Consider the following 461,373-nt stretch of genomic DNA (forward strand, 5'->3'; position numbering starts at 1 on the left):
ACGAGCGTGGCCGTGCCCTGGCCACCGGCGGGGTGGAGGCGCTGCTGGCGATGTTCGACCCGTGGGCGGCATGGCGTAACCCGGTGCTCTCGGTCTCCTCCAGCATCGACCTGGACCTGCGGCCGAACGGCGCCGGCCTGCTGCTGGTGCCCTCGGTCGCCGCCCGGAAGCTCTGGGTCGGCGGGCAACCCGACTCCGTGGTGCTGGCCTATCCGGTACGCCGGCCCCGCACCCCCGGCGGTCGTGCGCCCGGGCACCGGCCGGTTCCGGCGTACGCGCTGGGCGCCGCCGCGGCCACCGGGGATCCGCTGACCGCGCTGCTCGGGCGCTCCCGGGCGGCGGTGCTCCGGGCCGCCATGGTCGGAGCGAACACCACCGACCTGGCCCGCCGGGCCGGCATCAGCACCCCGTCCGCCTCCCAGCACGCCAGCGTGCTCCGCGACGCCGGACTGCTGCGGACCACCCGGCACGGCAAGGCGGCCCACCACACGCTCACCCCGCTGGCCCGCGCCCTGCTCACCGCCGACGACGCCGTCAGCCGACGCTGACCGGCGCCGGGTTTCAGCGGCGGCGGGCGCCGGCCGGCTCAGAGTTTCAGCCGGCGGGCGCCGGCCGGCCAGAGTACGGTCACCGGCAGGTCCCGGGACTGCGCCGCCCGGACCACGTCGGCGGTGTCCCCGACGTCCGCCGACGGGTTGCCGTCCCAGACCGCGAAGAGCCGCTCGCACCGGCGCAGCATCTCCAGACTCGCCGCCAGGTACGCTGCCCGCCCCGAGCGCGGAAACGGCATGTACGACACCGAGGTGGCCCGGCGCAGCAGCTCGTCGAAGGCGGGCAGGTTGTGCGCCCGTACCGACCGCTGCCGGTAGTCCCGGGCCGGGATCACCGCCTCGAAGCTCCCGCCGCTGTCGAGTACCGCCCGGGCGAAGATCTGGTCGGCGCCGTCGGCGAGGCAGGTGATCCCGTGCAGCTCCGGCCCGGCGTACGGGCGCAGCTCCTCGGTCAGCCGGGCGTAGACCAGCTCCGCCGTGCCGTCGGCGAGCACTACGTGCCCGGTGACACCGATGCGGGCCATCCAGCACCGTCCGTTCGTGGTTACGCGTGCCCGACGCGGACGATCCGGAAGCCCGCGTCGGCCAGGATGACCGGGAGTTCCCGGACCGCCTCGTGGTTACGCTCCCGGAGATCTTCCCGTAGATCCTCCCAGGGGCTCAACGCCGGATGGAGTCGTCGCTCGTCGTCCCGGTGTGGCGCGTACCGCCAGCCGCTCGCCACCTGCTCGGCCAGCCAGCGCTGGTGCTCCAGGATGGCCAGCCGCTCGATCTCCGGCTCCTCCAGGGCGTGCTCGTCGCCCGGCCCGACCCGGGGCGACAGGGCGCAGCCGAGCTCCCGCAGCTTGCGACCGATGTCCTTGGCCTGGGCCCGGTTGGCCCGGCGCAGTGATTCCGGCAGCTCCTCCCAGGGCACCAGCGCGGGGTTGCCACCGGGCCGTTCACCGTGCCGGCGCCGGGCCACCACGTAACTCTCGTGGATCACCCGGGCCAGCCGTTCCACCAGGTCGTCCCCGATCAGCGCCGGGTCGCAGGCGGCGTGCACCACGCCGTAGAGCCGGAGCGCGCCGGAGAGGTCGTCGAGGACGCCGAGGCCGGTCCCGCTGCCGAACGCCTCCCGCAGGTTGGCCAGCCGGTCCAGCCGGACCACCATCGAGCCGGGCCCGCCGTGCCAGAGCTGCTCGGCGGTGAGCGCCGTCTTCAGCGCCCGCTCCTCGTCGTCGTAGCAGATGAAGACCCGGTCCGGCGGGAGCGGGAAGCCGGCCCGGGGAAGCTGGCCGAGCAGCTCGCCGAGGCCGCCGTCGAGCGGGATGATCCGGCAGACCCGGGACAGGAACGGATAGCGGTGGGTGAGCTGGGCCGCCGCCTCGGTCGCCGCCTCGTCGACCAGGACCAGGGGTACCAGTCGGGCGCCGTGCGGGTCGCGTACCCGCCAGCGCCGGGCCAGCTCGACCAGTACCGCCCGGCCGAACGCGGTGGCGCCGAGCACCACCACCCGGGGCGGCCGGCCGTCCACGGCGGTCAGCGGGTCCTCGGCGAAGAGCTTCCGGGCGGCCAGGTCGTCGATGTTGAAGAAGTCCAGCCGGGCGCCGGGGTGCCGGGCCAGGCCCAGGTGCCGGGCCTGCAACGCGAGGCAGAGTTCCGGGTCGGCGACCTGGGCGTACACGGTCAGCGGGGAACGGCCGTGCCGGGCCGCGGCCAGCCCGATCGCGGCGTTGGTGGCGCTGTCGTCGGTACACGCGTAGACGGCCCTGGCCCGGCCGATGCCGGCGCCGCGCAGCACGCTCGGGTCCCGGGCGGCCCGCGCCACCTGGCCGGAGCCGGACGGCGTCGTGACGTCGGAGCGGACCGCCACCACCCGGTGGCCGGCGGCCTGGAGCCGGCGGGCCAGGGTGTCCGCCACCAGGCCGTCGCCGCAGACGATGACGTGCCCCCGGGCGTTGCGGTCGCGCAGCCGGCGCAGCTCGGTGGCGAAGAGCAGCCGGCAGGCCTCCACCAGGGCGTACGCGGTGACCGCCGGTGCGGCGAACCGGGCGAAGTTCAGCAGCGCCGGAAACGGCCCGCCGTCGTCCAGCGGCGGCGCGCCGAGCACGAAGAGCTGTAGGTCGTAGTAGATCAGGTCGAACGGGTCGGAGCCGTAGCCGCCGGTCCGTTCGATGTGCTGGGAGAGCCCGAGGTAGCCACAGACGAAGGCGACCACTCCGGCGAGCGCGAACACCAGTCTGAGCACACTCTTGGTCGGTGCGCGGGGCGGCTCGCCGAGGTTGTTTCCGGGCACCACACCTCTCCTGCTGTCCGGTGCGACGACGCAGCGCTATCGTACCGTCGCGGTCTGCCCGCAGCGAACGTGAAATGATCGAGACTTTTCCCTGCACCGGGAGGCCGTCGCCGGCCGGGACGGGTCCCGACCGGCGACGGGAAGCCGGTTGGTTCAGCCGGGCAGCCGGAACCCGGCGTCGCGCTGGGCGGCCAGCCACGCCTCCACCTCGTCGGCCCGCCGGGGCAGCCCGGCCGAGAGGTTGACCGCGCCGTCCGCCGTGACGAGTACGTCGTCCTCGATCCGGATGCCGATCCCGCGCAGCTCGGCCGGGACCAGGTCGTCCTCGGGCTGGAAGTAGAGCCCCGGCTCGACGGTCAGCACGTACCCCTCGCCGAGGGTGCCGTCCCGATAGCTCTCCTTGCGGGCGTTGGCGCAGTCGTGCACGTCGAGCCCGAGCATGTGCCCGAAGCCGTGCAGCGTCCACCGGCGGTAGACCATCGACGTCTCGTCCATCGCCTCGTCCACGCTGACCGGCAGCAGACCCAGCTCGGCGAGCCCCTCGGCGAGCACCCGCATGCAGGTCCGGTGCACGTCCTTGAAGGTCACCCCGGGCCGGATGAAGTCGATGCCGGCCTGCTGGGCCGCGTACACGATGTCGTAGACCTGGCGTTGCAGCGGGGAGAAGCTGCCGGAGACCGGCAGCACCCGGGTCACGTCGGCGGTGTAGAGGTGCCGCCCCTCCACGCCCATGTCCATCAGCAGCAGCTCGCCCGGGCGGGTGATGCCGGTGTTGTGGATCCAGTGCAGGATCGTCGCGTGCTCGCCGGCACCGACGATCGAGTTGTAGCCGACGTCGTAGCCGTCGTGCCGGGCCCGCAGCCCGAAGACCCCCTCCAGGAGCCGCTCGCTGACCGGGCGGTCGGCCGGCAGCACCCGGGCGACGTCCTCGAAGCCGCGTACGGTGGCGTCGATCGCCTCCTGGAGCTGGGCGATCTCCCACTCGTCCTTGACCAGCTTCTGTTCCGACAGCAGCGCGGCCAGCTCCCGGTCCCGGCCGAGTCGGGCATCCTCGGTCGCCCCGCTCTTCGGCGGCTCGTACGGCCGCACCGCGCCGTCCACCGCCGGGTCCAGCCCGCGCAGCACCCGGGTCCGACCGGGAGCGCAGTCGGCCAGCGCCTCCGGCAGCTCGGACAGGGGCGCGGTCTCGATGCCCAGCTCGGTCGACTTCTCGGTCAGGGTGTGCCGGCGGCCGACCCAGAGTTCGCCGTTGCGGCTGCGGAAGAACTCGTCGGTCTCCCGGGAGGAGCGGGGGCGCATGTAGAGCACCGCGTCGTGGCCGGAGCCGTTCGGGCGCATCACCAGCACGCTGTCCGGATCGTGGTCGCCGGTCAGGTAGACGAAGTCGCTGCCGGGGCGGAACCGGTAGGCGGTGTCGTTGGCGCGTACCTTCTCCGGGCCGGTCGGGATCACCAGGGTCTCGCCGGGCAGGGCCGCCGAGAGCGCCGCCCGGCGCTTGGCGTGGTTGGGCACCTCGGGCCGGGGGCCGACCGGCAGGGTGCTGTCCCGCCAGCCCTGCCGCATGAACTCGAGGAACTTCTCCGGGAAGTCCGGGTCGTGTGACTCCGTCCGGGCCGTCTCCACCTCTGCCGGCTCCGCCGTGATGTCGGTGTGCTCGTCTGACATCGCCGCTCCTCCCTCGTCCGGCCCGGTCCTCGCGAGGTCCCGTCGGCGTACGGCGGGGATCGACGACTCCCGCCGGCTGGCGACCCTGTCCCTCGTCCGGCTGACCTGATCTGCGCTTCTGGCGTGCCCCGACCGTACCGTGCCCGGAGCGGTCGGTCTCGGTGGCGGTGCCGGCACAGCGGACGGGTCCGCGTGGAAAGATGACCGCCATGTGCGGACTCCTGGCCTTCTTCAGCGCGCACGGCAACGCCGGCGCACACCGAGACGCCCTGGCCGGTGCGTTGGAATGCCTGCACCACCGGGGACCGGACGAGACCGGCGTAGAGGTGATTTCCACCCCGGACGGGTACACCGACGCCGTTTTCGCACACAAACGGCTCTCGATCATCGACGTGGCGTCCAGCCACGAGCCGCTGCCGTACGCGGGCGGTCGCTACCTGCTGACCTTCAACGGCGAGATCTACAACTACATCGAGCTGCGCGAGGAGCTGGCCCGGGACTACGGCGCCCAGTTCGCCACCGCCGGTGACGGCGAGGTGATCGTCGCCGGCTTCCACTACTGGGGAGAGCAGGTGCTCACCCGGCTGCGCGGGATGTTCGCCTTCGTGATCTGGGACCGGCAGCAGCGCCGCGCCTTCGGCGCCCGGGACTACTTCGGGATCAAGCCGCTGCACTACCTCCAGACCCGGGACGGGGTCTACCTCGCCTCGGAGAAGAAGGCGCTGCTGCCGTTCGCGCCCTCGGCGCACGCCGGTGACGCCGGGGTGGACACCGCCAACCTGTCGCACTACCTGACCTTGCAGTACGTCCCCGAGCCCGGCACCCTGCACCAGGGGATCAACCGGATCGGTTCCGGCGAATACCTCACCTGGAGCCCGGGCCGGCAGATCGAGGTGCGCCGCTGGTACCGGCCGGTGTTCCGGCCCGCTCCGGTGCAGGAGCCGCAGAAGCTCTACGACCGGATCCGGGAGACGCTGCGGGAGAGCGTCCGGATGCACATGCGGGCCGACGTGCCGGTGGGCTGCTTCCTCTCCAGCGGCATCGACTCGACCGCGGTGGTGGCGCTGGCTAGGGAGTTCAACCCCAACATTCTCACCTTCACCGTCGGCTACGACGTGCCCGGCTACTCCGAGATCGAGGTGGCCCAGGACTCGGCCCGGCACCTCGGGGTCACCACCATCCCGACCAAGATCGGCCCCCGGGACATGATGGAGGCGCTGCCGAAGATCGTCTGGCACCTGGACGACCCGGTCGCCGACCCGGCCCTGGTGCCGCTCTACTTCGTCGCCAAGAAGGCCGCCGAGCACGTCACGGTGGTGCTCTCCGGCGAGGGCGCGGACGAGTTCTTCGGCGGGTACACGATCTATCGGGAGCCGCTCTCGCTCGGCACGGTCAACGGCCTGCCCGGCGGGGTGCAGAAGGGGCTGCGGGCGGTCTCCAAGGCGATCCCGCAGGGGGTCAAGGGCAAGAGCTTCCTGGAGCGCGGCACCACCCCGATCGAGCAGCGCTACTACGGCAACGCCCGGATGTTCACCGAGGAGGAGAAGCAGAAGCTGCTCCGCCGCTACGACCCGGCCGTCCGCTACACCGACGTCACCGCGCCGATCTACGCCGAGTGCACCGAGCTGGACGACGTGACCAAGATGCAGTACGTCGACCTCTACACCTGGCTGCGCGGCGACATCCTGGTCAAGGCGGACCGGATCTCGATGGCGCACTCGCTGGAGGTGCGGGTGCCCTTCCTCGACCGGGAGGTCTTCGAGGTCGCCGCCGGCATCCCGGTGGACCTGAAGCTGCCGCCCCGCTCCGACGCCACGAAGTGGGCGATGCGGCAGGCGTTGCAGGGCGTGGTGCCGCCGGCCATCGTCAACCGGCGCAAGCTCGGCTTCCCGACCCCGACCCGGGTCTGGCTGGCCGGCGAGATGTACGAGTGGGCCCGGCACATCTTCTCGATCTCCGGCGCCGGTGAGCTGCTCGACCTCTCGTACGCGATGCGGCTGCTCGACGAGCACCAGCGGGGCGAGGCCGACCACTCCCGCAAGATCTGGACCGTGCTGATCTTCTGTGTCTGGCACGCCATCTTCGTGGCCCGCACCCTGGACCCGGGCATCCAGCGCAACCAGTCGGCGCTGCTCACCAAGCCGGTGGTCGGCTCGATGGTGCGCTGAGCACCCGGTCGATTCCCGAAGCGGGCAGCGAACGGGCCCGGCGCCGCCGACGCCGGGCCCGTCGCGTTCCGCGGGGTGGTTACGAGGTGGTGCAGGTCAGCGTCGGGGCACCGCTGGTGTTGCCGCTGCCGACGAAACCGAAGGTGGCGCTCGCACCGGGGGCGAGGCTGCCGTTGTGGGCGACGTTCCGGACTGTCACCGTACTGCCGCTCTGGGTGTGCGTACCGTTCCACAGGCTGCCGATGGTCTCGCCGTTCGCCCAGATCCAGCCGGCCGTCCAGCCGCCCAGCGTGGCGGTGCCGCTGTTCCGGACCGTCACCTCTGCCTGGAAGCCACCGCTCCAGCTACCGGTCGACCGGTACGTCGCGGTGCAGGCACCGGTGCCCGGGTTGTTGGTCGGCGGGTTCGTCGGGTTGCCGGTCGGCGGGTTGGTCGGCGGGTTCGTCGGCGGGTTGGTCGGGTTGCTGCCACCCGGGCCGGCCCCGGTGACCTCGCCGTTGCCGCCGTCGAAGACCACGTCGGAGCAGCCGAAGAAGTTCTCCTGGCTGTCCGAGCGGACCCAGCGGGAGTAGATGATGTGCCGGCCGCTCTTGCCGGTCGGCAGCCGCCCGCTGAAGTAGTAGTGGCCGTCGTTGGTGCCGACCGCGCCCTGCTGCGGCGGGTTGGTCACCGTCAGGAACGGCGTCGCCTCCAGGTCACTCCAGTTCAGCGCCCGGGTCGGGCTGAAGCCGTCCCGGGTCACGTAGAAGTAGAACGTGCCGGGGTGGTGGGCCCAGTTGCTGTACTTGAAGTTGAAGTTGCCGCCGGCGGTCAGGTGGGTCAACGGCCAGTCGTTGCGGGCCAGGTTGTAGCCGCTGAAGCTGCTGTTGCCGCCGCTGCAGAGCTGCCCGTCCGGGACGAAGCCGGTGGTCCGGCCGCCCGCGTCCGAGCGGAGCACGCTGAACCAGTTGTAGAGCGAGTTGGCCCCGCTCTGCGCGACCGCGGCCGCGCAGGCCGGGTTGTTGGGCCTGATGTCGCCCTGCGGGCTGAGCCCGTCCTTCCAGCAGAGGAAGGTACGGCTGCCCGGCGCCATGGCGGCACCGTGCGCGACGGCCGGAGTGGGATTGACCACCGTGATGACACCGGCGGTGAGCGCGGCCACGGCGCCGAGGGCCGCGATCCTGCGTAGACGTTTCACCGAGTTCTCCTTCTGGGGGCAGTGTCGCAGCGGGTAACCGACGCTGCGGACGACCTGCGGGGGACCCGCGACACGGCGGGCGCCCGCTTCCGACACTGGTTGCGGTATCACCGGTCCGCCCCGCCAGAGGTGGTGGGCTGGTATCTGCCGGATGGCAGACGGGCGACACGGCGCACAGTCCGATCACGGATGTGTGCCCTTCGCGTGGCCCCTTGCCGGCACCCGGCACAGCGCGTCAGCCCCCGCACTGGCTCGGTACGGGCAATCGCATCACGGAACCCGGCGCCGAGGCAATAGGAATCTCTCGATGAAAAGTTTCCAGGCGGATTGACGGATGTCGGGGTCGGACGTCCGGCCGACCTGCTCCCGGGCCCGCGCCCGGCACGCGGCCCGGTACCCCGGAACGATCTCGTGCGCTTCCGTCATGCCGGCGGAGTCTGCCCGGCGGGTACGACGGGATCGGCGGTGTGCCAGGGTCAGGGGGATACACCGGAACCCGCCGGTGCCGGCCGGCCCGGGTCGGCACGGACGGCGGTGCGGGTCGGGAGGTTCGGATGGGATACGCGGTGGTGCTCGGCGAGGCCCTCGTCGACCTGCTCGACGGCGAGTACGACGGGCAGCCCGTCTACCGGCAGGCGATCGGCGGGGCGCCGCTGAACGTGGCCGTCGGGGCGGCCCGGCTCGGTGCCGAGGTGGAGTTCGCCGGCTCGCTCGGCGACGACGTACTCGCCGGGCGGATCGCCGACTTCCTGACCGGCGCCGGGGTCGGCCGGCGGGGCGTGGTGGTCCGCCCCGTACCGACCGCGCTGGCGGTGGCCACCTTCGCCGGGGCGGAACCCGACTTCCGGTTCTACGGCGAGCCGCTCTCCTACGGGCTGCTCGGGCCGGAGGATCTCGACGTACCCCTGGTCGAGGGCGCCTCGGTGCTCTACGCCGGCTCGATCGTGCTGCTCTGCCCGCCGGTGCTGGCCGCCGCCCGGCGGGCCTGGACGCTCGCGACCGGCCTGCGGGTCTTCGACCCGAACGTCCGCCCCCGGCTGCTGCCGGACGAGGCGGCGGTGGCCGGGCTCCGGGCCGTGGTGGCCGAGTTCGTCGCCTCCGCCGACCTGGTGAAACTGAGCCTGGCCGACGCGGAGGTGCTCTACGGCGACACCGTCCCCGAGGCCGCCGCCGGGCGGCTGCACGACCTCGGCGCCGGCACCGTCGTGGTCACCCTCGGACCGCGCGGCGCGCTGGTCTCGACCGCCGCCGGCACCACCGGGGTACGCCTGCCGGCGCCGGCGGTCCAGGCCGTGGACGCGACCGGCGCCGGCGACTCGGTGATGGCGGCCCTGATCGCCGACCTGCTCGCCGACGGGCTCCCGGTCGACGCGGCCGGCTGGTCCGAGCGGGTCGGCTACGCGCTCCGGGTCGCCGGACTGGTCTGCGAGTCCCCGGGCGGCGCGGTCTCGATGCCGACCCGGGCCCAGGTCGCCCGCCGCTTCCCCGACTGACCCGACGCGTGCGGACGCCGGCCGCTCAGCCGTCGCCGCGCAGTTCGGCGTAGCCGCGCTGGACGGCGGCGAGGCCGGCCTCCGGGCCGAACGGCGTGCGCTGGGCGACCCGCTCGGCGGGAGCCCGGTCCGCGTCCCCGTTGCGGATCAGCCAACTCATCGTGGCCAGGTCGTCGTGCTGCACCCGGACGAATTCGGTGTCGACCACCGTGCCGTGCCCGGGGACCACCACGCTGCCCGGGGTGAGCAGGCGCAGCAGCGCGGTGACGGTCTCCACCCACTCCAGCGGGAAGGCGTCCTCGAAGGCCGGCGGGCCGCTCTGCTCGATCAGGTCACCGGCGACCAGCACGTCGGCGTCCGGCACCTGCACCACCAGGTCACCCTCGGTGTGCCCGCGTCCGAGGTGCCGCAGCAGCACCGCCCGGCCGCCGACGTCGATGGTGGCCTCCTGGCGTACCGGGTGGGTGGGGGCGAGCACCGTGGTCCGGGCGAGTTCGGCGGCGAGCCCGGGATCGGCGGGCAGCACCTCGTCGTACGCCTGCCGGCGCACCAGCGCGGGCTGTTCGCGCAGCAGCCGGGCGGTCTCCTCGTGGGCGTAGATCGGCACCGGACCGGCTGCGGCCAGTGCCGCGTTGCCGAAGCAGTGGTCGAAGTGGTGGTGCGTGTTGACCACCACCAGCGGGTCGGCGGTGAGCCTCCGGACGGCGGCGAGCAGCTCGGCGGCCTGGCCGGCGGTGGAGAGGGTGTCCACCACCAGCGCACCACCGTCGCCGACCACCAGGGTCACGTTGACGTCGAGCAGCGGCTGGCGCAGCACGTACACCCGGTCGGCGACCTCGGTGAAGGCGAGGCCCACGGTGGCGGTCATGCCGGGCCCTGCTGCGCCCGCTCGACGAAGCGGTGCCGGTCCACCAGGACCCGTTCGACCCGGCCCTCGGCCACCGTCGTCGCGCCCTCGGTGACAGCCACCTCGAAGAGCAGCCGGCGCCCGTCGACCTTGGCCAACCGGGCCTGCGCCACGGCGGTCCGGCCGACCGGGGTCGGCACCCGGTGGTCGAGTTCGACCCGCATCCCGACGGTGGTCATCCCGGTCGGCAGCCGGCTCGCCGTGGCGGCGACGGTGGCCGCCTCGGCCAGCGCCAGCACCCTGGGGGTGCCCAGCACCGGCACGTCGCCGGAGCCGACCGCCTGCGCGGTGTCGACGTCGGTGACGGTCAGCTCGACCCGGGCGGTCAGGCCCGGCGGAAACACGCTCTGTGACTCGGACGCGGCCGAGCGGGACTCGGACGCGGCCGAGCGGGACTCGGACGCGGCCGAGCGGGACTCGGACGCGGCGGGGCGTGCTTCGGGCGCGGCGCGGCGTGACTCGGTCGCGGTGGGGCGTGCTTCGGGCGCGGCGGGGCGCGACTCGGGTGCGGCTGCGCTGACCTGCGGTTGCGTCGAACCGTCCGACGCTGACTCCGGCGCCTGTCCGGCCGGGTGTTCCTGATCCATCAGCAAAGCGTAGATGTTCGGCCGACCGCTGACGCCGACACGCGACGACACGCCGGACGACTGTCGGACAGTCCACAGCCGGCCCGCTCCCCGGACCGTCGAAACCGTACGTGACCAGGGGTTTCCCGACGGAATCGCCCGGTCCGCCCGCCAGTCGCCACCCGGCCCCTGCTCCGACACTCGCGGGCTGAAGTCCGGCCCGTCCGCCAGTGCCCCGGGAGAGCCACCGCCCCGTATCCGGGTGGATGCACAAGCGGGCCGCCGCCCGTCCTCGGTCACCTGGACACCAGATGCGCTACGACCGATCGATTACGCCTCTGCTGTCCAGGTGAGTGCGCCGACCGGCAGCCGTGGTGGGCGCACAAGCGGGGCAGCTCGACAGTCTCCGAGCTGGGCACTCCTCGGCGGCCGAGCCGCTGGCCGAGCCGGCGGCCGAGCCGGCGGCCGCCTGGGCGGGGGCACCGGCTGTCGCCGATCACCTCGCCCGGTCAGGGTCGGCGGAGCTGTTCGGCGGTGATCCGCTGGGTCAACCAGGCCGGTACGGCGATCAGCACCACCCCGACCACCAGCGCCCCGCCGGCCAGCCAGAGCGTCGGGGCGACCCGGTCGAAGACCTGCGCTCGGTCGACGTCGAAGAGGCCGGCGAGCACGGTCGCGATGACGATCGTGGCCAGGCTGGCCAGGCCGAGCCCGATCACCAGCGGCAGGGTGCCGAAGCCGACCTCTCCGGCGGTGATGGTGCGCGGGCTGGTGCCGACCACGGCCAGCGTGGCGTTGTCGCGGCGCCGTTCCACGGTGCGGTCGATCGCGGCGGCGGCGAACGCCCCGATCCCGAGCACGAAGCTCAGGGTCAGCCCGGCGACCAGCAGCGTCACCAGGAGTTCCGCGTCGAACCCGCGACGGGCGCCGAGGTCGCCTTCGAGATAGCGGGTCGGCACCCGGGCGGCCAGCACCTGGGCGGCCCGGTCGGCGGCGGCCGGATCGGTCGCCACCAGGTGCATCGAGGACGACGGCGGTACCTCCAGCGCGGCGGCGACCGCTGCCTGCCGGGTGATCAGCATCTGTCCGCCCATACCGACGTCGAACCGCATCCGGGTGTGCAGGATCTGCTCCGGCACCGGTATCCGGGTCCCGCCTTGCGCGACCACCTCGGCGCCGGGCTGCGGCAGCGGTGCCCCGCCGAAGAAGGACTCGTGCACCAGCCGGTAGGTCCGGCCGTCCACACACGATTCCCCGGCGCCGAGCGCGAACATGCCGGTGAAGTCGGCACAGTCGCCGACGACCAGGAAGTCCGGCTCGCCGGAGACGGTCGCCGGCACGCCGACCAGGTCGACGAGCTGCACGCCGGGGAGCTGCCGCAGTTCCGCGGCGGGCAGCGGACCCGGGCCGAGGAGCTGGTACATCCGGCGTCCGGCCGGGTCGTTGGTCGGGCTGAGGCCGCGATCATTGACGATCAGGCTGACGCCGAGCGAGCCCATCCCGGCCACGTAGACCATCACGGCGAAGGCGGCGACCAGCCGGGGTGCCACCCCGGGCGTGTGCCGCAGCCGGGCGGCGGCCAGTTCCAGCCAGACCGGGGTACCCGGCAGCCGGGCGACCAGCGCGGCGGCGGCGTACCCGAGGGTGGGTAGGGCGAGCGGCAGGGCAAGGCCGGTGAGCAGCATCGAGACGGCGAAGAGCAGGGCGTCGGACTGGGTGGGTTCGTGCCGGCCGGACCAGCCGGCCAGTACCGCACCGGCGAGCCCGGCCAGCAGCGGGAGGACCCGCCAGACGCCGGGGCGGCGGTGCGGCGCGTCCCGGCGTACCGCCAGCGGGTCGATCCGGGCGGACCGGGTGGCGAGTACGCCGACGGCGACCGCGTACGCCACCGTCACCGCGACCATCCCGACGACCACCGGCACCGGTACGGCGAGGTCGGCGGCGTACCAGCGCAGCCGCCCGATCCGCCAGCCCGCCGAGACCGGGGCGAGGATCGCGAAGGCGGCCAGCCCGAGCAGCGCGCCGCCGAGGGTGACCACCCCGGTCTCCACCGCGTTGACCAGGGTCGCCTGCCGGGCCGAGACGCCGAGCAGCCGCAGCGCGGCGATCCGCCGGTCCCGGGTGGAGGCGGAGAGCCGGGCGCAGGTGGCCAGGAAGACGCCGAACGGGACCAGCACGAACAGCCCGAAGGCGCCGGCCAGGATCCGGGCCGGGGTGAAGACGTCCGGCCCGGCGCCCTGGCCGAGGGCGTAGTTCAGCGGGTGACCGAACCCGGTGACCGGCCAGTGTTCGTCGAGCATCCGCTCCACCTCCGGCACGGTCACCGGTTCGGCCCCGACGTAGGCCAGCAGTTCGTCCGGGGCGAGCAGCCCGGCCGGGCCGACCGTGCCGATCACCCGCTGCGGCAGGCGTGCCGCCGCTCTCGGGTCGGTGGCGAGCAGGTCGCGCAGGGCCGGCGAGACCACCATCTCCCCGGGTGCGGGCAGCGCGGCCACCCCGGGCGGGCGAGGGCTGGTCGCGGTGGCACCGATCACGGCGGTACGCCGGAGCACCCGGCCGCCGACCACGTCCTCGATGTCGTAGATCCGCAGCGCCGACGGGCTGGCCGGGTTCTCCTCGCGGACCGGGGTGCGCGCCTCGGCCCGCCCGTGCTGTGCCCCGGCCACCGAGACCGTGGCCAGCGACGCCAGCACCAGCAGTACGCCGAGCGCCGCCCCGGACGACATCAGCGCGGTACGCAGCAGCCCGCCCCGCCCGGAGCCGACCGAGAGCCGCAGTCCGAGCCAGATCCACCGCCTCATGCCGTCGCCCCTTCCGGCCGCTTCGACGGGCCGTCCGGCCGGCTCACGCGGCTACCCGGCCGTCGCGCAGGAAGACGGTCCGGTCCGCGTACGCCGCCACCCGGGCCTCGTGGGTGACCATCACCACCGAGCTGCCCTCCTTGCGGGCCAGCCCGGTCAGCGCGTCCAGCACCACCTCGCCGGCCGCGCTGTCCAGCGCCCCGGTCGGCTCGTCGGCGAAGATCACCGAGGGCCGGTGCGCCAGTGCCCGGGCGACGGCGGCGCGCTGTGCCTCGCCGCCGGAGACCTGCCCCGGGCGCCGGTCGGCCAGCTCGGCCACGGCCAGTTGGCCGAGCAGTTCGGCGCCCCGGCGCCGGGCCTGCGCCCGGGGCGTGCCGAGCAGTCGCAGCGGCAGTTCGACGTTCTCCCGCAGGGAGAGTTCCGGCACCAGGTCGCCGAACTGGAGCACGAATCCGAACGACCGGAGCCGGAGTCGGCTGCGCCGGCCGTCCGGGAGGTTGTCGATGCGCTGCGCGTCGAGGCGTACCTCGCCGTGCTCGGGGCGGAGGATGCCGGCGAGGACGTGCAGCAGGGTCGACTTGCCGGAGCCGGACGGTCCCATGATGGCGACGATCTCGCCGGGTGGGATGGTCACGTCGGCGCCGTCGAGCGCGACGGTCCGGCCGAACCGGAGGGCCAGGTTGCTGCCCTGGAGTGTCATCGGGACTCCTTCTCCGCGTCGTCGGCGCGGGACACCAGTGCGGCCAGCCGGGCGAGCCGGGCGACGGCGCCGTCGATCCACTTGAGGTCGGCGTCGAGGTGGTACATCTCGAAGTCGGCGTCGAGCTGGGTGAGCAGGTCGCCGGCCTGCCGCTGGACGCGCAGCTCGCGCATCCGGGCCAGGTGCGCCTGGCGCTGCCGGTCGAGCATCGGCTCGGCCGGCCGGCCGCTGGAGAGCGCGATCAGCACCTTGGCGAAGAGCACCCGGCGGCTGCCGGTCACCTCGGGCACCTCCGGCTCGTCGAGCCAGCGGTCGAGTTCGCCGACGCCCGCCTCGGTGATCGCGTAGACCCGGCGGTCCGGGCCGACCCCGCTGGCCACTCCGGCGAGGTCGATCAGCCCGTCCCGGTCCAGCCGGCCGAGGGTGGCGTAGACCTGTGCCGACTTGAGCGGACGGCTGTTGCCGAACCACTCGTCGTAGCGGCGGCGCAGCACGTAGCCGTGTTGGGACCTCGGTTCGAGGAGGCCGAGCAGGATCCGGGAGACCGACATGGCGGGGACACTAGCAACTGGGTTACTAAGCTAGCAAGCGAGTTGCTAGTGGCCGCGCCATCGTCCCTCTCGGAGTTCGTCGTACCGGCGCCGTTAACCTGGACGGCGATGACCGCCACCGTCACCGACACCCCGCCCGCGCCGCCACCCGGTCCGGCGTCCCCGGACAACCGGCGCCGCCGGTTCGTCGCCATGTCGATCTGGGCGGTGGCCTTCGTCGCCGCCTGGCTGCTGATCGGCCTGCCCACCGACCCGCTGTACGCCTTCGCCTGGCTCTGGGCCGCCACCATCGCCTGGCGCAGTGACCGTCCCTGGCGGACACATCTGGGCTTCGCCCGGGACTGGCTGCCGGTGGTGGTGCTGCTCGCCCTCTACAACCTCTCCCGGGGGTTCGCGGACAACGGGGCGACGCCGCACGCCTACGAGCTGATCGTCGCCGACCGGTGGATGTTCGGCTGGGCGATGGACGGCCAGGTCCCCACCGTCTGGCTGCAACAGCACCTCTACGACCCGGACGGCATCCACTGGTGGGACGTCGGCGTGAGCTGGGTCTACTTCTCGCACTTCGTGGTCACCCTGACCGCCGCGGTGGTGCTCTGGCTGCGCTCCCGGACCCAGTGGGGCGCGTTCATGCGCCGCTGGGGCTTCCTCTGCGCCAGCGGCCTGGTCACCTACTTCATCTACCCGGCCGCGCCGCCCTGGTGGGCCGCACAGTACGGGATGCTCACCGACGTCGCCCGGATCTCCACCCGGGGCTGGCGGGAGTTCGGCATGCACGGCGCCGGCAACCTGCTCAACGCCGGTCAGATCGCCTCCAACCCGGTCGCCGCGATGCCGTCGCTGCACACCGCCTGGGCGCTCTTCGTGGTGGTCTTCTTCCTCGGGGCGACCCGCCGACGCTGGTGGCCGCTGCTGCTCTGCTATCCGCTGGCGATGACCTTCACCCTGGTCTACGCGGGCGAGCACTACGTGATCGACGTACTGGTCGGCTGGGCGTACGTCGGGCTGACCTTCCTGGTCGTCGGGCTCGCCGAGCGCTGGTGGGCGGCGCGCAGGGCCCGCCGCCAGCCGGCCGAGCCGGCCCCGTCCGAGCCCGCTCCGGCCGAGGCCGCCGAAGCCGCCGAGGCGCCGGAGCCGACGGTCAGCGCGGGTCGCTGAGCCGGGCGGCCCGGGCCCGGGCGGTCAGTTCGGCGGCCAGCGCCCACGCCTCGTGCAGGTCCCGGTCCCGGGCGGCGGCGCCGGGCCCACCGGCGGTGTCCGCGTACACGGTGGCCAGCCGCAGCCGCCGCTGGAGCGGCCCCTGCACCACCCGTACGCTCTGGATCCGGGCGTACGGCACGACGAGGAGTTCCCGGGTCAGCAGTCCGGAGCGGACCGCGAAGACCCGGGCGGAGAGCCCGGCGCCGAGCGCGGTACGGGCCAGCGGGTGCACCCAGCGGGCCCGGGCCGGTGGCGGGGTGAGGGTGCCGGTGATCGCCACCCCGGGCAGGATCTCGGCCATGATCATCTGTGCCGTGGCCAGGTCGCCGACCGGCAGCAACCGGTCCGGATGGCTCCGGTCGTCCAGTTCACCGCTGGCGAACCCGGCGACCGACAGCCGCATCCGCAACCACCCCTTCATCCGCCAGAGCAGCGGCCAGGTGACCCCGATCGCCTGGAGCCGGTCCAGCGGTACGGTCTGGGCCCGGGTCTCCAGCAGGCCGTGCCGGACCCGCAGCGCGGCGTCGTCACGGGCCAGCCGGAAACTCCAGTCGTCCAGCACCCGCCGGATCGGCTGGAGCACCACCCCGGCCATCGCGGTCAGGGTGCTGGCGACCGCGATGAACGACCAGGAACCCTCGGTGAAGAACTGGACCAGCACGAAGGCGACGCCGAACGGCAGCAGGAACGCCTGCGGGGTGAGAAGCTGGCTGACCAGCAGGTCGCGGTTGGAGACCGCGTGCAGGTGCCGGCCGACCGGAGGCTCGACGGTGCCGACCAGTCCGGGCAGACCGGGTACGCCGGGCTGACCCGGCACCGGTGCACCCGGCTGCCCGGCCGGTGTCGCGCCGGGCGCGGCCCCTGGCACCTGCACCGGGCCGGACGGCGCCCGGCCGGCCAGCACCAGCAGGCGCTCCCGCAGCGCCACCGCGTCGGCCACCGTGACGTACGCCAGCGGCGCCTCCGTCTTGCCGCCGCCGACCACCTCCAACCGCAGCTCGGCGAGCCCGCTGAGCTGGGCCAGCAGCGGCCGGACCACCTCCACGGACTGCAACCGCTCCAGGGGGATCGCCCGGGTACGCCGCCACAGCAGACCCTCGTGGATCCGCAGTTCCCGCCCGACCACGTGGTAGCCGGTGTTGTACCAACTGACCACCGAGAGCACCAGCGCGCCGACCAGCAACACCGCGACGAGCAGGGCGAAGAAGCCGAGGCCGACCCGGGACAGCGTCGACCAGGAGAGCGCGGCGACGATCACCACCAGTGATTTCGCCCCGTGCAGCAGCGGACTCAACGGGTGCAGCCGCTGCCGGGGCTCGGCGCCCTCCTCGGGAGTCACAGACCCTCCGCCCGGTCCTCGCCGAGGGCGGTGAGCCGGTCGCGCAGCCGGGACGCCTCCGCCGGGCGCAGCCCGGGCACCCGGGCGTCGCTCGCGGCGGCGGCGGTGTGCAGTTGCACGGTGGCCAGGTCGAAGGCGCGCTCCAGCGGCCCGGCGGTGACGTCGACGAACTGCATCCGGGCGTACGGCACGATCGACAGTCGCCGGACCAGCAGGCCGTGCCGGACCAGCAGGTCGTGGTCGCGTTCGGCGTACCCCCAGGCGCGTACGGCCCGGACGATCACCGTCAGCCGCCACACGGTCACTACCACCACCGCGCCGAGGGCGAGGCCGAAGAGCCAGTGGCCGGTGAGCGCGAGGCCGATCCCGGCACCGGCGGCGAGGGCCAGCATGCCGATCCCGAGCCGGAGCGCCTCCACCTTTATCAGGTCCGTGGAGACCGGCTGCCAGCGTACGGTCTCCGGCCACGGCTCCAGCGGGTCCGTCGGCCCGGTCGCGGACCGTCCGGCCGCCGGCTCGCCGGTCGACTCCGGGTCGTGCCCGCCTCGGTCGTCATCGCCGGGCCCGCTTCGCTCGCCGCCTCGCTCGCTCACGTGTCGAGCGTAGGCGATCCTCCGGCGGGTGCTACCTCGCGAAGGAACCCGCGCGCGCCGAGGAAGTCGCCGAGCGACTGCCGGTGCTCCACACAGGCGAGCCAGGTCTTGCGCCGCTCCGGGGTGTGCAGCCGGGGATTGTTCCAGCGCAACGCCCAGGCGGCCGGTGCCCGGCAGCCTCGCGCCGAGCAGATCCGGGGCTGACTGTCGGCCGGCGGGGAGGTGTCGGCGGCTGGGGACCCTTCGCTCACGGCGGCGATTCTACGGCGCGGCACGGCGGGGCCCGGGGGGAAGAGATCGCCGGGCGGCCACGGGGGGAGCCGCCCGGCGATTCGCGCCATCGTACACAGAGAAAACCCCTCTATGTCTACCCACCATCGACCGTTTTCCGGATTGCGCGTCTTGGCGAGGCGCAAATGCGCGGGATGGAACCGCAAATCCGGTTCTCCCTTCGCGGTCTGCTCGGCGGACGTGCGACGCTTGGGGACGTCGGCCCGCGCCGACCCGTTGATCCCGTGACCCTGCTGTGGAGGACCGGTGGCCCAGCCGACGACGCCCGACACCCCGACCCCGCCCGACGTCGGCGGTGCCGTCCCGACCGTGGGAAGCACCCCGGCCGAGGACGCCACCCTGCTGGAGCGAGCCCTCTTCGAGGTCAAGCGGGTCATCGTCGGGCAGGACCGGATGGTGGAGCGGATGTTCGTCGCCCTGCTGGCCCGGGGACACTGCCTGCTCGAAGGGGTGCCGGGGGTGGCCAAGACGCTCGCGGTGGAGACCCTGGCCCGGGTGGTCGGCGGCACCTTCGCCCGGGTGCAGTTCACCCCGGACCTGGTCCCCGCCGACATCGTCGGTACCCGGATCTACCGGCAGTCGAGCGAGAAGTTCGACGTCGAACTCGGGCCGGTCTTCGTGAACTTCCTCCTCGCCGACGAGGTCAACCGGGCACCGGCCAAGGTGCAGTCGGCGCTGCTGGAGGTGATGTCCGAGCAGCAGGTGTCGATCGGCGGGCAGACCCACCGGGTGCCGAACCCGTTCCTGGTGATGGCCACCCAGAACCCGATCGAGCAGGAGGGGGTCTATCCGCTGCCCGAGGCGCAGCGGGACCGCTTCCTCATGAAGATCATCGTCGGCTATCCCACCGACGCCGAGGAGCGGGAGATCGTCTACCGGATGGGGGTCAGCGCCCCCGAGCCGTCCTCGGTCTTCACCCCGCTCGAACTCGTCGGGCTGCAACAGAAGGCCGACAAGGTCTTCGTGCACAACGCCCTGGTCGACTACGCCGTACGCCTGGTGCTGGCGACCCGGGCCCCGGCCGAGCACGGGATGCCGGACGTGGCCCAGCTCATCCAGTACGGTGCCAGCCCGCGCGCCTCGCTCGGCATCGTCCGGGCCACCCGGGCGCTCGCGCTGATGCGTGGCCGGGACTACGCGCTGCCGCAGGACGTCCAGGACATCGCCCCGGACATCCTCCGGCACCGGCTGGTGCTCAGCTACGACGCGCTGGCCGACAACATCCCCGCCGACCACGTCGTCGACCGGGTGATGTCCACCATCCCGCTGCCCTCGGTCGCACCCCGGCAGAACGCCACCCCCACCCCGCCGGCCGGTCCCGGGCTCGGCATCGGACCCGCGTCCGGGGTGCCGGCGGTCGGCTCGGCGTGGCCCGGGCGCCCGCCGGCATGACGTCGGCGACCGACGGCGGTCCGGCCCGGGCCGAGGCCGTACTCTCCCGGTTGCAGTTGCTGGTCACCCGCAAACTCGACGGACTGCTCCAGGGCGACTACCTCGGACTGCTGCCGGGGCCCGGCACCGAGGCGGGGGAGTCCCGGGAGTACCGCCCCGGCGACGACGTACGCCGGATGGACTGGCCGGTGACGGCCCGGACGACGGTGCCGCACGTCCGGCGTACGGTCGCCGACCGGGAACTGGAGACCTGGCTTGCGGTGGACCTCTCGGCCAGCCTCGACTTCGGCACCGGCCGCTGGCTCAAGCGCGAACTCGTGATCGCGGCGGCGGCGGCGATCACCCACCTGACCGTGCGCGGCGGCAACCGGATCGGCGCGGTGATCGGCACCGGCCCGCCCCCCGGCGGCGGGACAGGGTCGCTCGCCACCCCGCCGGGGGTGCTGCGGCTGCCGGCCCGGCCCGGGCGCAAGGAGGCACAGGGGCTGCTCCGGGCCGTCGCCGGCACGCCGACCCGACCCGGGCGCACCGACCTCGGCCTGCTGGTGGACGCGCTCAACCGCCCGCCCCGGCGCCGGGGGATGGCGGTGGTGATCTCCGACTTCCTGGCCCCGCCGCAGCAGTGGGGACGCCCGGTACGCAAGCTCGGGGTCCGGCACGAGGTGCTCGCCGTCGAGGTCGTCGACCCGAGGGAACTGGAACTGCCGGACGTCGGGGTGCTGCCCGTCGTCGACCCGGAGACCGGTGAGCTGCACGAGGTGCAGACCGCCGACCCACGGCTGCGGCGCCGTTACGCCGCCGCGGCGGCAGCCCAGCGCGCCGCCATCGCCCACGAGCTGCGGGCCGCCGGAGCGGCGCACCTGCGGCTGCGTACCGACTCCGACTGGCTGCTGGACATGGTGCGCTTCGTCGCAGCGCAGCGGCACGCCCGTACCCGGGGGACGACACGATGATCCGTTTTCTGCAACCGTGGTGGCTGCTCGCCGTGCTACCCGTGCTGCTGCTCGCCGGGGCGTACGTCTGGCGACAACTGCACCGCCGCACGTACGCGATGCGGTTCACCAACGTGGAGCTGCTGCGCACCCTCGTGCCGAAGGGGATCGGCTGGCGCCGGCACGCCGCGGCCGGGGTGATGCTGCTCAGCCTGCTGATCCTGGCCACCGGGATGGCCCGGCCCGCGATCGACACCAAGGAGCCGCTGGAGCGGGCCACCATCATGCTGGCGATCGACGTGTCGCTGTCGATGGAGGCCGACGACGTGACGCCGAACCGGCTGGAGGCGGCCCAGGAGGCGGCGAAGCAGTTCGTCGCGGAGCTGCCGCCGAGCTACAACCTCGGGCTGGTCGCCTTCGCCAAGTCCGCAAACGTACTGGTGCCGCCGGGCAAGGACCGCCCGGCGGTGACCCAGGCCATCGACGGTCTGGTGCTGGCCGAGGCGACCGCGACCGGCGAGGCGGTCTTCACCTGCCTGGAGGCGATCCGGTCGGTGCCGGCGGACGGTGCCCAGGGCATCCCGCCGGCCCGGATCGTGCTGCTCTCCGACGGCTACCGCACCTCGGGCCGCTCGGTCGAGGAGGCCGGTGCGGCGGCGCAGGCGGCGAACGTGCCGGTCTCGACCATCGCGTTCGGCACCGACTCGGGCCAGGTCGACATCGGCGGCCAGGTGCAGCGGGTACCGGTCGACCGGCTGGCCCTGGCCGAGCTGGCCGAGACGACGCAGGGCTTCTTCTACGAGGCGGCCTCGGTCACCGAGCTGAAGCAGGTCTACCAGGACATGGGCAGCTCGATCGGGTTCCGCACCGAGGCCCGGGAGATCACCCAGTGGTACGCGGGGATCGCGCTGCTCTTCGCGCTCGGCGCGGCGGGACTGAGCCTGCTCTGGACGTCCCGCCTGGTGTGACGGCGGTCGTCACGCGGGTGGCGGTCGTCACGCGGCTGGCGGTCGTCATGGAGCCGACGGTCGGCCCGGGGTCGACCGTCGGCCCGGGGGTGGTGGTTGTCGCGGGAGTGGCGGTCGTCACGGGGTCGCGCGGACCAGGATGAAGACCAGCACGACCCAGGCGGCGGCGAGGGTGAAGCCCAGCGGGGCGACGTAACGCTGCATGATTCTGCTCTCCGGGTGGCGACTGGAGACGTCCGGCGGGCGGCGCGGGGCCACGCGGGAGCGTCTCGGGGATCAGTGGGCGCGCACACGAAGTCGTGACCGGACAGCTCCACACACCTCGGCTCGGCGACAGCCATCGGAAGACGCACGGCCGGACGGCACGCCGGCAGGTGCCGGAGCGGTCCGGGGATGCGGTGTGGAGCGGAACTGGGTCAGTCGGCGGGAGACGTCACGGCTCAGGCGGACTGACCAAGGACCCGGCCACGACTGGGAGGATCGCTATTTCGCACAGCGATCACCTCCAAATGTCGACCGGACCTTGAACGTGAGTCATCGTACACCCGCGGGGCCCGGTGGCCGCAGTCGGCATCCGGGTCCCGCGGGTGTCGGCTCTCCGACCGCGCCGGCGGAAAAGCGGCTCCGCCGGTCACTCTGCGTATCGATCCGGGCCGCCCCGGGGCCGTCCGGACTCCGCTTCACCGCCCTCGCGGGTGCCCCGCCGCCGATAGCCGCCGGCCCGGCCGACCAGCACGGCGAGGACCAGGAGCAGCAGCGGCAGCCAGGCCAGCCGGGCGGCGACCCAGCCGGGTCCGTCCGGCGCGGTGTGCAGTCCGGGTACGGCACCGGCGCCGGCCAGCCGGGCCCCGAGCGCGGCGAGTGCGGTCACCCCGAGCAGCGTGCTCTGGTGCCACAGGTAGACGCTGATCGCCACGGCGTTGAGCCGGTCCACCGGGGCCCACCGGGCCGGCCGGGCCAGCGCCCGGCCCAGCGCCGGCCGGAGCAGCAGCGCCGCGCCGACCTGCGCCAGCGCCAGGCAGACCGCGAAGAGCGACGGCGGGTCCAGGTTGGACATCCCCTCCCCGGGCACCCCGACCGCGCTGAGCGGATAGCCCGCCCAGCCCAGCCCGGCCATCCCGGCCGCACCGGCCAGCAGCAGCCCGACGGCGGTGCGCCGGCCGCCGAGCCGGCCGTCGGCGAGGGCCATCCCGAGCAGGTACGGCAGCAGCCAGCCGGCCAGCACCGCGACCGGTACCCGCCACGCCCCGTCCCCGGGCAGCGGCACCGGCCACCCCGACGGGTCCCCGCCCCGACCCGCCAGGTCGCTGAGCGTGACCAACGCCACGGCCGGTACGGCGAGCCGGAGCGGCCCGTACCGGTCCAGCGCCCGGGCCAGCGGGGCGGTGGACGCGATCAGCACCACCAGCGGCAGCAGGAACCACAGTGGACTGACCACCAGCGTGGCGGCGGTGCGCAGGGTTCCCGCCGGGGTGCCGAGCAGGGCGGCGGCGGCGAGTACCGCCAGCCAGCCGCCGAGCAGCAGCAGTACCGGCCGACCCAGTCGACCGAGCCGCCGACGCAGCCACGGCACCGGGCCCAGCCCCCGGGCGGCCGCCGAGCGGAGCGACCGGGCCGAGGCGTACCCGCTGACGAAGAAGAAGAGCCCGAGCGTCTGGAACAGCCAGCTCACCGGCACCAGCGCCGGCATCGCGGCCAGCGGGCTGGCGGTGCGCAGCGCGCCGTCCGGGCCGAGTACCAGGGCGGTGACCAGCCAGTGCCCGAAGACGACCCCGCCGATCGCGTACGCCCGCAGTCCGTCGACGCCCCGGTCCCGGCCGCCGCCCTCCGACGGCACCCGGTGCGGGGTCGTCCCCTCGGTCCGGCGCCGTTCGAGCAGACTCATCGGACGGTCCCCGCCGCCGCGCGGGCCGGCTGCCGGTCGACCCCGGCCTCCGGTACGTCGCCGCCGGCCGCACCGAGCGTGACCAGGGCGGTCGCCCGCAGCGTCGCGCTGCCCGGCACCAGGTAGCCGTCGTGGCCGCGCACCCCGTCCACCGGCAGCGGCCGGGCGCCGAACTCCGGCGCGGCCGGCCGGACGCCGTGCCCGAAGCCGAACACCCGCACCGGGGGCAGCCGGCGGATCCAGTCGTCCGGGGCCTCGGCCGCCCAGACCCGGGCGGCGGTGTCCAGTTCGGCCACCCGGTCCACGCCGGTGCCGATCCCGGCCAGCGTCACCAGGTCGGTCACCTGCGGCGGCACCCGGGACGCGGCCAGCCCGACCACCAGCGCGCCGTAGCTGTGCCCGATCAGCGTCACCGCCGCGCCCGGGCGGTGCCGGGCCAGCGTCCGGGTCAGCTCGACCAGGGCATCCGCCCCGGCCTGCGCGTGCTCGGCGCGGGCCGCCGCCCGGCCCAGCCCGTTCGGCGGGTCGTAGCCGAGCCAGGCCAGCACCGCCACCCGGGCACCGGGCCGGACGGCACGGGCCTGGTCGTAGAGGGCGCGGGCCTGGACGGCGGGCGCGCGTCGGCGTACCCCGCCCAGGCCACGGTCGAAGTCCCGCAGTCTGCTGTCCACCCCCGGTACCAGCACGGCGATCCGGTCGGCGGTGCCGAGGTCGCCGAAGACCTCCACGGCCAGCCCGTCCCCGCGCGGGTCGAACGCCAGGAAGGACCGCCCGGCGGCCGCCCAGCCGGCGTACGGCGCACCGGCCGCCCGCATCGCCGCCGCCACCGCCGGGTACGCCTCGACGAACCCGGCCCGGGCCACCGCCACCTCGCTCGCCCCGGCCGGCGGCGGCACCATCAGCCCCAGCGCGAGCAGACCGGCCACCACCGGTCGTACCGCCGGTCGCCACACCATCCCGAACTCCCTCCGGTCGCCTTCGGAGCCGAGAATGCGTGCTCGGAGGGGGTCGGCGCGTCACGCCACGGGACGGCTTCCGGCGGCCTACCCGGGGACTACGGCAGGGCTACCGGGGCACTAGTCGCCGGCCGCGACCAGCCCGGACTCGTACGCGACGACCACCGCCTGGGCCCGGTCGCGCAGGTCGAGCTTGCTCAGGATCCGCCCGACGTGGGTCTTCACGGTCTGTTCCGCGACGATCAGCTCGGCGGCGATTTCCCCGTTGGAGCGCCCCCGGGCGATCAGCCGGAGCACCTCGGTCTCCCGGGGGGTGAGCCCGGCCAGGCTGGTCGGGCGGGGCCGGTCCCGGCCGGGCCGGGCGGCGAACTCGGCGATCAGCCGACGGGTCACCGCCGGGGCGAGCAGCGCGTCGCCGGCCGCGACCACCCGGACCGCGTGCACCAGGTCGGCCGCCGGGGCGTCCTTGAGCAGGAAGCCGCTGGCGCCGGCCCGCAGCGCCTCGTAGACGTAGTCGTCGAGGTCGAAGGTGGTCAGGATGAGGACCCGGGGCCGGTCCGCCGCCGGCCGGTCGCCGAGCAGCTGCCGGGTCGCGGCCAGGCCGTCCAGCACCGGCATCCGGACGTCCATCAGCACCACGTCCGGGTCGAGTCGCCGGGCCGCGGTGACCGCGTCGGCACCGTTCGCCGCGTCGCCGACCACCAGCAGGTCGGGCTGGGCCGCCAGCAGCGCCCCGAAGCCCTGCCGGACCATCGCCTGGTCGTCGGCGATCAGCACCCGGATCATCGGGGCGTACCTCCGTCGGGCTCGGCGGTCGGCTCCGGGGCGTAGGGCAGGTGCGCGGTGACCGCGTACCCGTGGTCGTCGGTCGGGCCGGCCCGCAGCCGGCCGCCGAGCAGCCGGACCCGCTCCCGCATCCCGGTCAGCCCGTGCCCGGCGGGGCCGGCGGCGTTCCCCGGCCGGCCGGCGCCGGGACCGGCCGGGTCGTTCCAGACCCCGATGACCAGCGCGGTGTCGTCCGCGTCCACCGACACCCGCACGGCCGTCCCGGGCGCGTGCCGGGCCGCGTTCGCCAGGGCCTCCTGGATGATCCGGTACCCGGCCAGCCCGACCGCCTCCGGCACCGCCCGGCGCTGCTCCGGCTCCGGACCGGTGGCGACCGTCACCGACATCCCGGCCCGGCGGGCCGCCTCGACCAGCTCCGGTACGTCGGCCAGCCCCGGCTGCGGCGCGGTCTGCGGTGCCGCCGACTCGCTGCGGAGTACCCCGAGCAGCCGGCGCATGTCGGTGAGCGCCTCCCGGGCCGACCCGGCGATCGCGGTGAACTCGTCCCGGGCCGGCTCGGGCAGCTCGCCCAGCCGGTACGGCGCGGTCTCCGCCTGCACGGCGATCATCGACATGTGGTGCGCGACGACGTCGTGCATCTCCCGGGCGATCCGGGTCCGTTCCTCCAGCACCGCCCGGCGGGCCTGCTCCAGCTCGCTGCGTTCGGCCTGTTCGGCCAGGGCCCGCTGGCTCTGCCGGCGCCGCCGCACCTGGTCGCCGACGATCAGGATCGCCAGGAAGAGGAGCGCCACCCCGTGCGCGTTGGCCCGGGTCGGCACGAACACGTACGCTGGCAGCACGCTGAGCAGCCCCGCCCAGGCGGCGATCCCCAGGCTGGTCCGGGCGGCCAGCACCAGCAGGACGAAGAGGAAGGCGATGATCTGCACCGGGCTCCACGGCCACGACTCGCCCGGCAGTGCGTCGATCACCCCGAGGTAGAGCAGCGGGTAGCCGAACCGCCAGGCGAACAGCGGGCGGAACGGTGCGAGTACCGCCGGCAGGGTTCCGCCGACGCCGAGCGCGACCGCCAGCCATCCGGGCAGGCCCCGGGTGTCGGTCAGGTACTGGATGCCGGCGATGGTGATGCCGACCAGGGCGAAGATCAGCACCGGCGCCAGGAACTGCCGGGCGCCCTCCCACACTCGTCGCCACCTGCCGGGCGGGCCGGTCGGCGGTGACAGCGGAAAGTCCGCCCCGACCAGCAGCCGGCGCAGGTCGTCGCGGCCGGTGCGTAGCGCCTCGGCGGTGCCGTTCTCCATCACCGGCAGGGTACGGGTGCCAGCTCCGCCCCGTCGTCACCCCGTGGCACGACGCCGCCGGTAGTACCCGGGTATCACCCCACCCGGGTTACGGATTACCTGCCGGTAGCGCCTAGTCTCCAACCCGCACGTCCGTACCGTCCGTGAGGAGGACACCCGTGGCCCGAACCGTGCTGGTGACCGGAGGCAACCGGGGGATCGGCCTGGCCATCGCGCAGGCCTTCGCCAAGCAGGGCGACCGGGTGGCGGTCACCCACCGCGGCAGCAACCCGCCGGCCGACCTCTTCGGCGTCCGGTGCGACGTCACCGACAGCGCCCAGGTCGACGAGGCGTTCTCGGCCGTCGAGGCGGAGTTGGGCCCGGTCGAGGTGCTGGTGTGCAACGCCGGGGTCACCGACGACACGCTGCTGCTGCGGATGTCCGAGGAGCAGTTCACCCGGGTCGTCGACGCCAACCTGACCGGCGCGTTCCGGTGCGCCAAGCGCGCCTCGGCGAAGATGCTCCGGGCCCGGTGGGGCCGCATGATCTTCGTCTCCTCGGTGGTCGGCCTCTCCGGCGGCGCCGGCCAGGTGAACTACGCGGCGAGCAAGGCCGGCCTGGTCGGGGTGGCCCGGTCGATCACCCGGGAGCTGGGCGGCCGGAACATCACCGCGAACGTCGTCGCGCCCGGCTTCATCGACACCGACATGACGGCGGTGCTCTCCGAGGAGCGCAAGGCGGAGATCCGCAAGTCGATCCCGGCCGGCCGGATGGCCGGCGCGGACGAGGTGGCCGGGGTGGTGGCCTGGCTCGCCTCCGACGCCGCCGGCTACGTCTCCGGGGCGGTCATCCCGGTCGACGGCGGCCTCGGCATGGGGCACTGACCGGCCCGGACCCGGGGCAATCACTGGCACAATCGCCCAGGCGCCGTGATCGGCCGGGACGGACCCGGACCGCCACGGGACGCGGGGGACCACGACGGTTTGGAGGATCTTCACGTGTCTGGACTGCTGGCCGGCAAGCGGCTGCTCGTCACCGGTGTCATCACCGACCAGTCGATCGCGTTCTCGGTGGCGAAGCTCGCCCAGGAGAACGGCGCGCAGGTGGTACTCACCGGCTTCGGCCGGATGTCCCTGGTCGAGCGGATCGCCAGGCGGCTGCCCGAGCCCGCGCCGGTGATCGAGCTGGACGTCACCGACGCCGAGCAGCTGGCCAGCCTGGCGGAGCGGGTCCGCGAGCACGTCGACGGGCTCGACGGCGTGGTGCACTCGATCGGCTTCGCGCCGCAGAGCTGCCTCGGCGGCGGTTTCCTGGACGCGCCGTGGGAGGACGTGGCGACCGCGGTGCACGTCTCGACGTACTCCTACAAGGCGCTCGCGGTGGCCGCGCTGCCGCTGATGAGCCCGGGCGGCGCCGTGGTCGGGCTCACCTTCGACGCCACCAAGGCCTGGCCGGTGTACGACTGGATGGGCGTGGCCAAGGCCGGCCTGGAGTCCGCCTCCCGCTATCTGGCGCTGCACCTGGGCCCGAAGGGGATCCGCAGCAACCTGGTCTCGGCCGGTCCGCTGCGCACGATGGCGGCGAAGTCGATCCCGGGTTTCGAGCAGTTCGAACAGGCCTGGTCCGACCGGGCGCCGCTGGGCTGGTCGCTGACCGACCAGGAGCCGGCCGCGCGGGCCTGCCTGGCCCTGCTCTCCGACTGGTTCCCGGCCACCACGGGTGAGATCGTGCACGTCGACGGCGGCTACCACGCGCTCGGCGCCGCGATGTGAGCAAGGTCCCGTCGGCCTGACCCGGCGGGCGGGCGGGGCCGGGCCGGCTCGCCCGGCCGGAGCGGGAACAATGGTGGCATGTCGTACGACGCCGTTGTGCTGATCTCGTTCGGTGGCCCGGAACGGCCGGAGGACGTCCTGCCGTTTCTGGCCAACGTCACCCGGGGGCGGAACGTGCCACCGGACCGGCTGGCCGAGGTCGCCGAGCACTACCAGCACTTCGGCGGCGTGTCGCCGATCAACCAGCAGTGCCGGGACCTGCTCGCCGCGATCCGGGCCGACTTCGCCGCGCACGGGCTCGACCTGCCGGTCTACTGGGGCAACCGCAACTGGCACCCGATGCTCGCCGACACCGTGGCCGAGCTGCGCAACGACGGGATCCGTTCCGCTCTGGGCTTCGTGACCAGCGCGTACGGCGGCTACTCCTCCTGTCGGCAATACCTGGAGGACATCGTGGCGGCCCGGGCGGCGGTGGGGCCGGACGCGCCGAGGATCGACAAGCTGCGGCAGTACTGGGACCATCCCGGGTTCGTCGAGCCGCACGCCGACGCGGTGGCCACCGCGCTGGCCACCCTCGACCCGGCCCGTCGGGAGAGCACCCGGCTGGTCTTCACCGCCCACTCGATCCCGGTCTCGATGGCCGCCTCCGCCGGCCCGCAGGGCGGCCGGTACGAAGCCCAGCTCCGCGAGACCGCCGCGCTGGTGGCCGAGCGGGCCGCCCCCGGCCTGGCGTACGACCTGGTCTGGCAGAGCCGCTCCGGCCCGCCCCAGGTGCCGTGGCTGGAGCCGGACGTCAACGACCACCTGCGGGCGCTGGCGGCCGACGGGGTCAGCTCGGTGGTGGTCAGCCCGATCGGCTTCGTCTCCGACCACCTGGAGGTGGTCTGGGACCTGGACACCGAGGCGGCGGCGACCGCCAAGCAGCTCGGCCTCGACTTCGTCCGGGCCGCCACCCCGGGCACCGACCGGCGGTTCGTGGCGATGGTCCGGGAACTGGTGACTGAGCGGCTTAACCCGGCCGACACGGCGGCGCGACGCCGGCTGGGTACGCTGCCCGCCTGGGACACCTGTCCGGCCGGCTGCTGCCAGCCGGCCCGGCGCCCGTGACCCCGCCCGGTAGGAGAGTCATGAACGAGAGCAGCGGAGTGCCGGCATGACCGACAGGAAGCCGGTGGAGAGCTGGCTCACCGACATGGACGGGGTGCTGGTGCACGAGGGGCAGCCGGTGCCCGGCGCGCCCGAGTTCGTCCGCGCGCTGCGCGCCTCGGGCAAGCCGTTCCTGATCCTGACCAACAACTCGATCTACACCGCCCGGGACCTACAGGCCCGGCTCAACCGGATGGGCTTCGACGTCCCCGAACACGCCATCTGGACCGCCGCGCTGGCCACCGCGCAGTTCCTGGCCGACCAGCGCCCGGGCGGTACTGCGTACGTGATCGGCGAGGCCGGGCTGACCACCGCGATGCACGCCGTCGGGTACGTGCTGACCGACTTCGCACCCGACTACGTGGTGCTGGGCGAGACCCGGACGTACAGCTTCGAGGCGATCACCAAGGCGGTCCGGCTGATCGACGGCGGGGCGAGGTTCATCTGCACCAACCCGGACCCGACCGGCCCGTCCGCCGAGGGTGCCCTGCCGGCCGCCGGATCGGTGGCGGCGATGATCTCGAAGGCGACCGGGGTGGAGCCGTACTTCGTCGGCAAGCCGAACCCGATGATGATGCGGTCGGCGCTGAACACCATCGACGCGCACTCCGAGACGACCGCGATGATCGGTGACCGGATGGACACCGACATCCTCTGCGGGCTGGAGGCCGGCCTGCAGACCGTGCTGGTGCTGACCGGGATCAGCACCCGGGCCGAGGCCGAGCGCTACCCGTACCTGCCGTCCCGGATCGTCTCCTCGGTCGTCGACCTGATCGACGAGATCTGAGTCGGGCACCGGCCACCGCGCGGCGGCCGGTGCCGGCGGACACCGGGCCCGGTCAGCCGGCCGCTCCGACCCCTGCCTCGGTGCGGGTGGCGGAGGCGTCGCCGGGGGCGGCCGGCTCGTCGCCGACCGGGCGGCCGGGTGCGTCGCTCCGGGCCGGGGGCGGTCCGGGCCGCTGGGCGGGCAGGGCCACACCCTCGGCCGTCGGCCGGCCGGACCAGCGGGCCGGAAGTGCCGCCACGATGGCGTACCCGAGCGCGGCGGCGACCGGGAACCAGACCGGGATCATCAGCCGCTCGTACTCGGTGTCGACCGGTTTCGCGGCGAGCATGGCCAGCCCGGTCAGCCCGGTACCCAGCCACAGGAAGGTGAGGTGCCGGGTCCGGGTCGCGAAGATCAGCGTGGCCAGTACCACCGCGATCAGCGGGAACGGGGAGAGCACCATGTGTTGCAGGGTGCCGGGCCACCATTCGAGGTTCTTCTCCCACAGCCAGGTGTACGGCTCCGGGGTGTCCGGGACGCTGAAGTGGTTGGTGGCGTAGTCCTGGATGGCCTCGGTCAGCGACGGCAGCTTCAGGGCCGCGCTGACCGCGAACCAGCCGACCAGGGTGGCCAGGCCGAGCCCGCCGGTGAGCAGCGCACCGCGCCGGTTCGGGAACCTGGTCAGCAGCGCGCAGCCGCTCGCGGCCAGCAGCACCAGGGCCATCGCCACCCCGTTCGCCGACTTGGTGACGAAGGTCCAGCCGAAGCCGGCGAGCGCGATCGGCAGGCCGCTGAACCGGTTCCGCCAGAGCAGCATCGCGCCGATCAGCACGGCGAGACAGCCGGCCAGCATCGCGCCGTCGGCGAGCATCCGGGTTATCCAGTACCCGGTCGGCAGCAGGTAGACCAGGGCGGCCGCGGCGACGCCGACCAGGCGTATTCCGAAGGCGAGCCAGACGGCCAGATAGCTGAGCAGGCCGACGGCGACGGCGATGACGAGTGTCGCGATGGCCATGCCCTGCCAGGCGCCGAAGATCTTCACGAAAGGCGTTGCGAACAGCGGATATCCCGGCCGGCTGTCGAAAATTGCGATGTACCGGGGAGAAATGCCCTGTTGGGGATATCCGTTACGACAGGCCGGGCGCATATTCAGGTCTTTGGCCGAACGGTTGATGTCGCGACACACCTGAAAGGACGACCGGGCGGACGCGGTCGCCGGATCGGTGCCGGCGAAGATCTGCGCCTGCCGCATGTACCAGTAACTGTCGCCGGAGGAGGCGATCCGGCGCGGGTCCTCGTAGCGGGCCATGCAGAGCGCTCCGGCAATGGCTATCACCAGCATCACCCAGGTCAGCTCGACCAGGGTGCGACGGTTGAACCACCGGCGTCGGGACGCGGGAGGACTCGCGGAAGAGGTGTTCGCGAGATCGGTCGTATTCGGGGTGCCGCCCATGAAACGAGGACCCTACCGCACCTTTACGACCGGAATCCTGCCCCCGCCGCCCCGGCGGTGGACGGTCGGACGAATTGGTCGGCGGGATTTCGCGATCGGGTCGGTAGCGGTGCATTCCCCAACGGTCGTCGTTCGCGAGGACCGGTTTCGACGGATGTGTTCGGGCAGCTCCGGCAAGCGAATGCGCCGGTGTCGGGGTACCCCGGGATGCCGGCTGGCCGACCCCGGGGGACGGCGGCGCGGGTCAGGCCGAGAGCGGGGCGTTGCAGGCCGCCACGACCGCCCGCCGGCAGGCGGCGGTGAGCGGGCGGAGGGCGGCGTCGCGCTGCTGGGCCTCGTAACCGTTGACCGAACCGCCCGGAGCGGCGTGCTCGGCCAGCGCCAGCACCTGGTCCAGCACGCTGGCCCGGGCGAACAGCCGGCGGGAGCGCGGATCGAAGCCGGGCGGCAGGTCCATTCCGTTGTCCGGGCGGCGCAGCGCGGCGAGCGCACCGGCCAGCTCGGGGCGCCACTGCGCGACGTCGAGCCGGGTCAGCGCCGCGGTCGCCTCGGCGAGGGTCACCGCCAGCTCGGCCTCGGCCTCGGCCGCGCCGGGACTGCCGAGCGAGGCGGCCGGAGCGGTCTCCGGCAGCGGATAGACCCGCCACAGCACCGTCTCGAACGTCACGCCGGACCCGCTGGTGTGCGTGCGTACCTCGGGAATCACGCCCAGGCCACGGGCCACCACCGCCTCGCCGGCCAGCAGGGCCGCCGAGGCGAACGGGCCCGGACCGGGCAGCCCGCGTGGATCGCCCGGGGCGGGCAGCACCAGCCGGATCTCGTCGGGGGAGAGCTTGGAGAAGGCGCAGAGCGCGTCGCGCAGCGGTATGTCGGTCCAGGCGCCGGGGGCGTCGGCGACGAGGTGCTCCTCGCCACCGGCGATCTCGTCGGCGATCTCGTCGTAGGGCACCAGCCCGGCACGCCATGCGCGTACCCAGGCCACGAAGCGGCTGGACCGGCGCGCCACGAGAGTCGCCGCGCCCGTTGCGGGGGACATGCGGCTAGGGTACGTGCTTCCCGCGCCGGCTGTCTCGGGTGCCGGCCCGGCGGCGCGTCAACCCCGCTCGGCGGCCGACGCCGGCTAGCGTCGCCTCCCATGGGGAGGATGTACGGCGACGACGTGCTCGCCGGGGACTGGCGGCGGCGCAGGGTGGTGCCCGAGGTGCCGGCCGAGGCCGATCTGGTGCTGGAGGACGCCGACTCGGGGTTTTGCGGCGCGGTGGTGGGTTTCGAGTCCGGTGCGGTGGTGTTGGAGGACCGGCACGGCCGGCGCCGGAACTTCCCGCTGCTGCCGGCGGCGTTCCTGCTCGACGGGCAACCGGTGACGCTGCGCCGGCCGGCACCGTCGGCGGCACCGGCGCCGCGCCGGCGGACCGCCTCCGGATCGGTGGCGGTGGCCGGGGTACCCGCCCAGGTGGCCAAGGCCAGCCGGATCTGGGTGGAGGGCGTGCACGACGCGGCGCTGGTGGAGCGGATCTGGGGCGACGACCTGCGGATCGAGGGCGTGGTGGTGGAGCCGCTGGACGGCATCGACGAACTCGCGCAACGGGTCCGTGAGTTCGGCCCCGGTCCCGGACGACGGTTGGGCGTACTCGTCGACCACCTGGTGCCCGGCTCGAAGGAGAGCCGGATCGTCGCGGCGGTCACCTCGCCGAACGTGCTGGTCACCGGCCACCCGTACGTCGACGTGTGGCAGGCGGTGAAGCCGTCGGCGCTCGGCATCCGGGCGTGGCCGGTGGTGCCGCCGGGACGGCCGTGGAAGGAGGGCGTCTGTGCCGCCCTCGGGGTGGCCGAGCCGGCCGAGATGTGGCGGCGCATCCTCGCCCGGGTCGACAGCTTCCACGACGTGGAGACACCCCTGATCAACGCGATGGAACGGCTCATCGACTTCGTCACGGTCCCGTCCGCGCCCTGAAACGGGTCCCGTCCGCGCCGTGAAACCGGTGGTGCGGCCGGGGTGCGGGTCAGCCGAGGTCGTCGGGGTCGCGGGTGAAGACGAAGGTGGCGATCTCCAGGGCGGTGGCCGCGCCGGCCGGGTCGCGCCGGACGGTGAGGATCTCGCCGTCGTTCATGCCGGAGCGGCCCCGCCAGCGGCCGGTGGCGTCCCGGCCGAACCGCCAGTGCGGGACGGCCCCGGCCGGCAACTGGGTGAAAACCAGTTCCTCGGCGCTCGGGTGCCAGGAGACTTGGAACTCGCGCCCCATCCACCACCAGCGGCCGGTCAACTCGGCGATCCGTGCCTCCGGCGGCGCGGTCGCCGGACGCCAGGGCCGAACCGGCCGGGGTACGGCGTCGAGCACCGTACCGAGCACCTGCCGGCCGAGCAGCGGCAGCGATCCGAGGCGCAGCCCGTACGCGTTGGCGAAGCCGACCACGCCGGTGCCGGACGGCCGGTGCACCGAGACCGTGGCCACGTAGCCGGGCATCGAGCCGCCGTGCCCGGCGTACACCCGGTCGCCGACCCGGTGCAGTTCCACGCCGAGCCCGTAGCCGGCGGTCCAGGAGTCCGGGTCGGCCATCGCCACCGGAACGCACATTTCGGCCAGGGTGTCCGGGGCGAGGATCTCCGGATCCGGGGCGGCGAGGAAGCCGCCCCAGCGGGCCAGGTCGGCCAGGCTGGCCCAGAGCTGCCCGGCCGGCGCCATCGCCCCGGTGTCGGTACGCGGCTCCTCGCGCAGCGTGTCGTGCCAGGGATGTACCACGTAGCCTCGGGCGTACGGCTCGGCCGGCTGGTAGGAGGTGCGCACCATCCCCAGTGGATCGAGCAGCCGGGACCGGACGAGTTTCCACCACGTCTCGCCGGTGACCCGTTCCAGTACCGCCCCGAGCAGCCCGTACGCGAGGTTGGAGTAGTGGAAGGTGCGGTGTGCCGGAAAGGCCAGTTTGTCGCTGGTCAGACCGGCCAGCAGGGTCTCCAGGTCGGCACCGGCGGAGCGTTCCCACCACTCGCCGTCCGGTTCGCGTTGCAGGCCGGCGGCGTGGCCGAGGAGTTGACGCAGCCGGACGGCGCCGAGCGGGTTGCCGGGCAGGTGTCGGTCCAGCGGGTCGTCCAGGTCGAGCAGCCCCTCGTCACGCTGGCGGAGCAGCAGTACCGCGGTCATCGTCTTGGTGATCGAGCCGATCCGGTACTGGATGTCCGGATCCGGCGACGGGGTCTCGCCGGCCGTGGCGACGTGCACGAGCCCGCCCTCCGAAGCCGTGCCGGCGGCGGTCGGGGCCCGGAACACCCCGAGGATCAGCGACGGCGCCCGGCCGGTGGCCTGGGTCTCGGCGACGAGCGCGTCGATCCGGCGGGCGGTCTCCGGCGGTAGGCCGGTCTCCGGCGACAGGGTGGCCACGGGGCTGCCTCCTCGGCTCGGGTACGGGAACCGGACTGAATTATCCGAACCGGACCGTCGGGGCGGAACCGGGCCGGAGCGCGGCGCCGGACGGGCGGATTCGCCCGTTCCTGGCATACGAGATCTTATGTGCGTCGATCGCGAGTTCGCCGGTAGAGCGTGAGCGTGCCAGGATCGATGTGTGGAGCCGCTCCTGTGGATCGTATTGGGCGTCGTGCTGGTGGTCGCGGAGATCTTTACGACGACCCTCTTCCTCGTCATGTTCGGGGTCGGGGCGTTCGCCGCGGCCGGTGCGGCCGCCCTCGGCGCGCCGTTCGCCCTCCAGGCGGTGGTCTTCGCCGCCGTCTCGGCGTTGACCCTGGTCTTTGCCCGCCCGGTCATCCAACGACACCGCCAGTCCGCGCTGGCCGGCGACGAGCAGCCGTTCGGCGTGCAGGCGATTGCCGGGAGCACCGCGCTGGTGCTCGAACGGGTGGACGCCAACAGCGGAGTGGTGAAGATCGATGGTGAGATCTGGACCGCCCGTTCCTACGATGCGACCCAGGTGTTCGCCCCCGGCGACCGGGTGCGGGTGATCGAGGTCAAGGGCGTGACCGCGCTGGTGTGGCACGAAGATTTCGCTTCCGATGAGCAGCCCGATACAAAGAGGTGAGCGGTGTGGATACTGTGATGGGCATATTGTTGGCCGCCGTGGCCCTGATCGTGGTGGTCACGCTGATTCGGGCGGTGCGGATCGTCCCGCAGCAGCGTCAGGACGTGGTCGAGCGGCTCGGGAAGTACAAGCGCACGCTCCATCCCGGCCTCAACCTTCTGGTCCCGTTCGTCGACGCGGTACGCACCAAGGTCGACATGCGGGAGCAGGTGGTCAGCTTCCCGCCCCAGCCCGTGATCACCTCGGACAACCTGGTCGTCTCGATCGACACCGTGCTCTACTTCAAGGTCGTCGACTCGGTGAAGGCCACCTACGAGATCTCGAACTTCCTCCAGGCGATCGAGCAGTTGACGGTCACCACCCTGCGTAACGTCATCGGTTCGCTCGACCTGGAGCGGGCGCTGACCAGCCGCGAGGAGATCAACCGGCACCTCTCCGGGGTGCTGGACGAGACGACCGGACGCTGGGGCATCAAGGTGACCCGGGTGGAGATCAAGGCCATCGAGCCGCCGCCGAGCATCCGGGACTCGATGGAGAAGCAGATGCGCGCCGAGCGGGACCGCCGGGCCGCGATCCTCAACGCCGAGGGACACAAGCAGTCGCAGATCCTCTCCGCCGAGGGTGAGAAGCAGGCCGCGGTGCTCCGCGCCGACGGTGACCGGCAGGCCCGGATCCTCCAGGCGGAGGGACAGGCCAAGGCGATCCGTACGGTCTTCGACGCGATCCACCAGGCGAACCCGAGCCAGAAGGTGCTGGCCTACCAGTACCTCCAGGCGCTGCCGCAGATCGCCAACGGGACCGCCAACAAGGTCTGGATCGTGCCCGCCGAGCTGAACAAGGCGCTCGAAGGGCTCGGCGGCGCGCTGGGCGGACTCAGCCAGATGGTCGGCGACGAGCCCCGGGCGAACGTCGACTCCGGCGCGGTCGAGCGCGAGGCGGCGGAGGCGGCCCAGGCCGCCGCGGCGGCGGCCCAGGAGGTCAACGCCGAGGTACGCGCCGCGGAGGCGCAGGTGACGTCGCGGCCCGCGCAGGGGCTGCCGGCGCCGGAGCCGGTCCCGCCGGCCAGCCTGCTCGGCGACTCCGATGTGGACAGGCAGCCCGAACGGGGCTGACCGGGTTCCAGGTCCTGGAGCGAAGGAACACCGGCCGCCGTCGGGCATTCCGCCCGGCGGCGGCTCGGCCTATTCCGGCAAAGCGTCCGCGCGGCGCCCCGGCACCTGACACGATCGGTCTAGCGACTGGCGTGCAGGAGCGGGGCGTCGAAGCGGATCGCGTCCGCGCCGCCCGCGCAGTGTTGAGCGAGGTGACGCGCGTGATCCACCCCTCGAAATCGGAAAACCACCCCTCGAACCCCAAGCGTGATCCCGCGCCTCCCGATGCCCGGACGGTGCCGAAGCGGACAGCCGGCACCGGACCGGGCACCGTGGCTCCGGCCTCCGGACGCTGGCCGTACGGCGGCCTGGCCTTCCTGCCGTTCGTGGTGGAGCGAGGCGGCGACGAACCGGCCAGCGACGCGAGCTGGGCCTGGTCGTTGCGCCGGATGGCCCGGCTCGCCGTCTGGTCACTGCCCGGTTACGCCATTGTGTACGGTTCGGTGACCCTGGTCGGTGCCGGTGACGCGCCGTTCCTCACCCAGCAGCGTCCGGCGCACCTGCTCGGCTGGATCGGTGCGCTCTGGCTCGGCCTGCTCGGGCTGATGGCGCTGGCCAGCCTGCTGGTCAGCACCCGCACCCGGGGCACCGGCACGGCCGGCCTGCTGGTCGCGGTCGCCGGCACGATGCTGGTACTCCCGTTCGGCGGTCTGCCCGACCCGACGGCGACGTTCGGCAGGGCCGGTCAGGTCATCGCCGTCTGCGGCGGGCTGCTCTACTCCCTCGGCTGGTGGCTGGCCGGGCTGGCGCTGTACCGCTCCGGGGTGTTCAGCCGGTCCGACGGCGTACTGCTGATGATCGCGGCGCCGCTGCTCGGCGTCGGCGGGATGCTGGCGTCGGCGCTGCACGCCCTCGGCGCGATGTTGGTGCTCGCCGCCGGGATCGGGATCGCCTGGCGGGCCCGGCGGCTGGTGCCGCCGGTCGGCCGGGCCGCGCTGACCCGCCCCGGTACGGCCGGTGCGGTGGCGGCCCGGGTCTCCGGCGGCGGCCTCGGCGTCACACCGGCGGGTGGCGGGCTCGGCCCCGCCACGACCGGCCCCGCCCCGTCCTGATCAACCCACCCACCCCGGGTCCGGTCCCGGGCGGACTGTCCGCTTCGTCCTGGGTGGAGCTATCCGGCCGGTTCGCTGGCCGGGGTGCCGTCCGGCTCGGCCAGCAGCTCCGCCAGCCGGCGGAAGACCATGCCGCGCCAACCACCGTCCATGATGGCGAAGGCGCGCTGCTGGATCGGGTCGTCGGGGTCGAACCCGGCATGTTCGACGAAGAGCCGGGTGCCCCGCCCCTCGGCGGCCAGCGTCCAGGTGACGGTGGTGTCCAGGTGTCCGCCGGTCCAGGAGAGCCGGAGCAGCGACTCCGGCTCGACGTCGAGCACCTCGCCGTGCACCACGCCGTCGAATTCCTGGTCCGGCCGGGCCATGGTCTGGAAGGTGAACCGGTGTCCCGGCACCGCCTTGAAGTCGTTCGGCATGAACCACCGGGCCAGCAGCTCGGGCTCGGTGAGCGCGCGCCAGACCCGACCGGGTGGATGCGCGAGATACTGGTCGGCCCGGATCACGCCGCGTTCGGTCATCGTCGTTTCCCCTCCTGCTCGCCGGAAGCCCGGCTCTGTTCGGTGGTGGTGGCCCCGGCCTGCCCCGGGCCGTCGGCACCCTCCTCGACGCCCATCGCGTCGAGGAGATCGCGCAGCCCGGTGAGCTTCTGCCGCCAGAACCGCTCGTACGGCGTCAGCCACTCGGCCACGTCCCGCAGCGGCTCCGGCCGCAGCGAATAGAGCCGTTGCCGGCCCGACCGGCGCTCGACCACCAGGCCGGCGTCCCTGAGCACCCGCAGGTGCTCCGAGAGACTCGGCCGGCGCATGTCGAAGTGCTCGGCCAGCTCCTGCACCGGCCGCTCGCCCCGGTCGAGCAGCAGGCCGAGCAGTTGCCGCCGGGTCGGGTTGGCGACCGCGGTGAAGACGTCGATCTCAGCCACGGCGGGCCTGCCTGACAGTCATGCGGCAACAATAGGTAGGCGACGTCCTACCAGTCAAGGGTAGGAAATCTCCTACCTGTCGGGGTCGGCCGAACGGCGGCCCGGGGACGGGGAAGAATCGGCGCCGTGTCCGACGCGCCGACGACCCTGCACGCCGAAGTGATCACCGATCCGGAGGACCCCCGGATCGCCGACTACCGGGCGCTCACCGACGTCGAGCTGCGTACCCGGTGGGAGCCGCCGAACGGGCTCTTCATCGCCGAGGGCGAACTCGTACTCCGCCGGGCGCTCCGGGCCGGCTACCGGCCGCGCTCCTACCTGGTCGACGCGAAACGGGTCGACCAGCTCGGTGACCTGGCAACCGGCGACGCACCCGTCTACGCGGCCAGCCCGGCCGTGCTGGAGCGGGCCACCGGCTTCCACGTGCACCGGGGCGTACTCGGCTCGTTCCACCGGCGGGAGCTGCCGACCGTCGCGGAGGTGCTCCGGGACGCCCGCCGGGTGGTGGTGCTGGAGGACGTCAACAACCACACCAACGTCGGGGCGATCTTCCGGGGCGCCGCCGCGCTCGGCGTCGACGCGGTGCTGCTCTCGCCCACCTGCGCCGACCCGCTCTACCGGCGCAGCGTACGGGTCAGCATGGGGGAGGTCTTCGCGGTGCCGTACGCCAAGCTCGAACGCTGGCCGGCGGGCCTGGACGAGGTACGCGAGGCCGGCTTCACCGTGCTCGCCATGACGCCGGCCCCGGACGCCGTACCGATCCAGCGGCTCACCCCGGCCCAGCGTGCGCGGGCGGCGCTGCTCCTCGGGGCCGAAGGCCCCGGCCTCACCCCGGCGGCGCAGGCGGCCAGCGACGTCCGGGTGGTCGTCCCGATGCGGCGCGGAGTGGACTCGCTGAACGTGGCCGCCGCGGCCGCGGTCGCCTTCTGGGAGCTGGGTCGCGACGATCCGCTCTGAGGCCCGCGACGGCGGGCGGCCGGCGGGGCGACGAGACGTACGACACCCGGTCGCCCGACGAAACGGAGCATAGTATGCGCAGTCGTGACCATCTCCCCTGACCAGCGCCTCCATCCCTTCCGGGTCGACGTTCCGCAGGCAGATCTCGACGACCTGTACGAGAGGCTCGATCGCACCCGGTGGCCCGACCAGCTGCCCGGGGTGGGCTGGGAGTACGGCGTCCCGCGCGACTACCTGACGGACCTGGTGCGGTACTGGCGGCACGAGTACGACTGGCGCGGCGCGGAGGCCAGGCTCAACGAGTGGCCACAGTTCGTCACCACGATCGACGGGGCCGACATCCACCTCGCGCACCTCCGGTCTCCGGAGCCGGGCGCGACGCCGCTGCTCATCACGCACGGCTGGCCGGGCTCGATCGTGGAGTTCACCGAGATCGCCGGGCCGCTGACCGATCCGCGGGCCCACGGCGGCGACCCGTCCGACGCCTTCCACCTGGTCATGCCGAGCATCCCGGGGTTCGGCTTCTCCGGGCCGACCCGGGAGCCCGGATGGGAGTTCCGGCGGATGGCCGCCGCATTCGCCGAACTGATGCGGCGGCTCGGCTATCAGCGGTACGGCGTGCAGGGCGGCGACTGGGGCTCGGTCATCTCCCGTGAAATCGGACGTACCGCGACCGAACACGTCATCGGCGTACACCTGAACCTGCTGCCGGGCTCGGCCGTGACCGAGGAACCGGACGCCGACCTGCTCGGCACGCTGAGCCCGGCGGAACGGGAGCGGACGCTGGCCTCGTGGCGGCGGACCCAACGGTGGGACCGGGACAGCGGCGGCTATGCGGCCATCCAGTCCACCCGGCCGCAGACGCTCGCCTACGGCCTGACCGACTCCCCGGTCGGGCAGTTGGCCTGGATCGCGGAGAAGTTCAAGGAGTGGACGGACTCGTCCACCCGGCCGGAGGACGCCGTGAGCCGCGACCACCTGCTCACCAACGTCATGCTCTACTGGCTCACCGGAACGGCCGGCTCGTCCGCCCGCATCTACTACGAACGGGCGCATGCCGCCTACTGGGGTTCGCCGCCGGAGCCGTCGGCCGCACCGACCGCGCTGGCCGCCTTCCCCCGGGACAACTTCATTCCCCTGCGGCACATCGCCGAACGGACCAACAACATCGTGCGATGGACGGAGTTCGACCGGGGCGGGCACTTCGCCGCGATGGAGACGCCGGACCTGCTGGTCGACGACATCCGGGCGTTCTTCCGGCAGCTCCGCGCGGAAACGTCCGCCTGATCCGCCCGGCCCGGTCGGCAGCCCGCCCTCCCCGGCGCCGTAGCCGCCGCCCGACCGGGGGCGGCGCGGGCGCCGGGCCGACCCGCGCCGGGCGGTACCGTCGAGCGCGTGTTTCCTACCGTGCGTGAGGTGCTGGCCCTGGACCCGGTCCGGCACGGCGGCCCCCGGGTGGTCGCCGGTACGGCCGGGCTGGACCGGCCCGTACGGTGGGTGCACGCCGCCGAGGTGCCGGACATCGCCTCCCTGCTCAGCGGGGGAGAACTCGTGCTCACCACCGGCATCGGCCTGCCCGGCGACGACCCCGGGCTGCGCGCCTTCATCGGCGAGCTGGCCGACGTCGGGGTCTCCGGACTCGTGGTCGAACTCGGCCGGCGCTATCCGGCGGCGGTCCCCCGGGCGATGGTCGCCGCCGCCGAGCGCCGCAACCTGCCGCTGGTCGAACTCTGCCGGGTGACGCCGTTCGTCCGGATCACCGAGGCGGTGCACGGGTTGATCGTCGACGCCCAGCTCACCGAGCTGCGGGCGACCGAGGAGATCCACCAGCGCTTCACCGAGCTTTCCGTCGAGGGCGCCGAGCCGGCCGAGGTGCTCAGGCAGGCCGCCGTACTGGCCGGCTGTCCGGTGATCCTCGAGAACCTCTCCCGGCAGGTGCTGGCGTACGACCCGGCGGGGGAGAGCGCCGAACTGCTGCTGCGGGGCTGGGAGCAGCACTCCCGGCGGATCCGCCCGACCGGCCGCACCGGCTACGACCCGGACGCCGGCTGGCTCTGCACCACGGTCGGCGCCCGGGGGCAGGACTGGGGGCGGCTGCTGCTGCGCTGGCCGAGCGGCGAGCTGTCGGCCACCGCGCCGGGCAGTCCACCGACCCGGTTGACGATCCTGATCGAGCGGGCCGCCTCCACCCTGGCGCTGGGCCGGCTGATCCGGCGGGACGCCGAGGGGCTGGAACGGCAGATCCACCGCACCCTGCTCACCGCGCTGCTCGACCACACCCGGCCGGTGGACGAGGTGGCGCTGCGGGCCCGCGCCCTCGGGGTACCGCTGGACCGCCGGCATCTGGTCGGGGTGGTGGTCCGGTACCGCGCCGACGAGGCGGGCGCGGGCGCGGGCGCGGCGGCGGGCGGCCCGGCCGGCCAGGCCCGGCTGCGGGACCTGGCCGAGGCGGTCAGCCAGGCGCTCCGGGACGCCGACCTGAGCGGGCTGGCCAGCACCGTGGACGACCAGGCGGTCGGTGCCGTGCTGGCGCTGCGGGACGCCGGGGAGGAGGAGCCCGCCCTGGCCGCCTTCGCGGCGGCCCTGGACCGGGTACGCCTGGACGCCGGCCCGACCGCCGGGCGGGCGTACGGGGCGCCGGGCGCGGTGATCGTGGCGGCCGGCTCGGGCGTCGGCACCGTACGGGAGGCCCGGCGCTCGCTGATCGAGGCCCGGCAGGTCGCCGACGCCGCCCGTCGGGGTCGACGGGACCTGCCGGTCTACCGGCTGCCCCAGGTCGGGCTGGCCGGGCTGCTGCACCTGCTCCGGGACGAGCCGAGGCTGCAGACCTTCGTCGAACGCGAACTCGGGCCGCTGCTGACCCACGACGCCGAGCACCCCCGTGAGCAGTTGCTCGGCACCCTGCGCGGCTATCTGGCCAGCGGCCGGAACAAGTCGGCCGCCGCCGCGGCGGCGCACCTGTCCCGGCCGGCGTTCTACGAGCGGCTGGCCCGGATCTCCCGGATCCTCCGGGTCGACCTGGACTCGGTCGACGACTGCCTGTCGCTGCACGTCGCCCTGCTCGCCCTGGACGCCGTCCGGGACGGCTGACCGGCCAGGTCGCCCCGGCTCAGGAGATCGCGGTCAGCGCCTTGGCGTACGTCGGCGGGACGAAGTGCGGGCCGGCCGGGGTGAAGACGTCGGTGGCGTTCGCGGCCGTCCAGGCTTCGGCCGGTACGGCGTCGAGCAGCGTACGGACCACGGCGGCGTCCCGCCAGTCCGGGTGCTCGGCGACCAGGCCGAGCGCCACCACCGACTCCTCGACCTCGCCGACGCACTCGAACGGCTTGTGCGCGTCGATGCCGAGCAGTTCGAGATAGCCGGGCGCCTGGGCCGGGTCGGCGAGCAGGTCGGCGCCGAAGATCTGCACCAGTCGGGCCCGGGGCATGAACGGGGCCAGGGCCAGGAAGATGAACCGGCACTTCGGGCAGTTTCCGCACCACCGGTCGCTCGGGTCGCTCAGCTTGAACGCGGCGTTGCAGCTCGTCACCACGTCGTCGTAGCGGCTGAACTGGGCGAAGAGCCGGGCGATGTGCAGTTCGGAGAGCTGGCGCAGCAGCGAGAAGTACGGCTCGGTCAGCCCGGCGTGCCCGGCCAGCGCCGCCCGGAGCAGCCCCTCCGCCTCGACCCCCTTGGACCACTGGTGGTTGACCTCGACGCCGTGCCAGACGAGGTTCGGGTCGGAGGCCGAGCGCTCGTTCGACATCACCACCGGACCGAGCCCGTGCAGTACGGCGGTGCCGACCGCGATCAGCGAGTTGATCGCGGTGACCGGGATGTGCCCGTTGCGGGCCCCGGCCGCGTTCAGTTCGATCAGCGCCGGGTCGAGCCGGCGCCGGGCGGCCAGCGGGGTGAGCCCGGACGCCTCGTTGACGCTGACGATGATGTGGTTGGGGTTGACCGAGAAGGGGACGGGGTCGAAGCCGGCCCGGCGCAGCGCCTCCAGGCTGACGATCGAGTCCTTGCCGCCACCCACCGTGGAGAGCGGCCGGCGGTCCGAGTTGTCCCACCAGGTCGGCTCGGTGACCCGGCCCGGCGGCAGCTCGGGGGTCAGCTCCAGCACGTGCGGCAGGTCGTTGCGGTAGGCGTACTCGGCGAGGCCGGCGGTGTAGACGGCGGTGACCAGCGCGGCGGCCTCGGCGCCCAGCGGCGCCGGCAGGACCAGCCGGGGCGGTGCGGCGGCCTTGTAGTAGCTCACCCCGGCGACCAGGTGCAGCAGCTCCAGCACCCGGCCGAAGGTGGCCAGGGTCTCCGGCGTCGGCGGCGTCTCCGGCTCGGGGAAGGTGATCAGCTCGGTGAACCGCAGCTCGCCGTCCGGGCCGGTCAGCGCGTATTCGAGGGCGGCCTGGCCGGTGGCCGGGTCGAAGGAGTGGGCCGGAAAGGAGAAGGCGTCCATCCGCCGGAGCTGTCCGTTGGGCACAGGCAATAGTAATCAACTCTCAGTTGACAGCATCTCAAGAGTAATCAACTCTCAGTTGACGGCATGTCAATGTCCGGGCGCCGTTGCCCGACAGGGTGGCAGTTGCCGGGTGTCCCCGCGCGGTGGGAGCGTGCAGGAGTCCGCGTTCCCACCGGCGAGGGGTGTGAGAACCATGACCACCGACGATCTGCTGGCGCGGCACCGGGCCGTGATGCCGTCCTGGATGCCGCTGTACTACGCCGAGCCGATCGAGATCGTCGCCGGATCCGGTCGCCGGGTCACCGACGCGCAGGGGCGCGGTTACCTGGACTTCTTCGGCGGTGTGCTGACGAACATGCTCGGCTACGACGTCGCCGAGGTGAACGAGGCGGTGCGCCGCCAGCTCGACACCGGGGTGGTGCACACCTCGACCCTCTATCTGATCCGGCAGCAGGTGGAGCTGGCCGAGAAGATCGCCGCGCTCTCCGGCATCCCGGACGCCCGGGTCTTCTTCACCAACTCCGGCACCGAGGCGAACGAGGCGGCGCTGCTGGTCGCCACCAACCACCGGCGGTCGAACCAGATCCTGGCGGTGCGCAACAGCTACCACGGCCGGTCGTACGCGGCGATGGGGATCACCGGGCACCGGAGCTGGTCGGCGAGCAGCCTCAACCCGCTCCAGGTGAGCTGGCTGCACTCCGGTGACCGGCTGCGCGGCCTGCTGGCCCGGCTCGGCCCGGACGAGTACGTGGAGGCGGCCGTCGACGACCTGCGCGAGGTGCTGGCCACCCAGACCAGCGGGGACGTGGCCTGCCTGATCGCCGAGCCGATCCAGGGGGTGGGCGGGTTCGTGGCCCCGCCGGACGGGCTATTCGGCGCGTACAAGAAGGTGTTGGACGAGTCCGGCATCCTGCTCATCTCCGACGAGGTGCAGACCGGGTGGGGGCGGACCGGCGAGCACTTCTGGGGCTACCAGGCGCACGGCGTCACGCCGGACCTGCTCACCTTCGCCAAGGGCATCGGCAACGGCTTCGCCCTGGCCGGGGTGGTCGGCCGGGCCGAGGTGCTCGACGAGGTGCACGCGGTCTCCTTCTCCACCTTCGGCGGCAACCCCGTCTCGACGGCGGCCGGCAACGCCGTCCTGGACTACCTGCTCGCGCACGACCTCCAGGCCAACGCCGCCCGGGTCGGCGCGGTGCTCCTCGCCGGGCTGCGCGAGCTGGCCGACCGGCACGCCGTGGTCGCCGAGGTGCGCGGCAAGGGGCTGATGCTCGGCGTCGAGTTCGTCCGGCCCGGCAGCACCGAGCCCGATCCGGCGGCCACCAACCGGGTCTTCGAGGAGTGCCGGCGGGGCGGCCTGCTGGTCGGCAAGGGCGGCCTCTACGGCAACGTGCTGCGGATGGGTCCGCCGCTGACGCTGACCGAGGAGGAGGCCCGGGAGGCGCTGGGGATCCTCGCCGGGGCCGTCGCGCTGGTCGACGCCGAGGCGGTCGCGGTCGCGGACCGGGCGGGCTAGCCGGGGGGCCGGTCCGCCGAGGCGGCGGCGGGCACCGAGCGGAGCAGCCGGAGCAGTCCGGCGCCGACCAGGTACGCGACCAGCGCGCCGGTCGGCAGGCCGAGCAGGTATTCGCCGCTCTTCGGGGCGACGTTGTTGCTGAAGAGCCCGACCACGGTCGCGGCGAAGCCGAACACGACGAGGAGCAGCCGGGGCAGTGGACGGGCGAGGGTACGGCACAGCGCCGCCGGCATGGCCCGGGGCCGGCTGGACGGGCGGCGGGAGCCGCGCAGTTCGATCCGGCCGAAGACGGCGACCAGCAGCGCGAGTACCCCGGCCAGCATGATCAGCCAGGGGATCCGCCAGAGCCACCAGGTGGTGCTGCCGACCCGTGGGGTGGGCAGCGCACCGAGCGCGTCCAGCGCGCCGGCCAGCAGGATCACGGCGGTGAGGTGCCAGAGGAAGATGGTCAGCACCACCGAGTTGACCGCGACGACCAGCATCCAGGGGCGGGTCCGGTGCAGCCAGCGCTCGGCCCGGGCCCGGAGCAGCATGATCAGTCCGAGCTGCGCGGTGGCCAGGGCGAGCAGGGCCAGGCTCGGCGGCGACATGTTCTGGATCCGCTGGTCCGGCTGGTTGATCATGCTGGTCGGGTACGGGCCGACCAGGGTGAGCAGCAGCAGCGCGGCGAGCCCGACCACCAGCAGCGGCCAGCCCAGCCGGGGGCGCATCGGCAGGGTGCCGGTCCGCCAGGCGAACCCGACCTGGTGCATGGCGAGCCAGCCGAAGAGGAAGTTGCCGTACCCCAGCCGCTCCTCGCCGAGCAGCCGGGCCAGGTCCCCGAGGGCGAGCAGCCCGAGCAGTACCGCCGGGACGACCAGGCCGTACCGCTGGTGCAGGGCGAACATCACCGGGGTCAGCAGCACCACGCAGAGGTACGCGGAGAGGAACCAGAGCGGCACCGTGGCGTACCAGACGACCTCGCGGACCTGGTGCGGGCCGGCGCCGAGCAGCCGGGCGCCGAGTGCGGCGAGGGCGAGCAGCACCAGCAGTACGGTGGTGGGCCGGATCAGTCGTCCGCTCCGGGCGGTCAGCCAGCCGCCCGCGTCGCCGCCCCGCCGCCGGTGACCGGTCAGCGAGGCGGCGTTGGCGTAGCCGCCGACCAGGAAGAACAGCGGCATGACCTGGAAGAACCAGGTGCCCGGCCGGGCCCAGGTGATGTCCTCCAGGGCGTTGTGGCCGCGCAACCGCCCCGCGTCGTCGTCGAGGACGGCGATCAGCCAGTGCCCGATCACCACCAGGACGATCGCCACCGCGCGGAGCAGGTCGACGTAGCGCTCCCGCTCGGCGGGCGTGCGGCCGGCGAGGTCCCGCAGGCGGCGCATGTGGTCAGGCTATCTACTCCGTCGGGCCGCCGACGCGCTATGCGGCAAGCCGGGGTGGATTGCCGGTCCGTAACGGTTCGGCCGCCGGGGCTTGCTGCCGGCACCCTCTTCCGTAAGAATCCTTCAGTAACTTTCCGTTAAGTGAAGACAAGCAACAGCGTCACGTGCAGACAACACCAGTGCCGAAGTCGTCCCACCTGTCGAAGCAGCACCACCCGACCCGATGACCCCGAGCCTCGTTGGCGGGCGCCGCCTCCACCGGCTGTGGCGTCCACCTGGACCGGATCCGAGGAGAAGCTATGAAGAGGCGTGACATCCTCCGTCGTACCGCCGCGGCCGGCCTGCTGGCCGTCCCCGCCACCGGCCTGCTGACCGGTTGTGCCCTCGGCGGCGACGACGACAACAGCGGCGGCGAGTCGCTCGAAGGCACGAAGAGTGAGCAGAACCCACTCGGCGTCAAGGAGGACGCGCCGCTCGAGGTGGTCATCTTCAATGGTGGTTTTGGCGAAGAGTATGCCAAAGCCCACCAGGCGATGTACACCGAGAAATATCCAAAGGCGACGATCAAGCACTCCGCCACGCAGGAGATCAACAAGACCCTCCAGCCCCGCTTCGTCGACGGCAGCCCGCCGGACGTGGTGAACAACTCCGGCGGCGGCCAGATCGACTTCAACGGCCTGGTCTCGCAGAACGCCCTGGCCGACCTCGGCGAGCTGCTCGACGCGCCCAGCCTCGACATCCCCGGCAAGAAGGTCCGGGACACCCTGCTGCCCGGCGTGGTGGACGTCGGGTCGTACGACGGGAAGTTCCTGGTGCTCAGCTACGCGTACACCGCGTACGGCATCTGGTACTCCACCAAGCTCTTCGCCGACCGGGGCTGGCAGTACCCGAAGACCTGGGACGACCACATCGCGCTCTGCAAGCAGATCAAGGCCGCCGGCATCGCCCCCTGGACGTACGCCGGCAAGCACCCCCGCTACATGAGCTGGCCGGTCATCTCCACGGCGGTCAAGTTCGGCGGCCCGGACGTGGCGAAGGCGATCGACAACCTGGAGCCGAACGCCTGGAAGTCCGAGGCGATGAAGGCGGCGGCGGACGCCTGGTACCAGATCGTCAAGGACGGCTTCATCATGCCCGGCTCGCCCGGCCTCGACCACGTGCAGTCGCAGACCGAGTGGTGCCGGGGCAAGGCCGCCTTCATCTCCTGCGGTTCCTGGCTGGAGAGCGAGCAGGCCAAGGTCACCCCGGCCGGCTTCAACATGTCCGTCGCGCCGACGCCCAGCCTCGGCAGCGGCGACAAGCTGCCGTTCGAGGCGATGCGCGGCACCGCCGGTGAGCCGTTCATGGTGCCGGCCAAGGCCAAGAACCGGGCCGGCGGCCTGGAATACCTGCGCACCATGCTCTCGATGAAGGGTGCCCAGGACTTCACCCGCAAGGTCTCCAGCCTGACCGTGGTGGCCGGCTCGACCGAGGGCATCGACCTGCCGTTCGGGCTGAACACCGTGGTCAAGGCCCTGGACGCCTCCGGCAGCAACGGCTTCAACTGGGTCTACAACAACTTCTACCGCAAGCTGGAGCGCGAGCTGGTGGACGCCGCCTGCGGCGAGTTCTTCAGCGGCCGGACCACCCCGGCGGAGTTCCTGGACCAGTGCCAGAAGGGCGCCGACCAGATCGCCGGGGACAGCAGCATCAAGAAGTACAAGCGCCAGTAGGCGGTCGGGTCGTCGTCGCGGGGTCGGCCGGTGCCCGGTCGGCCCCTCGGCGCGGTTGTCGCGGGGACAGGTCTTCCCGCGTGGAGTGGGCAGGATTCGTCCCGTGAAACATGGCAAGTATCCGCTGATCATCACCTTCCTGGTGCCGCCGCTGCTGCTGTACGGCGTCTTCGTGCTCTCGCCGTACCTCCAGGCGTTCCAGATCTCCACCACCAACTGGCTGGGCTACTCGGCCAGCGCCGACTACGTCGGGATGGAGAACTTCGCCAACCTGCTGCGCGACGGCGCGATGTGGAACGCGGTCAAGAACAACGCGATCCTGCTGGCGCTGCTCCCGGTCCTGACCATCGGGCTGGGGCTCTTCTTCGCCAGCATGCTCAACATGGGCGGCCGGCGCGGCACCGCCGGGGTGGTCGGGGTACGCGGCTCCGGCGCGTACAAGCTGGTCTACTTCTTCCCGCAGGTGCTCTCCGTGGTGATCATCGCGCTGCTCTGGAAGGAGGTCTACCACCCCAACAACGGGCTGCTCAACGCCACGCTGCGCGGCATCGGGCTGCCCGCGCCGACCTGGCTCGGCGATCCGCGTACCGCCTTCTGGGCGGTGCTGGCGGTGATGGTCTGGAGCAACGTCGGCTTCTACGTGGTGCTCTTCGGCGCGGCCATGCAGGCCATCCCGAAGGACATCTACGAGGCGGTGATGCTCGACGGCGCCTCCCGGTGGACCACGCTGACCAAGGTCACCATCCCGCTGCTCTGGGACACCGTGCAGGTCGCCTGGATCTACCTGGCCATCGCCGCGCTGGACGGGTTCATCCTGATCCAGCAGATGACCGACGGCGGGCCCAACCACTCCTCCGACGTGATCGGCCTGCGGATGTACAACACGGCGTTCGGCAGCGAGACCAAGTTCGGGTACGCCTCGGCGATCGGCGTGGTGATGTTCTTCCTGACCCTGTCGGTGGCGGTACTGGCGCTGCGGGCCAGCCGCCGGGACCGAATCGAGTACTCGTGACGACCCTGGAAACCCCCGCCTCGGCTCCGCCCACCGTCGGCCCCGACCGCCGGCCCGGCACCGGTGACCGGCCACCCCGCCGCGAGCTGGGCGTGGTGAACGTCTTCTCGCACGGCTTCCTGCTGATCTGGGCGCTGCTGACCACCCTGCCGCTGCTCTGGGTCGTCGTCAGCTCGTTCAAGAGCGACGGCGAGATCCTCAGCGACCCGTGGGGGCTGCCCGGCGCGCTGCGCTTCGAGAACTGGGCGCGGGCCTGGACCGAGGCCCGGATCGGGCAGTACTTCCTCAACAGCGGCATCGTGGTGGCCGGCTCGCTGACCCTGACCATGCTCTTCGGCGCCGCCGCCGCGTACGTCTTCGCCCGCTACGAGTTCCGCTACCGGCAGGTGTTCTACTACCTCTTCGTCGGCGGGATGATGTTCCCGGTCTTCCTCGCCCTGGTGCCGCTCTTCTTCGTGGTCCGCAACGCCGGGCTCTTCAACAACTGGGTCGGGCTGATCCTGGTCTACGCCGCCTACTCGCTGCCGTTCACGGTCTTCTTCATGACCGCGTTCTTCCGGACCCTGCCGACCTCGGTCGCCGAGGCGGCCCTGATCGACGGCTGCGGGCACTTCCGGCTCTTCTTCCGGGTGATGCTGCCGATGGCCAAGCCGGGCCTGGTCAGCGTGGCGATCTTCAACTTCCTCAGCCAGTGGAACCAGTTCATCCTGCCGCAGGTGCTGATGCAGGGGGACGAGTCGAAATGGGTGCTCGCGCAGGGGCTCGCGGCGTTGGCGGTCAGCCAGGGCTACCAGGGCGACTTCAGCGGGTTGTTCGCCGGGCTCACCCTCGGGATGCTGCCGGTGCTGGCGGTCTACGTGCTGTTCCAGCGCCAGATCCAGTCCGGGCTGACCGCCGGCCAGTTGAAATAGCGCCGGCGGCTGCGGACGGTCCGGGGACGACGTGCCGGGGTCGGGTCGGGGCGGGGCGCCGCCCGGGTCAGCCGGCGGCCGGGCCGAGCAGCCGGCGGTGCAGCTCGGCCGGGTCGGTCAGCTCGGGGAGCGCCCGGGCGGCCAGCCAGGCGGCGCCGAGCGCGCCGTCCCCGGCGCCGTGCAGCGGCGCGTCCGGCCAACGCGCGGCCAGCGCCGGGCGTACGGCGTCGGCCAGCGGGTTGTCGCCGGTGAGCAGTCCGCCGCCGAGCACGATCGGGGTGTCCGACCCGGCCGGCCGGATCCGTTCGACGTTGCCGGCGAGCAGCCGGGCGGCCTCGGCGAGCAGCGCCGTCGCCGCCGGGTCGCCGTCCCGGTCGGCCCGGATCACCAGCGGGGCGAGGGCGGCCAGTTCGACGGCGGGGCGCCGGGTCACCGTCTGGACCAGGATGTCGACGGTGTCCCGGGGCCGGGGGGCGACCTGTGTCGAGCCGAGCAGCTCGGTGAGCACGAGGGTGCCGAGCGGGCCGGGTGGGCGGTGCCGGTCGAGGTCGGCGAGCGTCTGCCGGACGGCCTCCCGACCGAGCCAGAAGCCGCTGCCGGCGTCGCCGAGCAGCCAGCCGTGGCCGTCGGCGACCCGGTCCAGCGCCATGTCGCGTACCTCGGCGGCGATCGCCCCGGTGCCGGCGATCAGGATCGTGCCGTCCGGTTCGGCGGTGCCCGAGGCGTACGCGACGAGGGCGTCGCCGAAGATGTCGTACCGGCAGCGCAGCCCGACCTCCTGCCAGACCCGGTCGAAGGCCAACCGGCCGACCGGGTCGGCGAGCAGCCGACCCGCTCCGGCCAGCCCCATGGCGCCGGCCCAGACCAGTCCCGGGTCGATCTCGGCGAGGGCGTCGGTGAGCGCCACCCGGAGCTGTTCGGCGGCCCGCTCGGCGCCGTGGCTGGTCGGGTTGCCACCGCCGCCGAGCCCGGTGCCGAGCCGCTCTCCGGAGAGCGAGACCACGGTGGCCCGGGTCGAGGTGCCCCCGATGTCGAGCCCCACCACCATGCCGTCGGACATGACCGGCAACCACCTTCCCGCCGCGGAGTCGATCGGCGTCCATGCTGGTCGGTGCGGCTGTCCGGGGCAAGCCTCGGCGGTCCGGCACCGGCGCCGCCCAGGTAACAGTTTGAAAACTTCACCCATCGTCTTGACAAGGAGGGGGGCTTAGTAAGAACTTTTACCACTAACAGTTAACTTCCTTTTCCGAAAGGCGTGCCCATGGTCGAGCAGGAGGCGGACACCATCGCGGGGACCGCGGTGGTCGACGCCGAGCGCGACCGCCGGGCCGCCGCCGGGCTCTCGTCCGCGGACAGCGTGCTGCTCCGGGTCCGGTCCCGGCTCACCGAGTTCACCGGTGCCCTGCAACGGGTCGCCGAGCAGGTGCTCAGCGACCCGTCCGCCGCCGCCCGGGCCACCATCGTCGAGCTGGCGGAGCGCAGTGGCACCTCCCCGGCCACCGTCACCCGGTTCTGCCGGGCGCTGGGCTTCGAGGGCTACGCCGACCTGCGGCTCGGCATCGCCGCCGAGACCGGCCGGGCGCACACCGCCGGCTGGACCGTCGACATCGGCCGGGAGATCCAGCCGACCGACCCGCTGGAGCGGGTGCTCGGCCAGATCATCGCGGCGGACACCCAGGCCATGCACGACACGGCGGCGCTGCTGGACCTGACCGAGGTCGAGCGGGCCGCCGAGGCGATCGCCGGAGCCGCCCGGGTGAACATCTTCGGCGCCAGCGGCAGCGGGCTGGTCGGCACCGAGATGCAGTTCAGCCTGCACCGCATCGGCGTCGCGGCGTGGGCCTGGAACGACGTACACGAGGGGTTGGCCGGGGCCGCGCTGCTCCGCACGGGCGACGTCGCCCTGGGCATCTCGCACACCGGCCAGACCCGCGAGACCATCGAGACCCTCGCCGAGGCGGGCAGCCACGGCGCGACCACGGTGGCGCTGACCGGGTTCCCCCGGTCGCCGCTGGCCGAACTGGCCGACATCGTGCTGCTCACCGCCAGCCAGGCGACCACCTTCCGGCCGGACGCGCTCTCCGCCCGGCACCCGCAACTCGTCGTGCTCGACCTGCTCTACATCGCCGTCGCCCAACGCACCCACGACCGGGCGCACGCCGCCTTCCAGCGGACCGCCCGGGCGGTGGGCGGGCACAAGGCGACCAAGGAGGCGCGGCCGTGACACGCATCCGACACCGACCCGTCGGGCAGGGGCCGCCGCTGGCCACCCCGGCCCGATCGCTCCCCCGGGAGCGAGTAACCGCACCGCTGGCAGGTCCCGGTCATCCGGAGTCGTCCGGCTGGCCCGACCCGATTCTCAACTGAGGAGATGAAGATGTCCGCAACCTCCGACAACACGTCGGACCGCGTTGATCCGTCGACCATGACCGGACCGGACCTGCCGGCGGCGCTGGGCAGCAGCCGCCGTACGGTGCTGCGCCGGGCCGCCGCCGCCGGACTGCTCACCATCCCGGCCGCCGGACTGCTCGGGGCCTGCGCCACCGGCGGGGACGACGAGGGCAGCACCGAGCAGGAGACCGGGGAGAAGAGCGCCACCAACCCGCTCGGCGTCAAGGAGGACGCCGCGCTGGAGGTGATCATCTTCAACGGCGGCTACGGCGAGAAGTACGCCACCGACGTGCACGAGAAGCTCTACAAGACGGCGTTCCCGAAGGCGGAGATCAAGCACCAGGCCACCCAGGCGGTCTCCACGGTGCTCCAGCCCCGGTTCACCGCCGGTGACCCGCCGGAGTTCGTCAACAACTCGGGCGAGAAGTTCCTCGACTTCGGTGCCCTGGTCAACGACAACCAGCTCCAGGACCTGACCGAGCTGTGGGACGCGCCGTCGGTGGACGACCCGAACAAGAAGGTACGGGACACCGTCATCCCCGGCGTGGTCGAGCAGGGCATGTTCAACGCCAAGGACGGCAGCCGCAAGCCGTTCGTGCTCTACTACGTCTCCACCGTCTACGGCATCTGGTACTCCGGCAAGCTCTTCAAGGACAACGGCTGGACCGTGCCGACCACCTGGGAGCAGTTCACCGCGCTCTGCGACCAGATCAAGGCCAAGGGCATCACCCCGTTCGGCTACGCCGGGGCGAACGCCGCCTACTACATGTGGAACGTGATCCTGACCCAGGCCGCCAAGGTCGGCGGGCCGGACGTGCTGAAGGCGATCGACAACCTGGAGCCGAACGCCTGGAAGGCCGAGCCGGTGATCCAGTCCGCCAAGGCGTGGGCCGAGATCGGCGCCAAGTACGGCGACAAGAGCTTCGAGGGGCTCAAGCACACCGACGTGCAGCTTCGGCAGAACCAGTACAAGCTCGCCTTCTACCCCAGCGGTGACTGGCTGGAGAACGAGCAGAAGAAGGACACGCCGGCCGGCTTCGAGTACCAGCTCATGCCGGTGCCGAGCCTGACCGCGGCGGACAAGCTGCCGGCCGGTGCGATCCGGGCGGCCGGCGGCGAGGGGTACTTCGTCTCGGCCAAGAGCAAGAACCCGCGCGGTGGCATGGAGTACATGCGGCAGATGCTCTCCAAGGCGGGTGCCCGGGGCTTCACCGAGACCGTCGGGGCGGCCACCGTGGTGCCGGCCGGCAGCGAGGGCTACTCGTTCCCGCCGGGCGTGGCCAGCTCGCAGGCGGCGCTGAAGGCGGCCGGGGCGAACGTCTTCAACATGATGTTCGACAACTGGTACAAGGAGCTGGACACTGAGGCCCGGACGGCGACCAACGAGCTGATGTTCGGCCGCGCCACCGCCGAGCAGTGGGCCGACCGGATCCAGAAGCGTGCGGACGCCATCAAGGGCGACAGCAGCGTCGCCAAGTTCTCGCGCTGACGACCGGAATGGAGTGATCATGCGGCAGGGCAAGTACCCGTTCGTGATCGGCTTTCTCTTCCTGCCGGTCACCATCTACGCGGTCTTCGTGATCGCGCCGTACGCCCAGGCGTTCCAGCTCGCGATGACGAACTGGCGGGGGATCGGCGCGCCGGAGTGGATCGGGTTCGAGAACTTCCAGCGGCTCTTCAACGACACGGCCTTCTGGAAGGCGGTCCAACACCACGGGATACTGCTGCTTGCCCTGCCGCTGATCACCATCGCCATCGCGCTCTTCTTCGCGTTCCTGCTCAACGTCGGCGGTGGCAGCAAGGGCGGGCAGCGGGTCGGGGTCCGGGGGTCCGCCTTCTACCGGGTGGTGTTCTTCTTCCCCCAGGTCCTAGCGGTGGCGATCATCGCCGTACTGTTCCAGATGGTCTACCGGCCGGACGAGTCCGGCCTGATCAACGGCGTACTGACGAAGATCGGGCTCGATCCGGTCTTCTTCCTGATCAACCCGAACCTCGCCCTCTGGTCGATCATCGGGGTGCTGGTCTGGCAGGCGGTCGGCTTCTACGTGGTGCTCTTCTCGGCCGGGATGGCGTCGATCCCGACCGAGATCTACGAGGCCGCCGAGATCGACGGGGCCACGAAGGTCACGCTCTTCTTCCGGGTGACCCTGCCGCTGCTCTGGGACACCCTCCAGGTGGCCTGGGTCTACCTCGGCATCGCCGCGTTCGACGCCTTCGCCATCGTCGCGGTGCTCTCCGTCGACAGCGGCGGCCCGGACGGCGCCACCACGGTGCTCGCGATGGAGATCTACCGCAACGCCTTCGTCTACGGCCGGGCCGGTTACGCCTCGGCGATGGGCGTGGCGCTGTTCTTCCTGACCATCACGTTCGCGGCGCTCGCGCTGCGGGTGTCCAAGCGGGAGAGCATCGAGTACTGAGATGGGACCCCAGATGACGACACAGACCGAGCGCCCGGTGACCGGGCCGGTGCACAGCAAGCCGGCCGCCGGGGCCGGCAAGGGCCGGGACCGTCGGGTGAAGTCCGAGGTACGGCTGCTCTCCAGCCTGGGTCACGTGGCCCTGGTGGTCTGGGCGGTGATCGTGATCGTCCCGATCCTCTGGACCTTCCTGGCCTCCTTCAAGAACACCGCGGAGATCTTCAGCAGCCCGTGGACCCTCCCGGCCGAGCTGCGCTGGGAGAACTGGGGTCGCGCCTGGACGCAGGCCCGGGTCGGCAAGTTCTTCGTCAACAGCGTGATCGTGGTCTCCTGCGGTGTCTTCGGCACCATGCTGCTGGGCTCGATGGCCGCGTACGTGCTGGCCCGCTACAAGTTCGTCGGCAACCGGGTGATCTACTACCTCTTCGTCTCCGGGCTGGCCTTCCCGGTCTTCCTCGCCCTGGTGCCGCTCTTCTTCGTGGTGGACAACCTCGGCCTGCTCAACACGCACACCGGGCTGGTCCTGGTCTACATCGCGTACTCGCTGCCGTTCACGGTCTTCTTCCTGGCCGCGTTCTTCAAGACGCTGCCGACCTCGGTGGCCGAGGCGGGGATGATCGACGGCTGCTCGCACACCCGGCTCTTCTTCCAGGTGATGATGCCGATGGCGAAGCCGGGGCTGATCAGCGTCGGGATCTTCAACATCATCGGGCAGTGGTCGCAGTACCAGTTGCCACTGGTGCTGCTCTCCAACGCCGAGGACAAGTGGGTGCTCACCCAGGGCATCGCCGACATCTCGGTCAACGCCGGCTACGAGGCGGACTGGTCCGGCTTGTTCGCCGCACTGACCATGGCGATCCTGCCGATGATCCTGGTCTACGCGATCTTCCAGCGGCAGATCCAGTCCGGCCTCACCGCCGGCGCGATCAAGTAACCCGGCCGACCAGCTCGCCAGGGAACCCCGAGGGACCGGCACCGGCCGGGGCGCCCCAGCAGACCGGGCCCCGATCTCTCACGAGGAGATCGGGGCCCGAATCCCCGGGCGATGTTGGAGGGCCGGGTCGGCATCCTGCCGGGCCAGTCATCATGAACGCATGCCACTGCTGGTCCCACCGGCCCTGCCCGCCGACTCGCTGCGGGCGATGCGTCAGCCCCGGCTCACCGCCGACGGCGGGCTGACCCTGCGGCCCTGGCGCGCGGACGACGCCGCCACCGTGCGGGCCGCCTTCGACTGTCCGGAGATCCAGCGGTGGCACCTGCGCCGGATGGACAGCGACGCCGAGGCGCGGGACTGGACGGCGCAGTGGCCGGCCCGCTGGGCGGCGGAGTCGGACGCGAGCTGGGCGGTCGTCGAGGGGTCGGCCGACCGGCCGGTCGGTCAGGTCGGGCTCCGCAACGTCTCGCTGGTCGAGGCGACCGCCGAACTGTCGTACTGGGTGCTGCCCGGCGCGCGGGGCGGTGGCGTCGCCGGGCGGGCGGTCTCGGCGCTGACCCGGTGGAGCTTCGACGTGCTGGGCCTGAACCGGCTGGTGCTGCTGCACTCGATGGCGAACCTGGCCTCCTGCCGGGTGGCCGGCAAGGCGGGCTACCGCACCGAGGGGACGCTGCGGCGGGCCATGCTGCACCTGGACGGCTGGCACGACGTACACCTGCACGCCCGGCTGCGCGACGAGGGCGACGGCGCGGCGGCCCGCACCCGGTGAGCGCGGCGGTGACCCGAACAGGCCGGTCGAGCACCCCCGCTCACCCGGTTCCCACGAGGTGCGGTCGTATCCGGGCGACACGACGGCGCCGACGGACGAGCTGACCAGGAGAGGGCGAATTCCGCCCTCAGGGCGTACACCGGAGTGCCCGGCTGGGGTCGGCCGGCGGGGGATGTCGGTCGGTGCGGGCAGAATCGTCTTCGTGCTGGTGGCGGTGGTCCGGGACGAGGACGGCGACGGAGGTCTGCTCCAGCCGCTGCACCCGGACGGCCGGCCCGCCGGAGGCGTCGAGCGGGTCGCCGACCTCGGCGCGGCGGTCGAGGCCCGGGAGCGGGCCGACCGGCCCCGCTGGGTCTGGGCCTCCACCGCCGCGATCTATCCCGGGCTGCTGCGCCAGGGTCACCGGGTGGAGCGCTGCCACGACGTCGAGCTGACCGAGGCGCTGCTGCTCGGCCGGGACGGGCGCTGGGGGGAGCCGCGCGGCCTGGCCGCCGCGTGGGCCCGGCTGACCGGCGCGCCGGTGCCGGCCGATCCGCCGCCCCGGGCCGCCGCGCCGCCCGGTGCGGCGCAGGCCGCGCTCTTCGAGGTGGTCTCCGGGCCGCCGCCGCTCGGCATCGACGCGCTGGTCCGGGTGCACGCCGACCAGCAGGCCCGGATCGCGGCGGCGCCGCAGCCCGGTCGGTTCCGGCTGCTGGTCGCGGCCGAGTCGGCGGGCGCCCTGATCGCCGCCGAGATGAGCGCGACGGGGCTGCCGTGGCGGGCCGACGTGCACGACGCGCTCCTGGTCGACCTGCTCGGCGAGCCGTCGCCGGTGGGCGGGCCGCCGCGCCGGCTGGCGGAGCTCTCCGCGCGGATCGCCGCCGCCTTCGGGGTACGCCAGCTGCACGCCGAGTCCCCCGCCGAGCTGCTCCGCGCCTTCGCCCGGGCCGGCTACGACCTGCCGAGCACCCGCGCCTGGGTGCTGCGCGGGATCGACCACCCGGCGGTTCCGCTGCTGCTCGAATACAAGGAGCTCTACCGGATCTGGACGGCGCACGGCTGGGCCTGGCGGGACGCCTGGGTCCGGGACGGCCGGTTCCGTCCGGAGTACGTTCCGGCCGGGGTGGTCTCCGGGCGGTGGGCGACCCGGGGCGGCGGCGCGTTGCAGATCCCGAAGGTGGTCCGGCGGGCGGTGCTGGCCGATCCGGGCTGGCGGTTCGTGGTCGCCGACGCCGGCCAGTTGGAGCCGAGGGTGTTGGCGGCGGTCTCCGGGGACGCCCGGCTCGCCGCCGCCGGTGGCGCGGGTGACCTCTACACCGCGCTGGCCCGGGAGAGCTTCGGCGGTGACCGGGCCCGGGCCAAGCTGGCGCTGCTCGGCGCGATGTACGGCCAGACCGGCGGCGAGGCGATCCCCGCGCTGGCGGTGTTGCGCCGCAGCTATCCGACCGCCTTCGAGTACGTCGAGGCGGCGGCCCGGACCGGCGAGGGTGGCGGGCTGGTCCGGTCGTGGCTGGGGCGGACCTGTCCACCCGCCTCGGTCTCGGTGCGGGAGTCGGAGGAGGGGGAGGGGCCGGTGGTGGAGTCGGCCGACGTCGACCCGTTCGGGCCGCGGGCCCGGGCCGCCGCTCGGGCCCGGGGCCGGTTCACCCGCAACTTCGTGATCCAGGCGACGGCGGCGGAGTGGGCGCTGACCCTGCTCGCCGGGCTGCGCAACGGGTTGGCCGGGCTCGGTGCCGAGCCGGGGGCGGGCCGTCCGGAGCTGGTCTTCTTCCAGCACGACGAGGTGCTGGTGCACTGTCCGGCGGAGCGGGCCGACGAGGTGGCGGGGCTGGTGCACGAGGCGGCGGGGCAGGCCGGGCGGCTGCTCTTCGGCGAGACGCCGGTACGGTTCCCGCTGGACGTCTCGGTGGTGGACTGTTACGCAAATGCGGCATAGTTGCGAATTGGTCCGATTAGTGCCGATACCTGGGTCCCGTCCGCTCGTTGGGACCGTTGTGCGCGCGGCGGGGGTCGCGCGACCGGCGGAAGGTGACAGCGCTGAGTCGGATCGCAGGAATGATCATCGCCGCGGGCGGGGGACGCCGGATCGGCGGCCCGGAGGCGTTGCTGCACCAGGGGGAGCGACCCCTGGTGAACCAGGTACTCGACACGATGCGGGCGGCGGGCTGCGGGCCGCTGGTCGTGGTCCTCGGGGCCGCGGCCGAACAGGTACGCGCCACCGCCGACCTCTCCGGGGCGACGGTGGTGGTGAACCGCTCCTGGGGTACCGGGATCGGCTCGTCGATCCGGCTCGGCCTGGACGCCGTACCGGACCGGCGGATCGAGGCGGTCGTGGTGGTCCCGGTGGACATGCCGGGGCTGACCGAGGCGGCGGTACGCCGGGTGGCGGCACTGCCCTATCCGGAGGCCCTGGTCTGCGCCACCTACGACGGGTTGCGCGGCTATCCGATGCTCTTCGGTCGCCGGCACTGGGCCGGGATCGCCGCGCTGGCCAACGCCGACGTCGGGGCCCGGCCCTATCTGATGGCCCACAAGGACGAGATCGTCGACATCGCCTGTGACACGGTGGCGGACGGCAGCCGGGCGAACACCCCGGAACTGCTCGCCGCCTGGGGGCTGACCGTCCCGGTCCCGGCCCAGCGGGTCGCCGTCTGAGTCCGGCGGTGCCGCCGCGACCCGTCGTGGCGGCACCGGCCGGCCGGTGGCAGCGGCGCCGGCCCGACCCGGGACGGCTCCGCCGATGCCGCCCGGGTCAGACCTCGATGTTGAACCGCTCCAGTACGGAGGGTGCGACCAGGCCGACCGCGGAGAGGATCGAGATCACCGTGAAGGCGCCGCGCAGCACGATCGTCTCCACCTTGCCGCCCACCTTGACGGCGATCCTGTTCGGGATGCCGATCATCATCCACATCCGCCGCTTGATCGGCACCGGCCAGAGGATCGGCACCCCGTTGCTGGTGATGATGTCGCCCATGATGTGCACGAAGCAGCCGACCCCGACCGCCAGCCCCAGCATCGGATAGCCCCGGTCGCCGGGCAGGTGCAGGAAGGTGAAGTACGCCGCCGCCAGCGACACCAGGGTCACGATCACCCAGCCGGCCCGCTTCGCCCACTCGTCGAAGAGCCCGCGCAGCGCCAGGCCGATCATGAAGAAGAGGATCCCGATCACGGCCCACTTGCCGTACGCGGTGCAGAGCGCGGTGGTGCCCCAGCCGACCAGGAAGGTGAACGGCAGCGTGTGGGTCAGCGTACGGTGCCCGTTGCTCCGGTGCGGATCCTTGCTCAGCTTGGTGGCGTGGTAGACGCCGAGGGAGATCTTCTCCATCACCTCGGCGAAGAAGAGCGAGACCACGCCGAAGGTGCGGGCGACGGTCGCGCCGCCCTGGTTGCGGGTGACCTTGCCGGACATGTCGAGGTCGGGGAAGAGTGCCCCGCCCGCGCAGACCGCCGTGCCGACCGCGATCGCCAGCGGCGACTGCTCGTAGCCGGCGAAGTAGTCCAGTCCCCAGGACCCGGCCAACCAGACCGCGGCACCGGACAGCGCATGGGATGGCCCCATCATCGTCGTGCATCCTCCCCCGGGTACATCCCGCACGGCTGGCGACACTGTGCCAAACCGGAGATCGCTAGGCAATCACCGTTTGATCCACAGTGCTGTCACCGACGTCACGGTCCACTCCACCGCCTCGCGGGGGCGTGGTCAAACGCGTGTTCGACTCGGATCGCCGGGCAGGTCAACGGTGGTCCGCGCCGCAACGTGCCCGGACGCTCCGGGCGGCGCGGCGACCCTCGGAAAACCGTGTCGGCAACCGGACTCCGGCGTGTCGCCGGGGCGGGGCACGACCGGGCTCACCCGACCGGCCGGAAGCTGGTCTGCACCATCCGCAGGTAGCTCTGGTTGACGCCCCAGTCGAACTCCCGGGTCAGCCAGGAGACGGTGTACGCCCGCCCGGCCGACGTGTTGATCAGCATCCGGGCGGCCTGCACCCGGACGCCGTGCGCGTTGGTCCACCGGCACTCCCAGATCGCCCCGCCGCCCCGGATGTCCAGCGGCGCGATGTCGACCTGCTCGTACCCGGCCAGCAGGCCGGCGCCGATGAGCCGCCGCTCCTCCGCGAGCCAGTACCGCTCGCCGTCCGGGGTCGCCGGGGTGCTGGGATCGATCGTGATCATCCGTCCGGTGCCGATCACCGGCTCCCGGAAGCAGACCACCCTGCCGTCGGTGTACCGGCGCCAGCCGACCGGTACGGCGATCCGGAAGCCGGCCGCGTCGGTGTACCAGGTCCAGTGCTCGACGAGGCCGAACCGTTCGTCCGGCGGGCGCGGCGCGGGGGTCACCGGCACGGTCTGCTCCGGCGGCGGCGCACACGGGAACGCCCGGCCCACCTTCGCGGCCGGTCGGCTGCCTGACGCCTCCGGCGGGGCCTCGCCGGTCCGCTTGGCCCGCAGCGCCACGACGGTGCCCAGCCCGGCCAGCAGGGTCAGGGTCAGCGCGGTGGCTCCGATCCGGGAGACCGGCCCGCCGAGACGCCGTCGGCGGCGGCTCCGGTCCGGCGGTTCCGGCCGGTCGGGATCCGGTCCCGGCTCCGCACCGCGCCGCACACCCCGGACCGGGTGCGGCAGCCGCTCCGCGACATCCGCTCCGGCCGGCTCCGGCCAGCCGTCGGGATCGGAGAGTCCGGCGGAGCCGGCCGCCGCGTCCGGCTCCGAGAGTCCAGTGGAGCTGGCCGCCGCGTCCGGCTCGGAGGGTCCGGCGGAGCCGGCCGCCGCGTCCGGCTCCGAGAGTCCGGCGGAGCTGGCCGAGGGGTCCGGCTCGGCCTGCTCGTCCGGCCGGCCCCGACCGTTCGGCTGCGCCGGCCAGGCGGCGCGCTGGTTCGGCTGCGGGCGCCGGTCCGGCTGCGCACGCTGGTTGGGCGGCCGTCGCCGGGCCGGTCGGGGAGCGTCGGCCGGGGCCTCCTCCGTGGCGGGCCGGCCGGCGACCGGCGGCCGGCGGGCGAGACCACGGCCCAGGGCGAGCGGGTACCGGCCGGAGCGGGGCGGCGGATCGGTGATCTTGCGCAGCATCCGTTCCACCTGGTCGGCGGTGAGGCGCTGCCGGGGATCGCGACGGAGCAGTCCGGCCAGTACCGGGCGGAGCGGACCGGCCAGCCGGGTCGGATCCGGCGGCGCCACCGCCAGCGCGGTCAGCGTGGCCATCGTGGTCGGTCGGCGGTACGGCGACCGGCCCTCCACCGCCGCGTAGAGGGTGGCGCCGAGCGACCAGAGGTCCGACTCGACGGTGGACGATCCGTCCGCCGCCCGCTCCGGCGAGACGTACTGCGGTGACCCGATCACCACGCCGTCCCGGGTCAGCGCCCCGTCCCCACCGTCCACGGTGGCCAGCCCGAAGTCGGTGAGCACCACCCGGCCGTCCTCGGCGATCAGCACGTTGTGCGGCTTGACGTCCCGGTGCAGTACCCCGGAGGAGTGCGCGGCGCGCAGCGCGGCCAGCACCGCCAACCCGACCTCGGCGGTACGCACCGGCGACAGCGGTCCGTCCGAGTCCAGCACCTGCTGGACCGAGCGGGACGGGACGTACTCCATCACGATCCACGGGGAGTCGCCGTCCTGCACCACGTCGTAGACCCGGACCACGTTGGGGTGGTTGAGCCGGGCGGCGATCCGCGCCTCGCGCAGCGTCCGGCAGCGCACCTCGTCGCGCTCGTCCGGGGTCATCCAGTCCGGCGGCACCACCTGCTTCACCGCGACCAGGCGGTGCAGCATCTCGTCCTGGGCCAGCCAGACCCAGCCCATCCCGCCCGCGCCGATGGTGCGCAGCAGCAGGTAACGATCGGCGATCCGCTCCTGATACACCGTCCGCGTCCCCTCTGATACCCGCCGTACACGATAGCGAGCGGACGGTGTTCCCCGCATCAACTCTCGCGGATGGACACCGGTCGGGGACGGTGCGCGGCGGGCATCCGGCGGGGGTCAGCAGGCGGCGCCGTCGAGGGCCAGCAGGTTCCCCTCGGGTACGACGATCCGCCCCGTCCCGCCCCCGGCCCGGGTCCGCGGCGCCGGGCCGGCGTTCGCCGCGCTGGCGTAGACGGCGGCGGTCCGGGCGGCGATGCTGGCCCAGCCGTACCGTTCGGCGACCATGGTGCGGGCCCGGCGGGCCACCCGGCGGGCGAAGACCTCGTCGCCGAGGAGCGAGTCGACGGCACCGGCCAGCGCGTCCGGGTCGCTGTGCGGGAAGGTCACCCCGGTCACCCCCGGCTCGACGATCTCGGCCAGCCCGCCGGTGGCGGCTACCGCCAGCGGGGCCCCGGCGGCGGCCGCCTCCAGGGCGACCATCCCGAACGGCTCGTAGAGGCTCGGCACCACCGTGGCGTCGGTGGCCGCCAGCACCGCCGGCAACTGCCGCTCGGTCATGAACCCGGCGAAGCGTACGCTCCGGTCCAGCCCGAGCCGGTGCGCCTGGTCCTGCAACTCCTGCCGGTACGGCCCGTCCCCGGCGATCACCACCCGCAGCTCCGGGTGCCGCTCCCGCAGTCTCGGTACGGCGTGCACCAGGTGCTGTACGCCCTTCTCGTAGACCAGCCGCCCGGCGAAGCCGACCAGCGGGCCGGCACCGGCGTACCGCCTGCGGGCGGCGGCGACCGCCCGGGGCTGGGCCGACCAGGCCCGGTCGTCGACCCCGTTCGGCACCACCTCGACGTGCCCGTCCGGGAGCCCGAAGAGCGCCTTCACCTGGTCGCGCATGTAGCCGGAGCAGGTGATCACCCGGTGCGACTCGTGGCCGAGCCAGTGCTCGACCGAGTGGATGGTCCGGTTCATCTCGTCCGGCAACCAGCCCTGGTGCCGGCCCGCCTCGGTGGCGTGGATCGTGGTGACCAGCGGGATGTCCAGGTGGTCGGCGAGGTTGATCGCGGTGTGCGCGACCAGCCAGTCGTGGGCGTGGATCACGTCGTAGTCGGCGGTCCGGGCGGCTCGCAGGGCGGTCCGGGTCAGCGTGTGGTTGAACGCCATCGTCCAGGCCAGCAGACTCGGGGTGGCCAGCGGGAAGCCGACCGGGTCCTCCGGGGCGCGCAGCACGTGCACGCCGTCGACGTACGCCTCGACCGGTGCGCCCTCGCCGTGCCGGGTGACCACCGTGACCTGGTGCCCGGCGGTGGCGAGCGCGGTGGCGAGCGCGTGCACGTGCCGGCCGAGCCCGCCGACCAGCACCGGCGGGTACTCCCAGGAGAGGATGAGTACCTTGCGCGGGCGGGCCGCGGGGAAGTTGACGACCTCGGCGTTCGGTGACATGGCCCGGCCCCCTTTGAATTGATTCCCACGCAGGCGCGTAGAGACACCTGTTACGGGTGCCTACGCGTCATTGGTTGGGGCCAATACTGCCGGTGCCGGGAAAACCGGTGAAGACGCGCCCGTTGCCGGTATGTAACGCCGTCCGGTCAGTTCTGTCGCACCCGTAGAAGTTCCGCCACCGACCACGCCTGGAACGGCGCTCCGGTGGCCCCGTGCGGCGGTGCGGCGTCGGCGGTCTCGCTCACCGAGCCGAGCCCGTACTCGGACAGGTGCGCCTCCAGCCCGGCGAAGAGTTCGTCGACCGGGAGCCCGGCCCGGCGGCAGGCGTCGGCGTACGGGCCGATCAGCCAGGGCCAGACGGTGCCCTGGTGGTAGCCGGAGTCCCGCTCGGCGGGGCCGCCCCGGTGCCGTGGCAGGTAGCCGGGGCTGTCCGGGGCGAGACTGCGCGGGCCGAGCGGGGTGAGCAGGGCCGCGCCGATCCGGCGCAGCGCCGCCGGATCGGGGTCGAGCGGCGCGTACGGCAGCGACCAGGCGAGCAGCTGGTTCGGCCGGAGGGAGTCGTCGTCGTGCCGGCCGTCGGCACCGCGCGGATAGGCCGGCGGCGGGGCGTCGACGACGTCGTGGAGCCAGCCGCCGGGGGCCGGGAAGCGGCGCCGGAACGCCGCCCGCGCCAACGCGAGCGCGGCCGGTGCGGCACCCGGGTCCTGCCCGACCAGCCCGGCCAGCTCGGCGATCGCCGCCAGCCCGTTGACCCAGAGCGCGTTCACCTCGACCGGCTTGCCCGCCCGCTGGGTCACCGGCTCGCCGTGCACCCGGGCGTCCATCCAGGTCAGCGCCTCCCCGGGGGCGCCCTGGCCGAGCAGCCCGTCGGCCGGGTCGACCACGATGCCGTACCGGGTGCCCCGCAGGTGGCCGTCGACCACGCCGCGCAGCGCCGGGAGCAGCTCGGCGGCGAGGTCGGCGTCCCCGGTGACCGTCACGTGCCGGGCCATCGCGTGCAGGAACCACAGCGTCCCGTCCACCGTGTTGTACTCCACCCGCCCGGTGTCGGCGGTGTTCGCCAGCATCCCCTCCGAGAGCGTCCCCGCGTACGCCCGGAGCAGCTCCCGCCCCTCGTCCGCCCGGCCGGTACCGAGGAAGAGCCCCTCGTACGCAATCATCGTGTCCCGGGACCAGGCGCCGAACCACGGATAGCCGGCCACCACGTCCGGCCCGGTCCCGCCGCCGACCACGAAGGCGTCGGCGGCCAGGGTCAGCGTCGCCGCCACCGCGTCGGCCGGCCTGCCGGCCGCCACCACCCGGCGGTTGCGCCGCCGGGCCGCCTCGATCACCTCGTCGGCCGGCGGCGGCTCCTCGGCCAGGTCGCCGGCCCAGGCGAGCACCGAAACGCTGTCGCCGGGACGGTCGAGCGCGCGGGTGAACCGGCCCGCACACCAGAGGTCCTCGTCCGGACTCAGTCCCCGGGCCGCCTCCTCCCGGTGGTGCACGCCGTGCCACCACTGGCCCTCGGCCACCCACTCCGGGCCGGCGAGCCGGAAGGCGTCCTCGATCACCGCGCCGCCGGCCACCGGCTCCACCTTCGGCGCCGGCCCGTCCGCGCGCCGCTCGGCGTGCCCGTCCCGCCAGGTCACCGCCGCGGCCAGATTGAGCCGGGCCGGGCCGCCGGAGACCAGCCGGTGCCGGACCGCCAGGCAGGACCGGCCGTGCGCCATCGCCAGCTCGCGCTCCAGCACCAGGTCGCCGATCCGCCACCGCCAACGCGGTGTCCCGTCGACCAGGTCGAAGCGCTCCAGCAGCTCGAAGCCGCGCGGGTCGACGTCGCCGGAGCGCCACTCGTGCGCGCCGAGCCGGAACACCGCGCCGGAGGGGAGCACCAGCTCCGGGTCCAGGCTGACCAGCCCGAGCCGGCGGGCCGCCGGGGTCTCGCCGGCCACCATCAGCAGCCCGTGGTACCGCCGGGTCCGCAGCCCGCTCACCGTGCCCATCGCGTACCCGCCGAGGCCGTCGGGGAGCAGCCACTCCCGGTCGACGCCGGCCTCCAGGTGACCGCAGACCCGCGGCCCGAACTCGATCGGCAGCATGGCGCCCATGATGCCCGCTCGGCCGATCCGGCACACCGACGGTGGTGACGGTCACCGCGATCGTCGCCCGGGCGAGCGGGGACGATCGTTGCCGGGGTGACCCGGGGGACGATCGTTGGCCGGCTGAGCCGGGAGCGATCACAATGATCGGATGGATGACCGCAGGGGAGCGGTCGGATGACGGGCGGGAGTCGGATGGACGACGGGCAGGACGCGGAGCGTACCGGGCTGGATCCGGAGCGTGTCCGGCTGGCCGAGGCCGACGCCGGTGGGGAGCCGTGGCGGGCCTGGGGTCCCTACCTGGCCGAGCGGGCCTGGGGCACGGTCCGGGAGGACTACAGCGAGCACGGCACCGCCTGGGACTACTTCCCGCACGACCACGCCCGGTCCCGGACCTACCGGTGGAACGAGGACGGGATGGCCGGGGTCTGCGACGAGTGGCAGACCTTCTGCTTCGGCCTGGCGCTCTGGAACGGCGCGGACCCGATCCTCAAGGAGCGGATGTTCGGGCTCGGCGGCGACGGCGGCAACCACGGCGAGGACGCCAAGGACTACTGGTGGTACCTCGACTCCACCCCGACGCACTCCTGCATGCGCTGGCGCTACCACTACCCGCAGGCCGCCTTCCCCTACGACGAGCTGGTGGCGGTCAACGGCGCGCGGGGCCGGGACGAGGTCGAGTACGAGCTGGTCGACACCGGCATCTTCGACGACGACCGGTACTGGGCGGTGACCGTCGACTACGCCAAGGCGTCCCCGACCGACATGTGCATCTCGATCACGGCGGCGAACCGGGGTGCCGAGGCGGCCACCCTGCACGTGCTGCCGACGCTCTGGTTCCGCAACACCTGGTCCTGGGGGCTGCCCGGCCGCGACCAGGTGCCGAAGCTGCGCGGCACCCCGGGCCGGCTGGTCGGCGAGCACTGGGTACTCGGCCAGATCGTGCTGGAGGGCGACGGCGGGCCGGCCGCGCTGGTCTGCGACAACGAGACCAACACCGAGCGGCTCTGGGGGCTGCCGGGGCGCAGCGCGTACCCGAAGGACGGCATCAACGACCACGTGGTCAACGGCGCCGACACGGTCAACCCGGCCGGCGAGGGGACCAAGGGGGCGCTGCACTACGTGCTGGAGGTACCGGCCCGGGGCGAGGCGACGATCAAGCTCCGGCTCACCCGGACCTCCCCGCCGCCGGCCAGCGAGCCGGCGCCCCCGCTCGACCTCGGCGCCGAGCACGACGCGGTGATGGCGACCCGGCGGGCCGAGGCGGACGAGTTCTTCGCCCGGCTGATTCCGGACGGCGCCTCCCGGGAGGAGGCGCTGGTGGCCCGGCAGGCGATCGCCGGGCTGATGTGGGGCAAGCAGTTCTACCACTTCGACGTGCAGCAGTGGCTGACCGGCGACCCGGCCGCCGCGCCGCCGCCGGAGGGGCACCGGCACGGCCGGAACAGCTCCTGGCGGCACATGAACAACTTCGACATCATCTCGATGCCGGACCCCTGGGAGTATCCCTGGTACGCCGCCTGGGACCTGGCGTTCCACTGCGTCACCATCGCCCGGGTCGACCCGGGGTTCGCCAAGGCGCAACTGCTGTTGCTGCTCCGCGAGTGGTATCTGCACCCGAACGGGCAGATCCCGGCGTACGAGTGGGCGTTCGGCGACGTGAACCCGCCGGTGCACGCCTGGGCGGCGCTGAAGGTCTTCGAGATCGACGGTGGCCGGGACTTCGACTTCCTGGCCCGGATGATGCACAAGCTGCTGTTGAACTTCACCTGGTGGGTCAACCGCAAGGACATCGGCGGCAACAACGTCTTCGAGGGTGGCTTCCTCGGGCTGGACAACGTCGGTCCGTTCGACCGCTCGGCGGCGCTGCCGGTGGCCGGGGTGCTGGAGCAGTCCGACGGCACCGGCTGGATGGCCATGTACGCGCTGAACCTGCTCGACATGGCGCTGATCCTGGCGGTGCACGACCCGACGTACTCCGACATCGCGACGAAGTTCTTCGAGCACTTCGCCTACATCGCGGCGGCGGCGTACGACGCGGGGCTCTGGGACGAGGAGGACTGCTTTTTCTACGACGTACTCCGGCTGCCGGACGGGACCAGCCGGCCGTTGAAGGTGCGCTCGGTGGTCGGGCTGCTGCCGCTGGCCGCGATCACCCGGCTGACCACCGTCACGCTGAACCGGCTGCCGGAGCTGACCGCCCGGCTGCGCTGGTTCCTGGCCAACAAGCCGGAGTACGCCCGGGTGATCGGCGGTCGGCGGCTCGGCGGGGACGGGCGGCAGCAGCGGCTGCTCTCGATGGTCGGCCCGGACCAGGTGGTCCGGCTGCTCGCCCGGATGCTGGACGAGGAGGAGTTCCTCTCCCCGTACGGGCTGCGTACCCTCTCCAAGCGGCATCTGGAGCAGCCGTTCGCGGTGGAGTTGGGCGGGCAGGAGTTCACCGTCGGCTACGAGCCGGCCGAGTCGACCTCGGGGCTCTTCGGCGGCAACTCCAACTGGCGCGGCCCGATCTGGATGCCGACGAACTTCATGCTGATCTCGGCGCTCCGGGACCACGCGGCGTTCTTCGGCGACGACCTGCTGGTCGAGTATCCGACCCGGTCCGGCAGCAAGCACACCCTGACGGAGATCGCCGACGACCTCTCCGCCCGGTTGATCGCGCTCTTCGTGCCGGACGAGTGGGGGCGCCGGCCGATCTACGGCATCGCCGAACTCTTCCAGACCCATCCGGACTGGAAGGACCTGATCGCCTTTCCGGAGTACTTCCACGGGGACAACGGGGCCGGGCTCGGCGCCTGGCACCAGACCGGCTGGACCGCGCTGGTCGCCGACCTGATCCTGACCCTGCGCCGATAGGTCCGACCCGCCGCAGGTGACGGCCGGTGCCGGTCCAGATGCCGACTGACCTGCTGTCGGTTACTGTCCGCCAGGATTCAAACACCCCTCGTAGTGTCCCGTTCAGCCGTTTTCCGGGGCGGTGTCGCGGCACCGTCGCGCGGGCCCCGGCCACCGGCAGGAGGGGAGAAGAATGGCGATGAGAATTGCCAGCACATCAGGTCAGCGGCGGACGGGGAGACTCGCCGTCGGACTGGCCGTGGCGGTCAGCGCCGGGCTGCTCGGCACGGCGGTGGCCCCGGCGGCCGCGGCACCGGCCGACGGCACCATCCGGCACGCGGGTGGCGCCACCGCCGTCGCCGGCAGCTATCTGGTGGTACTCGAGGAGGCGTCCGTCAGCGCCGACTCGGTGACCGGCCGGGCCGGCGTACTCGCCGCGCGGGCCGGCGGGAAGGTCGCCCGCACCTACCGGCACGCGCTGCGCGGCTTCGAGTTCACCGGCTCGGCCGAGGCGGCCCGGCGGCTCGCCACCGACCCGTCCGTGGCGTACGTCGAACAGAACCACCGGGTCCGGCTCACCGGTACGCAGACCCCGACCCCCTCCTGGGGTCTGGACCGGATCGACCAGCGCCCGCTGGCCCTGGACAACAGCTACACCTACCCGAGCACCGGCAGCGGGGTCCGGGCCTACGTCATCGACACCGGGATCCGGCTCAGCCACCAGACCTTCGGCGGCCGGGCGGTCTCCGGCTTCGACGCGATCGACGGCGGGCCCGCCACCGACTGCCAGGGGCACGGCACGCACGTCGCCGGAACCGTCGGCGGTGCCGAGTACGGCGTCGCCAAGGGCGTCACCCTGGTCGCGGTACGGGTGCTGGACTGTAGCGGCAGCGGCACCTACGCCCAGGTGATCGCCGGTGTCGACTGGGTCACCGGCGACCACGACCCGGGCGAGCGGGCGGTGGCGAACATGAGCCTCGGCGGGCCGGCGAACAGCGCCGCCAACACGGCGGTGGCGAACTCGATCGCCGACGGCGTCAGCTACGCGGTCGCGGCCGGCAACGAGGACGCCGACGCCTGCGGCGGCTCACCGGCGAGCGTCCCGACCGCGATCACCGTGGCGGCCACCGGCGGCTTCCCCGGCGGCCCCGGCCGTACCGACGCCCGGGCCACCTTCTCCAACTACGGCACCTGCGTCGACATCTTCGCCCCGGGGGTGGCGATCGTCTCCTCCACCATCGACAGCGACACCGCCAGCGGGCCGGGGGACGGCACCTCGATGGCCTCGCCACACGTGGCCGGCGCCGCCGCGCTCGTGCTGGCGCAGAATCCGTCGTACACCCCGCAGCAGGTCCGCGACCTGCTGGTCACCTCCGGTACCACCGGGCTGGTCACCGACCCCGGCCCCGGCTCGCCGAACGTCCTGCTGCACGTCGCCGACGTCCGGCCGCCCACCAACGACTTCGCTCTCACGGTCGCCCCGGCCAGCGGCTCGGCCGGACCGGGCGGCGCGGTCACCGCGACGGTGAGCACCCGGCTGACCGCCGGCTCGGCCCAGACCGTCGTGCTGAGCGCCACCGGGCTGCCGAGGGGTGTCACCGCGACCTTCAGCCCGGCCTCCGTCGTCGCCGGCCGGTCGTCGGTGATGACGATCCGGGTCGGCTCGGCGGCGGTGCCCGGCAGCTACCCGCTGACGGTCACCGGCACCGGCCCGCACGCCACCCGGACCGCCCGGTACACGGTGACCGTCACGAACCCGGTCGGCTGCACCGGCACCAACAACACCGACGTCGCGATCCCGGACCTGTCGACGGTGCAGAGCCCGGTGACGATCTCCGGCTGCCCGGGCCGGGCATCGGCCTCCAGCACCGTCCGGGTACGCATCCTGCACACGTTCCGGGCCGACCTGGTGGTCAGCCTGCTGGCGCCGGACGGCAGCGGCTACGTGCTGCACAACCGGACCGGCGGCGGTGAGGACAACATCGAACAGACCTTCCGGGTCAACCTCTCCACCGAGACGGCGAGCGGCCGGTGGCGGCTCCAGGTGCAGGATGCGGCCGGTGCGGACGTCGGGCACATCGACATCTGGACGCTGAACCTGACGGCCGGTACGCCGACCGCCTGCGCCGGCAGCAGCGCCACCCCGGTGGCCATCCCGGACCTCGGTACGGTGCAGAGCCCGATCGTCCTCGCCGGCTGCTCGGGCAACGCCTCGACGACCAGCGCGGTCGGGGTGCGGATCACGCACGGTCGGGTCGCCGACCTGGTGATCCGGCTGGTCGCCCCGGACGGTAGCTCCTATCTGCTGCGCAACCGGGTCGTCGGCGGGTCACCGATCAACGTGGTCTACCTGGTGAACCTCTCGACCGAGGCCCGTAACGGCAGTTGGCGGCTGCGGGTGCAGGACGCGGCGGCGCCGTACTCCGGACGCCTCGACGGCTGGTCCCTGACCCTCTGACAGTGAGGATGTAGGAGCGGGTCACCCGGCCGGTCTGACTCAGCCTCTGACTGACCTTGGGTGTCTTCTAGGGGATTCGTCGGTCTGCCCGGGTGACCCGTTCCTGCACTCACCGACCGGGCGCCAAACAAGGACTCAGCAAGAAAGAGATCATGCGCTGCCTCAAGCGCTACATCGTCCGCGAGGTCCACACCGCCCTCCTCGCCGACTTCACCGCCCTCAACACCCCTTGACTTCCATAGGAGCATCCCCGGGGGAGGTCGGCGGTCACCGAGCTGCGTCCCCCCGGCAAGGCTCGGCCCGCCCAGCTCCGGTGCCCCACGCCCCCTGCTCCGCCGGTCCGGGTCGGCGGTCAGGGGGCGTGGCGGTCCGTTGGCTACCCTTGACCGTCGTGACCGCCGCCCTGCACCGCGCCCTCGCCGACCCCGGCACGCCGCCGCTGCGGCCGCTCCCGCCGGAGGCCGCCGAACTGCTGCTCAGGTCGAACGCCCCGGCCCGGCTGGCCGCACACCTGCGCGCGGTGCACGACGTCGCGGCCCAGTTGCTCGACTGGCTCGGCCAGGACTATCCCGACCTCGTCGTCGACCACCGGGCGGTGTGCTTCGGCGCCGCCACCCACGACATCGGCAAGACCCGCCACCCCGAGGAACTCTCCGGGCCCGGGTCGCGGCACGAGCCCGCCGGGCGCGAACTCCTGATCGGGTACGGAGTCCAGCCGGCCCTGGCCCGGTTCGCCGCCAGCCACGCCCGCTGGGACTCCCCCGACACCACCATCGAGGAGTTGCTGGTCAGCCTCGCCGACAAGATCTGGAAGGGTCGACGCGAAGCCGACCTCGAAGACCGGGTCGTGGACCGGCTGGCCGCGGTCGGTGGGCAGCAGCGCTGGGCGGCGTTCCTGGCCCTCGACGACGTACTGGGTCGGATCGCCGAGGACGCCGACGCCCGCCTCGACTTCCAGGCCCGCTACCCCGTCGACTGACGAGAGAGACGACCGGCCCGCGCTCGGCCGAACCGCCGGACCGGTACGGAATCAACCACCGCCGACCGGCGGGGTGTGGTCTACCGCAGCAGCCGGAGTGCGGCCGGCCGTCCCGGGGCGGATGGTGCGCCCCATGGTGGCCTCCGGGCCGGATTCCTAACGTCGGAGCAGACCCGAGACGGGTCCTGGATCACCCGACGGCGTTGAGGACTCCGACCCGTGAAACGAATTCCCCTGACCGTGCGGATCGGCCGGTGGAGCGCCACCCGCCCCCGGCTCGCCATCCTCGGCTGGCTGCTCTTCGTCGCCGCCTGTGTCGTCGGCGGCTCCGCCGTCGGCACCGTACCGGCGACCGGGGCGAACAGCCTGCACGGCGAACTGGCCCGGGCCGACCGGATCGAGCGGGCCGGCGAGTTCGCCGAGCCGCCGGTGACGGAGAACGTCCTGATCACGCCCTTGACCGGTCCGCTCGACCGGGACCGGGCCGACGCGGCGGCGACCGAGGTCGGCACCCGGATGCGCACCCTCCCGGAGGTCGCCGAGGTGCGGGCGCCGCTGCACGCACCGGACGGCACCGCACTGCTGGTCGAAGTGGTGCTCGCCGACCCGCCGGACGAGGAGGCGGACGCCGCCGAACGGCAGGTGCCGGCACTGCTGGCCACCACCGCCGAGGTCCAGCGGGAGTTTCCGGACCTGCGGATCGAGCAGATCGGGACCGCCTCGCTCGGCAAGGCCCTGACCGAGACGCTGGGCGCGGACTTCCTGCGGGCCGAACTGATCAGCGTGCCGGTGGCCCTCGGCATCCTGGTGCTCAGCTTCGGCGCGCTGATCGCGGCGGGCGTACCCGTGCTGCTGGCGCTCTCGGCGGTCGCCGCCGCGTTCGGGCTGGCCGCCTTCGCGTCGCACGTCTTCCCCGCCGGAGAACTGGTGAACAGCATCATCCTGCTGATCGGGATGGCGGTCGGGGTCGACTACTCCCTGTTCTACCTGCGACGGGAGCGCGAGGAGCGGGCCCGGGGCCGGGACCACCGCAGCGCGGTCGAGATCGCCGCCGCCACCTCCGGACACGCGGTACTCGTCTCCGGGCTGGCGGTGATGGTGGCGATGGCCGGGCTCTACCTGGTCGGTGAGAACACCTTCAGCTCGATGGCGACCGGTTCGATCCTGGTGGTCGGGGTCGCGATGCTCGGCTCGCTGACCGTGCTGCCGGCCGTACTGGTCACGCTGGGGCGGTGGGTGGACCGGCCCCGGGTGCCGTTCCTCGGCCGCCGGATCGAGCGGGCCGGCCGGAGCCGGTTCTGGTCGGCGGTACTCCGGCCGGCGCTGCGCTGGCCGGCACCGACGCTGCTGGTCGCCGTACTCGCGTTGCTGGCCCTCGCCGCCCCGGCCCTGGACATGCGGCTCGCCCGGCCGACCTCCGCGGACCTGCCGCGCTCCATCCCGATCCTGCGCGGCTACGACCGGCTGGCGGCGGCGTTCCCCAGCAACGATCTCGGCACCAGCCACACCGTCGCGATCCGCACCGGCGCCGGGCACGGCGCGGAGCTGGACCGGGCGCTCACCGAACTCGGCGCCCGGCTGGGCGACGCCACCGGCTTCGCCCACGACCGGCAGCCGACGGTACGCCGCTCCGCCGACGGCCTGGTCCGGCTCGTCTCGGTGTACGTGGCCGGTCCGGCCGGCAGCGACGACGCGGTCCAGACGCTGCGCCGGCTCCGGGCCGAGCTGTTGCCGGCCACCGTCGGCCAGGTGCCGGGAACCGAGTACGCGGTCGCCGGCCGCACCGCCAGCAGCCAGGACTTCCTGGACCAGATGTCGGACTCGCTGCCCTCGGTACTCGGCTTCGTCCTCGCCGTCACCTTCCTGGTGATGCTCGGCAGCTTCCGGTCCGTACCGGTGGCGTTGACCTCGATCCTGCTCAACGCCCTCTCCGTCGCCGCGTCGTACGGGCTGCTGGTGCTGGTCTTCCAGCACTCCTGGGCGGAGGACCTGCTCGGCTTCCAGAGCAACGGCGCCGTCGTCTCCTGGCTGCCGCTGATGCTCTTCGTCATCCTCTTCGGACTCTCGATGGACTACCACGTCTTCGTGGTCAGCCGGATCCGCGAGGCGGTGCTGCACGGCGTGCCGACCCGGGACGCCATCGAACGCGGAATCGTCTCCTCCGCCGGCGTGGTGAGCAGTGCCGCGATCATCATGGTGGCGGTCTTCGCGGTCTTCGCGACCCTGTCGATCCTGGAGTACAAGCAGCTCGGGGTCGGCCTCGCCGCCGCGATCCTGATCGACGCCACCGTCATCCGCGGACTCGTGCTCCCCGCCCTGATGCGGCTGCTCGGCGAGGCGAACTGGTGGGCACCGCGCTGGCTGCGGGGGAGCGGGCGGCCGCCGGCCGGCCCGGCAGAGGCGCCGACGATGGAGCTGGCCGTGGTCACACCGCGACGCCGCCGGGCCCTGCTAGCGGGTCGGCACCGCCCGGGACCGGTTGCCGGCGACCCGGTGCAGCCTGGCCACCAGCACCGCGAGCAGGGCCAGCTCGACCACCACCAGGATCCGCTCGACCAGCCCCATCATCACCCGGCCGCCGGGAAACGCGACGTAGTAGAGCGCGATCAGCGCCAGCACGCTGGTCACCGCCAGCGCCCGTAACCGGCGTACGGCGTCCCGCCAGCGCGCGTCGGCGGCGAGCCGGCGGATCGCCAGCAGCGTCGCGAGCGGCAGGGCGACGAAGGCGGCGACCGAGACGTACCGGTGCACGTAGCCCTGGGTGGTCAGCTCGACCGTTCCGAGCGGATCGGTCGGTACCAGTGCCGAGGCGATCAGCCCCAGGCACCAGACCAGCAGCAGCGCCTCGGCGGGGCGGCCCACCCTGACCCGGGCGGCCCGCAACGCCAGCGGTACGGCCAGCGAGGTGACCCCGAGGATCAGGATCGCGAGGTTCATCGGCCAGCCGTTGTTCGACACGGCGTAGTCGCTGATGGTGAGCGACAGCGGGCTCATCCCGGGGTCGGGGGCGAGGTGCGCCGCGACGCCCAGGGTCGCCGTCAGGCAAATGCCAAGCGCCGCGAGCAGGGTCAGCGGTCGGGCGGTCCATGGCTGCGGTAGGGGTCCGGACATCATGTGACCAGCGTCGTCGCGCCGGCCCGGCGCCGAATCCGGCGCGATCCCGGACCGATCCCCGGCTTCCGCGACCCTGAGCCGATCAGGGTCGGGTTGCCCCTACCCCCGGAACTACCCCCAGCACCATCGACAACAGCGGGCGGATCACCGGGCGGGGTTGACCGTGCCGTCCAGCAGCTTCAGCGCGGCGATGGCGGCGCCCCGGGCCCCGGCCATGTCGAGATCCGGCACCAGCGCGAACCGGGCCCGTTCGGCCTGCTCGGCCCGGAGCGTGGTGTGTTCCCGGACGGTGGCCAGGAACCAGTCCCGGAACTCGGGCGTCGCCTCCACCACACCACCGCCGACGAAGTACCCGTCCGGGTCGGTGAAGTTGGCGGCGATGGTGAAGAGCCGGCCCAGGGCCATCGCCTGCTGTTCGAAGATCCGCAGCGCCATCGGGTCGCCGTCCACCCCGTACGACCGCACCTGCTTGGCGGCGCCCACCGGGTCGAGTTCGGCCAGCGGGTGACCGGCGAACCGGCCCAGCCAGTACGGCAGCAGGTTGCGCCGGATGCCGGTCAGCGAGGCGACGCTCTCCACGTCACCGACGAACCCGCAGTTGCAGGCCGGCACCGGCTGCCCCTCGGCGAGCAGGCCGAACATCGGGATGTGCACGTGCCCGAGTTCGCCGGCCATCCCGGCGGTACCGGTCAGCACCTGCCCGCGTACGACCACACCGCCGCCGAGCCCGGTCCCCACGATGGCGGAGATCGACGACCGCTGCCCGGCGTCGGCGCCGAAGTAGGAGTGGTGGGCGTAGAGCGCTGCCGCGTTGCCGTCGTTGTGGTAGACGACCGGCAGGCCGAGCCGGCGTTCGAGGGCGCCGCGGATGTCGAAGCCGCGCCAGGCCGGCTGGGAGAAGTTCGTCGAGCCCTTCGACGAGATGACCCCGGTGGCGCTGGCCGGCCCCGGGGTGTCCAATCCGACGGCCAGCACCCGCTCCGGCCGGGTGCCGGTACGCGCCAGCACCTGTGCCATCGACGCCGCCAGCGCCTCGACCGCCGCCTCCGGCCCGTCCAGCACCCGGCACGGGGTCTCGACCAACTCGTCGACCAGGAACCGCCCGGTCGCATCCAGCACGGTGGCGTTGTTGCTGTTACCGCCGTTGTCGAGCCCGACCACGACCGGTACTTCCGAGTTCGTCATGGTGCGCCTCCCGGGTATGCCGGCCGGCCCCCGGACCCCGATCCCGGCGTCGCCAGCCGACCGATGTGCATACCCTGCCGCACCCGAACCAGTCCCGCACCCCCCCGGCCGCCCGACTCGGGCCAGCGACGCTATCGGCCGCCGGCCGCGTCCAGCGCGGCGGTCAGGTCGGCGACCAGGTCGGCGGTGTCCTCGACCCCGCAGGAGAGCCGGACGAATCCGGCGGAGACGTCGTCGCCCCACTGGGCCCGCCGGTCCGCGCTGGTGTGCAGGCCGCCGAAGGAGGTCGCCGCGAAGACCAGCCGGCTCGCGGCCAGGAACCGCGCCACCCGGTCGGCGTCGCCGAGGTCGAAGGCGACGATCCCCGGCACCCGCCGCAACTGCCGGCTGGCAATCGGGTACGCCGGGTCGTCGCCGAGCCCCGGCCAGCGCAGGCCGGCCACGTCGGAGCGGGCCCGCAGGACCGCCGCCACCGCCGCCGCGTTGGCGCTCTGCCGGGCCAGCCGCAGGTCCAGTGTGGCCAGTGACCGGTGTGCCAGCCAGGCGTCGAAGGCGCCCGGGATCGAGCCGGTGGTGGTCCGCCAGCCCAGAATCGTCTCCAGCAGTGCCGCCGTCCGGCTGGCCACGTAACCGAGCAGCAGGTCCGAGTGCCCGGTCAACGCCTTGGTGCCGGAGGCGACCACCAGGTCGGCGCCCAGGTCCAGCGGCCGCTGGCCGAGCGGTGTCGCGGTGGTGTTGTCGACCGCCAGCAGGGCACCGGCGGCGTGTGCCCGGGTCGCCAGCTCGGCGATGTCGCAGACGTCCAGGCCCGGGTTGGCCGGCGTCTCGACCAGCACCAGGCGTACGCCGTCGAACGACGGGTACGGGCCGGCGGTCGGTACGAAGTCGACGCGTACCCCGATCCCGCGCAGTGTCTCGGCGGCGAACGCCCGCACCGGGAAGTACCCGTCGGTGGGGAGCAGCACGGTGTCACCGGGGCGCAGCACCGAGAGCAGCACCGCCGTGATCGCCGCCTGCCCGCTGGAGAAGGCGAGACACTCCCCACCCTCCAGCTCACCGATGGCCGCCTCCAGCAGGCGCCGGGTCGGGTTGTCCGGCCGGCCGTACCCGTTCGGGCTCGCCTCCGGGCCGACCGCCGGGTCCAGGTGGTAGGGGGCGGCGAAGACCGGCCCGGGCAGGAACGGCTGCCCGGGTACCGGCGCCGGCAGACCGGCGTGCACGCTCCGGGTGCCGTCGCCGTAGTCCGGCCGGCTGCCGTCGCCGTGGTTCGGCTGGTCGGGCATGGTCTCCCCCCGTCGATCGGTCGCGGTCACTCCGGCCTCGGCTTCCGGCTCATCAGGACGGCCATCGCGGCGTGCGGGTCGGCGCCCTCGTGGCAGACCCGCTCGACCTGCTCGGTGATCGGCATCTCCACGCCGTGCGCCCGGGAGAGATCCCGGATCGCCAGGCAGCTCTTCACCCCTTCGGCGGTCTGCCGGGTCGCGGTCTGCGCCTGCTCCAGGGTCTCGCCCCGGCCCAGGTGCTCGCCGAAGGTCCGGTTCCGGGAGAGCGGCGACGAGCAGGTCGCGACCAGGTCGCCGAGGCCGGCCAGGCCGGCGAAGGTGAGCGGGTCGGCGCCGAGCGCCACGCCGAGCCGGGCCGTCTCGGCCAGCCCCCGGGTGATCAGGGTCGCCCGGGTGTTGTCGCCCAGCCCCATCGCGGTGGTGATGCCGTAGGCGAGCGCGATCACGTTCTTGACCGCCCCGCCCAGCTCGCAGCCGATCACGTCGTCGTTGGTGTACGGGCGCAGGTACGGCGTGTTGACCGACGCCTGCACCAGGGTCGCCCGGTCGGTGTCGGTGCAGGCGACCACGGTCGCGGCCGGCTGCTCGGCGGCGATCTCGGCGGCCAGGTTGGGGCCGGAGACCACGACGACCCGGTCCGCCGCCACCCCGGCGGTCTCCACGATCACCTCGCTCATCCGCTTGGTGGTGCCGAGTTCGATCCCCTTCATCAGCGATACCAGCGTGGAGTCGGGTTCGAGGTGCCCGGCCCACTCGGCGAGGTTGCCGCGCAGCGTCTGCGCCGGCACCGCCAGCACCACCAGGTCGGCGCCGGTGATCGCCTCGGTGGCGTCGGCGGTGCCGCGTACCGCCGCCGGCAGCCGGAGTCCGGGCAGGTAGTCGGGGTTGGTCCGGGTGCTCCGCAGCGCCTCGGCCACCGCCGGGCGGCGGGCCCAGAGGAGCACGTCCCGGCCGGCGTCGGCGAGCACCTTGGCGAAGGCGGTACCCCAGGAACCGGCGCCGAGCACGGCGACGTGGCTCATGCCCGGTCCTCGGTACGCCGATTCGCCTGCGCCGACCAGAGCGGCGGGGGTGTCTCGCCCCGGACCTCGGCCAGCATGTCGCGCAGCCGCAGCATGATGGTGTCGGTCATCTCGTCGAGTACCGGCTTGCTCGGCACCGCACCGGCCCACCGGCTCAGGTCCACCGGCGGACCGGCGACCACCGTCACCGGGGTACGCGGCCGGAGGCTGACCTTCTTCGTCCGGGGGTCGAAGATCCGCTGTGGCCCCCAGGTCACGATCGGCACCACCGGGGCGCCGGTGGCCAGGGCGAGCCGGGCGGCACCGGTCTTGCCGCGCATCGGCCACAGCTCGGGCTCCCGGGTGGTGGTCCCCTCCGGGTAGATCACCACGGCGGCGCCGGAGCGGACCGCCCGGTCCAGCGCGTCCAGCGACCGGGCCGCGTCGACGGTGCCGCGCTCCACCGGAATCTGCCGGCACTTCAGCAGGATCTTGCCGATCACCGGCACCTTGAAGACGCTCGCCTTGCCCAGATAGCTCGGCCAGCGGCCGGAGTCGTAGATGAAGTGGGCCGAGACCAGCGGGTCGAAGTGGGAGAGGTGGTTGACCACGATGATCAGGCCACCGGACGACGGGAGGTGTTCCATGCCGCGCCAGTCGCGGCGCGTCCAGACGGTCAGCACCGGCTTGACCACCGAGACGGCGAACCGTCGCCAGAACCCGAGCCTGCGCCGTGTCACTGTGCCTCCTCGTCGTCCAACCCTGGCGCGGCCCGGCCGGGGCGCCACCCGGGCGTCCCGGCTCGGGTGGCGAGGTGACACCGCCCGTGCCCACCCCGGTCCGGCCCGCCACCGACCCGGGCCCGGGGTGCCGCCGCCCGCAGCGAAATCATGCCTGTTCGCCCCGGGTACGGCCAGCCAGGGGTATCCGCCGGCCGGCTGGGCCACCCGCCGGGCGACCGCCGGCGAACTGGCAGGATTGTCGCGTGGCAGAGCGGAACTGGACCGTGGTGGTGCCGGTCAAGCGCCTCGGGTCGGCGAAGAGCCGGCTGCGCGGGGCGCTCGACGGCGTACCGCACGAACTGCTCGCCCTGGCGCTGGCCGAGGACACCGTCGAGGCCGTACTCGGCTGCCCGGCCGTCCGGGAGGTACTCGTGGTGACCGGTGACCCGGAGGCGACCCGTACCCTGGGCCGGCTCGGCGCCCGGATCGTGCCGGAGCCGCCGACCGCCGGGCTCAACCCCGCGTTCGCCCGGGGCGCGGCGGTCGCCGCCGACGGGCCGGTCGCGGCGCTCACCGCCGACCTGCCGGCGCTGCGCCCGGCCGAACTGGCCGAGGCGCTGCGGGCCGCCGGCGAGCCACCCGGGGTACGCAGCTTCGTCGCGGACGCCCCCGGCACCGGCACCGTACTCCTCACCGCCGCCCTCGGCGCGACGCTGGACCCCCGGTTCGGCCCGCACTCGGCGGCCGCGCACGCCGCCTCCGGCGCCCGGCCGCTCACCGCCGCCTGGCCGACGCTGCGCCGCGACGTCGACACCCCGGCGGACCTGCGGGCCGCGGTCGCGCTCGGCCTCGGCCGGCAGACCGCCGCGCTCACCCGGCGGGCGACACCGGCCGGCGCGAAGCGCTGAGGCCCGGCCCGACCGGCGGGGAACGACACCGCCGCCGGTGCCGCCGCCCGAGGCCGACGCACCGTCCGGCCGACCGGTGTACGGTGCTGGGCATGCAGGGCACGGTGGCCGACTACGACCCGCAGACCCGCACCGGCACGCTGCTGCTCGACGACGGCACCCGGGTCAGCTTTCCGGCGACCGCGTTCGACGCCTCCGGCCTGCGGCTGCTCCGCCTCGGCCAACGGGTCCGGCTGGAGCACGACGAGACCGGCACGCTGGTCCGGATCACGCTGCCGACCTTCCCCTGATCCGCTCGGGCAAAGTTCATTTTCGGTTAACCACCACCGGGGAATGATGGGGTGGTGAGCACCCCACCGTCCCGACGCCCCCGCCCCGAGCGCAAGGCACGGCCCGCCGGGCACACCGACCGCGACCCGGCGGGCGAGCCGGACGGCACCGTCGAACCGGACACCGTCGCCGAACCGGACCGGTCGGCGGCGCTGGACCAGGCGGCCGACTCGGCCCGCGCCGCAGCCGGTGGCCCGGACCGCAGCCCGGCGACCGGCCTGGCCGGCAACCCGGAACAGGGCCGGCGCGGCGTGCCGGCCACCGGGCCGGGCAGCGCCATCCCGGAGAGCGGCCTGGCCGCCCGCCCCGAGAGCACCGAACCGGCCGCCGAACCCGCCGCAGCACCGGCCGGGCCGCTGCCACCGGACCGCTTCCTCAACCGGGAACTCTCCTGGCTGGATTTCAACGCCCGGGTGCTGGCCCTGGCCGAGGACCCGGACACCCCGCTGCTGGAGCGGGCCAAGTTCCTCGCCATCTTCGCCAACAACCTGGACGAGTTCTACATGGTCCGGGTCGCCGGGCTGAAGCGACGGTTGCAGGCCGGGCTGCCGGTGAGGGGCGGCGACCGGATGCCGCTGAGCACCCAGCTCGAACGGGTCTCCCAGCGCGCCGCCGAACTGGTCGCCCGGCACGCCGCGTGCTTCGTCGACGAGGTACGCCCGAAGCTCGCCACCGAGGACGTCGCGGTACTGCACTGGGGCGAGCTGCCGGTGGCGGAGCGGCAGCGGCTGCGGACGTACTTCCGGGAGCAGATCTTCCCGGTGCTCACCCCGCTCGCCGTCGACCCGGCGCACCCGTTCCCGTACATCTCCAGCCGGTCGCTGAACCTGGCGGTGGTGGTACGCGACTCCGACGGCGGCTCGGAACTCTTCGCCCGGGTGAAGGTGCCGAACAACGTACCCCGGTTCGTCCGGGTCGAGCGGGACGTGCCCGGCTACCGGTTCCTGCCGGTGGAGGACCTGATCGCGGCCCACCTCGACCAGCTCTTCTCCGGCATGCAGGTGGTGGAGTGCCACCTGTTCCGGGTCACCCGCAACGCCGAGGTGGAGGTCGACGAGGACCGGGACGAGGATCTGCTCCAGGCCCTGGAACGGGAACTCGCCCGGCGCCGCTTCGGCCCGCCGGTACGCCTGGAGGTCGCCGCCTCCGTCTCCGACCACGTCCTCGACCTGCTCGTCCGGGAACTCGACATGGACAGCCAGGACGTGCTGCGGGTGCCGGGGCTGCTCGACCTGACCGCGCTCTGGCAGGTCTACAACGAGTCCAACCGGCCCGAGCTGAAGGACCCGCCGTTCGTGCCGGCCACCCATCCCCGGCTCGCCGAGGGTGAGGTGCCGCGCAGCGTCTTCGCCACCCTGCGCGACGGCGACATCCTGGTGCACCACCCCTACCACTCCTTCTCGACCAGCGTGCAGCGCTTCATCGAGCAGGCCGCCGCCGACCCGAACGTGCTGGCCATCAAGCAGACCCTCTACCGCACCAGCGGGGACTCCCCGATCGTCGACGCGCTGATCGACGCCGCCGCCGCCGGCAAGCAGGTGGTGGTGCTGGTGGAGATCAAGGCGCGCTTCGACGAGGTGGCGAACATCGGCTGGGCCCGGGTGCTGGAGCGGGCCGGCTGCCACGTGGTCTACGGCCTGGTCGGGCTGAAGACGCACTGCAAGACCGCGCTGGTGGTCCGGCAGGAGGGCAACCAGATCCGCCGGTACTGCCACATCGGCACCGGCAACTACCACCCGAAGACCGCCCGGCTCTACGAGGACTTCGGCATGCTCACCGCCGACCCGGAGATCGGGGCGGACCTGACCGACCTGTTCAACGTGCTGACCGGGTACAGCCGGCAGACGTCGTACCGGCGGCTGCTGGTGGCGCCGCAGGGCATCCGGCGCGGCCTGATCGAGCGGATCGAGGGTGAGATCGACCGGGCCCGGGAGGGCCGGCGGGCCCTGGTCCAGTTCAAGGTCAACGCGTTGGTCGACGAGGCGATCGTGGACGCGCTCTACCGGGCCTCCCGGGCCGGGGTCCGGGTCGACCTGCTGATCCGGGGGATGTGCACGCTGCGGCCGGGCGTACCGGGGCTGTCGGAGAACGTCCGGGTCCGCTCGATCCTCGGCCGCTTCCTCGAACACTCCCGGGTGTTCCGGTTCGGCAGCGGGGACGCCGGGGCCGGCGGGTCGGACGGCGCCGTCGAGTTCTGGATCGGCTCCGCCGACCTGATGCACCGCAACCTCGACCGGCGGGTGGAGGCGCTGGTGCAGGTGACCGATCCGGCCGCCCGGGCCGCGCTGGACGAGTTGCTGACCGCCGCGATGAGCCCGGAGGTCGAGGCGTTCGACCTGGCCGGGGATGGCTGCTGGACCCGGCGCAAGGGCAGCCCCGAGGCACCGCTGGTGAACCTCCAGGAGGCGCTGCTGGGCCGGGTCGCCGGAGAGGCCAAATGAGCGGCGGGGCGGTGCGGTGGCGGCGGTGGACGGTCGGCCGGGCCGACATCCCGGACTAGGCTTGGCCGATGGTGGAGGAGGAGCGGAAGTACGACGTCGATCCGGAGTTCACCCTGCCCGACCTCGCCGGAGTCGTGCCGGACGGCGTACGGGTGGTGGAGCTGCCCCCGGTGACGCTGACCGCGACCTACCTCGACACCACCGACCTGCGGCTGGCCCGGGCCGGGGTGTCGCTGCGGCACCGCCGGGGTGACGAGCTGCCCTGGACGGTGAAACTTCCCGCCGACAGCCCCGGGGTACGCCACGAGATCTCCCGTACGGGCCGGCCGAAGAAGGCGCCGGCCGAGCTGCTGGCACTGGTCACCGCGTACTCCCGGGGCGCGGAACTGCGGCCGGCCGCCGTGGTCCGCACCGTGCGCCGCGCCTACGAACTGCGCGACGACACCGACCGGCTACTGGTCGAGATCGCCGACGACTCGGTACGGGTGTTGGACGGCAAGCAGGTCCGGTCGACGTTCCGCGAGGTCGAGGTGGAACGCAAGGACGGCGACCGGGAACTGCTCGACGTGCTGGAGCCGGCGCTGACCGGTGCCGGTGCCCGGCGCGGTGACTTCACCCCGAAGCACGTCCGGGCGCTCGGTCCGGCGGCCGAGGCCGCGCCCGACCTGGTGCCGCCGGGCGAGCTGCCCGAGCGACCCAGCGCCGGTGACGTGGTCACCGCGGCGATCCGCCGTGGCGTCGGCCGGGTGCTCGCACACGACCCCCTGGTCCGGTTGCGGGCACCGGTCGGTGACGACGACACCGCCGTACACCAGATGCGGGTCGGCTGCCGCCGGCTCCGCAGCGACCTGCGGACGTTCGGGCCGCTGGTCCGCGACGCGTGGGCCAGGTCGCTGCGGGACGAACTGAAGTGGCTGGCGGGGGTGCTGGGGCAGGCCAGGGACGCCGAGGTACTGCGCGCCCGGCTCTCCGGTACGGCCGCCGCCGACCCGCTCAGCCCGCTCGACCCGGCGGCGGTGGCCCGGATCGACCGGGTACTCGCCGAGCGGCACGCCGAGGCGCTGGCCGCCGTCGACGAGGCGCTCGGCTCGACGCGCTACCACGCCCTGGTCGAGGCGCTGGTCGACGCCACCCGGGCCCCGCAACTGACCGCCAGGGCCGACGGGCCGGCCGCCAGGGTGCTGCCCCGACTGGTCGCCCGGCCCTGGCACCGGCTGACCGACGGCGACGACGGGGTCGACGGCGCCGCCGACCTCGACCCGGACGCCCCGGACGAGCGCTGGCACGCGGTACGCATCAACGGCAAGCGGGCCCGGTACGCCGTCGACGCCGTCGCCGGGGTGCTCGGCGGTGACGCGGCGAAGCTGGCCAAGGCGCTGGCGAGGGTGCAGAACCTGCTCGGCGAGCACCAGGACGCGGCGGTCGCCGCGCAGACCTGGCTGTCGATCGCCGAGCGGGACCCGGGCGACCATGCCGTGGCCGTCACCGCCGGCCGGTTGGCGGAACGGGAGCGGGCCGCCGTCCGTGCCGCCCGGGCGGCCTTCCCGGACGCGTGGCGACGGGCGAGCCGGAAACGGCGGACGGCATGGCTGGGGTGACCCCGGTCCGGGCGGCGGGTGGCGTGGTCTGGCGGCACTGCGACGACGGCGTACGGGTCTGCGTGGTGCACCGCCCCCGCTACGACGACTGGTCGCTGCCGAAGGGCAAGCTGGACCCGGGGGAGCATCCGCTGACCGCCGCGGTACGCGAGGTGGCCGAGGAGGCCGACGTGCACGGGGTACCGGAGGTGCGGCTGCCCCCGGTGCACTACCGGATGCGCGACGGTGCGCCGAAGACGGTCGAGTTCTGGTCGATGCGGGCCGTCGGCAGCGGCGGTTTCCAGCCAGAGACCGAGGTCGACACCGTACGCTGGCTGCCGCTGGCCGAGGCCCTCCGGCTGGTCAGCTATCCGCACGACGTCCGGGTGCTGGAGGACTTCGCTGCCCTGCCGCCGGTGAGCGCGGTGCTGGGGCTGGTCCGGCACGCCCCGGCGGGCAGCCGGGGCACCTGGTCCGGGCCGGACACCGCCCGGCCGCTGGACGCCGCCGGGCTGGCCCAGGCCCGGGATGTGGCCGGACTGCTCGCGCTGATCCGCCCGGTACGCCTGCGTTCGGCGGCGCCCCGGCGCTGTGTGCAGACGCTGCAACCCCTGGCCGAACTGCTCGACCGGCCGATCGAGGTGGATTCCGCGTACGACGAGCCGAAGCCGGGGCAGGACGCCGAGGAGAACGCTCTGGCCGCCGCCGGAGCCCTGCTCGAACTGGCCCGGGCCGGCGAACCGGCGGTGGTCTGTAGCCAGGGGAAGGTGATTCCGGAGGCGTTGGCGTGGCTGGCCGCCGCATCGGCCGCCTCGACCGGACCGGCCGCCTCGACCGGTGCCGTCCCGCTTCCCGGCTCGGCGGAGGACTTCCGGACCAGGAAGGGCACCGGCTGGCTGCTCGCCTTCAGCGGTGACCGGCTGGTCGCCGCCAGCCGGCTGGACGGCGCGGAGCGCCTCGCCGCCATCGCACCCTGACCCGGGCCGTCGCCCGGCCGGGCAGCGCGGGCTCTGCGGGAACGGCCGCCGCACTGGTACCCCGAGGGTCGGTCTCGGGGTTTCCGGCCGTCCACGGGCCGCTGAGCGGCGCCAACGCCCTGTCGACGGCGGAGGACCGCCGCCGTCGACCCCGGATTTCGGTGCCGGACAACGTGAAGGGCGCCTCCGGACGAGCCGGAGGCGCCCTGGCGGTACCCGATTCTCAGCGCTTGGCGGCTTTCTTGGCCGGAGCCTTCTTGGCCGTGCTGGCCTTCTTGCTCGCCGTGGCGCGGGTGGACGTGCTCTTGGCCGCCGTCGACTTCTTCGCCGCCGTCGTCTTCTTGGCCGTGGTGGCCTTCGTGCCGCCGGTGGCCTTCTTCGCCGGAGCCGTCTTCTTCGCCGCCGCCTTCGTGGCGGTCGTCTTGGCGGGCGCCGCCTTCTTGGTCGTCGTCTTCCTGGCAACGGTCGACTTGGCCGTCGACGCCGTGGCGGACTTCTTCGCCGCCACGGTGTTCTTCGGGGCCTTGCCGCTGGCCACCATCTCCTTGAAACCGGCGCCCGGCCGGAAGGCCGGAACCGATGTCTTCTTCACCTTCACCGATTCGCCGGTGCGGGGGTTGCGGGCTGTTCGAGCACCGCGCACGCGCTTTTCGAACACCCCGAACCCGGTGATGGCGACCCGGTCCCCCTTGGTGACCGCCGCCTGGACCTCCGCGAGGACCGCGTCGAGCGCCGACGTCGCCGTCTTCCGGTCCCCCAGACGAGCGGCGAGAGCCTCGATGAGCTCGGCCTTGTTCACGACTTCCCTCCCAATGTGCAACTGGACTCAACGCGAGCCATTCTGCGCGCACGGTATGCCCTGTGCCACCGGGACACAAACATCTGCTCGAAAAAACCCATTGTGTCGCAACGGATTCGCCCCCGCCGGACGAACCGGCGGGGGCGAAAACGACTGTGCGGTCGGCGGTTCGGCCTATGCCACCACAGGCCGGAAGGTGGATCGCCGGCCCTCGTACGCGGTGATGTCGGCCTCGTGCCGGAGGGTCAGTCCAATGTCGTCCAAGCCCTCCATCAGCCGCCAGCGGCTGAAGTCGTCCATCGGGAAGGACCAGGTGTCCTCCCCTGCCCGGACCTCCCGGGCGGTCAGGTCGACCGTGATCCGGGCCGTCGGGTCGGACTCGACCAACTCCCACAAAGCCTCGACGGCCTTCAATTCAAGCTCGACCGGCAGGAGCCCTTCCTTGAGCGCGTTCCCCCGGAAGATGTCCCCGAAGCGGGGAGCGATGACCGACCGGAACCCCCAGTCGCGCAGCGCCCACACGGCGTGCTCCCGGGAGGAGCCGGTGCCGAACTCGGGGCCGGCCACGAGAATCGACGCCCCGGAATATGAAGAATCGTTGAGTACGAATGTCGGGTCCTCCCGCCACGCGCTGAAGAGGCCGTCGGCGAAGCCCGTCCGGGTCACCCGCTTGAGGTACACGGCGGGGATGATCTGATCGGTATCCACGTTGGACCGGCGCAGCGGAACCGCCGTACCGGTGTGCACGGTGAACTTGTCCATCTCAGGTCAGCCCCTTCACAGGTCGGCCGGCGCGGCCAGCCGGCCCACCACGGCGGTGGCGGCGGCGACCGGTGGCGAGACCAGGTGGGTACGCCCGCCCCGGCCCTGCCGGCCCTCGAAGTTACGGTTGGAGGTCGAGGCCGAGCGCTGGCCCGGCTTGAGGGTGTCCGGGTTCATGCCCAGGCACATGGAGCAGCCGGCGAACCGCCACTCGGCGCCCGCCTCGGCGAAGACCCGGTCCAGCCCCTCCTGCTCGGCCGCCTCGCGGACCGCCGCCGAACCGGGTACGACCAGCATCCGCACGTTGTCGGCGACCCGGTGCCCGCGCAGCACGTCGGCGGCGGCCCGGAGGTCCTCCAACCGGCCGTTGGTGCAGGAGCCGACGAAGACGACGTCCACGGGTACGTCCCGGAGCCGGGTCCCGGGCTTGAGGTCCATGTATTCCAGGGCCCGCCGGGCGGCGGCCTGCTCCGCGTCGGTGACGAAGTCCTCCGGGTCGGGCACGGCGGCGTTCAGCGCGGTGCCCTGGCCCGGGTTGGTGCCCCAGGTGACGAACGGGCTGATCCGGCCGGCGTCGAGCACCACCTCGCTGTCGAAGGTCGCGCCCTCGTCCGTCGGCAGGGTGCGCCAGTATTCCAGCGCCGCGTCCCAGTCCGCGCCCTGCGGAGCGTTCGGCCGCCCCTTCAGGTACGCGAAGGTGGTCTCGTCCGGGGCGATCATCCCGGCCTTGGCACCCCACTCGATGGACATGTTGGCGATGGTCATCCGGCCCTCCATGGAGAGCCCGCTGATCGCCTCGCCCCGGTATTCGACGATGTGGCCGCGACCGCCGCCGGTGCCGACCTGGGCGATCAGCGCCAGCACCAGGTCCTTGGCGGTGACCCCGGGAGCCAGCTCGCCGACCACGGTCACCGCCATGGTCTTGGGACGGATCTGCGGCAGGGTCTGGGTGGCGAGGACGTGTTCGACCTCACTGGTCCCGATCCCGAAGGCCAGCGCGCCGAACGCGCCGTGGGTGGCCGTGTGTGAGTCGCCGCACACGATGGTCAGGCCCGGCTGGGTCAGGCCGAGCTGCGGCCCGATCACGTGCACGATGCCCTGGTTGTCGTCGCCGAGCGGGTGCAGCTTGACGCCGAACTCGGCGCAGTTGCGGCGCAGCGTCTCGATCTGGGTCCGCGAGGTCGGGTCGGCGATGGTGAGCAGGTCACCGCGCCGGGACCGGAACGACGGATCGTCGTAACCGGTCGGGGTGTTGTGGTCCTCGGTCGCGAGCGTGAGATCGGGGCGGCGGACCTTGCGGTTCGCCATCCGCAGCCCGTCGAAGGCCTGCGGGCTGGTCACCTCGTGCAGCAGGTGCAGGTCGATATAGAGCAGATCCGGCTCACCGTCAGCGGATCGCACCACGTGAGCATCCCAGACCTTCTCGGCCAAGGTCCTGGGCGAGGACGGCTCTGGAGTGACTCCCACCATCTGGACATCCTAAATTCTGGGAGGTAGGTTTCGGCTTGTGGGACACAGTATGAGCGGTGTCGGCGTTCTCGACAAGGCGGTGGTCATCCTGGCCGCCTGCGTCGACGGCGCCAGCCTGGCCGAACTCGTCGATCGCACCAAGCTGCCCCGGGCCACGGCCCACCGCCTGGCCCAGGCCCTGGAGATCCACCGGATGCTGGTCCGGGACACCCAGGGACGCTGGCGCCCCGGGCCGCGCCTGGGCGAGCTGGCGAACGCCGCACCCGACGTACTGCTGACCGCGGCCGAGCCGCTGCTGTCGGCGCTGCGGGACGCGACGGGCGAAAGCGCCCAGCTCTATCTACGCCGGGCCGACGAGCGGATCTGCGTCGCCGCCGCCGAGCGGGCCAGCGGGCTGCGCGACACCGTGCCGGTCGGCTCGGTACTGCCGATGACGGCCGGTTCCGCCGCGCAGATCCTGCTCGCCTGGGAACCGCCGGAGGCGGTCATGCCACTCCTCCCCCGGTGCAAGTTCACCGGCCGCACCCTGGCCGAGGTACGCCGCCGGGGCTGGGCGCAGAGCGTCGCCGAACGGGAGGCCGGAGTGGCGAGCGTCTCCTCGCCGATTCGGGACCGCACCGGACGAGTGATCGCCGCGATCAGCATCTCCGGGCCGATCGAGCGGCTCGGCCGACGTCCCGGCGACCGGCACGCGATGGCCGTGGTACGCGCCGGCCAACGCCTGAGCGGCCTGTAACCCGAATCGCTGCCGGCGGCTGCCGCCGCGCCGGTCGACGCCGCGCGGTGGCCCCGGGCGACCGGCACCCACCCGACGAGTCGACGCCCAGCCGGCGGCCGCCGACCTCTGCCGCCGGAGAGACTCTGCCGAGCAGACTGTCGAGCTGCCCCGTCCACGCACCCAACCCGCCCCAGACCCAGCCGACAGGTGGCCAGCAGACGTCGCGGTGACCAGCGTGCGTGTCCGGGCAGCCGTGCGTGGCCTACCCCACCCGACCGTTGCGGGGACCCGCCGACGAATCGGCCAGGGCGCCCCGTCTGTGCACCCAGCTCGACAGTCTGCGCAGCGGGGGTCATGTTCGGAGTAGGTCGCCGAGATCTCCCCGCCGCGCTCCCGGTAGTCGAAGACGGTCGCGGCCCCGACCTCGCCGCGGCGGCTTACGGACGTTGCGCCGCCGGCCGGAGGGGCGGATCGGCATGCGCGAACGCGGGCCACCGCAGAGCATCCGGAAGACCAGCTCGTTTGCGGTACGAGGTCAGGGGCGGTGTGCGATGCTCGACATCGGGAGCCGGCCCGACGGCCCGATCGGCCGAGGAGCCCCGACGCGGACGCCGAGGCCAGGGCAGGGCAGGTCGACGGCGCGCGCAAGGGCGCGGCCCCGGGTGGCGTACGAACGAGAAACGGCCCGCGCCACCTGAGTGACGCGGGCCGTCGGTCGTAGCCCCGACCGGATTCGAACCGGCGCTACCGCCTTGAGAGGGCGGCGTCCTAGGCCGCTAGACGACGGGGCCAGGACTTTCCTCTTTGTTGACCTTGCGATCAACGCTGCTGAACTCTATCAGAGACCAGCTACCGTTGCCCTTTCGGGTTTCGGTGGCTGGGGTACCAGGACTCGAACCTAGACTAACTGAACCAGAATCAGTCGGGCTGCCAATTACCCCATACCCCATCGGTGCTCGTCGCACCGAAAGCGAACTTTACCGGACCCGGTGGTGGAGACCAAATCGGGTCGGTACCGGGCGACGGCGTGCCGCCGTCGCCCGCACCGGACCTCAGTCGAGGGTCACCACCGGGTTCGACAGTTCGCCGATACCGCCGATGCGGACCGTGACGGTATCCCCGTCCACGATCGGACTAACCCCCGCCGGAGTGCCGGTCAGCACCACGTCGCCCGGGAGCAGCGTCATCACGTGGGAGACGTAGGAGACCAGGGTCGCGACGTCGAAGACCATGTCCCTGGTCCGGCCGAGCTGGCGTACCTCCATCTCGTCGGCACCCCGACCCACCTCGCAGCGGACCTCGACGTCGCTGACGTCGATCCCGGTCGAGATCCACGGGCCGAGCGGGCAGAACGAGTCGAAGCCCTTGGCCCGGGTCCACTGGCCGTCCGCGCGTTGCAGGTCCCGCGCGGTGACGTCGTTGGCGCAGGTGTAGCCGAAGATGGCCTGGGCGGCGGCGGCCCGGTCGGCCCGGCGCGCCCCCGGCGGCCCGATCACCACGGCCAGCTCGGCCTCGTGCTCGACCTGCTTGGACTGGGCCGGCAACCGGATCGCGTCCCGGGGCCCGATCACCGAGGTCGACGGCTTGAGGAAGAGCAGCGGCTCGGCCGGTACGTCGTTGCCCAGCTCGGCGGCGTGCTCGGAGTAGTTGCGTCCGACACACACCACCTTGCTCGGCAGGATGGGCGAGAGCAGCCGGACGTCCGCCAGCGCCCAGCGGGCGGTGGTGAACCGGATCTCGCCGAACGGGTGGCCCTCGATCTCGGCCACCGTCAGGCCCTCGGGGCCGCCCTCCGGGTCACCCTCGACCACGCCGAACGACATTCCCTTTGCATGAGCGAAACGAGCGATACGCACGCCGCCAATCTATCCCCACCAGGAGCCGTCCCCACCGGGAGCCGGCGCCGATGGCGCGCGGCGGGGCGGCACCATACCGCAGCGGGCCGGCCGACGACGGGGGTTCGATCCTTCCCCGCCGGCCGGCCACCCGTCCGGCTTAGCGTCTGGGCGGGAGGAGACTTCGTGATGCCTGCATCGATCCGACTACGTGCGGTGGGGGCGGTGATCGCGGGTTACCTGCTGGTCGCCACCGCGCCCGGCGCCCCCGCCCAGGCGGCCGGCGCCCCCGCGCCGACCAGTCCGCTGATCACCGTCGCGATGGCCACGTCCGGCGATCCGGCGCCCCGCTACGAGATCCGGGTACGCAACGGTACCGACGGCATGGTCAAGACGACGGTCCGGCAGGAACTGCCGCCGGGCGCCACCCCGTCCCTGATCAGCCAGGGCGGCACGGCCAGCGCCCCCGGCACCCTGCCGGGGCAGCTCGGTACCGAGGTGATCTGGCAGGTCCAGCTCGGCGGCCGCAGCACCGCGCTGCTCAGCACCACCCTGGTACCGCCGGCGCGCGGGGCCGACGTCACCGCCCCGGCCTGCGCCTTCGTCGCGGGCGGCAACATGCCGTACGACTGCGCGACCGCGACCTGGAACCGGACACGGGCGGCCGCCGCCGGCCCCGGCCCGGACGACGCGGCACAGGCTCAGGGGGACGCCGCCCCACCGTGGTGGCGCCGGGGCACCCTGCTGGGTACCGCCCTCGCGGCGCTGGCGCTGCTCGCCTCGGCCGGCGGCGCGCTCTGGTGGCGGCGACTGCGTCGACGGCGCGCCGCCGGCCAGGTCAACAGCACGCCGGTGGCCGGAGCGGACCGGCGGGCCGCCAAACGGGCCGCAAAGCGCGAGGCGGCGGAGCGGCAGGCCGCCGCTGCGGACCGGCGGATTCGTCGTTCCGGCAACCCGATCGCCCGGGCCCGGGCACGGGTACGCGGAGACCACAAGATCCCGGTGCCGGAGAGCGTACGGCTGGCCACCGGCCACCCCCGGATCGGCGGCGCGGCGGAGCGGGCGGCGGCCGGGGAGCTCGGTGCGCCGAGTGGGGATCTCGGTGCGGTCGCCCACCGGACCGGAGACGAGGGCGCGGGCGTGACCACCGGCGGCGGGCTGCTCCGGGACGGCGGGCTGGCCGGGCCGGCCGGAGCGGAGGCTGACGAACCCGGTGGTCTGGTCGGGATCGCCGGCGGCGCCCGTTACGTCGGCCGGGCACCGGTAGCGCCCCGCACGCCCGCGCCGATCGACGCCGAGGAGCCGGTCGAGGAGCCCGTACCGGAGCCGCCGGAGCCGACCGCCGAGGAGCTCGCCCCGGTGGTCGGACGGGCCCGCCCCGCACCGCACCCGGCCGCCACCTACCGGCCGCCGCGACGGCGGGCCAGGCCGCCCGCGTGGGTGGCCGTCGGCTCGGCCGCCCTGCTCGCGGTGGCCCTGGCCGCGCTCACCGCGTGGACCGGATCGAGTCGGGTGAGCGCGATCAACGCCAACCGCCAGCCGTCCAGCGGGGCGTGGGTGGGCAGGACCGTGGCCGGGCCGGTCGGTACGAGCCTGCGGGAGAGCGCCTTCGAGTTCACCGTCTACCGGCTGGTCTGCCCGCCGGCACCCGGCGGCTGCCAGGCGATCCTCGGGGTACGCAACCTGACCGACAAGAGCCAGCAGTGGCACGGCACGCTGCAACGGGCGTACCTGCCCAGCGGGGACTGGGTCGGCGCCGACGTACCCGCGACCCAGGTCGCCAACGCCGGGAAGGATCCCTTCGCCGAACCGGTACCCGCCGGTCGACGCATGATCATGCCGCTGGTCTTCGCCTCGACCGGTGCGGTCGAACCGACCCGGATCGAGCTGCGCAGCGCCGTCTTCTCCGCCGGGGTCAGCGTCGACGTGCCGCACTGACCAGCGGCATCCCGCCCCGCCGTACCCTGGAGCGGTGACCGCCGCTCTCGCCCGTACCGTCGTGCTCGACGCGGCGGACTGGCGTGCCCGGCGGGCGGCCCACGAGCGGCGGGTGGACGAGTGGCTGGCGCCGCACCTGGCCCGGCGCGGCAGCGGCACCCGTCATCCGGTGGAGGACTTCCTCTTCACCTACTACTCGCACCGGCCGGCGCAGCTGCGCCGCTGGCATCCCGGCGCCGGTGTGCTGCTCCGGGACGCCGACCCGGCCGAGTTCGGTCGGGACTACCGGGTCGAGGACGACGGCCTCACCCTGGACACCGAGGCGGTACGCGGGCGCCGGGGCGACTCCGTCGACTGGATCCGCACCCTGCTGACCCGGACCGCCGGCCGGCCCGGCCAGTTCGGCTGCTTCGGGATGCACGAGTGGGCCATGGTCTACCGGCAGACCCAGGCGGAGGTGCGGCACAACGCCTGGCCGCTGCGGCTCTCGCCCGAGCAGACCGCCCGGGTGGTGGAGGCCAACCGGATCCGGTGCAGCCACTTCGACGCGTACCGGTTCTTCACCGCGCCGGCCCGGCCGCTGAACCTGCTCGCCCCGAGCCGCGAGACGCAGGCCGACAACGAGCAGCCGGGCTGCCTGCACGCCAACATGGATCTCTACAAGTGGGCGTACAAGCTCTCCCCGCTGGTGCCGGGCGAACTGGTCGCCGACGCGTTCGCGCTGGCCCGGGAGATCCGCGCCCTGGACATGCGGGCCAGCCCGTACGACCTGGCCGCGCTCGGCTATCCGCCGGTCCGGGTGGAGACGCCCGAGGGCCGGGCCGAGTACGCCGCCGCCCAGCGCGGTTTCGCCGAGCGGGCCGCCGCGCTCCGGGCCCGGCTGCTCGCCGCGCTGACGCCGGCCGGGATCGACTGAGGGCGGCCCGGATCGTGCCGCCCGGGGTCAGATGATCCCGCCGTTGGCCCGCAGCACCTGGCCGTTGACCCAGTGCCCGGCCGGGCTGACCAGGAAGGCCACCACCTCGGCGATGTCGTCCGGGGTACCGAGCCGCTCCAGCGGTGGCTGGGCCGCCAGCTGGGCGATCCGCTCCGGGCTGTTGGCCCCCAGGAAGAGGTCGGTGGCGGTCGGCCCGGGTGCGACGACGTTGACGGTGACGTCCCGGCCGCGCATCTCCCGGGCCAGCACCAGGGTCATCGCCTCGACCGCGCCCTTGCTGGCGGCGTAGGCGCTGTAGTTCGGGAAGGCGAGGCCGACGACCGAGGAGGAGAAGTTGACCAGCGCGCCGCCGGGGCGGAGCCGGCGTACCGCCTGCTGGTCGACGACGAAGGTGCCCCGGATGTTGGTCCGGTGCAGACTGTCCAGGTCGGCCAGGTCGAGTTCGGCGAGCGGGGCGAGCGGCATCCGGGCGGCCACGTGCACGACCACGTCGATGCCGCCGAAGGTCCGCTCGGCGGTGTCGAAGAGTTCGGCGACGGCGTGCTCGTCGGCCACGTCGGCCCGTACGGCGATCGCCCGGCCGCCGACCGTCTCGACCTCCTTGACCGCGGCCTCGGCCTCGACCTGGTTGCCGGCGTAGCCGACCACGACGGCGAAGCCGTCGGCGGCGAGCCGGGTGACGACCCGGCGGCCGATGCCGCGTGAGCCGCCGGTGACGACGGCGGTACGAACGTTCGGGGTGGCGGGGGCGGACGGGGTGGACACAGGAGTTCTCCTTGCTGTTCCGTAGCTGTTCGTGCGGTTTCGGGGTGCGGGGTGGCGCCGGTCGCGGCGCCCGGGTGCTGCCCGCGCTGTCGCTGCCCGCCGGTCGGGTCAGCCGGTGACGGGCCGGTCGGCGAGTCGGGTCAGCCACTCCAGCAGCAGGCCGGTCTCGGCCGCCGAGAGCGGACTGTCCGGCAGCGTCGGCAGCAGCGCGCCGAGGTTCGCGGCGGCCACCGCCACCTCGCCGCCCGGTTCGGCGGTGCGCTCCCGACCGGCGGAGGGATCCGGGGTGACGATGGCCGTGACGACCGCCTCGCGTACCCGGGCCGACACCTGGGCGGCGTCGGTGTAGATGGTCGGGCGGGTGATCAGCAGCAGTGCGACCCCCACGGTCGCCGGCATCACCATCTGGGCGGCGAGCTGCGGACTGATCCGGAGCCGGCCGGCCGCGGCGCAGCGTTCGAGGACGCCGAGCAGGAGTTGGTGCGCCTCGGTCGCGGCGGCCGGCGGGGTGGAGAGTCCGGGTGAGTACATCAGGCGGTAGAAGTTCGGGTTCTCCAGCGCGAACGAGACGTGGTTGTCCCAGCCGTTGCGCAGGTCCCGGACCGGGTCGTCCGACGGGACGGCGGCCCGCTTGTCGGAGAGGTACTGCTCGTAGCCGTAGTCGACCACGGCGGCGAGCAGCCCCTCCTTGTCACCGAACTGGCGGTAGAGCACCGGCGCGCCCACCCCGGCGGCCTCGCAGACCGCCCGGGTCAGCAGGTCCGCCTCCGGGGAGCGGGCCAGCAGGTCGGCCGCAGCCCGCAGAATCCGCGTTCTCGTATCCACGTAAGCGACGATAACACCGGAGGGGTACCACCGCTACCTCCGAGATGTAATCGTCGTTACGGGCGCCCGGTCCGGCCGTACTACGCTGGTCGAGTGGATCTAGCCGAGGCGCGACAGTTGTGGAAACCGGAGCCGGGCTGGCTGAACACCGCCAGCTACGGGCTACCGCCGGAGCCGGCCTGGGAGGCGCTCCAGGCCGCCCTCGCCGACTGGCGCACCGGGCGTACCTCCTGGGAGGGGTGGGACGAGTCCACCGCCCGGTCCCGGGCCGCCTTCGCCCAGCTGGTCGGCGTACCGGTCTCGGACGTGACCGTCGGGGCGACCGTCTCCCAACTGCTCGCCCCGGTCGGTGCCGCGCTGCCCGCCGGAGCCACCGTGCTGGTGCCCGAGGTGGAGTTCACCTCCAACCTCTTCCCCTGGCTGGTCCAGGCCGAGCGCGGGGTACGGGTCCGCACCGTGCCGGTCGACCGGCTCGCCGAGGCGGTCGACGCCGACACCGACCTCGTCGCGTTCAGCCTGGTCCAGTCGGCGGACGGCACCGTCGCCCGGTACGACGAGATCCTGGCCGCCGCCGAGGCGCACGACGCGCTGGTGGTGGTCGACGCCACCCAGGGCTGCGGCTGGCTGCCCTTCGACGCCGGCCGGGCGGACGTGGTCGCCGTCGGCGCGTACAAGTGGCTGATGGCGCCGCGCGGGGCGGCGTTCGGCTATCTGGCGCCCCGGATCCGGGACCGGATCACCCCGCTCGCCGCCAACTGGTACGCCGGCTCCGACCCGCACGCCTCCTACTACGGGCCGCCGCTGCGGCTGGCCGACGACGCCCGCCGGTTCGACCTCTCCCCCGCCTGGTTCTGCTTCGTCGGCGCGGCCCCGGCCCTGGAACTCCTCGTCGAGGTGGGACCGCCGGCGATCCGGGAGCACAACGTCGGGTTGGCCAACCGGTTCCTGGCCGGGCTCGGCCAGCCGCCCCGGGACAGCGCGATCGTCACCGTGGACGTGCCCGGTGCGGCGGAGAAGCTGGCGGCGGCGGGTGTCCGGGCGGCGGTCCGGGCCGGCCGGGTACGCGCCTCGTTCCACCTCTACTCCAGCGACCACGACGTCGACCTGGCCCTGGCCGCCCTGACCTCCTGACCGCCCCCGCGACGTCAGTCCACGTCGCGGCGGCGCGTCTGCTTGAGCTGGCTGCGGCGCTTCTTCTCGGCGAGCCGGCGCTCCTTGGCGCCGCGACTCGGTTTGGTGGGCCGCCTCGGCGGCGGTGGCGGCGCGACCGCGTCCGCCAGCAGCGCGGCGAGCCGGGCCAGCGCGGCCTCCCGGTTGCGGAGCTGGGCCCGGTGCTCCGACGCCGAGATCGTCAGTACCCCGTCGACGAGCCGCCCGCCCAGCCGGTCCAGCGCCCGGGCCCTGAGCCGCTCCGGCAGCGCCGTCGAGTTCGCCACGTCGAAGGAGAGTTCCGCCCGGGAGTCGGTGGTGTTCACGCCCTGTCCGCCCGGGCCGCTGGACCGGGAGAACCGCCAGTTCAGTTCCGCCTCCGGGATGACGAGACCCGGTCGGATGGTCAGGGGTGCCATGGCGTCAACCGTACGGCTCAGCCGCCCTTGCCGATGATGGTGTCCGCCGTCTGCTGCACCTGCTCGATCGGGATGGCGAAACCGATCCCGATCGACCCGCTGCCGTCGATGGTGGCGATCGCGGTGTTCACCCCCACGACCTCGCCCCGGGCGTTGACCAGCGGACCACCCGAGTTGCCCGGATTGATGGAGGCGTCGGTCTGCACCGCGCTGTGCCGGTTGTCGCCGAGCTTCACCTGACGGTCCAGCGCGCTGACGATGCCGGCGGTCACCGTGCCGGCGAGCCCCAGCGGCGAGCCGACCGCGAGGACCGGCTCGCCGACCCGGGTGGCGCCGGGCTTGGCCAGCGGCAGCGCCGTCAGTCCGGCCGACGGCGGCACCCGGAGCACGGCGATGTCGCTGCTGGAGTCCCGGCCGACGAGCCGGGCCGGGAACTGCCGGCCGTCCGAGGTCTCCACCATCACCGCGCCGTCGGGCTCCCCGCCGCCGCCCCGGGCCACGATGTGGTCGTTGGTGACGATGTGCTGTAGGTCGTCGATGGCGAACCCGGAGCCGCTGGCCGACTTGCCACCCCCGGCCACCATCACCGAGACGACGCCGGGCACCACCTGCGCGGCCGCGGCCACCAGGTCGGCCGGCAGCGCCGCCTGCGCCGCCTTGCCCGGCTGCCCCGGGGGCTCCTGGCTGGCCACCCAGCCGCCGGCCAGGCCGCCGGAGCCGATGGAGAGCGCGACCACCGCCAGCGCGGCGAGCAGCGCCCGCCGCCGCCGGGCCGCCCGCTCCGGCAGCCCCGCACCGGGTACGCCCGGAACTGCTCGCCCGTCCGGTTCCAGTTCGGGTGAGATGAACCATGGACCGCGGGGTTCGCCGAGTCCGGTCTGCGTTGCCATAGCTCACTCCTCGTCAGTCCGTCGTCGGATCGGGCCAGCAGGTGTGCCGGTCTCCGCCTCGGCCGGGCCGAGCGGGCCGGCGCGGTCTACGGCAGTCGGGAGAACCACGCCATCGAGCCGCCCGCCGCCGCCAGGGCCAGCAGCAGCCCGATGCCGATGAACCGGGCGGAGATGTCCTGCTTCTCCGTGCGGTAGCCGACCGATGTCCCGATGTCCTCGTACACGGCCCGCAACTCGGCACTGCTGCCCGCCTCGTGGTAGCCGCCCTTGGTCTGCTCGGCGACCGCCCGCAGGGTCTGGCCGTCCACCGGTACCCGGATCGGCCGGCCGCCCCGGGCGACATAGCCGGCGGCGGTGCCGAACGAGATGGTGTGCACCGGTACCCCCACCTGCACCGCCTCGTCGGCCGCGTCCATCGGGTCGCGTCCGGAGGTGTTCGCCCCGTCGGAGAGCAGCACGATCCGGGCCGGCGGCGGGTTCTTCGCGGCCTGGGTGTCGAAGGTCTTGATCGCCTCCAGCGAGGTGCCGATCGCCTCGCCGATCGCGGTGCCCTGCACCCCGGTGCTCCCCTCGGCGAGCCGCCTGATCCCGGAGTGCAGCACCGAACGGTCGGTGCCCGGCGGCACGAGTACCGCCGCACTGCCGGCGAAGGCGACCAGCCCGACGTTGAACTCGTCCGGCAGCGTCTCGGCGAACCGGTGCGCCGCCGACTTCGCCGCCGCCAGCCGGTCCGGTTCGACGTCGGTGGCGAGCATCGAGGTCGAGACGTCCACCGCGACCATCACGGTGGCCCGCTCCCGGGGCACCCTGACCTCCGCCTCCGGCCGGGCGAAGCCGACCACCAGCAGTGCCATCATGGCCAGGAACAACCCGGCCGGCAGGTGTCGGCGCCAGGACGGCCGGTCCGGCGCGACCCGGTCCAGCAGCCGCAGGTTGGTGAAGCGGACGGCGTACCGGCTGCGGCGCCGTTGCAGCACGACGTACCAGATGCCGAGCCCGAGCACGCCGAGCAGCAGCAGGAGCCGCTCCGGAGACTGCCACGTCATGCCGTGCCTCCCCGTACCGCTGCCGTGGGCGGGCGGGCCGTGCCGGCCAGCCGCCGCTGGGTGTGTACGTGCCGGACGATGTCCGCGACCCAGTCCCGGTCGGTACGCAGCGACAGGTGCGCGGCGCCCGAGCGGCGCAGCGCCTGCCGGACCAGTTCGCGCTGGCCGGCCGCTGCGGCGGCGTACCGCTCGCGGAGCCGACGGTCCGCCGTGGACACCTCACGCCGCCGGCCCGTCTCCGGGTCGACCAGCGTGACCAGTCCGACGTCCGGCAGCTCCAGTTCACGCGGGTCGACGATCTCGACCGCCAGCACCTGGTGGCGTACCCCGAGCCGCCGCACGGCCCGCTCCCAGGCCGGCGTGCCGCCCTCGGTCTCGGGCAGCCCGTCGAGGAAGTCGGAGACCAGCACCACCAGGCCCCGGCCGGTGGTGGCCCGGTGCAGTGTGGTCACCGCGTCGGCGAACGACGGGGCCGTCCCGGACGTGTCGCGCCGGTGCGCCGCGAGCAGCATGTTGAGCAGGCCCAGCAGGTGGTTCCGGCCGGTCCGGGCCGGGAAGCGGCGGATCCCGGTGCCGTCGAGCAGGTGGGCGCCGAGCCGGTTGCCCACCCCGGCGGTGAGGAAGCCGACCGCCGCCGTCGCGGCCACCGCGAGTTCCCGCTTGTCCAGCTCGGCGGTGCCGAAGTCCATGCTGGGGGTGGAGTCGACGAGCAGCCAGGTGGTCAGTTCCCGGTCCGCGTCCACCTCCCGGACGTGCGGCAGGGTGGTCCGGGCGGTCACCGCCCAGTCCATCCGGCGTACCTCGTCCTCGCCGGGCCGGTATTCCCGGGCGCCGGTGAACTCGCTGCCGGGGCCGGGGAGCAGGCCGAGGTGCTGGCCGTGCAGCAGCCCGTCGAGCCGCCGGGTGACCAGCAGTTCCAGCCGGCGCAGCCGGTGCTCGGGGGCGAGCTGTGCCAGCGTGGGGTCGCCGCTGTGCGCGGGCACGCCGTCCCGACCCGCCCGGCCGTCCTCGCCCGGCGGGCTCTCCCGACCGATCCGGCCGACCCGGCGACCGATCCGGCTGACCCGGCTCACGCGACCGCCAGGCCGCGCCGCTGTTCCTCGCGGCTCGGCGCGATCCGGGGCGGCGGGACCGCCTCGACCAGCCGGCGTACCACCGACTCGGCCGGAACCCCGTCGGCGATCGCGTCGAAGGAGAGCACCAGCCGGTGCGCGATCACGTCGGTGGCGAGTTCGCGTACGTCGTCGGGGAGCACGTAGTCCCGGCCGCGCAGCAGCGCCTGTGCCCGGGCGGCGGCGACCAGGCCGAGGGTGGCCCGGGGACTCGCCCCGTACGCGAGCAGCGGCGCCACCTCCGGCACCCCGAACCGGGCCGGATCGCGGGTGGCCAGGATCAGCCGTACGACGTATTCGGCGAGTGCGTGGTGCACGAAGACCCGGGAGGCCCGGTCCTGGAGGGCGCGCAACCGCTCCGGGTCGAGTACGGCCCGCGCGGTCGGCCGCTCCGCGCTCATCCGGTAGAGGATGGCGAGTTCGTCGGCGTCGGTGGGGTAGTCGACGAGTACCTTGAGCAGGAACCGGTCGCGTTGGGCCTCGGGTAGCTGGTAGACGCCCTCGGACTCGATCGGGTTCTGGGTGGCCAGGACCAGGAACGGTTCCGGTACCGGATAGCTGCGTCCGCCGATGGAGACCTGCCGTTCGGCCATCGCCTCCAGCAGCGCCGACTGCACCTTGGCCGGTGCCCGGTTGATCTCGTCGGCGAGGACCAGGTTCGCCATCACCGGGCCGAGTTCGACGTCGAAGCTCTCCGAGGAGGCGCGGTAGATCCGGGTGCCGACGATGTCCGACGGGACCAGGTCCGGGGTGAACTGGATCCGGGAGAAGGTCCCGCCGACGGCGACGGCGAGGGTCTGCGCGGCGAGGGTCTTCGCCACCCCGGGTACGCCCTCCAGCAGGCAGTGCCCGTCGGCCAGCAGCGCGGTGAAGAGCCGTTCCACCAGCCTGTCCTGCCCGACGATCACCCGCTTGACCTCGAAGAGGGCCTGTTCCAACTCGGGGCCGGCGGAAGCCGTCTCGACCGGCCTGGGGCGGGTGGCCACGGTGTCTGACATGTCCGTCACGGTGCGGGCTTCCCGACCTCACCCGCGGCAAACCCGTGGCCACCGCAGCGTCACGACAAGTTCCGTCACAGGCACATCTCCGGGCGCACAAATCCTCCGGTGTACCAATAGGATCGGCGACACACAAACCCGTCAGCGGAGCCGGGACGGGACGAAACGCGGGAGGCACTGTGTTGCTGCGACGGTGCACGGCGACGCTGCTGGCGGTGGCTTCGGTGCTGCTCTTCGCGGCACCGGCGACGGCGGCCCCCGACCCGCTCCCGCCACCGAGCTACGCGGGCTTCCGGCTGGTGAAGGCGATCCCCGGCGAGCCCGGCACGCCGCGGATCACCCTGCCGGTCGGCTACGAACTCGTCACCGGCGCCTCGACCCAGGTGGCCAGCCGGGCCGAGTACTACTCCTTCGTCCGGGGCCCGCGCAGCGAGGCGGTCACCGTCACCGTCGACTGGCCGGGCACCTGGGTCGGCTCGGTGGTCGCCACCGACACCCGGCTGGCGATCCGCCGGCACGCCGGTGCGCCGTACCGGATCAGCTTCACCCTGCCGGTGACCTGGTCGTCGGTGAACGCCAACCAGGCGACCGTGCAGGTCTGGAGCATGCTCAGCCCGGAGACGTCGAGCGGGCTGCACTGGCGGATCGAGCACAACGACCCGGACCGGGTGGCCGGGCCGTGGACCACCGTCGCCTGGCCGGCGACGCAGGCCGCCTCGGTGATCAACTATCTGGTCGCGACCGAGGCGGTGCTCCAGGACTCCGGCCTGGTCGCCGAGGCCCGCCGCAAGGGGCACTTCTTCTCGCTGATGGGCTTCGAGACCAACAACGTGCTGCACCCGGACAACCCGCCGCACTGGCACCTCGCGTACTACCCCGGGCTGACCTACAGCGCGCCCCGGGCGCACGTGCCGCACTTCTGGGTCGACGCGCAGGGCAGGACCTACTACAACGGGATGGACATCCAGGGCCAGGGCCGCAGCCGCTTCTACGCCGGGGACCCGGCGCAGATCCACGACCCCGAGAACAACCTCGTCGTCACCCTCACCATCCGGGCCGACGGTGGGCTGGACATCGACCCGCCGGCCGGGCCTCGCTACTCGGTCACCGCACCGGACGGGGACTTCTCGCACCAGGTCGACGTCTCCCGGGACGGCGTGCCGTGGCGCTCGGTGGTCAGCCGGGACCACGTGAAGATCGGCGTACTGGTCACCCAGGTGAAGGAGCACCAGTCGACCCGGCCGCACCGGACCACCGTCTACCAGTACGACGCGCTGACCGGGGTGCTGACCAACACCTGGCCCGGCCCGCACTAGCTCCGCACCCCGCACACGATCTTCACCGGCTCTCCACAACCGACGGTTAGCGTGCCGGTGTGGATGTCGATCTCGCCTCGGAGCGGCCGCCCCCGGCCGTACCGGACCGGACCCGTCGACGGCCGCTGACCGGGCTCTGCTGGCTGCTGGTGCTGCCCGCGCTCGGTCTCGCGGCGGTACGGCTCAGCGGGCTGGAACGGGGTCCGCTGGTGCAACTGATCGCGTTCACGCCGTACCTGGCGGCCTGGGCGCCGGTGCCGCTCGGGCTGGCCCTGGCCCTACGGCGCCGGTGGGCGGCGGGCGTCGCGGCCGTCGCCGCGCTCGTCCTGGTCGCGCTGGTCGCGCCCCGCGCGCTGCCGGACCGGCAGCCGGCCGCCGGTGGGCCTCCGCTGCGGGTGCTCACCGCCAACCTGCTCGCCGGGGCGGCCGATCCGGAGACGCTGGTCGCACTGGTCCGGAGCGAGCGGGTCGACGTGCTCGCCGCCCAGGAGTTCACCCCGGCGGCCGAGGCGGCACTGGACCGGCTCGGCCTGGCCGGACTGCTGCCGCACCGGCAGGTCAACCCGGAGATCGGCACGACCGGGTCGGCGCTGTACTCCCGCCATCCGCTCCGGGAGACCGGCATCCGGCGCAACGGGGGCGGCTTCTCCCAGGCGTACGCGACGGTCCAGCCGCCGGGCGGGCCGGCGGTGCTGGTGGAGTCGGCGCATCCGATGGCGCCCGCCACGCTGGCCCGGCTGCCGGACTGGCGGGCGGATCTACGGGCCCAGCCACCGGCCACCCCGGACGGGCCGCTGCGGATCCTGGCCGGGGACTTCAACGCCACCCTGGACCACGCCCCGCTGCGCGACCTGCTCGACACCGGGTACGTCGACGCCGCCGATTCGGTCGGGGCCGGCCTCACCGGCACCTGGGGTCCGTACGACGGCGATCCGATCCCGCCGGTGACCATCGACCACGTCCTGGTGGACCGGCGGATCGCGGTCGGCCGGGTGGCGGTGTTCCGGCTGCCCGGCTCCGACCACCGTCCGGTACTGGCCGAGCTGACCCTGCCGGCCCGCTGACCCGGCGCGCTGACCCGCTGGTCTGGACGGCGACGTGGCGGCGCACCCCCACCAGACGCCGCCGGCCTCCGTGTCCGTTCGGGGGGACACGGAGGCCGGCGGGCACCGGGGGTCAGGGCAGGAACACCGCCAGGTGGAAGCTGCGGTTCGCCGGCTGGTTGGCCGCGTTCCAGGTCTGCACGAAGACGCCCTGGGACAGGTTGGTCCGGCCGACCACCGAGATGAGACCGGACGGTGAGGTGCCGACGCTGCCGGTCAACCCGATCGTGGCGACGAACGCCCCGCTGGCCACCGGCACGTTGAAGACCACCTGGTAGAGGCCGAGTCCCAGCGAGGTCGCCGAGACGGCCTGGCTGCCGCGGATCAGACCGCCGTTGGCGCTGACCACGGCGAAGAGCTGTGCGCTCGACGCCTGGATGGCCGCGTCGCCCTTGAGCAGCGCCGCCTTGGCCAGGTCGATGTCGGCCTGGGTGACCGCTGGCTGCTGGACCACCTTGCCGTTCACCCGCACCGCGTCGGGGTCGGCGCGGTGGCTCGGGCCGGCGACGGCGATGCCGCCACCGGCGAGGGTCAGCGCGAGCGCTCCGACGGCTAGCAGGATCGTCTTACGTCCAAAGATTCTGGCCATGACGTCATCTCTTTCTTTCTACCCAGGATGGTGATGGTCTCTCCGACGGTGGAGATGGGTCCGAACTGCCGACCTGCTGTTCCGGGTACGCCCCTTGCCCGTCCAGACTCGCGACCGAAATAGCCAGCCCGACAATTGCCGTGGGCGCTTTCAACGACGAGCCACCGGACAATGAGGGCTGCGTCAGTCCTTGACGCACGATTGTTTCGCGTGCCGAACGCCCGACCGACACCGATCGTCGCCCCGCGCCCAGCAGCAGATACTACTTAGAGTGGCCACTCAACAACCATGAGCGAACATAGCATTCGGCAAAGCAGCAGGTCAATAGCGGTTTCACCTGCCCGGGTCCGTCCACATGGGCGGCCGACAACGGGCCGTCAACCGGAGCGCGATTTTCGAGAATGCGTGCCGCTCTCGGATCTCACATTCATTTTTCGCCTTTTACGGGAAACGGCTCCGGGCATGCCGGAGAAACGGAACGGCCCCGCCCGCGGTCGTCACCGCGGCGGGGCCGTCTCTCGGTCCGTCGGCTCAGACCTCGGCCGGGGTACGCGCCACCCCGTACGTCAGCGCGTCGACCAGTGCGTGCCAGCTCGCCTCCACCACGTTCGGGTGTACGCCCACCGTGGTCCAGTCCCGGCCGCCGCTGTCGGCGGTCTCCACCAGTACCCGGGTGATCGCGCCGGTGCCGTGGCTCCCCTCCAGGATCCGTACCTTGTAGTCGGCCAGCTCGAACCCGCGCAGCTCCGGGTAGTGCCGCAGCAGCGCCACCCGCAGCGCCTCGTCGAGGGCGTTGATCGGCCCGTTCCCCTCGGCGGTGGCGATCACCCGCTCACCGCGTACCCGGAGTTTCACCGTCGCCTCCGAGACCACCGCGCCGTCCTCGCGGTGCTCGACCAGCACCCGGTACGACTCCAGCGCGAACGGCCGCGGCGCGGTCATTCCGGGCAGCTCGGCCCGGACCAGCAGCTCGAACGAGGCGTCGGCGGCCTCGAAGGACCAGCCGCCGGCCTCCAGCTCCTTGACCCGCTTGGTGACCCGGGCAGCGGCGTCGGGATGGTCGGCCAGGTCCAGACCCAGCTCGCGGCTCTTCAGCTCGATGCTGGCCCGGCCGGCCATCTCCGTCACCAGGATCCGCATGTCGTTTCCCAGCACGGCGGGGTCCACATGGTTGTAGAGCAGCGGATCCACCTTGATCGCACTCGCGTGCAGCCCCGCCTTGTGGGCGAAGGCGGCGGCCCCGACGTAGGCCTGGTGGGTGTCGGGGGCGATGTTGGCGATCTCGGCGATGGCGTGCGAGACGCGCACCATCTGCTCCAGGCACCCGTCCGGTAGGACCGGTAGCCCGAGCTTGAGTTGCAGGTTGGCGACCACCGCGAAGAGGTCGGCGTTGCCGGGCCGCTCGCCGTAGCCGTTGGCCGTGCCCTGGAAGTGGCGTACCCCGGCCTCGACGGCGGCGATGGTGTTCGCCACCGCGCAGCCGGTGTCGTTCTGGGTGTGGATGCCGAGCCGGGCCGGCGAGATCCCGAGCCGCTCGGTCAGCTCGCCGATCGCGGCGGTCACCTGGGAGGGCAGCATCCCGCCGTTGGTGTCACACATCACCACGACCTCGGCGCCGGCTTCGAGGGCGGTCTCCACCACCGATGCGGTGTACGCCGGGTCGTGCCGGAAGCCGTCGAAGAAGTGCTCGCAGTCCAGGAAGGCCCGCCGCCCCTGCGCGACGAGGTGGGCCACGCTGTCCCGGACCATCGCCAGGTTCTCCGCCGGGGTGGTCCGCAGCGCCCGCTCCACGTGCCGGACGTCGGACTTGGCGACCAGGCAGACCGCCGGGGTCTCCGCGTCCAGCAGCGCGCGCAACTGCGGGTCGGCGTCGACCGCCATCCCGGCCTTGCGGGTGGCGCCGAAGGCGACGAGGACGGCGTGCTTGAGGTCGAGTTCCGCCCGGGCCCGCCGGAAGAACTCGGTGTCCTTCGGCATCGCCCCCGGCCAGCCCCCCTCGATGAATCCGACGCCGAACTCGTCGAGCAGCCGGGCCACGGCCAGCTTGTCGACGACCGAGTAGCTGATCCCCTCGCGCTGCGCACCGTCGCGCAACGTCGTGTCGAACACCTGGTACGTCATGTGATCTCCTTCGAGAAGGGCGCGCACCCCGCTCCGATGCCGTCCCGGCCTGACAAACAAAATGACCCCCCGCGGATGCGGGAGGTCTGCGCGCTCGGCGGGAAGGATGCCGGCGCGCTAGCTGCCAATAATGAGTGCGGAGCGGGTCACGGACCGTACTCTGCCACGCCGTCACGGATCTGGGAGGAAAAATCCACATCGCGGGACTGGTCACCGGATCTCGGCTCGCCGAATTCCCCTGGTGTAGGGATCGACCACCCTGGGTAGGTGTCTTCGGGACAGCGGAGAACGTCGAGACAGTCGAGAAGAGGAGTGATAGCCAGTGGACAGGCTCGATCCTCAGACGACCCCGCAGCAGACGCCGGATCCTCTGATCCATGGCGGCGGTGGTGCCTTCGCGGGCGGAGCGCCCGCGGGCGAGTTCGACCCGTGGCGCTACCGGGACGACGCCGGGGTGACCGGCGCCGACCTGGTGGGCTACAAGGTGGAGGCGACCGACGGCGGCATTGGCAAGATCGACAGTGCCAGTCACGAGGTCAACGCCAGCTACCTGGTGGTGGACACCGGCCCGTGGATCTTCGGCAAGAAGGTCATGTTGCCGGCCGGCGTGGTGAACCACGTCGACCACGACGACCAGAAGGTGTACGTCGACCGGAGCAAGGACCAGATCAAGGCCGCTCCGGAGTTCGACGGCGCCACGCACGAGGATCCGGCCTACCGGGACAAGCTCGGTGGCTACTACGGCGGCACGTACGGCGCCTCGGGCTGGACGGTTCCGCCGGGCCGCGCCATGTGACACGCGACCCGCAGTCGACTGGCCGGTGGGGCTCCGCCCCGCCGGCCAGCGGCGTCCTACCCGCCGGAAGGCGCGATCGCCGGCCCGGACCGGCGCTCCCCGCAGGCACTACGGTGGTCGGGTGGATGGAACTTCGACGCGTACGACGACCTTCCAGAACCTCTTCAACTTCCGGGACGTCGGCGGCGTCGCCGGGCTCGACGGCCGGCTGGTCCGCCGGCAGCGGTTGTACCGGTCGGACTCACCGCACCGGATCGACGGCATCGACCGGGAGGCGTTCGAGGCGCTCGGCATCCGCACCGTGATCGACCTGCGCCGGCCCGCCGAGGTACGCCAGCACGGCCGGGTACCCGCCTACGACGGCCTGGTCTACCAGCACATCCACCCGGAGCACGCGCTCTGGCAGGAGTCCGCGTACGCCGAGGAGATCGGGCTGGCCCGCTGGCTGGCCGACCGCTACCACGACCTGGCCAGCACCGGCTCGGCGGGCCTGGTGGCGGCGCTGGAGGTGATCGCCGACGCCGAGGCCGCCCCGGTACTGGTGCACTGCGTGGCCGGGAAGGACCGCACCGGCGTGGTCTGCGCGCTGGCCCTGTCGGTCCTCGGCGTCGCCGACGCCGACATCGCCGAGGACTACGCCCGGAGCACCGCCGCCTCGGCCCGGTTCAGCGAGTGGCTGGCCAGCACCATGCCGGACGAGCCGCCGCTGCCGGCCCCGTTCCTCGCCTCGCCGGCCGAGGCGATGACCCTGTTCCTGGCCGAGCTGCGCGACCGGCACGGTTCGGTGCCGGACTACCTGGTCGGCGCCGGCCTGGCCCCGTCCCGGATCGACGCCCTCCGCACCCACCTCCTGAGCTGACCCGCGCCGCCCGCCGCACCCACCGCGCGCCGTCGGGCGGGGGTGCGGCGGGCGGACGCTCAGCCGATCCGGTGGATCCAGCCGTTGCGGTCCTCGGCCCGGCCCCGCTGGATGTCGACGAGCTGCTGCCGCAGTCGCATGGTGACCTCGCCGGGACTGCCGTCGGCGATCGGGAACTCCCCGTCCGGGTAGCGCACCTGGCCGATCGGGGTGATCACGGCGGCGGTACCACAGGCGAAGACCTCGCGCAGCCGGCCGCTGGCCGCGTCGGCCCGCCACTCGTCGAACGCCACCGGCCGCTCCAGCACCGTACCGCCGGACTGCCCGATCAACGTGATCAACGATTCCCGGGTGATGCCGCGCAGGATCGTACCGCCGAGCGGCGGGGTGACGATGCTCCCGTCGTCGTAGACGAAGAAGATGTTCATGCCACCGAGTTCGTCGACGTACCGCCGCTGCACGGCGTCGAGGAAGACCACCTGGTCGCAGCCGTGCTCCATCGCCTCGGCCTGGGCCGCCAGCGAGGCGGCGTAGTTGCCGCCGAACTTCGCCTCGCCGGTGCCGCCGGGCGCGGCCCGGGTGTAGGTGGGCGAGACCCAGACGTCGACCGGCTGCACGCCCCGGGCGAAGTACGAGCCGACCGGCGAGGCGATCACCACGAAGAGGTACTCGTTGGCCGGGCGCACCCCGAGGAAGACCTCGTTGGCGAACATGAACGGCCGCAGGTAGAGGCTGGCCTCGTCGGTGGTGGGCAGCCAGGCCCGGTCGATCTCGATCAGGTGCCGTAGCGAGTCCAGGAACACCGCCTCCGGCAGCTCGGGCATGGCCATCCGCCGGGCCGAGTCGTTGAACCGGGCGGCGTTCGCGTCCGGCCGGAACATCGTCACCGAGCCGTCCGCCGCCGAGTACGCCTTCAGCCCCTCGAAGATCTCCTGGGCGTAGTGCAGCACCGCGCTCGCCGGGTCCATCGGGATCGGCGCCCGGGCCTCCACCCGGGCGTCGTACCAGCCCTTGCCCTCGGCGTACCGGATCGTGACCATGTGGTCGGTGAAGACCCGACCGAATCCCGGGTTGGCCATCAGCGCCGCGCGCTCGGCGGCGGCTACCGGCTGAGGATTCGGACGGATCTCGAAGTCGAGCTTGTCACCACCGCTCATCGTGCTGACCTCCAGAGAGTGGACCGGCGCCCGGGGACGGGCGGCCGGAACGTGGGAGTTGTGCCTGAAACTTACCCGAACGGTCGTTCAACCTCGACCCTCCGGGCGACCGGCGGGCCGCACCACCCGCGCCTTCGCGCAGATCCGGCGGCCTGCCAGGCTCTGCGGGCGGAACGGGCGGGCGGCTCAGGAGGCCGCGTGGGCGGCGAGCCGGTCTCCGATGTCGGCGGTGCGCCGTGCCGAGCCGGGGCCCCGGGAGGCGAGCTCGGCGGCGACCGCCTCGGTTACTCGGCGGGCCGCGTCGGGGTGGCCCAGGTGGTCGAGGAGCAGCGCGGTGGAGAGCACCGCGGCGGCCGGGTCGGCGACGCCCTGGCCGGCGATGTCCGGCGCCGAGCCGTGCACCGGCTCGAACATCGACGGGTACGCCCGCTCGGGGTTGATGCTGCCGCTGGCGGCGAGCCCGATCCCGCCGGTGACGGCGGCCGCGATGTCGGTGAGAATGTCCCCGAAGAGGTTGTCGGTGACCACCACGTCGTAGCGCTGCGGCTGGGTGACCAGGAACATCGCGGCGGCGTCGACGTGCTGGTATTCGGTCTCGATGTCCGGGTGCTCGGCGGCGACCGAGGCGAAGGCCCGGGCCCAGAGCGAGCCGGCGTGGGTCAGCACGTTGGTCTTGTGCACCAGGGTGACCTTGCGGCGCTCCCGGCGCCCCGCCCGGGCGAACGCGTCCCGGATCACCCGCTCGACGCCGTGCCGGGTGTTCAGGCTCTCCTCGGTGGCGATCTCGGCCGGGGTGTCCCGGTGCAGCGTGCCGCCGGCCCCGGCGTAGAGGCCCTCGGTGCCCTCCCGGACGACCACCAGGTCGATCTCGTTCGGCTTGACGCTGGCGAGCGGGCCGGCGGTGCCCGGCCAGAGCCGGGACGGCCGGAGGTTGACGTACTGGTCGAACTCGAAGCGGAGCTTGAGCAGCAGGCCGCGCTCCAGCACCCCGGGCGGCACGGTGGGGTCGCCGACCGCGCCGAGCAGGATCGCGTCGTGCCCGGCCAGCTCGGTGAGCACGGAGTCGGGCAGCACCTCGCCGGTCCGGTGGTAGCGGGCGGCCCCGAGGTCGTACTCGGTGGCCTCGACCCCCGGCAGTACGGCGTCGAGCACCTTGCGGGCCTGCGCGACCACCTCCGGCCCGATGCCGTCGCCAGCCACCACCGCGATCCGCGCCACCGCCACGTCCCAGCTCCCTTGCCTCCGTCGTGTCTAGGGAACGTTAAGGGACCGTCCCGGCTCCCGGTACGCCACTCCCAACATCTGGAATGTCAACTGCACAGGAGCTTCTCAGCCAGTACTCATGCTCTGGCCATCTTCGCTTCCTATGGTGAGCGCGGAGAACGGCTCGCGGGCTGGCGACGGCGACCGGGCCGGAGGGGCGAGACGCGGATCCAGGGGGCGAACGTGCGGATCCAGGGGGCGAACATGCGAATCCCGGGCGGCCGAAGTCGGGGACAGCGTAGCCGGAGCCTGCCGCCGGCGCCCGCCGTAGGCCGGGGACGGCCGGACCTGCGGTTGGGCGCCGGCTGGCGCAACGTCCGGCCCGGCGCGACCCTGACCGACCGGGTGGTCGCCCGGCACACCGTGCAGACCTCGATCGCCGAATACACCCTGGTGCTCAACGGCATGGGTGCGGTCGGCTGGCGCGGCGTCGGCGACGCGCTGCGGGACGCCGTCGCCGAACTGCGGGCCATCGACCTCACCTACAGTCCGGCCCGGCCGGAAAGCCTGGTCTCCCGGCTGCGCCGGGGCGAGATCTCCGCGGACGCGTACCCGCCGCTGGCCGACATCGTCGCCCGGTGCGCCGCGATGCGGGCCGCCACCGACGGCTGGTTCGACGCCTGGGCGGTGCCCGGCGGCTTCGACCCGGGCGGCCTGCTGGTCGGCTGGGCGGTGGAGCGGGCCGCCGCCCGGCTGCGCGCCGCCGGCATCGAGGACTACGCCGTGATCAGCGGCGCGGATCTGGTGGTACGCGGCCACGCGCCGCACGGCGGCCCGTGGCGGGTCGCGGTGCACCACCCGACGCAGGGCGACCGGCAGCCGATGATGCTGGAGATGACCTCCGGGGCGATCGGCACCTCCGGCGTCGCCGGCCGGCGCGACCACGTGGTCGACCCGCACACCGGGCAGCCGGCCGACAAGCTGCTCGCGGCCACGGTCACCGGCCCGGACCTGGCGGTCGCCGACGGGTACGCGACCGCGCTCTTCGCCGCCGGGCGCCCCGGCCTGGACTGGTTCCCCACCCGGGACGGTTACCGGGCCCTCTTCGCCACCGCCCGCTGACCCTGCCCGGCGCGGCCCTGCCCCTGCCCGACGGCCCTGCCCCTGCCCGACGGCCCTGAGTCGGCCCGGCAGCTCATTGCCGACTCCCGTCACCGCACGCAGTGCACGGCCACCCAGGTGATCAGACCGTGGAGCGACGGGTCCGGCGGCGCAAGCGCGATCGGCCCCCGCGATCTCGGCAACGATCGCGGGGGCCGATCAGCGACGAGTGCGCGTGGCTCGCGCACACGGGGGTGCTGGCTACCCGGCCGGCGCGACGCCTCATCACCCGAAGACGAGCCCACGCCTAGGAACTCACCGGGTATCCGCGTCAATACGCTATAGACCCGACGCGAGTCCCCGCAAGAGTCGCCCTTCCGCGTGTCGGCGGGGTATCCGAGAAAAGGTCGCCGACTCAGTGGCACCCTGTACCCCCGTGAGTTCTGATCTGTCAACACTCTTGGGACACGGGAGCCCGGTGTGAGCTTCGATCTGATCGTATGGGCGCTCGGGGCCGGCGCCGCCGACGAGGACGTACGCGCGGCCCACGGCCGGTGCCGGCAGGGTGTCCATGCCGAGGGGAGTCCGGACCGGCGGATCTCGGCGTTCTACCGGGCGATCACCGCGGGCTATCCGGACCGGCCGGGGCCGGGTACGCCGTGGGCGGTGACCCCGCTGCACGTCGCCGCCGACCACGTCGAGATGAAGCTCGACGAGTCCTGTGCCGACCAGGTGCTGCTCGACATCGAACGGTTGGCCGCGCAGCACGGCCTGATGCTGCTCGACCCGCAGGACGGCTCGGTCTATCCGCCGCCGACCCCGGTGAACGGCTGACCCGGGCGGGGCGACCGTACCCCGATCGCCCCGCCCGGGCCGCAGGTGTCAGGCGCCGCTCACACCTCGTCGCGCAGGTCGGCGGCGCTCGCCGCGACCGCGCCGATCGAGTCGGCGGCCGAGCTGAGCAGCTCGGCCGCGGTCGCCGAGTCCACGGTCAGGGTCATCAGCGCCTCGCCGCCGGCCTCCCGGCGGGCCACCTGCATCGCCGCGATGTTGACGCCCGCCTCGCCGAGGATCGAGCCGATGCTGCCGACCACGCCGGGCTTGTCGACGTAGCGGAAGAAGAGCAGGATGCCGTCCGCGCCGAGTTCCAGGTCGAAGCCGTCCACTTCGGTCAGCTTGAGCACGTCGCGGTTGCCGGTGTGCACGGCGGTGCCGGAGACGGAGACGGTCCGGCCGTCCGGCAGCGCACCGTGCACGGTGACCAGGTTCGGGTGGTCGATGGTCTCCGCGTGCGTGGTCAGGGCCACCGTGACGCCCCGGTCGGCGGCGAGCAGCGGCGCGTTGACGTAGCTCACCTGCTCCTCGACGATCGAGGTGAAGATGCCCTTCGTGGCGGCCAGCTTCAGCACCGAGACGTCGTTGGCGACGATCTCGCCGCGCACCTCGACGGTGACGCTGGCGGCGACCCCGCCGGCCACCGCCGTGAAGACCTTGCCGAGCTTCTCGGCCAGCGGCAGCAGCGGCCGGACGTCCTCGGCGACCACGCCGCCGGCCTGCACGTTCACCGCGTCCGGCACGAACTCGCCCTGGAGGGCGAGCTTGACGCTGCGGGCCACCGCAAGGCCCGCCTTGTCCTGCGCCTCGGCGGTGGAGGCGCCCAGGTGCGGGGTGGCCACCACGTTGTCGAAGGCGAAGAGCGGCGAGGCGGTGCAGGGCTCCTTGGAGTACACGTCGATGCCGGCGCCGCCGACCCGCCCCTCGGCGATCGCGTCGGCCAGCGCCTGCTCGTCGATCAGGCCGCCCCGGGCCGCGTTGACGATCCGGACCCCCGGCTTGACGAGGGCGAGTTCCTTCTCACCGATCAGACCGACCGTCTCCGGGGTCTTCGGCAGGTGGATCGAGATGAAGTCGCTCTCCCGGAGCAGCTCCTCCAGCCCGACCAGGCGTACGCCGAGCTGCGCCGCCCGGGCCGGTTGCACGTACGGGTCGTACGCGATCAGCCGGGTGCCGAAGGCCGCGATCCGCTGCGCGAAGAGCACCCCGATCCGGCCGAGCCCGACCACGCCCACGGTCTTGCCCTGGATCTCCACCCCGGTGTACTTGGACCGCTTCCACTCCCCCGCCTTCAGCGCGGCGCTGGCGCTCGCCGTGTTCCGGGCGACGGCCAGCAGCAGCGCGAGCGCCTGCTCGGCGGCGGAGACGATGTTGGAGGTCGGCGCGTTGACCACCATCACGCCCCGGGCGGTCGCGGCCGGCACCTCGACGTTGTCCAGCCCGACGCCGGCCCGGGCGACCACCTTGAGTCGGGGGGCGGCGGCGATCGCCTCGGCGTCGACCTGGGTGGCGCTGCGTACGATGACCGCGTCCGCCTCGGCGAGCGCGCTGAGCAGGGCAGGGCGGTCGGTACCGTCGACGTGGCGTACGTCGAAGTCGTGCGCGAGCACGTCGATTGCGGCGGGAGCGAGCTCTTCAGCGATCAGTACGACGGGAGTCATTGGTCCTCGTATATGTCGTCCGGGCGAGGTCTGCGGCCACGTGGGCGCCGCACTGCGTCCCGCGCTTCCGGCCATTCGGGTGCTTCCCTGCGGTGCGGACGCACCTGTCTGCCGATCGTAGGCGTCCTGCTGCGCACGGTGCGGCGCAGAACCGCGTGAGTGCCCTCACAAGGCGCACCGACCGGCGTGTTCCGCCGACGGCTCAGGCGGAGGTGAAGACCTCGGATCCGGGCAGTGCGGAGCGGGGCCGCAGCAGCGACCGGGTGCCGAGCTGGCGGAACGTCCCCGCCTCGCTCTCCAGTACGTCGCGGAGCAGGTCCAGGTCGAGCGAGCCGACCGGCGGGTAGATCCGCTCCCGGGGCGGCTCCTCGCCCGGCGCGATCGCCTGCTGGGCGAGCATGAAGTCGAGGATCGCCTCGCGGACCGGCGGCAGCGCGACCGGCGAGTGGTAGAGCACGTTCAGCGCCTGCATCCGCATGCCCTGGACGTGGTCCTCGCCCTTGTTGTCGTGGAAGTGCGGGTTGCGGGTCTCGATCTGGAGTACCGGGACGGAACTCGCCATCACCTCGGGATGGGTGGTGTCGAGCACCCCGCCGAACTGTTCGAAGAGTTCCACGAACTCGAAGGGCTCCACCGCGAAGCCGCCGGCCAGCCGCATCCGCAGCCCGAGGTCGAGACTGAGCGCGTGTTCGCCGGCATTGCCGGTGGCGATCACCTCGGTACCGAAGCCGGAATACTCGGCCACCAGCCGGTTCAGGAACTCGTTGGTGATCTCGGAACTCCGGCCGCGCCGGCTGAAGAAGAGGCGCCCGTCCCGCAGTTTCGGCTTCGAGTGCCAGGAGATCCGGACCATCGCGTACGGATTGGCCGCGAGGTGCAGGCCGGCGGCGTACACCTTGACGTACTCGTGCACGGCGCCCGGTACGTAGTTGTCGGCGTCGATGTAGCCGAGGTACTTCCGGCCGGTCAGCGCGGCGACCGCCATGCCGATCAGCATCGCCTCGCCCTTGCCGGCCCGGACCAGCCCCTCGTCGTCGATCAGCTCGGGCATGCCGGCGGCCTTGACGGCGGCGGCCAGTCCCGGGTCCCGCTGGTGCACCATGATCGCCGGCCGCTCGGTCGCCCGGCAGTACTGCTCCAGGGTCTGGGCTTCCATGTCGTAGCGATCGACCGGGTGCCGGGCGCTGTTCGAGACGAGCACGATCAGACAGTCGTGTGGAATCCCCGAGAGCACACCTTCGATTACTCTGCGTGTCTCGTTCATGCAGGGAATGACGATGACCATCTGCCGCTCGATCGCGCGCATCGCCGCGTGCGAGACGATCCCCTCGGCGGTGGTCCCCGTGGCGTCTCCCGAGTCCAGCTGTATGACACGCTGGAGTTCGTGGATACGGACGGCGCCGAAACGCTCGGTACGGTGCGATTGCTCCAGACGCATGCGGCGACAGTACCCGAGCGGACGCATTAACCGCCCGTAACCGCCGACCATTTCCTGACGCCACCGCCGTGGATGGCGATTGGACGTCTATTGGCAATGATCTGGAAACTCGGCGGAGGAAGATCGGGTACCGGAAGAATGTTCCCGCCGGATGCGGCCGCCGCCCCGGACCGGTATCCTCACCGGCCCGGGGCCGCCGCTGTGTCAGGCGGTCTCGGTGATCGGCCGGTCGACCCAGCTCATCATGCCGCGCAGCTTCTTGCCGGTCTCCTCGATCGGGTGCGCCGCGCCCTCGGCCCGCCACTTGGTGAAGTTGGGCCGGCCGGCGTCGTCCTCGGCGATCCACTCCCGGGCGAACTCGCCGGACTGGATCTCGGAGAGGATCTTCCGCATCTCGTCCTTGACCCGGGCGTCGATCACCCGCGGGCCGCGCGAGTAGTCGCCGTACTCGGCGGTGTCGGAGACGCTGTAGCGCATCCGGGCGATGCCGCCCTCGTACATCAGGTCGACGATCAGCTTCAGCTCGTGCAGGCACTCGAAGTACGCCACCTCGGGCGCGTACCCGGCCTCGGTGAGCACCTCGAAACCGGTCTGCACCAGCGCGGAGGCGCCGCCGCAGAGCACCGCCTGCTCGCCGAAGAGGTCGGTCTCGGTCTCCTCCTTGAAGGTGGTGCGGATCGCACCGGCCCGGGTGCCGCCGATCGCCTTGGTGTAGGCGAGCGCGAGCGGGAAGGCGGTGCCGGTGGCGTCCTGCTCCACCGCGACCAGGCAGGGCACGCCCTTGCCGTCGACGTACTGCCGGCGGACCAGGTGGCCCGGGCCCTTCGGGGCGACCATCGCCACGTCGACCTCGGCCGGCGGGGTGATGAAGCCGTACCGGATGTTCAGGCCGTGGCCGAAGAACAGCGCCTTGCCGGCGGTCAGGTTGGGCGCGATGGCCTCGGCGTAGAGCGACCGCTGCGCGGTGTCCGGCGCCAACACCATGATCACGTCGGCCTCGGCCGACGCCTCGGCCGGGGTCAGCACCCGAAGGCCCTGCTCCTGCGCCTTGGCCCGGCTCTTCGAACCCTCCGGCAGACCGATCACGACGTCGACGCCGGAGTCGCGCAGCGACAGCGCGTGGGCGTGGCCCTGGCTGCCGTACCCGAGCACCGCGACCTTCTTGCTCTGGATGAGCCCCAGGTCGGCGTCGTCGTCGTAGAACACCTCAACGGACATGACTTTCCTCTCCTGCGGCGCGACCCGGCCGGGCCCGCCGTTGCCAATCGTTGTGCGGGTTCGCCGTGCTCAGGCGGCCCGCAGCGCCGAACCGGTGGTGATCGAACGGGAGCCCCGCCCGATCGCCACCAGGCCCGACTGCACCATTTCCTTGATTCCGAACGGTTCGAGATCGCGCAGCAGCGCGTCCAGCTTGTCAGCGGTGCCGGTCGCCTCGATCGTGAGGGTGTCCGGCGCGACGTCGACCACCCTGGCCCGGAACAGGTTCACCGTCTCCAGCACCTGGGCCCGCTGCGAGCGGTCGGCCCGGACCTTGACCAGCACCAGCTCCCGGGCCACCGAGACGCCCGGATCCAGCTCGACGATCTTGAGTACGTTGACCAGCTTGTTGAGCTGCTTGGTGACCTGCTCCAGCGGTGAGGTCTCGGCGTTGACCACGATGGTGATCCGGGAGACGTCCGGGTTCTCCGTCTCACCGACCGCCAGCGAGTCGATGTTGAAGCCCCGGCGGGAGAAGAGCCCGCTCACCCGGGCCAGGACACCCGGCTTGTTCTCCACCAGCACGGACAGCGTGTGCTTGCTCATCTTCCCGGCCTCACAGCTCGTCGTCGTCGAAGGCGGGGCGGACCCCACGGGCGAACATGATCTCGTCGTTGCTGGTGCCGGCGGCCACCATCGGCCAGACCATGGCGTCCTTGCCGACCACGAAGTCGATCACCACCGGCGCGTCGTTGATCTCCATCGCGGCCTTGATGGTCTTGTCCACGTCGGCCTTGCTCTCGCAGCGCAGCCCGACGCAGCCGAGCGCCTCGGCCAGCTTGACGAAATCAGGAATCCGGTGCTTGTGGGTGCCCAGCTCGGTGTTGGAGTAGCGCTCGCCGTAGAAGAGCGTCTGCCACTGCCGGACCATCCCCAGGTTGCCGTTGTTGATCACGGCGATCTTGACCGGGATCCCCTCCAGGGCACAGGTCGCCAGCTCCTGGTTGGTCATCTGGAAGCAGCCGTCGCCGTCGATCCCCCAGACCACGGTCTCCGGCTTGCCGACCTTGGCGCCCATCGCCGCCGGCACCGCGTAACCCATGGTGCCCAGGCCTCCGGAGTTGAGCCAGGTGTACGGCTTCTCGTACGAGACGAACTGTGCCGCCCACATCTGGTGCTGCCCCACCCCGGCCACGTAGATCGCCTCCGGGCCGGCGATCGCGCCCAGCCGCTCGATCACGTACTGCGGGGCGAGGGTGCCGTCGGTCGGCTCGTCGTAGCCGAGCGGGTAGCGGTCGCGCAGGTCGTCGAGCTGCGCCCACCACTCGGTCCGGTCGATCGCCGCGGTCTGCCCGGCGGTGGCGGCCCGGACCGCCTCGATCAGCTCGTCGATCACGTATTTCGCGTCACCGACGATCGGCACGTCGGCGGCGCGGTTCTTGCCGATCTCCGCCGGGTCGATGTCGGCGTGCACGATCGCCGCCCCCGGGGCGAACGAGTCCAGCTTGCCGGTCACCCGGTCGTCGAACCGGGCCCCCAGCGCCACGATCAGGTCCGACTTCTGCAGGGCGTAGACCGCGGCGACCGTGCCGTGCATGCCGGGCATGCCGAGGTGCTGCGGGTGCGAGTCCGGGAAGGCGCCCCGGGCCATCAGCGTGGTCAGCACCGGGATGCCGGTCAGCTCGGCCAGCTTGCGCAGCCCCTCGGTGGCGCCGGCCTTGAGCACGCCGCCGCCGACGTAGAGCACCGGGCGGCGGGCGGTGGTCATCAGCCGGGCCGCCTCGCGGATCTGCTTGCCGTGCGGGTGCAGGGTCGGCCGGTAGCCCGGCAGGTCCAGGGCGGGCGGCCAACTGAAGGTGGTCTGCGCCTGGAGGACGTCCTTGGGGATGTCGACCAGCACCGGGCCGGGCCGGCCGGTGGCGGCCAGGTGGAACGCCTCGGCCAGGATCCGCGGGATCTCCTCGGCGGTCTGCACCAGGAAGTTGTGCTTGGTGATCGGCAGGGTGATGCCCTGGATGTCCGCCTCCTGGAAGGCGTCCGTGCCGATCGCCGGCCGGGCCACCTGACCGGTGATCGCCACCATCGGCACCGAGTCCATGTACGCGTCCGCGATCGGCGTGACCAGGTTCGTCGCCCCCGGACCCGAGGTGGCGATGCAGACGCCGACCCGGCCGGTGGCCTGCGCGTACCCGGTGGCGGCGTGCCCGGCGCCCTGCTCGTGCCGGACCAGGATGTGCCGCACCGACGAGTCGTAGAGCGGGTCGTACGCCGGCAGGATCGCCCCACCCGGGATGCCGAACGCGACCTCGACGCCGAGCGCCTCCAGCGACTTGACCAGCGAACCGGCCCCGGAGACCTGGACCGGTGCCACCACCTGCCCGCCCGCGGCACCCCGGCTCGGCTCGGCGAGCGGACCGGACTGGTCGCCGGCCGGCTGGGCACCCGGGCGGAGTCGGCGGGGGAACTGGTCGGCGGGGTCGTTGCTCCCCTCGGCGGGGGCGGACCGGTGACGCCGCGCGCTGTTGGCCAGGGTCTCGGGTGTGGGTCTCGTCATGGCTATTCAGGCCTTCGGCTCGGAGCAGTGATCTTTTCGAGGTGTACGGCGTTGCGGGCGGGCCGCCTCGGCCGGCGGTCGATCTACCCAAACCGGCAGGAGTGGTACGCCAACCGGGGCGAGCACACTGCCGACGCGAGATACGTGGCCAATAAAAACGGCCCTCGTGCTGATGCACGGGGCCTGCGCACTCTCGGGAGTCGAGAGTGCGCTCAGATAAGTACTCGGAAGGACCTGGTCGCAGACATGCGGCTAAGCCTGACGCATCTCACGCGATGAGTCAACTGATCCCGCATTCTGGGCAGTGTCGGTTTTCGGGTCCGCCGGCCCGTCGCTGGGCCTGCGCTGCCGGGGCGCGCTCCGGCTGTTGCCGGCCGTCCGGGAGGCGGGCTTGCCGGCGTCGCCCTTCGGGCGGGACTCCGAGCCGCTCCCCTCCGGCGGGCTGGCCGCCTCCAGCATCGCCTCCAGGTGCTCGGCCGGCACCCCCCAGCCGAAGAGCTGGCCCTGCCCGAACCGGCAGCCGGCCTCGACCACGGCGGCGAGTTCCGTCGGGTTGGTCACCCCCTCGGCGATCACCTCCAGCCCGAGCTGGTGGCCGAGCCGCATCACCACGTCCACCATCGGGGCGAAGGCGCGGCCCTTCGGTCGCCGGATCGGCTCCGGACCGGCGACCAGACTGTGGTCGATCTTGAGGATGTCGATCGGCAGCCGGCGGAGCTGGCCGAGCGAGGAGTATCCGGCGCCGAAATCGTCCAGCGCGATGCGTACCCCGGTCAGCCGCAGCGCCCGGAGCCGGCGGATCAACTCGTCCAGGTCGGTCGCCACGGCGTGCTCGGTCACCTCCAGCACCAGCCGTTGCGGCGGCACCCGGTGCGCCCGCAGCGCCTCGGTGACCTGGACGACGTACTCCGGGGCGTGCAGCTCGCGGGGCGAGACGTTCACCGACACCCAGACGTCGTGCCCGGCGGCGAGCCAGAGGGAGAGCTGGTGGCAGGCCCGGTGCAGCACCCAGGCGCCGAGCTTGGCGATCATCCCGCACTCCTCGGCGAGCGGGATGAACTCGTCCGGACCGACGTTGCCCAGCTCGGGGTGGTGCCAGCGCAGCAGTGCCTCCGCGCCGACCGGCCGGACCGACGGGACCGCCACCACCGGCTGGAACGCCAGGTGCAGCTCGTCGCGCTCGATGGCGCCGCGCATCTCGTGCTCCAGCGTGGTGCGCCGGCGCAGCAGGTTGTCGTAGGTCGCGTCGTACCGCTCGACGCGGTTCTTGCCGCGCTGCTTGGCGTACCGCAGGGCCAGGTCGGCGTTGCGCAGCAGGGTCTCCACGTCGGCGGCGTCGGCGCTGTCCGCCACCCCGATGCTGACCGACAGGAAGACCGACCCGGCCTCGTGCCGGTACGCCGAGCCGACCACCCCGAGCAGCCGCTCCGCGATCCGCTGCGCCTCGGCCGGACGGGCCCGCATCAGTACGGCGAACTCGTCGCCGCCGAGCCGCGCGGCCAGGTCGCCGGGGCGCAGGTTGCTCTTCAGCCGCCGGCCCACCTCGACCAGCACCGCGTCGCCGACGTCGTGCCCGCGCATGTCGTTGACGTTCTTGAAGCCGTCCAGGTCGAGTCCGAGCAGCACCCAGGGCGTCTCCGGGTCGGCCTGCTGCACCGCCCGGAGCAGCCCCCGGCGGTTCGCCAGCCCGGTCAGCGGATCGGTGTGCGCCAGTTCCCGGAAGTGTGCCTCCCGCTCGGCGAGCCGACCCGCATAGGCGCGTACGTCGGCCAGGGCCAGGTATTGCCGGGCGACCAGGCCGAACCCCTCGACGATGCCGGCCACCACCGCGAAGATCGTGAAGTCGCCGCCGACCAGCAGGTGGTAGACGGCGGAGACGGCCATCGCCACCATCGGCAGCACGGCGTAGGTGCCGCGCCGGATGACGTCGCCGTCCGGCCCGCCGGCCAGCTCCGGTGCCCGGCCGGCCAGGGCGACCATCAGCAGGCCGAACGGCAGCAGCACCGCCCCGACCAGCGCGACCGTCGGGCCGGCCTGGCAGATCCCGGCGGAGATGGCCAGTCCGGAGCCGGTCACCAGGTTGACCCCGGTCCCGGCCAGCAGCAGCCCGCGCCGGGGCGCCCGGGCCCGGGCGCCGACGATGAAGGTCAGCCCGACCGCCACCGCCGCCGTGACGGTCGCCACCAGGATGGCCAGGCAGCCGCTCGGGGTGAGGTCGCCGAGCACCCGGGTCGGTTCGGCGAGCAGCACCCAGCCGACGAACCAGAGCGCCGCCCCGATCACCAGCCCGTCCAGCACCAGCCGGAGCGCCGCGCCGGGGGTCTCGGCGACGCCGGGCAACCGGAGCAGGCCGGCGCAGAGCAGCGCCCCGCTGCCGGCCATCCCGGCCGCGATCAGGGTGGCCAGGCCGGTCCGCTGGGCCTGCTCGTGCTGCCAGTGCTCGGCCATTGTGACCAGCGCGAACAGCCCCAGTGCGGCGCTGGCCGCCGCCAGTGCGCCGCCGACGGCGAGCAGCCAGTGCCCGATCCGGCGCGCACCGGTGTGCCGGTGTGCCGACAGCGCCAGCATGACCGGCCCGCAGCAGGAGGCGAGGCCGGTCGCCACGGCGAGGGCCGGCGCACCGGAGGCGAGTTGCACGGGTTCACTCTGCCGGATCGATCGCACTCCATGGGGGAGCCCGCGCCGGTTCATCGATCAGAGGCACAGACCGCCCATTCGGGCATCGGCGGGATCATCGGGCCGGGGCGGGACGGCCCGGCGGGGTGCCGGCGGGCCGGCCCCGACCCGGCCGGCGTCCCGCTGGCTGGACCGGGTGGACCGCGCAGGCGGCGTTCGGCCGCCGGGAGTGCCACACTTGTCGAATGCCTGACCTGCGGTCGAAGACCTCCACACACGGCCGGACGATGGCCGGCGCCCGCGCGCTGTGGCGGGCCACCGGGATGACCGACGACGACTTCGGCAAGCCGATCGTGGCCATCGCGAACAGCTTCACCCAGTTCGTACCCGGGCACGTGCACCTCAAGGACCTCGGCGGCCTGGTCGCGGACTCGGTGGCCTCGGCCGGCGGCGTCGGTCGGGAGTTCAACACCATCGCCGTCGACGACGGCATCGCGATGGGGCACGGCGGCATGCTCTACTCGCTGCCGAGCCGGGAGCTGATCGCCGACGCGGTCGAATACATGGTCAACGCGCACTGCGCGGACGCCCTGGTCTGCATCTCCAACTGCGACAAGATCACCCCGGGCATGCTGCTCGCCGCGCTCCGGCTGAACATCCCGACCGTCTTCGTCAGCGGCGGCCCGATGGAGGCCGGCAAGACGGTGGCGATCGAGGGGATCGTGCACGACAAGATCGACCTGATCGACGCGATGATCGCCTCGTCCAACGACGCGGTCACCGACGACCAGCTCGGCGCGATCGAGCGCTCCGCCTGCCCCACCTGCGGCTCCTGCTCCGGCATGTTCACCGCCAACTCGATGAACTGCCTCACCGAGGCGATCGGACTGGCCCTGCCCGGCAACGGGTCGGTGCTGGCCACCCACGCCGCCCGCAAGGCTCTCTTCGAGGAGGCCGGCCGGGTCGTCGTGGAGATCGCCAACCGGTGGTACGCCGACGACGACGCCTCGGTACTGCCCCGGTCGATCGCCTCCCGGGCCGCGTTCGAGAACGCGGTCGCGCTGGACGTGGCGATGGGCGGCTCCACCAACACGGTGCTGCACCTGCTGGCCGCCGCCCGCGAGGCGGAACTCGACTTCGGCGTCGCCGACATCGACGAGATCTCCCGCCGGGTGCCCTGCCTGGCCAAGGTCGCCCCCAACTCGCCGAAATACCACATGGAGGACGTGCACCGGGCCGGTGGCATCCCGGCGATCCTCGGCGAACTGGACCGGGCCGGACTGCTCCGCCGGGACGTGCACGCGGTGCACTCGGCCGACCTGGACGGCTGGCTGGCCGACTGGGACATCCGGGGCGGCAAGGCCAGCCGGGAGGCGATCGAGCTCTTCCACGCCGCCCCCGGCGGGGTACGCACCACCGAGCCGTTCTCCACCACCAACCGCTGGTCCACACTCGACACCGACGCGGCCGAGGGCTGCATCCGGGACCGGGAGCACGCGTACACCGCCGACGGCGGGCTGGCGATCCTGCACGGCAACCTCGCCCCGGACGGCGCGGTGGTGAAGACCGCCGGGGTGCCGGCCGAGTGCCTCACCTTCCGGGGCCCGGCCAAGGTCTACGAGTCGCAGGAGGCCGCCGTCGAGGCGATCCTCGGCAAGCAGGTCGTCGCCGGTGACGTCGTGGTGATCCGCTACGAGGGCCCGAAGGGCGGGCCGGGGATGCAGGAGATGCTCTACCCCACCTCGTTCCTCAAGGGACGCGGTCTCGGCCGGGAGTGCGCGCTGATCACCGACGGCCGGTTCTCCGGCGGCACCTCCGGGCTCTCCATCGGACACGTCTCCCCGGAGGCAGCCGGCGGCGGGCTGATCGCGCTGGTCGAGCCCGGCGACGAGATCGTCATCGACATCCCGAACCGGAGCATGGAACTGGCGGTGGCGCCCGAGGTGCTGGAGGCGCGCCGGATCGCGCAGGAGAAGCGGGACCGGCCGTACACGCCGGTGGACCGGGAGCGGCCGGTCTCCGCCGCGCTGCGCGCGTACGCCTCGATGGCGACCTCGGCCAGCGACGGCGCCTACCGGCGCGTCCCGGAGTGAGCGCGACGCCGGGCGTGGGGTCTTCTGACGGATGACCCCACGCCCGGCGGCCCGGGTCAGCCGAGCCGGGCCCGCAGGGTGTTCACCATCGCCACCGCGGTCGGCACGTCCCGGCAGGTGACCAGCCGGCGGCTGCCGTCGGTCAGCCGGAGCGCCAGCGCCGGGCCGGGCAGCAGCGGCACGTCGGCGGCGGTGGCGCCGCGCAGGAACGAGCGGAGCAGCCAGTCCTGCACCGCCAGGTGGTCCGGCTCGGCGGCGGCGATCGCCGAGATCGGCACCCGGCGGCGCAGCGGGCCGACCGCCACCCGGACCGCCTCGCCGTCGATGACCAGCCGGTAGCGGGTGAACGGCAGCATCGCCAGCGCCGACACCATCGGCGCGGCACCCGCCCAGCCGACGACGCCGACCAGCGGCACCAGTACGGCGACCATCAGCACCCCGGTCAGAGCCAGCGCCCCGGTCGTCCAGAGCACCGGGCGCAGCGCCCGCAACTCCCACCAGATCAGCCGCTCGTCGGCACCGGCCGCCAGCAGCGGCCCGACCGCCGGCTCCGGGACGTCGGGCCCGGCCGCCGCCCGGGTCGGTGCCGGGGGGCCGGCGCCGGGTGCCGCCGGGGGTGCCGCGCCGGCCAGCAGGTACGCCAGCAGCCCGGCGACCGCCGCCGCCACCATCGGCAGCCCCATCAGCGCGGCGAAGTAGCCCCAGGAGAGGCGTACGTCGGCGGCGGTCGGCGCGTCCAGTGCGGCGGCCAGCGTCATCAACAGCACGGTGCCGGCCGCCGCGGCGGTGCCGTTCACCGCGACCTGGGCGCCGAGCCGTAGCCAGTGCCGCCCGGTGCCGGGGAGCCCACGGGCCAGCGCGAAGACCAGCAGCCCGGCCAGCCAGACGGTGAGCGCGGCGCCGAGCAGCACCCCGGCCAGGGTGTCGACGCCGATGGTGCTCACCATCGGCCGGTCACCGACACCGCCGGAGTTGGGCAGGCTCTCCGGGAGGCGGCTCCGCCAGGCGAGGGTCACCGCCACCGCACCGCCGATCAGGGCCGCCGGCAGCAGGCCGCTGCCGATCGTCCACCGGGCACTCCTCATGCGCTCACCTCTCTCGAGTACTGCTGCCGCAGCAACGCGACGGCCTCGTCGAGGCCGACGCCGGCCCGGCGGGCAACCGTCACCAACTCCCGTACCGACTCGATCACCCGGGCCCGCTCGTGCGGGACCTCCCCGGTCACCACCGCGCCCCGTCCCCGGCGAAGCTCGATGAGCCCCTCCTCGCGCAGTGCCGCGTACGCCCGGAGCACGGTGTGCATGTTCACGTCTAGCGTGCCGGCGAGTTCCCGTGCGGCGGGCAGCCGGTCGCCCCGGCCGATCGCTCCGTCCGCCAGTGCCCGGCGCACGCTGCCGGCGATCTGCTCGGCCAGCGGTACGCCGCTGCCCGGTGACACCCGAAACAACATGTTCGTATTCTACTAGAACAACGAGTACTATCCACAAGCCCGTCGACCGGATCGGGGCACCAGCGCGGGACCCCTAGCGGGAGAGGAACCCCGTGACCAGGTCGGCCAGTTGGCCCGGGCGTTCGGCCACCATGGCGTGGCTGGCGCCGTCCAGCGGTACGACCTCCAGCCACGGGTTGTCCCGGACGGCCGCCAGCCGCTCCAGCACCCGACGCCGGTGTGCGGCGTAGAGGTCGTGGAAGGGACGCTGTTCGGGCATGTCCACGGTGGCCAGTACCAGCAGCAGCGGGCAGCGGACCGCACGGTAGACGGGTACCAGGTCCAGCGACTCCATGGCCAGCCGCAGTTCCTCGGTCAGTTCCGGATCGGGGCGCAGCCGGCTCGTCCCGTCCTCCGCCGGCACCAGGTTGCGCCGGAACGCCTCCACCCAGATCTCCTCGGCGGAGCCGTACCGCCGGGCCGTGGCCCGCTGTCCGGCGAGCGCCGCCGCGACCTGCTCGGCGTCGAGCGGTCGGGCCAGCGCGGCGGACATCCCGGCGAAGACCTCGCGGAGCCGGGCGAGTTCGGCCACCGCCCGGTCCGGGTCGAGGCCGGCGAGGTCCTCCGGCCGGCTCGGGACGGGATTGCCGTCCAGGCTGACCGCGCCGGGGCAGTCCGGGTGGCGGGCCGCCCAGAGGCTGGCGAGCATGCCGCCGAGCGACATGCCGACCACCGCCGGGCGGGCCAACTCCAGCTCGTCGGCGACGGCGTCGAGGTCGTCGAGGACCTCGTCCCACTTCCACGGGCCGTCGCCGGAGCGGCCGTGGCCGCGCAGGTCGACCGCGACCACCCGGTGCGCCGGCCGCAGCGCCTCGGCCAGCGCGGTCATGGTGACCAGGTTGCCGCCCCCGCCGTGCAGCAGCAGCATCGGGGCGCCGGAGCCGCCGAAGTCCCGGGCGACGATCGGCACCGGGCCGGAGTCGATGGAAATCTCACGGTCGTGGGGTACGTCAGACACGGCGGGGCCGCCCTTCCTCCAGTAGCCGGTCGCGGACGGAGGAGGGCAGCACACCACCTTCCGGATGACGGACCAGCTTGCCCCGGTTGACCAGGTCGTGGACGCCCTGCCGGGTGATCCCGAGCATCGCCCCGGCCACCGCGTACGTCACCGAGTCGGCGGTGGGGTGCCCGACCCGCCGCGCGACGACCTGGCCCAGCGGGCTGCGCCACCAGTCGAGCGGGGGCTCGAACGGGCCGTCGCCGGGATAGAGCGTCGAGACGATCCGCATCGCGGTGCCGACCGCCTCCCGGTCGTCGCCGTCGACCAGCCGGTGCGCCCAGGTCTCGGCGCGGACCCGCACCACCGTACGCAGCGCGTCGACCGCGTCGTCCCCGTCGAGCAGGATCTCCAGCGGATCGAGCAGCCGGACGTCCATCGTCCGGAGAAGCTGCTCGACGAGTTCGTCACGGGTCGGCGGCACGCCACCCTCCTCACTTGACGTCCAGTGTCAAGCACTTGACGAGCACTGTCAAGTAGATGCCGACGGCCGGGCTGGGCGGGCAACGCTCGTCCAGCCCGGGCCGGTGGAGCCGGTCAGCTCGGGCGGGCGGAGTCGGTCAGTAGCCGGGGAAGACCCGGCGCAGGTCGTCCAGGCCGAGCGGGCCGGTCACGGTCAGCGTGTCCGGGGTGTGCTCGGGCGCCAGCCGGCCGGCGGCCAGCCGCAGGAACGCCTCGGCCGGCCCGGTGATCTCGCCTGCCGGCTGCTCCGGCCGCTCCACCAGCTCGACCCGGTCGGTCAGCCGCAGCCCCAGGACCCGGTCCGGATCGGTCAACCGCAGCGCCAGCTCCACCGGCCGGTCGCCGACCGCGTCCGGCCGGGCGATCCAGCCGAGCAGGCCGCCGAGCCGGTCGAGCACCAGCGGCACCGCCTCCGGCGCCACCGTCGCGTACCGGTTGAAGGCGACCTCCACGTCCCACTCGTGCAGCGCGAACTCGCTGAGCCGCATCCCGGCCGCCGTAGCCAGGTCCACCGGCTCGGGCAGGAAACCGAGGTCGATCCGCAGGCTGGACCGGGCCTCCGCGTCCAGCGACTCGTACCGCTCGACGAGCCGGCGGTTGGCCTCCAGAAAGCCCTCGGCGTGCTCGATCGGGGTCATCGCGTCCCAGCGGGCCCAGACCTGCTTGTTGAAGTCCGCCTCCAGGGCGGGGCGACCGCCCAGCGCCACATCGAGAGTGGCCTCGTTGATCTCGGCGCCGCTGCCGAGGTGGCTGAGCACCTGCGACACCTGCCACTCGCTGGCCCCGGACGGCCGGGTCAGGTCGGTCGGGCCGAGGTCGCGGACCAGCGCCGCGAGTTCGTCGTGGCCCGAGCGGAGGGCGGCGATCGTCGTGTCGGCGGTAGTGGCCATGTCTTCCTGTCTCCCGGGTCGTACGTCGCCGGCTCCGGATCGGCCGGCACGACACCCGCCCATCATGCCCGCTGCCCCCGACCGACCGCCGACCCTCCGGCCACCGCGTGGCGGTGGCGGGCGGCCCGGAAGCCGGCGAACGTCCACCGTCACCCCCCGCACCGCCGCCACCGTCAACTCCCCGTGGCGCCACCCCCGTCAACTCCGCGTGGCGCCGCCACCGTCGACTCCCGGGCCGCCGCCATCGGCACCGGGGGTCAGCCGATGCACTCCTTGTCGATCCTCGTGCCCACCTGCACGAACTCGCCCTGGAGGAACTTCACCGGGTCACCGGACTTCGCGCCGGACTCGATGTCGGCGACGATCCCCTCGACCAGCGCCTTGACCTTCGGGTCGGTCGCCTTGGCGGCCTCGGCCTCCAACTGGCCGGCGAGCCCGGTCAGCGTGGTCTGGAGCTGCTTCTCCTGCTGCGCCACACTCAGCTGCTTCTCGATTGCCTTCACCGAGTCGTCGGCGATCTTGACGCTGCCGTCCAGGAAGATGTCGGTGACCGCCTCGCACACCTCCTTGGTGTTCGGCGCGGCGGTCGGGCTCGGTGCGGCGGTGGTCGGAGCCGCGGTCGGCGTACCGGCCGCGTCGGTGGTCGACTCGTCCGGCTGGCAGCCGGCACCGAGTACGGCGACGGTCGCCAGGGAGAGGGCGACGAGGCCGGTACGAACAGAACGAACAGTCATCAGGAACCCCCGTTATCGCGAGCAACGGCGGGGAGCGTAGCAAGGGTGATCAACCACGGCTGAAGATTTATCGGCGCCCCGTCACGGGCGGCGGCGGGCCGCCGGGACCGTTCACCCCCGCCACCAGCACCGGATATTTACACCGGCACACGCCTCGATTAGCATGATCACAAGTGAGTACACGTTGGGTGGCGCCCCCGACACGGAAAGTGGCCATCATCCTGCCGACCCGGCAGACGGTCACCGAAGTGACGACAGGAGATCTACCGTGGGCTCCGAGATCACCCGCTCCGCACCCGACCGACCCGATCCCGGCCAGCCGGCCCCGCCGGTACCCCGACCCGCCCGGCGGCCGACCCCGAAGCTGGTGACCCTGCTGGTGGGCGCCGCCGTCGTGCTGGCCAGTACGCCCCTGTGGGGTACCGGCGACCCGGTCGCACTCGACGACGCCGAACTCTCCGCCGCGCCGACGTACACGATCGGGTTGCAGCCGGCGGCGGACCCCGGCCCGTTCCCCGGCAGCGTCACCCCGACCACCCCGACCATCACCATCGCCGGGGAACGCGACGGGGAGAGCACCTTCGACGTCGTACGGTATCCGCAGGTCCAGCCGAAGCAGCCGGGCCAGATGGACTTCGACCACTTCCACACCGGGATCGAGATCCAGTGGTGGCTGAAGAAGTGGGCGCACCAGCGGCCGGACATCGTCGACCTCCACATCGTCGGCGAGAGCTTCGGCGGCGAGCCGATCTACCAGCTCACCATCACCGACAAGTCCACCGGCAAGGACACCGACAAGCCGGCGGCGTTCTTCGAGGGCAACCGGCACTCCGGCGAGGTCTCCTCGGCCGAGAGCTCGCTCTGGCTGGCGCACCACCTGATCAGCCGGGCCGGCAAGGACCGGCAGGTGGACCGGATCCTCGACACCAAGACCGTCTACATCCGGCCGGTGAACAACCCGGACGGACACAACCTCTACCTCTACACCGCGCAGACCAACCGGTCGTCGGTCCGGCCGACCGACAACGACGCCGACGGCAGGCTCGACGAGGACCCCGGCGAGGACCTCAACGGCGACGGCTACCTCGGGCAGCTGCGCCAGCACGTCGGCGCCGGCAAGGGCACCCACGTCGTCGACGACCGCGACCCGGCCGGAGTCGTGATGCGCAACGTCGGTGCCGGCAACGGCGACTACCTGATGTTCTCCGAGGGCGTCGACAACGACGGCGACGGCCGGGACAACGAGGACGGCGTCGGCGGCCTCGACCTGCACCGGAACTACCCGTACAACTGGCACGTCATGCCCGGGTACGACGAGACCGGCCGGAACCTCACCCAGGTGGGCGCCGGCGAGTACCCGCTGTCGGAGCCGGAGACCCGGCACGTCTACACCTGGCTGATGTCGCACACCAACATCGGCGCGGTGAACAGCATGGACACCCGGGTACCGATGCACCTGCGCGGCCCCTCGACCTGCGACCCGGTCCAGTGCATGTACACCGGCGACCGCAAGCTCTACGAGCACTTCGACCGGGCCGGCGTCGGCTTCACCGGCTACCGCTACTCCGGCAGCGTCTACATCGACTACGCCACTCGCAACGGCGGCGACCCGGAGGCGCTCTTCGGGCACGGCCCCGACTTCGGCTACTTCCAGTACGGCGCCGTCTGGTACGGCGACGAGATCTGGAACGGCGGCGACTTCTTCGACTACGACAAAGACGAGCGGTTCGCCGACTGGGAACGGTCGCGGTGGTGCGTGGAGAACCGGCGTACCAACTGCTTCCTGCCCTGGACCAAGATCCAGCACCCGAAGCTCGGTGCCGTCGAGGTCGGCGGGATCAACCCGAAGTTCTGGGCGCAGAACCCCTCGCCCGACCTGATCGGGCAGTGGGCGGCGAACCAGGCCCGGTTCAACATCTACCTGACCGAGTCGCTGCCGCAGGTGGCGCTCTCGCAGGTCGGCGTGCGCAAGCTCCGGGCCGGGCAGAGCGACGGGGCGACCCACGAGATCACCGCCACAGTCACCAACACCGGCCGGATCCCGACCGCGCTGGAGCAGGCGAAGGAAGTCAAGATCGTGGCTCCGGACACCGTGCAGGTGCAGGGCGCCCGGCTGGTCGGCGAGGCTCCGCAGTTCTTCCTCGACGGTGGGAAGAAGCAGCGGGTGACGCTGCGGGTCAGCAAGACCGAGACCGAGTCGGTGACGGTACGGGCGGTCAGCGTCCGGGGCGGGCTCGACTCCGCACCGGCACGGCTGCGCTGACTCTCGTCGTTCCCGCCCCGCGCGATCGTCGTCTCGGGCGATGCTCTCGCGGGGCGGGGACGTCCGTCTCCGGGGCAGCGGACGGTCCGGAGCCGGGCGTTACGCGGGGTCCGGGGCAGCGGACCGGGGCCCGGGGCAGCGGACCGGGGTCCGGGGCAGCGGACGGTTCGGAGCCGGGCGTTAGGGGGCGGCGTCGAGCCAGGTCTCCAGCAGCAGCCGGTCGATCGAGTCCGGGTTGCCGAGCCGGCCGCGCGCCGCCCGCCGGTCCCGCAGCTCCGCCCGGCTGAACCAGCGGGTCTCCAGCAGCTCCTCGCCGTCCACGGTGGTCACCTCGTCCCGAGCCGTGGCGAAGAAACCCACCATCAGACCGGACGGGAACGGCCACGGCTGCGAGCCGAAGTACCGTACCGAGTCGACGGCGAGCCCGGCCTCCTCGGCCACCTCCCGGCGTACCGCGTCCTCCAGGCTCTCCCCGACCTCCAGGAAGCCGGCGAGCAGCGCGAAGGAGTCCTCCCCCGCCCCCGCGTGCCGGGCCAGCAGGCAGCGGGCCGGCGGGCCGGGCAGCTCCACCAGCATGATCACCGCTGGGCTGATCCGGGGGAAGAGAACCTGGTCGCAGCCCGTGCACTGCCGGGCCGCACCGCCCTGCACCGACCGGGCCGGGCTGCCACAGGTGCCGCAGAACCGCTGGTTGCGGTGCCAGTGGCAGAGCCCCCGGGCATACCCGAGCACGGCAGCCTCGGCCGGGTCGAGCCGGTGCACCAGCCGGCGTACGTCCATCGTCCGGTCGGCGCCGACCGCGGCGAGCGCCTCCTCCTCGGACAGGTCGCTGAGGTCGACGGCGAACACCGGTCGACCGTCGTCGAGACGTCGACCGTCGACACGTCGACCGTCGTGACGTCGACCGTCGTGACGTCGACCGTCGTGACGTCGACCGTCGTCGAGACCGAGGAAGACCGGTTCGCCGAGCCCGTCCGGCAACCCGCGCCTGCCGTCGCCGACCAACCGCAGCACCGCGTCCCGCGCCACCAGGCAGCGGTCCCGCCAGAGCGGCACCACCTCGGCCCGTTCACTGCCGAAGAGCCGGCGCAGTCCGTCGGCGTCCCGCCGCAGCCCACCCGCGCGATCCAGCGCTCCGCCCGCGTACGCCGTGACGACGCCCGTGCTCAGCATCCGGCACCGCCGGGGCGGCCGACGGATGGAGCGGATCCGACCTGCGGGAAGTGGGATCTGATCGACGACACCACCGCATGGTATGCCCGGGTGCTGGCGCTGCCGTGAACCCGGGCGGACCTCGTCCGGCAGCCGACGCGGCGCGGGCACCTCTGGCGGGTCGCCGCGAACTCCGGGCTCGGTAAATGGATTGGACAGCACGAGGATCATGAATTCGTGACACTGCGGCTGTCGGGTGGGGTGGTGCCGGGGCCGGACACGCGGGTCTGGGCCGCCGGACCGCGTGGCCGGGCCGTCGCGCCCTCCCCGGAACTCGCCCCGGGCAGCCCGGTCGTGTTGGGGCCCCGTTCGGCCACCCCGGAGGCTGCCGAGCGGGCGGTCGCGGAACTCGGCCGGCTGGTCACGGTCGGCGGTGTGCTGGCCGCCGGTGCCGGCGTCGACCTCGGTGACGGGTTCCGGTCGGCCCGTACGGAGGGCGCCGCCGGAGACCGCCGGGACGCCGTACTGTCCGCCCTGCTGGTGCCGGCGCTGGGCGGGCGGCTCGGCGACCGGCGGGCCGTACTCGTCGCACTGTTCGGCCCGGACGCGACGAAGCCGCTCGGCGCCGCCGCGCAGGCCGTACTCGACGAGGGCCGGTGGCCGGTGCTGCGGTTCGCGGTCGCGGCGAGCGACGTACTCGGACCGGAACAGCTCGTCCGGATACTCGAACTGCGGGCGCCGGACGGGGTCGATCCGTTCCCGGGCGGGCTCCCCTCGGTGGTGGGCGGGCACCTGACCCGGGTGCTCCGGGAGGTGCCCCGGCCACGCCGCCTCGCCCTGCTGACCGACCTCTGGCAGCGGGTCTGCGCGCACGGTGTCCAGCAGGTGCGGCGAGAGCGGCTGCGCGCGTCGCAGGGCCGGCAGGACCGCAGCGCCGATCTCACCGTCCGCTACCACCGGTACGAGGAGGACGAACTGACCGAGCGGTTGCGTACCGAGCTGTGGGGCGAGCCGACGATCCTCCGGGCCGCACTGTGGCAGCCGTCGCCCGGTTACTGGCTGACCCGCGCGAAGCGGGTGCTCCAGGACGCCATGGCAGCGACGGTGCTGGCCCGGGTCGCGGTGAGCGCGGTCGACCGTGGTCTGGACGCGGCCCTGACCGCACACCGGCACGAGATCGAGGCGGCCGTCGCCGAACTGTCCCCGCCCGAGGCATCGAGGTCGGCGCGGCGGATATCGGGGCTGACCGGGCTGCCGGCCCGACCCGGATCGTACCTGCGGGACATCCTCGCCCGGACCGCGCCCGGCGAACGGCCCGATCCGCGCTGGACGCCCTACCTGGACCAACGGCTGGCCCGGGCCCGGGACTACGGCCGGATCATGCTGGACGTCGTGGCGCAGTTCGTCACCTCGACCGCCGGGCTGGACTCCGCCTCGGCGCACGCACACCTCTCCGCCTGGGCCGGCAGCCCGCTGGACGTCTGGCGGCACCGGGTCGGCTACCTCTCGCCGGACCGGCCCGCCCGCTGGGACCAGCAGCCGATCCTTTCGTCGGATCCGACCCCGCCGCTGGCCGAGCGGCTGCGCGCCGCACCGGACCGCACGACGGCCGAGGTCGAGACGATCGGCGACCTGCTCTGGTACGCCGAACTCGCCGACGCGCTCGCCGGGCTGAACGGTCATCCGGCGGCCGTGATCACCCCGCGACCGCACGCCCCGGTCCCCGACACCGACCCGACGGCCCCGGACGAACCGCTGGTACCCCGACCGCAGTCGATCCCGCTCGCCGTCGCCGGTGCCGCGCAACTGGTGGACCTCGGCGGGCAGCTTCCGCCCCGCTGCCGGAGCTGGTCGGAACTCGTCGCCGGGCTGAGCGACCAGGCCACCATCGCCGCCGCGCTGACCGGTGCCTTCACCGTCCCGGCGCCGGTCGAGCGCTTCGACGGTACGGTGCTGCCCGGCACCGACGCGCGGATCGAGCTGGCCCGGACCGCCCGGCAGTTGGCGGACTGGTCCGACTACATGGGCAACTGCATCGCCGGCCCGCACTACGTCGAGGACGCGACCAGGGGCCGGAGCGTGCTGGTCGCGCTCCGCGCACCGGACGGCCGCATCCTGCTCAACGCCGAGCTTCGGCCCAGCGCCCGGGGTTGGCGACTCGAAGAGATCCGCGCCCGGTTCAACCAGGACCCCGATCCGACACTGCGGCACCGGACCACCGCCTGGCTGGCCGACCTCGCCCTTCCCGAGCGCACCGTCCCGCAGCCGCGCCGCGCCGCCCGGCACGACGGGACCGGTGCGGCGGCGCCCCGGACCGGCCGGCGGCCCGCCTCCGCCGTACGGGTGCTGCGCGACCTCGGCCGCCGCCTCGACGAGGCGGCGGCCGACACGGTCGGCCAACCGGACATCCTTCGGGCCGCCGAGGTGCTGGCGCTGCTCGCGACCCGACTGGCCGGCGCACCGGCGACGCCGCCGGCCGACCCACATGACGCACTCACCGCACTGCGCCGGGCCACGCCCGGGGCGGTGCTCCAGGCCTGCCGGCTCACCCTGGCCGACCCGGCCGGGCCCGGCCCGGTCGCGCTGTGGCGGGCGAGCGGAGACCGGCCGCTGGCCCGTGCGGTGCAGACCCTGGCGCCGTCCACCGTCGCGGTCGTCTCGGCCGGGTCGACCGGAGGGAGGACCGTCACCGTCGGTTCCCCGTCACCGGGGTTGCCGCGTCGAGCGACTCCGCCGTCGCCACCCGCACCGGACCGGCTGGCTCCGCTGCTGCGGGACGCGCCGCTGCCCGGCTCGCTCCGGCCGGTGGCCCGGGTCGGGCACGTCGCGGTCGCCCGCACCGCCGACCTGGTCGCGTTGCGCGTGCGCGTCGCCCTGGGCACCCTGCTCCGGCAGGACTGTCCCGAGTTGGCCGACGGGGTACGGTCCCGGCCGCACGCCGGGCTGCTCCGGGCTGCCGCGCTCGCGGTGACCTCCTGGAGCGGTCTGCGCACCGGAGGGCCCGATCCCGGGTCCGCCCCGGTCCGGTTCTCCGCCGAGCGCGTCACCGTCGTGGTGCCGCGCCGCCGGGTACGGGTGCCCGGCTTCCCGCAGTCGTCGCTTCGGGACGAGAGCTGGCAGTCGAGCTGGCCCGACGCCGTCGAACTCGGTGCCGTACCCGACGGGTTCTGGGAACGGATCGCGGGGCACGGGCTGCTGCTGCCCTCGTCGTGGCTAGCCGGCGGCGGCTGGGCCGCGCTCTGGTCCCGGGCCAACGGCCCGTGGCAGCAGGCGACGGAACGGTAACGCCGCCACCGGTCTCACGAATTGCCGGCGACGCGTTCGGATGCACCCGTGCCGCCGCCACCAGAGCCGGGCGGCCCGGATACGCCCGTGCCGCGCACCACAGCCGGGCGGCGCCGAAACGGGTCCTGCGGTGCGGGTTGCCGCCGGGTCCGATTCGCCGGTGCCCGGTCGGCTCACCGTCGTCATCGAGCCGGCCGGGCGTTCCGCGTCCTCAGTCGAGCAGCGTGACCCGACCGCTGTCCAGGTCGTACCGGGCACCGACGATCGCCAGCTCACCCGCGTGCACCCGCTCGCCGATGATCTCGCTCGCCTCGGCCAGGTGTCGCGCCTGGGCGAGTACGTTGGCCCGGACCGCCGCCTCCACCACGTCTCCCGACCCGCCGAGCAGTGGCTCGACGACCGGCCGCAGCGCCTCGACGATCGCCTGGATCGCGCCCGGGGCGGTACCCCCGCTCTCGATCGTCTGCACGGCGGCGGAGACCGCACCACACCGCTCGTGGCCGAGCACCACCAACACCGGCGGGGCGAAGTGCTCGACGGCGTACTCGATGCTGCCGAGCATGACGGTGTCGACGATGTTGCCGGCGACCCGGTTGTCGAAGAGGTCACCGAGGCCCTGGTCGAAGAGGACCTCCGGGGGGACCCGAGAGTCGGCGCAACCGACGAGGATCGCGAACGGGTCCTGCCCGGCGGCGAGATCGTGGATGTGCCGGGGCGACTGGTGCGGGTGCCGACCCCGGCCCTGGACGAAGCGCCGGTTGCCGTCCAGCAGCCGGGCGATCGCCGCCCGGGGGTTGTCGACGGCCGCGTCGGCGGGGGTGGCGGCGGCTGCCTCGGCGGAGGGTCGGGCGGCGGCCGGTCCGGCGAGGGCGGCGGTGCCGACGGCGGCCAGGCCACCGGCGGCCAGCAGCGAGCGTCGGGATAGGTACGACCGTTCTGGAAGATTCTTCACAAACCGTGAACGTACGCCGACCGACGACGGAGCTGAATGCCCGCTGAGAGTTGCCTGCGCCACTCTCCGGCACCCTCCACAAAGGCTGGCGAGAAGGCGGGCGACGCCCCCTTGTCACCGCACCGTCCTAGCAGTACAGTCCCGGCTCGCTCTCCTGGCTAGGGCCGGACGAAACTGGCGCCGTTGATCTCCAACTCCTGCTCCGGCGGCGAGGTGAACCGCTGCCGTTGCTCGTCGAGGACCAGCAGCATTCCGGTCGGAATGTCGAAGAAGAGCCCCTGCACCGACACCCTCCCCTCCTCGACGCCACGGGCGGCGAGGAACTCCCGGAGCACCGCGACCTGGCGGGCGACGTTCACCATCGCCAACTGGTCGACCTCGGCGCGGCCGTCTCCGGCTGCGGCCGACCCGACCGGATGGCCGGCCCGCCACGCCGCCAGGCTCGGCCGCCCCCACCGCAGCCACCGCCCGACGTGACTCTCCTCCTCGTCGCGCCCGCCGAGCAGCCCCTGCATCGCCCCGCAACCGGAGTGCCCGCAGACCAGCAGCGCCGGCACGGCGAGCACCTCGACGGCGTACGAGACGGCGGCGGTAACCGAGCACTCCGCCGGATGGTCGGCGGGGACGAGGTTGCCGAGATTGCGCACCGTGAAGAGGTCACCCGGCCCGCTGCTGGTGATCACGTTCGGCACTATCAGGGCGTCGGCGCAGGTCAGAAAGGCACTGTACGGCCTGTGCCGGCCGTCCAGTTCGGTGAGGAACGGCCGCAGCCGGGCGGCCGAGCGGCGATGGTATTCGCGTACCCCGACGTGCAGCGGCCGGAGCGCCGCGTGCGCCGATCCGGCCGCCTGCTCGGTGTGGTTCGGCTCACCCGCCCCGTCCGGATGCCGGGCCTGCCAACTCGACCACGGTGAGAACCAGCGCGGTGGCACCAGGGCGTGGATCCGCCGGGACGGCCGGGGCTGGTCGCCGCGCAGGGCCGCCGGACCGACCTCGTCGAGGCGTACCCGGCCGCCGGTGGTCTCGTGCTGGCGTACCCACGAGTCGAGGTGGTCGAAGGCCGCATGGTCCAGGAAGTCGGTGACCAGTTCCAGGTCGACGGTGCTGCCCGGCGGCACCCGCCCGAGGACGACGGAGAGCCGTGGGATGGCGAGGAAGCTGAGCGTCCCCTCGACGTGCACGGACCAGTGTTCGCGGCCCGCCGGACCGCCGCGTACCCGCTCGGCGTGCACCCTGGCCCAGACCACCCGGCGCAGGATCAGCACGACCGCCAGGACGAGTCCGACCAGTACCCCCTCCAGCAGGTTGAGGACCACCACGCCGAGTGCGGTGACGACGTAGACGGCCAGTTCACGGTGCCGGCGTACCCGCCGGATGTCGGAGATCTTCACCAGTTGCAGGCCCACCACGACGAGGAGGCCGGCGAGCGCGGCCAGCGGGATCCGCTCGACGAGTACGACGAGCAGGACCGCGAAGAGCAGCACCCACACCCCGTGCAGTACGGCGGAGGCCCGGGTCCGGGCGCCCGCGTTGACGTTGGTGGAACTGCGCACGATGACACCGGTGACCGGGAGCCCACCGAGCAGCCCGGAGACGCCGTTCGCCAGGCCCTGGCCGATCATCTCCCGATCGAGATTCGTCGGGGTGGTCCGGCGTTCGCCCCGGGCGGCCCGGTCGGCGGCCAGCCGGTCGACGGCGGTGGCGGAGAGCAGGCTCTCCACGCTGGCGATCACGGCGACGGTCAGTACCGCGGCGGCGACCGCCGGCCAGTCCCCGGCCGGCAGCGCCGGCAGATGTACGGCGGCCAGCAGCGACCCGGGCATCTCCACCCGGGCCAGGTCGACGTCGTTCCAGACGAGCGCGGCGAGGGTGGCCAGGGTGACGGCGACGAGCGGGCCGGGTATCCGGCGTACCGGTGCCGGCAGCCGGGGCCAGAGCACCAGCAGTCCGATCACCGTGAGTCCGATCACGGCCGCGTGGTCGTGCCGGGTCGCCAGTTGGGCGGGCAGGTCGATCAGGTTCCGCACCGGCGTGGTGCCGGGTTCGCCACCGAGCAGTACGTGCAGTTGCCCGAGCACGATCGTGAGGCCGATCCCGGCGAGCATGCCGTGCACGATCGCGGGCGAGAGGGCGAGCGCGGTCCGGGCGATCCGGCACAGCCCGAACCCGACCTGCAACAGCCCGGCGGCGGCGGTGATCGCGCAGGTGGCCGTCCAGCCGAACCGGCTGACCAGCTCGGCGACGACAACGGTCAGCCCGGCCGCCGGGCCGGTGACCTGGAGCGCCGACCCGCCGAACAGGCCGGCGACCACCCCGCCGACCACGGCGGCGATCAGGCCGGCGGCCACCGGGGCGTTGGAGGCGGCCGCGATGCCCAACGACAGCGGCACCGCGACCAGGAAGACGACGAGCGAGGACGGCAGGTCGTACCGCGCGTCGTGGCGGAACCAGCGGTGCAGTCGGTGGGATGCGTCGGCCAGGCCGATCGAGGTGGGCGACATGCTGCCTCCTCCGGCTCCGCCGGCCGCGATGACGGCAGAGGGATGGTTGCCGGGCCGGCTCGCGTCCGATTCCGGGTGCGCTGGTCGGGCGGTGGAGGGGGAACGTCGCTGTCCAACAGAATTGTAGCCTTACGTCATAGGAAATCCCTATAGTGACGATTTATCATTTTGACCGGTACCTACCTGCTGTCTTCATCGCGCTGCCCCACCGTCGAGTGCGGCGATCTCCTCCGGATCGGGCAGGGGCTTCCGGCACGGGCGGTCAGCCGACCGGCGCGCGCTCGGCGGCAAGTCGGGCCAATATGTCGACGGCTTCCCGCGCCGAGTGGTTCGAGAGCCAGGTACTCACCCCGAACGTCGCCCGGTCAGCCCGTTGCTGATCCGGCGCTCGTAGCGTGGCCGGCAGATCCTTCACCCGGACCACCAGCGTCCAGGGTCCGCCGGAGATCCCCGTGCGACTGGTCTGGATCGCGAAGATCGACTCGATGTGGTCCCACGGCACCCAGATCGCGAAGGCGTCCGTACCGGTACGACTCCGCGCCCGCACCCAGACTCCGCCCGGGTCGGCGGCGAGCCAGATCCCGGTCACCTTGGACATGACGCGCAGGATGGCGAAGAGCATCACGACCAGGAAGGGCAGAACCAGCACCAGCAGCGTCCACGGCACCCCGGAGGGGTTGACGACCGGGATGCAGAGCGGCGACAGGATGCCCAGCCACACGACGGGTTGCAGGGCCAGTACCCATACGAGCGTCCTCCGACGCAGGACGAACGGCTGCCCCTCGTCCGGGATGCTCGGTGCACTCCGGAAGACCCGGTCGTCAGCCACCGAACAACTCGCGGGAGAGCCGGCCGAGCACGGCCGGGCCGTCCCGGCCGTCCAGGGCAGCGGGGTCGATGCTGAGACCGGTGATCCGTTGGTATTCCGCCTGGGCGGTCCGACTGAATTCGGCCTGCGCCTCGGCGATCAAGGACAGGACCGTCTGGGCGATGGCCCGACCGTCACCCCGGCGCAGGGCCGAGTCGGCGATGTGCAGGTCCACCACCTCCCGGTTCGGGCCGATGGTGACCTCGACCAACCGGTCGTCGCTCTGTCGCGTCACCCGAAGCCGCGAGACGGCATCGCCGGCTTCCAGGATCCCGGCCCGGGTCGCCTCGAAGTTGTGCACCATCTCGTCGAGCCGGGCGGCAAGGTCCTCACGCACAACTGCTCCTAGCTGTTCGGGTCTGCGGTCCTCGGGGTCCAGCCCGCCGGACGGCCGTCGATGCTCGGCAGGGCGTCTACCGGCGAGGTGGAGTGCCGCCCCTTCCCGTCGAGCGTGGACTCGTGTTTCGCGAGCAGGGAGACGCGCGGTGTCGACATGGACAGGTAGGTGATGACTCCGGACGCGAGCCCGCCGATCAGCCCGAGCAACGACAGGATGATGTTGCCGGCTCCGGCCAGGCTCGCCACGCTCAGGATCAGGCCGACGGCGGTCAGCACCGCACCGACCATCTCCAACCAGGTGAGTTCGATCCCGTCCGCCACCGTCACAAGAGCGCCGCCGACGATCGGGATGCTGTCGGCCTCCTGGTGCAGCGCCGCCCTGACCTCGCCGAGGTAGCGCTCGTACGCCTCGCTGGCGGTGCCCTGCCAACGGTCGTCGACGGTACGCAGGAACTCGTCCACCAGCCGCTCGGCGTGGCCGTCCAGCGCCGCCGAGGTCGGCGAGGAGGTGGGGCTGGTCCCCCAGACCTCGGTAGCCGCACGCCGGAGCTCGTCGGTGTCGACGAACTGCTGGAACTCCTTGAGCATCTTGATCGGGTCATCGACGCCGACGAGTCGGGCGACCCCGCTGAGGACGTGGGCCGCCTCTGGCAGTGCGAGCGTCATCGGCCGGCCGCCCCGGTCCGGCCGGCAGATCCCCGGTCGCTGCGGTCGTACTCGTCAGCCGCCTCGCGGAGCAGCCGGCCAGCCTCCCTGACGGCGTCCCGGATCCGGCGCAGTCGCCACTCCGTCCCGGACTGCGCGTCCACATAGGCGTCCCGGAAGGCGCGAAGCTCCTCGGCCATCAGATGGAGCCATCCGGTACGGCTGCTGAACGCGTCGATCGGGATCGTGGCCGGACCGCCGATGGCAAACCTCTCCTGCAACGGCTTCAGATCATCCGCAACCTGATCGAGATGGTTCGCGTAGTTGCGTAGGACGTCCGTGTCGGTACCGAATCCATCCGGATTCAACATCCCGACCCCTCCCCGCTATCCCGCATCCGACGATAGCAGTCAATCTACTGATCAAGCATGGTCGCAGTCTTCGGCCTGCTCGGCACTCGCAAGTCTGACAGGTATTTGGTCATGCAGATGGCGAGCATCGGACACTTCTCGGATGTCGAAGTCGATCTTTTTCGTGCGGTACTCTGGCGCCTCCCGCACGTGGCGATCACCACCGCACCGCCGTCCCGGTATATCGATTTCACCGACGAACATCTGTGCACGCCCCGCCAGATTCTCGGCACCGGCCTGATCCTGCCGACATATCCCGTTCTGTTGTTTCTCAACGCATTCAGGGCCGTGGCCCAGTTCGCCACGCGAGCGCGGCGGTTCCTCGTGCGGGCACTCGACCTCCAATTCCCGCACCCGTCTGGGGTGCCGCGCCGGAAACCCGGCTCATAAACACTGGTATGCGGTCGCTCTCAGCCACCCGGCGCGATGCCAGCCCCTACCGCTGGACGAGCCCGGCGGCGAGGCGGCGGATCCCCTCGTCGATGTCGGTCAGCGCGATGCCGCCGTACCCGATGACCAGGCCGGGCTGCGCGGGGCGCTCGGCGCAGTAGCCGGCCAGGCTCTCCACCGCGACCCCGCACTCGCGGGCCCGCGCCGCCACCGCGGCCAGCTCCCCGGCCGGGTCCGGGCCGGGCCGGACGGCGAGGTGGAGTCCGGCGGCCGAGGGCACCGGGTGCAGCCGCCCGGCGAGGTGCGCGGCCAGGGCGGCCAGGATCCGTTCACGGCGGGCCCCGTACTCTCGGCTGGTCCGGCGGATGTGCCGGGCCAGCAGACCCTCGTCGATGAACTCGGCCAGCGCGCCCTGGGTGGTCAGGTCGCCGTGCCAGTCGGTGAGCTGCCGCGCCGTGCGCAGCGCGGGCCGTAGCGAGGCCGGCGCGACCAGGAAGCCGACCCGCAGCATCGGCAGCAGGGTCTTGGAGAACGACCCGACGTAGACCACCCGACCGTGCCGGTCCAGGCTCTGCAACGGTTCCAGCGGGCGGTCGGCGAACCGGTACTCGCTGTCGTAGTCGTCCTCGACGACCACCGCGCCGTGCCGCTCCGCCCAGTCCAGCAGGGCGGTACGCCGGGCCAGCGACATCGGTACGCCGAGCGGAAACTGGTGCGACGGGGTGACGTAGACGAGTCGGCTGTCGGCCGGCAGCGCGGCGACGACGAGTCCCTCCGAGTCGACCGGCACCCCGGTCACCCGGGCGCCGAGGGTTCGGAACAGGCGGCGTGCCGGCGGATAGCCCGGTTCCTCCACCGCCACCCGGTCGCCCGGCTCGATCAGGACCCGACCGATCAGGTCGAGCGCCTGCTGGGCACCCTGGGTGACCAGGACGTCGTCGGCGCCGGCCCGCACCGATCGGGATACGCCGACGTGCCGGGCGAGAGCCGCGCGCAGCCCGGGATGCCCGGCCGGTTCGGTGTAGGCCGGGTACCGGACGGTCGCCGCCCGCAGTTGCCGGGCGACGAGCCGCCGCCAGGTCTGGAGAGGAAACAGCGCCGGGTCGGGGAAGCCGACCCGGAAGTCGTACCTCGGAGCGGGGTGCCGGGGCGTCTCCGGGACGGACTCCCAGACCGGACGGGGCCGGACGTCTCGGCCGACCGGGGCGGTCCGGGGCCGCGCCTCGCCGATCAGCCGGCGATCACCGACGTACGTCCCGGAGCCGACCCGGCCGACCAGGAAGCCCTCTGCGGTGAGCCGGTCGTACGCCGCCGCCACGGTGTTGCGGGCGACGCCGAGCCGCTCCGCCAGCTCGCGGGTGGGCGGCAGCCGCTCCCCCGGCCGCAGTCGCGCGTCGAGCACGGACTCCCGTAACTGTCGGTAAATCTGAGTGGTCAGGTCGTCAGGGCCGTCCAGCCGTACGTGAACCTCCACGTTGCCCTCCATTGGCCCAATCAACTTGTCGGGAATTGGAGCTTCTACACGGCCAATATGCCACCTAACGTCACGGGCAGCACAGCGCTCCTCTCCGAAGGGATCTCGATGATGCCGACCTCCGTCGACATGTGGTTCGATCCGATCTGCCCGTGGGCCTGGATCACCTCACGCTGGCTGCTGGAGGTCCAGCAGGTGCGGGAGATCGAGCTGCGGTTCCACGTGATGAGCCTGTCGGTCCTCAACGAGGGCCGGACGGACCTGCCGCAGCGGTACCGGGACCTCTTCGAGGTCGGCTGGGGGCCGGTCCGGGTGGCCGTCGCCGCCGAGCGGAAGTACGGACCGGAGGTGCTCGGTCCGCTCTACACCGCCCTCGGCACCCGACACCACCACGACCGGGCGCCGATCGGCCGGGACCTGTACGTCGGCGCGCTCACCGAGCTGGGGCTCGGGGTCGAGCTTGCCGACGCCGCCGACTCGACCGAGTACGACGAGGAACTCCGGCGCAGCCACCTGGCCGGGATGGAGCCGGTCGGGGAGGAGGTCGGTACGCCGGTGATCCACGTACCCGGGCCGGACGGCCGGCGGATCGCGTTCTTCGGCCCGGTGGTGACGCCGATCCCGCGCGGTGCCGCGGCCGGCCGGCTCTGGGACGGTGTGCTGCTGGTGGCCGGAACCGACGGCTTCTTCGAACTGAAGCGGACCCGCACCCGGGACCCGGAATTCCACTGAGGAGGGTGCGGTGACCAGGCGGGGTTGGTTGCTCTTCGCCCTGATGAGCGTGATCTGGGGCATTCCGTATCTGTTGATCAAGGTAGCCGTGGAGGGCGGCGTACCGGTGCCGGTGCTGGTCTTCGTCCGGACGGCGGTCGGCGCCGCCGTACTGCTGCCGCTGGCCGTGCGCGGTGCCCGGGGTCTCCGGGGACTGCACCGGCACCGGCGCCCACTGGCCGCCTTCGCGGCGCTTGAGATCATCGTCCCGTGGTGGCTGCTCACCGACGCCGAACGGCAGATCAGCAGCTCGATGACCGGGCTGCTGATCGCCGCGTCGCCGATCATCGCCGTGCTGGCCGGGCGGCTGGCCGGTGACGTCGAGCGGCTCGGCGGGCGGCGCTGGGCGGGTCTGGGGGTCGGACTCGCCGGGGTGGCGGTGCTGGCCGCGCCCGGCCTGCGCGGCGGAGACGTGCGCTCGATCGTCGAGGTGCTGCTCGCCGCCCTCTGCTACGGGATCGCACCGCTGATCCTGGCGCGGCGGCTGGCCGACGTACCGGTGCTGCCGTTGACCGCCGTCTGCCTCGGCGGAGCCGCCCTGGTGTACGCCACACCGGCAGTGTTGACCTGGCCGGCGACGCTGCCCACCGGCCGGGTGCTGGCCGCCCTCGCCGGGTTGGCCGTGGTCTGCACGGCGGCGGCGTTCGTCATCTTCGCCGCCCTGATCCGCGAGGTCGGCGTCACCCGGGCACTGGTCTTCACGTACGTGAACCCGGCAGTGGCGGTCATCGCCGGAGTACTGCTGCTCGACGAGCCGCTCACCGTCCCGGTCGTCGCCGCGTTCACGCTGATCCTCGGCGGCTCGGTGCTGGCGACCCGACGCGACGCCACCACACCGCACACCGCGACGCCCAGCGCACCGGACACCGGACCGACCGCCGCCCGCCCGAGCCCCGGGCCGGCGGCGGCGCCTACGCCACCCCGTCCGGCCGCCGCAACGACGACGGCTACGGCGACGGCGACGGCGACGAGCACGAGCGCGAGGACGAGGACGAGAACGAGAACGAGAACGAATCGGAGCACGCCGCCGGACCGGTGATGCCCGATGTACTCGGTGTACCCCGCCCGAATCGACGACGACGCCGGAGGCTCAGATGAGCCCGTGGGCGAGCATCGCCTCGGCGACGAGCCGGAAGGCGTCGATGTTGGCTCCCGCGACGTAATTGCCCGGCATGCCGTACTCCTCGGCGGTGGTGTAGCAGCGGTCGTGGATGGTCCCCATGATCTCCCGCAGTCGCTGCTCCGAGTGGGCGAAGGTCCACGAGTCGCGACTGGCGTTCTGCTGCATCTCCAGCGCGCTGGCCGCGACTCCACCGGCGTTGGCCGCCTTACCGGGCGCGAACCGCACCCCGGCCTTGGTGAAGGCGCGCACCGCCTCCGGCGTGGTGGGCATGTTGGCCCCCTCCACCACGATGGTGCAGCCACCCGTGATCAGGGTGAGCGCGTCGGCGGCGGTGAGTTCGTTCTGCGTCGCGCAGGGGATCGCCACCTGGCAGGGCACCTCCCAGACCGGGCGACCGGCGACGAACGTGGCGTGCGGCCGGGCCTCGACGTACTCGTCGATCCGTGCCCGGCGGACCTCCTTGACCTGCTTGAGCACCTCGACGTTGATGCCCTTCTCGTCGTGGATGTAGCCGGAGGAGTCCGAGCAGGCCACCACGGTGCCGCCGAGCTGGTGCACCTTCTCGATCGCGTAGATCGCCACGTTGCCCGAGCCGGAGACCACCACCCGTTTTCCGTCGAAGCTGTCGCCGCCGTCGACCCGGAGCATCTCCTCGGCGAAGAACACCGCCCCGTAGCCGGTGGCCTCCCGGCGCACCTGGGCACCGCCGTAGCTGAGGCCCTTGCCGGTCAGCACCCCGGACTCGTACCGGTTGGTGATCCGCTTGTACTGCCCGAACAGGTAGCCGATCTCCCGGCCACCGACTCCGATGTCGCCGGCCGGCACGTCCGTGTACTCGCCGATGTGCCGATACAGCTCGGTCATGAACGATTGGCAGAATCGCATCACCTCCCGATCGGAGCGGCCCTTGGGGTCGAAGTCCGACCCGCCCTTGCCGCCGCCGATCGGCATCCCGGTCAACGCGTTCTTGAACAGTTGTTCGAACCCGAGAAACTTCACGATCCCCAGATAGACCGACGGGTGGAAGCGAAGACCTCCCTTGTACGGGCCCAGCGCGCTGTTGAACTCCACCCGGAAGCCACGGTTGATGTGCACCTCGCCGCGATCGTCCTCCCACGGCACCCGGAAGATGATCTGCCGCTCCGGCTCGCAGATCCGCTCGATGATCTTCGCTTCGGCGTACTCGGGGTGGCTGATCAGGGCGGGAACGACGCTGTCGAGCACCTCCCGCACCGACTGGTGGAACTCGCTCTCACCAGGGTTGCGCCGCACCACCGACGTGAAGATCGACTCTAGCTTGTCCTCTACCGACACGTATGCTCCTCGGCGTTGCACCCGCGGCCGGTTCACGGCGGCGCGTCGGGCGCCCCTCGGATCGCCCACACCGCCGCGGCCACGTCAAACTCATAATGTCGCCGTGGGTAGCGACATGTCGGGGTACGGCTGATTCCACCTTGTGAGTGAGAATCGCCGGCAGGGACGGGATCTTCTCACCGCCCTCGTCCCGGACCGCGCTCGGCATGGTCAAGTGTGACTTTCGGCTGCTCATCGTCGTCGGCGTTGGTGGGTTGGCGAGGGCGCCGATGGCGGCCGGGAGGGTGGGGGCGGTCGCAAGCCGGCGTACGTCGTCGCGCCCGCCCGATCGGTGCGGCCGGCTCATCGCCGTGCGTTCAGTCGACGACCGCGACGGCCTCGACCTCCACCAGGAGATCGGGGCCGGCGAGCGCGCTGACGCCCAATCCCGTCAACGGTGGGACGGGGGCGATTCCCAGCTTCGTCGCTGCCCGGCTGATCCCCTCCATCAGCAGCGGCATTTTGTCGGCAGTCCAGTCGACGACGTAAACGGTCAGCTTTGCCACGTTGTCGAAGGAAGCGTCGACCGCGTTCAGGGCGGTGGCGACGTTCAGGTAGCACTGTTCGACCTGGGCGGCGTAGTCGCCTATCCCCACCGTCGCCCCATCGGCGTCAACGGCGACCTGGCCCGCGAGGAAAACCAGCTTGGAACCGGTGGCGACCGACACCTGCCGGTACAGGTCGACCGTCGGCAGTCCTTCGGGGTTCACCATTGTGATGGGCATTGCTGACTCCTTGTCTTGAGAACTTCTGTGCAGACGGCGGCTACTCCGGCTCTCCCAAACCATAGCAGAGCTATGTTATGTAATCTGATGGCATGGCGAGGACGAAGGATCCTGCGGTGCGGGTACTGCTCATCGAACGCGCCGCACACATGCTCCGGACCCGCGAGCCGATCACCCTGCGCTCCCTGGTCGCCGGGACCGGTGTGTCGACGATGGCCGTCTACACCTACTTCGGCGGCATGGACGGCCTGTGGCAGGCCCTGCGCCAGGAGGGCTTCACCCGCCTGGCGGCCAGGTTCGCCACGGTGGCCGCGTCCGAGGATCCGGTGCAGGACCTGGCCGCGCTGGTCGCCGCCTACCTCGGCAACGCCCTGGAGCACCCCGACCTGCACCGGGTCATGTTCGACGCGAACTTCGACCTCGAAGACCTCAAGGCTGCGGACGCCACCCTGGAGTGCCTGGTCCAAGCCGCCCGGCGGGCCAGAGACGTCAACCGCTTCCGCCCCGCGATCGAGCCGCTGGAACTGGCGATCCAGAGCTGGGTCATCGGCCATGGACTGGTCTCCCTGGTCGCCAACGGCCCCCTGCCCCGCCAGACGCTCGACTACGGCGTCTCCATGCTGACCGCGTTGTTCGTCGGCATGGGCGACGAGCCCGACAGGTGCCGTTCATCGGTGGCGAACGGCTGGAAGCACCTGCACCCGCCCGGCCGATAGGGGTCGGTCAAAGGCCGAGAGCGCCGATGGCGGCGGGAAGGGTGGGCGCGGTGGCGAGTTGGCGTACGTCGTCGTGCTCGCGGAGCCACACCTGGCAGGTCGGGCCGTCGTAGTGCACGGCGACGGGTTGCCCTGGGTGGTGGCGGGCGAGTCGGCGGAGCAGGGGTGCGGGGTCGTCGATCGCGATCGGGGTCGGAGTCTGTGGCACCGGGATCTGCTGGTCGGGGTTGGCAGGGACGTTGCCGGCGATGGCGAGTTCGAGATATTCGAGGCAGTGCGCGGTCGCGGCTTCCGGGGTGGAGTGGGTAGGCGGGTCGGCCGGGGCGGGGAGCTGGCGGAGGGTGTCGACGGTGAAGTCCCAGCTCTCGCCCTGGATGAGGCGCAGGTCGCCGGCATTGCGGATGTGGTCGGTGAGGGTGATCGTCACCGTCAGGCGCAGCCCGAGGACGAGCCGGACCAGCTCGGCCAGCGGTGGCACGTCGGGGCGGCGAGCGAGGACGAAGAGCCGGCCGCCGGGTCGACCCCGGGCGGCCCAGCGCAGATATTCGGTGAGCGGGTCGGCGTCGGGGTGGTGCAGGGTGACGGTGCCGTCCCGGAGGCTGTGGTCGAGGCTGCCGCCGCCGTCGAGTTCGACCAGGTCTTCCGGGCGTACGCCGAAATGGTCGGCCCGGCCGGCGAGCCGGAAGTGGTCGGGAAGCTGGTGCAGCGGCTTGCCGCCGGGGTGGGTCGCCACCTGCGGCGCCGACACCCGCCGGCCGGTCCGCCAGGTCTCCTCCCCCGCCGGCCCGGCCCGGCCGGCGGGGTCGTCGTGCCAGGCGAATTCGCCGGTACGCCAGCCGGACGCGTCGGTGCGCCAACTGAGCTGCACTACCCGGCCGGCGAGGTCGGTGATCGTGATCGCCGCCTCGGAGTGGAGTCGGCGGGTGCCCCGGCAGGTGTAGCAGCGCAGCAGTGACGGGCTGCGGCCGGAGCCGGCACACTTCGGGCAGTCGGGATCGGCACGGTCGGTGCCGAGTCGGCAGTCGCAGCGGCGGAGTCGACTGTGCGGGTCGCAGTCGGGGCAGTCGACGTACGGGATGGGCGAGTCCTGCCACGACGGTGCCGGCGGCTCCCAACCCCGGCGCAGCGTCGTCGCACGCCGGCTGTAGATCTGCCCGGTCGACCACTCGGTGAGGACTTCCGTGGTCCCAGCGGTACGCAGGCTGGTGTGCCACCAACGGCCGTCCCGCCAGATCGCCTGCGCCCCGGCGGTCGGGTCGCCGGTGGCAAGGTCGAGACAGTCGGCGAGGATCCGCCGTTCGAGCTGGTCCAGGTCGATCGTGGGTGGGTCGGGCGGTGGCTGCCCGAGGGTCACGTGGTGGGCGGGGGCGGTCTGGCCGCGCTCTTCGAGGCCGTAGCAGGCGTCGAGCACGGTCGTGGTGGTGATCGCGTCGATCAGGTCGTCGGCGTAGCCCCGGGCCTCGGCCGGCACCGGCCCGCCCGGCACCTCGAACCGGATCGCCCAGGTCAGCCCGGCCGTGGCGATCAGGCGGCGGGCCTCGACCACCAGGTCCAGGCAGAGCAGGTCGGCCAGCCGGCAGAGCCGGCCCAGCTCGGCCGCCGGCACCCGGGGCGGCGCGACCGCCGCCCGGCCGAGGTAGAGCCGCCACGCGTCGTGGCTTTCCCCGGCGATGGCCTCGGCCTCCAGCACCTCCCGGACCGACGCGGAGTGCTCCGGCCGCCAGGCGCGGGGCAGGATGACGAGTGGCCCGTCCGGGTCACCGGGCTGGCGGACATCCGTCCACGACCCGGCGCCGACACCGACGGCGGCGGCCAGGTCGCGGAGAAGCGGGGCGAGGGGCAGATGCCAGCTCCCACCGCCGTCGCCGGGCCACGGCGCCGGTTCCACCACCCCGGGTACGACGTTGGCCGAGGCCACTGCCCCGGTGTCCAGGTTCGCCATCGTGAGTACGAGTTGGGCGCGGCGCCGCCCGGTCTGCCCGCAGTCGTGGCAGGGCCGGCCGACCGTGCCGACCCCCTGACACTCCAGACAGTCCTGGTACGCCTCCCCCGCCGCCCGCCGAACTGACTCACTCTCGTCGACCAGAACACGGTTGCCGCCGTAGGTGCAGCGGCACGGGTCGAGGGTGAAGGAGAGGCCGTCACACGACCGGCACTGCACCACCGGCGGCCCGGCCATCAGCGCCGCGCCAGGTCGTGCGCCGCCGACACCTGCCGGGACTGCCACCGCCGCAACGCATCCTTGATCCGGGCGTTCTGCTCCCGGACACCGGCCAGTTCCGCGTACGCCCTGGCCAGGTCACCGGCGACCTGATCCAGAAACTGCGTCACCTCGTCCGGATCGACTCCCCGCCGACCGAAGCCGACCGGGGTGAACCGGCGCAGCCGCACCTGCGACGGCAACAACGGCCGGTACGCCGCCGACCGATACGGGTACGCCGAGCCGAGCCGCCGCAGCGACGGCCCGTCCCTCCCCTCCCGCCGGAACAACCACCGGAGCAGAGCACGCATGACCTCTCACCAGCCTCTCGGAGCACAGGACGTGGATGGGTGACCCCGGCCGGCGCCACCCCGCCCCACCGCCGCAGGCACGAGCAACACCGACGGCAGCAGGGCGTGACTAGAAGCCCGGACGGACAACCCGTACAAGCTGGCCGTCCCGGCAGACGTGAACTCGGAAACGGCTGCGGACATTCATCGGACGACATGCGCCGAGGGACTATCCGCAGGTCGGAACTCCTTCCACCGAAAGCTCCTCGAAGAGCCAGGCCGCCTCGGTCGGGCCAACCCTCACCGCCACCGCAGCCGTGTTCGGCGGTGCCGCCTCGGGTTCGTCGTGTGCTACTCGATCTCTTCGTCGTGCTTTGAACCGGGACGAGCGCAGTGCTCGCCCCGGAGCAGGGCGTACACCCGGAGGGTTGACTTGCCGCCAAGCAGGTCACCCGACGGCTAACTTAGAGGACAATGTACGCTCAGTCAACAGCTAGGAGCACCATGTACTTGATGTGATGGATCAGGACGTGATCGAATTGGTGGGCCGCCAAGCAGGGAGTCCACCATGCCGATCGAGCCCATCTACACCCGGATCGTCGCGGACATCAGAGCGAAGATCGCCTCCGGGGAACTCAAGCCGGGAGACAAGTTGCCCTCTGTTGCCCAGCTACGCGCCCAGTACGACGCCAGCAACACGGCCGTCCGCAACGCCATGCTGGTGCTCCGGGAGGCCGGGGTGGTCGAAGGACACCAGGGCAAGGGCGTATACGTGCGCAAACCGGAGAAGTGACAGCACGCAGTTAATCATCATCAGGCCAGCCAGCCCAGGCTGTGAGACCTCCATTTCCGGGGCTGCTATCGCCGGTTCTTTCGGTTAGTGTTCGATCGACCACGCGGCGGTAACTCGACACTCCCAGTGTCTGTGCCGACCCGCCGTCGTCTGGCGACCTAGAAGGACACCGAATGCCCAGGGTCGAGGGAGCTGAAAGCACGTACGCACAGGCCATCGTGCTTGTCCGGGGCAGCGTGGCCGCTGCCGGTGTGCGTACAAGCGTTCCGGTCTGATCAGGGGCGACGCGGTGAACATCGACGAAGTCAAGCGGACAATCCGCGAGGGATCCCTGGCTGCCAAAGAGGCCAAGAAGATCCTGGTCGAGGTGGGCACAGAGGCCGCTGAGGCAGAACAGCTCGCCCGGCTCACCGTCCACGACAGTGAGGATGACGACGCCCAGGCCGGCTTGAAGATCTTGGAGGACTTCGGCCGAGAGGTCGACCTGACCGTACGCCGCATCGACGCGGCAATTGAGCACGCCGACGCCTACCTCGCCACGCTCGGATGACCAGCTCCGTCGCCGACATCGTGGCCCAACTGCAAGCGGTGCGGGAACGACTCGCCGCCACAGCGGTCACCGCGACACGCGCCGAAGCCGATGCCGAACAGGCACGCCAGCGGTACGCCGAGGCAGCATCAGGCACTGATCATCCCCAGATACAGGAAGCGATCACCGACATCCGAACGGCCGCCGAGAAGGCGGCCAGGACAGCCCGCCTGTTGACGCAGGCCAGAACACGCTTCACCGCATACTCGAACAGGATCGCCCCCGGCTCAGCGCCAGATGACGACGTCCAGGACGCCGAGATGCCCTCGGGTGAACGCCTCGTGGACGAGGCCAGACGACGCGGACGCAAGGCAGACATCGTCTGGCGCAAGCAGATGCAAAAGGCAGAGGACCACGAGTCCACTTTGAAGCAGGTGGAGGATGCCGGGAAGGCGGTTCTGAAGTACTTTCGACAGCAGCATGGCCCCTCGGGGACGACATCTGCCGGCACGGCTCCCCCGAAACAACCTCAGTCGCAGGAGCGTCCACAGATCGACAACCCGGTAACCGCAGCCGTCATGGCCAGTGGTGCAGTTGCCATCGCGGCGAAGTCGATCTGGAACAGCGCCAGGAAGCAACGAGAGAAAAAGAGAAATGACGATCAAACCTGAGCTGGCAGCCTACGTCCGGACCCTAGTCAGGGGTGACAACGAGGCCAACGAGAGGATCGAAGCGCAACTGGATGGCGAGGGCTGGGACGGGTTCCCCCGGTTCCTCGCTGCACTCTTCTTCCTCGCCGTCGACCGACGCTTCGGGGAAGACGCAACGTCGGCAGAGGTGATCAGGTTCGTCGCAGACCTGCGGGCCGGTCTGGCAGACGATGCCCCCGCTATCGATGCTCAGGACGCGGAGGCGCTCATCAAAGCCAACATTGATCCGGACGCCGACTATGATATCGAGCCAAGTTCGATCGGGAAGATCCAGGCTGCGGTCACGTACAAGGTGCTGACCGACGAGCAGCTCACAGACGAAGAACTCGACAGCTTCCTGACCGAGGCAACGGAGATTGCCAGTCGGTCGTAGCGTACTTCGGCAGCAGGTCGGTGCCCCATCCCGGCCGCCTAGATGCGTCCGGCCGCTGCCAACCCGCCGTCGGCACCGGTGGCCCTGCGCCACCGGCATGCCGATTCCAGGTATCCATCGCCTTGCGAGTGGATCGCCGGAAGGGCTGTGTAGGCGGCGTCTAAAGACGACCAGGCAGGTGCCCTACAAGTTGTCGACAGGTCAGGAGCATGGACGCGCAGACCGTCCTAGTTGGACGGATGCTGCGGGCCTGCGGTGTCGTCGTACCGGAGCGGGGAGCGCTTCCGGCGCTCCTGCCGCCACCAGTGGATCCGCAGTGCGAGCATCCCGCCGAGGAAGACGACGAGAATGCCGAACAGGACCCAGTCGCGCGTCCTCCCACCCTCCAGCGCCGCCCCCAGCATGGCCGCGACGAAGGCCAGCCCAGCGATGGCGAACCATCCCGCCCGCACCCGGTAGTAGCTCACGGGGAGCTTGCGGTGCGCGTAGCGGGCGACCGCTTCCATGACCAGAAACACCGGCACGAAGGCGACGCACAGCAGGAACAGCACGAAGGCGTAAGTGATCCACACCGGCGGCGCACCTTTCTGGAGCCTGGCATCGCCCTGCACGGTACGTGAGCGGCCAGCGATCGCCACAGCCACGACCATGACCGTCGCCCGCGCCGCCAACAGGTGCACTGTCGAAGTTCCGGTCGGCCCCAGAACATGGAACTATTTCTATGGCTCCGCGCGGGGTAGGGCACGCAGATCGGCGTCGCCGGTGGCTCCGGCGGTGCCGTCGTCACGTCCGTTCCCGACCGAAAGGTTTCCGATGCCCGTCATTCCCGTACGTCGCCTGTCCGGTGCGGCCGGCGCGCTCGCGCTCGCCGCCGTCGCGGTGGTCGCCCCCGCCGGACCGGCGCAGGCCGCCGGCAGCCTCGACGACGAACTTCCGAGGGTGATCGCCGAGCCCGCCGAGACCTCGATCCCGGAGGGCACCGGCGGCTCCTTCCGGGTACGGCTGAGTCACCGGCCGGCCGAGGCGGCCTTTCTCCAGATGAGGATGCGGGGCACCGGCAGGTGGATCAGCCAGCCGGTGATGCTCCAGTTCACCCCGACGAACTGGAGCAACTGGCAGGGTTACGCGCTGGGGAGCGTTCAGGATCCGGACACGGTCGACGATGTTCTCGTCATCACCCTCAGCTTCCCCGAGTACCGTCCCGACAGCGTCACCTTCACCCAGGTCGACGACGACTAGTGCCTCGTCCTGTCTTCCAGCCCTTCCGATCGTCTCGGTGATCTGCCATCCGGATCACCGTTCCAGGCCGCCTGACGTGGCACCGGCATCGCTGCGCGGAGGGCGGCAACCACCGACCGGCGGCGGAGCGGGGGTGGTCGGCGCGGAGACTGTCGAGCTGGGCGCACGGGCGGGGCACCGGCAGCCGGGGTTGCCGACGGCGTGCTGCGGTTCGCCGTCGACCGGCCGGGCGAGACCGGGGTTCGGGCAGCCCGTGAGGGTGGGCGCACAAGCGGGGCAGCTCGACAGTCTCCTCGGCGGATATCCCCACCCCGCACCCAACCCGACGTCAGGAGATCGCCCGCTCAGCGATACGGGAACCACCGGGTGACACGATCGACCTGCAAAGACAGGACACTAGCCGCTACACCGTTGCGACGCTGGCGTGTGGTCACAGCGACCCCAGTACCGCGTCGGGGTCCGCGTCCAGCGCCAGCGTCTCCAGCACCGTCAGGAGCTGGCGTTCCTCGTACCGGAAATGGGACTCCATGATGGCAGCCACGCCCTCCAGAGGGCGCTCCAGCTCCGACGGCGGAGCGCCCCGAGCCACGGCGGCCTGGAGGCCGGTCAGCAGGTACCCGATCATCGAGTGGTCCTGCCGCAGGTAGCGCAGCGTCTCCCGCAGCTCGGGATGCTGCTCGGCGATCGCCGGAAACAGGTCCCGGTCCTCGCCCTCGTGGTGCGCGGTCAACGCGGCGCAGAAGCCGTGACAGAACAACAACAGGTCTCTGGTCGCCGGCTCCGCCGGTTCGCCGTCGGCGACGGCCTGCCGGGTGACGCGCAGCGCCTCGCGGAGCCTTCCATGGACGCGGCGCAACTCTCGACTCCAGGCCACCAGCCTGGTCTGCTCGCCCTCACCCACAGGTGGAGGGCGAAGGGACGACTGACACGTCGGGTTCCCTTCGGTCCGGCGCCTCCATGCCTGACACGGTCTGCCACCGGCACGCGACGCTGGGAGCGAAGCTACCACGAAGCCTGCCCGGACCGAGCCGCCGACCGGGTAGGCCGCGCCGTCCGGCGGCCGGGCGGCCACCCGCCGACGACCGCCCCACTCCGAAACATCGGCCGCCGGCTCACCGAAACTTTCGGTCCGTCGACCGTCCGGTGGAGAGGTACCGACCGGTCGGGCAGGGCATCTCGACTAGCCCGCGTCACGCGGCTAACATTCGCGCGACTGGATTCGCGAGGAGCGATTCGGAGACACCGCCATCGCGTCGTCCCGCCCGGGTAGGGAGCCCTTGATGCGCATCGGACGTAGACCGGCAAAACCATCTCGAAAATTGACCGCTTTTGTCACATCATTACTGCTCACCATGGCCGGGTCGGTCGCGCTCGCCGCTCCCGCCCAGGCTGCGGACCGGGTCGTCCTGGCCAACGATTTCGAGTCGGGTTCCTACGCTCCGTGGGGGCCGCGCGGAGCCGTCACGCTCGGGATAACTGCGGAGGGGCACGAGAGCGCGAATAGCCTTTCGGTCACCGGCCGTACCGCGAACTGGCAGGGTACGGCGATCGACGCGGCCGCGAGATTCGAGCCGGGCGCGACGTACGTTATCAGCGCGTGGGCGAAACTTCCGGCCGGTACCGCCGGGTCGGCGGGCGTCCACTTCACCGTGGAGGCCAGCCCGGCCGGCGGCGGTGACAACACCTACACCTGGGTCGGCGACAACGTCCCCACCACCGCGGAGAACTGGGTACGGATCGGTGGCAGCTACACCATGCCCGCCGGCCTGGCCGCGGCGACGCTCTACGTCGAGGCCGAGGGGACCACTCCATACCTGCTGGACGACATCAGCATCACCACCTTGGAGGGCGGGCCGGAACCCGGAACGGTCGTGATCGACACCGACTTCGAGGACGGGCTCGACGGTTGGGGGCCGCGCGACGGCGGACCGGGCGCCCCGACGGTCGGGCTGACCGACGTGGCGCACGGCGGCGAGGCTGCGGCCCTGGTCAGCAACCGGGTGAACCAGGGCGCCGGCATCGGACGCGACGTGAGCACCGTATTCGAGACCGGCGTGACCTACGAGTTCAGCGCCTGGCTGCGGTTCGCCGAGGGACAGCCGACCGACCAGATCTGGCTCAGCCTGGCCAGCACGAGCGGCGGCAGCCAGTCGTTCAGCACCCTCGCCCAGTTCGACGGGATCACCAACACCGGCTGGACCGAGGTGACCGCCAGCTTCACGATGCCGGCGGCCGACAGCGCGCTGCTCTACTTCGAGTCCCGCTGGCAGGACGGCGAGACCGGAAACACCAGCGACTTCCTCCTCGACGACGTCGTGGTACGGGTGCCGCAGCCGCCGGTCATCGAGGATCTCACGCCGATCCACGAGACCACCGACTTCCCGGTCGGCGTCGCGATCGACAGCCGCGAGACGGTCGGCGCCGCCGCCCAACTGCTGACCCGGCACTTCAACCACATCACGCCGGAGAACCACATGAAGCCGGAGGCGTGGTACGACGCGGAGCGCACCTTCCGCCCGCACGACCAGGCGATCGCGCTGATGGACTTCGCCCAGGCCAACAACCTCGGCCTCTACGGGCACGTACTCGTCTGGCACAGCCAGACTCCGGACTGGTTCTTCCAGGACGAGGCCGGCGCCCCGCTCAGCACGTCGGCGGCGCACCAGCAGGTTCTCCGCGACCGGCTGCGTACGCACGTCTTCGCCGTCGCCGAGTCGCTGAGTGACCGGTACGGTCCGTTCGGCTCCGCCACCAACCCGATGCGGGCCTTCGACGTCGTCAACGAGGTCGTCGCCGACAGCGGCGAGTTCAGCGACGGCCTGCGCCGCAGCGAGTGGTACCGGATCCTGGGCGAGGAGTACATCGACCTCGCGTTCCGGTACGCGGACGAGGCGTTCAACGACGTCCACGCGGTCGCCGACACCGACCCGGTCACCCTGTTCATCAACGACTACAACACCGAGCAGAGCGGCAAGCAGGGCCGGTACAAGGCGCTGGTGCAGCGGCTGCTCTCCCGTGGCGTACCGGTCGACGGGGTGGGCCACCAGTTCCACGTCTCCCTGTCCACCCCGACCGCCAGCCTCGGGGCCGCGCTGGCCGCGTTCGCGGACCTGCCGGTGATCCAGGCCGTCACCGAACTCGACGTCACCACGGGTACCCCGGTGACCCAGGCCAACCTGATCGAGCAGGGCTACTACTTCCGGGACGCGTTCCGGATCTTCCGGCAGTACGCGGACGACTTGTTCGTGGTCACCGTCTGGGGTCTCACCGACGGCCGGTCCTGGCGGGTCGGCAACGGTGCCCCGCTCGTCTTCGACGACAACCTCCGGGCCAAGCCGGCGTATTACGGCGCGGTGGACGGTGAGCTTCCGGCCCGGCTGCGGACGGCGAACGTCTTCGCCGGCGACGTCGCCCTCTCCGACACCGCCACCGCCGACCTGACCTGGAGCAAGCTTCCGCTGCACCCGGTGGAGGACCTGGCGAGGTTCCAGCTTCGCTGGGCTCCGGATCACCTGACGGCCTTCGTCACCGTCTCCGACGCCGCCGCCTCGGCCGGCGACCAGGTCAGCTTCGTGCTGGGCGACCAGACGTACACGGTGGCCCGGGACGGCAGCGGGAACGTGCCCGCCGTGGCGAAGGAGCGCAGCGGTGGCTACGACATCGTCGCCCACCTGCCGCTGACCAATGCGGCCGAGGGCGACACGCTCACCCTGGACGTCCGGGTCGGCAACGACGGTCGGACGGCCGCCTGGAACGCCCCGGGCGCGCTGGGCACCCTGGCCCTGGTCGAGGAGCTGTCGTACCTGGAGGTCACCCAGGCCCGGACGGCGCCGGTGGTCGACGGCGCGGTGGACACCGCCTGGGCCGACGCCCGGGCGGTCACCACCGCGAAGGCGGTCTCCGGCGCGGACGGCGCGACCGCCACCGTCCGTACCCTGTGGCGGGACCAGACGCTCTACGTGCTCGCCGAGGTCGCCGACCCGGTCGTGGACGTCTCCGGCTCCGACCCCTGGACCCGGGACTCGGTGGAGATCTACGTCGACGGGGGCAACTTCAAGAACGGCCCCTACCGCTACGACGACACCCAGATCCGGATCAACGCGGAGAACGGCGTCTCGTTCGGTACCGGTGACGAGGCGTTCCAGCGGGGTCGGCTGACCAGCGCGACGGCCCGCACCGAAACCGGGTACACCGTCGAGGCGGCGATCAGCCTCCTGGAGTACGGCGGCCTCGGCACGTTCCACGGCCTGGACTTCCAGGTCAACGACGCCACCGGCGGCACCCGTACCGCGATCCGGAACTGGGCCGACCAGTTGGGCACCGGTTACCAGACCACCTCCCGTTGGGGAGTGGGTCGGTTGGTCGGGCCGGCCGACGGCAACGTCGAGATCGTGGTCAAGAACTTCACCCAGTGGAACTCGGACGACGGCGGCGGCTACTGCGCGAACATCGTCGCCACGAACAGGACCGACAAGCCCGTCGACTGGTACGGCTATGTCGCGCTCGGCGGCGAAATCTACACGGCCTGGAACTTCGCCCGGCAGGTCCAGGGTGACGGCAGCTACCGGATCCACGGCGAAGCCTGGAACAAGACCCTGAAGCCGGGCGCCAGCACCGTCAGCGTGGGCTACTGCGCCAACCGCTGAGGGTGGTCAGAGCGGGGCCCTTCCTGTCCACGACAGGAAGGGCCCCCGCCTTTCGGCTCACTCGGCGCGCAGGTGGTCCAGGTCGTGGGTTCCCGGGCTGACCCAGATCAGGATCCCGCGTACGTCGGCCAGCGCCGCCGCGTCACAGGACATCTCGGTGAGCAGGTCGACCGTCACCGTCGTCTCGGTGCCCTGCGACACCCAGCCGAAGGTGGACTGGCACCAGGCCCACCCCTCCCCGGTCTGCACCGCGATGGAGGTCGAGGTGCCGACCGTGGGGTCGACCCGCAGGTCGTACCTGAGCGTCGCCTTGGCCGACAGGTCCACCGGCTCGGGCAGGGTCACCCCGAACCAGCCGCCACCGGTCGCCGCGACCCGCAGCCCGGCCGAGCCGTGGGTGTGGAAGTCAGTGGTCTGGGCAACCGTCCCGGCGTCGGTCTGCCAGTTGCCGGGCGCCCAGCCCTCGACACCGCTCTCCCAGGAGGCGATCAGGATCGGGTCACCGGGGGCGGGCTTGACCGTCACCGTCAGCTCGGCCGGGTTCGACACCCGACCGGCCTGGTCGCGGATGGTGTACGAGGCGACCACCCGGCCCTGGAAGCCCTCCGCCGGAGCGAAGGTCACCGTCCCGGTCGCCGGGTCGAGCGTGAACGTGCCCCCGGCGACGGTCACCGCGCGCTGTTGCCCGGCCGTCGCCGGATCGAGGTCGATGCTGGCCGGCCGCACCGTCGTCCGGTACGCGATGTCGTTCGTCGCCGGAGTCAGGGTGACCGGCGTACCCGACTCGGTGACGGCGGTGTCGGCGTCGGCGACCGGCGGTCGGGAGCGCTGCCCCCGGACGAGTTCGTCGCCCGCGTTGGAGAGCGTGGTGCAGACCGGGCTCGGGCAGTAGACGGTGTAGCCGTCGTAGTCCGGATAGAGCGTGCCGTCGTCCTGGATGCCGGAGAGGATCCAGTAGAGGAAACCGGTGCCGCCAGTGGCGATGAAGGCGTCCGTCCACTGTTGATAGACCGGGTTCCGGGTCGCCTTGTCGACGTAGCCGAACTCGCCGAGCATCACCGGCTTGCCGAGCCGGCGCGCGTCCCGGTTGTGCCGCTTGATCCACTCGACTCCCCAGGCCGCGTCCGTGCCCCAGTGGTCGGGATAGAGGTGGTACGAGACCACGTCCACCGCCGGCAGCCGGGTCAGCGCCACCGAGTCGACGCCCTCGGCACAGTTCACGGTCCAGTCGGAACTGGCCGGGTCGTCGCAGTAGAAGCCCTCGTCACCGACGCTGGCCAGGTGCCGGCGGTCGACCGACTTGACGTGCCGGGTCATCTCGTCGGCCCAGGCGGTCAACACCGCCGGGGTGCAGGTCGGCGACGTCGGATAGACGCCCGAGCCCTTGCACCTCGGCTCGTTGCCCAGCTCCCAGGTCATCACCGTCGGGTCGTCCTTGTAGGCCACCCCGGTCAACGTGTTGGTCCGGTTCAGCACGTGCGAGATCCAGTCCTTGTACCAACCCCGGATAACCGGGTCGGTGTAGAACTCGTCGTGGTACTGCCCGCCGCGCCAGCGGACGTACTGGTCCATGCCGCCGAAGTCGCGCCAGTTGTTGGTCAGCGGGATCACCACCTTGATCCCGGCCTGCCGGGCGGCGTAGAGGACGTAGTCGAGGCGTTCCAGCCCGTCCGGCCCGTCGTTGTACGCCGGCTTCGCCCCGTCCCAGTACTGGAAGTAGACCCCGTCGGCCGGCCCGGCTATCGAGTCGGTCCCGCCCGGGGTGCCGATGTCGAGGAAGCCCCAGTGCCGCAGCACGGTGAACCCGGCCGCCTTCGCGTCGGCGAAGACGTCGTCGACCATCCCCCGCGACTTGTACATCAGGTAGTAGTTGTTGGTCCCGGCGAACCGGAACCGCTTGCCGTCGAGCATGAGCTGGTCGCCGTGGCGGACGACGAACCCGGCGGACCGGCCGGAGCCGGCGGGGTCGGGCGAGCCGGGCGGGGCGGCGGAGGCGGGTGCCGGCGAGGCCGCGAGCAGCAGCCCGACCAGCCCCAGCAGCAGCGGGACATGGCGTTTCATGGGCGGTGGTGATCCTTCCGGGAGCGGTGTCCGGGAACAGGGGTGCGGATCAGTGCGAGGAACCAGAGCGACGGATCAGTGCTGCGGAACCAGGTTCAGTGCTGCGGAACCAGGTTCAGTGCTGCGGAACCACGTTCAGTGCCGCGGAACCATGTCGTTGACGCAGCGGAGCACCGGGGGGGCGGTGAGCGCCGCCGGGTCCAGCCGCGCCGCGGACCGTACGGTGAAGGTGGTCGACTCCCCCGGCAAGAGCGTGACCAGCGCCTCGTCGACCTCCGCCGCCGGGTCGAGCCGATCCGGGGCGAGCAGCAGGTCGCGCAGGATCGTCCGGGCGGTCACCCGGACCCGTACGCCCTCCGGCGACGGTTCGACGGTGGCGTCGTAGTCGGCCGCCGGATAGGTCAGCTCGTGATCCTCGGCGAAGAACCAGAAGCTCCGCTCGCCGTCCCCGCCGGGATCGGCGACCAGCAGCTCGGCGCGCGGGTCGTCCGGGCCGGCGACGTCCGCCGGCAGCGGCCAGGTGATTTCCGAGTACGGCGGCACGGACAGCTCGACCGACGACTTGCCCCTCGGCTCGCCGGCCAGGGTCAGCCGGGTCACGTCCACCCGACCGGTCCACGGTGCGCCGCCGTCGTTCACCGCGACCAGGGCCAGCCCGCCCTGCCTCGGCTGGATCGTGAGCAGCCGGTCGGCGTACGCGCGGCGCAACGCGTACCAGAGGGGTTTGCGCCGGCCGTCGCCGTCGACGGCGGCCCACGAGGTGACCGGCCAGCAGTCGTTGAGCTGCCAGACGACGCTGCCCATGCAGATCGGCCGGTACGACCGCAGGTGCTCCACCCCGACGCTGATCGCCCGGGCCTGGTTGAGCTGGGTCAGGTAGTGCCAGTCGTCGAAGTCGCGCGGCGCCGGCAGGTGCGCTTCCAGTCCCCGGGCCAGCTTGAGCCGGCCGTCGCCGGCCTTCTGCCGGTGCGCCATCGCGGCCGAGTCCTCGGCCAGCCCGCCGGGGTCGGAGATGGCCCGGCGCAGCGTGGCATGGCTGGCCGGGCCCTGCCAGCCGAACTCGGCGACGAACCGGGGCAGGTAGTCCCGGTAGTGCGTGTAGTCGAGCTGGTTCCAGACCGTCCAGATGTGCATGCTGCCGTGCGCCGGGTCGTTCGGGTGGATCTCCGGCCGCCCGGACCACGGGCTGCCCGGCCAGTAAGGCCGGCTCGGGTCCAGTTCGGACAGCAGGCCGGGCAGCAGCTCGAAGTAGTAGCCGGCACCCCAGGTACGGTCGGCCAGCTCCTCCTGCCAGCCCCAGTCGTGCCAGCCCCAGATGTTCTCGTTGTTGCCGAACCAGAGCACCAGGCTGGGATGGCTGGCCAGCCGGACGATCTGCTCGGCCGCCTCGGCGCGTACCTCGGTGCGGAACGGCTCCTCCTCCGGGTACGCGGCGCAGGAGAAGAGGAAGTCCTGCCCGACCAGCAGGCCCAGCTCGTCGGCGAGGTCGTAGAAGTCCTCGGACTCGTACCGGCCGCCGCCCCAGATCCGCAGGAAGTTGACGTTCGCGTCGCACGCCTGGCGGAGGCGTTCGGCGTAGCGCTGCCGGGTCACCCGGTGCGGGAAGCAGTCGTCCGGGATCCAGTTCACGCCCCGGGCGAAGACCGGCAGGTCGTTGACGACGACGGTGAACGCCGAGCCGTGCTCGTCGGCGGCGGTGTCGAGGCGTACCGAGCGGAAGCCGACCTTCCGCTGCCAGCCGTCCAGTTCCCGGTCACCGGCGTGCAGGGTGACGGCGAGCGGATAGCGCGGCTGTGCGCCGTACCCCCGGGGCCACCACAGCTCCGGGTCGGCGACGGTGGCGGTCAGCTCGGCACTGCGCTGCCCGGGCCCGAGCACCGTCTCGGCGACCTCGCCGGCCAGCGCGGCCCGGACGGTGAGCGGCTCGTCGTCGGCGGCCCGGTCGACCTCGACGCGTACCTCGACCCGGCCCTCGGTGCCGGCGACGGTGACCTGCGGGCGGACCTCGGCCAGCCGCGCGGTCCGCCAGCTCCGCAGCCCGATCTCCTGCCAGATCCCGGCGGTGACGAGTTCCGGGCCCCAGTCCCAGCCGAAGTTGCAGGCCATCTTGCGGATGAAGTTGAACGGCGTCGGGTACGCCTTCGGCCGGGCGCCGAGCCGCCGCTGCTCCGCCTCGGCATACCGGTACGCCGAGTCGAACCGCACCCGCAGCACGTTCTCGCCGACCCGCAGCAGCGAACGGACGTCGAAGGAGTAGCTCCGGTGCATGTTGGCGGTGCGGCCCAGCTCGACGTCGTTGAGGGTGACCGTGGCCACCGTGTCGAGGCCGGCGCAGACCAGCTCGACCCGGTCGGCGTCCCCGCCGCCGTCCCATCCGAAGGTGGTCTGGTAGCACCAGTCGGTGCGGCCGATCCAGCCGAGCGTGAGTTCGTGCTCGTCGAGATAGGGGTCCGGGATCAGTCCGGCGGCGAGCAGGTCGGTGTGCACACAGCCGGGCACGGTGGCCGGGACCGGCGCGGACGCGACCGCCTCCGGAACGTCCGGGTTGCCGATCGCGGTCAGCAACCAACCGTCGTGCAGGCTCTGCCAGGACGTCACGGGCACCTCATCTTCCTCAGGTCGTGACCGACCGTTCCCCCGGGTCGCGACTCCGACCGTTTCCCTCGGGTCGGCGACGATACGGTTGACCGACCGCGACCTCGGCGCGCCGTCCCTGGTGGAGGGCACCGTCGCCGCACCGGGAGGCACGCTCAAGACATCGAGAGATGTCGACTGAACCGGATAAGTAACGTCACCGTACGGGCGCCCCTCCGCCCTGTCAACGGTCCGCAATTCGGCCAGGAATGGCCGACAATCGATGGCCGAACGATCCGGGTCCGGCCTTCGCCGCCGTTCCCGACCTCGAAATATCGGGGCGCTATCCACCGGCCCGGCGAGCCGGCCGGCACTGTCGGCAAGATTGCCGCATCGCTATGCTTAACCGGAAAAGTTCACTCCCGTGGTCCGCGCGGGCTCTGCTGCGCGCGTGCGGCAGCACGACCCGGCGTGCGGGTGAGCCGACCGGCCCGCTGCGAATTCGGGTCGGCGCAGACGAAGGAGCGCCGGGTGAAGCGGCCGACAATCGCGGATGTGGCCCGCCGGGCCGGGGTTTCCAAGGGCGCCGTCTCCTACGCCCTCAACGGGCAGCCCGGCGTCTCGGACGCCACCCGGCAACGCATTCTCGCGATCGCCCAGGAGATCGGCTTCAACCCGAACAGCGCGGCCCGGGCACTCTCCGGAGCCACCGCCAACGCGGTCGGGCTGGCGCTCTGCCGGCCCGCCCGGATCCTCGGCATCGAGCCGTTCTTCATGGAGCTGATCAGTGGGGTCGAGGCGGAACTCTCCGCCCGGTCGTACGCGCTGACCCTCCAGGTGGTGGCGAGCCCGGAGGCCGAGATCGCCGTCTACCGGCGCTGGTGGGGCGAGCGGCGGGTGGACGGCGTACTCGTCTGCGACCTGCGGATCGACGACCGCCGGCTGCCGGTGCTGGCCGAGCTGGGCCTGCCGGCGGTGGTGATCGGTGGGCCGGGCGACCGTGGCGGGCCGGACTACGTCTGGTCGGACGAGTCGGTGGCCCTGACCGAGGTGCTCGAATACCTCGTCGCGCTCGGCCACCGCCAGATCGCCCGGGTCGGCGGCCTGCCCGGGCTGCTGCACACCGAGATCCGCACCGAGACGTTCGGCACCGCCTGCCGCCGGCTCGGGCTGGAGCGCACCGTCACCGTCTCGTCCGACTACAGCGGCGAGGAGGGCGCGCGGGCGACCCGACGCCTGCTCAGCTCCGCCGACCGGCCGACCGCCATCGTGTACGACAACGACGTGATGGCGATCGCCGGACTCTCGGTCGCCCAGGAGATGGGGCTGACCGTGCCGACCGACGTCTCCATCGTCGCCTGGGACGACTCGCCGCTCTGCCAGCTCGTGCACCCGTCGCTGACCGCGCTGCACCGGGACATCCCGGCGTACGGGGCGCACGCCGCCGGCCGGCTCCTCGCCGCGATCGCCGGGCAGCCGCTCGGCGACTTCCAGGACGAGACCGCGCACCTCATCCCGCGCGGCAGCACCGCACCGCCCCGGCAGCCCTGAGCCCCGGGCACCGGTCGGCTCCGAGCCCGGGGCATCGGCTGCGGGCGACGGCCGGGCAACCGATAGCATCGGCGGCGAGGCGGAGCCAAGCCAGGAGGACGACCACCGTGCACGTACCACCGATTCCCAGCCTGACCGCCGCCGACCCGGAGTTGGCGACGCTGATCGAGTCCGAGGCGACCCGGCAGCACGACAAGCTGCGGATGATCGCCTCCGAGAACTACGTCTCGACGGCCGTGCTGGAGGCCAGCGGCACGGTGCTGACGAACAAATACTCCGAGGGCTACCCGGGCCGCCGCTACTACGAGGGTCAGCAGTTCATCGACCCGATCGAGACGCTCGCCGTCACCCGGGCCCGGGAACTCTTCGGGGTCGACCACGCCAACGTGCAGCCGTACTCCGGCTCCCCGGCCAACCTCGCCGTCTACCTGGCGTTCCTCTCCCCCGGTGACACGGTGCTCGGGATGGCGCTGCCGATGGGCGGCCACCTCACGCACGGCTGGTCGGTCTCGGCCACCGGCAAGTGGTTCAACCCGGTCCGCTACGGCGTCTCGGCGGAGACCGGCCGGATCGACCTCGACGAGGTCCGCGACCTGGCCCGCCGGGAGCGCCCCAAGCTGATCTTCTGCGGCGGCACCGCCGTGCCGCGCACCATCGACTTCGCCGGCTTCGCCGAGATCGCCCGCGAGGTCGGTGCGGTGCTGGTGGCCGACATCGCGCACATCGCCGGTCTGGTCGCCGGTGGCGCCCACCCGTCGCCGGTCGGGCACGCCGACGTGATCACCACCACCACGCACAAGACCCTGCGGGGCCCGCGCGGCGCCATGATCATGACGACCGCCGAGCACGCCGCCGCGGTCGACAAGGCCGTCTTCCCGGGCCTCCAGGGCGGCCCGCACAACCACACCACCGCCGGCATCGCGGTCGCGCTGCGGGAGGCCGGCACCGAGGAGTTCCGCCGGTACGCCCACCAGGTCGTCGCCAACGCCAAGGCACTGGCGGCGGCGCTGGTCGAGCGGGGCTTCACCCTCTCCTCCGGCGGCACCGACAACCACCTGATCCTCGCCGACCTGACCGGCAAGGGCATCGCCGGCAAGCCGGCCGCGCAGGCGCTGGACCGGGCCGGGATCGAACTCAACTACAACACCGTGCCGTACGACCCGCGCAAGCCGTTCGACCCCTCCGGCATCCGGCTCGGCACACCGGCGCTGACCACCCGGGGGCTGACCGAGGAGCAGATGCCGCAGGTGGCGGCCTGGATGGACGAGGCGGTCAGCGCGGCGATCAAGGACGACGAGGCAGCCCTCGACCGGATCGCCGGTGAGGTCCGGGACCTGCTGGCGGCGTACCCGATGCCGGGTTACGCGGCCGGCTGACCGGCCCGGTCGTCGGCTGACCGGTCCGGCGGTCAGCGGGACGGGCTCGGGAACTCCTCCAGGTACGCCTCGACCCGCTCTGCCGGAGCGGGTCGGGAGAGTGCGTACCCCTGGCCGAGCTTGCAGCCCGCCCTGCGGGCCTGCTCGACCTGCCCCGGCGACTCCAGGCCCTCGGCGATGATCTCCAAGCCGAACCTCTTGCCGAGACTGACCAGTACGTCGATGAAGGGCTTGCTCTCGCCCTCCCGGGTGCCACCCTCGGTCACCAGGGTCCGGTCGACCTTGAGGAAGTCGACCGGCAGCCGGCGGAGCTGGGCCAGCGACGCCTGCCCGCTGCCGAAGTCGTCCAACGCGGTCCGCACCCCCAGCGCCCGCAACCCGGCGAGCTGGGTCACCACCGCCGGCACGTCCACCCCGCCCCGGGGTTCGGCGATCTCCAGCACCAGCCGGTCCGGCTCGATCCGGTGCTCGGCCAGCGAGGTGCTCACCCAGCGGACGAACTCGGGGGCGGTCAGCTCCCGGGACGAGATGTTGACCGACATCCAGAGCCGTCGGGGCCGCTGCGACCAGGCGGCCAACTGCCGGCAGGCGGTGTCCAGCACCCAGCGGCCCAGCTCCTCGACCACCATCAGGTCCTCGGCCACCGGCAGGAGCTCGGCCGGCAGCACGGTGCCGAGCGCCGGGTTCCGCCAGCGCAGCAGCGCCTCGGTCCCCACCGGCTGCTGGTCGTCGAGGTCGAGCACCGGCTGGTAGACCAGGTCCAGCTCGCCCCGCTGCACCGCACCGGGCAGCTCGCGCTCCAGGTCGAGCCGGCGGGTGAACTGCTCCTCCAGCTCGTCGTCGTACCACTCGACGCGGTTGCGGCCGAGCTGCCGGGCCCGCAGCCGGGCCAGGTCCGCCCGGCGGAGTACGTCGTCGACACCGTCCCCGCCGGAGAGGTCGGCCAGGCCGATGCTGGTGCCGAGGTAGAGCACCGCGCCGGGCATCGGGTACGGCTCGGTCAGCGCGGTCAGCAGCCGGGTCCCCATCGCGTACGCCAGCACCGGCCGGTCCACGGTCACCACCGCGAACTCGTCCCCGCCCAGCCGGGCCACCACGTCGGCGGCACCGACACCGGTCTTGAGCCGCCGGCCCGCCTCGGCGAGTACGGCGTCGCCCATCTGCCGCCCGTGCGAGTCGTTGATCCCGGACATGCCGTGCAGGTCGATCACCAGCAGCGCGCCGGTGTGCCCGGGCACCGCCCGCTGGGTCACGATGGTCCGCATCAGTTCCCGGCGGTTCGCCAGCCCGGTGAGTTCGTCGGTGAAGGCCAGCTCGTTGAGCTTGCGCTCCAGCCGCTGCCGTTCGCTGACGTCCCGGACGTGCACCACCAGCGCGGCCACCTCGGGTACCGCCCGCTGGTCGCTGACCGTGGACTCGGTGTCCCGCCAGGCGCCGTGCCCGTCCAGCAGCCGGGCGGTGACCAGTTGCGGCCGGCCGGTCGGCACGTCACGCCCGGCGAGCACGTCGGTGAGTACCTGGGTGACGTCGGCGGCGTCGTCCGGATGCATCAGGTTGGGGAACGCCCGACCCCGCACGTCGGCGTCGGAGAGCCCGAAGAGCCGGGCCGCGGTCGGCGACTGCCAGCGGATGAGCAGGTCCTCGCCGACGATCATCGTCAGGTCGTTGGCCCCGGAGACCAGCGAGCGGAAGTGCGCCTCCTGCTCGGCCAGCCGCTTGGCGTACCGGCGGATGTCCAGCATCACCAGCACCTCCCGGACCACCAGGGTCGGGATCACGGCCAGGCCCAGCAGGATCGAGGTGGAGTCGAAGTGGCCGACGGTGGCCAGGTGCCAGAGCGCGGAGAGCGTCGCCAGGATCGCCGGGATGGTCAGCAGCGGATAGGCGGTCAGGGTGGTCTGCGGCTCGGTCGGCGCACCGTTCGGCTGCGCCACCGGATTGGCCCGGCGGGCACCGGCGGCGATCAGTGCCGGACCGGCGACCAGCGAGATGGCGACCAGCGGCAGCGCGGTCACCGGCGCGCCGTAGGCGATCAGTACCGCGATCAGCGAGTGCCCGAAGACGGCGAGTCCGGCGCCGATGCCGCAGAACGCGGCGGAGCGCCGGTGCTCGTACGCCCGCAGCGTGGTGATGGTGACCACCGGCAGGCCGACGACGGCGAAGAGCGCCGCGACCATGGCGAGCGGCGGCAGCTCGCGGGGCGGGATCACCCAGGCGGAGAAGGCGAGACTGATCCCGAGGCTCAGCCCGTCGAAGGCACGACGCAGCCGTACCGGCACCGTGCTCGCGGCGCCGGGCAGCATCATCATGCCGAGCAGGTAGAGGGCGAACGCCAGCACCAGCCCGCCGAGCGCCACCGTCGACCGGGCACCGGGCGGCGCCAGGAAGAGGGCGAGCGCGGAGAGCGCGCTGGCGATCAGGCCGAAGCCGAGGAATCCGGCGCCCCGGCACGGGCCGAAGCCGGTACCGCCCCGGTGCAGTCGGATCGCCAGCCGGACCAGCCGAGCGGCGGCCGCGGCGGCGACCATGCCGACGGCCGCGGCGACGGCGGCGTAGGGCGGCAGTGCGCCGACGTGGGCGGCGAGCAGGACGGCTACGGCGAGAACTGGGGCACCGCTCTCGGTGACCCGGACGACCAGCCGGCGGGCTCGGCCGTCCGCGATGTGCGCCACGAACATGGCGGGATGCCTTCGCAGAGGGGGCACGGACGTGGTGCAGGTCAGGCCCGGTCCGACCGAACGGCCGAAACCAGTCCTATCAACCCCCAACGATCGGCAGGGGGCATGGTTACGTATCGAACCTTTTTCGACCTTCCCTTGCGGTCCGTCCCGGTCGCGGTCGTCGGCCGGGACGCGTACGCCGGGCTGCCCAGGTTGAAGAGGTTCAATGGTAGGGGTCTCCCACTCCGGGTTGCTCGGGAAATCTTCCCTCAACCGGTCAAGCCCGCTCCACCCCGGCTCGGCCAGCGGTACCGGCCACCCGGCCGACCCCACTCGGCCCGGCCGGCCGAGGCCCACGCCCGACCCGGCGGGCCGGGGTGCGAAAATCGCCGGGTGGGTAAGACCGGCACACTCCGCTTCCGGCACAGCCAGGCAATCTGGGTGGCCGCGCTCATCGCGTTCCTCGGCGCCCTTCCGCTGGCCAGCTCCCGCTGGTATCTGACCCCGCTGCTGCTGGTGCCGGTGGCGGTCGGCGTCTGGGCCTGGCGGGCCGGCACCGACGCCGACCGTGACGGGGTACGGATCCGGGCACTGCTGGGCCAGCGCAGCATCGCCTGGTCCGAGATCGTGGAGCTGGCGTCCGACCCGCGCGGCCAGGCGGTGGTACGGCTGCACGACGGCCGGACGACGGCCCTGCCCGCGGTCCGGGCCGCCGACCTGCCCGGTCTGGTCGCCGCCAGCGGCCAGCCGCTCGGCGAGCCCCGCCCCACCCCGGGCCAGCCCGCCGACTGACTCTCCTGGCGGGCGCCTCCCCGCCGGTCTCGGGGCGTCCGGCTCAGTAGCCGTCGACCACCTCGTTGATCAGCGGGGTTCCGGCCACGAAGCGGCGCAACTGCTCGCCGGCCAGCCGGTAGCCACGGGGCAGCAGCCCGCGTACCGAGCCGCCGACGTGCGGGGTGAGCAGTACGTTGGGCAGGTCCCAGAGCGGGTGCCCGGGCGGCAGCGGCTCGGGCTCGGTGACGTCCAGCGCCGCCGAGATCCGGCCGGTCGTCAACTCGGCGACCAGGGCGTCGGTGTCGACCACCGGTCCACGGGCGGCGTTGACCAGCAGGGCACCGTCCGGCATCGCGGCGAGGAACCCGGCGTCGACCAGCCCCCGGGTGGCCTCGGTGAGCGGCACCAGCAGCACCACCACGTCCGCCTCGGGCAGCAGCGTCGGCAGGTCGTCGACGCCGTGGACCTGCTCGGCGGGGCGGGCGGTCCGGGCGACCATGGTCAGGCCCACCTCGAACGGCGCCAGCCGGGCCCGGGTGGCCGCACCGATCGAACCCGCGCCGACGACGAGTACCCGCTTGCCGGCCAGCTCGTCGGTCGGATTGACCTGGTCGTACGACCACTCGTGCCGGGCCTGGGCGCGGGCGAAGAACGGGAACGACCGCAGGTACGACAGGATCGCCGTGACCACCCACTCGGCGGTGGACGAGTCGTGCACCCCGCGCGCGTCGCAGAGGGTGACGTGCTCCGGCAGCCGGCCGGCCCAGGTGTCCGCCCCGGCCGAGAGCAGCTGCACCACCCGCAGGTCGGGCAGCTTGGCCGCGATCGGCACCGCGGCGGCCTGGGCGAGGAACGGCGGCACCCAGAACCGGACTCCGGCCGGGTCCGAGGGGAGCCGGTCGGGTGTCGGGGCGATCTCCACGGTGACGCCCTCGGGAATCTCGCCGAGCAGTTCCAGACCTTCGGGATGGGGAATCCACACCTTCACGGACGCCGACGATAGTCCTCGGCGGCCGGGTACCGGCGGTCGCCCTCGCAAGCCGCGACCCGCCGGGGCCGGTGGGCGGGGCCGGTGGGCGGGGTCGTCGCGCCGGCCTCAGCGCAGCGGCAGGCCGACCGGCCCGGACGGCTGGTAGACGTGGTGTCCGGCCACGGTGGTGACGGTGACCGGCAGGCCGCTCCCGCGCAGGTGTGCCCGGACCGCCGCGTCCAGCGGGGAGCGCTCGGCGATGACGAACGCCGGCCGGTCCGCCTCGGCGACGAGTCGGGGGTAGCGGGGGTGACGGTCCCAGCCGGGGCGCAGGTCGGCGCCGAGCACGGCGCAGACGAGTCGTTCCCGGCTGAGGAAGATGACGTCGTAGCAGGTCCAGTAGTCGGTGTAGAACCGGCGTACGCCCAGCCGGTCGAGGCCGGTGACCAGGTCCCGGCGCTGTGCGGCCTTCCGGGCCAGTTCGGGACCGGCCGCGACCAGGGCGGCGCTGGCCAGCAGCATGCTGACGGCGAGCCCGGCGAGCGGGGCCGCCGCCGCCAGCCGGACGGCCGCCGCCCTCCGGGGCCGGCCCGGGACCGTGCCGGGCGGCCGGGTCAGCACCGACCAGAGCGGCCAGAGCACGGCCGGGGTCGAGATGAGCAGTACCGAGAGGTAGCGCGCGCTCTCCACCGGGGTTCTCGCGGCGGCACCGCTGCCGGCGTACGCCAGCAGGGTCAGCGCTGCCGCGCCGAGCAGGGCGAGCCGGCCGGCCTGCCGGACCCGGGCCGCCCGGTCGGTGGCGCGGCGCAGCGCCCGCCAGGCCGCCCCGGCGGCGACGGCCAGCAGCACGGGGTAGACGACGCCCCAGCCCAACTGCCAGGGCGCGCACCGGCCGGGTGGGCAGAGCCCGGTACCCATCGGCAGTCCGAGCAGGACGCCGCCGTAGAGTCGCTCCGGCCACGAACCGGCGCCGCCGCCGAGCGCGGCGTAGACGGCCAGCGAGCGGTCTGCTGGCGCGGCGGTCAGGTTGTGCGCCACGATCGGGACGAGTCCGAGCGCCAGCCCGGCGCCGAGCGCCAACCCGGCCCGGCCGGCCAGTGCCCGCCACCGGAACCCGAGCAGCACCGCGGCTGCCGCGCCGACGTACGGCAGGATCAGCCAGTCGTCCCAGAGGGTGAGTCCGGCGACCAGCCCGAAGCCCGCGTACGCCGGGGCGGGCCGGCGGACGACGCCGAGGCCGAGGTTGACCGCCAGCAGTACCAGCAGCGCGCCGGCCGGGTTCATCTCCGGATAGCCGCCACCCGCGATGAGCTGGTTCTTCACGATCCGGTCGGAGCCGAGGGCGAGCAGGCCGACGGTGGCCGCCGCCAGCCAGGGGGTGTAGAGCCGACGGGTGAGCTGCCACATCAGCGCCAGGAAGGCGGCGTAGAGCAGCAGGTTGGGCAGCCGCAGTACGAGGGTGGACGAGCCGAGGACCGCGAAGAGCGGCGCGGCGAGATAGGACTCCAGGGCGCCCATGTAGTACTGGCCGTAGAAGAAGAGCGGAAACTCCCGCCCCTGTGCCACGTGCCGGGCCACCAGCCCGGTGACCGCCTCGTCGCTGTTGCCGGGCGGCACCTCGGCGAGCAGCAGCGCCAGCCGGTAGCCGACACCGAGCACGCCGAGCGCGGCGGCGACGTGCCCGGGCCCGGGTCGCCGCCGGGCGGGCCGGGGTGGCGACCCGGTCAGCTCCGGCGAGGTGGCGAGCGCCATGCCGGGGAGTCTCGCACGGCCGGACCGGCGGGAGCCTCGGCGACATGCCCGATTCATCTCCTCGGCACCGTTCGCGGCTTGTCGACGTGATTGATTCGATCCGGGCCGGGGCCGGAGGGTCGAGAGTGGATCATCGTCCCCTGCCGGGAACCCGTCCCGGACGGCACGACTCGTCCCGCTGACGGTCGCCGATCCCGGTGCCCGGCCGGGGCGACCTGCCGGCCCCACCATGCCGGCCGGCGCCCCGAGCAGCGACGACTCCGGAAGATCGGTGGAATGATCGAGCGAACCGACGGCACACGGTGGGATCGGACTACGCTGGGCCGGGTGAGCGCTCGCCCGTACCCCAGACTCAGCCGTCGGCGCGCGGCGGTCGCGCTCTGTGCGGCGGCCGTGCTCGTCACGAGTGGTTGTGCCTTCGGCGAGCCGGAACCGGACCCGGCCGGCGAACCGCCGAAGTTCCCCACCCCCTCCGTCTCGCCCAGCCAGAACGGAGCCGGGCAGCAGGTCGCGGCCACGGTGCTGGCCAGCAGGTTGCAGATCCCGTGGGGGATCGCGTTCCTGCCCGACGGCGGCGCGCTGGTGACCGAGCGGGACACCGCCAAGATCCTGAAGGTCGGGCCGGAATCCGACACGAACGGCCTCAAGGTCACTACCGTGCAGACCCTCGACGAGGTCGACGCGGCCGGCGAGGGCGGCCTGCTCGGAATCGCGGTCTCCCCCGGCTACCAGCGGGACAGGTCGGTCTTCGTCTACTACTCGACCGCCGAGGACAACCGGATCGCCAAGCTGACCCTCGGGGGCGAGCCGACGCCGATCGTCACCGGCATCCCGCTCTCCGGCATCCACAACGGCGGTCGCCTCGGCTTCGGCCCGGACGGCTTCCTCTACGCCACCACCGGGGACGCCTCGGAGCGCGGCCTCTCCCAGGACCTCAGGAGCCTCGGCGGCAAGATCCTCCGGATGACCCCGGCCGGCAAGCCGGCCCCGGGCAACCCCTTCCCGAACTCGCTGGTCTGGTCCTACGGGCACCGCAACGTGCAGGGCATCGCCTGGGACGCCGACAAGCGCCTCTACGCCACCGAGTTCGGGCAGAACCAGTGGGACGAGATCAACCTGATCACGCCGGGCAAGAACTACGGCTGGCCCGAGGTCGAGGGGCGCGGCGGCAGCGGCGCCGACGCCGACAAGTACGCCGACCCGCTGGTCACCTGGACCACCGCCGAGGCGTCCTGTTCCGGGGCGGCGATGATCGACCGGGTCTTCGTGGCCGCCTGCCTGCGGGGCGAGCGGCTCTGGCTGGTGGAACTCACCGCGAACGGCACCGTGCTGGGCCAGCCCCGCCCGCTGCTCGTCGGCGAGTACGGTCGGCTCCGCACCGCGGTCGCCGCACCGGACGGCTCGTTGTGGATCTCCACCTCCAACCACGACGGCAAGCGCGACCCCGCTCCCCAGGACGACCGGATCTTCCGGTTGGTCTTCTCCGGCGGTACGGCCGGCCGGAGCTGACCCCTCCGGCTGGACGGCCGGGCGGGCGGCCGGTGAGTTGGCTCATACCCGCGGTGGAAATGGCGCGGCACCTGCGGCGGGTTTCGAAGATGTCGCTTTGGGCAGGTGATGATTGAGCATGGACAGGCGGAGGAATGACACCCGAGCCGCCGGCGGCACGACGCCTCCGGCGGCTCGGCGTGTGCTGGGCTGGTCGCGTACCGCCGTACGGGGCTGCCGCGCCGTCCTGACCTCGAAACCGAGCCGTCGGGCCGGACTGGCCCTGTCGATCATCGCCGTCACGGTGGTCGGGATCGTGGTCGGCGCCCTGCTCGGCGGGCGGATGCAGACCGACATCGGGCCCTTCCGGGCGGAGATGGCGATCACACCCTCGGTCGAGGGCGGCACCACCGTCACCATCCCGCCGCTCGGCGCGCTCCAGCTCAGCAGCCATGCCGGCCCCGCGCACCTCTCCGTCCGGCTCGGCTCGCTCGACCAGCGCCGCACCGAGGCACTTATCGACGATCCGGCCAGCATCAGCCGGGCCAGCCAGTCCGCCGTCAGCGACGTGACCAACGGGGTGATCCGGGTCGGGGTACGCACCGTCGCGGTCTCCGTACTGGCCACCATGATCCTGGCGGCGCTGGTCTTCCGGCGTACCCGCCGGGTGGCCTGGGCCGGCGGGCTGGCGCTGGTGATCACCGGCGGCAGCCTGGGCATCGCCGCGCTGACCTTCCGGCCGGACTCGATCGAGGAGCCCCGCTACGAGGGCCTGCTCGTCAACGCCCCGGCGATCGTCGGCGACGCCCGGCGGATCGCCAACGACTACGGCCGGTACGCCGATCAGCTCCAACGGATGGTCGGCAACGTCAGCCAGCTCTACACCACCGTCTCCACCCTGCCGGTCTTCGACCAGGAGCAGGGCACCGTACGGGTGCTGCACGTTTCGGACCTGCACCTGAACCCGACCGCCTGGCAGGTGGTCCGGACGGTCGTCGAGCAGTTCAAGATCGACGTGGTGATCGACACCGGGGACATGACCGACTGGGGCAGCGAGCCGGAGGCGTCCTTCGTCGGCTCCATCGGCCTGCTCAAGGTCCCGTACGTCTTCATCCGCGGCAACCACGACTCGCCGGCAACCGCCGCCGCCGTCGACCGGCAGCCGAACGCGATCGTGCTGAACAACTCGATCGTCAACGTCGCCGGGTTGACCATCGCCGGCATCGGGGACCCCCGGTTCACCCCGGACAAGGAGACCTCGCCGGCCGGCTCCGGCGCCCTGCCGCAGACGGTCGACCAGGTCGCCGGGGCCGGCGAGCAGCTCGCCTCGACGATCCGGGTCTCCGGCAAGCCGGTCGACATCGCCCTGGTGCACGATCCGGCGTCGGCCGACGCGCTCTCCGGAGTCGTACCGCTGGTGCTGGCCGGGCACACCCACCACCGGGAGGTGCGCGAGCTGCCACCGGTGCCGGACGCGATGCCGACCCAGCTACAGGTGCAGGGTTCCACCGGCGGGGCGGGGCTGCGCGGCCTGGAGGGCGACAAGCCGACACCGCTGGCGATGTCGGTGCTCTATTTCAACCAGCAGCGGGCGCTCCAGGCGTACGACGACATCCTGCTCGGCGGCACCGGCGAGGCGCAGGTCAACCTGGAACGGCACGTCGTGGAGGAGCCGGAGCCACCGGTGCCGCCCACCCCGACCCCCGGTACGCCGACCCCGGCGAGCCCGGTCCCGCCGGCCGGCGCCCCGCCACCCGACCCGACCCCCACCGGCTGAGGCCGCAGGTGGGTGTGACGAAGGGCCCCCGCTACTACAGAAAACTATGAGCGGGGGCCCTTCGGCACACCTCAGCCCTCGACGCCGAGCCGGGAGAGGATCAGCGAGCGGACGGTCTTGGCGTCCGCGCCCCGGGTGCTCTTCATGACGGCCCCGACCAGGGCGCCGGCCGCGGCCACCTTGCCGTCCCGCACCTTCGCCGCGATCTCCGGGTTGGCCGCGATCGCCTCGTCCACGGCGGCGGTCAGCGCCCCGGTGTCGGAGACCACCTCCAGGCCACGGGCGGCCATGATCTCGCTCGGCGAGCCCTCGCCGGCCACCACGCCCTCCAGCACGGTACGGGCCAGCTTGTCGTTGAGCTTCCCCGCGTCGACCAGCTTCTGCAGCTCGGCGACCTGGGCCGGGGTGGCGCCGACGGCGGCCAGCTCGACGCCGGCCTCGTTGGCCCGCCGGGACAGCTCGCCGAGCCACCACTTCCGGGCACCCGCCGGGGTGGTGCCGGCGGCCACCGTCTGCTCGATCAGTTCGACCGCACCGGCGTTCAGCACCGACTGCATGTCGTGGTCGTTCAGCCCCCACTCCTGCTGCAACCGCCGCCGGTGCACCCGGGGCAGCTCCGGAAGGCCCGCCTTCAGCTCGGCGACCCAGGCCGCGTCCGGGGCCAGCGGCACCAGGTCCGGCTCGGGGAAGTAGCGGTAGTCGGTGGCGGTCTCCTTGGACCGGCCGGGCGTGGTGTCGCCGGTGTCCTCGTGGAAGTGCCGGGTCTCCTGCACGATCCGGCCGCCGGAGTCGAGTACGGCCGCCTGGCGCAGCATCTCCGAGCGGACCGCCCGCTCGACCGAACGCAGCGAGTTGACGTTCTTGGTCTCCGTCCGGGTGCCCCACTCGGCGGAGCCGGCCGGCGAGAGCGACGTGTTCACGTCACAGCGCAGCGAGCCCTCCTCCATCCGGACGTCGGAGACGCCGAGCGAGCGGATCACGTCCCGCAGCTCGGTGACGTACGCCCGGGCCACGATCGGAGCCTTCGCGCCGGTACCCGGGATCGGCTTGGTGACGATCTCGACCAGCGGAATGCCGGCCCGGTTGTAGTCGACCAGCGACTCGGTCGCGCCGTGGATCCGCCCGGTGGCGCCACCGACGTGCAGCGTCTTGCCGGTGTCCTCCTCCAGGTGCACCCGCTCGATGCCGATCCGGACCATCTCCCCGTCGACCTCGACGTCGAGCCAGCCGTCCACGCAGAGCGGCTCGTCGTACTGGCTGATCTGGTAGTTCTTCGGCATGTCCGGGTAGAAGTAGTTCTTCCGGGCGAACCGGCTCCACGGCGCGATCGAGCAGTTCAGCGCGAGACCGATCCGGATGGTCGCCTCGATCGCGGCCCGGTTGGCCACCGGCAGCGAGCCGGGCAGCCCGAGGCAGACCGGGCAGACCCGGGTGTTCGGCTCGCCGCCGAAGTCGGTCGGGCAGCCGCAGAACATCTTGGTCTTCGTGCCCAGCTCGACGTGGGTCTCCAGGCCGATCACCGGGGCGTAGCGCTCGACGACGTCGTCGTACGAGGGCAGGACGGTCGTGCTCATCAAGACTCCAGCTCTCGGGCGGCAGCCGGCCCCCCGGCGGCATCCGGACAGAACCCTGCAAGCCTAATCGTTGCCCCGACCCGGGCTCGCCCGGGTTTCACCGCCGACTCCGCCGACCGGCCGGATCAGGACCGGCGCACCGCCACCAGGTACCCGTCGATCGTGGTGCTGGCGAAGTGCTCCGCTCCGACCAGCCGGACCGGTATCCGGACCGTCCGGCTCTTCGTGCCGAACGGGAAGGCGTCGTCGGAGCTGTGGAAGATCAGATTGTCCTTCTCGACGCGCAGCACCAGCACGTCGATCCGGTCGTACGGGTTGTCGGCCGTCCGGCCGGCGAACTCGGCCGGGCTGCCCGCCCGGGCCACCTCGTCGAGGAAGTCGAGCCGGTCGTGGTAGCGGGCGGTCGGGTGGGAGTAGTTCGCGGTCCACTGCACGAACCCGTAGTACGGGTAGAAGGCGAAGAGGTTCGCCCGGTCCGAGAGCACGACCGGATGCCCGGAGCCCCGGTACCGCTCGGAGATCACCGCGTGCACCGCCTCCGCCGCCGGCAGTTTCGGCTTCGCCTCCTCGTCGTGGAAGCCGGGCAGCCGGCCGTCCGGGAACGTCTCGTTGTGCGCGACCCTGATCCGGTCGTCGTCGACCACGGTGCTGACGAACCGGTCCGTGGCGAAGACCGCGAGCAGCACCCCGCCGAGCGCCACCACCCGCCAGAGCTGCCCGGCGGAGACGGTCGCGGCCGGCAGCCGGTCCACGGCGTACCGGGTCAGCCGGACCAGCCCCATCGCCGCCCCGGCCAGCAGTACCACCGGGACCACGGCCTTCATCCGGAACGACATCAGCGGCATGTCGACGGCGGCGAAGAGCCAGCCCAGCGCGTGCCAGACATAGAGCGAGACGAGGACGATCAGCAGCGACCGGGACAGCGCCTCCCGGAGCGTCACCACCAGGAAGCCGAGGCCGAAGAGGCAGAGCGCGCCGAGCACCGAGGGCGAGAGCATCGGCAGGGCCAGGTCGCCGGAGTTCAGGGTGATCCACCGGTTGTTCAGCGACTCGAACCGGGCGGCGGTGAGGAAGTTCCAGGCCAGCGGCGCCCAGTACGGCGCGGCACCGGCCGCCGCGATGCCCAGCACCCCGAGGCCCCGCCCGACGACCCGCCAACTGAACTCGGCACGCCACCGCTGCACCGCCAGGAACAGGGCGAAGACAATGACGAAGAGGAAGAAATAGTAGTAGTAGACGCAGAACAGCACCGCGCCGATCAGGCCGAGCAGGACCGGGTGCCGGGGCCGCAACCCCGGCCGGGTGAGCCCGTGTACCGCCTCCAGCCACCACGGCACGATCGCGACCAGCACCAGCCAGCCGTACGACTCGTACAGCTCGGGGGCGATCAGCGGCACCGCCGAGATGAGCGCCGCGACCCGCAGCGGCACCAGGCGGCGCCAGCACAGGTACGAGACGAGCGGGGTGAGGAAGCCCACCGCGACCAGGCCGTACTTGAGCATCTTCCACGGCGCCACCCCGGCCAGGTCGGCGGCCCGGCCGAGCAGCCAGAAGAAGCCCGGCGCGTAGTAGGCGGGCAGGTCCCGGTAGGTGTAGTCGGCGAGCCGCCACGAGTCGGCGAACCGGGTGACGATGGCGGTCCGGAACGTCTGGTCGCCCTGTAGGCCGTTGGCGTCGAACGGGGTGCCGTGCAGCGCGGTGAGCAGCGTCAGCGCGGCGAGGCCGCCGAAGAGCGCCGGCAGCAGGTCGGCATCCCAGGTCCGGCCCCGGCGCCGGGCCCACCAGACGGCGAGCACGGCGAGGGCGGCGACGACCAACGCGGCGGTGTGCAGGCCGTACTCGGTACGCCCGGACCGGGGACTGACCCCGGCCCGCACCGCCAGGGCGTGGATCGCCAGCACCACCAGTCCGACGGCACCGGCGAAGAGCAGCGGGCGGAGCGCCGACAGGCCGCGCCGGACGAGGGTGCCGGCCCGGCCCGCTCCGGACGGCTCCGGTTCTGTCGTCGGTCGCTCCGGTGCGCGGACACGCTGATCCTGATCGGCAACCCCGTGTTCCACGTATCCCCGCTCGTCTCCTTTGAGGACAGAACCGGGTGCAGGCTAGCCGAATCCGGACCGGGTACCGCTCGGCCGTTCCACCGATCCCCGTCGATCGAACGGCCGCCTCCGGTCCGCCCTCCGGCCGCCGGGCTCAGCCCGACGGCTCGGCCGCGCTGCCGGGTCGGACCAGGCCGGTCTCGTACGCCACGATCACCAACTGGACCCGGTCCCGGACGCCGAGCTTGGCGATCGCCCGGGTGATGTGGGTCTTGGCGGTCAGCGGGCTGATGAAGAGGCGCCCGGCGATCTGCTCGTTGGAGAGCCCGGTGGCGACCAGCCGGAGCACCTCGCGCTCCCGTTCGGTGAGCACCGACAGCCGCGCCTCGGTGTCGGTGGCCGCCACCGGCCGGTGCGCGAACTGTTCGATGACCCGGCGGGTGACGCTCGGCGAGAGCAGCGCCTCGCCGGCCGCGACGATCCCGACCGCCTGGCGGAGCTGGGCCGGCTCGATCTCCTTGGTGAGGAATCCGCTGGCGCCGGCCCGCAGGGCGGCGAAGACGTACTCGTCGGTCTCGAAGGTGGTCAGGATGATGACCCGGCAGCCGGACATCGCCGGGTCGGTCACGATCCGCTCGGTGGCGGCGAGGCCGTCCAGCCCCGGCATCCGGATGTCCATCAGCACCACGTCCGGGCGCAGGGTACGGGCCAGCCGCACCGCCTCGTCGCCGCTGCCCGCCTCGCCGACCACCTCGATCTCCCGGCCCCGGCGCAGCAGGCTGCGGAATCCGGCCCGCACCAGGGCCTGGTCGTCGGCGAGCAGCACCCTGATCGTCACGGCCGGAAGCCTGCCACCGGGATCGTGGCGCGGACCGCGTACCCGCCGCCGTCGGCCGCTCCGGCGGTGAAGGTACCGCCGAGGGCGGCGACCCGCTCCCGCATCCCGTTGATGCCGTGTCCCGGCACCGCCGCCGGGCCGGGGCCGTTGCCGTCGTCGCGCACCTCGAGTCGTACCGAATCGGTGGTGATCGCCAACCGGACGGTGGCCCGTCGCGCGCCCGCGTGCTGCACCGTGTTGGTCAGCGCCTCCTGGATCACCCGGTAGCAGGCCAGCGCGACCGGCGCGGCGACCGTACCGGGATCGCCGGTGACGTCGACGGCGACCTCCAGGCCGCTGGCCCGGGTCCGGGCGGTGAGTTCGGCCAGGCCGTCCAGGTCGGCCTGCGGGGCCGGGACGGCGTCCGCGTCCGGCCGGTCGCCCGGCGCCCGCAGCACGTCGATCAGCGACCGCAGGTCGGCCACCGCCCTGGCCCGGACCTCCTGGGCGGTACGCAGCGCGGCCCGCGCCTCGTCGGTGGAGTCGTCCAGCGCCTCGTCCACCACCCGCAACTGCACCCCCACCACGGTCAGGGTGTGCGCCACCACGTCGTGCAGCTCGCGGGCGATCTGCAACCGCTCCTCCGCGGCCCGGCGATCCGCCTCCAGCCGCCGCTCCTGCTCGGCGTGCGCCAGTCCGGCGGCGAGTTCGGCGCGCCAGCGCAGCCAGTTCCGGAACGCCACCGCGACCGCGATGGTCAGGGCCAGGCCGAGCGCCTCCCCGCCGACCTCGCCGATCGCCCGCTGCACCGCCTGACCCTCGGCCGTCCACTGCCAGTTGACCGCGAAGGTCAGTTGGAACAGCCCGGCCCCGACCGCCCAGCGCAGCCCGTGCCGCCGGGGCGTGTCGTCGGCGGCCAGCACGAAGAAGATCACCGACGCCGGCCAGACCCAGCCGGCACCGGTCAGCTCGGCGATCCGGAATCCGCTGACGGCCGCCAGGCTGGCCAGCAGGGCCGCCACCGGCCAGCGGCGGCGCAGCAGCAGGAAGAGCGCCATCCAGCCGGCCAGCGGCAGGGTGCCCTCGTAGGTGATCGGTGCACCGGCGACGGCGGTGCCGACCGGTACCCCGACCAGGGTCAGGGCGACCAGGCCCAGGGTGTTCCAGACCGGCCGTCGCCGCATGGCGGGGCCGCCGGCCGGGTCCTCGTCCCGGGCCGGCACCCGCTGGTCGTCTCCGACCACCGATCCGCCCGGGTCCGGTGGTCGCGGCAGCGTCGTCGTCATCCTGGCCTCCTCCTTCGGCAAGCCTGCCTCACACCGCGTGAGGTCGACGACACCGACGCTAGGCGGCAGGGGCCGGCGGCGCGTCAGCCCAGGGCCGACACCTGCGGCTGCCCGCCTGGAGCACCACGTACACCGGACGGAGTACCGGCGCCCGGGCGCGGTCGCGTGCGGTGTGCTCAGGACTGGTCGCCGGCACCGAGCAGGACGGCGACGAGGAGCACGCAGAGCAGCGCGACCGGCAGGCCCCAGCGGACCAGCCGGGTACGCCGGTCCGGGCCCCCCGCCGCGGCTCCCGGGGTCGCCCCGGCCGGCGGGTTGGCGGAGAGCCGCCCGGAGGCGAGCGGCCACCAGGCGGCCACCAGCAGCAGTACCCCGGCGCCGAGCGGCAGCCAGCCGGGGAGCCGTACCGCCACCTGCTGCCAGACCAGCACGGGTACCGTCGTGCAGGCGATCGCGGCGGCCCCGACCAGGCCGAACCGCCAGTCCGGAGCCGGCCGGTACGCCCGCCCGGCCCGGAACAGCAGCGCGACGGCGAGGACCATCCCGGCCACCCCGGCGAGGGCCGAGACGAACTGGCCGACGGTGAGTTCGGCGGTTCCGTACCCGATCACCGCCTCCAGCCCGGCGAGCAGTGCCATCACCCCGACCAGGGTGCTGGCGGCGACGAAGCCGCCCAGCCAGGGTGAGCGCCGGTGCGGGGCCGGTCCCGCCGAGCGGAGCCCGTGCGCGAGCGCCGCGGCATACTCGGCCGGCTCGCCGAACGCCTCAACCGGATCCGCCGCCGGCTCGGCCGGATCCGCGGTTGCCTCGGCCGGATCCGCGCCCGGCTCGGCGCAGTACGTGTCGACCTCGGCCAGCGCCGCCCGGATCTCCGCGCCGGGTACCCCGCGCCGCCGCGCCTCGGCCGCGAACGCCGTACGCCAGTCGTCCGGCGCGGAACTCCCGGGCATGGTCGGGCTCAGCCGGCCAGGGCGTCGCGCAGCTCGCCGGCCCGCTGCCGGCCCATGCAGAGCGGGCCGGTCAGCTCCAGCCAGGAGCCGTCCCGGAAGGTGACCCGGAGCCGGGCGCCGTGCAGCCGGTGCCGGCGTCGGCGCGCGCCGCTCACCTCGGCCCGGGGCACCGACCAGAGGGGCTTCAGTTTCGCCGCCGCCACCGGCGGGGTCGGCTCGCCGAACGGCCGTATCTCGGTGGAGGGGGCGACCGAGAAGACCACCAGCCGCCGGTCGGTGACCACGGCCAGCAGCTTGGCGTCGGTCGGCACCGCCCGGACGTAGCCGGCGGCGACCGAGTCGAGCCGGCCTCGTGCGGCGCGGCCGAAGAAGAGCCGGATCAGCCAGTCGGTCGGACCCCCGCCGCCGATGTTGTCGATCGCCTCAAGGCCGCTGAGCGCCACGTTGGCCAGCCCCATGCCGGCCACCGCCGCACCGTCGCCCGGGGTCGGCTCCGGCGGTCGGGGCGGCGGGTCCGGCGCCAGCCCGTGCGGACGCTTCGCCTCGCTGAGCGCCAGGATCGCCTCGCCCGGTTCGAGCCTGCTGGTGACCGCGTCCGTGTAGAGGTGGCGGTAGTCGGTGGGCACGGCTCAGCCCAGCGGGTAGTCGTCGGCGGCGTTGCCCAGCACCTCCCGCATGGAGTCCTGCAACCGCCGGGTCGCCTCCCGCTGCGCCCGCCGGATCGTGCCGGTGATCTCCGCGCCGAGCTGGTCCGGGCTGTACCGCATGCCCCGGGAGGTGATGTCGACCCGGTCGACCCGGCCGCCGTGGTCGACCGCCACCCGTACGGCACCGCTCTCGCTCTCCAGCTCGACCGGCTGCGCCTGTAGCTCCTCGATCCGCCGGCTCATCTGGGATTGCAGCCCGTCCAGGCTGTTCGCGAGCTGCTCCAGCCGATCCAGCGCGGGGTATTCCGCCACGTCGTCCTCTCCTGCTCTCGTCCGCTTCGGTGCCTCGGTGACCGGTCCGCCCACCGGCCGGTCAGCCCACCGAGTCGATCAGATTCTGCACGCTCTTGGTGTACGGGCCGATGTCCTCCCGGTAGGTGCCGTCGGTCGCGTAGTTGCGGTCCTTCTGCCCGTCCGAGATGTCGTGCATGCCGACGGCGGTGTCCAGCACCGCACCGCCCTTGCCGCTCAGGTTGACCGGCGAGACCTGGTTGAAGACGAAGCGGGGTACGCCGACCTTGAGGCTGTGCTCCGCCAGGATCGCCCGCCCCTGCGCGGTACGGCCCTGCTGCTTCCAGATGGCGTATTCCTTCTTCAGCTTGCGCAGCTCCATCACCCGCTTGCGGTACTGGGTCAGCAGCGTCTTGACGTCGTCCAGCTTGGTGGCGAGCTTCTGGAGGATCCGGACCAGCTTGCTGACGATCCGGGCGCCCCGGCCCAGCGTCATCGCCAGCCGGGCCAGCCAGCGTACGACGAAGGCGGCGATCGAGGCGCCGAAGCTGAGGAACGCCGCCGCGGCGGCGATGATCGCCTCGATCAGGAAGGCGGTCAGGAACTCGAAGATCAGCTCGCAGAGCAGGTTGAACGCGTCGACGGCCGCGTTCGCCGCCTCGACGAGTACCTCCTTGGCCGCGTTGAGGCCCTCGGCGAGCTGCCGGATGGTCTGCTCGACGTTGGTCAGCCCGGTCTGGAACGCCTCCTGTGCGCTGCCGCCCCAGGCCGGCGGCTGGAGCTGGGCCCGGTCGGTCTGCTGCTGGGCGGCGATCGCGAGCACGTCGTTCGACGCGGCGAGGCAGCGTTCCGCGCCCCGCATCAGGTCGTCGGGATCGCCGGCCACCTGTTCGAGGAGCTGCTCGAACGGTGACAACACCGTCCGGGTGAAGCCCTGGAGCGGCTCCGGTACGGAGCCGACGAACTGCTCGAAATAGGTCTTGCTGCGTTCGAGCGCGACGGTGGACACTGCGCCCTCCCCCTTCGTGGTCTTCGGTGTGCCGCGCCGGTCGGGTCGTCGCGGCGGTGCCTGGTCAGCCGCCGAACCGGGCCTGCGCGGCGGCGTCGCTGTTCACATACGAGTCCCGCTCGGCGGTGACCGCGTCGGCGATCACCTCCATCACCTCGGACCCGTCCGCCAGGGCCTGGAGGCACTCGTCGAGGCACGACTCGTACTGCTCGTAGAGGGTGAACGAGGCGGGCATGATGCCGAAGGAGGAGCGCCCGACGGCGCCGTCCCGGAGCCGGCCACGGATCTCGTCGAAGTCGTCCGCGCGGGCGTAGCTGGTCTTGGAGAAGCTCTCCAGCGCTGTCGGGTCTACCGTGAACCCGTCACCTGAACCGCCAGTCATGACAAGGCACCCTAATAGATCACTTCGGTGTCATCGGCCCGGCTGGGGCGGATCGGGGCAACAATTTGGACCCGCCCGGTCGATCGGTACGCCCCGGCGTCGAGCCGGCACCCGGCGTGGTCGAATCCGGCGGGACCGGGCCGAAGCACCGTCCATAGTCGACGAACGGGGCGGCCGGATGATCCGTCGCCGAGCTACCCTCGCCGACAGTGGGTTCGTCCGACCGGGGAGCGGCGATGGTCCGGATAGCGCTGATCGGTGACGTCGGTGGCCACGCCGACCAGTTGCGCGACGCCCTGCGGGCGCTCGGCGCGGACGACGACCGGCCGGGCCTGCCCGACGACGTCACGGTGGTGCAGGTCGGCGATCTCGTCGACCGGGGCCCGCACAGCGGCGCGGTGCTGGAGATCGTCCGCTGGTATCTCGACCACCAGCCGGAGCGGTGGATCCAGCTCGCCGGCAACCACGAGGCGCAGTACCTGCCCGGCGGGACGCCGTTCTGGCCGGACCGGCTCGCCGACACCGACGCCGAGCTGCTCCGCTCCTGGTGGGCGGAGGGCCGGCTGCGGGTGGCCGTCGCGATCCGCACCGCCGACGGCGAGGACCTGCTGGCCTGCCACGCCGGGTTGACGGTCGGCGCCTGGCGGGAGCTGGGCGAGCCGCCGAGCGCCGCGCTCGCGGCCCGGCTGCTGAACGACCGCCCGGGGCCCCTGATCTTCCGGGGCGGGGAGTTCGGGGTGGACCGGGCGGCCGGGCCGTTCTGGGCCGAGGCGGGCTGGGAGCTGCACGAGCCGTGGTTGGCGTACTACGGCGGTGGCGGGTTCGTGCCCTTCGGCCAGGTGCACGGGCACTCCCAGGTCGTACGCTTCGCCGACCGCACCTGGCGGTGCCCCGGCCGGGTACGCCAGCGCGCCACCGCCGACTGGGCCGCCCGGCACGTCCGGGTGCGCATCGGCGGACGGATCTTCACCGGGATCGATCCGAAGCACGGGCGTACCGGCGCGCCCGGCTGGCAGCCGCTGCTGCTCGACGGCGCCCGGCTCCTCACCGGCCAGGAACTCCCCGAGGGCGGGTGACCGGGCACCGCCACCGCCGCTCGGATCTCCGGCCCACCCGGCCGGCCCGGACACCTCCGCCGCTGTCGATACCCGCCCGGAGAAGACCGGGATTGGGGAGTATGAGCGAAAGAGGCGAATCTGCCGGGACGATCGCGGGGGAACGATGAGCGGCGCGGTACACCACCGGAACACCACGGTCGACGGCCTGGACGTCTTCTACCGCGAGGCCGGCCCGCCGGACGCGCCGCCGCTGGTCCTGCTGCACGGTTTCCCGACCAGCTCGCACATGTTCCGGAACCTGATCCCGGCGCTGGCCGACGACTACCACGTGGTGGCGCCGGACCACATCGGCTTCGGCTACTCCGCGGTCCCGTCCCTGGGCGACTTCCCGTACACCTTCGACGCGCTCACCGACGTCACCATGGGGCTGCTGGACCAGCTCGACATCCGCCGGTACGCCGTCTACATGCAGGACTACGGCGCGCCGATCGCCCTGCGGCTGCTGCTGCGCCGGCCGGAGAGCATCTCGGCGATCGTCACCCAGAGCGGGAACGCCTACCGGGAGGGATTCGTCGAGAAGTTCTGGAAGCCGCTCTTCGGGTACGCGAAGGATCCCGGACCGGAGAACGAGGCCGTCGCCCGGCTGGCCTTCACCGAGCAGGAGGTCCGGGCCCAGTACGAGACCGGGGTGCCGGACGTCAGCCTGGTCAGCCCGGACGCCTGGCACCACGCGATGGAGGTGCTCGGCCGGCCGGGCAACCACGACAACCAACTCCAGCTCTTCCGGGACTACCAGACGAACCTCGACCTCTATCCCCGGGCCCAGGAGTGCTTCCGGCAGACCCGGGTACCGCTGCTCGCCGTCTGGGGCGCCAACGATCCGATCTTCGGCCCGGAGGGTGCCCGCGCCTTCCAGCGGGACCTGCCGGACGCCGAGATCCACCTCCTCGACACCGGCCACTTCGCGCTGGAGACGCACGGCGACGAGATCGCCGGCCACATCCGGGAGTTCCTCGGCCGGACCCAGCGGCAGCCGATGCCGGCCCGATGACGTCGGCGCCGTCCGGGGCGGCCGGCCCAGCGGCCCACCCCGGACGGCGCCACAACCGCGGCGACCTGTCGAACGGTCAGAGGTTCCTGGTCTGGTTGTAGAGGTTCAGCGCGGTGTTGTCGAAGAACGGCGAGATCATGATCGTCGGGTTGACGATCCGGTCGATCCGGCTGTTGACGCCGTACAGGAAGCCGAAGTTGCCGTCCCAGTTGAGCAGCCAGCCGCCGCCGCTGGAGCCCCGGGTCATGTCGCAGGGGATCCGGATGGTCTGGGTGGCACCGGCCGACTCCGGCTGCGAGTTGCCGGAGCAGCGCAGCAGGTTCCCGCCGTCGAAGGGCGCCTCCTGCGGATAGCCGAAGGCGTTGATCGGGACGTTCAGGCCCCGGTTGACGTCCAGGCCCTGGCCGCCGAGCCGGGCGACGATGTGCTGCCCGTTCAGGGTGTTCATGATCGCCACCGCCATGTCCTCGGCAAAGTTCGAGCTGGCGGTCCAGCCCGGCGCCGGGACGAGCCGGGACGCCGTCCAGGTGCCGAACGGCCGGGGATTGGCGAGGTCGTCGTCGAAGGCGGGCACGAAGGCCCAGTTGGTGGCCAGCGCGCCGCCCGGACCGCCCGGGTGGGTGCAGTGCCCGGCGGTCCAGACCGTGTCCTGGCCCTCGGAGTTGACCACCGTCCCGGAGCAGACGAAGTTGCCGGTGGGCAGGGTGAAGAAGACCTTGCCACTGGTCCGCGCCGTCGGGTGGTTGGAGGCGAAGTTCGGGTTGAGTGCCGCCGGCACCGGACCGCGCTCCGGGGTACCCAGCTCACCGGCGGCCGGCGGGATCGTCAGCCGGGCGCCCCGGTCGACCGCCTGCCGGTTCGCCTGTCCACTGTCGACGTACCGCTTGACCGCCTGCCGGTAGGCGGGTGACTCCTCGACGGGCTGCGCCGCCCGCATCCGCTCCGGCGTCCAGTACGCCTCGATCGCCTGGTGCTCGCTGGCCCCCGGCCCGTACGCGGCCCGGCCGGCCGCCCACGCCTCGGCGGTGGCACCCGGGTCCAGGCCGGGTGCGGGTGCGGCACCCGCCGGCTGGCTCAGCGCCAGGGCCGGCGCCGCCAGCACCAGGGCGACCGCCGCTGATGTTGCCCAGTTGGCCCTCTTGGGTAGGACTCTCATGGACTGGCTCCTCCTCGGTAGGCATCTGCGCCGAACCCCCGCCGGCGCCGCTACTGAGCAGAGAGTCATCGATGTCCGACGGTGCCGCCGGGCATCCTGGACCCGGTTGGACAGGACTGGACAGCGGGGCGCTCCCGGACCGACCGGTCAGCCGCGCGGATGCCCCGGCGGCCGCGCCCCGGCCCGGACCTCCGGGCGGTACGCCCCGGAGACGTCGGAGCGGACGTCCCAGCCGAGAGCGCGGTAGAGGGCGCGGCCGTCGTCGGTGGCGACCAGGATTCCGGTACGCAGCCCGCCGGCCACCGCCCGCGCGGCGAGGGTACGCATGACGACGCTGCCCAGCCCCCGCCGCCGGTGTGCCGGCTCGGTCTCGACCTGGTCGACGATGCCGAACTCCCCGGCGGGGGCGAGCCGCCCCGACGCGGCCCTGCCGCCGACGCTGTCGTGCACCGTCGCGACGACCACCCCGGTGCCGGGCTCGGTGTGCACCCGGACCGTGTAGCCGGCGGGCGGCGCGACCGGCTCCGCGCGGAACCGCACGCTCATCAGGTGTCCGGCGATGTCCATCGTCCAGCCGTCGGGCAGGGCGGCCCGGAACCCGGCCGGATCTCCACTCACCTTGATCCAGTTGCCGGGGGCGGTCAGCTCCCGACCGAGCCGGCCGAGCAGCTCGGCGTCGTAGGTGTGCAGCACGTGGCGTACCCGATGGCCCGGCAGGCCGACGTCGACCCGGAAGCCGCCGGGGACCTCGACCGGCGCGGGCGTCCCCCGGGAAACCGCCCAGCCGCGCCCCCAGGCCATGATCAGCTCGGGGACTGAGGGGTCGACCGGGAACTCGACGGTGGAGGTGGTCTCGGCGCTGCGGGCAGAGCCGGTGAAGCCGTGCGGCATGGGTGTCCCCCCGGTTGCGGGATGGCCGGTGCACCGACCTTATTGCACACTCTTGGCAATAAGGGTCGGAGTGTGACCGGCCTTGCTCCCGCCGGGCCGAGACCGCGCTGCGCCCGCCCTGCATCCCGGCTGCGTCCGGCGCCCACACCGCCGGCGGATGCGCACCTTCCGGTACCACCGCCGGCGGGACGGTCCCCGACGGAAGGTGACCCCGGCTCAGAGCTCCGGCGGGGTGAGCGTGCCGATCACCGACTCCAGCGCGGCGCCGACCCGGTACATCCGGTCGTCCGCCATCGTCGGCGCCATGATCTGCAAGCCCACCGGCAGCCCCTCCGACAGCCCGCACGGCACCGAGATGCCCGGCCCGCCGTAGAGGTTGGTCGGGATGGTGAAGAGGTCCGCCAGGTACATCTGGTAGGGATCCGCCGTCCGCGAGCCGAACGGGAACGCCACGAACGGCGTCGTCGGCGAGATCAGCACGTCGGCCTGCTCGAACGCGGCGGTGAAGTCGCGGGTGATCAGGGTACGCACCTTCTGCGCCTGCCCGTAGTAGGCGTCGTAGTAGCCGGACGAGAGCGCGTACGTGCCGAGCATGATCCGCCGCTTGACCTCGGGGCCGAAGCCGGCGTCCCGGGTCAGCGACATCACCTCCTCCAGCGAGTGCACGCCGTCGTCGCCGACCCGCAGCCCGAACCGCACCCCGTCGAACCGGGCCAGGTTCGAGGAGCACTCGCTCGGCGCGATCAGGTAGTAGGCCGGCAGCGCGTACTGGAAGTGCGGGCAGGAGACCTCGACGACCTCGGCACCGAGCTTGGTCAGCGCGTCGACGGCGTCCCGGAACGCGGCCGTCACCCCCGGCTCGGCACCCTCGCCGGAGAACTCGGTGACCAGGCCCAGCCGGACTCCGGTCAGGTCACCGGAGGCGCCGGCCCGGGCGGCGGCGACCACGTCCGGCACCGGCGCCGGGATCGAGGTGGAGTCGCGCGGGTCGTGCCCGCCGATCACCTCGTGCAGCAGCGCCGCGTCCAGCACCGTACGCGCACACGGGCCGGGGGTGTCCAGCGACGAGGAGAAGGCGACGAGGCCATATCGCGAGGTGCCGCCGTAGGTCGGCTTCGCCCCGACGGTGCCGGTCACCGCACCCGGCTGCCGGATCGAGCCGCCGGTGTCGGAACCGATCGCCAGCGGCGCCTCGTACGCGGCCAGCGCGGCCGAGCTGCCGCCGCCGGAGCCGCCCGGGATCCGCCCCAGGTCCCACGGGTTCCCCGTCGGCCCGTACGCCGAGTATTCCGTCGACGAGCCCATCGCGAACTCGTCCATGTTGGTCTTGCCCAGCATCACCGTGCCGGCCTCGCGCAGCCGGCGCACGATCGTCGAGTCGTACGGCGGCCGCCAGCCCTGGAGGATCTTGGACCCGACGGTCGTCGGCACGCCCTTGGTGGTGAGCACGTCCTTGACCGCCACCGGCACCCCGGCCAGCGGGCCCAACTTCTCCCCGGCGGCCCGCTTCGCGTCGACCGCGCGGGCCGCCTCCAGCGCACCGTCGGTGTCGACGTGCAGGAAGGCGTGCACCCGGTCGTCGACCGCGGCGATCCGGTCCAGGTGCGCCTGGGTCACCTCGACCGCGGACGCCTCGCCACCGGCGATGAGGGCCGCGATCTCGGTCGCGGTCATCCTGGTCACGTCAGCCATGGTGGTCACGCGTTCCCTTCCGCCGGGCCCTCACCACGGGGGCTGGGCGGCTCGTCCTCGTCCAGGATGCGCGGCACCCGGAACCGGTCCTCCTCGCTGTCCGGCGCCCCGGAGAGCGCCTCCGCCCGGGTCAGGCCGGGCACCACCACGTCGTCGCGCAGCACGTTGGTCAGCGGCACGGAGTGCGAGGTGGGCGGGATGTCCGCGGCGGCCACCTCGCCGACCCGCGCGACGGCCTGGAGGATCACGTCGAGCTGGCCGGCGAAGGTGTCCAGCTCCTCCTCGGTGACGGCGAGCCGCGACAGTCGCGCCAGGTGCGCGACCTCCTCGCGGGAGATGGCGGACATCGGTGCCCCCTTCATGCCTTGACGTCTACGCGGCTTCCGCCGTCGACTTTCCCGGCGCAGCGTGGCACGCGCGCCGCGACCCCAGCGAGTCTATTTGGCACCCCGAGCGTCGCCGCCCCCGACTCCCCCGGGCCCCGGCCGTCCCCGGCGGCACCCTGCGACCGCCGGGTCACTCCACGCTCGGATGCAGCCGGGCCGCCGCCTCCGCCTTCGCCGGTCCGCCGCTCGCCGTCACCGGCGTGCCCGGCTCGACCGGCTCGGCCAGCGCGTCCCGCTCAATCGTCGGCCCGGCCACCCCGGGCGGCCGGTCCGGCCGCTCGCCGAGCTGCGCCGCCCCGTCGCCGTTGCGCACCGCCCGCTCGCCGAGCGGTGCCGCCCGGCCGTCGTCCCGCCCGGCCCGGACGCCCGAGCCGGTCCGCTCCGCGCCGGCCGGGGCGGGGCCGCCGGCGCCGACCCGGGCGGCGGGGCTGATCGGCCGGTACCGCGAGAGCCAGGTGACCAGCTCCTCCGCCGGCATCGGCCGGGCGAAGAACCAGCCCTGCGCGACCTCGCAGCCGGCCTCGTGCAGCAGCCGCCAGGTGCGCTCGTCCTCCACCCCCTCGGCGACGACCCGCAACCCCAGGGCACCGGCCAGCTCGATCACCGACCGGACGATCGCCGCGTCGTCGGCGTCGGCGACCATCCCGAGTACGAAGGAGCGGTCGACCTTCACCTCGGCCAGCGGCAGCCGGCGCAGGTGCTGCATCGAGGAGTAGCCGGTGCCGAAGTCGTCCATCGAGATCGCCACCCCGATCCGGTCCAGCCGGGTGATGGTGGCCAGCACCCGGCGCGGGTCGGCCATCAGCGCGCCCTCGGTCATCTCCAGCTGGATCCGCGACGGCGGTACGCCGTACCGGGCGAGCCGCTCCGCGATCTGGTCGGCGATCTCCCCGGTGTGCAGGTCACGGACGCTGACGTTGACCGCCGCCCGCAGCTCCAGCCCGGCGGCGGACCACTTCGCGAGCTGCTCCACCACGTCGTCGACGACCCGGCGGGTCAGCAGCCGCATCACCGCGCTCTGCTCGGCGACCCGGATCAGCTCCTCCGGGTCGACCATGCCACGCCGGGGGTGCCGCCAGCGCAGCAGCGCCTCCACCCCGACCACCTCGCCGGTGGCGATCGCGATCTGCGGCTGGTAGTAGAGGGTGATCTCACCGGCGTCGTCGGCCCCGGTCTCCAACACCCGGCGCAGGTCGGCCAGCAGGCTCAGCCGCTCCGCCGAGTTGTGGTCGGACTCGGCGGCGTAGACCGCCACCGGGTCGCCCCGGTGCTTCGCGTCGTACATCGCCACGTCGGCGTGGCGCATCAGGGTGGCGAAGTCGGCGCCGTGCTCCGGATAGAGCGCTATCCCGATCGAGCCGCCGACGTCCAGCGGCAGCCCGTCCAGCGGTACCGGGTCGGTCAGCTCCCCGACCACCCGGTCGGCGACCCGCCGGGCGTCCGCCACCCCGTCGAGCCGGGTGGCGAGGATGGCGAACTCGTCCCCGCCGAGCCGGGCGATCACGTCCGGCGGGCGTACGGCCGTGGTCAGCCGGGCGGCGACCTCGACCAGCAGCCGGTCCCCGACGGCGTGCCCGAGGGCGTCGTTGACGTGCTTGAAGCGGTCCAGGTCGAGCAGGAGCAGCGCGAGCTGCCCGCCGGGGGCCTGCTTGCCGGCCAGCTCGGCGTGCACCGCCACCTGCTCGGTCACCTCGACCCGCAGCGCCTCCCGGTTGGCCAGCCCGGTCAGCGGGTCCTGCCGGGCGAGCTGCTCCCGTTCGGCGGAGAGCCGGGCCATCCGGGAGACGGCGTAGAGCGGCAGCACCATCATCGGGACCAGCGCCGGGCTGGTCCGGGCGGCGGCGACCAGCACCGGGGCGAGCAGCAGCAGCGAGCCGGTGGCGAGCAGCTCGAAGCCGAGCCCCTGGCGGATCCGGGTCCACCACCGGCCGCCGAAGCGCAGCCGGACGGCGGTGGCGACCAGGCCGTGGTTGACGGTCAGCCAGGCGCCCGCCGCGCCGACCGCGACGAGCACGTCGAGCGGCCGGAGCCGGTCGGTCCCGCCGAACCCGTCACCGGGTACCAGCCGGACGACCGCGTCGGCGGCGACGAGTGCGCAGGCGTACTGGGCGATGTTGAAGATCGTGCGCCAGGGCGCGTACCGCATCCGCCAGCCGGAGACCAGCACGGCGGCGGCCTGTACCGCGATGGCCGGCCCCGGCCCCCACTCCAGGGCGACGGCGAAGGTGAAGCAGATCGACGGGAAGACCGACATGCTGCGCCGCTCGGCGTGCGGGCTGAACGGGCGGGCGTCGAAGGTGACCGCGAGGGCCGCCATCAGCCAGAACGCCAGCGGCAGCCGGGGCAGCTCGCCGGGGAGGGCGAGCAGCGACACGGCGGAGACCCCGACGGCCAGGCCGACGACAGCCCAGACGAAGCCGAAGAACGGCGCCGTCCGATCTGGAGGGACGGAGTTCCGCAGCGCGGCGGCCTCCATGTGACCTCCCGAACCTCTCGGTCTGGGCGCGGCGGCTGCCGCGCGACGTGCCTCCCATGAAACGCCCTGACCCGCGCCCGGCGGGAGGCGACAGACGCGAATCGGGCCTAGTCGTGACTAACTTGAAATACTGCGCATCTTGCCCAGGAAGTTCTGTTACGGATTGCTGATCGACCCATTACTAATCGTCACTGAGTACGAGCCTACCCGCGGCCTCCGGACCCTCCGTGAGCAGCGCCGCGAAACCGGCCTCGTCGAGCATAGGCACCTTCAGCGCCGCCGCCTTCTCCGCCTTGGAGCCCGGGTTGTCGCCGACCACCACGAAGTCGGTCTTCTTCGAGACGGAGCCGCTGACCTTGGCGCCCCGCAGCCGCAGCTCCTCGGCCGCCCGGTCCCGGGTGTACCCGGACAGCGTCCCGGTCACCACCACGGTCAACCCCTCCAGCGGGCGCGGCCCCTCCTCGACCCGCTCCTCGGCCATCCGTACGCCCGCCTCGGCCCACTTGCGCAGCACCTCGCGGTGCCAGTCCACCTCGAACCACTCCCGCAGGCTGACCGCGATCGTCGGCCCGACACCGTCCACCGCCGACAGTTCCGGCTCACCGGCCGCCTCGATCGCCGCGATCGAGCCGAACTCCCGGGCCAGCGCCTCGGCGGCGGTCGGGCCCACGTGCCGGACGGAGAGCGCCACCAGCACCCGGGCCAGCGGCCGGTCCTTCGCGGCGGCGAGACTCTCCAGCAACTTCTGCGCGTTGCGGCCCAGCGTGCCGTCCTTGCGTACGAAGAACGGCACCCGGGCCAGCCGCTCCTCGTCCAGATAGAAGAGGTCGCCCTCGTCGGTGATCACTCCCGCGTCGAGCAGCGCGCCGACCGCCTTGAAGCCGAGCACCTCGATGTCCAGCGCCTCCCGGCTGGCCAGATAGAAGATCCGCTCGCGCAGCTGCGCCGGGCAGGTACGCGCGTTCGGGCAGCGGATGTCGACGTCGCCCTCCCGGGACGGCGCCAGGGCGGTGCCGCAGGCCGGGCAGCGGGTCGGCATCTCGAACCGGCGGGCGTCCGGCGGGCGCAGCTCCACGATCGGCCCGAGCACCTCCGGGATCACGTCACCGGCCTTGCGGATCACCACCGTGTCGCCGATCAGCACACCCTTGCGCTCCACCTCGTGCGCGTTGTGCAGGGTGGCCCGGGCCACCGTCGAACCGGCCACCTTCACCGGCTTCAACTCGGCGAACGGGGTCACCCGGCCGGTCCGGCCGACGTTCACCTCGATGTCGAGCAGCTCGGTGGTGACCTCCTCCGGCGGGTACTTGAAGGCGATCGCCCAGCGGGGTGCCCGGCTGGTCGAGCCGAGCCGGCCCTGGATGGCCACCGGGTCGACCTTGACCACCACCCCGTCGATCTCGTGCTCGACGTCGTGCCGGTGCTCGGCGTAGTACTCGACGTAGTCGGTGATGCCGGCCAGGTCCGGCACCACCCGCCAGCGGTCGCTGGTCGGCAGCCCCCAGCCGCGCAGCGCCGCGTACGCCTCGGACTGGGCGGCCGGCGCGAACCCCTGCCGCGCCCCCAGGCCGTGCACGACCAGCCGCAGCGGCCGGCTCGCCGTGATCCGGGGATCCTTCTGCCGCAGGCTGCCCGCCGCCGCGTTGCGCGGGTTGGCGAAGGGCGGCTTCCCCTGCTCGACCAGCCCCGCGTTCAGGTCGGCGAAGGCGGCCACCGGAAAGTAGATCTCGCCCCGCACCTCCAGCAGCTCCGGGACGGGTTCGGTGCCGTCGGTCAGCCGCTCCGGCACCTCCTTCAGGGTCCGTACGTTCGCGGTGACGTCCTCGCCGATCCGGGTGTCGCCCCGGGTCGCGGCCCGGACCAGCCGACCCTTCTCGTAGGTGAGGTTGATCGCCAGCCCGTCCACCTTCAGCTCGCAGAGGTAGTCCACCGGACCGCCGGCATCCCGCTCGATCCGCTCCACCCAACCCGCCAACTGCTCTGGCGTGAAGGCGTTGTCCAGCGACATCATCCGCTCGATGTGCGGCACCGGGGTGAAGAGCGTGGAGAAGGTGCCGCCGACCCGCTGGGTCGGCGACTCCGGGGTACGCAGCGCCGGATAGCGCTCCTCCAGCGCCTCCAGCTCGCGCAGCAGCGTGTCGAACTCGGCGTCCGAGACGATCGGCGCGTCGAGCACGTAGTACCGGTACTGGTGGTCGGTGATCTCGGTGCTCAGCTCGGCGTGCCGGTCCCGTGCCCCGGCGGTCGGCTCCTCGCCGGCCGCCGCCTCCTGCTCCGGCCCGACCTGCTGCGGGATCGCTTCCTCGGACACCTCGACCTCCTCCGACCTCACCGCAAACCTAACCGCCCTCCCCGGCACGCACAGTCGGACCGGCCTGGCCGGGCCCCGTCCGGCGCCACCGTCGGAACCCCGGCGGTACGCGGCGGCGGTCAGTCCCAGGCGGCGCCGAGGGTGCCGAGCTGGTCGGCGTACTCGATCCGGTCGGGCCAGTCGGCGGGCCAGGCCGCCATCCCGTACGCCGCGCCGACGAAGGCCCCGGCCAGGCAGGCGATCGAGTCCGAGTCGCCGGAGGTGGTGGCGCCCCGGGCCAGCGCCGACACCGGGTCGTCGGCGTGCCGGATCGCGCAGTACAGGGCGGTGCCGAGCGCCTCCTCGGCGATCCAGCCCGCCCCGGTGGCCGCGCACGCGTCGGTGCCGTCGTCCGGTGACGCCAGCGCCGCGTCCAGCGCGTCGAGCACCCCGAGGCACTCGTCCCAGCCCCGGGAGATGAAGGTGACCGGGTCGTCGACGGCGGGCCGCTGCCACAGGTCGCCGAGCCAGTCGGTCCGGTAGACGGTGCGCTGCCGTACGGCCCGGTCCCGCAGCAGGCCGGGCAGCTCGGCCAGGGCCGCGCCGTCGCGCAGCACCCGGACCGCGTACGCGGTCAGCTCGCTCGCGGCGAGCCCGGTCGGGTGGCCGTGGGTCAGCCCGGCCTGCAACTGGGCGACGCCGGCCAGCGTCTCCAGGTCGTAGCCGGGGACCAGCCCGACCGGGGTGACCCGCATGTTGGCGCCGCAGCCCTTCGAGTCGGCCACCGTCGCCGCCTGCCAGCGCAGCCCCTCGGCCAGGCCGCCGCAGGCGCGCAGGCAGGTCATCCCGGGGGCGCGATTGTTCTCCGGACTCTGCGCCCAGGCCACGAAGCGCTGCCGGAGCAGCGGCTCCAGCGCCTCGGGGGTGGGCGCCGGGCCGGCCTCGTGCAACGCCCAGCCGACCGCCAGCCCCATCTGGGTGTCGTCGGTGACCCGGGCCGGCTCGCCGACCAGCTCGCGGGGGCCGGCCGGGCCGTACCGGCGGTGGATCTCGACGACCGGCAGGAACTCGGTCGGCGCCCCGAGCGCGTCACCGTAGGCCAGCCCGAAGAGCGAGCCGGAGGCGCGGGCGAGGTGTGGCGAGGCGGTGACCGGATCAGGCATGGCGGCCATCTTCCCGGAGTCGTTCCGGCGCCGCCACCCGCCCGCTCGGCCTGCCCAGTCGTCCCGGCGGAGCCTGGTCAGTTGCCCAGTCGTCCCGGCGGAGCCCGGTGAGTCGGCCCAGTCGTCCCAGCGGAGCCGGGTGAGTCGGCCCAGCCGTCCCGGCGGGGCCCGGTCGGCTGGCTCAGTCGTCCCAGCAGAGGCAGAACGGGTGGCCGGCGGGATCGGCGTAGACCCGCCAGCCCTGACCCTCGCCGGGCAGCCGGGTCGCACCGAGCGCCAGCGCCTGGGCCTCGGCCTGCTCGATGTCGTCGACGGTGACGTCCAGGTGGAACTGCTGCGGCCGGTGTGGGTCGGGCCAGCGCGGCTCCCGCAGGTTGACCGCCTTCTGGAAGGCGAGCCGGGGATGCTGCCCGGGCTCGCCGCCGAGCACGACCCAGCCATCGTCGTCGTCGGCCCCCCGATCGTCGACGGGCAGCCCGAGCAGCTCCGAATAGAAGCCGGCCAGGGCGCGCGGATCAGGGCAGTCGATGACGACGGAACGGAGGTGACCGATCATGCCCCCATCCTGCCCGTCGGATGTGACAGGAAAACCTACTCCTCGGCGAGTCGGCGACCCGCGTCCCGGCAGGCGGTGAGGAGGGTCCGGGCGTACTCGCCGGTGGCGCCGGCCAGCCCGCAGGCGGGGGTCACCACCACCTGCTCGGCGAGCCGGGCGCGGGGGAAGCCGAGCCGGTCCCAGAGTTGGCGTACCCGATCGGCGACCTGGGCCGACGACGGCCCGCGCCCGCCCTGCGGCGGCAGCGTCGGTGCCGCCCCGGCGAAGAGTCCGAGCCCGGCGTCGATCGCCTCGCCGACCGGGTCGAGCCGGTCCACCAGGGCCAGGTCGAGCGCCACCGCCGCCGCGCCGGCCGCCCGGACCAGGTCCAGCGGTACGTCCCGGGCACAGCAGTGCAGCACCACCGGCGCGTCGACGGTCGACACCACGGTACGGAGCAGCCCGGTCGCCGTCCCCGACTCGACCGGCCGGTACGCCCCCAGCCCGCTCTCGGTCGGAATCCGCCCGGCCAGTACGGCGGGCAGCGCCGGCTCGTCCAGTTGCAGCAGCACCGTGGCCCGGGGCAGCCGGCGGCGGACCTGCGCCACGTACCCGCGCAGCCCGTCGGCGAGCGACTCGGTCAGGTCCCGGACCGCCCCGGGGTCGCGGAGCATCCGACCGCCGACCGGAAGCTCGACGTTGGCGGCCAGGGTGAGCGGTCCGGCCGCCTGCACCTTGAAGGTGCCGGTGAACTCGCCGGCCTGCTCGGTCATCTGGTCCAGGTCACGTTCCAGCAGGTCGAGGGCCTGACGCAGGTCCCGCCCCGGACGCCCGGCGATCCGCCACCGGGCGGCGTAGAGCTCGACCGGCAGGTCCACCAGCAGCCCGGCGCTCCGGCCGACCAGGTCGGCACCGGGTCCCCTGGCGGGGAGTTCGGGCAGGTGCGGCACGGGAAGCTCGCCGAGCACGATCCGCTGGGCCTCGGCGATGTCGGTGCCGGGCATCGAGCCGATGCCGGAGGCCGCCCCGGCCGGCCAGGGCCACGCCGGCCCGGTCGCCGCCGTCGAGTCCGCCGGTTGGTCGGGCAGCTGCTGTTGATCGGTCACGTCGGCAGGTTATCCCGGCACCGGCAGTCCACCCGGCACCGGCGGTCCATCCGGCACTGCCCGGCCACCCGGCACCGACGGTCCATTCCGGCACTGCCCGGCATGCGGCACCGGAGCGACGTTCTCAGGCGGCGGCGCTGATGGTGGCCGAGCCGAGCACGACGTCGCCGCCCGGATCGGGCCGGTAGACCACGATCGCCTGCCCGGCCGCCACCCCACGGACCGGCTCGCGCAGCTCGGCGCGCAGCGCCGCCCCGTCGAGCCGGACGGTGGCCGGCACCACCTGGCCGTGTGCCCGCAACTGCACCTCGCAGTCGAAGGCGTCGGTCGGCACCGGTCCACCGGTCCAGACCGGCCGCTCGCCGCTCACCGTGCGGACCTCCAGCGCCTCGGCCGGCCCCACCGTCACGGTGTTGGTCTTCGGGGTGATCGAGAGCACGTACCGGGGCTTCCCGTCCGGGGCCGGCACGCCGAGCGCCAACCCCTTGCGCTGCCCCACCGTGTAGGCGTACGCGCCGCTGTGCGCGCCGACCACCGCACCGGTGCGGGCGTCGACAATCTCGCCGGGCGCCTCGCCCAGCCGGTCGGCGAGGAACCCCCGGGTGTCGCCGTCGGCGATGAAGCAGATGTCGTGCGAGTCGGGCTTGTCGGCGACCGCCAGGCCCCGGTCGGCCGCCTCGGCGCGTACCTGTGCCTTGGTTGAGTCGCCGAGCGGGAAGATCGACCGGTCGAGCTGCTCCCGGGTCAGCACCGCCAGCACGTACGACTGGTCCTTGCCGAGGTCGACGCTGCGCCGGAGCAGCCCGTCCGGGCCGAGCCGGGCGTGGTGACCGGTGACCACGGCGTCGAAGCCGAGCGCCACCGCCCGGTCCAGTACGGCGGCGAACTTGATCTTCTCGTTGCACCGCAGGCACGGGTTCGGGGTACGCCCCGCCGCGTACTCCGCGACGAAGGTCTCCACCACGTCTTCGTGGAACCGGTCGGCCAGGTCCCACACGTAGAACGGGATGCCGAGCACGTCCGCCGCCCGCCGGGCGTCCCGGGAGTCCTCCAGGGTGCAGCAGCCCCGGGCACCGGTCCGGTAGGTCTGCGGATTGCGCGCCAGCGCCAGGTGCACCCCGGTGACGTCGTGTCCGGCCTCCACCGCCCGCGCGGCGGCGACCGCCGAGTCGACCCCGCCGGACATCGCTGCCAGTACCCTCACCGGTCCATCCCCTCCACCTGACGAGCCTAGCCGGTGCGGAAGGGCCCCTTCATATCGCCTTTTCGCGGTGCGGGGCCCTTCCTGACACCTGGAGGGTGTCAGCTCCGGGCCGACTTGACCGCGCCGGCCCGGCGGGCCCGCTCGACCACTCCGGGCAGCGCGGCGACCAGCGCGTCGACGTCGGCGGCGGTCGAGGTGTGCCCGAGCGAGAACCGCAGCGACGACCGGGCCCGGTCGTCGTCGGCACCCATCGCCAGCAGCACGTGCGAGGGCTGCGCCACCCCCGCCGAGCAGGCCGACCCGGTCGAGCAGGCGATCCCCTGCGCGTCCAGGAGCATGAGCAGGGCGTCCCCCTCGCAGCCGGGGAAGGAGAAGTGCGCGTTTCCGGGCAGCCGCTCGATCGGGTCGCCGTTGTAGAGCGCCTCCGGCACCGCCTGCCGGACCCGGGCCACCAGGTCGTCGCGGAGCGCGGCGACCCGCGTCGCGTACTCCTGCTGGGCCTTGACCGCCGCCTCGACCGCGACCGCGAAGGCGACGATCCCGGCCGCGTCCAGGGTGCCGGAGCGGACGTCCCGCTCCTGTCCGCCGCCGTGCAGCACCGGTGTGCAGCCGACGTCCCGGCCGAGCAGCAGCGCGCCCACCCCGACCGGTCCGCCGAGCTTGTGCCCGGTGACGGTCAGCGCGGCCACCCCGCTGGCGGCGAAGTCGACCGGTACCTGGCCGACCGCCTGCACCGCGTCGGTGTGGAACGGGATGCCGTACGCGGCGGCCACCTCGGCGAGCGCGGCGATCGGCTGGACGCTGCCCACCTCGTTGTTCGCCCACATGGCGGTGACCAGGGCGACCTCGTCGGCGTGCGCGTCGAGTTCCGCCGCCAGCCGGTCGGGGTCGAGTCGACCGGTCTGGTCGACCGGCAGCCAGTTCGCCGCCGCACCCTCGCGGGCGGCCAGCCACTCGACCGAGTCCAGCACCGCGTGGTGCTCCACCGCGCTGGCCACCACCCGGATCCGCCCCGGGTCGGCGGCCCGGCGTGCCCAGAAGATGCCCTTGACCGCGAGGTTGTCGCTCTCGGTCCCGCCACCGGTGAAGACCACCTCGGAGGGTCGGGCGCCCAGGGCGGCGGCGACCCGCTCGCGGGACTCCTCCACCCGGCGTCGGGCCACCCGGCCGGCGGCGTGCAGTGACGACGGGTTGCCGACCTCGCGAGCGGTCGCGACGTACGCCTCCAACGCCTCTTCGAGCATCGGAGTGGTGGCCGCGTGATCAAGGTAAGTCATCAACGTCCAGCCTAGTGCCAGGGTCCGGACCGCCCACCCGGCCGCCCGGCCGTGCGTCACCGGCCCGGCTGCACCGCCCCGAGCGCGGATCACACCCCTGGCCAGCGACGAAACCCGGCCGGGTGCCCTGGGGGCGCCCGGCCGGGTATCGCACGTCACACCGCCGTCGGCGGGTTGGTGACCCGCCGAGGGCGTACTTCCGGCTATCGTCGCTTGCGGATCTCTTCGGCCGCCTGCGGTACGACCTTGAACAGGTCGCCGACCACGCCGAAGTCGGCCAGCTCGAAGATCGGCGCCTCGGCGTCCTTGTTCACCGCGACGATCGTCTTCGAGGTCTGCATGCCGGCCCGGTGCTGGATCGCACCGGAGATGCCGAGCGCCACGTAGAGCTGCGGCGAGACGGTCTTGCCGGTCTGCCCCACCTGGAACTGGTGCGGATAGAAGCCGGAGTCGACGGCGGCCCGGGAGGCGCCCACCGCGCCGCCGAGCAGGTCGGCCAGCTCCTCGACCAGCTTGAAGTTGTCGGCGTTGCCGACGCCGCGACCGCCGGAGACCACCACCGACGCCTCGGTCAGCTCCGGCCGGCTGCCCTTCTGCTCGGCGACCCGCTCGACCACCCGGGCGAGCTTGTCGGTCTCGCCGAGCGTGACGTCGAGCTGCTCGACGGTGGGGGTGGCGGCGGCCGGGCTCGGGGTGACCGAGTTCGGCCGCAGGGTCACCAGCGGCAGGCCGCGGGTCACCTTCGAGGTGACGATGGTCGAGCCGGCGAAGGCGACCTGGGTGGCGGTGCCGTCGGCGGCGAGTCCGACCACGTCGGTGAGGATGCCGTTGTCCAGCTTGACCGCCAGCCGGGCGGCGATCTCCTTCCCCTCCTGGCTGGAGGCGAGCAGCACGGCGGCCGGCTGCACCCGACGGACCAGCTCGGCCAGTACGGTCGCCTTCGGCGCCACCAGGTGGCCGTCGATCTCCTCGTGCTCGGCCGCGTAGATCTTCTCCGCGCCGTACTCGCCCAGCCTGTCGCCGAGCGCGGCGGCGGCGCCGGGACCGCCGAGCACCACCGCTGCCGGCGTACCCAGCTCGCGGGCGAGGGTGAGCAGTTCGAGCGTGACCTTCTTGACGCCGAACTCGCGGGTCGCCTCGACGACGACGAGAACCTCGGTCATGACTTCTCCTCCTGATTCCCGGTCGCGCTCAGACGAACTTCTCGGTGGCGAGGAACTCGACCAGCTTCGTGCCGCCGGTGCCGTCGTCGGTGATCCGCTCGCCGCCGGACCGCTCGGGGCGGCGGCTGTGGTCGAGCACCGTACTGGTGGCGCCGGCGAAGCCGACCTCGTCGGCGGCGATGCCCAGGTCGGCCAGGGAGAGCGTCTGCACCGGCTTCTTCTTCGCCGCCATGATGCCCTTGAAGGAGGGGTAGCGCGGCTCGTTGATGGTGTCCCAGACCGAGACCACGGCCGGGGTCGCGGCGGCGACCACCTCGTAGCCCTCCTCGGTCTGCCGCTCCACCGTGAGGTTGCCGCCCTCCACGGTCAGCTTGCGGGCGCCGGTCAGCGCGGCGATGCCGAGCCGCTCGGCGAGCATGTGCGGCATGACCTGCACCCGGCCGTCGGTGGACTCGGCGCCGCAGAGCACCAGGTCGGCGCCGAGCTGGCCGAGGGCGGCGGCGAGCACCTTGGAGGTGGCCACCGCGCAGGAGCCGTGCAGGGCGTCGTCGAGGACGTGCACGGCCTTGTCCGGTCCCATCGACAGCGCCTTGCGGATCGACTCGGCGGCCTTCTCCGGACCCATGGTCAGCACGGTCACCTCGCCGCCCTGCGCCTCCTTGATCCGCAACGCCTCCTCGATGGCGTACTCGTCCATCTCGTTGATGACGTTGTTTGCCGACCCCCGGTCGACGGTGTTGTCGTCACTGCGCAGGTTGCGGTCCGCGCCCGAGTCGGGCACCTGCTTGACGAGTACGACGATGTTCATCGCGCTTCGACGACCCTCCTGTGAATGCCGATCCCCGCTGATCGTGGCGATCCCGCCGGGTTGCTCGGGAGCAGCCTCCCGCGTTCCTTAACGATCGGTCAACCGAAGACCGACGGGCCGGCGCGGGAGAAGGTGTGGCGTTACTTACGGCTAATGTTACCCGCAAGTAGCATACGGCTCGGGCCGCTCCGGAGTGAGCCGGCTCACCGTCACCCGCCCGACCGTCGCGTCCGGGCGGGCGCGCCGGCTCAGCCCGCCGCGTCCAACGCCTCCCGCACGGTGGCCATCGCCGCCGCCTCACCCGGGCTGATCCCGTCGTGCGCCCGGGCGACCTGCTCGGTGGCCCGCAACACCGCCGAGCGGTAACTCGCCACCTCGTCGGGCGCCTTCGACCTGAGGATCTCCACCGACCGGCGCAGCGCCGGCAGCACCGCCGCCGGCACCTCGGCCGGCGAACCGCCGGGCAGCCGGGGCAGCGCGCCGGTGGTGAGCAGTTCCCGGACCAGCCCGGTGGTACCGGCGAAGGCGTTCGACGCGGCCAGACTCTCCTTGATCATGGAGAACGCGCCCGGTTCGGCGCTCGACACCAGATAGACCGCACCGAACGCGGCACCCTTCAGGGTCGCCCGCTCCTCCTCGGTCAGCGGTTGCGTCACGGGTTCGGAGTGTAGACGTACGGCGTGGTGGTGGTGACCGGGACGAAGCCCAGCCGCTGGAGAATCGGCCGGCTCTCCTCCGAGGCGTCCACCTGCAACAGGCTGAAACCCCGGGCGTCGGCCAGCCGGGCCCGGTGGGCCAACAGTGACCGGTAGATGCCCCGGCGACGCCAGTGCGGCAGGGTCGCCCCACCCCACAGGGTGGCGAACCGGGTGCCGGAGACGAACCGGACCCAGGCGGCGCTGACCAGCTCGTCGTCGGTCTCGGCCACCACGATGGCCAGCGGCGGCTGGTCCAGCTCCGCACCGGCGGCCAGCTCCCGCTCCAACCCGTCGGCCAGCCAGCTCCCGTCGTCGTCGCCACCCCAGACCCGCGTCTTCAGCTCCGCGATCCGGTCCAGGTCGGCACGCTCGGTCACCTCACGCAGGCGTACCCCTTCGGGCGGCACCGGCAGCGTCGCCGCCAGCGACGCGACCGGGCCGATAACCACGGTCTCCCGCTCCTCCGGCACGAAACCGGCGGCCACCAACCGGTCTGGCAGGTCCGCCGGCAGGTCGTGGCCGTGCAGCTTCCACTCCACCGGCTGGCCCAGCCCGCCGAAGAAGTTCCGCTGCCGCACGATCAACTCGTCCAGCGCCGCCCCGGTGAGGCCAGCCAGATCCCGGTACGTCACGAAGCCGCCCCGGTCCAGCCCCTGGATCCGCAGCAGCGGGCCGTCCCGGTCCACCGTCACACCCGCCGGCACCGGCTCCGGCGGGCGGGCCCGCAACTGGTTGTCGTAGGCCGTCCGCAGCAGCTCGGCGTCGAGGTCGCTCACCCGCCCAGGCTACGGGCGATGTCCACCCGATAATCTCCGAACGTGTACCAGGCGGTCCGGCGGTGGTTCGACCCGCGCGAGCTGCGGGAGGTCGGCGAGACGCCGGACTACCGCTTCTCGCTGGCCAACGAACGCACCTTCCTGGCCTGGCTGCGTACCGGGCTGGCGCTGATCGCCGGTGGACTCGCCGTCGCCCAGTTCCTCCCCCCGATGCCGGTACCGCACCTGCGCGAGGCGCTCGCCGTGGCACTGCTGCTGCTCGGCGGCGCGGTGGCGGTCCGGGCGGTGGACCACTGGGCGCGTACCGAGCGGGCGATCCGGCTCGGCGACGAGCTTCCCACCTCCCGGTTCCCCGCCGTACTCGCCCTGCTGGTCGGGCTCGGCGCCGTACTCCTCGTGGTGGCGGTGCTGGTGCAGGGCGGCCGGGAGCCGTGAGCCCGGCACGGGGCGGTCCCCGGCACCCGCCACCGGGGCGGGACGCCGGGCTGGCCGGCGAGCGGACCCGGCTCGCGTGGCGGCGCACCGTACTCGCGGTCGGCGTGGTGGCGGTGCTCGCCGCCCGGCTGGCCCTGTCGAACGGTACGGTCGGGGCGCTGGTCACCGCGCTGGCCGGGCTGGGCTGGCTCGGCGTGCTGCTGGTGACCTTTCCGCGGATCGCCGGCCGGCGACTCCGCCCCGGTCCGGCGCTACCGGTGACCGCCCTGATCACCGCCGGTTTCGCCGTACTCGGCCTGCTGCTGGTGCTGGCGTCGGTGCACTGACCCCGACCGGTACGTCATCATGGCCAGATGGTCCGCCTCTACGCGCTCCTCGCCATCGGACAGCTCATCCTGGCCGTCGTCGCTCTGATCAGCTGCCTGTCGGCCGAGGACGACGAGATCCGCGCACTCCCCCGGTTCGCCTGGGTCCTGATCATCCTCTTCTTCCCGCTGGTCGGCTCGATCGCCTGGTTCGTCGCCGGCCGGCCGGCCCGCACCGAACGGCCGGCCGCCGGTGGGCGTCCGGCCGGTGGGCGTCCGGCCGGTGGGCGTCCGGGCGGTGGTCGGGACCGCCGGCCGCCGCTCGCCCCGGACGACGACCCGGAGTTCCTGCGTTCCCTGGACGACGAGCGGTCGAAGCGCGACCGCGAACTCTTCGACAACTGGGAGCGGGACCTCCGGCGCCGGGAGGAGGAACTGCGGCGCCGGGACAGCGAGCCGCCCCGCGAAGAGGACAAGCCGGACGTCTGACCGATCCCCCGGTCCGGCACCGCAGAACCCGCTGCCGGCGCTCGACCGCCCGATGGCGGGCAACCGACGGAGTCCGCCGTTCCGGGGACCCGTGACCCTGCCCGGCCGTAGCATGGCCGAGATCGGTGCCCACCACCCCTCGCACCGCTGATTGGCGCGGCCGCGCCCGGGGCGAAGGACGACAGGCATGGCACACGGGGTGGTGACCGGGCCGGCATGGCCGGCGGACGGTTCGGCGGAGCCCGACGACCGCCGGCCCCGCCGACCGGGGTGGCTCGGGGACTCACCGACCAGGCTCGGCGTGCTGACCTTCGGGCTGGCCCAGGCGGTACTGCTGTTCTGGTGGGCCGCCCGCTATCCCGGCCTGTTCAGCCCGGACTCGCTCGACCACGTCTGGCAGGCCACCACCGGCAACTGGAACACCCACCACCCGGTCAGCTACACCGCACTGGTCTGGCTGTCGGTGCGACTCACCGGCGGAATCGGCGCGCTGACCCTGGCCCAGACCGCCGCGCTGGCCGCCGGCCTGGCATACGCGGTCACCGGGCTGCGCCGGATCGGCGGCCCGGGCTGGGCCTGGGCCAGCGCCGCGGTGGTGCTCGTCGCGCTGCCTCCGGTCGGCACCTTCACGGTCTGCGTCTGGAAGGACGTGCCGTACGTCGTCTGCCACGTCTTCCTGCTCGGCACGGTGGCCCGGCTGCTCGCCGTACGCCGGCCGGACCGCACCGGTGCCCCGGCGCAGCCGAACGGTCGCGGTCCGGCAGCCGGCGGCAACGCCTTCGGTACGGTCGTCCGGCACGCCGCCCCGGCACCGTGGGCGGCCGGACGTCCGGCCGGAGAGAGCCGGCGACCGTCCTGGGGGCTGCTCGGCGCCCTCGTCGCCGAGCTGACCCTGAGCTGCCTGTTCCGGCAGAACGGCTTCGTGGTGGCGGCGATCGTCACCGTGCTGCTGGCGCTGCTGCTGCGCGGGTTGGCGCTGCGGGTGCTGCTCGCCGGGGTGGTGGCCGCCACGGTCGCGCTGCTGACGAACTGGACCCTGCTGCCCGCCCTCGGGGTACGGGACAGCGAGTCCATCGTGGCCTACGAGGCGTTCCTCGCCGACCTGGCGATCGGGTACGCCGAACGGCCGGCCGACTTCCCCGCCGCCGATCTGGCCCTGCTGACGAAGGTGGCGCCGCTGGCACACTGGCGCCAGTCGGCGGACTGCTACACCGTCGACTCCACGGTCTACCACCCCGACTTCGACCGCCGGGCCGCCGCGGCGCACCACGACGAACTGCTGTCGGCCTGGTGGCGGCTGGTACGCCGTTCGCCGGAGACGGTGCTCGCCGCCCGGACGTGTCGGGGTTCCATCGCCTGGCGCCCCACCCCGGCCGGCGGGTTGCGGGCCAACCCGACCGCCTGGGCGCTGCCGATCTATCTCGAACGGGATCCGAGGTTCCAGCGGCCGGAGGTGCTGGCCGTCGCGTACAGCCGGCCGCTCGGCGAGCCGGTCAGCGAGGCGGCGGACGTGCTCGCCAGCCGGGTCGGCCAGCCCGAGTGGCTGCTGTGGCGCGGTGCCACCTGGGCCTACCTGGCGTACCTGACGGTCGGGCTGCTGGCCTGGCGCCGACGGGACCGCGCGTTGCTGGCCCTGGCCACGCTGAGCCTCGGCAACCAGCTCTCGGTACTGGTCGTCAACAACGCGCAGGCCGCCCGCTACATGGCCGCACCGTTCGTCCTCGGCGTACTGCTGCTGCCGCTGCTCGCGGCCCGCGACCCCGACGCGGCCGGGCCGGGCGGGCGGGACGCGCACCGGGCCTGGTGGAGCGGCGGGTCGGGCCGGGCCGGCGCGGAGCCGCCGCTGCGGGTCACCGACCTGACCGTGGTCGCCGGGCCCGGCATCCCCGCACCGACCGAACAGCTCGACCCGGCACACGCCGGCTCGGGCCGATCGCCGACGACCGACGCGACCCAGCCGGCACACCAGGTCGAGGCGGCGGACGAGTCCGAGTTCCGGGCTCCGCCGATCGGCCCGGCCGAGTGGTGGACCGACCCCGCCGACCGGTCCCGCTGACCCGCCGATCCCGTCACGGTCAGGCCCGGCAGGCGGGCGGCCGGGACTGGCCGGGCAGGGTCAGGCGAGGTTGGAGGAGCGTGGGTAGGCGTCGGCCGGGTCGGTCAGCACGTTGACCAGGTACGGCACGCCGGCGTCGAAGGCCCGCTCCAGCGCCGGCCCCAGGTCGGCCGCCTTCGCCACCGTCTCGCCCGCACCGCCGAGCGCGGTCACCACCTGGTCGTACCGCAGCTCGGGCTGGAGGTCGGCGGCGACGTCGTAGCCGTACATGCCGCGCATCGGGTGCTTCTCCAGGCCCCAGATGCCGTTGTTGCCGACCACGATCACCACGGGCAGCTTCTGCCGGACCAGCGACTCGACGTCCATCAGCGAGAAGCCGGCCGCACCGTCGCCCATCAGTACGCAGATCTGCCGGTCCGGGTGGCTGACCCTGGCCCCCATCGCGTAGCCCATGCCGGTGCCGAGGCAGCCGTACGGGCCGGGGTCGAGCCAGGTGCCGGGCTGGGCCGGCTCCAGGTAGCGGCCGGCGTACGAGACGAAGTCGCCGCCGTCGCCGATGGTGACCGCGTCCGGGGCGAGTACCCGGCGCAGCTCGCCGTAGACCCGGGCCGGCTTGATCGGGTCGGTCTCGGCCGCCATCGCCGCCGCGTCCCTGGCCCGGGCGGCCTCCTCGGCGGTACGCAGCCCGTCGATCCACGACTCGTGGTCGGCCCGGTCACCGGGGTGCTCGGCGAAGGCGGTCAGGATCAGCCGCAGGTCGCCGGCCGGGCTGACGGTCGGCTCGACGTGTTGCGCCCGCTGGCTCGGCGCGTCGACCACGTGCACCACCGTGGCGTCGCCGAAGTCGCCGAAGCCGAGCCGGAAGTCCAGCGGGGTGCCGACCACCACGACCAGGTCGGCGCCGCCGAGCGCGGCCCGGCGGGCCTTGGCGAAGCTGAGCGGATGGCCGGGCGGCAGGGCGCCCCGGCCCATCCCGTTGGTGAAGACGGGTACCCGGAGCGCCTCGGCGGCGGCCCGCAGCGCCTCGACGGCGTCCCCGGCGTACACGTCGGAGCCGGCGATGATCACCGGCCGCTCGGCCTCGGCGATCAACCGGGCGGCCTTCGCCACCTCCTCCGGGTCCGGCTCGACGGGCGCGATCGCCGGCCCGGCCGGCACCGCCACGTCACCGGTGGAGAAGATCACCTCCAGCGGCAGGTCCAGGAAGACCGGCCCCCGGTGCGGGGTCAGCGCGGTGGTCAGCGCCTCGGCGACCGCACCCGGTACGTCGTCGGTCGACCAGACCGTGCCGGCGTGCTTGGTCACCGGGGCGACCAGCGGGACGTGGTCGATCTCCTGGAGGCTGCCCGAACCCCAGCGGAAGGCCGGCGCCCTGCCGCCGAGCACCAGCACCGGGGAGGCGTTGAAGAAGGCACTGGTCAGCCCCGAGATCCCGTTGGTGACGCCGGGGCCGGCGGTGAGCACGGCCAGTCCCGGCCGGCGCTGCAACTTGGCGACCGCCTCGGCGGCGAAGACGGCCGACTGCTCGTGCCGGACGTCGTAGATCGGAAAGCCGGTACGGTGCGCCGCGTCGTACAGCGGGAAGACGTGGCCGCCGGAGAGGGTGAACATCTCCCGCACGCCGTACGCCCGCAGGGCCGCGAGGGCCAGGTCGCCGCCGTGTCCTTCGATCCGATCCGTCATCGCCGCTCCTGTCGTCCGCCGTGCTCGTCGTCCGCCGTGCCCGCCGCCCGTCCGGCCGGGGTTCCTGCGAGGTTACCGGTCGGTTGGAAAGAACGTGAGAGACACTCGCCTATCCGCCCGGCCGGGGGGTCACCGGCCGGTGAAGTCGGGGCGGCGCTTCTCGACGAAGGCGGCCATCCCCTCCCGGCGGTCGTCGGTGGCGAAGAGCGCGGCGAAGAGCTGACTCTCCCAGGCCAGCGCGGAGGCGAGATCCATCTCCAGTCCGCCGTCCACCGCCTGCTTGGCCGCCCGCAGCGCCTGGGCCGGACCGGTCAGGTACGGCCGGACCAGCGCCACCGCCTCGGCGTAGACCCGATCGGCCGGGGCCACCCGGTCGGCGAGGCCGATCCGGAGCGCCTCGGTGGCGTCGACCATCCGACCGGACATGATCAGATCCTTGGCCCGGGCCGGGCCGACCAGCCGGGCCAGCCGCTGCGTGCCGCCCGCACCGGGGATGATGCCGAGCTTGATCTCCGGCTGACCGAGCTTCGCGTCGTCGGCGACCACCCGCCAGTCACAGGCCAGCGCGAGTTCGCAGCCGCCGCCGAGGGCGTACCCGGTGATCGCCGCGACCACCGGCTTCGGGATCCGGGCCAGTGCGCCGAGCGCGCTGGAGAGGTCGGCGGCCCGCTCCGCCATGTCGACGTACGACATGTCGGCCATCTCCTTGATGTCCGCGCCGGCCGCGAAGACCTTCTCCCCGCCGTACACGATGACCGCGCGGACGTCCGGATCGGCGGAGACCGCGGTGGCGGCGGCGCGCAACTCCTCCTGCACCTGCGTGTTCAGCGCGTTCATCGGCGGGCGGTCCAACCGGATCGTGCCGATGCCCTCGTTGATGTCCACCCGGACCAAGTCGCCCACAGCCCACCTCCACGTCGAAATCGCGAGGCTCACCCTAACGGGCGTTCGGCCAGCCCCCGCAGGTCGGTGTGGATTCGGGGCGGCACCTGCTGGGTAACGCTTCCGGATACGCTGAGCACGTCGGACTCACCGAGCGGAACGGCAATGACCACCTACTACGACGACCGCACCATACGGATCACCTCCGAGGCGATCCGCGTCGACGGCCGGGCCTATCCGCTGGCCGAGGTGGCCCGGGTCTGGCACGTCCGGGGCGCCCGCTCCTGGGGCACCCTCGCCGGCCGGGGCGCGCTGCTGGCCGGACTCGTCGGCCCGCTGGTCGCCGCCGCCATCGGCATCGTGATCGCGGTACGCCTGCACACCTCGCTCACCGCCACCATCGCGATCGTCGGCGGTTCCGTCCTGGTGGGGCTGGCCGCCGCTCCGGTCGCCGACTTCCTGCTGGAGCACGTCGACCGCAGCTACGCCCGGGGCGCGCACCGGCTGGAGATCTGGGCACAGTGGCGCGGGCTGCCGGTCCGGTTGCTCAGCACCGGCGACGCGCTGCGGTTCGGCCAGGTCTACCGGGCCCTGGAGCGGGCCGTCGAACAGGCCGCGACCGCCACTCCGAGCCGCAACCGCTGACCGGCGGAAGCGCTCCGACGCCCGCCCGCGTCGCCATCACCGCAGGTGTCGTACCGCTCTCCTAACGTACCCGCCATGCCGAGTGCCGAGCACGAGTCCCCGGTCGCCCTGGCCAGGCTCGACCCGAGCCTGGTGGCCTGGCTGCTGACGCACGTGTTCGACGTGAAGGTTCCGGACTACCACCACGCCCGTCCGCACGCCACCGACGTACGGGTACTGGTCCCGCGCACCTATCACGCGGACAGCATGCTGCTCTTCTGCGATCCGGCCGACCGGCCACTGCTGGCGGCCGTACTGGAGATCCAACGTCGCTGGGACGCCACGAAGCGACGCACCTGGAAGCTCTACGTGGCCCAACTCGAAGCCGAGTTGGATGTCGATACGGCGTTGCTGGTCTACTGCCCGGACCTCCGGACCGCCCGCCGCTACCGGGGGCTGTTCGAGTTCGACGGGTTGAGCCTGTCGCTGCGACCGCTCATCTTCACCCCGAACGACGTGCCGCTGGTCGTGGACGTGGACCTGGCCCGAACCAACCCGGCGCTGGCCGTCCTCTCGGCCATCTGTCACGGCCAGAACGCCCAGGTGGAAGCCACCTTTCCGGCGCTGATGGCGGCGCTTCGCTCGGTCGGTCCGAAAACGGCAATCTTGTATTATGACGTCGTACTGGCCGGACTGCCGGCGGCGGTCCGGACTCGTTGGGAGGCCTTCATGACCACCATGGCGGACTACGAATTTCGCAGCGATCTGCTGCGTGAGCTTGCCGCCCGATACGAAAAGCAGGGCGAGGCCCGAGGGGAGGCCCGGGCGATCCTGACCGTGCTCGACGGGCGTGGCGTCGCCGTCCCCGACGAGGCCCGCGCCAAGATCCTCGGCTGCACCGACCTGGCCCAGCTCGACAGCTGGCTCCGCCGCGCCGTCAACGCCAGCACGGTCGACGACGTCCTCGGCGGGTAGGGCGGCGGCGACCGGCGACGACAGCTCGCCGGTCGCTTTCGGGTTCCGCGCGCCGGTCGATCGGGCATCAATTGATCTAAGTCCTTGACCCTCCTCCGCCAACCCTCCTACTGTTGCCGGCAGGTTTCGTGCGCGGATCGGCTGCTGCGAATCGGTGGTCGATCCCACCCGCAGCGGCGCGAGGAGACACGATGGCGACTTTCCCGTCCGGCCCGTCCGTTCCGCCCGCGACCTCCCGCCCCGCGTCCGGCCCCGCACCGGGCATGCTCGACCGGCGGCGTCTGCTCGGCGGCGTCGCCGTCACGGCCGGTGCCCTGGCCCTGCCGGCGGGGCTGGCCGGCTGCGAGAAGCCGACCGAGGGCGGCAGCGGCGGCGGGACGGTGACCTTCGGCTCGAACTACTCGGACGAGGTGCCGAAGAAGGCGATCGCCGAGGTGCTCGCCGGCTCAGGTCTCGACGTGAAGATCAACACCGTCGACCACAACACCTTCCAGGAGAACATCACCCGCTACCTCCAGGCGACTCCGGACGACGTCTTCACCTGGTTCTCCGGCTTCCGGATGCAGTATTTCGCCGCGCAGGGGCTGGCCACCGACATCTCCGACATCTGGCAGTCGGTCGGCGGCGACTTCTCGGCCGCGATGAAGCAGGCCTCCACCGGTACCGACGGCAAGCAGTACTTCGTGCCGTTCTACTACTACCCGTGGGCGATGTTCTATCGGAAGAGCGTCTTCCAGGAGCGGGGCTACCAGGTCCCGAAGACCTGGGACGACCTCAAGGCGCTCGCCGCGAAGATGCGCTCGGACGGGCTGATCCCGATCGCGATGGCCGACAAGGACGGCTGGCCCGCGATGGGCACCTTCGACTACATCAACATGCGCAGCAACGGGTACGACTTCCACGTCAACCTGATGGCCGGCAAGGAGTCCTGGGAGGACAGTCGGGTCAAGCAGGTCTTCACGCTCTGGCGGGAGCTGCTGCCGTACTGCCAGCCGGGGGCGAACGGGCGCACCTGGCAGGAGGCGGCGCAGTCGCTGGGCCAGAAGCAGACCGGGATGTACCTGCTCGGCATGTTCGTCGGCCAGCAGTTCCAGGGCGAGGTCGCCGCCGACATGGACTTCTTCCCGTTCCCGCAGATCGTCGAGGCGCACGGGCAGGACGCGGTCGAGGCGCCGATCGACGGCTTCATGATCTCCAGCAAGGTGAAGAACGTCGACGGAGCGAAGGAGCTGCTCCGCTATCTGGCCAGCGCCAAGGCGCAGAACGCGTACCTGAAGAGCGACCCGAACAACGTCGCCACGCACAACGGCGCCGACACCAGCGGGTACAGCGCGTTGCAGAAGAAGGCGGTCGAGCTGGTCAGCGGGGCGAAGCAGATCTCCCAGTTCCTCGACCGGGACACCCGGCCGGACTTCGCCTCCACGGTGATGATTCCCTCGTTGCAGAGCTTCCTGAACGCCCCGAACGACATCGACGGGCTGTGTAGGCGGATCGAGTCGCAGAAGAAGACCATCTTCGCCTCCTGAGCGGCGGTCGCCGGTGACATCGACTCCGACGGCACCGCCGGTCGAGGCTGGGCGGGCGGCCGACGTACCCGGAAGGCCGGCCCGGCGTCGGCGGCGCCGGATCGGCCGGTTCAGCCCCCGCGACATCGCGGTGATCGGGCTGCTGCTCGGCCTGCCGCTGCTGCTCGACCTGGCGCTGATCTGGGGGCCGGCGCTCGCCTCGATCGGGCTGTCGTTCACCTCCTGGGACGGGCTGGGCGAGATCCGGCCGGTCGGGCTGGACAACTACGTCAACATCGTCAGCAACTATCCGCCGTTCTGGCCGGCGGTCTGGCACAACCTGCTCTGGCTCGCCTTCCTCGGCCTGGTCGCCACCCCGTTCGGGCTGTTCCTGGCGGTGCTGCTGGACCGGGAGATGCGGTTCACCCGCTTCTACCAGACCGCCTTCTATCTGCCGGTGGTGCTCTCGCTGGCGGTGGTCGGCTTCCTCGCCCAGCTCATCTTCTCCCGCGACTACGGGGCCGCGAACGCGCTCCTGGGCCGGGCCGACAACCCGGTCGACTGGCTCGGCGACCCGTCGATCAACCTCTGGTCGGTACTGCTGCTGGTCGGCTGGCGGCACGTCGGGTACGTCATGCTGCTCTACCTGGCCGGGCTGAAGGCCGTCGACCCGGCCCTGAAGGAGGCGGCGGCGATCGACGGGGCGAACGAGCCGCAGACCTTCTTCCGGGTGGTGTTCCCGACGCTGCGGCCGGTCAACGTGATCGTCCTGGTGATCACCGTCATCGAGGCGCTGCGGGCGTTCGACATCGTCTACGCGATCAACCGGGGGCGGAATGGGCTTGAGCTGCTCTCGGTGCTGGTCACCGACAACATCGTCGGGGAGGCGAGCCGGATCGGGTACGGGTCGGCGATCGCGGTGATCCTGCTGCTGATCTCCACCGGCTTCATCGCGGTCTACCTGGTGCAGGTCTTCCGGCGGGAGGACGAGGCATGAGCGTAGGTGTCGGGGAACGGGTCGCTGCTGGGGGCCGGTCGACGGTGGGTGGCAGTTCGCGCCGGAAGCGGCCGGCGAGCCCGTGGCGGGTGGTGATCCGGGTCTTCCTCTGGGCGATGGCGCTGGGCTGGCTCGTGCCACTACTGCTGCCGCTCTACGCCTCGCTGCGGCCGTACGCGGAGACCGCCGCCGAGGGGTACTTCTCGCTGCCGAAGACGCTGAACTTCGACTACTACGTGCAGGCGTGGCAGGGCGGCAACCTGCCCCGGCACTTCCTGAACACGCTGCTGGTCGCCGTACCGGCGGTGGTGTTGACGCTCTTCTTCGCCTCGTTCGTGGCGTTCCTGATCTCACGGCGCCGGCTGCCCGGCGGGCGCCTGCTGTTGATCCTCTTCACCGCCGGCAACCTGCTGCCGCAGCAGGTGGTGCTGACCCCGCTCTACCTGATGTACACCAAGCTGCCGCTGCCGTGGTGGATGAGCTGGCCGTCCGAGCTGGTCTACGACTCGTACTGGGGGATCATCGCGATCCACGTCGCGTTCCAGACCGGATTCTGTGTCTTCGTGCTGAGCAACTACATGGACACCATCCCGCGCGAGCTGATCGAGGCAGCGACGGTGGACGGGGCCGGGGTGTGGCGGCAGTACTGGCGGGTGGTGCTGCCGCTGGTCCGCCCGGCGCTCGGTGCGCTCGGCACCCTGGAGTTCGCCTGGATCTACAACGACTTCCTCTGGGCGGTGGTGCTGATGTCCACCGGCGACAAGCTGCCGGTGACCAGCGCGCTGAACAATCTGCGGTCGGTGTACTTCACCGACTACAACCTGCTGGCGGCCGGTTCGATCCTGGTCGCCCTGCCGACGCTGATCGTCTTCTTCGTGCTGCAACGGCAGTTCGTCGCCGGGCTGACGCTCGGCGCCAACAAGGGCTGAGGTTGGGCGTCGACAAGGGCTGACCCTGGGCGTCGACGAGGGCTGACCCGAATCCGACCGGGCGGGGTGGTGGCGCTCACACCGGCTGCCGCGCTTTGCTGGAACGGTGACGCTCTATTACCGGGACGACACGGTACGGGTAACCTCCGAGACCATCCACGTGAACGGGCACACCGTGCCGGTCGCCGAGGTGTCGTACGTCTGGCATGCCAGGGGCCCGGGTACGGCCCGGACCCGGGGCCGGATCGCCGGTCGGGGCGTACTCATCTTTCTGCTGTCGATCCCGCCGCTGGTGGTGATCGTCTGCGTGCTGTCGCTGGCGTACTCGGCACAGGACCGGGGCGAGTGGAAGCTGGCGGCGATCGTCCTGGCGGTATTCGTCGTCGGTGCGTTGGCCCTCTTCCCGTTCCTGGAGGTCCCGCTGTACTGGCTCGACCGGTCGTACGAGCGCGGCGCGAAGGTGCAGGAGCTGTGGGTGCAGTACCGGGGCGAGGAGGCGATGCTGCTGCGCAGCTCGGACGCGCTGCGGTTCGGGCAGATCTACCGGGCGATCCAGCGCGCCATCGAACAGCACTCCCCTGAGGGATGACAGCCCACCGACACCCAGATGTGGGCGGTCCACCGCGATCTGATCCGACCACCGACCACCGACACCCGCTCGCGATCACGAGCCGGGCGGGTACCGCTGGGGATCACCAGGCAGCCGCGTACCGCTCGGCGAGGTCGAGCGTACGGCGGGCCGCCGCCACCATGGCCCGGTCGGCGAAGCGACCGTCCGGGAGTACCACCGCGCCGGAGTCCCGGGTCTGTGCCTCGGCGACCGCGTCGAGCAGCTCCCGGGCCCGGGACACCTCCTCGGCCGACGGCCGAAACGCCGCAACGATCACCGGCAACTGCCGGGGATGGATGGCGGTCCGGCCGACGAAACCCATCCGGCGGCCGGCCGCGCAGGACTCGGCCAGTCCGGCCAGGTCGGTGACGTTGGCGTACACCGGCAGGAGCGGGGGCGGCAGGCCGGCGGCGCGGGCGGCGACGACGATCCGGCCGCGTACCCAGGCGAGCCCGTCCTCGGCGGTCACCCCGAGGTCGGAGCGCAGGTCCGCCTCGCCGAGCCCGATCGAGGCGACCGCCGGATCTGCCCCGGCAATCTCGTACGCCCGCTCCACCCCGACCGCCGACTCGACCAGCGGATGCAGCGGCACCGGCACCCGCGCGGCGACCGTCCGCACCGCCTCCGGTGACTCCACTTTGGGCAGTCGCAGCCCGGCCAGCCCCGGCGCACCGGCCAGCGCGTCGAGGTCGGCGGCGACGTCCGGTCCGGTCAGCTCGTTGACCCGGACGAAGACCGGTACCCGATGGGGGGCGGCGACGAACTCGGCGGCGGCGTCCCGGGCGTACGCCTTGCGGGTCGCCACCACCGCGTCCTCCAGGTCCACGATCACCGCGTCGGCACCGGAGTCGACCGCCTTGCCGAACCGGTCGGGCCGGTCGCCCGGCACGTAGAGCAGGGTGAGCAGCATCAGACCGCTCCCGCCGCCCGCAACTGCGCGATCTCCTCGGCGGTGAGGCCGAGCGCGGCCAACACCTCGTCGGTGTCCTGGCCGTGTGCCCGGCCGGTGTGCCGGATCCGTCCCGGCGTGCCGGACATCCGGAACGGCACGTTCTGCATCCGCACCGGCCCGAGGTCGGGATCGGCCACCGAGACCGCCGTTCCCAGCGCCGTGTACTGCGGATCGGCGAGGATGTCGGGTACGTCGTAGATCGGCGCGACCGCCGCCTGCGCCTCCTCGAAGGCGGCCACCACCTCGTCCCGGTCCCGCGCCGCCACCCAGCTCCCGACGGCGGCGTCCAGCTCGTCGGCGTGTGCGGCCCGTCCGCTGCCGGTGCCGAACCACGGCTCGTCGATCAGTTCAGGGCGGCCGACCAGCCGGAGCACCCGCTCGGCGATGCTCTGCGCACTGGTCGACACCGCCACCCAGCGCCCGTCCGCGCACCGGTACGTGTTCCGGGGCGCGTTGTTGTTCGACCGGTTGCCGAGCCGGGGCTGGATATAGCCGAGCTGGTCGTACCAGGTGATCTGCGGGCCGAGCATGGCCATGATCGGCTCGATGATCGCCAGGTCGACCACCTGACCGGCGCCGGTGACGTCCCGGGCGCGCAGCGCCAGCATCACCGCGTAGGCGGTGGCGAGCGCGGTCACCGAGTCGGCCAGCCCGAACGGCGGCAACGTCGGCGGGCCGTCCGGCTCGCCGGTCGCGGCGGCGAACCCGCTCATCGCCTCGGCGAGGGTGCCGAACCCGGGCCGCCGGGCGTACGGGCCGAACTGGCCGAAGCCGCTGATTCGGGCGATCACCAGCCGGGGGTTGACCGCGTGCAGCTCGGCCGGGCCGATCCCCCAGCGCTCCAGGGTGCCGGGCCGGAAGTTCTCCACCAGTACGTCGGCGTCGGCGACCAGTCGGCGGAGTAGCTCGGCGCCGGCCGGGTCGGAGAGGTTGGCGGTGACGGTCCGCTTGTTGCGGCCGAGCACCTTCCACCACAACCCGATCCCGTCCTTCGCCGGCCCGTGTCCCCGGGACGGGTCGGGTTTCGCCGGGTGCTCCACCTTGACCACCTCGGCACCGAAGTCGCCGAGGAACGCGGTGGCGAGCGGCCCGGCGAACAGGGTGGCCAGCTCCACCACCTTCACCCCGGCCAGCGCGGCCGGAGCGGCGTCGCTCGTGGTCACGGCAGTCCTCCCGTCGAGTCGACCGACGACACGAAGACGTCGCCGTTGCCGAGCGCCGCGGCACCGGCCGGACTGCCCGCCGTCAAGCCGCTGACCAGCAGTTTTCCGTCGCCGGCCCGGGTGGCGTAGGCGTTCTCCTCGCCGAAGGCGTCCACCGCGTCGTCCCGGGCGGTGCCGTACTGCGCCGCCAGCACCTGCCTGCCGCGCCGGTCCAGCCGCAGGGTCAGCACGTCCGCCGCACCGGCCGGTACGCCCAGGGCACCGCGGGTGAAGCCGACCACCGCGACCTCGCCGTCGGGCAGCGCCAGCACCTCGGCCAGACCGCCGAGCCGCCATGGTCTCCTCATCCGGTCCTCTCCCTCAGCTCCACGACATCGGCGGTCGCACGGGGCGACGGCGCACGGTCACAGGTCGACGGCACAGCGGAAGCCGATCGACTCCGAGCGGGTGAGTCCGGCGCCGAGGGTCAGCAGCTTCACCGACGCCTCCGGCGGTTGCGGTCCGCCGTCGAGATACCAGTCCGAGCCGTCCGCCCGGTACGCGGCACCGCCCTTGAGGATCACGAACCGGGTACGCCCGTCGGTGTGCTCGCTCTCGGTCAGGTTCCAGACCAGCGGCTCGACCCGGCGCAGCAGTCCCGACTCGGCGGCGACCTGCCACTCGTCCTCGGTCGGCAGCCGCAGCCCAGCCCAGGCCGCGTACGCCCGGGCGTCGGCCAGCTCCACGTGCGTGGCCGGCCCGTCGGCCGGTCCCGGCAGCCCACCGTCCGCCCACGGCCAGCGCTCCGGCCGGAGCGGGCGATAGCCGGTGACCCGGACGAACTCGGCGTACTCGGCGACGGTCACCTCCCGCTCGGCGATGGCGAGCCGTCCAACTTCGACGGCGCGACGCAGGGTCACCGGCTGGTGCAGCCGGGGCGGCAGTGGCTTCCACTCGTCGACGTACGGCGCCTCGCCGTAGAGCCCGGTCTCGCGCTGCCGGTACCGGACCAGCAACTCCCGCCGCCCGCCGTCGACCGCCCGCATCCCGTCGGGTACGTCGTCGCGGCGCACCACCGGCGCGGCCCGGCGGACCGCTGCCCGGGCCGGGAAGTTCGGGTCACCTCCGGCGGGGGCGTGCCGGGGCAGCGTCAACTCCTCGACCGTGGCGAGCACGGCGGCGATCCCACCCGCCGGCAGTGCCCCGCCGACGGCTACCCGACCGGGACCGGCCGGGGTGGCGGTCAGCTCGGCACCGGTGGTCAGCTCGTACCAGCGGTGACCGGGGCGGTCCTCGGTGACCAGCCACGGCCCGTCGTACGCCCCGCCCCGGTTGACGACCGTCCACAGCGGAGTGTCGTCGTGCAGCCAGCGGGAGGCGTACACCTCGGTCCCGACGACGTGGTCGGCGAGCGGGGTCCAGTCCTCGGCGCGCAGCCAGGCCGCGTGGCCGCGCTGGACCCGGCGCATCGCCCGCAGCAGCGCCCGGTCCCGCTCGTTCCAGCCGACCCAGACCCCGAAGACGCTCTCCCAGACCAGCACCCCGACCCCGTTGAGCCAGGCCGAGTGCAGCTCGTCGAGGTGGTCGCGGTGCCAGCGCCGGGTGTGGTGCAGCATGTGCCGCCGCTCGAACCACTTGGCCCGCAGCACCCCCGGCACCGGCGAGTCGGCGAACCACTGCGCCCAGGACATCGCGTGGTCGGCGATCCGGGCCAGCGGCACCCGCGACTCGCCCTCCAGCACCATCCCGGGCCGGACGGCGTCCAGGGTCTTCCGAAGCTCGCCCGCGCCCTCCTTGAGGGTGTCCAGGAAGACGCCGTCCACGCCCAGCCAGCCGGCGAGCGCGGCGACCTCGTCGGCGTCGGAGCGCTGCGCCCGACGGGTACCGACGTCCCACGGGTTGTAGTCGACGAAGACCCGGACGCCCCGCGCCTGGAACGCCCGGACCAGCTCGGGCAGCTCCGCCACCTGCCGGTAGAAGTCGAACTGGTTGCGGTCGTCCAGCCCGATCACCGGGTACGCGTGCCAGAGCACCACCCCGTCGAAGCCGCCGAAGTCGCGTTCCGCACGGTCGAGGAAGCCCTCGACGGTGAAGACGCCGCGCTCGGCGTCGTAGAGCGTCTCGTCCCAGAGCCAGACCAGGCAGACGGTGAAGCAGTCCCCGGCGATCTCGGCGTAGTGCCCGCCGTCGTAGCCGAGCCGGGCCCGCGCCTCGGTCCGCCACCGGGTCAGCCGATCCCGCCAGGCCGGCCACCGGGCCGGATCCTCCGGGGCGGCGAAGATCTTCGCCTCGTCCAGCACCGACAGGTCGGCGTGCGCTGCCAAAGGCACCGCCGCGGGCAGGTCGATCGGCCTCGGGACATAGGGGTTGAAGGTCATGCCGGCTCCGGATAGCTCTCTGCGTAGAGGGCGTCGATCTCGTCCCGGGTGGGCAGCGCGGTGGAGGCGCCGGGCCGCCGCGCACAGGCGGCACCCGCCGCGCAGGCCCAGCGCAGCGCCGCCGTCACCGCCGCCGGCTCCACCGGCCCGCCCCGCTGCGCCCAGGCCACCGCCAGGGCACCGGTGAAGGCGTCCCCGGCCGCGGTGGTGTCGACCGCCTCGACCCTCGGCGCCTCGACCGCCAGCCGCAGGCCGAGCCGGTCGGCGTAGCGGGCGCCGTCGGCGCCGAGCGTGAGCACCACCCGGGGTACCAGGGCCAGTAGCGCGTCCAGCAGCGCCGCCACGCCGGTCTCGGTGGCGACGCCGGCCACCACGGCCGCCTCGACCTCGTTGACCACCAGCAGGTCGACGACGTCGAGCAGCTCCGCCGGCAGCGCGCGGGCCGGCGCGGCGTTCAACACCACAGTGGTACCGGCGCCCCGGCCCCACCGCGCGGCCTGGGCGACCGCCGTCAGCGGTACCTCCAACTGGCAGAGCAGCACGTCCGCCGCCTCCACCGTCGTCCGGTCGTCCGCGTCCAGGCTGGTCAGTTCGCCGTTCGCGCCCGGCGCCACCACGATCAGGTTTTCGGCCTGCGCGTCCACCGCGATCAGCGCCACCCCGGACGGACCCGGCACGGTACGCAGCCGGCGCAGGTCCACCCCCGCCTCCGCCAGGTTGCTCCGGAGCTGGTCGGCGAAGCCGTCCTGCCCGACCGCGCCGACGAAGTCGCACCTGGCCCCGGCCCGGGCGGCCGCCACCGCCTGGTTGGCGCCCTTGCCGCCGGGAACGGTCCGCAGCGCGTCGCCGAGCACCGTCTCGCCGGGCCGGGGCAGCGTCGGCGTCGACACCACCAGATCCAGGTTGGCGCTGCCGACCACCACCACCCGGACCTCGCCCGATCCCACCGTCGTCATGATTCCTCCCCCAACCGCCGGGTTCGCTCGGCCAACTCCTCGAAGGTCACGCCGTCGAAGCCGGCGATGCTACTGCGCAGCCGCCCGCGCAGCGGTCCGGTCCACTCGGCCGGCAGCCCGGCGGCACCGGTCAGCGCCCCGGTCACCGAGCCGACCGTCGCCCCGGTGGAGTCGGTGTCCCAGCCACCGCTGACCACCGCGCAGATCGACCGGACCAGGTCGCCCCGGCCGTACGCCAGGGCCGCCGCCACCAGGGCGGCGTTGTTGCGGACGTGCACCCAGTGCAGGTGGCCGTGCCGGGCGTGCAGGGTGTCCAGCACCGACTCCCAGTCGGTCGAGCCGGCCGCCGCCTCGGCGCCGAGGGCCCGAGCCTCGCGTACCGTCGCCGCGAACCGGCTCTGCGGCGGCAGCACCGACTCGCCCGCGTCGAGCACACTGTCCACATCGGAGGCGACCACGGCGGCCGAGGTCATCGCCGCCACCCAGAGCGCACCGTGCACCCCGCCCCGGACGTGGCTGACGACCGCGTCCCGGTGGGCCAGCTCGGCCGCCAGGTCCGGCCGGCCCGGATACACCCAGCCGTACACGTCGGTGCGGATCTGGGCGCCGATCCACTCCCGGAACGGGTTGTGCCGCAGCGCCGTCTCCGGTGGGGCCAGCCCGAGCAGCAGGTTCCGGTACGCCACCCGCTCGGCGGTGAAGACCCGTCCCCCGGGCAGCCAGTCCAGCCACGCCTGGGCCACGTCGGCGCTGCCGAACTCCGGGCCGTACGTCTCCAGGATCCGCAGCGCCAGCAGCGCGAAGTTGAGGTCGTCGTCCTCCGGCATCCCGTCGATGTTCTCGGCCAGGCTGGTCGGCGCGCTGCGCCGGTTCCACGGCCAGCGGGCCGCCACCTCGGCCGGCAGCCCGACCCCGGTGAAGTAGCCGGCCAGCGGCCACCGCCCGGTGGCGGTCAGGATCTCCCGGATGCCGTGCCGGGGAATCTTCTCCACCGGCTTGCCCAGCAGGCAGCCGACCGCCCGGCCCAGCCAGCCGCCGTGCAACCGGTCCGGCTCCGGCGCCCCGGTCGGCAGCCCGTACTCCGTCGGCCAGCTCGCCCGGATCGCGGCCAGCCCGGTCGGCTCGGCCGCCGAAGGGGCCGACGGCAGCGCGTCGCACTCGTCGAGCAGCTCCACGGCCAGTGCCCGCAACCGCGGGTCGGCGGGCTCGGCGGACGCCCCGCTGACCGGCGGCAGCACGGAACCACCGGCCGCCGTCCAGCGCCGCGCGACCGCCGAGACGTCCCGCCCCTCGTCGGCGCTGGCCGCCAGCTCGTGCGGCAGCAGATCCTCCGGCTGTACCCAGGTGAGCCTCATGACAGTCCGGCGAACCGCTCGGCGCGCCGGGTGAACCGCTCGCGGTCCCGCGCGAAGACCTCCGCCGCCACCTCGGCCAGCTCCTTCGCCGGTGCGACCAGGTCGGTCCGGGACGCCTCCGCGACCGTCGCCGACCACTCGGCCGGGACCGCCGCCGCGCCGCCGAGCGCCCCGGCGATCGCCCCGGCCATGGTGGCGGTGGAGTCGGCGTCCCGGCCGTAGTTGACCGCGCCGAGCACCGCCTCGCGGAAGTCACCCCGGGCCACCACCAGCATGCCGAGGGCCACCGGCAACTCCTCGATCGCGTGCAGCCGGCTGGGCCGCCGCGCACCCAGCCCCGGGTTGCGGTACTCCTCGCCGACCGTGTCGTACGGGGCGACCGCGGCGCGCAGCGGTGCGATGGCGTCGCGCCAGTCGGCGTACCCCTCGGCCTCCTTCACCACGGCGGCGATCGCCGCCCGGGTGCCGTCCCGGGCCAGGTCGAGCACCGCGGCCAGCACGTCGTGCACGCCCGCGCCGGGGGCCATCGCCGCCGCCACCGCCGCGGCCAGCACCGCCGCCGCCTCCCGGCCGTAGCTGTGCTGGTGCGCCCCGGCGATCTCCACCGCCTCGGCGTACGCACCGGCCGGGTCGCCCGCGTTCACGATCCCCACCGGGGCCATGTACATCGCCGCGCCGCAGTTGACGATGTTGCCGACGCCGCCCTCCCTCGGGTCGGCGTGCGCGTGGTGCAGGCGGGTGACCAGCCACCGCTCGGCGGCGGCGAGGCGGTGGAAGGTCACCCCCTCCCGCTCCAGGTCCGGGATGTAGACCACCCGCTCGAGCAGGTCGGGCACGAGCAGCTCCGCCACGTCGTACGCGTCGAGGTGGTCGCGCTTGCTCGCGTACGCCCGTACCAGCGCGTGGGTCATCAACGTGTCGTCGGTGATGTGCCCGTCGCCCTTGTGGTACGGCGCGAGTGGCCGCGCGGTGGCCCAGTCGGCGTGGAACGGCGGTGCGACGCCCCGCACCCAGTCGCCGTACCGGGCCCGGATCTGCTCGGGCAGCGCCGTTTCGGTGGCCCCGCCGAGGGCGTCGCCCACCGCGGCGCCGACCAGGCAGCCGACCGATTTGTCGAGCAAGTGTTCCATGGTTACCTCAGGACCTGCTTCCCACCGTCGACGAGCTGCGTACCGAGCTGGTCGAGCGTGATCTTGTTGGCGAAGTACTGCTGGAGGGCCGGGGTGGCGTACTTCAGCTTCCACTCCGGATAGCCGTCGACCATCTGGAACGGCGCCACCGTCAGGTCCTTGGCGCTGTCCGCCGCGACGTCCCAGCCCTGCTTGCCGCCGGTCGCCTTGACCAGCTCCTCGTTCGCCTGCTTCCCGGTCGGCACCAGCCAGTCGCCCTTGGCCAGCGCGGCCATGTTGGTCGGGTTGAGGAAGTACTCCAGGAACTGCGCCGCCTGCTTCTGGTGCGCCGAGTCGGCCGCGATCGAGAGGGTCTGCGGGTTGGCGGCCTGGTTGGCCGAGACACCCTTCACCGGCGGGATCGTCACCCACTCGAAGCCGGCCGGCGCCTGCTCGACCATCTGCTGGCGCAGCGAGACCGAGCCGGGAATCATCGCGTACTTGCCGGCGAAGAAGCCGGGCAGGGTGTCGGCGCCGCTCATCCCCAGCGCCTCCGGCGAGGCGGTCCTAGTGCTGTAGAGCATGTCGTGGATCCGCCGCGGCACCTCCTTCTCGGCCTCCCCGATCCGCACCTCGGTCCTGCCGCCGTCGGTGTAGAAGTACTTGCCGTCGAAGTTGAGCGCCAGGTTCATCACCCGGTTCGTCGGCGACTTCAGCGCCCAGGCGACGCCGTACCTGCCGGGACCGGTCAGCTTCTGCGCGTTGGCCTGGAACTCGTCCCAGCTCCAGCCGCCGTCGGCGGGCGGCACCGCGACGCCGGCCGCGTCCAGCAGCTTCTTGTTGGCGATCACCACCTGCGACTCCAGCAGGAACGGGACGCCGGTCACCTTGCCGTCGAAGGTCGCGGTGTCCCAGATCCCCTTGTCGATCTGACCCTTGAAGTCGTCGGAGAGCAGGCCGGAGAGGTCGGCCAGGTAGCCCTGCTTGCTGAACTCGCCGATCGACGCCGCCTCGTAGTGCACGATGTCCGGGGCGTCGCCGCCCTCGAAGGCGGTCAGCAACTGGTCGTGTACCGAGTTCCAGTCGCCCTGGACGTACTCGACCTGGATGTCCGGGTGTTCGGCGTTCCACTTGGCGACCAGGTCCCGGTTGGCCTGGAGCGACTCCTTCTGCCAGGCCAGGCTGAGGAAGCGCAGCTTGGCCGGGCCGGAACTCTCGTCGTCTCCGCTCCCGCCGCCGCACGCGGCGAGCGCGCCGAGTCCGACGACGCCGGCCAGCGCGGCGGCGGCGACCCGCCGGGAAACTCTTCGTCGGAAAACTCTGTCGAGCACGGGGGCTACCTCCTGTGGTGGTTGTGCGTTATCCCTTGACGGCTCCGGCGAGCGACCCGGAGGCCAGCCGGCGCTGCATGACGGCGAAGAAGACCAGGCTGGGGAGGGTGGCCAGCAGCGAGCCGGCCGCCAGCGGCCCGAGCCGGGCGGTGCCCTCGATGCCGACGAACCGGGCCAGCGCGACCGGCAGGGTCGCCAGCTCCGGAGTCTTGATCAGCACCAGGGCGAAGAAGAACTCGTTCCAGGCGGAGATGAACGCGAACAGCGCGGTGGCGACCAGGCCCGGGGTGAGCAACGGGAAGATCACCCGGCGCAGCGTCTGGAGCCGGTTGGCGCCGTCGACCGAGGCCGCCTCCTCCAGCTCACGCGGAATGTTGCGGACGAAGCCCTGGAGCATCCAGAGCGCGAACGGCAGCGCCCAGACCACGTAGATCAGCACCAGCCCGGCGTGCGTGTTGGCCAGTCCGGCCTGCCGGAGTACCAGGAAGATCGGGATGATCAGCAGGACGAACGGGAAGAGCTGGGAGAGGAGTACCCAGCCCAGCGCGACGGTGCCCAGCCGGGTCCGGAAACGCGCCAGCGCGTACGACGCCGGGGTCGCGATCAGCACGGTGAGCAGGGCCGAGGCGAGCGACACCTGGATGCTGTTCCAGGCCGCCCGGCCCAGTTCCTGTTCGGTGAACGCCTGCACGAAGTTGGCCAGCGTCGGGCTCTCCGGTATCAGCGTCGGGTGCAGCCTGACCAGTTCACGGGGTGGCTTGAACGAGGTGGAGAGGAGCCACACCAGCGGGAACGCCAGGAAGACCAGGTACGCCGAGAGGGCCAGGTATTGCAGTCCCCGGCCGACCCGGGTACGCCGCCTGGCGGCCGTGTTGTTCCGGGCCATCGTCAGTTCGCCTCCCGTAGCCGGCGCCGCAGGTACACCGCGAGCAACGCCACGACGATCACCACCATCACGTTGCCGAGCGCCGCCGCGTAGCCGTAGTTGCCGTACCGGAACGCCTCCTCGTAGGCGAAGAGCATCGGCAGCATGGTGCGGCCGCCCGGCCCACCGGCGGTGAGCACGTAGACCAGGCCGAACGAGTTGAAGTTCCAGATGAAGTCCAGCGAGGTGATCGCCACGATCACCGGCATCAGCGAGGGGAGCGTGACGTTGCGGAACCGCTGCCACGCGCCGGCTCCGTCCATCGCGGCCGCCTCGTGCAGCTCGCGCGGCACGCCCTGCAACGCCGCCAGGAGTACGACGGTGGTCTGCGGCATGCCGGCCCAGACCCCGACGATGATCACCGCTGGCAGGGCGGTGTTGAAGTCGCCGAGCCAGGTGGTCCGGAGCCCGTCCGCGCCGATCCGGTGCAGGAACTCGTTGAGCAGCCCGGCATCCGGGTGGTAGACCAGCCGCCACAGGATGCCGACCACCACCGGTGGCATCGCCCAGGGCACGACGGCGAGCACCCGGGCCACGCCCCGGAACCGCAGCCGCTGGTCGAGCAGCAGGGCCAGCCCGAGGGCGAGCAGGAACTGGAGCACCGTCACCGCGAACGCCCAGAGCAGGCCGATCCGGAACGAACTCCAGAACAGGCTGTCGCCGAGCAGTTCCCGGTAGTTCGCCAGGCCGGTGAAGCTGACCTCGACGTTCCGGCCGGCCCGGGCGTCGGTGAAGCCGAGGTAGATGCCGCGCAGCAGCGGGAAGACCGACAGCACCAGTACCGGCAGCAGGGACGGGAGCAGTAGCAGGTAGACGGTGGTCCGGTCGGAGCGGCGACGCCCGGAGCGGTTGCCCTGTCCGGTCCGCTCGACGTCGGGTCGCTCGGCCAGCGTGGTCACGGGGTCACTTCCAGGGTGCCGTCGGCCGGAGCCGTCGAGGGGCGGCTCGCCGGGCCGGTCGCGGGCCTCGGGGCCGGTGGCGGGCCGCTTCGGGCCGGGCCGCCGACGGTACTGGAGGCGCGTACCGCCAGGCTCGGGGCGACGTGTTCGCGCCGGGGCGGCAGGCTGGGGTCGGCGACCCGCTCCAGCAGGAGTTCGGCCGCCCGCCGTCCCCGGTCGGCGGAGCCCAGCGAGACGCTGGAGAGCTGCGGAAAGGCCATCTGCGCCAGTTCGGTGTCGTCCATGCCGACCAGCGCCACGTCCTCGGGCACCCGGCGCCCTGCGGTGAGCAGCGCGTGCAGCGCACCGACCGCGATCAGGTCGTTGGCGCAGAGCAGCGCGTCGGGCTCGGCCCGGGCGAAGAGCCGGGTCGCGGCCTCCCGGCCGGCGGCGTACTGGAAGTCGCCGACCTCGATCAGCCGCTCGTCGACCGGGATGCCGTGGCTGGCCAGCGCGGCGCGGAAGCCGGCGTCCCGGGCCGCGCCCGGCACCGTGTCCAGCGGGCCGTTGACGAAGCCGATCCGCTGCCGCCCGGCCGCGACCAGGTGGTCGACGGCGAGCGCCACGCCGGCCCGCGAGTCGGTCCGGACGTTGTCCACCGGCGCGTCGTCGGGCAACTGTCCGACCACGACGACCGGGACCGGGCTGACCACGATCGCGTCGAGGTGGCGGTCGGTGATCCGGATCGGGGACATGATCATGCCGTCCACGTAGCGGTTGGCGAGCCGGCGCAGCAGGTCGGTCTCGCTGTCGATCTCGCCACCGGTGGCGTGCACCAGGAGTTGCCGGCCGGAGGAGGCGACGACGGCCTCGATGGCCCGCATCATCGCCACGTAGACCGGGTTGCCGATGTCCGCGACGGCGAGCGCGACCAAGCCGGTGCGCTGGGCCTGGAGGGACCGGGCGATGGCGTTCGGCACGTAGCCGACCTCGGCCGCCGCCTCGCGGACCCGGCGGACCGTCTCGGCGCTGCCGCCGACGCCGTTCAGGACGCGCGAGGCCGAGGCGATCGAGACGCCGGCCCGGGCCGCCACGGTGTGCACGGTCGGCCGGCCGTCGGCGGCGGGCTGTAAACGTTTACGACCCATGCACCGAACCTCCGCTCCTGCCTTGTAAACGTTTCCGGGAAGTTTGCTCCGCTCCCCCCGACCCGTCAAGACCCCGTTACGAAAACGTTTCGTCCCTGCTCAGGCGGCAGTACGGGCACCGGTCGGGCGAATTTCCGGACGAGGGTGTCGATCCGGCCGACCGCCGTTCGTGTAGAGGTGGAGAGGCCGCCGGCACCGTGCCGGCGGCGCGAGGAGGAGGTCGCAGACCATGCAGCAGTACCTGCTCAGCATCTACCAGGGCGACGGCGAGCCCCCGGGTCCGGAGATCCTGGACCCGATCATGGAGAACCTGGCCGCCCTGAACCAGGAGATGAAGGCCGCCGGAGCGTGGGTCTTCGCCGCCGGACTGCACCCGGCGAGCACCGCGACCGTGCTCCGGCACCACGACGGCGAGGTGCTGATGACCGACGGGCCGTACACCGAGGGCAAGGAGCACCTCGGCGGGTTCACCGTCATCCAGGCCCCGGACCTCGACGCCGCGCTGGAGTGGGGCGGCAAGCTGGCCCGGGCGATCGGTCTGCTGCCGATCGAGGTACGGCCACTGGCCGACGAGGCCGAGAGCTGCGATCCGCCCCGTGCCTGAACCGCCGCACCCGGCACGGACACCTCGGCGGAAGCGGAGCGCCGGGTCGGGCCAGGCGCCCCACCCGGAGCACCGGCCCGGACGCGCCCCGGCGACCGTCGCCGACGTCGAGCGGGCGTTCCGGGCCGAGTACGGCCGGGCGGTCTCCGTCCTGATCCGCGTCCTCGGCGACATCGACGCCGCCGAGGACGCGGTGCAGGACGCCTTCGCCACCGCGATCCGGCGCTGGCCGGTCGAGGGCACACCGCCGAGCCCGGCCGGCTGGATCATCACCACCGCCCGGAACCGGGCGATCGACCAGCTCCGCCGCGAGTCCACCCGGGCCGACCGGCACGCCCAGGCCGCCCTGCTGCACACCCCCGACGAACCGGCCCCGTACGCCGGGAGCGGGCCGGACGAGGAGGGACCCGTGCGGGACGAGCGGCTACGCCTGATCTTCACCTGCTGCCACCCGGCACTCGCCCCCGCCGCCCGGGTCGCCCTGACCCTGCGCCTGCTGGGTGGACTGAGCACCGCGCAGATCGCGCACGCCTTCCTGGTCCCCGAGCCGACCATGGCGCAACGCCTGGTACGCGCCAAGGGCAAGATCCGGGCCGCCCGCATCCCGTACCGGGTGCCGGCCGAGGCCGACCTGCCGGACCGGCTCCAGGCCGTACTCGCCGTGCTGTACCTGGTCTTCAACGAGGGCCACACCGCCAGCTCCGGCGACCGGCTCGACCGCCCGGACCTCGCCGTCGAGGCGATCCGCCTCGGCCGGCTGCTCGCCGAACTCATGCCCGACGAGCCCGAGGTACTCGGGCTGCTCGCCCTGATGCTGCTGGTCGAGTCGCGCCGGCCGAGCAGGACCGGTCCGGACGGCGGGCTGGTACGCCTGGCCGAGCAGGACCGCAGCCGCTGGGACCGGCGGCTCGTGGCCGAGGGGCAGGCGCTGGTCCGGCGCTGCCTACGCCGCGACCGACCGGGGCCGTACCAGATCCAGGCGGCGATCAACGCGGTGCACAGCGACGCGGCGACCGCCGCCGAGACGGACTGGGCGCAGATCCTCCAGCTCTACGACCACCTGCTGGCGATCGCCCCGAGCCCGGTCGTGGCGCTGAACCGCGCGGTCGCGCTCGCCGAGGTCGCCGGGCCGGCCGCCGCGCTGGCCCTGGTCGACGACCTGGATCTCGGCGGCTACCACGTGTTCCACGCCGTCCGGGCCGACCTGCTGCGCCGGCTCGGCCGTACCGCCGAGGCCGCCCTCGCCTACGACGCCGCCGCAGCGCTGACCCGCAACGCGGTCGAGCAGGACTTCCTGCGCCGCAGCCGCCGGGCGCTGCCCGGCACCGCCTGACTTCGCCCAGCGCCCGGTACGGGGCCCCGGGGTCAGCCGGCCGGGGTCAGGCTGCCGGGACCGATGTCGCCGCCGGGCGTCGGAGGTCGTCGACCTCCACCACCTCCCGGCCGAGCGGCCAGAACGCCGCCGGGACCAGCTTGAAGTTGGCGATGCCGAACGGGATGCCGATGATCGTCACGCAGAGCGCGATCCCGGCGACGATGTGCGCCAGCGCCAGCCACCAGCCGGCCAGCACCATCCAGAGCACGTTGGCCAGCCCCGACCCGAGCCCGGCGCCGGGCTTCGCCACCAGGGTCCGGCCGAACGGCCAGAGCGAGTAGTACGCCAGCCGCAGCGCGGCGACTCCGAACGGGATGGTCACGACCAGCACGAAGCAGATCAGGGCCGCGATCCCGTACCCGATGGCGAGGGCGATGCCGCTACCGAAGATCAGCCAGAGCAGGTTGAGGACGAATCGCACCATGCCTCCATGGTGCGCCCCCGGATCAACCCGCGGGGACGTACAGGGCGTCGATCTCGGCCCGCAGCGGCAACGCGACCGAGGCACCGAGCCGGCGCGCACAGGCGGCACCGGCGGCGCTCGCCCAGCGCACCGCGTCGACCAGCTCCCGGCCCTCGCCCCAGGCCACCGCCAGGGCGCCGGTGAAGGCGTCACCGGCGGCCGTGGAGTCGACCAGGTCCACCTTGACCGCGGGTACGTGCACGGCGGTGCCGTCGCGGTCGCCGTACCAGGCACCGTGCCGGCCGAGGGTGAGCACCGCCCGGGGCACCACGTCGAGCAGCGCCGCCGGATTCTCCTGCCCGCACCCGGTGATCGCCCGCGCCTCGGCCTCGTTGACCACCAGCAGGTCGACGGCGTCCAGCAGCTCGACCGGTACCGGCTGGGCGGGTGCCGCGTTCAGCACCACCCGGGTACCGGCGGACCGGGCCGCCCGGGCCGCCTCGGTCACCGTGCCGACCGGGATCTCCAACTGCGCGACCAGCACGTCCGCCTCGCGTACGGCGGTCAGCTCGCTCTCGGTCAGTCCGACGAACGCCGAGTTGGCGGCCGGGGTGACCACGATCGTGTTCTCACCCTCGGCGTCCACGGTGACGACCGCCACCCCGGAGGCGCCGTAGACCACCCGGACCCGTTCAGTGTCCACCCCGGCGGCCGAGATCCGGGCCTTGAGCGTCACGCCGAACGAATCCGAGCCGATCGCGCCGAGCAGCGCCCCGTCGGCGCCGGCCCGGGTGGCCGCGATCGCCTGGTTGGCGCCCTTGCCCCCGGCCACCATCACGAAGTCGGTGCCGAAGACGGTCTCGCCGGGCTTCGGCAGGGCGCCGGTGGTGACCACCAGATCCATGTTGGCGCTGCCCATGACTACGACCCGTGGCCGGCTCACCGGCGGCACCTCCCGTTTCGGCGACCGCCTGAGTCTAGGCCGCGCCGTCGTCGGTGTCGTCTGGCAGGCTGCCAGACATGGGACAGATGCCGATCGGAGTGATGTACCGCTGTGACACCGCCCCGGAGCAGCTTCCGGCGTACGCCCGGCTGGTGGAGCGGCTGGGCTACGACGAGCTGTGGGTGGTCGAGGACTGCTTCTTCGGCGGAGCCGTCTCCAGCGCCGCCGTCGCCGCGGCGGTGACCGACCGACTCAGGATCGGCATCGGGATCCTGCCGGCGGCGTTCCGCAATCCCGCGCTGGCCGCGATGGAGCTGGCCAACCTCGCCCGGCTCTTTCCCGGCCGGATCCTGCCCGGGTTCGGGCACGGGATGCCGGAGTGGGTCCGGCAGGTCGGTGCCGACCACCCGTCGCCGCTGGCGGTGCTCGGCGAGACCGTGGCGGCGGTACGCGCCCTGCTGGCCGGGGAACGGGTCACCGTCGCCGGCCGGCATGCCCGGCTGCACGAGGTCGAGTTGGAGTTCCCGCCGGAGCAGCTGCCGCCGATCTCGACCGGCGTACGCGCCGAGAGGTCGCTGCGGCTCTCCGGCCGGGTGGCGGACGGCACGATCCTGGCCGAGGGCGCCAGTCCGGCGTACGTGCGCTGGGCCCGGGGGCTGATCGACGAGGGGCGCCGGGAGGCCGGCCGTACCGACGACCACCGGCTCACCGTCTACGCCCACCTGGACTTCGACGAGGGCCGGGCCAGCGCGCGCCGCGAGTTCGCCGCCCAGCTCGCCGGCGGCTGGGTGCTGCCACCGGCCGACGCGGACCTGGCCGACGAGATCACCGCCATGCTGGCCGGGTCGTCCGGCGTCGAAACGCTGGCGGCGGCCCTGCCCGAGCACTATCTCGACCGGTTCACCTCGGCCGGCAGCGCCGAGCAGTGCGCGACGGCGGTGACCCGGCTGCGGGAGGCGAGCGCCGACGCGGTGGTCTTCGTGCCACCCCGGGACGCCCAGTTGGCGGTCGCCCAGATCACCCTGGCGGCCGAGACGCTGCTGCCGATGGTCCGCGCCGCGACCACGACCGCGACCACGACCACCGCCGAGGCTCGCACCCGCTGACGTCTGCGGGGCGGTGTTCCGTCAGGCGGCGCGGGCGGTGAAGCGGTCGCCGGAGCGCTCGACCACCAGCGGCAGCCCGAAGGTCTTCGAGAGGTATTCGCCGGTGACCGTCTCGGTGAGCGGCCCCTGCGCCACGACGCCACCCTCGCGGAGCAGCAGGGCGTGACTGAAGCCGGGCGGGATCTCCTCCACGTGGTGCGTGACCAGCACCAGCGCCGGAGCGTCCGGGTCGTGGGCCAGGCCGGCGAGCCGGGCCACCAGGTCCTCCCGGCCGCCGAGGTCGAGCCCGGCCGCCGGCTCGTCGAGCAGCAGCAGCTCCGGGTCGGTCATCAGCGCGCGGGCGATCTGGGTCCGCTTCCGCTCGCCCTCGGAGAGGGTCCCGTACGTGCGGTCGGCCAGGGCCAGCACGCCGAGCTGGCCGAGCAGGGCGTTGGCCCGCGCCTCGTCCATCTCGTCGTACTGCTCGCGCCAGCGGCCCACCACCGACCAGGCGGCGGTCAGCACGACGTCGCGGACCCGCTCCTCCGCCGGGACCCGTTCGGCCAGCGCCGCCGTGGTCAGCCCGATCCGGGTACGCAGCTCGGCCAGGTCGGTGCGCCCGATCCGCTCGCCGAGCGCGTGCACCAGGCCGGTGGTCGGGTGCAGCCGCCCGGCCGCCAGGTTGAGCAGGGTGGTCTTGCCCGCGCCGTTGGGCCCGAGCACCACCCAGCGCTCGTCCGGCCACACCCGCCAGGTCACGTCACGCAAGAGTGGAGTGCCGGAGCGCAGTACGCCGACGCCGTGGAAGTCGATCACCACGTCCGGGGGTACCGGTGCCGGGGAGCCGGCGTCGGCGGGGACGGAAACCGGATCATCACGCACCCGACCATCCAACCACGCAGCGCCGTTCCCCCCGCGAGCAGCGTCCGGGCCGTAGGGTGATGCGCCGTGTCGTATGTCACGTTGCCGGGAGGTGGGACGTGCCGGCGGTGATCGAGATAGCCGGTCTGCGCAAGACGTTCACGAGTCTGCGCCGGGGTCGTCGGGTCGCGCTGGACGGGTTCGACATGCGCGTCGAGCCGGGCCAGGTGCACGGTTTCCTCGGCCCGAACGGCTCCGGCAAGACGACCACCCTGCGTACGCTGCTCGGCCTGGTCCGCCCGGACGGCGGCCGGATGGCCCTGTTCGGCGAGCCGACGCCCGGGCGGCTGCCCGCCGTGGTCCACCGGTTCGGGGCGATCGTGGAGAGCCCGCAGTTCTTCGGCAACTTCAGTGGCCGCCGCACGCTGCGGCTGCTCGCCGTCGCCGGTGGGGTGCCGGACGGCCGGGTCGACGCGGTACTGGAGCAGGTGGGGTTGCGGGACCGCGCCGACGAGCAGGTCCGGGCGTACTCGCTGGGCATGCGGCAGCGGCTGGCGGTCGCCTCCGCCCTGCTCAAGGAGCCCGAGCTGCTGATCCTGGACGAGCCGGCCAACGGCCTGGACCCGGCGGGGATCCGCCAGATGCGGGACCTGATGCGCGACCTCGCGGCCACCGGGGTCACGGTGCTGGTCTCCAGCCACCTGCTCGCCGAGATCCAGCAGATCTGCGACCACGTGACGATCATCTCCCGGGGTCGGCGGGTCGCCGCCGGTCCGGTCGAGGCGGTGCTGGCCGGTTTCGACCACCGGGAGTTCCGGATCCGGGTCGCCGACGACCAGCCCCGGGCGGTCGAGCTGGTCCAGGCGGCCGGGCTGCCGGTCGCGGTGCACCCCGACCACCTGGTCGTCTCCGGGGTCGACGATCCGGCCCGGATCAGCCGGATCCTCGGTGAGCAGGGTCTCTGGCTCCGCGAACTCGTCCCGCTCACCCCCGACCTGGAGAGCGTCTTCCTGGAACTCACCGGCACCCGACCCCGCCCCGGGGTGCCGCGCCAGGTCGACGAGTCGGTGCTGCCGGGCGCCCCGACGAACGACCCGGCGGAGATCACCGTCAGCAGCGACGACCCGAGGGCGGAGCCGTGAACCTGGTACGCGCCGAGATCGGCCGGCTGGCCGCGCGTCGCTTCGTACAGCTCATGCTGGTGCTGCTGGTCACGGCCTTCGGGGTCACCGTCGCCACCACGCTGGCCGGCTCACACCAGCCGACCGCCGCCGAGATCAGCGTGGCCGAGGCCCGGGCCGAGCAGCAGCGGGTGGACGCCCGGCAGTGGTACGCCGACTGCCTGCGTGCCGAACGCGCCGGTGCGCCCGAGCTGGGGGTGCGGTACCAGGGCAACTGCGCGGAGCTGCACCCGGACCGGATCGACGCCTCCGACTTCCTGACCGGGGTCTTCGTCTTCGACCGGCAGATCCTCGACCTGACGTACTTCCTGATCGCCTTTCTCTGCCTCTTCGGTTTCCTGGTCGGCGCCTCCTACATCGGCGCGGACCTCACCTCCGGCGGGATGACCAACCTGCTGCTGTGGCGGCCACGGCGGATGGTGGTACTCGGCACCAAGCTCGGCACCCTGCTCGCCGGCGTCCTGGGGGTGTCGGTGGTCGCCTCGGCGGTCTACCTCGGCGCGTTCCGGCTCATCGCGGAGGTACGCGGCCTGCCCGGCAGTCCGGGCGCGGCGTTCTGGACCGATCTGGCCGGCACCGTCACCCGGGGGCTGCTGCTGGTGCTGATGGTCACCGCGCTGGGTTTCGCCACGGCGACGCTGGGCCGGCACACCTCGGCGGCGCTCGGCGTCGCGGCCGCGTACGGCGTGGTGTGGGAGGTGGGCGGCCGGATCGTGATGGGGCTCGTGGACGTCGCCCGGCCGGACCAGTTGATGCTGAGCAGTTACGTGATCGCCTGGGTCGGTGGCCGGATCAGGCTCTGGGCGCTGGCCGGTGACTGCGCCCCGGCGGCCGGGTCGGGTTACTGCGACCTGTCGTACTCGATTCTCTGGCCGGCCGGGCTCGTCGTGCTGCTCGGGCTGACGCTGCTGGCCCTCGGCGGCGCGTTCGCCGCCTTCCACCGCCGCGACCTGGCCTGACCGTCCCGCGGTGCGGTGCGGGGTCGCGGTCGCGACCCCGCACCGCCGGCGGGCGTCAGACCCGGCTGACCCGGATGGCGTCCGCGATGACCAGGCCGGTGCCGCCGGTCCACCGGCTCACCGCCACCCTGTTCGCGTCACCGGCGGGCAGGGTGAAGGTGCCCAGGGTGCGCCAGCCGCCACCGCCGGAGCGCTGGTCGACGTAGACGGTCTGGTTGCCGGTGCTGGTGGCGATGATGTACGGCGCCGAGCTGTTGTAGCCGGGGTCGGCCGGATACCAGGCTTCCACCCGGTAGCTGCCGGTCTCCGGGATGTTCACCTTGTACCAGGCCGGGTCGCTCGACTCGACCGGGTCGGCGAACCGGTAGTCCGCGCCCTGCTTCTGCGACGAGTACGACGAGGTGCCCCAGTTCGCCCCTGCGGTGAACCGGCCGGCGGTGGAGTTGTCGACCGTCTGCGACCAGCCGGGCGGCGGGGTCGAGCCGGTGACGAGCTGCATGTAGTAGGTCCAGTTCCAGTGCGGCCCGGGGTCGGTGTGGGTGGCGCCGGGGACCTGGTTGTGCCCGATGATCCGGGACCGGTCCTTCGGGATGCCGTACCGGTCGCAGAGGTGCCGGGTCAGCGCGGCCGAGGAGCGGTACATGGCGTCGGTGAACCAGGAGGGCTGGGTGACGTACCCCTCGTGCTCGATGCCGATCGACTGGGTGTTGTAGGTCCAGTTGCCGGCGTGCCAGGCGACGTCCTTCTCCCGCACCGACTGGGTCACCGCGCCGTCCGAGGAGCGGATCGTGTAGTGGGCGCTGACCTGCGAGGCCGGGTTCTGGAACCAGCTGATCGAGCCGGCGTACGACCCCTGGGTCACGTGGATCACCACGTAGTTGATCGGGTACGTCGACTCGCGGTTCGCGACCGTGTAGTTGGCCGAGTGCGCCGGGGCCCAGGCCGCCGGCCCGTAGTCGGTGCTCATGATGCCCATCCGGTCGGGGCTGCCGAGCGGGGCCACGTCGCGCAGGGCTCCCCGGTCCGGGGCGACCTTGCGGGCGGGTACCCGTACCGGCCCCTCGGAGGTGCTGGCGTCGAGGCCGGAGCCGAGCAGGTCGTAGACGGTGTCGGCGTAGAGCCGGGCGACGGCCGGGGTGCTGGCGCCGCCGTACCGGACGACCTGGCCGTACCAGCGGTTGACGTCGCGGCGCTGTGCGGCGGTGAGCCCGGCGGCGTCGGCGTACGACCGCAGTACGGCCGCCGCGCCGGTGACGTTGGCGGCGGAGTCGGTGCGCAGGGTGTCCCGGCCGAGGCCGGTGAGCGCGGTCGCCTCGTCCAGGGTGCGCAGCTTGGGGTTGCTGGTCAGGTGCATGACGCCGTAGCCGCCGGAGGCGCTGGGCGCTCCGGCGTGCCCGTCGAGGTGCGTTTCGGCGTAGCCGAGCGCCACGAGCAGGTCACGGGGCACGTCGTACCTGGTGGATGCCTTGTCGAAGGCGGCGGCCAGCGGTCCGGTCACGGTGGCCGGGCCGGGTGCGGCCGGCTGGTCGGCCCCGGGTCGGCCGGCCAGTGCGGGCTGGCCGGTGAGGCCGATGGCGAGGGACGCGATCAGGGTGGCGCCGAGCAGGTGGCTCGCACGCGGTTGGGGGTTCCGTTCGGTCACCGTCACTCCTCCCCGAGGGTGGACGTCCCGGGGGGTCGGGACGCCGGGTGGCCGTACGGTATAGCCTCACATCCGTCTATGTCGAGACCTTGCATCCAACTCGTCGGTAGCGAAAGATATTTACATGCCAGCCCGACGGGTGCCCCCGGCCGGCACCCGTGGTGCGGCGGATCAGCCGAGCGTGGAGCCGAACACCTCGTCGCGGACGGCGTCCAGCGCCACCCGGAGGGCACCGCGCAGCACCGGCTCGTCGGTCAGCTCGGTGGGCACCACCCGGGGTGTGACCAGGGTGATCGCGGCGACCTCGTGCTGCACCCGCTCGGCCAGCGCGGTGCCGCCGGCCTGGCCGACCTCGCCGGCCAGCACCACCAGCGGCGGGTCGAGCACCACGCAACTGCTCGCCACGCCGAGCGCCAGCCGCCGGGCCACCTCGTCGAGCACCGGCCCGCCCTCGGTGCCGGCCGCGATGGCGGCCCGGATCGCGTCCGCCGCCGAGCCGGCCCGGAAGCCGTGTTCCCGGGCCACCGCGCGGACCGCGTCGGAGCCGGCGAGCTGCCCGAACGCCGGCTTCGCCCGCCGGGAGGCGTCCCGGGGAATGGGAGCGCCGGGCACCGGCAGGTAGCCGATCTCGCCGGCCGCGCCGGTGCTGCCGTGGTGCAGCCGCCCGTTCAGCACGATGGCCAGGCCGACGCCGACGCCGAGCCAGACCAGCACGAAGTCGTCCACCCCACGCGCCGCGCCGGACTCCGCCTCGGCGACCGCGGCCAGGTTGACGTCGTTCTCGAAGACCACCGGGGTGTCCAGGTCCTCGCGGAGCGCGGCGAGCAGTCCCCGGTGCCAGCGGGGCAGGTTGAAGGCGAAGGTGATGTCGCCGGTGGCCGGGTCGACCAGGCCGGGCGTGCCGAGCACCACCCGGCGTACCGTCGACAGCTGGGCCCCGGCGTCGCTCGCCGCCTGCACCACCGCGTTGTGCACGACGCCCACCGGGTCGTCGGTGTCCCGGGTGGACTGTTCCACCCGTCCGATCACCTCGCCGGTGATGTCGGCACAGGCCGCCACCACCCGGTCCTGTTCCACGTCGACCCCGACCACGTGCGCGGTGCCCGGCCGTACGGCGTAGAGCTGCGCGTTCGGGCCGCGCCCGCCGGCCTGCTCGCCGACCCGGCTGACCAGCCCGCGCTCCTCCAGGCGTTCCACCAGTTGGGACGCGGTGACCTTGGACAACCCGGTCAGCTCGCCCAACTGGGCGCGGGTGAGCGGCCCCCGCGCGAGCAGCAGCTCCAGCGCCGCCCGGTCGTTGAGCGCGCGGAGCAGGCGGGGTGTGCCAGGTAGCCGGGTGCTCGCCATGCAGTGTCCCTCTTGTTGCGGTGTCCCTCTTGTTTAAGAAGCTTTCCTAATAGCTAGGCTAACCTTCGTGGGAGTAGCCGTAGCGTAATGGTCCGGTGCGGCCGGAGTGTTAAGCCGATCCGGCAGCGCTTGGCCCCGAGATGGTCCACCCCGGTGCGACACTCGGAGCCGGGAAAAGGGCCGAAGGGGGAGGAACGTGCCGACCGATCCAGGAATCCGCCGGCTGGTGCTGGGTACGCTGCTCGCCGCCTTCCCCGGAACCAGCCCGCCCGGCTGGGCCCTCGACCTGCTCGCCGAGGGGCTGGCCGGGCACACCCTGTTCGGCCGGAACATCGACCACCCCGACCAGGTCGCCGCCACCACCGCCGCGCTGCGCCAGGCCCGGCCGGACGTGCTGATCGCGATCGACGAGGAGGGCGGCGACGTCACCCGGCTGGCGCACGCCACCGGCAGCCCCTATCCGGGCAACGCCGCGCTCGGCGCGGTGCACGACGTCGGGCTCACCGAGCGGGTCTACCACGCGATCGGCAACGACCTGGTGGCGGTCGGGGTCAACCTCGACCTCGCGCCCACCGTCGACGTCAACACCGCCGACGACAACCCGATCATCGGTACCCGGGCGTTCGGCGCCGACCCGGCCCGGGTCGCCGCGCACGCCGCCGCCGCGGTCACCGGGCTCCAGTCCGCCGGGGTGGCCGCCTGCGCCAAGCACTTCCCCGGGCACGGCGCCACGGTCGCCGACTCGCACCTCGAACTGCCCACCGTGGACGTACCGGTGGAGCTGCTCCGGGCCCGCGACCTGCCGCCCTTCGCGGCGGTGATCGACGCGGGCAGCAGGGCGATCATGACCGCCCACATCCGGGTGCCCGCGCTCACCGGGGACGACCCGGCCACCTTCAGCCCCGCCGTGCTGGGCGACCTGCTCCGGGGCGAATACGGCTTCACCGGGGTGGTGCTGACCGACGCGCTGGAGATGAGGGGTGCGGCGGTGGCCGCCGGTGGCGTCGGTCCGGGCGCGGTCCGGGCGCTGGCCGCCGGTGCGGACCTGCTCTGCATCGGCGCCCAGGTCGACGCCGAGCTGGTCGAGCTGGTGGTCGCGGAGATCGTCGCGGCCCTGGGCGACGGGCGCCTCGACCGGGCCCGGGTCGAGCAGGCCGCCGAGCGGACCGCCGCACTCGCCGCGTGGACCCGGGCCGTCGCGCCGGTCCGGGCCGCCGGAACAGATCTCGGGTACGCCGCCGCGCGCCGCGCCGTACGGGTCGAGGGGAGCCTCGACGGGCTCACCGCACCGCTGGTGGTGCAGCTCCTCGCCGCCTCCACCATCGCCGAGGGGCGGGTGCCGTGGGGGCTCGGGCCACACCTGAACGGCACCGAACAGCTCCGGGTCGTCGCCGCCGAGACCGACGCGGCCACGCTCCGGGACCGGGCCGCCGGACGCCCGATCGTGCTGGTCGGCCGGCACCTGCACCGGCTCCCCGGCGGACCCGAACTGGTCGAGGCGCTGGCCGGCAGCCATCCGGTGACCGTGGTGGAGATGGGTTGGCCCTCCGGCTGGCGCCCCGTGGGCGTACGCGCCTTCGTCACCACGTACGGCGCCAGCCACGCCAACGGTCGGGCCGCCGCCGAGGCCCTGCGCCTCGCTCCCTAGCCATATCTTGATCCATACCAGGTCAAATCCGCCGAACGGCCAGTTCGGACGAGGCCGCCGCAGGCTTGTCCGGGCTGGCACGCATACGTAGCGTTACCGGCACCGCCAACGGCGTCACCATCGGACCTCGGCCTGGGAGAGGACGCGGACCGTGGACCCCGGCGCGGGTCCACGGTTCGCGGATGACGCCCCCGGCGCGGGTCCACGGTCCCCGGACGACGCCCCGGGCGCGGGTCCACGGTCCCCGGATGACGCCCCGGGCGCCGGCCCACGGTCCGCGGATGACGCCCCGGACGCTCGCGTCCGGTGGACAGCACCCGGGCGGGGCCGCTTCGATCTCATTGACGAACGTCGGTGTGCGACCTATCGTGGATCGCAGGAAAGCGCTTTCCCGCCTCCGCCCGATCCGTACCGGCCACCCGGGCGGAGGCACCTCTCTCCGCCGAGCGCACCGCGCCCGCACCGCCCGTCCCCCGCCACGCCCGCGTCGCCCGGGTGGCGACGCGTACCGAGAAACCGAGAACCCAGATGACACCTCGACACCTCGGCGCCCCGCGCCCCGGACCCGTCGCCGGACCCGCCGCCCATCGGTCCCGTACCGCCCCGTCCCGTCCCGCCACCCGTCGCAGTCCGCTCGCCCGGCACCGGGGCAGGGTCGCCGCCGGCCTGGTCGGGGTACTCGGCCTGGCCCTGCCCGGTGCCGCCGGACCGGCCCAGGCCGGGGCGTACGACCGGACCGCCACGACGGGAAACGCGACGATCCTCTGTACGGACGCCCCGATCGGGTTCGCCTCGGTCAACGCCCTCGGCTTCAACGGCACCACCGGCGGCGCGGGCGGTCCGACGGTGACCGTGACCACGGCCGCCGCGCTGGAGGACTACGCCGGGCGGGCCGGGCCCTTCGTCATCCGGATCTCCGGTCGGATCCAGCTCGACGACATGGTGACCGTGGTGGCGAACAAGAGCATCCTCGGCGTCGGCAGCACCGCCGAGATCACCGGCGGCGGCCTCCAGATGGGCTCCACCACCCGGCCGGGCAACAACGTGATCATCCGGAACATCCGGTTCACCGGCGCCGAGGACGACTCGATCAGCGTCACCAACAAGGCCCACCACGTCTGGATCGACCACAACGACCTCTCCGACGGCTACGACGGGCTGCTCGACATCAAGCGGGAGTCGGACTACGTCACGGTCTCCTGGAACCGGTTCCACCAGCACAGCAAGTCGTCGCTGGTCGGGCACTCCGACACGTACACCGCCGACGTGGGGAAGCTGCGGGTGACGTACCACCACAACTTCTTCGACGGCACGGACCAGCGGCATCCCCGGGTGAGGTTCGCGGACCCGGTGCACGTCTTCAACAACTACTACCGGAACAACGCGCTCTACGGCATCGCCTCCACCGAGAACGCCGGCCTGATGGTCGAGGGCAACTACTTCGAGAACGTGGCCCACCCGATCTACGTCGGATACGACAAGAGCGGCCCCGGCCGGGTCGTCGAGCGCAACAACCTCTACGTCAACTCGGGCGCCCCGCAGACCGCCGGCACGGTGGTCGAGCCGCGCGGCTTCTATCCGTACACCGTGGACCCGCCGGCCAGCGTGCCGGGCACCGTGTCGGGCGGAGTCGGCGTGGGCAAGGTCTGCGGCTGAGCCGGACGGTCCGATTCAGACGGTCGCCGGGTCACGGGGACGTCGGCTGGTCCGCCCGCTCCAGCCCGTAGGCGGACCAGCCACGGTCGTCGAACCCGGCGGCCTCGGCGACCCGGGCCGAGGCGAGGTTGCCGGGATCGTGCAGGTAGGTCGGCACCGCACCCTCGTCCAGCACCCGGCGGGCCGCCTGCGCCACGAGCCGACGCGCCAGCCCCCGTCCCCGGCCCGCCGGCTCGGTGCCGACGGCGATCTCGTGCCCGTAGCCGTCGTGCCGCTTGATGCCCACCCCGGCGAGATAGCCGCCGTCCGAGTCCCGCACCACCAGCACCTCGCCGCCGAACGGCCGCAGCCACGGCGGCACCACCTCGTCCCCGGCGTCGACCCACTCACCGCCGTCCGGCAGCGGCGCCGGGGCGAGCGTGAAGCGGAACACCGCCCGGTAGCCCACCCAGCCGGGCAGGTCGAGCACGGTGGGGAGTTCGGCCAGCAGCGCCGCGACCGGCCGGGCACCGAGCGCGCGTACGGCGGCGACCCGGTCCGGCGGCACCGAGAGTACGACCCCGAGCGAGTTGCCGATCCCGACGACCGGATGCGGCTCGCCGTCCCAGCCCGGTTGGATCCGGCGCTCGGAGCCGACCACGTCCAGCGCCCCGCCGGCCGGCCACTGGCCCAGCCAGGTCACCAGATGGTGGTGCAGCCGCTGGTCGAGCATCCACCCGCCCCCGATCGCCCTCCGGCCCGACAGGCCCGCCCGGACATCCCGATGTCGACGAAGATTATCAATGGTCACCGACCCGCTGCCGCCGAGGTGGACGACCGGGCGACCCGACCGGCCGAAGTGGAGACCGCCGGATGTGGGGATCGCCGGGGCCTTTGATCAGCAGGCCAACCGCCCGGGAGCGGCCAAAAAGGTGATCTTCGTTCAAACCGGGGGTTGAGGCATCACACCGGGCGCTGCTAGCGTGCGCCGGGTACTCAAAGATCGTGGATGCGACCCAGGGCGCCCACGACGCCAGAACCTGGCGAGTAGTCGATCAATCGCCTCCGACCGGCACGGGACGGTGTAATGGGCTTTCGTGCTTCGCGCCTGCGTACCAAGGTTGTCGCCCTGCTGCTCACCCTCACCGCGCTCTGGGCGTTCGGCGCATGGGTGACGCTGCGCGACGGGTTCAACCTGGTCTGGGTGCAGACCCTGGAGGCCCAGGTGTACGCGCCGACCGAGCCGCTGATCCTGAACCTCCAGAACGAGCGGCGGCAGTCGCTGAGATATCTGGGCACGGTGCAGGCACCGGCCGGGGAAACGCTGGAGACCGAGCGCCGCAAGGTGCGCGCGGACGTGGCGATCTTCCGGGCCGAGACCGGGAAATGGTTCACCAGGCTGGCGGCGCGGCCGGAACTCGAACGACGGGTCGACGAGGCGCTGGCCAAGCTCGACGGGCTGACCGCCGTCCGGGAGGCGGTCGACGCCCGCCGCATCGACCGGCTGGCCGCCGCGCAGGCGTTCACCGACGCGATCGCGGCGATCTTCCGGATGTACGGCTCGTTGGGCAACCTCGACGCCGGTGACATCGACCGCCGCGTCGAGAACCTGATCAGGTTCACCAGGTCGCGAGAGCTGGCCTCCCAGGTCGACGCGCTGCTGGTCGGCGCGTACGCCGCCAACCGGATCAGCCCGGCCGAGCACACCCGGGTGATCCAACTGATCGGGACCGAGCGGCTGATCGCCGACGAGGCGATGGCCGAGCTGCCCCGGGCCGACCAGGAGCGCTACCGGCAGGCGCTCCAGCAGGGGCCACTCGCCCGGCTGCGCGCGGTCGAGGACCGGATAGTCCTGAATGGACGACCGAACGGCCGCCCCGCGGTATCGGCCGACGAGTGGCGGGGCACCATCGACCCCGGGCTACAGGAACTGCTCCGGTTGCAGATCGCCGGCGGTGACGAGGTGGTCAAGGCCGCCACCCCCGGCGCGATCGGGACCATCCTGCGGATGCTGGTGATGTCCATCCTCGGCCTGGTCGCCGTGGTCATCTCGGTGAACACCGCACGGTCGCTGGTGCGCCAGCTCGAAGGGCTCCGCCAGGCGGCGCTCAAGCTCGCCAACGAGCGGCTGCCGGACCTGGTCGGCCGGCTCGGCCGGGGCGAGACGGTCGACGTCGGCACGGACGCGCCGCCGCTGCGGGCCGGCCCGGACGAGATCGGGCAGGTGGCCCAGGCGTTCAACGTCGCTCAGGAGACCGCCGTACGCACCGCCGTGGAGCAGGCCGAGCTGCGCCGCAGCGTCCGGGACATCTTCCTCAGCCTGGCCCGGCGTACCCAGGCGCTGATCCACCGGCAACTCACCCTGCTGGACGCGATGGAGCGCCGGGAGAACGACCCCGAGGAGTTGGAGGACCTGTTCCGGGTGGACCACCTGGCCACCCGGATGCGCCGCAACGCGGAGAACCTGATCGTGCTCTCCGGCTCGACACCGGGCCGGGCCTGGCGGCGCAACGTCCCGATGATCGACGTACTGCGGGGCGCGGTCGCCGAGGTGGAGGACTACGCCCGGGTGACCGTACTCCCGGTCGGTGCCGTGGACCTCGCCGGCCGGGCGGTCGGCGACGTGATCCACCTGATCGCGGAGCTGGTCGAGAACGCGCTCTCCTTCTCTCCCCCGCACACCGCGGTGCAGGTCAGCGGTCAACTGGTCGCCAACGGCTACGCCGTGGAGATCGAGGACCGGGGCCTCGGCATGAGCAGCGACGACCGGGCCGCCGCCAACGAGCGGATCGCCACCCAGCACGAGTTCACCCTCACCGGCGGTGCCGCCCAGCTCGGCCTGTACGTGGTCAGCCGGCTCACCGAGCGGCACGGCATACGGGTCCGGCTGAAGGAGTCGCCGTACGGCGGCACCACGGCGGTGGTACTGCTCCCGTTGAACCTGATCACCGACCGCAGCGCGGAGGGTGAGCCGACCGCCGGCGCGATGCCGGTGGAGCGGCTCGCCGCGAGCGCGATCGGCGGCAGCGTACGCCGACCCGCCGTGCGGGAACTCGACCGGTCGCCGGAGCGGGAGTCGACGGGCCCGTCCGGTTGGGAGCCGGGTCGCGAGTCGGTGCAGCGTACGGGCCGGGAGCCCGGCGCGGATCCGGCGCAGGAGTCGCGCCGGGGACCCGAGTGGCCGAGCGCCGGAGGCTCGCTCGGCACACCGGGACGGCCGGCGGGCGCACCGCCGAAGCCGGACCTGGCACCACCGGCCCCGGACCTCGTACCCCGGAACTCCGGCCTGCCGCCCCTCGGGCTGGACCGAGGCTCCGCCCGGCCGCAGGCCGGCGCCGCGCCGGACGCCACGGCGTTCCCTGGGCCGGCCGGACCGGCGACACGGCCCGGACCCGTCTCCGGCGCCTCCGCGCCCGCACCGTCCGATGTGGTCGCCCCGGGACCCGGGCCGGTCCCCGGCGGCGCACCGGCGGCCGGTGGCGGGGCGTCCGCGTCGACCGGCTCCTCCGTGCCACCGGCCGGATCGGGCCGGGTGAGCGGATCGGCCTCGCTGACCCCGTCCGGGCTGCCGGTCCGGGTCCGGCAGGCGAACCTCGCCGCGCCGCTGCGCGACGGTGACGACCGGCCCGAACCGGAGCCGGCGGAGGAACAAGCCCCCCGTACTCCTGAACAGATCCGCCGGATGATGAGTTCCTATCAATCGGGCACCCGGCGCGGACGGTCCGACGCCGCGCGCCCGCTGGACGACGGTGGTGGCGCCACCGGCTCGGCTCCGCCCGAGGCGTGACCGTCATCGTCTCCGATGTGGAGAGTCACCGGTAGAGAGAGGGACCAACCCGTGCAGAAGACAGCGTCGAACCTCGACCTGACCTGGTTGCTCGACGACCTGGTCGGTCGGGTGAAACAGACCCAGCACGCCATCCTGCTCTCCGTCGACGGGCTGCTGATGGCCTCGTCGCGGGAGTTGGAGCGGGACGACGCGGAACACCTGGCCGCGGTGGCCTCCGGCGTGCAGAGCCTGGCCCGGGGTGCCGGCAAGCGGTTCGGCGGCGGGCCGGTGCAGCAGACCATCATCGAGATGCGCTCGGCGTTCCTGTTCGTGACCGCGGCCGGGCACGGCGCCTGTCTCGCCGTACTCGCGTCGGAGGACGCGGACGTCGGCCTGATCGCGTACGAGATGGCGATGCTGGTGACCCGGGCCGGTAAGTACCTCGCGTCGAGCAGCCGGGCACCTGACGCGCCGGTCCAGCGGCAGTGATCCCCGGCCATGACCGAGTACGAGGACCCGCCCGAGGTGCACTGGGTCGACGAGCACGCCGGCCCGGTGGTCCGGCCCTACGCGGTCACCCGGGGTCGGGCCCGGCCGGTGACCGGCAAGTTCGACCTGATCTCACAGGTGAGCACGGTACGGGCGGTCTCCGCCCGGGACGTCGGGCTCGGGCCGGAGCATCTGGCGATCGTCGCGCTCTGCCGTCGGCGGCTCTCGGTCGCCGAGGTGGCGGCGCACCTGGACCTGCCGCTCGGCACCATCCGGGTGCTCCTCGGTGATCTGCTCGAACGACAGCTCGTCCGGGTGTTCGAGCCGCGGCCGGCACCGGTCCTTACCGATGACAGCATCTTCGAACAGGTGATAAATGGGCTACGCGCACTCTGACGGTGCCGACCTGGCCGGGACGTCGAACGAACCGATGCCGACCGCCGTCAAGATCCTGATTGCCGGAGGCTTCGGCGTCGGCAAGACCACCATGGTCGGCGCGGTCAGCGAGACGCGTCCACTGCGGACCGAGGAACTCCTCACCGAGGAGGGGGTCAGCGTCGACGACCTCTCCGGGGTGGAGGCGAAGACCACCACCACGGTCGCGATGGACTTCGGCCGGATCAGCATCAACGACGACCTGGTGCTCTATCTCTTCGGCACGCCCGGGCAGGACCGGTTCTGGTTCGTCTGGGACGAGCTGGCGCTCGGTGCGCTCGGCGCGGTGGTACTCGCCGACACCCGGCGGCTGGCCGACTGCTTCCCGTCGGTCGACTACTTCGAGAAGCACGGCACGCCGTTCATCGTGGCGGTCAACTGCTTCGAGGGTGCCCGGCAGTACCAGCTCGACGAGGTGACCCAGGCGCTGAGCCTCGACCCGGGCGTACCGGTGGTGCTCTGCGACGCCCGGCGACGGGAGTCCGGCAAGGAGGTGCTGATCGCGGTGCTCGAACACGCGATGCGCAGCCACCGGGCGATGTCGGCGGCCAACGCCGGCTGAGCCACCGCCCAGGGGTCCGCGGTGCTGCGCTGCCCGGGCCCGAATCTGCCCCGCCGGCCGGAGCGTGCCGGCCGGCGGGAGCGACCGTCCCGGGTCGTCAGGTCGTGACCGGGGCGGTCAGAAGACGTACCGCTCGGCGAGGCCCTGGTAGTCGAACTGCTCGTCGGCCCCGAACCAGAGCTCGGACTCGTACTTCGCCTCGTCGACGCTGCCGGAGGCGTGCACCAGGTTGGCGATGGCCTTGCCGGTCGACTCGGCGTACGCCTTCGACATGTGCGCGAAGTCGCCCCGGATGGTGCCCGGTGCCGCCTGTCCCGGGAAGGTCGGGCCGATCATCCGGCGGACGTTCGCCACCGCCTCGACGCCCTCCAGCAGCAGCGCCACCACCGGCCCCTTCTGCATGTAGCTGGCCGTGGCGTCGTAGACGCCCTTGCCGTACCGCTCCTCCAGGTCGAAGTAGTGCCGGCGGGTGAAGTCGGCGTCCATCTGCTTCATCTTGATGCCGACGATCTTCAGTCCGGCGTCCTCGAAGCGCTGCACCAGGCGTCCGGTCAGCCCGCGCGCGACCGCGTCGGGCTTGAGCAGGACAAGAGTACGTTCTATGGCCGCCACCGCGTGGCCCCTTCCTCGATCATCTGGTCGGGCCCCACGAGCTGGACGGCTGGCAGCCCGACACCTCGTCGGGCGCCCGTTCCAGCGACAGGCCGCTGGGATCACGATAGTAGTCGGCCCGGTTCGCCCGACTCGGCGCTACCGCCCGGTCGCCGGCCCGGTCTGGCCGGCGGCGGCCAGCGGGGTCTGCCGGTAGCTGAGCCGGCGGAGCAGCACCTCGGCCGGGCCGCGCCGCCCGGCCCGGCGCATCAGTTCGGCGAGCAGCACGGTGCCGAGCCAGACGCCGAGGGCCACCGCCGAGGCGCCGGCGTCGCCGAGCCGCCCGCCGAGGCCGGCGGCCCAGGGCGAGAAGAGCGCCACGAACGCCACCGACTGGAGCAGGTAGCAGGTCAGCGAGCGCTGCCCGCAGGCGGCGAGCGCGGTGGCGATCCGGCCGGGCACGGCACGTACGGCCGCGATCCGGTACGCGACCAGTCCGGCCAGCGCGGCGTAGCCGAGGCCGGCGCCGATGCCGGTCACGCTGTGCAGCACGTACGCCGGTACGGCGGTGGCGGCGCTCCAGTCCGTCCAGATCCGGCTGTCGATCAGCGCCAGCGGGGTACCGCCGAGGACCGCGAGGCCGATCCCGCCGAGCGCGACCCGGGTCAGCAGTCGCCGGTGCCGGCCGGGCTCGTCGAGCAGCCGGCGCCGGGCGGCCCAGATGCCGAGCAGCAGCGGGGTGACCACGTCCAGCGCCAGCATCGGGGCGAGCACCGCCCAGGTGCCGACCCGGGGACCGATCGCGGCGAGCGGGGACTCGGCGTCGGTCGGCAGTGGCGTCGAACCGTTCTCGATGATTCCGAGCGGCGGGATGACGGCGACGGCGACGAAGACCAGCGTCCAGAGGCCGGCGACCCAGAGCAGGGTACGGTCCCGGGCCCGGAGCATGCCGACCAGCACCAGCCCGAGCAGGCCGTAGGTGGCGAGGATGTCGCCGAAGAAGAGCAGCAGCGCGTGGACGAAGCCGAAGGCGATCAGCCAGCGGCTGCGTCGCCGCAGCAGGCCGCGTACCTGCGGCCAGTCGGCGCCGGACGCGGCGCGCCGGTCGGCCAGCCGGACCATGCCGTAGCCGAAGAGCGCGGCGAACATCGGCAGCGCGCGGCCGTCCACCAGCAGTACCTGGAGGCCGGCGACCACCCGGTCGAGGGTGCCGCCGTCGGTGCTGTAGCCGCGGAACAGGGTCTCGTGGCCGTAGAGGTACATGTGGGCGTGGGCCAGCGCGATGAGCAGCAGCATCGTCCCCCGGGCGAGGTCGGGGGCGAGGGAGCGGGCGGCCGGTGACCCGGGCGGGCGGGGTGGGGCGGCGAGGTCGGTGCGGCCGGAGAGGCTGGACATTACTTTCCCCCGATGGTCCAGGAATGTGGGCACGGCAGCTCGCGACGACCGGAGATCGCCCGGTGGGCGGCAGAATCATCCGGGTCGACTGCGATGATTAGCTACGCATCCGTATCTAACATTCTGAAGATAAGATACGCAAGCGTTTCTTAGTTGAGAGGCAGCATGCGCGAGAAGGAAGCCGGCCCGGAGCCGGAGCGGCGTACCCGGCGACGCGGCGACGAGCTGATCCGGGCCATCCACGCCGCCGTCCTCCGCCAGGTGACCGAGGTCGGCGTCGGCGGACTGACCATGGAGGGGATCGCCAAGGAGGCCGCCACCGCCAAGACCTCGCTCTACCGGCGCTGGTCGTCCCCGCGCGAACTGCTGCTCGACGCGCTGCACGAGGCACACCCGCAGGAGGTGCCGTCCCCCGGCGCCGACGACCTACGCGGCGACCTGATCCGGGCGCTGCGCCAGCTCGTCGCCTGGATGGTCACCCCGGCCGCCACCGCCGTGGTGGCGATCCTGATGGAGCGGCACCGCCATCCCGACCTGGTGGCGTCGCTGTACACCCGGGTCTTCGACGCCCGGGGTGGCACCTTCACCAGTACGGTGCTGCGGCACTACGCCAGGCAGGGTCAGCTCGATCCCGCGCTGCTCACCCCGGTGGTGATGGACATCGGCGAGGCGCTGGTGCTCAAGTACGGCACCGACAACGACCACCTGCCCGGCGACGAGGTGCTCGCCGCCATCGTCGACCAGGCGATCCTGCCCGCCGTCGGCATCGGCCCGGCCGGTCACCGGCCCGATCCGGTGGGCGGGGTCAGAACTGCCGCACCACCGGGATGACGTCGGTGCCGAACCGTTCCAGTACGTCCAGTCGGGGCAGTTGCGGCGCCGCCCCGATCGCCACGTCGAAGCCGAGGTCGTGCAGCCGGCGCAACTCGTCGAGGAGTTGGGTGGTCTTCTCGCCGTTCTCCCCGACGTCCATGAACTGGTAGACGGTCTTGGTGATCTCGGCGTAGTCCCGGCCCTCCCGCTCGCAGTGCTCCCGCAGGACGGCCAGTTTGTGCTCCAGTTCCGGGGTGTTGAACAGGTTGCACGCCTGGGCGTACCTGGCGACCAGCCGCAGGGTCTTCTTCTCCCCGCCACCGCCGATCATGATCGGCGGGTGGGGCCGGGTCAGCGGCTGCGGCGAGTTCAGCAGCCGCTCGGCCCGGACGTGCCTGCCGTGGAACGGCCCGTCGCCGTCGGACCACATCTGGAGTACGTACCGCAGGGTCTCTTCGAGCAACTCGAAGCGCTCGGCGAGCGGCGGGAACGGAATGCCGAGCCCCCGGGACTCCTCGGCGTTCCAACCGGCGCCGATGCCGAGCATCGCCCGCCCGCCGGAGAGGACGTCCAGGGTCGTCACGATCTTGGCGAGCAGTCCCGGCTGCCGGTGGTGCACCCCGGTGATCAGGGTGAGCAGGGTGGCCCGCTCGGTGTGCGCGGCCAGGAAGCCCAGCGTGGTGTACGCCTCCAGCATCTCCGCCTCGGGCGGGCCGACCGTCTCGATCTGGAAGAAGTGATCCATCAGGGCCAGGTACTCGAACCCGGCCTGGTCGGCCGTACGCGCCACGGCGGCCAGGTCGGCGCCGAGCCCGGCCGGCCCGTTCGGCCAACTCATGTTGGGGATCTGTAGGCCAAGCCGCATGGCGCCGGTCGTCTCCTCTCGATATGTCACACCTGGTCGGATTCGACATATCCACCGCCACCCTAACCGCGCAGCACCCACCGGCGGACCGGTTCCCGGCCGGCGCGCCCGGCAGGTCGCGGCCGGTCGCCGCCGAACCACCGCCGTCCGGCGCGGCTCCTCGTCGGTCGGGAACCGCCATCCGGGCGGCTCCTCGTCAGGCGGGAACCGCCGCCGGCCACGCACCGTCCATCCTCGTCGGCCCGTCGGTCGAGCACCGGGAAGTGCCCGGGAACCGACCGGGACGGCGGGTGGGCGGATCTTGACTGCCCGGCCCGGGGCGGACGGTGTGACCGGCACCCCGGTCCGGGCCGGCCGGGGGCTCAGCTCCGCTCGGGGACGGTCATCTCGCCGAGAATCGACCAGTCGTCCTGCGGAATCGTGGTGTTGACGATCTTCGGCGTCTCGGCGAGGTACGTCGGCAGGCTCTGCTGCGCCTGCCGGAAGTGCTCGGACCGCACGTGCGCGGCGCCCGCCTCGCCGTCCCGGAACGCCTCGACCAGCACGTACTCGTTCGGGTCGTCGAGGCTGCGCGACCACTCGAACCAGAGGCAGCCCGGCTCGGCCCGGGTAGCCCGGGTGAAGTCGCCCGACACCTCGGCCCACCTGTCGGCATAGTCCGGCAGCACTCGGAACTTCGCGGTGATAAAGATCATCTGGACCTCCTCGTACGCTGGTCTGGCCCTGCGACCGGCCTCGCGCCCGCAGATCCTAGTGCCCCCGGCGCCGTACGCCCACTTGTTGCCGATCGCGGCCTTCCTCCGGATATAACCGGCATCCCGCCGACCCCTCGACAGAGCCGCGCCAAACCACGCGCCGACCAGGGTCCCGCCGGAGGCGGCACGGGCTAGGCTTTCCCGCGTGATCGAGGTGGACGACTCCGGAGCCGACGAACGGCTGCGCCGAATCGAGGCGGTGACCGATTCCGCGCTGTCCCGACTCGGCGTGGAGGACCTGCTCGACGAACTGCTCGCCCGGGTCTGCGGCCTGCTCCAGGTCGACACGGCCGCGATCCTGCTGCTCGACCAGCACGCCCAGCAGCTCGTCGCCACCGCCGCGAAGGGGTTGGAGGAGGAGGTCCAGCAGGGTTTCCGGATCGCCGTCGGCCGGGGATTCGCCGGCCGGGTCGCCCAGGACCGGCAGCCGGTCGTGCTCCCACAGGTCACCCCGGCCGAGGTGGTCAACCCGATCCTGCACCGCAAGGGCATCCGGTCGATGCTCGGCGTACCCATGTTCGCCGGCTCGGAACTGGTCGGCGTCATACACGTCGGCACCCTCACCCCGCGTCAGTTCAGCGCCGACGACGTCCGGCTGCTGCAACTCGTCGCCGACCGGGCGAGCCTGGCCAGCCAGGCCCGGATGGGCAACATCGACCGGACCGCCGCGCTCGCCCTGCAACGCAGCCTGCTGCCGACCCGGTTACCGGAGGCGACCGGCGTCGACATGGCCGCCCGGTACGTCCCCGGTCACCACACCGGCGTCGGCGGCGACTGGTACGACGTCTTCACCCTCCCCTCCGGCTGGCTCGGCATCGTGGTCGGCGACGTCTCCGGGCACGGCCTCGCGGCGGCCGTGGTGATGGGACGGCTACGCAGCGCCCTGCGGGCCTACGCACTGGAGTGCGACGACCCCGCCGACGCGCTGACCCGACTCGACCTCAAGATCCAGCACTTCGAGGCGGGAAAACTGGCCACCGTGCTCTACACGCTGGTCAGCCCCGACCGGACGCACTTCCGCGTCTCGCTCGCCGGACACCTGGCGCCGATGATGGCCCGGCCCGGGCACGAGGTCCACACGGTGGCCGTCCCCGTCGACCTGCCGCTCGGTACCGGCCGCCCCACCCCCCGCCGCAGCACCGCCGTGGAGCTTCCGGCGGGCGCCCTGCTGGTCTGCTACACCGACGGGCTCGTCGAACGCCGGAACGAACTCATCGACGTCGGGCTGGACCGGCTGCGCGCCGCGATCGAGCCCGGACCCGCCGAGACGGTCTGCGCGACGATCATGGCCGCCCTCGGCGTCGAACAGCCGGCCGACGACGTGGCGCTGCTGGCACTGCGCCGCGCCCCGCTCGCCGGATAGCCCCCGGCCGACCCCGCCCCGGCCCACCGACCGGCCCGGCCGGGATCCAGCGCCAGGACACGGACCGGCCCAGCGAGATTGACCGGCCAGGACGCCGGACCCGCCCAGCCGGGTCCACCGGCCAGAACCCGGACCCGCCAGCCGCGACCCACCGGCCGGGACGCGGACCGGTCACCGCACCGCGCGCGCAGCGGTTGCAGCCGCTCAGAGCGGCGGCAGGCCGAGGGCCTCGTCGACCCGGCCCAGCACGGCGACATCGTCCGCGTTCACACCCCGGAGCAGGTCGATCGCGGTCGCCCGGATCTGGCCCACGATCATGATGATCGGCAGCGGAGGATTCCGGGTGAGCAGCCGCCCGGCGGTGCGTACCGCGTCCAGGGCGGCGGTGTCGGTCCGTTCGGCGTACCGGTCGGCCGCCTCGTCCTGCCCGCTCAGGTCGGCGGCGAACGCCTCACCGGCACAGCGCATCGCCTCGGCCAGCAACCGCAGCGCCTCGGCCAGTTCCGGCGGGCTGGCCACCGGCAGCCGGGTCAGCGCCACCCCGGCTCGGGCCAGTACCCGCAGGTTGCGTACCGCGTAGTCGACCTGCCGGCTGGACGCGTCGAGCGCGTGTACCCGCCCGATGTGCCGGCGCCGCCGTACGTGCAGCCGCAGCGCCTCCCCGGCGGCCAGTACCGCCGTCTGGAGCCGCTCCACGGCGGCGTCCAGCCGGCGGGCCCGGTGCAGCGCGGCGAGCGCGGCCGGCTCGTCGCGGCGGTCGAGCGCCTCGCTGATCTCGGTGAGCAGCTCCGCCAGCGCGACGAAGGTCTGGCGCGACTCGGCCAGCAGCGGAGCGAGCGGCTGCCGGGCGCTGGCCAGCTGGCTCGCCACCAGGGCCACCACCCCGCCGATCAGCGCGTCGACGAACCGGAACGGCACCAGCGCGTCGGTCGTCGGCGGCACCGTCACCAGATAGAGGGCGGAGACCGTGGCCTGCACCACGGAGACGTTGCTCGCGCCGATCGCCGTGGCGAGCGCGACGGTCAGCAGTACGACGGTGAGGACCGTCCAGGTGGTCCGGCCGAGGGCCTGCACCACGAGGTCGGCGACGAGTACCCCGGCGGCGACCCCGAGCACCACCTCCACGGCCCGGCGCATCCGCTGGCCCCGGGCCTGGCCCAGCACGATCAGCGCGGCCGCCGGGGCGAAGAAGGGCTGCGGGTGGCCGAGCACCGCCGCCGCGATCGCCCAGGAGACGGTGGCGGCCAGCGTCGCCTCGACCATCGGCAGCCAGCCCTGGCGCAGCCGGGCGGCAGCCGGCCGGAGCCATCCCACCGGAGAACACCTCGTCCCTCGCTCTTCGACGACAACGGCGCGCAGCTGCGATCGTTTCCCGCACGATATCCGCTGACCGGGTCGCCTCCGGTGCTGGTGCCCGCCGTCGCCGGCCATCCGATCGGTCCGACGGACCGCGCGGGCGGCGCGGCGGGCCGGGGGCCGGGGACGGTGTCCGGGGCGGGTAGCGTCCTCCGGTGTGACCGGTGTCCCGCACTCGCACTGCTCGTACTGCGGCACCGCCTATTCGGTGCTCACCTGGCCCCGGGTCTGCGCGCACTGCGGCCAGACCACCTGGCGCAACCCGTCCCCGGTGGCGCTGGCGATCCTGCCGGTGCTGACCGCCGACGGCATCGGCGTGGTGGTGCAGCGCCGTGACATCGAACCGGGCCGGGGGCGGCTGGCGCTGCCGGGCGGGTTCATCGACTACGGCGAGGACTGGCGCGACGCGCTGGTCCGGGAACTCCGCGAGGAGACCGGCCTGGTCGCCGACGCCCGGACGGCGGAACTCTACGCGGTGCACAGCGCCCCGGCGGGTGGCACGATCCTGATCTTCGGCGTACTGCCGGCGCGGCCGGCCGACTCGCTGCCGCCCTCGGCACCGGCCGAGGAGGCCACCGAGTGGCTGGTGCTCACCGAGCCGGCGGAGCTGGCGTTCGCCACCCACACCCAGGTGCTGGCCGAGTTCCTGGCCGCCAACCGGCCGTCCGGACCGGCCGACCCGCTCCCGCCGCTGGCCGGCGACTGAGCCCCGACCGGCCAGCGGCTGAGCCCCGGGCCGGCCAGCGACCGAGCCCCGAGCCGTCCAGCGACTAAGCCCTGGCCGTCCGGCGGCTGAGCCCGGTGGCCGGCGCGGGTTCAGCCGTCGCCGAGCGCGGCCCGGACGATGGCAGCCGCCAACTCCCGGGTCGCCTCGGGGGTGATCTCGCCCGGCGCGCTGCTGACCAGGGTGAAGAGCGCTCCGCCGTAGAGCGCGACGAGGGTCGGCACGGCTTCCGGCGGGATTGCCAGGTCGAGGTCGGCGTGGTGCCCGGCGGTGACCGAGACGGAGCGCTGAAGCAGTCCGCGCAGCGCGTCGGCGAGGACCGGCCGGCGCAGGCTCTCCAGCCGGAGTTCGAAGATCGCCAGGTAGCGGTCCCGGTGCACGGTGGCGGCGGTGAGCAGCGACCCGGCGATCAGCTCCACCGCGCGCTCGCGGGTCTCCGTCGAGGGGGTCGGCCGGTACGCCGCCCCGGCCGCGTCCATGTCGGCGTAGTGCAGCTCGCCGACCCGGTCCGCCGCCGCGACCAGCAGCGCCTCCCGGCTGCGGAAGTAGTTGGAGGCCGTACCCGGGGGCAGGCCGGCCCGTTTCTCGACCGCGCGGTGGGTGACCCCGTGCACCCCGGTCTCGGCCAGCAGGGCGATGGCGGCGTCGGCGAGTTCGGCCCGGCGACGTTGGTTGGGTGGTGGCACCTCCCGATCGTATGCCAATATGCGTAGTACAACGATCGTAGTGAACGGGGTGTGTCATGCACGTGATCATCGTCGGCGCCGGCATCGGCGGACTCGCCCTGGCGAACGGCCTGCTGGCCGACGGCCACCGGGTCCGGGTCCTCGAAAGGGCACCCGGGCCGCGTACCGACGGCGCGGCGGTGACCGTCTTCGGCAACGGCGCGGCGGCGGCCGCCCAGCTCGGCGTACCCCTGGACGGGCTCGGCGGCGAGGTCGAGACGCTCAAGTTCTGCACCCCGGACGGGCGACCCTTCGCCCGCGCGGACCTGCGAGATGCCCGCCGGCACACCGGCTTCGGGGTGGCGACCGTGCCACGCGCCGCCATCCTCGAACGGTTCGCCGCAGCGCTGCCGCCGGAGACCGTCCGGTACGGCCACGACGTTTCCGACCTCCGGGTCGGACCCGACGGCGTGACCGTCGCCGGGGAGTCCGCGGACGTACTGGTCGGTGCCGACGGCTACCGCTCCGTGGTCCGCCGGACCGTGCTGGACTCCGAACCCGCGACCCGGAACGGCTGGGTGAGCTGGCAGGGACTGACCAGGGCGCTACCCGAGCTGGCCGGTGACGTGCACGCCCGCTGCCTGGTCGGTCCGGCCGGACTCTGCGGGCTGATGCCGGCCGGCGCCGGCCTGCTCCAGTGGTGGTTCGACGTGCCCGAACCGGCACCGGACGACCGCCCCGTACTGGAGTGGCTGCGAACCCGGTTCGCCTCCTACGCCGAGCCGGTCGGCGAGTTGCTGGCCGGGCTCACCGGGTCGGACGTGCAGGCGTACCCGCACGTGCTGCACCGGGTGCCGGCACGCTGGGGAACCGGCCCGTCGACCCTGCTCGGCGACGCGGCGCACGCGTTCCCGCCGTCCCAGGCCCAGGGCGCCAACCAGGCGCTGGAGGACGCCTGGCTGCTCCGCCGCGCACTGGGTACCCCGGGCGACCCGGCCGCCGCGCTGCGCCGGTACGAGCGGATCCGCAGCCGCCGGGTACGCCGGATCTCCCGGCTGGCGGCGAGCGAGGTCACCAACCGGCCGCCCGGAGCGCTGACCCGGCTCGCCGGCCGGCTGCTCACCCCCGCGCTGACCGGACGGCTGCACCTGGCGTCGATCCGGCGGTGCAGCAGCGTCCTGAACGACGACCGCCTCTGAGCCGCGCCGCCGACCGGCTGCCCCGGCCGGCGGAGCATCGCCCGACGCGGCGACGCACTGGTCGCGCCGGAGCGCCTCCTCGACCGGGCCGCCTCTCTGGCCCGCCGGGGCGGGAGGCGCTATTCTGCTCCGCGATGAATACCTCTCTGTGCAGATTGGGGGTCCAGTCCACGCAAGGTGAGTGCTGATGCACCCATCGACTGTGGACAGAGACTCCCGGCGATCCTTCTGGCTGCGCGTGCGCGAGTTCGCCGTGCCGCCCCCCATGATCGAGTTGGCGACCGCCCGCCGTGCCGTCGGCGACTGGGCCGGAGCCTGCGCCGCCGCACGCGTCGACGTGGATCTGCGACTGCGTGTCGTGGCGCGCACCTACGGTCGTGACCTGGCCGCCCGGCTCCGGGCCGACCTCTGCCATCTCGCTCCTGACCTGCTCCGCTGGCACCTGCCCCGGGTCGCGCCGGACGGGTTGCTGCGACCGGGCCTGACCATCTCGCTGGCCCGGTACCCCGGGACGGTGGCCGGCACCCCGCACCTGGTGGTCCGGACCCCACCGGCCTGGGCGGACGCCGGGCAGCGGATCAGCCTGGCGCTGTGGGATCCGGCGCGGTCCGGGTCGTCCGGGCCGCATCCACATCCCCGTCCGGACCGACGGTTCCGGCTCGACCTGCACCCTCACCTCTGGGACGTACGCCGGGCCGGCGAGCTGCGCATGCGCTCCGGGGCGGATCAGCGACCCGACGCCGGCCCGCTCGACCCGGAGGGCGGGGTACCGCCCGACTTCGACTGCGCCGTGCCGCGCTGGGCCGCCGAGGCGCGGTTGCTGCTCGACGCGGACGAGGAGGGCGGGACCAGCGTCACCGTCCGGCTCAGCTCCCGGCACCGGCTGCTGCTGGAGCTGGCGCCGGACCCGGCCGGCGGCCCCGCCCGGTCACGGATCCGGCCGCTGCCGGCCCGGAGCCGCACCGACGCGCTACCGGTACTGCCGGACGCGGCGACCTGGGTCCTGCCCGACCTGGCCCTGCTCCGGGCCGGGCTGATCCGCGCCGACGAGCTGCATCCGCTGGTCGCCTCGGCACTCGCACCGGACCGGCCGGCCGCCGGGACCCGGCCGCCCCCGGGCGACGGGGCGCCGCGCCTCGTGGAGTGTCGGGGCGCCCGGCACCGGATCGGCCTGGTGGACGGCGTACTCGTCGCACTGGACCACGATCCCGCCGAGCTCCGCCGCGAGGAGTTGCTGGCCGCGCTGACCGGTACCCCGTTGCCCTGCCTGCGGGCGATCGACGGGGCACACCGCCAGCCGGAGAACCTCGGCGACATCCGGGCCCGCCTGGACCACGGCGACACCGAGGGCGCCGTCGCCGCCGTCGAGAACCTGCTCGGAGCGGAGGCACTGCTCCGGGCCGGTGCCCTGCGGGAGGAGCTGGAAACGGCGGCGCTCCGCCGGGTCTCGCACGGGCTGTACCGCGCCGGGCTGGACGCTTGTGCGCCACACCCGGCCAGCGGGCTGCACGGGCGCCGCCGTGACCTGGCTCGACTGGCCGCGCGGTCCCGGCGTACCTCCCGGGAACGGCCGAGGCACGCCACCAACCGCTGACCCGCGCGCACCGTCCTGCTCCGCTTCCGCACCGGCCCGTCCGGACCCGACCCGACCCCAAGGTGATCTCACATGCGTATCTCCGTGCCGTCCGCCCCCGCCACCGTCGCACCGGTCTCCCCCGTCCGCTTCGCCTTTCCGTCCCGCACTCCGGCTCCGTCCTCGACCCCGGCCCCGGCCCCGGCCGCGAGCACACCGGCTCCGGCTCCGTCCCCGGCCGCGAGCACTCCGGCTCCGGCTCCGTCCCCGGCTGCGAGCACACCGGCTTCCGGCGCTCCGGCCGATCCGGCCGCTTCGGGCGCTTCGGCCGATCCGGGCGCTCCGGGCACGGGCGGGTCGGCGGGACCGTCCCGGCGGGGTCAGCTCGACGTCGCGGGTGACCTGCTCGCCCTGCTCGGCGACACCGCGACCGAGCCGCGCCCCGACCCGCAACTGGAGGCCCTGACCCTGGCCGTCGCCGCCGACCTGCCGGTGCTGCTCTGGGGAGAGCCGGGGATCGGCAAGACGGCCGTGCTGAACCAGCTCGCCTCGGCCCTCGACCTGCCGCTGACCACGGTGATCGCCAGCGTGCACGAGCCGTCCGACTTCGCCGGCCTGCCGGTGCTCGGCGACGATCCCGCGGTGCAGGGCGTGCCGATGGCCCCGCCGGACTGGGCCGTACGCCTGGTGCGGGCCGGCCGGGGACTGCTCTTCCTGGACGAACTCTCCACCGCGCCCCCGGCCGTGCAGGCCGCCCTGCTCCGGGTGGTGCTGGAACGGCGGATCGGCGCACTGCGGCTTCCGCCCGGCGTCCGGATCGTGGCCGCCGCCAACCCCCGCTCCTCGGCCGCCGACGGCTGGGAACTGAGCCCACCGCTGGCGAACCGCTTCGTCCACCTACAGTGGACACACGACCCCCAGGTCGTGGTGCGGGGGCTCGGCGGGACCTGGCCCAGGGCCGCACTCCCCCGACTCGCACCGGAGCGGCTGCCCGAGGCGGTGGCGTTCGCCCGGCGCGCGGTCTGCGGATTCCTGACCGCCCGCCCCGGGCTCGTGCACCGGCTGCCGGAGAACGAGGCCCGCCGGGGCGGCGCGTGGCCGTCACCGCGCAGTTGGGACATGACGCTGCGGCTGGTCGCCTTCGCCACCGCGGCCGACGCCTCCCGGGAGGTGCTCTCCATGCTGGTCAGGGGCACCGTCGGCGACGGACCGGGGCTGGAGCTGCTGGCCAGCCTGGACCGGCTGGACCTGCCGGACCCCGAGCTGCTGCTCGCCGACCCGGCCCGGGCCGACCTGCCCGAGCGGGGTGACCTGCGGCAGGCCGTACTCGACGGGGTGGTCGACGCGGTCCGGAAGCGCCCCGACCGGTCCCGCTGGGACGCGGCCTGGAAGCTGCTGGTCCGGGCGCTGGAGACCGGCGCCCCGGACCTGGTGGTGGTACCCGCGACCACGCTCGCCGCGCTCCGCCAGCCCGACTGGGACGTTCCGGCGGCGATCGACCGGCTCGCCGGGGTGGTCTCGCTGACCAGGCGGGCGGACGAGGTCGCGACCCGGGTCGCCGTCACCGCCGGGGTCGGCCGGTGAACGGCCCGGCCGGTGCCCTCGACACCGCGAAGCTCTTCACCGCCCGGCTGCACGCGGCCCGGGTCCGGCCCTATCTGGCGACGGCGCTCTTCGCGCTGCACACCGTCGAGTCCCGGCGGGTGCCGACGATGGCCGTGGACCGACACTGGCGCTGCTACGTCTCTCCCGCCTTCGTGGACCGGACGCCGGTCGAGGAGCTGGCCGGGGTCTGGGTGCACGAGGTCTCGCACCTGCTGCGCGACCACCACGGCCGAGGTGACCGGGTCGCCCAGCGGCGCGGGCTCGTCGGGCCGGGCGAACGGCTGCGGATGAACATCGCGGCGGACTGCGAGATCAACGACGACGTGTACGGGGACGGGCTCGCCCGGCCCGAGGGTGCGGTCGAGCCGACCCTGCTGGGCCTCACCCCGGGTGAGCTGATGGAGGACTACCTGCGGCAGTTCCGGCTCGGGCCGCACACCCAGGACTTCGTCTGGCTGGACTGCGGCAGTGGCGCCGACGGGCTGGACCGGGAGTGGGACCTCGGACCGGACGGCGCGCACGGGCTCACCGCCCAGGAGCGGGACGCCGTACGGTTCCGGGTGGCGCAGGGCATCGCCGCCCGGCCGGGTACCGCCCCGAGGGGGTGGCAGCGCTGGGCCGAGGAGGCGTTCCATCCGCCGCAGCCGTGGCTGGCCCTGTTGGGGGCGGCGGTCCGCTCGGCCGCCAGCAGCGCTGGTGCGGGCGACGACTACACGTACGGTCGCCCGGCCCGCCGCTCCGCCAGCCTGCCCGGGGTGATCCTGCCGAGCCTGCGGCGCCGGCCGCCCCGGGTCTGCGTCGTCGTCGACACCTCCGGGTCGGTCAGCGACACCGAGCTGGGCAGCGCGCTGGTCGAGATCGCCGCGATCGGTCGGGCGGTGGGCGGCCGACGCGAGCTGGTCAGCGTGCTGCCCTGCGACGCGGCGGCCCGGATGGTGCACCCGCTCTGCCGGGCCGGGCAGATCCCGCTGCTCGGCGGCGGCGGGACGGACCTGCGCACGGGCTTCGCGAGGGCGCTGCGGACGAAACCGGCCCCGGACGTCGTGGTGGTGCTCACCGACGGGCAGACGCCGTGGCCGGCGGCGCGGCCGGCGTGCCGGACGGTGGTGGGCCTCTTCCCCAGGCCGACGGCGAACCGGTCCTGGCGGGAGGACGATCCCGACTACGTGCCGGACGCGCCGCCGGCCTGGGCCCGGGTGGTCGAGATCGGTGGCGGGCCTGCGGCGGGCTAGCTCGGCGGCGGACCGGCGGCGGGCTAGCTCGGTGGCGGGCCGGCGGCGGGCTAGATCGGGACCCTGCCGGCGCTCAGCATGTCGATCATCGCCGGTCCGGTGTCGTAGGCGGTCACCCCGCCGTCCACGGTCAGGCAGGCGCCGGTGACCATCCGGGAGGCGTCGCTGGCCAGGTAGACCGCCGCGCCGACGAGGTCGTCCGGCTCGCCCCACCGGCCCATCGGCACGCTTCGGATCAGCCCGTCGGCCAGCTCCGGGTTACCGGCGAAGCTGCGGGTCAACCGGGTACGCGTCCAGCCCGGCGCGATCACGTTGACCCGTACTCCACTGGCCGCCCACTCCACCGCCAGGGTACGGCTCAACGAGATGACCCCGGCCTTCGCCACCGCGTACGGCGAAAGCATCGGAACGCCGTTGTAACCGCCCACCGAGGCCACGTTGATAACCGATCCCCGACCCACAGTGGTCAAATATCCGCCGACCGCCCGGCACATGTGCGCGACCGAATCCAGATTGGTACGCAAAATTTGCGTCCAGTCCGCCGGCGTCATCTCCAGAAACGGTCCGACATGGCTGAAACCGCCGGCGTTGTTGACCACGACGTCGATACCGCCGAACTCGTCCCGGGCCGCCGCCACCGCCTGGTCGATCTCGTCGGGCCGGTCGATGTCGCAGGTGAGCACGAGCGCCCTGCGCCCGGACGCCTCGATCTCCTTCGCCACCTCGGCCAGCGCCGACGTGCCACGGGCCAGTACCGCCACGTTCGCACCGGCCCTGGCCAGGCCGAGCGCAACCGCCCGGCCGATGCCCCGGGACGCACCGGTGACCACGGCGCTCTTACCGTCCAAACCAAACACTTCGGGCCCTCCCTCGGGCGGTGCTGACCATTCCGTCGACCGATTGTCGCCAGCCGTGGCCGGTGTCGCGTCTTCGTGGATGCGCAGCAACCGCACACCAGGAGATGCGTCGCCGTTCGGCCCTACACGACGATTTTGGGGTACCGGCGGCATATGAGCGGCCTCCGGTGCGGCACCACCTTTCGCGTCCGTCCCAGGAAGGGAAAACGCAATGAGCAACGCCGTCTCTCCGGTCCGTCCCGAAGACGAGAAAGCGGTACGCGACATCGTCGGGCGCATAACCGGAGCGTGGAACGAGAACGACGCCGACGAACTGTCCACGGTCTACAGCGAGGACGCCTCGATCGTGCTCCCCGGCGCCCATCTGAAGGGGCGTCCGGCGATCCGCGACTGGATGGCGGAGGCCTTCGACGGCAAGTGGAAGGGGACCCACGTGCTCGGGGCACCGCTGGAGCTGCGGTACATCCGGGACGACGTGATGCTGCTCCTCTCCCAGGGCGGCGCGTACCCTCCGGGCGCCACCGAGGTCCCGGTCGAGCACGCGATCCGCGGCATCTGGGTCTTCGTCAAGCAGGACGGCGAGTGGACCATCACCGGGTACGGGAACACGCCGGTCCGCGCCCCGATCCCGCTGCCGGACGGGTCGAGGTGACCCAGCCGGCGAACGGCGTACCCCTCGGTGGGCGCGCGGTGGTCCTCGGCGGCAGCATCGCCGGCCTCTTCGCCGGTCACGTCCTCGCCGAGGCGTACCGGGAGGTCGTCGTCGTGGACCGGGACCGCCTGCTCGGCGTGACCGGAACCCGGCACGCCACCCCGCAGGCGTTCCACGCGCACGCGCTGCTCGCCCGGGGGCAGCGCGCCATCGAGGAGCTGTTCCCCGGCATCACCGCGCAGTCCCGGGCGGCCGGGGTGCCGACCGGCGACGTGGGGGCCGACCTGCGCTGGGTGATCAACGGCCGGCGGCTGCCGAAGGTACGCAGCGGTCTGGTCTGCCTCGCCATCCCCCGGACCGCGCTGGAGCAGACCGTCCGCGAGCGGGTCCGGGCCCTGCCCAACGTGACCTTCCGGGAGGGGCACGACGTGCGGGAGCTGGTCACCACCCCGGACCGCGGCCGGGTGACCGGGGTGCGGATCCTGCACCGGCGCGACGGGCGGTCGGAGCTGCTCCCGGCCGATCTCGTCGTGGACGCGACCGGCCGGGGCTCGCGGCTGCCGGTCTGGCTGGCGGAGCTGGGGTACCAGCCTCCGGCGGAGGAGCGGATCAAGATCAGGCTGAGCTACACCACCCGGCACTACCGGCTGCCGCTGGGGCTGCTCGGCACGGACCTGGCGTACATCGTCGCGCAGACGCCGAGTCACCCGCGCGGTGCCGTCTTCGCCCGGGAGCGGGCGCTGCCGGACGGGGGTGAACGGTACGTCCTGTCGCTCAACGCGCACCTCGGCGACCAGGCCCCGACCGAGCCGGAGGGCTTCCTCGGGTACGCGCGGACGGTCCCGGTGCCGGAGATCCACGACGCGCTGCGGGTCGCCGAACCGCTGGACGAGATCCGGGCGTACCAGTTCCCGACGAGCCTGTGGCGGCACTACGAGCGGCTGACCAGGTTCCCCGACGGGCTGCTGGTGCTCGGGGACGCGATGGCCAGTCCCAACCCGGTCTACGCGCAGGGCAACACGATCACCGCCGTCGAGGCGCTGGTGCTCCGCGACCACCTGCGCCGTGGTGCCGAACCCCGACCCGTCGAGTTCTTCGCCGCCGTCGCCCCGACCATCCGGGCCGCCTGGGAGATCAACGTCCTGGGCGACCTGGCGTACCCGGGGGTCGTCGGCGCCCGGAGCCCGAAAGTCCGGTTGGCCGGCGCGTACCTGGCCCGGGTGCACCGTGCGGTGGCCGAGGACCCGGTGGTGGCGGAGTCCTTCCTGCGGGTGGCCGGCCTGATCGACGGGCCGCAGGCACTGCTGCGGCCCGGGATGCTGGCCCGGGTGCTCGGCCGGCGGCACCCAGCGCCGAGACCGGCGGCGGCTGCCGCCGCGGTCCCCTCTTGACCCCGGGAGACGAGCCATGCAGGACGACCGCTGTCCCTACGTCATCGACCGCACCGGGAGCGACATCCTGGCCGAGGCGGCCCGGCTGCGCGAGCTGGGGCCGGCGGTCCGGGTCGAGCTGCCCGGCGGGGTGTCGGCCTGGTCGATCACCAGTTACGCGCTGGCCAGGCGGCTCTTCGCCGATCCGCGGGTGGTCAAGGATCCGCGCCGGTACTGGCCGGCGTTCATCAACGGCGAGATCGGTGACGACTGGCCGCTGATCAGTTGGGTCAAGATGGACAGCATGACCCTGGTCGACGGGGAGGACCACCGTCGGCTGCGCGGACTGGTGGCGCCGGACTTCGGGCCGCGCCGGATCGAGGCGCAGCGTCCGCTGGTCGAGCGGATCGTCGCCGACCTGCTGGACCGGCTCGCCGAACATCCGGCGGACCGGCCGGTCGACCTTCGGGCGAACTTCGCCGCGCCGCTGCCGGCGCAGATGATCTGCGAGCTGTTCGGGGTGCCGGAGGAGGCCCGGCCGGAGGTGCTGCGCGGCCTCGAACTCGCCGTCGACACCACGCTGCCGCCGGAGGAGGCCGCGGCCAACGTGGCGCACTGGCAGGTGGCGCTGCGGGAGCTGGCGGCCGCCAAGCGGGCGGCCCCGGCCGACGACATGACCAGCCGGCTGGTGCAGGCGCACGACCGGCAGGGGCTGCTCAGCGAGTCCGAGCTGGTCGGTTCGCTGTTCAACGTGCTCGGCGCGGGTTCGGAGACGGTGATGAACCTGCTGACCAAGGCCGTCGTGGCCCTGCTCACCCACCCGGACCAGCGGGAGCTGGTGGCGGCCGGCCGGGCCTCCTGGTCCGACGTGATCGAGGAGACGTTGCGGGCGGAGGCGCCGATCGCCCAGCTCCCGCTGCGCTTCGCGGCCGAGGACATCGAGGTGGACGGGGTCACCATCGACAGGGGGAGCCCGATCCTGATCTGCCTCGCCGCCGCCGGTCGCGACCCGGCCCGGTACGGCGCGAGCGCGGAGGCGTTCGACCTGACCCGGCCGGACAAGGACCACCTGTCGTTCGGCTACGGGGCGCACTTCTGCGTCGGCGCCGCGCTGGCCCGGCTGGAGGCGTCGGTGGCGCTGCCGGCGCTCTTCGAGCGGTTTCCCGCGCTCGCCCTCGCGGTCCCGCCGGCCGAGTTGGCGCCGCCCGGCACCTTCATCATGAACGGGCTCCGCGCGCTGCCGGTGTATCTGACCGGACGGCCGACCGGTTGAGGGGGCGCGGGTCGGGAAAGCCACCAGGGCGCAACTGCGCTCTTTGGAAGTTGGTCAGATCCGCTCCGTCGATATTCTCATTTCCGTGAGTGTTCGCGGCGCCGCGCCGTGGCGGTGCGCGAGGGTGCCCTGTCTTTTCGAGGGAAGAGCCGACCATGACCACAAGTCGTGAGATTCACCTGATCACCCGCCCCCCCGACGACCTGCCGGTCCCCGGCGAGGTGGCCATGGTCGAGGTGCCGGTGCCGGCGCCGAAACCCGGTCAAGCCGTGGTCCGGAACATGTACATGGCGATCGACCCCGGTCTACTCCAGCGAATGCGCGACCTGAGTGATCTTCACGTGCCCCATTTCGATCTGGGCGGGCCGATGTGGGGGCACGCCATCGGCGAGGTGGTGGAGTCGGCCACCCCGGAACTCCAGGTCGGCGACGTCGTACTGCACCACATGGCGTGGCGGGAGTACGCGGTCGGCGACGTCAAGGAGTTCACCGTCCTCGACACCACGCTCTACCCGTCGATCTCGCACCATCTCAGTTCGGCGATCGTGGCCTACTGCGGCGTACACCGGATCGGCATCGAGCAGGGCGACACCGTGGTGGTCTCCAGCGCGGCCGGCGCGGTCGGCAGCGTGGTGGGACAACTGGCGCGGCTGCGCGGGGCGACCCGGGTGGTCGGCAGCGTCGGCTCCGCCGAGAAGGCCCGGTTCGTCACCGAGAAGCTCGGCTTCGACGAGGCGTTCGACTACCACGACGGGTGGCCGGCGGATCTCCAGGGCGTCGACGTCTACTACGACAACGTCGGCGGCTGGCAGCTCGACAGTGCCTTCAACGCCATGCGCCCACACGGCCGGATCCTGCTCTGCGGGAGTTCCGAGGAGCACCGCAACGGGCGGCCACACCCGCACCGCACCATGCAGATGGTGATCGGCAAGCGGCTGAACCTGATCGGCTTCACCACCAACGACCACCTGGACCTGCAGCCCGAGTTCGAACGCGAGTTCCCGCCGCTGGTCCGGGAGGGCAAGGTGGTGCTGCACGAGACCTTCGTCGACGGTCTCGACCAGTTGATCCCCGCCATCAAGTCCCTGCTCGACGGGGCGTACCTGGGCAAGGTCCTGCTCAGGTTCTGACCGTCTGGCCGTGCTGGCACCAACCGGAGGGAATCCTGCCGTGACGTCACCCGGAACCGACCCGCTGGTCTCGATCGTCATCCCCACCTACAACCGGCGCGAGCACCTGCACGCCAGCCTGCTCCAGCTGACCAGGCAGCGGCCGGGCACGCCGGAGTTCGAGGTCGTGGTCTCCGACGACGGGTCGTCGGACGACTCGGTCTCGGTGGTGCGGTCCTTTTCGGACCGGCTGCGCGTGAAATACCACTTCCAAGCCGACGAGGACAACCGGGTGTCGCTGGCCCGGAACGAGGGCGCCCGGCTCGCCTCCGCGCCGATCCTGGTCTTCCTCGACACCGGGGCACTGCCCGGGCCGGACTTCGTGCAGCGGCACTTCCTGGCCCACCGGGACGAGACGGCGCGTTGCGCCCTGCTCGGGTACGCCTACGGATACAACCCGGAGGCTCCGATGTGGGAGGTGGCGGACATCGTCCGGCAGCACACCCCGGAGGAGGCGGTACGCCGCTACGGCCAGGTGCCGGAGTTCCTCGACCTCCGGGAGAAGCTGCTGGCGGAGTGCGACGACGACCTGGAGCGGCGCAGCATCCCGTGGCAGGTCTTCTGGACGATCAACTGCTCGATGCGTACCGACGACTTCTGGGCGGTGGGCGGCTTCGACGAGGGTCACCGGGGCTGGGCCGGGGAGGACCTGGAACTCGGGTACCTGCTGCACCGCCGGGGCCTGCCGATGCGGCTCGACCGGGCGGCCTGGGTGATCGAGGCGTTGCAGGAGCGCAAGCGGCGCGAGCAGCTCGACGAGTTCAAGCGGAACATGCTCCGCTTCGCCTCCCGGCATCCGGAGCCGGTCAACGAGATCGGCTGGGCGCTGGTCGACGACGACCTCTTCTGGCCCTGGGAGGACGAGTACAACGCCCTGCTCCGGCACACCCGCGAGGTACGCGAGCTGGACGTGGCGGCCGAGATCGAGCAGGCGTTGCGGGGCAGCTCGCCGACGGACACGGTGGCGGTGGTCGGCGCGGGCGGGCACGTCCCCGACGCACTGCGGCCGGCGACGCTGCTGGACTTCGACCGGGAGCTGGTGGAGCGGGCCGTACGCGGCGGGCGGCACGTCGGTCACCACGCGCTCGGCCTGCGTACCCCGCTGGCCGAACGCTCCGTCGACGTCGTGGTCATCACCTCCCGGCTCGCCGGTCTCTGGGACCGGTGGAAGGACCGGTTCCTCGCCGAGGCGCACCGGATCGGCCGGGACGTGCGCTGCTTCTCCTGAGCCAGCAACGACGACGGGGGGCCGGCGCGAGCGCCGGCCCCCCGTTTCGGCATCTGCCTCGCGGTCAGAGATACATCGTGTTCGGCGCCAGCCCGCAGAGGATCCGCCCGTACAGCTCCGCGTTGGTGTTCGGGTGCATCAGTGCGTGCATGTTGAGGGTCTGGATGTCCCGGTCGATGCGCTGGATCGGCACGTCGTCGTAGATGGACGTACCGCCGCTGCCGGTCTTCAGCACCCCGACCGCCTCCTTGGTCAACTGGAAGACGCGGCCCAGGTCGGCCCGGGCCCGGACCCGGTCGACGAGCTGCCACGCCTCACCGGTGGCGTACTTCCCGTCCAGCAGCTCCACCAGCCGTTGGGCGTGGAACTCGGCCTCGTCGGTCTTCATCGCCGCCTCGGCGACCTGGAAGTGGGTGATCGGCGCCTCGCGCTGGCTGGTGTACTCGGTGTAGGTGATCTTCCGGTCACCGAGCCGGTCGAGGAACGCGTCCAGCGCGGCTCTGGCCAGCCCGACCGCGGTCGCGGCGAAGGTGGCGCAGCCGGTCGGGACCAGCGGCTGGCGGAACAGCGGTGAACCGGCGTTCGCCTTCGAGGCGTACTGCTCGGCCAGGATCGCCACCATCGGCAGTACCCGGTGCTGCGGGACGAAGACCTGCTTCGCCACCGTACTGACGCTGCCGGTGCCCCGTAGGCCGGCGGTGTGCCAGTCGTCGACGATCTCCAGGTCGGAGATCGGCACCAGCGCCATCAGCGGCCACTGGGAGCCGTCCGGCGCCGGCCCCATCGCGAGGATCGCCTGCCACTGGCTGTGCAGCGCGCCGCTGATGAACCGCCACCGCCCGTTGACCACGACACCGCCGTTGGTCGGCTCGGCGCTGGCGGTCGGACTCAGCACCCCGCAGACCCGCACGTCGGGCTCGGCGAAGACCTCGTCCTGGGCCTCGTCCGGGAAGAGGCCGGCGATCCAGTTGCTGATCGACCAGACGGCCGTGTTCCAGCCGGCCGAGCCGTCGCTGCCGCTGATCCGGCTGATCACCTCGCGGACGGTGCCGGCGTCGCTCTCGTACCCGCCGTAGCGCGCGGGCACCCGCATCCGGAAGATCCCGGCGGCCGACATCGCCTCGACGACCTCGTCGTGCAGCCGCCGGTGCTGGTCCGTCCATGCCGCGTGCGACCGCAACAGGGGTACCAGTTCCTCCGCCCGCCGGACCAGTTCCACCCGCTGCGGAACGTCGGTTTTCAACACCATGACTCCTCCAGACCTGCGTGAGAAGCGGACCGGCCGGCCTGGCCGCCCACCTCTGACCGTGACATTTCGGTATCAACCACGCACCTTCGGGAATGCGCAATGACCGGCTCAGCCCGTTGCCGCTGCCCGCCGGTCGCGGTCGGCGAAGGCGATCAACCGGGCGTTGAGCACCACGCCGACCAGCAGCGGTACGAGCCCGGCCAGGGTCCAGCCCAGGCCGACCAGCTCGGCGGACCAGCCGACCAGCGCCGGGCCGATCAGGATGCCGGCGTAGGTGAAGGTGCTGAACCGGGAGAGGAACGTCGCCGCACCCGGCCCGTCACCCCCGGCGTGCCCGACCGCGCTGAAGACCAGCGGCAGCAGCACCGACCCGCCGAGGCCGAGCAGCCCGAACCCGGCGATGGCGGCCGTCGGCGACGGGACCAGCAGGACGACCGCGAGGCCGCAGACGGCCAGTACGCCACCGGCCCGGAAGAGCGCCGGGGCGCCGTAGCGCACGTGCAGCCGGTCGCCGACGAGCCGGCCAGCCGTCTGGCAGGCGGTGAACGCGGTGAGGCCCAGCGGGGCCAGCGCCAGCGTCGCGTCGTGGTAGTCGTGCAGGAAGACGCCGCTCCAGCTGATCACCGTGGCCTCGGCGACCATCGTGACGAATCCCATCGCGCCGAAGAGCAGCAGCGTCCGGGTCCAGCCGGCCCGCCAGCCCGGCCGTACCCGCTTGCGGTCGGGCGAGCGTGGCACGTGGTCGGCCGAGGGCGGCAGCAGCCACGCGGTGATCAGCAGACCGGCGACCAGGCAGACCGCGCCGACCGCCAGGAAGTGCCCGGTCGGCGAGACACCGGCCCGGGTGAACCCGGCGGCCACCAGCGAACCGGTCGCCGCGCTGAGGCTCCAGGCCGCGTGGCAGCCGTTCATGATGGGACGGCCGCGTACCCGTTCCACCGCGACGGCGTGGGCGTTCATGGAGACGTCCAGGACGCCGATCACCGTACCCAGCACCAGCACCGCCAGCCCGAGCTGGACGGCGCCGCCGGCCAACCCCACCCCGACCAGCGCCACCGGGAGCCCGACCAGGGTCAGCCGGATGACCCGGACGCTGCCGAACCGGGCCACGAAGACCCCGACGAGCTGCATCGTGAGGACCGCGGCCACGCCGTAGACGGTCAGGACGAGGCCGAGTTCGCCGTCGCTGAGCCGGTGCTCGGTCTTCAGCCCCGGCAGCCGGGCGATGTAGCTGGTCATCAGCAGCCCGTTGACGAAGAAGACCGCCGTCACGGCCCAGCGGGCCCGGGCCGCCACCGCGGCGCTGATCGGCTGCGGCTCGCCGGCCGTCTCCGCCGCTTCGAGAGTGTGCTCAGTCATGCGTTGTCCCGCACCCTCAGTAGCGGTCGTGGTGCCGCAGCCAGCCGGCCTTGTCCTGGATCAACGGCCGGCCCTGCGGGGTGAGTTCCAGGTAGTTGTCGATGCCGTGCAGCAGCGCGGCGCCCTCCCCGTAGGTGGAGTAGGTGTGGTAGACGTCGCCGCCGCCCTGGACGAAGACGCTGAGGCCGCCCGCCTCGCCCGAGGTCTGCCCGCCGGTCCGCTCCAGCGTGGCCCGGTCCCGGTAGTTGTATTCCACCGGAGCCACCGCCTCGTCCAGGGTGACGTGGAAGTCGTAGTTGAAGTCGCTGCCGTGCGACGAATACCACGGCAGGCTCCAGCCCATCCGGGCCTTGAACGACTCGATCTTCGCCAGCGGTGCCCGGGACACCAGCACCAGCGTGGTGTCCCGGGCGTAGAGGTGCGACAGGTGGCCGATGTTGTCGACCAGATAGGAGCAGAACTTGCAGCCGTGCTCCCAGGCCGGGTCGAACATGAAGTGATAGACGATCAACTGGCGGCGCCCGGCGAAGAGGTCGAGCAGCGTGACCTTGCCCTCCGGGCCGTCGAAGACGTACTCCTTCTCCAGCTTCACCGCCGGCAGTGCCCGCCGCTGCGCACCCACCTCGGCCAGCCGGCGGGCGGCCTCCTCCTCACTGGCCAGCAACCGCTTGCGGGCGGCCAGCCAGTCCTGCCTCGACGCCACCTGTACGTCGCTCATCTCGTTCTCCTCTTCCGCCTCGACGGGGCTCTCATAGGTAGGTCGGAGCAGAGGGGCCGGAGGACGACAGCCGGCCGAGGGTTCCGGTGGAAGACCTACGGCCGGGCGGCCGGCGCGGGCCGGACCTGCTCGTCCGGGGCGGCGACGGCGGCCCGACGGCGGCCGGGGAGCGCCACCGCGAAGGCGAGCGCGACCACCGCGAACGCCACGCAGGCGACGAAGCCGGCCCGGAATCCGTTGGTGAGCGCACTGGGCTGGTCGGGCCCGGTGGAGAAGGAGACCGCCACGGTCGAGACGATGGCGATGCCGAAGCCGCCGCCGACCTGGAAGGCGGCGTGCACCAGCCCGGACGCCAGACCGGACTCCGACTCCGCGACCCCGGTCAGCGCGACGATCGAGGCGGTGGTGTGCGCGATGCCCAGACCGAGACCGAAGATCACGAAGGGGAAGAAGAGGTCGCCGAGGTAGTCGCCCCGGACACTGATCATGATCAGCATCGCGCACGCGACGCCGAGCATCAGCACCCCCGGCACGGCGGCCGGGCGGAACCCGCGCCGGGTGACGACCGCCTGCCCGACGTACGCGCCGAGCACCGCCATCACCGGCATGATCGAGCCCAGGAAGCCGTACTCGATGGCCGAGTACCCCAGCACCTGCTGCCCGTAGAGAGAGGAGAGGAAGGAGAGTGAGAAGACCAGCATCGCGACGACGACCATCAGCAGATTGCCGGTGGCGACGGTACGCATCCGCAGGGTACGCAGCGGCACCAGCGGCGCGCTGGACCGGGCCTCGATCCCGACGAAGACGACCCCGAGGACGACCACCAGGGCGAGCAGGCCGGTGGTCTGCACGCTCGACCAGCCCGCGGCGGGCGCCTCGGAGATCGCGTACACCAGCGCCACGAGCGCCGCCGTACTGGTCAGCGCCCCGGCCAGGTCGAAGGTCCGCCGCCGCCCGTGGTCCCGGCTCTCCCGCAGCACCATCGGACTGACCAGCAGCAGCACCAGCACCACCGGTACGTTCACCAGGAAGACCGACTCCCAGCCGAGATTGCTGGTGAGCCAGCCGCCGACCAGCATCGCCGCGGTGGCGCCGATGCCGCCGACCGCCGACCAGGCGGCGATGGCCTTGTTGCGCTCGGCCCCCTCCTCGAAGGTGCTCATCAGGATCGACAGCGCGCTCGGCACCATCATCGCCGACGAGACGCCGTGCACGGCCCGGGCCGCGATCATGACCTCGGCGTTCCAGGCGAACCCGGAGAGCAGCGAGGTGAGCAGGAAGCCGATCAGGCCGGCCATGAAGATCCGGCGCCGGCCCAGCAGGTCCGCCGAGCGGCCGCCGAGCAGCAGCAGACCTCCGAAGGTGAGCAGGTTGGCGGTCAGGATCCACTGCGCCGCGCTGGCGTCGAGGGCCAGCGCCGACTGGATCGCCGGCATGCCGACGATGACGATCTGCGAGTCGAGAATCACCATGAAGCTGGCGCAGCAGAGCACGACCAGCGCGGTCCAGCGACGTGGATCGCGCTCGCCGTGCGCGGTGGATGTTGCGGTTACCCCGGCTGGTTCCATCTCCGCTCCTCCTCGTTCCACCGATCGGCACGACGGCCCGCGCGGCGACGGTGCCGGCGGGCCGTCGGGCCGGGTCAACCTCCGTTCGACCGGCGCAGGGTCGGAAACAAGACCCGCGAGACCATCGCCGGACGCATCAGGGTCTCCGGCCGGTCGACAAGACCGGCCACCCGCATGAAGGCGCGGGAGACGACCGGGTCCCGGGTCGCCGCGGTCTGCAACCTCGGCATGTAGGCGTTCCCCAGCCGTACCTTGAGGCCGCGCCGGCCGGCGACCCCGGGGAAACCGAGGTCGCCGCCGGCCGACATGTCCCAGGGCGGGTCGATCGCCCGGGCCAGGTCGCGGAAGTACCGCTGCGCGCCCCGCACGCCGTCCGCCAGGTACTGACGCAGCACGACCGCCCCGATCGCCGCCACCGTCATCCCCTGGGCGTAGATCGGGTTGAACACGCAGGCCGCGTCACCGAGCACGAGCAGCCCCTCCGGCAGCCGCGCCAGCCGCTCGTACCGGCGCCGGATGCTGCTGGGAAAGTGGAACGAGACCGGGGTGGTCAACGGCTCCGCCCGGCGGACCGACTCGAAGATCTGCGGCACCGGCAGCGAGCGGACGTACTCCAGGAAGCCGTCCGGGTCGGTCGGCGGCCGGTCACCGAGAATTCCGTTCAGCGAGACCGAGTAGCGGTCGGGGAGCCGGGCGAAGGTCGCCCCGCGCGGGTTGCCGGGGGTGGCGACCGAGATGATCGCGATGTCGTCGCCGATCGGGTCGATGGCCAGCGGTGCCTGGAAGTCGCAGGTGGTGTAGGTGAGGTCCATCCTGACCTCCTCCTCGCCGACCCGGGGATAGCCCAGCTCCGTCAACCAGCGCGGGGTGCGGGATCCGCGTCCCGTGGCGTCGACGACCAGGTCCGCCGGCAGCGACCGCCGGCCGCCGGGCCCGCCGTCGTCCCGCCGGTGCACCGCGACGCCGGTGATCCGGCTGCCGTCCGGGCTCGCTTCGAGCCCGACGACGTCCGTCCGGTCCAGAAAGTCGACATTGGACAGCTCGCCGACCCTGGCCCGCATCCGCTCCTCCAGCAGCCAGCGACCGGGCGAGATGCAGACCAGGTCGGTCTCCACCTTGCGGATCATCCGGCCGTTGAAGTGCCAGCCCAGGCTGGTACCGAAGTCGCGGGTCGGCACCCCACCGGCGGCCATCTCCTTGGTGAAGCCCGGAAACAGCTCCTCGATGATCTGCTGGCCGCGGGCGAGCAGGCCGTGGATGTGACGTCCCTGCGGAACGGCCCGGCGCGGACCGGTCGCGCCGACCAACTGGTCGCGGTCCACCACGGTCACACCGCGGTAGAAGTCCGCGAGGACTCGGGCGGCGAAGAGGCCGGCCACACTCCCGCCCAGCACCACCGCCCGGTCACCGACATGTTCGTTCAAGGGGACCTCCCGGGCTCCGCCGCCGTCACCGCGACTGTCACACCGCGGCCGGAGGTCGCGCATCTTCCCCGTTGCTGTCACGCGGCCGACCCGGCACCGTGTCCGTCCTCGTGCCCCGGCCGGAAGCTGATAGCCTCCCGACGGTGACCTGACCCTCACGAAAGGTGGCGACGGTGAAGTACCTGTTGATGGTCTGCGTCGACGAGTCCGTCCAGTTGAGTCCGGAGGAGTCCGCGGCCGAGGTCAAGGCCGCGACCGCGTGGGCTCAGCAGATGCAGGCGCGCGGCGTACGGGTGCTCGGCGACCGCCTCCGGCCCACCACCGAGGCCACCACGGTGCGGTTGCGCGACGGCGAGCTGCTGGTCTCGGACGGCCCGTTCGCCGAGACGAAGGAGCAGCTGGCCGGCTTCGACGTCATCGAGTGCGCCAGTCTCGACGAGGCGATCGAGGTCGCCTCCGCCCATCCCGGCGCCCAGATCGGCACCGTGGAGCTGCGGCCGTTCTGGCAGGAGTGACCCGCACTCGTCCGCCGGTTCCGCCCACCGCGCCTGCCCGCCGGTTCGGCTCACCGCGCCTGCCCGCTGTTCCGCCTACCGCGCCTGCCCGCGCACCAGGCGGGCCGCCCGGTCCTCCAGGTAGCGGCGCTCCAGCAGGCTCGCCGTGCGGCGCGCGGCGAGCCGGTAGCACGAGTGCGCGGCCGTGTGGTCGCCCGCCATCTCCAGCAGGTGTGCCCGGGTGGCCTCCAACCGGTGCTGCCCGGCGAGCCGGCCGTCGGCGGCGAGCCCGCCGAGCAGGTTGAGTGCCGCCTGCGGGCCGTGCACCATCGCCACCGCCACGGTGCGGTTCAGCGCCACCACCGGGCTGGGCGAGACCTGTTGCAGCAGGTCGTAGAGGCCGAGGATCTGCGCCCAGTCGGTCTCCTCGGCCCGCGCCGCCTCCGCGTGCACGGCGGCGATCGCGGCCTGGAGCTGGTACGGCCCGGCCGGTCCCCTCGGCAGGGTACTGGTCAGCAGCGATATCCCTTCCCGGATGGCGTCCCGGTCCCAGCGGTCGCGGTCCTGCTCGCTCAACGGGATCAGCGTGCCGTCGGCCCGGGTACGCGCCGCGCGCCGGGCGTCGGTGAGCAGCATCAGCGCCAGCAGCCCGGCGACCTCGCCGGCCGCCGGCCACCGACGGTGCAGCTCCCGGGTCAGCCGGATGGCCTCCCCGGTCAACTCGCCGCGCTGCAACTGCGGCCCGGACGTCGCCGTGTAACCCTCGTTGAAGATCAGATAGAGCACGTGCAGTACGACCCGGAGCCGGTCGGGCAGCTCCCACTCGGGTGGCAGCCGGAACGGGATGCCGCTGGCCCTGATCCGCTGCTTGGCCCGGCGGATCCGCTGCGCCATCGTCGACTCGCTGGTCAGGAACGCGTTGGCGATCTGCTCCGTGGTCAGGCCGCCGACCGCGCGCAGCGTCAGCGCGGCCTGGACGGGCGGGGAGAGCGACGGATGGCAGCAGAGGAACAGCAGCCGCAGGGTGTCGTCCCGGTCCTCCGGGCGCTCGACGTCCGGGCCGGGTACCCACTGCTCGTCCGCCGGCAGCCGCGCCGCCGTACTCACCTCCCGGCGCCGTCGGGCGAGTTCGCTGCGGTACTGGTCGGCGAGCCGGCGCGCCGCCACCGTGGTCAGCCAGCCACGGGGGCTCTCCGGCACACCCTCGGCGGGCCACTGCGTCGCGGCCGCCACCAGCGCCTCCTGGACCGCGTCCTCGCAGGCGTCGAAGGTGCCGTGCCGGCGCACCAGCGTGGCGAGCACCTGGGGCGCCAACCGGCGCAACAGGTCGACGACCTCGCCGTCAATCTCCATGGCTCCATCATGCAACGAGCGGCCTGAGCACGGACCCCGGTCGGTCGGTGCGGCGGCACGCAAGCCAGCAAGTTGGAAGAATTCTCGCCACTGACCAGCGTCTATGGTGATGACGTGATCGAGGGATCCGGGCATCCGGGCAGCGATCGAGCGGCGCAGCAGCGACCACGACAATTCTGATTCCCGGTGCCCGCCCGCCCACATCCGGTTGATTTCGCGGATTAGCCAATGGAGGTACCGACCGTGGAAAAGGCTGTCTGCCCATTCGTCCTCGACCCCGAGGGCCGGGACACCCACGCGGAAACCGATCGGCTGCGCGAGCAGGGCCCCATTGCCCGGGTGGAACTCCCGGGCGGCGTCCTCGCCTGGTCGGTGCACAGCTACGAGTTGGCCAAGCAGATCCTGATCGACGAACGGTTCTCCAAGAACCCGCGCCGAAACTGGCCGGCGTTCATCAACGGGGAGATTCCGCCGGACTGGCCGCTGATCACCTGGGCGGTGATGGACAACATGGCCACCCACGACGGTACCGACCACACCCGGCTGCGCGGGCTGCTCCTGAAGGCGTTCACCACGCGTCGGGTCGAGGCCATGGCACCCCAGCTGGAGACGACGGCGAAGGAGCTGCTCGACGAGTTGGCCACCGCCGCCCCCGACGAGGTCGTGGACCTGAAGACCCGGTACTGCCAGGCGCTGCCGGCCCGGATGATGTGCGACCTCTTCGGCGTGCCGGACGAGTCCCGCGCGGACGTACTGCGCGGTGGGCACGTCAACGTGGACACCAGGATCACCCCCGAGGAGGCGGCCGCCAACGTCGACCAGTGGACCAAGGCGATCGCCGATCTCGTGGTGTACAAGCGGGAGCACCCCGGCGACGACCTGACCACGGCCCTGATCGCGGCCCGGGACGAGGACGGTTCCCGGCTGACCGACGACGAGCTGATCGGGACGCTGCACCTGATGCTGGGAGCCGGCTCGGAGACGATGGTCAACTCGCTGAGCCACGCCATCATCGCGGTACTCGACGACCCGGCGCTGCGGGCCAAGGTGATGTCCGGTGAGGTCTCCTGGAACGACGTGATGGAGGAGACCCTGCGGGTGGAGTCCCCCGTCGCGCACCTGCCGTTCCGGTTCGCCACCGAGCGGTTCGAGATCGGCGGGGTGACGATCGAGCAGGGCGACCCGGTGATGATCGATTACGCCGGCCTCGGCCGGGACCCGGAGCTGCACGGCGAGACCGCCTGCGTCTTCGACGCCACCCGGAAGGACAAGACCCACCTCTCCTTCGGCCACGGCGTGCACTACTGCCTCGGCGCGCGGCTGGCCAAGCTGGCGACCCTGATCATGCTGCCGGCGCTCTTCGACCGCTTCCCGCACCTCGAACTCGCGACGCCGAAGGACCAGCTCGCCCCGCAGGGCACCTTCATCATGAACGGCCGGCGCGACGTCCCGGTCTACCTCTGGGGCCGGGTGAGCGTATGAAGCCGTTCCGGATCGAGATCCCGCAGGCCGACCTGGACGACCTGGACCGGCGGCTGGCGAACACCCGCTGGCCGACCGAGATGCCCGACCGCGGCTGGGAGCGGGGCGTACCGCTGGACTACCTCCGGGAGCTGGTCGAATACTGGCGCACCAGCTACGACTGGCGGGCGGCCGAGGCGAAGCTGAACTCGTACCCGCAGTTCAGCACCGAGATCGACGGCGCGAACGTGCACTTCCTGCACGTCCGGTCACCGGAACCGACGGCGGTGCCGCTGCTGATCACCCACGGCTGGCCCGGCTCCTTCGTCGAGTTCCTGGACGTCATCGGCCCGCTCACCGACCCCCGGGCGCACGGCGGGGATCCGGCCGACGCCTTCCACCTGGTCGTACCCACCCTGCCGGGCTTCGGCTTCTCCGGCCCGACCAGCGAGCCGGGCTGGAACGTTCCCCGGATCGCCGCCGCCTGGGCGGAGCTGATGCGTCGCCTCGGCTACCAGCGGTACGTGCCGCAGGGCGGCGACGTCGGGGCGTGGATCACCCTCACCCTCGCCGGACTCGACGCGGAGCACGTGCTCGGCGCGCACGTGAACTTCCTCTTCACCGCTCCCCCGCCGGACCCGGCGGCGCTGGCCGGCCTCGACGGCGGGGACCGGGAACGACTGGAACTGCTGGCGAAGTTCCTCGCCGACGGCTCCGGGTACATGCTGCTCCAGGCCACCCGTCCGCAGACCCTGGCGTACGCCCTCACCGACTCGCCGGTCGGGCAGCTCGCCTGGATCGTCGAGAAGTTCCGGGAGTGGAGCGACTCGGCGAAGGTCCCCGAGGACGCGATCGACCGGGACCGGATCCTCACCAACGTCATGCTCTACTGGCTCACCGCGACCGCCGGCTCCTCGGCCCAGTTCTACTTCGAAACCGCCGACCAGCTCCCGACCGCGCCGACCCCGCCGGCCGCGCCGCCACCGCTGCCGGTACCGCTCGGCGTGGCCGTCTTCCCCCGTGACTCGGCCCGGCCGGTCCGGCGCTTCGCCGAGCCGGCGTTCCCGAACATCGTGCAGTGGCACGAGTTCGACCGGGGTGGGCACTTCGCCGCCCTGGAGGAGCCCGACCTCTTCGTCGACGACCTTCGCGCGTTCACCCGGGTGCTGAACCGGTAGCCACGATTCCCCGAGACGACGCCGTGGCGCGCGCGCATCACGGTCGTCCGGCCGGCGCGGCCGCCGTCGTGGGCACAGCCCCTCGGCGGCGGTCGCGCCGTTCGTCCGTCCACTGGGGACGTCCGTGCGCGTCGGCGACCGTCCGGACGGCGGGGTCGTCAGTTGTCCGGCATGTGCACGGTACGCAGGAAGACCGGCAGCAGCCACGGGCGCCGGCCGCGTACGACGAGCCGGCCGGTCAGCGCGCCCCGCAGCCGGGACATCCGGCCGAAGAGCACCAGGTTCAGCGTCGGCGGGTCGAACCAGAGCCGTACGTCGTCGCCGCGCTCCGGCTCGGCGACCGTCACCCGGCCACGGTTCCCGTCGTACCGGCCGGTGCCGTCCAGGACGATCGTCAGCGGGCGGGTGTGCCGCGACCTGAACTGCACGGCGATCCGCCGCCGTGGGGGTGGTGCCGTGCTGTCGAGCAGCGCGCCGTAGCCGTACGAGGTCACTCCGACCAGGAACAGCTCGATGAAGAGGCCGGCGTCCCGGGCCGGGATCTCCCACCGGAGCGAGCCGGCCCGGGCGATGTCCCAGCCGTGGATCAGCAGCTCGTTGGTGAGGTGGGCCAGCAACCCTCCGAGCGGGAGCCGGGACCCGCCCAGCCAGTCGACCGCCTCGGTGGGATCGCGCCCGTCGGTGGCCCGCAGTATCGACCGGACGTGCTCGCGCAGCCGGTCCTGGAGCGGCACCAGACCACGCTCCACGATGTACTGCCGCAGCAGCAGGTCGTTGAGGTCCCGGACGGTGTCGACCTGGGTCTTGCGGAGCTGGGTGTCCAGCCGGGCGTCCCGGCCGCTGTCGCTGCCGGGCTCGACGATGGTCTCGCAGGCCCAGGCGAGCGACACCATGTGCGCCGCCGTCTGCTCGACCGACCAGGACCTCGTCGCCCGGGCCGCCGGGTCCGGCACCGCGGGCAGCAGGTCGGCGAAGCGGTCGCCGGCCCGGCGCAGCGCGTCGCGGGTCTCCGCCCACTGTCCGTCGGAAATGATCACGTCGCCTCCATGACGGCCGCCGCGCCGGCGAGCCGGTCCGGGATGTGTCCGGCACGGTGCAGCCAGCGCACCGTGTCGCGCATCGTGGTCTCGAAGGTGGTGCCGGCGGGACCGAGGAGCCGGTCGGTGGCGCCGGTGTCGACGGGGCGGCCGACCAGGCAGGTGTAGATGGCGCCGTACTCGGCCGGGATGTGCACCGGCACCAGCCGCTGGACCAGGCTGGCCAGCACGCCGACCGGCAGCATGGCGGGGGCCGGGAGGTGGACGGCGGGCAGCCTCCGGCCGGTGACCCGGCGCAGCACCCGGACGAACTCGCGGGTGTCGACGTACCGGCCCTGGGCCAGGAACCGGCGGGGTCCCCGGCCCGGACTCAGCACGGCGGCGTGCAGCCGGGCGACGTCCCGGACGTCGCCGACCGGGAAGCCGCCCGACGGCCAGATCGGCATGAGGCCGCGCAGCGCGTTGCGGACCCGGCCGGCCTGGTCGCCGAGCTTCGGGTCGTGCGGGCCGAGGGTGGCCAGTGGATAGCTGATGACCACCGGGGCACCGGCCCGCTGGGCCCGCCGGGCGACCGCCTCCGCGCCGGCCTTCGTCGCCATGTACGTCTCGCGCGGCGCGCCGACCGGGGACCCGGGGTGCAGCGGTTCCCGGTCGGCGGGGAGCAGGGCGGCGAAGCTCGACACGTACACGATCGGGTCGGCACCGGCCGCCCGGGCGGCGTCGAGCACCAGTTCGGTGCCCCGGACGTTGACCGCGCGCATCGCGGCACCGGCCCGGCTGTCGAAGCTGTACACCGAGGCGGCGTGCAGCACGGCGTCGCAGCCGCGTACCGCCCCGGCGACCGCGTCCGGGTCGGTGACGTCGCCCCGGCACAGTTCGAGACCGTCCAGGTCGACGCCGAGCGGCCCGAGCGCGGGGGCGACGCCGGCCGGGTCGCGGACCAGCAGGCGTACCCGGTGCCCCGCGCGCAGGATCTCCGCCACCGAGTGGGAGCCCAGGAAGCCGGTGCCTCCGGTTACCAAAACCAGCACGTCGCCATCGTCCAGTCCCGGCCGGGTCGGCCGCTAGGGTCGAGATTCCTCGATATGGGGCACTCGGTCAGGCGGCGTGCACGGTCATCGGCAGGCCGCCACGGATCCGCAGCGAGAGCATCGGCTCGGGCACCACCCGGTGGCCGGGCGCCACTCTCAGCCGCAGCTCGCGGGCGACCATGGCGACGACGAAGACCGCCTCCATCATCCCGAGGTGGTTGCCGACGCAGAACCTCGGTCCGGCCCCGAACGGGATGTACGCGTACCGCGGCCGGTGCCCGGTCTGGGCGCGGGCCGGGTCGAACCGCTCCGGGTCGAAGCGCTCCGGATCGTCCCAGAACCCCGGGTGCCGGTGCAGGGTGTACGGGCAGATCAGCACGTCGGCACCGGCCGGTATCCGGTAGCCGCCCACCTCGTCGGCCTGCTGGGCGATCCGGGAGAGCATCCAGACCGGCGGGTAGAGCCGCATCACCTCCTCGACCACCATCGTGGTGTACCGGAGTTCGCGCAGGTCCTCGTACTCCGGGCGCCGGTCCCCGAGTACGTCCCGGGCCTCGGCGCGTACCCGCTGCCAGACCTGCGGGTGCCGGTCGAGCAGGTGGAAGGTCCAGCCGAGCGTGCTGGCCGTGGTCTCGTGGCCGGCGAGCAGCAGCGTGACCAGTTCGTCGCGCATCCGCCGCCGGCCGACGGCCGGGTCGGCCTCCTCCGATGTGGACGTGATCAGCCGGGAGAGCGCGTCGTCGCCGGTCGGGTCCCGGGTCCGGTCCCGGACCAGCTCGTCGACGATGCGTTGCAACTCGGCGCGGGCCCGCCGGAACCGTAGCTGGTGCGGCAGCGGCACCCACATCGGCACGGCGCTCTGCGAGACCATCTCGAACATCGCCTGGTCCTGCATCGCCTCGAAGGCCTGCCCGAGCGACCCGAAGGCGCCCAGGTCGGCGTCGAGCAGGGTGCGGCCGAGCACGCCGAGGGTGAGTCCGGTCATCTCGCGCACCACGTCGACCGGTTCGCCGTCCTGCCGGGCCCGGAGCCGGACCATCAGCTCCGCCGCCTCCTCCGCGATCACCCCGGCCTGCCGGGCGATCCGCCGGTGCTGGAAGACCGGCTGGATCACGCTGCGCTGCTTGCGCCACAGCTCGCCCTCGCTGGTCAGCAGGCCGTCGCCGAGCGCCCGTCTGGCCTGGGCCAGCCCGAGTCCCTTGTGGTAGTTGCCCGGGTTGTCCGCCAGCACGTACTTGGCATGGTCGGGGTGGTTGAAGAAGTAGAGCACCTTCGGGCCCATGGCGATCCGGACGGCGTCGCCGTACGCCCCGGCCGCCGAGGACATCAGCCCCAGCCGGTCCCGGACGAGTTTCCACAGTAGACGGGGCGCGGACCGGGCCGGTGGACCCGGCGGGACCCGGACGGAGGCGGTCAGGGACACGTCGTGGTCACCTCGCTCACGTCGTTGGTGCGGGCGGCCGGACCGGTCCGGTCGAAGCGGCCGCGCAGGAAGACCAGCGCGTCGGCCGCGTCCGGCTGTTCGGCGGAGAGCACGGTGCCGAGGAAGATGGTGTGGTCGCCGCCGTCGTAGCTGCGCCAGACGTCGCACTCGAAGTGCGCGAGCGCGCCGGAGATCAGCGGCGCCCCGGTCACCGGCCCGGGACGCCAGTCGACGGAGTCGAACTGGGCCGCGCCCAGCGGCCGCCGCCGGTCGGCGAAGTACCGGGCGACGGCCTCCTGGCGGGCGGCGAGCACGGAGATCCCGAACGACCTGGTGCCGTCGAGGCAGCCGTGCATGATCGCCTTCCGGTCGATGCAGACCAGCAGCAGCGGCGGATCCAGCGACACCGAGGCGAACGAGTTGGCCGTCATGCCGTGTGGCACCCCGCCGCCGACGGTCACCACCGTGACGCCGGTGGCGAACGCCCCACACGCCCGGCGCAACGACTGGGCGTCGACGGTTCTGCGCGCCTCCAGTGTCATGGCTGGCTCCCCGCCGGCAGGTACGCGTCGAGCGCCCGGGCCAGCGCCTCCGGCACCCGGGCCGGCGCGGTGGCGCCGTTCGGCCCGCGCATGCAGGCGACCCGCTGCCGGCCCCGGGCGACCAGGGTCTCCCCGCCGCCCGGGTCCAGCCGGAGATAGTCGAAGCCGAACTCCAGCTGGGTGTGCGCCAGGTCCACCAGCCGCATCCGGACGGCGAGTTCGTCGAAGGCGGTTATCTCGGCGAAGAACTCGCAGTCGACCTTCAGGGTGAACAGCTTCAGGTCGGCCTGGAGGTCGGCCAGGACGTCCGGGGCCCGCTCCTTGAGGAACATCTCCCGGCACCGGCCCTGCCAGCGCAGGTAGTTGACGTAGTAGACGTTCCCGACGAGGTTCGTCTCCTCGAACCCCACGGTGTGCAGGTACTCGTAGTACTTGTCCATGATCATGACCACCCGTCGGTCAGTACCGCGACCACCACCGGCGCGGTGACGCCGTGCAGCCGGGTCGCGAGCGTGGCGATCCGCAGCGTGCCGGAGGCGAGGACCAGCCACCCGTCCCGGCGCACCGGGCCCAGGGTGAGCGGGACGTGCGCCGGCAGGCCCGCCTTGGCCAGGCATTCCAACGCCGTCCAGATCCGGGTGGCGGCGGTGTGCGGGTCCTCACCCAGTTCGGTGGCGGCCAGCCCGGCCAGCCCGGCGTGCTGGCCGAGCAACGCCCGCCAGTCCGCCTCGTCCCGTTCCGCGACCGGTTCGACGTCGCAGCCGAGCGTGCCGGCGGCGGCGACGCAGAGCGTCACCCCCGCGCCGTGCGAGACCGAGATCGTCCGGTCGCCGTCGACCTCGGGCCGACCGTCCGGCCGGTACCGGACCTGCGTCGCCGCGCCGAGCGCCCGGCCGGCGGCCACCGCGGTGTGCCGGCGGTCCCGCGCCGTCTGGTCCGCCGGTACCGGCTCGACCGCGACCCCGATCCGGGCGCCGACGACGTCCTCCAGGGCCCGTTCCAGGTACGGGCCGAGCAGCGGTGCCACCCACGGACCCCGGCCGTCCTTCTTCCGTACGGCGCGCAGGCGCAGCCCGTCCCACCGCTCGACGACCGCGCCGTCCGGGGTACGCACCGCGATGTCGTAGACGTACGTGTCGCCGTCCCGGCTGCGTTCCGTGGCGCAGAAGCGCACCTCGTCGACGTCGTCCAGCGCCCGCCCGGCCGGGTGGACCCGCTCGACCCCGGCCGGCAGCAGCGTGGCGTGCGGCACGCAGACCTGGTTTCCGTGCATCAGGGCGTCCCGCATCCCGGGGTCGGCGAGCAGCCGCTCGCCCGGGAGGAACGGCGCGATCCAGTCGACCGTCGGGTCGACCGCCAGGTCGGCGTCGACGTGCCGGGCGGCGGCCCGGTGGTACTGCCGCAGCCGGTGGAACCGCTTGCCCTGGAACAGCGTGTCGCCGTAGAGGTCCCGGGCCGGCTCCAGCGGCACCGGCGGCAGTCCGGCACCGGCCTGCTCCGGCGGGCCGTCCGCGACGGCGGCGTCGGTGAAGCGCAGCCGGGCCAGGAAGTGGTCGACGACGAAGTCGGTCTCCGCGCTGCGGATCGCCACCGCCACGGTGTCGTCGTCGACCACGGTCGCGGCGATCCGGATCGTCGTGCTGCCGTCCGGCGGCACCACGATCGGGCGCGGGAACTCGACCTCCTCCAGCACCGGTACGCTGTCCCGCCCGGTGACCGCGACCGCCGCCTGCGTCATCGCCTCCATCCCGAACACCGCCGGGAAGAGGAGGTTGCCGTCGAGCAGGTGGTCGCCGAGGTAGCGGTCGGTGCCGGCGTTCAGCTCCACCTCGCAGACCAGCTCGACGCCGTGGTAGCGGACGAGTGGGCGGTCGACGAAGCGCAGCAGCGGCAGTTCGGGCGTCTCCCGGCGTACCGTGTCGATCCCGTCGGTACGGCCACTGACCACCACCGCGGCCGGCGCCTCCGGGTCGGCGAGCAGCCGCCGCAGCAGGCGTACCCCGTCGTCGGGGGTGATCGGGGTGATGCCGTCCCGGTAGAGACCCTCCACGACGGAGAGTCGCTCCCCCATTCCCACCCCGGACCAGACCGACCACTCCAGGCAGAGCGCCCGGCAGCCGGGGTGCCGGGCGGCGACCTCGGCGGTGAGGTCGGCGAGCCACTCGTTGGCGGTGGCGTAGTGCGCCTCGCCGCGCAGCCCGGCCCGGCCGATGATGCTGCCGAAGCTGACCAGCAGCCGCAGCCGGTCCGGGTCGACCGCGTCGAGCACCGCGCGCAGGCCGTCGATCTTCGGCGCGAAGGTGCGGCGGAACGCGTCGGCGTCGAGGTTGGCCAGCGCGGCCGGCTCGTTGCGCCCGGCGCCGTGCAGTACGGCGGTGACCGGTCCGAGCGCGGTGGTCAGCTCCGCCACGGCCTGCCGTACCTGGGCCGGGTCGGTGACGTCCGCGCGGGCGTAGTGCAGCCGTACCCCGGCCGCCGCCATCCGGCTCAGGTTCGCCGCGAGTTCCGGGTCGTCGGCCGGGTCGGACCGGCCGAGTACCGCCATCTTCGCACCGGTGTCGGTGGCCAGCGCCAACGCGCACTCGGCCGTGATCCCCTTCCCGCCGCCGGTGACCAGCAGCACGTCCCCGTCGTCCAGCGGCTGGACGACCCGGGTCGGCCGCACCGGCATCGGGCGCAGCGTCGGTACCCGGCGGACCCCGGCGGCGTCGTAGTACGCCTCGGAGAACCGGGTCGTGCCGCGCACCTCGGCCACCACGTGACCGACGGCGGCCGGCGTCGGCGGTACCTGCACGATCGTGGTACGCACCTGCGGCGCCTCCAGCCGGAGCGTCTTCGCCAGCCCCGCCGCGCCCCGGCCGTGTTGCACCAGCACGAACCGGGTACCGGCGGCGCCGGTCGCGGCCGCCTTGGCGCCGAGCAGGGCCAGTTCGAGGTGCTGCTCGGTGCAGTCCGGCGGCAGGCAGACCAGGATCCCGGCGCCGACGTCGGCCCGTTCCAGGGCGTGCCGCAGCGGCTCGGCGACCGGGCTGTCGGCGGGCGCGTACACCCGCCACCGGCCGCTGGCCTCGGGCTCGCCGCGCGGGGGCGGCCCGGTCTCGTCGAGGTCGACCCGGAACGCCCGGGACCAGGCCGCGGCCCCGGCGACCACCGCGGACGGCCCGGCGTCGCCGGCCGGCGCGTTCTCGGCCAGCTCCGCCAGCGCGTCGGCCAGCTCGCGTACCGTCGCGGTGGCGAAGTTCGTCGGCCCCTGCGGGGCGCCCGCGGCGATCTGCTGGGCCACCTGGTTGACGAGCTGCCCGACGGTGATCGAACTCAGGTGCAGGTCGTCGAGGAGCCGACTCTCCTCGCGGACCAGCTCCAGCGGCAGCTCCGCGCGCTCGGCCGCCAGCCGGCGAAGGGTGTCCACTATCGACTCGCCGGGATGCTCCGTCCGGTCGGCCGGGGCGGGCGCCTCGGCGGGTGCGTTCCGGCGGACCGCACCGCGCAGGCTGATCGGCGGTGCCGCCTCGCAGGGACTTTCGAAGAAGGTGAACTCGGCCCCGACCTGGAGCGGGCGGACGAGCCGGCCGTGGAAGAGCCCGGCGTGCACCGGGGCCGCGCCGACGACGTACGCGGCGCCCACCACGGCGAGCAGCCCGGCGAGCGACTCGTCGTCGGTGTCCAGCGGTACGGCCGGCACGTCGGTGGCCGCCGCGGCCAGCCCACTGAGCACCCGGCCCGGACCGACCTCCACGAAGAGGTCGATGTCCTTCGCCACCAGCGTCACCGCCTGGGTGAAGAGCACCGGGTCGGTGATCTGGCGGCGCAGCAGCGCCGGCACGTCGGTCTCCGGCGCCAGCGGCTCACCGGTGACCGTGGAGACGATCCGCCGCCCGACCGGGCCGACCGGCTCCTCGGTGAGCCGTCCCGCGAAGACCTCGGCGGCGGGCGCCACCAGCGGCGAGTGGAACGCGTGCGACACCGGCAGCCGGCGCCAGCCGATCCCGGCAGCGTCGGCGCGGCGTCCCAGGTCCTCCAGCGCCGCCACCGTACCGGCGACCACCGTCTGCTGTGGACCGTTGTAGGCGGCGATCACCACCGGTAGGCCGGTCAGCAGCGGCTGTACCACCTCCGGCGACTCGTTGATCCCGACCATGCTGCCCGAGGCGCTGTGCTCGGCCATCGTCCGGCCCCGGACCGAGGCGATCCGCAGCAGGGTCTCCTCGTCGAGCGCGCCGGCCCAGTGCAGGGCCGAGATCTCGCCGAGGCTGTGCCCGACGGCGGCGGCGGCCTCCACCCCGAGCATCGACAGCGCGCGCAGGCCCGCCGCCGAGCCGGTGACGATCCGGGGCTGGGCGACGGCCGTCGCCACCATGTCGCCGCCGGTGGGCAGGGCTGCCGAGGCGTACACCTCGGCCACCTCGGCGAAGCGGCGGCGCAGCGCACCGCCGCTGGTGCCCCGGCCGGAGCCCTGGCCGGGGAAGAGGAAGGCGATCCGGCCCGGCCCGCTGGCGTGGCCGAGGAAGGCCCGCCCGTCCGCCGTGAAGAGCGTGGTCTCGCCCGCGTCGAGCGCCTCGCAGAGGGCGCGGAGTCGCCGCTGCGCGTCGTCCGGCGAGGAGACCACCACGGCGGCCCGGTACGGCCCGCCGCGCAGTTCCCGGTGCAGGGTGGCGGCCAGGTCGGCGAGCTGGGCGTACGACAGGGTCGGCACGAAGTCGAGGACCAGTTCCAGCCGGGTACGCAGTTCCGCCGGGGTGACGCCGTCGACGACCAGCAGTTCCACGTCCTGCACCGAGGCGGCCAGCGCGCGGGTACGGGTGTCGAACGGCACCCGGCGGGCCGGGTCGGTCTGGTCGAGCACGATGTGCGTGTTGATCCCGCCGAAGCCCATCGCGGTGACACCGGCCCGCACGGCGGTACCGGTCGGCCACGGCTCGGCCTGGCGCAGTACCCGCAGTGCCGCCGCCTCCTCGTCGAGCAGTTCGTGCGGCTCGACGCAGCCGACGGCCGGCGGGAGCACCTGGTGGTGCACGGCCATCGCCGCCTTGATCAGGCCGGCCACCCCGGCCGCCGCCTTGGTGTGCCCGATCATGCCCTTGATCGAGCTGATCACGGCCGGCGGCGCCTCGGAGTCCGCCGCGCGGCGGGCCAGGGAGAGCGCCGTGAGTTCGGTCGCGTCACCCACCTCGGTGCCGGTGCCGTGCCCCTCGAACAGCCCGATGGTCTCGATGCCGAAGCCGGCCCGCTCGTACGCCCGGCGCAGCGCGAGCTGGTAGCCGCTCACCTCGGGCCGGGTGATGCCGCCCTTGCCGTCCGAGGAGATGCCCCAGCCGGCGATGGTGGCGTACACCCGGTGCCCGGCCTGCCGCGCCTCCTTCTCGCGCATCAGCACGACCATTCCGCAGCCCTCGCCCGGCCAGAAGCCGTTGGACCTGCGGTCGTAGACCCGCATCTCGTGCCGGGCCAGCGCGCCGGTCTTGGCGAACCCGACGATCTCGAACGGGTCGATCGAGAGGTCGACCCCACCGGCGACCGCGACGTCGACCTCCCCGTCGACCAGCGTCTTGCAGGCGGTGGCGACCGACAGCAGCGAGGAGGAGCAGGCGCCGTCGACGGTGTAGCCGCCGCCCTTGAGGTCGAAGTGGTTGCAGATCCGCCCGGCGATGGTGTTGGAGAGCCCACCGGCGAGGGTGTCCTCGTCGATGGCCGGGAACGGGCTCTTGAAGGTCTCCTCGAAGTCGTCCAGGAACGTCGAGAGCTGGTCGTCGTCCCAGTCCTGGTCCTTCAGCGCGGCGGCGACCATCCGGCGGACGTAGGGCCAGCGCAGCCGCAGTTGGTTGGCCCGGGAGAACTCGCCGGTCAACGTGTTGCCGACGACCACGCCGGTACGCTCGCGCGGCAGTCCCTCGGCCATCGGGAAGCCCGCGTCGGCGAGCGCCCGGGCGGCGGTGTCCAACGCCAGCCAGTGGGTCAGGTCGGTGGAGCGGTACGTGCTGCCGGCGATCTTGTAGGCGATCCGGTCGAACCGGTACCCCTCGATCACCGCCGCCGTGCGGGCGTAGAAGCGGTCCGGTGTGGTCGGATCGGCGTCCCAGTAGTCCTCCAGTCGCATCCGCTGGTCGGGCAGGCGCCGGAACGCCCGCCGGCCGGCCAGCGCGTTTTCCCACAGTTCCTTCGGCGAGGTGGCGTCCGGGTACTGGCACGCCATGCCCACCACGGCGATCCGGGTCATGCGGTCACCACCTCCTTGCCGGCGGACTCCCGGTCTGCCGGTTCGTGGCCGTTCGGCGAGGCGACCAGGGCGGGGGCGACCGCGGCGGCCGCGGCTGCGGTGGCCGCGGCCTCACGTTGCTCGCGGGCCTGGTTGACGAAGTGCACCGACCAGAGGAAGCCGCCCCGGATCAGGCAGACGATGGCGGTGGCGAAGAAGATCCCGTACGCGATGCCGGCGCCGGTGACGATGCCGTAGACGACGGCCACGCCGGCCCCGAACGCGACCTGGGAGGCCGGGCGGGACGGGCTGGTACCGGGGTCGGTGACCATGTAGTTGGTGAAGAGGACGAAGGCGACCCCGGTCATCATCGCCAGCGCGGCCGGGATCGAGGTGTCCAGCACGATTCCCCGGAAGACCGCCTGTAGGACGAAGGCACCGAGCCAGCCCATGATCAGCCACATCCGACCGGTGAGCATTCCGTTGATCATCGTGCCGCCGAAGATGATGACCGCCGGGATGATCCAGTCCACGACCCCGCCGACGTACTCGGTGAAGTGGTACGGCGGCGCGACGCTGGCCCACGGGAAGAGCAGCAGGACCATCGTGATGCCGAAGTTCGACGGGTTCATGTAGTGCCGCAACCGGCCGCGTACCGGCGCCCGCAGCACCCACTTGGCGCCGATCGCGACGGCGATGCCGAACATCATCGGCAACACCCGGTCGTTGACGTAGATCAGCATGTTCAGCGCGAGGCTGGTGATGTGCGCCGGGTAGAGGAACTCGACCATGCCGCGTACCCCGCCGCCGAGGAACCGTGGCGACCGTCCCTCGACCCGGGCGCCGATGACCTCCAGGACGATCTCCAGCGTGTACCCGGTCGCCAGTGCGATGAACGGCCAGGTCCACGCCTGCTCGAAGCCGAAGAGCGTGTAGCCGAGGATGTTGAACACGGTGATCGAGATGGCGAAGTTCCGCAGCGCCTTGATCACCTTTGGGTCGTGCCGGGGTGGATTCTTGGTCTTCTCGGCCATCTCCGCCTCACCTCTCCCGCGCTTGCGTACCGAGCTCGAGCGCGTGCCAGCCCGGGTCTAGTCGAAGGTCCTGTTGGTGCACCTGTCCGGTGCGGTCCCGCCACCGCAGGTTGACCTGCACCGGCCCGCTGACGTCGTGGCCCAGCCCGATGTGCACCTCGTGGCTGCGCTTGCCGGAGTGCCCGCTGCCGCCGTCCACCCGGCCGAGCAGCTTCCGCCCGTCCTCCGTGGTGACCGTCACCTGCGCCCCCACCACCGGGGAGCAGAACATCGGTGCCGTCTGCGCCGTATCCCCGGCCGGGGCCGGTTCGGCCGCCTCCGGGGCGGCCGGGGTGTCCGCCGTACCCGAGCCCGTCGGCGCCGTGCCGGTGCCCGGCGGCGTGCCGGCGGCCTCGGCGGCCGGCGGCGCCGGGTGGGTGAGCCGCAGCCCCAGGAAGGCACCCGGCGACGGGCTCTGGTTGTGGTAGAAGACCGGCGCGTCCCACTGCCGGGCGACCGCGAAGTCGAGCCGGCCGTCACCGTCCGCGTCACCGGTCGCGATGCCCCGGGTCGGCACCGGAACCGCGAGGCCGAGCTGCCCGGCCAGGTCGGTGTAGCGCCCGTCGGGATTCTTGACGAAGAAGTGCAGCCGCTGGGCGCCACCGATGTCGTCGCCCGCCTCCAGCCTCGGCCACGCCCCCGGGTGCTCCAGCAGGCCGTCGTTGGTCATCGCCAGCTCCTGGAGCTGCGGCCAGCGGTTCACCTCGCCCTTGAGGAAGCCGGTGGTCTGGGCCACCTGCAACTCGCCGCTGTTGTCGAAGTCGGCCAGCTTCACGTCCCAGCCCCAACCGGACCAGGCGAGCCCGAGCGGCGCGCTGCGGTCCTCGAAGGGCGCCCTGCCGTCACCGAACCGCGCACGCAGCTCGTCGACGTTCTTCGCGGTGTTCACGAACGCGAAGTGGCTCTCCTCCAGCCCGAACGTGGTGGTGATGTTGCTGACGAACATGTCGTACAGGCCGTCGCCGTCGAGGTCGCCGAAGTCGACGCCCATGCCCTTGAAGGAGTCCGCCCCGACCCGCTTGGAGTTGGGCACGAACGCCTGCCGGGCGGACTTGACGGCCGAGAACTTGAACCGCCCCGGCGTGGACTGGTTGTAGAGCAGCCGGTCCGGGCCGAAGTCGTGCGCGAGGTAGAGCTCCGGCAGGTTGTCGCCGTCGAAGTCGTTGGCACCGGAGGCGAGCGCCCAACCCTTCGAGACCTCTCTGGGCAGGGCGTTCGCGACCATCTCGTACGTCGCCGTCGGCTGCTCCCCCGAGGTGGCGCCGGTCCACCGGAACAGGTAGTCCTCGCCGCCGTTGAAGGCGTGCGACATCGACCGGTTCATCGCCACCCCGCCGGACTTGGTGTCGTCCAGCACCGGGCCGTGCGGGAAGTAGTTGCCGATGTAGATGTCGAGGTGGCCGTCGCCGTCGAAGTCGTCGACCGCGGCCGTGTTGGTGTTCCAGAGCGGCCCGTCGTACGCCGTGCCGCTCGCCCCGCGTACCAGCTCGACGGCCTGGTACGACGCCCGGTCGAGCGAGGTGGCACCCGACCGCGCCAGGTAGAGGATCGGGGTACGCCCCCACAGGTAGACGAGCAGGTCCATCCGCCCGTCCTCGTTGAAGTCGCCCGGTACGCAGCCCATCGGGGCCATCGCCCGCTGCGCCGGCAACGCCGTGAGGTCCACCGCGAACGGCCGGTACCGGTCCGCCCGCGCCCCCGGTACCGGCGTCACCACCACCTGGTCGATGCGCGGGTCGGTGATGCAGAGGTCGTTGGCCAACCCGTCACCGTCGAGGTCGTTCATGGCGATCCCGGCGCCCACCGAGGAGATCCAGGCGTCGATGTGCCGGTAGTCCTTGTTCACCTTGCGGATCGTCTGCTGCGGGAAGCCGCCCGGCATCGCGACCGAGTAGGGCGTGAACCCGAACCGGCCCGCCAGACCGTCCAGCTCGGCGGAGGAGGCGGTGGGTAGCCGGGCCGCCTGGAAGAACGCGGCCATCAGGACCACCGCGACGATCCCGGGCAGCTGCCTGCGCAGCCAGCCAGCTTTCTGAGCCATGTGCTAGCACCTTCCGATAGAGACGAACTCGTTGGCGATGCGTCGGCGCCACACCTCGTAGGCGGGCTCGGTTCCGTGCACCGGTGCGTCCGGGCGGCTCCCCTCGCTCAGCCGCGCGGCCTCGGCGGCGGACATCCCGCAGAAGACCCGGGTGGCGAGCTCGTTGTGCGGGACGAGCAGGCCGGCGCGCAGCCGGGCGGCGGCGCCGAACGCCGCGCCCTGGGCGAGCTGTGGCCGGCACTCCCCGGCCGCGTCCCACAGGGTGCGCAGTTCGGACTCGTCCGCCCCGCCCGCGTAGGTGGCGGCCAGGCCGGCGCCGGAGTACAGGTCCGGCCACCGGTGCCGGGGGAACGTCTCGATGGTCTCGACCACGAGCGCCGGGGCGGTGCCGCAGACGAACCAGAGGGCCCGGCCGACGCCCTGGTCCAGCACCCGGTTCGCGTACCACCGCGGCCCCTCCACCGGCCACGGGAACCGGTCGTGCTGGTACCGCTCGTGCACGTACCGCTTCGTGTGGAAGTACGCCTGGTGGAAGCCGTACCCGTCGAGCGCGAGCCAGCGCAGCACCGGATCGGCCGGTGCGATCCGCGACCAGCGCGCCCGGGGCAGCCGCGCCATCGCCCAGCCGACGCCGACATAGGCCATGTAGACGTGCGCCTGTCCCGCCCCGGCGAGGAAGCGCGAGACATTGTCGCCCCGACTCAACGGCAACGCGTCACGAATGGCGAACCCCATCGCGGCACCCTCGTAAGCGAATCCGCGAAAGCGCACCGGGACCCGTTCGAGTTCGGTTTCCGCCTCGTCGGCGGTACGCGCCTGCGCGGCGTACGAGAAGCCGGCCAGAAACGTACTCCCAATCGTCTCCAGCAATTCCTTGGAGGCCGCGTCCTTCTCGTGGAAGCCGCGTACGTCCAGCCTGGTCGCAGAGGTGCTGGGGGTCAGAATGCGCCGCCGCAGCCCTCGCCAAACACTAGTCAACTCTCCCCCAAGGCATTCGATGGCTGTTTGCCGGTGGTTTGCGACTAAGCTTCGCAGAGCGACCGGACCGAGTCTTCTTCCGCGTTGCTGCGGTTTTCTTCCAACATGCCCTCGTCATTGCCGTCGACACGACGAAACCCCGGCAACTAATGCCGGGGAATTAACGTACGCGAATCAGGAAACGCGATCTGCCACGTGGAGTGCGCCGATCCGCCGCGCCGCCGCGTAGCTCGCCCAGGCGGTCGCCTCGACCAGCGCGGAGTCCCGAGGCTCGGTCAGCCGGAACTCCCGTACGGTGTCCTCGTCCACCTGGTGGGAGGCGAACGCGGTCAGCAGTGCCAGCCGGCCCGCCGCCCGGTCGGCCTCCGGCAGTTCGGCGACGAGCCGCTCGCACCACTGCCGGCTCAGTCCCGCCTCCTCGCCCCGCCAGCCGCGCAGCCGGTCGTCCACGAGTTGCCGCACCGCCGGTGACAGGGCCCGCTCGCCGGCGCGGTCGAACGCGGCGAAGGAGCGGGCCACCGCCTCGGCGATCTCCGGTTGCCCGGCCGCCCAGGCGGCGTCCGGCGGCAGCGGGGCCTCGGGCAGCAGCCGGAGCGAGCGGCCCGCCGGCTGCACCTCCCGCAGCGAGGCGCTGAGCATCAGGCTGATCCCGTGCTTGACCCGGCGCCGGGCCCGTGGACCCAGCCGTGGCGGGAGGAGGAAGTTCGCCAGGAAGACGTTGACCATCCGGCCGAGGTAGTGGAAGCCCACGACCACCCCCACCAGCTCGGCGCGTTCGGCGGACGAGAACGCCGGCCGGGGCAGCACCGCCTCGTCCGGCTGGTGCGCCGTCCTGCCCCACGCCGCCAGATCCCGGATCCGGGGGTCGGCGATCTCGTCCACCCGGTCCCCCGCGACGGCCTCGGCGTCCTCCTCGGTGGCGAGGTCGTAGATGCCGATGCTGTGCATGTCGACGCAGTACGGGCAGATGTTCGCCACCGAGACGGCCGCGGCGACCGCCTCCTTCCCGAGCCGGTCGACCGCGCCGCCGGCCAGCAGCGGCTCCCGCATCAACATCCAGTACCCGGCCAGGGCCTCCGGCGCGGGCGAGTGCAGCAGTACCGGCGGCACCACCAGGCGCATCTCCTCGGTGACCTGCCGGTAGACCGCCGCGACCAGCCCGTCGGCCCTCCCGGGCGGGACGGTACGGACGTACTTCACCTGCCGCTGGACCACCGACGAGATGACGCGACCGGCAACCATGTCTCCTCCTGCGTCCTCGACGACCTACCGCCGGCCCACCACCGCCGCCGCTATGACCACGGCGCGGTCGGGTACCACGGGATGATCTCGCGGCGGGCCAGCAGCCGGACGTCCCAGTAGAGGAACGTGAAGACGCCGGCCACCAGGAGCGCGACCGCGGTGATCGTCGCGACCCGGCTCGGCCTCGCGGCGAGCCAGCCGCGCAGCCGGGGCCCGCTGACCAGCGCCACCACTGCGAAGAGCAACGCCATCACCAGGATGTTGCCGATCGACTGCAACGTGAACGCCAGCGCGCCGTAGAGCGGGTTGCCGCTCTCCGCCGCGTCCCGGAACATCTGCCGGAACAGTGCGAACGGGCGTCCGATCAGGAATCCGCCGATCAGCGCCCCCAGCACGACCATCGGCGCGTTCGGGAACCTCCGCGAGACGCGCGCGAACGGGTCGGGCACGATGCCGAGGGCGGCCAGCCCGAGACAGGTCATGGCGAGCCCGATGACGCCGAAGACCACCAGCGACTGGACGCTGCGGGCCGAGAGACTGCCCGCGCTGTTCGCGGCCGTCGAGAACTGCGGCATCGCGGTGCCGACCAGCCCGACGACCGCGCCGTACGTCGCGGAGACCGCGATCATCCCCACCGCGAGCCACCCCAGCGGGGCGAACATGTGCCGCAGCCGGCTCCATCGCCCGCCGGTGCCGAGCATCGGCGCCATCGCACCGAACGCGGCGATGTTGCAGGCCGTGAAGGTGCCGGCGAGACCGGAGACGAACGCGAACGCCACCCCGGCGCCGATCCCGGCGATCGGGGTCTCCTTGGCGTCGTGCCCGAGCAGCGTGTCCGCCACGCTGTCGCCGATCGTGCTGTCGACGAACTCCGCCGACCAGACGACGGTGAGCAGGAAGCCACCCAGGACGCTGAGCCCGAGGATCAGCCACCGCCGCCGGGGGAAATGGCCGTTGACCAGCATGGAGGTGGCCCGTGGCGTCGCGGCGGTGCCAGCCGTCGTCTCCGGCGGTCCGATCTCGGTGCTCATCCGGCGTGCCATCGCGCCTCCCCTGCGGTACCCGACTCTCCGTAAAGCATGCGGCGACGGGGCGCGACGGTGTTCTCCCAAGATGCGCTCCGGCCCGCAGAAAGTAAGCACGCTGAGAGAACGGACTCACGCCGGGTGACGACTACGGTCGGCCGGGACCGGTAGTCCACCACGGGAGGGAGACACCCATGGTCAACGGTTCGGCGGTCGCTCCGCCAGCTGGTCCGATCGCCCGGCTGAACCGGAACCACCACAGGACGGCGTTGAACCTCTACCTCTTCATCGTCGTCGCGCACTGGGCCGAACACCTGGTGCAGGCGTACCAGATCTGGGTGCTCGGCATGCCGCGGCCGGAGGCACGCGGCGTGCTCGGCTGGTACTACCCCTGGCTGGTCAGCTCCGAGTGGCTGCACTACGGATACGCCCTCGTCATGCTGGTCGGCCTCTTCCTGCTGCGGCCCGGCTTCGTCGGGCGGGCGCGGACATGGTGGACGGTGGCGCTGGTCATCCAGTTCTGGCACCACATCGAACACCTGCTGCTGCTGGTCCAGGTGCAGGCCGGCGTCAACTTCTTCGGCGCGGCGCAGCCGACCAGCATCGCCCAGCTCGTGCTCGCCCGGGTCGAGCTGCACCTCTTCTACAACTCGGTGGTGTTCATCCCGATGGCGATCGCGATGTACCTGCACCTGCGCCCCAACCGGGCCGAGCTGGCCGAGTACACCTGCAACTGCGTCGCCCGGTCGAGGTCGGGTCAGCCCGTGCCCTCGGCGGTCTGACCGGTCATGCCCTCCCGCGCCACCGCACCGATCGCGCTGGCCCTGCTGGCTGTCGCCGCTGGTGTCCTGTTCGGGACGCCAGCGGCCGCCGGTGTGCCGGGCACCCTCGTGGCGAGCGACCCGCCCGACCAGGCGGTGCTCACCGCCGGGCCACCCGGGGTACGTCTGACCTTCTCCGGCCCGCCGGTCGAGGCGGGCTCGCACGTCTCCGTGCTCGACGGCGACGGCTCCACCCTGACCACCGGACCGCTGGTGGTCCGGCCCGGCCGCGCCGTCTGGCAGCCGATCGCCGTCGACGCGCCGGGTGACGTGGTCGTCGCCTACCACGTCGAACTCAGCAGCGGCGGTGCGGCCTCCGGCATCCTGCGCTTCAGCGTCGGTACCGGAGAGCTGCCCGCACCGCTGCGCGCCGCCATACCCACCGGCGACCACGGGCACGGCGTCGACCCGATCAGCGCGTTCCTGCTCGTGGTCGACGGGCTCGTCGCGCTCGGCGTACTGGCGCTGCTGTGGCTGCGCCGCCCGCTCCCGCCGTGACCGGACGACCCGGGCGGCGCCGGGGCCCGGGCCGGGCCCACTCCGCCGCCCGCCGCCGGTCCTAGCTCGGGGTGCCGCGCAGCTGGGACGCCACCCGCGCCCCGACCCGCTGCCGCCAGATCTCGTAGTCCGGATCGGCACCGGAACCGAAGCCGTCCGCCGCCACGTCGTCGGCGAGCGTCGCCGCCGCCGGCACCGTCAGCCCGGTGAGGAGGCCGGTCGCCAGCTCGGTGTGCGGGGGCACGAAACCGGCGAAGTCCCGGGCCTTGGCCGCGAAGACCGCGCCCTGGGCCAGGTGCGGGAGGGCGTCACCGGCCACCCCGCGCAGCACCGTGAGGCCGTGCGCGTCGCTGCCGCCGGCGAAGGTGGCCGCCAGGCCGACCCCGCTCCACAGGTCGGCCTGGCGCTCGGTGGCGAAGCGTCCCACCGCCGTCGCCACGTCCGGCGCCACCCCGCCGTGGATGAACCAGAGGGCACGGCCGATGCCCTGGTCGACCGCGCGCGGGAAGTAGTCGGCCCGGCCCTGCCACAGGTACGGCGCCGGCCGGCGCTGCTCGGTGACCCAGCGGTCGGTCTCGAAGTAGGCGCGGTCGAAGCCGTACCCGTCCACGGCCAGCCAGCTCATGGTCGGGTAGTACGGCACGCCGCTCAGGTCGGGCAGCACGTTGCGCCACAGGATGCGCGGCAACCGGGCCATCGCGAAGCCGATTCCGATGTACGTGAGGAAGGTGTGCGGCCGACCCGGTCCGCGCAGCAGGTCCCGCGCCCGGTGGCCCCGGCCGCCCGCCATCGCGTCGCGCACCGTGTAGGCCATCGCGGCCCCCTCGTACGCGAACCCCCGCTGTTCGGCCTCCACCAGTTCCAGCCGGCGTTCCACCTCCCACGGCGCCCGCGCCTCGATCGCCCACTCGAAGCCACAGAGGACCGCCTGCGGAATGGCCTCCAGCCGGCGGGTCGCGTCGGTGGCACGGACCGGAAAGCCGCGCGCCGCGAAGGTCACCTCGGTGAACGACGGCGTCAACGCCAAACGGCGCAGCGAACCGAGCATCGGCATGCCGGGCTCCTAATCCGATATAGGGGGACAGCTCATCCCATGGTGGCGCGGCCCCGAGGAAAATCCGTCTCCTGCCGTGCGCTGTCGGGGCCCGGCAAGGGCTTGTGCGGCAGCCCGCGCCAGCGCAACGAAGAAGATGATTTCCAACCCCCGTATCGGGAGGATTGTCGTCTAACGGATCGGATTACGCCGAGCATCCGTGCGCACCTTCTCCGAAACCATTACCGGCCCAGCGGACCGGGCTAATTGGAGCAGGACGCCCACGACAGGCTCCGACACGACAGGAGGGAATGCCGTGCAGCCCGACGAACACGATGCGGGGCCGGCCCGTACAGCCACCATAGAGGCATTCGCCGACACCATCATCCCGGGAGCGAAGCGGTCACCCGACGACCGGGCGGTGGCGGGTGCCGACCCGACCGGAGGCGCGGTGGCGGCGGGCGCCCTCGAACTGCTCGAACAGCCCGGCGGCGGGCTGTCGGAGGCGCTGGACTCGCTGTTCTACACGCTGAACGACCACGCCCTCGAATACGCCGCCGAGCACGGTTTGACACTCGACGACGACGTACCCGCCTTCGTCGCACTCTCCTTCGAACACCGCACCGCACTGGTACGGCAACTCACCGCACCCGTTCATCCGGAAAAACAGATGTGGGTCGCTCTCGCCCTTTTCAGCAACATGGCATTCGACAGCGCCGCGCACATCAGTACGGCGGAGGCATTCGCCGGGCAACATCCGGGGCTGTTGACAATCGGCTATTTCCGGCCGGACGCCGACGGCCTGCACCGTTTTCCGCAGTACTCGTACGGTCGCGCACTGGCCCCGATCCACCCACAAACCACGGTGACAGGTGATCCAGCATGACAACAGCCACGGAGTCGACGGACATCGTCGTGATCGGCAGCGGTTTCGGCGGTGCCATCGCGGCCTACCATTTCGCCGCCGGTGGGGCCCGCGTCGTGGTCCTGGAACGCGGACCATGGTTGCAGGCCGAGGAGTTCGACCACGACTTCAAGCTGGGATCGTCGTACACCCGGGTGTTCGACTTCGTCGTCGGCGACGGGATGAGCGTGCTCAGCGGAAACTGCGTCGGCGGCGGCAGCGTGGTCTACTTCGCCACGATGCCGCGGGCGCCCCGGTTCGTCTTCGAGCGGCACGGCAGCATCGGCCGCCGGATGTGGCCGGCCAGCATCACCAGGGACAAGCTCGATCCCTGGTACGACCGGGTCACCGAGGCGCTGCCGGTCACCCGGCAGTCCTGGGACCGGGTGCCGTACGCGGGCGGCCTCTTCGCGGCGGCCTGCGCGCACGCCGGCCGTACCGCCAACCCGCCGCCGTCGGCGGTGGACCTGGACGAGTGCGTGAACTGCAACTGGATGATGGCCGGCTGCCGGTTCGACGCCAAGCGGTCGCTGCTGCTCAACTACCTGCCGGCCGCCGTCGCGCACGGTGCCGCGATCCGGCCGTTGCACGAGGTGCAGCACCTGACCAGGAACGACGACGGCGGCTACCGGGTGCACTACCGGATCGTCGACGCCGAGGACTACCGGATCCTGCACGACAGCGGCACGATCGACGCCAAGCTCGTCGTCCTCGCCGCGGGTGCCGGCGCGACGCCGGTGATCCTGCAACGCTCGGCGGCCACCCTCGGCCCGATGCCGCACGCGGTCGGGAGGTACTTCTCCGGCAACGGCGAGCGCCTCAACACGGCGGTCTTCGACGAGGACCGGGTACGCGAGGTGCTCGGACTGTCCCGCCCGGGCGGCCAGGCCTACGAGGCGTACCAGATCGGCCGGGGCCCGACGGTGGCGAGCTGGGACCGGTTGGACGGCCGGCTGCCGGAGTACGAGCGCTTCTCGCTCGAGCAGTTGTATTTCCCGCCCGGGCTCGGCACCATCCTGGCCCAGGTGCCCGGTGCCACCGGTCCGTCCTGGTTCGGTGTGCAGAAGAAGGAGATGCTGCGGCGCTGGCAGTCCTGGCTGACCATCTTCACGATGTCCGAGGACGACAACGAGGGCGTCTTCGGGCCGCCACCGGAGACCGGGAACGCGCACCGGCTCTCCATGCAGATGCTCGGCGACGGGCCGCTGCGCTACCGGCCGACGCCGAACACCTGGCGCGGCTGGTCGTTGGCGGACGCCGAGGTCAAGGACATCCTGGAGCGTGACGGCCTGGCCCGGGTGGCGCCGTGGACCAACGACCTGGTCGGCGCCTACACCGTGCATCCGCTGGCGTCCTGCCGGATCGGGGACGACCCGGCGACCTCGGCACTGGACGACCGGCACGAGCTGCGGGGGCATCCCGGCATCTTCGTCACCGACGGCTCGGCGGTGCCGGGTGCGTTGACGGTCAACCCGGCGCTCACCATCGCGGCGCTGGCCGAGCGGGCCATGCCCGGCATGGTCCGGGCCGCCCAGGAGCGGGGTGTCGCCGTGCGGTACGGCGCTCCCGGACCGGGTGCCGGCACGGCCTCCCGGGTCGCCATGGCCCGGACGGCCTGACGGGGGTGCGCCGTGGGATCGCTGTTCGCACGCGTCGCGCGCCGGGCGTCCGCGGCGCACATCCGGCACCTCGCCCGGGTCGCACCGGGTAGCGAGACCGGCCTGGTGGCCGAGGTGTACCAGCAGATGGAGGCCGACTTCGGCATGGTCGCGCCGCCGATCGGGCTGCACGCGCCGGCACCGGCGGCGCTCGCGGCGAGTTGGCTGATGCTGCGGGAGTCGCTGCTGGCCGGCGGGGTGGTCGACCGGTCGGTCAAGGAGGCGGTGGCGGCGGCGGTCTCGGTCGCCAACCGGTGCCCGTACTGCATGGAGGTGCACGGGGCGGCGATGGCGGGACTGTCGTCCGGCGCGGACGCGGACGCGATCGTCGCCGGCCGGTTCGACGCCGTCGCCGATCCCCGGGTACGCGAGTTGGCCCACTGGGCCTGGGCGAGCGGGCGACCGGAGGCCGGTGGTCGACCGGTCCCGTTCCCGGCCGAGCAGGCACCGGAGGTCATCGGGGTGGTGGTGACCTTCCACTACCTCAACCGGATGGTCAGTCTCTTCCTCACCGAGTCGCCGCTGCCGCCGGTACCCGCTCCGGCGCTGGGGATGGTGCGGCGGGGGGCCAGGTTCGTCATGGGAACTCTGGCGCGGCGGCGCCCGACGCCGGGTACCTCGCTCGAACTGCTGCCTGACGCGCCGCTGCCGCCGGACCTGTGCTGGGCCGCCGGTCGACCGCCGGTCGCGGCGGCCTTCGCCCGGGCCGCCGCGGCCGTGGAGCACGGCGCGCACGGTGCCGTGACCGCCGAGGTACGAGGGCTGGTGCTGGGCATGCTGGCCCGGCGGGTCGGCGTGGAGCCGGGGTTCGGCGCGCCGGCCTGGCTGACGGAGGCGGTCGCGACGGTGCCGGCGGGTGACCGACCCGCCGCCCGGCTCGGCCTGCTCACCGCGTTCGCTCCGTACCGGGTGACCGGCGAGCTGGTCGACCAGGTCAGGGGCGATCTCGACGAGGCGGGGCTGATCCACCTGACCTCCTGGGCGAGCCTCGCGGCTGCCCGGGCGATCGGTGCACGGTTGTGGCCGGCCGAGTCGGCGCCGCCGGCCGGGCGTCACATTTGACGTGGACGTTTCCGGGCGGTGACGACAGGGCTACATCGGTGAAGTAGTGCGCACCGCTATCCGATTTTAACTTCGTGATTGCGGAGCAGATAGAGGATGACGAATCTCAGTGTTGCTGGGAGGCCCTGCTTAAGTTAACCTCAACGTGGCGGAACGCATCGACGAGGGCGAGTGGACTGAAGCGCCGGGGGCATGGAGCTTCGAAAACCCTTCTGTTATCTACCAATCAACTCATGCTGCCGGGCAGCCGACGACGGTAGGCCCTGCTTTCTACCTCTCCGCTGGTTCGACCATTGCCGACACTTTTTGGTGACCGAATCAAGCCCGACATTCGAGTCTTCGGGAGGAGCAGGAGTGGACGACCCCATCGAGCAGGCCGTGGGCCGCGCTATTGCCGCAATGCGCGAGAACCTCGGCGAGCAGCTCACGGTAGATGACATCGCCCGTGCCGCGATGTTCAGCAAGTTTCACTTCACCCGGATATTTCAGCGCGCGACCGGTGTCTCTCCCGGTCGCTTCCTCTCGGCACTGCGATTGCAGCGGGCAAAACATCTTCTGGTGTCGACGTCGCTAAATGTAGCAGACATCAGTGTGCGGGTGGGGTACAACAGCGTGGGTACCTTCAGTACCCGCTTCAGCAGAAGCGTCGGAATGTCACCGACCGCCTATCGCAAGCGATCCGGATTCGCACCACACATACCCGTCGACCCGTATCTCGGTGTGGACGGACGCTCGTCCGGACGGGTCTCCGGACGGGTCTGGCCGGCTCAGGCGGAGGAGAACAGCCTCATCTTCGTCGGCCTCTTTCCCGACCGGATTCCGCAGGGCCGGCCGGTGCGGTGCGCGATCCTGTCCGGGTGGGGCCAGTACCGATTCGACAGCGTGCCGGCCGGCACCTGGTATCTGCTGGCGCAGGAGGTGACCGGCGACCCGCGCGCGGCGATCGGCGAGCCGGACGGCGTCGACGGGTCGGTCTCGGTCGCCACGAACGGGCCGCTGACCATCGGTCGGGACACCTTCATCCAGGCCGACCTGCTGCTGAAACCGGCGGGGACGCTGGACCCGCCCGTGCTGCTCGCCCTGCTCGACGCCCGGAACACGGCACTGGCCGGCGTGCCGGAGCCGGAACCCGCCCGGGCCGCGGCGACCCGCCCGACCGGAGACGCCGGCTCGGTGGACATCGCCCTACCTGGCAACAACATAAATATCGACGCAAAGGTACGTATTGACGCAACTGATAATCTTGGCGAGCTAAACCAGGTGCGGTGCGGCACCTCTGGAACCACCAGCAACGCCACCGGGGGGCTAGATGCGCATATCCGATCTCAGCCGGCGGACCGGGGTCTCCGTTGCCACGATCAAATTCTACCTACGCAGGGGTCTGCTTCCCAAAGGCGTACCGACCCAGCGGAACCAGGCCGAGTACAACGAGAGACACCTGCACCGGATCCGTCTCATCAGGGCGTTCACGAACATCGGACAACTCGACCTCTCCACCGTCGGCGAGCTGCTCGCAGCCATCGATGACGAAAAGCTGTCGCTTCCGGACCTGTACGAGGTCGTCAACCGGGCCCGTTTCCCGGAGCAGCCGCCCCTGGACGACGTCAAGGGGATGCGCGGCGCGCGCTCCGACGTGGACGGGTTCGTCCAGGAACTGGGCTGGGAGGTCGACCCCGAGGTGGCCGGCAGGCTGGCGCACGTGGTGGTGACCCTGCGCCACCTCGGCTGCGAGTGCGACATGGACTTCTTCAGCCCGTACGCGGCCGCGGCCGAGCGGCTCGTCGTCCAGGAGCTCGATCTGCTCCCGTCGAACTCCGCCAGCACCGACCGGGCCGCCGCGGTGGTACGGATGGTGCTCCTCGACGCCGCGCTGGCCACGGTACGCCGGATGGCGCAGGAGCACTTCGTGGCCCAGCGATTCGACGCGGCGTCATCCGCGACCGGTGAGACCGGCGCGGTGGGTCAGCGCACCGGGGTGGCGAACTGACCGGGGCGGCGCCCCGGGCCGGCCGGCCCGCGGTACGCCTGGGCGATGTCGAGCCACCGGTCGGCCTCCACGCCCGTCGCCGTGAGGTCGAGATCGTCCCGGTGCCGACGCCTCGTCACCAGCAGGCAGAAGTCGACCGCCGAACCGGTGATCCGGTTCTCCCCGTCGGCCGGGCCGAACGTCCAGAGCGTGCCTGACGGCGCGGTCAGCTCGAAGCGCAACTCGACCTCCGGAGTCGGCAGGTCACGCGCCTGGTAGCCGAAGTCCCAGGTGCGTACCGCGAAGGCGACCAGGTGGCCGACCCGATCGGTGTGCTCACGCCGTACGCCGAGCGCGTCGGCGATGTCCTGGCCGTGCCCGAAGAGCTCCATCAGGCCCGCCGAGGCGAGTACGGCCGCCGGGAGCGGGCGGACCAGCCACGGCACGACCCGGTCCGGCGGTACGGCCGCGAGCGCCTGCTCCGCACGGGCGCGTTCGGCACGCCAGCGGCTGAGCAGGACGTCCGGCGGCTCGGCCAGGAACTCGGCCATCGCGTGCGCCACGTTCGCGTTGAAGTTGGGACTGAGCTGCGAGGTCATCGCGGTGAACCGATCCGGGTCCACCACGGCCAGCGCCGCCATCCGGAAGGTGGCGGACAGGTGGGCGACCTGGTGTGCGATCGTCCAACCCGGCGCCGGTGTGGGCAGCGCCCACTCGGCGGCGTCGAGCCCACTCACCATGCGGTCGACCTCGTCGCCCTCCACGACGAGGTCCTGGACCACTCTTGTCTCGGTCATGCGTCTACCGCCTCTCCTGGACTATCGGGCCGGATCGCGCGGGCAGTTGTGGTAGACCGCCAGCAGCCATGCGTCACCGCGCTTCACCAAGATCCAGGACGCCCGGATGGCCGCCTCGGCGGAGAGTTCCGACTCGCCGGGGGCGAGCACTCCGCCGACCGTCGTCAGCGCGACCGCGCCGGGCGCGAGCGGGACGACCTCGACCGGCTGGCCCGTCACCCGGGTCCCCCGGTAGGCGCCGGCGAATTGCGCCGCCATGAACGAACGGATCTCGTCGCGCCCCTTCCGGTAGACCCCGGGAAGAATGAGCGCGCCGTCCTGGGTGAAAAGCTCGGCGAATCCGTCGGCATCGTGCTTCGCCCAGATTTCCACCATGCGGGCGGGGACTGCGGCAATCGCGGCACGGTCGGCCTCGGCGGCCGTTGTCGCTGGTCCGGTAATCGTCATGCCTCGCCTCACTTCCTGTCGAATCCTCGCGAGCTGCCGAGCCCCTTGGCGGGCGATCTCCTCGCTGGGATCACCCTGGCACGCGGGCCGGGACGACGCATCTCTGGTCTTGCGGCGTCACCGACCGACCCGACGCCGATGCGGGCGTACCGCCGCCACCGAAGGAAATTGACGTCTGACAATTGCGCACACCAGCAGCATCGCGGTGCCGCCCGGCGGGTCCCGACCATGGCGGACCGTCGAAAGGTGCGCCTAGACCCGTGGAATGTCGAACAGCTGCGGAAACCTCGCGGTCAGCCCGAGGTCGCCCTTCGTCTTGAGCTTTCCCTTCATCGCCAGCGTGACCGGGTGGGCGTTTCCGGTCACCATCCGGAGGAAGTCGACCGCGCCGACGGTCAGCGTCAGCTTCGGCTGCCGCTGCGGCTCGGGCGACAGCGCGCAGGCCCCACCGTCGATGACGATCTCGTAGACGTCCACGGCACCGTCCGGTCCGTCGCCGATCCTCCAGTGCACCACCGCCGACGTACCGCCGGCCCGGTCGCCCCGGAAGACGCCCGGCATCCGCCCGACCACCGTGTCCAGTACCGCCCGGCGCCGGCTGCCGCACATCAGCGCCCGCAGCTCGTCGGTCGGGGTCGCCTTGACCAGCAGGGCCAACTCACGAGCGTCCAGCGTTGCCGGATCGAGGTCCTCGATGGGCATCTCATCCTCCCGGTGGCACGACCGCACCGGTCGTCACCAGGCCCGGCCGGGGCGAGCCCGCTGCCGGTGGGCTGGTGCGCCGGTGCCTGTCCATCCTGGTCACCGGCGCGGCCACCGCTCATCTCCTGACTTGCTGTCCGCCGTCGAGACCGGAGGCGTGCCTGGCCGGGGTCGCCGAGCCGGCGTGCCGAACGTGCCGACGTACCGGCCGGTCGCCTGAGCCGTGGTGCGGCCGGCTCTGAGTACCGGTACCCAGAGCCGGCAGGGGCTGGAAGCAGCGGCGCCGGGCCGGATCCGGCGCGCCGATCGGAGCGGCCCCGCAGCAGCGGATCGCTCCCGGCGCGCCGGCCGGCCCGGCACCGGGATCAGTCGGTCAGCAGCCGCAGCCGTCGTTCGCCCACGGGGTGCAGTATCCGCTGCCGTCGTGGCACTGGCGCCGCTGCGCCTGCCCGCGCCCGCCGCAGCCGGTGGGCAGGCAACGGTACTGCGGGATCCACAGGGCCGACGCCTTCACCTCGGGGACGACCAAGCCGACCAGCCGGTCGGTCAGCGCACGAAACTTCGACACGCTTCACCTTCTTTCCTCCGCCGACCGCGGGGCGCGGTCGCGCGGCGCCGACGCTAGACCGCCGCCGTACGTGATCAATACATGGCGCGATGTAGGCGCCATGTATCCGAACGTGCGTACAGTCACCCGGCTGCACTTCGCCCCGGAGCTCGGAGGAGTACCCATGCTGCCGATCCTGACCGCCGCCGTCGTCCTGGTCGGCGCGCTCGGCCTGCTGAACCTGGCCCTGACGCTGGGGCTGGTCCGACGGATGCGCCAGTACGGGCACCTGCTCGAAGGGCTGGAGCCGGCGGAGCTGGGCGCCTCGACCAAACCGGTCGGCTCGGCCGTCGCGCCGTTCACCGCGACCGCGCTCGACGGGACCGTCGTCGATGCCGACTGGTTCACCGAGCCGGTCGTGGTCGGGTTCTTCTCGCCCGGCTGCCCCGCCTGCAAGGACCTGATCCCCGGCTTCGTCGCCGTCGCGGCTACCCGGCGGGCGCTCGCGGTCGTGGAGAAGGGGCCGGAGCCGGCCGACGAGTACACGGAGCCGCTGTCCCGGGTCGCCACCGTACTCGCCGACGAGCAGGCTCGCGGCGCGGTCGCGGCGTTCGGGGTACGCGCCTTCCCGGCCGTCTGCCAGGTCGACGCGACTGGCGTGATCACCGGGACCGGCGTACACCTGGTTCCGTCGCACGCCCCGGTGGCGGCGTGAGGCTGGTACGGACGCTCGGCAGGGCGGTCGGCCTCGCGGCCCGGGCCGCGCCGGGCGCCCTCGCCGTCCTGGTGGCGCTCACGGTGGCCGCCGCCGCCGTGCCGGTCGTGGCGGCCTGGTTCACCAAGGGCATGCTCGACGAATTGGCCAGCCCGCGACCGGCCTGGTCCGCCCTGGCCGGCATCGTCGCCGGGCTCCTGGTCGCCGGCCTGGTCGGCGCGGTGCAGCCGCACCTGTCGGAGTACGTGCAGGAAGACCTCGGACGCCGGGCGAGCCTCGTCGCGCAGGACCGGTTGTACCGCGCGGTCAACCGCTTCCAGGGGCTCGGCCGGTTCGAGGACCCCGACTTCCTCGACCGGCTCCGGATGGCCCAGCAGACCGGCCAGGAGACGCCGGGCCAGATCATCCTGACCGCGCTCGGACTGGTCCGGACCAGCGTCACCATGGTCGGCTTCTTCGGCATGCTGCTGGTGGTCGCCCCGCAGATGGCCTGGATCGTCGTGCTGGGCGCCGTACCCACCTTCGTCGGGGAGGTGCGGCTCGCCCGGCGGCGGGTCCGGACGACCCTCGAAATCACCGCGCTGGAACGGCGGGAGACGTTCTACGCCCGACTCCTCGGTGACGTGGCCGCCGCCAAGGAGATCCGGCTGTTCCACCTCGGCGACCACCTGCGTCGGCGGATGAGGCGCGACCGTACGTCGATCAACCTGCTACACCGGCGGATGGACCGGTGGACGCTGCTCACCCAGGGCGGACTGGCCCTGGCGGCGGCCGGGATCGCGGCCGCCGGGCTGTTCTGGGCGGTACGCTCCGCCGTGGCCGGCACGCTGACCGTGGGGGACGTCTCCGTCTTCGTGGCGGCGGTGGCGTCGGTGCAGACCAGCCTCGGCGCAATGGCGACCGGCCTGGCCGTCGGGCACCAGCATCTGCTGATCTTCGAGCGGTACCTCGACGTCGTCCGCGCCGGTCCCGACCTGCCGCCGGCCGGGTCGCCCCGGCCGCTGCCCGGGTTGCGCCGTGGCATCGTGTTGCGCGACGTCTGGTTCCGCTATTCCGACGACCATCCGTGGATCCTGCGCGGTGTGGACCTGACCATCCCCTGCGGCCAGGCGGTCGCGCTGGTCGGGGTCAACGGCGCCGGCAAGAGCACGCTGGTGAAGCTGCTGTGCCGCTTCTACGACCCGACCCGCGGCGCCATCCTCTGGGACGGCGTCGACCTGCGGGAGGTGCCGGTGGAGTCGCTGCGCGAGCGGCTCAGCGGCATCTTCCAGGATTTCATGCACTACGACCTCACCGTCCGCGACAACATCGCCTTCGGCGACCTGGCGGTGGCCGACGACGAGCCGGCGGTGACCCGGGCCGCCGAGCGCGCCGGGATCCACACCGTCCTCGCCGGGCTGCCGAACGGTTACGACACCATGCTGACCCGGCTCTTCGCCGACGACAGCGCGCAGGCGGGCGTGGTGCTCTCCGGCGGCCAGTGGCAGCGGGTGGCACTCGCCCGCGCGCTCGTCCGGGACGAGCGGGACCTGCTCATCCTGGACGAGCCGAGCGCGGGGCTCGACGCCGAGGCCGAGTACGAGATCCATCACCGGCTGCGCGAGCACCGGGCCGGGCAGACGAGCCTGCTCATCTCGCACCGGCTCGGCGCGGTCCGCGACGCCGACACGATCGTGGTGCTCGACGGTGGCGTGGTGATCGAGCAGGGCGACCACGACACGCTCGTCGCGGCGGACGGACACTACGCCCGGCTCTTCGCGATGCAGGCCGAGGGGTACGCGACCGTGGGGGCGCACCGGTGAGGACGGCGCTGGCGGTCTGCGGCCTGCTGATCGCGACGGGCGGCTGGGTCGGCTGGTTGCGCGCCCGGCTCGTCGTGGTCACGGTCGAGGGCGGCAGCATGGAACCGACGCTGCACGGCCGGGACCGGATCGTGGTCCGCCGCACGCCGGCCCGCCGGCTGCGGGTCGGCCAGATCGTGGTACTGGAGCAGCCGCGACCCGGGCCGCGACCCGGCGGTCCGACCTCCGGCGGCGGTATCCGAGGCCGTCGCTGGATGATCAAGCGCCTCGCCGCGCTCCCCGGCGACCCGCTGCCGCCCGGTGTCACAGTGGACGGTGGCGCCGCCTCGGTGCCGGCCGGCCGGGTGGTCGTGCTCGGCGACAACCGCGACGCCAGCACCGACTCGCGGACGTTCGGGCCGGTACCACTCGACCAGGTGCTCGGCGTCGCGCTGCGCCGATACGCCGGAGGCGGACCCATCATCGCGGAGACCCCTCACCGCCCGGCCGGGTCGGGCCCACCGGCCGCGGCCTGAGGCCCGGCACCGTCCACATCGGCCGGCCCGGTCCACAGGCCACTTCGGCCGCTGTGGATATTGAAGCTCTCCATCTCCCGTGGTACGCATACCTCACATGGGTCGACTGTCGGGGGAGGCGGCCATGCGGTTGACGGTGCGCGTGCTCGGTCCGATCGAGGTGCATCTGCCGAGCGGGATCCACCCGGTGCGGGGGTGCAAGCCGGTCAGCCTCCTCACCACCCTGCTGTCCCAGGCCAACCGGTCGGTCAGCCTGGACCGCCTGGTGGCGGCGCTGTGGGACGCGGAGCCGCCCCGCTCGGCGGTGGCCAACATCCGGACGTACGTGCAGATCCTGCGTGATCTCCTGCGCGGCAGCTCGGTACGGCTGGAGCGGGAGTCCGGAGGCTATCTGCTGCGGGTGACGGAGGCCGACTGCGACCATCTCAGTTTCGCCCAGCTCGTCACGGAGGCGTACGCCGAGACGGCCGGGCCGAGACGGACCATCGAACTGCTGGAGCGGGCCCTCCAGCTCTGGCGCGGCGCCGAAGCCGCGGCCGGGGTGCCCCGACACGGTGCGGTCGGCACCTGGTTGAACGCCCTGGACGAGCAACGGCTACGCGCGGTGGAACGCATCGCGGAGGCCCGGGTGGCGGTCGGCGAGCCGGACCGGGCGGTACGCGACCTGGACGACCTGTTGGCGGTCGCGCCGCTGCGCAGCCGGGCCTGGTGGCTCAAGATTCTCGCCCACCACCGCCTCGGCGAACACGACCTGGCACTGGCCGGCTACCGGTCGGCGGCGAGCGTCTTCCGCGACGAACTCGGCATCGAGCCGGACCCGGAGCTGACCGAGCTGTACCGGTCGCTGCTGAAGTGGGAGCCGGTCGCGATCGGTGGCGAGGCGACCCGACCGGCCGAGGTGACCCCGATCCGGCCGACGTCCGGCCCCGCCGCCAGCCCGCCGGCCGGTGACACCATCCCGACCCACGACGCGGCCCCGGCCGGTGACACCATCCCGACCGACGACGCGGCCCCGACCGGTGACGCCCGCCCCGTCGGCGGCGCCCCGCCGGGCCGGCCGGGCCGGCAGTACCGTCTCGTGGTCGCGACGCCCCGGCCGGAGTGGTACCCGATCGTGCACCGGGTGCCCGAGCCGCCGGCACTCGTCGGCCGGAACGAGGTCCTCGCCGAGCTGCGTGCCGCTCTGCTGACCCCGCATCGCGGCTCAGGGGCACGGGTCGAGGTCGTGCACGGTCCGCCGGGTGTGGGCACCTCGGCGCTCGCCCAGCGCGCCGCGCACGACCTGGCCGACGCGTACCCGGACGGGCAGCTCTATCTCGACCTGCGCGGGTGGCCGAGCGGGGGGCGCGCCGGTACCAGCCCGATCCAGGCGGTGCTGCGCCGGCTCAGCGTCGCCCAGTCGCCCGAGGACGTGCTGGAGGCCGGTGACCTGCTCCGTACCGCCAGCACCGGCCGGCGCCTGCTGCTGCTGGCGGACAACGTCAGCACACCCGCGGAAGTCCGGCCGCTGCTGTCCCTCGCGACCGGCTGTTGTCTGCTGATCACCTGTGGGTACCCGCTGGGTGTCATCCCGGCCGCCCAGCGGCTCGCGCTCCGGCCGCTCGGGGTGGCCGACTCGGCAGAGTTGCTCCGCGGCATGCTCGGGCGGGAGCGCGGCGGCGAGGAACTCGACCATCTCGCGGTGCTGTGTGGCGGGTTGCCGCTGGCGTTGCGCATCGCCGCGGCCCGGCTCATCGACCAGCCGACGCTGCCCGCCGCCGCGCTCATCAACCGGCTCCGGGACGACCGTCGGGCCCTCGGCGAGTTGGAGGTCGACGACCTGAGCCTCCGCTCCCGGCTGGTCGGTGTGCTCCGCACGCTCGGCGCCGAGGCCCGCGGGGCGTTCCCCCGGCTCGCGGAACGCGGGGAGTTCGCGCTGGCCGACGCGGCCCGCCGGCTCGGCGCCTCGGAGGCGACCACCGAGGCGGTGCTCGACGAGCTGGTCCGTACCCACCTGATGGTCTTCACCCAGCACGGCCGGTACCGGATGCCCAGGTTCGCCCGGCTGCTGGCGGAGGAGCTGCGCGCCCGGCCCCGGTACCCGATGCTGGCCGGCCCGTCCTCGGCCTAGCGGTCGGCTGCGGCGTCGATGCCGCCGCTGTCCTGGTGGGCGCTCGAAGACGTCCGGGCCGGCCGCGAGGCGGCCGGCCCGGAGATCGGGAACTTCGGAAATCAGACCAGGTCGAACCGGTCGAGGTTCATGACCTTGTCCCAGGCGGCCACGAAGTCACGCACGAACTTCTCGCTCGCGTCCGACGCGGCGTAGACCTCCGCGTTGGCCCGGAGCTGGGAGTGCGATCCGAGCACGAGGTCGACGGCGGTGGCCGTCCACCTGAGCTCGCCCGTGGAGCGGTCCCGGCCCTCGTACACGTTCTCGGCCGACTCCGCGACCTGCCATTCGGTGCGCACGTCGAGCAGGTTGACGAAGAAGTCGTTCGTCAACGCGCCCGGCCGGTCGGTGAAGACCCCGTGCGGGGCCTGCCCGGTGTTGGCGTTCAGCGCCCGCATGCCGCCGATCAGCACCGTCAGCTCGGGGGCGGTCAGGCTCAACATGTACGCCCGGTCCAGCAGCAGGGTCTCCGGCGAAAGCTTCTCCCCGGCCCGCAGGTAGTTGCGGAACCCGTCGGCCCTCGGTTCGAGGACGGCGAAGGTCTCCACGTCGGTCTGCTCCTGCGACGCGTCGGTACGCCCCGGCGCGAACGGGACCCTGATGTCGTGCCCGGCGTTCCGGGCCGCCTGCTCGACGGCCGCGCAGCCGGCCAGGACGATCAGGTCGGCGAGCGACACCTTCTTGCCGCCGGTCTGTGCCCCGTTGAAGTCCTGCTGGATCCGCTCCAGCGTGCTCAGCACCGTGGCCAGCTCGGCCGGGTTGTTGACCTCCCAGTCCTTCTGCGGGGCGAGCCGCACCCGGGCGCCGTTGGCACCGCCACGCTTGTCGGTGCTGCGGAAGCTGGCCGCCGAGGCCCAGGCCGCGCTGACCAGCTGGGAGACGGAGAGCCCGGACTCCAGCACCCTGTCCTTCAGGGTGGCGATGTCCTCCTCGGTGACCAGTTCGTGGTCGACGGCGGGAACCGGGTCCTGCCACAGCTGAGGCTCCGGAACCCAGGGGCCGAGGTACCGCGAGACCGGCCCCATGTCACGGTGCAGCAGCTTGAACCACGCCTTGGCGAACGCCTCCTCGAGCTGGTCCGGGTTCTCCCAGAACCGCCGCGCGATCGGACCGTAGATCGGGTCGATCTTCAGCGCCAGGTCGGAGGTCAGCATCATCGGGGCGTGCCGCTTGGACGGGTCGTGGGCGTCCGGCACGGTGCCGTCGGCCGAGGCGTCCTTCGGCCGCCACTGCTTGGCGCCGGCGGGGCTCGTCGTCAGCTCCCAGTCGTACTTGAACAGGTTGTCCAGGAAGCCGTTGTCCCACCTGGTCGGCTCGTTGGTCCAGGCGCCCTCCAGCCCGCTGGTGAGGGTGTCGGCGCCCTTGCCGGTGCCGTAGGAGTTCTTCCAGCCGAGACCCTGCTGCTCGATGGGGGCGCCCTCCGGCTCCGGGCCGAGGTACTGCGGGTCGACGGCACCGTGCGCCTTGCCGACCGTGTGGCCGCCGACGATCAGCGCCACCGTCTCCTCGTCGTTCATCGCCATCCGGCCGAAGGTCTCCCGGATGTCCCGGGCCGAGGCCAACGCGTCCGGGTGGCCAGCAGGACCCTCCGGATTCACGTAGATCAGACCCATCTGTACGGCGCCGAGCGGCCCCTGGAGTTCCCGGTCGCCGCTGTAGCGCTCGTCACCGAGCCAGGTGTCCTCCGGACCCCAGAAGATCTCCTCGGGCTCCCAGATGTCCTCGCGCCCGAACCCGAACCCGAAGGTCTTGAAGCCCATCGACTCGTACGCGCAGTTGCCGGCGAAGACCAGCAGGTCCGCCCAGGAGATCTTGCGGCCGTACTTCTGCTTGATCGGCCAGAGCAGCCGGCGCGCCTTGTCCAGGCTCGCGTTGTCCGGCCAGCTGTTCAGCGGCGCGAACCGCTGCGAACCGCTGCCGCCACCACCCCGGCCGTCGGCGATCCGGTACGTGCCCGCGGCATGCCAGCTCATCCGGACGAAGAGCGGCCCGTAGTGGCCGTAGTCGGCCGGCCACCAGTCCTGCGACGTCGTCATCAGCTCGAAGAGGTCCCGCCGGAGCGCCTCGACGTCGAGCTTCTTGAACTCTTCCGCGTAGTCGAAGTCCTCGCCCATCGGGTTCGACCGGGGCGAGTGCTGGTGCAGAACCGAGAGGTCCAGCTGGTTCGGCCACCAGTCCCGGTTGGTCCGGGGGCGGCTCGCCTTGGCGGCGGGCGCCGGGATTGCGGGATTTTCGCTTTCGCTGACGCTCTCGGTCATGTCCTTCTTATCAGACACGTCTGTCCTTCCTGTCTCGGTCTGCTAACTGTTTGCTCGTGCCGTTGGTTGCTTGGGTCCAAGATTGTCCGGGCGGTCGTGCCGGGCGGGCGGCGTGTGCGATCCGTCGTCGGGCGCGGCGGAGGCCGCCGCGACACATCTGGCGCACCTGCCCCAATAGACGACCTCGGCCTCGTCGATCCGGTAGCCGGACCCGTCGGGTGGGGTCAGGCAGGCGGTGTAGCCGGCCGCGCCGTCGACGTCGACGATGGCCCCGCAGGACTGACAGACGAGATGGTGGTGGTTGTCCCCGGTCCGCGTCTCGTAGCGCGCCACCGAGCCCGTCGGCTCGAATCGCCGCAGCAGACCCGCGGCGGTGAGCGCGTGCAGGATGTCGTAGACGGCCTGGCGGGAGACCTCACCAAGATCTTCGCGGACGACACCGATGATCGAATCCGTGTCGGCGTGCGGACGGTCGTGTACCGCGGAGAGCACGGCGACCCGGGGGCGCGTCACCCGTAGCGCGGCCCCCCGCAGCATGCTCTCGAAGTCGGACGTCGTCGGCACGCCGTGAAGTCTCGCGGTTTTTCTGGAATCAATCAAGTCTCGGCCCGGGTCTCCCGACCTCACGTCGGACCGGAGAGTCACACGTCACACAGCCGTGCGATCGAACGAACTCACAATCTATCGGACGACGGCCCGCACCGAGACCCCGGCGATCCGGAATTACCCCGCACTTCACCGCAGGTTCAGACACCTCACCGGAGGTTCAGACACCTCACCGCAGGTTCGGCAACCCACCCCTCGGGCCACGGAGATCCACCGGCGTCACACCCGCCCGCGCCCGCGCGCCGCACCATCTCGCCCCGGCCGGCATCCCCCGCAGACCGAGGCGGGTGCCCCGCCTGACGCAGGGCACCCGGTTCGGCGACGGTCAGGGGCGCGGCCGGAGCAGGTCGGCGAGCGCCCGCTCCGCCAGGTCCAGCGCCGTCTCCGCCATCGTCCGGTCGACGATGGTGGGGCGGCTCAACTCGCCGGGTTGCCAGTTGTAGTCACCGTAGTGGTGTTCGGCCCGGCCACCGACCGTTCGTTCCTGGCCCGTCACGGTCCGGCCGTTGAACGTGCAGGTGTGGGTGAGCGTGCCGGTCGGGTTGTCGATGGAGTCCCTACAGGTCGGCCTGACGTTGCGGATGATGTGTTCGAGCGCCTCCTGGTACTCGGCGTACATGACCCTCATGTTGGGGACCCTGGCCTGGGCGATGAGCAGCACCTCCCACTGTGCGATCAGGGCCTTGCCGACGATGTCCCGCTCTGCGTCGCCGTCGAACTCGGTGAGTTTCTCGCGCGCGTTGTTGGTCCCCTGATAGACCGTGTTCACGTACAGCGGGAGCAGCGGCGGCAGGTCCATCATCTGTGCGCCGTTGATCGCGTACCGCACCTGGCTTCTGACGTCGGCGATCTGCAGGTTGTTGAGCTGCGTCAACAGGTCGGTTTCGACGCCGGCCAGCGCGGCCTTGATGTCCTGGGTGAACTGGACGAGTTCGGCGGGGGTGAGCCCGTCGGCGGCCGAGTCCAAGAAGACCGCCGTCACCCGGATCATGTCGAGGTACCGGTTGAAGTCCGCCGCCGCGGCCGGTCGCGCCGTGCCGGTCAGGAACAGGAGCGTTCCCATCACGGCCGCGAGGACCCGGCGCCTCATGCCCCGGCCCGAATCTGCTTCAGCCGCGGCAGTTCCCGCAGAATCGAGGGCCGTACGGTGTTGCGCATCACGTTCGTCTCGACGAAGGCGTAGTCGATCGGGTTGATCAGCTGTGAGCCGGCCTGGAGTTCCGTCCACGATTCGACGTCGCCGGTGTGTGCCCGGCAGGCGTAGGTGTGTTCGGTGACCCAGGCGAACTCGGGGTCCCAGATGGTGCCGTAGGAGTGTCCGCACGCCGGCTTGATCTTGTTCAGCACCGCCTCGTAGCTGGCGATCAGGTCGTCCAGCAGGGGCGTACTGTCGAAGCCGAACTTCGCGAACGTGACCATCGCGATCGAGTAGATCTCGCCCATCACCCGCGCGATGTGGTCCGCCGCGCCGAGGTCCTGCACGGCGTCGAAGTAGGCCGACGACAGGGTCGCGCAGTTGAGCGAGCTGTCCAGGAACACCGACAGCGTGTAGATGTCCATCTGGTCGATGTTCGGCATCAGGAGGGTGTTGGAACGGGCGCAGGCGCGCACGTCGGCGGCGGCGATGCCGTCGATGTGGGCGAGGATCTCCTGTTGCGACTGGTTGATCGCGCCGAGGATCTCCCGCTTCGCACGTTCCAGTTGGGCCGGGGTCACCCCGCCGCCACCGCCGCCGAACAAGCTGCCCGCCACCGCCACGGCGACGTTGATCCAGAACGACGCGTCCACCGCCCTGGCCGGTTTGGCGGACCCGCCCACCACCATCGATACGGCGAGGCACCCGGCCAGCAGGCCATTGAGAAGGCGTCTTCGCATCATGTCCCTCCCTCGGTCAGTTCGCATCGACATAGGTCGAACTGCCGGCGTAGTCTGGCCCAGACCACTGGACAGCGGCTGAACGCCGACTGGACAGCCCATCCGTCAGGCCGGCGCCTCATCCGTCGCGCCGGCACCTCGTCCGTGGGGCGGCCGCCGGGCAGCCCCCGGTGGCGGGTCTGCGGCGTCTTCCGGTGGCGGATCTGCGGCGTCGTCGTTCCGCACGGTCATGCCTCGGGTCCGTGACTGCCGGGCGTCCCCCGGCCGATCGGCGAGGCGAGCTCCTCCGGTGGCCGTTGCCGATTCCGCACCGCGTCGAGCAGCGCGACCAGGGCCAGCACTCCGGCCACCACGCTCAGTCCGACCATCGGCGACCAGCGGGCCAACGCCGCCGTGACCAGCAGCAGGACCGCCAAGCCGACCATCCGGGACCGGGAGATCCGGCCGAAGATCTGGTGATCCAGCCACACCCGGGCGGCGAGGAAGAGCACCGGACCACCCACCACGAACAACAGCCACGTCGGCCGCAGCGGCCCGTACGGGTGCGCGATCACCAACTCGTAGCCGACCGCCGTGACGAGCACGCTGAGCACGATCAACCCGTGCGTCCGATCCGATGCCGTACCCAACTGGCCGGGCATACCCGCCCGCCCCAACGCCTCGGTCAGCAACAGACCGGCGCGGTGGAAGTAGATCCGCCACAGCAGCGCGCTGGTGGCGAAGGCGACCGTGAAGGCGGCGGCGCGCTCCGCGGAGTAGTTCACGCCGCTGAATACGACGGCGATGATCGCGATCGACTCACCGAGCGCGATGAGGAACATCTGCTGGTGCCGCTCGGCCAGGTGCTCCCCGGCGATCCGCCAGCGACCGACCGCCGCGGCCCCGAGCCACGGCAGCGGCCAGCCCAGGGCCCAGGCGAGATAGTCCACGGCGAGCGCGGCAGCCCACAGCGGCAGGCGAAGCCAGTCCGGGCCCAACGCGCCGACCAGCCAGAGCGGCGCGGAAACCGCCGCCCAGGCGGCGAGCCGAAACGGCACCAGCCGGCGTGGGTGGCCACGCAGCGCGACGGCGACCACCAGCGGCCGCACCACCATCACCATCAGGTACGCGACGGTGAACGGCAACGCCCGCTCCTCCAGGGCGCGCGGCAGCGCCACCGCCATCACCAGGGCGGCGAACATGGTGCCGACCACCACCGCCTGAATGACCGACCGCTCCGGCTCGTAGCGACTGGTGATCCAGATGGTGTGCGACCAGATCAGCCAGAGTGCCAGGAACAGCAGCAGGGTACGACCGAGCCCGGCGACGAGCGTCCAACCGGAGTCGTCGCCGAGGTCGGCGAACCGCTGCGAGACCCGGGTGAGGGCGACGACGAAGGCCAGGTCGAAGAAGAGTTCCAGGAAGGTGGCGCGTCCCGAGGTCGTCGCAGAGCGCAGCAGTTCGGCACCGCGTCCCGCCACCATCGCCCGCCCCCGTCCGCCCCTGTGGCACCAACGAGTCGGTCGCCGACAGGGTTGCGTCGGCCCCTGCCGCGCCCCGTACGCATGGTCCGGAAGTGGTCGGGCCCGCCGCGCGGGGTGCCGGAACAGGCTGGTCGGGCGTGTCGGTCAGCCGGCGAGCTGGTCGCGGCGGCGGGTCAGGTAGGCCCGCTCCGCGCGGTTGCCGGCCAGCCCGATGGCCCGGTCGTACGCCGCCCGCGCCTCGCCGCCGCGCCCGAGTCGCCGCAGCAGGTCGGCGCGGGCGGCGTGGAAGGCGTGGTAACCGTCGAGTACCTCGGCGAGCCGGTCGATCTCGGCGAGCCCGGCCCCGGCGCCGTCGACCTCGGCGACCGCGACCGCGCGGTTGAGCCGCACGATCGGCGAGGGGTCGATCAGCACCATCCGGCCGTAGAGGGCGACGATCGCGGGCCAGTTGGTGTCTCGGGCGGACCGGGCCTCCGTGTGGACCGCGTTGATCGCGGCCTGCAACTGGTAGCGCCCGGCTGGGTCACCGCCGGCCGCCACCGCCTCGATCCGCTCCCGAACCAGGGCCCTGCCTTCGGCGATGAGGGTACGGTCCCACGCGCCGCGATCCTGCTCGTCGAGGGTCGCCAACTCTCCGCTGCGGGACAGCCGCGCCGGTCGCCGGGCGTCGGTGAGCAGCATCAGGGCGAGCAGGCCGGCCACCTCGCCGTCGTCCGGGAGGAGGGTCCGGAGCAGCCGGCCGAGCTGGATCGCCCGGTCGGTGAGGTCGACGCGTACCGGGTCGTCCCCCGCACCGGCCAGGTAGCCCTCGTTGAAGATGAGGTAGACGACCGCGAGTACGCCGGCGAGCCGCTCGCGGATGTCGGCGGCCGACGGTACCCGGTAGGGAATGTGTGCCGCCTTGATCTTCGTCTTGGCGCGGGTGATCCGGCGCGCCATCGCGGTCTCCTGGACCAGGAAGGCGCGGGCGATCTCGGCGACGGTGAGGCCGCCGACCAGACGCAGGGTGAGCGCCACCCGGGACTCCATCGCGAGCGCCGGGTGGCAGCAGGTGAAGACCAGTCTGAGCCGGACGTCCTCGACCGGGCCGGTCGGTTCCGCAGGGGTGTCGTCGTACACGATTCGGGCCGCCTGGTGTTTGGCGTCGCGCTGTGACTCGCGACGGAGCCAATCGATCGCCTTGCGTCTCGCGGTGGTGGCGAGCCAACCGCCGGGGTTGGGCGGTACGCCGTCGCGCGGCCACCGCTCCGCGGCCGCCGCGAACGCCTCGGCCGTCGCCTCCTCGGCGACGTCGAGGTCGCCGCACCGGCGGGCGAGGTCGGCGACCACCCGCGCCCACTCCTGCTGGTGGGCACGGATGATCGCCTGCTCGACGGTGGGACCGGTCACGGCGTCGGCAGCGCTGGTACGGATTCCGCGGTGCGGAAGGGCCGCACCTCGACCCTGCCGCGACACGCCTTCGACCCCTCGACGGCGAGCGCCAGCGCCACGTCGAGGTCGGCCGCCTCGACCACCCAGAAGCCGCCGAGGTGTTCCGGCGTATCCAGGTAGGGCCCGTCGGTGAAGACCGGTCTCCCGCCCTGCCCGTCGACGGTGGTGGCGGTCGTCGCGGGCTCCAGGCCGCCGGCGAAGACGAGGTGACCGTCCCGCCGAAGCCTCTCGTCGAAGGCGCCGGTGTCGACGACCGCCTCCGGCATCGCCTCGTGCTGCGGGTGGGTGCCCGGCTCGGTGCGCTCGGCCGTCCCGTGGACGGACAGCAGATACCTGGGCACCGGACTCACTCCGCCCCGGAGCCGGTGCGCCGGGCCCGCCCGGGACGGGGGAACCGGTGCACCTCCTGCGGCCAGTCGAGCACGGTGGCGAGCCGGCCGGCCCAGTATCGCGCCGTCTCGTCGTCGGGTACGTCCACGACGGCGAAGCCGCCGAGGTGCTCCTTGGTCTCCACGTACGGCCCGTCGGTGAAGACGGGCTTGCCGTCGACCGACTCGACACCGCAGATTGCGGTGGACCGGTCGAGCGCGCCGTTGCTGAAGATCAGGACGTCCTCCGCCAGCATCTCGTCGACCACGGCCCGGGCGGCCGTGGCCTTCTCGGCCAACTGCTCCGCCGTGTGCTCAGGCACCCACTCGTCGTTGAAAGTGATCAGGTACTCCGGCATGTCGTCTCCTCCTGCGTCCGAGCTGAGGGCCTGTCCGGCTCCTCCGGTCCGGCAGCCTGACCAGCTGCCACACACGAGTTCCACGAACGGCCACGCCCTGATACGACACCATCCCGGAGATTTCCTCTTCCGGGCGGCCCCGACCTGCGAGAAGGTTCCCGCACTACACTGAGCCCCGGCGTGGTCCCTGATCTTGGGACACGTCCACCTCCCGCGCGCGAACCTGGAGCCCCCTTGAAGCTCTTGCTCACCTCGGGCGGCGTCACGAACCCGAGCATCGACTCGGCGCTCGTGCAGCTCCTCGGCAAGCCGATCGCCGAGTGCCACGCGCTCTGCGTCCCGACCGCACTGTGGGGTCACCCGATGTGCGGCCCGGCATCGGTACGGGGTTTCGTGGCCGCCGAACCCGACTGGCAGCACCTGTCCGGCCTGGGCTGGGCGTCGCTCGGTGTACTCGAACTCACCGCACTGCCCACCGTCGACCGGGAGCGATGGGTGCCGTGGGTCCGGAAGGCCGACGTGCTCCTGGTCGACGGCGGCGACGCGACGTACCTGTGCCACTGGATGCGGGAGTCCGGGCTGGCCGACCTGCTGCCGTCGCTGCCCGACACGGTCTGGGTGGGAGTGAGTGCCGGCAGCATGGTGATGACCCCCCGAATCGGGTCGTACTTCGTCGAGTGGCCCTCCGCGCCGGACGACCGCACCCTGGGAGTCGTCGACTTCTCGATCTTCCCGCACCTGGACGCGTTCCCGACGAACACCCTGGTCCACGCGGAGCGGTGGGCCGCCGAGATCGGCAATCCGGCCTACGCCATCGACGAACAGACCGCCATCAAGGTCGTCGACGGCTCCGTCGAGGTGGTCTCCGAAGGGCGGTGGACGAAGTTCGGGTAGCGGTCGCCCGGCATTTTGTGTCCTCGCCTCGTTGGACGTGACCCTGTCGAACCTTGTCCACCGGTAGCACCTCCTAGCGCGCCCGCCCTGCCGCAGGACTGACCGGCCGACGAGGTCGCGCGGCCAGGATCTGTCCGGTCGTCGCCGAGGCCCACAGCCAGCCGAGGGCACCCCCGGCAAGCATGACCCGGTAGTCGGGGATCACCATCCCGACGACGGTCAACCCGAGGTAGGCGACGGCGGTGCCGTGGCTCACCGCGGCCCACCCACGTCGGTCGGTGCGCCGGAAGCGGTACCCGAAGACGAGGGCGGCAACGACCAGCGCCAGCCCCATCAGCGGGTTGGCGAGAATGTGCAGCATGCCATGCCAGCTCAGCTCTTCGGGCGGCCCGGCGGGCGCACCGGCCGGATAGCCGTGGCCGGGGTCGACGACGAGGACGCCACCCATCAGCAGCGCCGCCCCGTAGACGGCGATGAGGATCGGGCCCCAGGTGCCGGCCGGGCTGCCATGCAGCATTCGGCGCAGGCCCGCCGCCGAGGCGAGTATCAGCAGGCCGGCCACGATGAAGTTGGCGATCTGGATCCATCCCGCCGCGCCCAGGCTGAGCATGCTCAGGGGGTGGATCCTCGGGTCGACGTCGGCCTTCGCCGCGAACTGGACGAGGGTCGTGGCGAGGAAGAGCGGGCCGGCGAGCACGCCCGCCGCGAGCAGGACGACGGTACGCCGGGACGGCGCTGGACGTCCGTCCGTCGCGGGTTCGGCCGAGGCGCCGACGGTGGTGGTGGCCAGGGACATCGGTACTCCAGGAGTGTTGGTGACGAGGGTCGGTGGTTGTCGTCGGTCCGCGTCGGCGGGATACCAGCGGCCCGGTGACGCCCTCAACGATTCGCGAACCGCCGACGCCGACCAAGCCATGATCGGGCTACGACCGTTGACCCAGATTCAACGAAGGAGCACCCGGCAGCCTCCCCCAGCGCATCTTCGTGCTGGCCTACAACCCCGCCAAGGGCAGGCTCAGCCTGACCGCCAACCTCGGCATCCTGCTCCGGGCCGCAGCCCTCGCCGACCTCTACCGGGGCGGTCACCTCACCGACGAACGCGGCCGCGCCACCATCGGCATCCCGCACCCCTGCCACGATCCACGGGATGTCGGGTCGGGGATCGATGTCGGTCGCTTGTTTTCCATCCTTTCCCGACGGACTACCTTGGCTGGGAAGGACGGCCACCCTCGCATCGCTTCCGTTCCGGTGAACTACGGACGAAGGCATGCGCATGGCGTACGGGAGGATTCATGCGCACTCGACGAGGGCCGTGGCGCGGGCTGCTGGCCGCCGTTCTGGTCGGCTCGCTGCTCCCGGCCGGCGTCGGCCCGGGAGCCGGTACGGCCGCACCGACCGGTACTGCCGGCCCCCGCGCGGCCAGTGCTGGCTCGCCGAGCGGCGGCGTGGCCGGGGCTGGCGAGGTGGCTCGGGACCTCGTCCTCGTCACCGGTGACCGGGTGACCCTCAACCCCACCGGCGCGGTCGGGATCGAGCCCGGCGAGGGCCGGGACGGCATCAACTTCGCCACCTACCGCGACCCCGACGGGCACGTCCACGTCGTACCGTCCGACGCGGAGGACCTTCTGGCGCGAGGCGAACTCGACCGGAACCTGTTCGACGTGACCACGCTCGCCGAGTACGGCTACGACAGCCGGGGCGGGGGCACGCCGCTGATCGTGACGTACGCCAGGATCGGCGACAGTCCCGTGGCGCGCGGGCGGTTCGCCAAGGGCGGCGCGCGACTCACCCGGGAGTTACCCAGCGTGCGCGGCGCCGCGGTCGAGTCGTCGCCCGGCACGGCGGCGAAGCTCTGGAACGAGATCACCACCGAGGTCGCCACCGGCGCCGGCCGGCGGAAACTGCGCGACGAGATCGGCCAGGTGTGGTTGGACCGCAGGTTGAGCCTGCACCTGGAGAGCAGCGTGCCCCAGGTTGGTGCGCCGACGGCCTGGGCCGCCGGCTACGACGGAACCGGTGCGAAGATCGCCGTACTCGACTCGGGCATCGACGCCACCCACCCCGACCTGGCCGGGAAGGTCGTCGCCGCGCGGAACTTCACCTCGGAGGCCGATGCCCGGGACCTGCTCGGCCACGGGACGCACGTGGCCTCGATCGCGGCCGGCACCGGCGCGGCGTCCGACGGTACCCGCCGGGGTGTGGCACCCGGCGCCGCGCTGCTCAACGGCAAGGTCTGCACCGCAGCGGCCTCGAACAACTGCCCGGAGTCGGCGATCATCGCCGGCATGCAGTGGGCCGCGCAGCAGGGCGCGGACGTGGTCAACCTCAGCCTCGGCGGGCTCGACACCGTCGGCGTCGATCCCATGGAGCAGGCCGTCAACACCCTCACCGCGCAGTACGGCACGCTCTTCGTGGTCTCGGCCGGCAACCGCGGTCCCGGCGAGATGACGGTGGAGACCCCCAGTACCGCCGACGCGGCACTGTCGGTCGGTGCCGTCGGCGACGACGACTTCCTGCCCTACTTCACCGCCCGCGGCCCGCGCATCGGCGACACCGCGATCAAGCCGGACCTGACCGCACCAGGGGTGAGCATCACCGCGGCGGCCAGCTCCACCGCACCCTCGACGCCACCCGGCGAGTTCTACGTGGCGAACGAGGGTACCTCGATGGCCGCGCCGCACGTGGCCGGCGCGGCCGCGATCCTCGCACAGCGCAACCCGGAGTGGACCGCGACGCAGCTCAAGTCGGCGTTGCTGGGCTCGGCCCAACCCCACGACCCGACACCGGTCATCGAACAGGGCGCCGGTCGGCTCGACATCGCCCGCGGGTACGACCAGCGGCTGCTCGCCGACCCGCCGAGCCTCAGCCTGGGCCGCCAGCAGCACCCGCACCACGACGACCCGGTGCTCAACCGCACCGTGACCTACACGAACACCGGCACCTCCGCCATCACCCTGAGCCTGGAGCTGACGACCCGGGACCCGAACGGCTCGGCCGCGCCGGCCGGAATGTTCTCCCTCGGCGCCTCCTCGGTAACCGTGCCGGCGGGCGGCAGCGCCGCCCTACGGTTCACCGCCGACACCGCGCTGAACGGCCCGGAGGGGCACTACGGCGGGACCATCACGGCGACGGCCGCCGACGGGGTACGCGTCGTCACCCCGTACGCGGTCGACCGTGCCGTCGCCGGTGGGGAGGTCACCTTCCGGCACCTCAACAGCGTCGGCGAGCCGACCAGCGAACGCAGCACCATACTGTTCTCCCTGGACGGCGGGGAGGACTACTTCCTCGGCACCGAGAGCGAGCCGATCACCCGGTACATCCGGGCGGGGACGTACCTCCTCCAGTCCTGGATCACCGACTCGGCCGACTTCGAATCCCGGCAGACGATGCTGGTCGACCCGAGCGTGCGCATCGACGGCGACCAGACCATCACCCTCGATGCCCGGCGGGGGCGGCCGGTCGACGTCGACATCACCGACGACCCGAACGAGGGGACCGTCAGCGTGGAGCTGGGATACTGGTGGCGCGACAACGCCGGCAACATGCGGTCGTACAGCAACCTGCTCGATGGCGGTCGGCCGCTCGCCTTCGGCCAGGTCGACCCCGAGCAACGCACCCCCGGGCTGACCAGCTTCCTGAACATCACCCTGGCCGCGCCCGGGCCGGGCGGCGACTTCGTCAACTCGCCCCGCAGCTACCACCTGGTGCGGCGGTTCGAGCAGTACGTACCGACCGGATTCACCCAGACCCACTCGACCGCGTCGCTGGCCCGGGTGGACGCGCGACTCGGCGAGAGCACCCCGAACACCCGGGGAAACAAGACGTCGTACCCGTCCTTCGGGGAGCAGCGCTGGGCCGGCCAGTTCGCGATCCAGTTCGACCTTCCCTTCACCCACACCGAGTACTACAGCGCCGCCGCCGGTCTGCGCTGGTTCTCGACGTTCGGGGACCATCATCCGGCGACCCGCACCTCGACGATCTCGTTGCAGAGCGCACCACGCGCCTACCGCGCCGGGACCATCGTCACCGAGGGGTGGAACGAGCCCGTGCTCGGCCCGTCGTACTCCGCGCTGCTGCTGCCGTCCGACGGCGTGCACCGTACCGGCGACACCATCCATCTGGACCCGACGCTCATCGGCGACGGTTCCGGCCACTCCGGGTGGAGCAACGCCACGCCGCGGTACACGCTCCGTCGCAACGGGACGGTCATCGCCGACAGCACCGACGGCCCCTGGCCCGACGTGACGGTACCGGCCACCCGGTCGACCTTCCTCTTGGAGGGCCGGGTGGAACCGATGGCGCCGGCTGAGCTCTCCACCCTGGTCACCGCCGTCTGGACGTTCCGCTCGGGCACCGCGAGCGGCAGCACACCGGTACGACTTCCGCTCTGGACGGTGTCGTTCCGGCCGGCCCTCGACGAGAACAACGTCGCGAAATCGGGTACGACCTTCAGGCTCCCGGCGACGCTCGCGGCCCAGCCCGGCTCGACGCCCGGCAGTGTGCGAAAGGTGACCGTGCAGTATTCGACCGACGACGGGAGATCGTGGAGGAACGCCACGGTCACGGGATCCGGCAACACCCGGACCGTCGCGGTGCGGCACCCGAACACGTCCGGGTTCGTCTCCCTGCGGGCGACGGTGACGGACTCGGCGAACAACTCGGTGAAGCAGACAGTCATCCGCGCGTACCGGATCGCTCCATAGCCCGAGCCCCCGGACCGCTCCCGCGATTCGACGTAGCTTCCGTGAGCGCACCGCGGCAGTCCGCCATCGGGCCCGGATGAGGTCGAGTCGGAACCGTCCGTCCGGGCATCGACGCCGGTGGCTCTGGTGTCCGTGCTCCGCCCCTGCTCCTGCTCGCCCCGCTACTCCGGCTCACCGGTCTGCTCCGGCGTCGGCACTCGCGGATGGCGCGCTGGCGAAGGGCCTCTGTCCGGCACCTGCGGCTGCCGCACCGGTACGCCGACCGAGCCACGCCCCTGAGAGAGTGTTGTGATACCTCGGCGTGACCTTTGCTGACTCTTTGGACGAAGATCACTTCTGTGTCGTTGTGTTTGTAAACCGGCGTACGAGTCGTCGCTGACTGATCGGCAGTGGGCGGTGATCGAGGGTGCACGGTGGCGGACGCAGCCGCTGGGTTGGTGCCGATTGCCAGCAGCAGCGTGGTGGGGGTGACGCCGTGCACCATGACGGGACTGCCGACGACTAGCTGCGCACCCAGCCCTACCAGTGCGATGAGCAGAAGTTTTCGCACGGGCGTTCCTTCCCTGAAAGGTGGTCGAGGGTATGCTTGACTGTTTTTTTTAGATGGGTAGAAGAGACAGGCGCAGTCTGGCCGGACCGTCCGGCTCGTCCTCGTACCGCTGCTCTGTGCGCACTTCCTCGCCGCCGGGCTGGCCCCGGCGGCACCGGCAGCGGCGCACGGCAGCAAGATCAAGCTTCTGGTCGCCGGTGACGGCGCCACCGGGGTGACCGTGCAGGCCAGCTACGCCGACGGCCATCCGCTGGACAACGGTGCCCGGCTGGTGGTGACCGCCACCGGTGAGGGCGGCCGGACGGTCGGTCCGCTCCAGCTCGACCCGGCCGGCGAGGGGAAGGGCTTCTACAGCACCGGGCCGCTCCTCACTCCCGGACCCTGGCAGGTCACGGTCACCGCGCCGAAGCCCACCCCGGCCACGGTGCAGGTGGTCGTGCAGGCCCGCGCCGCCCAGGCCGCCCCGCCGGCGCCCGCGCCAGGCGCGGCCGGCACGCCTGACCCGGCCGGCAACTCGACCACCCGGCTGTGGTGGCTGGCCGGCGCCGCGATGGCACTCGCCGCCCTCGCCACCCTCGGCGCCCTCCTGGTACGCACCCGCCGCCGCGCCTGACCCCACTCACCTGGACACCAGATGCGTCAACCGCGCCGGGTAACGCCTCTGCCGTCCAGGTCGACGCCGTCGGGGCGTCCGCTCCCGGCGGCAGCCTCCGCCCCGGCGGCAGCTTCCGCGCCCGACCGCACCGCCAGCATCCGCGCCGGCGCCAGCTTCCGCTTGGGCGGCAGCTTCCGCTCGGGCGGCAGTGGCGGGTGGCGGGGCTGGCGTTCCTGGTGGACGGGGCAGCGCGACGACGAGGGCTGCGGCACGCTGGTCCGATGCCTCGTCCTCCCCGGGTACCGGCCAGGTTGGCGTTCCTGCCCTTCTCGGCGAGGGTGGCCGTGTCAGAGGGGTTGCTCAGCCGGAGCATGCTGCGCGGGCCGGCCTGGCACCGGCTGCTTCCCGACGTCTACGTGCACCGCGACGGTTACCGGGAGGACGACCACCGGATGTGGTGCGACGCGGTCGCGCTCACCCTGCCCCCGGGCGCGGCCATCGGCGGGCTGAGCGCCGCACATCTGTGGGGCGTACCGCTCCTCCCCCGGGACGCTCCGGTCACCGTGCTGGTGCCGGGGGTCACCCGACCCCGTCCCCGGGAACGGGTCCGCTACACGCTCGCGAAACTCTCCCCCGACGACGTGACCCGGTTCGGCGGGCTGCCGGTCACCACGCCGGTGCGTACCGCGTTCGACCTGGGACGGAAGCCACCGCGTACCGAGGCGGTGGTGGCGGTGGACGCGCTGCTGAACCGTCGGCTGGTGAAGCCCGCCGCGCTCACCGACTATCTCGCCGCGCGTCCCGGCTGGCCCGGCGTACCACTGCTGCGCGAGGTCCTCGGCCTGGCGGAACCGCTCAGCGAGTCGCCGATGGAGACCCGCCTGCGGCTTCTGCTCGTCGATGCCGGCCTGCCACCGCCGACGGCACAGCACGACGTGTACGACGCCCGGGGGCGGTTCGTCGGTCGGGTGGACCTCGGGTATCCCCCGGCTGCGGATCGCCATCGAGTACGAGGGCGACCACCATCGCGAGCGGGCGCACTTCCGTCAGGACGTCGCCCGGCTGAACGACCTTCGCGCCGCCGGCTGGGTGGTGCTCCGCTTCACCGCCGACGATGTCCTGCGGCATCCCGCCCGCGTGGTCGCCCAGGTGGCCCAGGCCATCCGGGAACGCCTCCAACCACCTGGACACCAGAGGCGCTAACCGTGCCGGGTAACGCATCTGGTGTCCAGGTCGACACCGCCACACCGCCAGCGCCGAGGCGGCTGCCGGCGGGTGGCGGGGGTTGGCCCGGCGGCGCTGGTCCGGCGGGTTCAGAGGAGGGTGCGCAGGGTGGTGAGGTCGTCCGGGGTGGGCTGCCAGCGGCCGGCGTTGGCGTTGGCGCGTACCTGGTCGGGGGTGGTGGCACCGGCGATCACCGAGGTCACCGCCGGCTGGGCGGCCAGGCCGCCGATCGCGACGTCCAGCAGGGAACGGCCGCGCTCGGCGGCGTACTTCTCCAGCGCCTCGATGGTGTCCCACGGCGCCGACGCCAGCCGGGCGGCGTACCTCGGGCTCGTGCCGGCGAGCCGACTGTCCGAGGGCGGCTGGGCACCCCGCTTGTACTTGCCGGTGAGCAGCCCGTCGGCGAGCGGGAAGAACGGCAGCAGGCCGAGCCCGAAGTGCTGCGCCGCCGGCACCACCTCGGCCTCCACGCCCCGGTTCAGCAGGCTGTACTCGTTCTGCGCGCTGATGAACGGCGAGTAGCCCCCGGTACGCGCCGTCCAGGCGGCGTCGGCGATCTGCCAGCCGGTGAAGTTGGAGTTGCCGACGTAACGGACCTTGCCGGCCCGGACCAGGTCGTCCAGCGCGCGCAGGGTCTCCTCGATCGGCGTACCCGGGTCGGGTTCGTGCATCTGGTAGAGGTCGATGTGGTCGGTGCCGAGCCGGCGCAGGGACGCCTCGACCGCCCGGGCGACGTAGCGGCGGGCGCCTCGGGCGCCGAGGTCCGGCCCGTTCATCCCGGACATGCTCATGCCGAACTTGGTCGCCAGCACGATGTCGTCGCGCCGGCCGCGCAGCGCGGCACCGAGCAGCTCCTCCGACCCGCCGTGCGGCTCGCCGTAGATGTCGGCGGTGTCGAAGAGGTTGATGCCGGCGTCGAGGGCGGCGTCGACCACGGCCCGGGTACCGGCGGCGTCGAGCTTGCGGCCGAAGTTGTTGCAGCCGACCCCGACGACGGACACCACGAGCCCGGAGTCGCCCAACCGGCGATAGGTCATCTCAGTCACGAGATCAACCCTATGCCGCCGTCCCGGGCCGGAGACTCCGCACCGGAGTCCGCTCACCCGGCCAGGGGACGCCATTCGAGAAAATGATTCGACGACGATTCACGTACGTGAAATCGACTGGCGTACTGGCGCGTCGCGCGCGTACGCCGGAAACTGCTATATCGTGGGCACGGATACGGCGACCTCTGCGATTACCCCGTGCCGTTAACGGTCGCCGCGCGAGGTGTCGAAAGGCGGGTTCACATGGCGGTGAACGGCCGATTCGACCGGCCCGGCTCGGAGATGTCCGTCGTTCCGGCCCAGGTCAGCAGGGAGAGCAACGCACCGGTCGAGGTGACCGTCGTCCTGCCCTGCTACAACGAGCAGGCGCACGTGCTGACGGAAATCGAGCGCATCTGCGCGGCAATGGACGCCAGCGGCCTCAATTACGAATTGCTGGCGATCGACGACGCCTCCACAGACGACACGCTGGAGATCCTGCGCGGGGCGACCGGACGGTTTCCCCGGCTCCGGCTGCTGGCGTTCCACCGCAACGGCGGTTCCGGCACGGCACGCCGGATCGGCACCGAACAGGCGCGTGGCGCCATCGTGGTGTGGACCGACGCGGACATGACCTATCCGAACGAGCGGATTCCCGAGTTCGTCCGGCTGCTGCTCCGGGACCCGCACGTCGACCAGGTCGTCGGCGCCCGTACGAGCGAGCAGGGCAGCCACAAGTTCCTCCGGGTACCGGCGAAGTGGCTCATCCGCAAGATCGCCGAGCGGCTGGCCGGCACCCGCATCCCCGACCTCAACTCCGGGCTGCGGGCCTTCCGCCGGGACGTGTCGCTGCCCTACCTCCGGCTGCTCCCGCCGGGGTTCTCCTGCGTCACCACGATCACGATGGCGTTCCTGCACAACCAGCACGACGTGCACTACGTGCCGATCTCCTACGCCCGCCGGTCGGGTTCGTCGAAGTTCCACTTCGTCCGGGACGCCTACCGCTATCTCCTCCAGGTGCTCCGGATGGTGATGTACTTCAACCCGCTCAAGGTGCTGATGCCGCCGTCGTTGCTGCTGCTCACCGTCGGCTCCGGGAAGGTCGTCTACGACCTGGTCGCGCATCCGGTCCGGATCGCCACCAACACGGTGCTGCTGCTCTGTGCCGGCCTGATCGTCGGTGCGGTGGCGCTGCTCGCCGACCTCATCGTGCGGTCCAGAATCGACTGGCCGCCCGGAAACCGCTCGTGACCGAAGCGGTGCCGACCGCCGCCGCGCTGCTCCGGGTCCGAGGCATCGGCCTGCGGGTCCGGGACACGGTGGCCCGGGTACGCGAGAGCAGGCCGGTGCCGTCGTCGTCCGGGCGCCCCGACGGGCCGGTCGACGACGCGTCCGGGCCGGACCCGGACCGGGTCGAGCGGCTGGGCCGGGCCGGTGTCGCCGCGATCACCGGCATCGTCGCGCTGACCTGGTTTCCGCTGCTCGGCATGCCGTTCGGCGACAACCACCTGGGCCGGATCATCGGCCGGTACGCGCTGCACCTGCGCAACCTCCAGGAGCAGGGCATCCTCGGCTCGCACTTCGGTGCCGACTGGCTCCCGTACGCCTCGACGCCGTACGCGCACCACCCGCCGCTGCTCAACCTGCTCACCGCGCTGACCGGCCTGCTGCCCGGGGACGGTGAATACCAGGTGTGGCTGCCGGCGTACCTGCTGGCACTGCTGATCGTCCCGGCCGGCGCCGCCCTGCTACGCGGCCTCGGGCTGCGCTGGTCGGCCACCCTGCTGGCGCTCGGCCTGATGGTCGCCACCCCGTTCTACTGGATCTACAGCCCGCTGATGTTCGACCTCGGGCCGATCCTGGCCCTCTCCGCGCTGGTGCTGCGGCTGCGCGCCCGCCCCGATCCGGCGCCCCGGCTCGTCGCCGCCGCCTGCGGTGCCGCGCTGCTCACCACCCTGGTCTCCTGGCCCGGTGTCGGGTTCGCCGCCGTACTCGGGCTGTGGCTGCTGGCGGCCCGTCGGGTCGACCGGGTGACGGTACTGGTCGGCGCGAGCATGCTGGCCGGGGTCGCGATCAGCCTCGCCTTCGTGGTCGGGGTGACCGGGATGGCGATGCTCGGCGGGCAGGCCGAGCTGCGCAGCACCGGTGGCGGCTACACGGTGCGGCAGTTCCTCCGCCGACAGTGGCACTACGCCTACGACCTGCTGCCGCTCTGGTACCTCGGCGCGCTGCCGGTCGGTGCGGTGGTCGGGCTGCTGGACCGGCGTACCCGGGTCTACCTGGCGATGGCGGTCGCCTTCACCGTCGCCTGGATGCTCGGGTTGAGCAACGGCGCCTACGTCCACTCGTACTGGTCCTATCCGGTGCTGGTGGTCGGACTGGTCGGCACCGGTGTGCTGCTGGACCGACTCGTCGGCCGGCTCACCGGCTCCGTCCCGGACGACGGCCTCGACGCACCGGTCCGGGAGGGTGACGCCGCGGGTACGCCGGAGGCGGTGCGCCGATTCGTCCGGACCAGGAGGTGGCTGGCCCGACGGCGGGTCCGGGTGACGGCGGCGACGCTGGTCGGAGCGGCCCTCGGGGCGTACCTCGGGATGCTGGTCGTCGGCCCGGCCCGGCATCGTCTGCTGGACGAGCCGGCCGGGGCCGGCCGGCTGGTGGCCGGGCATCCCCCACCGGCCGGTCAGCGGTACGCCTGGATTGCCGGCACCGGGGCGACGAGTCCGCGCTGGCTCGCCTACTACTGGCGGTTGACGCCCCGGCAGCTCAGCGCCGCGACGCTGCACACCGAGCCGACCCGCCCCGAGGACCTGGTCCTGGTCAACCTGGCCAAGCGCCCGGAGTGGCTGCCCGCCTCGGTCGAGTCCCGGGCCGTGGCCCGGGACGGGCCGTACGTGCTGGTCCCGTTCGCCGCCCTGGACGGCACCGCCGGCGGCCCGTGACCCGGCTCCGGCCCCGGACGACGGGACCGCGCGGGCCGGGGATCTACGGGCGGGTGGCGAGCGCGACGAGGCCCGGCCCGCGGTCCGGGCGCATCCGTTGCAGGACCACGAACGGTGAGACGGCCAGCCGGATCGCCTCGCCGGCCAGGACGCCGCGCGGTTGCAGGATCCGCCCGGAGGTGGAGGTGCGCTCCTCGGCCGTCCCGCCCGGCGGCCCGTCCGACGGGCCGGGACCACCGGCAGAAGCGGGCTCGGCGGCGGGCTCGGCGGCGGCCACGGCGGCGCTGTCACCTCCACCTCCACCTCCACCTCCACCTCCGCCTCCGGCTCCGGCTTCGGCTCCACCTCCGGCGCCGCCGGCTTCGGTGGGATGGTCGGCGCGGCGGCCCGCCCAGCGGTCCCGTACGGAGTCGAGCAGGTAGCCGAGCGGCCAGCCGTAGTGCACCAGCCGGACGTCGGTGGCACCGGCGTCGAGCAGCCGCTGCCGGAGCTGCTCGGCGGAGTACCGCCGGTAGTGCCCGACCAGGGTGTCCCAGGGGCCGAACCGCTCCGGGTCGGCGGGTACCGACAGCAGCAGGTGTCCACCGGGCCTGGCCAGGGCCAGCCACTCCGTCAGTACCGGTAGGTCGTCGGCGATGTGTTCCAGCACCTCGAAGGCGCAGACCAGGTCGTAGCCGCCGGCCGCCGGTACCTGCCGGTGATCCCCGTTGTGCACCGTCCCGCCCAGCGGGGTGATCCGGGCGTACGCGGTCGCGAAGCTGCGCGGGTCGGGTTCGGCCGCGGTGTAGCTGGCCAGCCGGGCCAGCCGGGTGCCGACGGAGCCGAGCCCGCAGCCGAGTTCGAGGATGCTCCCCGGCCGGCACTCCGCCACGAGCCGGCGTACGACGTGCCAGCGCAGGGCCGCCCGGGGTGGCAGCGGCGGGTCGGCCGCCAGCGCGGTCATCCGAGCCACCAGACCGGACCGGCGGTCAGGTTGCCACGGCTCGGGGTGCCGGCAGCGTCCGGCGACGACTCGGCCGGGCTCGAGGTGCCGGCAGCGTCCGGCGACGGCTCGGCCGGGCTCGGGGCGCCGGCAGCGTCCGGCGACGGCTCGGCCGGGCCGGCGTCCCGGCCGACGGCGGGGTCGATCCGGTGCCGGACCGGGGCCACGACGGTCGCCGGCCAGAAGTGTTCGAGCGCGCGCCGCCGGGCGGCCCGGCGCAGCCGGGCGAGCCGGTCCGGGTCCCCGGCCAGGTCGCGCAGCGCGTCGGCCAGCGCGGACGGGTCGCCGGCCGGCACGAAGACGGCCGCGTCGCCGAGCGCACGGCGTTGCGGTGCGGTGTCGGAGGTGACGATGGCGCAACCGGCGGCGGCGCCCTGGTACACCTTCGTCGGTACCACCCGGCCGGCCTTCGCCGTCGCGCCGAAAATGCCCAGCGACACGTGGTGCCCGGCGACGAAGTCGGGCAACTCAGCCGCCGGTATCCAGTCGTGCCAGATCACCCGGGGGTTGTCGGCGGCGGCCCGGCGGCAGCCGGGATGCTCCTGTCCGGTGCCGACCACGGTCACCTCGATCGAGTCGTCGCCGGCCAGCGCGGCCAGCGCGGCGCCCAGGGTCCGGGTGCCGTGCAACGGGGTGAAGAGGCCGACGAAGACGACCCGCAGCCGCCATCGGCCGCCGCCGGCCGGGTCGCCGGGCCAGCGCTCCCGGGCGGTACGGGCACCGGCGGCGAACCACGCTGCGCCGGCTCCGACGGGTACCACCGTTCCCCGGTCCCGGGCCGCTGCCGGGAGCGCGTCGAGATGCTCCTCGGTGTCGACCAGTACGACGTCGGCCCGGTGCAGCGCGGCGTCGTCGATCGCCCGCATCAGCCGTAGCCGGGCACCTCGGGCGTCGGCGAGTCCCCGGTCCCGGGCCGTGCCGGCGGCCGAGACGAGGTGGTCGAGCACGATCGGGGTACCCCGGAACAGCGGCCGGGCCAGGTGCACGTCGAAGTGTCCGAGATAGCCGACCAGGACGGCGTCGACCGGTCCGCCGGGCGGGCTGCCGTGCCGCTGCCGGAGGGCTCGCAGCACGAGCAGGGCCCAGCAGCGGGCGAGCTTGCTGACGAGCAGTGGGAGTCGCCACGGCTGCCGGAGTACGGCTATCCGGGCGGCGGTGTCCATGGTCAACGGTTCGTTCAGCTCGGTTACCTCGTCGCCGGCCGCCCGGAGCCCCTCGACGAGTACGCCGACCCGGGGATGTCGCCGTACGTCGTAGCTGCCGAACACCAGCCAGCGCACGAGCAGCAGCGTAACGCCTAGTGCATCTCTGGGCACGTTCCGTCGTTACGGCTGGCGCGTCGCCGGGTCCGCCGGCTCCACCCCGCGCGCCTCCGGCCCCCCGACCGAAGACGACCCAAGCGGGGACGGCTCGACAGGGGACCGCTCGACAGAGGACGGCTCGGCGGGGGACGGCTGCCGGGGTAGCCGGCGGGCGAGTCGACGCCCCGACCAGCGGAGCGAGACCGCGACGGCCGGCAGCAGCAGGTCCACCATGGTCAGCAGCAGCCGGGAGAGCACGGTGGCGACCAGCGCGGCCGGTCCGGCGACGGTCGGACCGAGCAGCAGCGGCAGCGCCACCTCCCGGGGGCCGACCCCGGCCGGCGCGACGGCCAGCAGGAACCCGACCGACCACGAGCCGGCGAAGGCGCCGATCGAGCGGAGCAGCAGGTCCGGGCCGCCGGTCGCACCGACGTCGGTCAGCAGCAGCCAGAGGTGCGTACCGTAGCCGAGCCAGGTCGCGAGCGACCAGCCGACGGCCCCGCCGATGCCGCGCGCGGAGAGCGGCCGGGGCATCGGCTCGCGGCGGGCCAGCCGGAGCAGCGCGGCGAGGATCCGGTTGACCAGCGGCGGCCAGAGCACCAGCAGCGCGGGCGGGACGGCCAGCAGGATCCACCAGTAGCCGGCGACGGCCCGGTCGCCCAGCAGCGGCAGGGCGGCGGCGGCGAGCAGCAGGCCGGTACCGAGCGTGACGAGCATCGCCAGCAGCGCGGCGACGGCCGACGCCCGCCCCGGCACCCCGTACGCCCGGCCTAGGCGGGCCTGGACGAGGATCGGCCACACCTTGCCGGGCAGGTACTTCGCCAACTGCCCGACGAAGAAGATCCGCGCCGCGCCGCGCAGCGGAAGGTCGACGCCGAAGTCCGTCAGGATGGCCCGCCAGGCCAGGCAGCCGCAGAGCCCGGCGACGGCGGCGGCCAGTCCGGCCAGCAACAGGCCCGGCAGGGAGAGTTCGCCGAGCACCGCCGGTACCTCGTCCCAGCGCCGCGCCACCGACCAGCCGACGAGGCCGAGAAACGCCCCGGTCACCGCGACCTGGGCGGCTCCGCGCGCCAGGCGCCACCTGCCGGTTCCGCGCGGCACCACGGCGGGGACGATACTCCGGGTGACGTCACCAGTCCGGAGAGCCACGCGGAGCGGCCCCGGCCGACCCGGCGGCGAACAGCGATCGGCAGCCGACGATCAGCGGTCCCGACCACCGGTCCAGGCCCCGACCCACTCCCCTACGTCAGGCGACGTCCCAGACCGGTTCCGGCGTCTCGACCACCTCGCCGTCGCCCCGGAAGAGCAGGAAGCGGTCGAACGACCGGGTGAACCAGCGGTCGTGGGTGACCGCCAGCACCGTCCCGTCGAACGCCAGCAACCCGGCCTCCAGCGCCTCGGCCGAGGCCAGGTCCAGGTTGTCGGTCGGCTCGTCCAGCAACAGCAGGGTCGCGCCGGAGAGTTCCAGCAACAGCACCAGGAACCGCGCCTGCTGTCCACCGGAGAGCGTGCCGAACCGCTGGTCGCCCTGGCCGGCCAGCTCGTACCGGTTCAACACCTTCATCGCGGTGTGCCGGTCCATCCCGGCCCGGTGGTCGTCGCCCCGCCACAGCACCTCGACCAGGGTCCTGTCGAGCAGATCCGGCCGGTCGTGGGTCTGCGAGAAGTGACCGGGCCGCACCCGGGCGCCCAGCCGGGCCACCCCGCCGTGCCGGACCGGGGCCAGGGCCGGGCCACCGTCGACCGGACCGTTGGCCGGATCCGGGTCGGTGCCGCCCCGGGCGAGCAGGCGGAGGAAATGCGACTTCCCGGTCCCGTTGGCGCCGAGTACGGCGACCCGGTCGCCGTACCAGACCTCCAGGTCGAACGGGAAGGTGAGGTCGTCCAGCTCGACCTGCTCGCAGACGATCGCCCGCTTGCCGGTACGCCCGCCGGCCAGCCGCATCCGGATGTCCTGGTCCTTCGGGGGTACCGGTGGCGGCCCGGCCTCCTCGAACTTGCGCAACCGGGTCTGCGCCGCCTGGTAGCGGGAGGCCATCGCGCTGTTGTACGCCGCCTTCTGCTTGTACATCAGCATCAGCTCGCGCAGCTTCTGGTGCTCCTCGTCCCAGCGGCGGCGCTGCTCCTCCAGCCGGTCGTGCCGGTTCACCCGGGCGGCGTGCCAGCTGGCGAAGCCGCCCGGGTGCATCCAGGCGCTGCCGCCCTCCACCGCGACCACCCGGTCGGCGGTACGGGCCAGCAGCTCCCGGTCGTGCGAGACGTAGAGGACGGACTTCGCCGACTCCCGCAGCCGCCCCTCCAGCCAGCGCTTGCCCGGCACGTCGAGGAAGTTGTCCGGCTCGTCGAGCAGCAACACCTCGTCGGTGCCGCGCAGCAGCAACTCCAGGGCGAACCGCTTCTGCTGCCCGCCGGAGAGGGTGCGTACCGGCCGGTCGCGGGTCTTCTCCCAGGGCAGCTCCAGCACGATCGTGGAGACGGTGTCGAAGAGCACCTCCGCGTCGTAGCCGCCGGCCTCGCCCCAGGCGCTCAGCGCGTCCGCGTACCCGAGTTGGGCCTTGCCGGCGGCGCTGCTGAACTTGCCGCGCACCTCGGCGGCGTGCAGCGTCGCCTCGGCCGCCGCCAGCCGCTCCCCGGCGGCGCGCAGGACCGGCGGCGATAGCGAGAGTACGAGGTCGTGCAGCGTCGACTCGTCGCCGATCATGCCGATGAACTGGCGCATCACGCCCAGCCCGCCGGAGCGGGCGATCGCCCCGGTCCGGGTCGGCAGATCCCCGGCCACCATCTTCAGCAGGGTGGTCTTGCCGGCGCCGTTCGGCCCGACCAGGGCGACCTTGGCACCCTCGCCGACCCGGAAGGAGACGTCGGCGAACAACTCACGGCCGTCCGGCAGGATGTGCCCGACTCCGGTGACGTCCACGTAACCCACGTCGGCATACTGCCCCAGGCACCCCGCCCGCCGACACCGGGTTTCGGCCGGTTGACAGCGGCTGCGGAGGCGCCGCCGGCCGCTGCGCGCGGGTCAGCGGGTGACCCGGAGTACCCGGTAACCCTTCTGGCTGGCGTGCCGCTCGACCCGCCAGCCGGCCTCTACGAGCCAGCGCTGGAGCGAGTCGCCGCCGAGGTGCCGGGCCACCACCAGCCAGGCCACGCCGTCCGGCGCCAACCGGGGCAGCCAGCGCCGCAGCATGCCGTGCAACTCCTCCTTGCCGACCCGGATCGGCGGATTCGACCACAGTTGGGAGAACGTGATGTCGTCCGGTACCTCGTCGGGCGCCGCGACGCGTACCCGGTCGGCGAGGCCGAGCCGTTGCGCGTTCTGCCCGGTGAGTTCGCGGGCCCGGGCGTTGACGTCGACCGCCCAGACCGTGGCCGCCCCCGCCCTGGTGGCGAGTACGCAGGTGATCGGCCCGTACCCGCAGCCCAGGTCGAGCAGTGCTCCGCTGGTCTGCGCACCGGGCAGTTCGGCCTTGCGCAGCAGTACGGCGGTGCCCGGATCGAGCCGGTCGGCGGAGAAGACCCCGGCCGAAGAGGTCAGCGAGTAGTCGTCGCCCTCGACGGAGAACGTCACCGTACGCCGGTCGGCGCTGGTCAGGGGCTCGGTGCTGAAATAGTGGTCGCCGGTCACGCCACGCATTCTCGCCTATCGCAGGAGTGCCCCGGCCGGTGCCCGTACTCCGGGCCCTGCCCGGCTTCCGGGCAAATGACCACTCTCCCACCAACTGTGACTCATCTGCGGCGGCGCGCCGATCCGCATTTCCGTTACCCTGTGCGACATGGTTTATGGGCGTGGACCTGGACCGGGCGGTGGGCCGCCACGGTCTCGACGCGATCCCGCCGATGAGCCCTCGCTCGATCCGGATCCGACGGACGGTCCGCCGCCGGGGAGGGCCGCCCGGCGCCGGTCCGGTGCCGACCGGTCCGACGGGTTACCGGCGGCGTCCCGCTTCGGTCCGTCCACTGCCGAGCCTGCCGGGCCCGGCTCCTCGCGCGGCTGGCCGGCGGACGGGCCGGGACGGCCGGCGGACCGTCCAGGTCGGGCAGCGGCGACACCGGGGCGCCCCGGCGACACCCCGGGCAGATTCCCGGACGGGCCGGCCCGGCGCGCCGACGGACCGATCGGCCGGCATGCCGACGCCCCGGCCGGCCGGCAGCACCCGCAGACCCCCGCCGGCCGGTACCCGGACGCCCCGGGCGGCCGGTACGCCGACGCACCGGGCAGCCGACCTCCGGCGGACGCCCCCGCCGCTCGACACCCGGCGGACGGCCCGACCGGTCGACACCCGACGGACGGTCCGCTCGGCCTACACGGCGACGGCCCGGTCGGGCGGTACCCGGAGCGCTCTCCGGGCCCCGTGCCGGACGGCCCGGGACCTTCCGTGCCGCCCGCCGGCCGGGGCCGTCGGGGCCGGCACGGCGCCCCCGAGCCCGACGGCGTCGGGCCGGGCGCCGGCTACCCGCCGGTGGGTAGGCCCGGCCCCGACCCGCTCGGAACTCCCGGTGGCCGAAGCGCCGGCCGGCTGCCCCCGACTCGCTCCGGCCCGGATCGGCTGCCTCCCGGCAGCCCGGCACGCCCGGCCGGTGGCGGTCGCCACCTGGCCGCCCCCGAGGACGCCGTTCCCGGCGGCCGACCGGCACCGGGCGGCGGGCGGCCGCTCGCCGGTGACCGGCCCGGGCCGCGTGACCGGATGACGCCGGGCGGCCGTCCGGTTCCCGGTGCCCGGCCACCCGTCGATGACCTGCCCGGCGTCGCGGCCGGGCCGGGTCCGGGCGGCCGATCGCCCCGGACCGGTGGTCGCGGTGTCCCGGAGGTGCCGGTTCCGTCCGGCGCCGATCCGTTCGGGTCGCCCCGCGCCGGGTCCGGACCGGCCGCAGCCGGCGGCCCCGACTCCCGGGAGCCCGCCTCCGGCGGTCGACGTCGCAGCCAGCCCGATCCCGGCGCCTACCGACCGGGTCCCGCCGAGCCACCACCCGCCGCGCCACGGTCGGCGCCGGTGCCACGACAGCGACGTCCGTCGGCCGACCGGGATCCACTTCGGCCCGGTCTTCCCGACCCCGCCGCTCCGCCCGGCGGGCGGCGCGGCCCCGTCGACCGGCCGGGTGACGGCCCGGCGGAACGTCGCGGTGACCGGGGCGGCCCGTCCCGCCCGCCGCTGGACCGCGCCATGCCGCCCGCACCGGCCCCGGAGAGTCCCGGGGTACGACGGCCGGGCCGCCCCGTCAGCCCCGAGCCTCCGCCCGCCGGCCGGGCCGGCAGCCGAGGCCCCGCCCGCTCCGGTCCCTCCTCCGGGGGCGCACCGCCGGGATCGCCGCGACCACGACCGGGCGGCCTCGGAACGGACGGTGTGGTCCGGCCCGACGCCGAACCGGGTCGGCCGGCACAGGGTGCTCCACCTCCCGCGCGCCGGTCCCGGAACGCCGGGGTCGCACCGGGCTCACCCGCCGGGCCGCCGCACGACCGGTCCCCGGGCCCACCCGGACCGCGCCCCGGTCCACCGGACGCGGCACCGCACGGCCGGGCCCCCGGCTCACCGGCCGGACCGCGCTCGGGCCCACCCCCCGGCGCGGCACCGCCGGCCCGGGCACCGGGCTCACCCACCGGACCGCGCCCCGGCCCGGACGGCACACCACGACCACGCCCCGCCCCGCCGGTCCCGGGTTCACCCGCCGGGCCGCGCTCCGGCCCCGAGGGCGCACCACGACCACGCTCCGGGCCGCCGGTCCCGGGCTCACCCGCCGGGCCGCGCTCCGGGCCACCCGGCGGCGGTCGGTCGGGACCGTCGGGGCAGGGTGTGCGTACCGGCCCGGCCGGTGGCGCCTCCCCGGTCTCGCCGGCCCGTACCCCGGCCGCCCCGGAACGTACGTCCCGATCGGCCCCGGGCCCGGCGAAACCCGCTCCCGCCCCGGCCAAACCCTCGGGCGGCCCGGCCCCCGGCTCCGCCCTCGCCACCCTCGGGTCGACGTCCGGCGACACCGCCGCACCGCTGCGCAGTTCCAAGCGGACCTGGCAGTTGATCATCGGCTCGCTCGGGGTACTGCTCCTGCTCGGGATCTGCGGGCTCAGCTCCTACTTCTTCATGGTCGACGACCCCGTCGGCCGGGACTCCCGGGCGGCCGACGGCGCCGGTGCCGGTGTCGCACCCCGGGACATCAGCTCCCGCACCGCCGATCCGGCTCCCCTGACCGTCAAGGAGGTCTTTCCGAACGGCAAGGAGGTGCTGGTCGACCCCGAGCAGTCGGCGTACGAACTGCTCAAGACGCAGCAGGCGGAGGAGTGCGATCTCGTCGCCGACGGCCAGATCGCGGCCGTACTCCAGGAGGCCGGGTGCAGCCAGTTCGTCCGCGGCACCGTACGCTCCCCCACCGGCCTGTACGTCGCGACCGCCGGCATCGTCAACCTGGCCGACGAGGCCGGGGCGACCTCGGCGCGCGAGAAGATCAAGCCGATCGTGGACGGTCGGAAGGGCCGTTTCCTCGGTCTCGCCGCCGGACGCGGCACCGAGGCCGTCACCGCCGCCTCGGCCCAGGCCGGCTGGCACGTCCGCGGCCACTTCCTGATCTACTGCGTCGTCGCCAAGAGCGACGGCAAGACCATCGGCGACCAGGACCTCTTCGCCCGGCAGATCCTCTCCGACATGATCGAGGTGTACCTGCGCGGCAAGGTGCTCGACCAGCGCGCTCTCACCCCGTCCGGCCCGGCGAGCCCGGCCGGGTCCGACTGAGCCCGGGCCGGCGGCGCGACACCGCCGGGTCCGCCGGCCGGCTCAGGCCGAGGCGGTGAGCCGGAGCCGACGGGTACGCAGCGCGCGGCTTGCGTACTCGGCAGGATCGGCCGGGTAGCCGACCGCGACCAGGGTCAAGCCGTGCGGCGGCGCCACGCTCACCTCGCTGGCCCGCTCCCGCCGCCCGAGCAGCCCACCCGGCCAGTCGACCGGGCGCCGCCCGTCCCCGGCCACCAGCATCGCCCCGACCAGGCTGCGCACCATCGACTGGCAGAACGCGTCGGCCTGCACCGTGGCCACCAGCAGACCGTCCGGGTCGCGCCGCCAGTCCAGCCGGGTCAGCTCCCGCACCGTGGTGGCGTTCTCCTTGCGCCGGCAGTACGCCGCGAAGTCGTGCTCGCCGACCAGCCCGGCGGCGGCCTGGTTCAGCGCCGCCAGGTCCAGCGGGCGGGGCCAGGCCAGCACCTCGTGCCGGCGCAGCGGCTCGGCGCCGTACGGGGCGTCGGTGACCCGGTACTCATAGCGCCGGAAGGTGGCCGAGAACCGGGCGTCGAACTCGGCCGGTACCTCGGTCACGGCGCGGACCCGGACGTCCGGCGGCAGTACCCCGGCGAGCCGGGGCAGCAGCGTCTCCGCCCACTGCCGCCACACCGGGCTCGGCAGGTCGAGATGGCAGACCTGCCCGCTGGCGTGCACCCCGGCGTCGGTCCGTCCCGCCACGGTCAGCCCACTGACCCGATCCGGCCCGACGATCCTGGTCAGCGCCTCGACCAGCACCCCGGCGACGGTACGCCGACCGGGCTGGGCGGCCCAGCCGGAGAAGTCGCCGCCGTCGTAGGCGACGTCCAGGCGTACCCGGGTCCGCTCCTCATCCACCTCGTGCTCCACGACCAGCTCCAGATATGCCGCAGCCCGACACCCCTGCGGGGATGCCGGGCCCGGCCTCGTTCGTCGGTGTTACTTGGTGTCGGCCTCGTCGGTGTCCTCCCGGGCCGCCCCGGTGTCGCCGGAGCGCGACTCCGGCGCCTCGGCGTCCTGGTCGTTCCGGTCGTCGGGCGACGAGGAACGCGGGGTCTCCTCGTCCGGGGCGAGCGCCTCGACCTTGTCCTGCTGGGCCGCCTTGCGGGCGGCGGTCTTCTTCGCCGGTGCCGCCGGAGCCTCGACCAGCTCCTCGACCAGCTCGATGATGGCCATCGGCGCGTTGTCGCCCTTGCGCGGGACGGTCTTCACGATCCGGGTGTAGCCACCGGGACGGTTGGCGAACCGGGGAGCGATCTGGTCGAACAGGGCGAAGACCACGTCCTTGTCCCGTACGACGGTCAGCACCCGCCGGCGGGACGCCAGGTCGCCCCGCTTGGCCTTGGTGATGAGCTGCTCCGCGAGCGGGCGGAGCCGCTTGGCCTTGGTCTGGGTGGTGGTGATGCGGCCGTGCTGGAACAGCGCGGTGGCCAGGTTGGCCAGGATCATCCGCTCGTGCGCGGGGCTACCGCCGAGGCGGGGGCCCTTGGTGGGCGTGGGCATTCTTGGTGCTCCTCAATAGTGGGTGGCCGGATCTCCAGTGGGTGGCCGGATCTCCGGCTAGCCCCGGACTAAAGCTGCTCGGTCTCGCGGTAGTCGTCGGTGTCGTAGTCGGCCTCGCCGAAGGAGTCGACGACGTGCGCCGGGTCGAAGTTGGGCGCCGAGTCCTTCAGCCCCAGCCCCATGCCGGCGAGCTTCATCTTGACCTCGTCGATCGACTTCTGCCCGAAGTTCCGGATGTCGAGCAGATCGGCCTCGGTACGCCCGATGAGCTCGCCAACCGTGTTGATGCCCTCGCGCTTGAGGCAGTTGTAGGACCGGACGGTGAGGTCCAGCTCCTCGATCGGCAGCGCCAGGTCGGCGGCGAGCTGCGCGTCCTGCGGCGACGGGCCGATGTCGATGCCCTCGGCGCTCTCGTCCAGCTCCCGGGCCAGCCCGAAGAGCTCGACCAGGGTGGAGCCGGCGGAGGCGAGCGCGGTACGCGGCCCGATCGACGCCTTGGTCTCGACGTCGATGATCAGCCGGTCGAAGTCGGTACGCTGCTCGACCCGGGTCGCCTCGACGCGGTACGTCACCTTCAGCACCGGCGAGTAGATCGAGTCGACCGGGATCCGGCCGATCTCGGCGCCGGCCTGCTTGTTCTGCGCGGCGGTGACGTAGCCGCGACCCCGCTCGACGGTCAGCTCCATGTCGAGCCGGCCCTTGCCGTTCAGGGTGGCGAGCTTGAGGTCGGCGTTGTGCACGGAGACACCGGCCGGGGGCTGGATGTCACCGGCGGTGACGTCGCCGGGGCCCTGCTTGCGCAGGTACATGCTGACCGGCTCGTCGTGGTCGGAGCTGACGCAGAGCTCCTTGACGTTCATGACGAGCTCGACCACGTCCTCCTTGACGCCCGGGATGGTGGTGAACTCGTGCAGCACACCGTCGACCTTGATCGAGGTGACCGCCGCGCCCGGGATGGAGGAGAGCAGGGTCCGCCGGAGCGAGTTGCCCAGGGTGTACCCGAAACCCGGCTCGAGCGGCTCGATGGTGAACCGGGACCGGGTCTCGCTGATCGACTCCTCGGTGAGGGTCGGCCGCTGGGTGATGAGCATGCTGTTTCCTTTTCGTTCGGGGCACCCGCTATTTGATGCCCAAACTTCTGTCCGGCGCTCCGGGCCGGCTCCCGGCGGTGAGGCCGGGAGCCGGCGCGGGAGCGCCAGGAACCGTTACTTCGAGTAGAGCTCGACGATCAGCTGCTCCTGGACCTGGGTGTCGATGACGCCCCGGGCCGGAAGCGAGTGGATCAGCACCTTCATCTGGCTGGGGATCGCCTCCAGCCAGGCCGGCACCGTCTTCGAGCCGGCCTCGGCCTGCGCCACGATGAACGGCGTCAGCTCCTTGGACTTGGCCCGGACCTCGACGATGTCGTGCTCCTTCACCCGGTACGACGGGATGTCGACCTTGCGGCCGTTCACCGTCAGGTGGCCGTGCTTGACGAGCTGCCGCGCGTGGTCGCGCGACTTCGCCAGGCCGGCCCGGTAGATCACGTTGTCGAGCCGCGACTCCAGGATCTGGAGGAGGATCTCGCCGGTCTTGCCCTTCTTGGCGACGGCCTCCTCGTAGTACCCCCGGAACTGCTTCTCCAGGACGCCGTAGACGCGGCGGGCCTTCTGCTTCTCACGGAGCTGGAGCAGGTACTCCGTCTCCTTGGTGCGGCCCCGGCCGTGCTGCCCGGGCGGGAACGGCCGGGACTCGAACGGGCACTTCGGGCCATCGCACTTGCTGCCCTTGAGGAACAGCTTCATCTTCTCCCGACGGCAACGGCGGCAGTCGGCACCGGTGTAACGAGCCATGTTCTTCGTCTACCTCTCAGACCCGACGACGCTTCGGCGGACGGCACCCGTTGTGCGGCTGCGGCGTGACGTCGGCGATCTGGCCGACCTCCAGGCCAACGGCCTGCAGCGAACGGATGGCGGTCTCCCGGCCGGAACCGGGGCCCTTGACGAACACGTCGACCTTGCGCATGCCGTGCTCCATGGCCCGGCGCGCGGCGGCCTCGGCGGCGAGCTGCGCGGCGAACGGAGTCGACTTGCGGGAACCCTTGAAGCCCACCTGGCCGGCGGAGGCCCAGGAGATGACGGCACCGGTCGGGTCCGTGATGGAGACGATGGTGTTGTTGAACGTGCTCTTGATGTGCGCCTGCCCGTGGGCGACGTTCTTGCGTTCCTTGCGCCGGACCTTCTTTACGGCGGCCCCGGCGCGAGCCTTCGGTGGCATGAGTCTGTGCGCTCCTAGTTGACTTTCCGGATCGGGTCGGAGTCCGGCCTACCTCGGTGGAGATCGACCCGAATTCCGGTTCAGCTCTACTTCTTGCCGGGCTTCTTCTTGCCGGCGACGGTCCGCTTCGGGCCCTTCCGGGTCCGGGCGTTGGTACGGGTCCGCTGACCACGGACGGGCAGACCCCGGCGGTGCCGGATGCCCGCGTAGCAGCCGATCTCGACCTTGCGGCGGATGTCAGCGGCGACCTCGCGGCGCAGGTCGCCTTCTACCTTGTAGTTCGCCTCGATGTGGTTCCGGAGCTGGACCAGCTCCTCGTCCGTGAGGTCCTTGGCGCGCTTGTCGGGGGAGATGCCGGTGGCGGCGAGCGTCTCGACCGCGCGGGTCCGACCGACCCCGAAAATGTAGGTGAGCGCGATCTCCAGCCGCTTCTCGCGGGGGAGATCGACGCCGGCTAGCCGTGCCATGTGCGGGCGTACTCCTCGGATTCTTTCGCGGAGGTCTGTACCCGCCCCATCCCGCCTGCCCAAACCTGCGGGCCCCGGCCTCCGACCGGGGGTCGGCCACGACTGCGTTCTCGCTGGGCGATCTCGCGCTCGCGGCTGGGACGAGCTTGTGTTGTTGTACGGAATCTGCGGTCGGGACGCACCGTCGACGCCGCCGGCACGCACCGGCGGCGGCTGCGGATCAGCCCTGACGCTGCTTGTGGCGCGGGTCGGTGCAGATGACCATGACCCGGCCGTGCCGGCGGATCACCCGGCACTTGTTGCAGATCCTCTTGACGCTCGGCTTGACCTTCACGGTTGCCTTACTTTCCCATCTGTGCCCGGCAGCGCGCTGACGCCGTCGAGTCTTGAGGACGGACACGGACACCCGGCCGTCGTCAGAGAGTGCACGTGCCCCGGACCCGCGAACGGTCCGGCGACGTTCACTTGTAGCGGTAGACGATGCGCCCTCGGGTCAGGTCGTACGGCGACAACTCGACGACGACCCGGTCCTCGGGCAGGATGCGGATGTAGTGCTGCCGCATCTTGCCGCTGATGTGAGCCAGCACCTTGTGGCCGTTGGCGAGTTCCACCCGGAACATGGCGTTCGGGAGTGGCTCGATCACTCGGCCCTCGATCTCGATGGCTCCGTCTTTTTTCGGCATGTCCTCCGCTGTCCTGACGTCGGTTACTCCGGACGGCTCACAACGCCTTTCCCGGATGGAGAACATCCGAGCCAGCCGCGGCTCCGGCCCCACCGAAGCGCGGGTGGGCATGCCGGAGTGGACGCTGTGCGCCGATCAGCCAGTGTACGCGCGCCCGCACGCCAGCGCCAACCCGGGGACTCCCGGGTGGTCGGATCGGACGAACGCGACTATATCAGGCGGGTTCCCCCTGGCCGGCCTGTTCGTCCCGGCGGCGTTTCCGCTCCTCGATCCGGGCCCGCTTCTCGATCTTCGCCCGCTCCCTCGCGGCCTGCTTCGCCGCCTGCTTGGCGGCCCAGCGCTGCGGCTCACCCTTCGCCAGCCCGGTGACCGTGCCGACCAGCAGCACCGCGCCCAGCGGGCCCGCCACCCAACCCGGCCAGAAGTAGAGGAAGTCGGTCGCCAGCACCGAGGTGACCGCCCAGATCGCGACCACCAGGCCGACCAGGCCGAAATAGCCGTCCCAGGTGTCGGCCAGCCAGGCCCGGGTGGCGCCCGGATAGCGGCCGTCGGGTCCGGGACGGAACACCGCGGGCTTCGGGTCGGTCGGCACCAGCTGGGCCTGGTCGACCGGCACCGTACCCGGCAGGTCGGTGAGCAGCCCGTCGAGGTCGGCGTAGGTCTTCGCGGCGTACGCCCGCTGGAGCCGGTCGTCGTACTCGCCCAGGTCGAGACGGCCCTCGTTCAGGGCCTGCCGGAGCTGGTCGGCCACGGCCGTGCGATCGGAGTCCGCAGCGCGCATCTGGTCCCGCCGGTCCATGACTACGAGGATGCCACCACGGGTCCAGCCCGCCCACTCCTCGAACGGGCTGGGGCCGTCAGCCGGGGGACGACGTGGCCGGCTCCCGGGCGGTGACCAGGTCACCGAGCCGGGCCCGACCGCCGTCCGGAGCGGTCAGCACCCAGACGCCGTCGTCCAGCAGCGCCATCGTGTGCTCGACGTGTGCGGCGATCGACCCGTCCCGGGTGATCACCGTCCAGCCGTCGTCCAGCTCCACCGTCCGGGGCGAGCCCAGGGTCACCATCGGCTCGATCGCCAGCGCCATCCCCGGCACCAGCCGGGGGCCACGCCCGGGCCGGCCGTGGTTGAGCACGTGCGGGTCCTGGTGCATCTCGGTGCCGATGCCGTGCCCGCCGTACCCCTCGACGATGCCGTACCGGCCGGCGGCCCGGACCGCCCGCTCCACCGCGTACGAGATGTCGGTCAGCCGGCCACGACCGCTGAGCATGCCGCGCGCCGCGGCCCGGATCCCCGCCCACATCGCGTCCTCGGCGGCCTCGGCCATCCGGAGCAGTTCCGGACGGACCTCGCCGACCCCGACCGTGATCGCGGCGTCGCCGTGCCAGCCGTCGAGGATCGCCCCGCAGTCGATGGAGATCAGGTCGCCGTCCCGGAGCACCTGGGTCGGCGCCGGGATGGCGTGCACGATCTGCTCGTTGACCGAGGAGCAGATCGAGGCCGGATAACCGTGGTAGCCCTTGAACGAGGGGGTGCCGCCGGCCTCCCGGATCACCGACTCGGCGATCGCGTCGAGATCGGCGGTGGAGACGCCGGGAGCCACGGCCGCGCGCATCCGCTCCAGGGCCGCCGCGACGACGAGCCCGGCAGCCCGCATCAGCTCGATCTGCTCCGGGGTCTTCAGCTGGATGTCCAGCTGGGGTCGGCGCATGGTGCCCAGCCTATCCGCCGTACGACCGCAGGGCGTCGATAGCCCGGACGGTGACGTCCTCCACCGGCCCGGTGGCGTCGATCCCGACCAGCTTGCCCTGCGCGCCGTAGTAGTCGATCAACGGTGCGGTCTTGCTGGCGTACTCACGCAGCCGCTCGGCGATCGTCTCCGCCTTGTCGTCGTCCCGCTGGAACAGCTCACCGCCACACCGGTCACAGACGCCCGCCACCGAGGGGGCGTCGAACTCGATGTGCCAGACCTTCTCGCAGCCCCGGCAGGTACGCCGGCCGGAGAGCCGCCGGATGACCTCGTCGTCGTCGACGACCAGCTCCATGACCAGATCCAGGGCGGTGCCCAGATCGGCGAGCAGCTTGTCCAGCGCCGCGGCCTGCGGGGTCGTCCGAGGGAATCCGTCCAGCAGGAAGCCCTCGGCCGCGTCCGGGCGGGCGAGCCGGTCCCGGACCATGTTGATCGTCACCTCGTCGGGCACCAGCTTGCCGGCGTCCATGTAACGCTTCGCCTCGACACCGAGTGGGGTGCCCTGCGACACGTTGGCCCGGAAGATGTCCCCTGTCGAGATCTTGGGCACGGCGAGGTGGGCGGCGATGAACTCGGCCTGGGTCCCCTTGCCCGCCCCGGGGGGACCGACCAGAACGAGTCGCATCTACCGCAGGAACCCTTCGTAGTTCCGCTGCATGAGCTGGCTCTCGATCTGCTTCACGGTCTCCAGCCCGACACCGACCATGATCAGCACCGCGACGCCGCCGAACGGGAAGTTCTGGTACTGCTGGCTGTCCAGCCAGATGAAGAAGAAGTTCGGCAGGATCGAGATCAGGCCCAGGTAGAGCGCACCGGGGAGGGTGATCCGGCTCAGGATGAAGTCCAGGTAGTCGGCGGTCGGCTTGCCCGGCCGGATGCCCGGGACGAACCCGCCGTACTTCTTCATGTTGTCCGCGACCTCGGTCGGGTTGAACGTGATCGAGACGTAGAAGTACGTGAAGAAGATGATCAGCAGGAAGTAGACGCTGATGTAGGTCGGGCTGTCCGGCTGCACCAGGTGGTTCTGCACCCAGGTCTGCCAGTTGTTCAGGTTGTTCTGGTCGAAGAACTGGAGCAGCAGCGACGGCAGGTAGAGCAGCGACGACGCGAAGATGACCGGGATCACACCCGCCTGGTTCACCTTCAGCGGGATGTAGGTGGAGGTGCCGCCGTACATCCGCCGGCCGATCATGCGCTTGGCGTACTGCACCGGGATGCGGCGCTGGGCCTGCTCAATGAAGACGACCGCGGTGATGACCACCAGGACCAGGACCAGGACCAGGCCGAACATGCCCCAGCCCTTGTTGTTCTTGATGGTCCAGCCCTCGCTGGGCAGCCGGGCGGCGATCGAGGTGAAGATCAGCACCGACATGCCGTTGCCGACGCCGCGGTCGGTGATCAGCTCGCCGAGCCACATCACGACACCGGTACCGGCGGTCATCGTGATCACCAGGACGGTCACGGTCAGCCAGGTCGGCAGGCCGGTGCCCTCCGGGATGATCGGGAACTCCTGGCACATCCCGTTGAAGAGCTGGCCGGAACGGGCCAGCGCCACGAACGCCGAGGCCTGCAGGATGCCCAGGCCGAGGGTGAGGTAACGGGTGTACTGCGTGATCTTCGCCTGACCGGCCTGGCCCTCCTTGCGGAGCTGCTCCAACCGCGGGATGACCACGGTGAGCAGCTGCAGGATGATCGAGGCGGTGATGTAGGGCATGATGCCCAGCGCGAAGACCGACAGCGAGAGCAGCGCGCCGCCGGAGAAGAGGTTGAGCAGGTTGAAGACGCCGTTGCCCTCACCCGACTCCATGGTCTGGATGCACTGCTGCACGTTGCCGTAGGAGACGCCCGGGCTGGGCAGCGTCGCACCGAGCCGGTAGACCGCGATGATGCCTACTGTGAACAGCAGCTTCTTGCGCAGGTCAGGCGTGCGGAACGCACTGAGAAAGGCGGAGAGCAACTTCTTCCTCCTGCGCGAGGCGGCCGCCGGTGGTTCATGGCGGGACGGGGTGGTTGTCGGGCGATCGACCCGATACCCATAGCTGGGATCGGACTCTAACAGTCCGGCGCGCTCCCGGGCAGATCCACCCGGAGAACATTCACCGTTTCCGATGTTAACGGGATCGATGGACCCCTAGTAGGTCAGGGCGCCCGCCAGTTGCCATCAACTGGGCGAGCGCCTCGACCGCGACGTCCTACAGCTCCGTCACCGAGCCGCCGGCAGCGGTGATCTTCTCCTTGGCCGACGCGCTGAACGCGTGCGCCGACACCTGGAGGGCGACCCCGCCCAGCTCCCCGGTACCGAGAACCTTCACCGGCTGGCCCTTGCGGACGGCGCCGGCCTGAACCAGCTCCTGCGGACCGACCTGGCCGCCCTCCGGGAACAGCTCGGCGAGCCGGTCCAGGTTGACCACCTGGAACACGACCTTGAACTTGTTCTTGAAGCCCTTCAGCTTCGGCAGCCGCATGTGGATGGGCATCTGCCCACCCTCGAACGCCGCCGAGATGTTCTTCCGGGCCTTGGAACCCTTGGTACCGCGACCGGCGGTCTTCCCCTTCGAGCCCTCACCGCGACCCACCCGGGTCTTCTCGGTCTTCGCTCCGGGGGCCGGGCGCAGGTGGTGGACCTTGATCGTCATTACTCGACCTCCTCGACCTTCACGAGGTGGCTCACGGTGAAGATCATGCCCCGAATCTCGGGGCGGTCCTCCTTGACCACCACGTCGTTGATCCGCTTGAGACCGAGCGACCGCAGCGACTCGCGCTGGTTGTGCTTGGTCCCGATGCCGGACCGGACCTGGGTCACCTTCAGGCGTGCCATCAGGCCGTCACCCCCGCCTGGGCCGCCAGCATGGCGGCCGGGGCGACGTCCTCGACCGGCAGGCCCCGACGCTTCGCGACCGCCTCCGGCGACTCCAGCCCCTTCAGGGCCGCCACCGTGGCGTGCACGATGTTGATCGGGTTGGACGAGCCGAGGCTCTTGGAGAGCACGTCGTGGATGCCCGCGCACTCCAGTACGGCCCGGACCGGACCACCGGCGATGACACCCGTACCGGCGCTGGCCGGCTTGAGCAGCACCACACCGGCGGCGTCCTCGCCCGTGACCGGGTGCGGGATCGAGGCACCGATCCGGGGCACCTTGAAGAAGTGCTTCTTGGCCTCCTCGACACCCTTGGCGATCGCCGCGGGCACCTCCTTGGCCTTTCCGTAGCCCACCCCGACCGTGCCGTCGCCGTCGCCGACGATCACCAGGGCGGTGAAGCTGAAGCGACGACCACCCTTCACGACCTTGGCAACCCGGTTGATGGCGACGACCCGCTCAAGATGCGGCGTCTTCTCGGCGGGCGCGTTTCCGCGACCGCCCTCACGGCGGTTGTCGCGGCGACCACCCTCGTTGCCACCGGACCCGCCGCCACGGCGCTGTTGACCTGGCATCAGCAGCCTTCCTTTCTCCTCGTGACGGGGTTTAGAACTCGAGCCCGGCTTCGCGGGCCGCGTCGGCCAGCGCGGCGATCCGCCCCGCGTACTGGTTGCCACCGCGGTCGAAGACGACCTTGGAGATCCCGGCGGCCTTGGCCCGCTCGGCGACGAGCGCGCCGACCTTGCCGGCCAGGGCGCTCTTGTCGCCCTCGGCACCCCGGATCGACTCGTCCATGGTCGAGGCGTAGACCAGCGTGTGGCCCCTGCCGTCGTCCACGATCTGCGCGGTGATGTGCCGCAGCGAGCGGGTGACCACGAGACGCGGCCGCTCGGCGGTGCCGGTGACGGTCTTGCGGACCCGGAAGTGCCGACGCGCCCGCCCGATGGCGCGCTTGGCGGCGACCCCGCGGCGACGCTTGAGCAGTGTGGCGGTCACTTCTTACCTGCCTTTCTCCCAGCCTCGCGGCCGGCGGATGCCCTCGCCCTACCGTTGGCGGTCACTTCTTGCCCGCCTTTCCGGCCTTGCGGCGGATGACCTCGCCCTGGTACTTGACGCCCTTGCCCTTGTACGGCTCCGGCGGACGAATCTTCCGGATGTTGGCGGCGACCTCGCCGACCTGCTGCTTGTCGATGCCGGCCACGTGGAACAGGGTGGGCCGCTCGACGGTGAAGGTGATCCCGGCCGGGGCCTTCACCTGCACCGGGTGCGAGAACCCGAGCGCGAACTCCAGGTCGCTGCCCTTGGCGGTGACCCGGTAACCCGTGCCGGCGATCTCCAGGGTCTTGCGGTAGCCCTCGGTCACACCGACGATCATGTTCGCCACCAGGGTACGGCTCAGGCCGTGCAGCTCCTTGGCCTTGCGCTCGTCGTTCGGCCGGTTGACGTGCAGCTCGCCGTCCTCGCCCCGCTCGGCCGTGATCGGCTCGGCCAGGGTGTGCGACAGCTCGCCCTTCGGCCCCTTGACCTTGACGGTCGAGCCGTCGATGGTCACCTCGACGCCGGAGGGCACCGGGATCGACTTACGTCCAATACGCGACATTTCTCTCTGTCTCCCGTTACCAGACGAAGGCGAGGACTTCCCCGCCAACGCTCCGCTTGCGGGCCTGCCGGTCGGTCAGCAGCCCCTGGGACGTCGAAATGATCGCCACGCCCAGTCCACCGAGCACCCGCGGGAGCCCGTCCGACTTGGCGTACACCCGGAGGCCGGGCTTGGACACGCGCTTGATGCCGGCCAGGCTCCGCTCCCGGTTCTGGCCGTACTTCAGCTCGACGACCAGTCGCTTGCCGACGACGCCCTCCTCGGGCTCCTCGACAGCCCAGGTGGCGATGTAGCCCTCGGACTTGAGGACCTCGGCGATGTTCGCCTTGATCTTCGAGTAGGGCATCGTCACCCGGTCGTGGTACGCCTGGTTGGCATTACGCAGACGCGTCAGCATGTCTGCGATCGGGTCGGTCATCGTCATGGATCTCGTCAGCCTTTCTCGCCGGGGTTCCCGGGGCAGTGGCCCGGGCCTACGGCGTTGCGATCCTCGCCCCGGATATCGGTCGGGACGTGGCTGGGCCCAAAGCGGGTGGCGTCGCGGTCCTCGCTCCGCCACCCACGGATGGGGCGCAGTGTCACCAGGAAGCCTTCGACACGCCGGGCAGCTCACCGCGGTGGGCCATCTCCCGGATGCAGACCCGGCAGAGGCCGAACTTGCGGTAGACCGCCTTCGGCCGCCCGCAACGCTGGCAGCGGGTGTACGCGCGAACCGAGAACTTCGGCTTCGCGGCGGCCTTGAGGATCAGCGCCTTCTTCGCCATATCAGTCCTCAGTTCTCCTTGAACGGGAAGCCCAGGAGCTTGAGCAGCGCCCGGCCCTCGTCGTCGGTCTTGGCGGTGGTCACCACCGTGATGTCCATGCCCCGTACGCGGTCGATCCGGTCCTGGTCGATCTCGTGGAACACCGACTGCTCGGTCAGGCCGAACGTGTAGTTGCCGTTCCCGTCGAGCTTGCGCCCGTCCAGACCGCGGAAGTCCCGGATCCGGGGCAGCGCGATGGAGAGGAGCCGGTCCAGGAACTCCCACATCCGGTCGCCGCGCAGGGTCACCTTCGCACCGATCGGCATGCCCTCGCGGAGCTTGAACTGCGCGATGGACTTGCGGGCCCGGCGGACCTGCGGCTTCTGGCCGGAGATGGTGGCCAGGTCGCGTACGGCGCCGTCGATCAGCTTCGCGTCCCGGGCCGCCTCGCCGACACCCATGTTGACGACGATCTTGACCAGTCCGGGCACCTGCATCGGGTTGCCGTACTGGAACTGCTCGCGGAGCTGCCCCACGATCTCTTCGCGGTACCGCTGCTTGAGCCGGGGCAGCGTCTTGGTCTCGGTTGCCGTCATCACAGGTCCTTACCGGTGCTACGCGCGATGCGGACCTTCTGGCCGCCCTCGTCGATCCGGTACCCGACCCGCGTCGGGTTGCCGTCGGAGTCCACGACCATCACGTTCGAGACGTGGATCGCGGCCTCCTGCGTGACGATGCCGCCGGTCTTCGCCCCGCGCTGGGTGGTGCGGATGCGGGTGTGCTTCTTGACCCGGTTCACGCCCTCGACCAGGACCTTGTCCTGCCGCGGGTAGGCCGCGATGACCTTGCCCTTGGCACCCTTGTCCTTGCCGGCGATGACGATGACTGTGTCGCCCTTCTTGACCTTCACGGTTTACAACACCTCCGGCGCGAGCGAGATGATTTTCATGAACCGCTTGTCCCGCAGCTCACGGCCAACCGGGCCAAAGATACGGGTACCTCGTGGGTCGCCACCATCCTTGATGATCACGGCCGCGTTCTCGTCGAATCGGATGTACGAGCCGTCCGGCCGCCGCTTCTCCTTGGCGGTGCGGACGACGACCGCCTTGACGACGTCGCCCTTCTTCACACCGGCACCGGGAATGGCGTCCTTGACCGTGGCCACGATGACGTCGCCGATGCCCGCGTAGCGCCGACCGGAGCCACCGAGCACCCGGATGCACAGGATCTCCCGGGCACCCGTGTTGTCGGCGACGCGCAGTCGCGACTCCTGCTGAATCACGTCTATCTCCTATGTCTGCCAGTTCTCAGCCGGCGGTTCATCCGGCCTGCCTTCGTCGACCGAAGTACCGTGCCGGCTGAGCTTGGCGGAACCCTGAGCCTGCGGTACGGCTCTTACTTGGCCTTCTCGAGGATCTCCACAACCCGCCACCGCTTGGTGGCGGAGAGCGGACGGGTCTCCATGAGCAACACCCGGTCGCCCACGCCGCACGCGTTCTGCTCGTCGTGCGCCTTCAGCTTGCTGGTGCGGCGCATGACCTTGCCGTACAGCGCGTGCTTGACCCGGTCCTCGACCTCGACGACCACGGTCTTTTCCATCTTGTCGCTCACCACGAGGCCCTCCCGGACCTTGCGCTGAGCCCGCGCCTGCGCGGTGGTGGTGGTCTCGTCACTCATGATGCAGTCACCTCAGTCGGCGCGGCCGAAAGCCCAAGCTCACGCTCACGCATGATCGTGTAGATCCGGGCGATCTCCCGGCGGATGACCTGGAGCCGGCGGTTGTTGTCCAGCTGACCGGTCGCCGACTGGACGCGGAGGTTGAACAGCTCCGCCTTGGCCTCCCGGAGCCGGCTGACCAGCTCCTCCTCGGAGAGCTCACGCAGCTCGCTGGCCTTCACGCCCGCGGCCATCAGCTTTCACCCACTTCGCGCGTCACAATGCGGCACTTCATCGGGAGCTTGTGGATCGCGCGACGCATCGCCTCTCGCGCGATCTGCTCGTTGGGGAAGGACATCTCGAAGAGCACCCGCCCCGGCTTCACGTTCGCCACCCACCACTCGGGCGAGCCCTTACCGGAACCCATCCGCGTTTCGGCCGGCTTCTTGGTCAGGGCCTGGTCCGGGAAAACGGTGATCCAGACCTTGCCACCACGCTTGATGTGCCGGGTCATCGCGATACGTGCCGACTCGATCTGCCGGTTGGTCACGTACGCGGGCTCGAGCGCCTGGATTCCGAACTCGCCGAACACCACCCGGTTGCCGCCCTTCGACGCGCCGTGGCGGTCGGGGTGGTGCGGCTTGCGGAAGCCCTTCGGGGGCTTGCGCGGCATCAGCATCTGTCAGCCCTCCTGCGCTGAGCTGTCCGTTCCGGCGGAACCCGCCGGAGTCGCCGCGGCGGTGGCCGGCGCGGCGCTGTCGTTCGTCGCCTCGGCGGGCGTACCGGAGGCCTCCGCCTGCGCGGCCCGACCCGCCTCGGTGCCACCCGGCGTGGTGCCGGAGGAACCGGAACGGCCGCGACGCGGCCGGTCGGGACGGTCGCCCCGCTCGCGGCGCGGACGCGCCGGACCCGTCTCGGCCGGGGCCTCCCGACCGGGTACGGCGTCGCCCTTGTAGATCCAGACCTTCACGCCGATCCGGCCGAAGGTGGTCCGGGCCTCGAAGAAGCCGTACTCGATGTTGGCCCGCAGCGTGTGCAGCGGCACCCGACCCTCGCGGTAGAACTCGGTACGGCTCATCTCGGCACCGCCGAGCCGGCCGGAGACCTGCACCCGGATGCCCCGCACGATCGGGTTCTTCATCGCGGACTGCATGGCCTTACGCATCGCCCGCCGGAAGCTGACCCGGCTGGAGAGCTGCTCGGCCACGCCCTGCGCGACGAGCTGCGCGTCCGACTCCGGGCTCTTCACCTCAAGGATGTTGAGCTGCACCTGCTTGCCGGTCAGCTTCTCCAGCTCGCCACGGATGCGGTCCGCCTCGGCGCCCTTGCGGCCGATGACGATGCCCGGCCGGGCGGTGTGGATGTCGACCCGCACCCGGTCCCGGGTCCGCTCGATGTCGACCTTCGAGATGCCGGCCCGCTCCAGGCCCTTGGACATCATCCGCCGAATCTTGACGTCCTCGGCGATGTAGTCCTTGTAGAGCTTGTCCGCGTACCAGCGGGACTTCCAGTCGGTCGAGATGCCGAGCCGGAACCCGTGCGGGTGAACCTTCTGCCCCATTACTCGGCACCCTCCGTCTTGCTCTGCGTCTGGCCGCCCTCGGTCGTCGGCTCGGTCGCGGCCGGCTCGGTCGACTTGGTCGCCTTGGCCGGAGCGGCCTTCTTCGCCGCACCCCGCCCGGCCGGGGCCGTCGGCGCCACGGCCTCCACCACGATGGTGATGTGGCAGGTCCGCTTGCGGATCCGGTACGCCCGGCCCTGCGCCCGAGGCTGGAACCGCTTCATCGTCGGGCCCTCGTCCACGAACGCCTCGCTGACGAGCAGCGCGTCGGGGTCCAGCCGCTCGTTGTTCTCCGCGTTGGCGATCGCGCTCGCGAGCACCTTGTAAACCTGCTCACTCGCCGCCTGCGGCGCGAACTGCAGCACCGTGAGCGCCTCCTTCGCGGGCAGACCGCGGACGAGGTTGACCACCCGGCGCGCCTTGGTCGGCGAGATGCGCACGTGTCGCGCAACCGCCCGCGCGCCCGGAAGCACCGGAGCGTCGCCCTTTACTGGCATCGCTGAAACCCCTTGATCCTTTATCCGTGGTCGGCGCTCAGCGCCGGCGGCTCTTCCGGTCGTCCTTCTCGTGACCCTTGAACGTGCGGGTCAGCGCAAACTCACCGAGCTTGTGCCCGACCATCGCCTCGGTGATGAACACCGGGACGTGCTTGCGCCCGTCGTGCACGGCGATCGTGTGCCCGAGCATGTCCGGGATGATCGTCGAACGGCGCGACCAGGTCTTGATGACGTTCTTCGAGCCCTTCTCGTTCTGCGTCTCCACCTTCTTGAGCAGGTGGTCGTCGATGAACGGGCCCTTCTTCAGGCTGCGAGGCATGTCTACCTATCTCCCTTAGCCGCGCTTACGGGTGGCGTAGCGGCGGCGGACGATGAGGCGGTCGCTCGCCTTGCCCTTCTGCCGGGTACGACCCTCGGGCTTACCCTGCGGGTTCACCGGGTGACGACCACCGGAGGTCTTACCCTCACCACCGCCGTGCGGGTGGTCGACCGGGTTCATCGCCACACCACGGACGGTCGGGCGACGGCCCTTCCAGCGCATCCGGCCGGCCTTGCCCCAGTTGATGTTTGACTGGTCGGCGTTGCCGATCTCACCGATGGTGGCCCGGCAGCGCACGTCGACCCGCCGGATCTCGCCGGAGGGCATCCGCAGCGTGGCGTACGCCCCCTCCCGGCCCAGCAGCTGGATGCCGACGCCGGCCGAGCGGGCCAGCTTGGCGCCACCGCCGGGACGCAGCTCCACCGCGTGGACGGTGGAACCGACCGGGATGTTGCGCAGCGGCAGGTTGTTGCCCGGCTTGATGTCGGCGCCCGGACCGGACTCGACCCGGTCGCCCTGCTTCAGGTCCTTCGGCGCGAGGATGTACCGCTTCTCGCCGTCGAGGTAGTGCAGCAGCGCGATCCGCGCGGTGCGGTTGGGGTCGTACTCGATGTGCGCGACCTTCGCCGGCACGCCGTCCTTGTCGACCCGCTTGAAGTCGATCAGACGGTACTGCCGCTTGTGCCCGCCACCGTGGTGCCGCGTGGTGATCCGGCCGTGGGCGTTACGCCCGCCCTTCTTCGGCAGCGGAACCAGCAGCGACTTCTCCGGGGTGGACCGGGTGATCTCGGCGAAGTCGGCGACGCTGGAGCCACGCCGGCCCGGCGTCGTCGGCTTGTACTTACGGATAGCCATTGTCTATACCCCTCAGCTGACCGGGCCGCCGAAGGCCTCGATACGGTCACCGTCAGCCAGCTTCACCATCGCCCGCTTGGTGTTCTTGCGCTTGCCGTACCCGGTGCGGGTGCGCTTGCGCTTGCCCTCGCGGTTGAGCGTGTTCACCGTCAGGACGCGCACGTCGAAGATCTGCTGAATCGCGATCTTGATGGCGGTCTTGTTGGCGTCCGGGTGCACCAGGAAGGTGTACCAGTTCTTGTTCAGCTCGCTGTAGCTCTTCTCTGAGACGACCGGCGCGAAGATGATGTCTCGCGGGTCGGCGATGGTGCTCACTTCTCGCTCTCCTCACCCTGCGCCCCACCACGGACACCCAGGAACTCGTCCAGGGCCTCCTTGGTGAAGACCACGTCGTCGGCCACCAGCACGTCGTACGTGTTGAGCTGGCTCGCCTCCAGCAGGTGTACCCGGGGCTCGTTGCGCAGCGAGAGCCAGTTCAGCTCGTCGGTGCTGCTGAGCACGACCAACACCCGCCTGGCCTCGGTCGCCTTGCGCAGCGCGGTGAGGGCTGCCTTGGTCGACGGCTTGTCGCCGGAGACGAAGGTCTCGACCACGTGCACCTGGCCGCCGCGGGCCCGGTCCGAGAGGGCACCCCGCAGCGCGGCGGCCTTCATCTTCTTCGGGGTCCGCTGGCTGTAGTCACGCGGGACCGGCCCGTGCACGACGCCACCGCCGGCGAACTGCGGCGCGCGGATCGAACCCTGCCGGGCCCGACCGGTGCCCTTCTGCTTGTACGGCTTCTTGCCGCCACCGGCGACCTCGCCACGGGTCTTGGTCTTGTGCGTGCCCTGCCGCGCGGCGGCGAGCTGGGCGACCACGACCTGGTGCATCAGCGCGATGTTGGCCTGCACGTCGAAGACCTCGGCGGGCAGCTCGACCGAGCCGCTCTTGGTGCCCTCGGCGGTCAGCACGTCAACGGTGGTCATGCCGCACCGCCCTTCTTGGCCACGACCTTGGCGGCCGAGCGGACCAGCACCAGCGCGCCCTTGGGGCCGGGGACGGCGCCGCGGACCAGGAGCAGGTTGTTCTCCGGGTCGACCGCCTGGATGGTGAGGTTCTGCACCGTGTAGCGCGCCCCACCCATCCGGCCGGCCATCCGGGTGCCCTTGAAGACGCGGCCGGGGGTCGCGCAGGCGCCGATCGAACCGGGCGAGCGGTGCTTGCGCTCGACACCGTGGCTGGCGCGCAGACCGTGGAAGCCGTGCCGCTTCATGGGACCGGCGAAGCCCTTGCCCTTGGTGCGGCCGGTCACGTCGATCGGCGTACCGACGGCGAACGCCTCGACGCTGACCTCCTGACCCAGCTCGTAGTCGGCGGCGTCGGTGGTGCGCAGCTCGACGATGTGCCGGCGCGGCGCCACGTTGGCCTTGGCGTAGTGGCCGCCGATCGGCTTCTTGACCTTCCGGGGGTCGACCACGCCGTACGCCAGTTGGACCGCGGAGTAGCCGTCCTTCTCAGCGGTGCGGACCTGGGTGACGACGCACGGTCCGGCCTGCACCACGGTCACCGGGACAACCTTGTTGTTGTCCCAGACCTGGGTCATGCCGAGCTTGGCGCCCAGGATGCCCTTCACTTGCCTGTCCATTAGTCCGGTCCCTACAGCTTGATCTCGATGTCGACGCCAGCCGGCAGGTCGAGGCGCATGAGCGAATCGACCGTCTTGGGGGTCGGGTCGATGATGTCGATCAGACGCTTGTGCGTGCGCATCTCGAAGTGCTCACGCGAGTCCTTGTACTTGTGCGGCGAACGGATCACGCAGAAACGGTTGATCTCCGTGGGCAGCGGCACCGGGCCCGCGACCTGAGCCCCGGTACGCGTCACCGTCTCAACGATCTTGCGCGCCGAGGAGTCGACCACCTCGTGGTCGTACGCCTTGAGCCGGATGCGGATCTTCTGTCCCGCCATGGTGGCCTCTGTTCCTTCTCTCGCCTTGTCCGTCCCGCCCGCCCGCTCCAGCGGAGCCGCTCTCCCGGAGGGGGAGCGGGATGTTCCATGCCGGGCTCGGGCGCTGCCCAGTTCCCGTGCTGTCCGACCCCCGCGGTCGGGCGTGTCGCACCCCGGGGCCGGACTCCACCCCGGAAAGTCCGAGGCGGTCCCGCCCGTGCGGGAAGTATCGGGGCGCCGGGGATAGATCAACTACCTCCGGACGCCCAGCAAGGGTGGCTGGCTGCTGACAGCCAGCCACCCCGCCGGTACGCAACCTGACCAGTATGCCGTACTACCGCACGGCAACGCTAATCGGGGTTACCTGAATTACTTGATTACTTGACGATCTTCGTGACGAACCCGGCGCCGACCGTCCGGCCGCCCTCGCGGATGGCGAACTTCAGGTTCTCCTCCATCGCGATCGGCTGGATCAGCTTGACCGACATCGTGGTGTTGTCACCCGGCATGACCATCTCGGTGCCCTCGGGCAGCGTGACGACGCCGGTAACGTCCGTGGTCCGGAAGTAGAACTGCGGACGGTAGTTCTGGAAGAACGGGGTGTGCCGGCCGCCCTCCTCCTTGGAGAGGATGTAGACGGTCGCCTCGAACTCCGTGTGCGGGGTGGTGGTGCCGGGCTTGACGACCACCATGCCGCGCTCGACGTCCTCGCGCTTGATGCCACGCAGCAGCAGACCGACGTTCTCACCCGCACGGGCCTCGTCGAGCAGCTTGCGGAACATCTCGATACCGGTGCAGACCGTCTTCTGCGACTTCTCGCGGATACCGACGAGCTCCACCTCCTCGTTCGGCTTGAGCACACCGCGCTCGGCGCGGCCGGTCACCACGGTGCCCCGACCGGTGATCGTGAAGACGTCCTCGATCGGCATGAGGAACGGCTTCTCGGTCTCGCGCTCCGGCTGCGGAATGGCGGTGTCGACGGCGCTCATCAGGTCCATGAGCTTGTCGGTCCACTCCGGGTCGCCCTCGAGCGCCTTCAGCGCCGAGACCCGGACGACCGGCAGGTCGTCACCGGGGTACTCCTGCGCCGAGAGCAGCTCGCGGACCTCGAGCTCGACCAGCTCGAGCAGCTCCTCGTCGTCGACCATGTCGCTCTTGTTCAGCGCCACGACGATGTAGGGAACGCCGACCTGGCGGGCCAGCAGCACGTGCTCGCGGGTCTGCGGCATCGGGCCGTCGGTCGCCGCGACCACCAGGATCGCGCCGTCCATCTGCGCGGCACCGGTGATCATGTTCTTGATGTAGTCGGCGTGACCGGGGCAGTCGACGTGTGCGTAGTGCCGCGCCTCGGTCTGGTACTCGACGTGTGCGATCGAGATCGTGATGCCCCGGGCCTTCTCCTCCGGCGCCTTGTCGATCTCGTCGAACGGCGTGTACGGGTTCAGGTCCGGCATCCTGTCGTGCAGGACCTTGGTGATGGCCGCCGTCAGCGTCGTCTTACCGTGGTCGATGTGACCAATGGTGCCGATGTTGACGTGCGGCTTAGTCCGCTCGAACTTCGCCTTCGCCACTGGTGTCCTCCTGTGGACTTCTTGGTTCGTACGCCCGGCACGCCATTCGGCGCTCAGGACTCTGTCGACAGCCTTTCCGACCGAGGGTTCCCGGCCGGGAAGTCATGTGGGTCTTGCGGCGGTGAAACCTTCAGGCCCGGTCTAGCAGCCCGGCCCGTGGGCGCCGCGGGCGAGATTACCCGCCCGCCGCGCTCGCGGTATCACCGGCCCGGCACCGGGTCAGTGCGCGTTTCCGCTCACTCACCCGTCGCCTTCGCGATGATCTCCTTCGCCACGCTCGCGGGAACCTCGGCGTAGGAGTCGAACTGCATGCTGTAGCTAGCCCGGCCCTGGGTCTTCGACCGCAGGTCGCCGACATAGCCGAACATCTCCGACAGCGGCACCAGGGCCCGGACGATGCGAGCGCCGCTGCGCTCCTCCATCGCCTGGATGATGCCCCGGCGGGAGTTGAGGTCGCCGATCACGTCGCCCATGTTCTCCTCGGGCGTCGTGACCTCGACCGACATCATCGGTTCGAGTAGTGCCGGATCGGCCTTGCGGGCCGCGTCCTTCAGCACCATCGAACCGGCGATCTTGAAGGCCATTTCCGACGAGTCGACCTCGTGGTACTGGCCGTCCAGCAGGGTCAGCTTCACACCCACCAGCGGGAAGCCGGCGAGGATGCCGTATTGCATGGCGTCCTGGGCACCGGCGTCCACCGACGGGATGAACTCCCGCGGGATCCGCCCACCGGTGACCGCGTTCGCGAACTCGTACGTCGGCGAGTCGTTGTCCAGCGGCAGCGGTTCGAGGCTGACGATGACCCGGGCGTACTGCCCCGAACCACCGGTCTGCTTCTTGTGGGTGTACTCGATCTTCTCCACCTTGCGGCGGATGGTCTCCCGGTACGCCACCTGCGGCTTGCCGATGTTCGCCTCGACGTTGAACTCGCGGCGCATCCGGTCCACCAGGATGTCCAGGTGCAGCTCGCCCATGCCGGAGATGACCGTCTGGCCGGTCTCCTCGTCGAGCTTGACCCGGAAGGTCGGGTCCTCCTCGGCGAGCCGCTGGATGGCGGTGCTCAGCTTCTCCTGGTCGGCCTTGGTCTTCGGCTCGATCGCGACCTCGATGACCGGCTCCGGGAAGGTCATCGACTCCAGGATGACCGGGTTGGCCGGGTCGCAGAGGGTGTCACCGGTGGTGGTCTGCTTCAGGCCCTGTACCGCGATGATGTCGCCAGCCTTGGCGGAGCTGCGCTCCTCCCGCTTGTTGGCGTGCATCTGGTAGATCTTGCCGATCCGCTCCTTGCGGTCCTTGGTGGAGTTGACCACCTGGGACCCGGACTCGACCACGCCGGAGTAGACCCGGAAGTAGGTCAGCTTGCCCAGGTGCTTGTCGGTCTGGATCTTGAACGCGAGACCGGAGAAGGGCTCCGAGGTCGACGGCTTGCGCTGCAACGGGGTCTCCCCGTCGGCGGCCGTGCCCTCGATCGCCGGGATGTCCAGCGGCGACGGCAGGTAGGCGACCACCGCGTCGAGCATGGGCTGGATGCCCTTGTTCTTGAACGCGGTACCGCAGAGCACCGGGTTGGCCTTGCCCTCGATGGTGGCGCGGCGGATGCCGGCCTGGATGTCCTCGACCGAGAGTTCCTCGCCCTCGAGGTACTTCTCCATCACCGAGTCGTCGACGTCGGCCAGGGTCTCCAGCAGCTTCTCGCGCCACTCGGCGGCGGTCTCCGCCAGCTCGGCCGGGATCTCCTCGACCGCGTAGTCCTCGCCCTTCTGGGTCTCCCCGCGCCACGTGAGGGCACGCATGCCGACGAGGTCCACCACGCCGATGAAGTCGGACTCGGCGCCGATCGGCACCTGGAGCACCAGCGGGGTGGCGTTGAGCCGGTCGATCATCATCTGCACGCAGCGGAAGAAGTCCGCGCCGGTCCGGTCGAGCTTGTTGACGAAGCACATCCGGGGGACGTTGTACTTGTCGGCCTGACGCCAGACGTTCTCCGTCTGCGGCTCCACGCCGGCGACGCCGTCGTAGACGGCCACCGCACCGTCGAGGACCCGCAGCGACCGCTCGACCTCGACCGTGAAGTCGACGTGGCCGGGCGTGTCGATGATCTGGATCGTGTGGCCCTTCCACTCGCACTTGGTGGCGGCGGAGGTGATGGTGATGCCCCGCTCCTGCTCCTGCTCCATCCAGTCCATGACGGCGGCGCCCTCGTGGACCTCACCGATCTTGTAGGTGATGCCGGTGTAGAACAGGATTCGCTCGGTGGTAGTGGTCTTACCGGCATCGATGTGCGCCATGATGCCGATGTTGCGTACGTTGGCGAGCGCGTCTGCGGCGGCCACTTCAATCCCTACTTGTCGTCTCGTCGGTGTGATCGCGACCGGTGCCGGGCCCCGGCGCGGCTAACCGCGCCGGAACCCGGAGGCCGTTACCAGCGGTAGTGCGCGAAGGCCTTGTTGGACTCGGCCATCTTGTGGGTGTCCTCACGCCGCTTGACGGCGGCGCCGAGACCGTTGCTCGCGTCGAGCAGCTCGTTCATCAGCCGCTCGACCATCGTCTTCTCCCGGCGGGCGCGGGAGTAGGTGACCAGCCAGCGCAGGCCCAGCGTGGTGGCACGCTGCGGCTTGACCTCGACCGGCACCTGGTAGGTCGCGCCACCGACCCGGCGGCTGCGCACCTCCAGGGTCGGCTTCACGTTGTCCATCGCCCGCTTCAGGGTGACCACGGGGTCGGTGCCGGACTTCTCCCGGCAGCCCTCCAGGGCCTCGTAGACGATGCGCTCGGCGAGCTGACGCTTGCCACGGAGCAGGATCTTGTTCACCAGCTGGGTGACCAGCGGGGAGTTGTAAACCGGGTCCGCGACCAGCGGCCGGCGCGGAGCAGGGCCCTTACGCGGCATGTCAGCTCTTCTCCTTCTTCGCGCCGTAGCGGCTGCGGGCCTGCTTGCGGTTGCGGACACCCTGGGTATCCAGCGAACCGCGGACGATCTTGTAGCGCACGCCCGGAAGGTCCTTCACCCGGCCACCACGGACCAGCACGAGGGAGTGCTCCTGGAGGTTGTGCCCGACGCCCGGGATGTAGGCGGTCACCTCGATCTGGCTGCTGAGCTTCACCCGAGCGACCTTGCGCAGCGCGGAGTTCGGCTTCTTGGGGGTGGTGGTGTACACGCGCGTGCACACGCCGCGCCGCTGAGGACTCCCCTTCAGCGCCGGCGTCTTGGTCTTACTCGTCTTCGCCTGGCGGCCCTTGCGGACCAACTGCTGGATCGTGGGCACCGGGTTTTCCGCTCCCTTCGGCCGCCCTCTGCGACCGCGCCGTGTGTCTTAGCCCCCCACGCGGGTGGCTCTCTTACCTTCCAACCAGGGCCGTCTCGGGACGGTCCCGGCACCCGCGGTCGGGCGTGTCGCCCGCTCGCGGTCTCCGCCGCCGCTCGTCGACGCCGGATTCCAGCCCGTCGGCACGCTGGGGCGTAGCCGACTCGTTTCGACTTTGTCGTGACGTTGCTCGATTGCCACCATGTGGGCTCGGGCACACGCACGAGTTGCCCGGGCATGCCCGGGCACGAGAGGAAAGAGTACCTACCGTGAGTGGGCACGTCAAAACAGGACTCCGGAAGGTTGTCGAGCAACCCCCGGCCAGGCCCGGATCTCCGCGTCGCTCCCGAGAAGCACTGCCGGTTTTCAAGTGTACCGGCTGATCTCGCGATCGGCCCGTCGGCCCGGTAACCCGACATCCGCCGCCCGGACCGGCCCGCCCGTGACCGCGCTCAGGCCAGTTGCAGCAGCACCGCCACGGCCAGCGCGATCACGGTCAGTGCCAGGCCGACGCCGGCACAGCTGATCCCGGCGATCGCCAGGCCCCGGCCGGTGAACCGGACCGGCGGCGCCGTGGCACCCGGTGCGGTTCCGGGCGCCGGGCCGCGGCGACCGGGCCAGAGCGGCCGAGCGCCCGGCGAGGTCTGCCGGCGCCCCAGCTCCCCCAGCAGCAGGCCGGTCACCCCGAGCAGCCCGGCGAGCACCGCGAAGGCGCCAGCCACCCAGCCACCCCAGTCCGCCGGGCTGCTGCCGGCGAGGCCGAGGCAGCCGCCGGCGAAGGCGACCAGCACCGATCCGCCCCCGGTGACCAGCGAGGCCACCGCCGGCCCCGAGGTGACCGGTGCCACCTCCAGATGTACCAGGCCGAACGGGGTACCCGGGACCGCGTCCACCCGGCTCGGCGCCCGCATCGACTCCCGTGGCGGCGCCGGCACCGCCCCGAACCGCGCGCCGCCGGCCAGGCCCGCTCCACCGGCCGGTCCGCCCGTCCCGGGGTACCCGGCCGGGGCCGCCTGCGGGTCGGTCCGGAACGCCTCCGGCATCGGGTACGCCGCCCCGCGCACCCCCACCGGCGCCGGGCCGGAGGGGGTACCCGACCAGGCCGCACCGGGGTTCGCCGGGGCCGGCGGGCCCGACGCGGGACGGGCCCACTCGTGCCCCGCCGGAGCTGGCTGTCCCGGGGCGCCCGGCAGCGGCGTCGACGCCGGCAGCGGCGCATCCGTCGGCAGCGCGTACGAGGGCTCGTGGTAGCGGGGCTGGTCCGCTGCCGGCTGCCCCGGCGTCTCGTCCGCCGCGCGCTCCACCCGGGGTGGCTGCGCCTCCTCCGTCACGGAACTCCCCCTGCAACCACCGAGCCGCCAACCAGGGCGGAACCGACCGGCCGAGGAGAATCCGTCGACCGGGCCCGACACGTCGTGCCAAGGTCAGGTTACCGTCGCAGGGCCGTCCACCGCCGGTCCGGTCACGTCCGGTAGCTCGGGCCGGCACCCGGCGCCGCCGGGCCGGTCAGTCGACCCCGGGTGCGAAGTCCTGACCCACCGAGCCGTCGGCCCACTGGACCACACCGATCACGGTCGCCACCACCACCGCGGTCGCGGCGAGAACCAGCCCGGCCCAGGCCAACCGCTCACCGCGACGCAGCCAGGCGGCGCCGGTCAGATAGCCGCCCGACGCGTACGCCTCGCGGCGGGCCTGCCGGGCCAGCAGCATCGCGACCGTCGCCGGGACGATGCCCCCGACCGCCGGACCGGTCAGCAGCGCCATCAGGCCGAGGGCGAAGACCGCCCGCGACTTCGTGGAGCGCACCGGATCCGGGTCGAGGGGATGCCGGGTGGCCGGGCCGGCGTCCGGCGTGGTGGTCACCGCGTCAGCCTACCCAACCCGGCTACCACGGCCGGAAAAGCGGGACGCCCCGCCCGTCAACCGACGGGCGGGGCGTCCCGGAGATGTCGCCTCAGCGGTACGACCCGAAGTCGAAGTCGTCCAGCGGCACAGCCTGGCCGCTGGCCGGCCCGAACCCGTAGTCGGTCTCCGGGTAGCCGGTCATCGAGTAGACCTTGGCCTTCGCCTCCTCGGTCGGCTCGACCCGGATGTTGCGGTACTTGCTGATGCCCGTACCGGCCGGGATGAGCTTACCGATGATGACGTTCTCCTTGAGACCGATCAGCGAGTCGCTCCGGGCGTGGATCGCCGCGTCGGTGAGCACCCGGGTGGTCTCCTGGAAGGACGCCGCCGACAGCCACGAGTCCGTGGCCAGCGAGGCCTTGGTGATGCCCATCAGCACCGGCCGGCCCGCCGCGGGCTCGCCGCCCTCGGAGACGAGTCGGCGGTTCTCCGACTCGAAGAGCGCCCGGTCGACCAGCACACCCGGCAGGAACTCGGTCGCGCCGGAGTCGATCACCGTCACCCGCTTGAGCATCTGGCGGATGATGATCTCGATGTGCTTGTCGTGGATGAGCACACCCTGCGACCGGTAGACCTCCTGGACCTCCTGGGTCAGGTGGACCTGGACCGCCCGCGGGCCGAGGATCCGCAGCAGCTCGTGCGGGTCGATGGTGCCCTTGGTCAGCTTCTGGCCGACGTCGACGTGATCACCGTCGTGTGCCTGGAGCGGCACCCGCTTGGAGATCTTGTCGTACACGATCTCGTCGCTGCCGTCGTCCGGCACCACGATGATCTTGCGCGACCGCTCGCCGTCCTCGATCCGGATCCGGCCCGGGGTGTCGGCGATCGGCGCCTTGCCCTTCGGGACCCGGGCCTCGAAGATCTCCTGGACCCGGGGCAGACCCTGGGTGATGTCCTCACCCGCGACACCACCGGTGTGGAAGGTACGCATCGTGAGCTGCGTGCCCGGCTCACCGATCGACTGGGCGGCGATGATGCCGACCGCCTCGCCGACGTCCACGGTCTTGCCCGTCGGCAGCGAGCGGCCGTAGCACGCCCCGCAGACGCCGAGCTTGGACTCGCAGGTGAGCACGCTGCGGACCCGTACGGTGTCCACCCCGGCACCCACGATCTTGTCGACCAGGATCGTGTTGATGTCCGCACCCCGCTCGGCGACCAGGTTGCCGTCCGGCCCCTTGATGTCGTCGGCGAGGGTACGGGCGTGCACGCTGGTCTCCACGTGCTCGTGTGCCACCAGCCTGCCGTCGAGCTGGGTCGCGATCTGCATCGGGATGGCGCGGTCGGTGCCGCAGTCCTCCTCGCGGATGATCACGTCCTGCGAGACGTCCACCAGACGACGGGTCAGGTAACCCGAGTCGGCGGTACGCAGCGCCGTGTCGGCGAGACCCTTCCGGGCACCGTGCGTGGAGATGAAGTACTCCAGTACGGAGAGACCCTCCCGGTAGCTGGCCTTGATCGGCCGCGGGATGATCTCGCCCTTCGGGTTGGCCACCAGACCACGGATCGCGGCGATCTGGCGGAGCTGGAGCAGGTTACCGCGGGCACCCGAGTTGATCATCTTCCACAGCGGGTTCTCCTGCGGCAGCGCAGTCTCCATCTCCTTGGCGACCTCGTTGGTCGCCTTGGTCCAGATCTCGATGAGTTCGCCGCGACGTTCCTCGGCGGTCATCAGACCCCGCTGGTACTGCTTGTCGATCCGCTCGGCTTCCTTCTCGTACCGCTCCAGGATGTCCCGCTTGCGCGGCGGCGCGATGACGTCCTCCATGCCGATCGTCACGCCGGACCAGGTGGCCCAGTGGAAACCGGCCTCCTTGAGCCCGTCGAGCGTCGCGGCCAGCGCCACCTTCGGGAACCGCTCGGCGAGATCGTTGACGATCGCGGAGAGCTGCCCCTTGCGGATCTCGTAGTTCACGAACCGGTAGCCCTGCGGCAGGGTCTCGTTGAAGAGCACCCGCCCCAGCGTGGTCTCCACGGTCAGCGGCTCACCCGGTACCCACTCCTCCGGAGCGGTCCACCGGGAGGCGCCGGGCCCGTTGTCCACCTCGGTCACACCGCGCAGCCGGATCTTCACCGGGGTCTGCAGGTGCAGTTCGCCGTTGTCGAACGCCATCCGCGCCTCGGCGTCCGAGCTGAACACCCGACCCTCGCCGATCTCACCCGGGGTGAGGTGGGTGAGGTGGTAGAGGCCGATGACCATGTCCTGGGTGGGCATGGTGACCGGCTTGCCGTCGGCCGGCTTGAGGATGTTGTTCGACGAGAGCATCAGGATCCGGGCCTCGGCCTGCGCCTCGGCCGACAGCGGCACGTGTACCGCCATCTGGTCGCCGTCGAAGTCCGCGTTGAACGCGGTGCAGACCAGCGGGTGGATCTGGATCGCCTTGCCCTCGACGAGCTGCGGCTCGAACGCCTGGATGCCCAGCCGGTGCAGGGTCGGCGCCCGGTTCAGCAGTACCGGGTGCTCGCCGATGACCTCTTCCAGCACGTCCCAGACGACCGGCCGCTGCCGCTCGACCATCCGCTTGGCGGACTTGATGTTCTGCGCGTGGTTGAGGTCGACCAGCCGCTTCATCACGAACGGCTTGAACAGCTCCAGCGCCATCTGCTTGGGCAGGCCGCACTGGTGCAGCTTGAGCTGCGGACCGACCACGATGACGGAACGACCGGAGTAGTCGACCCGCTTGCCGAGCAGGTTCTGCCGGAACCGGCCCTGCTTGCCCTTGAGCATGTCCGACAGCGACTTCAGCGGCCGGTTGCCCGGGCCGGTGACCGGACGACCGCGTCGACCGTTGTCGAAGAGCGCGTCGACGGCCTCCTGGAGCATCCGCTTCTCGTTGTTGACGATGATCTCGGGCGCGCCGAGGTCGATCAGTCGCTTGAGCCGGTTGTTCCGGTTGATGACGCGGCGGTAGAGGTCGTTCAGGTCCGAGGTCGCGAACCGGCCACCGTCGAGCTGCACCATCGGGCGCAGGTCCGGCGGGATCACTGGTACGCAGTCCAGCACCATCCCGAGCGGCGAGTTGCGGGTGTTCAGGAACGCCGCCACGACCTTGAGCCGCTTGAGCGCCCGGATCTTCCGCTGCCCCTTGCCGGTACGGATGATCTCGCGGAGGTTGTCGGCCTCGGCGTCCAGGTCCATGTTCTGGACCAGCGCCTTGATCGCCTCCGCGCCCATCCCACCGGTGAAGTACTCGCCGAACCGGTCCCGCAGCTCGCGGTAGAGCAGTTCGTCGGTGACGAGCTGCTTCGGCTCCAGCTTGCGGAAGGTGTCCAGCACCTCGTCGAGGCGGTCGATCTCGCGCTGCGCCCGGTCGCGGATCTGGCGCATCTCGCGCTCTCCGCCCTCCTTGACCTTGCGCCGCACGTCGGCCTTGGCACCCTCGGCCTCCAGCTCGGCCAGGTCGGCCTCGAGCTTGGCGGCCCGCTTCTCGATCTCCGAGTCGCGGCTGTTCTCGGCCTGCCGCTTCTCGGCGAGGATCTCGTTCTCCACCGTGGCGAGGTCACGGTGCCGCGCCTCCGTGTCGACGCTGGTGACAACGTACGACGCGAAGTAGATGATCTTTTCGAGGTCCTTCGGCGCCAGGTCGAGCAGGTAGCCCAGCCGGCTCGGCACACCCTTGAAGTACCAGATGTGCGTCACCGACGCGGCCAGCTCGATGTGGCCCATCCGCTCACGCCGCACCTTGGAGCGGGTCACCTCGACGCCGCAGCGCTCACAGATGATGCCCTTGAACCGAACCCGCTTGTACTTACCGCAGTAGCACTCCCAGTCCCGCTGCGGACCGAAGATCTTCTCGCAGAAGAGCCCGTCCTTTTCCGGCTTCAGGGTGCGGTAGTTGATCGTTTCAGGCTTCTTGACCTCGCCGTGCGACCACTGACGGATGTCGTCGGCGGTGGCCAGGCCAATCCGCAACTCGTCGAAGAAGTTGACGTCGAGCACGTTATATGTCCCTCGTGTCGTGTCGTTTCTGTTGCTGGCACCCGGGGTTGGGGTCCGGAGCGGCTCCAGCCGCCCCGAACCCACCACCCACTACACCTCTTCGACCGAGCTCGGCTCACGCCGGGACAGGTCGATGCCGAGCTCCTCCGCAGCGCGGAAGACCTCGTCGTCGGTCTCGCGCATCTCCAGGGCCACGCCGTCGCTGGAGAGCACCTCAACATTGAGGCACAGCGACTGCAGCTCCTTGAGCAGCACCTTGAAGGACTCCGGGATGCCCGGTTCGGGGATGTTCTCGCCCTTGACGATCGCCTCGTAGACCTTGACCCGGCCGAGTACGTCGTCGGACTTGATCGTCAGCAGCTCCTGGAGCGCGTACGCGGCGCCGTACGCCTGCATCGCCCAGCACTCCATCTCACCGAACCGCTGGCCACCGAACTGCGCCTTACCACCCAGCGGCTGCTGCGTGATCATCGAGTACGGGCCGGTCGACCGAGCGTGGATCTTGTCGTCGACCAGGTGGTTCAGCTTGAGGATGTAGATGTAGCCGACCGCGATCGGGTCGGGCAGCGGCTCGCCGGAACGTCCGTCGAAGAGCTGCGCCTTGCCGCTCGCGCCGATCAGCTGCTTGCCGTCCCGGTTGGGCAGGGTCGACGAGAGCAGACCGGAGATCTCCTCCTCCTTGGCGCCGTCGAAGACCGGCGTCGCCACGTTGGTGTCCGGCTCGGACTCGTGCGCGTCGATCGAACGCAGCGCCCGCTTCCAGTCGGCGTCGTCACCCTGGACCTGCCAGCCGGTCTTGGCGACCCACCCGAGGTGGGTCTCCAGCACCTGGCCGATGTTCATCCGGCTCGGCACGCCGAGCGGGTTGAGCACGATGTCGACCGGGGTGCCGTCCTCCAGGAACGGCATGTCCTCGACCGGCAGGATCTTCGAGATGACGCCCTTGTTGCCGTGCCGGCCGGCGAGCTTGTCACCGTCCTGGATCTTCCGCTTCTGTGCCACGTAGACCCGGACCAGCTCGTTGACGCCCGGCGGCAGCTCGTCGCCGTCCTCCCGGCTGAACGTCCGCACGCCGATGACCGTGCCGGTCTCGCCGTGCGGCACCTTCAGCGAGGTGTCCCGGACCTCGCGCGCCTTCTCGCCGAAGATCGCGCGGAGCAGCCGCTCCTCCGGGGTCAGCTCGGTCTCGCCCTTGGGCGTGACCTTGCCGACCAGGATGTCGCCGGTGACGACCTCGGCGCCGATCCGGATGATGCCGCGCTCGTCGAGGTCGGCGAGCATTTCCTCGCTGACGTTCGGGATGTCGCGGGTGATCTCCTCCGGACCGAGCTTGGTGTCCCGGGCGTCGACCTCGTGCTCCTCGATGTGGATCGAGGTGAGGGCGTCCTGCTGGACGAGGCGCTGCGACAGGATGATCGCGTCCTCGTAGTTGTGGCCCTCCCACGGCATGAACGCGACCAGCAGGTTGCGGCCGAGCGCCATCTCGCCGTCGTCGGTGCACGGACCGTCCGCGATGACCTGGCCCGCCTCGACCCGGTCGCCCTCGAAGACGACCGGCTTCTGGTTGACGCAGGAGCCCGCGTTGGAGCGACGGAACTTGTGCAGGAGGTAGGTACGCCGGTGGCCGTCGTCCTGGTGCACCGTCACGTAGTCGGCGCAGAGGTCCTCGACCACGCCGCCGACCTCGGCGACGACCACGTCACCGGCGTCGACCGCGGCCCGGTATTCCATGCCGGTGCCGACCAGCGGCGCCTCGGCCTTGACCAGCGGCACCGCCTGGCGCTGCATGTTCGCGCCCATCAGTGCCCGGTTGGCGTCGTCGTGCTCGAGGAACGGGATCATGGCGGTGGCGACCGACACCATCTGGCGCGGCGACACGTCCATGTAGTCGACCGCGGTGGGTGCGACGTAGTCGACCTCACCGCCCTTCCGGCGGACCAGGACCCGGTCCTCGGCGAAGGTGCCGTCCGCGCGCAGCGCGGTGTTGGCCTGCGCCTTGACGAACCGGTCCTCCTCGTCGGCGGTCAGGTAGTCGATCTGGTCGGTGACCCGGCCCTCGACGACCTTCCGGTACGGCGTCTCGATGAAGCCGAACGGGTTGACCCGGCCGAAGGTCGACAGGGCGCCGATCAGGCCGATGTTCGGGCCTTCCGGCGTCTCGATCGGGCACATCCGGCCGTAGTGCGACGGGTGCACGTCCCGGACCTCGAAGCCGGCCCGCTCCCGGGACAGACCACCCGGGCCGAGCGCGCTCAGCCGGCGCCGGTGGGTCAGGCCCGCCAGCGGGTTGGTCTGGTCCATGAACTGGGACAGCTGCGAGGTGCCGAAGAACTCCTTGATCGCCGCCACGACGGGACGGATGTTGATCAGGGTCTGCGGCGTGATCGCCTCGACGTCCTGGGTGGTCATCCGCTCGCGGACCACCCGCTCCATCCGGGAGAGGCCGACCCGAACCTGGTTCTGGATCAGCTCGCCCACCGTACGGAGCCGGCGGTTGCCGAAGTGGTCGATGTCGTCGGCCTCGTAGCCCTCCTCACCGGCGTGCAGCCGGCAGAGGTATTCCACGGTGGCGACGATGTCGTCCTCGGTCAGCGTGCCGGTGTTGATCGGCACGTCCAGCTCGAGCTTCTTGTTGAACTTGTATCGGCCGACCTTGGCGACGTCATACCGCTTCGGGTTGAAGAAGAGGTTGTCGAGCAGGGTCTGGGCGTTCTCCCGCGTCGGGGGCTCGCCCGGCCGGAGCTTGCGGTAGATGTCGAGCAGCGCCTCGTCCACCCCGGCGATGTGGTCCTTCTCCAGGGTGGTCATCATCAGCTCGGACCAGCCGAACCGCTCACGGATCTGCTCGTTGGTCCAGCCGATCGCCTTGAGCAGGACGGTGACGGCCTGCCGGCGCTTACGGTCGATGCGGACACCCACGGTGTCGCGCTTGTCGATGTCGAACTCCAGCCAGGCACCCCGGCTCGGGATGACCTTGACGCTGGAGAGATCGCGGTCGGAGGTCTTGTCCGGCTGCTTGTCGAAGTAGACGCCCGGGGACCGGACGAGCTGGCTGACCACCACGCGCTCGGTGCCGTTGATGATGAAGGTGCCCTTCGGCGTCATCATCGGGAAGTCACCCATGAACACCGTCTGGCTCTTGATCTCGCCGGTGGTGTTGTTGGTGAACTCCGCGGTCACGAACAGCGGGGCGCAGTAGGTCAGGTCCTTCTCCTTGCACTCCTCGATCGAGGCCTTGACCTCGTCGAAGCGCGGCGCGGAGAAGGAGAGCGACATAGTGCCAGAAAAGTCCTCAATGGGACTGATCTCGTCGAGGATCTCGGCGAGACCCGATCGAGCGTGCGGGTCGTCGGCCGACCGGCCCTGCCAAGCCTCGTTGCCGACCAGCCAGTCAAACGACTCGTTCTGGATGGCGAGGAGGTTGGGGACCTCGAGGTGTTCGGTAATCCTGCCGAAGGAGATTCGGCGGGGCGCGAAAGCGCTCGACGTACGACTGGTCTTCGCAGGGCGGGAAGCTGCCAAGATGCGTCCTTCCGAGGACCGGTGCTGCTAGATGCGGCTGTCACGCGTGCACTCCAATGGCCCCACTCCAAACGCCCAAAACTGGACATTCCGAGCAGGGGTCAAGTCGGAAGGCAGCGCAAACTAGCAGTGTAGCCGAGCGGCTAACCGCTGTCCAGCCCACCACGGCAGGGCGTTGCAGAACGTGTCGCCAACCAGTGGCTGGCGCGCGCTGAGCGCGCTCACACGTCCCGCACGCATCCCGCTAGGCCTCGTAGGAACCAGCGGCTCGTGGTGCTGCCGTGGCCCTTACCCAGGTGTCGGCCGTCGCAAGCGCGGAAGGTCTTGCTGATGTCAGCGTGCCTGCCGGTTCGTGCCGCGTCAAGGGCTGATGCCCGGGTCGGGCGACCTCTTTGCCCGGGTCGCCATCCGAGCCTGACCGGCCGGACGGGCCAACGACGGCCGTCCGAGGCGTCAAAGCCCTGATCATCGACGGTCGCAGCCAGTCAGCGGACGGAGACGGGCGGCGATCCGGCGCCGGATCGCCGCCCGTCGGCGACATTGCTGTGCGTCAGCTCACTAGAGCGACGCGGGCCGCCTCCGGTGGCCCGTACCCCTGCGACTCCCGCTCGGCGGAACGGAGAGCTGGTCGGTACGGACACACCGGGCGCGGCGTGGAGCGGAAACTACTTGAGGGTGACCTTCGCGCCCTCGGCCTCCAGCTTGGCCTTGGCCTTGTCGGCGGCCTCCTTGTTGGCCTTCTCCAGGACCGGCTTCGGCGCGGCCTCGACGAGGTCCTTGGCCTCCTTCAGGCCCAGGCCGGTCAGCTCACGCACGACCTTGATGACCTGGATCTTCTTGCCGCCGTCAGCCTCCAGGATGACGTCGAACTCGTCCTGCTCCGGCTCGGCCTCGGCGGCCGGGGCCGCGGGGCCACCGGCGGCGACGGCCACCGGCGCGGCGGCGGTCACGTCGAAGGTGGTCTCGAACTGCTTCACGAACTCCGAGAGCTCGATCAGCGTCATCTCCTTGAACGCGTCGAGCAGCTCTTCGGTGCTGAGCTTCGCCATGGTGTCTGGCGTCCTTTCCTGATTTCTTACACGAATATCGGGGTACCGGAGGGCTGGCCGATCAGGCCTGCCCCTCCTTCTCACGCTTGTCCTGCAGGGCAGCCGCCAGGCGGGCGGTCTGCGCCAGCGGCGCCTGGAACAGGGCAGCGGCCTTGCTCAGGCTGCCCTTCATCGCGCCGGCCATCTTGGCCAGCAGCACCTCACGGGACTCGAGGTCGGCGAGCTTGTTGACCTCGTCCGCGGTGATCGCCCGGCCCTCGAAGACGCCACCCTTGATGACGAGCTTCGGGTTGGCCTTCGCGAACTCCCGCAGACCCTTCGCCGCCTCGACCACGTCGCCGGAGACGAAGGTCAGCGCGGTAGGACCGGTGAACAGCTCGTCGAGGCCGGCAATGCCAGCGTCCGTCGCGGCACGCTTGGCCAGCGTGTTCTTCGCCACCTCGTAGGTCGTGTCCCGACCGAGCGAGCGGCGCAGCTGGGTGAGCTGGGAAACCGTCAGCCCGCGGTACTCGGTGAGCACGGTGGCGCCCGAGTTGCGGAAGTATTCGGTGAGCTCGGCGACGGCGGTGGCCTTGTCGGCCCGAACCGGCTTGTCCGCCATGTCCCTCCTCTCTCGTTACTCCAGGCTGACCACGCCCGATCGGCCGGCGGCGCGATCGGAGCCCGGGTGCGGATCGGAGATCCCACCACAACGAGAGAAGCCCCGGCGCAGGGCGCACGGGGCGGGGAAGGTCATGCGGACACGACCTGGCACGCTACCGTCTCCCCCTGCGCGGGCCGCCCGTCGAGCGGGACCTTCGACCGTGCCAGGGCACGGTGACCAGCGGTCTCTGGGTTAAAACGTCGACCAGGCTAGCCTGACCGACTTATCAGAGTACGCGACGCCGGCCGTGACGACCAAATCACCCCGGGTGCTCCAGCTCACGTCCGCCCCGGCACCCGCCCACCTGCCGACGTCCGGATCACGCCCGACGGCGGCGCAGCCAGGCGTAACCGGCCAACGCCACCGCGCTCCAGATCACGGCGTGCCCGGTCAACAGGGCCACCGACCCGGCGGTCGGGCCGGCGGTGCTGGCCCGGGCGGTGGCGAGTACCGGCGGCGCGATCCAGGGCAGCACCGACTCCTTCAGCCCGAACACGTACACCCCGACCACCCCGCCGACCAGGGCGGTCAGCCCGTACAGCGGGCTGCTGGTCGCCGCCCGGCTGGCCAGCGCACCGAGCGCGACCGCCGCCGGCAGGATCAGCAGGTGCGCCCAGAGCCCCACCGCCAGGCCCAGCGCGAGCGGCAGGTCACCGGCCCGCTGTGGCCCGGTGACCCCGCCGAGCAGCCAGGGCAGCAGCAGCGCGACCGGGATCAGGGCCAGCCCGGCCAGCCCGGCGGCGAACACCCCGCCGGCCAGTTCCGCCCGCCGACCGGCGGCGACCACGGCGAGCCGGCGCTGGGTGTCCGGCTCGGTGTCCAGCAGCAGCTTGGTCTGCCAGGCGAGGACCGGGAAGAGGACCACGGCGGAGACGCCGTACGCCTCGGCGGCCTGCGCGGCGCCGCCCCCGTACAGCACGCTGAGCGCGACCAGCCCGGCGATCAGCGGCGGCAGCGCCCGGGCGGTCCGGACGAAACCCGCCAGCCGCATCCGGGCCAGCGCGGTCACGACGCCTCCCCGGCGGCCGCGACGGAATCCCCCGGCTGCCCGTCCCCGTCGACCGCCCCGGCCGGAGCGACCGAACCGCTCGGCACACCGGGAACGGCCGGCGCGGCCCGGACACCGGGAGCACCCTGCACGGCAGGAACGGCCGAGGCGCCGGGAACGGCCTGCGCGCTGGGGACGGCCGGGGTGCCCGGCGGGGCGGGCAGCCTGGCCGGGGGATCACCGTCGCTGAGGGTCGGCGGCTCGGCAGGGCGTACCCGGAGGACCCGGTGGCCGGCGCGGCGGAGCGCGGCGACCGTCTCCAGGGCCTGGGCGGCCGGCACGGCGATCTCCACCACGGAGGTCGCGCCCCCGGTGATCCGCCGCTCGGCGACGGCCGGCGGCCCGGTCGGCACGCTCCCGGTGGGTACCCCCGCGACCTGCTGCTCGGCGGCGGCCGGGGCCAGGACGGTCACCGTCCCGTCGGCGACGCTCCACCGGGCGGCGTGCGGCAGTCGCACGGTCTCGCCGCGATGGTCGCTGACCAGCACGGAACCGCCGTCGTCGAGCACCTCCCCGATCAGCTCGGGGACCAGCTCCCGGGTGGGCCCGTCCAGCCCCTCCCAGGGTTCGTCGAGGACGAGCAGACCGGGCGGGCGGAGCAGGGCCTGGGCCAGCCCGACCTTCTGGGCCGTCCCCTTGGAGAGCGCCGGCAGCCGGACGTCGCGGTACGCCGCCAGTCCGAGGCGCTCGATCCAGCCGGTCACGGTACGGGCCGTCGCCGTGCCAGAGAGTCCCCGGATCCGCCCCATCCCGGTGAGGTACTGGTCGACGGTGTACGGCTGGTCGGCCGGAAACCGCTCCGGCACCCAGCCCACGATGCCGGGGCGGTCGCGGACCACGCCCCGGGTCGGGTCCAGTACGCCGACGGCCAGCTGGAGCAGCGTCGACTTGCCCACGCCGTTCCGACCGAGCACCACGGCGCTCTGCCCGGGGTCGATCTCCACCTCGACCGCGCGGAGCACCCAGGGGGCGCGGGCGCCGTACCGCAGCCAGACCTGATCCAGTCGCACGGATAGCAGAGTGCCACAGCGGCGCCCGGAGCGCGGGGGCGCGACGGCGCAGACGCCGACGCGGGGCGCCCCGCGAAACGTCGTCGCTGGGCGCCCCGCGTCGGACGGGACTTACCGGGTCGGTCGAGGCTCAGACCTCGGCCGACTCCCGCAGGTTCTTCACCACGTTCGGGTCGACCGGAACGCCCGGGCCCATGGTGGTGGTGAGGGTGACCTTCCGGAGGTACTTGCCCTTGGCCGCGGACGGCTTGGTCCGGAGTACCTCGTCGAGCACCGCGGCGTAGTTCTCCACCAGCTGGGCCTCGGAGAACGAGGCCTTGCCGATGATCAGGTGCAGGTTGGAGTGCTTGTCCACCCGGAAGGTGATCTTGCCGCCCTTGATGTCCGAGACGGCCTTGGTGACGTCCATGGTCACCGTGCCGGTCTTCGGGTTCGGCATCAGGCCGCGCGGGCCCAGGATCCGCGCGATCCGGCCGATCTTGGCCATCTGGTCCGGCGTGGCGATCGCCGCGTCGAAGTCCAGCCAGCCCTCCTGGATCCGGGCCACCAGCTCGTCGGTGCCGACCACGTCGGCTCCGGCGGCGGTCGCCTCCTCGGCCTTGGCGCCGGCCGCGAAGACGATCACGCGGGCGGTCTTGCCGGTGCCGTGCGGGAGGTTGACCGTGCCCCGGACCATCTGGTCGGCCTTGCGGGGGTCGACGCCGAGGCGCATCGCGACCTCGACCGTGGCGTCGAACTTGACGGTGCTGCTCCCCTTGGCCAGCCGTACGGCCTCGATCGGGGTGTAGAGCTTGTCCCGGTCGATGGCCTCGGCGGCCTTGCGGTAGCTCTTGCTGCGTTGCATCTCTGATTACTCCTGTGGTGTATGGCGGGCCACGGAACGCCGCGGCCCTCCCACGAACTGGTCGTGCCGGTCAGGGGTGGGCGGAAGACTATTCCTTGACCGTGATGCCCATCGACCGGGCGGTGCCGGCGATGATCTTCTCGGCCTGCTCGACGTCGTTGGCGTTGAGGTCGGACATCTTCTTCTCGGCGATCTCGCGCAACTGGGCGCGGGTGACCGAGCCGACCTTCTGGCTCTGCGGGACGCCGGAGCCCTTCTGCACGCCGGCGGCCTTGATCAGCAGACGGGCGGCGGGCGGGGTCTTCAGCACGAAGGTGAAGGTCCGGTCCTCGTACACGCTGATCTCGGCCGGCACGATGTCACCGCGCTGCGACTCGGTCTGCGCGTTGTACGACTTGCAGAACTCCATGATGTTGACGCCGTGCTGACCCAGCGCCGGGCCGACCGGCGGCGCCGGGGTGGCCTGGCCCGCCGGGAGCTGAAGCGTGAACGTCTTGACGAGCTTCTTCTTCGGAGGCATGTCACTTCCTGGGCTTGAAACTGGGGAACGTGCACCTGAGGCCACCCGTCGGCGCGCACGGTCAAGCGCGCCTGCGTGACGGGCGACGTTCAAGAGTAGCGCAGCGCCGGCTCGGGCGACGCGCCGAGGTCGGCCCCGGCCGGAGCCCGGGCGGGCCGTCGATCAGATCTTGGCGACCTGGTTGAAGTTGAGCTCGACCGGAGTCTCCCGACCGAAGATCGAGACCAGGACCTTGAGCTTCTGCTGGTCGGCGTTGATCTCGCTGATCGTGGCCGGCAGCGACGCGAAGGCGCCGTCGGTCACGGTGACCGAGTCGCCGACCTCGAAGTCGAGCACCTTGACCTCCGGCTTCGCCTTCTTGGTCTCGGTCTCCACCGCCGGGGCGAGCCACTTGAGCACCTCGTCGAGCGAGAGCGGCGCGGGCCGGTCGGCCCGGTCGGTCGCGCCGACGAAGCCGGTCACCCCCGGGGTGTTGCGCACGCAGGAGTACGACTCCGGGGTGAGCTCCATCCGGACCAGGATGTAGCCCGGGAAGACCTTGTTCTGGACCTGGAGCCGCTTGCCGTTCTTGACCTCGACCTCTTCCCGGGTCGGCACCTCGACCTGGTAGATGAACTCCTCCATGTCGAGGCTGGTGATCCGGGTCTCCAGGTTCGTCTTGACCTTGTTCTCGTAACCGGCGTACGAGTGGACCACAAACCAGTCGCCGGGCGCGTAGCGCAGCTTCTGCCGCAGCTCGGCGACCGGGTCGTAGTCCTCGTCCGGCGCCTCGGCGGCGGCGAACTCCGGCTCGTTGGCGGCCTCGACCGACTCGGTACCGCTCGCCGTCGCCACCGCGGACTGCTCGTCCGGGGTCTCGGCGGTCTCGTCGTACTCAGGCACGCTCGCTCACTTCCGTCACTATCAGGTGGGGCAGGTGGTCAGCTGGAGCCACCGAAGACCCACAGCACGCCGCGGGCGAAGGCGTAGTCCAGCCCGGCCACGATCGTCAGCACCACGGCGACGAACACGACCACCACGGCGGTGTAGGTCAGCAGCTCCTTACGGGTCGGCCAGATGACCTTACGCAGCTCTGCCACGACCTCGCGGAAGAACCGGGCAAGCCGGCCGAATATTCCGACCCGGCCCTCGGTCTTGGTCTTGGGCCTGCTGTCCGCCTCGTCGGCCTTGGTGCGCTCCCGGGTGGCGGTGCCACCGCGTCCGACCGGCTCGTCCGCCTCGTCGTCGGCGTCATCGTCGACGACGTCGTCGATCATCTCGTCGTCGAGACGGTCGTTGTCGTCCTCGTCGCGCCGATTCTTCTCGGCCACTTCGCCCTCCGTCGCCGGGTGGTTGGTACGCGCGTCGGTGGACGCGCGCTGCGCTTTTCACGCCGGCCGGAACCCGGAGTCTCCGTCTCGGGCACCGACCGCCCTCGACCGAACCCTCCGGACGACCGTCCCCCGGAACGGCCCGCGGCCGGCGGATCCGTCAGGGACCGGACCGGGCGGACGAACCGCCTCGGCTCGACCCCGCCGATGCCACCAACACGAGCCGGTCGCCACAGGTGATGGCGACGCCGATCCCGGGACCGGTCAGGCCGTAGGCGCAGGGGTGACAGGACTTGAACCTGCAGCCTGCGGTTTTGGAGACCGCTGCTCTGCCAATTGAGCTACACCCCTGTGTGGGCAGCCGACCCACTCAGGCACGCACGCCTGAGTAGAGGCCACTTGCCCCACGGCGGACCAGTGTACGGGTAGAGGCACGAGTTTCCCAACCGGTGTGCCCCAGCGAGCCCGTCCCGCCCGGTCCAGCCGGAGCTATGCCGGAGTGCGGATCACCGCCCGGGCCTGGGCGAGCACCTTCTCGCCCTGGCAGGTCGCGGTCAGGTCGAGCCGGGTGAGTCCGTCCTCGGGCTCACCCCGGACGGCGGCGCTCACCTCGATCTCGGTGCCCTCGTCGTCGTCCGGCACCACGACCGGCCGGGTGAACCGGACGCTGTATTCCACCACCGCGTCCGGTGAACCGGCCCAGTCGGTGACCGCGCGCCCGACCAGCGCCATGGTGAACATGCCGTGCGCGATCACCCCGGGCAGGCCCACCTTGGTGGCGAACCGGTCGCTCCAGTGGATGGGGTTGAAGTCGCCCGAGGCGCCCGCGTAGCGGACCAGGTCCGCGCGGGTGATCCGGAAGGTACGAGGTGCAAGATCCATCTCAGCCCTCTCCGCGTACGACGAGCTTGGTCCAGACGGTGACCACCGGCTCCCCCGCCGTCGTGCTCACCTCGGTACGGGTGGTCATGAAGCTGTGCGCGCCCCGGTTGAGGATCTCCTCGACGGTGTTGACGCAGACCAGCTCGTCACCGGCGATCACCGGCCGGGTGTAGCGGAACCGCTGGTCGCCGTGGACCACCCGGCTGTAGTCGACGCCGAGTTCCGGGTCCTCGACGATCTGCCGGCTGGCCGCCATCGTGATCGTGAACGGGAAGGTCGGCGGCGCCACCACGTCGGCGTGCCCGAGCGCCCGGGCGGCGTCCGGATCGTGGTGTGCCGGGTCGACGGCCCCGATCGCCGTGGCGAACTCTCGGATCTTCTCGCGGCCCACCTGGTACGGCGGGGTCGGCGGATAGCTGCGGCCGACGAAGGACGGGTCCAGGGACATGCCGCCGAACCTACACGGCGGGGGCGATCCGCCGGGGCCGCCGCCCGGCGGCCGGGACGAGCCTGTCGGAGCCCAGGAAGGGCACCCAACGGAGGTCGGGGACGAGCCAGCCGCAAGCCCGTCAGGGGCCCGGAAGGTCGCCGCCGGACGGCGGGACAGCGGACCGGGCGGGGCGCGGCGGGCGCAGGGCGTACACAGCAGCGCAGGGGCGTGCAGAGCAGAATCGCCGCCCCGGGCCTGGGCGGGAGCGGCTCGGGGCGCGCTCACCAGGGCCGGAACGGCGATGCTGGTGGTCTCTGGTCGGCCGACTCGCGTCGGCGTCGATCAGCGGGTCTCGCGGTGAACGGTGTGCTTGCCGTCCCGGGGGCAGAACTTCTTCAGCTCGATGCGGTCCGGGTCGTTACGGCGGTTCTTACGCGTGATGTAGTTGCGCTCCTTGCACTCCACACACGCCAAAGTGATCTTGGGACGGACATCGGTCGCCTTGGCCACGGCGGGGCGCCTTCCTCGTTAGCGGACTGAACTACGACGTACCAGCGTAGACGCCTGCCACGCGGACACGCAAAGTGGGCGCCGACAGCGCCCTCTTGTTTCGGTCTCCGGGTTTGCCCCGGCGCCCGAGAGTAGCGGTGGCCGGACTTGAACCGGCGACACAGCGATTATGAGCCGCTTGCTCTGCCATCTGAGCTACACCGCCGTGGCGGGTCCAACAGAACCCTCTGAGCCCCCTTACGGAATCGAACCGTAGACCTTCTCCTTACCATGGAGACGCTCTGCCGACTGAGCTAAGGGGGCGCGCACGCGATCTTTCCTGGTGGCGCGCAGAGGTAAGAGTACACGTCGTCGGGCACGAGGTGAAATCAGATCCCCGGTAGCCAAACCGGGGCATCGATCCCGGGCCGTCCGACCAGGTCAGGGCACTGCCCGCAGCCGCCGTACGTCGGCCGGGCCGGCCGAGGTGTCGGACTCCGACTGGGCCGCGAACCATGCCTCCAGGCGCTCGTACGGCAGCGGGCGGCTGAACAGGAAGCCCTGCCCGATCTGGCACCCGATGTCCTGGAGCAGCTCCAGGGTGAGTTCGCTCTCCACCCCCTCGGCCACCACCGCCAGGCCGAACTGCTGGGAGAGCGTCACCACCGCGTTGACGATCGCCAGGTCCACCGGGTCGGTCGCCATCCCCTGCACGAACGAGCGGTCGACCTTGACCTCGTTGACCGGCAACCGACGCAGGTAGGAGAGCGAGGAGTGGCCGGTACCGAAGTCGTCGACGGCGAGGCGTACCCCGACGTCGCGCAGCCGGCGCAGCCCCGGCACCGCGCGTTCGGTGCCGTCCAGTACGCCGGCCTCCTTGATCTCCAGGGTGAGCAGCTCCGGGGCGACGCCGTACTCCGCGAGCATCCCCTGCACCAGGGCCGGGAACTGCTGGTCGGCGAGGGTACGCGGAGAGATGTTGACCGAGACGGCGAGGGTGTTGCCGCCGCTGGTCCAGTCCCGGCTGCGCCGCAGCGCCTCGCCGAGCACCAGCCTGGTCAGCTCGGGAAGCTGGCCGGTGTGCTCCGCCACCGCCACGAAGTCCTCCGGGGCCACCGTCCCGTGCGCCGGGTGCACCCACCGGGCCAGGCACTCCACCCCGACCAACCGCCGGTCGGTCAGGGTGACCTTGGGCTGGTAGTAGACCTCCACCTCGGCGTGGTCGAGCGCGCGGCGCAGGTCGCCGGCGAGGCCGAGCCGCCGCGACGACCGGGACTCCAGCCCGGGGCTGAAGAGCTGGATGCCGTCCGGGGCCGACTTGGCCCGGGTCACCGCGAGGTCGGCGCGCTGGAGCAGGGTCGCCGGGTCGTCACCGTGGTCCGGATGCACCGCGACCCCGACCACGGTGTCGACGTCGAGGACGAGCACGTCGAAGACCATCCGGTCGCGGATCTGCTCGCGCAGCTCGGCGGCGAGGTCGAGCGCCGCGTCGATGCTCTCCATCCGCAGCGTCACCACGAACTCGTCACTGCCGACCCGGCCGACCAGCGCGGCGGAGGGCGCCGAAGAGCGCAGCCGGTTCGCCACCTCGACGAGTACCCGGTCGCCGGCCGCGTGCCCGACGGACTCGTTGACCTGGCGGAGCCCGGCCACGTCGAAGAGGAGCAGCGCGACGACCTCGTTCGGGGCGCGTACCCGGACCGCCTCCTCCAGCGCCCCGGTCACCCGCCGCCGGTTGGGCAGGTTGGTCAGCCCGTCGTGGTACGCGTCGTGCCGCAGCCGGTCGACCAGCCGCGAGTTCTCCAGGGCGACCGCGGCGTGCGCGGCGATCGTCTCGAAGACCGGCACGTCCGCGGGGGTGAAGTGCCCGATGTCGGCGAGCCGGTTCACCACTTCCAGGGACCCGATCACCGCCTGGCCGGAGCGGAGCGGCGTGACGATCACGTCCTTCAGGCCCGCTTCCCGCAACGCCTCCCGCACGTCCGGGTGGCCGCCCATCCGGCTGCCGGCGGCGACGGTCCGGCTCTCCCCGGTGGCGCGCTCCCGGGCGATCAGCGGGGTCCGGGAGAAGTCGAGCAGTCCCGAGTCCTCGACCCTGGCGGTGAGCAGGACCTCCGGGTGCCGGCCCTGGGCGGGAAGCCAGAGGGTGGCGTACTCGGCCTGCATCAGCGCCCGCACCCGACCCAGCAGCGAGTCGGCCAGGGTGCCGTCCTGGCCGCGCTCGCTCATCGCCTTGGTGAGTTCGTAGACGTCGGCGAGGGTCCGGTGCTGGCGGAAGAACTGTGCGTACGAGCGGTAGAGCAGGAGCAACGCGGCGGCGAGTGCGAGCAGGAGCAGGGCGGACCACGGGGTGACGCGGAGGCAGATCACGATGACCAGGCCCAGGGCCACGTTGAGCATGACCGTGAGCAGGCCGGGACCGGAGGTGCGGAACACCTCCCAGCCCGCCTGCGCGCCATGCATGATCGCGAAGACTCCGGCGACCGCGCCCAGCGTCACCAGCGCGTGGGTCGCCACGGCGGCGACGAGCACACCCCAGGTGCTCGGGCCGAAGCCGTGCATCTCCGGCAGCGCCAGCACGACCAGACTCGCCAGCGACACCGCCGCGGCGGACTTGGCGACGTTGAACCACAACTTCGCCGGCGGGAACCGCCGGTAGATCTGGGTGATCAGCGAACCGAGCGTGAAGACGAGTACGACGGTGAGCGGCGGCAGCAGGTAGAGCCCGAAGAGCAGGGGAATCTCGATGAACGTGATGGCCGTGGTCTGTCGTCGGACGACGTAGAACAGCAGCGGCGTGTCACCCAGCAGCGCGAGACCGAGCACCAGGGCCGCCCACCCCCACTCGCCGGGCGGACCGTCGAGGACCCCGAGCACCACCGCCAGGACGACGGCGAAGATGGCCAGCGGGCCGGTGATCAGCCAGGCGTGTTCGGGGGATCGACGTGCTGCCGGTGGGCGCCCAGCCATACCACTCCCAATGGAAGAGAGTTCGTCCCTCGCGGGGCGGCCGCTAGACCCAGTCCCAGCCGAGAGTCTGGAGCCCGGCCTCCGACTCGGTCGTGTCACCCTCGGCTGGAGGGTCGGTCGAGTCAGCCGGAGGGTCGGTCGAGTCAGCGATCCAGATGTGGCCGCTTTGGTCCCGCACAGCCAGATCGGTCACCGCGGTCGCCGCGGCGAAGCCACTGACGGCGAGCGCCGCGAGCAGAAGTAGGGAGCCTATGAGGCGGCCCAACCTCCATGCAGGCATCGGTTGCTCCCGTCGAGGTAGCGTCGTAGAAGGTAGATGTTCCATGATGGTGCCACAGTCAGAGGAACCCGCAAAGCCATCGGAAGGGCGACCACCCGGGGATCGGCAAAGTCTAACCGTTCGGTAGGGACAACTCCGCCGGCCGGCCGCAACCCGCTTGCGAGCAAATGCCCGACAGGATTCACTCCCCGCTCAATAAGACTCACCACCCGTACGCGATCAGGCGTATCAAATACCGTTGTCGCCGGATTTCGGCTAAACCACTGCAATCGCGTAACTCCACCCATCACGGACGGAGCGCCGCCGCAGAATGGGTCGACATCGGGACACTAGGGATAGCTCGGACCATCGTCCACAGCGGACTCAGCGCGCACCGGCCGGAGTCTGCGAGGCCGGCACCGCCACGTCGCGTGGATCACAGTCCGTGAGGGCGCCGGCCGTGAAGGCCCCGGCCCGGGCGGCCGTCACGGCGTCCCGGGCCGCCCGGAGCGCGAACTCCCGGTCGGGCGAGGTCCGCAGCAGCACCAGCTCGTGGTAGACCGGCGCGGTGGCGGCGACGAGCAGTCGACGCGGATCGCAGCCGGCCGGGATCTCGCCGCGCCGTACCGCCCGGTGCACGATGACGGCACAGCGGTCGTACCGGTCGGCCCAGAAGGAGCGGAGGGCGTCGGCGGCCGGCGCCGAACGGAACGACGCCGCGATCAGCGCCGTCGTGACCGGCGGATCGGCGGTGAGCGCCGCGCACACCTCCGCGTTGACCGCGAGCAGGTCGCCCTCCAGCGAGCCGGTGTCGGGTGGTCGCCAGTCGTCCCCGATGCCCTCGACGAGTACGTCGGCGAGCAGCCCACCGACGTCCCGCCAGCGCCGGTAGACCGTGGTGCGGTGCACCCCCGACCGCTCCGCCACGGCGTCGATGCCGAGCGCGTCGTAGCCGTACTCGACGAGGTGGTCCCGGACCGCGTCGAGCACCCGGCGGCGGACCTCGGCGCTGCGCCCCCCGGGCCGGCGGGCGGGCCCGGCGGCGGAACCGGTTGGCGGTCGGGGCGGAGTCATGGCACTATCTTACTGCTACATCCGTAGACTTAAGGTAGGTACCCGTCCGATGATCAGGTGAGCGTCCCCCGCGTCCCGAGCCGCCGCACGACCCGGCGGCCGATCCGTCGACGACCGGAGTCGCTCCCATGCCTACCCAGCTCAGCCTGCACAACGTCACCAAGCGCTACGCCGACCGGACCGTGCTCGACGCGGTCAGCTGCGCCATCGCCGCCGACGAACGCACCGCGATCATCGGCGAGAACGGCTCCGGCAAATCCACCCTGCTCCGGCTGCTCGCCGGACGGGAACGCCCCGACGAGGGACGCGTCACCGTCGTCACCGACGGCGGGCTCGGCTATCTCGGGCAGGACGCGCCGCTGCCGGGACACCTGACCGTGCGGCAGGCGATCGACGACGCCCTGGCCGAGCTGCGCCGGATCGAGGCCCGACTGCGGGAGCTGGAACCCCTGCTCGGCGACGGCGACCAGCGACAGCTGACCGAGTACGGCGAGCTGGCCACCGTCTTCGAGCTGCGCGGCGGGTACGACGCCGACGCCCGGGTGGAACGGACGCTGCACGCGCTCGGCCTGGCCGGGATCGACCGGAGCCGGCGACTCGGCGAACTCTCCGGCGGCGAGCAGGCCCGGCTGCACCTCGCCGCGGTGCTCTCGGCCGGCTCCGAGGTGCTGCTGCTCGACGAGCCGACCAACCACCTCGACGACGACTCGCTGTACTGGCTGGAGGAGCATCTGCGCGGCCGGCGGGGCAGCACGGTGCTGGTCTCGCACGACCGGGTCTTTCTCGACCGGGTCGCCGGGACACTGATCGAAGTGGACGGTGACCGGCACACCCTGGTCCGGTACGGCGACGGATACCCCGGATTCCTCGCCGCCAAGGCGGCCGCCCGGCGGCGCTGGGCCCAGGCACACCTCGACTGGCAGACCGAGGTCGGCCGGCTGCGCGAGGCGGTGGCGACCACGGCCCGGCAGGTCGCGCCGGGCCGGGAGATGAAGGACCGGAACAAGATGGCGTACGACCGGGACGCCGGCCGGGTGCAGCAGTCCGTCGCCAGCCGGGTACGCAACGCCGAACAGCGACTGCGCCGGCTGACCGAGCACCCCGTGCCGCCGCCCCCGCAGCCGCTCCGGTTCAGCCCGACGTTCTCCGCCGACGGCACCAGCGGGGTGCTGCTGCACGCCGACGGGGTGGCGGTGCGGGGGCGGCTGCGCGAAACCCGGTTGACGCTGGGTAGCCGGGATCGGCTGTTGATCAGCGGAGCGAACGGTGCGGGGAAGAGCACCCTGTTGCGGGTACTCGCCGGCGAGCTGGTGCCGGACGCCGGCCGGGTGGTCCGGCGGGGGCGGATCGGCTACCTGGCCCAGGAGGTCGAGGTCGAACGGCCACGGGAACCGCTGCTGGCCGCCTTCGCCCGGGGCCGGCCCGGATCACCGGCCGAGTACGTCGACGAGCTGCTCGCGCTGGGGCTCTTCGACCGGGAGCGGCTCGGCGTACCCGTCGGGGAGCTATCCACCGGCCAGCGGCGACGGCTCGCGCTGGCCCGGCTGGTCAGCGCGCCGGCCGACCTGCTGCTGCTCGACGAGCCGACCAACCACCTGTCGCCGGGCCTGGTCGAGGAGGTGGAGGCGGCGCTCGCGGAGTATCCGGGCGCGGTGCTGGTGGTCAGTCACGACCGGCGGCTGCGCGAGCGGTGGCGCGGCGAGCACCGGGTGATGGCCGCCGGGGCACTCGCCCCGGAACCGGTCGCCGCCACGGGTTGACCCGAAAAGCACCACGGCGCCGGTTTGCGATTCGGCCGGATCGCACCGATCGCGGGTCGCGCCGATCGAATTCAGAAGGAAGGAAAACCGAAATGACATCTTCGCGTCATCCGTCGGTACGGGAGTTTCCGATAGCCGATCCCAGCGCCGGCCCGTACGGCTTGACCGTCGGGCCGGACGGCGCAATATGGGTCACCCTGGTGCATGCCGGGGAAATCATCCGAATGACCCCCGATGGGGAGGTACGACGTCACCCACTCGACGGATCGGGGAGCCGCCCCTGCGTCATCGCCCCGGGACCGGACGGTGCGCTCTGGTTCACCCGGTCCCAGGACCACCGGATCGGGCGGATCTCCCTCGCCGGGCAGCTCACCTCGTACCCGATCCCGTCGCCGGCCGGCGGCCCGTACGGCATCACCGCCGGGCCGGACGGCGCGCTCTGGTTCACCGAGATGAACACCGACCGGATAGGTCGGATCGACCCCGACGGCAGGATCGAGGAGTATCCGCTGCCCGGGACGGGTGCGTTCCCCTCGATGATCACCACCGGTGCCGACGGGGCACTCTGGTTCACCCTCAACCAGGCGAACGCGGTCGGCCGGATCGAGGTCGACGGCGAACTCACCCTGCACCCGCTGCCGACGGCCGGCGCCGGACCGGTCGGCATCACCGCCGGCGCCGACGGCGCGGTCTGGTTCGTCGAGATCGCCGCCGGTCAGCTCGGCCGGATCACCCCGGACGGAAAGATCACCGAGATTCCGCTACCGGACCGGGCCGCCCGGTCGCACGCGATCGCCGCCGCACCGGACGGGAGCCACTGGTTCACCGAGTGGGGCGCCAACCGGGTCGGGCACCTCGGCGCGGACGGCACGATCCGGGAGTACGACCTGCCGACGCCGGGGTCGGAGCCGCACGGGATCGCCGTCGGCCCGGACGGGGTGGTCTGGGTCGCCCTGGAGATCGGCAGCGTCGCCCGGCTCACGCCGTAGCGGAGGTTGGGGTTCGGCACCCGCCGGTCGTGGCTGTCCGGGGCGGCTGGTCGGACCCGGCGGCGGCCGGGCGGCCACCCGCCGGCCCAATCTCGACGGGCCGCCACCCGCTGGCCCAACCTCGACGGGCCGCCACGCCGGCCCAACCTCGACAGGTCACCGCCGCTGGCTCGCCCGGCGCCGGTCGGCGTCCTCGATCGCATGACGTACCGCCAGCCGGATCACCCAGTACAGTGCCCCGAACATGACCACGGTCAGCGCGAGATAGACGGTGAGCACGAAGAGCAGTTCGGGGATCTGGCCGCTGGAACCCATGCGCAGACGCTAGGCCAGCCCGGCCGTTGCCGCCGCCCCACACCCACGAGCGGACGCCTTCGTTGCCACCCGGACGCGTCCGCACGCCTGACCGGTCAACCCGCGAGTCGGCCGAGTACGCCGGACTCGACCACGATCACCGTACCGATCAGCATGAAGACGACCGGCACGATCCAGTGCCCGAAGCGTCGTACCAGGTCGACGACCCTCTGGTGTGAGCCGAGCCAGGACCCGGCCAGACACCAGGCCGCGACCCCGACGGCGAAGACCGCCACGGTGAGCAGGCTGTCGGCGACGCCGATCGTGCGAAACGTCGGCGTGTAGACGGAGAGGTTGTCGGCGCCGTTCGCCACCGTCACCCCGATCACCGAGAAGAGGCCGGTGGACACCACGGGTGACGGCGCTTCGACCTCGCCCCGGGCCCGCAGCGCCGGGACGAGACCACGCACCCCGAGGGCGAACGGGACCAGGCCGAGCAGCCCCACCCATCGGTCCGGCACGATCGTCAGCCCGAGTGCGGCGACGGCGGAGACGAGGACCAGGACGGCGATCCCGGCGTACTGGCCGACCCAGATCTGCCACGGTCGCGGCCGGCCCGCCGCGCGGGCGGAGAGGAAGAGCACGGTCAACACGATGATGTCGTCGACGTTCGTACCGGCGAAGAGCCCGACCGCCGCGAGCAGCGTCCCGACCAGATCCCCCACGCGCAGGGACTCTACGGGCCAGAAGCGCCGCGCTCCCGGCACGGCCGGGTTCGAGGCGCTCGTTGCAGGGCAGTGATCAGGTCGGGCCGGCGGCGGTCCGGGCGGCGCGGAGGGCGCCGACGGCGAGCAGCAGCGGCCCGGCGAGCGTCAGCGCGGCCAGCAGCGCCGCCGACACGTCGACCAGATCGGCCAGCGAGGTGGCCACGCCGACCGACAGGAAGACGCCGTGATCCGGGTTGGCGAACGACCACCAGGCCGACCAATCGCCGACGAGATCCTCGAAGGCGAGCGCCGCCGAGACCGTGACCAGCAGCGCTCCGAGCGGTACGAGGCCGGTCCGGTCGGCACGCGACGCCGACACTGCCAGCACGGCCGCCGCCGCGAGGGTGGCCAGCAGCGCCGGCCAGCCGGCTCCGAGCAGGCCGAGCAGCGGGTCGCCGTCGATCCGGGACCAGACGTCCGCACCGACGACCACGAGCAGGAGTACGGCGACACCTCTCGCCAGTACCGTGGCCCTCGGCCGCTGCCGGACCGGCAGCGCGAGTACGGCCACGGCGAGGCAGAGGACACCGAGCAGCAGCGCCACGCAGGCGAGCCGTTCCTGGTCGAGTGCCTGCCGCCACTGGTCGAGTACCGGCTGTGGCAGCGTCGGCCGCCCGGTCGACCCGGCAGTACCGTCCAGCGGCGTGTAGAACGGGATCAGCAGGTTGCGAGGGGCCGGTTGGCCGGAGTCCCGCCACAGTTCCACCGCCGTGGGGAGCGCGAGCAGGGCGATGCCGGCGGCGAGCGCCGGTCGTACCCGTGGCGCTGCCGGACCGGCGACCAGGACGTACCCGACCAGCGCGGCCGACGCGACGAGCGCGGCCTGGGCGGCGGCGCGGTCGGCGGAGACCAGCGCTGCCAGGGCCGACAGCGTGCCGGCAGCGACGAAGACCGTCAACAGGACACGCGTGGGGCGCACGGTCAGCGATCATTCCATAGATGGGTCGCGACGGGTGCCGCCCTCGATCCCTACCCCTGCCGACCGGCGGGTGTTGAGGCGGGCGGCCTGCCGCATCAGGTGGTCGCGCTCGGCGAGGTTGGCTGCCTTTCGGGCCGCCTCGGCGTAGAGCCGCGCCGCCGTCGCCGGGTCGCCGTCGCGCTCGTGCAGATACGCCGCCACCGCCGTGTGGCGGGGCAGCGAGTCGTCCAGCGCCGCGAGCGCCGCCAACCCGGCACGCGCTCCGTCCGCCTCGCCGACGGCGACCGCCCGGTTGAGCCGCACGACGGGGCTGTCGGTCAGCCGCGCGAGTTCGTCGTACCACTCGACGATCTGCACCCAGTCGGTCTCCTCGGCGGTGGGCGCGTCGGCGTGCAGTGCCGCGATGGCCGCCTGGGCCTGGAACTCGCCCAGCCGGTCGCGGGCGAGGGCCGCCTGGAGGATCTCCACGCCCTCGGCGATCATTGTGGTGTCCCACCGGCCGCGGTCCTGCTCGGCCAGCGGCACCAGGCTGCCGTCGGGCGCGGTCCGGGTGGCGCGCCGGGCGTGGTGCAGCAGCATGAGGGCGAGCAGTCCCGCCACCTCGGGGTGGTCGATCGCGGCCGCGAGCTGCCGGGTCAGCCGGACGGCCTCGGCGGCGAGGTCGACGTCGCCGGAGTAGCCCTCGTTGAAGACCAGGTAGAGGACGCGCAGCACGGTGGCGACGTCGCCGGGCTGGTCGAACCGTACCCCCGAGACGGTGCGCTTGGCCCGGCTGATCCGCTGCGCCATGGTCGCCTCCGGCACCAGGTACGCCTGGGCGATCTGGCGGGTGGTCAGCCCGCCGACGGCACGCAGCGTGAGCGCGACCGCCGACGACGGCGTCAGCGACGGGTGGGCGCAGAGGAAGTAGAGCTGGAGCGTGTCGTCCACCACGGGCACGGGCCCGGGCGCCGGCTCCTCGTCGAGGAGGTCCTCACGACGGCGGCGGGCGGCGTCCGCCCGGTTCGCGTCGAGGAACCGGCGCCAGGCCACGGTGACCAGCCAGCCCTTCGGGTCCCGGGGCGGATCGGCCGCCCAGGTCCGGACCGCGTCGACCAGCGCGTCCTGTACGGCATCCTCGGCCGCCGCGAAGTCGGCCCCGCGGCGGACGAGGATGCCGAGCACGCTCGGGGTGAGGCTCCGGATCAGGGCCTCGTTCATCTGTCGGTCACTCCGTGATGGTCGGCGGCTCGGTCAGGAAGGGGCGCAGCTCGAGCCACTCGTGGATCGGCTTCCCGCCGGCCCCGGGAGCCGCCGACAGCTCCCCGGCCAGTTCGACGGCGCGCTCGTAGCTGTCGACGTCAATCACCATCCAGCCGGCGATCAGGTCCTTGGTCTCGGCGAACGGGCCGTCGGTGACCGGCGGGCGCCCCTCACCGTCGTACCTGACGAACGTCCCCTCGGGGGCGAGCGCCTGACCGTCGACGTACTCGCCGGTCTCCTCCAGCCGGGCCGCGAAGTCGCTCATGTACTGCACGTGCGCCGTGATCTCCTCCGGCGTCCACTTCTCCATCGGTACGTCGTTGACCGCAGCCGGAGCGCCACGGTAGTGCTTGAGCAGCAGATACTTGGCCATCGTGTTTCTCCTCGGTACCGGTGTGCGACCCATTCTGGCCGCGTTCACAGCCGGGGACGGAGCAGGTCACCGGTTCTCGACATCGCCGTCGGAATTTTCTGTCCCCGATTTCCGAGCCCCCGGCCGGCCGTGCGCCCGCCGTCGGGGCGGCCCCGGCGCGGGACGGGAGCGCGGGACAGTCGACCACCAGGCACAATCCGGCGGTGCCGATCTCGATCTCGAACTACCGGGACCTCTTCGCGGACATCCGCAGACGACCCGGAATGTGGCTCATCCGGGCGGACTTCGCCAGCGTCGTGTCGTTCGTCGACGGCTGCAACGAGGGAAACGCCCGAGCCCTGCTGACCGGCTTCCAGCCCTGGCTGGTGACCCGGGCCGGCTGCCTGGACAACCACCTCTGGTGGAGCATCGTCGCTCACCTGACCGAACCCGTCGGCGCCAAGAACGTCCGCGACCTGGACCCCGAGCTTGACGCCCGGGCCGTCGAGACGCTGTTCGACCTCCTCGACGAATTCCTGGAGCTCCGCGACGAGCACGACGGCCTGCGCCGCGTCTACGCCGTACACGAAGAGTGGCGCCGCCTGCGCGGACAGGCCGGCTGCGGCGCCACCAGCGCGCCCGGCTGCCCGACCGTGCCCTGGCCCAGAGCCGCGAGCCGGAGCGGGCGGGGTTCAGGGTTACCGCAGCGGCCGGAACGCGGCGCGTAGTTCGGTGGAGAAGAGTTCCGGTTCCTCCCAGGCGGCGAAGTGGCCGCCGCTGCCGACCTCGTTGAAGTACGCGAGGTCGGGGTAGACCGTCTCGGCCCAACTGCGCGGGGCGGCCCAGAGTTCGTCGGGAAAGGTCGTGAAGCCGACCGGTACTGAGACCGGCGGCGGCGCCTGGCCAGCGGCGTCGGCAGCGGCCTGGGCCCGGGCGAACTCCCAGTACCACCGGGCGGACGAGGCGCCGGTGCCGGTCAGCCAGTACAGCGTGATGTTGTCGACGATGCTCTCCCGGGTGAGACCGCCGACGGCCCCGCCGTCGACGAACGCCCGGGACATCTTGTAGTAGCTGCTCGTGTCGTGGTCGAGCATCCAGGCCGCCAGCCCGACGGGTGAATCCAGCAGGGAGTAGCCGATCGTCTGCGGGCGGGTGGACTGCTCCAGGAAATAGCCGAAGCCGTCCGTCGTGAAGGTGTTGAGCGCGTCGTACGCCGCCCGCTCCGGCCCGGACTGCGCCGGCAACTGGTCCTTGAGACCGATCGCCGCGACGAGCAGATTGACGTGGATGCCGAGCAGCCCCTCGGGGGCCAGTCGAGCCATCGCGTCCGTGACGGTGGCGCCGACGTCGCCGCCCTGGGCGACGTAACGCGAGTAGCCGAGCCGGTTCATCAACTCCGCCCACGCACGCGCCATCCGGGTGGACTCCCAGCCGTGCTCGGTCGGTTCACCCGAGCAGCCGTAGCCGGGGAGCGAGGGCAGCACCAGGTGGAACGCGTCCTCGGCGGTACCGCCGTGCGCGGTCGGGTCGGTGAGTGGGCCGATCACCCCGAGCAGCTCGACGACCGACCCCGGCCAGCCGTGCGTGATGATCAGCGGCAGTGCGTTCTCGTGCCGCGACCGCAGGTGGATGAAATGGATCTCGACACCGTCGATCTCCGTCGTGTACTGCGGCAGCGCGTTCAGCCTCGTCTCGAACGCGGGCCAGTCGTGCTCGGTCGTCCAGTACCGGGCCAGTTCCTGGACGGTCGCGAGCTGCACGCCCTGGGAGCGATCGGTGACCAGTTCCCGGCTGGGCCAGCGGGTGGCTCCGATCCGGCGATGCATGTCGGCGATCGCGTCTTCCGGCGTGTCGAGCCGGAAGGGACGGATTTCGTTGTCGTTCGACATGTTCCACCTGCCGGGTCGGGTCGACTTCCACCTGCCGCGCGGTCGGGTCGACCGGCGCCGGGCGCCGGCCGGCTGGTACGAGCCCAGTTTCGCACCGGCCCGGCGACCAGCGGACCGGAACGCGATTTCGCCCTCGGGTCCGGGTCCGGGTCCCGGTTCGGGGTTCGGGGTTCGGGGTTCGCACTCGCGTCTGGCCGGGACCGGTTCACGGAGGGCTGATGGTCGGTCGGCACGAGCCGAACCGGCCGATTGACGAGGTGATGTCCACGATCTCGACGGCGAGTACAGCGGTACGGTCGAGCGCGGTGTTGTGGACCAACCCTTCGATGCCGTCTCCCACGGCGAGGAAGACACCCAACGGCGGTACGACGCGGGTCACCGTACCCATCCCCCGATACCCATCCCTCGATTCTTTCGCCCCGTCCTGCCCTGCCCGGGCACACCATGGATCCTGTCTCCATACCCCGGCCTCTGATCAGCACGGACGCCGATCATCAGGGGTACGGCAACTCGGAGGCGACACACGGGGCGTCGACTAAGATCCGGTAACCGCACCGGAGGGGGTCGGATGGTGACATGGCGTCCCCTGGCTGGTGCCGTCATGAGCCTTGTGGTGATCCTGATAGGTGTCGCCCTGGGCACCAACTTTCGCGGCGTCACCGAGTGGCACGTACGGCGGTCGATCTCCACGGCCAGCGTGCTACGGCGAATTCCGCCGTGGCTCTGGCTGCCGGACGTCTCACAAGAGGAGCGTCTAGCTCGCTTCGTACTGCTGGAACGGGTGCTTGGGATAACCTTCGCAGTGGTCGGCGTCATGATCTTGATCGCCGTCGGCTACGGCATCTCGGCAGGTCAGCCGATGCGGACGGTGAAGTAACAGGCTCTCATCGCAACCGTCGGTAAGGTCAACCCGCTGCTGGCCCGGTCGGGTTCAGTTCCGCGAGGAGGCGCACGATCCGGGTACGGATCTCGTCGCGGACCTCGCGGACGACGGACAGGGGCTGGCCGGCGGGGTCGGCGAGGGACCAGTCCTCGTAGCGCTTGCCGGGAAAGACCGGGCAGGTGTCTCCGCAGCCCATCGTGACGATCACGTCGCTGGCTTCGGCGGTCTCCCAGTCGAGAATCTTGGGTTGTTCGGTTGATATGTCGATGCCGACCTCCCGCATCGCTTCGACGGCCACCGGGTTGATCTGCCCGGCGGGCTCCGAACCGGCGGACCGGACCTCGACACTGTCCCCGGCCAGTTGACGTAGCCAACCGGCCGCCATCTGGGAACGGCCGGCGTTGTGTACACAGACGAATAGGACGGAGGGCTTGTCGGCCACCGTTGCTCCTCAATCGGTCAGATGATCTTTGTACTGCGCCGCTCGATCAGAATCACGTCGCGCCACCGGCCGCGATGACGGCCGATGCGCTCGCGAGTCCCCACAACCCGGAAACCGCAGGCAGCGTGCAGGGCCAGGCTGGCGGCGTTCTCCGGGAAGATGCCGGACTGGATCGTCCAGATCCCGGCCTGCTCCGTCGAAGCGATCAGAACGTCGAGGAGAACGCGCCCGATCCCACAGCCATGCGCCTCCGGGTGTACATAGACGGAGTGTTCGACCACTCCTGAGTAGACGCAGCGGTCCGAGACGGGGCTGCACGCCACCCAACCAGTGACCCGGCCGCCGGGGTCGAGGGCGACGAATCGGTGCTCCTGATCTCTGCTGGTCGCGTACTTCTCCCAGGTCGGCGGTTCGGTCTCGAAGGTGGCGTTCCCGGTCGCGATCCCCAGCCGGTAAATTTCTAGCACCTCTGCGGCGTGCTCGTTTCTCATCGCCACGACGGTGACGTCGCCAGCGTTGGTGGTTGCGGGAGTCATGCAGGTGCCTCCTCCTGCGTCGCATGCCGGATGACCATGTCGTCGGGCCGCCGTCTCGGCACGGGGTACCACCACGCCAGGGCGGCCAGCGCGGCCACAGCGCCGACGAGTTGACCCGCGATGAAACCCGGTGCCGAGGCGGGGGCGATGCCCGCGAAGGTGTCGGAGAAGATTCGGCCTACGGTCACGGCCGGATTCGCGAAACTGGTGCTGCTGGTGAACCAGTACGCGGCACCGATGTAGGCGCCGACCGCGGCAGGTGCCACGTTCACCCGACCGGAGCGGACCAGGGCGACGACGAGCAGCACCAGGCCGGCGGTGGCGACGACCTCGCCCAGCCAGAGGTGCCCGCCCGTGCGCGCCGTGCCGGACCAGGTCACGGCAGGCAGATCGAACATCAGGTTCCCCAGCACAGCCCCGGCGACCGCTCCGGTGACCTGCGCGGCCACGTACGCCGCGAGCTGGGCCGGGCTCAGCCCTGCACCGGTACGTCGACCGAGCCACCAGTCCGCCGCCGAGATCACCGGGTTGAAGTGCGCCCCGGAGACCGGCCCGAAGATCAGGATCAGCGCGCCGAGTGCCAGAGCCGTCGCGAACGCGTTCTGCAACAGTTGCAGTCCCACGTCCCCGGGCGACAGCCGGGCGGCCGCGATGCCGGAGCCGACCACTGCGGCGACCAGCAGGGCCGTACCGGCGAACTCCGCCGACGTACGCCGGGCCAGGCTCACCCGGACGCTCGGGACGTCATCGCCGACGTGTCGAGCAGCCGGGACAATGCACCGAGTCGGCCGGGCATCACCCAGTAGTAGACCCAGGTGCCTCGACGCTGGGAGTCGACCAGGCCCGCTTCCCGCAGCACCTTGAGGTGGTGCGAGATCGTCGGCCCGGTCAGGTCGAACGCGTCGGTCAGCTCACACACGCAGACCTCCCCGCCGGCTCGGGCCGCGATGAGCGACAACAGGCGCAGGCGTACCGGATCACCCAGCGCCTTGAAGCCCCGGGCCAGGTCGGCGGCCGTCTCCTCGGTCAGGGCTTCGGCGACCAGCGGCGGACAGCAGCTTTCGGCGCTGAGTAGGGGTAGCTCTTGTCTCGACACCCATCTAGTTTGACAGTCATCTAGTCAGCGTGGCAACCTGCTGTTTAGATATTCATCTAGGCAGGGAGGTGCGGGATGTCCCGCGTCCAACTCGCGCTACGCGTTTCCGACCTTGAAGGGTCGGTGGCGTTCTACTCCAAGCTGTTCGGGGTCGAGCCGGCCAAGCGCCGCCCCGGGTACGCCAACTTCGCCATCGAGCAGCCGCCGCTGAAGCTCGTCCTGCTCGAAGGCGCCCCGGACCAGCCCACCGTCATGGACCACCTCGGCGTCGAGGTCTTCGACGGCGCGGAGGTGGCGGCCGCGACCGAGCGGCTCACCCAGAGCGGGTTGATCACCCTCACCGAGAACGACACCTCCTGCTGCTACGCCGTGCAGGACAAGGTGTGGGTACGCGGCCCCGGCAACGAACCGTGGGAGGTGTACGTGGTCAAGGGCGACTCCGACCAGTACGGCAAGAGCGCCGACGCACAGCCCGGCGCCGACGGCAACTGCAAGTGCGGCGAGGCCGGAGACACTGGCGACGGCAAGGAAGACGAGGCAACGGCCACCGTTGGAGCAGCCTCCGGCGGTTGCTGCTCGTAGCTACCAGCGGTCTCGGGGAACGGGCGGGTCCGCTGGCGGGGTGCCGTATCCACCATCGGACCCGCCCGCTTTTCGCGGGCGTCCTTTCGCTCATGCAGTGGTGCCGCGAGGTCTTTTGGCGGTTTCGCGCGTGGCATGATCTCGCGGTGGCCACCTATGAGGTCGCGCTCGTGCTGCTTGTTGATCCCTCGGGCGCGGTGCTTCTGCAACACCGGGATGAGGACGTGGCCGTGTCGCCGAATCAGTGGAGCCTGCCAGGTGGCCACATCGAGGCCGGTGAGTCACCCGAGGAGGCGGCCCGCCGGGAACTCTGGGAAGAGACGGGTCTGACGGCGGATGAGTTGCACCTGCTGTGGAGCGGTCCGCGTCCGTACGAGGCCGGCTTTCCCCACACTGTGACCCTCCACGTGTTCAGTGGGACCACCAGTGCGCGCCAGGAGGATGTGGTACTGGGCGAGGGACAGGCCATGGTGTTCGTCCCTCGGAATGAGCTACTTCAGCGTGAGCTGGCGGTCTCTTCTGCGCTGGTCCTGGCTCTGCACCTCAAGGGCACCTGACACGTGCCGATCGGTCGCCAGAGCCAGCCGGCTGCGGCCGCCAGGACCCGGCTGGCCCGGTAGCGGAATGCGGGTGTGGCGATCCCGTGGTTAGGTCGCGCCAATCCTTGAATCGGTGGAGGCGGCGCTCTACGACGTTGCGCTTCTCGTAGACCGTCTGGCCGGGCGGGGGCAGGATCGAAGGTCCCACAGCCGAGTCCGGATTCTCTGAGGCCGCCCAGCGTTGTCATGACCGGCTGCGCGACTGAGGTCGTCCAAGCGCACCGCCGATCTTGTCATTGATCGTCTCGTCTCCCCCGTCAATCCAGTTCGCGTACACCCACGGCCGCGCCTTCCGAGCCGCGCGCTGCCGATCTCCCAGATCTGGACTTCGCAGCTCTTCACGCGGCATCACACTCCCGCCGGACACCTCTCCCGCATCGCGTTCCGGAGCCAACGGCGACGTTACATGCCCTCAGCCATCAGGTGCGTTCGACGCTGGATCGCGAGACAAGCAACGAGGCGGGAGCCGCCGGGCGCTAAGAAGAACCAGTAAGACCACCGCAACTCCGGCCCGGCTACCCGTCCAAGCTGCAACTCATCCAGATCCGTCACGGCCATCCGGCTTACCGCCTCCGCAGAGCCCATCGTGCGGACGCCTCGTGCACGGGTGTGACGCTCCCGGCGCCTGTAGATCCGCAGAAGATCCCCGGCCGACGCCACGCCCTCGAAGATCCTCAGGTCCGCACCGGCCCGAAGCGCCGCGCGGCAGGACTCGTACGCCTCGCCTGTCTCCGCGTCGAGAAGCGCGGTCAGCCCCGCACGGTCCACTCGGTCATCCTGCCTCCCGAACACCGACAGGCGCGAAACAGTTCCGGCCCGGACGCGAACAGGTCCGAACCCAGGGCGGCGGTACGGAAACGGGCGTGGTTGGCCGCCGTCGAACTCCTGGCTTCCGCCTGTCGCGCCGCCGACCGAGCGCAGGGACCAAGATCACGGGACCGAACAAAATCAGCCCCTCACCCGGTTGTCCCAGGTCAGGGGCTGATTTCGCACCGTGTGGCGGGTAGAGGATTCGAACCTCTGTAGCTTTCGCGACGGATTTACAGTGCAGGCGTCAAACCGCCTCTGACCAGGTCGGTTGCTCTGTCCTGCCGCCAACCTCTCCGTACATTCTCCGAGACACCTTCCACCCTGCGCTCCGACGCCGGTCAGCCGAGCACGTGCCTGGCCGGACTGCACGGCAGTACCAGATCCAGGAGACTTCACCTGTGACTGCCTTTGAAGTGTGGTTTGAAGACGGACCCGTTGACGGGCGGATGTTGGCTGTCGAGGTGGATGCCTCTGGTCGGTTGCCCGAAGTCGTCTGTCTACCCCAGACAGGGGCCTACATCGGCGCGAACGACCTTGCTGCGCCACGCGTCGATCATCGCTACCTCCTTAGGCGGGATATAGATCACGAGGTGACGTACCAGTATCTGGACAGCATGGAACCTCCTAATCACTGCTCACGCCACTGACGCCAAGGCGACACAACGCCACACGTGGGCCTAGACCTGGTTCCATGTACCCATGGTCGGAAAGGTGCTGCCTACCCGCGAGCGCGCCCAGCGCTTCCCCGTGCCTCGGTCGTGGGCGACGACTACGCTTCTGGCGTTGACGGCTGCAAACCTTGGTGCACTTGCCGTCATCGGGAACAAAAAGGACGTTGCTACACCATACGCTATCGCTCTTGCACTGGCAGTTCTCGCGCTAGCCGCTGAGTTGATAGACCATGGACGTAGCCTCTGTGTCACCAACCGCATCTGAGGGAGCGGCATGACGGCCGAGAGTGAAACCGGCATAGAGCCACCCTCCGAGCTTCAAAAGCGATCGGGTGCCGCCTTCGATCGAATCGTAGGCAACTCAGTAAACACAGGCATATCCGCTTGGATCACCGCGACAACAGGATCACCTGAAACGGGCGCCGCGATCGGCGGGATGCTGGGTCCATTGGCCGAGGAACTCTCCTTCGCTGTCCGCCGAGCAGTGGACTTTCAGCAGGCACGCGGCAGCCAATTGCTGATAGAAGCAGCGTCGTCGTCAGAGACATCGCTTGACGACCTACTGGATAAACTTGTGAACGACCCAGTTCGACTACAACTCCTTCTTAGATCGCTGGAGGTCGCCGCGAGAGCCACTACAGATTACAAACTCTCACTAGTGGCTAACCTTTTGGCAACAGGCGCTTTAGCTACAGATAGCGCAGCCGTTGACGAACAGCTACTCGTGGTGGATGCCCTTGGCGCACTAGAGACTCCACATTTCCGCCTAATGCTTATCCTGAAACACCCGTCTCCGGTTTGGTGGACAAGCCCGGACGAGCGAAAAGCGTATCGCCAGGCGTGGCCTGAAGCTCGTATCCTGGAGCGAGATGACGGGCTAAGGAACGTCTTAACGGCACTCCTCGCACGGTTACAGAGCCTGGGTTTAGCCCGCGACGTTAGCTTGACAGCATCACCTGATCCCCTTTGGGAACTCACCACGTTCGGACGACTTAGCGTGAATGCACTCGGAGAGTTCAACCGCACGAACCACCCGGCCAATCCAACAAAAGAATAGGAAGACAATGCCAGAGGCCGAGTCCGTAGACGCTACTCCCGAAGAAATCAACGATGCAACTACAACGCGCAGCCATCGGATCAATACAGAGAATCTCCTGATACTCACAATAGAGATTGCAGTCAGGAACCTGACCGACAGTCTCGACAAATCAAGGCGACTTATCGAGATTTCCGAGAACGAGCGCGAGAACGCGAGACAGTCGATCCTTAGACCCTACATCAGGCGCTTGACGGCACGAGAGCGAGTTAGCATCGAAGCGACAATCAGCAGGCTTGATAAGTCGCGGGTCGATCGATTAGTCGAACGTCTCACCGCCCTCGTTGAGAAAAAGGGGGTAGAGAAACCAAAGAGGGCCGACGATCAGATATACCCCATTTCCACCGAGCAGATACAGGCCGCTACGGCCGAGGAATATATGGAGGTCGAGAAATCAATCTGGGCCGAGATCCAAAGGACATATGCAGACCAGGAGGTACACTTAGGATTCGCCACGCGCTACTATATGATTCTCTCACAGCCAAACCTTACCGAGCACCTCGCCGAGTCGCTTCTATCGAAAGCCATTTACTCACTCGAAGAATGCGTAGGCGCACTCACCCGATGCATCCTAACTGGCGCCGGAGCAGAAACGTTGGGAGATCTTCCGCCCGTACCCTTCAAGGTAGTCGAGTCCTACGGCAGCAACTCGTCAACCAATGACATTATGAGATGGGCGGTCGACCGACGAGTCGAAGAGTTTGTTCGGGGAGGACCACAGGAATGGAGCGAATCTGTCGAACGATGGTGCGGATTCTGCCTGGATCCCGTCTGCGGTAACTGGACACAGATCCGAGAGGCAGTTGCACGGACACGTCTATTTACCAGAGGAACTGCTCGGCGGGTTGACGGACAATATCTGGCCGAGGTGGAGGGCACCGTCCATGCGAATGTCAAACCATGGGACACCCTCAGGACCGACTCTAAGTATCTTCTGTCTCTACTCGACGAAATTGAGGTAGGGGTTTTGTGTCTATCGCTGCGCTGGGCACAACACTTCTTTCCCGATCCAGCGGTTAACGTTGACTCCTTTCTAGACCGTGCAATCGGCTTCGAGCGCAAGAAGCGATGGCAGTTTGCGCAGATGGTATGCGAAGCGCTTCTTGATACCTTCGTTCACCGAGATCATCCGGACTTCAACCTTACAACCCTTAACGTATGGTACTGCAAGCAGGAGTTAGGGAGCGAGACCGAGGCAGATCGCCGCGCAATCGACGGGTTTCAGCCAGACGATGCATACGAGGCGATCGGGAAGGCCGCGTTGTTGCGGGAGTCGGGACAAATTGCTGCCGCAATTCAAACGTACGGACGGACGGTCAAAGACCATTCTTGGCTAATCCAGCTTCCGATAATTCAACGATCGCTACATGATCATCCTACCCTCAGGTCCCTGTTCCCGAAGACCAAAACTAGACGTCGAGGCGCGCGTAGTCGTAATTCTCGCTAGCTCGCTCCAAGAACGGTTGCTCGTAGCTACCGACTCGGTGGCGCAGGGCTGGATACATTCGGATAATCATCCGTAATCCCTTTCGCCCCACACCACCTCTCAAACTGGACGGATCAGCTCTGTCTTGTCGGCTGGATAAATCTCGGTCGTGCCATCCGGGTGGTGCACCTCGATCAAGGGCACTCCCGCGTCCATGTCGCGTTCGACGCGCTCTGGGTCGGTGGGCATGCGCGCAACTGCCCGTCCACCGGGCGGTAACTCGACCGGCACCCGCTCGGGCGGTGTCCGCACTCGGGACCGTTCTCCACGTTCGGTGCTGACGAGTCCCTCGCTACGGAGCAGGGCAAGCGCTTGGCGGACAGCATCCCGGCCGACGCCGTACTCCTGAGAGAGGGTGACCTCGCTCGGCAGCGGCGCTCCTGCCTCGTACTGCCCAGAGTAGATGCGCTCGCGGATGAGATTCGCGAGCTGGCGGTACACAGGCGTGTGCGAGCGCCGATCGATCGACATGGACGGCAGCCTTGCTGACAGATACAGCCCTGTGTCCTTGTGGCCATATGGCCATAGGGCTATGGTCGACGTTACGGAAAGTGCTCATGCTGCGACGCAGATTCGCGCCGGAGCACCCTTCCGTGTGCCCGAGGACCCGGATCAACCGACGGAGAGCAACAGTGGATCAAGACACGTACACCCCCGACCGGGTGACCAGAAGCGAGCGACGCACGACTAACCAGGTGTCCAGGTCGACCTACGGCTACGACGAGCACAGCCAGCCATCCGGACCGCCCAACCGGCGAGGCATCTACGAAGCGGCGAGCCGGACCGTCCCTCCGACACAGGTCGAAGTCTTCGACGTGTTCGAGCCCCTTCCCCGCAAGGCGCTCGACGCATTCGCCGGCCGCTTCCGAGCAGCGCCGCGATTCGTGCTGCTGATTCCGATCGAGGCGGGCAACCTCGAAGAGGCGGTGAACCTCGCCGTACTCCTCGGCCGATCCCTGCGCTACATGCCCGAGATGCGTGCCCGAGACGAGCTGGTCATGGACGCTCAGGCCGAGACGTTCCACGATGCGTTCTGTGACCTCGTGCTCCCCGGCAACCTCGATTGTGCTCGACAGGCCGGGCACCCTGGGAGATGCGAAACTCTGTAAGAGCAGCCAGCCACGGGCCAGAAGTGTGGGGTACAGAGTTGAGGCCGAGTAAGCGGCTGTCGCAGCCTGAGCCGTGCGGGTAGTTGAAGCGGGTCCGGACGGCGGGGAGACTAGGTCCGTCGTCCGGACCAAGGCTAGGGAGGCACGTGGGCGGGCAAGGTGGCAGCGGCATCGGCTTCCGTGAGATTGCACAGGAGCTACGGGAGGCAATCCAGTCCAAGACCCTGCCTCCCGGCTCGCCCCTCCCCTCTGAGACAGATGTCGTCAAGCGGTGGCGCGTTGCTCGCGTCACCGCACGGCGCGCGCTGGCCGCGCTCGAAGCGGAGAACTTGATTGAGACCGTTCCCGGGCGGGGACGGTTCGTACGTGGCCCGGGAGGCACCTCAGAGGAGCGCACCGGGGCGAAGTTCGAGGCGGTTGCGGCTGCTGTTCGACGGTCGATTGACAGCGGCGCATTTCCGCCCGGCAGTCGTGTTCCGAGCGAAGCTGAGTTGAGTGAACAGTTTCAGTCGTCGGTAGGGACGGTCCGGCAGGCGTTACGCGCTTTAGAGAGTCGCGGAATCCTCGTCTCCTTACGGGGCAAGGGGAGGTACGTTCCGCAGGATTCGGGGTCTGGTCCGGTTGCCACGGATGCCGAACGAATCGCTGCCGAAATTCGTGTCGCTATCGAGCGTGGGGAGTTGGCCGCAGGCGTGGGCCTGCCTGGCGAGATGGAACTAGCGGAAAGGCACGGAGTGGCACGGGGTACAGTGCGCCGTGCCTTGACGGCCCTGGAGCGCGCCGGATTGATAGAGACTGTCAGAGGGAAGGGGCGCTTCGTGGTCGAGCAACTTGCGTCACACGCGAACGATGAAGCAAGAGGCTCCTGATGGGCGCGTCCGACTCGCCTTTCAGCTCGGACGAGGCGGTAAAGGTTCTAGGCGAGGCTTGCCGAACGATCGGGGTTTCTACCAAGGACGCAGCGCTGATCCGGCTCGGCGAGAATGCGATCTTCCGCCTTCCCGCTGCGAATTTGATCGTCCGGATCGCTCGTGGTGTCGATGTTATTGAGGACGCCCGGAAAGAGGTACGCGTATCGGACTGGTTGCGGAATGCCGGGTTGCCCGCGGCCCGGACTGCGGATTTCCCTCAGCCCATTGTCGCGCTGGACCATCCTGTCACCTTCTGGCATCCGATCGTGGACAGCGGACGTAAGGCGCGTGCCGCCGGGCTAGCAGCCGTCCTGCACGAGCTTCACGCTCTGACACCATCGGCGGATCTCAAACTTCCGGCGCTGAACATGTTCGGTCGCGTGCAAGAACGGATTGACCAGGCGTCAGACCTTGACCCGAGGGATGTTGATTTTCTTCGGAGACGGCTGGACGAGCTCACCGCCGAATACAGCGGACTCGCCTACTCGTCCCTACCGTGCGCCGTGCACGGGGACGCTCACGTACAGAATCTCATTGTTGATCCGGCCGGCACCGCCGTGCTGATCGATTTCGAGCGTTTCGCGTTTGGCCACCGGGAAACGGATCTCTCCGTCACCGCGACCGAGTATGAGATTGGGTGGCATACCGATCAGGACTACGCCGAGTTCTGCCAGGTTTACGGCTACGACGTGCGGGCCTGGGAGGGGTTTCCCGTGCTGCGGGGGCTCAATCAGCTCAAGATGACGACATGGCTGATGCAAAACGTCCGTGAGGGGCCAGCGGTTGCCAAGGAGTTCCGAAATCGCTTGGAGACGCTACGCGACCCCACCTCCCGCCGCCGCTGGGCTCCCTTCTGACGGCAAGAGCACTTCGTCCGCAAGGCGCAGGAACGGCACCACCACCGCGCTCGCCTGGTGTGGCGCAAAGTCGCCGCACAAGTCTCGGATGTAGCGGAGATAGCGCTCTGACTTGAGGCTACCGGCAAGGGTGATGGCCTCGATCCCTGCACCAGCAGCACGCTCTAGATCAGACTCATGAATGCAACTCGCGCAGAGGACGAGGCGCATGAAGGCGAGCGTCCGCACATAGGTTGGATCGGATAGAGCTACAGCCTTACCGACGAACTCCTGTGTCAGCTTTGGTTTACGGAGATCTCGGAAACAGTGCGCCATCTCCCCGGCTAACTCAGCTTCATCAAAGTAATCGATCCATGGTGGGTCATCGGCTGAATTACGGCGGCCAAATACGGTCTCTGCCGCAGCAAGCACGGCGGCGCATCCTTTCTCATCGCCTGATCCCGCTAATGCCCGTGCCTCCATGGACAGCAGCATTGTCATTACCGTTGCGCTGGCAGCGCCCTTTCCGCCCTCTTGCGCGGCTCTCGCCAACTGGGCTGCTTCGGTAAACCGGCCAAGGTAGTTGGCCTGGTGGCTCAGGTTGGAGAGGATGCGGCTGCCCATCACGCGGTCTTGCCCGGCCTGTGCCAGGCGTAGCGCCTGGATTAGGTACCGCTGCGCCAGGCCGTGCCGTCCGGCGTCGTACGCGGTCCAACCGAGTAGTTGCGCGACTTCCGAAGCAGCCGAGAAGAGTCGCTTCCCGACGTTTTCGGTGAACCTCCCGTCCAGCAGCGGCAGCACCTCGGCCGCGAAGTACTGCGCCAGAGCGCTACGGGCGTGTCCTCCGCCGTACTGGAAATCGAGACGCATGAACATCTTGTTCGTTGCGCAGATGGCCTCAACGTCGGCCATTCCTACTCGACGTGCCGTAGCACCGGTCTCCGGGACCGGTTCGGGGCGAGACAGGAGCCATGGAAGCAGGGGCGCTGACCAGGCGGCCGGGACGGCTGGTGACGTGAGGACATCAGGCAGGTTCGACAGGTCATGGCGTGCGAGTTCCAGCAGCCGAATCCGTGCTCCCGCGACATCATCCGGGTACTGAAGCGCGCTTTCGAACGTCGCCATGGGAGATGCCTCCCCCATGCCGATGTCTTCGACGCTGACCCGGAAGCCGCCCTTCTCCGACAGGGCTTCCGCGATGAATCCGGCCGTCTGCGTGCGAGGCTGCGACCCATCCAGCCATCGCTTGACGGTGACGTGATCGCACTTCAGCTCTGTTCCGTGCCGCGCGGCAACCGCGCGGACCCGTGCGGCAAGTCCCTTGTTGGAGCAGTTGACTCGGGTCATCACCTCAGCCAAGGACAGGTTCGGCTGAAGTTCGGGCACGTCCCCTCCTTGATCCAATTGTCCTGAGTAGTCAAGTCCTCACGCACTCCATAGTCAAGGTCGTTCGCATCTCCCCTGCCGCGCGCACCCCGGGAAGCACCCCCGGACGCACCCACGCACCCCCGAAATCACCCTGCCGGCTGCTGCTCAGGCGCGGTTTGCTTGTCCCACAGCCAAGCCGAGGTCAGGCCGAGCACCCCGGGATCGCCGGGGCAGCACTTGACAGACCAGAGGTAGACATGTTCTAACTTAGATAGGTCATGGCTACATGAGAGGTGAACGATGGACAGGCACACGGACGAGCCCACCCCGGCAGACCTGGACGCGATCGAGGCGGAGTGGCCGCTCATCGACGCCGAACTCTCCCTGCTCGACGCGGAGATCAGGGCTCTGTACAGCGACGGCGGACCGTCGCCGTTGGACCGGCGCCGCATCCGGCGTGCGGAGCAGCGGGTGATGCGGATGGCCGCGACGTTGGGCAGCCCGGTCACGCCGACCCGGCTCGCGGCGTAGGTGGTGGCTCCGATGACGCGCCGCTACCCGGTTTCGGTTTCGGCCCCGGCCAAAGACACCCGGTTCACGTTCGGCCTGGTGATGGACGTTGCCGAAGTGCTGGCCGCGCACGGCTGCCCGGTAAGGACCGCCGACGAGTACGACGGCCAGGGCCGCGACCTGCTCGGTCTGCAAATGGCTCTGTACCGGCTGATCCACATCCCCGAAGCCGGCCCCGCCGGCTTGATGCGAGAGGACGCGTGATGACCACCCCGACCCTGAACAGCGCGTACCCCCGGTCCGTGGAAGACCTGCTGCCGGCCGCGCGGGACCTGGCCGATCGGACCGGCGAGATTCCCTCCCGGAACCGGCTCATGAAGGAGTTCAAGGTGGGCGGGCCGAAGGCACGCGCCATCCTGTCTGCCCTCCGGCAGCCCTCCCCCGTCGCACTTCCGGCGCCGAACGAGCCGAGCGGCGAGACCCCGCAGAACCAGCCAGACCCCGAAGCGGACCCGGGTTCGGCGACGACGCCGGCCGCCGCCCCGCCGACAGAGAAGCCCGCCACCGACGAAACGTCGCCGGAGTCGTCGCCGCTGCCCATCCCGCCCGCAGACCCGGGCGCCGCCGGCACCCCGGAGCAGGGTCGCAAGCCGCGCCCGGCGGTGCGGTCGTGGGTCCTGCTGCTGTTGGCCGCTCCCGCGTTCGTGGCCATCTGGTCCGGGTGGGTCGGACTCGGCGGACTCACCGGGTTCGGCGTGGTCCACCCGCTGCCGGGCATCTGGGACTCGCTGAGCATCAACACGGCGATCACCCTGCCCATCGGCGTCGAGGCGTACGCGGCCTACGCCCTGCGGGCATGGCTCTCCGGCGACGCGGTACCGATCCGGGCGCGCAGGTTCGCCCGGATCTCCGGGATCGGCTCCTTGATGCTCGGCGCACTCGGGCAGATCGCCTACCACCAGATGACCGCCGCCGGGATGACCTCCGCCCCGGCGTGGATCACGACCATCGTCGCCTGCCTCCCGGTCGCTGTGCTCGGCATGGGGGCGGCGCTGGCTCACCTGCTCCACACGAACGACCAGCCCTGACTTTGCCCGGCGGCGCGGCTCCTGGCCTCGCAAACCCGTGCCGCGCCGCCGGCCCCCTTCCGATCCGAGATCCACAAAATCCCTGATGGAGGAACCCTCATCATGGCAAGCAACCCTGATGACCGCTTCGACTGGGAGGCTTACGAAGCCGACCTGACCCGGCAGGCCGACGCGGACGTGGTCGACCTGGACGACGAACGCGCCCGCCGGGCGCCGCGCCGCCGCGACCGGCCGACCGGCGCCGCTGCCGGCACGCACTTCGACGTACCGCTCGACGAGGCGCCACAGCCCGGCGGCGCCCTGGTCGACGTTCCGCCGGCCGGGCCGGACGGACGCCGGCCGATTGTGCCAACCAGCTTGCGCGGCTGGGCGAACCTCCGCGCCACGGTCCGCTACGCCGTTGGGTTGACCGCCTACCGCACCGGCTACCACGCCCTGCGTTCCCCGTGGTACGCCACGCAGGCCGGATTCTGGGCCAGCGTTGGCCTGTTCCGGCTGCTCGGCCGACAGCTCCGTTGGTGGTGGCTCTCCGAACAGTACGGGCTACGCCAAGCGGCTGCCGACGCGAAAGACGCGCAACTGTGGCTGAAGCTGCACCGGGAGGTCAAGGCAACCCGGGCATGGCGCGGCACCGTGCTCGCCGCCGAGCTGGGCGCACTCGCCATCGGTGCGCCGGTTCTGTGGCCGCTCACCCCGTGGTGGGTGAAGGCAACCGCCGCCGTACTCGGCGTGTCCTACCTCGCCCACATCGGCCGCCCCGCCGACCGACGGATCATAAGCCCTGCCACCGTCGCCGGCCGGTTCCGCCGGGTGAACCCGGACATCATCCTCCGCGCCTACTACGCCGCCGGCCTGGGACACCCTGACCGGCCGAACCAGCAGATCACCTTCGGGTCGACCATGGCCCGGGACGCGTCCGGTACCGGCTCTCAGGTGTTAATCGATCTGCCGTTCAACGGCAAGACCTGGGAAGACGTCCTGAAGGCCAAGCCCGCCATTGCGGCCGGCATGGACGTGTCGGTGAATCAGGTGTTCGTGACCCGTGACCCGTCCTCACACCGGCGACACCTGCTGTTCGTCGCCGACCGCGACCCGCTCGCCGTCCCGGCCGGCAAGACGCCGCTGCTGGACTGCAAGGTCCGGGACATCTGGGCGGAAGCGCCGTTTGGGCTGGACGAGCGGGGACGCAAGGTCACCCTTGCCCTGATGTGGATCTCGGTCCTGATCGGTGCGCAGCCGCGCAAGGGCAAGACGTTCGCCACTCGCCTACTGGCGCTGTTCGCCGCACTTGACCCGTACGTGACGCTGCTGGTGGCCGACGGGAAGATGTCGGCCGACTGGGACAAGTTCCGCCTGGTCGCCCACCGGTACGTCTGCGGCGTGGTGCCCAACAGCCGCGACAACGACCCGATTCCGCATCTGCTCGACATGCTCCGCGAGATCAAGCGTCACATCGAGCAGGTCAACGACCTCCTTGCCAAGCTGCCGACCTCGGAGTGCCCGGAAGGGAAGATCACCCGGGACCTGTCCCGGAAGTACCCCCAGCTTCGGGTGTGGCTGCTGGTCCTGGAGGAGTTCCAGACCTACTTCGAGACTGACGACCAGGACGTGAACAAGGAGATTGCCGGCCTGCTCAGCTTCATCATGGCTGTCGGTCCGTCCGCCGGGGTCATCATCCTGTCGTCGTCGCAGAAGCCGTCCGGGGTCGGTGCCGGGGACGTGGCACGGCTGTTCAACCGCTACCGCGACAACCACGCCGTACGGTTCGCGCTCAAGTGCGGCAACCGGGTCGTCTCGGAGGCGATCCTCGGCGGGGACGCGTACGCAGAAGGGTTCGACGCCTCCACCCTGCCCAACGGCAGGGACTACCGGGGCGTGGGCATCCTCTACGGCGCCTCCGACGACACCGCCACCGTCCGGACCTACCTCGCCGACCACACCGACGCGGAGAAGATCCTCAGCGCTGCCCGCAAGCACCGGGAACGGGCCGGAACGCTGACCGGCGACGCTGCCGGGGAAACCGTCGCCCGAGAGGTCCGCGACGTGCTCGCCGACGTCCGGGCCGCGTTCCACCCCGGAGAACCCGGCCTGCACTGGACCACCATCGCCGCACGGCTGGCCGAACGGATGCCCGAGCACTACGCCGACCTGACCGCCGACGCCGCCTCTGCTCTCCTTCGCGAGCATGTACCGAGCGTGAGCGTCAAGGTGCGCGGAACGGTCAACCGGGGCGCCCGGCTCAAGGACCTGGACGACGCGATCAACCGACGCAAGAGCGCCTGATCGGTAGCGGCGGCGCTGCTACCAGGTAGCGCCGCCGCTACTTCCCCCGCTACCACCCTGGCCAGCCGCTACCCACACCGGTAGCGGGTAGCGCCAACAGCCCCGTGCACCCAAAAACCGGCCCCAGGAGGCTTTCCGTGGCACCCCTCGCCGCTACCGCTACCTCCGCCTTCCCCCACGACTCAGCCGCCGCCGCTCTCCTCCTACTCGCCCTGCTCACCATCACGCTCGGCTACCTCGCTACGTGCTGGCTCTTCCCGTTCGTCGCCTGCCGACGCTGCCACGGAACCGGCCGCCGCCGCGCACCGTTCGGCCGCGCCTTCCGACTCTGCTCCCGCTGCGACGGAGACGGCTACCGGCTCCGGCCCGGCCGCCTGGTCCTCAACTACCTCCGCAACCTGCACGACAAGGGCACCCGATGAACCACCACACCGGACACACCGGATGGTGCGCCCGAGACCACCGCTGCAACCTCACCGAGCACCGATCCGAAGAGATCATCGTCAACCTGCCGGGGCACGGACGGGCCGTGCTGAACCGGGTCCGCACCGACGGCGGCACCGAGTACGCCGAGCTGCGCATGCGGGTAGCCCTGGCCCCGACGGAACCGGCCGCCCGCCGACAACTGGCCGCGATCCTCACCAGCGCCCGCGATCTGGTCACCCGTGCCGCACTCGCTGGCCGGCCCACCCCGCGCCGGACCGCCCGATGACCGCCACCCACCGACCCGCCACCCCGGCCGCCGCTGTCCGTGCGGCCCGTGGCTGGCCGATGTGCGACGCCGGTTGCGGCTGGCCGGTCGACCCGGCCGCCGGCACCGACCGACACCCGACATGCCAACCCGACCCCCGAGAGGACGAAGCCGTGTCCGAGCTGCTCCAGCCAGCGTTGCAGTACGCCGCGCAGGGCTGGCCGGTGTTCATGCTCGCCCGGTCCAAGCGCCCGGTAGCCAACTGCCGCCCGTGCGCGGACCCGGACGACAGCCATGACCCGGCCGGCTGTGACTGCCTCACCTGTCACGGCTTCTACGCCGCGACCACCGACCCGCTACGGGTGGCCGGCATCGTCGCCGCTGTCCCCGCCGGGCAACTCGCGGTGCGGACCGGCGCCCCGTCCGGCCTGGTCGTGGTCGACGTCGACCCGCGCCACGGTGGCGACGACACCATGACCGCCCTGATCCGCGCAGGGCTGCTACCGCCCACCGCGCACGTGGTCACCGGGTCGGGTGGTCGGCACCTGTACTACCGGCACCCCGGACGGCCGGTGCGGTGCAGCCAGGGCAAGCCCGGAGCAGGGCTCGGACCGGGCATCGACGTCAAGGCCGATGGCGGGTATGTCGTGCTTCCGCCGTCGGTGCACCCGCGCACCGGCCGCCCGTACCAGTGGGTACCGGGTCGGCAGGTGGAGGAGATGCCTCCCGCGCTGGTCGAGGCGTGCGAACCGGCGCCGCCGGCACCCGAACCGACCCGGCCGACGGGACCGATCAGCACCCGCACGGCGGGAGGCATCTCCCATCCCGACCGGCTCCTAGCCGCACACCTGCACGCAGTGACCAACGCCCCGGAAGGCGCCCGCCGGACCACGTTGTACGGCGCCGCCCGTGGCGTGGCTCGGATGGTCGCCGCGCACGCCATCGACCAGGCCGACGCCGTGGCCGCACTGACCGACGCCGGCCGCCGTGCCGAGCAGACCGAACGGGACATCCGCGCCGCCATCCGTGGCGGATTCCAGGCTGAAGGAGTCGCAGCATGAACCAACACACCCTGCCCGGCCGCCGTATCGACGGCGCGGCGATCCTGGACGACCTACACGCCTGCCTGACCCGGTACGTCATCCTCCCGTCGCCGGAAGCCGTTGACGCCGTGGTGCTGTGGATCGCCGCCACGCACGCACAAACCGCGTGGGCACACGCGCCCCGGCTCGTGATCCGGGCGCCGGAGAAGCGGTGCGGCAAGAGTCGACTGCTCGACATCGTGGAAGGCACCTGCCACAACCCGCTGATCACCGTCAACGCGTCTCCGGCCGCCGTCTATCGCGCCATTGGCACCGACCACCCGCCAACCCTGCTCGTCGACGAGGCGGACACCATCTTCGGCAACGGCAAGGCCGAAGCGAACGAAGACCTACGCGGACTCCTCAACGCTGGCCACCAGCGCAACCGGCCCGCGATCCGATGGGATGCCGGCACTCAACGTCTGGAGAAAATCCCCACCTTCGCCATGGCCGCACTCGCCGGAATCGGCGCCATGCCCGACACCATCGAAGACCGCGCCGTAGTCGTCCGGATGCGCCGCCGTGCCCCCGGCGAGCAGGTAGCGCCGTACCGGCACCGCCGGGACGGGCCAGCGTTGCGGCGACTGGCCGAGCGGTTGACCGAATGGCTCGGCGCTCACCTGGTCGACCTGGAAGCCGCGGAACCCACCATGCCAGTTGAAGATCGCGCCGCCGACACCTGGGAACCCCTCGTAGCCGTCGCCGACCTGGCTGGCGGAATGTGGCCGACCCGCGCCCGGTGCGCCGTCACCACCCTGACGGCGGAAGCCGACGACGCCGGCAACGTCTCCACCCGGGTACGCCTGCTCGGCGACATCCGCACCGCGTTCACCGTGCTCGGCGACCCGCCAGCCGCCGCGACGAGCGAGCTGCTGACCGTCCTCAACGGCGACCAGGAGGCGCCCTGGTCCGACAGCGGACCATCCGGGCTCACTGGCAAGCGGCTCGGTGACCTGCTCCGCGAGTTTGGGATCACCTCGGCCACGCTCCGCTTCCCCGTTGGGCAGGCCAAGGGCTACACCCGAGATGCCTTCGCCGACGCGTGGCAGAGATACTGCCCGGCACCGACGGCAGGGGTATCCGTCCCATCCGTACCAGCCTCGTTTCCGCAGGTCATCCCTGGTACGGATTCCCTGCCTGGTACGGATCAATCCGTCCCACGGACCCGCCCCGTCCGCGCCCCTGGTACGCATCAATCCGTACCAGCGCATCAATCCGTACCAGCCCTGAGCAGCCAAAACGAGCTTGGTACGGATGGGACGGATACCCCCCGCTCCCGCGTCGCCGGACGCCGGCAATGACCGCCCGACCGGCCACCGAACCGACCCGATCAGTAGCCCTGAGAGCACTCGGCCCGTCAATGGACACCCGTCGACCGAAGATCTCGCCGCTACGGGCCTCTCAGACCCCCATGCAAACGGCCTGTGCCGAGTTCGCTCGCTCAGCCAACACCTACCACCCTGTCAGCCGGGACGGCGCTCACCGTGCGATTCAGGCGCCCCGGAATCCCCTTGCGCACGACGGAGGACAGCAACCGATGGCCCCGCGCCGGATCGAGGAGTCCCTGACCATCCCCGAAGTCATTGGCGAACTGAAGGTGAGCCGGTCGACCTTCTACTACTGGCGACAGACTGGCAAGGCGCCCCGTTGCATCAAGCTTCCCAACGGAGAAATCAGGGTCCGTCGTGACGACCTCAACCTGTGGCTTGACGGACTTGAGGAGGCAGCGTGAGTCGTCGCCGTACCGATGCCGGGCGCCCCGATGACAGGGGCGCCCGGCGCCTCTCCCACGACGTGCGTATCTGGGCACTACGCGTTCAGGAGGGAAAGCGCGGTAAGACCTACGCCGTTCGTTGGACCGTCGCCGAGAAGGAGCATCACAAGACCTTCCGTACCCGGGCACTGGCGGATGGTTTCCGCGCGCAACTGCTGTCCGCGACGCAACGGGGAACACCGTTCGATGTCACCTCCGGGCTTCCGGAGACGATGCTGCGAGAGCAACAGAGCAAGCCGTGGTACGACCACGCCTGCCGGTACGTCGACATGAAATGGCCCGCTGCGGCGCCGAAGTCGCGTACCGGTGTCGCGGAGACGCTGACGACTGTCACGCCGGCCCTGCTCAGCACCGAACGCGGACGGCCGGACCATGACACGCTCCGGCAGGCGCTCTACGCATGGGCGTTCGTCGCGCCACGCAGGCAGGCTGGCGACCCGCCGCCGGAGTTCGCTGCCGCTATTCGATGGCTGGAGCGCAACACGGTGGCCTTGGCCGACTTCGACGACCCAAGCACCGGCCCCGAACTGACCCGCCGTGCGCTTGACGCACTTGCCTTGCGGCTGGACGGACGACCGGCCGCACCAAGGACGGTCGCCCGGAAACGAGCAGTCTTCTATAACGCCCTGGCGTACGCGGTAGAGCTTGGCATCCTGAGCGGCAATCCGATCGACCGGATCACCTGGAAAACACCGAAGACCGTGGAAACGGTCGATCGACGTCGGGCCGCGATCAACCCCGGGCAGGCACGGGCGCTACTTGCCGCAGTTCGCGAGCAGTCATCCATCGGGCGCCGCCTGGCCGCGTTCTTCGCCTGCATGTACTACGGCGCCGCCCGCCCCGGGGAGGCGTTGGAGATTCGGCGGGAGAACCTTGCCCGGCTGCCCGAAGAAGGCTGGGGCGAACTGTTGCTGACCAGCTCGGCCCCGCGCACCGGCACGGCGTGGACGGACAGCGGCCGGTCGCGGGAACGGCGCGGCCTGAAGCATCGAGCGGCACGGGACACGCGGCCAGTCCCGGCGCATCCGGAACTGGTGGCGTTCCTGCGGGAGCACCTGGAGGAGTTCGGCACGGCACCCGATGGTCGGCTGTTCGTCGGGCCGCGCGGCGGCACCATCGGCGAGTCGACCTACCTCACCGTCTGGCACAGGGCACGGGCAGCGGCTCTGACTCCGGCTGAGGCAGCCTCGCCGCTGGCCAGCGTGCCCTACGACCTACGGCATGCGGCGGTGTCGACCTGGCTCAACGGCGGGGTACCGGCCACCCAGGTAGCCGAGTGGGCGGGGCACAGCGTGGAGGTGCTGCTACGGACCTACGCGAAGTGCATCGTGGGGCAGGACGAGCTTGCCCGGCGCCGGATCGAGGAGGCGCTGAAACCGGACGACGACCAGGACGAAGGCGCCGCCTGAGCGCTCGGAAACTTCTCCGCGCATTCTCCGTGGACGCCCGTTGACGGCCAGACAGCGCCGTTGACGGCTGGACAGACGGGAACAGCCCTTGACCGGCGTTTTGGCTGGTCAAGGGCTGTTTTCGCACCTGGTGGCGGGTAGAGGATTCGAACCTCTGTAGCTTTCGCGACGGATTTACAGTCCGCTCCCATTGGCCGCTCGGGCAACCCGCCAGGGCGTGCCGCCACGCGGAACGCGGCAGCGGAAGCAAGGATAGCGGTTGCATCGGGCCGCCGCGCAAGCGGGTACCGTCGGCATGTCGCACCACCGCCGGGCCGGCCCGGCGCACCTTCATGTCGTCCACAGCAGGAGCGGAATCATGGCAGCCAACCCGTCGTTCGACATCGTCAGCAAGGTCGACCGGCAGGAGATCGACAACGCCCTCCGGCAGACCGAGAAGGAGCTTTCCACCCGCTTCGACTTCCGGGGTACCGGGGCCGACATCTCGTGGTCGGGCGAGGAGGGGGTCAGCCTCCAGGCCGAGACGGAGGAGCGGGTCAAGGCGGCCCTGGAGGTCTTCAAGGAGAAGCTGGTCAAGCGGAACATCTCGCTGAAGTCCCTGGACGCCGGCGAGGCGCGCCCCTCGGGCAAGGTCCACAAGATCGACTGCAAGATCATCCAGGGCATCGACTCGGACAAGGCCAAGGCGATCAGCAAGAAGATCCGCGACGAGGGGCCGAAGGGCGTGCAGGCGCAGATCCAGGGCGACCAGCTCCGGGTGACCGGCAAGAAGAAGGACGACCTGCAGACCGTGATCTCCCTGCTCAAGAGCGAGGACTTCGGCGTCGCCCTACAGTTCACCAACTACCGCTGAGACCGGCCACTCCCGAGCCGCTGACCAGGGCAGGGAGTGCACCCTCTCGCGACCGGCATGACGCGGCCCCGACCACACCTGCTACGCGATGGCCGGGGCCGCTTCGTCGTCGGTAACCTCCCGACCGTTCTCCACACTTCAGCACACCACCAGAGGCAACCCAAACACGCCAAAAGGCTCTAACGGGGTGTTACCCGACGTCGGGCAGCAGCATGGCTACCTGGGTGACCTTCGGGTCGTCGTGATCGCGATACTCCCCCGCGTACCACCGCCGGGTGAACTCTTCGAGATCTACCCCCAACAGGCGGACACACTCGGAGCGGACGTAGTCCTGCTCCTCCTCCTCGGACATCTCCACGACTTCGGGGTCGCGAGAATCGCTGAAAGTCATCACGTCACTACCCTCTCTCCCGGCCGTCGTGCCAGCCAGAGCGAGGCGACGCCCTCGCCTCGGGTGCCAGGACTACCCGAGTCGCAGGGGTAGCAGATCCTTGTCTCGTCGTCCCCTCCCTCGACCACCGCTCGATCTGACACGTGCAAGCTGCTGCCGCACGTCCACCACCGGGCGCAGCCCGGTCACCTGCACATAGACGTCACGCCGCTCCGTCGCCTCGCCGTTCCGGTCCAGGACGTAGCCGGTCAGCCAGCACCAGCCGTGGTACGTCGTTCGAGGATCGACCCGCACGACCCGCATCAGCAGCGCCCGATCCCCCGCGAACTGGACCGAGGCCCGGCCGTCGATCCTGACCAGGTGTCCCGCATGCGGCAGTGCCGTCATCGGTTCCAGCGCTCCAGGGCCGCGCGTACGTCGCCGGCCGTGACCGCCGCCGGTAGCGTCCCGCCGAGCAGCACCCGGACGGCGTGCTCCCGGCGGTGAACCTCCGTCGCCCACGCCCAGAGCGGGCAGCCGTCCGGCCCGCACCGGCCACACTCCCGCAAAGCATGGGTGCCGAGAACCAGGCGGGCGAGCGCGCAATCGACCGGTACCGGCCACTGGACCGTCACCCAGCGCCGCACCATCCGGATCAGCACAGCCGGACCAGCCCGGACCACGTGCCGGCCGCGCCGGAGTCGACCCGGCGACGGACCGCCGCGAGCAGCACCATGCACCCGCCGCGGGGCGCACACTCCGCGCACCGGCCGCCGCCAGCGTGCGCCTGGAAGATCTGCTCGTCCGCCGGCTGTCGTTCCGAGTTGGTCATCGTTCACACCTCCTTCGGCCGTGGCGCCCCGGATCCCCGATCACGGAGCGCCACTCTCCACCTGTGTCGGCTGCTGGCCGGGCCAACCAACTGAGAGGGCAAGCCCGACCGGCCGGACGCTCGGCTCGGACGGACGAAGGAACATCCATCCGAAGCGCGTCCGTGACAGGAACGCTACGGAGAGCAGTGACAGCGCGTATTACCGGCGGTTATGTCTGCACCTCGATGCCGAAGCGGCGGGCCAGCACACGCAGATCGTCGGAGACGGACCGACGTTGTGCCCGGCGGACCATCGCCACCACAGAGTCGCGGGCGATCGGGTTCATCGCGAACGGTCCCGGCGCAGCGCGCTCAGCCCGGATGAACGCCACCAGGGCCTCCCGATCGGTACGCCCCGAGTCTGCCAGTGCCCGGCCGAGGTCCAACCAGTACGACTGGTGCCGGATCGACGCCCGCAACCTGTCGGGGCGTACCGTACGGGCCAGTTCGATGACCCGCCCGTGCTCGCCCGACTCGGCCGCGATCGACATCTGCCACAGCCCGATGTTGGTCGGGCCGAACCCGCATTCGTTGAAGCCCATGCCGTCGTCCGGGTCTCCGAGACCTGCCGCCTCCCGGTTGGCCTCGGCCAGGTGCGACCGGGCGTCGTCCTGCCGGCCGGCCACGGCCGACGTGAACGCGGCGGCCAGGTGGAGTTGCCCGAGAACCTGCCGGACGTCCCGGTCGGCAGCGGTCGCCTGGAGATTGCCCAGGGCGCGGTCGGCCACCCGGGCAGCGAGTTCCGGCGCCTCCATCGGCAGGGACTGGGTGCAGGCGAAGCGGATCGCGCCGATCCAGGCCGGCGAATCGGTCTGCTGCGCCGCCGCGAGGGCGACCTTCGCCGCGACGAGCGCCAGGTGCCGATAGCCGATGTGCCGCAGACACGTCGAAGTGTGGTACGCGACCCGCGCGAGCACCGTCCCGCCGTAGGCTGCGGCGTCCAGAAGCAGCGTCGGCAGCAGTGGTGCCATCGCAGCGTGGTCGGCGCGGAGTCGCAGGGCGGCGCTCTGCTCGATCGCGGCGGTCAGCTCGCCGATGCTGCGGCTGGGCGTACGCCGCTCGCCCTCCTCGATCTCGATCAGTGCCACCCAGATCGCCGGTACCGCGTCGGCAGCACCGGCCTTGGCCGGATCGGTCGGATCACCGGGCTGATCGAGCAGGTCGGCGACGGTGACCTTGAGGGCAGCGGCGATGCTGACCAGCGTGGAGCGCCGGTCGACGACCCTCCGCCCGGCTTCCACCTGCGAGATGTACGACTGCGAGACGCCGGCCAGCCCGGCCAGGACCGTCTGCGTCATGCCGCCACGCCGCAGGCGCCAGTAGCGGATGCGCGCACCGATGCCGTCAGCCACGTCGGTCTCCCAGGTCAGCTGGGTGGAAGTGGCCTCTGACCTCGGCCACCATTCCGGACGCTAGCACTCGGAGAGAGCCAGTTCGATGTTCGAACACCGTCACTTCGTGAACAGCACCGCCGACACTCGGCTACCCCTCGGTGGCGAGCGCCTGCTCCAGGCGTACCTCGGCTTGGGCCTCGGCGCGGGCGATCGAGCCGGTGGGTAGCGCCGCGACCACCGCGGCGGCCGCCACCGCCAGCCCGGCGAAGATGAAGGCCCACGGTACGCCGACCTGGTCGGCGAGTACCCCGGCCACCGCGCCGCCGGCAGCGCTGGCCCCGACCGCCACGGTGACCACCCAGGTGTACGACTCGTTCAGCATGCTCACCGGGGAGATCCGGCCGACCATGGTGTTCTCCACGGTCAGCGCGGGAGCGATGGTGGCGCCGCCGAACACCAGTGCCACGCCGAGCGCGATCGGGCTGGGCATCACCGCGAAGACCACGAAGGTGGCGGCGAGCAGGCCGAGGAGTTGCCCGAACTGGCGGGCGGCGTTCCGGGCCGGCTTGCGGGTGCCGAACCAGAGGCCGCCGAGCGCGCTGCCCGTCCCCCACATCGCCAGCAGCACTCCGGCGACGCTCTCCGCGTTGGCCGGGTCGTGCGCGGAGGCGTACGCCGGCACGGCCACCCCGGCGGCGCCGAACGCGATGCCGAGGCCGGCGACGCAGAAGAGCAACGCCGGGAAGCCGCCGACCCGCAGCGGGCCGAGTCCCTTGGCGTGGCTGTCCCGGGGGTGTGGCCGCCAGCCGCGCATCACCCGGCCGAGCGCCACGATCATCGTGCCGACCAGGGTCACCACGGCGGCTCCGAGCAGCGCTGCCGCCGCGTCGGCCAGCAGGACGAAGGCGGCGACCAGCAGCGGGCCGACCACGAAGACCACCTCGAAGAGGGTGGTCTCGGCGGCGAGCGCGGTGTTGCGCAGGGCGTACCGGCCGGAGGCGGGGTCGGTGAGGTCGTTCCAGGCGCCCCGGATCGCGGCGGTCAGCGGCGGGTACGTCGCGCCGGCCACCGCCGAGGCGGTGAAGATCACTGCGAGGGCGTCCGAGCCGGCGCGGCTGGCGAGCAGCAGCCCGACCAGCGCCACCGGGTGGGCGACGGCGGTGACCAGCAGTACGGGGCTCGGCCCGACCCGGTCGGCGATCCGGCCGGCGATCGGGCTGACCGCGGCACCGGCGAGCGCGTACACCCCGCCGGCAATGGCGGCCAGCGAGTACCGGTCGGTGACCTGCTCGACGACGAGCAGCAGCGCCAGCGGGGTCATGCCGATGCCGAGCCGGCCGACGATGCCGGCGATCAACAGCATCGGCGCGCCGGGAATGCGCCACACTCCCAGGTACTGCCGCAGCGCGGTCACGGGTCAGAACCCCCTCGGGTCATCGCAGGTAGGTCGTCGCAGGTAGCGACCGGTCGTCGCAGGTAACGACTGAAAGACGTTCCGACACTAACGCGGCCGACCCTCGCGATGAACCCGATTAGTGCGAAGTCACGATCTTGTCCACATCCGTACCCGAGGCGAGGCACGACGAACCGGCCCCGGCTCCCGTTTGCGGGGAGCCGGGGCCGGTCGGCCACTGGCCTACGAGCCGGGAACCACTGGCCTGGCGGGCCGTGGACGTCAGCGCTGGTACTGGACCGGGCCGACGTTGGCGCCCGCCATCTGCTCCAGGCGGCGTACCCGCTCCTCCATCTTCGGGTGCGTGGAGAAGAGGTTCGCCACGCCACCGCCCCGGAACGGGTTGTCGATCATCAGGTGGGCGGTGCTGGTCAGCCGGTTGTCGGCCGGCAGCGGCAGCGCCTTCGTACCAGCGTGGATCTTGCGGAGCGCGCTGGCCAGTGCCAGCGGGTCCCGGGTCAGCGCGGCACCCGAGGCGTCCGCCTGGAACTCCCGGTTACGGCTGATGGCGAGCTGGATCAGGGTGGCCGCGATCGGGCCGAGGATCAGCGTCAGCAGCAGTACGGCCGGGTTCGGCGAGTCCTCGTCGTCCCCGCCGCCCAGCGGGATGAACCAGGCGAGGTTGGCCAGCATGGTGATGATGCCGGCCAGGCCGGCGGCCACACTGGAGATCAGGATGTCCCGGTTGTAGACGTGGGACAGCTCGTGACCGATGACGCCCCGCAACTCCCGGTAGTCCAGGATCTGCGTGATGCCCTGGGTCACGGCGACCGCCGCGTTCTGCGGGTTACGCCCCGTCGCGAACGCGTTCGGCTGCATGGTGGGGCTGACGTACAACCGGGGCATCGGCTGCTTCGCCTCGGTCGCCAGCTCCCGGACCATCTGGTAGAGCGCCGGGAATTCGGCCTCGGTGACCGGTTGTGCCCGCATCGCACGCAACGCGAGCTTGTCCGACCAGAAGTAGCTGGCGGCGTTCATGCCCAGCGACACCAGTACGGCGATCACCAGACCGCCGCTGCCGCCGAACCAGTAACCGACGCCGAGGATGAGAGCGGTGAGCAGGCCAAGAAGCGCGGCTGTCTTGAGCCGGTTGTGATGGCTATGCACGATAACTCCTTCGGTGCGCGGGCCGATGGACCCGCTGACCGGTCCAACACCCGAATACCCCCTCAACAATCCGGATATGACTGAGAGTTACCTGAGAAAGCGCCCCAACAGCCGCCCGGGGCGGCGAATCTCACAGTGCGGCGACGTCCAGGATCAGTTGCGGGGCGAAACCGACGACGATCGCGACCAGGGTCGCCAGGGCCAGCGCGGCGACAACCGCCCAGGCCGGCCGGGCCGGCGCGGCGGCCGGCACCGGGCTGCCGTCGCCGGGCGCGGCGGGCGCACCCGGATCGGCGGCGGGCACCACCGGCGCGGCGGCGGCGTCACCGGCCCGCTCGGCGGCCGGCTCCGGAGCGTAGAGGGTGGCGGCGACCCGTACGTAGTAGGCGAGCCCGACCACGGCGTTCAGCGCCACCACCACGGCGAGCCAGCCGGCGTCCCCGGCCAGCAGCGAGCGTACGACGGTGACCTTGGCGAAGAGTCCGGCCAGCCCGGGCGGCAGGCCGGCGAGCCCGACCAGGGCCAGCACGAACGCCGCCCCGACCCACGGCCGGCGCCGGGCCGCGCCCCGGTAGTCCGCGATCTCGCCACCGTCGGCGACCGCCGGCCGCAGCGCCACCACCGCCCCGAACGCGGCCAGCTCCAGCAGCACGAAGAAGACCGTGTACGCCACCGCGGCGGCGACCGCCGTGTCGATCGCCTCCGCACCCCGCCCCGACGAGAGCGCCAGCGCGCCGAGCGGGGCGACGATGTAACCCGCCTGGGCCACCGACGACCAGGCCAGCAGCCGGACCATCCGGCGCTGCCGGAGCGCCACCAGGTTGCCGACCGTCATCGTCAGCACCGCCACCGCCGCCAGCAGCGGGCCGGTCACCCGGGCCGGCAGCGCGGCGGCGGTGACCGCGAGCAGCGCGACCACCCCGCCGAGCTTGGAGGCGGTCGAGAGGTACGCCGCGACCGGCACCGGGGCACCGTCGTAGGTGGCCGGCGCCCAGGCGTGGAACGGCACCGCCGCCACCTTGAAGGCCAGCCCGAGCACGATCAGCGCCACCGCGACCACGGTCAGCGGCAGCTCCAGCAGCGCCGGCCCGGCCGGGAAGCCGCCGTCGAGCGCCACCGGCCGGTTCGCCTCGGCCGTGAAGACCGCGTCGAGCCGGCTCAGGTGCACCGCCCCGGTGACCGCGCAGAGCAGCGCGGCGCCGAGCAGGGTGATCGCGGTGGCCACCACGCTGACGACGAAGAAGGTCAGTGCCGCCTCGGCACCGGCGACGCTGCGGTGCCGGAGCCCGACCAGCACGTAGAGCGGCAGGGTCAGCGTCTCCAGGGCGACGACCAGGGTGATCAGGTCGCCGGCCGCGCCGAGTACCACGCCGCCGGTCATCGAGCAGGCGAGCAGGAAGCAGTACTCCCCCGGCGGCACCTGGCCGGAGCGGAGCAGCGGGACGGAGAGCGCCAGCACCCCGAGGGTGAGCAGCGCGAAGAGGCAGCCGACCAGCGCCGCCCGGCCGTTCGCCAGATAGGAGCAGTCGTCTCCGGCGCAGAACGTGCGCCGCGATCCGGCGGCACCGACCAGCACCGCGCCGAGCGCGGTGGCGGCGGCCCCGGCCGCGAAGACGGCCACCGTCGCGCCGCGCCGGCCGATCAGCAGGTCGGCCAGGAGCACGAGTACGGCGGTACCGGCCGCCAGGTACGCCGGCAGCAGCGCCACGTTGTCCACGCTCTGGATCACGGCACCCACCCGTCGACCGAGCCGATCATCGGATCGCCTCCAGTAGCGCCCCGACCGGCACCTCGGCATAGCCGAGCACCAGGGTCGGGGCGAGCCCGATGGCGAGGGCGAGCAGCACCAGCGGCCCCCAGGCGAGCAGCTCGGCACCGTGCAGTCCCGGCGTCAGGGTCAGCACCCTGGGGCTGGCCGGCCCGTGCGTGACCCGGCGCAGCAGCCGCAGCAGGTACGCCGCCGTCAGCGCGCCACCGAGCGCGGCGAGCACGGCCAGCGTGGTCCAGAGTGGACCACCCACCCGCCAGGCGGCCACCACCGCGAAGGCCTCGCCCCAGAAGCCGGCCAGGCCGGGCAGTCCGAGCGAGGCGATGGCGGCGAAGCCGAGCAGCCCGGCGAGTCGGGGCGTACTCTCGCGCAGCCCGCCCAGCTCGGTCAGCGCACCGGTGTGCGCCCGGTCCTTGATCGCCCCGGCGAGGAAGAAGAGCAGGCCGGTGATGACGCCGTGCGCGATGTTGCCGATCAGCGCCGCCTGGATGCCGGTGGCGGTCAGCGTGGCGATGCCGAGCAGCACGAACCCCATGTGCCCGACGCTCGAATAGGCGATCAGCCGCTTCAGTTCGCTCTGCGCCAGGCAGACCAGCGAGCCGACGATGATCGCCGCCACCGCCAGCACCCCGAGCACCCCGGCGGCCTGCCGCGCCCCCTCCGGCGCCACTCCGACCGCCACCCGGATCAGCCCGTACGTGCCCATCTTCAGCAGTACGCCGGCCAAGATCACGCTGCCGACCGTCGGCGCGGCGGTGTGCGCGTCCGGCAGCCAGGAGTGCAGCGGCCAGAGCGGGCTCTTCACCGCGAACGCGATCGCCAGCAGGATGAACGCGGCCAACTGGGTGCCCCGGGACAGTCCGGCGCCACCGGTCAGCTCGGTCAGGTCGGCGGTGCCGGCGGCGGTGACCACGGTGAAGACGCCGACCAGCAGCAGCACCGAGCCGAAGAGGGTGTAGAGGGCGAACTTCCGGGCCGCGTGCCGCCGGTCCTCGCCGCCCCAGACCGCGATGATCGCGTACATCGGGAGGAGGACGACCTCGAAGAAGAGGAAGAAGAGCACCAGGTCGAGGGCGAGGAAGGTGCCGAGGATGCCGACCTCGACCACCAGCAGCAGCGCGACGAGGCTGCGGCCCCGCCCCGGCGCCGGCACCCGCCACCAGGTGTACGCGCAGCAGAGCAGCGTCAGCAGCGCGGTCAGCACCACCAGCGGGTAGGAGACCCCGTCGACGCCGAGCTGGAACCGCAGGTCGAGGCCGGGCACCCAGCTCAGGTCCAGCTCGTGCCACGGTCGGATCCCGGGTGCTGCGGCGCTCTCCGGCCGGTACGCCGTCCAGGTGTCGGTGGCGCCGACCGCCAGCAGCGCGGCGAGCACCAGGGTCACCGCCGCGAAGGCCGTACCGGTGATCCGGGCGGCCCGGTCGAACCGGCCCGGCAGTACGGCGAGCAGCGCCGCGCCGAGCGCCGGCACCGCCAGCGTGGCGACCAGGCCGATCCCGCCGAGGGTCATGTCGTCCCCCCGAGGGCCAGTACGGCGGCGAGGCCGAGCAGCAGGGCACCGCCGAGCACCGCCACCACCGCCCGGGGCATCCCGGCCCGGTGCAGCAGCTCCATCCCGCCGCCGAGTCCGCTGGTCCCCCGGCCGGTCCCCTCGACCGCCCCGTCCACCAGCCCCTCGTCGCCGCGCCGGGCCAGCCGGCCGAGCGCCCGCACCGGGCGTACGACGAGAGCGTGCTGGACCTCGTCGAGCCAGAAGGCCCGGGCGAAGGCCGGGCGCAGCGGACCCAGTCCGGTCGCCGGGTCGGCGGCCGGATCGGCCCGCCAGCGCCACCAGGCGAGCCCGGCGCCGGCCAGCAGCAGCGCCACGGGAATGATCACGAAGCTGTCCAGGTGCGTCTCGTCCAGCGCCAGCGCGTCCCGGAACGGGGTCACGAGGAGCGCCAGCCCGAGCGCGGCGCTCGGCACCGCGAGCAGGATCACCGGCCAGCGCAGCAACCCGGGCGGGTCGTGCGGCGGGCCGGCCGGGGTGTGCGCGGGCGACCCGGCCGGTGCGTCGATCGCCGACGCCGGACTGGCGTGCGCGGCCGGGGTGTCGACCGGATGGGTCTGCGCCCGGGAGGTGCCGAGGAAGGTACGCAGCAGCAGCCGGGTGGCGTACCAGGCGGTCAGCCCGACCCCGAGCAGCCCGGCGAGCCAGACCAGCCAGCCCACCCAGGCGGCGGTCGGGCCGGCGTGGTGCAGGGCGGCCCGCTCGGCGACGACCAGGATGCCGTCCTTGCTCCAGAAGCCGGCCAGCGGCGGCACCCCGGCCAGCGCGGCCAGCCCGATCACCGTGCACCAGAAGGTCACCGGCATCGGCCGGCGCAGCCCGCCCATCGCCGACATCAGGTTGCTGCCGACGGCGTGGATCACCGCACCGGCGGCCAGGAAGAGCAGCGCCTTGAAGGCGGCGTGGCTGAGCAGGTGGAAGAGCGCGGCCGGTGGCGAGCCGACCGCCAGCGCCCCGGCCATGTAGCCGAGCTGCGACACCGTCGACCAGGCGAGTACCCGCTTGATGTCGTCCTGGGCGGTGGCGGCGAGCGCGCCGAGCAGCAGGGTGACCGCGGCCATCACCCCGAGTACGGCGAGCGCGGCCGGGGCCTGCTCGAAGAGCGGGAAGAGCCGGGTCACCGCGTAGATCCCGGCCGCCACCATCGTCGCGGCGTGGATCAGCGCCGAGATCGGGGTCGGGCCGGCCATCGCGTCCGGCAGCCAGGTGTGCAGCGGGAACTGGGCGCTCTTCCCGGCCACCCCGGCGAGCAGCAGCAGGCAGGCGGCGGTCAGCGTGCCGGAATCGAAGTCGTGGGCCAGCACGTCGGTGATCCGGAAACTGCCGGCCCGCACGCCGAGGAGCACGATGCCGAGCAGGAAGCCGACGTCGCCGACCCGGGTGACCAGGAACGCCTTCACGGCGGCGGCGGGCGCCTCCGGCAGCCGCCGGTCGTGGGCGATGAGCAGATAGGAGCAGATGCCCATCACCTCCCAGCCGACCAGCAGCATGATCAGGTCACCGGCCACCACCACCAGCAGCATCGCGGCGGTGAAGAGGCCGACCTGGGCGGCGTAGGGGGCGTACCGGTCGTCGTCGTGCAGGTAGCCGACCGAGTAGACCTGCACCGCCAGCGCGACCGCCGCGACGGCGATCGCGACCAGGGCGGCGGCCGGGTCCAGCCGGAGGGTGAGGGTGACCGGCAGCCCGCCGAAGTCGATCCACTCGGCACTCGCCTCGGTGCCCCGGCCGTCGAGCGCGAAGACCAGCCCGATCGCCGCCGCCAGCGCCACCGCCGCGCCGCCGATGCCGAACGCCGCCGCGCCGGCCCGGGACCGCTGCGGCAGCAGCAGCCCGACCAGGGCCAGTCCGAAGGGTACGGCCGGCAGCAGCGCGGCGAGCACCGTCGCCCCGGTCATCGATCCGCTCCCGGTGCCGGTCCTGTCGACGGTGTGGTCGCCGCCGACCCGGTCAGCGCCGGAGCCGCCACGATCGCCTGCGGCCCGGCGTCCGGAGTGTGCGCGTCGAGGCGTACGTCGTCGATGGCGACCGTGCCGCGCAGCCGGTAGAGCTGGAGCACGATCGCCAGCCCCACCCCCACCTCGGCGGCGGCGATCACGATGACGAAGAGCGTGAACGCCTGCCCGGTCAGCGGCAGCGGCGCGGCACCCTCGACGCCCGGGGGCGGATGACCCAGCGCCGCGTGCAGCGGGGCGGCGTCGGCGGTGACCAGCAGCAGGTTGACGGCATTGAGCATCAGCTCGACGGCCATCAGCACCAGTACGGCGTTGCGGCGGCGGAGCACGCCGTAGACGCCCAGGCCGAAGAGGAGGGCGGCGACGACGTACGGGATGGCGGGCCTCACTGGCGCCGCCCCGGAATCCGTACGCTGATCGCGATCGCTCCGACCAGGGCGGAGAGGAGCAGCACCGAGAGCACCTCGAACGGGAGCACCCAGGAGCGGAAGATCTCGGTGCCGATCCGCTCCGCCGTCCCGGCCTCCGGCAGCTCCACCGTGGACCACCGGTACGCGTCGACCAGCAGCGCGGCCAGGCCCAGCCCGGTCCCGCCGCCGATCAGCGCGGCCGGCCAGCCGGGCCGGTCCAGGTCGTCGGCGGCACCGATCGGCGCCCGGGTCAGCATCACCGCGAAGAGCAGCAGCACCACCACCGCGCCGACGTAGATGAGCAACTGCACCCAGGCCACCAGCTCGGCGGTGAGCACCAGATAGAGCCCGGCGACCGCGCCGAGGCAGGCCACCAGGTAGAGCCCGGCCCGGACCAGGTGCCGGGTGGAGACCACGAGTACCCCGGATCCGACCGCCACCGCCCCGAGGGCCAGCATCAGCACGTCGGCGGCGGTCACGGCGGCTCCTCGTCGGCTGGGGAGCCGGTGGCCGGCGGGTCGACGGCCGGCGGGGCGGAGCCGGGGCGCTCGGTGGTGACCGGCGGGGCGGAGGTCGGACGGGCCGGCGTGGGGCGGGCCGGGCGGCCGGTGCGTGCCGCCGGACCGGCCGGACGGTCCCCGGCCGCACCGGGGGTGCCGGCCTTGCGCGCGGCGGCCTCCTCCTTGGCCGGTTCGCCGTTCTGGTCGTGCGCGGGCGGCGGTGGCACGGTCGCCATCCACTCCCCGAGGTGCTCCTTGTCGTGCAGCAGGTCCCGGATGTCGTACTCGGCGTACTCGAACTCCGGCGACCAGTAGAGCGCGTCGAAGGGGCAGACCTCGATGCAGATGCCGCAGTACATGCAGAGCGAGAAGTCGATGTCGAACCGGTCCAGTACGTTGCGCTGGCGCGGCCGGGCCGCACCGGGGACCGCCACCTCCTCCTTGTGCGAGTCGATGTAGATGCACCAGTCCGGGCACTCCCGGGCGCAGAGCATGCAGACCGTGCAGTTCTCCTCCAGCAGCGCGATCACGCCCCGGGAGCGTGGCGGCAGCTCGGGGGCGACATCCGGGTACTGCTGGGTGTGCGAGCGCCGGGTCATCGTCTTGAGGGTGACGGCCAGCCCCTTCGCCAACCCCTCGCCCGGGACGCTCATGCCAGCACTCCGCCGCGCTCGCTCATGGGCCTTATCCTGCCGTGTCGGCGGTTCCGGCGCGACCACCCCCGGCCAGTTGAGGCGGTACGGTGGCATCGGGTGACGTAAGTCCGCCATCCGCGAGAGGGAAGCATGACCCTCGAAGAGGACTGCCCGGACGGGTACGACGTCACCCAGGCCGTCGAGGTGCGGATCAGCCAGCGGCGATCCTTCATCCCCGACGTGCTGGTCACCACCGCCACCGCGGCGGCCCGCCGGACCGCGAGGTACGAGCCACACGAGGTGGTACTCGCCGTCGAGATCGTCTCCGAGGGTTCGCAGTCGATGGACCGGATCCTCAAGCCGGCCCTCTACGCCAAGGCCGGAATCCCCTACTACTGGCGGATCGAGACCGACGGCGGCCTGGTCGTACACACCAACCGGCTGGACCCGGTCGAGGAGATCTACGTCGAGACGGGCCGGTGGACGAAGCACGTCGACACCGGCGAGCCCTGGCCGGTCAACCTGCCGATCAGCCGGCTGACCCCCCGCCACCTCTAGCCGCCCCGAAGTCCCGCCCGCCGACGACGGACATCGAGGGTGGGATGGGCGTCGCGCGCGGCCACACACTGCTCGGAAGAGCGCTGCGGAACGGATCCCGCTGTCGCCCGACGACGTGGTCGCCGGGCGCCGGTACCCCGATCCGCCGGTGCGGCGCGGTCGACCCGGCGAACGGGCGGAGCTGCCTGCTCCCGCCCGGCCACCTCCGGGCCGCACCGCGACGAGCAGATGAGGGGATGGCGGTGGAACTCGACGCGCGAGAGGCACTGATCCTCAGCGGCCACCTGGACGTCGCGGCGAGCGGCCCGCCGCTACCCCACGAAGTCGTCTGGACACGCCTGGTCGAGACGATCCGGCTGCATCGGATGATCGGCGGATTGTGTCAGGCGTGTGGCGAGCGGGCCGGTCCGGAGGGCCGGTGCTTCAAAGCCGCGATAGCGGTGGAATGGTGCCGGCAAAACCCGATGACGCTTCTCGATCAGTCCGCTCCCGGGCGTCCCTGATCCGCGTGACGGGTGGTCGGTCCCCGGGGTCGTGGAGTCGGACCGTCGCGGCAACGACGGCCCGACTCCACGGCCCCGGGCCGGGCGTCAGGCGATCGCCAGCTTCACCCCGGCGGTCAGCACGAGCTGGCCGAGCGCCACCGGGACCAGCACCAGCCAGCAGAGCCGCTGCAACTGGTCCTCGCGCAGCCTCGGGTACGTCACCCGGAACCAGATGATCACGAACGAGACGGCGAAGACCTTGATCAGGGTCCAGAGCCAGCCGAGGTAGTCGTCGCCGAACGGCCCCTGCCAGCCGCCGAGGAAGAGCACCGTGGTCAGCGCGGCGATCACCACGATCCCGACGTACTCGGCGAGCAGGAAGAAGGCGAACCGCAGGCCGGTGTACTCGGTCATGTAGCCGAAGACCAGCTCCGAGTCGGCGATCGGCATGTCGAACGGCGGGCGGCGGATCTCGGCGAGCCCGGCGACGAAGAAGACCACCATCGCCGGTGCCTGCCAGAGCAGCCACCACGGCTGCCACGCCTCGACGATGCCGGGCAGGCTCAGCGTGCCGGCCGCCATCGCCACGCTCGCCGCCGCGAGCACCAGCGGCAGCTCGTAGCCGAGCAACTGGGCGGCGCCCCGGATCCCGCCGAGCAGGCTGTACTTGTTGGCCGAGGCCCACGCCGACATGAGTACCGCGACCACACCGACGCCGACGACCGCGAGTACGAAGAAGAGCCCGATGTCCAGCGGCTGCCCGACCAGGTCGTTCGGGCCGAGCGGGATGACCAGCAGGGCCAGCAGGTACGGCACCAGCGCCACCACCGGGGCGAGCCGGAAGACCGCCCGGTCCGCCTCGCGCGGGGTGACGTCCTCCTTCTGCACGAACTTGACGCCGTCGGCGATCAGTTGTGCCCAGCCGTGGAAGCCGCCCGCGTACATCGGGCCGAGCCGGCCCTGCATGTGCGCCATCACCTTGTGCTCGGCCTGCCCGACGACCAGCGGCAGGATCAGGAACGCCGCGACCACCCCGACGACCCGGACCAGCAGCTCCAGCCAGAGCGGCATCAGGCACCTCCCCCGCTGTCCTCGGCCGCCTTGGACCCGTCAGCCGGTGGGCTGGAAGCGGGCGCGGCCGGTGGGCTGGAAGCGGGCGCGGCCGGTGGGCTGGAAGCGGGCGCGGCCGGTGGGCTGGAAGCGGGCGCGGCCGGTGGGCTGGAAGCGGGCGCGGCCGGTGGACCCGAGGTGGGTCGGGCGCGGCCCGGAGTGCCGCTGGCGGGGGCGGCGGCGACGGGTACGGCGGCGGAGAGGCCCCACTCGCCAGGTGCCGGTACGCCCGGTGGACGCATCGCCTGCCGGCGGCCGGTACCGGCCTCGGACTCGCCCGGCTCCTTCGCCCCCGGCCACGCCTTGGCCACCCGGGAGGCGAGCACGAACTCCTTGCGCAGCGGATGCCCCTCGAACTCCGGCGGGAGCAGCAGCGGCGCCAGGTCGGGATGGCCGGCGAAGTCGATGCCGAACATCTCGTGCGTCTCCCGCTCGTGCCAGGCCGCCCCGGGGAAGAGTTCGACCACCGAACCGACGGTCGGGGCGTCCCGAGGCACCCGGGTCCGGAGCAGTACCCCGTGCCGGTGCCGGGTCGACCAGAGGTGCGCCACCACGTCGAACCCCTCGGCCAGCTCGTCGACGGCGGAGAGCCAGTCGAAGAAGTCGCAGGCCAGCTCGGTGTCGTCCCGGGCCGTCCGGACGGCGTCCCGCCAACGGCCGGCCGGCACGTCCACGGTCGCCCGCGCGTACGCCTGGCCGCCGGACTGCCCGACGGTCACCTCCGGGTCCGCGAGCAGCGTGCCCAACCGGTCACCGACCTGTTCCGGGGTCATGTCCGCGATCCTAGGGCCATCCCCGGCCGCTCCGTCGGGTCGCGGACCGGTTATTCGACGACTCCGGGGGTACCGGACCGGCCGGCGGGGAAGAATGACCAGGTGCGTGCGATTACCGTGACCCCGGGTCGGGCCAACTCGCTGCGGCTGGCCGAGGACTTCCCGGAGCCGAGCCCCGACGAGGGTGCGGTACTGGTGGAGTCGGTCGCGGTCGGCGTCTGCGGCACCGACCGCGAGATCATCGACGGCGAGTACGGCGAGCCGCCGCCCGGCACGACCGAGCTGGTGCTGGGGCACGAGTCGCTGGGTCGGGTGCTGGAGGACCCGAGCGGCTCGTTCGCCCCGGGTGACCTGGTCGCCGGGATCGTCCGGCACCCCGACCCGGTGCCCTGCACCAACTGTGCCGTCGGCGAGTGGGACATGTGCCGCAACGGTCTCTACACCGAGCACGGCATCAAGTGCCTACAGGGCTTCGCCCGGGACCGCTGGCGGATCTCGCCGAACTTCGCCGTACGGCTCGACCCGGAGCTGGCCGAGCTGGGCATGCTGCTCGAACCGACGAGTGTGGTGGCGAAGGCGTGGGAGCACATCGAGCGGATCGGCGCCCGGGCCGCCTGGGAGCCGAAGCGGGTACTGGTCGCCGGGGCGGGGCCGATCGGCCTGCTGGCCGCCCTGCTCGCCGCGCAACGCGGCTACGAGCTGCACGTGCTGAACCGCTCCGCGAACGGCGACAAGCCGGCACTGGTGGAGGCGCTCGGCGGGGAGTTCCACACCGGCACCATCCCGGAGCTGGGCATCGAGTTCGACATCGTGCTGGAGTGCACCGGCGCCCCGACGGTGGTGCTGGACTCGATGTGCCAGGCGGCGCCGAACGGCATCGTCTGCCTGACCGGCGTCTCCTCCGGCGGCCGCACCATCGACTTCGACGCGGGCGCGCTGAACCGGGAGCTGGTGCTGGAGAACAACGTGGTCTTCGGCACGGTCAACGCGAACCGGCGGCACTGGGAACTCGGCGCCGAGGCGCTCGCCGCCGCCGACCGGGACTGGCTGGCCCGGATGATCACCCGACGGGTGCCGGTCGACCGGTACGCCGAGGCGTACGAGACGCAGCCGGACGACATCAAGGTGGTCCTGGAGTTCCCGCACTGACCCTGCCGCCCGTCGACCCGTCGACCCCGTTGGTCGGCCCGGCGGCTACAGCCCCGGCGCGGCTACAGCCCCGGCAGTTCGCCGTTGCGGAACAGGTCAACGAAGATCTGGTGGTCCTGCCGGGCCCGGGCCCCGTACGCGTGGGCGAAGTCGACCAGGTGCGCGACGAAGCCGGCCTCGTCGGCGGCGACCGCGGCCACGATCGCCTCCTCGGTGGAGAAGTCGACCAGGTCGTGGCTGGACTCGTCGTCGGCGACCGAGTGCATCCGGGCCACCGCCCGGCCCAGGTCGCCGAGGACCCCGGCCAGCTCCTCCGGCTCGTTGACGTCCGACCAGTCCAGGTCGGCGGCGTACGGGGAGACCTCGGCGACGAGCTGGCCGTGCCCGTCCAGCTCGGTGAAGCCCAGCCATGGATCGGCGTGCGCCTGCAACGCCCGCTGCGACTCGGCCGTCCGGTGTCCCTGGTGCCGGAAATAGTCGCGGACCCCGTCGTCGGTGACGTACCGGGCCACCGCCGGCACCTGGGCCCGCTTCATGTAGATCACGACGTCGTTCTCCAGCGCCTGGGTGTGCCCCTCCAGCAGCAGGTTGTAGGAGGGCAGCCCGGCCGACCCGATCCCGACACCCTTGCGCAGCACCACGTCCTTGATCTGCGCGGCCACCGGGCGGCGCTCGGCGGTGGCCGGCGGCAGCGTACCCAGGTAGTGCTCGAACGCCGCCACGACGGCGGTCCGGATCTCCCGGTCGACCTCGTAGACGCCCTCGCCGAGCGAGAAGCGCCGCTCGTACTGGTCGACGGTGGTCTGCTGGGCCAGCAGGTCGACCCGGGTACGCAGCCGGGCCTGCTGGAGCACCCGCCGGAGCACCCCGTCGGCGTTGTCCAGCCGGATCGAGCCGATCGCGTCGTCGCCGCCGCTGGCGATCGCCCGCAGCTCGGTCAGGTAGGCGGCGGCGAACCGGGTGACCAGCCCGCCGATCGCCGAGTCGGAGAGCGCCTTGCCGTAGCCGAGCAGCGCCACGCTGGCCGCGAAGCGCTTCAGGTCCCAGGAGAACGGCCCGACGTACGCCTCGTCGAAGTCGTTGACGTTGAAGACGAGCTGCCCGGAGCCGTTCATGTAGGTGCCGAAGTTCTCCGCGTGCAGGTCGCCGTGGATCCAGACCCGGCTGGTCCGGGCGTCGAGGAACCGCTCGTCGGAGAAGTCCCCGACGAGGTCGGCGTAGAAGACCGAGGCGCTGCCCCGGTAGAACGCGAACGGCGAGGCGGCCATCTTCCGGAACTTGCGCCGGAACGCGGCCGGGTCGACGGCCATCGACTCGCCGAACTCGGCGATCAGGACGTCGACCAGCCACGCTGCCCGCGGGCCGAGGGTGGTAGCCATGATCGCAGGCTAGTCCGGCTCCGCCACCGGTGGCCGTGGTCCGGCGAACCGGTCCACCGCGCGGGTCGATCCTGAGCGGTCGCGCCCGCCGCCGGTGGCGACGTCGCGTCCCGCGCCGGGCTAGCCTCCGGGCCGGGGCGCACAGGTGCGGACCAGGTCCAGGGCCAGCGTCGTGGTGGCTCCGGCGGTCAGCCCGACCGGGGTGGCCGCCGTCGGCGGGCCGGCGCCGCCCGTCGGTGCGCCGTACCAGCAGGTGGTGGTCGGGTCGGCGTACTCGACGTGCACCTGCTGGCCGCGATGGCCGGGCAGCACGAAGCGGCCGTCCGGGCCGACGTGGCCCGGCCCGGCCCCCGCGACGTCCCCGGTCCGCTGGTGGTACGTCCAGACCTGCCCGGCGCCGACCGCCGCGCCGTTGCGGCCGACCGTGCCGGTCAGGGTGCCCCCGTCGACGAGTCGGGTCGAGAGCGCGGCGGTGCTGCCCGAGGTGACCGGGGTCAGCCGGGCGCTGAACCGGTCGGCCACCTCCCCGGACCACTGCCAGGCCCATCCGCTGCCCGGCGGCGGGACGAACTGCACCGGCCAGGCGTACGGGCCGAGGTCGTCGATGGTGTAGCGGCCGTCCGGCCCCGAACAGTGCCGGCCGTACCCGGTGCCCCGGTCGGGTCGGAAGGCGTACGGGAAGGCGCAGACGCCGGGCAGGGCGGCGCCGGTGCGGGCGTCGGTGACGGTACCGCTGATCGCGCCGGGCGGGTCCAGCAGGATCGGCGGGATGGCGACGGTCCGCCCGGCCCGGAGCAGCAGCCGGGAGGCGAGGCGCTGGTCACCGGTACCGCCGGTCGGGGTGACCCACTGCGCGCCGTACCGCCGGTCGGTCCGGTCGTACGGGTCGTCCACCCGGTGGGCGTAGAGCTGCACCGTGGCCGGCTCGGCCAGTGGCCCGATCGCGAGCCGGCCCGACGCGTCGGAGCAGTAGCCGTCCTGGCCGGCGGACTGGCCGCCGGAGCCGGGCAGGACCAGCCGCACGCAGACCCGGTCCACCGGTCCGCCGGTGACCGCGTCCCGGACCGTGGTGGTGAGTCCGGCACCCGGGGTCAGTGCCACCGCCAGCCGGGCGACGCCGCCCCGGACCGCGTCGACGGTCACCGGCCGGGCTGGCGGGAAGTGCGAGGGTGCGGCGGTGACGGCCACCGTCCATCGTCCGGGCGGGACCTGCCCGAGCCGGACCAGCCCGGCGGCGCCGCAGCCTTCCAGCGTCCGGGTGGTGGTGTCGATCCGGGCGCAGGGCCGGGGTACGGGTGCCCCGGTCACCGCGTCGGTGACGCTCACCTCGACGGTGCCGAGCGGCAGCCACTCCTCGTCCAGGGTCAGCACCTGGGAGTCGGCCAGCGGATAGATCCCGGCCTCGGCCCGGCTCTCCCGGCCGGGCAGCCACTGCGTGCCGTGCACGTCGTCGAAGACGGAGACCTGGTAGCGGCCGGGCGCCAGGTCGCGGACCTCGTACCGCCCGTCACCGGCCGGCGTGACGTACGCCAGCGCGTGCCAGTCCCGGTCGGCGGCCCAGATCCCGACCGTGGCGTCGGCCGGGGCGCCGGAGCCGTCCACCACCCGTCCCCGGATGGTGCCGGCGCCGAGGCCGACGGCTTCCGCCGCCGGAGTCGGGAACGACGCGGCCGCTCCCGGAGCGGTCAGGAGCACTACCAGCATTCCGGCGACGCCGGTCGCCCAAGGCAATCTCATGAGCCGGCAGAGTAACCGTCATATCACGACTGGCGGGGCGGAATCGGTCAAACTGCCAATTCCGGCAGATCAGGCGCTAATCGCCGCCGGTCACTGCCGCGCGGCCGGTGGTGGCACCGGCGGCGCGGTGAGCGACTCGGCGCTCCGCCCGAGCGCCGGACCGGACCGGTCGGCCGGCGAGGCGAGTTCGTCCGGGCGGGCCACCCCGCCGACGCCGGACCGCTCGGCGGCGATCTTGTCCTGCAACCGCAGGATCCCGTGCAGCAGCGCCTCCGGGCGGGGCGGGCAGCCCGGCACGTAGACGTCGACCGGGATGATCTGGTCCACGCCCTTGGTCACCGAGTACGAGTCCCAGTACGGGCCGCCGCAGTTGGAGCAGGCACCGAACGAGATGACGTACTTCGGCTCGGGCATCTGGTCGTAGAGCCGCTTGATCGCCGGGGCCATCTTGTCGGTGACCGTCCCGGAGACCACCATCAGGTCGGCCTGGCGGGGGCCGTGCGCGAACGGGATCACGCCGAGCCGGATGAAGTCGTGCCGGCCCATGCTGGTCGCGATGAACTCGATGGCGCAGCAGGCCAGCCCGAAGTTGAAGACCCAGAGCGAGTAGCGCCGGCCCCAGTTGAGCACGAACCGGATCGGCTCACCGAGCACCGCGGGTAGCTGCACGGCCGGCCTCCTTCCCCGTCGCCCACCCGACAGTGAACCACAGGACCGGCGACCGCAGGATCGACGCCGGCCGGGCGGCCCGGCCGACGTCCGCCCGGCGGCCCGCCCGGCTCCGGCTATCCGGCCTTCGGCAGCATCTTCAGCATCTGGTCGATCTGGGCGGTCCGGGACAGGTCGATCCGCCGGGCCAGGTCGCGTACCTCGGGGTGCAGGCCGGACTTCGTCTCCATCCGGGCCAGTTCGACCGCGTCGTGCTGGTGCCCGATCAGCAGGTTGAGGAAGTCCGTCTCGAACTTCGCCCCGCTGGTCCTGGCGAGCGCCGCGAGCTGTCCGGGCCCGAGCACCGGCAGGCCGCCGTGCTCGGCGTGGGCGTTGGCGTCCGGGTCCGCCGAGGTGCTCCGGCCCCAGCCGGCCAGCCAGTCCCGCATGGTCCGCTGTTCGGCCTCCTGGGTGACCTCGATCGCGGCGGCCAGGATCTTCAGCTCCTCCCGCTCCGCCCGCTCGGGCGCCAGCCGGACCAGCGCCAGCCCCTGACCGTGCGAGGTCACCATCATCTGCAGGAACATCACGTCGGTGTCGTTGACGGCGCCGCTGGGCGCGGCCGTCGCCGAGCCGGTCGGTGCGGGTGCCGGCGCCGCGACCGGGACGCCGGTGCCGGCCGGTGCGGGCGCGCAGCCGCCGAGCAGCACCAGCGCCGCGACGGTCAAGGTACGGCGGAAGCGGTTCATCCCCTCGTCTCCAGGTACGGCCGGTGCGGCGGGCGGACCCGTGGCGGATACGGACCCGCAGGGGGTACGGGTCCGTATCCGCGACGGGTGCGTCCCGCCGGTCGGCGTCAGACGCGCTGCCAGAGCGCCGGTACGTTCGGCGGTTCCCAGCCGGCGATCGCGGTGTGCGCCTGCTGGCAGCGGTACGTCGCGCCGCCGTAGGTCACCTGGCTGCCGACCTGGTACGCGGTGCCGGCCCGCCAGGTTCCGCCGGCCGGCGGTGCGGTGGTCGGCGGCGGGGGCGGCGGCGGGTTGTTGGTACGGGTGGGGGTGGGGTTCGGGTTGGGGTTGCCCCCGCCGCCGCCGATCTGGAGGTCGACGCAGGCGTAGAAGGCGTTCGCGGTGTCCGCGATGTTCCAGATCGCCAGCAGCTTCTGCCGGCCGCTCCGGCCGCCCATGTTGACGCTGTGCGAGACGGTGGCGCCGGGCTGACGGCCGCCGTCGTCGAAGACGGCGATCCGGGAGTTGCCGATGTAGTACTCCCAGGTGCTGGTGGCGTGCCGGGCGGTGAGTACCCAGTTGAAGGTGACCTGCTGCCCGACCGAGGTCGCCGGCCAGTTGCGGCTGTCGTCGCTGAGCACCGAGAAGTGCCCGATGTTGGCGTGGCAGTTGCGCAGCCCCTTGGGGCCCTCCACGCTCTGCGGCTCGTACTGGATCTGGCCGCAGTCCGGCACGGCCCGCTGCGCGCAGAGGGCCTGACGGCTCGGCGGCGACGAGATGTACCCGTGCGCCTGGGCGGCCTGCGGGGCCACGAGGAGGGCGGAGACGACGGTTGCCGCCGTCGTCACCGCCAGGACCACGGTTCTTCGCATCGTGGGCTCCTTACTTCATCGGGAAGGTCTCCTCAACATAAAAGAAAGATTGTTAACAGTAAATACCCAACGGCAACATTCGTCGATGGCTGCACCGCGTCCCGCCCGGCGGGGAGGTGTCGGCCAGACGACATCGACCGGGGTGCAACCGGGATCCGGGAGCGGACGTGTCTTGGCCGCAACAGGGAACGGGCGGAGAGACCGCCCTCCACAGTGGACCAGGAGAACCTGAGATGACCACCGTCAAGACCCGCCACCTGACCGCCGGAATCCTCGGTGCCGCCACCGCGATCGCCACCCTCGCGACGGCGCCGGCCGCGCAGGCCGCCCCGCGCGACGGCGTGCTCCCGCAGCAACGGGACACCTCGGTCACGGTCGGCCGGCTGGTGCTCGAACCGACCGACCGGGGCTACCGGGGCAGCGTCCCGCTGACGGTCTCCTACCGGGGCCGGGGCACGGCCGACCTGCGGGTGACCGTCACCGAGCCGGTGGCCGGCGCCTTCGCCAACCTCGACTCCGACTTCCCCTGCCTCTTCGCCGAACGGGAGGGGGAACTGCGCCGGGACATCGAGTGCGGCGCCAACCCGATCCGCGGCGGTGAGCGCCGGGAGTACACCATCGACTTCGGGGTGCTGACCACGACCCAGGCGTACGCCATGTCGGCCGTCGGCGGTGCGGTGGCGGTGCGGACCGTCGACGCCCAGCCGCTCACCGTCACCACCGGCTTCGACACGGTGTTCCGGTCCACCACCGGCTCGCTGCGCGACCCCAGGCCGTACGTGCAGGACACCCAGACCGACGCGTCCGTGCAGGCGGGTGCGGCGACCCTGGTACGCCAGCCGGACGGCAGCTTCCTCGGCCGGGTCCCGCTGGTCGTCCGGTACGACGGCGACGCCCCGCACGACACGCTCCAGTTGGAGGCGCTACTGCCGGACGGCGTGCAGGTGCGGGGCATCGACCCGTCGGCGGTGTGCGCCTTCCCGTGGTGCGAGGTGCCGGGCGGCCGGTTCATGCCGGGCGAGGAGCGCGCGATGGAGCTGCTGATCGGCGCACCGGCCGGTACCGCCCCCGGCGACCTGGGCACCGGCTCGGTACGGCTGAGCGCCGGCTTCTTCATGCACGACCTGTCCGACGTGGACCCCTCCGACAACACGGCGGGCTTCGGCATCACCGCCCTTGACAGCGCTGTCTAACGTGACGGTCGTCGACGCCCGGCCCCTGGCATTCCAGGGGCCGGGCGGCTCCGTCCTGTCTCCACCGGTCACCGCACCGGCTGGTACGGCGGGCGCGCGGAACACCAACGGGGAGACGGATGTGCAGGCTGGGGAGCTGGCGCCGCGTTTCGACGACGTCTACCGTGCCCACTTCCAGCCACTCGTCGTCCAGCTGTACGCCTACGTCGGAGACATGACCGAGGCGCAGGACCTGGTGCAGGAGGCGTTCAGCCGCGCCTGGCCCCGCTGGGACAAGATCGCCCGGTACGACGATCCCGTCGCCTGGGTCCGCCGGGTCGCCTGGAACACCGCGACCAGCAGGTGGCGCCGACTGCGGACCGCCCGCCGATATCTGGAGCGCCAGCGGCCCGAGAACGTCCCCGGACCCGGCCCGGACCGGGTGGCCCTGACGGCGGCGCTGGCGACCCTGCCGCCGAACCAGCGCCGGGCCGTGGTGCTGCACCACCTGGCGGACCTGTCGATCAACGAAATCGCCCTGGAGTGCGAGGTCGCACCCGGCACGGTCAAGTCCTGGCTGCACCGGGCGCGGACCGCGCTCGCCGCCCGGCTGGGCGAGACTGGTGCGGACGGCCAGGCACCCGGCGCGACGCCCGGCACCGCCACCGCCCGGAAGCCGCCGGAGCCGACGAGCCGGATGGAGGTGATCTGACGTGGACGAGCTGGACCCGATCGCGGCCCGCCGACTCGACACGGCATTCGCCGACCTCCGCGCCGACGCGCTCGACCGGGCCGGCGCCCCCGACCCGGACGCGCCCCGGCGGATCGCCTACCGGCGTACCCGCAACCGGATCGCCGCCGTCGGGACCCTCGCCGTCGCCGTCGTGGCCGGCGGGGTGATCGGCGTGATCGGCACCGACGGCGCCGAACTGCCCGACCCGCCGGTCGCGGACACCCCCAGCCAGACCGCCGCGCCGGAGACCGCCCCGCCGTCCGCCTCGCCGTCGGCCACCCCGTCGGGATCGCCGTCCCCGACCGCCAGCGCCACGCCGAGCGGAACGCCCAGCCCGACGGCGCCGCCCACCACCCCGGCCAACCCGGCGCCGACCCGCCCCGACGACCGGGGCCAGGGTCCGGAGCCCGGCCCGGCCGAGCCGGACCGGCCGACGGACCTGGTGTTGACCGGCCCGGCCGAGGTGACCCTCACCCCGGTCGACGGCAGGTACGCCGGCACGATCCAGATCGTGGTCCGCAACCAGGGCGAGCAGCCGTACGACGCCACCGCCATGACCATGGTGGAGCCGTTGGAGGTGCGGACCCGGCTCGACGGCACCGACTTCGGCCCCTGCTTCTACACCGACCAGAACTCCCGGACCCGCACCTCGGAGTGCAGCGGGTTCAGCACGGTCCCGTCCGGCGGCTCCCAGGCCAGCACCTTCGCCATCACCGTCGACGTGGCGCCGGCACCCGGGACGCGGACGATCGACGGCTACCGGCTGACGGTACGCAGCAACCTGGACGGCCGGTTCCTGACCGACGAGACGCCCGGCGACAACACCATCGGGGTACGACTGCGACTCAACGGCGGCTGACCGGCGGGCGGGAGGTGCCGGCCGGTCACCAGCCGGGTCGCTGTAGCAGGCCGAGGAACTCCGCCAGCAGCGCCTCCCGGACCGGGATCGGTGCGGCGTCGAGCAGGGTGTTCACCGGCGCCATCCGCTCCGGCGGCCGGCCGGCGGCCGGGTCCAGACCCAGCCCGGCGGCCACCCCGGTGACCAGGTCCGGGGTGAGCTGCGCCGGGGTCAGCGTGCCGAGCGTTCCGAGCAGCTCGGCGGGAAGCCGCACCGGACCGGCCAGCCTGGCGTCCGCCGCCGCCGCCCGCAGGTCCGCGCCGAACTCCGCCACCCGGGGCGCCACCGAGGCGGTCACCGACAGGTGGATGTTGGCCGGCATGCCGGCGTACGACAGCTGCGGCTGGGTGTGCCAGCCACGCCGGGTCAGCTCGTCGGCGAGGACGAAGAGGTTCAGCCCGGGGTCGGTACTGGTGAAGCAGACCACCGTCGACTCCGGTTCGGCGACCAGCCGCAACCCGTCCACGTCGGAGACCGCGCCGGCCAGTCCGCGTACCGCCGTCAGGGTCTGCTCGGCCAGGGTCAGGTAGCCGGCGTCGCCGAGGTGCCGCAGGATCGCGTAGGCGGCGGCGATCGGCCCGCCGGACCGGGTGGACGAGATCACCGGGTTGACCATCGTGTAGCCGGGCCAGCCGGCGAAGGCGAAGTACTGCGAGCGGCGCAGCTCCGGGTCGCGGTGCAGCAGCACCGAGACACCCTTCGGGGCGTACGCGTACTTGTGCAGGTCCACCGAGATCGAGGTGACGCCCGGCAGGCCGAGGTCGAACGGCGGCACCGGTACGCCGAGCCGGCGCAGATAGGGCAGCGTCCAGCCGCCGAAGCAGGCGTCCACGTGGCAGCGCACCCCGGCGGCGGCGGCGATCCCGGCGATCTCGGCGACCGGATCGACCACCCCGTACGGGTACGACGGCGCCGAGCAGGCCACCAGTACGGTCTCCGGGCCGATCGCGGCGGCGATGTCGCCGGGTGCGGGGCGGAGCGTCCGGGCCGAGACCGGCACCTGGTCGAGGATGATCCCGAGGTAGTGCGCCGCCTTGGCGAACGCGGCGTGCCCACTGGTCGGCACCACCAGCCGGGGCCGGGCCACCTCCGGCCGGGCGTCCCGGGCCGCCTTCACGGCCAGGATCAGCGACTCGGTGCCGCCGCCGGTGACACTGCCGACCACCTCCGGCGCCGCCGTGCCCGGCCCGCCGCCGAGCAGTTGGGCGGCCGCGCCGACGAGGGCGTTCTCCAGCGCCAGCAGGGACGGGAAGGCGGTCGGGTCCAGCCCGTTGACGTGCGCCGCCAGCGCGTACGCCGAGTTCGCCAACTCGTCCAGCCCCGGCACGGCGGAGTCGTAGACGTAGGCGAAGAGCCGGCCGCCGTGCGTCGGCAGGTCCGTGGCGCGCAGGTCGCGGAGTTCGGCCAGCACCTTGTCCGCGGGTACGCCCACCGGCGGCAACGCGTCGATCATGGCGGCCACCGTAACAGCCGAAACGCCCCTGGTGAGCGCCTCGAAGCCCCCGACCACGGCACGGATTCCTGCCGTGGTCCGGGTCTACGACACCCAGATCCTGCCGGGGTGGTGGGAGTTCAACCGGGGTGGGTGGGTTGCGGGTGCGGGTTCGCGTCGGAGGCGGTCGCCAGCCGTTCCGGGGTGAGGTCGTAGCCGCGCATGGTCAGCAGGGCGAGCCCGACCAGCAGCGCCGGCAGCACGGTGAAGCCGACCAGTACCCCGGCCCGGGCGGTACCGGACTGGGCCGCCGCCTGACCGGTCGACGAGGAGACGTAGCCGGACAGTTGCAGCACCAGACCGTAGATGCCCGGCCCGAGGGCCAGCCCGAAGGTCTCGCCGGCCGTCCACACCCCGGTGAAGACCCCGGCCTGGCGGCGGCCGGTGCGCGCGGTGTCGTACCCGATGCAGTCCGGCAGCATCGCCAGCCCGAAGACCTGCTGGCCGGCGTACCCGCAGCCGATCGCCGCGACGACCAGATAGACCACCGGGGCCGGCAGCACCGGCGCGGCGGCCAGGGCCAGCGCGCCGCCCGCGAAGATCAGCGACGCGACGGTGAACGCCCGGGGCTTGCCCAGCCGGGCGCCGGCCCGGCTCCACAGTGGCATCACCAGCAGCGCCGGACCGACGAAACACCCGAAGAGCAGCGTCGCCCCGGTCCGCGGATCCCGCAGCACGTGCTCGGCGAAGTAGTTGACCCCGGCCAGCACGGTCGCGATCCCGGCCGCCTGGACCACGAAACAGATCAGCAGCAGCCGGAACGGCCGGTTGGCGGCGGCGACCGCGAGCTGGGCGCGCAGGCTCGGCTCGCTCGCCACCACCGTCCCGGTCGGGGCGGACCGGGTGCCGAGGAAGGCGCCGACCGCGCCGACCGCGATCAGCACCGCCACGAAGAGCCCCAGCCAGCGGTGCCCGACCACCCCGTCGCCGCCCGCGCCCACCACCACCGGGGCGAGCGCGCCGGAGACCAGGATGGCCAGCGCCAGTACCGCCACCCGCCAGGTCATCAGCCGGGTCCGCTCGGTGTAGTCGTCGGTCAGCTCGGCCGGCATGGCGACGTACGGGACCTGGAAGAAGGCGAACGCGGTCGCGGCGAGCAGGAACGCCAGCGCGACGTAACCGGCGGCGGCCGGACCGGGCCGGAACGGTGCCGCGAAGATGGCGGCGAAGAGGACCGCCAGGCCGAGCCCGCCACCGAGCAGGTACGGCCGGCGGGCGCCCCAGCGGGACCGGGTCCGATCCGAGATCCGCCCGGCGACCGGGTTCACCAGCACGTCCCAGGCCTTCGGCAGCAGCACCAGCAGGGCGGCCAGCCCGGCGGCCACCCCCAGGGTGTCGGTCAGGTACGGCAGCAGCACCAGGCCGGGCACCGTACCGAAGGCGCCGGTGGCGAGCGATCCGAGGGCGTACCCGGCGTGCACCCGGCGCGGCAGGGTGGTCGGGGGCGAGGAAGGGGACTCGGAGAGGTCGGCGCGGGTGCCGGGCACGGCGTCCATGCGCCGGGATGCTATCGGCATCGATCTTGTCTGCGGGCTCCCGCTTTCGGTGGCAGGGCTCCCGCTTTCGTACGGTGACGGTGGCCGATCGGTGTAGCGCCGACCGGCCACCACCCGCCGCACGGTCAGGTCGGTGCCGCCCAACCCGTCACGGCTGCCACACCATCGTCTGCTGGTGGAGCTGCCTGCCGCCCTGCCTGGCACCGGGGACCGGTGGAGTCGGACCGTGCCTGGCGAAGCCGACACGTTCGAAGAACCGCACCGCACGCGTGTTCTCGGCCAGGGTCTGCAGATGGCACCCGGGCGAGCCGGTCCGGATGAGCCGGTCGAACCATCGCCTCATCAGGCCGTCGGCGGCGCCGGTCCCCCGTGCCGGGGGCGTCACGTTGATGTGCAGGTGGGCCGGCCAACGGGCATCGTCGAGGCCCCTCGCGGTGGGCTTTCGCCGGACCGTGGCCGTCGCCATGTCGACCATGCCACGAGCGAGGAAGGCTGCGGGCCTGGGTCGGAATACCAGCCGATACCTCGCGATCGCCCGCTCCATGCGCTCTCTCTCGCTGGGGAACGTGGAACTGTCCAGGCAGCCCGCCAGGTAGCCGACGACATGGCCACCCGTCACGGCGACGAACAACGAGTCCGGTTCCCGGCTCATGTACGGCTCCAGGTACATGGCCGCCTCCGACTCCTCGTGTCCCCACATCAGGGCGGACGGAGAGCCCTCGCCCGCCCGGCCGAACAGCTCACGCAGCGCGGCGCGGTCAGTCTCCGCGAAGCTACGGATTTCGATCATCCCGAGCCACTCCCCGACACCCTCCCCCAGCTGGTCCGAACAGTGTGCCACGTCCCTGACCAGGAGATTCGAGTGCCTGTTGGGATACGGATCAGCCTTGTTGCGCGCAGGCCCGTACGGGGCAGCGGCGGTGTCCGCCGAAAGTGGTATCCCCGGTTCGGCATGCGGGCCGACGCGCCGGCGCGGTAGGTCGATGACGCTGGACGCGACGCCTAGCACGGGGGGAAGCGGAATGGGTGTGGCCCTGACGACAGTCGTCGGTCGGGAGAGATCCGGCGCGGATCGCCTGGTGCTGCTGGACGTGCTGCGCGGGGTGGCGATCCTCGGCACGCTCGCCACCAACGTCTGGATCTTCACCCACCCCGGCGGGGAGTACGGCGTACTGTCCGACACCACCGCCATCGCGACGCTCAGCGGCAACCCCGTCGAGACGGCGTTCCGGTTCCTCGCCAACGGCAAGTTCCTGGCACTGCTCACCATCCTGTTCGGTGTCGGACTGGCGATCCAGTACCACTCGGCGCAACGTCGCGGCGAGCGCTGGCCCGGCCGGTACCGCTGGCGGGCCGGGTTGCTCAGACTCTGGGCGGCCGTCTGCACCGGGCTCACCGTCGGCGCCTCGCTCTGGCTGCGCCGCTTCCAGCACGGCCCGCTGGAGGCGCTGCAGAGGAGCCTACTCACCCGGCGGCGCACCGTCGCGGAGCTGGGCTGAGTGGCTGGGCGAGTGGGACCGGATCGACGACCTGATCCTGGGCGGCGTGACGCTCTACGCGATCAGGGAGATCCGCGTTCATGCCGGTTGCAGCCTTCAGGAAGCGATCGGCCGACACCACGAGCGAGCTGCCTTGCTGCGCGAGACGCGGCCGGGTGACTTCACGTCGGGCCCACCCCGGTCATCCGACAGTCCGGGTGCGCTCAGCCGGTGCCCTTACGACGCTCCTCCCGAAGCAGACGCAGGGTAGCCAGGGGGACCCCCACCAGGCCGAACAATGTGGTCCCCAGCAGTATGTACGCGATGCGGTGGTTCTCCGGTGCCCGTGCGTCACGCACGTCGTGGTCGGGGTGTCGAGGGTCGTACACGATGGGAATCTCGTCGCCGACCTGCACTCTCGGCCCGGGCGCCTCGTCGCCCTGCCCGACCAGCGACCGCACCTGCCGCCCGTCGCTGGTGCGGAATTCGACCTCCACCCGCGACTTCTTGCCCAGGTCGACACCGGTGACCCGGGCGGTTACCTGGCGACCGCGATCCCGCAGCGCGTTGTCGTTCGTCCAGACCTGCCAGGTCGCGACGGCGAAACCGCACACCACCACCACTCCCATGGCGACGAAGAGTTTCGCGGGTGGCCGCCGCACGGTGCCGAAGAGAGCCATGGCGTCCAGTTCCCCGACGGCGGGTTGAGGTAACCCGATCCTGAGCGCGCCGACGCTCCGCCGCGCTGTGCTCGATTGCGTCGATGCGGGATGATCGCAGCGGCTGGTACGACAGATTAGGAGCGGCCGGCATGCGCATCCTGTTGGTCGAGGACGACGCCCGGGTGGCCGGCGCGATGGCCGCCGCCCTGTCCCGGCGCGGCTACGACGTCGAGCGGGCCGGCACCGCCGCCGCCGCACTCGCCGCCGCCCCCTGCGACCTGGTGCTGCTCGACCTCACCCTGCCCGACGGCGACGGGGTGGAGGTCTGCCGGGCGCTGCGGCAGCGCAGCGCGCAGCTCGGCATCATCGCGGTCACCGCCCGCGGCGAGGAACGCGACCGGGTGATCGGGCTGCGGATGGGCGCCGACGACTACGTGGTGAAACCGTTCTCGATGGCCGAGTTGGAGGCCCGGATCGTCGCGGTGCTCCGCCGGGCCCGGGCCGGCGCCCCCCGACCCGAGGTCGTCGAGGTCGGCCCGATCTGGATCGACGTCGCCGCCCGGCTGGTCACGGTACGCAGCGCCGAGGTCGCGCTGACCCGCAAGGAGTTCGACATCCTGGTCTCGCTGGCCCGGCAGCCGGGCGTGGTGGTGCCGCACGAGCGGATCGTCCTGGACGTCTGGCCGACCACCGGCGCCGCCCGGCACACCGTGGAGGTGCACGTCGGCTCGCTGCGCGGCAAGCTCGGCGATCCCGACCTGGTGCAGACCGTACGCGGCGTCGGTTACCGGCTCCGGGCCGAGTGACCGGAGCCCCTCGGTGCGCCGCCGCCTGGTTTTCAGCTACTCGCTGCTCATGATCCTGGTCCTGCTCGCCCTGGAGACCCCGCTGGCGATCACCCTCGCCAACCGGGAGACCGAACGGATCCGGGCGGACCGGCTCGCCGACGCCAACCGGTTCGCCTCGCTCTCCGGCCCCGCGCTGCGTACCGGCGCGGTCAGCGCGATCGACGACGAGTTGCAGCGCTACCAGGAGCTGTACGGGATCAGCGCAGCCGTGATCGACCGGGAACGGCGCCAGGTGGTCGCCCCCGCCGGCCCCCGGCTGGACACCGAGCTGACCGACCGGGCGATCTTCGGTGCGCTGGCCGGCCGGCAGATGACCGTGCCGGAGGTGCTCTGGCCCTGGGAGGTCGGCCCGCTGGTGGTGGCCGTACCGGTGAACGACGGCGGTGAGGTGATCGGTGCCGTCATCACCGTCTCCGCCACCGAGCGGGTCCGCCGGACCGTCACTGTCTGGTGGGCGGCGCTGGCCACCATCGGACTGCTCGCCGTCTCCGCCGGGGTGATGACGGCGTTCCGGCTGGCCGGCTGGGTGCTGCGCCCGGTGACCGTGCTCGACGTGGTCACCCACGACATCGCGGCCGGCGACGGCCTGGCCCGGGTGCCGACCCAGCAGGGTCCACCCGAGCTGCGCCGGCTCGCCACCAGCTTCAACGAGATGGCCGACGCGGTCGCCGACGCCCTGGAACGGCAGCGGGCCTTCGTCGCGCACGCCAGCCACCAGCTCCGCAACCCGCTGACCGCGCTCCGGCTGCGGGTCGAGGAACTCGGGCCGAGCCTGACCGACGAGTACGGCCGCGACGAGCACCGGCTGGCGCTGGAGGAGACCGACCGGCTCGCCCAGGTACTCGACGGGTTGCTCACGCTGGCCCGCGCCGAGCGGGCCCAGCACGCCATGGTGGTGGTCGACGCGGCGGCGGTGGCCGCGTCCCGGGTCGCCGCCTGGCAGCCGCTGGCCAACCACCGGGGCGTCACCCTCACCCTCGCCCCGGTCACCGGCCCGGTGCCCGCCCGGGCCGTGCGTACCGCCGTCGACCAGGTGCTGGACGCGCTGATCGACAACGCGGTCAAGTTCGGCGACCCCGGCGGCCGGGTGGAGGTCTCGGTGCACCGCGCCGAGGACGGCGTGCTCGTCCGGGTCACCGACGACGGACCGGGGATGACCGGCGCGCAGCTCGAATCGTCGACCGAGCGCTTCTGGCGGGCACCGGACACCCAGAACATCGACGGCGCCGGGCTCGGCCTGACCATCGTGGCGGTACTGGTCGACGCCTCCGGCGGTCGCCTCACCATGCGTCCCGCCGAGCCGACCGGGCTCGTCGCCGAGGTCTGGTTCCGCACCGGCGAGGCGTGAGCGGTCTCCGTCAGGGCTTGTGCGTCTGGTAGTAGCGGGCCGCCCCGGGGTGCAGCGCCAGCGGGGTGGTGGTGATCGCCGACTGCACGTTCAGCCGGGCGGCGGCCGGATGGGCACTGCTCAGCTCGTCGCGGCGCTGCATCAGCAGCCGGGTCACGTCGTAGACGAGCTGCTCGGGCATGCCGGTGGCCACCACCAGATAGTTCGGCACCGCCACCGTGGTCACCGGCGCCGACCCGTACGCCGAGGCGGGGATGTCCCGCTGGACGTACACCTCGCGGTAGGACTGGCGCAGCGGCTCGACCCACTGCCCGAGGTCGACGAAGCGGGCCCGGGTCTGCGCGGCGAAGTCCGCCACCGCCTTGACCGGCAGGCCGCCGGAGAAGAAGAAGGCGTCGATCTGGCCGGCCCGCAGCGCGGCGACGGAGTCGTCGATGCCGAGCCGGAGCGTCTCGGCCAGCTTGTCGCCGACCTTCGCGACCCGGAGCAGGCGTTCGGCGGTGACCGCGGTGCCGGAGCCCGGCGCGCCGATCGCCACCCGCTTGCCGGTCAGGTCCGTCAGCTGCCGGATCGGCTCCTGGGTGAGGGTGACCAGGTGCAGCAGGTCGTCGTAGACCCGGGCCACCGCGCTCAGCCCGGCGCCCTGGCCCGGTTCGGCGGTCAGGATGTCGGCCTGGGTGAAGCCGAGTTCGGCCTGCCCGGTGGAGACCAGCGAGACGTTCTCCTCCGACGCGGCCGTCACCACCACGCTCGCCGTCACGTCCGGCAGTTCCCGGTTGAGGATGCCGGCCAGGGACTGACCGACGGCGTAGTAGACGGCGGTGGCGCTGCCGGTCGCGATGCGCAGCCTGGTCGGCTCGGCCGGCGCCGAGGTGCAACCGACGGTGGCCGGCAACGCGACCGTGATTACGGCCAACGCCACGGCGAGCGTGCCGAACCGCCGACCGGGCAGTCCCCGGCCGACGCGTCGGTGCCACCGTGCCCCGCCCACCCCACCACCCCGGCGATGATCGACACTCAGCGCAAGTTTTGCTCAAGCCTTCAACCGATGTCTACCGCCTCGGCGCGGTAACGGCCACCGTTGAAAGTAGTTGGTCGTCGCGAGTACGGGGGGCGACAGAGATGGTCTGGAGCACCGGGGTGTACGCCTCAACGCGGCCGCCCCTACGGCCGTCCGGCAGTACCAGCCTGCTGGACCGGACGTCGCTGGCGGACGCTTTCGAGGCGGCGTGCCTGATCAGGTGCATCCGGGTGCAGGGGGTGCGGCAGCCGACCACCATGGTGGCCGAGTTCAGCTCGGAGGCTGCCGCCAACCGGCTGGCCGAACTGCTGGCCCGGCTCGGCACCCCGGCCCGGGCCGAGCGGATCACCGCCGGTGTGCGCCGCCGCTACGAACTGCACCGGCTGCACCTCACCGAGCCGGGGCAGCCCGCCGTACTGTCGATGGGTTGGCGGCAGGGGCGGACCGCGCTGCTCGACCCGGCCGCGGTCGGCGCCTCCGCGCCCCGCAACGCCCGCCGGCAGGCGTTGGCCGCCGCCGCCTGGCGGGCCGCGCTGCTGGCCGCCGGCCGGCACGTCCGGACCACCATCCTCGGGGTACGCATCCGCGACACCGAACTCGCGGCGGTACTGGTGCGCAGCGCCCAACTGCTCGGCTCGCCGGCCTCGGTCGCGCCCCGCTCGGGCTGCCTGCTGGTGACGGTGCCGGGCGGCCCGGACAAGGAACGCATCCTGCGCCGCAGCGCCCAGCCGGTCTCCCTGGTGGGCTGACCGCCGCACTACCATCGGGGCGTGAGGGCCGTGCGGGACCGCTGGCGACGGCCGGCACCGCCACCAGACACACACGACGGCGCAGACCCCTCCGGCGGCGTCGGAGAGAGCGTCGGCGGGCCGGCGACCGACGACACCCGACGGATCGGCGGTACGGAACGCGGGCTGCGCCGGCTCGGCCGCCGCTACGCGGTCGTCATCCGCAGCGCGACGCTGGCCTGTGCCGGCGGTGCCGCGCTCTTCCAGTCGGCCCCGGAGCGGCGGGCGTTGGTCGGCGGTGTTCTCCTGACGCTCTGCGCCTGGAGCGTGCTGTACCTGCGCGCCAACTCCCGCCGCTGGCTGCTGCCGGTGGACACCCTGCTGATCGTGCTGCTCTGCCTGACACAGCGCTGGACGGTGCCGCCGGAGGCGTTGGCCGACAGCACCAACTGGGTCCTCGCGGTCGCCGCGATCACCGCCGTGGCGCACCAGTGGCTCGGTACCGCCGCCGGGGGCGCGCTGCTGGCCACGGCGATCGTGCTGGCACACCTGGCCGGCAACGCGCTCGCCTCGCCCGGGACCTGGTCGGAGTCCGCGCCGGTCGGGCTCTGGACCCTCGTGGAGGCCGGGCTGTCCCGGGTGCTGTTCCTGCTCGTCCGGGCCGGTGCCCGGCAGACCGACCTGGCCGTCCGGGAACGCGAACGGGCCCGCTCCGAGGCCGCGGTGGCCGCCGCACGGTGGGCGGACGAACGGGAGCATCTCGCGGTGCTGCACGACACCGCCGCGAGTACCCTGCTCGCGGTCGGCGCGCGGATGGTCGACGGCACCGAGCCGTGGCTCGCCGCGCAGGCCGGCCGCGACCTGGCGACCATCTCCGGCCGCCCGGACCTCCCCGACACCAGCACTGACCTGGTGCGGACGCTGCGCGAGGTGGCCCGGAACGCGGCCGTGGCGGTGGAGCTGCGGTCGCCACCGATGCTCCTGCTGCCGACGGTCCGGGCCAGCGCGATCGGTGCCGCCGTCCGGGAGGCGTTGACCAACGTCGGCCGGCACGCCGGGGTCGGGACGGCGGAACTCGTCGTACGGCGCCGCGCCGGCCGAACCCTCGTGGAGGTCGTCGACCGGGGCCGGGGCTTCGCCCCGGAGCGGGTACCCGGACAGCGGCGCGGGCTCTCGCACTCCATCCGGGAGCGGATGGCCCGGGTCGGCGGCCGGGCGGTGGTGACCGCAGCGCCCGGCGCCGGTACCCGGATCCGGCTGGAGGTGCCGGATGGCTGAGCCGGCCGGGCACCCTCCGGTGGGCAGGCTCCTGCACGGGCTCCGGCTGGCCACCCTCGCCATCGCCGTCACCGCGCTCTTCGGCTTCGCCCTGCCGCTGCTGCTGACCCACGCCGAGACCTACCGCAGCCTGGCACAGCAGGTCCTCGCCTTCGGGCTGCTGACCGCCGTCGCCGGGCTGGCCGGGGTGCGGATCGTCCGGAACCGCTCGCTGGGCCGGGCCCGCTGGGCGATGCTGGCGGCGGTGGTCGCGGCATCGGCGCTGGCCGTCACGGGGATATCCGCCGACGCGCTCATGTCGGAGCAGGAGTGGTCCTTCGGCGTGATCGGCTGGTTCGGGCTGCTCCTGCTGGTCGACCACGGCGTCGCCGCCACGGCCACCTTCCTCGGCGCGCACACCGTCGCCAGCTTCGCCCAGCTCGCCCTGGTCGGGCAGGCGCACGAGATCGCCGACCTGGTCGTCGTCGCCGCGATCGTGCTCGGCTGCCAGCTTCCGGTCCTGGCCGGCGCCGCGACGCTGCGGGGGCTGGTGGCGACCGCCTCCGCCGCCTCGGCCGACGCCGCGCGGGTACGCACCGCCGAGGCGATCGCGGCACACCTGCACGCCGACCGGCGGGCCCGCTACGCCGACCTCGCGACCACCTGCGTACCCCTGCTGACCGAGCTGAGCACCGGCTCGGCCGACCTGCGCGACGAGCGGGTACGTCGCCGGTACGCCGTGGCGGCGGCCCGGCTGCGCCGGCTCTTCGCGGAGCACGACGAGGTGGTCGATCCGCTCCTGCACGAGCTGCGCGCCTGTCTCGACCTGGCCGACCGTACCGGGGTCGCGGTCTACCTCGGTACCTGCGGGGAGTGGCCGACTCCGCCCCTGGCGGCCCGCCGGGCGTTGACCGAGCCGGCGTTGCGGATCGTCGGGACCGCGACCTCCGAGGTCCGGGTGACGCTGCTCGGCTCCCCCGGCGGCGTCACCGTGAGCGTCGTCGCCGACCCTGGGATCGCCGACTCTGGGATCGACGAGCCGGCCGGCGGCGACCCGGCGGCCGCGACCGCCGGCCCCGCCGGCACCGCCGGCCCCGCCGGTACGGACAGCATGGACGGCACCGACGACACCGCCGGCACCGACGGGGTGACCGTCACCCGGCTCGTCGACGGGTCGAGAGTGTGGGTGGAGGCCAGATGGCAGGCGAAGAGCTGACCACGGCGGTGGTCGTCGACGACCACCCGGCGATCGTCGCCGGCATCCGTGCCTGGTGCGCCGCGGCCGACCCGCCGATCGAGGTCCTCGACTCGGGTACGACTCCGGCGGTGGCCTGGACCGAGCCCGGCCTCTCCGCCGACGTCGTCGTCTTCGACCTGCTGCTCAACCGGGAGGTACCGGCCTATCCCGACCTGCGACGACTCGTCGACGCCGGCCGTTCGGTGATCGTCTACACCATGCGCGAGGACCGGGACACCATCCTGCGCTGTCTGGACCTCGGGGCCTTCGCCTGCCTGGTCAAGACCGAGGGACCGAAGCACCTGGTCCAGGCGATCCAGACCGCCAGCCGGAACCTGCCGTACACGCCACCGGCGATGGCCCGCGCGATCGGCACCGACAACCGGTCGGACCGGCCACGGCTCACCCCGCGCGAGACCGACGTACTGGTCAACTGGTTCGCCTGCGAGTCCAAGGAGATGGTGGCGCGCAAGCTCAACCTCTCGGTACGCACCGTCAACAGTTACATCGACCGGGTCCGGATCAGGTACGCCAACGCGGGTCGCCCGGCCTCGACCAAGGCCGCCCTGGTGGCCCGCGCCATCCAGGACGGCCTGGTCCGGCTCGACGAGCTGTAGCGGCGGCCTGCCGCGACGGGTCCACCCGGGACTGTGGGGCGAACGACCGTCACGGCGCCTCCGGCCTCCGCCCTAGCCTCCCATTCGAGGGCACGGGCAGGAGTGGAGAACGGGATGGTCCGGAACAGGTCATGTGCGGCCGGAGCGGATTCGGCCGGTGGCGGAGGGCACTCGGGGGATCGTGATCGCCGACGCCCGGCGCCGGATCGGCGGGTACGCCATGGATAGGCCGCTGCTGCCGAACCTGCGGGACCCGGTCGCGGACCGGCTGTTGCGGGAGTCTCTGGCGGAGCAGGCCCGCGACGACCGTGACCCGCTGGCCCGGGACATGGCCCGCGACGTGCTGGACGGCAACATCACGCTCTACCAGGCTGCGGCGTCGAGCGTCTACGGCGAGGTCTTCGCCCGGCGGGCCGACGAGCACACGAACTGGTGGCACGGGCTCTCCGAAGCGGAGCGGGAGCGGCTGCGCGTCGAGGGCAGGGAGGCGATGGCAGCGGCTCGGGAGGAGGAGGTCCAGCGATGACGGTCAAGGTGAAGACCGCCGACCTGCGCGGGTACGTGGCCCTGCTCAACCGCAACGCCGAGCACAACGACAAGGTCCTGGCGTACCTGCGGCAGTGGTGCGGCGCGGAGATGCGGGCGATCGACTCGGAGGGGCTGCTGGCGAAGGCGCTGAACTTCCACGACCGGTTCTACGCCGACGCCGAGAACCTGATCACCCAGTTGGGCCGGGCGTTGCGCGGCTCGGCGGCGGAACTGGCCAAGGCCGCCACCCTCTACGACGGCAGCGACCAGGCGGCCAAGGAGCGCTTCGAGCGCCAGTACAGCAACCCGACCGCCCGGGAGGGCTGGGAGGCGGGCCACTCCGGCTTCGCCGACTACATGAACCCGCTCGACGTACTCGTCGGAACCCCCTCCTACCAGGAGTTCTCCGACCCGACCAAGATCCTTGACAAGATCGGCGACTCGATCAGCATCAGCGGGACGGTGCTCAACTTCATCCAGGAGGTGACCGGGGTCAATCCGCTGGACAGGGCGGGCCGGTTCTTCGCCGGCAACTGGGAGGCGTACAGCAAGGCCGCCGGAGCCTGGCGCGCCATCGGCGAGGCGCTGGAGCGGATCGGCAAGAACATCGACCGGGGACTCGCCTCGCTGGACCGGGCCTGGGAGGGCAGCGCGAGCGAGGCGGCGTACGCGACGTTCCAGGCCCTCGCCAACGTCTTCAAGGACATGCTGTCGCGGTTCACCAAGCTGCATCAGACGTACCAGGAGTTCGCCGAGTTCGCGATGTACACCGCATCGCTGGTGGTCGACACCATCAAGATGGCGATCGACACCGCGCTGATCCTGCTGGCCCGGCGGAAGGGTGGACCCTTCGCCGAGGCGGCGGCGGCGTTCGAGATGTTCAAACTCGTCAAGTACATCGGGTACTTCAGCTGGACCCTGATCACGGCACGTGGCGCCATCGCCACGATCTTCGGCGCCACCGCCGGGATAGGAAGTTCACCGCTGCGCGGAGTGGGGGTGGCGGGCTATGACGCACCCGGGGTCTGACGGCGTGATCCGTGGCGTCACCGGGTACGACGCCGACGACGAACCCGATCCGCTGCGCGACGTACGCCCCATGCTCGACCGGCTCTACGCCGACGACGAGAGTCCCGACGGCGCGGGTATGGACGTGATCTCCGAGATTCTGCTCACCTGGATCGAGCGGCGCCGGCACGGCGAGGAATGAGTCCCGCCAGAGCGGACCGCGGCGACGGGCGGTCAGCAGGGTCAGTCGGCCGGCTGCCAGTCGGCCGCCGCCATGTCGACTCCGGCGCCGCGCAGCGGGGTCCCCTCGGCCAGCAGCCGGGCCCGGGCCTCGGACTCGTGCCCCGGTGGCAGCCGACCGGCCGAGTTGACCACCCGATGCCACGGCACTCCGCCGCCGTGCCGAGCCATGATCGAGCCGACCAGCCGGGCCGACGCCCGGCCGGACCGGTCGGCCAGGTGGTCGGCGATGGCGCCGTACGACATCACCCGGCCGGGCGGGATCCGCTCGACCAGCGCGAGCACCTCTTCGACGTACTCCTCGGGGGTCATGAGCTGCCACGATATGGGAGTGCGGGGCGGGCCGGCGGGGCGGGCCGATCCGGGCACCGCAGAATGGGCGGGTGCGGGAAGCAGTTACCACAGCTCGCCGGATCGTGGTCAAGGTCGGCTCGTCCTCGCTGACCACCGCCGCCGGTGGCCTGGACGCGACGCGGGTCGACGCGCTGGCCGACGTACTCGCCGGGTGGCTGACCGGCGGGTCGGCCGGCGCCCCTGTGACGGAGCCCGGTGCCCGACCGTCCGGGGTGGGCCGCAAGCGGGTCGTCCCGGCGGACCGGCGGGAGCTGGTGCTGGTCTCGTCCGGGGCGATCGCTGCCGGCCTGGCCCCGCTCGGGCTGGCCGCCCGCCCGCGTGACCTCGCCACCCAGCAGGCTGCGGCGAGCGTCGGGCAGGGGCTGCTGATCGGCCGCTACTCGGCCGGTTTCGCCCGGCACGGCCGCACCGTTGGGCAGGTGCTGCTCACCGTCGACGACGTGACCCGGCGGGCGCACTACCGCAACGCCTACCGCACGCTGCGCAAGCTGCTCGACCTCGGCGCGGTGCCGATCGTCAACGAGAACGACACGGTGGCCACCGACGAGATCCGGTTCGGCGACAACGACCGGCTGGCCGCCCTGGTGGCGGCGCTGGTCCACGCCGACCTGCTGGTGCTGCTCTCCGACGTGGACGCCCTCTACACCGGCGACCCGGCCCGTCCCGGCACGGCGCGCGTCGAGGAGGTCCGCGACGAGCAGGATCTCGCCGAGGTGGCGATCGGCCGGGCCGGCCGGGCCGGGGTCGGCACCGGCGGCATGGTCACCAAGGTGGAGGCGGCCCGGATCGCCACCGGGTTCGGCATCCCGGTGGTGCTGACCGCCGCGCCGCTGGCACCGGCGGCGCTGGCCGGCGAGCCGGTCGGCACCTTCTTCCACCGGGTACGCCAACGCCCGGCGGCCCGGCTCTTCTGGCTGGCCCACGCGACCTCACCCCGGGGGCGGCTGCACCTCGACCCCGGTGCGGTGCAGGCGGTGGTGGCCCGGCGCAAGTCGCTGCTGCCGGCCGGGATCACGGCGGTGGACGGCGCCTTCACCGCCGGTGACCCGGTGGACCTGGTGGACGACGCGGGAGCGGCGGTCGCCCGGGGACTGGTCAACTACGACGCGGTGGAGTTGCCCGGCCTGCTCGGCCGCTCCACCTCGGAACTCGCCGCCGCCCTCGGCCCCGGCTACGAGCGCGAGGTCGTGCACCGCGACGACCTCGTGCTGCTGGTCTGACCGCCGCCGCCGGCCGCCGGGCCCCCGCACCGCCGGCTCAGGCCGTGGCCCGTTCGGCGGCTCAGGCGGTGGCCCGTTCGGCGGCGCCGATCCGGGGGAAGGGCTCGGTGGAGAAGACCACCTCCACCGGGACCTCGAAATACCGCGCGATCCGCAGCGCCAGGTGCAGGCTCGGGTTGTATTCGCCACGCTCCAGATAGCCGACCGTCTGGTAGTGCACCCCGAGGGCGTCGGCGAGGTCCCGACGGGAGATCCCGCGCTCGGCCCGGAGCACCGCGATGCGGTTGTAGATCGCCTCGCTCATCAGTTGATCCTCTGCATCGCCTTCTCCTTCCGAGCGGCGACGCTCGAACCGGACTCCCGCCGGGCCATCCGGCGCAACACGATCGGCGCCACCACCAGGCCCAGTACGGCCCAGCCGGCGAGCATGCCGAACGTCTCCAGGTGCCGCCAGGACCCGCCGATCTCCACCGCCGCCAGCTCGGGCGGCAGCAGCGCCGACCGCGTACCCAGGCCCAGCCAGTAGACCGGGAAAGCCTGACCGATCCACTGCAACCAGACCGGGAAGGAGGTGATCGGATAGAAGATCCCGGAGGTCGCGACGAGGCCCATGATAGGCAGCATGATCACCCCGACGTTGCGGGGGTTGTCGAAGAGCGAGCCGAGGATCGCGCCGAGCGGCAGGCAGGCGACCAGACCGAGCACGAGCACCCAGAGCAGGGTCAGCCAGGCGCCCGGACCGCGCAGGGCCACGCCGTCCACCAGAAACACTCCCGGTACCACCAGGATGACGGAGCTGACCAGTGCCATCCCGGAGACCAGCACCACCTTGCCGACCAGATGGCCGAGCATCCCGTTCGGGATCGCCTTGGCCCGCAGCAGGGTGCCGTCCTCACGCTCCACGGTGAGCGCCATCATCATCGTCACCAGCGCCCCGAACGCCAACCCGCCGCCGAGCACGCTGGGCAGCGTACGGGCGCCGAGCGAGAAGTTCGTGCCGGGCACCGTGGCGTCCCGCATGAAGAACATCACGACCAGGAACGACACGTTGGGGAAGAAGTAGTTCCACAGGTCCTGCACGCTGACGAAGCTCTGCCGTACCTCGATCCAGCCCCGCCGTACCCCGGCCCGGAGGGCGACCACCGTCGGGTTCACCGGCCCGCCTCCTCGAACTCGCGCAGCGTGGCGAGACTCCGCCCGGACTCGACCTCGCGGACCAGTGCCATGTAGGTGTCCTCCAGACTCGCCCGCCTGACCTCAAGGTCGGCGACAGCGTCGCCGTACTGCTGGAACAACTCCCGGACGAACCGGGTGGCATCGGCGGTGGCGTGCACGAACCGCTGCCCGTCCCGGCTCCACTTGACCTCGGCCTCCGAGGACATCCGCCGGGAGAGCTGCTCGGCCGAGCCGTCGGCGATGATCGAGCCGCCGGCCAGGATCAGGATCCGGTCGGCCAGCTTCTCCGCCTCGTCCAGGTCGTGCGTGGTGAGCAGGATCGTGGTCTGGTCCAGGTCGGTGAGCCGGTGCACCAGGTCGTGGAACTCGCGCCGGGCCTCCGGGTCGAACCCGGCCGTGGGCTCGTCGAGGAAGAGCAGCTCGGGGCGGCCGACGATGCCGATCGCGACGTCCAGCCGGCGCCGCTGCCCGCCGGAGAGCTGGCCGACCCGCTTGGCGGCGTGCGGGTTCAGCCCCACCACGTCGATCAGGTCGTCGACGTCCCAGGGCCGGCGGATCCGGTCGGTCGAGTAGGGCTGGTAGTAGGAGCCGAGGTGGGCGAGGAGCTCGCGTACCCGCCACTTGGCGTGGTCGCGCCAGGACTGGAGCACCACGCCCAGCCGGGCCCGCCACCGCTCGTCGCCGTGCGCCGGGTCCACGCCGAGCACGGTGACGTCGCCGGCCGACCGCATCCGGAAACCCTCCAGGATCTCGATGGTGGTCGTCTTGCCGGCGCCGTTCGGGCCGAGCAGCGCCAGCACCTCACCGGGGCGGGCCGTGAACGTGACCCCGGTCAGCACGTCGGTGCTGCCGTAACGCATCCGCAGATCGCGGACGTCCAGCACGGGCTGCTCGACCGGTGACCCGGCAGGCTCGGTGGTCCGGCCCGGAGTCTCGGCGATGGTCATAGATCTACACCCCCTCATCTAATCTCTACGCGAGGAGATAGTACATCTACTACATCGCACAGCAAGAGTGCTGCAAGAAACGCGACGCGGGGCAGCTCCGGAAACGGAACTGCCCCGCGTCGGGGTGCCGGGCCGGGCCCGGCGTCGATCAGTAGGCGGGCAGCGACGGGTCGATCTGCTTGATCCAGGAGAGCACGCCGCCCTGGACGTGCACCGCGTCCCGGAAACCGGCGGCCTTCAGCGCGGCCAGCGCCTCGGCGGACCGTACCCCGGACTTGCAGTGCAGCACGATCTGCTTGTCCTGCGGCAGCGAGGCCAGGGCGGCACCGGAGAGGATCTCGCCCTTCGGGATCAGCGTCGCACCCGGAATGCGGACGATTTCATACTCCGCCGGCTCCCGGACGTCGACCAGGAAGATGTCCTTGCCGGCGTCCTGCCAGTCCTTCAGCTCCCGGGCCGTGATGGTGGACTCGACCACCGCCTCCTCGGCCTCCGGCGAGACCGCGCCGCAGAAGTCCTCGTAGTCCTCCAGCAACTCGGTCACGGTCGGGTTCTCCCCGCAGAGCGCGCAGTTCGGGTCCTTGCGCACCTTGATCTTCCGGTACGACATCTCCAGCGCGTCGTAGACCATCAGCCGACCGACCAGCGGCTCACCGATCCCGGTCAGCAGCTTGATCGCCTCGGTCACCTGGATCGAGCCGATCGACGCGCAGAGCACGCCGAGCACCCCGCCCTCGGCGCAGGACGGCACCATGCCGGGCGGCGGCGGCTCCGGGTAGAGGCAGCGGTAGCAGGGGCCGTGCTCGGCCCAAAAGACCGACGCCTGCCCGTCGAACCGGTAGATCGACCCCCAGACGTACGGCTTGCCGAGCAGTACCGCCGCGTCGTTGACCATGTAGCGGGTGGCGAAGTTGTCCGTACCGTCGACGATCAGGTCGTACTGGCGGAAGATGTCCAGCACGTTGTCCCGGTCCAGCGCGGTGTTGTGGATCTCGACCTGTACCAGCGGGTTGATCTCCCGGATGCTCGACGCGGCCGACTCGGCCTTGGACCGGCCGACGTCCGACACGCCGTGGATGACCTGGCGCTGGAGGTTCGACTCGTCGACGGTGTCGAAGTCGATGATGCCGAGCGTCCCGACCCCGGCCGCGGCCAGGTACAACAGGGCGGGCGAGCCGAGGCCGCCGGCGCCGACGCAGAGCACCCGGGCGTTCTTCAGCCGCTTCTGCCCCTCGACCCCGACGTCCGGGATGATCAGGTGGCGCGAGTAGCGGCGGATCTCGTCAACGGTCAGCTCGGCGGCGGGTTCGACGAGCGGGGGCAGTGACACGGTGGACTCCCCGGTTCGGATCCTCGCTCAGCCGGCGGCTGAGCGCATCGACAGTGGCATGTCTGGCCATTCTTCCTCGCCGGAGCGCGGATAGACCATGAGCTGAAACACCTGCCCGAAATCCGGGAGCGGGGAATAGGGGCGCGGGTCAGGGAATCGGCGGACCGACGTACCGCTGCCCGTCCACGTACGGCCAGCCGTTCGGCACGCAGCCACGCAGCCCGTACGTCTGCTGGAGCATCACCGGCGCCGGTGCACCCGGCCGGGGGCAGCCCTGGTGCTCCTCGCCGAACTCGTGCCCGACCTCGTGGTTGAGCGCGAATGCCTGGTAGACCTCCAGTGCCGCACCGTAGTCCGGCACCGCGGTCAGCCAGCGCGCGACGTTGAGCACCACCTGCCCCGGCAGCCGGCACGAGCCGTACCGCTCGGTGTGCAGCCCGGCGGTGGCGCACATCTTCTCCGAGGTCCCCGGCGTGGCCAGGAAGACGGTGAACTCGGCCTTCGTCGCCTTGGCCACCCGCTGGAGGCGGAGCTTCCCGGAGGCCGTCCAGCCGCGCGGGTCGCCGAGGACCGCGTCGACGGCGGCGGCGAAGGGCGCCACCTCCTGCCCCATGCCCTGCTCCACGGCGACGTGGTAGCGACGCAGCGTACCCGCCTTGCCGAGCACCCGGCCGGCGGCCGCGTACCCGAAGGAACCCGGACCGGTGGTCGGATAGCCGGCGCCCGGGTCGGTCGTCGGACCGCCGCGCCCGGCCCCGGTGCTCGCCCCGGCGACCACCCCGTCCCGGCCGGCCGCCGCCACGGTCGACCCCGGGCCGCCCGGCCGGGTCTGCACCAACCCGACCGTGAGCAGGCCGGCGGCGACCGCCAGCAGCGCCAGCGCGACGGTACGTCGGCGCCGTCGGCGGGCCTGCGCGGCGGCGACCCGGTGCCGTTCGAGCCGGCCGCCGGAGCGCGCGGGAAAACGGCCATGGTCGGGAGGGTTTGCCGGATTCGTCATGGCGGGCCTCAGCCTTCCATGCCGACGGGTCAGCGTCCAGAACCGCTTTCCGCCCCGGCCTGGAGCAAGGGACCTAGAGCGAGGGACCCTCGTACCGCTCCCCCTTCAGGTACGGCCACGGGTTCGGCACGCAGCCGTTGAGGAATAGCGTCTGCTGCATCATCACCGGGGCGGCCCGACCCGCCCGGGGACAGCGCTCGTGCCCGTGCCCCAACTCGTGCCCGACCTCGTGGTTGACCACGTACGTCCGGTACCGGTCCAGCGGCACCCTGGCCTCGACGTAGTGCGGGACCGAGCGCATCCAGCGGTCCAGGTTGATGATCACCCGCCCGCTGCCCCGACACGAGGTGTACGGCTTGCCACCGACCCGGATGTCCACACCGGACGCGGCGCACATCTCCCGGGCGGTACCGGCGGTGACCAGGTAGACCGTGAAGTCGTGCCCCGCCCTGTCCCTGTCCGGTACCCGCTGCAACCGCAGCCGCCCGCTGCCGATCCAACTGCGCGGGTCGGCCAGCGCGGCGTCGACCTTCGCGGTGAACTCCGGGACGTGCTCGTCGACGTTGCGCTCCACCGCCACCCGGTAGCGGCGCACCGTACCGGCCCGGCCCAGCACCTCGCCCCGCCCGGTCGCGTAGCTGAAACTGCCCGGCCCGGTCGACGGCACCGGATCGGTGAGCCGCAGCACCGGTGCCGGTGCCCGGCTCGGCGTGGGAGTGGGCGTCGGGGTGGGTGTCGGGACGGCGGAGGGCGTCGCCGGTCCGGCCGGCTGGGCGGCGGCGCTCGGATCGTCCCCGGTCAGCCGCTCGGCCGGCGGCACCAGGATCCCGAGCACCCCGACCGCGCCGGCCACCCCGAGCAGCACCACCGCCAGCACCCGACCGCGCCGGAACCGCCGGGTACGTCGCCGGTGCGCCGAGCCGGCGGCCGGTGCTGCGGCACCCGGTGCCGGGGGGCGGCGACGGTCTCTGTTCCACACGCTTACTTAGTACGCCTGACCCACCCGCCCGGTTGCACGCATGGCCCGGGATCACCCACCGGAGTCGGCGGGCAAACGGTTCGACGGGCGGACGGTCAGCGGGGTGCGGTCGGCAGCGGGCTGACCTCGTCCAGCAGCGCCAGCGCCGCCCGGGCGACCATCCGGGGCACCTCCA

General features: G+C 72.2%; 428 protein-coding genes, 6 tRNA genes and 4 pseudogenes (2 of these 438 running past the window's edge). 164 read left to right on the top strand and 274 right to left on the bottom strand.

From position 1 onward, the window contains the following. Positions 1-548: the 3' portion of a helix-turn-helix transcriptional regulator gene (locus C6361_RS24890; protein ID WP_107269172.1), read on the top strand. 415 nt of this gene lie to the left of the window's left edge; the window shows 548 of its 963 coding nt (coding positions 416-963); the start codon falls outside the window, past its left edge; the stop codon is at positions 546-548. Positions 549-586: 38 nt separating this feature from the next. On the opposite strand, the gene C6361_RS24895 is transcribed toward C6361_RS24890, so the two are convergent. The 3 genes from C6361_RS24895 to C6361_RS24905 all read right to left on the bottom strand — a co-directional run bounded on the left by C6361_RS24895 (position 587) and on the right by C6361_RS24905 (position 4,494). Further along, entirely contained in the window at positions 587-1,075 is a 489-nt protein-coding gene (locus C6361_RS24895) for a hypothetical protein (RefSeq protein WP_107263017.1), read from the bottom strand. A 20-nt stretch (positions 1,076-1,095) separates the two neighbouring features. Then, positions 1,096-2,829, bottom strand: a complete 1,734-nt coding sequence (locus tag C6361_RS24900; RefSeq protein ID WP_159079465.1) for a RyR domain-containing protein — start codon at positions 2,827-2,829, stop codon at positions 1,096-1,098. 153 nt (positions 2,830-2,982) lie between these two features. Continuing rightward, a complete protein-coding gene (locus C6361_RS24905; RefSeq protein WP_107269173.1) occupies positions 2,983-4,494 on the bottom strand; it encodes an aminopeptidase P family protein in 1,512 nt (503 codons plus the stop codon). A gap of 209 nt (positions 4,495-4,703) precedes the next feature. On the opposite strand from C6361_RS24905, the gene asnB reads away from it, so the two are divergent. Next, entirely contained in the window at positions 4,704-6,662 is a 1,959-nt protein-coding gene (asnB, locus tag C6361_RS24910; protein WP_107264486.1) for an asparagine synthase (glutamine-hydrolyzing), read from the top strand. Positions 6,663-6,741: 79 nt separating this feature from the next. Here the strand turns inward: asnB and C6361_RS24915 are convergent, their stop codons facing one another. Next, a complete protein-coding gene (locus C6361_RS24915) occupies positions 6,742-7,839 on the bottom strand; it encodes a lytic polysaccharide monooxygenase (RefSeq protein WP_369930447.1) in 1,098 nt (365 codons plus the stop codon). Between the two features lie 554 nt (positions 7,840-8,393). Between C6361_RS24915 and C6361_RS24920 the strand changes: the two genes are divergently transcribed. After that, the gene (locus C6361_RS24920; protein WP_107269174.1) at positions 8,394-9,332 is read left to right on the top strand and encodes a PfkB family carbohydrate kinase; all 939 of its coding nucleotides are present in this window, start codon (positions 8,394-8,396) and stop codon (positions 9,330-9,332) included. 25 nt (positions 9,333-9,357) lie between these two features. Here the strand turns inward: C6361_RS24920 and C6361_RS24925 are convergent, their stop codons facing one another. From C6361_RS24925 to C6361_RS24945, 5 genes are all read right to left on the bottom strand, one after another. After that, a complete protein-coding gene (locus tag C6361_RS24925; protein WP_369930449.1) occupies positions 9,358-10,200 on the bottom strand; it encodes an MBL fold metallo-hydrolase in 843 nt (280 codons plus the stop codon). Continuing rightward, positions 10,197-10,583, bottom strand: a complete 387-nt coding sequence (locus C6361_RS24930; RefSeq protein ID WP_107263013.1) for a thioesterase family protein — start codon at positions 10,581-10,583, stop codon at positions 10,197-10,199. The genes C6361_RS24925 and C6361_RS24930 overlap by 4 nt, the downstream gene beginning before the upstream one ends. Positions 10,584-11,314: 731 nt before the next feature. Continuing rightward, the gene (locus C6361_RS24935; RefSeq protein ID WP_107269175.1) at positions 11,315-13,606 is read right to left on the bottom strand and encodes an FtsX-like permease family protein; all 2,292 of its coding nucleotides are present in this window, start codon (positions 13,604-13,606) and stop codon (positions 11,315-11,317) included. Positions 13,607-13,649: 43 nt separating this feature from the next. Continuing rightward, positions 13,650-14,306: an ABC transporter ATP-binding protein gene (locus tag C6361_RS24940; protein ID WP_107263010.1), complete on the bottom strand. Its 657-nt coding sequence runs from the start codon at positions 14,304-14,306 to the stop codon at positions 13,650-13,652. Beyond that, complete coding sequence (locus C6361_RS24945) at positions 14,303-14,857, bottom strand: PadR family transcriptional regulator (protein WP_107269176.1); 555 nt, start codon at positions 14,855-14,857, stop codon at positions 14,303-14,305. The genes C6361_RS24940 and C6361_RS24945 overlap by 4 nt, the downstream gene beginning before the upstream one ends. 108 nt (positions 14,858-14,965) lie before the next feature. On the opposite strand from C6361_RS24945, the gene C6361_RS24950 reads away from it, so the two are divergent. Continuing rightward, a complete protein-coding gene (locus C6361_RS24950) occupies positions 14,966-16,015 on the top strand; it encodes a phosphatase PAP2 family protein (RefSeq protein WP_107269177.1) in 1,050 nt (349 codons plus the stop codon). Here the strand turns inward: C6361_RS24950 and C6361_RS24955 are convergent. The 3 genes from C6361_RS24955 to C6361_RS24965 form a co-directional block, all read right to left on the bottom strand. Continuing rightward, a complete protein-coding gene (locus C6361_RS24955) occupies positions 15,999-17,396 on the bottom strand; it encodes a PH domain-containing protein (RefSeq protein ID WP_107269178.1) in 1,398 nt (465 codons plus the stop codon). The two genes, C6361_RS24950 and C6361_RS24955, sit on opposite strands and share 17 nt — an antisense overlap. Then, entirely contained in the window at positions 17,393-17,872 is a 480-nt protein-coding gene (locus C6361_RS24960) for a PH domain-containing protein (RefSeq protein ID WP_107271161.1), read from the bottom strand. The genes C6361_RS24955 and C6361_RS24960 overlap by 4 nt, the downstream gene beginning before the upstream one ends. A gap of 113 nt (positions 17,873-17,985) precedes the next feature. After that, a complete protein-coding gene (locus tag C6361_RS24965) occupies positions 17,986-18,240 on the bottom strand; it encodes a hypothetical protein (RefSeq protein ID WP_234358983.1) in 255 nt (84 codons plus the stop codon). A 286-nt stretch (positions 18,241-18,526) separates the two neighbouring features. Between C6361_RS24965 and C6361_RS24970 the strand changes: the two genes are divergently transcribed. Genes C6361_RS24970 through C6361_RS24980 form a run of 3 tightly spaced genes read left to right on the top strand, consistent with a single transcriptional unit; the run spans position 18,527 to position 21,572 of the window. Next, positions 18,527-19,672: a MoxR family ATPase gene (locus C6361_RS24970; RefSeq protein WP_107269179.1), complete on the top strand. Its 1,146-nt coding sequence runs from the start codon at positions 18,527-18,529 to the stop codon at positions 19,670-19,672. After that, positions 19,669-20,625 carry a DUF58 domain-containing protein gene (locus tag C6361_RS24975; RefSeq protein WP_107271162.1) on the top strand — a complete coding sequence of 319 codons (957 nt, stop codon included), beginning with the start codon at positions 19,669-19,671 and terminating at the stop codon, positions 20,623-20,625. The genes C6361_RS24970 and C6361_RS24975 overlap by 4 nt, the downstream gene beginning before the upstream one ends. Then, on the top strand, positions 20,622-21,572 hold the full coding sequence (locus tag C6361_RS24980; protein ID WP_107263005.1) for a VWA domain-containing protein: 951 nt from the start codon (positions 20,622-20,624) through the stop codon (positions 21,570-21,572). Before C6361_RS24975 ends, C6361_RS24980 begins: the two co-directional genes overlap by 4 nt. Before the next feature lie 117 nt (positions 21,573-21,689). On the opposite strand, the gene C6361_RS37155 is transcribed toward C6361_RS24980, so the two are convergent. The 5 genes from C6361_RS37155 to C6361_RS25000 all read right to left on the bottom strand — a co-directional run bounded on the left by C6361_RS37155 (position 21,690) and on the right by C6361_RS25000 (position 26,497). Next, positions 21,690-21,830: a hypothetical protein gene (locus C6361_RS37155; protein WP_159079466.1), complete on the bottom strand. Its 141-nt coding sequence runs from the start codon at positions 21,828-21,830 to the stop codon at positions 21,690-21,692. Between the two features lie 373 nt (positions 21,831-22,203). Beyond that, a complete protein-coding gene (locus C6361_RS24985; protein ID WP_107269180.1) occupies positions 22,204-23,457 on the bottom strand; it encodes an acyltransferase in 1,254 nt (417 codons plus the stop codon). Then, on the bottom strand, positions 23,454-24,413 hold the full coding sequence (locus C6361_RS24990) for an alpha/beta hydrolase (protein ID WP_107269181.1): 960 nt from the start codon (positions 24,411-24,413) through the stop codon (positions 23,454-23,456). The genes C6361_RS24985 and C6361_RS24990 overlap by 4 nt, the downstream gene beginning before the upstream one ends. A gap of 120 nt (positions 24,414-24,533) precedes the next feature. Next, positions 24,534-25,199: a response regulator transcription factor gene (locus C6361_RS24995; RefSeq protein WP_107263002.1), complete on the bottom strand. Its 666-nt coding sequence runs from the start codon at positions 25,197-25,199 to the stop codon at positions 24,534-24,536. Continuing rightward, entirely contained in the window at positions 25,196-26,497 is a 1,302-nt protein-coding gene (locus C6361_RS25000) for a sensor histidine kinase (protein WP_107269182.1), read from the bottom strand. Before C6361_RS25000 ends, C6361_RS24995 begins: the two co-directional genes overlap by 4 nt. A gap of 158 nt (positions 26,498-26,655) precedes the next feature. Between C6361_RS25000 and fabG the strand changes: the two genes are divergently transcribed. The 4 genes from fabG to C6361_RS25020 all read left to right on the top strand — a co-directional run bounded on the left by fabG (position 26,656) and on the right by C6361_RS25020 (position 30,181). Then, entirely contained in the window at positions 26,656-27,360 is a 705-nt protein-coding gene (gene fabG, locus C6361_RS25005) for a 3-oxoacyl-ACP reductase FabG (RefSeq protein ID WP_107263000.1), read from the top strand. Positions 27,361-27,474: 114 nt separating this feature from the next. Continuing rightward, positions 27,475-28,248 (top strand): enoyl-ACP reductase FabI, encoded by a 774-nt coding sequence (fabI, locus tag C6361_RS25010; RefSeq protein WP_107262999.1) that lies wholly within the window; start codon positions 27,475-27,477, stop codon positions 28,246-28,248. A gap of 78 nt (positions 28,249-28,326) precedes the next feature. Then, a complete protein-coding gene (locus tag C6361_RS25015) occupies positions 28,327-29,355 on the top strand; it encodes a ferrochelatase (protein WP_107269183.1) in 1,029 nt (342 codons plus the stop codon). 46 nt (positions 29,356-29,401) lie between these two features. Beyond that, positions 29,402-30,181, top strand: coding sequence for an HAD-IIA family hydrolase (locus C6361_RS25020; protein ID WP_107269184.1), 780 nt, complete (start codon positions 29,402-29,404; stop codon positions 30,179-30,181). Between the two features lie 52 nt (positions 30,182-30,233). Here C6361_RS25020 and C6361_RS25025 read toward each other — a convergent pair whose 3' ends face one another. Together C6361_RS25025 and C6361_RS25030 are read right to left on the bottom strand one after the other, a co-directional pair. Further along, positions 30,234-31,613, bottom strand: a complete 1,380-nt coding sequence (locus tag C6361_RS25025; RefSeq protein WP_159079467.1) for a hypothetical protein — start codon at positions 31,611-31,613, stop codon at positions 30,234-30,236. Between the two features lie 244 nt (positions 31,614-31,857). After that, on the bottom strand, positions 31,858-32,649 hold the full coding sequence (locus C6361_RS25030) for a hypothetical protein (RefSeq protein ID WP_107262995.1): 792 nt from the start codon (positions 32,647-32,649) through the stop codon (positions 31,858-31,860). 99 nt (positions 32,650-32,748) lie between these two features. Here C6361_RS25030 and C6361_RS25035 point away from each other — a divergent pair, with 99 nt between their 5' ends. Next, a complete protein-coding gene (locus C6361_RS25035) occupies positions 32,749-33,567 on the top strand; it encodes a DUF3097 domain-containing protein (RefSeq protein ID WP_107269186.1) in 819 nt (272 codons plus the stop codon). Between the two features lie 49 nt (positions 33,568-33,616). Here C6361_RS25035 and C6361_RS25040 read toward each other — a convergent pair whose 3' ends face one another. Beyond that, the gene (locus C6361_RS25040; RefSeq protein ID WP_369931450.1) at positions 33,617-34,981 is read right to left on the bottom strand and encodes a serine hydrolase domain-containing protein; all 1,365 of its coding nucleotides are present in this window, start codon (positions 34,979-34,981) and stop codon (positions 33,617-33,619) included. A 190-nt stretch (positions 34,982-35,171) separates the two neighbouring features. Here C6361_RS25040 and C6361_RS25045 point away from each other — a divergent pair, with 190 nt between their 5' ends. The 3 genes from C6361_RS25045 to C6361_RS25055 all read left to right on the top strand — a co-directional run bounded on the left by C6361_RS25045 (position 35,172) and on the right by C6361_RS25055 (position 37,845). Next, on the top strand, positions 35,172-35,642 hold the full coding sequence (locus C6361_RS25045; protein WP_107262992.1) for an NfeD family protein: 471 nt from the start codon (positions 35,172-35,174) through the stop codon (positions 35,640-35,642). 5 nt (positions 35,643-35,647) lie between these two features. Further along, positions 35,648-36,754, top strand: coding sequence for an SPFH domain-containing protein (locus C6361_RS25050; RefSeq protein ID WP_107264480.1), 1,107 nt, complete (start codon positions 35,648-35,650; stop codon positions 36,752-36,754). A 275-nt stretch (positions 36,755-37,029) separates the two neighbouring features. Next, positions 37,030-37,845, top strand: a complete 816-nt coding sequence (locus tag C6361_RS25055) for a hypothetical protein (protein WP_107269188.1) — start codon at positions 37,030-37,032, stop codon at positions 37,843-37,845. A gap of 59 nt (positions 37,846-37,904) precedes the next feature. On the opposite strand, the gene C6361_RS25060 is transcribed toward C6361_RS25055, so the two are convergent. Further along, positions 37,905-38,363, bottom strand: a complete 459-nt coding sequence (locus C6361_RS25060; protein WP_107262990.1) for an SRPBCC domain-containing protein — start codon at positions 38,361-38,363, stop codon at positions 37,905-37,907. After that, positions 38,360-38,764, bottom strand: a complete 405-nt coding sequence (locus C6361_RS25065) for a helix-turn-helix transcriptional regulator (RefSeq protein WP_199853073.1) — start codon at positions 38,762-38,764, stop codon at positions 38,360-38,362. The genes C6361_RS25060 and C6361_RS25065 overlap by 4 nt, the downstream gene beginning before the upstream one ends. 117 nt (positions 38,765-38,881) lie before the next feature. Between C6361_RS25065 and C6361_RS25070 the strand changes: the two genes are divergently transcribed. From C6361_RS25070 to C6361_RS25080, 3 genes are all read left to right on the top strand, one after another. Next, positions 38,882-39,721 carry a TrmH family RNA methyltransferase gene (locus tag C6361_RS25070; protein ID WP_369931451.1) on the top strand — a complete coding sequence of 280 codons (840 nt, stop codon included), beginning with the start codon at positions 38,882-38,884 and terminating at the stop codon, positions 39,719-39,721. Positions 39,722-39,811: 90 nt separating this feature from the next. After that, positions 39,812-41,008 (top strand): epoxide hydrolase family protein, encoded by a 1,197-nt coding sequence (locus tag C6361_RS25075; protein ID WP_199853552.1) that lies wholly within the window; start codon positions 39,812-39,814, stop codon positions 41,006-41,008. A gap of 108 nt (positions 41,009-41,116) precedes the next feature. Beyond that, positions 41,117-42,811, top strand: coding sequence for a PucR family transcriptional regulator ligand-binding domain-containing protein (locus tag C6361_RS25080; protein ID WP_107269190.1), 1,695 nt, complete (start codon positions 41,117-41,119; stop codon positions 42,809-42,811). Positions 42,812-42,830: 19 nt separating this feature from the next. Here C6361_RS25080 and C6361_RS25085 read toward each other — a convergent pair whose 3' ends face one another. Then, entirely contained in the window at positions 42,831-44,180 is a 1,350-nt protein-coding gene (locus C6361_RS25085; RefSeq protein ID WP_107269191.1) for a hypothetical protein, read from the bottom strand. 172 nt (positions 44,181-44,352) lie between these two features. Here C6361_RS25085 and C6361_RS25090 point away from each other — a divergent pair, with 172 nt between their 5' ends. Further along, positions 44,353-45,675 carry an aspartate aminotransferase family protein gene (locus tag C6361_RS25090; protein ID WP_107269192.1) on the top strand — a complete coding sequence of 441 codons (1,323 nt, stop codon included), beginning with the start codon at positions 44,353-44,355 and terminating at the stop codon, positions 45,673-45,675. Here C6361_RS25090 and C6361_RS25095 read toward each other — a convergent pair. Beyond that, positions 45,672-47,039: an acyltransferase gene (locus C6361_RS25095; RefSeq protein ID WP_107269193.1), complete on the bottom strand. Its 1,368-nt coding sequence runs from the start codon at positions 47,037-47,039 to the stop codon at positions 45,672-45,674. The genes C6361_RS25090 and C6361_RS25095 overlap by 4 nt on opposite strands. A 299-nt stretch (positions 47,040-47,338) precedes the next feature. Between C6361_RS25095 and ngcE (C6361_RS25100) the strand changes: the two genes are divergently transcribed. From ngcE (C6361_RS25100) to C6361_RS25110, 3 genes are all read left to right on the top strand, one after another. Next, on the top strand, positions 47,339-48,751 hold the full coding sequence (gene ngcE / locus C6361_RS25100; RefSeq protein ID WP_107269194.1) for an N-acetylglucosamine/diacetylchitobiose ABC transporter substrate-binding protein: 1,413 nt from the start codon (positions 47,339-47,341) through the stop codon (positions 48,749-48,751). 103 nt (positions 48,752-48,854) lie between these two features. Then, on the top strand, positions 48,855-49,763 hold the full coding sequence (locus C6361_RS25105) for a carbohydrate ABC transporter permease (RefSeq protein WP_107262982.1): 909 nt from the start codon (positions 48,855-48,857) through the stop codon (positions 49,761-49,763). A gap of 5 nt (positions 49,764-49,768) precedes the next feature. Beyond that, a complete protein-coding gene (locus C6361_RS25110) occupies positions 49,769-50,674 on the top strand; it encodes a carbohydrate ABC transporter permease (protein WP_369931452.1) in 906 nt (301 codons plus the stop codon). Positions 50,675-50,741: 67 nt separating this feature from the next. Here the strand turns inward: C6361_RS25110 and C6361_RS25115 are convergent, their stop codons facing one another. Then, positions 50,742-51,734: an N-acetylglucosamine kinase gene (locus tag C6361_RS25115; RefSeq protein WP_107269195.1), complete on the bottom strand. Its 993-nt coding sequence runs from the start codon at positions 51,732-51,734 to the stop codon at positions 50,742-50,744. A 201-nt stretch (positions 51,735-51,935) separates the two neighbouring features. Between C6361_RS25115 and C6361_RS25120 the strand changes: the two genes are divergently transcribed. The 7 genes from C6361_RS25120 (at position 51,936) to C6361_RS25150 (ending at position 59,819) form a co-directional block, all read left to right on the top strand. Further along, positions 51,936-52,898 carry a MurR/RpiR family transcriptional regulator gene (locus C6361_RS25120; protein WP_107262979.1) on the top strand — a complete coding sequence of 321 codons (963 nt, stop codon included), beginning with the start codon at positions 51,936-51,938 and terminating at the stop codon, positions 52,896-52,898. A gap of 153 nt (positions 52,899-53,051) precedes the next feature. After that, entirely contained in the window at positions 53,052-54,554 is a 1,503-nt protein-coding gene (gene ngcE, locus C6361_RS25125) for an N-acetylglucosamine/diacetylchitobiose ABC transporter substrate-binding protein (protein ID WP_234358987.1), read from the top strand. Positions 54,555-54,573: 19 nt separating this feature from the next. Further along, positions 54,574-55,482, top strand: coding sequence for a carbohydrate ABC transporter permease (locus tag C6361_RS25130; RefSeq protein ID WP_107271164.1), 909 nt, complete (start codon positions 54,574-54,576; stop codon positions 55,480-55,482). A gap of 13 nt (positions 55,483-55,495) precedes the next feature. Further along, positions 55,496-56,416 (top strand): carbohydrate ABC transporter permease, encoded by a 921-nt coding sequence (locus C6361_RS25135; RefSeq protein WP_107271165.1) that lies wholly within the window; start codon positions 55,496-55,498, stop codon positions 56,414-56,416. 160 nt (positions 56,417-56,576) lie between these two features. Continuing rightward, positions 56,577-57,185: a GNAT family N-acetyltransferase gene (locus C6361_RS25140; RefSeq protein ID WP_107269196.1), complete on the top strand. Its 609-nt coding sequence runs from the start codon at positions 56,577-56,579 to the stop codon at positions 57,183-57,185. A 172-nt stretch (positions 57,186-57,357) separates the two neighbouring features. Continuing rightward, positions 57,358-59,100, top strand: a complete 1,743-nt coding sequence (locus tag C6361_RS25145; RefSeq protein WP_107269197.1) for a bifunctional 3'-5' exonuclease/DNA polymerase — start codon at positions 57,358-57,360, stop codon at positions 59,098-59,100. 119 nt (positions 59,101-59,219) lie between these two features. Further along, positions 59,220-59,819, top strand: a complete 600-nt coding sequence (locus tag C6361_RS25150) for an NTP transferase domain-containing protein (RefSeq protein WP_107262974.1) — start codon at positions 59,220-59,222, stop codon at positions 59,817-59,819. A gap of 97 nt (positions 59,820-59,916) precedes the next feature. On the opposite strand, the gene C6361_RS25155 is transcribed toward C6361_RS25150, so the two are convergent. From C6361_RS25155 to C6361_RS25170, 4 genes are all read right to left on the bottom strand, one after another. After that, positions 59,917-60,726: a metal-dependent hydrolase gene (locus tag C6361_RS25155; protein ID WP_107262973.1), complete on the bottom strand. Its 810-nt coding sequence runs from the start codon at positions 60,724-60,726 to the stop codon at positions 59,917-59,919. Positions 60,727-61,013: 287 nt separating this feature from the next. Next, positions 61,014-63,017, bottom strand: coding sequence for a serine/threonine-protein kinase (locus C6361_RS25160; RefSeq protein WP_159079468.1), 2,004 nt, complete (start codon positions 63,015-63,017; stop codon positions 61,014-61,016). A 117-nt stretch (positions 63,018-63,134) separates the two neighbouring features. Next, complete coding sequence (locus C6361_RS25165) at positions 63,135-64,451, bottom strand: glycosyltransferase family 4 protein (RefSeq protein ID WP_107269199.1); 1,317 nt, start codon at positions 64,449-64,451, stop codon at positions 63,135-63,137. Positions 64,452-64,597: 146 nt separating this feature from the next. Then, on the bottom strand, positions 64,598-66,532 hold the full coding sequence (locus C6361_RS25170; protein ID WP_107271166.1) for an amylo-alpha-1,6-glucosidase: 1,935 nt from the start codon (positions 66,530-66,532) through the stop codon (positions 64,598-64,600). A gap of 177 nt (positions 66,533-66,709) precedes the next feature. On the opposite strand from C6361_RS25170, the gene C6361_RS25175 reads away from it, so the two are divergent. From C6361_RS25175 to C6361_RS25190, 4 genes are all read left to right on the top strand, one after another. Further along, positions 66,710-69,388, top strand: coding sequence for a glucosidase (locus C6361_RS25175; RefSeq protein ID WP_234358988.1), 2,679 nt, complete (start codon positions 66,710-66,712; stop codon positions 69,386-69,388). A gap of 172 nt (positions 69,389-69,560) precedes the next feature. Further along, complete coding sequence (locus tag C6361_RS25180; protein WP_234358989.1) at positions 69,561-71,825, top strand: S8 family serine peptidase; 2,265 nt, start codon at positions 69,561-69,563, stop codon at positions 71,823-71,825. A 391-nt stretch (positions 71,826-72,216) separates the two neighbouring features. Next, the gene (locus C6361_RS25185; protein ID WP_234358990.1) at positions 72,217-72,804 is read left to right on the top strand and encodes an HD domain-containing protein; all 588 of its coding nucleotides are present in this window, start codon (positions 72,217-72,219) and stop codon (positions 72,802-72,804) included. 219 nt (positions 72,805-73,023) lie between these two features. After that, a complete protein-coding gene (locus C6361_RS25190; protein ID WP_304598504.1) occupies positions 73,024-75,447 on the top strand; it encodes an MMPL family transporter in 2,424 nt (807 codons plus the stop codon). Here C6361_RS25190 and C6361_RS25195 read toward each other — a convergent pair. From C6361_RS25195 to C6361_RS25215, 5 genes and pseudogenes are all read right to left on the bottom strand, one after another. Further along, positions 75,367-75,918 (bottom strand): annotated as a pseudogene (locus tag C6361_RS25195) (DUF998 domain-containing protein); the annotation flags it as partial. The gene C6361_RS25190 and the pseudogene C6361_RS25195 overlap by 81 nt on opposite strands. A 144-nt stretch (positions 75,919-76,062) precedes the next feature. Next, on the bottom strand, positions 76,063-77,103 hold the full coding sequence (locus tag C6361_RS25200) for an ROK family protein (RefSeq protein ID WP_107258400.1): 1,041 nt from the start codon (positions 77,101-77,103) through the stop codon (positions 76,063-76,065). Between the two features lie 131 nt (positions 77,104-77,234). Beyond that, positions 77,235-78,386, bottom strand: coding sequence for a cystathionine gamma-lyase (locus C6361_RS25205; RefSeq protein ID WP_107269203.1), 1,152 nt, complete (start codon positions 78,384-78,386; stop codon positions 77,235-77,237). Between the two features lie 26 nt (positions 78,387-78,412). Next, positions 78,413-79,408: an NAD(P)H-dependent glycerol-3-phosphate dehydrogenase gene (locus C6361_RS25210; protein ID WP_107258399.1), complete on the bottom strand. Its 996-nt coding sequence runs from the start codon at positions 79,406-79,408 to the stop codon at positions 78,413-78,415. Beyond that, positions 79,405-80,127, bottom strand: coding sequence for a 1-acyl-sn-glycerol-3-phosphate acyltransferase (locus tag C6361_RS25215; RefSeq protein ID WP_107258398.1), 723 nt, complete (start codon positions 80,125-80,127; stop codon positions 79,405-79,407). The genes C6361_RS25210 and C6361_RS25215 overlap by 4 nt, the downstream gene beginning before the upstream one ends. Before the next feature lie 245 nt (positions 80,128-80,372). Here C6361_RS25215 and cofC point away from each other — a divergent pair, with 245 nt between their 5' ends. From cofC to C6361_RS25240, 5 genes are all read left to right on the top strand, one after another. Continuing rightward, the gene (gene cofC, locus C6361_RS25220) at positions 80,373-81,017 is read left to right on the top strand and encodes a 2-phospho-L-lactate guanylyltransferase (RefSeq protein WP_199853074.1); all 645 of its coding nucleotides are present in this window, start codon (positions 80,373-80,375) and stop codon (positions 81,015-81,017) included. A gap of 92 nt (positions 81,018-81,109) precedes the next feature. Further along, the gene (locus tag C6361_RS25225) at positions 81,110-81,307 is read left to right on the top strand and encodes a cold-shock protein (protein WP_199853075.1); all 198 of its coding nucleotides are present in this window, start codon (positions 81,110-81,112) and stop codon (positions 81,305-81,307) included. A gap of 258 nt (positions 81,308-81,565) precedes the next feature. Then, complete coding sequence (locus C6361_RS25230) at positions 81,566-83,788, top strand: RNA degradosome polyphosphate kinase (protein ID WP_369931453.1); 2,223 nt, start codon at positions 81,566-81,568, stop codon at positions 83,786-83,788. A 68-nt stretch (positions 83,789-83,856) separates the two neighbouring features. Next, entirely contained in the window at positions 83,857-85,386 is a 1,530-nt protein-coding gene (locus tag C6361_RS25235; protein ID WP_107258396.1) for a CYTH and CHAD domain-containing protein, read from the top strand. Further along, on the top strand, positions 85,374-86,342 hold the full coding sequence (locus C6361_RS25240; RefSeq protein ID WP_107271169.1) for a bifunctional NUDIX hydrolase/histidine phosphatase family protein: 969 nt from the start codon (positions 85,374-85,376) through the stop codon (positions 86,340-86,342). The genes C6361_RS25235 and C6361_RS25240 overlap by 13 nt, the downstream gene beginning before the upstream one ends. A gap of 223 nt (positions 86,343-86,565) precedes the next feature. Here C6361_RS25240 and C6361_RS25245 read toward each other — a convergent pair whose 3' ends face one another. From C6361_RS25245 to leuC, 3 genes are all read right to left on the bottom strand, one after another. Continuing rightward, positions 86,566-87,141 carry an HU family DNA-binding protein gene (locus C6361_RS25245; protein ID WP_107269204.1) on the bottom strand — a complete coding sequence of 192 codons (576 nt, stop codon included), beginning with the start codon at positions 87,139-87,141 and terminating at the stop codon, positions 86,566-86,568. Between the two features lie 174 nt (positions 87,142-87,315). Beyond that, the gene (leuD, locus tag C6361_RS25250) at positions 87,316-87,903 is read right to left on the bottom strand and encodes a 3-isopropylmalate dehydratase small subunit (RefSeq protein WP_107258394.1); all 588 of its coding nucleotides are present in this window, start codon (positions 87,901-87,903) and stop codon (positions 87,316-87,318) included. Between the two features lie 15 nt (positions 87,904-87,918). Then, positions 87,919-89,373: a 3-isopropylmalate dehydratase large subunit gene (gene leuC / locus C6361_RS25255; protein ID WP_107269205.1), complete on the bottom strand. Its 1,455-nt coding sequence runs from the start codon at positions 89,371-89,373 to the stop codon at positions 87,919-87,921. Between the two features lie 49 nt (positions 89,374-89,422). Between leuC and C6361_RS25260 the strand changes: the two genes are divergently transcribed. Next, positions 89,423-90,109: an IclR family transcriptional regulator gene (locus tag C6361_RS25260; protein ID WP_101370253.1), complete on the top strand. Its 687-nt coding sequence runs from the start codon at positions 89,423-89,425 to the stop codon at positions 90,107-90,109. A gap of 700 nt (positions 90,110-90,809) precedes the next feature. Here the strand turns inward: C6361_RS25260 and C6361_RS25265 are convergent. The 3 genes from C6361_RS25265 to C6361_RS25275 form a co-directional block, all read right to left on the bottom strand. Then, positions 90,810-90,882: transfer RNA gene (locus tag C6361_RS25265), tRNA-Glu, on the bottom strand. An 83-nt stretch (positions 90,883-90,965) separates the two neighbouring features. After that, a tRNA-Gln gene (locus C6361_RS25270) sits at positions 90,966-91,040 on the bottom strand. Positions 91,041-91,143: 103 nt separating this feature from the next. Next, entirely contained in the window at positions 91,144-91,947 is an 804-nt protein-coding gene (locus tag C6361_RS25275) for a fumarylacetoacetate hydrolase family protein (protein WP_107258392.1), read from the bottom strand. Positions 91,948-92,115: 168 nt separating this feature from the next. Here C6361_RS25275 and C6361_RS25280 point away from each other — a divergent pair, with 168 nt between their 5' ends. Both C6361_RS25280 and C6361_RS25285 read left to right on the top strand, forming a co-directional pair. Continuing rightward, on the top strand, positions 92,116-93,864 hold the full coding sequence (locus tag C6361_RS25280) for a hypothetical protein (protein ID WP_159079469.1): 1,749 nt from the start codon (positions 92,116-92,118) through the stop codon (positions 93,862-93,864). A 34-nt stretch (positions 93,865-93,898) separates the two neighbouring features. Beyond that, the gene (locus C6361_RS25285) at positions 93,899-94,780 is read left to right on the top strand and encodes a 3-methyladenine DNA glycosylase (protein ID WP_107269207.1); all 882 of its coding nucleotides are present in this window, start codon (positions 93,899-93,901) and stop codon (positions 94,778-94,780) included. A gap of 27 nt (positions 94,781-94,807) precedes the next feature. On the opposite strand, the gene C6361_RS25290 is transcribed toward C6361_RS25285, so the two are convergent. Together C6361_RS25290 and C6361_RS25295 are read right to left on the bottom strand one after the other, a co-directional pair. After that, the gene (locus C6361_RS25290) at positions 94,808-95,566 is read right to left on the bottom strand and encodes an SDR family oxidoreductase (RefSeq protein ID WP_107269208.1); all 759 of its coding nucleotides are present in this window, start codon (positions 95,564-95,566) and stop codon (positions 94,808-94,810) included. A 108-nt stretch (positions 95,567-95,674) separates the two neighbouring features. Then, complete coding sequence (locus tag C6361_RS25295; protein ID WP_107269209.1) at positions 95,675-96,391, bottom strand: TetR/AcrR family transcriptional regulator; 717 nt, start codon at positions 96,389-96,391, stop codon at positions 95,675-95,677. Positions 96,392-96,484: 93 nt separating this feature from the next. Between C6361_RS25295 and C6361_RS25300 the strand changes: the two genes are divergently transcribed. Further along, positions 96,485-97,522 (top strand): aminotransferase class V-fold PLP-dependent enzyme, encoded by a 1,038-nt coding sequence (locus C6361_RS25300; RefSeq protein ID WP_107269210.1) that lies wholly within the window; start codon positions 96,485-96,487, stop codon positions 97,520-97,522. 14 nt (positions 97,523-97,536) lie between these two features. Here the strand turns inward: C6361_RS25300 and arfB are convergent, their stop codons facing one another. The 5 genes from arfB to C6361_RS25325 all read right to left on the bottom strand — a co-directional run bounded on the left by arfB (position 97,537) and on the right by C6361_RS25325 (position 102,014). Beyond that, on the bottom strand, positions 97,537-97,959 hold the full coding sequence (arfB, locus tag C6361_RS25305; RefSeq protein ID WP_107269211.1) for an alternative ribosome rescue aminoacyl-tRNA hydrolase ArfB: 423 nt from the start codon (positions 97,957-97,959) through the stop codon (positions 97,537-97,539). A 17-nt stretch (positions 97,960-97,976) separates the two neighbouring features. Beyond that, positions 97,977-98,849, bottom strand: a complete 873-nt coding sequence (locus tag C6361_RS25310) for a S1C family serine protease (protein ID WP_107269212.1) — start codon at positions 98,847-98,849, stop codon at positions 97,977-97,979. Positions 98,850-98,935: 86 nt separating this feature from the next. Then, on the bottom strand, positions 98,936-99,895 hold the full coding sequence (locus C6361_RS25315) for a VWA domain-containing protein (RefSeq protein WP_107269213.1): 960 nt from the start codon (positions 99,893-99,895) through the stop codon (positions 98,936-98,938). Further along, on the bottom strand, positions 99,892-100,878 hold the full coding sequence (locus C6361_RS25320) for a DUF58 domain-containing protein (protein ID WP_107263924.1): 987 nt from the start codon (positions 100,876-100,878) through the stop codon (positions 99,892-99,894). The genes C6361_RS25315 and C6361_RS25320 overlap by 4 nt, the downstream gene beginning before the upstream one ends. An 86-nt stretch (positions 100,879-100,964) precedes the next feature. After that, positions 100,965-102,014: a MoxR family ATPase gene (locus tag C6361_RS25325; RefSeq protein WP_107258383.1), complete on the bottom strand. Its 1,050-nt coding sequence runs from the start codon at positions 102,012-102,014 to the stop codon at positions 100,965-100,967. Between the two features lie 170 nt (positions 102,015-102,184). On the opposite strand from C6361_RS25325, the gene C6361_RS25330 reads away from it, so the two are divergent. Both C6361_RS25330 and C6361_RS25335 read left to right on the top strand, forming a co-directional pair. Continuing rightward, positions 102,185-103,321: a hypothetical protein gene (locus C6361_RS25330; protein ID WP_107269214.1), complete on the top strand. Its 1,137-nt coding sequence runs from the start codon at positions 102,185-102,187 to the stop codon at positions 103,319-103,321. Between the two features lie 125 nt (positions 103,322-103,446). Continuing rightward, the gene (locus C6361_RS25335) at positions 103,447-104,385 is read left to right on the top strand and encodes an endonuclease/exonuclease/phosphatase family protein (RefSeq protein ID WP_107271170.1); all 939 of its coding nucleotides are present in this window, start codon (positions 103,447-103,449) and stop codon (positions 104,383-104,385) included. 112 nt (positions 104,386-104,497) lie between these two features. Here the strand turns inward: C6361_RS25335 and C6361_RS25340 are convergent, their stop codons facing one another. Continuing rightward, positions 104,498-105,013, bottom strand: coding sequence for a hypothetical protein (locus C6361_RS25340; protein WP_107258381.1), 516 nt, complete (start codon positions 105,011-105,013; stop codon positions 104,498-104,500). 531 nt (positions 105,014-105,544) lie between these two features. After that, positions 105,545-107,134 carry a citramalate synthase gene (cimA, locus tag C6361_RS25345; protein WP_107269215.1) on the bottom strand — a complete coding sequence of 530 codons (1,590 nt, stop codon included), beginning with the start codon at positions 107,132-107,134 and terminating at the stop codon, positions 105,545-105,547. 322 nt (positions 107,135-107,456) lie between these two features. Here cimA and C6361_RS25350 point away from each other — a divergent pair, with 322 nt between their 5' ends. Then, complete coding sequence (locus C6361_RS25350; RefSeq protein WP_107258379.1) at positions 107,457-107,930, top strand: PRC-barrel domain-containing protein; 474 nt, start codon at positions 107,457-107,459, stop codon at positions 107,928-107,930. Positions 107,931-108,051: 121 nt separating this feature from the next. After that, positions 108,052-108,789, top strand: a complete 738-nt coding sequence (locus C6361_RS25355) for a tyrosine-protein phosphatase (protein WP_107269216.1) — start codon at positions 108,052-108,054, stop codon at positions 108,787-108,789. Between the two features lie 59 nt (positions 108,790-108,848). Here the strand turns inward: C6361_RS25355 and C6361_RS25360 are convergent, their stop codons facing one another. Further along, positions 108,849-109,946 (bottom strand): branched-chain amino acid aminotransferase, encoded by a 1,098-nt coding sequence (locus C6361_RS25360; RefSeq protein ID WP_107258377.1) that lies wholly within the window; start codon positions 109,944-109,946, stop codon positions 108,849-108,851. 186 nt (positions 109,947-110,132) lie between these two features. Continuing rightward, positions 110,133-111,164, bottom strand: coding sequence for a 3-isopropylmalate dehydrogenase (locus tag C6361_RS25365; protein ID WP_107263922.1), 1,032 nt, complete (start codon positions 111,162-111,164; stop codon positions 110,133-110,135). Between the two features lie 249 nt (positions 111,165-111,413). On the opposite strand from C6361_RS25365, the gene C6361_RS25370 reads away from it, so the two are divergent. Both C6361_RS25370 and C6361_RS25375 read left to right on the top strand, forming a co-directional pair. Further along, positions 111,414-112,271 carry an FAD:protein FMN transferase gene (locus tag C6361_RS25370; protein WP_107271171.1) on the top strand — a complete coding sequence of 286 codons (858 nt, stop codon included), beginning with the start codon at positions 111,414-111,416 and terminating at the stop codon, positions 112,269-112,271. A 459-nt stretch (positions 112,272-112,730) separates the two neighbouring features. Then, positions 112,731-113,084 (top strand): hypothetical protein, encoded by a 354-nt coding sequence (locus C6361_RS25375; RefSeq protein WP_107258376.1) that lies wholly within the window; start codon positions 112,731-112,733, stop codon positions 113,082-113,084. Positions 113,085-113,143: 59 nt separating this feature from the next. Here C6361_RS25375 and serA read toward each other — a convergent pair whose 3' ends face one another. From serA to C6361_RS25405, 6 genes are all read right to left on the bottom strand, one after another. Continuing rightward, a complete protein-coding gene (serA, locus tag C6361_RS25380) occupies positions 113,144-114,745 on the bottom strand; it encodes a phosphoglycerate dehydrogenase (RefSeq protein WP_107269217.1) in 1,602 nt (533 codons plus the stop codon). Positions 114,746-114,947: 202 nt separating this feature from the next. After that, positions 114,948-116,183 (bottom strand): mannosyl-3-phosphoglycerate synthase, encoded by a 1,236-nt coding sequence (mpgS, locus tag C6361_RS25385; RefSeq protein ID WP_107258374.1) that lies wholly within the window; start codon positions 116,181-116,183, stop codon positions 114,948-114,950. A gap of 204 nt (positions 116,184-116,387) precedes the next feature. Then, positions 116,388-117,401, bottom strand: a complete 1,014-nt coding sequence (gene ilvC / locus C6361_RS25390; protein WP_107269218.1) for a ketol-acid reductoisomerase — start codon at positions 117,399-117,401, stop codon at positions 116,388-116,390. Positions 117,402-117,470: 69 nt separating this feature from the next. Next, on the bottom strand, positions 117,471-117,986 hold the full coding sequence (gene ilvN, locus C6361_RS25395) for an acetolactate synthase small subunit (RefSeq protein ID WP_101370234.1): 516 nt from the start codon (positions 117,984-117,986) through the stop codon (positions 117,471-117,473). 10 nt (positions 117,987-117,996) lie between these two features. Then, positions 117,997-119,934, bottom strand: coding sequence for an acetolactate synthase large subunit (locus C6361_RS25400; RefSeq protein ID WP_107269219.1), 1,938 nt, complete (start codon positions 119,932-119,934; stop codon positions 117,997-117,999). A 252-nt stretch (positions 119,935-120,186) separates the two neighbouring features. Beyond that, the gene (locus tag C6361_RS25405; RefSeq protein ID WP_107271172.1) at positions 120,187-122,502 is read right to left on the bottom strand and encodes a bifunctional diguanylate cyclase/phosphodiesterase; all 2,316 of its coding nucleotides are present in this window, start codon (positions 122,500-122,502) and stop codon (positions 120,187-120,189) included. Positions 122,503-122,795: 293 nt separating this feature from the next. Here C6361_RS25405 and ilvD point away from each other — a divergent pair, with 293 nt between their 5' ends. Next, positions 122,796-124,643, top strand: coding sequence for a dihydroxy-acid dehydratase (gene ilvD, locus C6361_RS25410; protein WP_107258371.1), 1,848 nt, complete (start codon positions 122,796-122,798; stop codon positions 124,641-124,643). A 56-nt stretch (positions 124,644-124,699) separates the two neighbouring features. Here ilvD and C6361_RS25415 read toward each other — a convergent pair whose 3' ends face one another. From C6361_RS25415 to C6361_RS25440, 6 genes are all read right to left on the bottom strand, one after another. Beyond that, positions 124,700-125,728 carry a hypothetical protein gene (locus C6361_RS25415; RefSeq protein ID WP_107269220.1) on the bottom strand — a complete coding sequence of 343 codons (1,029 nt, stop codon included), beginning with the start codon at positions 125,726-125,728 and terminating at the stop codon, positions 124,700-124,702. Further along, positions 125,725-126,093 (bottom strand): GntR family transcriptional regulator, encoded by a 369-nt coding sequence (locus tag C6361_RS25420; protein ID WP_107269221.1) that lies wholly within the window; start codon positions 126,091-126,093, stop codon positions 125,725-125,727. Before C6361_RS25420 ends, C6361_RS25415 begins: the two co-directional genes overlap by 4 nt. Before the next feature lie 73 nt (positions 126,094-126,166). Further along, positions 126,167-127,090: an alpha/beta fold hydrolase gene (locus tag C6361_RS25425; protein WP_234358991.1), complete on the bottom strand. Its 924-nt coding sequence runs from the start codon at positions 127,088-127,090 to the stop codon at positions 126,167-126,169. Then, positions 127,083-127,553: a hypothetical protein gene (locus tag C6361_RS25430; RefSeq protein ID WP_234358992.1), complete on the bottom strand. Its 471-nt coding sequence runs from the start codon at positions 127,551-127,553 to the stop codon at positions 127,083-127,085. Before C6361_RS25430 ends, C6361_RS25425 begins: the two co-directional genes overlap by 8 nt. 136 nt (positions 127,554-127,689) lie before the next feature. Further along, the gene (locus C6361_RS25435) at positions 127,690-128,481 is read right to left on the bottom strand and encodes a maleylpyruvate isomerase family mycothiol-dependent enzyme (RefSeq protein ID WP_107258368.1); all 792 of its coding nucleotides are present in this window, start codon (positions 128,479-128,481) and stop codon (positions 127,690-127,692) included. 257 nt (positions 128,482-128,738) lie between these two features. Continuing rightward, positions 128,739-129,215, bottom strand: coding sequence for a hypothetical protein (locus C6361_RS25440; protein ID WP_107258367.1), 477 nt, complete (start codon positions 129,213-129,215; stop codon positions 128,739-128,741). A gap of 268 nt (positions 129,216-129,483) precedes the next feature. On the opposite strand from C6361_RS25440, the gene C6361_RS25445 reads away from it, so the two are divergent. Then, complete coding sequence (locus C6361_RS25445) at positions 129,484-131,478, top strand: M14 family metallopeptidase (RefSeq protein WP_199853076.1); 1,995 nt, start codon at positions 129,484-129,486, stop codon at positions 131,476-131,478. 180 nt (positions 131,479-131,658) lie between these two features. Here C6361_RS25445 and nudC read toward each other — a convergent pair whose 3' ends face one another. Next, positions 131,659-132,651, bottom strand: a complete 993-nt coding sequence (gene nudC / locus C6361_RS25450; RefSeq protein ID WP_107269222.1) for an NAD(+) diphosphatase — start codon at positions 132,649-132,651, stop codon at positions 131,659-131,661. A gap of 216 nt (positions 132,652-132,867) precedes the next feature. Here nudC and C6361_RS25455 point away from each other — a divergent pair, with 216 nt between their 5' ends. Next, positions 132,868-135,915, top strand: a complete 3,048-nt coding sequence (locus C6361_RS25455; RefSeq protein ID WP_107269223.1) for a hypothetical protein — start codon at positions 132,868-132,870, stop codon at positions 135,913-135,915. A 211-nt stretch (positions 135,916-136,126) separates the two neighbouring features. Here the strand turns inward: C6361_RS25455 and C6361_RS25460 are convergent, their stop codons facing one another. The 6 genes from C6361_RS25460 to C6361_RS25485 all read right to left on the bottom strand — a co-directional run bounded on the left by C6361_RS25460 (position 136,127) and on the right by C6361_RS25485 (position 141,591). Continuing rightward, positions 136,127-136,867 carry a carbonic anhydrase gene (locus C6361_RS25460; RefSeq protein WP_234358993.1) on the bottom strand — a complete coding sequence of 247 codons (741 nt, stop codon included), beginning with the start codon at positions 136,865-136,867 and terminating at the stop codon, positions 136,127-136,129. A 158-nt stretch (positions 136,868-137,025) separates the two neighbouring features. Then, complete coding sequence (locus tag C6361_RS25465; protein WP_107269224.1) at positions 137,026-139,368, bottom strand: SulP family inorganic anion transporter; 2,343 nt, start codon at positions 139,366-139,368, stop codon at positions 137,026-137,028. 262 nt (positions 139,369-139,630) lie between these two features. Continuing rightward, complete coding sequence (locus C6361_RS25470; protein WP_107269225.1) at positions 139,631-140,197, bottom strand: hypothetical protein; 567 nt, start codon at positions 140,195-140,197, stop codon at positions 139,631-139,633. Continuing rightward, a complete protein-coding gene (locus tag C6361_RS25475) occupies positions 140,190-140,573 on the bottom strand; it encodes a YbaB/EbfC family nucleoid-associated protein (RefSeq protein ID WP_107269226.1) in 384 nt (127 codons plus the stop codon). The genes C6361_RS25470 and C6361_RS25475 overlap by 8 nt, the downstream gene beginning before the upstream one ends. 8 nt (positions 140,574-140,581) lie before the next feature. Next, positions 140,582-141,241: a WXG100 family type VII secretion target gene (locus C6361_RS25480; RefSeq protein WP_107269227.1), complete on the bottom strand. Its 660-nt coding sequence runs from the start codon at positions 141,239-141,241 to the stop codon at positions 140,582-140,584. Beyond that, complete coding sequence (locus C6361_RS25485) at positions 141,238-141,591, bottom strand: hypothetical protein (protein ID WP_107269228.1); 354 nt, start codon at positions 141,589-141,591, stop codon at positions 141,238-141,240. The genes C6361_RS25480 and C6361_RS25485 overlap by 4 nt, the downstream gene beginning before the upstream one ends. 57 nt (positions 141,592-141,648) lie before the next feature. On the opposite strand from C6361_RS25485, the gene C6361_RS25490 reads away from it, so the two are divergent. Continuing rightward, positions 141,649-142,020 (top strand): hypothetical protein, encoded by a 372-nt coding sequence (locus C6361_RS25490; RefSeq protein ID WP_107269229.1) that lies wholly within the window; start codon positions 141,649-141,651, stop codon positions 142,018-142,020. Positions 142,021-142,066: 46 nt separating this feature from the next. Here the strand turns inward: C6361_RS25490 and C6361_RS25495 are convergent, their stop codons facing one another. Further along, positions 142,067-143,494: a PLP-dependent aminotransferase family protein gene (locus C6361_RS25495; RefSeq protein ID WP_107271176.1), complete on the bottom strand. Its 1,428-nt coding sequence runs from the start codon at positions 143,492-143,494 to the stop codon at positions 142,067-142,069. A 108-nt stretch (positions 143,495-143,602) separates the two neighbouring features. Between C6361_RS25495 and C6361_RS25500 the strand changes: the two genes are divergently transcribed. Together C6361_RS25500 and C6361_RS25505 are read left to right on the top strand one after the other, a co-directional pair. Further along, the gene (locus C6361_RS25500; protein ID WP_107269230.1) at positions 143,603-144,226 is read left to right on the top strand and encodes a disulfide bond formation protein DsbA; all 624 of its coding nucleotides are present in this window, start codon (positions 143,603-143,605) and stop codon (positions 144,224-144,226) included. A 10-nt stretch (positions 144,227-144,236) separates the two neighbouring features. Next, positions 144,237-145,304 carry a DMT family transporter gene (locus tag C6361_RS25505; RefSeq protein WP_107269231.1) on the top strand — a complete coding sequence of 356 codons (1,068 nt, stop codon included), beginning with the start codon at positions 144,237-144,239 and terminating at the stop codon, positions 145,302-145,304. 51 nt (positions 145,305-145,355) lie between these two features. On the opposite strand, the gene gdhA is transcribed toward C6361_RS25505, so the two are convergent. Next, positions 145,356-146,702: an NADP-specific glutamate dehydrogenase gene (gene gdhA, locus C6361_RS25510; protein WP_107269232.1), complete on the bottom strand. Its 1,347-nt coding sequence runs from the start codon at positions 146,700-146,702 to the stop codon at positions 145,356-145,358. A gap of 356 nt (positions 146,703-147,058) precedes the next feature. Continuing rightward, the gene (locus C6361_RS25515) at positions 147,059-147,466 is read right to left on the bottom strand and encodes a RidA family protein (RefSeq protein WP_107269233.1); all 408 of its coding nucleotides are present in this window, start codon (positions 147,464-147,466) and stop codon (positions 147,059-147,061) included. A gap of 92 nt (positions 147,467-147,558) precedes the next feature. Between C6361_RS25515 and C6361_RS25520 the strand changes: the two genes are divergently transcribed. Then, positions 147,559-148,182, top strand: a complete 624-nt coding sequence (locus C6361_RS25520; RefSeq protein WP_107269234.1) for a TetR/AcrR family transcriptional regulator — start codon at positions 147,559-147,561, stop codon at positions 148,180-148,182. Between the two features lie 7 nt (positions 148,183-148,189). Here C6361_RS25520 and C6361_RS25525 read toward each other — a convergent pair whose 3' ends face one another. Together C6361_RS25525 and C6361_RS25530 are read right to left on the bottom strand one after the other, a co-directional pair. Next, on the bottom strand, positions 148,190-150,409 hold the full coding sequence (locus C6361_RS25525; protein ID WP_159079470.1) for a hypothetical protein: 2,220 nt from the start codon (positions 150,407-150,409) through the stop codon (positions 148,190-148,192). Then, positions 150,361-150,693, bottom strand: a complete 333-nt coding sequence (locus C6361_RS25530) for a DivIVA domain-containing protein (RefSeq protein WP_107269236.1) — start codon at positions 150,691-150,693, stop codon at positions 150,361-150,363. Before C6361_RS25530 ends, C6361_RS25525 begins: the two co-directional genes overlap by 49 nt. Positions 150,694-151,240: 547 nt before the next feature. Between C6361_RS25530 and C6361_RS25535 the strand changes: the two genes are divergently transcribed. The 4 genes from C6361_RS25535 (at position 151,241) to C6361_RS25550 (ending at position 153,077) form a co-directional block, all read left to right on the top strand. Beyond that, positions 151,241-151,465 carry a winged helix-turn-helix domain-containing protein gene (locus C6361_RS25535; RefSeq protein WP_107269237.1) on the top strand — a complete coding sequence of 75 codons (225 nt, stop codon included), beginning with the start codon at positions 151,241-151,243 and terminating at the stop codon, positions 151,463-151,465. A gap of 289 nt (positions 151,466-151,754) precedes the next feature. Next, positions 151,755-152,015, top strand: a complete 261-nt coding sequence (locus C6361_RS25540) for a hypothetical protein (protein WP_107269238.1) — start codon at positions 151,755-151,757, stop codon at positions 152,013-152,015. After that, positions 152,012-152,665 (top strand): hypothetical protein, encoded by a 654-nt coding sequence (locus C6361_RS37160; RefSeq protein ID WP_159079471.1) that lies wholly within the window; start codon positions 152,012-152,014, stop codon positions 152,663-152,665. Before C6361_RS25540 ends, C6361_RS37160 begins: the two co-directional genes overlap by 4 nt. Then, positions 152,649-153,077 carry a hypothetical protein gene (locus C6361_RS25550; protein ID WP_107269240.1) on the top strand — a complete coding sequence of 143 codons (429 nt, stop codon included), beginning with the start codon at positions 152,649-152,651 and terminating at the stop codon, positions 153,075-153,077. The genes C6361_RS37160 and C6361_RS25550 overlap by 17 nt, the downstream gene beginning before the upstream one ends. Positions 153,078-153,304: 227 nt before the next feature. Here the strand turns inward: C6361_RS25550 and C6361_RS25555 are convergent, their stop codons facing one another. Continuing rightward, a complete protein-coding gene (locus C6361_RS25555) occupies positions 153,305-153,649 on the bottom strand; it encodes a hypothetical protein (RefSeq protein WP_159079472.1) in 345 nt (114 codons plus the stop codon). A 241-nt stretch (positions 153,650-153,890) separates the two neighbouring features. Between C6361_RS25555 and C6361_RS25560 the strand changes: the two genes are divergently transcribed. Further along, complete coding sequence (locus C6361_RS25560; protein ID WP_107258345.1) at positions 153,891-154,316, top strand: hypothetical protein; 426 nt, start codon at positions 153,891-153,893, stop codon at positions 154,314-154,316. Positions 154,317-154,746: 430 nt separating this feature from the next. Here C6361_RS25560 and C6361_RS25565 read toward each other — a convergent pair whose 3' ends face one another. After that, positions 154,747-155,217, bottom strand: a complete 471-nt coding sequence (locus tag C6361_RS25565) for a hemerythrin domain-containing protein (protein ID WP_107269242.1) — start codon at positions 155,215-155,217, stop codon at positions 154,747-154,749. 418 nt (positions 155,218-155,635) lie between these two features. On the opposite strand from C6361_RS25565, the gene C6361_RS25570 reads away from it, so the two are divergent. After that, positions 155,636-158,962 carry an endo-1,4-beta-xylanase gene (locus C6361_RS25570; RefSeq protein ID WP_159079473.1) on the top strand — a complete coding sequence of 1,109 codons (3,327 nt, stop codon included), beginning with the start codon at positions 155,636-155,638 and terminating at the stop codon, positions 158,960-158,962. A gap of 57 nt (positions 158,963-159,019) precedes the next feature. On the opposite strand, the gene C6361_RS25575 is transcribed toward C6361_RS25570, so the two are convergent. Then, on the bottom strand, positions 159,020-161,023 hold the full coding sequence (locus C6361_RS25575; RefSeq protein WP_107269244.1) for a cellulase family glycosylhydrolase: 2,004 nt from the start codon (positions 161,021-161,023) through the stop codon (positions 159,020-159,022). Positions 161,024-161,158: 135 nt separating this feature from the next. Continuing rightward, a complete protein-coding gene (locus tag C6361_RS25580; RefSeq protein ID WP_107269245.1) occupies positions 161,159-163,621 on the bottom strand; it encodes a glycoside hydrolase family 2 protein in 2,463 nt (820 codons plus the stop codon). A gap of 507 nt (positions 163,622-164,128) precedes the next feature. On the opposite strand from C6361_RS25580, the gene C6361_RS25585 reads away from it, so the two are divergent. Then, positions 164,129-165,148, top strand: coding sequence for a LacI family DNA-binding transcriptional regulator (locus tag C6361_RS25585; RefSeq protein WP_107263914.1), 1,020 nt, complete (start codon positions 164,129-164,131; stop codon positions 165,146-165,148). Positions 165,149-165,255: 107 nt separating this feature from the next. After that, positions 165,256-166,524, top strand: coding sequence for a serine hydroxymethyltransferase (glyA, locus tag C6361_RS25590; RefSeq protein WP_107258340.1), 1,269 nt, complete (start codon positions 165,256-165,258; stop codon positions 166,522-166,524). A gap of 32 nt (positions 166,525-166,556) precedes the next feature. On the opposite strand, the gene C6361_RS25595 is transcribed toward glyA, so the two are convergent. Further along, positions 166,557-169,202, bottom strand: coding sequence for a bifunctional diguanylate cyclase/phosphodiesterase (locus C6361_RS25595; protein WP_234358995.1), 2,646 nt, complete (start codon positions 169,200-169,202; stop codon positions 166,557-166,559). 375 nt (positions 169,203-169,577) lie between these two features. Between C6361_RS25595 and C6361_RS25600 the strand changes: the two genes are divergently transcribed. Continuing rightward, a complete protein-coding gene (locus tag C6361_RS25600) occupies positions 169,578-169,976 on the top strand; it encodes a PH domain-containing protein (protein ID WP_107269246.1) in 399 nt (132 codons plus the stop codon). 43 nt (positions 169,977-170,019) lie between these two features. Here the strand turns inward: C6361_RS25600 and C6361_RS25605 are convergent, their stop codons facing one another. Then, positions 170,020-170,946, bottom strand: a complete 927-nt coding sequence (locus C6361_RS25605; RefSeq protein ID WP_107269247.1) for a 2-hydroxyacid dehydrogenase — start codon at positions 170,944-170,946, stop codon at positions 170,020-170,022. Between the two features lie 108 nt (positions 170,947-171,054). Then, entirely contained in the window at positions 171,055-172,680 is a 1,626-nt protein-coding gene (locus C6361_RS25610; RefSeq protein WP_234358996.1) for a hypothetical protein, read from the bottom strand. 327 nt (positions 172,681-173,007) lie between these two features. Between C6361_RS25610 and C6361_RS25615 the strand changes: the two genes are divergently transcribed. Both C6361_RS25615 and C6361_RS25620 read left to right on the top strand, forming a co-directional pair. Further along, positions 173,008-174,189: a sorbosone dehydrogenase family protein gene (locus tag C6361_RS25615; protein WP_107271179.1), complete on the top strand. Its 1,182-nt coding sequence runs from the start codon at positions 173,008-173,010 to the stop codon at positions 174,187-174,189. A gap of 118 nt (positions 174,190-174,307) precedes the next feature. Next, on the top strand, positions 174,308-175,945 hold the full coding sequence (locus C6361_RS25620) for a metallophosphoesterase (protein ID WP_107269248.1): 1,638 nt from the start codon (positions 174,308-174,310) through the stop codon (positions 175,943-175,945). Positions 175,946-176,016: 71 nt separating this feature from the next. Here C6361_RS25620 and gatB read toward each other — a convergent pair whose 3' ends face one another. The 9 genes from gatB to C6361_RS25665 all read right to left on the bottom strand — a co-directional run bounded on the left by gatB (position 176,017) and on the right by C6361_RS25665 (position 184,940). Beyond that, positions 176,017-177,519: an Asp-tRNA(Asn)/Glu-tRNA(Gln) amidotransferase subunit GatB gene (gene gatB / locus C6361_RS25625; protein ID WP_107258335.1), complete on the bottom strand. Its 1,503-nt coding sequence runs from the start codon at positions 177,517-177,519 to the stop codon at positions 176,017-176,019. 125 nt (positions 177,520-177,644) lie between these two features. After that, positions 177,645-179,579 carry an arabinofuranosyltransferase gene (locus C6361_RS25630; RefSeq protein WP_107269249.1) on the bottom strand — a complete coding sequence of 645 codons (1,935 nt, stop codon included), beginning with the start codon at positions 179,577-179,579 and terminating at the stop codon, positions 177,645-177,647. 133 nt (positions 179,580-179,712) lie between these two features. Then, positions 179,713-180,396 (bottom strand): response regulator transcription factor, encoded by a 684-nt coding sequence (locus tag C6361_RS25635; protein WP_107258333.1) that lies wholly within the window; start codon positions 180,394-180,396, stop codon positions 179,713-179,715. Then, positions 180,393-181,661: a sensor histidine kinase gene (locus tag C6361_RS25640; protein ID WP_234358997.1), complete on the bottom strand. Its 1,269-nt coding sequence runs from the start codon at positions 181,659-181,661 to the stop codon at positions 180,393-180,395. Before C6361_RS25640 ends, C6361_RS25635 begins: the two co-directional genes overlap by 4 nt. A 176-nt stretch (positions 181,662-181,837) precedes the next feature. Further along, positions 181,838-182,611: a hypothetical protein gene (locus C6361_RS25645; RefSeq protein ID WP_107269250.1), complete on the bottom strand. Its 774-nt coding sequence runs from the start codon at positions 182,609-182,611 to the stop codon at positions 181,838-181,840. Between the two features lie 8 nt (positions 182,612-182,619). Continuing rightward, entirely contained in the window at positions 182,620-183,237 is a 618-nt protein-coding gene (locus tag C6361_RS25650) for a hypothetical protein (RefSeq protein WP_107269251.1), read from the bottom strand. Between the two features lie 3 nt (positions 183,238-183,240). Beyond that, on the bottom strand, positions 183,241-183,570 hold the full coding sequence (locus C6361_RS25655; protein WP_159079474.1) for a YbaB/EbfC family nucleoid-associated protein: 330 nt from the start codon (positions 183,568-183,570) through the stop codon (positions 183,241-183,243). A gap of 61 nt (positions 183,571-183,631) precedes the next feature. Then, positions 183,632-184,558: a WXG100 family type VII secretion target gene (locus C6361_RS25660; protein ID WP_107258329.1), complete on the bottom strand. Its 927-nt coding sequence runs from the start codon at positions 184,556-184,558 to the stop codon at positions 183,632-183,634. Between the two features lie 64 nt (positions 184,559-184,622). Further along, positions 184,623-184,940 (bottom strand): hypothetical protein, encoded by a 318-nt coding sequence (locus C6361_RS25665; protein ID WP_107258328.1) that lies wholly within the window; start codon positions 184,938-184,940, stop codon positions 184,623-184,625. A 209-nt stretch (positions 184,941-185,149) separates the two neighbouring features. Here C6361_RS25665 and C6361_RS25670 point away from each other — a divergent pair, with 209 nt between their 5' ends. Continuing rightward, on the top strand, positions 185,150-186,016 hold the full coding sequence (locus C6361_RS25670; RefSeq protein WP_234358998.1) for a metallophosphoesterase: 867 nt from the start codon (positions 185,150-185,152) through the stop codon (positions 186,014-186,016). A gap of 145 nt (positions 186,017-186,161) precedes the next feature. Next, on the top strand, positions 186,162-187,049 hold the full coding sequence (locus tag C6361_RS25675) for an alpha/beta fold hydrolase (RefSeq protein WP_107269254.1): 888 nt from the start codon (positions 186,162-186,164) through the stop codon (positions 187,047-187,049). Positions 187,050-187,125: 76 nt separating this feature from the next. Here the strand turns inward: C6361_RS25675 and C6361_RS25680 are convergent, their stop codons facing one another. From C6361_RS25680 to C6361_RS25750, 15 genes are all read right to left on the bottom strand, one after another. Continuing rightward, a complete protein-coding gene (locus tag C6361_RS25680) occupies positions 187,126-188,205 on the bottom strand; it encodes a serine protease (RefSeq protein WP_159079475.1) in 1,080 nt (359 codons plus the stop codon). A 147-nt stretch (positions 188,206-188,352) separates the two neighbouring features. Further along, positions 188,353-189,096 carry a GNAT family N-acetyltransferase gene (locus C6361_RS25685; RefSeq protein ID WP_199853079.1) on the bottom strand — a complete coding sequence of 248 codons (744 nt, stop codon included), beginning with the start codon at positions 189,094-189,096 and terminating at the stop codon, positions 188,353-188,355. 216 nt (positions 189,097-189,312) lie between these two features. After that, positions 189,313-190,788 (bottom strand): Asp-tRNA(Asn)/Glu-tRNA(Gln) amidotransferase subunit GatA, encoded by a 1,476-nt coding sequence (gene gatA / locus C6361_RS25690; RefSeq protein ID WP_107263909.1) that lies wholly within the window; start codon positions 190,786-190,788, stop codon positions 189,313-189,315. Positions 190,789-190,793: 5 nt separating this feature from the next. Further along, positions 190,794-191,135 carry an Asp-tRNA(Asn)/Glu-tRNA(Gln) amidotransferase subunit GatC gene (gatC, locus tag C6361_RS25695; protein ID WP_101371937.1) on the bottom strand — a complete coding sequence of 114 codons (342 nt, stop codon included), beginning with the start codon at positions 191,133-191,135 and terminating at the stop codon, positions 190,794-190,796. A gap of 169 nt (positions 191,136-191,304) precedes the next feature. Continuing rightward, positions 191,305-193,650, bottom strand: a complete 2,346-nt coding sequence (locus tag C6361_RS25700) for a bifunctional diguanylate cyclase/phosphodiesterase (RefSeq protein WP_107269256.1) — start codon at positions 193,648-193,650, stop codon at positions 191,305-191,307. A 181-nt stretch (positions 193,651-193,831) separates the two neighbouring features. Further along, positions 193,832-195,961, bottom strand: coding sequence for an NAD-dependent DNA ligase LigA (gene ligA / locus C6361_RS25705; RefSeq protein ID WP_107263908.1), 2,130 nt, complete (start codon positions 195,959-195,961; stop codon positions 193,832-193,834). 119 nt (positions 195,962-196,080) lie between these two features. Next, on the bottom strand, positions 196,081-197,103 hold the full coding sequence (locus C6361_RS25710; protein WP_107271182.1) for an ADP-ribosylglycohydrolase family protein: 1,023 nt from the start codon (positions 197,101-197,103) through the stop codon (positions 196,081-196,083). A gap of 181 nt (positions 197,104-197,284) precedes the next feature. Further along, positions 197,285-197,659, bottom strand: coding sequence for a VOC family protein (locus C6361_RS25715; protein ID WP_107269257.1), 375 nt, complete (start codon positions 197,657-197,659; stop codon positions 197,285-197,287). A gap of 35 nt (positions 197,660-197,694) precedes the next feature. Then, a complete protein-coding gene (locus tag C6361_RS25720; protein ID WP_107271183.1) occupies positions 197,695-198,642 on the bottom strand; it encodes a methionine synthase in 948 nt (315 codons plus the stop codon). A 226-nt stretch (positions 198,643-198,868) separates the two neighbouring features. Beyond that, positions 198,869-199,948, bottom strand: a complete 1,080-nt coding sequence (mnmA, locus tag C6361_RS25725) for a tRNA 2-thiouridine(34) synthase MnmA (RefSeq protein WP_199853080.1) — start codon at positions 199,946-199,948, stop codon at positions 198,869-198,871. Positions 199,949-200,046: 98 nt separating this feature from the next. Beyond that, positions 200,047-201,225 carry a cysteine desulfurase family protein gene (locus C6361_RS25730; protein WP_107269259.1) on the bottom strand — a complete coding sequence of 393 codons (1,179 nt, stop codon included), beginning with the start codon at positions 201,223-201,225 and terminating at the stop codon, positions 200,047-200,049. A 203-nt stretch (positions 201,226-201,428) separates the two neighbouring features. Further along, positions 201,429-202,388: an electron transfer flavoprotein subunit alpha/FixB family protein gene (locus C6361_RS25735; protein WP_107269260.1), complete on the bottom strand. Its 960-nt coding sequence runs from the start codon at positions 202,386-202,388 to the stop codon at positions 201,429-201,431. Positions 202,389-202,416: 28 nt separating this feature from the next. Further along, positions 202,417-203,196: an electron transfer flavoprotein subunit beta/FixA family protein gene (locus tag C6361_RS25740; RefSeq protein WP_107258320.1), complete on the bottom strand. Its 780-nt coding sequence runs from the start codon at positions 203,194-203,196 to the stop codon at positions 202,417-202,419. A gap of 248 nt (positions 203,197-203,444) precedes the next feature. Next, positions 203,445-203,852, bottom strand: coding sequence for a hypothetical protein (locus C6361_RS25745; RefSeq protein WP_107269261.1), 408 nt, complete (start codon positions 203,850-203,852; stop codon positions 203,445-203,447). Next, positions 203,849-204,670 (bottom strand): GNAT family N-acetyltransferase, encoded by an 822-nt coding sequence (locus tag C6361_RS25750; RefSeq protein ID WP_107258318.1) that lies wholly within the window; start codon positions 204,668-204,670, stop codon positions 203,849-203,851. The genes C6361_RS25745 and C6361_RS25750 overlap by 4 nt, the downstream gene beginning before the upstream one ends. 42 nt (positions 204,671-204,712) lie before the next feature. Between C6361_RS25750 and C6361_RS25755 the strand changes: the two genes are divergently transcribed. The 4 genes from C6361_RS25755 to C6361_RS25770 all read left to right on the top strand — a co-directional run bounded on the left by C6361_RS25755 (position 204,713) and on the right by C6361_RS25770 (position 207,955). Further along, positions 204,713-205,105, top strand: a complete 393-nt coding sequence (locus tag C6361_RS25755; RefSeq protein ID WP_107258317.1) for a YidH family protein — start codon at positions 204,713-204,715, stop codon at positions 205,103-205,105. Continuing rightward, complete coding sequence (locus C6361_RS25760) at positions 205,102-205,431, top strand: DUF202 domain-containing protein (protein WP_107269262.1); 330 nt, start codon at positions 205,102-205,104, stop codon at positions 205,429-205,431. The genes C6361_RS25755 and C6361_RS25760 overlap by 4 nt, the downstream gene beginning before the upstream one ends. Positions 205,432-205,458: 27 nt before the next feature. Beyond that, positions 205,459-205,899 (top strand): PLD nuclease N-terminal domain-containing protein, encoded by a 441-nt coding sequence (locus C6361_RS25765; protein ID WP_107269263.1) that lies wholly within the window; start codon positions 205,459-205,461, stop codon positions 205,897-205,899. 187 nt (positions 205,900-206,086) lie between these two features. Then, entirely contained in the window at positions 206,087-207,955 is a 1,869-nt protein-coding gene (locus tag C6361_RS25770; protein ID WP_107269264.1) for a hypothetical protein, read from the top strand. A 60-nt stretch (positions 207,956-208,015) separates the two neighbouring features. Here C6361_RS25770 and C6361_RS25775 read toward each other — a convergent pair whose 3' ends face one another. Both C6361_RS25775 and C6361_RS25780 read right to left on the bottom strand, forming a co-directional pair. Next, entirely contained in the window at positions 208,016-209,638 is a 1,623-nt protein-coding gene (locus tag C6361_RS25775; RefSeq protein WP_107269265.1) for an acetolactate synthase, read from the bottom strand. A gap of 129 nt (positions 209,639-209,767) precedes the next feature. Beyond that, positions 209,768-210,541: an enoyl-CoA hydratase-related protein gene (locus C6361_RS25780; RefSeq protein WP_107269266.1), complete on the bottom strand. Its 774-nt coding sequence runs from the start codon at positions 210,539-210,541 to the stop codon at positions 209,768-209,770. Positions 210,542-210,685: 144 nt separating this feature from the next. Between C6361_RS25780 and C6361_RS25785 the strand changes: the two genes are divergently transcribed. From C6361_RS25785 to C6361_RS25810, 6 genes are all read left to right on the top strand, one after another. Beyond that, positions 210,686-211,165, top strand: a complete 480-nt coding sequence (locus tag C6361_RS25785) for a DUF6232 family protein (RefSeq protein WP_107258311.1) — start codon at positions 210,686-210,688, stop codon at positions 211,163-211,165. 75 nt (positions 211,166-211,240) lie between these two features. Further along, on the top strand, positions 211,241-212,119 hold the full coding sequence (locus C6361_RS25790; RefSeq protein WP_107269267.1) for a hypothetical protein: 879 nt from the start codon (positions 211,241-211,243) through the stop codon (positions 212,117-212,119). Between the two features lie 191 nt (positions 212,120-212,310). After that, entirely contained in the window at positions 212,311-213,645 is a 1,335-nt protein-coding gene (locus C6361_RS25795) for an ABC transporter substrate-binding protein (protein ID WP_107269268.1), read from the top strand. Positions 213,646-213,658: 13 nt separating this feature from the next. Beyond that, the gene (locus tag C6361_RS25800) at positions 213,659-214,621 is read left to right on the top strand and encodes a carbohydrate ABC transporter permease (protein WP_107269269.1); all 963 of its coding nucleotides are present in this window, start codon (positions 213,659-213,661) and stop codon (positions 214,619-214,621) included. Then, complete coding sequence (locus tag C6361_RS25805; protein ID WP_107269270.1) at positions 214,618-215,550, top strand: carbohydrate ABC transporter permease; 933 nt, start codon at positions 214,618-214,620, stop codon at positions 215,548-215,550. Before C6361_RS25800 ends, C6361_RS25805 begins: the two co-directional genes overlap by 4 nt. A gap of 106 nt (positions 215,551-215,656) precedes the next feature. After that, on the top strand, positions 215,657-216,139 hold the full coding sequence (locus C6361_RS25810; RefSeq protein WP_107269271.1) for a DUF6232 family protein: 483 nt from the start codon (positions 215,657-215,659) through the stop codon (positions 216,137-216,139). 103 nt (positions 216,140-216,242) lie between these two features. Here the strand turns inward: C6361_RS25810 and C6361_RS25815 are convergent, their stop codons facing one another. The 11 genes from C6361_RS25815 to C6361_RS25865 are packed head-to-tail and all read right to left on the bottom strand — an operon-like array spanning position 216,243 to position 228,334. Beyond that, positions 216,243-217,070, bottom strand: coding sequence for a CoA ester lyase (locus C6361_RS25815; RefSeq protein ID WP_107269272.1), 828 nt, complete (start codon positions 217,068-217,070; stop codon positions 216,243-216,245). Beyond that, entirely contained in the window at positions 217,070-218,275 is a 1,206-nt protein-coding gene (locus C6361_RS25820) for a CaiB/BaiF CoA-transferase family protein (protein WP_107269273.1), read from the bottom strand. Before C6361_RS25820 ends, C6361_RS25815 begins: the two co-directional genes overlap by 1 nt. Then, positions 218,272-218,622 (bottom strand): hypothetical protein, encoded by a 351-nt coding sequence (locus tag C6361_RS25825; RefSeq protein ID WP_107269274.1) that lies wholly within the window; start codon positions 218,620-218,622, stop codon positions 218,272-218,274. Before C6361_RS25825 ends, C6361_RS25820 begins: the two co-directional genes overlap by 4 nt. 57 nt (positions 218,623-218,679) lie before the next feature. Next, the gene (locus tag C6361_RS25830) at positions 218,680-220,632 is read right to left on the bottom strand and encodes an SUMF1/EgtB/PvdO family nonheme iron enzyme (protein WP_107269275.1); all 1,953 of its coding nucleotides are present in this window, start codon (positions 220,630-220,632) and stop codon (positions 218,680-218,682) included. Further along, positions 220,629-221,588 (bottom strand): ribokinase, encoded by a 960-nt coding sequence (locus tag C6361_RS25835; protein ID WP_107269276.1) that lies wholly within the window; start codon positions 221,586-221,588, stop codon positions 220,629-220,631. Before C6361_RS25835 ends, C6361_RS25830 begins: the two co-directional genes overlap by 4 nt. Beyond that, a complete protein-coding gene (locus C6361_RS25840; RefSeq protein ID WP_107269277.1) occupies positions 221,585-222,943 on the bottom strand; it encodes an ADP-ribosylglycohydrolase family protein in 1,359 nt (452 codons plus the stop codon). The genes C6361_RS25835 and C6361_RS25840 overlap by 4 nt, the downstream gene beginning before the upstream one ends. Continuing rightward, positions 222,940-224,073, bottom strand: coding sequence for an ADP-ribosylglycohydrolase family protein (locus tag C6361_RS25845; protein ID WP_107269278.1), 1,134 nt, complete (start codon positions 224,071-224,073; stop codon positions 222,940-222,942). The genes C6361_RS25840 and C6361_RS25845 overlap by 4 nt, the downstream gene beginning before the upstream one ends. Before the next feature lie 2 nt (positions 224,074-224,075). Next, positions 224,076-225,383, bottom strand: coding sequence for a sugar ABC transporter substrate-binding protein (locus C6361_RS25850; protein WP_107269279.1), 1,308 nt, complete (start codon positions 225,381-225,383; stop codon positions 224,076-224,078). A gap of 28 nt (positions 225,384-225,411) precedes the next feature. Further along, positions 225,412-226,269 (bottom strand): carbohydrate ABC transporter permease, encoded by an 858-nt coding sequence (locus C6361_RS25855; protein WP_107258297.1) that lies wholly within the window; start codon positions 226,267-226,269, stop codon positions 225,412-225,414. A 2-nt stretch (positions 226,270-226,271) separates the two neighbouring features. Further along, a complete protein-coding gene (locus C6361_RS25860; protein WP_234358999.1) occupies positions 226,272-227,207 on the bottom strand; it encodes a carbohydrate ABC transporter permease in 936 nt (311 codons plus the stop codon). Then, positions 227,204-228,334 carry a LacI family DNA-binding transcriptional regulator gene (locus tag C6361_RS25865; protein WP_107269280.1) on the bottom strand — a complete coding sequence of 377 codons (1,131 nt, stop codon included), beginning with the start codon at positions 228,332-228,334 and terminating at the stop codon, positions 227,204-227,206. Before C6361_RS25865 ends, C6361_RS25860 begins: the two co-directional genes overlap by 4 nt. Before the next feature lie 229 nt (positions 228,335-228,563). Here C6361_RS25865 and C6361_RS25870 point away from each other — a divergent pair, with 229 nt between their 5' ends. Further along, entirely contained in the window at positions 228,564-228,938 is a 375-nt protein-coding gene (locus tag C6361_RS25870; protein ID WP_107258295.1) for a YciI family protein, read from the top strand. A gap of 151 nt (positions 228,939-229,089) precedes the next feature. Then, on the top strand, positions 229,090-230,271 hold the full coding sequence (locus C6361_RS25875; RefSeq protein ID WP_234359659.1) for an RNA polymerase sigma factor: 1,182 nt from the start codon (positions 229,090-229,092) through the stop codon (positions 230,269-230,271). Positions 230,272-230,317: 46 nt separating this feature from the next. On the opposite strand, the gene C6361_RS25880 is transcribed toward C6361_RS25875, so the two are convergent. Beyond that, positions 230,318-230,737, bottom strand: a complete 420-nt coding sequence (locus tag C6361_RS25880) for a YccF domain-containing protein (RefSeq protein WP_107258293.1) — start codon at positions 230,735-230,737, stop codon at positions 230,318-230,320. Positions 230,738-230,759: 22 nt separating this feature from the next. After that, positions 230,760-231,659 carry a ribokinase gene (locus tag C6361_RS25885; RefSeq protein WP_107263904.1) on the bottom strand — a complete coding sequence of 300 codons (900 nt, stop codon included), beginning with the start codon at positions 231,657-231,659 and terminating at the stop codon, positions 230,760-230,762. A 77-nt stretch (positions 231,660-231,736) separates the two neighbouring features. On the opposite strand from C6361_RS25885, the gene C6361_RS25890 reads away from it, so the two are divergent. Then, positions 231,737-232,765: an LLM class flavin-dependent oxidoreductase gene (locus C6361_RS25890; protein ID WP_107269282.1), complete on the top strand. Its 1,029-nt coding sequence runs from the start codon at positions 231,737-231,739 to the stop codon at positions 232,763-232,765. Positions 232,766-232,786: 21 nt separating this feature from the next. Here the strand turns inward: C6361_RS25890 and C6361_RS25895 are convergent, their stop codons facing one another. Then, complete coding sequence (locus C6361_RS25895; protein ID WP_107269283.1) at positions 232,787-233,626, bottom strand: ABC transporter ATP-binding protein; 840 nt, start codon at positions 233,624-233,626, stop codon at positions 232,787-232,789. Positions 233,627-233,724: 98 nt separating this feature from the next. Here C6361_RS25895 and C6361_RS25900 point away from each other — a divergent pair, with 98 nt between their 5' ends. Next, entirely contained in the window at positions 233,725-234,747 is a 1,023-nt protein-coding gene (locus C6361_RS25900) for an ATP-binding cassette domain-containing protein (protein WP_107269284.1), read from the top strand. Beyond that, positions 234,744-235,745, top strand: a complete 1,002-nt coding sequence (locus C6361_RS25905; protein WP_107258289.1) for an ABC transporter permease subunit — start codon at positions 234,744-234,746, stop codon at positions 235,743-235,745. Before C6361_RS25900 ends, C6361_RS25905 begins: the two co-directional genes overlap by 4 nt. A 55-nt stretch (positions 235,746-235,800) precedes the next feature. Here the strand turns inward: C6361_RS25905 and C6361_RS39275 are convergent, their stop codons facing one another. After that, a complete protein-coding gene (locus C6361_RS39275) occupies positions 235,801-237,387 on the bottom strand; it encodes an N-acetylmuramoyl-L-alanine amidase (protein ID WP_107271185.1) in 1,587 nt (528 codons plus the stop codon). Between the two features lie 171 nt (positions 237,388-237,558). Continuing rightward, a complete protein-coding gene (locus C6361_RS25915) occupies positions 237,559-238,734 on the bottom strand; it encodes an ROK family transcriptional regulator (protein WP_107258288.1) in 1,176 nt (391 codons plus the stop codon). A gap of 196 nt (positions 238,735-238,930) precedes the next feature. On the opposite strand from C6361_RS25915, the gene C6361_RS25920 reads away from it, so the two are divergent. Then, positions 238,931-240,382, top strand: a complete 1,452-nt coding sequence (locus C6361_RS25920) for a glycoside hydrolase family 3 N-terminal domain-containing protein (RefSeq protein WP_107269285.1) — start codon at positions 238,931-238,933, stop codon at positions 240,380-240,382. A gap of 528 nt (positions 240,383-240,910) precedes the next feature. Then, complete coding sequence (locus tag C6361_RS25925; protein WP_199853081.1) at positions 240,911-242,038, top strand: polysaccharide lyase family 1 protein; 1,128 nt, start codon at positions 240,911-240,913, stop codon at positions 242,036-242,038. Between the two features lie 31 nt (positions 242,039-242,069). On the opposite strand, the gene C6361_RS25930 is transcribed toward C6361_RS25925, so the two are convergent. After that, positions 242,070-242,750 carry a GNAT family N-acetyltransferase gene (locus C6361_RS25930; protein WP_107269286.1) on the bottom strand — a complete coding sequence of 227 codons (681 nt, stop codon included), beginning with the start codon at positions 242,748-242,750 and terminating at the stop codon, positions 242,070-242,072. 354 nt (positions 242,751-243,104) lie between these two features. Here C6361_RS25930 and C6361_RS25935 point away from each other — a divergent pair, with 354 nt between their 5' ends. Genes C6361_RS25935 through C6361_RS25950 form a run of 4 tightly spaced genes read left to right on the top strand, consistent with a single transcriptional unit; the run spans position 243,105 to position 247,272 of the window. Beyond that, positions 243,105-245,804 (top strand): sensor histidine kinase, encoded by a 2,700-nt coding sequence (locus C6361_RS25935; RefSeq protein ID WP_107269287.1) that lies wholly within the window; start codon positions 243,105-243,107, stop codon positions 245,802-245,804. A 51-nt stretch (positions 245,805-245,855) separates the two neighbouring features. Beyond that, positions 245,856-246,275: a roadblock/LC7 domain-containing protein gene (locus C6361_RS25940; RefSeq protein ID WP_199853082.1), complete on the top strand. Its 420-nt coding sequence runs from the start codon at positions 245,856-245,858 to the stop codon at positions 246,273-246,275. A 9-nt stretch (positions 246,276-246,284) separates the two neighbouring features. Continuing rightward, positions 246,285-246,671 (top strand): DUF742 domain-containing protein, encoded by a 387-nt coding sequence (locus tag C6361_RS25945; RefSeq protein ID WP_107258282.1) that lies wholly within the window; start codon positions 246,285-246,287, stop codon positions 246,669-246,671. After that, positions 246,652-247,272: an ATP/GTP-binding protein gene (locus C6361_RS25950; protein ID WP_107269288.1), complete on the top strand. Its 621-nt coding sequence runs from the start codon at positions 246,652-246,654 to the stop codon at positions 247,270-247,272. Before C6361_RS25945 ends, C6361_RS25950 begins: the two co-directional genes overlap by 20 nt. Positions 247,273-247,389: 117 nt before the next feature. Here the strand turns inward: C6361_RS25950 and C6361_RS25955 are convergent, their stop codons facing one another. Together C6361_RS25955 and C6361_RS25960 are read right to left on the bottom strand one after the other, a co-directional pair. Beyond that, complete coding sequence (locus C6361_RS25955) at positions 247,390-247,884, bottom strand: nucleoside-diphosphate kinase (RefSeq protein WP_107269289.1); 495 nt, start codon at positions 247,882-247,884, stop codon at positions 247,390-247,392. Between the two features lie 138 nt (positions 247,885-248,022). Then, the gene (locus C6361_RS25960) at positions 248,023-249,291 is read right to left on the bottom strand and encodes a DUF418 domain-containing protein (RefSeq protein ID WP_234359001.1); all 1,269 of its coding nucleotides are present in this window, start codon (positions 249,289-249,291) and stop codon (positions 248,023-248,025) included. A 132-nt stretch (positions 249,292-249,423) separates the two neighbouring features. On the opposite strand from C6361_RS25960, the gene C6361_RS25965 reads away from it, so the two are divergent. Next, complete coding sequence (locus C6361_RS25965) at positions 249,424-250,089, top strand: TetR/AcrR family transcriptional regulator (protein WP_107269291.1); 666 nt, start codon at positions 249,424-249,426, stop codon at positions 250,087-250,089. Here the strand turns inward: C6361_RS25965 and C6361_RS25970 are convergent. Beyond that, entirely contained in the window at positions 250,064-250,936 is an 873-nt protein-coding gene (locus C6361_RS25970) for an LLM class F420-dependent oxidoreductase (RefSeq protein ID WP_107269292.1), read from the bottom strand. The two genes, C6361_RS25965 and C6361_RS25970, sit on opposite strands and share 26 nt — an antisense overlap. A gap of 362 nt (positions 250,937-251,298) precedes the next feature. Next, on the bottom strand, positions 251,299-251,631 hold the full coding sequence (locus tag C6361_RS25975; RefSeq protein ID WP_107269293.1) for a putative quinol monooxygenase: 333 nt from the start codon (positions 251,629-251,631) through the stop codon (positions 251,299-251,301). A 205-nt stretch (positions 251,632-251,836) separates the two neighbouring features. Between C6361_RS25975 and C6361_RS25980 the strand changes: the two genes are divergently transcribed. Then, complete coding sequence (locus C6361_RS25980) at positions 251,837-253,054, top strand: PP2C family protein-serine/threonine phosphatase (RefSeq protein ID WP_234359005.1); 1,218 nt, start codon at positions 251,837-251,839, stop codon at positions 253,052-253,054. Positions 253,055-253,258: 204 nt separating this feature from the next. On the opposite strand, the gene C6361_RS25985 is transcribed toward C6361_RS25980, so the two are convergent. Next, complete coding sequence (locus C6361_RS25985; protein ID WP_234359007.1) at positions 253,259-254,368, bottom strand: aromatic acid exporter family protein; 1,110 nt, start codon at positions 254,366-254,368, stop codon at positions 253,259-253,261. A 199-nt stretch (positions 254,369-254,567) separates the two neighbouring features. Between C6361_RS25985 and C6361_RS25990 the strand changes: the two genes are divergently transcribed. Next, positions 254,568-255,116 (top strand): NUDIX domain-containing protein, encoded by a 549-nt coding sequence (locus tag C6361_RS25990; RefSeq protein WP_107269295.1) that lies wholly within the window; start codon positions 254,568-254,570, stop codon positions 255,114-255,116. A 110-nt stretch (positions 255,117-255,226) separates the two neighbouring features. Here the strand turns inward: C6361_RS25990 and C6361_RS25995 are convergent, their stop codons facing one another. Beyond that, on the bottom strand, positions 255,227-255,820 hold the full coding sequence (locus tag C6361_RS25995; protein ID WP_107269296.1) for a TetR/AcrR family transcriptional regulator: 594 nt from the start codon (positions 255,818-255,820) through the stop codon (positions 255,227-255,229). Between the two features lie 56 nt (positions 255,821-255,876). On the opposite strand from C6361_RS25995, the gene C6361_RS26000 reads away from it, so the two are divergent. The 4 genes from C6361_RS26000 to C6361_RS26015 all read left to right on the top strand — a co-directional run bounded on the left by C6361_RS26000 (position 255,877) and on the right by C6361_RS26015 (position 261,408). Beyond that, on the top strand, positions 255,877-256,998 hold the full coding sequence (locus C6361_RS26000) for an NAD(P)/FAD-dependent oxidoreductase (protein WP_107269297.1): 1,122 nt from the start codon (positions 255,877-255,879) through the stop codon (positions 256,996-256,998). 187 nt (positions 256,999-257,185) lie between these two features. Continuing rightward, positions 257,186-258,592, top strand: coding sequence for a hypothetical protein (locus C6361_RS26005; protein WP_107271188.1), 1,407 nt, complete (start codon positions 257,186-257,188; stop codon positions 258,590-258,592). Between the two features lie 72 nt (positions 258,593-258,664). Beyond that, positions 258,665-260,155, top strand: coding sequence for a MoxR family ATPase (locus tag C6361_RS26010; protein ID WP_234359008.1), 1,491 nt, complete (start codon positions 258,665-258,667; stop codon positions 260,153-260,155). Further along, positions 260,152-261,408 carry a VWA-like domain-containing protein gene (locus tag C6361_RS26015; protein WP_107269298.1) on the top strand — a complete coding sequence of 419 codons (1,257 nt, stop codon included), beginning with the start codon at positions 260,152-260,154 and terminating at the stop codon, positions 261,406-261,408. Before C6361_RS26010 ends, C6361_RS26015 begins: the two co-directional genes overlap by 4 nt. 50 nt (positions 261,409-261,458) lie before the next feature. Here the strand turns inward: C6361_RS26015 and C6361_RS26020 are convergent, their stop codons facing one another. After that, positions 261,459-262,265, bottom strand: a complete 807-nt coding sequence (locus C6361_RS26020; RefSeq protein ID WP_199853083.1) for an SDR family NAD(P)-dependent oxidoreductase — start codon at positions 262,263-262,265, stop codon at positions 261,459-261,461. 211 nt (positions 262,266-262,476) lie between these two features. On the opposite strand from C6361_RS26020, the gene C6361_RS26025 reads away from it, so the two are divergent. The 5 genes from C6361_RS26025 (at position 262,477) to C6361_RS26045 (ending at position 267,957) form a co-directional block, all read left to right on the top strand. Then, positions 262,477-262,917, top strand: coding sequence for an SgcJ/EcaC family oxidoreductase (locus C6361_RS26025; RefSeq protein ID WP_107269300.1), 441 nt, complete (start codon positions 262,477-262,479; stop codon positions 262,915-262,917). Then, positions 262,848-264,308, top strand: coding sequence for an NAD(P)/FAD-dependent oxidoreductase (locus C6361_RS26030; protein ID WP_234359009.1), 1,461 nt, complete (start codon positions 262,848-262,850; stop codon positions 264,306-264,308). The genes C6361_RS26025 and C6361_RS26030 overlap by 70 nt, the downstream gene beginning before the upstream one ends. Positions 264,309-264,324: 16 nt before the next feature. After that, positions 264,325-265,560 carry a cytochrome P450 gene (locus C6361_RS26035; RefSeq protein WP_107269301.1) on the top strand — a complete coding sequence of 412 codons (1,236 nt, stop codon included), beginning with the start codon at positions 264,325-264,327 and terminating at the stop codon, positions 265,558-265,560. A gap of 155 nt (positions 265,561-265,715) precedes the next feature. Continuing rightward, positions 265,716-266,690, top strand: coding sequence for an NADP-dependent oxidoreductase (locus C6361_RS26040; protein WP_107269302.1), 975 nt, complete (start codon positions 265,716-265,718; stop codon positions 266,688-266,690). Positions 266,691-266,730: 40 nt separating this feature from the next. Further along, on the top strand, positions 266,731-267,957 hold the full coding sequence (locus C6361_RS26045) for a glycosyltransferase (protein ID WP_107269303.1): 1,227 nt from the start codon (positions 266,731-266,733) through the stop codon (positions 267,955-267,957). A gap of 64 nt (positions 267,958-268,021) precedes the next feature. Here the strand turns inward: C6361_RS26045 and C6361_RS26050 are convergent, their stop codons facing one another. The 5 genes from C6361_RS26050 to C6361_RS26070 form a co-directional block, all read right to left on the bottom strand. Further along, entirely contained in the window at positions 268,022-269,206 is a 1,185-nt protein-coding gene (locus C6361_RS26050; protein ID WP_107258264.1) for an acyl-CoA dehydrogenase, read from the bottom strand. A gap of 108 nt (positions 269,207-269,314) precedes the next feature. Continuing rightward, positions 269,315-270,565 carry an MFS transporter gene (locus tag C6361_RS26055; RefSeq protein ID WP_107269304.1) on the bottom strand — a complete coding sequence of 417 codons (1,251 nt, stop codon included), beginning with the start codon at positions 270,563-270,565 and terminating at the stop codon, positions 269,315-269,317. A gap of 16 nt (positions 270,566-270,581) precedes the next feature. Then, on the bottom strand, positions 270,582-271,283 hold the full coding sequence (locus tag C6361_RS26060) for a DUF899 domain-containing protein (protein ID WP_107269305.1): 702 nt from the start codon (positions 271,281-271,283) through the stop codon (positions 270,582-270,584). A gap of 95 nt (positions 271,284-271,378) precedes the next feature. Further along, a complete protein-coding gene (locus tag C6361_RS26065) occupies positions 271,379-272,851 on the bottom strand; it encodes an MFS transporter (RefSeq protein ID WP_107258261.1) in 1,473 nt (490 codons plus the stop codon). A 74-nt stretch (positions 272,852-272,925) separates the two neighbouring features. After that, the gene (locus C6361_RS26070; protein ID WP_107271191.1) at positions 272,926-274,275 is read right to left on the bottom strand and encodes an NAD(P)/FAD-dependent oxidoreductase; all 1,350 of its coding nucleotides are present in this window, start codon (positions 274,273-274,275) and stop codon (positions 272,926-272,928) included. Between the two features lie 173 nt (positions 274,276-274,448). On the opposite strand from C6361_RS26070, the gene C6361_RS26075 reads away from it, so the two are divergent. Then, on the top strand, positions 274,449-274,790 hold the full coding sequence (locus tag C6361_RS26075) for a YciI family protein (RefSeq protein ID WP_234359010.1): 342 nt from the start codon (positions 274,449-274,451) through the stop codon (positions 274,788-274,790). Between the two features lie 75 nt (positions 274,791-274,865). On the opposite strand, the gene C6361_RS26080 is transcribed toward C6361_RS26075, so the two are convergent. Continuing rightward, a complete protein-coding gene (locus C6361_RS26080) occupies positions 274,866-276,122 on the bottom strand; it encodes an RNA polymerase sigma factor (RefSeq protein WP_107269306.1) in 1,257 nt (418 codons plus the stop codon). Positions 276,123-276,365: 243 nt separating this feature from the next. On the opposite strand from C6361_RS26080, the gene C6361_RS26085 reads away from it, so the two are divergent. Beyond that, positions 276,366-277,604: a cytochrome P450 gene (locus C6361_RS26085; protein ID WP_199853084.1), complete on the top strand. Its 1,239-nt coding sequence runs from the start codon at positions 276,366-276,368 to the stop codon at positions 277,602-277,604. After that, positions 277,601-278,761 carry an epoxide hydrolase family protein gene (locus tag C6361_RS26090; RefSeq protein ID WP_107269307.1) on the top strand — a complete coding sequence of 387 codons (1,161 nt, stop codon included), beginning with the start codon at positions 277,601-277,603 and terminating at the stop codon, positions 278,759-278,761. Before C6361_RS26085 ends, C6361_RS26090 begins: the two co-directional genes overlap by 4 nt. 158 nt (positions 278,762-278,919) lie before the next feature. On the opposite strand, the gene C6361_RS26095 is transcribed toward C6361_RS26090, so the two are convergent. The 11 genes from C6361_RS26095 to C6361_RS26145 form a co-directional block, all read right to left on the bottom strand. Then, positions 278,920-279,798 (bottom strand): maleylpyruvate isomerase N-terminal domain-containing protein, encoded by an 879-nt coding sequence (locus C6361_RS26095; RefSeq protein ID WP_199853085.1) that lies wholly within the window; start codon positions 279,796-279,798, stop codon positions 278,920-278,922. Further along, positions 279,795-280,829: an NAD-dependent epimerase/dehydratase family protein gene (locus C6361_RS26100; protein WP_107269308.1), complete on the bottom strand. Its 1,035-nt coding sequence runs from the start codon at positions 280,827-280,829 to the stop codon at positions 279,795-279,797. Before C6361_RS26100 ends, C6361_RS26095 begins: the two co-directional genes overlap by 4 nt. Before the next feature lie 67 nt (positions 280,830-280,896). Continuing rightward, complete coding sequence (locus C6361_RS26105; RefSeq protein WP_199853086.1) at positions 280,897-282,252, bottom strand: cytochrome P450; 1,356 nt, start codon at positions 282,250-282,252, stop codon at positions 280,897-280,899. Next, positions 282,243-282,794 carry a flavin reductase family protein gene (locus C6361_RS26110; RefSeq protein ID WP_107258255.1) on the bottom strand — a complete coding sequence of 184 codons (552 nt, stop codon included), beginning with the start codon at positions 282,792-282,794 and terminating at the stop codon, positions 282,243-282,245. Before C6361_RS26110 ends, C6361_RS26105 begins: the two co-directional genes overlap by 10 nt. After that, positions 282,791-283,234 carry a thioesterase family protein gene (locus C6361_RS26115; protein WP_107263896.1) on the bottom strand — a complete coding sequence of 148 codons (444 nt, stop codon included), beginning with the start codon at positions 283,232-283,234 and terminating at the stop codon, positions 282,791-282,793. The genes C6361_RS26110 and C6361_RS26115 overlap by 4 nt, the downstream gene beginning before the upstream one ends. A gap of 2 nt (positions 283,235-283,236) precedes the next feature. Beyond that, complete coding sequence (locus tag C6361_RS26120; protein WP_107269309.1) at positions 283,237-289,008, bottom strand: type I polyketide synthase; 5,772 nt, start codon at positions 289,006-289,008, stop codon at positions 283,237-283,239. Beyond that, positions 289,005-290,021: an enediyne biosynthesis protein gene (locus tag C6361_RS26125; protein WP_107269310.1), complete on the bottom strand. Its 1,017-nt coding sequence runs from the start codon at positions 290,019-290,021 to the stop codon at positions 289,005-289,007. Before C6361_RS26125 ends, C6361_RS26120 begins: the two co-directional genes overlap by 4 nt. A gap of 7 nt (positions 290,022-290,028) precedes the next feature. After that, positions 290,029-292,101 carry a CRTAC1 family protein gene (locus tag C6361_RS26130; RefSeq protein WP_107269311.1) on the bottom strand — a complete coding sequence of 691 codons (2,073 nt, stop codon included), beginning with the start codon at positions 292,099-292,101 and terminating at the stop codon, positions 290,029-290,031. Positions 292,102-292,104: 3 nt separating this feature from the next. Beyond that, positions 292,105-293,079: a DUF1702 family protein gene (locus tag C6361_RS26135; protein ID WP_107269312.1), complete on the bottom strand. Its 975-nt coding sequence runs from the start codon at positions 293,077-293,079 to the stop codon at positions 292,105-292,107. 174 nt (positions 293,080-293,253) lie between these two features. Next, the gene (locus tag C6361_RS26140; protein WP_107269313.1) at positions 293,254-294,321 is read right to left on the bottom strand and encodes a carboxymuconolactone decarboxylase family protein; all 1,068 of its coding nucleotides are present in this window, start codon (positions 294,319-294,321) and stop codon (positions 293,254-293,256) included. Positions 294,322-294,371: 50 nt separating this feature from the next. After that, entirely contained in the window at positions 294,372-295,364 is a 993-nt protein-coding gene (locus C6361_RS26145) for a hypothetical protein (protein ID WP_199853087.1), read from the bottom strand. Positions 295,365-295,540: 176 nt separating this feature from the next. Between C6361_RS26145 and C6361_RS26150 the strand changes: the two genes are divergently transcribed. Both C6361_RS26150 and C6361_RS26155 read left to right on the top strand, forming a co-directional pair. Continuing rightward, positions 295,541-296,128, top strand: a complete 588-nt coding sequence (locus tag C6361_RS26150) for a hypothetical protein (RefSeq protein ID WP_107269315.1) — start codon at positions 295,541-295,543, stop codon at positions 296,126-296,128. A 6-nt stretch (positions 296,129-296,134) separates the two neighbouring features. Continuing rightward, the gene (locus C6361_RS26155) at positions 296,135-296,665 is read left to right on the top strand and encodes a copper resistance protein CopC (RefSeq protein ID WP_107269316.1); all 531 of its coding nucleotides are present in this window, start codon (positions 296,135-296,137) and stop codon (positions 296,663-296,665) included. A 61-nt stretch (positions 296,666-296,726) separates the two neighbouring features. Here the strand turns inward: C6361_RS26155 and C6361_RS26160 are convergent, their stop codons facing one another. Further along, entirely contained in the window at positions 296,727-297,719 is a 993-nt protein-coding gene (locus C6361_RS26160) for a DUF1702 family protein (protein WP_107269317.1), read from the bottom strand. Positions 297,720-298,014: 295 nt separating this feature from the next. Between C6361_RS26160 and C6361_RS26165 the strand changes: the two genes are divergently transcribed. The 7 genes and pseudogenes from C6361_RS26165 to C6361_RS38320 all read left to right on the top strand — a co-directional run bounded on the left by C6361_RS26165 (position 298,015) and on the right by C6361_RS38320 (position 303,309). Further along, the gene (locus C6361_RS26165; RefSeq protein WP_107269318.1) at positions 298,015-298,584 is read left to right on the top strand and encodes a DUF5987 family protein; all 570 of its coding nucleotides are present in this window, start codon (positions 298,015-298,017) and stop codon (positions 298,582-298,584) included. Then, positions 298,581-300,221, top strand: coding sequence for a GMC family oxidoreductase N-terminal domain-containing protein (locus C6361_RS26170; protein WP_107269319.1), 1,641 nt, complete (start codon positions 298,581-298,583; stop codon positions 300,219-300,221). The genes C6361_RS26165 and C6361_RS26170 overlap by 4 nt, the downstream gene beginning before the upstream one ends. A gap of 12 nt (positions 300,222-300,233) precedes the next feature. Continuing rightward, entirely contained in the window at positions 300,234-301,322 is a 1,089-nt protein-coding gene (locus tag C6361_RS26175; RefSeq protein ID WP_107269320.1) for a carboxymuconolactone decarboxylase family protein, read from the top strand. A gap of 145 nt (positions 301,323-301,467) precedes the next feature. Next, on the top strand, positions 301,468-301,635 hold the full coding sequence (locus C6361_RS37165; RefSeq protein WP_159079476.1) for a hypothetical protein: 168 nt from the start codon (positions 301,468-301,470) through the stop codon (positions 301,633-301,635). Positions 301,636-301,676: 41 nt separating this feature from the next. Further along, positions 301,677-302,453, top strand: a pseudogene (locus C6361_RS26180) (helix-turn-helix domain-containing protein); the annotation flags it as partial. Positions 302,454-302,631: 178 nt separating this feature from the next. Beyond that, positions 302,632-302,778 (top strand): annotated as a pseudogene (locus C6361_RS38315) (MerR family transcriptional regulator); the annotation flags it as partial. Positions 302,779-302,934: 156 nt separating this feature from the next. Next, complete coding sequence (locus C6361_RS38320; protein ID WP_234359736.1) at positions 302,935-303,309, top strand: hypothetical protein; 375 nt, start codon at positions 302,935-302,937, stop codon at positions 303,307-303,309. On the opposite strand, the gene C6361_RS26190 is transcribed toward C6361_RS38320, so the two are convergent. The 4 genes from C6361_RS26190 to C6361_RS26205 form a co-directional block, all read right to left on the bottom strand. Then, on the bottom strand, positions 303,285-304,085 hold the full coding sequence (locus C6361_RS26190) for a TIGR03084 family metal-binding protein (RefSeq protein WP_107269321.1): 801 nt from the start codon (positions 304,083-304,085) through the stop codon (positions 303,285-303,287). The genes C6361_RS38320 and C6361_RS26190 overlap by 25 nt on opposite strands. Positions 304,086-304,106: 21 nt before the next feature. Further along, on the bottom strand, positions 304,107-304,532 hold the full coding sequence (locus C6361_RS26195) for an SgcJ/EcaC family oxidoreductase (protein WP_107269322.1): 426 nt from the start codon (positions 304,530-304,532) through the stop codon (positions 304,107-304,109). Positions 304,533-304,784: 252 nt separating this feature from the next. After that, on the bottom strand, positions 304,785-305,234 hold the full coding sequence (locus C6361_RS26200; RefSeq protein ID WP_107269323.1) for an SCP2 sterol-binding domain-containing protein: 450 nt from the start codon (positions 305,232-305,234) through the stop codon (positions 304,785-304,787). 373 nt (positions 305,235-305,607) lie between these two features. Next, the gene (locus C6361_RS26205; protein ID WP_107269324.1) at positions 305,608-305,802 is read right to left on the bottom strand and encodes a hypothetical protein; all 195 of its coding nucleotides are present in this window, start codon (positions 305,800-305,802) and stop codon (positions 305,608-305,610) included. A gap of 163 nt (positions 305,803-305,965) precedes the next feature. Between C6361_RS26205 and C6361_RS37690 the strand changes: the two genes are divergently transcribed. The 4 genes from C6361_RS37690 (at position 305,966) to C6361_RS26220 (ending at position 310,923) form a co-directional block, all read left to right on the top strand. Continuing rightward, positions 305,966-306,496 (top strand): hypothetical protein, encoded by a 531-nt coding sequence (locus tag C6361_RS37690; RefSeq protein WP_159104567.1) that lies wholly within the window; start codon positions 305,966-305,968, stop codon positions 306,494-306,496. Continuing rightward, on the top strand, positions 306,493-308,298 hold the full coding sequence (locus C6361_RS26210; protein WP_199853088.1) for an ABC transporter ATP-binding protein: 1,806 nt from the start codon (positions 306,493-306,495) through the stop codon (positions 308,296-308,298). Before C6361_RS37690 ends, C6361_RS26210 begins: the two co-directional genes overlap by 4 nt. Continuing rightward, positions 308,295-308,813 (top strand): S26 family signal peptidase, encoded by a 519-nt coding sequence (locus tag C6361_RS26215; RefSeq protein ID WP_234359011.1) that lies wholly within the window; start codon positions 308,295-308,297, stop codon positions 308,811-308,813. Before C6361_RS26210 ends, C6361_RS26215 begins: the two co-directional genes overlap by 4 nt. Before the next feature lie 124 nt (positions 308,814-308,937). Beyond that, positions 308,938-310,923 (top strand): BTAD domain-containing putative transcriptional regulator, encoded by a 1,986-nt coding sequence (locus C6361_RS26220; protein WP_159079477.1) that lies wholly within the window; start codon positions 308,938-308,940, stop codon positions 310,921-310,923. Positions 310,924-311,024: 101 nt separating this feature from the next. Here the strand turns inward: C6361_RS26220 and katG are convergent, their stop codons facing one another. From katG to C6361_RS26260, 8 genes are all read right to left on the bottom strand, one after another. Next, positions 311,025-313,220: a catalase/peroxidase HPI gene (gene katG, locus C6361_RS26225; RefSeq protein WP_107269327.1), complete on the bottom strand. Its 2,196-nt coding sequence runs from the start codon at positions 313,218-313,220 to the stop codon at positions 311,025-311,027. Positions 313,221-313,262: 42 nt separating this feature from the next. Continuing rightward, entirely contained in the window at positions 313,263-313,757 is a 495-nt protein-coding gene (locus tag C6361_RS26230) for a Fur family transcriptional regulator (protein ID WP_369931454.1), read from the bottom strand. 394 nt (positions 313,758-314,151) lie between these two features. Continuing rightward, entirely contained in the window at positions 314,152-314,892 is a 741-nt protein-coding gene (locus tag C6361_RS26235; protein WP_159079478.1) for a hypothetical protein, read from the bottom strand. Positions 314,893-314,912: 20 nt separating this feature from the next. Further along, positions 314,913-315,704, bottom strand: coding sequence for a hypothetical protein (locus C6361_RS26240; protein ID WP_159079479.1), 792 nt, complete (start codon positions 315,702-315,704; stop codon positions 314,913-314,915). A gap of 224 nt (positions 315,705-315,928) precedes the next feature. Beyond that, positions 315,929-317,164 (bottom strand): low temperature requirement protein A, encoded by a 1,236-nt coding sequence (locus C6361_RS26245; RefSeq protein ID WP_107269330.1) that lies wholly within the window; start codon positions 317,162-317,164, stop codon positions 315,929-315,931. A gap of 144 nt (positions 317,165-317,308) precedes the next feature. Continuing rightward, a complete protein-coding gene (locus tag C6361_RS26250) occupies positions 317,309-318,553 on the bottom strand; it encodes an RNA polymerase sigma factor (RefSeq protein ID WP_107269331.1) in 1,245 nt (414 codons plus the stop codon). After that, the gene (locus C6361_RS26255; protein ID WP_234359012.1) at positions 318,550-318,936 is read right to left on the bottom strand and encodes a YciI family protein; all 387 of its coding nucleotides are present in this window, start codon (positions 318,934-318,936) and stop codon (positions 318,550-318,552) included. Before C6361_RS26255 ends, C6361_RS26250 begins: the two co-directional genes overlap by 4 nt. Positions 318,937-318,941: 5 nt before the next feature. Next, positions 318,942-319,322, bottom strand: coding sequence for a YciI family protein (locus C6361_RS26260; RefSeq protein ID WP_107269332.1), 381 nt, complete (start codon positions 319,320-319,322; stop codon positions 318,942-318,944). Positions 319,323-319,556: 234 nt separating this feature from the next. On the opposite strand from C6361_RS26260, the gene C6361_RS26265 reads away from it, so the two are divergent. Further along, positions 319,557-320,216, top strand: coding sequence for a Type 1 glutamine amidotransferase-like domain-containing protein (locus tag C6361_RS26265; RefSeq protein ID WP_107269333.1), 660 nt, complete (start codon positions 319,557-319,559; stop codon positions 320,214-320,216). Between the two features lie 73 nt (positions 320,217-320,289). Here the strand turns inward: C6361_RS26265 and C6361_RS26270 are convergent, their stop codons facing one another. After that, positions 320,290-321,012, bottom strand: coding sequence for a DUF998 domain-containing protein (locus C6361_RS26270; RefSeq protein WP_107269334.1), 723 nt, complete (start codon positions 321,010-321,012; stop codon positions 320,290-320,292). Between the two features lie 182 nt (positions 321,013-321,194). On the opposite strand from C6361_RS26270, the pseudogene C6361_RS39280 reads away from it, so the two are divergent. From C6361_RS39280 to C6361_RS26290, 3 genes and pseudogenes are all read left to right on the top strand, one after another. After that, positions 321,195-321,347: pseudogene (locus tag C6361_RS39280) on the top strand (GPP34 family phosphoprotein); the annotation flags it as partial. A gap of 161 nt (positions 321,348-321,508) precedes the next feature. Continuing rightward, entirely contained in the window at positions 321,509-324,919 is a 3,411-nt protein-coding gene (locus C6361_RS26280) for a S8 family serine peptidase (RefSeq protein WP_234359013.1), read from the top strand. 764 nt (positions 324,920-325,683) lie between these two features. Beyond that, positions 325,684-326,082: a hypothetical protein gene (locus C6361_RS26290; protein ID WP_234359014.1), complete on the top strand. Its 399-nt coding sequence runs from the start codon at positions 325,684-325,686 to the stop codon at positions 326,080-326,082. 592 nt (positions 326,083-326,674) lie between these two features. On the opposite strand, the gene C6361_RS38330 is transcribed toward C6361_RS26290, so the two are convergent. Then, positions 326,675-326,845: a hypothetical protein gene (locus tag C6361_RS38330; RefSeq protein ID WP_234359015.1), complete on the bottom strand. Its 171-nt coding sequence runs from the start codon at positions 326,843-326,845 to the stop codon at positions 326,675-326,677. 119 nt (positions 326,846-326,964) lie between these two features. Between C6361_RS38330 and C6361_RS38335 the strand changes: the two genes are divergently transcribed. Beyond that, the gene (locus tag C6361_RS38335) at positions 326,965-327,267 is read left to right on the top strand and encodes an endonuclease domain-containing protein (RefSeq protein ID WP_234359016.1); all 303 of its coding nucleotides are present in this window, start codon (positions 326,965-326,967) and stop codon (positions 327,265-327,267) included. Positions 327,268-327,377: 110 nt separating this feature from the next. Here C6361_RS38335 and C6361_RS26300 read toward each other — a convergent pair whose 3' ends face one another. Beyond that, positions 327,378-328,325, bottom strand: a complete 948-nt coding sequence (locus tag C6361_RS26300; RefSeq protein ID WP_107260863.1) for an aldo/keto reductase — start codon at positions 328,323-328,325, stop codon at positions 327,378-327,380. A 252-nt stretch (positions 328,326-328,577) separates the two neighbouring features. Here C6361_RS26300 and C6361_RS26305 point away from each other — a divergent pair, with 252 nt between their 5' ends. Both C6361_RS26305 and C6361_RS26310 read left to right on the top strand, forming a co-directional pair. Then, positions 328,578-329,564, top strand: coding sequence for a glycosyltransferase family 2 protein (locus C6361_RS26305; RefSeq protein WP_199853089.1), 987 nt, complete (start codon positions 328,578-328,580; stop codon positions 329,562-329,564). Then, positions 329,561-331,255: a glycosyltransferase family 39 protein gene (locus C6361_RS26310; protein WP_107269338.1), complete on the top strand. Its 1,695-nt coding sequence runs from the start codon at positions 329,561-329,563 to the stop codon at positions 331,253-331,255. Before C6361_RS26305 ends, C6361_RS26310 begins: the two co-directional genes overlap by 4 nt. A 43-nt stretch (positions 331,256-331,298) precedes the next feature. On the opposite strand, the gene C6361_RS26315 is transcribed toward C6361_RS26310, so the two are convergent. The 5 genes from C6361_RS26315 to C6361_RS26335 form a co-directional block, all read right to left on the bottom strand. Next, positions 331,299-332,198, bottom strand: a complete 900-nt coding sequence (locus C6361_RS26315; protein WP_107269339.1) for a bifunctional 2-polyprenyl-6-hydroxyphenol methylase/3-demethylubiquinol 3-O-methyltransferase UbiG — start codon at positions 332,196-332,198, stop codon at positions 331,299-331,301. Beyond that, complete coding sequence (locus C6361_RS26320) at positions 332,195-333,517, bottom strand: glycosyltransferase (RefSeq protein WP_199853090.1); 1,323 nt, start codon at positions 333,515-333,517, stop codon at positions 332,195-332,197. The genes C6361_RS26315 and C6361_RS26320 overlap by 4 nt, the downstream gene beginning before the upstream one ends. A 45-nt stretch (positions 333,518-333,562) precedes the next feature. Further along, positions 333,563-334,642: a lysylphosphatidylglycerol synthase domain-containing protein gene (locus C6361_RS26325; protein ID WP_159079482.1), complete on the bottom strand. Its 1,080-nt coding sequence runs from the start codon at positions 334,640-334,642 to the stop codon at positions 333,563-333,565. Between the two features lie 142 nt (positions 334,643-334,784). Further along, positions 334,785-336,464: an ABC-F family ATP-binding cassette domain-containing protein gene (locus tag C6361_RS26330; RefSeq protein WP_107269341.1), complete on the bottom strand. Its 1,680-nt coding sequence runs from the start codon at positions 336,462-336,464 to the stop codon at positions 334,785-334,787. A gap of 93 nt (positions 336,465-336,557) precedes the next feature. Then, a complete protein-coding gene (locus C6361_RS26335) occupies positions 336,558-337,163 on the bottom strand; it encodes a class I SAM-dependent methyltransferase (protein ID WP_107271197.1) in 606 nt (201 codons plus the stop codon). A 2,164-nt stretch (positions 337,164-339,327) separates the two neighbouring features. On the opposite strand from C6361_RS26335, the gene C6361_RS26350 reads away from it, so the two are divergent. After that, on the top strand, positions 339,328-340,257 hold the full coding sequence (locus C6361_RS26350; protein ID WP_107269344.1) for a hypothetical protein: 930 nt from the start codon (positions 339,328-339,330) through the stop codon (positions 340,255-340,257). A gap of 42 nt (positions 340,258-340,299) precedes the next feature. On the opposite strand, the gene truA is transcribed toward C6361_RS26350, so the two are convergent. The 57 genes from truA to C6361_RS26640 form a co-directional block, all read right to left on the bottom strand. Beyond that, complete coding sequence (gene truA / locus C6361_RS26355) at positions 340,300-341,133, bottom strand: tRNA pseudouridine(38-40) synthase TruA (protein WP_107271198.1); 834 nt, start codon at positions 341,131-341,133, stop codon at positions 340,300-340,302. An 81-nt stretch (positions 341,134-341,214) separates the two neighbouring features. Then, complete coding sequence (rplQ, locus tag C6361_RS26360; protein ID WP_107269345.1) at positions 341,215-341,778, bottom strand: 50S ribosomal protein L17; 564 nt, start codon at positions 341,776-341,778, stop codon at positions 341,215-341,217. A gap of 68 nt (positions 341,779-341,846) precedes the next feature. After that, on the bottom strand, positions 341,847-342,869 hold the full coding sequence (locus C6361_RS26365) for a DNA-directed RNA polymerase subunit alpha (RefSeq protein WP_101368124.1): 1,023 nt from the start codon (positions 342,867-342,869) through the stop codon (positions 341,847-341,849). 114 nt (positions 342,870-342,983) lie between these two features. Further along, positions 342,984-343,610: a 30S ribosomal protein S4 gene (gene rpsD / locus C6361_RS26370; protein ID WP_101368125.1), complete on the bottom strand. Its 627-nt coding sequence runs from the start codon at positions 343,608-343,610 to the stop codon at positions 342,984-342,986. A gap of 16 nt (positions 343,611-343,626) precedes the next feature. After that, complete coding sequence (rpsK, locus tag C6361_RS26375; protein ID WP_030329919.1) at positions 343,627-344,034, bottom strand: 30S ribosomal protein S11; 408 nt, start codon at positions 344,032-344,034, stop codon at positions 343,627-343,629. 86 nt (positions 344,035-344,120) lie between these two features. After that, entirely contained in the window at positions 344,121-344,501 is a 381-nt protein-coding gene (gene rpsM / locus C6361_RS26380; protein WP_107260877.1) for a 30S ribosomal protein S13, read from the bottom strand. 220 nt (positions 344,502-344,721) lie between these two features. Continuing rightward, entirely contained in the window at positions 344,722-344,835 is a 114-nt protein-coding gene (gene rpmJ, locus C6361_RS26385; protein WP_012184307.1) for a 50S ribosomal protein L36, read from the bottom strand. Positions 344,836-344,962: 127 nt separating this feature from the next. Continuing rightward, positions 344,963-345,184, bottom strand: coding sequence for a translation initiation factor IF-1 (infA, locus tag C6361_RS26390; RefSeq protein ID WP_007073013.1), 222 nt, complete (start codon positions 345,182-345,184; stop codon positions 344,963-344,965). A 214-nt stretch (positions 345,185-345,398) separates the two neighbouring features. Beyond that, complete coding sequence (locus tag C6361_RS26395; RefSeq protein WP_234359017.1) at positions 345,399-345,983, bottom strand: DUF1707 domain-containing protein; 585 nt, start codon at positions 345,981-345,983, stop codon at positions 345,399-345,401. A 58-nt stretch (positions 345,984-346,041) separates the two neighbouring features. Beyond that, positions 346,042-346,893, bottom strand: a complete 852-nt coding sequence (gene map / locus C6361_RS26400) for a type I methionyl aminopeptidase (protein ID WP_107260879.1) — start codon at positions 346,891-346,893, stop codon at positions 346,042-346,044. A gap of 10 nt (positions 346,894-346,903) precedes the next feature. Continuing rightward, complete coding sequence (locus tag C6361_RS26405) at positions 346,904-347,557, bottom strand: adenylate kinase (protein ID WP_107260881.1); 654 nt, start codon at positions 347,555-347,557, stop codon at positions 346,904-346,906. Then, positions 347,558-348,889, bottom strand: coding sequence for a preprotein translocase subunit SecY (secY, locus tag C6361_RS26410; RefSeq protein WP_107260883.1), 1,332 nt, complete (start codon positions 348,887-348,889; stop codon positions 347,558-347,560). 235 nt (positions 348,890-349,124) lie between these two features. Continuing rightward, positions 349,125-349,568 carry a 50S ribosomal protein L15 gene (gene rplO / locus C6361_RS26415; protein ID WP_101368131.1) on the bottom strand — a complete coding sequence of 148 codons (444 nt, stop codon included), beginning with the start codon at positions 349,566-349,568 and terminating at the stop codon, positions 349,125-349,127. Beyond that, positions 349,568-349,750, bottom strand: a complete 183-nt coding sequence (gene rpmD / locus C6361_RS26420; RefSeq protein ID WP_013735939.1) for a 50S ribosomal protein L30 — start codon at positions 349,748-349,750, stop codon at positions 349,568-349,570. Before rpmD ends, rplO begins: the two co-directional genes overlap by 1 nt. Next, positions 349,750-350,364: a 30S ribosomal protein S5 gene (gene rpsE / locus C6361_RS26425; protein WP_101368132.1), complete on the bottom strand. Its 615-nt coding sequence runs from the start codon at positions 350,362-350,364 to the stop codon at positions 349,750-349,752. The genes rpmD and rpsE overlap by 1 nt, the downstream gene beginning before the upstream one ends. 31 nt (positions 350,365-350,395) lie before the next feature. Beyond that, on the bottom strand, positions 350,396-350,773 hold the full coding sequence (rplR, locus tag C6361_RS26430; RefSeq protein ID WP_234359660.1) for a 50S ribosomal protein L18: 378 nt from the start codon (positions 350,771-350,773) through the stop codon (positions 350,396-350,398). Between the two features lie 73 nt (positions 350,774-350,846). Continuing rightward, a complete protein-coding gene (gene rplF / locus C6361_RS26435) occupies positions 350,847-351,389 on the bottom strand; it encodes a 50S ribosomal protein L6 (protein ID WP_107260887.1) in 543 nt (180 codons plus the stop codon). 16 nt (positions 351,390-351,405) lie between these two features. After that, positions 351,406-351,813, bottom strand: coding sequence for a 30S ribosomal protein S8 (gene rpsH, locus C6361_RS26440; RefSeq protein WP_107260889.1), 408 nt, complete (start codon positions 351,811-351,813; stop codon positions 351,406-351,408). 154 nt (positions 351,814-351,967) lie between these two features. Next, positions 351,968-352,153: a type Z 30S ribosomal protein S14 gene (locus C6361_RS26445; protein WP_007073023.1), complete on the bottom strand. Its 186-nt coding sequence runs from the start codon at positions 352,151-352,153 to the stop codon at positions 351,968-351,970. Between the two features lie 8 nt (positions 352,154-352,161). Next, on the bottom strand, positions 352,162-352,731 hold the full coding sequence (gene rplE, locus C6361_RS26450) for a 50S ribosomal protein L5 (protein ID WP_107260891.1): 570 nt from the start codon (positions 352,729-352,731) through the stop codon (positions 352,162-352,164). Further along, complete coding sequence (gene rplX, locus C6361_RS26455; protein ID WP_101368136.1) at positions 352,728-353,042, bottom strand: 50S ribosomal protein L24; 315 nt, start codon at positions 353,040-353,042, stop codon at positions 352,728-352,730. The genes rplE and rplX overlap by 4 nt, the downstream gene beginning before the upstream one ends. Before the next feature lie 3 nt (positions 353,043-353,045). Then, positions 353,046-353,414 (bottom strand): 50S ribosomal protein L14, encoded by a 369-nt coding sequence (gene rplN / locus C6361_RS26460; RefSeq protein WP_089244879.1) that lies wholly within the window; start codon positions 353,412-353,414, stop codon positions 353,046-353,048. A 113-nt stretch (positions 353,415-353,527) separates the two neighbouring features. Continuing rightward, positions 353,528-353,809: a 30S ribosomal protein S17 gene (gene rpsQ, locus C6361_RS26465; protein WP_107260893.1), complete on the bottom strand. Its 282-nt coding sequence runs from the start codon at positions 353,807-353,809 to the stop codon at positions 353,528-353,530. Continuing rightward, positions 353,806-354,042, bottom strand: a complete 237-nt coding sequence (rpmC, locus tag C6361_RS26470) for a 50S ribosomal protein L29 (RefSeq protein WP_107260894.1) — start codon at positions 354,040-354,042, stop codon at positions 353,806-353,808. The genes rpsQ and rpmC overlap by 4 nt, the downstream gene beginning before the upstream one ends. Continuing rightward, complete coding sequence (gene rplP / locus C6361_RS26475) at positions 354,042-354,467, bottom strand: 50S ribosomal protein L16 (RefSeq protein ID WP_088647000.1); 426 nt, start codon at positions 354,465-354,467, stop codon at positions 354,042-354,044. Before rplP ends, rpmC begins: the two co-directional genes overlap by 1 nt. Before the next feature lie 3 nt (positions 354,468-354,470). Beyond that, the gene (gene rpsC, locus C6361_RS26480) at positions 354,471-355,349 is read right to left on the bottom strand and encodes a 30S ribosomal protein S3 (RefSeq protein ID WP_107260896.1); all 879 of its coding nucleotides are present in this window, start codon (positions 355,347-355,349) and stop codon (positions 354,471-354,473) included. Then, positions 355,349-355,846 (bottom strand): 50S ribosomal protein L22, encoded by a 498-nt coding sequence (gene rplV, locus C6361_RS26485; protein WP_107260898.1) that lies wholly within the window; start codon positions 355,844-355,846, stop codon positions 355,349-355,351. Before rplV ends, rpsC begins: the two co-directional genes overlap by 1 nt. A 37-nt stretch (positions 355,847-355,883) precedes the next feature. Further along, a complete protein-coding gene (gene rpsS, locus C6361_RS26490; RefSeq protein ID WP_101368142.1) occupies positions 355,884-356,165 on the bottom strand; it encodes a 30S ribosomal protein S19 in 282 nt (93 codons plus the stop codon). Positions 356,166-356,180: 15 nt separating this feature from the next. Continuing rightward, a complete protein-coding gene (gene rplB, locus C6361_RS26495) occupies positions 356,181-357,020 on the bottom strand; it encodes a 50S ribosomal protein L2 (protein ID WP_107260900.1) in 840 nt (279 codons plus the stop codon). A gap of 12 nt (positions 357,021-357,032) precedes the next feature. Continuing rightward, positions 357,033-357,335: a 50S ribosomal protein L23 gene (gene rplW, locus C6361_RS26500; RefSeq protein WP_101368144.1), complete on the bottom strand. Its 303-nt coding sequence runs from the start codon at positions 357,333-357,335 to the stop codon at positions 357,033-357,035. Then, positions 357,332-357,985: a 50S ribosomal protein L4 gene (gene rplD / locus C6361_RS26505; RefSeq protein WP_107269347.1), complete on the bottom strand. Its 654-nt coding sequence runs from the start codon at positions 357,983-357,985 to the stop codon at positions 357,332-357,334. Before rplD ends, rplW begins: the two co-directional genes overlap by 4 nt. Further along, positions 357,982-358,644, bottom strand: coding sequence for a 50S ribosomal protein L3 (gene rplC, locus C6361_RS26510; RefSeq protein ID WP_107269348.1), 663 nt, complete (start codon positions 358,642-358,644; stop codon positions 357,982-357,984). Before rplC ends, rplD begins: the two co-directional genes overlap by 4 nt. Before the next feature lie 11 nt (positions 358,645-358,655). After that, on the bottom strand, positions 358,656-358,964 hold the full coding sequence (rpsJ, locus tag C6361_RS26515) for a 30S ribosomal protein S10 (protein WP_007073037.1): 309 nt from the start codon (positions 358,962-358,964) through the stop codon (positions 358,656-358,658). A 356-nt stretch (positions 358,965-359,320) separates the two neighbouring features. Beyond that, the gene (gene tuf / locus C6361_RS26520) at positions 359,321-360,514 is read right to left on the bottom strand and encodes an elongation factor Tu (RefSeq protein WP_107260905.1); all 1,194 of its coding nucleotides are present in this window, start codon (positions 360,512-360,514) and stop codon (positions 359,321-359,323) included. Between the two features lie 236 nt (positions 360,515-360,750). After that, entirely contained in the window at positions 360,751-362,847 is a 2,097-nt protein-coding gene (gene fusA / locus C6361_RS26525; protein ID WP_107260907.1) for an elongation factor G, read from the bottom strand. Positions 362,848-362,933: 86 nt separating this feature from the next. Then, on the bottom strand, positions 362,934-363,404 hold the full coding sequence (gene rpsG / locus C6361_RS26530) for a 30S ribosomal protein S7 (protein ID WP_101368149.1): 471 nt from the start codon (positions 363,402-363,404) through the stop codon (positions 362,934-362,936). Between the two features lies 1 nt (position 363,405). Then, positions 363,406-363,780, bottom strand: coding sequence for a 30S ribosomal protein S12 (gene rpsL / locus C6361_RS26535; protein WP_101368150.1), 375 nt, complete (start codon positions 363,778-363,780; stop codon positions 363,406-363,408). A 491-nt stretch (positions 363,781-364,271) separates the two neighbouring features. Further along, positions 364,272-365,150 (bottom strand): hypothetical protein, encoded by an 879-nt coding sequence (locus C6361_RS38340; RefSeq protein WP_234359018.1) that lies wholly within the window; start codon positions 365,148-365,150, stop codon positions 364,272-364,274. A gap of 175 nt (positions 365,151-365,325) precedes the next feature. Then, positions 365,326-365,682: a hypothetical protein gene (locus C6361_RS26545; RefSeq protein WP_107269349.1), complete on the bottom strand. Its 357-nt coding sequence runs from the start codon at positions 365,680-365,682 to the stop codon at positions 365,326-365,328. 91 nt (positions 365,683-365,773) lie between these two features. Further along, positions 365,774-369,661, bottom strand: a complete 3,888-nt coding sequence (locus C6361_RS26550; RefSeq protein ID WP_107260911.1) for a DNA-directed RNA polymerase subunit beta' — start codon at positions 369,659-369,661, stop codon at positions 365,774-365,776. Positions 369,662-369,751: 90 nt separating this feature from the next. Next, entirely contained in the window at positions 369,752-373,183 is a 3,432-nt protein-coding gene (locus tag C6361_RS26555; protein ID WP_107260913.1) for a DNA-directed RNA polymerase subunit beta, read from the bottom strand. Positions 373,184-373,848: 665 nt separating this feature from the next. Then, positions 373,849-374,232: a 50S ribosomal protein L7/L12 gene (gene rplL / locus C6361_RS26560; protein WP_101368154.1), complete on the bottom strand. Its 384-nt coding sequence runs from the start codon at positions 374,230-374,232 to the stop codon at positions 373,849-373,851. Positions 374,233-374,293: 61 nt separating this feature from the next. Then, positions 374,294-374,833 carry a 50S ribosomal protein L10 gene (gene rplJ / locus C6361_RS26565; protein ID WP_101368155.1) on the bottom strand — a complete coding sequence of 180 codons (540 nt, stop codon included), beginning with the start codon at positions 374,831-374,833 and terminating at the stop codon, positions 374,294-374,296. 361 nt (positions 374,834-375,194) lie between these two features. Beyond that, positions 375,195-375,884: a hypothetical protein gene (locus C6361_RS26570; protein WP_107269350.1), complete on the bottom strand. Its 690-nt coding sequence runs from the start codon at positions 375,882-375,884 to the stop codon at positions 375,195-375,197. Next, positions 375,881-376,933 carry an ATP-binding cassette domain-containing protein gene (locus C6361_RS26575; RefSeq protein WP_107269351.1) on the bottom strand — a complete coding sequence of 351 codons (1,053 nt, stop codon included), beginning with the start codon at positions 376,931-376,933 and terminating at the stop codon, positions 375,881-375,883. Before C6361_RS26575 ends, C6361_RS26570 begins: the two co-directional genes overlap by 4 nt. 130 nt (positions 376,934-377,063) lie before the next feature. Next, on the bottom strand, positions 377,064-377,777 hold the full coding sequence (gene rplA / locus C6361_RS26580) for a 50S ribosomal protein L1 (RefSeq protein ID WP_107260918.1): 714 nt from the start codon (positions 377,775-377,777) through the stop codon (positions 377,064-377,066). An 88-nt stretch (positions 377,778-377,865) separates the two neighbouring features. Next, entirely contained in the window at positions 377,866-378,297 is a 432-nt protein-coding gene (rplK, locus tag C6361_RS26585; protein ID WP_107260920.1) for a 50S ribosomal protein L11, read from the bottom strand. A gap of 162 nt (positions 378,298-378,459) precedes the next feature. Then, positions 378,460-379,179 (bottom strand): transcription termination/antitermination protein NusG, encoded by a 720-nt coding sequence (gene nusG / locus C6361_RS26590; protein WP_107260922.1) that lies wholly within the window; start codon positions 379,177-379,179, stop codon positions 378,460-378,462. 38 nt (positions 379,180-379,217) lie between these two features. Beyond that, positions 379,218-379,607: a preprotein translocase subunit SecE gene (gene secE, locus C6361_RS26595; RefSeq protein ID WP_107260924.1), complete on the bottom strand. Its 390-nt coding sequence runs from the start codon at positions 379,605-379,607 to the stop codon at positions 379,218-379,220. A gap of 278 nt (positions 379,608-379,885) precedes the next feature. Next, a tRNA-Trp gene (locus C6361_RS26600) sits at positions 379,886-379,958 on the bottom strand. 138 nt (positions 379,959-380,096) lie between these two features. Then, the gene (locus C6361_RS26605; protein WP_107260926.1) at positions 380,097-380,489 is read right to left on the bottom strand and encodes a MaoC family dehydratase; all 393 of its coding nucleotides are present in this window, start codon (positions 380,487-380,489) and stop codon (positions 380,097-380,099) included. Position 380,490: 1 nt separating this feature from the next. After that, positions 380,491-380,937: a MaoC family dehydratase N-terminal domain-containing protein gene (locus C6361_RS26610; protein WP_107260928.1), complete on the bottom strand. Its 447-nt coding sequence runs from the start codon at positions 380,935-380,937 to the stop codon at positions 380,491-380,493. A gap of 324 nt (positions 380,938-381,261) precedes the next feature. Continuing rightward, positions 381,262-381,429, bottom strand: a complete 168-nt coding sequence (gene rpmG / locus C6361_RS26615; protein WP_013288652.1) for a 50S ribosomal protein L33 — start codon at positions 381,427-381,429, stop codon at positions 381,262-381,264. A gap of 132 nt (positions 381,430-381,561) precedes the next feature. Next, positions 381,562-381,634, bottom strand: a tRNA-Met gene (locus C6361_RS26620). Between the two features lie 25 nt (positions 381,635-381,659). Then, positions 381,660-381,732 (bottom strand) — tRNA-Thr (locus tag C6361_RS26625). Between the two features lie 117 nt (positions 381,733-381,849). Further along, entirely contained in the window at positions 381,850-384,378 is a 2,529-nt protein-coding gene (locus C6361_RS26630; protein ID WP_107260930.1) for a bifunctional diguanylate cyclase/phosphodiesterase, read from the bottom strand. A 643-nt stretch (positions 384,379-385,021) separates the two neighbouring features. Beyond that, on the bottom strand, positions 385,022-385,627 hold the full coding sequence (locus tag C6361_RS26640; RefSeq protein ID WP_199853561.1) for a TetR/AcrR family transcriptional regulator: 606 nt from the start codon (positions 385,625-385,627) through the stop codon (positions 385,022-385,024). A 212-nt stretch (positions 385,628-385,839) separates the two neighbouring features. On the opposite strand from C6361_RS26640, the gene abc-f reads away from it, so the two are divergent. Then, positions 385,840-387,471, top strand: coding sequence for a ribosomal protection-like ABC-F family protein (abc-f, locus tag C6361_RS26645; protein WP_107269353.1), 1,632 nt, complete (start codon positions 385,840-385,842; stop codon positions 387,469-387,471). A gap of 224 nt (positions 387,472-387,695) precedes the next feature. After that, positions 387,696-388,460 (top strand): virginiamycin B lyase, encoded by a 765-nt coding sequence (locus tag C6361_RS26650; RefSeq protein WP_234359019.1) that lies wholly within the window; start codon positions 387,696-387,698, stop codon positions 388,458-388,460. Positions 388,461-388,616: 156 nt separating this feature from the next. On the opposite strand, the gene C6361_RS37170 is transcribed toward C6361_RS26650, so the two are convergent. The 5 genes from C6361_RS37170 to C6361_RS26670 form a co-directional block, all read right to left on the bottom strand. After that, complete coding sequence (locus C6361_RS37170) at positions 388,617-388,775, bottom strand: hypothetical protein (protein ID WP_159079483.1); 159 nt, start codon at positions 388,773-388,775, stop codon at positions 388,617-388,619. 95 nt (positions 388,776-388,870) lie between these two features. Then, entirely contained in the window at positions 388,871-389,479 is a 609-nt protein-coding gene (locus tag C6361_RS26655; RefSeq protein WP_199853092.1) for a cadmium resistance transporter, read from the bottom strand. A gap of 76 nt (positions 389,480-389,555) precedes the next feature. After that, positions 389,556-390,440 carry a hypothetical protein gene (locus C6361_RS26660; protein WP_159079484.1) on the bottom strand — a complete coding sequence of 295 codons (885 nt, stop codon included), beginning with the start codon at positions 390,438-390,440 and terminating at the stop codon, positions 389,556-389,558. A 9-nt stretch (positions 390,441-390,449) separates the two neighbouring features. Then, positions 390,450-391,640 (bottom strand): RNA polymerase sigma factor, encoded by a 1,191-nt coding sequence (locus C6361_RS26665; RefSeq protein WP_107269356.1) that lies wholly within the window; start codon positions 391,638-391,640, stop codon positions 390,450-390,452. A gap of 7 nt (positions 391,641-391,647) precedes the next feature. Then, the gene (locus C6361_RS26670) at positions 391,648-392,055 is read right to left on the bottom strand and encodes a YciI family protein (RefSeq protein WP_107260943.1); all 408 of its coding nucleotides are present in this window, start codon (positions 392,053-392,055) and stop codon (positions 391,648-391,650) included. Positions 392,056-392,258: 203 nt separating this feature from the next. Here C6361_RS26670 and C6361_RS26675 point away from each other — a divergent pair, with 203 nt between their 5' ends. Further along, a complete protein-coding gene (locus C6361_RS26675) occupies positions 392,259-392,762 on the top strand; it encodes a hypothetical protein (RefSeq protein WP_107269357.1) in 504 nt (167 codons plus the stop codon). Here C6361_RS26675 and C6361_RS26680 read toward each other — a convergent pair. Then, positions 392,733-393,923, bottom strand: coding sequence for an epoxide hydrolase family protein (locus tag C6361_RS26680; protein WP_107269358.1), 1,191 nt, complete (start codon positions 393,921-393,923; stop codon positions 392,733-392,735). The genes C6361_RS26675 and C6361_RS26680 overlap by 30 nt on opposite strands. 205 nt (positions 393,924-394,128) lie before the next feature. Continuing rightward, complete coding sequence (locus tag C6361_RS26685; protein WP_159079485.1) at positions 394,129-394,302, bottom strand: hypothetical protein; 174 nt, start codon at positions 394,300-394,302, stop codon at positions 394,129-394,131. A gap of 222 nt (positions 394,303-394,524) precedes the next feature. Here C6361_RS26685 and C6361_RS26690 point away from each other — a divergent pair, with 222 nt between their 5' ends. After that, positions 394,525-394,800: a hypothetical protein gene (locus tag C6361_RS26690; protein ID WP_234359020.1), complete on the top strand. Its 276-nt coding sequence runs from the start codon at positions 394,525-394,527 to the stop codon at positions 394,798-394,800. Positions 394,801-394,828: 28 nt separating this feature from the next. On the opposite strand, the gene C6361_RS26695 is transcribed toward C6361_RS26690, so the two are convergent. Genes C6361_RS26695 through C6361_RS26710 form a run of 4 tightly spaced genes read right to left on the bottom strand, consistent with a single transcriptional unit; the run spans position 394,829 to position 396,880 of the window. Then, positions 394,829-395,248 (bottom strand): arsenate reductase ArsC, encoded by a 420-nt coding sequence (locus C6361_RS26695; protein ID WP_107269361.1) that lies wholly within the window; start codon positions 395,246-395,248, stop codon positions 394,829-394,831. A 17-nt stretch (positions 395,249-395,265) separates the two neighbouring features. Beyond that, positions 395,266-395,784: a GNAT family N-acetyltransferase gene (locus C6361_RS26700; RefSeq protein ID WP_234359021.1), complete on the bottom strand. Its 519-nt coding sequence runs from the start codon at positions 395,782-395,784 to the stop codon at positions 395,266-395,268. Continuing rightward, the gene (locus tag C6361_RS26705; RefSeq protein WP_107269362.1) at positions 395,781-396,512 is read right to left on the bottom strand and encodes an aquaporin; all 732 of its coding nucleotides are present in this window, start codon (positions 396,510-396,512) and stop codon (positions 395,781-395,783) included. Before C6361_RS26705 ends, C6361_RS26700 begins: the two co-directional genes overlap by 4 nt. Then, a complete protein-coding gene (locus tag C6361_RS26710; protein WP_107260955.1) occupies positions 396,509-396,880 on the bottom strand; it encodes a helix-turn-helix transcriptional regulator in 372 nt (123 codons plus the stop codon). Before C6361_RS26710 ends, C6361_RS26705 begins: the two co-directional genes overlap by 4 nt. Positions 396,881-396,955: 75 nt before the next feature. Between C6361_RS26710 and C6361_RS26715 the strand changes: the two genes are divergently transcribed. From C6361_RS26715 to C6361_RS37180, 4 genes are all read left to right on the top strand, one after another. Beyond that, on the top strand, positions 396,956-397,462 hold the full coding sequence (locus tag C6361_RS26715) for an ArsI/CadI family heavy metal resistance metalloenzyme (protein ID WP_107269363.1): 507 nt from the start codon (positions 396,956-396,958) through the stop codon (positions 397,460-397,462). 146 nt (positions 397,463-397,608) lie between these two features. Beyond that, positions 397,609-398,019, top strand: coding sequence for an NUDIX domain-containing protein (locus C6361_RS26720; protein WP_107271203.1), 411 nt, complete (start codon positions 397,609-397,611; stop codon positions 398,017-398,019). A 1,797-nt stretch (positions 398,020-399,816) separates the two neighbouring features. Then, complete coding sequence (locus C6361_RS37175; RefSeq protein WP_159079486.1) at positions 399,817-400,599, top strand: hypothetical protein; 783 nt, start codon at positions 399,817-399,819, stop codon at positions 400,597-400,599. A gap of 7 nt (positions 400,600-400,606) precedes the next feature. After that, complete coding sequence (locus tag C6361_RS37180) at positions 400,607-402,085, top strand: hypothetical protein (RefSeq protein ID WP_159079487.1); 1,479 nt, start codon at positions 400,607-400,609, stop codon at positions 402,083-402,085. A gap of 99 nt (positions 402,086-402,184) precedes the next feature. Here the strand turns inward: C6361_RS37180 and C6361_RS26730 are convergent, their stop codons facing one another. Beyond that, the gene (locus tag C6361_RS26730; protein WP_107269365.1) at positions 402,185-402,595 is read right to left on the bottom strand and encodes a winged helix-turn-helix domain-containing protein; all 411 of its coding nucleotides are present in this window, start codon (positions 402,593-402,595) and stop codon (positions 402,185-402,187) included. A gap of 161 nt (positions 402,596-402,756) precedes the next feature. Here C6361_RS26730 and C6361_RS26735 point away from each other — a divergent pair, with 161 nt between their 5' ends. The 3 genes from C6361_RS26735 to C6361_RS26745 all read left to right on the top strand — a co-directional run bounded on the left by C6361_RS26735 (position 402,757) and on the right by C6361_RS26745 (position 405,001). Further along, complete coding sequence (locus tag C6361_RS26735) at positions 402,757-403,233, top strand: hypothetical protein (protein ID WP_107269366.1); 477 nt, start codon at positions 402,757-402,759, stop codon at positions 403,231-403,233. Positions 403,234-403,379: 146 nt separating this feature from the next. Beyond that, on the top strand, positions 403,380-404,102 hold the full coding sequence (locus C6361_RS39050) for a GntR family transcriptional regulator (RefSeq protein WP_159079488.1): 723 nt from the start codon (positions 403,380-403,382) through the stop codon (positions 404,100-404,102). Next, positions 404,102-405,001, top strand: coding sequence for a phosphotransferase family protein (locus C6361_RS26745; RefSeq protein ID WP_107269368.1), 900 nt, complete (start codon positions 404,102-404,104; stop codon positions 404,999-405,001). The genes C6361_RS39050 and C6361_RS26745 overlap by 1 nt, the downstream gene beginning before the upstream one ends. Here C6361_RS26745 and C6361_RS26750 read toward each other — a convergent pair. Beyond that, entirely contained in the window at positions 404,960-406,366 is a 1,407-nt protein-coding gene (locus tag C6361_RS26750; RefSeq protein WP_159079489.1) for a sporulation protein, read from the bottom strand. The two genes, C6361_RS26745 and C6361_RS26750, sit on opposite strands and share 42 nt — an antisense overlap. Positions 406,367-406,648: 282 nt before the next feature. Here C6361_RS26750 and C6361_RS26755 point away from each other — a divergent pair, with 282 nt between their 5' ends. The 10 genes from C6361_RS26755 to C6361_RS26800 all read left to right on the top strand — a co-directional run bounded on the left by C6361_RS26755 (position 406,649) and on the right by C6361_RS26800 (position 415,185). Beyond that, complete coding sequence (locus C6361_RS26755; protein WP_107269370.1) at positions 406,649-406,879, top strand: DUF6284 family protein; 231 nt, start codon at positions 406,649-406,651, stop codon at positions 406,877-406,879. 12 nt (positions 406,880-406,891) lie between these two features. Further along, a complete protein-coding gene (locus tag C6361_RS26760; protein WP_107271204.1) occupies positions 406,892-407,122 on the top strand; it encodes a hypothetical protein in 231 nt (76 codons plus the stop codon). Beyond that, positions 407,122-407,946 carry an ABC transporter permease gene (locus C6361_RS26765; protein WP_107269371.1) on the top strand — a complete coding sequence of 275 codons (825 nt, stop codon included), beginning with the start codon at positions 407,122-407,124 and terminating at the stop codon, positions 407,944-407,946. The genes C6361_RS26760 and C6361_RS26765 overlap by 1 nt, the downstream gene beginning before the upstream one ends. 102 nt (positions 407,947-408,048) lie before the next feature. Then, the gene (locus tag C6361_RS26770; protein WP_107269372.1) at positions 408,049-410,229 is read left to right on the top strand and encodes a cell division protein FtsK; all 2,181 of its coding nucleotides are present in this window, start codon (positions 408,049-408,051) and stop codon (positions 410,227-410,229) included. Between the two features lie 137 nt (positions 410,230-410,366). Then, positions 410,367-410,651 (top strand): hypothetical protein, encoded by a 285-nt coding sequence (locus tag C6361_RS26775; RefSeq protein WP_107269373.1) that lies wholly within the window; start codon positions 410,367-410,369, stop codon positions 410,649-410,651. Beyond that, positions 410,648-410,941: a hypothetical protein gene (locus C6361_RS26780; protein WP_107269374.1), complete on the top strand. Its 294-nt coding sequence runs from the start codon at positions 410,648-410,650 to the stop codon at positions 410,939-410,941. Before C6361_RS26775 ends, C6361_RS26780 begins: the two co-directional genes overlap by 4 nt. Before the next feature lie 152 nt (positions 410,942-411,093). After that, positions 411,094-411,981: a bifunctional DNA primase/polymerase gene (locus tag C6361_RS26785; RefSeq protein ID WP_234359022.1), complete on the top strand. Its 888-nt coding sequence runs from the start codon at positions 411,094-411,096 to the stop codon at positions 411,979-411,981. Continuing rightward, positions 411,978-413,303 (top strand): DUF3631 domain-containing protein, encoded by a 1,326-nt coding sequence (locus C6361_RS26790; RefSeq protein WP_107269375.1) that lies wholly within the window; start codon positions 411,978-411,980, stop codon positions 413,301-413,303. Before C6361_RS26785 ends, C6361_RS26790 begins: the two co-directional genes overlap by 4 nt. 236 nt (positions 413,304-413,539) lie before the next feature. Continuing rightward, entirely contained in the window at positions 413,540-413,734 is a 195-nt protein-coding gene (locus C6361_RS26795; RefSeq protein WP_107269376.1) for an AlpA family transcriptional regulator, read from the top strand. Beyond that, the gene (locus C6361_RS26800) at positions 413,731-415,185 is read left to right on the top strand and encodes a tyrosine-type recombinase/integrase (RefSeq protein ID WP_107269377.1); all 1,455 of its coding nucleotides are present in this window, start codon (positions 413,731-413,733) and stop codon (positions 415,183-415,185) included. The genes C6361_RS26795 and C6361_RS26800 overlap by 4 nt, the downstream gene beginning before the upstream one ends. A gap of 128 nt (positions 415,186-415,313) precedes the next feature. Here C6361_RS26800 and C6361_RS26805 read toward each other — a convergent pair. Beyond that, positions 415,314-415,397 (bottom strand) — tRNA-Tyr (locus C6361_RS26805). 146 nt (positions 415,398-415,543) lie between these two features. Here C6361_RS26805 and C6361_RS26810 point away from each other — a divergent pair. Beyond that, positions 415,544-416,038, top strand: coding sequence for a YajQ family cyclic di-GMP-binding protein (locus C6361_RS26810; RefSeq protein ID WP_107269378.1), 495 nt, complete (start codon positions 415,544-415,546; stop codon positions 416,036-416,038). A gap of 190 nt (positions 416,039-416,228) precedes the next feature. On the opposite strand, the gene C6361_RS26815 is transcribed toward C6361_RS26810, so the two are convergent. From C6361_RS26815 to C6361_RS26870, 13 genes are all read right to left on the bottom strand, one after another. Beyond that, positions 416,229-416,429, bottom strand: coding sequence for a hypothetical protein (locus tag C6361_RS26815; RefSeq protein WP_159079490.1), 201 nt, complete (start codon positions 416,427-416,429; stop codon positions 416,229-416,231). A gap of 72 nt (positions 416,430-416,501) precedes the next feature. After that, positions 416,502-416,816, bottom strand: coding sequence for a hypothetical protein (locus tag C6361_RS26820; RefSeq protein WP_107269380.1), 315 nt, complete (start codon positions 416,814-416,816; stop codon positions 416,502-416,504). Next, the gene (locus C6361_RS26825; RefSeq protein WP_159079491.1) at positions 416,813-417,058 is read right to left on the bottom strand and encodes a hypothetical protein; all 246 of its coding nucleotides are present in this window, start codon (positions 417,056-417,058) and stop codon (positions 416,813-416,815) included. The genes C6361_RS26820 and C6361_RS26825 overlap by 4 nt, the downstream gene beginning before the upstream one ends. A gap of 5 nt (positions 417,059-417,063) precedes the next feature. After that, a complete protein-coding gene (locus C6361_RS37185; protein ID WP_159079492.1) occupies positions 417,064-417,240 on the bottom strand; it encodes a hypothetical protein in 177 nt (58 codons plus the stop codon). A gap of 209 nt (positions 417,241-417,449) precedes the next feature. Beyond that, a complete protein-coding gene (locus C6361_RS26830) occupies positions 417,450-418,577 on the bottom strand; it encodes a helix-turn-helix domain-containing protein (RefSeq protein WP_107271206.1) in 1,128 nt (375 codons plus the stop codon). Positions 418,578-418,761: 184 nt separating this feature from the next. Then, positions 418,762-420,027, bottom strand: a complete 1,266-nt coding sequence (locus C6361_RS26835; protein WP_107269382.1) for an MFS transporter — start codon at positions 420,025-420,027, stop codon at positions 418,762-418,764. Positions 420,028-420,288: 261 nt separating this feature from the next. Further along, positions 420,289-421,173, bottom strand: coding sequence for a zinc metalloprotease HtpX (gene htpX / locus C6361_RS26840; protein ID WP_107269383.1), 885 nt, complete (start codon positions 421,171-421,173; stop codon positions 420,289-420,291). A 130-nt stretch (positions 421,174-421,303) separates the two neighbouring features. Further along, a complete protein-coding gene (locus C6361_RS26845; protein WP_234359023.1) occupies positions 421,304-422,911 on the bottom strand; it encodes an NADH-quinone oxidoreductase subunit N in 1,608 nt (535 codons plus the stop codon). Positions 422,912-422,927: 16 nt separating this feature from the next. Beyond that, on the bottom strand, positions 422,928-424,451 hold the full coding sequence (locus C6361_RS26850) for a NuoM family protein (protein WP_107269385.1): 1,524 nt from the start codon (positions 424,449-424,451) through the stop codon (positions 422,928-422,930). Continuing rightward, a complete protein-coding gene (locus tag C6361_RS26855) occupies positions 424,448-426,388 on the bottom strand; it encodes an NADH-quinone oxidoreductase subunit L (protein ID WP_107269386.1) in 1,941 nt (646 codons plus the stop codon). The genes C6361_RS26850 and C6361_RS26855 overlap by 4 nt, the downstream gene beginning before the upstream one ends. After that, positions 426,385-426,834, bottom strand: coding sequence for an NADH-quinone oxidoreductase subunit NuoK (nuoK, locus tag C6361_RS26860; protein WP_107269387.1), 450 nt, complete (start codon positions 426,832-426,834; stop codon positions 426,385-426,387). Before nuoK ends, C6361_RS26855 begins: the two co-directional genes overlap by 4 nt. Beyond that, positions 426,831-427,334 carry an NADH-quinone oxidoreductase subunit J gene (locus C6361_RS26865; protein ID WP_107261005.1) on the bottom strand — a complete coding sequence of 168 codons (504 nt, stop codon included), beginning with the start codon at positions 427,332-427,334 and terminating at the stop codon, positions 426,831-426,833. Before C6361_RS26865 ends, nuoK begins: the two co-directional genes overlap by 4 nt. Continuing rightward, positions 427,331-428,008: an NADH-quinone oxidoreductase subunit I gene (locus C6361_RS26870; protein ID WP_107261007.1), complete on the bottom strand. Its 678-nt coding sequence runs from the start codon at positions 428,006-428,008 to the stop codon at positions 427,331-427,333. The genes C6361_RS26865 and C6361_RS26870 overlap by 4 nt, the downstream gene beginning before the upstream one ends. Before the next feature lie 132 nt (positions 428,009-428,140). On the opposite strand from C6361_RS26870, the gene C6361_RS26875 reads away from it, so the two are divergent. Together C6361_RS26875 and C6361_RS26880 are read left to right on the top strand one after the other, a co-directional pair. After that, the gene (locus C6361_RS26875; protein ID WP_107269388.1) at positions 428,141-428,548 is read left to right on the top strand and encodes a Uma2 family endonuclease; all 408 of its coding nucleotides are present in this window, start codon (positions 428,141-428,143) and stop codon (positions 428,546-428,548) included. A 242-nt stretch (positions 428,549-428,790) separates the two neighbouring features. Then, positions 428,791-429,051 carry a hypothetical protein gene (locus C6361_RS26880; protein ID WP_234359024.1) on the top strand — a complete coding sequence of 87 codons (261 nt, stop codon included), beginning with the start codon at positions 428,791-428,793 and terminating at the stop codon, positions 429,049-429,051. An 87-nt stretch (positions 429,052-429,138) separates the two neighbouring features. Here the strand turns inward: C6361_RS26880 and nuoH are convergent, their stop codons facing one another. Both nuoH and C6361_RS26890 read right to left on the bottom strand, forming a co-directional pair. Further along, a complete protein-coding gene (gene nuoH, locus C6361_RS26885) occupies positions 429,139-430,104 on the bottom strand; it encodes an NADH-quinone oxidoreductase subunit NuoH (protein ID WP_107269389.1) in 966 nt (321 codons plus the stop codon). Then, positions 430,104-430,916, bottom strand: coding sequence for an NADH-quinone oxidoreductase subunit C (locus C6361_RS26890; protein WP_107269390.1), 813 nt, complete (start codon positions 430,914-430,916; stop codon positions 430,104-430,106). The genes nuoH and C6361_RS26890 overlap by 1 nt, the downstream gene beginning before the upstream one ends. Before the next feature lie 102 nt (positions 430,917-431,018). Between C6361_RS26890 and C6361_RS26895 the strand changes: the two genes are divergently transcribed. Next, the gene (locus tag C6361_RS26895; protein ID WP_107269391.1) at positions 431,019-432,065 is read left to right on the top strand and encodes a glucose 1-dehydrogenase; all 1,047 of its coding nucleotides are present in this window, start codon (positions 431,019-431,021) and stop codon (positions 432,063-432,065) included. Between the two features lie 62 nt (positions 432,066-432,127). On the opposite strand, the gene C6361_RS26900 is transcribed toward C6361_RS26895, so the two are convergent. The 5 genes from C6361_RS26900 to C6361_RS26920 form a co-directional block, all read right to left on the bottom strand. Then, positions 432,128-433,444: a DUF2252 domain-containing protein gene (locus C6361_RS26900; protein ID WP_107269392.1), complete on the bottom strand. Its 1,317-nt coding sequence runs from the start codon at positions 433,442-433,444 to the stop codon at positions 432,128-432,130. A gap of 120 nt (positions 433,445-433,564) precedes the next feature. After that, on the bottom strand, positions 433,565-435,181 hold the full coding sequence (locus C6361_RS26905) for a carboxypeptidase-like regulatory domain-containing protein (protein ID WP_107269393.1): 1,617 nt from the start codon (positions 435,179-435,181) through the stop codon (positions 433,565-433,567). Between the two features lie 90 nt (positions 435,182-435,271). Then, a complete protein-coding gene (locus C6361_RS26910; protein WP_107269394.1) occupies positions 435,272-435,850 on the bottom strand; it encodes an NADH-quinone oxidoreductase subunit B in 579 nt (192 codons plus the stop codon). A gap of 116 nt (positions 435,851-435,966) precedes the next feature. Further along, positions 435,967-436,578, bottom strand: coding sequence for a DUF305 domain-containing protein (locus C6361_RS26915; protein WP_107269395.1), 612 nt, complete (start codon positions 436,576-436,578; stop codon positions 435,967-435,969). A 107-nt stretch (positions 436,579-436,685) separates the two neighbouring features. Further along, positions 436,686-437,429: a lytic polysaccharide monooxygenase gene (locus C6361_RS26920; protein ID WP_107269396.1), complete on the bottom strand. Its 744-nt coding sequence runs from the start codon at positions 437,427-437,429 to the stop codon at positions 436,686-436,688. Between the two features lie 233 nt (positions 437,430-437,662). Here C6361_RS26920 and C6361_RS26925 point away from each other — a divergent pair, with 233 nt between their 5' ends. The 3 genes from C6361_RS26925 (at position 437,663) to C6361_RS26935 (ending at position 440,193) form a co-directional block, all read left to right on the top strand. Next, positions 437,663-438,622 (top strand): hypothetical protein, encoded by a 960-nt coding sequence (locus C6361_RS26925; protein ID WP_107269397.1) that lies wholly within the window; start codon positions 437,663-437,665, stop codon positions 438,620-438,622. Between the two features lie 121 nt (positions 438,623-438,743). Beyond that, positions 438,744-439,313 carry an RNA polymerase sigma factor gene (locus C6361_RS26930; RefSeq protein ID WP_107264258.1) on the top strand — a complete coding sequence of 190 codons (570 nt, stop codon included), beginning with the start codon at positions 438,744-438,746 and terminating at the stop codon, positions 439,311-439,313. 1 nt (position 439,314) lies between these two features. After that, on the top strand, positions 439,315-440,193 hold the full coding sequence (locus C6361_RS26935; RefSeq protein WP_107269398.1) for a hypothetical protein: 879 nt from the start codon (positions 439,315-439,317) through the stop codon (positions 440,191-440,193). Between the two features lie 25 nt (positions 440,194-440,218). Here C6361_RS26935 and C6361_RS26940 read toward each other — a convergent pair whose 3' ends face one another. The 3 genes from C6361_RS26940 to C6361_RS26950 form a co-directional block, all read right to left on the bottom strand. Beyond that, positions 440,219-441,685 (bottom strand): aspartate aminotransferase family protein, encoded by a 1,467-nt coding sequence (locus tag C6361_RS26940; RefSeq protein WP_107264259.1) that lies wholly within the window; start codon positions 441,683-441,685, stop codon positions 440,219-440,221. A gap of 119 nt (positions 441,686-441,804) precedes the next feature. Further along, a complete protein-coding gene (locus tag C6361_RS26945; protein ID WP_234359025.1) occupies positions 441,805-443,220 on the bottom strand; it encodes an MFS transporter in 1,416 nt (471 codons plus the stop codon). A 148-nt stretch (positions 443,221-443,368) separates the two neighbouring features. Further along, complete coding sequence (locus tag C6361_RS26950; RefSeq protein WP_199853093.1) at positions 443,369-444,010, bottom strand: GNAT family N-acetyltransferase; 642 nt, start codon at positions 444,008-444,010, stop codon at positions 443,369-443,371. A gap of 289 nt (positions 444,011-444,299) precedes the next feature. Between C6361_RS26950 and C6361_RS26955 the strand changes: the two genes are divergently transcribed. Further along, positions 444,300-444,719 (top strand): DUF418 domain-containing protein, encoded by a 420-nt coding sequence (locus C6361_RS26955; RefSeq protein ID WP_199853094.1) that lies wholly within the window; start codon positions 444,300-444,302, stop codon positions 444,717-444,719. Positions 444,720-444,922: 203 nt separating this feature from the next. Here C6361_RS26955 and C6361_RS26960 read toward each other — a convergent pair whose 3' ends face one another. After that, positions 444,923-445,378 carry a DUF3592 domain-containing protein gene (locus tag C6361_RS26960; RefSeq protein WP_107269401.1) on the bottom strand — a complete coding sequence of 152 codons (456 nt, stop codon included), beginning with the start codon at positions 445,376-445,378 and terminating at the stop codon, positions 444,923-444,925. Positions 445,379-445,509: 131 nt separating this feature from the next. Between C6361_RS26960 and C6361_RS26965 the strand changes: the two genes are divergently transcribed. Both C6361_RS26965 and C6361_RS26970 read left to right on the top strand, forming a co-directional pair. Then, complete coding sequence (locus tag C6361_RS26965) at positions 445,510-446,166, top strand: response regulator transcription factor (RefSeq protein WP_107261038.1); 657 nt, start codon at positions 445,510-445,512, stop codon at positions 446,164-446,166. A 13-nt stretch (positions 446,167-446,179) separates the two neighbouring features. Then, entirely contained in the window at positions 446,180-447,556 is a 1,377-nt protein-coding gene (locus C6361_RS26970; protein WP_107261040.1) for a HAMP domain-containing sensor histidine kinase, read from the top strand. 10 nt (positions 447,557-447,566) lie between these two features. On the opposite strand, the gene C6361_RS26975 is transcribed toward C6361_RS26970, so the two are convergent. Further along, positions 447,567-448,547: a TAXI family TRAP transporter solute-binding subunit gene (locus tag C6361_RS26975; protein ID WP_107269402.1), complete on the bottom strand. Its 981-nt coding sequence runs from the start codon at positions 448,545-448,547 to the stop codon at positions 447,567-447,569. 131 nt (positions 448,548-448,678) lie between these two features. Between C6361_RS26975 and C6361_RS26980 the strand changes: the two genes are divergently transcribed. The 7 genes from C6361_RS26980 (at position 448,679) to C6361_RS37195 (ending at position 454,154) form a co-directional block, all read left to right on the top strand. Next, positions 448,679-449,326 carry a hypothetical protein gene (locus tag C6361_RS26980; RefSeq protein ID WP_234359026.1) on the top strand — a complete coding sequence of 216 codons (648 nt, stop codon included), beginning with the start codon at positions 448,679-448,681 and terminating at the stop codon, positions 449,324-449,326. Between the two features lie 21 nt (positions 449,327-449,347). After that, on the top strand, positions 449,348-450,583 hold the full coding sequence (locus tag C6361_RS37190) for a sensor histidine kinase (RefSeq protein ID WP_159079493.1): 1,236 nt from the start codon (positions 449,348-449,350) through the stop codon (positions 450,581-450,583). Continuing rightward, on the top strand, positions 450,576-451,778 hold the full coding sequence (locus C6361_RS26990; protein WP_159079494.1) for a hypothetical protein: 1,203 nt from the start codon (positions 450,576-450,578) through the stop codon (positions 451,776-451,778). Before C6361_RS37190 ends, C6361_RS26990 begins: the two co-directional genes overlap by 8 nt. Further along, positions 451,760-452,416 (top strand): response regulator transcription factor, encoded by a 657-nt coding sequence (locus tag C6361_RS26995; protein WP_107269404.1) that lies wholly within the window; start codon positions 451,760-451,762, stop codon positions 452,414-452,416. Before C6361_RS26990 ends, C6361_RS26995 begins: the two co-directional genes overlap by 19 nt. 157 nt (positions 452,417-452,573) lie before the next feature. Next, positions 452,574-452,942 (top strand): hypothetical protein, encoded by a 369-nt coding sequence (locus tag C6361_RS27000; protein ID WP_107269405.1) that lies wholly within the window; start codon positions 452,574-452,576, stop codon positions 452,940-452,942. Further along, a complete protein-coding gene (locus tag C6361_RS27005) occupies positions 452,939-453,973 on the top strand; it encodes a WXG100 family type VII secretion target (protein WP_107261050.1) in 1,035 nt (344 codons plus the stop codon). Before C6361_RS27000 ends, C6361_RS27005 begins: the two co-directional genes overlap by 4 nt. 4 nt (positions 453,974-453,977) lie before the next feature. Beyond that, complete coding sequence (locus C6361_RS37195) at positions 453,978-454,154, top strand: hypothetical protein (RefSeq protein WP_159079495.1); 177 nt, start codon at positions 453,978-453,980, stop codon at positions 454,152-454,154. A gap of 41 nt (positions 454,155-454,195) precedes the next feature. On the opposite strand, the gene C6361_RS27010 is transcribed toward C6361_RS37195, so the two are convergent. Then, positions 454,196-454,504 carry an MGMT family protein gene (locus C6361_RS27010; protein ID WP_107269406.1) on the bottom strand — a complete coding sequence of 103 codons (309 nt, stop codon included), beginning with the start codon at positions 454,502-454,504 and terminating at the stop codon, positions 454,196-454,198. 71 nt (positions 454,505-454,575) lie between these two features. On the opposite strand from C6361_RS27010, the gene proB reads away from it, so the two are divergent. Continuing rightward, positions 454,576-455,766 (top strand): glutamate 5-kinase, encoded by a 1,191-nt coding sequence (proB, locus tag C6361_RS27015; RefSeq protein WP_107269407.1) that lies wholly within the window; start codon positions 454,576-454,578, stop codon positions 455,764-455,766. Between the two features lie 61 nt (positions 455,767-455,827). Here the strand turns inward: proB and C6361_RS27020 are convergent, their stop codons facing one another. The 7 genes from C6361_RS27020 to C6361_RS27050 all read right to left on the bottom strand — a co-directional run. Beyond that, positions 455,828-456,070 carry a helix-turn-helix transcriptional regulator gene (locus C6361_RS27020; protein WP_107261056.1) on the bottom strand — a complete coding sequence of 81 codons (243 nt, stop codon included), beginning with the start codon at positions 456,068-456,070 and terminating at the stop codon, positions 455,828-455,830. Then, the gene (locus tag C6361_RS27025; RefSeq protein WP_107261058.1) at positions 456,070-456,921 is read right to left on the bottom strand and encodes an ABC transporter permease; all 852 of its coding nucleotides are present in this window, start codon (positions 456,919-456,921) and stop codon (positions 456,070-456,072) included. Before C6361_RS27025 ends, C6361_RS27020 begins: the two co-directional genes overlap by 1 nt. Next, positions 456,918-457,889: an ABC transporter ATP-binding protein gene (locus C6361_RS27030; RefSeq protein ID WP_107269408.1), complete on the bottom strand. Its 972-nt coding sequence runs from the start codon at positions 457,887-457,889 to the stop codon at positions 456,918-456,920. Before C6361_RS27030 ends, C6361_RS27025 begins: the two co-directional genes overlap by 4 nt. A 148-nt stretch (positions 457,890-458,037) precedes the next feature. After that, entirely contained in the window at positions 458,038-459,240 is a 1,203-nt protein-coding gene (gene moeZ / locus C6361_RS27035) for an adenylyltransferase/sulfurtransferase MoeZ (RefSeq protein WP_199853565.1), read from the bottom strand. A gap of 127 nt (positions 459,241-459,367) precedes the next feature. Beyond that, positions 459,368-460,219 (bottom strand): DUF3152 domain-containing protein, encoded by an 852-nt coding sequence (locus C6361_RS27040; protein WP_107269409.1) that lies wholly within the window; start codon positions 460,217-460,219, stop codon positions 459,368-459,370. Positions 460,220-460,292: 73 nt separating this feature from the next. Further along, the gene (locus tag C6361_RS27045) at positions 460,293-461,198 is read right to left on the bottom strand and encodes a DUF3152 domain-containing protein (protein WP_107269410.1); all 906 of its coding nucleotides are present in this window, start codon (positions 461,196-461,198) and stop codon (positions 460,293-460,295) included. Between the two features lie 95 nt (positions 461,199-461,293). Beyond that, a protein-coding gene (locus tag C6361_RS27050; protein WP_107269411.1) for an alpha/beta fold hydrolase crosses the window boundary here: on the bottom strand, positions 461,294-461,373 show its 3' portion. It continues 886 nt past the right edge of the window; only the last 80 of its 966 coding nucleotides appear in the window; its start codon lies off the right edge, out of view; its stop codon occupies positions 461,294-461,296.

This window comes from Plantactinospora sp. BC1, assembly GCF_003030345.1.
Classification (GTDB): domain Bacteria; phylum Actinomycetota; class Actinomycetes; order Mycobacteriales; family Micromonosporaceae; genus Plantactinospora.

Coding starts and splice junctions, on each gene's coding strand:
- C6361_RS24895 (WP_107263017.1), bottom strand. CDS start 1,075: ATGGCCCGCATCGGTGTCACCGGGCACGTAGTGCTCGCCGACGGCACG.
- C6361_RS24905 (WP_107269173.1), bottom strand. CDS start 4,494: ATGTCAGACGAGCACACCGACATCACGGCGGAGCCGGCAGAGGTGGAG.
- asnB (WP_107264486.1), top strand. CDS start 4,704: ATGTGCGGACTCCTGGCCTTCTTCAGCGCGCACGGCAACGCCGGCGCA.
- C6361_RS24920 (WP_107269174.1), top strand. CDS start 8,394: ATGGGATACGCGGTGGTGCTCGGCGAGGCCCTCGTCGACCTGCTCGAC.
- C6361_RS24925 (WP_369930449.1), bottom strand. CDS start 10,200: ATGACCGCCACCGTGGGCCTCGCCTTCACCGAGGTCGCCGACCGGGTG.
- C6361_RS24935 (WP_107269175.1), bottom strand. CDS start 13,606: ATGAGGCGGTGGATCTGGCTCGGACTGCGGCTCTCGGTCGGCTCCGGG.
- C6361_RS24940 (WP_107263010.1), bottom strand. CDS start 14,306: ATGACACTCCAGGGCAGCAACCTGGCCCTCCGGTTCGGCCGGACCGTC.
- C6361_RS24945 (WP_107269176.1), bottom strand. CDS start 14,857: ATGTCGGTCTCCCGGATCCTGCTCGGCCTCCTCGAACCGAGGTCCCAA.
- C6361_RS24950 (WP_107269177.1), top strand. CDS start 14,966: ATGACCGCCACCGTCACCGACACCCCGCCCGCGCCGCCACCCGGTCCG.
- C6361_RS24975 (WP_107271162.1), top strand. CDS start 19,669: ATGACGTCGGCGACCGACGGCGGTCCGGCCCGGGCCGAGGCCGTACTC.
- C6361_RS24980 (WP_107263005.1), top strand. CDS start 20,622: ATGATCCGTTTTCTGCAACCGTGGTGGCTGCTCGCCGTGCTACCCGTG.
- C6361_RS24985 (WP_107269180.1), bottom strand. CDS start 23,457: ATGAGTCTGCTCGAACGGCGCCGGACCGAGGGGACGACCCCGCACCGG.
- C6361_RS24990 (WP_107269181.1), bottom strand. CDS start 24,413: ATGGTGTGGCGACCGGCGGTACGACCGGTGGTGGCCGGTCTGCTCGCG.
- C6361_RS24995 (WP_107263002.1), bottom strand. CDS start 25,199: ATGATCCGGGTGCTGATCGCCGACGACCAGGCGATGGTCCGGCAGGGC.
- C6361_RS25000 (WP_107269182.1), bottom strand. CDS start 26,497: ATGGAGAACGGCACCGCCGAGGCGCTACGCACCGGCCGCGACGACCTG.
- C6361_RS25015 (WP_107269183.1), top strand. CDS start 28,327: ATGTCGTACGACGCCGTTGTGCTGATCTCGTTCGGTGGCCCGGAACGG.
- C6361_RS25020 (WP_107269184.1), top strand. CDS start 29,402: ATGACCGACAGGAAGCCGGTGGAGAGCTGGCTCACCGACATGGACGGG.
- C6361_RS25025 (WP_159079467.1), bottom strand. CDS start 31,613: ATGGGCGGCACCCCGAATACGACCGATCTCGCGAACACCTCTTCCGCG.
- C6361_RS25030 (WP_107262995.1), bottom strand. CDS start 32,649: ATGTCCCCCGCAACGGGCGCGGCGACTCTCGTGGCGCGCCGGTCCAGC.
- C6361_RS25035 (WP_107269186.1), top strand. CDS start 32,749: ATGGGGAGGATGTACGGCGACGACGTGCTCGCCGGGGACTGGCGGCGG.
- C6361_RS25060 (WP_107262990.1), bottom strand. CDS start 38,363: ATGACCGAACGCGGCGTGATCCGGGCCGACCAGTATCTCGCGCATCCA.
- C6361_RS25090 (WP_107269192.1), top strand. CDS start 44,353: ATGACCACCGACGATCTGCTGGCGCGGCACCGGGCCGTGATGCCGTCC.
- C6361_RS25095 (WP_107269193.1), bottom strand. CDS start 47,039: ATGCGCCGCCTGCGGGACCTCGCCGGCCGCACGCCCGCCGAGCGGGAG.
- ngcE (WP_107269194.1), top strand. CDS start 47,339: ATGAAGAGGCGTGACATCCTCCGTCGTACCGCCGCGGCCGGCCTGCTG.
- C6361_RS25115 (WP_107269195.1), bottom strand. CDS start 51,734: ATGTCCGACGGCATGGTGGTGGGGCTCGACATCGGGGGCACCTCGACC.
- C6361_RS25120 (WP_107262979.1), top strand. CDS start 51,936: ATGGTCGAGCAGGAGGCGGACACCATCGCGGGGACCGCGGTGGTCGAC.
- ngcE (WP_234358987.1), top strand. CDS start 53,052: ATGTCCGCAACCTCCGACAACACGTCGGACCGCGTTGATCCGTCGACC.
- C6361_RS25130 (WP_107271164.1), top strand. CDS start 54,574: ATGCGGCAGGGCAAGTACCCGTTCGTGATCGGCTTTCTCTTCCTGCCG.
- C6361_RS25135 (WP_107271165.1), top strand. CDS start 55,496: ATGACGACACAGACCGAGCGCCCGGTGACCGGGCCGGTGCACAGCAAG.
- C6361_RS25140 (WP_107269196.1), top strand. CDS start 56,577: ATGCCACTGCTGGTCCCACCGGCCCTGCCCGCCGACTCGCTGCGGGCG.
- C6361_RS25145 (WP_107269197.1), top strand. CDS start 57,358: ATGTCGGTCGGTGCGGGCAGAATCGTCTTCGTGCTGGTGGCGGTGGTC.
- C6361_RS25150 (WP_107262974.1), top strand. CDS start 59,220: ATGATCATCGCCGCGGGCGGGGGACGCCGGATCGGCGGCCCGGAGGCG.
- C6361_RS25155 (WP_107262973.1), bottom strand. CDS start 60,726: ATGATGGGGCCATCCCATGCGCTGTCCGGTGCCGCGGTCTGGTTGGCC.
- C6361_RS25165 (WP_107269199.1), bottom strand. CDS start 64,451: ATGTCACCGAACGCCGAGGTCGTCAACTTCCCCGCGGCCCGCCCGCGC.
- C6361_RS25170 (WP_107271166.1), bottom strand. CDS start 66,532: ATGCTGCCGATCGAGTTCGGGCCGCGGGTCTGCGGTCACCTGGAGGCC.
- C6361_RS25175 (WP_234358988.1), top strand. CDS start 66,710: ATGACGGGCGGGAGTCGGATGGACGACGGGCAGGACGCGGAGCGTACC.
- C6361_RS25180 (WP_234358989.1), top strand. CDS start 69,561: ATGGCGATGAGAATTGCCAGCACATCAGGTCAGCGGCGGACGGGGAGA.
- C6361_RS25200 (WP_107258400.1), bottom strand. CDS start 77,103: ATGACGAACTCGGAAGTACCGGTCGTGGTCGGGCTCGACAACGGCGGT.
- C6361_RS25205 (WP_107269203.1), bottom strand. CDS start 78,386: ATGCCCGACCAGCCGAACCACGGCGACGGCAGCCGGCCGGACTACGGC.
- C6361_RS25210 (WP_107258399.1), bottom strand. CDS start 79,408: ATGAGCCACGTCGCCGTGCTCGGCGCCGGTTCCTGGGGTACCGCCTTC.
- C6361_RS25225 (WP_199853075.1), top strand. CDS start 81,110: ATGCAGGGCACGGTGGCCGACTACGACCCGCAGACCCGCACCGGCACG.
- C6361_RS25235 (WP_107258396.1), top strand. CDS start 83,857: ATGGTGGAGGAGGAGCGGAAGTACGACGTCGATCCGGAGTTCACCCTG.
- C6361_RS25240 (WP_107271169.1), top strand. CDS start 85,374: ATGGCTGGGGTGACCCCGGTCCGGGCGGCGGGTGGCGTGGTCTGGCGG.
- leuD (WP_107258394.1), bottom strand. CDS start 87,903: ATGGACAAGTTCACCGTGCACACCGGTACGGCGGTTCCGCTGCGCCGG.
- leuC (WP_107269205.1), bottom strand. CDS start 89,373: ATGGTGGGAGTCACTCCAGAGCCGTCCTCGCCCAGGACCTTGGCCGAG.
- C6361_RS25260 (WP_101370253.1), top strand. CDS start 89,423: ATGAGCGGTGTCGGCGTTCTCGACAAGGCGGTGGTCATCCTGGCCGCC.
- C6361_RS25280 (WP_159079469.1), top strand. CDS start 92,116: ATGCCTGCATCGATCCGACTACGTGCGGTGGGGGCGGTGATCGCGGGT.
- arfB (WP_107269211.1), bottom strand. CDS start 97,959: ATGGCACCCCTGACCATCCGACCGGGTCTCGTCATCCCGGAGGCGGAA.
- C6361_RS25310 (WP_107269212.1), bottom strand. CDS start 98,849: ATGGCAACGCAGACCGGACTCGGCGAACCCCGCGGTCCATGGTTCATC.
- C6361_RS25315 (WP_107269213.1), bottom strand. CDS start 99,895: ATGACGTGGCAGTCTCCGGAGCGGCTCCTGCTGCTGCTCGGCGTGCTC.
- C6361_RS25340 (WP_107258381.1), bottom strand. CDS start 105,013: ATGGCCAGAATCTTTGGACGTAAGACGATCCTGCTAGCCGTCGGAGCG.
- cimA (WP_107269215.1), bottom strand. CDS start 107,134: ATGACGTACCAGGTGTTCGACACGACGTTGCGCGACGGTGCGCAGCGC.
- C6361_RS25360 (WP_107258377.1), bottom strand. CDS start 109,946: ATGAGCGGTGGTGACAAGCTCGACTTCGAGATCCGTCCGAATCCTCAG.
- C6361_RS25370 (WP_107271171.1), top strand. CDS start 111,414: ATGCGAATCCCGGGCGGCCGAAGTCGGGGACAGCGTAGCCGGAGCCTG.
- serA (WP_107269217.1), bottom strand. CDS start 114,745: ATGACTCCCGTCGTACTGATCGCTGAAGAGCTCGCTCCCGCCGCAATC.
- mpgS (WP_107258374.1), bottom strand. CDS start 116,183: ATGCGTCTGGAGCAATCGCACCGTACCGAGCGTTTCGGCGCCGTCCGT.
- ilvC (WP_107269218.1), bottom strand. CDS start 117,401: ATGTCCGTTGAGGTGTTCTACGACGACGACGCCGACCTGGGGCTCATC.
- ilvN (WP_101370234.1), bottom strand. CDS start 117,986: ATGAGCAAGCACACGCTGTCCGTGCTGGTGGAGAACAAGCCGGGTGTC.
- C6361_RS25400 (WP_107269219.1), bottom strand. CDS start 119,934: ATGACGAGACCCACACCCGAGACCCTGGCCAACAGCGCGCGGCGTCAC.
- C6361_RS25405 (WP_107271172.1), bottom strand. CDS start 122,502: ATGCTGGCGCTGTCGGCACACCGGCACACCGGTGCGCGCCGGATCGGG.
- ilvD (WP_107258371.1), top strand. CDS start 122,796: ATGCCTGACCTGCGGTCGAAGACCTCCACACACGGCCGGACGATGGCC.
- C6361_RS25415 (WP_107269220.1), bottom strand. CDS start 125,728: ATGAGGAGTGCCCGGTGGACGATCGGCAGCGGCCTGCTGCCGGCGGCC.
- C6361_RS25420 (WP_107269221.1), bottom strand. CDS start 126,093: ATGTTGTTTCGGGTGTCACCGGGCAGCGGCGTACCGCTGGCCGAGCAG.
- C6361_RS25435 (WP_107258368.1), bottom strand. CDS start 128,481: ATGGCCACTACCGCCGACACGACGATCGCCGCCCTCCGCTCGGGCCAC.
- C6361_RS25440 (WP_107258367.1), bottom strand. CDS start 129,215: ATGACTGTTCGTTCTGTTCGTACCGGCCTCGTCGCCCTCTCCCTGGCG.
- nudC (WP_107269222.1), bottom strand. CDS start 132,651: ATGCTGAGCACGGGCGTCGTCACGGCGTACGCGGGCGGAGCGCTGGAT.
- C6361_RS25465 (WP_107269224.1), bottom strand. CDS start 139,368: ATGTCGCCCACCTCGATCGGCCTGGCCGACGCATCCCACCGACTGCAC.
- C6361_RS25480 (WP_107269227.1), bottom strand. CDS start 141,241: ATGACGCTCGCACTGCCAGAGGCGGCCCACGTCCTCAGCGGGGTCGCC.
- C6361_RS25485 (WP_107269228.1), bottom strand. CDS start 141,591: ATGTTGAATCCGGATGGATTCGGTACCGACACGGACGTCCTACGCAAC.
- C6361_RS25490 (WP_107269229.1), top strand. CDS start 141,649: ATGGTCGCAGTCTTCGGCCTGCTCGGCACTCGCAAGTCTGACAGGTAT.
- C6361_RS25500 (WP_107269230.1), top strand. CDS start 143,603: ATGATGCCGACCTCCGTCGACATGTGGTTCGATCCGATCTGCCCGTGG.
- C6361_RS25515 (WP_107269233.1), bottom strand. CDS start 147,466: ATGCCCATCACAATGGTGAACCCCGAAGGACTGCCGACGGTCGACCTG.
- C6361_RS25520 (WP_107269234.1), top strand. CDS start 147,559: ATGGCGAGGACGAAGGATCCTGCGGTGCGGGTACTGCTCATCGAACGC.
- C6361_RS25530 (WP_107269236.1), bottom strand. CDS start 150,693: ATGCGTGCTCTGCTCCGGTGGTTGTTCCGGCGGGAGGGGAGGGACGGG.
- C6361_RS25535 (WP_107269237.1), top strand. CDS start 151,241: ATGCCGATCGAGCCCATCTACACCCGGATCGTCGCGGACATCAGAGCG.
- C6361_RS37160 (WP_159079471.1), top strand. CDS start 152,012: ATGACCAGCTCCGTCGCCGACATCGTGGCCCAACTGCAAGCGGTGCGG.
- C6361_RS25550 (WP_107269240.1), top strand. CDS start 152,649: ATGACGATCAAACCTGAGCTGGCAGCCTACGTCCGGACCCTAGTCAGG.
- C6361_RS25560 (WP_107258345.1), top strand. CDS start 153,891: ATGCCCGTCATTCCCGTACGTCGCCTGTCCGGTGCGGCCGGCGCGCTC.
- C6361_RS25575 (WP_107269244.1), bottom strand. CDS start 161,023: ATGAAACGCCATGTCCCGCTGCTGCTGGGGCTGGTCGGGCTGCTGCTC.
- C6361_RS25595 (WP_234358995.1), bottom strand. CDS start 169,202: ATGTTCGTGGCGCACATCGCGGACGGCCGAGCCCGCCGGCTGGTCGTC.
- C6361_RS25610 (WP_234358996.1), bottom strand. CDS start 172,680: ATGGCGCTCGCCACCTCGCCGGAGCTGACCGGGTCGCCACCCCGGCCC.
- C6361_RS25620 (WP_107269248.1), top strand. CDS start 174,308: ATGGACAGGCGGAGGAATGACACCCGAGCCGCCGGCGGCACGACGCCT.
- gatB (WP_107258335.1), bottom strand. CDS start 177,519: ATGAGCACGACCGTCCTGCCCTCGTACGACGACGTCGTCGAGCGCTAC.
- C6361_RS25640 (WP_234358997.1), bottom strand. CDS start 181,661: ATGACGACGACGCTGCCGCGACCACCGGACCCGGGCGGATCGGTGGTC.
- C6361_RS25645 (WP_107269250.1), bottom strand. CDS start 182,611: ATGCCCGGGAGTTCCGCGCCGGACGACTGGCGTACGGCGTTCGCGGCC.
- C6361_RS25665 (WP_107258328.1), bottom strand. CDS start 184,940: ATGACTGGCGGTTCAGGTGACGGGTTCACGGTAGACCCGACAGCGCTG.
- C6361_RS25675 (WP_107269254.1), top strand. CDS start 186,162: ATGAGCGGCGCGGTACACCACCGGAACACCACGGTCGACGGCCTGGAC.
- C6361_RS25680 (WP_159079475.1), bottom strand. CDS start 188,205: ATGAGAGTCCTACCCAAGAGGGCCAACTGGGCAACATCAGCGGCGGTC.
- C6361_RS25685 (WP_199853079.1), bottom strand. CDS start 189,096: ATGCCGCACGGCTTCACCGGCTCTGCCCGCAGCGCCGAGACCACCTCC.
- gatA (WP_107263909.1), bottom strand. CDS start 190,788: ATGGCTGACGTGACCAGGATGACCGCGACCGAGATCGCGGCCCTCATC.
- gatC (WP_101371937.1), bottom strand. CDS start 191,135: ATGTCCGCCATCTCCCGCGAGGAGGTCGCGCACCTGGCGCGACTGTCG.
- C6361_RS25700 (WP_107269256.1), bottom strand. CDS start 193,650: ATGGAGGCCGCCGCGCTGCGGAACTCCGTCCCTCCAGATCGGACGGCG.
- C6361_RS25710 (WP_107271182.1), bottom strand. CDS start 197,103: ATGCCTGATCCGGTCACCGCCTCGCCACACCTCGCCCGCGCCTCCGGC.
- C6361_RS25715 (WP_107269257.1), bottom strand. CDS start 197,659: ATGATCGGTCACCTCCGTTCCGTCGTCATCGACTGCCCTGATCCGCGC.
- C6361_RS25720 (WP_107271183.1), bottom strand. CDS start 198,642: ATGCCCGGCACCGACATCGCCGAGGCCCAGCGGATCGTGCTCGGCGAG.
- C6361_RS25730 (WP_107269259.1), bottom strand. CDS start 201,225: ATGACTTACCTTGATCACGCGGCCACCACTCCGATGCTCGAAGAGGCG.
- C6361_RS25735 (WP_107269260.1), bottom strand. CDS start 202,388: ATGACCGAGGTTCTCGTCGTCGTCGAGGCGACCCGCGAGTTCGGCGTC.
- C6361_RS25740 (WP_107258320.1), bottom strand. CDS start 203,196: ATGAACATCGTCGTACTCGTCAAGCAGGTGCCCGACTCGGGCGCGGAC.
- C6361_RS25765 (WP_107269263.1), top strand. CDS start 205,459: ATGGTCCGCCTCTACGCGCTCCTCGCCATCGGACAGCTCATCCTGGCC.
- C6361_RS25770 (WP_107269264.1), top strand. CDS start 206,087: ATGGCACACGGGGTGGTGACCGGGCCGGCATGGCCGGCGGACGGTTCG.
- C6361_RS25775 (WP_107269265.1), bottom strand. CDS start 209,638: ATGACGGATCGGATCGAAGGACACGGCGGCGACCTGGCCCTCGCGGCC.
- C6361_RS25785 (WP_107258311.1), top strand. CDS start 210,686: ATGACCACCTACTACGACGACCGCACCATACGGATCACCTCCGAGGCG.
- C6361_RS25790 (WP_107269267.1), top strand. CDS start 211,241: ATGCCGAGTGCCGAGCACGAGTCCCCGGTCGCCCTGGCCAGGCTCGAC.
- C6361_RS25795 (WP_107269268.1), top strand. CDS start 212,311: ATGGCGACTTTCCCGTCCGGCCCGTCCGTTCCGCCCGCGACCTCCCGC.
- C6361_RS25805 (WP_107269270.1), top strand. CDS start 214,618: ATGAGCGTAGGTGTCGGGGAACGGGTCGCTGCTGGGGGCCGGTCGACG.
- C6361_RS25815 (WP_107269272.1), bottom strand. CDS start 217,070: ATGCTGCTCACCCTGCTCTACGTGCCGGGCGACCGGCCCGACCGGTTC.
- C6361_RS25825 (WP_107269274.1), bottom strand. CDS start 218,622: ATGAGGAGACCATGGCGGCTCGGCGGTCTGGCCGAGGTGCTGGCGCTG.
- C6361_RS25830 (WP_107269275.1), bottom strand. CDS start 220,632: ATGACCTTCAACCCCTATGTCCCGAGGCCGATCGACCTGCCCGCGGCG.
- C6361_RS25835 (WP_107269276.1), bottom strand. CDS start 221,588: ATGACGACGGTGGGATCGGGCGAGGTCCGGGTGGTGGTGGTCGGCAGC.
- C6361_RS25840 (WP_107269277.1), bottom strand. CDS start 222,943: ATGAGGCTCACCTGGGTACAGCCGGAGGATCTGCTGCCGCACGAGCTG.
- C6361_RS25845 (WP_107269278.1), bottom strand. CDS start 224,073: ATGGAACACTTGCTCGACAAATCGGTCGGCTGCCTGGTCGGCGCCGCG.
- C6361_RS25855 (WP_107258297.1), bottom strand. CDS start 226,269: ATGGCCCGGAACAACACGGCCGCCAGGCGGCGTACCCGGGTCGGCCGG.
- C6361_RS25865 (WP_107269280.1), bottom strand. CDS start 228,334: ATGGGTCGTAAACGTTTACAGCCCGCCGCCGACGGCCGGCCGACCGTG.
- C6361_RS25870 (WP_107258295.1), top strand. CDS start 228,564: ATGCAGCAGTACCTGCTCAGCATCTACCAGGGCGACGGCGAGCCCCCG.
- C6361_RS25880 (WP_107258293.1), bottom strand. CDS start 230,737: ATGGTGCGATTCGTCCTCAACCTGCTCTGGCTGATCTTCGGTAGCGGC.
- C6361_RS25890 (WP_107269282.1), top strand. CDS start 231,737: ATGGGACAGATGCCGATCGGAGTGATGTACCGCTGTGACACCGCCCCG.
- C6361_RS25915 (WP_107258288.1), bottom strand. CDS start 238,734: ATGGCGAGCACCCGGCTACCTGGCACACCCCGCCTGCTCCGCGCGCTC.
- C6361_RS25925 (WP_199853081.1), top strand. CDS start 240,911: ATGACACCTCGACACCTCGGCGCCCCGCGCCCCGGACCCGTCGCCGGA.
- C6361_RS25930 (WP_107269286.1), bottom strand. CDS start 242,750: ATGCTCGACCAGCGGCTGCACCACCATCTGGTGACCTGGCTGGGCCAG.
- C6361_RS25935 (WP_107269287.1), top strand. CDS start 243,105: ATGGGCTTTCGTGCTTCGCGCCTGCGTACCAAGGTTGTCGCCCTGCTG.
- C6361_RS25945 (WP_107258282.1), top strand. CDS start 246,285: ATGACCGAGTACGAGGACCCGCCCGAGGTGCACTGGGTCGACGAGCAC.
- C6361_RS25950 (WP_107269288.1), top strand. CDS start 246,652: ATGGGCTACGCGCACTCTGACGGTGCCGACCTGGCCGGGACGTCGAAC.
- C6361_RS25965 (WP_107269291.1), top strand. CDS start 249,424: ATGCGCGAGAAGGAAGCCGGCCCGGAGCCGGAGCGGCGTACCCGGCGA.
- C6361_RS25970 (WP_107269292.1), bottom strand. CDS start 250,936: ATGCGGCTTGGCCTACAGATCCCCAACATGAGTTGGCCGAACGGGCCG.
- C6361_RS25975 (WP_107269293.1), bottom strand. CDS start 251,631: ATGATCTTTATCACCGCGAAGTTCCGAGTGCTGCCGGACTATGCCGAC.
- C6361_RS26000 (WP_107269297.1), top strand. CDS start 255,877: ATGCACGTGATCATCGTCGGCGCCGGCATCGGCGGACTCGCCCTGGCG.
- C6361_RS26005 (WP_107271188.1), top strand. CDS start 257,186: ATGCACCCATCGACTGTGGACAGAGACTCCCGGCGATCCTTCTGGCTG.
- C6361_RS26010 (WP_234359008.1), top strand. CDS start 258,665: ATGCGTATCTCCGTGCCGTCCGCCCCCGCCACCGTCGCACCGGTCTCC.
- C6361_RS26025 (WP_107269300.1), top strand. CDS start 262,477: ATGAGCAACGCCGTCTCTCCGGTCCGTCCCGAAGACGAGAAAGCGGTA.
- C6361_RS26035 (WP_107269301.1), top strand. CDS start 264,325: ATGCAGGACGACCGCTGTCCCTACGTCATCGACCGCACCGGGAGCGAC.
- C6361_RS26040 (WP_107269302.1), top strand. CDS start 265,716: ATGACCACAAGTCGTGAGATTCACCTGATCACCCGCCCCCCCGACGAC.
- C6361_RS26050 (WP_107258264.1), bottom strand. CDS start 269,206: ATGGTGTTGAAAACCGACGTTCCGCAGCGGGTGGAACTGGTCCGGCGG.
- C6361_RS26055 (WP_107269304.1), bottom strand. CDS start 270,565: ATGACTGAGCACACTCTCGAAGCGGCGGAGACGGCCGGCGAGCCGCAG.
- C6361_RS26060 (WP_107269305.1), bottom strand. CDS start 271,283: ATGAGCGACGTACAGGTGGCGTCGAGGCAGGACTGGCTGGCCGCCCGC.
- C6361_RS26065 (WP_107258261.1), bottom strand. CDS start 272,851: ATGGAACCAGCCGGGGTAACCGCAACATCCACCGCGCACGGCGAGCGC.
- C6361_RS26080 (WP_107269306.1), bottom strand. CDS start 276,122: ATGGAGATTGACGGCGAGGTCGTCGACCTGTTGCGCCGGTTGGCGCCC.
- C6361_RS26090 (WP_107269307.1), top strand. CDS start 277,601: ATGAAGCCGTTCCGGATCGAGATCCCGCAGGCCGACCTGGACGACCTG.
- C6361_RS26110 (WP_107258255.1), bottom strand. CDS start 282,794: ATGACACTGGAGGCGCGCAGAACCGTCGACGCCCAGTCGTTGCGCCGG.
- C6361_RS26115 (WP_107263896.1), bottom strand. CDS start 283,234: ATGGACAAGTACTACGAGTACCTGCACACCGTGGGGTTCGAGGAGACG.
- C6361_RS26120 (WP_107269309.1), bottom strand. CDS start 289,008: ATGACCCGGATCGCCGTGGTGGGCATGGCGTGCCAGTACCCGGACGCC.
- C6361_RS26125 (WP_107269310.1), bottom strand. CDS start 290,021: ATGGCCGAGAAGACCAAGAATCCACCCCGGCACGACCCAAAGGTGATC.
- C6361_RS26130 (WP_107269311.1), bottom strand. CDS start 292,101: ATGGCTCAGAAAGCTGGCTGGCTGCGCAGGCAGCTGCCCGGGATCGTC.
- C6361_RS26140 (WP_107269313.1), bottom strand. CDS start 294,321: ATGGTTGCCGGTCGCGTCATCTCGTCGGTGGTCCAGCGGCAGGTGAAG.
- C6361_RS26145 (WP_199853087.1), bottom strand. CDS start 295,364: ATGGCACGCCGGATGAGCACCGAGATCGGACCGCCGGAGACGACGGCT.
- C6361_RS26150 (WP_107269315.1), top strand. CDS start 295,541: ATGGTCAACGGTTCGGCGGTCGCTCCGCCAGCTGGTCCGATCGCCCGG.
- C6361_RS26155 (WP_107269316.1), top strand. CDS start 296,135: ATGCCCTCCCGCGCCACCGCACCGATCGCGCTGGCCCTGCTGGCTGTC.
- C6361_RS26160 (WP_107269317.1), bottom strand. CDS start 297,719: ATGCCGATGCTCGGTTCGCTGCGCCGTTTGGCGTTGACGCCGTCGTTC.
- C6361_RS26170 (WP_107269319.1), top strand. CDS start 298,581: ATGACAACAGCCACGGAGTCGACGGACATCGTCGTGATCGGCAGCGGT.
- C6361_RS38320 (WP_234359736.1), top strand. CDS start 302,935: ATGCGCGGCGCGCGCTCCGACGTGGACGGGTTCGTCCAGGAACTGGGC.
- C6361_RS26190 (WP_107269321.1), bottom strand. CDS start 304,085: ATGACCGAGACAAGAGTGGTCCAGGACCTCGTCGTGGAGGGCGACGAG.
- C6361_RS26195 (WP_107269322.1), bottom strand. CDS start 304,532: ATGACGATTACCGGACCAGCGACAACGGCCGCCGAGGCCGACCGTGCC.
- C6361_RS26200 (WP_107269323.1), bottom strand. CDS start 305,234: ATGCCCATCGAGGACCTCGATCCGGCAACGCTGGACGCTCGTGAGTTG.
- C6361_RS37690 (WP_159104567.1), top strand. CDS start 305,966: ATGCTGCCGATCCTGACCGCCGCCGTCGTCCTGGTCGGCGCGCTCGGC.
- C6361_RS26220 (WP_159079477.1), top strand. CDS start 308,938: ATGCGGTTGACGGTGCGCGTGCTCGGTCCGATCGAGGTGCATCTGCCG.
- katG (WP_107269327.1), bottom strand. CDS start 313,220: ATGACCGAGAGCGTCAGCGAAAGCGAAAATCCCGCAATCCCGGCGCCC.
- C6361_RS26230 (WP_369931454.1), bottom strand. CDS start 313,757: ATGCTGCGGGGGGCCGCGCTACGGGTGACGCGCCCCCGGGTCGCCGTG.
- C6361_RS26240 (WP_159079479.1), bottom strand. CDS start 315,704: ATGATGCGAAGACGCCTTCTCAATGGCCTGCTGGCCGGGTGCCTCGCC.
- C6361_RS26245 (WP_107269330.1), bottom strand. CDS start 317,164: ATGGTGGCGGGACGCGGTGCCGAACTGCTGCGCTCTGCGACGACCTCG.
- C6361_RS26260 (WP_107269332.1), bottom strand. CDS start 319,322: ATGCCGGAGTACCTGATCACTTTCAACGACGAGTGGGTGCCTGAGCAC.
- C6361_RS26270 (WP_107269334.1), bottom strand. CDS start 321,012: ATGTCCCTGGCCACCACCACCGTCGGCGCCTCGGCCGAACCCGCGACG.
- C6361_RS26280 (WP_234359013.1), top strand. CDS start 321,509: ATGCGCACTCGACGAGGGCCGTGGCGCGGGCTGCTGGCCGCCGTTCTG.
- C6361_RS38335 (WP_234359016.1), top strand. CDS start 326,965: ATGCCGGCCTGCCACCGCCGACGGCACAGCACGACGTGTACGACGCCC.
- C6361_RS26300 (WP_107260863.1), bottom strand. CDS start 328,325: ATGACCTATCGCCGGTTGGGCGACTCCGGGCTCGTGGTGTCCGTCGTC.
- C6361_RS26305 (WP_199853089.1), top strand. CDS start 328,578: ATGGCGGTGAACGGCCGATTCGACCGGCCCGGCTCGGAGATGTCCGTC.
- C6361_RS26315 (WP_107269339.1), bottom strand. CDS start 332,198: ATGACCGCGCTGGCGGCCGACCCGCCGCTGCCACCCCGGGCGGCCCTG.
- rplQ (WP_107269345.1), bottom strand. CDS start 341,778: ATGCCCACGCCCACCAAGGGCCCCCGCCTCGGCGGTAGCCCCGCGCAC.
- C6361_RS26365 (WP_101368124.1), bottom strand. CDS start 342,869: ATGCTCATCACCCAGCGGCCGACCCTCACCGAGGAGTCGATCAGCGAG.
- rpsD (WP_101368125.1), bottom strand. CDS start 343,610: ATGGCTCGTTACACCGGTGCCGACTGCCGCCGTTGCCGTCGGGAGAAG.
- rpsK (WP_030329919.1), bottom strand. CDS start 344,034: ATGCCACCGAAGGCTCGCGCCGGGGCCGCCGTAAAGAAGGTCCGGCGC.
- rpsM (WP_107260877.1), bottom strand. CDS start 344,501: ATGGCACGGCTAGCCGGCGTCGATCTCCCCCGCGAGAAGCGGCTGGAG.
- infA (WP_007073013.1), bottom strand. CDS start 345,184: ATGCCGAAAAAAGACGGAGCCATCGAGATCGAGGGCCGAGTGATCGAG.
- C6361_RS26395 (WP_234359017.1), bottom strand. CDS start 345,983: ATGGACCGGCGGGACCAGATGCGCGCTGCGGACTCCGATCGCACGGCC.
- map (WP_107260879.1), bottom strand. CDS start 346,893: ATGCGCCGACCCCAGCTGGACATCCAGCTGAAGACCCCGGAGCAGATC.
- C6361_RS26405 (WP_107260881.1), bottom strand. CDS start 347,557: ATGCGACTCGTTCTGGTCGGTCCCCCCGGGGCGGGCAAGGGGACCCAG.
- rplO (WP_101368131.1), bottom strand. CDS start 349,568: ATGACGATCAAGGTCCACCACCTGCGCCCGGCCCCCGGAGCGAAGACC.
- rpmD (WP_013735939.1), bottom strand. CDS start 349,750: ATGGCACGCCTGAAGGTGACCCAGGTCCGGTCCGGCATCGGGACCAAG.
- rpsE (WP_101368132.1), bottom strand. CDS start 350,364: ATGCCAGGTCAACAGCGCCGTGGCGGCGGGTCCGGTGGCAACGAGGGT.
- rplF (WP_107260887.1), bottom strand. CDS start 351,389: ATGTCGCGTATTGGACGTAAGTCGATCCCGGTGCCCTCCGGCGTCGAG.
- rpsH (WP_107260889.1), bottom strand. CDS start 351,813: ATGACGATGACCGACCCGATCGCAGACATGCTGACGCGTCTGCGTAAT.
- C6361_RS26445 (WP_007073023.1), bottom strand. CDS start 352,153: ATGGCGAAGAAGGCGCTGATCCTCAAGGCCGCCGCGAAGCCGAAGTTC.
- rpsQ (WP_107260893.1), bottom strand. CDS start 353,809: ATGAGTGACGAGACCACCACCACCGCGCAGGCGCGGGCTCAGCGCAAG.
- rpmC (WP_107260894.1), bottom strand. CDS start 354,042: ATGGCCGCGGGCGTGAAGGCCAGCGAGCTGCGTGAGCTCTCCGAGGAG.
- rplP (WP_088647000.1), bottom strand. CDS start 354,467: ATGCTGATGCCGCGCAAGCCCCCGAAGGGCTTCCGCAAGCCGCACCAC.
- rpsC (WP_107260896.1), bottom strand. CDS start 355,349: ATGGGGCAGAAGGTTCACCCGCACGGGTTCCGGCTCGGCATCTCGACC.
- rplV (WP_107260898.1), bottom strand. CDS start 355,846: ATGCCAGTAAAGGGCGACGCTCCGGTGCTTCCGGGCGCGCGGGCGGTT.
- rpsS (WP_101368142.1), bottom strand. CDS start 356,165: ATGCCTCGCAGCCTGAAGAAGGGCCCGTTCATCGACGACCACCTGCTC.
- rplB (WP_107260900.1), bottom strand. CDS start 357,020: ATGGCTATCCGTAAGTACAAGCCGACGACGCCGGGCCGGCGTGGCTCC.
- rplD (WP_107269347.1), bottom strand. CDS start 357,985: ATGACCACCGTTGACGTGCTGACCGCCGAGGGCACCAAGAGCGGCTCG.
- rplC (WP_107269348.1), bottom strand. CDS start 358,644: ATGGACAGGCAAGTGAAGGGCATCCTGGGCGCCAAGCTCGGCATGACC.
- rpsJ (WP_007073037.1), bottom strand. CDS start 358,964: ATGGCGGGACAGAAGATCCGCATCCGGCTCAAGGCGTACGACCACGAG.
- rpsG (WP_101368149.1), bottom strand. CDS start 363,404: ATGCCGCGTAAGGGCCCTGCTCCGCGCCGGCCGCTGGTCGCGGACCCG.
- rplL (WP_101368154.1), bottom strand. CDS start 374,232: ATGGCGAAGCTCAGCACCGAAGAGCTGCTCGACGCGTTCAAGGAGATG.
- rplJ (WP_101368155.1), bottom strand. CDS start 374,833: ATGGCGGACAAGCCGGTTCGGGCCGACAAGGCCACCGCCGTCGCCGAG.
- rplA (WP_107260918.1), bottom strand. CDS start 377,777: ATGCAACGCAGCAAGAGCTACCGCAAGGCCGCCGAGGCCATCGACCGG.
- rplK (WP_107260920.1), bottom strand. CDS start 378,297: ATGCCTCCGAAGAAGAAGCTCGTCAAGACGTTCACGCTTCAGCTCCCG.
- C6361_RS26605 (WP_107260926.1), bottom strand. CDS start 380,489: ATGGATCTTGCACCTCGTACCTTCCGGATCACCCGCGCGGACCTGGTC.
- C6361_RS26610 (WP_107260928.1), bottom strand. CDS start 380,937: ATGTCCCTGGACCCGTCCTTCGTCGGCCGCAGCTATCCGCCGACCCCG.
- C6361_RS26630 (WP_107260930.1), bottom strand. CDS start 384,378: ATGGCTGGGCGCCCACCGGCAGCACGTCGATCCCCCGAACACGCCTGG.
- abc-f (WP_107269353.1), top strand. CDS start 385,840: ATGCCTACCCAGCTCAGCCTGCACAACGTCACCAAGCGCTACGCCGAC.
- C6361_RS26650 (WP_234359019.1), top strand. CDS start 387,696: ATGACCCCCGATGGGGAGGTACGACGTCACCCACTCGACGGATCGGGG.
- C6361_RS37170 (WP_159079483.1), bottom strand. CDS start 388,775: ATGGGTTCCAGCGGCCAGATCCCCGAACTGCTCTTCGTGCTCACCGTC.
- C6361_RS26665 (WP_107269356.1), bottom strand. CDS start 391,640: ATGAACGAGGCCCTGATCCGGAGCCTCACCCCGAGCGTGCTCGGCATC.
- C6361_RS26670 (WP_107260943.1), bottom strand. CDS start 392,055: ATGGCCAAGTATCTGCTGCTCAAGCACTACCGTGGCGCTCCGGCTGCG.
- C6361_RS26680 (WP_107269358.1), bottom strand. CDS start 393,923: ATGTCGAACGACAACGAAATCCGTCCCTTCCGGCTCGACACGCCGGAA.
- C6361_RS26690 (WP_234359020.1), top strand. CDS start 394,525: ATGAGCCTTGTGGTGATCCTGATAGGTGTCGCCCTGGGCACCAACTTT.
- C6361_RS26700 (WP_234359021.1), bottom strand. CDS start 395,784: ATGACTCCCGCAACCACCAACGCTGGCGACGTCACCGTCGTGGCGATG.
- C6361_RS26715 (WP_107269363.1), top strand. CDS start 396,956: ATGTCCCGCGTCCAACTCGCGCTACGCGTTTCCGACCTTGAAGGGTCG.
- C6361_RS37175 (WP_159079486.1), top strand. CDS start 399,817: ATGACGGCCGAGAGTGAAACCGGCATAGAGCCACCCTCCGAGCTTCAA.
- C6361_RS37180 (WP_159079487.1), top strand. CDS start 400,607: ATGCCAGAGGCCGAGTCCGTAGACGCTACTCCCGAAGAAATCAACGAT.
- C6361_RS26730 (WP_107269365.1), bottom strand. CDS start 402,595: ATGTCGATCGATCGGCGCTCGCACACGCCTGTGTACCGCCAGCTCGCG.
- C6361_RS26745 (WP_107269368.1), top strand. CDS start 404,102: ATGGGCGCGTCCGACTCGCCTTTCAGCTCGGACGAGGCGGTAAAGGTT.
- C6361_RS26755 (WP_107269370.1), top strand. CDS start 406,649: ATGGACAGGCACACGGACGAGCCCACCCCGGCAGACCTGGACGCGATC.
- C6361_RS26760 (WP_107271204.1), top strand. CDS start 406,892: ATGACGCGCCGCTACCCGGTTTCGGTTTCGGCCCCGGCCAAAGACACC.
- C6361_RS26765 (WP_107269371.1), top strand. CDS start 407,122: ATGACCACCCCGACCCTGAACAGCGCGTACCCCCGGTCCGTGGAAGAC.
- C6361_RS26770 (WP_107269372.1), top strand. CDS start 408,049: ATGGCAAGCAACCCTGATGACCGCTTCGACTGGGAGGCTTACGAAGCC.
- C6361_RS26780 (WP_107269374.1), top strand. CDS start 410,648: ATGAACCACCACACCGGACACACCGGATGGTGCGCCCGAGACCACCGC.
- C6361_RS26790 (WP_107269375.1), top strand. CDS start 411,978: ATGAACCAACACACCCTGCCCGGCCGCCGTATCGACGGCGCGGCGATC.
- C6361_RS26795 (WP_107269376.1), top strand. CDS start 413,540: ATGGCCCCGCGCCGGATCGAGGAGTCCCTGACCATCCCCGAAGTCATT.
- C6361_RS26810 (WP_107269378.1), top strand. CDS start 415,544: ATGGCAGCCAACCCGTCGTTCGACATCGTCAGCAAGGTCGACCGGCAG.
- C6361_RS26815 (WP_159079490.1), bottom strand. CDS start 416,429: ATGACTTTCAGCGATTCTCGCGACCCCGAAGTCGTGGAGATGTCCGAG.
- C6361_RS26820 (WP_107269380.1), bottom strand. CDS start 416,816: ATGACGGCACTGCCGCATGCGGGACACCTGGTCAGGATCGACGGCCGG.
- C6361_RS26825 (WP_159079491.1), bottom strand. CDS start 417,058: ATGGTGCGGCGCTGGGTGACGGTCCAGTGGCCGGTACCGGTCGATTGC.
- C6361_RS37185 (WP_159079492.1), bottom strand. CDS start 417,240: ATGACCAACTCGGAACGACAGCCGGCGGACGAGCAGATCTTCCAGGCG.
- C6361_RS26830 (WP_107271206.1), bottom strand. CDS start 418,577: ATGACGCAGACGGTCCTGGCCGGGCTGGCCGGCGTCTCGCAGTCGTAC.
- C6361_RS26850 (WP_107269385.1), bottom strand. CDS start 424,451: ATGACCCTCGGCGGGATCGGCCTGGTCGCCACGCTGGCGGTGCCGGCG.
- C6361_RS26855 (WP_107269386.1), bottom strand. CDS start 426,388: ATGACCGGGGCGACGGTGCTCGCCGCGCTGCTGCCGGCCGTACCCTTC.
- C6361_RS26870 (WP_107261007.1), bottom strand. CDS start 428,008: ATGAGCGTCCCGGGCGAGGGGTTGGCGAAGGGGCTGGCCGTCACCCTC.
- C6361_RS26875 (WP_107269388.1), top strand. CDS start 428,141: ATGACCCTCGAAGAGGACTGCCCGGACGGGTACGACGTCACCCAGGCC.
- nuoH (WP_107269389.1), bottom strand. CDS start 430,104: ATGCCGCTCTGGCTGGAGCTGCTGGTCCGGGTCGTCGGGGTGGTCGCG.
- C6361_RS26890 (WP_107269390.1), bottom strand. CDS start 430,916: ATGACCCCGGAACAGGTCGGTGACCGGTTGGGCACGCTGCTCGCGGAC.
- C6361_RS26900 (WP_107269392.1), bottom strand. CDS start 433,444: ATGGCTACCACCCTCGGCCCGCGGGCAGCGTGGCTGGTCGACGTCCTG.
- C6361_RS26905 (WP_107269393.1), bottom strand. CDS start 435,181: ATGAGATTGCCTTGGGCGACCGGCGTCGCCGGAATGCTGGTAGTGCTC.
- C6361_RS26915 (WP_107269395.1), bottom strand. CDS start 436,578: ATGAACCGCTTCCGCCGTACCTTGACCGTCGCGGCGCTGGTGCTGCTC.
- C6361_RS26920 (WP_107269396.1), bottom strand. CDS start 437,429: ATGCGAAGAACCGTGGTCCTGGCGGTGACGACGGCGGCAACCGTCGTC.
- C6361_RS26925 (WP_107269397.1), top strand. CDS start 437,663: ATGACCACCGTCAAGACCCGCCACCTGACCGCCGGAATCCTCGGTGCC.
- C6361_RS26940 (WP_107264259.1), bottom strand. CDS start 441,685: ATGATCGACGCGTTGCCGCCGGTGGGCGTACCCGCGGACAAGGTGCTG.
- C6361_RS26945 (WP_234359025.1), bottom strand. CDS start 443,220: ATGGACGCCGTGCCCGGCACCCGCGCCGACCTCTCCGAGTCCCCTTCC.
- C6361_RS26950 (WP_199853093.1), bottom strand. CDS start 444,010: ATGATCGAAATCCGTAGCTTCGCGGAGACTGACCGCGCCGCGCTGCGT.
- C6361_RS26960 (WP_107269401.1), bottom strand. CDS start 445,378: ATGGCTCTCTTCGGCACCGTGCGGCGGCCACCCGCGAAACTCTTCGTC.
- C6361_RS26965 (WP_107261038.1), top strand. CDS start 445,510: ATGCGCATCCTGTTGGTCGAGGACGACGCCCGGGTGGCCGGCGCGATG.
- C6361_RS26980 (WP_234359026.1), top strand. CDS start 448,679: ATGGTCTGGAGCACCGGGGTGTACGCCTCAACGCGGCCGCCCCTACGG.
- C6361_RS26990 (WP_159079494.1), top strand. CDS start 450,576: ATGGCTGAGCCGGCCGGGCACCCTCCGGTGGGCAGGCTCCTGCACGGG.
- C6361_RS26995 (WP_107269404.1), top strand. CDS start 451,760: ATGGCAGGCGAAGAGCTGACCACGGCGGTGGTCGTCGACGACCACCCG.
- C6361_RS27005 (WP_107261050.1), top strand. CDS start 452,939: ATGACGGTCAAGGTGAAGACCGCCGACCTGCGCGGGTACGTGGCCCTG.
- C6361_RS27010 (WP_107269406.1), bottom strand. CDS start 454,504: ATGACCCCCGAGGAGTACGTCGAAGAGGTGCTCGCGCTGGTCGAGCGG.
- C6361_RS27020 (WP_107261056.1), bottom strand. CDS start 456,070: ATGAGCGAGGCGATCTACAACCGCATCGCGGTGCTCCGGGCCGAGCGC.
- C6361_RS27030 (WP_107269408.1), bottom strand. CDS start 457,889: ATGACCATCGCCGAGACTCCGGGCCGGACCACCGAGCCTGCCGGGTCA.
- C6361_RS27040 (WP_107269409.1), bottom strand. CDS start 460,219: ATGACGAATCCGGCAAACCCTCCCGACCATGGCCGTTTTCCCGCGCGC.